The organism is Tunturibacter psychrotolerans (assembly GCF_040359615.1).
Lineage (GTDB): Bacteria > Acidobacteriota > Terriglobia > Terriglobales > Acidobacteriaceae > Edaphobacter > Edaphobacter psychrotolerans.
In genome coordinates this window covers 5,236,214-5,619,635 of record NZ_CP132942.1, presented here as the reverse complement: position 1 = coordinate 5,619,635, position 383,422 = coordinate 5,236,214, and the positions used below count along the sequence as shown (strand labels likewise).

319 protein-coding genes, 2 tRNA genes and 4 pseudogenes (1 of these 325 only partly in view) are annotated in these 383,422 nt (G+C 56.7%); 164 read left to right on the top strand and 161 right to left on the bottom strand.

The features are described from left to right. The 3 genes from RBB77_RS23565 to RBB77_RS23555 all read left to right on the top strand — a co-directional run. The coding region (locus RBB77_RS23565) for a beta-glucosidase H (RefSeq protein WP_353064136.1) at window positions 1-2,298 on the top strand (2,298 nt) is incomplete at its 5' end. A 677-nt stretch (window positions 2,299-2,975) separates the two neighbouring features. After that, window positions 2,976-5,933, top strand: coding sequence for a hypothetical protein (locus tag RBB77_RS23560; protein WP_353064135.1), 2,958 nt, complete (start codon window positions 2,976-2,978; stop codon window positions 5,931-5,933). Between the two features lie 10 nt (window positions 5,934-5,943). Further along, the gene (locus RBB77_RS23555) at window positions 5,944-6,999 is read left to right on the top strand and encodes a VWA domain-containing protein (RefSeq protein ID WP_353064134.1); all 1,056 of its coding nucleotides are present in this window, start codon (window positions 5,944-5,946) and stop codon (window positions 6,997-6,999) included. Window positions 7,000-7,069: 70 nt separating this feature from the next. Here the strand turns inward: RBB77_RS23555 and RBB77_RS23550 are convergent, their stop codons facing one another. The 4 genes from RBB77_RS23550 to RBB77_RS23535 form a co-directional block, all read right to left on the bottom strand. Continuing rightward, the gene (locus tag RBB77_RS23550) at window positions 7,070-7,894 is read right to left on the bottom strand and encodes an APC family permease (protein ID WP_353064133.1); all 825 of its coding nucleotides are present in this window, start codon (window positions 7,892-7,894) and stop codon (window positions 7,070-7,072) included. Between the two features lie 131 nt (window positions 7,895-8,025). Further along, a complete protein-coding gene (locus tag RBB77_RS23545; RefSeq protein WP_353064132.1) occupies window positions 8,026-10,734 on the bottom strand; it encodes a glycoside hydrolase family 2 protein in 2,709 nt (902 codons plus the stop codon). Window positions 10,735-10,963: 229 nt separating this feature from the next. Beyond that, complete coding sequence (locus RBB77_RS23540) at window positions 10,964-12,043, bottom strand: LacI family DNA-binding transcriptional regulator (RefSeq protein WP_353064131.1); 1,080 nt, start codon at window positions 12,041-12,043, stop codon at window positions 10,964-10,966. A 114-nt stretch (window positions 12,044-12,157) separates the two neighbouring features. Then, complete coding sequence (locus RBB77_RS23535) at window positions 12,158-13,288, bottom strand: tetratricopeptide repeat protein (protein WP_353064130.1); 1,131 nt, start codon at window positions 13,286-13,288, stop codon at window positions 12,158-12,160. Between the two features lie 341 nt (window positions 13,289-13,629). Between RBB77_RS23535 and RBB77_RS23530 the strand changes: the two genes are divergently transcribed. From RBB77_RS23530 to RBB77_RS23505, 6 genes are all read left to right on the top strand, one after another. Beyond that, on the top strand, window positions 13,630-17,241 hold the full coding sequence (locus RBB77_RS23530; RefSeq protein ID WP_353064129.1) for a TonB-dependent receptor: 3,612 nt from the start codon (window positions 13,630-13,632) through the stop codon (window positions 17,239-17,241). Window positions 17,242-17,308: 67 nt separating this feature from the next. Next, window positions 17,309-19,345, top strand: a complete 2,037-nt coding sequence (locus tag RBB77_RS23525) for a beta-N-acetylhexosaminidase (protein ID WP_353064128.1) — start codon at window positions 17,309-17,311, stop codon at window positions 19,343-19,345. Window positions 19,346-19,606: 261 nt separating this feature from the next. Beyond that, window positions 19,607-21,607: a hypothetical protein gene (locus RBB77_RS23520; RefSeq protein ID WP_353064127.1), complete on the top strand. Its 2,001-nt coding sequence runs from the start codon at window positions 19,607-19,609 to the stop codon at window positions 21,605-21,607. A 238-nt stretch (window positions 21,608-21,845) separates the two neighbouring features. Continuing rightward, on the top strand, window positions 21,846-24,968 hold the full coding sequence (locus tag RBB77_RS23515; RefSeq protein ID WP_353064126.1) for a S9 family peptidase: 3,123 nt from the start codon (window positions 21,846-21,848) through the stop codon (window positions 24,966-24,968). Between the two features lie 143 nt (window positions 24,969-25,111). Next, window positions 25,112-26,872 carry an MOSC and FAD-binding oxidoreductase domain-containing protein gene (locus RBB77_RS23510; protein WP_353064125.1) on the top strand — a complete coding sequence of 587 codons (1,761 nt, stop codon included), beginning with the start codon at window positions 25,112-25,114 and terminating at the stop codon, window positions 26,870-26,872. Between the two features lie 685 nt (window positions 26,873-27,557). Beyond that, window positions 27,558-28,487: a GGDEF domain-containing protein gene (locus RBB77_RS23505; RefSeq protein ID WP_353064124.1), complete on the top strand. Its 930-nt coding sequence runs from the start codon at window positions 27,558-27,560 to the stop codon at window positions 28,485-28,487. Window positions 28,488-28,841: 354 nt separating this feature from the next. On the opposite strand, the gene RBB77_RS23500 is transcribed toward RBB77_RS23505, so the two are convergent. Further along, entirely contained in the window at window positions 28,842-29,033 is a 192-nt protein-coding gene (locus RBB77_RS23500) for a hypothetical protein (RefSeq protein WP_353064123.1), read from the bottom strand. Window positions 29,034-29,603: 570 nt separating this feature from the next. Beyond that, the gene (locus RBB77_RS23495) at window positions 29,604-29,939 is read right to left on the bottom strand and encodes an L-rhamnose mutarotase (RefSeq protein WP_353064122.1); all 336 of its coding nucleotides are present in this window, start codon (window positions 29,937-29,939) and stop codon (window positions 29,604-29,606) included. 100 nt (window positions 29,940-30,039) lie between these two features. Here RBB77_RS23495 and RBB77_RS23490 point away from each other — a divergent pair, with 100 nt between their 5' ends. From RBB77_RS23490 to RBB77_RS23480, 3 genes are read left to right on the top strand one after another with little or no spacing between them, the layout of a single operon-like run. Next, window positions 30,040-30,810: a GntR family transcriptional regulator gene (locus RBB77_RS23490; RefSeq protein WP_353064121.1), complete on the top strand. Its 771-nt coding sequence runs from the start codon at window positions 30,040-30,042 to the stop codon at window positions 30,808-30,810. Window positions 30,811-30,850: 40 nt separating this feature from the next. Beyond that, on the top strand, window positions 30,851-32,110 hold the full coding sequence (locus tag RBB77_RS23485; RefSeq protein WP_353064120.1) for an enolase C-terminal domain-like protein: 1,260 nt from the start codon (window positions 30,851-30,853) through the stop codon (window positions 32,108-32,110). Beyond that, window positions 32,107-33,120 (top strand): L-rhamnose/proton symporter RhaT, encoded by a 1,014-nt coding sequence (locus tag RBB77_RS23480; protein WP_353064119.1) that lies wholly within the window; start codon window positions 32,107-32,109, stop codon window positions 33,118-33,120. The genes RBB77_RS23485 and RBB77_RS23480 overlap by 4 nt, the downstream gene beginning before the upstream one ends. A gap of 190 nt (window positions 33,121-33,310) precedes the next feature. Here the strand turns inward: RBB77_RS23480 and RBB77_RS23475 are convergent, their stop codons facing one another. Both RBB77_RS23475 and RBB77_RS23470 read right to left on the bottom strand, forming a co-directional pair. Beyond that, a complete protein-coding gene (locus RBB77_RS23475) occupies window positions 33,311-34,084 on the bottom strand; it encodes a hypothetical protein (RefSeq protein WP_353064118.1) in 774 nt (257 codons plus the stop codon). Between the two features lie 56 nt (window positions 34,085-34,140). Beyond that, the gene (locus RBB77_RS23470) at window positions 34,141-34,329 is read right to left on the bottom strand and encodes an LA2681 family HEPN domain-containing protein (protein ID WP_434557128.1); all 189 of its coding nucleotides are present in this window, start codon (window positions 34,327-34,329) and stop codon (window positions 34,141-34,143) included. Here RBB77_RS23470 and RBB77_RS23465 point away from each other — a divergent pair. From RBB77_RS23465 to RBB77_RS23450, 4 genes are all read left to right on the top strand, one after another. Next, window positions 34,252-34,962, top strand: a complete 711-nt coding sequence (locus RBB77_RS23465) for a hypothetical protein (protein ID WP_353067720.1) — start codon at window positions 34,252-34,254, stop codon at window positions 34,960-34,962. The two genes, RBB77_RS23470 and RBB77_RS23465, sit on opposite strands and share 78 nt — an antisense overlap. 121 nt (window positions 34,963-35,083) lie before the next feature. Then, window positions 35,084-35,629, top strand: coding sequence for a hypothetical protein (locus RBB77_RS23460; protein WP_353064116.1), 546 nt, complete (start codon window positions 35,084-35,086; stop codon window positions 35,627-35,629). Between the two features lie 54 nt (window positions 35,630-35,683). Then, window positions 35,684-35,869: a S41 family peptidase gene (locus tag RBB77_RS23455; RefSeq protein ID WP_353064115.1), complete on the top strand. Its 186-nt coding sequence runs from the start codon at window positions 35,684-35,686 to the stop codon at window positions 35,867-35,869. A gap of 17 nt (window positions 35,870-35,886) precedes the next feature. Beyond that, complete coding sequence (locus RBB77_RS23450; RefSeq protein WP_353064114.1) at window positions 35,887-36,051, top strand: hypothetical protein; 165 nt, start codon at window positions 35,887-35,889, stop codon at window positions 36,049-36,051. Between the two features lie 363 nt (window positions 36,052-36,414). On the opposite strand, the gene gyrB is transcribed toward RBB77_RS23450, so the two are convergent. Beyond that, entirely contained in the window at window positions 36,415-39,066 is a 2,652-nt protein-coding gene (gyrB, locus tag RBB77_RS23445; protein ID WP_353064113.1) for a DNA topoisomerase (ATP-hydrolyzing) subunit B, read from the bottom strand. 291 nt (window positions 39,067-39,357) lie between these two features. On the opposite strand from gyrB, the gene RBB77_RS23440 reads away from it, so the two are divergent. The 7 genes from RBB77_RS23440 to RBB77_RS23410 all read left to right on the top strand — a co-directional run bounded on the left by RBB77_RS23440 (window position 39,358) and on the right by RBB77_RS23410 (window position 44,599). Then, a complete protein-coding gene (locus RBB77_RS23440; protein WP_353064112.1) occupies window positions 39,358-39,639 on the top strand; it encodes a hypothetical protein in 282 nt (93 codons plus the stop codon). A gap of 259 nt (window positions 39,640-39,898) precedes the next feature. After that, complete coding sequence (locus RBB77_RS23435) at window positions 39,899-40,627, top strand: hypothetical protein (protein ID WP_353064111.1); 729 nt, start codon at window positions 39,899-39,901, stop codon at window positions 40,625-40,627. A 206-nt stretch (window positions 40,628-40,833) separates the two neighbouring features. Next, the gene (locus RBB77_RS23430) at window positions 40,834-41,361 is read left to right on the top strand and encodes a GNAT family N-acetyltransferase (protein WP_353064110.1); all 528 of its coding nucleotides are present in this window, start codon (window positions 40,834-40,836) and stop codon (window positions 41,359-41,361) included. Between the two features lie 149 nt (window positions 41,362-41,510). Continuing rightward, on the top strand, window positions 41,511-41,708 hold the full coding sequence (rpmI, locus tag RBB77_RS23425; protein ID WP_260735028.1) for a 50S ribosomal protein L35: 198 nt from the start codon (window positions 41,511-41,513) through the stop codon (window positions 41,706-41,708). Between the two features lie 262 nt (window positions 41,709-41,970). Continuing rightward, the gene (gene rplT / locus RBB77_RS23420; RefSeq protein WP_353064109.1) at window positions 41,971-42,372 is read left to right on the top strand and encodes a 50S ribosomal protein L20; all 402 of its coding nucleotides are present in this window, start codon (window positions 41,971-41,973) and stop codon (window positions 42,370-42,372) included. 90 nt (window positions 42,373-42,462) lie between these two features. Beyond that, entirely contained in the window at window positions 42,463-43,812 is a 1,350-nt protein-coding gene (locus RBB77_RS23415) for an FAD-binding oxidoreductase (protein ID WP_353067698.1), read from the top strand. Window positions 43,813-43,831: 19 nt separating this feature from the next. Next, window positions 43,832-44,599, top strand: coding sequence for an SDR family oxidoreductase (locus RBB77_RS23410; protein ID WP_353064108.1), 768 nt, complete (start codon window positions 43,832-43,834; stop codon window positions 44,597-44,599). Here the strand turns inward: RBB77_RS23410 and RBB77_RS23405 are convergent. From RBB77_RS23405 to RBB77_RS23385, 5 genes are read right to left on the bottom strand one after another with little or no spacing between them, the layout of a single operon-like run. Further along, on the bottom strand, window positions 44,596-45,591 hold the full coding sequence (locus RBB77_RS23405; RefSeq protein ID WP_353064107.1) for a transglutaminase family protein: 996 nt from the start codon (window positions 45,589-45,591) through the stop codon (window positions 44,596-44,598). The two genes, RBB77_RS23410 and RBB77_RS23405, sit on opposite strands and share 4 nt — an antisense overlap. Window positions 45,592-45,630: 39 nt before the next feature. Next, window positions 45,631-46,641: an acyltransferase gene (locus RBB77_RS23400; protein ID WP_353064106.1), complete on the bottom strand. Its 1,011-nt coding sequence runs from the start codon at window positions 46,639-46,641 to the stop codon at window positions 45,631-45,633. Further along, window positions 46,642-47,628 (bottom strand): alpha-E domain-containing protein, encoded by a 987-nt coding sequence (locus tag RBB77_RS23395; protein WP_353064105.1) that lies wholly within the window; start codon window positions 47,626-47,628, stop codon window positions 46,642-46,644. Between the two features lie 12 nt (window positions 47,629-47,640). Beyond that, window positions 47,641-49,107 carry a circularly permuted type 2 ATP-grasp protein gene (locus RBB77_RS23390; RefSeq protein WP_353064104.1) on the bottom strand — a complete coding sequence of 489 codons (1,467 nt, stop codon included), beginning with the start codon at window positions 49,105-49,107 and terminating at the stop codon, window positions 47,641-47,643. Between the two features lie 49 nt (window positions 49,108-49,156). Further along, window positions 49,157-49,837, bottom strand: a complete 681-nt coding sequence (locus tag RBB77_RS23385) for a cysteine dioxygenase (RefSeq protein WP_353064103.1) — start codon at window positions 49,835-49,837, stop codon at window positions 49,157-49,159. A 207-nt stretch (window positions 49,838-50,044) separates the two neighbouring features. Here RBB77_RS23385 and typA point away from each other — a divergent pair, with 207 nt between their 5' ends. Continuing rightward, window positions 50,045-51,877: a translational GTPase TypA gene (gene typA / locus RBB77_RS23380; RefSeq protein ID WP_353064102.1), complete on the top strand. Its 1,833-nt coding sequence runs from the start codon at window positions 50,045-50,047 to the stop codon at window positions 51,875-51,877. Window positions 51,878-52,470: 593 nt separating this feature from the next. Further along, window positions 52,471-53,532, top strand: a complete 1,062-nt coding sequence (locus RBB77_RS23375; RefSeq protein ID WP_353064101.1) for a hypothetical protein — start codon at window positions 52,471-52,473, stop codon at window positions 53,530-53,532. 90 nt (window positions 53,533-53,622) lie between these two features. Here the strand turns inward: RBB77_RS23375 and RBB77_RS23370 are convergent, their stop codons facing one another. Beyond that, a complete protein-coding gene (locus tag RBB77_RS23370) occupies window positions 53,623-54,240 on the bottom strand; it encodes a superoxide dismutase (protein WP_353064100.1) in 618 nt (205 codons plus the stop codon). Window positions 54,241-54,439: 199 nt separating this feature from the next. Here RBB77_RS23370 and RBB77_RS23365 point away from each other — a divergent pair, with 199 nt between their 5' ends. The 9 genes from RBB77_RS23365 (at window position 54,440) to RBB77_RS23325 (ending at window position 66,555) form a co-directional block, all read left to right on the top strand. Next, complete coding sequence (locus RBB77_RS23365; RefSeq protein ID WP_353064099.1) at window positions 54,440-56,896, top strand: glycoside hydrolase family 15 protein; 2,457 nt, start codon at window positions 54,440-54,442, stop codon at window positions 56,894-56,896. Window positions 56,897-57,004: 108 nt separating this feature from the next. Then, entirely contained in the window at window positions 57,005-59,002 is a 1,998-nt protein-coding gene (gene tkt / locus RBB77_RS23360) for a transketolase (RefSeq protein WP_353064098.1), read from the top strand. A gap of 218 nt (window positions 59,003-59,220) precedes the next feature. After that, window positions 59,221-60,072, top strand: coding sequence for an oxidoreductase (locus tag RBB77_RS23355; protein WP_353064097.1), 852 nt, complete (start codon window positions 59,221-59,223; stop codon window positions 60,070-60,072). Next, on the top strand, window positions 60,069-60,701 hold the full coding sequence (locus RBB77_RS23350) for an HAD family hydrolase (protein WP_353064096.1): 633 nt from the start codon (window positions 60,069-60,071) through the stop codon (window positions 60,699-60,701). Before RBB77_RS23355 ends, RBB77_RS23350 begins: the two co-directional genes overlap by 4 nt. Before the next feature lie 13 nt (window positions 60,702-60,714). Then, window positions 60,715-61,620: a phosphogluconate dehydrogenase (NAD(+)-dependent, decarboxylating) gene (gene gnd, locus RBB77_RS23345; protein WP_353064095.1), complete on the top strand. Its 906-nt coding sequence runs from the start codon at window positions 60,715-60,717 to the stop codon at window positions 61,618-61,620. 103 nt (window positions 61,621-61,723) lie between these two features. Beyond that, window positions 61,724-63,271, top strand: a complete 1,548-nt coding sequence (gene zwf, locus RBB77_RS23340) for a glucose-6-phosphate dehydrogenase (protein ID WP_353064094.1) — start codon at window positions 61,724-61,726, stop codon at window positions 63,269-63,271. 172 nt (window positions 63,272-63,443) lie between these two features. After that, window positions 63,444-64,241 (top strand): 6-phosphogluconolactonase, encoded by a 798-nt coding sequence (gene pgl, locus RBB77_RS23335; protein ID WP_353064093.1) that lies wholly within the window; start codon window positions 63,444-63,446, stop codon window positions 64,239-64,241. Next, window positions 64,242-65,288, top strand: coding sequence for a glucokinase (gene glk / locus RBB77_RS23330; RefSeq protein ID WP_353064092.1), 1,047 nt, complete (start codon window positions 64,242-64,244; stop codon window positions 65,286-65,288). 439 nt (window positions 65,289-65,727) lie between these two features. After that, window positions 65,728-66,555, top strand: a complete 828-nt coding sequence (locus RBB77_RS23325; protein WP_353064091.1) for a methyltransferase domain-containing protein — start codon at window positions 65,728-65,730, stop codon at window positions 66,553-66,555. A gap of 28 nt (window positions 66,556-66,583) precedes the next feature. Here the strand turns inward: RBB77_RS23325 and RBB77_RS23320 are convergent, their stop codons facing one another. Then, window positions 66,584-67,048, bottom strand: a complete 465-nt coding sequence (locus tag RBB77_RS23320) for a hypothetical protein (protein ID WP_353064090.1) — start codon at window positions 67,046-67,048, stop codon at window positions 66,584-66,586. A 356-nt stretch (window positions 67,049-67,404) separates the two neighbouring features. On the opposite strand from RBB77_RS23320, the gene RBB77_RS23315 reads away from it, so the two are divergent. The 4 genes from RBB77_RS23315 to RBB77_RS23300 all read left to right on the top strand — a co-directional run bounded on the left by RBB77_RS23315 (window position 67,405) and on the right by RBB77_RS23300 (window position 74,316). Beyond that, on the top strand, window positions 67,405-70,104 hold the full coding sequence (locus tag RBB77_RS23315) for a M1 family metallopeptidase (RefSeq protein WP_353064089.1): 2,700 nt from the start codon (window positions 67,405-67,407) through the stop codon (window positions 70,102-70,104). A 259-nt stretch (window positions 70,105-70,363) separates the two neighbouring features. Continuing rightward, window positions 70,364-70,555 carry a PExPT-CTERM protein gene (locus RBB77_RS23310; RefSeq protein WP_183976887.1) on the top strand — a complete coding sequence of 64 codons (192 nt, stop codon included), beginning with the start codon at window positions 70,364-70,366 and terminating at the stop codon, window positions 70,553-70,555. Between the two features lie 58 nt (window positions 70,556-70,613). After that, window positions 70,614-72,272: an exosortase J gene (gene xrtJ, locus RBB77_RS23305; protein ID WP_353064088.1), complete on the top strand. Its 1,659-nt coding sequence runs from the start codon at window positions 70,614-70,616 to the stop codon at window positions 72,270-72,272. A gap of 31 nt (window positions 72,273-72,303) precedes the next feature. Further along, the gene (locus RBB77_RS23300; protein ID WP_353064087.1) at window positions 72,304-74,316 is read left to right on the top strand and encodes an NHL repeat-containing protein; all 2,013 of its coding nucleotides are present in this window, start codon (window positions 72,304-72,306) and stop codon (window positions 74,314-74,316) included. Window positions 74,317-74,387: 71 nt separating this feature from the next. On the opposite strand, the gene RBB77_RS23295 is transcribed toward RBB77_RS23300, so the two are convergent. The 10 genes from RBB77_RS23295 to RBB77_RS23250 all read right to left on the bottom strand — a co-directional run bounded on the left by RBB77_RS23295 (window position 74,388) and on the right by RBB77_RS23250 (window position 85,514). Beyond that, window positions 74,388-75,584, bottom strand: a complete 1,197-nt coding sequence (locus RBB77_RS23295) for an alpha-galactosidase (protein WP_353064086.1) — start codon at window positions 75,582-75,584, stop codon at window positions 74,388-74,390. 95 nt (window positions 75,585-75,679) lie between these two features. Continuing rightward, complete coding sequence (locus RBB77_RS23290) at window positions 75,680-76,189, bottom strand: GNAT family N-acetyltransferase (RefSeq protein ID WP_353064085.1); 510 nt, start codon at window positions 76,187-76,189, stop codon at window positions 75,680-75,682. Between the two features lie 71 nt (window positions 76,190-76,260). Further along, window positions 76,261-76,536: a hypothetical protein gene (locus tag RBB77_RS23285; RefSeq protein WP_183976898.1), complete on the bottom strand. Its 276-nt coding sequence runs from the start codon at window positions 76,534-76,536 to the stop codon at window positions 76,261-76,263. 26 nt (window positions 76,537-76,562) lie between these two features. Then, a complete protein-coding gene (locus RBB77_RS23280) occupies window positions 76,563-79,373 on the bottom strand; it encodes a ComEC/Rec2 family competence protein (protein WP_353064084.1) in 2,811 nt (936 codons plus the stop codon). A gap of 53 nt (window positions 79,374-79,426) precedes the next feature. Continuing rightward, complete coding sequence (rlmD, locus tag RBB77_RS23275) at window positions 79,427-80,719, bottom strand: 23S rRNA (uracil(1939)-C(5))-methyltransferase RlmD (RefSeq protein WP_353064083.1); 1,293 nt, start codon at window positions 80,717-80,719, stop codon at window positions 79,427-79,429. Beyond that, on the bottom strand, window positions 80,716-81,432 hold the full coding sequence (locus RBB77_RS23270) for a hypothetical protein (RefSeq protein ID WP_353064082.1): 717 nt from the start codon (window positions 81,430-81,432) through the stop codon (window positions 80,716-80,718). The genes rlmD and RBB77_RS23270 overlap by 4 nt, the downstream gene beginning before the upstream one ends. A gap of 56 nt (window positions 81,433-81,488) precedes the next feature. Beyond that, a complete protein-coding gene (locus tag RBB77_RS23265) occupies window positions 81,489-82,301 on the bottom strand; it encodes a type III pantothenate kinase (RefSeq protein ID WP_353064081.1) in 813 nt (270 codons plus the stop codon). 26 nt (window positions 82,302-82,327) lie between these two features. Beyond that, complete coding sequence (locus RBB77_RS23260; protein ID WP_353064080.1) at window positions 82,328-83,146, bottom strand: biotin--[acetyl-CoA-carboxylase] ligase; 819 nt, start codon at window positions 83,144-83,146, stop codon at window positions 82,328-82,330. A gap of 7 nt (window positions 83,147-83,153) precedes the next feature. Further along, window positions 83,154-84,038: a carboxylating nicotinate-nucleotide diphosphorylase gene (gene nadC, locus RBB77_RS23255; protein WP_353064079.1), complete on the bottom strand. Its 885-nt coding sequence runs from the start codon at window positions 84,036-84,038 to the stop codon at window positions 83,154-83,156. Window positions 84,039-84,308: 270 nt separating this feature from the next. Continuing rightward, window positions 84,309-85,514: a DUF2252 family protein gene (locus RBB77_RS23250; RefSeq protein ID WP_353064078.1), complete on the bottom strand. Its 1,206-nt coding sequence runs from the start codon at window positions 85,512-85,514 to the stop codon at window positions 84,309-84,311. 598 nt (window positions 85,515-86,112) lie between these two features. Here RBB77_RS23250 and RBB77_RS23245 point away from each other — a divergent pair. Further along, on the top strand, window positions 86,113-87,063 hold the full coding sequence (locus RBB77_RS23245; protein ID WP_353064077.1) for a hypothetical protein: 951 nt from the start codon (window positions 86,113-86,115) through the stop codon (window positions 87,061-87,063). 185 nt (window positions 87,064-87,248) lie between these two features. On the opposite strand, the gene RBB77_RS23240 is transcribed toward RBB77_RS23245, so the two are convergent. The 4 genes from RBB77_RS23240 to RBB77_RS23225 are packed head-to-tail and all read right to left on the bottom strand — an operon-like array spanning window position 87,249 to window position 90,494. Further along, on the bottom strand, window positions 87,249-88,280 hold the full coding sequence (locus tag RBB77_RS23240; RefSeq protein WP_353064076.1) for an ABC transporter permease: 1,032 nt from the start codon (window positions 88,278-88,280) through the stop codon (window positions 87,249-87,251). Then, window positions 88,273-89,235, bottom strand: coding sequence for an ABC transporter ATP-binding protein (locus RBB77_RS23235; protein ID WP_353064075.1), 963 nt, complete (start codon window positions 89,233-89,235; stop codon window positions 88,273-88,275). Before RBB77_RS23235 ends, RBB77_RS23240 begins: the two co-directional genes overlap by 8 nt. Further along, entirely contained in the window at window positions 89,229-90,224 is a 996-nt protein-coding gene (locus tag RBB77_RS23230) for an arginase family protein (protein ID WP_353064074.1), read from the bottom strand. The genes RBB77_RS23235 and RBB77_RS23230 overlap by 7 nt, the downstream gene beginning before the upstream one ends. A 48-nt stretch (window positions 90,225-90,272) precedes the next feature. Then, window positions 90,273-90,494, bottom strand: a complete 222-nt coding sequence (locus RBB77_RS23225) for a hypothetical protein (protein WP_353064073.1) — start codon at window positions 90,492-90,494, stop codon at window positions 90,273-90,275. A 286-nt stretch (window positions 90,495-90,780) separates the two neighbouring features. Between RBB77_RS23225 and RBB77_RS23220 the strand changes: the two genes are divergently transcribed. The 5 genes from RBB77_RS23220 (at window position 90,781) to RBB77_RS23200 (ending at window position 93,890) form a co-directional block, all read left to right on the top strand. Further along, window positions 90,781-91,086 carry an ArsR/SmtB family transcription factor gene (locus RBB77_RS23220; protein ID WP_353064072.1) on the top strand — a complete coding sequence of 102 codons (306 nt, stop codon included), beginning with the start codon at window positions 90,781-90,783 and terminating at the stop codon, window positions 91,084-91,086. 1 nt (window position 91,087) lies between these two features. Beyond that, complete coding sequence (locus RBB77_RS23215) at window positions 91,088-91,606, top strand: SRPBCC family protein (RefSeq protein ID WP_353064071.1); 519 nt, start codon at window positions 91,088-91,090, stop codon at window positions 91,604-91,606. Next, window positions 91,603-92,028, top strand: coding sequence for an LIC_13387 family protein (locus RBB77_RS23210; protein WP_353064070.1), 426 nt, complete (start codon window positions 91,603-91,605; stop codon window positions 92,026-92,028). The genes RBB77_RS23215 and RBB77_RS23210 overlap by 4 nt, the downstream gene beginning before the upstream one ends. Before the next feature lie 138 nt (window positions 92,029-92,166). Beyond that, window positions 92,167-92,547 carry a BlaI/MecI/CopY family transcriptional regulator gene (locus RBB77_RS23205; RefSeq protein ID WP_353064069.1) on the top strand — a complete coding sequence of 127 codons (381 nt, stop codon included), beginning with the start codon at window positions 92,167-92,169 and terminating at the stop codon, window positions 92,545-92,547. Beyond that, window positions 92,544-93,890, top strand: a complete 1,347-nt coding sequence (locus RBB77_RS23200) for a M56 family metallopeptidase (protein WP_353064068.1) — start codon at window positions 92,544-92,546, stop codon at window positions 93,888-93,890. The genes RBB77_RS23205 and RBB77_RS23200 overlap by 4 nt, the downstream gene beginning before the upstream one ends. 42 nt (window positions 93,891-93,932) lie before the next feature. Here the strand turns inward: RBB77_RS23200 and RBB77_RS23195 are convergent, their stop codons facing one another. Continuing rightward, the gene (locus RBB77_RS23195; RefSeq protein WP_353064067.1) at window positions 93,933-96,722 is read right to left on the bottom strand and encodes a valine--tRNA ligase; all 2,790 of its coding nucleotides are present in this window, start codon (window positions 96,720-96,722) and stop codon (window positions 93,933-93,935) included. Window positions 96,723-96,843: 121 nt separating this feature from the next. Here RBB77_RS23195 and RBB77_RS23190 point away from each other — a divergent pair, with 121 nt between their 5' ends. Then, on the top strand, window positions 96,844-97,338 hold the full coding sequence (locus RBB77_RS23190) for a hypothetical protein (RefSeq protein WP_353064066.1): 495 nt from the start codon (window positions 96,844-96,846) through the stop codon (window positions 97,336-97,338). A 97-nt stretch (window positions 97,339-97,435) separates the two neighbouring features. Continuing rightward, entirely contained in the window at window positions 97,436-97,966 is a 531-nt protein-coding gene (locus RBB77_RS23185) for a hypothetical protein (RefSeq protein WP_353064065.1), read from the top strand. 82 nt (window positions 97,967-98,048) lie between these two features. On the opposite strand, the gene RBB77_RS23180 is transcribed toward RBB77_RS23185, so the two are convergent. The 3 genes from RBB77_RS23180 to RBB77_RS23170 form a co-directional block, all read right to left on the bottom strand. Next, window positions 98,049-99,779, bottom strand: a complete 1,731-nt coding sequence (locus RBB77_RS23180) for an outer membrane protein assembly factor BamD (RefSeq protein ID WP_353064064.1) — start codon at window positions 99,777-99,779, stop codon at window positions 98,049-98,051. Window positions 99,780-99,863: 84 nt separating this feature from the next. Then, entirely contained in the window at window positions 99,864-100,541 is a 678-nt protein-coding gene (rpe, locus tag RBB77_RS23175; RefSeq protein ID WP_353067697.1) for a ribulose-phosphate 3-epimerase, read from the bottom strand. A 166-nt stretch (window positions 100,542-100,707) separates the two neighbouring features. Continuing rightward, the gene (locus RBB77_RS23170) at window positions 100,708-101,424 is read right to left on the bottom strand and encodes a hypothetical protein (RefSeq protein WP_353064063.1); all 717 of its coding nucleotides are present in this window, start codon (window positions 101,422-101,424) and stop codon (window positions 100,708-100,710) included. 138 nt (window positions 101,425-101,562) lie between these two features. Between RBB77_RS23170 and RBB77_RS23165 the strand changes: the two genes are divergently transcribed. Beyond that, the gene (locus RBB77_RS23165; RefSeq protein WP_353064062.1) at window positions 101,563-102,633 is read left to right on the top strand and encodes a linear amide C-N hydrolase; all 1,071 of its coding nucleotides are present in this window, start codon (window positions 101,563-101,565) and stop codon (window positions 102,631-102,633) included. A gap of 5 nt (window positions 102,634-102,638) precedes the next feature. On the opposite strand, the gene RBB77_RS23160 is transcribed toward RBB77_RS23165, so the two are convergent. Then, a complete protein-coding gene (locus tag RBB77_RS23160) occupies window positions 102,639-104,021 on the bottom strand; it encodes an excinuclease ABC subunit C (protein WP_353064061.1) in 1,383 nt (460 codons plus the stop codon). A gap of 100 nt (window positions 104,022-104,121) precedes the next feature. Here RBB77_RS23160 and RBB77_RS23155 point away from each other — a divergent pair, with 100 nt between their 5' ends. After that, window positions 104,122-104,547, top strand: a complete 426-nt coding sequence (locus RBB77_RS23155) for a DUF4440 domain-containing protein (protein WP_353064060.1) — start codon at window positions 104,122-104,124, stop codon at window positions 104,545-104,547. A gap of 13 nt (window positions 104,548-104,560) precedes the next feature. Here RBB77_RS23155 and RBB77_RS23150 read toward each other — a convergent pair whose 3' ends face one another. Then, window positions 104,561-105,937: a TldD/PmbA family protein gene (locus RBB77_RS23150; RefSeq protein ID WP_353064059.1), complete on the bottom strand. Its 1,377-nt coding sequence runs from the start codon at window positions 105,935-105,937 to the stop codon at window positions 104,561-104,563. A 120-nt stretch (window positions 105,938-106,057) separates the two neighbouring features. On the opposite strand from RBB77_RS23150, the gene RBB77_RS23145 reads away from it, so the two are divergent. Then, window positions 106,058-106,489 (top strand): ester cyclase, encoded by a 432-nt coding sequence (locus RBB77_RS23145; protein WP_353064058.1) that lies wholly within the window; start codon window positions 106,058-106,060, stop codon window positions 106,487-106,489. A gap of 78 nt (window positions 106,490-106,567) precedes the next feature. On the opposite strand, the gene RBB77_RS23140 is transcribed toward RBB77_RS23145, so the two are convergent. From RBB77_RS23140 to RBB77_RS23125, 4 genes are all read right to left on the bottom strand, one after another. Then, window positions 106,568-106,876, bottom strand: a complete 309-nt coding sequence (locus RBB77_RS23140) for a hypothetical protein (RefSeq protein ID WP_353064057.1) — start codon at window positions 106,874-106,876, stop codon at window positions 106,568-106,570. A 101-nt stretch (window positions 106,877-106,977) separates the two neighbouring features. Next, the gene (locus RBB77_RS23135; protein WP_353064056.1) at window positions 106,978-107,250 is read right to left on the bottom strand and encodes a hypothetical protein; all 273 of its coding nucleotides are present in this window, start codon (window positions 107,248-107,250) and stop codon (window positions 106,978-106,980) included. A gap of 35 nt (window positions 107,251-107,285) precedes the next feature. Further along, on the bottom strand, window positions 107,286-108,728 hold the full coding sequence (gene tldD, locus RBB77_RS23130) for a metalloprotease TldD (RefSeq protein WP_353064055.1): 1,443 nt from the start codon (window positions 108,726-108,728) through the stop codon (window positions 107,286-107,288). A 119-nt stretch (window positions 108,729-108,847) separates the two neighbouring features. Continuing rightward, on the bottom strand, window positions 108,848-109,663 hold the full coding sequence (locus tag RBB77_RS23125) for a glycoside hydrolase domain-containing protein (RefSeq protein ID WP_353064054.1): 816 nt from the start codon (window positions 109,661-109,663) through the stop codon (window positions 108,848-108,850). A 162-nt stretch (window positions 109,664-109,825) separates the two neighbouring features. Here RBB77_RS23125 and RBB77_RS23120 point away from each other — a divergent pair, with 162 nt between their 5' ends. The 3 genes from RBB77_RS23120 to RBB77_RS23110 all read left to right on the top strand — a co-directional run bounded on the left by RBB77_RS23120 (window position 109,826) and on the right by RBB77_RS23110 (window position 112,464). Next, complete coding sequence (locus tag RBB77_RS23120; RefSeq protein ID WP_353064053.1) at window positions 109,826-110,359, top strand: YfiT family bacillithiol transferase; 534 nt, start codon at window positions 109,826-109,828, stop codon at window positions 110,357-110,359. Between the two features lie 14 nt (window positions 110,360-110,373). Further along, window positions 110,374-110,796, top strand: a complete 423-nt coding sequence (locus RBB77_RS23115; RefSeq protein WP_353064052.1) for a GNAT family N-acetyltransferase — start codon at window positions 110,374-110,376, stop codon at window positions 110,794-110,796. A gap of 75 nt (window positions 110,797-110,871) precedes the next feature. Further along, the gene (locus tag RBB77_RS23110; RefSeq protein ID WP_353064051.1) at window positions 110,872-112,464 is read left to right on the top strand and encodes a hypothetical protein; all 1,593 of its coding nucleotides are present in this window, start codon (window positions 110,872-110,874) and stop codon (window positions 112,462-112,464) included. Window positions 112,465-112,517: 53 nt separating this feature from the next. Here the strand turns inward: RBB77_RS23110 and RBB77_RS23105 are convergent, their stop codons facing one another. The 3 genes from RBB77_RS23105 to rpmE form a co-directional block, all read right to left on the bottom strand. Further along, on the bottom strand, window positions 112,518-112,910 hold the full coding sequence (locus RBB77_RS23105; protein ID WP_353064050.1) for a VOC family protein: 393 nt from the start codon (window positions 112,908-112,910) through the stop codon (window positions 112,518-112,520). 229 nt (window positions 112,911-113,139) lie between these two features. Next, a complete protein-coding gene (gene dusB / locus RBB77_RS23100; protein WP_353064049.1) occupies window positions 113,140-114,432 on the bottom strand; it encodes a tRNA dihydrouridine synthase DusB in 1,293 nt (430 codons plus the stop codon). Between the two features lie 91 nt (window positions 114,433-114,523). Continuing rightward, the gene (gene rpmE / locus RBB77_RS23095) at window positions 114,524-114,760 is read right to left on the bottom strand and encodes a 50S ribosomal protein L31 (protein ID WP_179586303.1); all 237 of its coding nucleotides are present in this window, start codon (window positions 114,758-114,760) and stop codon (window positions 114,524-114,526) included. Window positions 114,761-114,959: 199 nt separating this feature from the next. Here rpmE and RBB77_RS23090 point away from each other — a divergent pair, with 199 nt between their 5' ends. Further along, the gene (locus RBB77_RS23090; RefSeq protein WP_353064048.1) at window positions 114,960-115,715 is read left to right on the top strand and encodes an ATP-binding protein; all 756 of its coding nucleotides are present in this window, start codon (window positions 114,960-114,962) and stop codon (window positions 115,713-115,715) included. Window positions 115,716-115,769: 54 nt separating this feature from the next. Here the strand turns inward: RBB77_RS23090 and RBB77_RS23085 are convergent, their stop codons facing one another. Then, window positions 115,770-115,934, bottom strand: coding sequence for a hypothetical protein (locus RBB77_RS23085; RefSeq protein ID WP_353064047.1), 165 nt, complete (start codon window positions 115,932-115,934; stop codon window positions 115,770-115,772). Between the two features lie 369 nt (window positions 115,935-116,303). Here RBB77_RS23085 and RBB77_RS23080 point away from each other — a divergent pair, with 369 nt between their 5' ends. Both RBB77_RS23080 and RBB77_RS23075 read left to right on the top strand, forming a co-directional pair. Then, on the top strand, window positions 116,304-116,774 hold the full coding sequence (locus tag RBB77_RS23080) for a DUF2393 family protein (RefSeq protein ID WP_353064046.1): 471 nt from the start codon (window positions 116,304-116,306) through the stop codon (window positions 116,772-116,774). Window positions 116,775-116,982: 208 nt separating this feature from the next. Next, entirely contained in the window at window positions 116,983-117,897 is a 915-nt protein-coding gene (locus RBB77_RS23075; RefSeq protein WP_353064045.1) for an OmpA family protein, read from the top strand. A gap of 239 nt (window positions 117,898-118,136) precedes the next feature. Here RBB77_RS23075 and kdsA read toward each other — a convergent pair whose 3' ends face one another. From kdsA to RBB77_RS23055, 4 genes are all read right to left on the bottom strand, one after another. Further along, window positions 118,137-118,973, bottom strand: coding sequence for a 3-deoxy-8-phosphooctulonate synthase (kdsA, locus tag RBB77_RS23070; protein WP_353064044.1), 837 nt, complete (start codon window positions 118,971-118,973; stop codon window positions 118,137-118,139). A gap of 54 nt (window positions 118,974-119,027) precedes the next feature. Further along, a complete protein-coding gene (locus RBB77_RS23065; RefSeq protein ID WP_353064043.1) occupies window positions 119,028-119,486 on the bottom strand; it encodes a DUF1641 domain-containing protein in 459 nt (152 codons plus the stop codon). A gap of 17 nt (window positions 119,487-119,503) precedes the next feature. Beyond that, window positions 119,504-122,530 carry a formate dehydrogenase subunit alpha gene (fdhF, locus tag RBB77_RS23060; RefSeq protein ID WP_353064042.1) on the bottom strand — a complete coding sequence of 1,009 codons (3,027 nt, stop codon included), beginning with the start codon at window positions 122,528-122,530 and terminating at the stop codon, window positions 119,504-119,506. 216 nt (window positions 122,531-122,746) lie between these two features. Beyond that, entirely contained in the window at window positions 122,747-124,135 is a 1,389-nt protein-coding gene (locus RBB77_RS23055) for a CCA tRNA nucleotidyltransferase (RefSeq protein ID WP_353064041.1), read from the bottom strand. Window positions 124,136-124,156: 21 nt separating this feature from the next. On the opposite strand from RBB77_RS23055, the gene tsaD reads away from it, so the two are divergent. The 4 genes from tsaD to RBB77_RS23035 all read left to right on the top strand — a co-directional run bounded on the left by tsaD (window position 124,157) and on the right by RBB77_RS23035 (window position 129,368). Further along, window positions 124,157-125,359 carry a tRNA (adenosine(37)-N6)-threonylcarbamoyltransferase complex transferase subunit TsaD gene (gene tsaD / locus RBB77_RS23050; protein ID WP_353064040.1) on the top strand — a complete coding sequence of 401 codons (1,203 nt, stop codon included), beginning with the start codon at window positions 124,157-124,159 and terminating at the stop codon, window positions 125,357-125,359. A 110-nt stretch (window positions 125,360-125,469) separates the two neighbouring features. Next, a complete protein-coding gene (gene cysS / locus RBB77_RS23045; RefSeq protein WP_353064039.1) occupies window positions 125,470-126,951 on the top strand; it encodes a cysteine--tRNA ligase in 1,482 nt (493 codons plus the stop codon). Between the two features lie 19 nt (window positions 126,952-126,970). Beyond that, entirely contained in the window at window positions 126,971-127,720 is a 750-nt protein-coding gene (locus RBB77_RS23040) for a hypothetical protein (RefSeq protein ID WP_353064038.1), read from the top strand. A 31-nt stretch (window positions 127,721-127,751) separates the two neighbouring features. Beyond that, the gene (locus RBB77_RS23035) at window positions 127,752-129,368 is read left to right on the top strand and encodes a formate--tetrahydrofolate ligase (protein WP_353064037.1); all 1,617 of its coding nucleotides are present in this window, start codon (window positions 127,752-127,754) and stop codon (window positions 129,366-129,368) included. Between the two features lie 92 nt (window positions 129,369-129,460). Here the strand turns inward: RBB77_RS23035 and RBB77_RS23030 are convergent, their stop codons facing one another. After that, window positions 129,461-130,417: an EamA family transporter gene (locus tag RBB77_RS23030; RefSeq protein WP_353064036.1), complete on the bottom strand. Its 957-nt coding sequence runs from the start codon at window positions 130,415-130,417 to the stop codon at window positions 129,461-129,463. Window positions 130,418-130,491: 74 nt separating this feature from the next. On the opposite strand from RBB77_RS23030, the gene RBB77_RS23025 reads away from it, so the two are divergent. Beyond that, window positions 130,492-131,202, top strand: coding sequence for a hypothetical protein (locus RBB77_RS23025; protein ID WP_353064035.1), 711 nt, complete (start codon window positions 130,492-130,494; stop codon window positions 131,200-131,202). Window positions 131,203-131,220: 18 nt separating this feature from the next. Here the strand turns inward: RBB77_RS23025 and RBB77_RS23020 are convergent, their stop codons facing one another. Both RBB77_RS23020 and RBB77_RS23015 read right to left on the bottom strand, forming a co-directional pair. Further along, window positions 131,221-133,884, bottom strand: coding sequence for an ABC transporter permease (locus RBB77_RS23020; protein WP_353064034.1), 2,664 nt, complete (start codon window positions 133,882-133,884; stop codon window positions 131,221-131,223). Next, the gene (locus tag RBB77_RS23015; RefSeq protein WP_353064033.1) at window positions 133,881-134,222 is read right to left on the bottom strand and encodes a PadR family transcriptional regulator; all 342 of its coding nucleotides are present in this window, start codon (window positions 134,220-134,222) and stop codon (window positions 133,881-133,883) included. Before RBB77_RS23015 ends, RBB77_RS23020 begins: the two co-directional genes overlap by 4 nt. A gap of 445 nt (window positions 134,223-134,667) precedes the next feature. Between RBB77_RS23015 and RBB77_RS23010 the strand changes: the two genes are divergently transcribed. Continuing rightward, window positions 134,668-136,104 (top strand): acetyl ornithine aminotransferase family protein, encoded by a 1,437-nt coding sequence (locus RBB77_RS23010; RefSeq protein WP_353064032.1) that lies wholly within the window; start codon window positions 134,668-134,670, stop codon window positions 136,102-136,104. A 130-nt stretch (window positions 136,105-136,234) separates the two neighbouring features. Here RBB77_RS23010 and RBB77_RS23005 read toward each other — a convergent pair whose 3' ends face one another. The 6 genes from RBB77_RS23005 to RBB77_RS22980 form a co-directional block, all read right to left on the bottom strand. Next, window positions 136,235-137,170 (bottom strand): YncE family protein, encoded by a 936-nt coding sequence (locus RBB77_RS23005; protein ID WP_353064031.1) that lies wholly within the window; start codon window positions 137,168-137,170, stop codon window positions 136,235-136,237. A 438-nt stretch (window positions 137,171-137,608) separates the two neighbouring features. Beyond that, window positions 137,609-140,188, bottom strand: coding sequence for a hypothetical protein (locus tag RBB77_RS23000; protein WP_353064030.1), 2,580 nt, complete (start codon window positions 140,186-140,188; stop codon window positions 137,609-137,611). 178 nt (window positions 140,189-140,366) lie between these two features. Further along, window positions 140,367-141,179, bottom strand: coding sequence for an SDR family NAD(P)-dependent oxidoreductase (locus RBB77_RS22995; RefSeq protein ID WP_353064029.1), 813 nt, complete (start codon window positions 141,177-141,179; stop codon window positions 140,367-140,369). 140 nt (window positions 141,180-141,319) lie between these two features. Beyond that, complete coding sequence (locus RBB77_RS22990; RefSeq protein ID WP_353064028.1) at window positions 141,320-143,152, bottom strand: alpha-amylase domain-containing protein; 1,833 nt, start codon at window positions 143,150-143,152, stop codon at window positions 141,320-141,322. 58 nt (window positions 143,153-143,210) lie between these two features. Further along, on the bottom strand, window positions 143,211-144,269 hold the full coding sequence (locus RBB77_RS22985) for a VWA domain-containing protein (protein WP_353064027.1): 1,059 nt from the start codon (window positions 144,267-144,269) through the stop codon (window positions 143,211-143,213). Window positions 144,270-144,379: 110 nt separating this feature from the next. Continuing rightward, on the bottom strand, window positions 144,380-144,973 hold the full coding sequence (locus RBB77_RS22980; RefSeq protein WP_353064026.1) for a TetR/AcrR family transcriptional regulator: 594 nt from the start codon (window positions 144,971-144,973) through the stop codon (window positions 144,380-144,382). 397 nt (window positions 144,974-145,370) lie between these two features. On the opposite strand from RBB77_RS22980, the gene RBB77_RS22975 reads away from it, so the two are divergent. Beyond that, window positions 145,371-146,426, top strand: a complete 1,056-nt coding sequence (locus RBB77_RS22975; protein ID WP_353064025.1) for a hypothetical protein — start codon at window positions 145,371-145,373, stop codon at window positions 146,424-146,426. Between the two features lie 35 nt (window positions 146,427-146,461). Here RBB77_RS22975 and RBB77_RS22970 read toward each other — a convergent pair whose 3' ends face one another. From RBB77_RS22970 to RBB77_RS22955, 4 genes are all read right to left on the bottom strand, one after another. Next, entirely contained in the window at window positions 146,462-147,547 is a 1,086-nt protein-coding gene (locus RBB77_RS22970; RefSeq protein ID WP_353064024.1) for a sensor domain-containing diguanylate cyclase, read from the bottom strand. A gap of 155 nt (window positions 147,548-147,702) precedes the next feature. Beyond that, on the bottom strand, window positions 147,703-148,785 hold the full coding sequence (gene moaA / locus RBB77_RS22965; RefSeq protein ID WP_353067696.1) for a GTP 3',8-cyclase MoaA: 1,083 nt from the start codon (window positions 148,783-148,785) through the stop codon (window positions 147,703-147,705). A gap of 389 nt (window positions 148,786-149,174) precedes the next feature. After that, window positions 149,175-149,459 (bottom strand): hypothetical protein, encoded by a 285-nt coding sequence (locus tag RBB77_RS22960; protein WP_183977035.1) that lies wholly within the window; start codon window positions 149,457-149,459, stop codon window positions 149,175-149,177. 158 nt (window positions 149,460-149,617) lie between these two features. Further along, window positions 149,618-149,890 (bottom strand): hypothetical protein, encoded by a 273-nt coding sequence (locus RBB77_RS22955; RefSeq protein ID WP_179586243.1) that lies wholly within the window; start codon window positions 149,888-149,890, stop codon window positions 149,618-149,620. Between the two features lie 141 nt (window positions 149,891-150,031). Here RBB77_RS22955 and RBB77_RS22950 point away from each other — a divergent pair, with 141 nt between their 5' ends. From RBB77_RS22950 to RBB77_RS22925, 6 genes are all read left to right on the top strand, one after another. Continuing rightward, window positions 150,032-150,214 (top strand): hypothetical protein, encoded by a 183-nt coding sequence (locus RBB77_RS22950; RefSeq protein WP_353064023.1) that lies wholly within the window; start codon window positions 150,032-150,034, stop codon window positions 150,212-150,214. Continuing rightward, entirely contained in the window at window positions 150,211-150,942 is a 732-nt protein-coding gene (locus RBB77_RS22945) for an SIMPL domain-containing protein (RefSeq protein WP_353064022.1), read from the top strand. The genes RBB77_RS22950 and RBB77_RS22945 overlap by 4 nt, the downstream gene beginning before the upstream one ends. A 52-nt stretch (window positions 150,943-150,994) precedes the next feature. Then, window positions 150,995-151,807: an acyltransferase gene (locus tag RBB77_RS22940; RefSeq protein ID WP_353064021.1), complete on the top strand. Its 813-nt coding sequence runs from the start codon at window positions 150,995-150,997 to the stop codon at window positions 151,805-151,807. Window positions 151,808-151,864: 57 nt separating this feature from the next. Beyond that, complete coding sequence (locus RBB77_RS22935; RefSeq protein WP_353064020.1) at window positions 151,865-152,563, top strand: site-2 protease family protein; 699 nt, start codon at window positions 151,865-151,867, stop codon at window positions 152,561-152,563. A 156-nt stretch (window positions 152,564-152,719) separates the two neighbouring features. Continuing rightward, complete coding sequence (gene trpS, locus RBB77_RS22930; RefSeq protein WP_353064019.1) at window positions 152,720-153,829, top strand: tryptophan--tRNA ligase; 1,110 nt, start codon at window positions 152,720-152,722, stop codon at window positions 153,827-153,829. Between the two features lie 5 nt (window positions 153,830-153,834). Further along, window positions 153,835-154,887 (top strand): segregation and condensation protein A, encoded by a 1,053-nt coding sequence (locus RBB77_RS22925; protein ID WP_353064018.1) that lies wholly within the window; start codon window positions 153,835-153,837, stop codon window positions 154,885-154,887. A gap of 9 nt (window positions 154,888-154,896) precedes the next feature. Here RBB77_RS22925 and RBB77_RS22920 read toward each other — a convergent pair whose 3' ends face one another. Further along, window positions 154,897-155,508 carry a PEP-CTERM sorting domain-containing protein gene (locus tag RBB77_RS22920; protein ID WP_353064017.1) on the bottom strand — a complete coding sequence of 204 codons (612 nt, stop codon included), beginning with the start codon at window positions 155,506-155,508 and terminating at the stop codon, window positions 154,897-154,899. 380 nt (window positions 155,509-155,888) lie between these two features. Here RBB77_RS22920 and RBB77_RS22915 point away from each other — a divergent pair, with 380 nt between their 5' ends. The 6 genes from RBB77_RS22915 to msrA all read left to right on the top strand — a co-directional run bounded on the left by RBB77_RS22915 (window position 155,889) and on the right by msrA (window position 161,697). After that, window positions 155,889-157,493 (top strand): inorganic phosphate transporter, encoded by a 1,605-nt coding sequence (locus RBB77_RS22915; protein ID WP_353064016.1) that lies wholly within the window; start codon window positions 155,889-155,891, stop codon window positions 157,491-157,493. A 192-nt stretch (window positions 157,494-157,685) separates the two neighbouring features. Next, the gene (gene scpB, locus RBB77_RS22910; RefSeq protein WP_353064015.1) at window positions 157,686-158,966 is read left to right on the top strand and encodes an SMC-Scp complex subunit ScpB; all 1,281 of its coding nucleotides are present in this window, start codon (window positions 157,686-157,688) and stop codon (window positions 158,964-158,966) included. Then, entirely contained in the window at window positions 158,966-159,148 is a 183-nt protein-coding gene (locus tag RBB77_RS22905) for a hypothetical protein (protein ID WP_353064014.1), read from the top strand. The genes scpB and RBB77_RS22905 overlap by 1 nt, the downstream gene beginning before the upstream one ends. Before the next feature lie 150 nt (window positions 159,149-159,298). Then, window positions 159,299-159,892, top strand: a complete 594-nt coding sequence (locus RBB77_RS22900) for a hypothetical protein (RefSeq protein WP_353064013.1) — start codon at window positions 159,299-159,301, stop codon at window positions 159,890-159,892. 151 nt (window positions 159,893-160,043) lie between these two features. Further along, a complete protein-coding gene (locus RBB77_RS22895; RefSeq protein ID WP_353064012.1) occupies window positions 160,044-160,997 on the top strand; it encodes a pseudouridine synthase in 954 nt (317 codons plus the stop codon). Window positions 160,998-161,220: 223 nt separating this feature from the next. Next, window positions 161,221-161,697, top strand: coding sequence for a peptide-methionine (S)-S-oxide reductase MsrA (gene msrA, locus RBB77_RS22890; protein WP_353064011.1), 477 nt, complete (start codon window positions 161,221-161,223; stop codon window positions 161,695-161,697). An 81-nt stretch (window positions 161,698-161,778) separates the two neighbouring features. On the opposite strand, the gene RBB77_RS22885 is transcribed toward msrA, so the two are convergent. Next, window positions 161,779-164,295, bottom strand: coding sequence for an ABC transporter permease (locus RBB77_RS22885; protein ID WP_353064010.1), 2,517 nt, complete (start codon window positions 164,293-164,295; stop codon window positions 161,779-161,781). Window positions 164,296-164,816: 521 nt separating this feature from the next. Here RBB77_RS22885 and RBB77_RS22880 point away from each other — a divergent pair. The 8 genes from RBB77_RS22880 (at window position 164,817) to RBB77_RS22845 (ending at window position 179,800) form a co-directional block, all read left to right on the top strand. Beyond that, window positions 164,817-166,340 (top strand): DEAD/DEAH box helicase, encoded by a 1,524-nt coding sequence (locus tag RBB77_RS22880; RefSeq protein ID WP_353064009.1) that lies wholly within the window; start codon window positions 164,817-164,819, stop codon window positions 166,338-166,340. Window positions 166,341-166,509: 169 nt separating this feature from the next. Next, a complete protein-coding gene (locus RBB77_RS22875) occupies window positions 166,510-168,027 on the top strand; it encodes a hypothetical protein (protein WP_353064008.1) in 1,518 nt (505 codons plus the stop codon). Between the two features lie 120 nt (window positions 168,028-168,147). Continuing rightward, window positions 168,148-169,785, top strand: a complete 1,638-nt coding sequence (locus RBB77_RS22870; RefSeq protein ID WP_353064007.1) for an ABC-F family ATP-binding cassette domain-containing protein — start codon at window positions 168,148-168,150, stop codon at window positions 169,783-169,785. Between the two features lie 199 nt (window positions 169,786-169,984). Continuing rightward, the gene (locus tag RBB77_RS22865) at window positions 169,985-170,386 is read left to right on the top strand and encodes a DUF2237 family protein (protein WP_353064006.1); all 402 of its coding nucleotides are present in this window, start codon (window positions 169,985-169,987) and stop codon (window positions 170,384-170,386) included. Between the two features lie 272 nt (window positions 170,387-170,658). Further along, window positions 170,659-174,114 (top strand): TonB-dependent receptor, encoded by a 3,456-nt coding sequence (locus RBB77_RS22860; RefSeq protein WP_353064005.1) that lies wholly within the window; start codon window positions 170,659-170,661, stop codon window positions 174,112-174,114. A 221-nt stretch (window positions 174,115-174,335) separates the two neighbouring features. Continuing rightward, window positions 174,336-175,406 (top strand): AI-2E family transporter, encoded by a 1,071-nt coding sequence (locus RBB77_RS22855; protein ID WP_353064004.1) that lies wholly within the window; start codon window positions 174,336-174,338, stop codon window positions 175,404-175,406. Window positions 175,407-175,472: 66 nt separating this feature from the next. Further along, window positions 175,473-178,970: a hypothetical protein gene (locus tag RBB77_RS22850; RefSeq protein ID WP_353064003.1), complete on the top strand. Its 3,498-nt coding sequence runs from the start codon at window positions 175,473-175,475 to the stop codon at window positions 178,968-178,970. A gap of 206 nt (window positions 178,971-179,176) precedes the next feature. After that, window positions 179,177-179,800, top strand: coding sequence for a hypothetical protein (locus RBB77_RS22845; protein WP_353064002.1), 624 nt, complete (start codon window positions 179,177-179,179; stop codon window positions 179,798-179,800). A gap of 94 nt (window positions 179,801-179,894) precedes the next feature. Here the strand turns inward: RBB77_RS22845 and RBB77_RS22840 are convergent. Then, a tRNA-Arg gene (locus RBB77_RS22840) sits at window positions 179,895-179,971 on the bottom strand. Window positions 179,972-180,093: 122 nt separating this feature from the next. Here RBB77_RS22840 and RBB77_RS22835 point away from each other — a divergent pair. After that, window positions 180,094-180,666 (top strand): DUF2911 domain-containing protein, encoded by a 573-nt coding sequence (locus tag RBB77_RS22835; RefSeq protein WP_353064001.1) that lies wholly within the window; start codon window positions 180,094-180,096, stop codon window positions 180,664-180,666. Between the two features lie 49 nt (window positions 180,667-180,715). Here RBB77_RS22835 and RBB77_RS22830 read toward each other — a convergent pair whose 3' ends face one another. The 9 genes from RBB77_RS22830 to RBB77_RS22790 form a co-directional block, all read right to left on the bottom strand. Further along, window positions 180,716-181,003: a hypothetical protein gene (locus RBB77_RS22830; RefSeq protein WP_353064000.1), complete on the bottom strand. Its 288-nt coding sequence runs from the start codon at window positions 181,001-181,003 to the stop codon at window positions 180,716-180,718. A gap of 1 nt (window position 181,004) precedes the next feature. Continuing rightward, the gene (gene gcvPB, locus RBB77_RS22825; protein ID WP_353063999.1) at window positions 181,005-182,552 is read right to left on the bottom strand and encodes an aminomethyl-transferring glycine dehydrogenase subunit GcvPB; all 1,548 of its coding nucleotides are present in this window, start codon (window positions 182,550-182,552) and stop codon (window positions 181,005-181,007) included. A gap of 2 nt (window positions 182,553-182,554) precedes the next feature. Next, window positions 182,555-182,899 carry a hypothetical protein gene (locus tag RBB77_RS22820; RefSeq protein WP_353063998.1) on the bottom strand — a complete coding sequence of 115 codons (345 nt, stop codon included), beginning with the start codon at window positions 182,897-182,899 and terminating at the stop codon, window positions 182,555-182,557. Window positions 182,900-182,901: 2 nt separating this feature from the next. Beyond that, a complete protein-coding gene (gcvPA, locus tag RBB77_RS22815) occupies window positions 182,902-184,245 on the bottom strand; it encodes an aminomethyl-transferring glycine dehydrogenase subunit GcvPA (RefSeq protein ID WP_353063997.1) in 1,344 nt (447 codons plus the stop codon). Further along, on the bottom strand, window positions 184,245-184,634 hold the full coding sequence (gene gcvH, locus RBB77_RS22810) for a glycine cleavage system protein GcvH (RefSeq protein ID WP_353063996.1): 390 nt from the start codon (window positions 184,632-184,634) through the stop codon (window positions 184,245-184,247). Before gcvH ends, gcvPA begins: the two co-directional genes overlap by 1 nt. A 55-nt stretch (window positions 184,635-184,689) precedes the next feature. Continuing rightward, the gene (gene gcvT / locus RBB77_RS22805; RefSeq protein ID WP_353063995.1) at window positions 184,690-185,826 is read right to left on the bottom strand and encodes a glycine cleavage system aminomethyltransferase GcvT; all 1,137 of its coding nucleotides are present in this window, start codon (window positions 185,824-185,826) and stop codon (window positions 184,690-184,692) included. Window positions 185,827-186,078: 252 nt separating this feature from the next. Further along, window positions 186,079-186,624 (bottom strand): hypothetical protein, encoded by a 546-nt coding sequence (locus tag RBB77_RS22800; RefSeq protein ID WP_353063994.1) that lies wholly within the window; start codon window positions 186,622-186,624, stop codon window positions 186,079-186,081. Between the two features lie 104 nt (window positions 186,625-186,728). Next, entirely contained in the window at window positions 186,729-188,351 is a 1,623-nt protein-coding gene (locus tag RBB77_RS22795; RefSeq protein WP_353063993.1) for an acyl-CoA mutase large subunit family protein, read from the bottom strand. A 46-nt stretch (window positions 188,352-188,397) separates the two neighbouring features. Further along, window positions 188,398-188,895, bottom strand: a complete 498-nt coding sequence (locus RBB77_RS22790; RefSeq protein ID WP_353063992.1) for a hypothetical protein — start codon at window positions 188,893-188,895, stop codon at window positions 188,398-188,400. A 130-nt stretch (window positions 188,896-189,025) separates the two neighbouring features. On the opposite strand from RBB77_RS22790, the gene RBB77_RS22785 reads away from it, so the two are divergent. The 3 genes from RBB77_RS22785 (at window position 189,026) to glgC (ending at window position 191,146) form a co-directional block, all read left to right on the top strand. Beyond that, entirely contained in the window at window positions 189,026-189,178 is a 153-nt protein-coding gene (locus RBB77_RS22785) for a hypothetical protein (protein WP_353063991.1), read from the top strand. A 164-nt stretch (window positions 189,179-189,342) separates the two neighbouring features. Further along, a complete protein-coding gene (locus RBB77_RS22780; protein WP_434557089.1) occupies window positions 189,343-189,663 on the top strand; it encodes a hypothetical protein in 321 nt (106 codons plus the stop codon). A 166-nt stretch (window positions 189,664-189,829) separates the two neighbouring features. Next, window positions 189,830-191,146 carry a glucose-1-phosphate adenylyltransferase gene (glgC, locus tag RBB77_RS22775; RefSeq protein WP_353067695.1) on the top strand — a complete coding sequence of 439 codons (1,317 nt, stop codon included), beginning with the start codon at window positions 189,830-189,832 and terminating at the stop codon, window positions 191,144-191,146. A gap of 89 nt (window positions 191,147-191,235) precedes the next feature. On the opposite strand, the gene RBB77_RS22770 is transcribed toward glgC, so the two are convergent. Next, a complete protein-coding gene (locus tag RBB77_RS22770; RefSeq protein ID WP_353063989.1) occupies window positions 191,236-192,060 on the bottom strand; it encodes a hypothetical protein in 825 nt (274 codons plus the stop codon). A gap of 147 nt (window positions 192,061-192,207) precedes the next feature. Here RBB77_RS22770 and RBB77_RS22765 point away from each other — a divergent pair, with 147 nt between their 5' ends. Together RBB77_RS22765 and RBB77_RS22760 are read left to right on the top strand one after the other, a co-directional pair. Next, the gene (locus RBB77_RS22765; protein ID WP_353063988.1) at window positions 192,208-192,420 is read left to right on the top strand and encodes a Sec-independent protein translocase subunit TatA/TatB; all 213 of its coding nucleotides are present in this window, start codon (window positions 192,208-192,210) and stop codon (window positions 192,418-192,420) included. A 198-nt stretch (window positions 192,421-192,618) separates the two neighbouring features. Further along, a complete protein-coding gene (locus tag RBB77_RS22760; protein WP_353063987.1) occupies window positions 192,619-193,425 on the top strand; it encodes a polyphosphate kinase 2 family protein in 807 nt (268 codons plus the stop codon). A gap of 191 nt (window positions 193,426-193,616) precedes the next feature. Here the strand turns inward: RBB77_RS22760 and RBB77_RS22755 are convergent, their stop codons facing one another. Then, window positions 193,617-194,507 (bottom strand): EamA family transporter, encoded by an 891-nt coding sequence (locus RBB77_RS22755; protein WP_353063986.1) that lies wholly within the window; start codon window positions 194,505-194,507, stop codon window positions 193,617-193,619. Between the two features lie 33 nt (window positions 194,508-194,540). Then, the gene (locus tag RBB77_RS22750; protein WP_353063985.1) at window positions 194,541-195,935 is read right to left on the bottom strand and encodes a VWA domain-containing protein; all 1,395 of its coding nucleotides are present in this window, start codon (window positions 195,933-195,935) and stop codon (window positions 194,541-194,543) included. Between the two features lie 183 nt (window positions 195,936-196,118). Between RBB77_RS22750 and RBB77_RS22745 the strand changes: the two genes are divergently transcribed. From RBB77_RS22745 to RBB77_RS22735, 3 genes are all read left to right on the top strand, one after another. After that, window positions 196,119-197,156, top strand: coding sequence for a VWA domain-containing protein (locus RBB77_RS22745; RefSeq protein ID WP_353063984.1), 1,038 nt, complete (start codon window positions 196,119-196,121; stop codon window positions 197,154-197,156). A gap of 636 nt (window positions 197,157-197,792) precedes the next feature. After that, window positions 197,793-198,791, top strand: a complete 999-nt coding sequence (locus RBB77_RS22740) for an aldo/keto reductase (protein WP_353063983.1) — start codon at window positions 197,793-197,795, stop codon at window positions 198,789-198,791. A 117-nt stretch (window positions 198,792-198,908) separates the two neighbouring features. Then, window positions 198,909-199,610, top strand: a complete 702-nt coding sequence (locus RBB77_RS22735; protein WP_353063982.1) for a HisA/HisF-related TIM barrel protein — start codon at window positions 198,909-198,911, stop codon at window positions 199,608-199,610. Window positions 199,611-199,732: 122 nt separating this feature from the next. Here RBB77_RS22735 and hisF read toward each other — a convergent pair whose 3' ends face one another. The 9 genes from hisF to RBB77_RS22690 all read right to left on the bottom strand — a co-directional run bounded on the left by hisF (window position 199,733) and on the right by RBB77_RS22690 (window position 205,976). Beyond that, on the bottom strand, window positions 199,733-200,506 hold the full coding sequence (gene hisF / locus RBB77_RS22730) for an imidazole glycerol phosphate synthase subunit HisF (RefSeq protein ID WP_353063981.1): 774 nt from the start codon (window positions 200,504-200,506) through the stop codon (window positions 199,733-199,735). Between the two features lie 3 nt (window positions 200,507-200,509). Continuing rightward, window positions 200,510-200,791 carry a biotin/lipoyl-containing protein gene (locus RBB77_RS22725; RefSeq protein ID WP_353063980.1) on the bottom strand — a complete coding sequence of 94 codons (282 nt, stop codon included), beginning with the start codon at window positions 200,789-200,791 and terminating at the stop codon, window positions 200,510-200,512. A 3-nt stretch (window positions 200,792-200,794) separates the two neighbouring features. After that, the gene (gene hisH / locus RBB77_RS22720; RefSeq protein WP_353063979.1) at window positions 200,795-201,406 is read right to left on the bottom strand and encodes an imidazole glycerol phosphate synthase subunit HisH; all 612 of its coding nucleotides are present in this window, start codon (window positions 201,404-201,406) and stop codon (window positions 200,795-200,797) included. A 44-nt stretch (window positions 201,407-201,450) separates the two neighbouring features. Next, window positions 201,451-202,050, bottom strand: coding sequence for an imidazoleglycerol-phosphate dehydratase HisB (gene hisB, locus RBB77_RS22715; RefSeq protein WP_353063978.1), 600 nt, complete (start codon window positions 202,048-202,050; stop codon window positions 201,451-201,453). Beyond that, window positions 202,050-203,204, bottom strand: coding sequence for a histidinol-phosphate transaminase (gene hisC / locus RBB77_RS22710; protein WP_353063977.1), 1,155 nt, complete (start codon window positions 203,202-203,204; stop codon window positions 202,050-202,052). Before hisC ends, hisB begins: the two co-directional genes overlap by 1 nt. Further along, window positions 203,201-204,460, bottom strand: coding sequence for a histidinol dehydrogenase (gene hisD / locus RBB77_RS22705; protein WP_353063976.1), 1,260 nt, complete (start codon window positions 204,458-204,460; stop codon window positions 203,201-203,203). Before hisD ends, hisC begins: the two co-directional genes overlap by 4 nt. Before the next feature lie 35 nt (window positions 204,461-204,495). Next, a complete protein-coding gene (gene hisG, locus RBB77_RS22700; protein WP_353063975.1) occupies window positions 204,496-205,377 on the bottom strand; it encodes an ATP phosphoribosyltransferase in 882 nt (293 codons plus the stop codon). After that, window positions 205,374-205,715, bottom strand: coding sequence for a phosphoribosyl-AMP cyclohydrolase (hisI, locus tag RBB77_RS22695; RefSeq protein WP_353063974.1), 342 nt, complete (start codon window positions 205,713-205,715; stop codon window positions 205,374-205,376). The genes hisG and hisI overlap by 4 nt, the downstream gene beginning before the upstream one ends. Before the next feature lie 84 nt (window positions 205,716-205,799). Beyond that, window positions 205,800-205,976, bottom strand: a complete 177-nt coding sequence (locus RBB77_RS22690; RefSeq protein ID WP_353063973.1) for a hypothetical protein — start codon at window positions 205,974-205,976, stop codon at window positions 205,800-205,802. Window positions 205,977-206,043: 67 nt separating this feature from the next. Here RBB77_RS22690 and RBB77_RS22685 point away from each other — a divergent pair, with 67 nt between their 5' ends. The 4 genes from RBB77_RS22685 to RBB77_RS22670 all read left to right on the top strand — a co-directional run bounded on the left by RBB77_RS22685 (window position 206,044) and on the right by RBB77_RS22670 (window position 210,573). Beyond that, window positions 206,044-206,352 (top strand): ComEA family DNA-binding protein, encoded by a 309-nt coding sequence (locus RBB77_RS22685; protein ID WP_353063972.1) that lies wholly within the window; start codon window positions 206,044-206,046, stop codon window positions 206,350-206,352. A gap of 112 nt (window positions 206,353-206,464) precedes the next feature. Continuing rightward, window positions 206,465-209,089 carry a SpoIIE family protein phosphatase gene (locus RBB77_RS22680; protein WP_353063971.1) on the top strand — a complete coding sequence of 875 codons (2,625 nt, stop codon included), beginning with the start codon at window positions 206,465-206,467 and terminating at the stop codon, window positions 209,087-209,089. A gap of 239 nt (window positions 209,090-209,328) precedes the next feature. Further along, entirely contained in the window at window positions 209,329-210,066 is a 738-nt protein-coding gene (locus RBB77_RS22675; protein WP_353063970.1) for a DUF4397 domain-containing protein, read from the top strand. Window positions 210,067-210,234: 168 nt separating this feature from the next. Beyond that, a complete protein-coding gene (locus RBB77_RS22670) occupies window positions 210,235-210,573 on the top strand; it encodes a hypothetical protein (RefSeq protein ID WP_353063969.1) in 339 nt (112 codons plus the stop codon). A 130-nt stretch (window positions 210,574-210,703) separates the two neighbouring features. Here the strand turns inward: RBB77_RS22670 and ahcY are convergent, their stop codons facing one another. The 4 genes from ahcY to RBB77_RS22650 form a co-directional block, all read right to left on the bottom strand. Beyond that, window positions 210,704-212,152: an adenosylhomocysteinase gene (gene ahcY, locus RBB77_RS22665; protein ID WP_353063968.1), complete on the bottom strand. Its 1,449-nt coding sequence runs from the start codon at window positions 212,150-212,152 to the stop codon at window positions 210,704-210,706. 208 nt (window positions 212,153-212,360) lie between these two features. Further along, window positions 212,361-213,674 carry an MFS transporter gene (locus RBB77_RS22660; RefSeq protein WP_353063967.1) on the bottom strand — a complete coding sequence of 438 codons (1,314 nt, stop codon included), beginning with the start codon at window positions 213,672-213,674 and terminating at the stop codon, window positions 212,361-212,363. Window positions 213,675-213,690: 16 nt separating this feature from the next. Continuing rightward, a complete protein-coding gene (locus RBB77_RS22655; protein WP_353063966.1) occupies window positions 213,691-213,993 on the bottom strand; it encodes a hypothetical protein in 303 nt (100 codons plus the stop codon). 58 nt (window positions 213,994-214,051) lie between these two features. Then, complete coding sequence (locus tag RBB77_RS22650) at window positions 214,052-215,179, bottom strand: bifunctional transcriptional activator/DNA repair enzyme AdaA (RefSeq protein ID WP_353063965.1); 1,128 nt, start codon at window positions 215,177-215,179, stop codon at window positions 214,052-214,054. A 101-nt stretch (window positions 215,180-215,280) separates the two neighbouring features. Between RBB77_RS22650 and RBB77_RS22645 the strand changes: the two genes are divergently transcribed. Both RBB77_RS22645 and RBB77_RS22640 read left to right on the top strand, forming a co-directional pair. Continuing rightward, complete coding sequence (locus RBB77_RS22645; RefSeq protein ID WP_353063964.1) at window positions 215,281-216,696, top strand: C45 family peptidase; 1,416 nt, start codon at window positions 215,281-215,283, stop codon at window positions 216,694-216,696. Between the two features lie 146 nt (window positions 216,697-216,842). Beyond that, window positions 216,843-217,352: a DUF3455 domain-containing protein gene (locus RBB77_RS22640; RefSeq protein ID WP_434557088.1), complete on the top strand. Its 510-nt coding sequence runs from the start codon at window positions 216,843-216,845 to the stop codon at window positions 217,350-217,352. Here RBB77_RS22640 and RBB77_RS22635 read toward each other — a convergent pair. The 3 genes from RBB77_RS22635 to RBB77_RS22625 form a co-directional block, all read right to left on the bottom strand. Next, window positions 217,334-218,263 carry a transglutaminase-like domain-containing protein gene (locus RBB77_RS22635; protein ID WP_353063962.1) on the bottom strand — a complete coding sequence of 310 codons (930 nt, stop codon included), beginning with the start codon at window positions 218,261-218,263 and terminating at the stop codon, window positions 217,334-217,336. The two genes, RBB77_RS22640 and RBB77_RS22635, sit on opposite strands and share 19 nt — an antisense overlap. Window positions 218,264-218,413: 150 nt before the next feature. Then, window positions 218,414-219,586, bottom strand: coding sequence for a methionine adenosyltransferase (gene metK / locus RBB77_RS22630; protein WP_434557087.1), 1,173 nt, complete (start codon window positions 219,584-219,586; stop codon window positions 218,414-218,416). A 189-nt stretch (window positions 219,587-219,775) separates the two neighbouring features. Next, the gene (locus tag RBB77_RS22625; protein ID WP_353063961.1) at window positions 219,776-220,942 is read right to left on the bottom strand and encodes an acyltransferase family protein; all 1,167 of its coding nucleotides are present in this window, start codon (window positions 220,940-220,942) and stop codon (window positions 219,776-219,778) included. A gap of 311 nt (window positions 220,943-221,253) precedes the next feature. On the opposite strand from RBB77_RS22625, the gene RBB77_RS22620 reads away from it, so the two are divergent. Next, a complete protein-coding gene (locus RBB77_RS22620) occupies window positions 221,254-222,390 on the top strand; it encodes an acyltransferase family protein (protein WP_353063960.1) in 1,137 nt (378 codons plus the stop codon). A gap of 49 nt (window positions 222,391-222,439) precedes the next feature. Here the strand turns inward: RBB77_RS22620 and RBB77_RS22615 are convergent, their stop codons facing one another. After that, entirely contained in the window at window positions 222,440-222,949 is a 510-nt protein-coding gene (locus RBB77_RS22615) for a helix-turn-helix domain-containing protein (protein ID WP_353063959.1), read from the bottom strand. A gap of 252 nt (window positions 222,950-223,201) precedes the next feature. On the opposite strand from RBB77_RS22615, the gene RBB77_RS22610 reads away from it, so the two are divergent. The 3 genes from RBB77_RS22610 to RBB77_RS22600 all read left to right on the top strand — a co-directional run bounded on the left by RBB77_RS22610 (window position 223,202) and on the right by RBB77_RS22600 (window position 227,523). Then, entirely contained in the window at window positions 223,202-224,728 is a 1,527-nt protein-coding gene (locus RBB77_RS22610) for a hypothetical protein (protein ID WP_353063958.1), read from the top strand. Window positions 224,729-224,829: 101 nt separating this feature from the next. Continuing rightward, window positions 224,830-225,921: an ABC transporter permease gene (locus RBB77_RS22605; protein ID WP_353063957.1), complete on the top strand. Its 1,092-nt coding sequence runs from the start codon at window positions 224,830-224,832 to the stop codon at window positions 225,919-225,921. A 54-nt stretch (window positions 225,922-225,975) separates the two neighbouring features. Beyond that, window positions 225,976-227,523 (top strand): hypothetical protein, encoded by a 1,548-nt coding sequence (locus RBB77_RS22600; RefSeq protein ID WP_353063956.1) that lies wholly within the window; start codon window positions 225,976-225,978, stop codon window positions 227,521-227,523. Between the two features lie 12 nt (window positions 227,524-227,535). Here RBB77_RS22600 and RBB77_RS22595 read toward each other — a convergent pair whose 3' ends face one another. Then, entirely contained in the window at window positions 227,536-228,555 is a 1,020-nt protein-coding gene (locus RBB77_RS22595) for a hypothetical protein (RefSeq protein ID WP_353063955.1), read from the bottom strand. A 176-nt stretch (window positions 228,556-228,731) separates the two neighbouring features. Here RBB77_RS22595 and RBB77_RS22590 point away from each other — a divergent pair, with 176 nt between their 5' ends. Together RBB77_RS22590 and RBB77_RS22585 are read left to right on the top strand one after the other, a co-directional pair. Beyond that, window positions 228,732-230,414 carry a hypothetical protein gene (locus tag RBB77_RS22590; protein ID WP_353063954.1) on the top strand — a complete coding sequence of 561 codons (1,683 nt, stop codon included), beginning with the start codon at window positions 228,732-228,734 and terminating at the stop codon, window positions 230,412-230,414. Window positions 230,415-230,516: 102 nt separating this feature from the next. Next, the gene (locus tag RBB77_RS22585; RefSeq protein WP_353063953.1) at window positions 230,517-231,719 is read left to right on the top strand and encodes an acyltransferase family protein; all 1,203 of its coding nucleotides are present in this window, start codon (window positions 230,517-230,519) and stop codon (window positions 231,717-231,719) included. On the opposite strand, the gene RBB77_RS22580 is transcribed toward RBB77_RS22585, so the two are convergent. After that, window positions 231,694-232,536 (bottom strand): energy transducer TonB, encoded by an 843-nt coding sequence (locus RBB77_RS22580; RefSeq protein WP_353063952.1) that lies wholly within the window; start codon window positions 232,534-232,536, stop codon window positions 231,694-231,696. The two genes, RBB77_RS22585 and RBB77_RS22580, sit on opposite strands and share 26 nt — an antisense overlap. Window positions 232,537-232,864: 328 nt before the next feature. Here RBB77_RS22580 and RBB77_RS22575 point away from each other — a divergent pair, with 328 nt between their 5' ends. From RBB77_RS22575 to RBB77_RS22555, 5 genes are all read left to right on the top strand, one after another. Then, the gene (locus tag RBB77_RS22575) at window positions 232,865-234,772 is read left to right on the top strand and encodes a hypothetical protein (RefSeq protein ID WP_353063951.1); all 1,908 of its coding nucleotides are present in this window, start codon (window positions 232,865-232,867) and stop codon (window positions 234,770-234,772) included. Between the two features lie 553 nt (window positions 234,773-235,325). Beyond that, the gene (gene rplM / locus RBB77_RS22570) at window positions 235,326-235,829 is read left to right on the top strand and encodes a 50S ribosomal protein L13 (RefSeq protein WP_353063950.1); all 504 of its coding nucleotides are present in this window, start codon (window positions 235,326-235,328) and stop codon (window positions 235,827-235,829) included. 76 nt (window positions 235,830-235,905) lie between these two features. Continuing rightward, window positions 235,906-236,301, top strand: a complete 396-nt coding sequence (gene rpsI, locus RBB77_RS22565; protein WP_353063949.1) for a 30S ribosomal protein S9 — start codon at window positions 235,906-235,908, stop codon at window positions 236,299-236,301. Window positions 236,302-236,580: 279 nt separating this feature from the next. Continuing rightward, window positions 236,581-237,519 (top strand): 30S ribosomal protein S2, encoded by a 939-nt coding sequence (gene rpsB / locus RBB77_RS22560; RefSeq protein ID WP_353063948.1) that lies wholly within the window; start codon window positions 236,581-236,583, stop codon window positions 237,517-237,519. Between the two features lie 145 nt (window positions 237,520-237,664). Then, window positions 237,665-238,327: a translation elongation factor Ts gene (locus tag RBB77_RS22555; protein WP_353063947.1), complete on the top strand. Its 663-nt coding sequence runs from the start codon at window positions 237,665-237,667 to the stop codon at window positions 238,325-238,327. Between the two features lie 67 nt (window positions 238,328-238,394). Here the strand turns inward: RBB77_RS22555 and RBB77_RS22550 are convergent, their stop codons facing one another. Next, window positions 238,395-239,639, bottom strand: a complete 1,245-nt coding sequence (locus RBB77_RS22550) for a hypothetical protein (protein ID WP_353063946.1) — start codon at window positions 239,637-239,639, stop codon at window positions 238,395-238,397. Between the two features lie 323 nt (window positions 239,640-239,962). Between RBB77_RS22550 and RBB77_RS22545 the strand changes: the two genes are divergently transcribed. Both RBB77_RS22545 and RBB77_RS22540 read left to right on the top strand, forming a co-directional pair. Beyond that, complete coding sequence (locus RBB77_RS22545; RefSeq protein WP_353063945.1) at window positions 239,963-240,403, top strand: hypothetical protein; 441 nt, start codon at window positions 239,963-239,965, stop codon at window positions 240,401-240,403. Between the two features lie 70 nt (window positions 240,404-240,473). Next, window positions 240,474-241,058: a beta-class carbonic anhydrase gene (locus RBB77_RS22540; protein ID WP_353063944.1), complete on the top strand. Its 585-nt coding sequence runs from the start codon at window positions 240,474-240,476 to the stop codon at window positions 241,056-241,058. Window positions 241,059-241,230: 172 nt separating this feature from the next. Here the strand turns inward: RBB77_RS22540 and RBB77_RS22535 are convergent, their stop codons facing one another. Then, entirely contained in the window at window positions 241,231-242,148 is a 918-nt protein-coding gene (locus RBB77_RS22535; RefSeq protein ID WP_353063943.1) for a hypothetical protein, read from the bottom strand. 537 nt (window positions 242,149-242,685) lie between these two features. Continuing rightward, window positions 242,686-243,150, bottom strand: coding sequence for a hypothetical protein (locus RBB77_RS22530; protein WP_353063942.1), 465 nt, complete (start codon window positions 243,148-243,150; stop codon window positions 242,686-242,688). A gap of 189 nt (window positions 243,151-243,339) precedes the next feature. Here RBB77_RS22530 and pyrH point away from each other — a divergent pair, with 189 nt between their 5' ends. Together pyrH and RBB77_RS22520 are read left to right on the top strand one after the other, a co-directional pair. After that, window positions 243,340-244,044, top strand: coding sequence for a UMP kinase (pyrH, locus tag RBB77_RS22525; protein WP_353063941.1), 705 nt, complete (start codon window positions 243,340-243,342; stop codon window positions 244,042-244,044). A gap of 191 nt (window positions 244,045-244,235) precedes the next feature. Further along, complete coding sequence (locus RBB77_RS22520; protein ID WP_353063940.1) at window positions 244,236-245,417, top strand: acyltransferase family protein; 1,182 nt, start codon at window positions 244,236-244,238, stop codon at window positions 245,415-245,417. Window positions 245,418-245,553: 136 nt separating this feature from the next. Here the strand turns inward: RBB77_RS22520 and RBB77_RS22515 are convergent, their stop codons facing one another. The 4 genes from RBB77_RS22515 to acpS all read right to left on the bottom strand — a co-directional run bounded on the left by RBB77_RS22515 (window position 245,554) and on the right by acpS (window position 250,331). Next, a complete protein-coding gene (locus RBB77_RS22515; RefSeq protein WP_353063939.1) occupies window positions 245,554-246,909 on the bottom strand; it encodes a lactonase family protein in 1,356 nt (451 codons plus the stop codon). 105 nt (window positions 246,910-247,014) lie between these two features. Further along, window positions 247,015-248,253 (bottom strand): beta-propeller fold lactonase family protein, encoded by a 1,239-nt coding sequence (locus RBB77_RS22510; protein ID WP_353063938.1) that lies wholly within the window; start codon window positions 248,251-248,253, stop codon window positions 247,015-247,017. A 390-nt stretch (window positions 248,254-248,643) separates the two neighbouring features. Continuing rightward, window positions 248,644-249,729, bottom strand: a complete 1,086-nt coding sequence (locus RBB77_RS22505; protein WP_353063937.1) for an MlaD family protein — start codon at window positions 249,727-249,729, stop codon at window positions 248,644-248,646. A 221-nt stretch (window positions 249,730-249,950) separates the two neighbouring features. Further along, window positions 249,951-250,331, bottom strand: coding sequence for a holo-ACP synthase (gene acpS, locus RBB77_RS22500; RefSeq protein ID WP_353063936.1), 381 nt, complete (start codon window positions 250,329-250,331; stop codon window positions 249,951-249,953). A 230-nt stretch (window positions 250,332-250,561) separates the two neighbouring features. On the opposite strand from acpS, the gene RBB77_RS22495 reads away from it, so the two are divergent. Next, a complete protein-coding gene (locus tag RBB77_RS22495) occupies window positions 250,562-250,927 on the top strand; it encodes a hypothetical protein (protein ID WP_353063935.1) in 366 nt (121 codons plus the stop codon). A 17-nt stretch (window positions 250,928-250,944) separates the two neighbouring features. Here RBB77_RS22495 and RBB77_RS22490 read toward each other — a convergent pair whose 3' ends face one another. The 5 genes from RBB77_RS22490 to RBB77_RS22470 all read right to left on the bottom strand — a co-directional run bounded on the left by RBB77_RS22490 (window position 250,945) and on the right by RBB77_RS22470 (window position 255,805). Next, window positions 250,945-252,225, bottom strand: coding sequence for a transporter (locus tag RBB77_RS22490; protein ID WP_353063934.1), 1,281 nt, complete (start codon window positions 252,223-252,225; stop codon window positions 250,945-250,947). Between the two features lie 15 nt (window positions 252,226-252,240). Beyond that, the gene (locus RBB77_RS22485; RefSeq protein WP_353063933.1) at window positions 252,241-252,921 is read right to left on the bottom strand and encodes a C39 family peptidase; all 681 of its coding nucleotides are present in this window, start codon (window positions 252,919-252,921) and stop codon (window positions 252,241-252,243) included. Continuing rightward, the gene (locus tag RBB77_RS22480; RefSeq protein ID WP_353063932.1) at window positions 252,921-253,331 is read right to left on the bottom strand and encodes a hypothetical protein; all 411 of its coding nucleotides are present in this window, start codon (window positions 253,329-253,331) and stop codon (window positions 252,921-252,923) included. The genes RBB77_RS22485 and RBB77_RS22480 overlap by 1 nt, the downstream gene beginning before the upstream one ends. Before the next feature lie 76 nt (window positions 253,332-253,407). Then, window positions 253,408-254,676 (bottom strand): hypothetical protein, encoded by a 1,269-nt coding sequence (locus tag RBB77_RS22475; RefSeq protein ID WP_353063931.1) that lies wholly within the window; start codon window positions 254,674-254,676, stop codon window positions 253,408-253,410. Between the two features lie 565 nt (window positions 254,677-255,241). Then, a complete protein-coding gene (locus RBB77_RS22470) occupies window positions 255,242-255,805 on the bottom strand; it encodes a hypothetical protein (RefSeq protein WP_353063930.1) in 564 nt (187 codons plus the stop codon). A 66-nt stretch (window positions 255,806-255,871) separates the two neighbouring features. On the opposite strand from RBB77_RS22470, the gene RBB77_RS22465 reads away from it, so the two are divergent. From RBB77_RS22465 to RBB77_RS22445, 5 genes are all read left to right on the top strand, one after another. Further along, window positions 255,872-256,660: an ABC transporter ATP-binding protein gene (locus RBB77_RS22465; protein WP_353063929.1), complete on the top strand. Its 789-nt coding sequence runs from the start codon at window positions 255,872-255,874 to the stop codon at window positions 256,658-256,660. A 216-nt stretch (window positions 256,661-256,876) separates the two neighbouring features. After that, window positions 256,877-257,728, top strand: coding sequence for a JmjC domain-containing protein (locus tag RBB77_RS22460; RefSeq protein ID WP_353063928.1), 852 nt, complete (start codon window positions 256,877-256,879; stop codon window positions 257,726-257,728). Between the two features lie 57 nt (window positions 257,729-257,785). Next, the gene (locus RBB77_RS22455) at window positions 257,786-258,514 is read left to right on the top strand and encodes a dienelactone hydrolase family protein (RefSeq protein ID WP_353063927.1); all 729 of its coding nucleotides are present in this window, start codon (window positions 257,786-257,788) and stop codon (window positions 258,512-258,514) included. Between the two features lie 89 nt (window positions 258,515-258,603). Then, a complete protein-coding gene (locus RBB77_RS22450) occupies window positions 258,604-259,488 on the top strand; it encodes a magnesium transporter CorA family protein (protein WP_353063926.1) in 885 nt (294 codons plus the stop codon). Between the two features lie 134 nt (window positions 259,489-259,622). Continuing rightward, window positions 259,623-259,883, top strand: coding sequence for a hypothetical protein (locus RBB77_RS22445; RefSeq protein ID WP_183977236.1), 261 nt, complete (start codon window positions 259,623-259,625; stop codon window positions 259,881-259,883). Between the two features lie 59 nt (window positions 259,884-259,942). On the opposite strand, the gene RBB77_RS22440 is transcribed toward RBB77_RS22445, so the two are convergent. Genes RBB77_RS22440 through RBB77_RS22430 form a run of 3 tightly spaced genes read right to left on the bottom strand, consistent with a single transcriptional unit; the run spans window position 259,943 to window position 262,152 of the window. Next, on the bottom strand, window positions 259,943-260,857 hold the full coding sequence (locus RBB77_RS22440) for a bestrophin family protein (RefSeq protein WP_353063925.1): 915 nt from the start codon (window positions 260,855-260,857) through the stop codon (window positions 259,943-259,945). Next, entirely contained in the window at window positions 260,854-261,504 is a 651-nt protein-coding gene (locus RBB77_RS22435; RefSeq protein WP_353063924.1) for a carbonic anhydrase, read from the bottom strand. The genes RBB77_RS22440 and RBB77_RS22435 overlap by 4 nt, the downstream gene beginning before the upstream one ends. A 27-nt stretch (window positions 261,505-261,531) precedes the next feature. Next, window positions 261,532-262,152, bottom strand: a complete 621-nt coding sequence (locus RBB77_RS22430) for a thioredoxin family protein (protein WP_353063923.1) — start codon at window positions 262,150-262,152, stop codon at window positions 261,532-261,534. Window positions 262,153-262,228: 76 nt separating this feature from the next. On the opposite strand from RBB77_RS22430, the gene RBB77_RS22425 reads away from it, so the two are divergent. Together RBB77_RS22425 and RBB77_RS22420 are read left to right on the top strand one after the other, a co-directional pair. After that, complete coding sequence (locus RBB77_RS22425) at window positions 262,229-262,516, top strand: Dabb family protein (protein WP_353063922.1); 288 nt, start codon at window positions 262,229-262,231, stop codon at window positions 262,514-262,516. Window positions 262,517-262,614: 98 nt separating this feature from the next. Beyond that, window positions 262,615-263,091 carry an HNH endonuclease signature motif containing protein gene (locus RBB77_RS22420; RefSeq protein ID WP_353063921.1) on the top strand — a complete coding sequence of 159 codons (477 nt, stop codon included), beginning with the start codon at window positions 262,615-262,617 and terminating at the stop codon, window positions 263,089-263,091. Window positions 263,092-263,197: 106 nt separating this feature from the next. On the opposite strand, the gene RBB77_RS22415 is transcribed toward RBB77_RS22420, so the two are convergent. Beyond that, window positions 263,198-264,703 (bottom strand): glycosyltransferase family 39 protein, encoded by a 1,506-nt coding sequence (locus tag RBB77_RS22415; protein ID WP_353063920.1) that lies wholly within the window; start codon window positions 264,701-264,703, stop codon window positions 263,198-263,200. A 541-nt stretch (window positions 264,704-265,244) separates the two neighbouring features. Here RBB77_RS22415 and RBB77_RS22410 point away from each other — a divergent pair. Both RBB77_RS22410 and RBB77_RS22405 read left to right on the top strand, forming a co-directional pair. Continuing rightward, entirely contained in the window at window positions 265,245-268,613 is a 3,369-nt protein-coding gene (locus tag RBB77_RS22410) for a vitamin B12-dependent ribonucleotide reductase (protein ID WP_353063919.1), read from the top strand. A gap of 110 nt (window positions 268,614-268,723) precedes the next feature. Then, window positions 268,724-270,088: a hypothetical protein gene (locus RBB77_RS22405; protein ID WP_353063918.1), complete on the top strand. Its 1,365-nt coding sequence runs from the start codon at window positions 268,724-268,726 to the stop codon at window positions 270,086-270,088. A gap of 104 nt (window positions 270,089-270,192) precedes the next feature. On the opposite strand, the gene RBB77_RS22400 is transcribed toward RBB77_RS22405, so the two are convergent. Beyond that, window positions 270,193-270,522 carry a tautomerase family protein gene (locus tag RBB77_RS22400; RefSeq protein WP_353063917.1) on the bottom strand — a complete coding sequence of 110 codons (330 nt, stop codon included), beginning with the start codon at window positions 270,520-270,522 and terminating at the stop codon, window positions 270,193-270,195. Window positions 270,523-270,644: 122 nt separating this feature from the next. Next, entirely contained in the window at window positions 270,645-271,022 is a 378-nt protein-coding gene (locus RBB77_RS22395) for a tautomerase family protein (RefSeq protein ID WP_353063916.1), read from the bottom strand. A gap of 261 nt (window positions 271,023-271,283) precedes the next feature. On the opposite strand from RBB77_RS22395, the gene RBB77_RS22390 reads away from it, so the two are divergent. The 3 genes from RBB77_RS22390 to RBB77_RS22380 all read left to right on the top strand — a co-directional run bounded on the left by RBB77_RS22390 (window position 271,284) and on the right by RBB77_RS22380 (window position 272,888). Continuing rightward, window positions 271,284-271,874, top strand: a complete 591-nt coding sequence (locus RBB77_RS22390; RefSeq protein WP_353063915.1) for a PEP-CTERM sorting domain-containing protein — start codon at window positions 271,284-271,286, stop codon at window positions 271,872-271,874. A gap of 138 nt (window positions 271,875-272,012) precedes the next feature. Next, the gene (locus RBB77_RS22385; RefSeq protein ID WP_353063914.1) at window positions 272,013-272,555 is read left to right on the top strand and encodes a PEP-CTERM sorting domain-containing protein; all 543 of its coding nucleotides are present in this window, start codon (window positions 272,013-272,015) and stop codon (window positions 272,553-272,555) included. Window positions 272,556-272,681: 126 nt separating this feature from the next. Next, entirely contained in the window at window positions 272,682-272,888 is a 207-nt protein-coding gene (locus RBB77_RS22380) for a hypothetical protein (protein WP_353063913.1), read from the top strand. Between the two features lie 93 nt (window positions 272,889-272,981). On the opposite strand, the gene RBB77_RS22375 is transcribed toward RBB77_RS22380, so the two are convergent. After that, the gene (locus RBB77_RS22375) at window positions 272,982-273,191 is read right to left on the bottom strand and encodes a hypothetical protein (protein ID WP_353063912.1); all 210 of its coding nucleotides are present in this window, start codon (window positions 273,189-273,191) and stop codon (window positions 272,982-272,984) included. 470 nt (window positions 273,192-273,661) lie between these two features. On the opposite strand from RBB77_RS22375, the gene RBB77_RS22370 reads away from it, so the two are divergent. Continuing rightward, a complete protein-coding gene (locus RBB77_RS22370) occupies window positions 273,662-273,985 on the top strand; it encodes a PadR family transcriptional regulator (protein ID WP_353063911.1) in 324 nt (107 codons plus the stop codon). Between the two features lie 9 nt (window positions 273,986-273,994). Beyond that, window positions 273,995-276,658 (top strand): ABC transporter permease, encoded by a 2,664-nt coding sequence (locus RBB77_RS22365; RefSeq protein ID WP_353063910.1) that lies wholly within the window; start codon window positions 273,995-273,997, stop codon window positions 276,656-276,658. 473 nt (window positions 276,659-277,131) lie between these two features. Here the strand turns inward: RBB77_RS22365 and RBB77_RS22360 are convergent, their stop codons facing one another. Then, window positions 277,132-277,896 carry a ThuA domain-containing protein gene (locus RBB77_RS22360; RefSeq protein ID WP_353063909.1) on the bottom strand — a complete coding sequence of 255 codons (765 nt, stop codon included), beginning with the start codon at window positions 277,894-277,896 and terminating at the stop codon, window positions 277,132-277,134. Between the two features lie 3 nt (window positions 277,897-277,899). Next, entirely contained in the window at window positions 277,900-278,679 is a 780-nt protein-coding gene (locus tag RBB77_RS22355; RefSeq protein WP_353063908.1) for a ThuA domain-containing protein, read from the bottom strand. Between the two features lie 108 nt (window positions 278,680-278,787). Here RBB77_RS22355 and RBB77_RS22350 point away from each other — a divergent pair, with 108 nt between their 5' ends. Further along, complete coding sequence (locus RBB77_RS22350; protein WP_353063907.1) at window positions 278,788-279,900, top strand: YncE family protein; 1,113 nt, start codon at window positions 278,788-278,790, stop codon at window positions 279,898-279,900. Window positions 279,901-280,328: 428 nt separating this feature from the next. Here the strand turns inward: RBB77_RS22350 and RBB77_RS22345 are convergent, their stop codons facing one another. The 6 genes from RBB77_RS22345 to RBB77_RS22320 all read right to left on the bottom strand — a co-directional run bounded on the left by RBB77_RS22345 (window position 280,329) and on the right by RBB77_RS22320 (window position 288,132). Then, window positions 280,329-281,174, bottom strand: coding sequence for a PP2C family protein-serine/threonine phosphatase (locus RBB77_RS22345; RefSeq protein WP_353063906.1), 846 nt, complete (start codon window positions 281,172-281,174; stop codon window positions 280,329-280,331). Between the two features lie 102 nt (window positions 281,175-281,276). Then, entirely contained in the window at window positions 281,277-281,999 is a 723-nt protein-coding gene (locus RBB77_RS22340) for a response regulator transcription factor (protein WP_353063905.1), read from the bottom strand. Continuing rightward, on the bottom strand, window positions 281,996-283,666 hold the full coding sequence (locus tag RBB77_RS22335) for a sensor histidine kinase (RefSeq protein WP_353063904.1): 1,671 nt from the start codon (window positions 283,664-283,666) through the stop codon (window positions 281,996-281,998). The genes RBB77_RS22340 and RBB77_RS22335 overlap by 4 nt, the downstream gene beginning before the upstream one ends. Before the next feature lie 1,072 nt (window positions 283,667-284,738). Next, window positions 284,739-285,815, bottom strand: coding sequence for a tetratricopeptide repeat protein (locus tag RBB77_RS22330; RefSeq protein ID WP_353063903.1), 1,077 nt, complete (start codon window positions 285,813-285,815; stop codon window positions 284,739-284,741). Further along, a complete protein-coding gene (locus tag RBB77_RS22325) occupies window positions 285,812-287,389 on the bottom strand; it encodes a serine/threonine protein kinase (RefSeq protein ID WP_353063902.1) in 1,578 nt (525 codons plus the stop codon). Before RBB77_RS22325 ends, RBB77_RS22330 begins: the two co-directional genes overlap by 4 nt. A 626-nt stretch (window positions 287,390-288,015) precedes the next feature. After that, the gene (locus RBB77_RS22320; protein ID WP_353063901.1) at window positions 288,016-288,132 is read right to left on the bottom strand and encodes a DUF2255 family protein; all 117 of its coding nucleotides are present in this window, start codon (window positions 288,130-288,132) and stop codon (window positions 288,016-288,018) included. A 455-nt stretch (window positions 288,133-288,587) separates the two neighbouring features. Between RBB77_RS22320 and RBB77_RS22315 the strand changes: the two genes are divergently transcribed. The 5 genes from RBB77_RS22315 (at window position 288,588) to RBB77_RS22295 (ending at window position 294,777) form a co-directional block, all read left to right on the top strand. Next, window positions 288,588-290,711, top strand: a complete 2,124-nt coding sequence (locus RBB77_RS22315; protein ID WP_434557086.1) for a sigma 54-interacting transcriptional regulator — start codon at window positions 288,588-288,590, stop codon at window positions 290,709-290,711. Between the two features lie 578 nt (window positions 290,712-291,289). Continuing rightward, window positions 291,290-292,201 (top strand): alpha/beta fold hydrolase, encoded by a 912-nt coding sequence (locus RBB77_RS22310; RefSeq protein ID WP_353063900.1) that lies wholly within the window; start codon window positions 291,290-291,292, stop codon window positions 292,199-292,201. Window positions 292,202-292,214: 13 nt separating this feature from the next. After that, window positions 292,215-293,054, top strand: a complete 840-nt coding sequence (locus RBB77_RS22305; protein WP_353063899.1) for an alpha/beta fold hydrolase — start codon at window positions 292,215-292,217, stop codon at window positions 293,052-293,054. Between the two features lie 55 nt (window positions 293,055-293,109). Further along, complete coding sequence (locus tag RBB77_RS22300; RefSeq protein ID WP_353063898.1) at window positions 293,110-293,883, top strand: SDR family oxidoreductase; 774 nt, start codon at window positions 293,110-293,112, stop codon at window positions 293,881-293,883. Window positions 293,884-294,249: 366 nt separating this feature from the next. Continuing rightward, on the top strand, window positions 294,250-294,777 hold the full coding sequence (locus tag RBB77_RS22295; protein WP_353063897.1) for a DUF417 family protein: 528 nt from the start codon (window positions 294,250-294,252) through the stop codon (window positions 294,775-294,777). Window positions 294,778-295,041: 264 nt separating this feature from the next. Here RBB77_RS22295 and RBB77_RS22290 read toward each other — a convergent pair whose 3' ends face one another. The 7 genes and pseudogenes from RBB77_RS22290 to RBB77_RS22260 all read right to left on the bottom strand — a co-directional run bounded on the left by RBB77_RS22290 (window position 295,042) and on the right by RBB77_RS22260 (window position 301,898). Further along, window positions 295,042-295,359 (bottom strand): hypothetical protein, encoded by a 318-nt coding sequence (locus RBB77_RS22290; protein WP_353067692.1) that lies wholly within the window; start codon window positions 295,357-295,359, stop codon window positions 295,042-295,044. A gap of 165 nt (window positions 295,360-295,524) precedes the next feature. Further along, window positions 295,525-296,492 (bottom strand): annotated as a pseudogene (locus RBB77_RS22285) (dihydrolipoyl dehydrogenase family protein); the annotation flags it as partial. Between the two features lie 387 nt (window positions 296,493-296,879). Continuing rightward, complete coding sequence (locus RBB77_RS22280) at window positions 296,880-298,175, bottom strand: Dyp-type peroxidase (RefSeq protein WP_353063896.1); 1,296 nt, start codon at window positions 298,173-298,175, stop codon at window positions 296,880-296,882. Between the two features lie 52 nt (window positions 298,176-298,227). Then, window positions 298,228-298,665 (bottom strand): hypothetical protein, encoded by a 438-nt coding sequence (locus RBB77_RS22275; protein WP_353063895.1) that lies wholly within the window; start codon window positions 298,663-298,665, stop codon window positions 298,228-298,230. 1,453 nt (window positions 298,666-300,118) lie between these two features. After that, window positions 300,119-300,613: a hypothetical protein gene (locus RBB77_RS22270; RefSeq protein ID WP_353063894.1), complete on the bottom strand. Its 495-nt coding sequence runs from the start codon at window positions 300,611-300,613 to the stop codon at window positions 300,119-300,121. A gap of 123 nt (window positions 300,614-300,736) precedes the next feature. After that, window positions 300,737-300,871, bottom strand: coding sequence for a hypothetical protein (locus RBB77_RS22265; protein ID WP_353063893.1), 135 nt, complete (start codon window positions 300,869-300,871; stop codon window positions 300,737-300,739). Window positions 300,872-300,983: 112 nt separating this feature from the next. Continuing rightward, window positions 300,984-301,898, bottom strand: coding sequence for an AraC family transcriptional regulator (locus RBB77_RS22260; protein WP_353063892.1), 915 nt, complete (start codon window positions 301,896-301,898; stop codon window positions 300,984-300,986). Window positions 301,899-302,145: 247 nt separating this feature from the next. Here RBB77_RS22260 and RBB77_RS22255 point away from each other — a divergent pair, with 247 nt between their 5' ends. The 9 genes from RBB77_RS22255 to RBB77_RS22215 all read left to right on the top strand — a co-directional run bounded on the left by RBB77_RS22255 (window position 302,146) and on the right by RBB77_RS22215 (window position 312,317). After that, window positions 302,146-302,424: a helix-turn-helix transcriptional regulator gene (locus RBB77_RS22255; RefSeq protein ID WP_434557127.1), complete on the top strand. Its 279-nt coding sequence runs from the start codon at window positions 302,146-302,148 to the stop codon at window positions 302,422-302,424. Between the two features lie 120 nt (window positions 302,425-302,544). Further along, window positions 302,545-303,324, top strand: a complete 780-nt coding sequence (locus tag RBB77_RS22250) for a response regulator transcription factor (RefSeq protein WP_353063890.1) — start codon at window positions 302,545-302,547, stop codon at window positions 303,322-303,324. Between the two features lie 735 nt (window positions 303,325-304,059). Beyond that, entirely contained in the window at window positions 304,060-304,359 is a 300-nt protein-coding gene (locus tag RBB77_RS22245; protein ID WP_353063889.1) for a hypothetical protein, read from the top strand. Window positions 304,360-304,747: 388 nt separating this feature from the next. After that, window positions 304,748-305,605, top strand: a complete 858-nt coding sequence (locus RBB77_RS22240; RefSeq protein WP_353063888.1) for an enoyl-CoA hydratase/isomerase family protein — start codon at window positions 304,748-304,750, stop codon at window positions 305,603-305,605. Window positions 305,606-305,677: 72 nt separating this feature from the next. Further along, window positions 305,678-306,373: an RNA polymerase sigma factor gene (locus RBB77_RS22235; RefSeq protein WP_353063887.1), complete on the top strand. Its 696-nt coding sequence runs from the start codon at window positions 305,678-305,680 to the stop codon at window positions 306,371-306,373. Between the two features lie 608 nt (window positions 306,374-306,981). Further along, the gene (locus tag RBB77_RS22230) at window positions 306,982-307,494 is read left to right on the top strand and encodes a beta-class carbonic anhydrase (protein ID WP_353063886.1); all 513 of its coding nucleotides are present in this window, start codon (window positions 306,982-306,984) and stop codon (window positions 307,492-307,494) included. Window positions 307,495-307,574: 80 nt separating this feature from the next. Continuing rightward, complete coding sequence (locus RBB77_RS22225; protein ID WP_353063885.1) at window positions 307,575-308,513, top strand: aldo/keto reductase; 939 nt, start codon at window positions 307,575-307,577, stop codon at window positions 308,511-308,513. A gap of 127 nt (window positions 308,514-308,640) precedes the next feature. Beyond that, window positions 308,641-311,691 carry a pyridoxal-dependent decarboxylase gene (locus RBB77_RS22220; protein WP_353063884.1) on the top strand — a complete coding sequence of 1,017 codons (3,051 nt, stop codon included), beginning with the start codon at window positions 308,641-308,643 and terminating at the stop codon, window positions 311,689-311,691. Between the two features lie 389 nt (window positions 311,692-312,080). Further along, window positions 312,081-312,317: a hypothetical protein gene (locus RBB77_RS22215; protein ID WP_353063883.1), complete on the top strand. Its 237-nt coding sequence runs from the start codon at window positions 312,081-312,083 to the stop codon at window positions 312,315-312,317. A gap of 241 nt (window positions 312,318-312,558) precedes the next feature. Here the strand turns inward: RBB77_RS22215 and RBB77_RS22210 are convergent, their stop codons facing one another. The 4 genes and pseudogenes from RBB77_RS22210 to RBB77_RS22195 form a co-directional block, all read right to left on the bottom strand. Further along, complete coding sequence (locus RBB77_RS22210) at window positions 312,559-312,867, bottom strand: DUF3861 domain-containing protein (protein ID WP_353063882.1); 309 nt, start codon at window positions 312,865-312,867, stop codon at window positions 312,559-312,561. A 179-nt stretch (window positions 312,868-313,046) separates the two neighbouring features. Continuing rightward, window positions 313,047-313,493 (bottom strand): hypothetical protein, encoded by a 447-nt coding sequence (locus tag RBB77_RS22205; protein ID WP_353067691.1) that lies wholly within the window; start codon window positions 313,491-313,493, stop codon window positions 313,047-313,049. Window positions 313,494-313,548: 55 nt separating this feature from the next. Next, a pseudogene (locus tag RBB77_RS22200) lies at window positions 313,549-313,651 on the bottom strand (SDR family NAD(P)-dependent oxidoreductase); the annotation flags it as partial. Between the two features lie 372 nt (window positions 313,652-314,023). Beyond that, window positions 314,024-314,872 carry a hypothetical protein gene (locus tag RBB77_RS22195; RefSeq protein WP_353063881.1) on the bottom strand — a complete coding sequence of 283 codons (849 nt, stop codon included), beginning with the start codon at window positions 314,870-314,872 and terminating at the stop codon, window positions 314,024-314,026. 467 nt (window positions 314,873-315,339) lie between these two features. On the opposite strand from RBB77_RS22195, the gene RBB77_RS22190 reads away from it, so the two are divergent. Next, the gene (locus RBB77_RS22190) at window positions 315,340-315,528 is read left to right on the top strand and encodes a twin-arginine translocation signal domain-containing protein (protein ID WP_353063880.1); all 189 of its coding nucleotides are present in this window, start codon (window positions 315,340-315,342) and stop codon (window positions 315,526-315,528) included. Window positions 315,529-315,540: 12 nt separating this feature from the next. Then, a pseudogene (locus RBB77_RS22185) lies at window positions 315,541-316,635 on the top strand (cupin domain-containing protein); the annotation flags it as partial. 155 nt (window positions 316,636-316,790) lie between these two features. Here the strand turns inward: RBB77_RS22185 and RBB77_RS22180 are convergent. Further along, window positions 316,791-318,461, bottom strand: a complete 1,671-nt coding sequence (locus RBB77_RS22180; protein ID WP_353063879.1) for a tachylectin-related carbohydrate-binding protein — start codon at window positions 318,459-318,461, stop codon at window positions 316,791-316,793. A 434-nt stretch (window positions 318,462-318,895) separates the two neighbouring features. Between RBB77_RS22180 and RBB77_RS22175 the strand changes: the two genes are divergently transcribed. Beyond that, a complete protein-coding gene (locus RBB77_RS22175) occupies window positions 318,896-319,789 on the top strand; it encodes a hypothetical protein (protein WP_353063878.1) in 894 nt (297 codons plus the stop codon). 249 nt (window positions 319,790-320,038) lie between these two features. Here the strand turns inward: RBB77_RS22175 and RBB77_RS22170 are convergent, their stop codons facing one another. The 4 genes from RBB77_RS22170 to RBB77_RS22155 form a co-directional block, all read right to left on the bottom strand. After that, on the bottom strand, window positions 320,039-323,314 hold the full coding sequence (locus RBB77_RS22170; RefSeq protein ID WP_353063877.1) for a DUF3857 domain-containing protein: 3,276 nt from the start codon (window positions 323,312-323,314) through the stop codon (window positions 320,039-320,041). Between the two features lie 450 nt (window positions 323,315-323,764). Beyond that, the gene (locus RBB77_RS22165) at window positions 323,765-325,825 is read right to left on the bottom strand and encodes a S53 family peptidase (RefSeq protein ID WP_353063876.1); all 2,061 of its coding nucleotides are present in this window, start codon (window positions 325,823-325,825) and stop codon (window positions 323,765-323,767) included. A 303-nt stretch (window positions 325,826-326,128) separates the two neighbouring features. Next, window positions 326,129-326,770 carry a response regulator transcription factor gene (locus RBB77_RS22160; RefSeq protein WP_353063875.1) on the bottom strand — a complete coding sequence of 214 codons (642 nt, stop codon included), beginning with the start codon at window positions 326,768-326,770 and terminating at the stop codon, window positions 326,129-326,131. Continuing rightward, window positions 326,748-329,630: a sensor histidine kinase gene (locus RBB77_RS22155; protein WP_353063874.1), complete on the bottom strand. Its 2,883-nt coding sequence runs from the start codon at window positions 329,628-329,630 to the stop codon at window positions 326,748-326,750. The genes RBB77_RS22160 and RBB77_RS22155 overlap by 23 nt, the downstream gene beginning before the upstream one ends. 579 nt (window positions 329,631-330,209) lie before the next feature. Between RBB77_RS22155 and RBB77_RS22150 the strand changes: the two genes are divergently transcribed. Both RBB77_RS22150 and RBB77_RS22145 read left to right on the top strand, forming a co-directional pair. Next, on the top strand, window positions 330,210-331,031 hold the full coding sequence (locus RBB77_RS22150) for a YqgE/AlgH family protein (protein ID WP_353063873.1): 822 nt from the start codon (window positions 330,210-330,212) through the stop codon (window positions 331,029-331,031). Window positions 331,032-331,669: 638 nt separating this feature from the next. Continuing rightward, window positions 331,670-334,501, top strand: a complete 2,832-nt coding sequence (locus tag RBB77_RS22145) for a UPF0182 family membrane protein (protein WP_353063872.1) — start codon at window positions 331,670-331,672, stop codon at window positions 334,499-334,501. Window positions 334,502-334,565: 64 nt separating this feature from the next. Here the strand turns inward: RBB77_RS22145 and RBB77_RS22140 are convergent, their stop codons facing one another. The 9 genes from RBB77_RS22140 to RBB77_RS22100 all read right to left on the bottom strand — a co-directional run bounded on the left by RBB77_RS22140 (window position 334,566) and on the right by RBB77_RS22100 (window position 341,994). Then, a complete protein-coding gene (locus tag RBB77_RS22140; RefSeq protein ID WP_353063871.1) occupies window positions 334,566-335,039 on the bottom strand; it encodes a nuclear transport factor 2 family protein in 474 nt (157 codons plus the stop codon). Window positions 335,040-335,410: 371 nt separating this feature from the next. Further along, window positions 335,411-336,634: a Gfo/Idh/MocA family protein gene (locus tag RBB77_RS22135; protein WP_353063870.1), complete on the bottom strand. Its 1,224-nt coding sequence runs from the start codon at window positions 336,632-336,634 to the stop codon at window positions 335,411-335,413. Window positions 336,635-336,653: 19 nt separating this feature from the next. After that, the gene (locus tag RBB77_RS22130; protein ID WP_353063869.1) at window positions 336,654-337,694 is read right to left on the bottom strand and encodes an FAD:protein FMN transferase; all 1,041 of its coding nucleotides are present in this window, start codon (window positions 337,692-337,694) and stop codon (window positions 336,654-336,656) included. An 82-nt stretch (window positions 337,695-337,776) separates the two neighbouring features. Next, window positions 337,777-338,655 (bottom strand): zf-HC2 domain-containing protein, encoded by an 879-nt coding sequence (locus RBB77_RS22125; RefSeq protein ID WP_353063868.1) that lies wholly within the window; start codon window positions 338,653-338,655, stop codon window positions 337,777-337,779. Next, a complete protein-coding gene (locus RBB77_RS22120) occupies window positions 338,652-339,215 on the bottom strand; it encodes a sigma-70 family RNA polymerase sigma factor (RefSeq protein WP_353063867.1) in 564 nt (187 codons plus the stop codon). The genes RBB77_RS22125 and RBB77_RS22120 overlap by 4 nt, the downstream gene beginning before the upstream one ends. Before the next feature lie 130 nt (window positions 339,216-339,345). After that, window positions 339,346-339,927, bottom strand: a complete 582-nt coding sequence (locus RBB77_RS22115; RefSeq protein ID WP_353063866.1) for a hypothetical protein — start codon at window positions 339,925-339,927, stop codon at window positions 339,346-339,348. Between the two features lie 565 nt (window positions 339,928-340,492). Further along, the gene (locus RBB77_RS22110; protein WP_353063865.1) at window positions 340,493-340,786 is read right to left on the bottom strand and encodes a DUF1330 domain-containing protein; all 294 of its coding nucleotides are present in this window, start codon (window positions 340,784-340,786) and stop codon (window positions 340,493-340,495) included. A gap of 263 nt (window positions 340,787-341,049) precedes the next feature. Beyond that, entirely contained in the window at window positions 341,050-341,637 is a 588-nt protein-coding gene (locus tag RBB77_RS22105; RefSeq protein WP_353063864.1) for a ferritin-like domain-containing protein, read from the bottom strand. A 156-nt stretch (window positions 341,638-341,793) separates the two neighbouring features. Beyond that, window positions 341,794-341,994 carry a hypothetical protein gene (locus RBB77_RS22100; RefSeq protein WP_353063863.1) on the bottom strand — a complete coding sequence of 67 codons (201 nt, stop codon included), beginning with the start codon at window positions 341,992-341,994 and terminating at the stop codon, window positions 341,794-341,796. Window positions 341,995-342,548: 554 nt separating this feature from the next. On the opposite strand from RBB77_RS22100, the gene RBB77_RS22095 reads away from it, so the two are divergent. Next, complete coding sequence (locus tag RBB77_RS22095; protein ID WP_353063862.1) at window positions 342,549-343,664, top strand: PP2C family protein-serine/threonine phosphatase; 1,116 nt, start codon at window positions 342,549-342,551, stop codon at window positions 343,662-343,664. 954 nt (window positions 343,665-344,618) lie between these two features. Here the strand turns inward: RBB77_RS22095 and RBB77_RS22090 are convergent. Together RBB77_RS22090 and RBB77_RS22085 are read right to left on the bottom strand one after the other, a co-directional pair. Continuing rightward, entirely contained in the window at window positions 344,619-345,821 is a 1,203-nt protein-coding gene (locus RBB77_RS22090) for an aminotransferase class V-fold PLP-dependent enzyme (RefSeq protein WP_353063861.1), read from the bottom strand. After that, the gene (locus RBB77_RS22085) at window positions 345,818-346,672 is read right to left on the bottom strand and encodes a tryptophan 2,3-dioxygenase (protein WP_353063860.1); all 855 of its coding nucleotides are present in this window, start codon (window positions 346,670-346,672) and stop codon (window positions 345,818-345,820) included. The genes RBB77_RS22090 and RBB77_RS22085 overlap by 4 nt, the downstream gene beginning before the upstream one ends. A 360-nt stretch (window positions 346,673-347,032) precedes the next feature. On the opposite strand from RBB77_RS22085, the gene RBB77_RS22080 reads away from it, so the two are divergent. The 10 genes from RBB77_RS22080 to RBB77_RS22035 all read left to right on the top strand — a co-directional run bounded on the left by RBB77_RS22080 (window position 347,033) and on the right by RBB77_RS22035 (window position 358,940). After that, on the top strand, window positions 347,033-348,091 hold the full coding sequence (locus RBB77_RS22080; protein WP_353063859.1) for a hypothetical protein: 1,059 nt from the start codon (window positions 347,033-347,035) through the stop codon (window positions 348,089-348,091). Between the two features lie 258 nt (window positions 348,092-348,349). Continuing rightward, window positions 348,350-350,287 carry a glycosyltransferase 87 family protein gene (locus tag RBB77_RS22075; RefSeq protein ID WP_353063858.1) on the top strand — a complete coding sequence of 646 codons (1,938 nt, stop codon included), beginning with the start codon at window positions 348,350-348,352 and terminating at the stop codon, window positions 350,285-350,287. A gap of 376 nt (window positions 350,288-350,663) precedes the next feature. Next, window positions 350,664-351,596, top strand: a complete 933-nt coding sequence (locus tag RBB77_RS22070) for a hypothetical protein (protein WP_353063857.1) — start codon at window positions 350,664-350,666, stop codon at window positions 351,594-351,596. After that, window positions 351,593-351,895 (top strand): cytochrome c, encoded by a 303-nt coding sequence (locus RBB77_RS22065; RefSeq protein ID WP_353063856.1) that lies wholly within the window; start codon window positions 351,593-351,595, stop codon window positions 351,893-351,895. The genes RBB77_RS22070 and RBB77_RS22065 overlap by 4 nt, the downstream gene beginning before the upstream one ends. Window positions 351,896-351,934: 39 nt before the next feature. Next, on the top strand, window positions 351,935-353,254 hold the full coding sequence (locus RBB77_RS22060; RefSeq protein WP_353063855.1) for a putative sugar O-methyltransferase: 1,320 nt from the start codon (window positions 351,935-351,937) through the stop codon (window positions 353,252-353,254). Between the two features lie 1,856 nt (window positions 353,255-355,110). Continuing rightward, a complete protein-coding gene (locus tag RBB77_RS22055) occupies window positions 355,111-355,533 on the top strand; it encodes a hypothetical protein (RefSeq protein WP_353063854.1) in 423 nt (140 codons plus the stop codon). 33 nt (window positions 355,534-355,566) lie between these two features. Beyond that, on the top strand, window positions 355,567-356,001 hold the full coding sequence (locus RBB77_RS22050) for a universal stress protein (protein WP_353063853.1): 435 nt from the start codon (window positions 355,567-355,569) through the stop codon (window positions 355,999-356,001). Between the two features lie 44 nt (window positions 356,002-356,045). Then, window positions 356,046-357,191, top strand: a complete 1,146-nt coding sequence (locus RBB77_RS22045) for an HlyD family secretion protein (protein WP_353063852.1) — start codon at window positions 356,046-356,048, stop codon at window positions 357,189-357,191. Beyond that, entirely contained in the window at window positions 357,188-357,457 is a 270-nt protein-coding gene (locus RBB77_RS22040; RefSeq protein ID WP_353063851.1) for a hypothetical protein, read from the top strand. Before RBB77_RS22045 ends, RBB77_RS22040 begins: the two co-directional genes overlap by 4 nt. A 100-nt stretch (window positions 357,458-357,557) precedes the next feature. Next, window positions 357,558-358,940 (top strand): TolC family protein, encoded by a 1,383-nt coding sequence (locus RBB77_RS22035; RefSeq protein ID WP_353063850.1) that lies wholly within the window; start codon window positions 357,558-357,560, stop codon window positions 358,938-358,940. Between the two features lie 38 nt (window positions 358,941-358,978). Here RBB77_RS22035 and RBB77_RS22030 read toward each other — a convergent pair whose 3' ends face one another. Together RBB77_RS22030 and RBB77_RS22025 are read right to left on the bottom strand one after the other, a co-directional pair. After that, entirely contained in the window at window positions 358,979-361,531 is a 2,553-nt protein-coding gene (locus RBB77_RS22030; RefSeq protein ID WP_353063849.1) for a putative bifunctional diguanylate cyclase/phosphodiesterase, read from the bottom strand. Between the two features lie 131 nt (window positions 361,532-361,662). Then, window positions 361,663-363,129 carry a hypothetical protein gene (locus tag RBB77_RS22025; protein WP_353063848.1) on the bottom strand — a complete coding sequence of 489 codons (1,467 nt, stop codon included), beginning with the start codon at window positions 363,127-363,129 and terminating at the stop codon, window positions 361,663-361,665. A 344-nt stretch (window positions 363,130-363,473) separates the two neighbouring features. On the opposite strand from RBB77_RS22025, the gene RBB77_RS22020 reads away from it, so the two are divergent. Then, a tRNA-Ser gene (locus RBB77_RS22020) sits at window positions 363,474-363,563 on the top strand. Window positions 363,564-363,783: 220 nt separating this feature from the next. On the opposite strand, the gene RBB77_RS22015 is transcribed toward RBB77_RS22020, so the two are convergent. The 4 genes and pseudogenes from RBB77_RS22015 to RBB77_RS22000 all read right to left on the bottom strand — a co-directional run. Continuing rightward, entirely contained in the window at window positions 363,784-364,467 is a 684-nt protein-coding gene (locus RBB77_RS22015; RefSeq protein ID WP_353063847.1) for an HAD family hydrolase, read from the bottom strand. A gap of 121 nt (window positions 364,468-364,588) precedes the next feature. After that, window positions 364,589-365,542, bottom strand: a complete 954-nt coding sequence (locus tag RBB77_RS22010) for a hypothetical protein (RefSeq protein WP_353063846.1) — start codon at window positions 365,540-365,542, stop codon at window positions 364,589-364,591. Between the two features lie 6 nt (window positions 365,543-365,548). Beyond that, window positions 365,549-366,826: a Cthe_2314 family HEPN domain-containing protein gene (locus RBB77_RS22005; protein ID WP_353063845.1), complete on the bottom strand. Its 1,278-nt coding sequence runs from the start codon at window positions 366,824-366,826 to the stop codon at window positions 365,549-365,551. An 80-nt stretch (window positions 366,827-366,906) separates the two neighbouring features. Continuing rightward, window positions 366,907-367,266 (bottom strand): annotated as a pseudogene (locus RBB77_RS22000) (SIS domain-containing protein); the annotation flags it as partial. Window positions 367,267-367,382: 116 nt separating this feature from the next. Here RBB77_RS22000 and RBB77_RS21995 point away from each other — a divergent pair. The 3 genes from RBB77_RS21995 to RBB77_RS21985 are packed head-to-tail and all read left to right on the top strand — an operon-like array spanning window position 367,383 to window position 372,869. Continuing rightward, window positions 367,383-368,156, top strand: a complete 774-nt coding sequence (locus RBB77_RS21995) for an ATPase domain-containing protein (RefSeq protein WP_353063844.1) — start codon at window positions 367,383-367,385, stop codon at window positions 368,154-368,156. Next, window positions 368,153-369,643: a DNA polymerase Y family protein gene (locus tag RBB77_RS21990; RefSeq protein WP_353063843.1), complete on the top strand. Its 1,491-nt coding sequence runs from the start codon at window positions 368,153-368,155 to the stop codon at window positions 369,641-369,643. Before RBB77_RS21995 ends, RBB77_RS21990 begins: the two co-directional genes overlap by 4 nt. Then, on the top strand, window positions 369,621-372,869 hold the full coding sequence (locus RBB77_RS21985) for a DNA polymerase III subunit alpha (protein WP_353067690.1): 3,249 nt from the start codon (window positions 369,621-369,623) through the stop codon (window positions 372,867-372,869). The genes RBB77_RS21990 and RBB77_RS21985 overlap by 23 nt, the downstream gene beginning before the upstream one ends. 149 nt (window positions 372,870-373,018) lie before the next feature. Here the strand turns inward: RBB77_RS21985 and RBB77_RS21980 are convergent, their stop codons facing one another. From RBB77_RS21980 to RBB77_RS21965, 4 genes are all read right to left on the bottom strand, one after another. Beyond that, on the bottom strand, window positions 373,019-374,689 hold the full coding sequence (locus tag RBB77_RS21980; RefSeq protein ID WP_353063842.1) for a recombinase family protein: 1,671 nt from the start codon (window positions 374,687-374,689) through the stop codon (window positions 373,019-373,021). After that, the gene (locus RBB77_RS21975) at window positions 374,686-375,138 is read right to left on the bottom strand and encodes a DUF2924 domain-containing protein (RefSeq protein WP_353063841.1); all 453 of its coding nucleotides are present in this window, start codon (window positions 375,136-375,138) and stop codon (window positions 374,686-374,688) included. Before RBB77_RS21975 ends, RBB77_RS21980 begins: the two co-directional genes overlap by 4 nt. A 176-nt stretch (window positions 375,139-375,314) precedes the next feature. Beyond that, window positions 375,315-375,689 (bottom strand): DUF5681 domain-containing protein, encoded by a 375-nt coding sequence (locus tag RBB77_RS21970; RefSeq protein WP_353063840.1) that lies wholly within the window; start codon window positions 375,687-375,689, stop codon window positions 375,315-375,317. After that, window positions 375,682-376,986, bottom strand: a complete 1,305-nt coding sequence (locus RBB77_RS21965; protein ID WP_353063839.1) for a site-specific DNA-methyltransferase — start codon at window positions 376,984-376,986, stop codon at window positions 375,682-375,684. The genes RBB77_RS21970 and RBB77_RS21965 overlap by 8 nt, the downstream gene beginning before the upstream one ends. Window positions 376,987-378,215: 1,229 nt before the next feature. Between RBB77_RS21965 and RBB77_RS21960 the strand changes: the two genes are divergently transcribed. Both RBB77_RS21960 and RBB77_RS21955 read left to right on the top strand, forming a co-directional pair. Continuing rightward, entirely contained in the window at window positions 378,216-379,244 is a 1,029-nt protein-coding gene (locus RBB77_RS21960; protein WP_353063838.1) for a LacI family DNA-binding transcriptional regulator, read from the top strand. Between the two features lie 128 nt (window positions 379,245-379,372). Continuing rightward, entirely contained in the window at window positions 379,373-381,100 is a 1,728-nt protein-coding gene (locus tag RBB77_RS21955) for a glycoside hydrolase family 2 protein (protein WP_353063837.1), read from the top strand. Here the strand turns inward: RBB77_RS21955 and RBB77_RS21950 are convergent. Then, window positions 381,084-382,361 carry an MFS transporter gene (locus tag RBB77_RS21950; protein WP_353063836.1) on the bottom strand — a complete coding sequence of 426 codons (1,278 nt, stop codon included), beginning with the start codon at window positions 382,359-382,361 and terminating at the stop codon, window positions 381,084-381,086. The two genes, RBB77_RS21955 and RBB77_RS21950, sit on opposite strands and share 17 nt — an antisense overlap. Before the next feature lie 24 nt (window positions 382,362-382,385). Next, window positions 382,386-383,422 carry the end of an FAD-dependent oxidoreductase gene (locus RBB77_RS21945; RefSeq protein WP_353063835.1) on the bottom strand. 1,216 nt of this gene lie beyond the right edge of the window, so the window shows 1,037 of its 2,253 coding nt (coding positions 1,217-2,253); its start codon lies beyond the right edge, outside the window — the gene reads right to left on this strand; the stop codon is at window positions 382,386-382,388.

Genomic DNA, 383,422 nt, shown 5'->3' with positions numbered 1-383,422 from the left:
GCAGGTATCGGTCTCGCAGCTTCGTGGGACAGGGCGCTTGCCGTGAGCATCGGCCAGCAGCTCGGCCGCGATTCACGCTCTCGGGGCGCGGCATTCCTCCTGGGCCCGGGCGTAAACATCTATCGGGCTCCGATGAACGGCCGCAACTTCGAATACTTCGGCGAAGATCCTTTCCTCGCCAGCGCAATCGCCGTCGGCTATATCCAGGGCGTGCAGCAGGAGGGAGTTTCAGCAACCGTCAAACACTACCTGGGCAACAACTCCGAGTATCTACGCCACGATTCAGACTCAGTCATCGACGAGCGGACCTTACGGGAGATTTACATGCCCGTCTTTGAGGCTGCCGTTAAAACGGCAAAGGTCGGCGCCATCATGGACTCTTACAACATCACGAATGGCGAACACATGACGCAGAACAAGCGTCTTAACATCGACGTTGCGAAGGATCAATGGCACTTTCCCGGCGTCATCATGTCGGACTGGGTCTCAACCTACGATAGCGCGGCGGACGTCAAAGGTGGTCTCGATCTTGAGATGCCATTTGGCGTCTACTACTCCAAAGAAAAATTGCTTCCGCTGCTGAAGGATGGCACCATCACTGAGGCCGAGATCGATGAGAAGGTGCGTCGAATTCTCCGCGTGGCGGTCGACTTCGGCTGGCTCGACAGACCACAACTGGACACCAACATACCTCGCTACAATCTCGAGGGCCGCGCAGCGTCGTTCCAGGCCGCGCTTGAGGGCGCGGTTTTGCTCAAGAATGAGAACAACGCTCTACCTCTCGACAAAAATAGTCTCAAGACGATCGCTGTCATTGGACCGACGGCAAACCAGACCGTTACAACCGGAGGCGGTAGTGGTGAGGTTGTCAGTTTTGCAAACACTAACCTCTTGGTCGGGGTCAGTAACTACGTCGGGGCCCAAACCAAGGTTCTGTACGCTCGTGGTCTCCGTAGCGTCAACCAGATGTCACGTCTGACGCGCTTTACGACTGATGCGCAGGGCACAACCCCGGGGGTCACGCACACCACCTTCGCAAAGGCGAATCTTGAGGGGGACGTCACCGGCACCGTTACGGAAACAGCGATGCTAGCTGCCGGTTCCACCCGCCGAGAGCCCGAAGAACAGGAATTGAACGCCCTCACGTCGCATAGGAGCGCATCCCCCTACGTGCGAACCACCACAAGTAGTCGTTGGACCGGGTATTACACCCCGACCGATGCGGGCAAGTTTGCTATCTTTGTCCAGACCGACGGGAAATATCGGCTCTTAGTCGATGATGCAGTCGTTTTCGACAGCTCCGTAGTTCCTAAATACATCCTCAACCAGACCACTTTGGACTTGACGCCGGCCCCTCACAAAGTGGTTCTGGAGCAGCTTTCTCAGCAGATTGGCTCCGTCTCCGGCATGCGCGTCGGCATCGCTCCTCTTAGCACGATCGTAGAGAAGGATGCCCTCGAGATGGCCTCTCACGCGGACACGGTCATCCTTGCGGTGGGCTTCAACGCATCGTCCGAATCTGAAGGGGGAGATCGCACCTTCGAGCTTCCCGTCGGCCAGGAGCAGCTTATCCAGCAAATCGCAGCCCTCGGGAAGAAGACAATCGTCTTCATCACCTCTGGCGGCAGCGTCGATGTTTCAAACTGGAAAGATAAAGTTCAAGGCATCTTCGAGACCTGGTATGCCGGTGAAGAGGGTGGCACTGCAGCGGCCCGACTTCTCTTCGGACAAGACAATCCATCCGGCCACCTGCCCATTAGTTGGGAAAAGAAGATCACGGACAACCCCAGCTATCGCAGCTATTATCCGGACGCCGGCACCAACAAGGTCGTCTATCGAGAGGGTATCTTCGTGGGTTATCGCGGTTACGAGCATAACCACGTAGAGCCCCAATATCCTTTTGGATTCGGCCTCTCCTACACGATCTTCTCTTTCAGCAAACTAAATAGCACTCCGTTGATCGACGGCCACATCACTGTAACGTGCGATGTCACAAACACAGGAAATCGTTCAGGAGCAACCGTCGCCCAGCTTTACGTTGGACAGGCCTTGCCCACCGTCGAACGCCCCATTAAAGAGTTAAAGGGGTTTGAGCGGGTCGTTCTGCAACCAGGGGAGACCAAACATGTCTCGTTTCGTCTTGAACCTCGCAGCTTCAGTTACTTCGACGTCAAAACTTCAAGCTGGAGGGCAGATGCGGGAGCATACGATCTCACCTTGGGCGATTCGTCGCAAGACAGCCGACAGAAGATGACGATACAAATCGCAATACCTCTCACGGCCTCTGTTAGCGAGTAATCAAGTAAAAAGGTCGCCCACAAGCATGGCCAAGGATGGTCAAGACTGCCCGCAACCGTTCGTCTCCGTGGCGAACGGTTGCGGCTGACCTAGTGGAGGGGTGCCCAGCGCCACAAGAGAGAATACAATCGGTAGCCGAGCAACGGACGTAGCGGAGCGGCGAGTACGGACCAGATTTTTTGAGATTTATTTGTTCCACTCTGGCAAATGGCTGCGGAGAGGTAGTACAGTACCCTCCAAACACCGCATGCCAAAAATCTTCGCGATCAAAGGTGTTGAGGCACAACCGGATAGGCTACCGCTTAGATCCGTAGAAGAGAAGAGCCGCAAGGTCAAGCATTTGCGAATCATCCACGGTTCGTGGTAGATTCCCGGTTCTTAGCTGTCAACCCACGTCAATTCCTTTGCTTGACTGGGCTTTGCATCCGCAGTGATCGGCGCCATAGATCTTCACGGTTCTTAGAAGGTGTCCAGTGATGAAGTCTCCGTCGTATCTGTCACACGTTCCTCTAGCGGCCCGGCTATATCTTTGTATTTGTTACCTGATTCTCCCTTGCACTGTGGCCAAAGGGGCTTTATTGCCCGCCTCGGCGAACTCCCAGCCTCTCGCGGCCAACTCCACAGCGATCCAAAAGGATAGCGTAATCATCCCTGGCCCTCTCCGATCTTTTCTCCGAATGGCCGGCATCAGTCAGAAGGTCTCCAAAGATGATGTGCTGGCCCTGTTAGCACGAAACGTCTACCTTCGTGGCTATCAGCAAAACACTCCGACCGAATTCCTGATACTGATTGATCGCTACGTGGCCCAGGCGAGAGAACTTCAAGTTTTGGCCGGCTCGAGCAGCACGATTCGAGTAGCGGGTTGTGACGACGCGGGTACTCTGGTTCAGATTCTCGGTTACCGACTGCGAGCGGGGTGTGGCCAGAAAAACTTCACCTTAGAGACCGCAAACCCGGAAAGAGCCTTTCTTACGATTGATTCAGGCTTTCCCCTAGTCGAACTCGAGGAAGATCTCCAGAAGGGGATACCATTCACGTACCCGTATCCGGCATCTCGGGTTCCAGCCCTTTTCCACGAAGGCGATTGGGTTGGGCTCAGCTCGAAGTCTGGGTCGGGGAGTCTAGTAGATGCACTGTTGGGCGACCCTTCCGTAGCCAGGCTCTATTGGGCACTGGCTAAAATGGACGACGAGACAAGCGTTGCATTGAAAGACTCGCCAGGCCTTAGGAAGCTCCTCTCATCGGCTAGCGTCTTGGATTTTTACGGAAGCCAGATAACAATCCGCTCTGGACAGGTCACAGTCCCCGGTGGGGCAGGTGCACAAGCTGGTTGGAAGGAACTGGTTGGCGCTAGTCCAGAGTTGCCCGGTGATTTCGTCACTAACTTGCTTGTGAAAGATAGCGGCTGGCTAGCTGCCTACTTCGATGCCTTGTCGCGGGTTAGTCAGACGCAGCAAATGCACCTTACGGAACCTCCACGACTGAAAGAGCTTTACAACGTCTTTTGGAAAGCCGCCTCTGGAACCAATGCGGTCAAGGGAGTTTTTCCAAGGGCTCCCGGTCTTCTTGTGTTATTTAACCGAGTTCAATGGGAGTCGAACGGCGATCCTCACGTGCCTGGAAACCTCGAGGTTTGGAAGGAAATTCTCCTCCAGAAGTCCGACTCTAAAACTGTTCGTAGTTGGGTCAAACGTGCGCGGAGCTGGGATCGTCCGGAACAGTTGCTTGAAACGATGACCGCCCTTTCCTCGATGGACAGCGATAGCGGACCCCTCCAAATTTATCTCACGATGAGTGAATTAGACCGCGGACGACGGCCAGGCAACCGTCTTTCGCCCGAAACCGTTCGACAGCTGGCGGATCGGTTTTCAAAGCTTAACAGTTGGTATCTGGTGTTCGCTGAGTTTCCGACTTTGAACGATGCAGGCATCGCCCTCTTCCTGAATGCGGCGGACGTGATCGACAAAATTTCAAATCAAACTCTGCGCGGTAATGCCCTCGGAGCTTTTCAGGCGAATGTTGGACTTTGGCAAATCTTCGCCCGGCAAGGTCAAATTCCAGAGAGCGAACTGAATACGTCGTGGCAAAAAGTGATCGAGCCCTTTGCTACGATCTCTTCCTCCACGCAACTGTTCGATGACACACGAAAATCCCTCCAGGAACTTCTGCAGGCCTCCGGTGCGAAGGCTGACTTCTCTCAAGAACAGCTCGTTGAGCTGCTTGCGGGTCCGCATCAGGCGACCCCGGACGGTCAACGCGAACACGTTGCCCTAGCCGCGAGGATCAACTCGGTTCTAGAAGACCAGCGTCTGGTTTCGCTAGATACGCTATTTTCCCTTAGTGATGGCCTGAAAGAGATTGCTGATGGGAAAGGTAACAGTGACGCTCTGCTTCCACTCGCAGCGGAGCTCCACGAATTCGACCTGCCGCGTCCAATCTTTACTAATAGCGAGAAGATCAGTTGGGCACCTCCAAACTATACTGCGCATCACGCGGAACTGCAGGTGCGAACAGATTTGACGAAAGTCATAAAGGAGCACGCTTCGCGCGCACAGCTTGATACAGCTCGTGGCCAGCTCACTCCTTTTCTGCGGGACACGCTGGTCGGTTTGAACTACGCCTACTATGAACCGCCTGGCGCTCAAATGCTTCACCATAATCCACTCTTCGTTCGCTCGCATGACTTTCTTGGAGTTTCAATCCAGAGTCCGGATCGTCTCTGGAGCGCCCCCATGTTGTTGGGCGTCGGGGCACCCGCTGGCGGCGGAGCGTATCTAGTTGGATCGTTGGTCGATCTTTCTTATGCACTAGCAACAACAGAGCAGGACTTTCTCGCTCCAGAAAATGTTCAAGCGCTAATCTGGAAAGACTTAGTGCCAGAGCTTTTGGTAGGCGCCACGCTCCCGCGCTGGTGGACCGTAACTCCGGTAGAACTTCATGCCGTCACTCTCTATCAAAGATCTGGTGAAGAGTTGTTGACAGCGTCTGTGGGAAATCCACAACTCAGGGAAAAAGTGACAGCAATCCTCTCTGACCGGCTGACCTCGCAGCGGCTGGAACGCGTTCAACAATCCCTTGGTCGTCCGGAAGATGTGGCTGCGATGCTCCCGAGAATGACCCCGTCCGAGACGTCTTACCTTGCGGCCGAATACGGAAATAGATTTCCTGACGACAGTGTCTCGTGGGGGCCCGCAAGTCAACAACTCCAGGATCTCCAACGACGGTATCCGGCTGAAGTAAATTGGGAGCGTCTCTCAAAAGACTTTGGTGTACCTCATCCGACATTGGCCAGAACGAACGCCTGCCAGCTGCTGAACGTAAAGCCATTTCCTTTCTTTGGATCTTATTCTAGCCGCCTGTTCGGTGAGTCTTGGGAGTCCAGCAACCTATATTGGGCTCGCCTCGCCGATGAGATGGGTTATTCCCCTGTAGCACTGAACAGCCTAGTTCCAGAGCTTAGTCGCCGGGCAATCACGAAGATCTTCGCGACAGAGCCTGATGATTGGCCAGCAATCCTTCGTGCAATTCAGGAAACGGGAGAGGAATTTCGACAGGGCAAAACAACCGGGTTATCCGGGGTTAACGTCACTTCTACTACGGCAGTGCCGTTGGGAAACGATGCGAATACACGTTAGGAGGATTACGGTGAAGAGAAATTTACTGCTTCTCTGGCTAATTACGTTCCCTTTCTGCGGGGGCGGTTTCAGTACTGCCCAGAATGATACTTCGCGCATTCGCGTAAGCGTCGTCCTGGTACAGCTGAATGTCGCAGTAACTGACGGAAAGGGAAACTACGTTAGCGGTCTCGGTCCAGAAGACTTCTCTATTACCGAGGACAAAATTCCCGAAAAGGCTGCCACATTTGAGGAGGGGAACGAACCAACCCGGCGATTGATAGACGTTCCTCCATCGAGCGGCCACTCGTCGGTCCAGAACGTAGTGTCTAAGCCCGCTGTCGATCAGGCGAAGATGCCAGATCTGTGGGCCGCCGGAGCCAACGTCTTTATTCTGTTCGACACTAGCAACTATATGTACCGGGGATTTGTATTCGCCCAGGACTCTATCGCCGATTTCATCCGATCGCTGGAGGGCGTCAGCAAGGTAGCGCTCTACTCATACAGCCGTGACCTCTCCAGGGTAGCCTCACTCACCTCCGACCGGTCGCAGGCTCTGCGTGGCGTGCGCAACACAGTTGCCGGTGATGATGCTGCGCTCTATAACAGCCTCTTGCTGACCGTAAAGGACGCCGCTCGGTTGACGGGAAAGAAGGCCATTGTTGTCTTCTCTAATGGCCCCGACAACGCAAGCCTGGTCCCCCCGGAAGACGTGGCGGAGTTGGCTCAGTCTACTGGAACAATTATTTACATGATCAGTACTCAACAGGCTGAAGATGAGCCCGTATCGACTGCCGTCTTTGAGCGCATGAGTAAAGTGACTGGTGGCAAAGCCTATTTTTCAAAGAGCTGGCGAGATGAGAAGCAAGCATTTTCCTCTATCCGGGATGACTTGGCCCACCTCTACACCCTCAGCTACTACCCGCAGGCAAATCCCAATCGAGGGTGGCGTACTATTACGGTGAAGCTGGTGGGAAGGAACCTGCAAAAATATCACATCCGGACTCGGGACGGGTATCGTCTTCTCCAGCAGACGCAGTCCGCGGACAATTTACCGTTACCTGCCCCCGATGCTGTTTCGCAATGATCTCACGAAGCTCAAGACAGTGTGCACAGCACATGCGGATCGTTGAAACACACGTGGAAGGCATTTTCTGTCACAAGCCGATATTTTCGGCAACTCCACAGCTTTCAAGGAACGTTGCAGGCCTGAGAAATCGGAGAATGCCTTGACTCCTCCGCTCGCTGTTGTGGCGTCGTGCGACTGCCACATAGGCTGTATCAAGGTCAGGAAAAGCAGCCACACTCGGCCACACAAGCTGCGCCAGATACATTTCAGCCGATACGAGTAGACCTGTGATTAGACAGGTCAGAACGATCGCGCGCGGAATAGTACGGGCGGGACCGTGAGCCTCATCACTCAAGGTCAATACGCCGTCAAAGCCGATATAGGTAGGCACCGCAATTGAGGTTCCGCGAAACACAGCGGGTGCGGAGAAGGTCGATCTGTTGTAAACGGGATCGAGATAGAACGCGGACGAAGACACGTGCAGCTGGAAGATGTACCTTAAGGCGGCGACGAAGAATAGTGCAATCACGATTCCCAACCCCGCCGCAACCGCAGCGTTGATACGCGCCGAAGTTTCGACGCCGCGAAGGTTGAGCGCCGTGAACAAAGCCGCGAAAAAAAGTGCCCACGCAACGTAAGGAACCTCGGGGACGAAGTTCATCGCGGCCTCACTGCTCCAGATCGTACAGATCAGCGGATTGAGTATGTAGTCCATGGCCATGCACCAGCCAGTCACATAGCCTAAGCTGGGATGCAGCTCTTCGCCTACATACGTGAACGCTGAGCCCCCTTCGGATAGGCACGTGCCATTCGGCCGTAGCGATAAGCCGTAAAGCATAGCGATAAGCGCAAAGACAATGGCCATCAGGACATGGCCGCGCGACTCCTGATGGATCACTCCAAACACCGGCATCGGCGCCGTCGGTAGTATCAGGATGATCCGTAGAGAATGAGGTCGAGATACCGCAGGTTGCGCTTGAGCGTGAATCTTTGTTTATCATCCAGTTTGGTCGGCATTCGGCCCTCTCGTTCTCACTCCAGAGCCTACTCGATTGGCCTCGAAGGGATGGTGACAGCTGTGGTGTTCCATCCCTCGATCTTCACCTTCCACTCCGCAACTTCCTTGGAATTCGCGTTTGCAATCGTGTCTGATGGCATCGACGCTGTCAGTTCGCGCTCCTCACCTGGCATCAGTTCGATGTAGTTATCAGTCCATGTCGTCTGTGGGAGCTTCGCCCCATGCTCATCTTCCAACTCGGCGACGACTTGGAACGCCAGTGCTTTCGATGGATTGGAGAGCCGCACATGAATCAGATTGCCTGAGGTGTGAGCGGTCACTGCAATGTGTGCCGCAGGCAGGGTACCGAGCGCGGTCATATTTTCGAAGGTCTTGGCCGGCGTATGGGTATAGTCCGTCTTTGCCCAGTCGAACTCTGTCAATTTGCCTGGCACCCAGTAGAAGTTCCTGCTGACGATCCCGCCTTTTGCGTCCTTCAATTCGAGTTGAACAAAGTAGGTGCCAGACGCCGGCTGAAAGATCTCCTGCGGAATGTCGATCGCCTTTACCGCATTGTCGGGGCCTACATCGACAGTGCTTGATTTAGCGAAGAGCTCTTTTAAATCAAGGTCGTATACCTGGACAACTGCAGTCAACCCGGGCGATGCGACATAGACGCTATTGACGACGTAAACGCTATGATCGTCGTACGAATACTGCACATGTAGCAGTTCGCAAGCCTCCTTTGTCCCGTAGTAACCGCCGCCTGCGTCCAGGTAGTAGTCGTAAAGATGCCAGATGCTCGAAGGCCACGCATTGTTGAGCATCCACTGGATGACGCCGGTTGAGGTGTACTTATTGCGGCCATAGGCCTCGAACATAGCGCGCTCTCCGTCGAAGGCCATCGACTGCGCAACCTGGTTATATCTCTCCTGCGTTTTAGCCTCGCCGTAGGTAGCATTCATGGCGTCGTTGAACGCATTAAAATTCTGGAATCCTTCACCGCCCGCGTGATATCCCCAAACCCCATCGCGAGGCCACTGGTGGTCGGGCGGCAACATCTTCTTTAGGCTTTGCAGCGAGGGAATCGCTGGACCGGGACTCGTCTCGGTGTTGAATCCATAGGCTCCCCCATAATGAGAGTCGACGAGCCAGTAGGATGGCGCGACAAAATCATATGGGCCCGTCATCTTCACGCCGCTCGGGCCGCTTACAGTGGTCGGAGTGGCTGTCGCTGAAGATAGGATTGCGTTCGGCCAGTAGCTCTCCGCGAGCACTTTCAGGTAGGCGGACTCCACGTTGGCGGGCGGTGGGTTGTCACTGCCATTTAGCCAGGCAATCAAGCTCGGATGGCTGCGAATCCGTAGTATCTGTGATCTCAATGAAGCGGTGGCTACGTCCAAGGTCTCTGGCGTCCACTTATTCCAGTGTTCCCAATGGTCGCAGCAGCACCATCCTGCTATCACCAACACGCCCTGTTCATCTGCGAGACGGAAAAATTCGTCCGTCTCCATCTTGCCTTCAAGTCGAATTGCGTTCAGGTGCATGTCATGCACCATTCGAAATTCGGCTGCCAGTCGTTCAGGCTGCTGGCGTAGAAGCATATCCTGTGACCAACCGGCGCCGCGTATCAGAATAGGGTGCTGGTTGACATGGAACAAGCGGTACCCTTTTGGCGTAAGTTCCGACGTGACTTCTCGAATGCCAAAATGAACACTTTGCTCATCCGACACAGAGCCATCCACTACAAATCGGAGCGTCAATGTTTCCAGCGGATGCGCGCCTACATCGGCCGGCCACCATACGCGAGGGTTCTTGATCCGTAGCTGTGAAAAATTCTCTGGCGCGAAAGTGATCGTCTTCGTTTCGCCGGCATCCAGCGCCACAGGTTGCGAGATAACTATGCCTGCGGCGGTACCCTCGAGGCGCCCCCTTGTCGGATGGTCGGTTGTGTTGCTGACCTCCGCACGAACGGTGAGTTCCGCTGTCTTTAAGGAGTCATCGGGGAAATGGCTCGTCGCCATTGGTGATCGTACTACGACCGGGCCGCTCGTTAATAGCGTGACAGGTCCCCAAAGTCCCATGTCTTTATCTGGAGGACAGGGGTTCCAGTCCACCCAGTTGATGCCTAAATCGGTCGGAGTCGGCGCGAAGGTCTCGACAGCAAGCACGTTTTCTTGGCCAGGCCTCAGCGCTTTCGTGACGTTGAATTCATAAGTACGGTAAGCGCCTTGCACCTGTGTCGAGTCCGCAATCTTCTGACCGTTCAACCAGACGTCCGCCCGGTAGTTGATGCCGCCGAAGCGAATCCAGAAGGTCTTGCCGTGTTCTGTGGCCGCGATGTTGAAGGCCTTCCGATACCACCAGCCGCAGTGATAAGGACTATCGGCAGGCATGTCGAGATTAGAGAAGTTCTCCCCCTGCGGATAAGAGGTGCCCGGAATCGAACGCAGGTTCGTACCAACGAAGATATCTTTGAACTCACCCGCAGCAACCTGCACCGCAAGAACGGTTGCCGGAACAGTCGCGCTATACCAACCCTCGGTGTGCGTACCAGGGGTAGAGAGCTTTGCTCCGTCGCCGTGGATTTTGCAATCGGACTGAACTGTCCAACCGGCCTTGAGCGGCATGCTGGTCGATGACGAATCGGTCGCACCAAGTGCGGGCGTCACGTACAAATTGAAGACCCACAGAAACGCCACGAGTAGTGCGCCCCGCAGGGGAAAGCACTTTACGGATTGCTTATACAGAATCATCGACTTTGAAACCTCCAGAGCCCTTCCAATCATGTACCAAGTGCCATGCAACTTTTCTGGCCGCTGCTCCGGCTCCGCCCTCATGAGACTTGGACGAAAAAACCACTCGTTGAACACAGGTATTACAACGATTGAATAAATGAATACGAGTAGCTAAGATTATTTCCGTCAGAATGTCAATAAAAACCTTTTCGCTTCCAAAGTTTGTAGATCGAGTTCTTCAGATTCGCTATTTGCGTCGTCTGCCCGTTGACTCGCGCACCGTAACAGTTGGAACCAATCGTGTGTGGCCGTCGTTACCGACGGCTTGCGCATCTTCTCCGAGCGCATCGATACCACGCAGTACGCGCTGAGCAGCAATTCGGCCCATCTCTTCCATCGGCTGCTGCACTGTTGTCAGCCCCGGGCTGAAGAGCGCCGCATGAGGAACGTCGTCGAAGCCGATAACGGAGCACTGCTCGGGAACTCCAACTCCTTGCTCATGCAATGCTCGCACCACTCCAAACGCGGTCAGGTCATCGAAGGCTGCGATCGCCGAAAATGATTTACCCGTCGTTAGCAATTCATTGGTGAGTCGACAGCCCTCATAAAACCCCGAGAGAGGATCCAATTCATTTGGCAGATCGACGATCAGCTGGGGCTCGATCTTCAGCCCAACCTCCTGTGCAAATCGCATCATGCCATCGAAACGCTCGCTGCTGTCCTCCAACTTCATCGGACCGCGCACGAATGCAATCTTACGATGACCCAGCTTGTACAGGTGTTGCAGTGCAGCATACCCGCCCGCCTCGTTGTCAACCATCACCGAACTCATAGAGCCAATCGGTATTGACCGTCCTACCATCACCATCGGGATGTGCTCTCGCTCAAGTTCGCCAAGCATTTTGATATCGACGAACAGCCAATTGGCAACGATGATCAAGGCTTCGAGCCTGCGCTCAAGCATCATCTCGAGATAGCGCTCGAACTGCTTCGGTTCGTTGTGCGCATCCATGATGATGGGCAGGTAACCGGTCGGCTGTAGCGTTTTGTGAATGCCTTTGAGAATGAGCGTGCAGTAGGGATCTGAGATATCGAACACCATGATACCGATGGTCAGGCTTCTGCGCCGACGAAGTGATCGCGCGAATGCATCCGGGCGATAGCCGAGCCGCTTCGACGTCTCCTTGATAAGGAGCTTCGTGTTTGCCGCTACATACCGGGAGAGCGGCGCTTCGTTGAGAACGATTGACACGGTGGAGGAGGAGAATCCGGCCTCGCGTGCTACATCGGCAAGCGTGATTCTTCCAGAGTTCAGGGTTTTACGCATAAACTAATGAGCCGTTACGTTAAGATGCTGAAGTTATAGCACACTCTTCCCGGAAGCAGTCCTTGCCGATCTTAAGGAGAAAACCCTCCGCGCATTGCCCAATGCCTAACTGAATTATTGCTGCGCGGCATTCTGAGCGTCGGCAGATTGATCTCCCGAAGGATCTTGCTGTAGGCGATCGTTGAAGGATTTGAGAAGCTTCGAGGCCGTATCGAACTCTTGACGCGCCTGTGCGCGCTCTCCAAGATGAGTCAACACCTGTCCCCTCGTGTAGTGAATACTGGCGCTCTGAGGCGCAAGGGCTTCGGCATGGTCCAACATCTCCAGTGCGTCGCTGTAGCGCGCTGAGTCCCGGTATAGCTTGGCGAGGCCGAAGTATGAGTTTACTAACTCGTGGTTGAGTTCAATCGCTCTGCGAAAAGACAGCTCTGCTTTTTCGGGCTGCTCCAGCTTTGCATAGAGAAGACCCAGCTCTTCGTAGTTGTATGCGAACTCCGGCTCAACGGACACGTCTTTTTTCAGCTCAGCCTCAGCTTCAGAATAAGCGTAGCGTTCAAGGTAAGTCCGTCCCAGAAAATAATGCACGAGAGGAAGATCCGGTTTCGCTGCAGCAGCTATCCGAAATTGCTCGAGCGCCTGGTCGGTGTCGTGTCCCGCCAGCCACGCCTTCCCCGCGTACAAATGGAACTCCGGAGTGTTCTGTCCGATTGCAATCATCTGGTCGAAGACCTGCTTCTGTAGCGGCGTATTGGACGACTTGTTCGCAGCAATGCTCAGCACATAGAGGTAGTTCAAGTTGGTCGACTCCTGTTTCCATATAGGAGCCAGCGTCTCCACGGCAGCCTTATATCGATTCGTAAAAAAGTAGCACAAGCCCAGCAGATAGCTTGCCTGCAGCGAATCCGGTTCTAGTTTCAAGACCTTCGAGAATGGCTCGATAGCTGCACTAAAATCGCTCTTGCGGTAATAGATGAGCCCCATGTTGAGTTGAATGCCTGAGGTTTTGGGAGAGAGCGTCTCTGCCTGATGTAACTCGGCCATCGCATCGTCCCACCGTCGTTCGCGCATGTACGTAACGCCGAGATTGATGTGTGCCGCACCAGATTTTGGATCGAGCGCGATGACCCGTCGAAAGAGTTCTTCTGCCCTGCGGAACTCGCCGTTCTTCAAAGCCTGTGCCCCTTGCGAAAAGATGGTCGCGGGATCCTGCGAGGAAGTGGCGACACTCTGTACGGATGCGAGCATCACCCGTTTGCCCACCAGCGAGGATGCAAAAGGATTTAAGTGGAGATTTTGCCTGCCACTCACAATCATCAAACAGAGCGACAATAAGTACCGAGATTGCGCGTGAGGATTCAAGTAGTTGGAGTCTTCCAGAGCAATTTCAGTCAAAGATAACCCGATGGGTCGACACTCGTTCAAGCTAAACAATTTTTACGCTAATAAAACTTTTTCTTGACAGACTATTCAAACGTTCTAATATGGGTGGCACACCGAGCAGAGCGATAACCAAATTGGGCTAAGTAGTCCGTCGCAACAGAGGTCTAGAATTGGCAGCTTCTTCATTTCTGGAGGCATTTAATCCCATGCGTTCCCATAGTTCGCTTTGTTGTCCCAAGCCCGACACCTCCATGCTCACCCATGCGGTCTCGACCGCCGCTGCCGACCGGTCTGTCAGTGTCTCGTCGCGAGGCATCTTTCGCTACCTGCTTATTGCTTTGCTTTCGCTATTGCCGGCAGTGGTGGTTGCGCAGCAATCCAGCGCAATCAATGGCGCAGTCACAGACCCGAGCGGAGCTGCCATCCAGAATGCCAGTGTGACGCTGACCAACACGGCCCAGGGAACGAGTATTACGGTGAGTACAAACTCAGCCGGAGAGTATTCTCTTCCCGCTCTTAACGCCGGAACGTACAACCTCCAGATCACGGCCCCGGGATTCGAAAAATTCGAAGCCACGGGCGTCGTCGTTCGTGTGTCGCGCAAAGAGAGAGTGGACGCGCAACTCTCGGTTGGTAGCACTTCCACCGAGGTGAAGGTCAGCGGCACCGACCTGGGAGCGGTCCAGACAGAGTCGCCGGAGATTTCATTCACCATCACAGGCAAGCAAATTACACAGATAGTCTTGAATGGTCGTAACTTCAGTCAACTCGTCACCCTCTCACCCGGTGTCGTCAGCCAGACTGACCAGGATGAAGGTGAGACGGGCGTAGCAGGCAGCGTCGAATACAGCTTAAACGGCGGTCGCCCGCAGTACAACAATTGGGAGCTCGATGGCGCGAGCATCATGGACAACGGAAGCAATACCACCCTCAACGTCTACCCCAACGTCGACGCCATCGCCGAGACCCAGGTTCTCACCTCCAACTATGGCGCCCAATATGGACGCAACGCATCCGGCACAGTCCAGGCGCAGACGAAGTCCGGCACTGAACGTTTGCATGGCGACGTATTCGAGTTTCTCCGAAACGATGCGTTCAACGCGCGAAATTACTTTGCTCAGACGGTTCCAACTTACAAAAAGCATGACTACGGATTTACGATCGGTGGACCGGTCTATATCCCCCATATCTACACTCCAGCGGAACGGAAGACCTTCTTCTTCTATTCGCAGGAGTTTCGTCACGAAAATGTACCTGGTACTTTCTTCAATCAGCAGGTACCGTCGGACGCTGAGCGTGGTGGGAATTTTTCAGATCTGTGTCCTGCTCCCGGCAGCGCCGTCGATACAGGGGATTTTCCGAGTTGTCCTGTAGATCCAACAACCGGCTCCTACTTCACCAATAATCAGGTCCCGGTCGATCCCAACGGTCAGGCTCTTCTCGTGCTAATCCCGGCAGCAAACACTGGCTCAGGTACGTCTTCGTTCTTCACTGCATCTCCCTCGCAGCTCACCACCAATCGCGAAGAGCTCTTCCGCATCGACCAGGTCTTCAGCGAAAAAGTGCGCGGCTTCTACCGCTTCATCTACGACTCGTGGTCTACCACGAGCACACCTCCAACATTTCAGACCGGATCGTTCCCGACCGTTCAGAACAGCTTCGCCGGCCCTGGCATCGACATGGTGGCGAGTCTCACCTACGCCGCCTCGCCGACGCTGGTTAACGAGTTTGTCGCCGACTACACCACAGATCACATCACACTTATCAACACCACTCCGAATATTGGTCGCGACAACTTCACCGGAAACGGTTTCTTCGCCAACGGCTATGGCAACGTTCTGCCTTCAATCTCCGTACAGGGAGATGCGGCATACGGCGGAGGATTCAGCGAGACCACAGGCTACTTCCCCTGGCAGAACTCGAACCCTACCTACACCTACCGCGACGACGTCACCAAGACGTTGAAGCGTCACACGCTTATCTTCGGAGCCAGCCTTATCGCGGCCCAGAAGAACGAACCCTCGACGGGCAACAACCAGGGGACCTTCACCTTTAACACTTCGTCGCTGAACACAACAAAAAACGCCTTCGCCGATCTTCTGGTCGGGAATGTCGCTCAGTTTACACAAACCTCGGCCCAGCCGAAGTACTACAACCGCTACAAAATCGTTGAGCCTTACATTCAGGACAACTGGCGTGCCACCGACAGACTTACCCTCAACTTCGGTCTTCGCCTTAGCCTTTTTGGCACCTATCACGACATCAGCAACCAGTCTGGAAACTTCGAGCCGGCGACATGGAACGCGGCGAACGCGCCGACAATCGACACAGATGGTTCAGTGACAGGCCAGGCAGGAGCACTCGTACCAGGTACCGGCAACATCTTCAACGGCGTCGTCTCTTGCGGCCTCAATGGTGTCTATTCTGGTTGCATGTCGGGCCACCTCTTCAATCCAGCCCCGCGTCTCGGCTTCGCCTACGACGTCTTTGGTAACGGCAAACTCTCGGTGCGCGGCGGCTTTGGGATTTATTTCGAACATACCAATGGGAATGAAAGCAACTCCGAAGCTTTGGAGGGTTCGGCTCCAGTAGTGCAGACTCCGAACAGGTACAACATCTCCGGATATAACGTCTCAGGCGGAACTCCACTTCAGTTCCCACTGCAGGTATTCGCCATTCCGACTCACGCAGTCTGGCCCTACGTGCAGCAGTACAATCTTGCGGTTCAGGGAGAACTGCCAAGTCATACAGTGTTGCAAGTAGCCTATGTGGGCAGCCTTGGAAGACATCTGCCCACCTGGTACGACCTGAATCAGCTCCGACCGGTGTCAGCGTCGGAAAATCCCTATGGTCCTGGCCAGACAATTTCAGGTGGCGATTGCAACGCAGCTTTAGCAGCTTTAAACGTGCAGCCGCCAGTTCCAGTTGTCGTAAACGGGCAGACACTATCCGTAGATGTATTGAGTCGTCTCCAAATCGCATGCGGTGCATCTGCCGATCAGTTCCGACCGTTTACAGGTCTAAGTAGCATTAATAACTCCGCAAACGTCATCAACTCGAGCTATGACGCCGTGCAGATCGGACTCAGTCGGTACTTCGGCTCTCTGAACGGCAGCGTGGCTTACACTTACGGTCACTCGATCGACAACGGTTCGGCCGGCGGCTATGGCAACACCGAAATCGTCAATAGCTACAACCTCGGTCAAAGCAGGGCGAGTTCGAACTTCGACGAACGACACATCCTCGCAGTCAGTCTCGTCTATGACATTCCGCTCTTTACTCGTCCAGGACTCCTGCACTCTCTACTCGGAGGGTGGCAGATCTCTGATCTGACCAGCTTCCAGACCGGCACTCCCTTCAGCGTCACCAATTCGATCATCGCAGACAATGCAGGCACAGGAAATTCATTCGCCACCAGCCAGGGCAGCGGTGTTCAATCCTATCCGGACATTGTTGGGCACCTCCACGGCAAGGTGGGTATCAGACACCCCGGTATGCAACTCGGTCCACGTCTCTACAACAGTGATGCCTTTGCCGCACCGCAGGGGCTGACGTACGGCAACGCGGGTCGCAACGTTCTCAACCTTCCCGCTCGCACAAACTTCGATATGGGTCTATTCAAAAACTTTGCCGTCCGTGAGGGTATGCACTTCGAGTTCCGCACAGAGGCATTCAACGTTTTCAATCACACCCAATGGAGTACGATCGATGCAACTGCAGACTGCTACGCGGGCGGCTGCTCTTCTGACGGCTTTCTGACCGCAACAGCAGCGCACAACGCACGTATTCTCCAACTAGCTGGTAAATTTGTCTTCTAACTCGTGAGTTAATAGAAGCATGCGCCTAACGACATAACATCGATCCGCTCTTGGAGGACCACTCGGAATGCTGTCTGTACGATTGTTGCTCGCTGTTTTCACGTCGACCTTGCTCTTTACAACAAGCGCAACCCTTCAGGCAGACACTCAGTTATCCATCATGCCGCTCCCGGCGCATGCGACTTCAGGCGTGGGCAGCTTCGTTGTTGACGGCACCTTTCAGGTCCGCATCGAGGGTTACACCGAACCACGCCTCGAACGTGCAAAGGACCGCTTCCTCGCAACCCTCACAAGCAAAACAGGGATTCCGCTTTGGCTCAACAATCGTCCCGGCGGACCAAAGTTCATCATAAAAACCGAAGGACCCAGCAGAGAAATCCAACAACTGGGCGAAGACGAGTCTTATCACCTCGCGGTTTCTCCAACTCAGGTGATACTCAGTGCGCCCAATCCGCTTGGCATTCTCCACGGCCTACAGACTTTTCTCCAATTGGTAGACACGACGCCGCAAGGATTCACCGTCGTCGCCGTAACCATCGATGACGCTCCCCGGTTCCCATGGCGGGGCCTCATGCTCGACTCAGGCCGCCACTTCATGCCGCTCGACGTCGTTCGTCAGACTTTAGATGGAATGGAAGCCGTGAAGTTTAATGTCTTTCACTGGCACCTCTCGGAGAATCAGGGATTTCGCATTGAGAGCAAGACCTATCCGCTCTTGCAAGAGAAGGGATCAGACGGAAACTACTACACGCAGAACCAAGTTCGTGACATCATCGCATACGCTCGCGACCGCGGCATCCGCGTGATTCCAGAGTTCGATATGCCAGGCCATGCCACAGCCTGGTTTGTTGGTTACCCCGATCTTGCGAGCGGCAAAGGCCACTATCTTATAGAGCGAAAATGGGGAATCTTCGATCCGGCGATGGATCCCACCCGTGAAAGCACCTACGAGTTTCTCGATCGTTTCATCGGCGAGATGACGTCGTTATTTCCAGACGCCTACTTTCATATAGGTGGCGATGAGTGTAACGGCAAAGAATGGGACACCAACTCCCGGATTCAGGAATACATGCGCCAGCACAACCTTAAGGACGATGCCGCCTTACAGGCATACTTCACAGGTCGTGTTCAACAGTTGGTGACCAAGCGCGGCAAAATCACGATTGGCTGGGACGAAGTATTGCAGCCCGACACCCCGAAGGACGTTCTCATTCAGTCTTGGAGAGGGCCCGATTCGCTCGCCCTGGCAGCGCAGCGTGGCAATCGCGGCATTCTCTCAGCCGGTTACTATATCGACCTCAACCAGCCTGCGTCTCAACACTACGCGGCCGACCCGCTCGCGGGAGCAGCGGCTAAGCTGACTCCAGAGCAGCAGCGTAACATCCTCGGCGGCGAAGCGACGATGTGGTCTGAGTTTGTGACACCGGAAAACGTAGGAAGCCGCATCTGGCCGCGCACTGCCGCTATCGCCGAGCGTCTATGGTCGCCAAAAGAAGTAACTGATGTCGACTCGATGTACCGCCGGCTCGCAATCGTCTCGAACAACCTGACTCATAATGGCCAGACTTACGAGGCAGTCCATGAGCGTATGCTGCAGCGTCTGGTTGGTACGAACGATGTAACCTCGCTGAAGGTTCTTGCGAGCGCCCTCGAACCACCCAAGGAATACGCTCGTGAGTCGTTGGCCAGCTACGACAGCTTCACTCCACTCAATAGGATGGTCGATACGGTGCCCCCCGAAAGCAATCGGGCTCGCGAGTTTCACAATCTCGCTTCGCTGATCGCAGCAGGGAAGGCTAGTCCTGAGCAATGGGCACAAGCGCGCGAGTGGCTCATTCTCTGGCGAGACAATGATGCCAGTCTGCAACCGATATTGCCCCGCTCCGAACTTACGGCCGAACTGGAGCCAGTTTCGCACTCACTAAATCAAACCGCGGTGATTGGTCTTTCGGCGCTTGATTCTTTGCAAAATCACAAGCCAGTGAGCGAGTCCGTCCGACAGCAACAGGTCTCTTTCCTGAAATCGGCGGAGACTCCGCAAGCAGTTCTGCTTGATATGATCGTGCCTTCAGTAGAACTGCTATTGAATGCAACTACGCCTTAAATTGCATAAACTGCCCCGGCGGTTTTCTATGATCAGGAACTAATCACCGTCAACTCCAGACTCGTTTGGTATTTTTGTAGAGCCGCGCGTCGAGTACTCGTTCGCGTGGCTTTATTCGAACCCGATCGCCGTCCGCGTCAGGACGCGGCTTGTTCTTTATCTCCTCCACGTTCTACTATGTGATCTCTCCCAGGGACACTTTTGGACTCGACGGTACCTCTCCCGGCGATGTTGCCGCACTTCTAAGACAAGGGGGATCATATGGGACTCATCCCTTCGATCCACCGAGACAAAAGAAATCTCCTCCTGAAGCTGAGCATCTCCATACTGCTCAACGTCTTCGCCGCTAACTTCGCCGCCGCGCAAGACCTCACCCCTGGCATCACCTACATCTGCAACGGCGAGCGCATCTTCATCGAGAACTGCAACATCCGAGATCTCTCAGACAACGCCACCTGCATGGTTGGACATCCGGATCACGTCATGCCGAACGGATTGATGCAGTACACCACGATGACACGTGCAGCATTGAAGACGCTGTTTCCCACGTGCAAGCAACCAACCGCGCAGCAGCTTGCCGCCGCACATGCCTTTCAGAAGAAACAGCAGGACACCTATAACGCAAACGTGCAGAAGGCGAACGACCAACTTACTGCCGCGACGCAACCCGTCCCCAGCGGACAACCGCAGAAACCCAAGACTCCAGAGGAGCGCGCAACAAACCGCTGCGTGACCTCAGGACGACTCCCATCTTCATGCCTTGGCAACTCGCTCCTCGGCGCCTTTGGCCAGATGCTCTCTCAGGTCCTTCCCGGCGCTGACAAGCCACCCGCTCCAGGACCAAACATGGCCGGTGTCTTCGAGGGTGCAGGGCACTGGCGTCTTGACTTCATCGACGGCGGTGTTTTGGTCAACTGTTCATTCCTCTCTCCCAATCAAGAGAACTACACCATCGACTTCAAGAGCGATCGAACCGTCATCGTCATCGACACCAAACCGAAGCCCCTCATCCTGACCCTCCGCGCCGATGGAACCATCGTCGGTCCCGGCCCCGTCACCATCGATGGAGTTGTAGCGAGCGGTTCCAGCGGCGGCACCTCCACGCCCGGCCACACCGAGACCCACAACGTCACAACCTATCAGCCCCTCACCGAGTTAGACGCTCGCACGCACGCCACTGACCCCAACCTCACCAACGACGGTGGCTCCTACTCGCTCAAGAGCACCACCACCCAAAGCACTTACACCCCCGGCACTTACACCCCCGCACAAACAACCTTCTCTCCTCGTCGAATCACCTGCCCCGCGCTCAACCTTTCTTCTAAGGGAGCAGGGGTTGGCATACAAACGATGCAAACCGACCTGCTCAAAGGCATGTTTGGTGGCGATAAAGGCCCACCGACACCTCCTGGCATCCGCATGCACGGCATCTTCGCCGCATCGACCGGCTTCAGTGTTCAGTTCTTCCCGGAATCCGTAATCCTGGGCTGCGGCCCCGACGCCGCCCGCGCCTATCCCTACACCGTCGAACCCGGCGGAACCGGGGCGGTCGTCAAAATCAACGCACCCGACCACCCACTCACACTCTCCTTCAAATCCGACGGCTCTCTCGACCCTGGTGGCGACGGTTCCTACCAGGTTCACGGTCGCACCGTAACCGGCCAGGACAACAACGACAACTTCACCTTCGCCCCCTTCGAGCAGACCTGCAACCTGGCCCGTCTCACTCCAAGCCAGACCATCCCCTTAGACGGAGGATCGGCTTCAACGATGGTCGCCTCCGCTACAGCTGGAAGTCCAACTGCGCCCAAAGGGCCCAGCACTATCTCCACTTCTGGTGCCGCCCTCGGCAACGCCACCCTTGCGATCACCTCCGGATTTGCCCCACAGCCGGGCGCTCCCAACCCTCTGGCCGGCCGCCCCTACACTCTGCTCCGCGACAGCTACGCTAACATCATCGCCAAGGCAGGCATGACCGTCCCACCCGGCATGTCCCCCTACAAGTTCGTCGCAAACACCTGCTCAAGCCGCACACCCGAATGCCAGAAGATCATCGACGCTGTCAAAGCTGACGCCGCCTCTGCGGTCCGGGCCGATGCCAACGGCACAGGCAGTTTTCCTGGCGTTGCTCCCGGCATCTACTACCTCATGATCTCAACGCGCTACAACAATCAGGCCCTCGTCTGGGGCCAGCCGATCCAGCTCAACCCCGGACCAAACTCCATAACGCTCGATCAGCGCAACGCAACTCCGATCAATTGAGACGTTATCGGAAGGACTCGATTGCCTGGACCGCTCTGCCATCAAGAGAAGAAAAAGCATACGAACGCCTTAACGTTCCACCTTGATACTTCACTACTGAGATGGATAGCTTCACGTTATCAAACTCGAACCTAGTCTAGGTCGGGAAAGATTGTTATCCTCGTGAACGCATTCTCGGAGACCGTGCTGATCCGGGTATTGTGATCAAACTCCGCAGAGCGAGGAGTAAAGTGGCGCGATGAGGAATCGAGTAATCCGAGTGACCTTGCTGGCCGCAACAATCGCTGGCGCTTTGGGCTGGGGCTGGGGTCAGGTCGGCGGCCCATCGGCCACGCCTGCGGCGAAACACCCAATGACATTCGACGACCTGCAGCGGATGAAGCGGATCAGTGACCCGCAAATCTCTCCGTCGGGTAAATGGGTGATGTTCTCTGATACAGAGGTCGACCTTGATAGAAACTCGATGGCGAACCATCTCTGGGTCGTACCTCTAGGGGGAGCCGCTAACGTCGCGTCTGGAGCGCGTGAGCGGCAGATCACATCTACCAAGGACGGAGAGTTCGGAGGTAGGTTTTCACCAGATGGCAAGATGTTGTTGTTTATCGCAAACGAAGGAGAGATGGGTCGCTCGCAGATCTTTGTTGCGCCTTGGGACGACACGGCGGGCAAGCCTGGTACACCGAAGCGCCTGACGAACATAATCGCAGGGGCGGCTGGGGCTAGATGGGCACCGGACTCGCAACGGATTCTGTTTACGTCGCCCGTATACCCGGAGTGCAGCGACGAAGCGGCGTGGGCTGCGGAAGACGCCTGCAACAAAGCGAAGGACGAGGCAGCGGGCGTCCATCCCGTCGAAACGCAAGCCTCGGATCACGATGCCGGCCGGGATCAGAATTCCGCTCCAGGATCCAAGCGCAGCCACATGCTGGTGGTGTTTGCCACGAATGGTAACGCGATGCGTGACCTGACCCCGCACCGAAACGTTGGCGACGCGGAGGTGTCTGCGTTTTCATGGGGCTCCCCAATCGGATATGGGTGGGCGCCGGATTCGATGGAGGTTGTTTTTGTCGCCAATCCCGACAACTCTTCGGAAACAAGTACGAACAACAATGTCTTTGTATTAAGACTGAACGACGCGGCTGCGAGGCCAGTGAAGCTCTCCACCTCTCCGGGGAGCGATGATTCTCCGGCCTACTCGCCGGACGGAAAGTGGCTGGCGTTTCGATCGCGGGCGCACGCCGGACAAAAGAACGATCAGTTCAAGTTGAAGCTCCTCGATCGCCGATCAGGGGCAATCAGCGATATCTTGCCGAACTTCGATCGCAGTATCGACGAGTTTATATGGGCGCCCGATTCGGCCTCTGTCTTCTTTGCCACCCACGATCGCGGTGAGTCGCAGATCTATTCCGTCGCAGTGGCCGATGAAGACACGATCCATTACGTCCCCATGCCGACGGGCTATCTCACACTGCTCTTGTCGCAGACGAAATCCGAATCCGACGGACTTCAGATTTCAAGTGACGGATCGTGGCTCGTCTCGACCTCTACGAAGGTTGAGCGGCCAGCGGAGATTTTTCGCACCAGCCTCAGAATCTTCACCGACGACGCGCCCGAGGTGAAACAACAAAAAATAGGCCTGAAGCTGGCATTGGCAGAAGATAAAGCAAACCCACCCATAGATCGTGCAGTGCCAGTTGCGCCCGAAGCCCTGACTCATTTGAACGATAGGCTGCTCGAGAGTCTCGCGCTTGAGAAAATGCAACCTTTTTGGTTTGCCGCTCAAGATAATACGAAGATGCAGGGATTTTTAATTCCGCCGCCCGCGTTCGACCCTTCGAGAAAATATCCAGTGAAGCTTTTGATTCACGAAGACCCCCATAAGGCTTGGGGGGACAAGTGGAGTTATCGATGGAACCCCGAACTGATGGCAGCTCCCGGCTATGTGATTGTCATGGTGAATCCTCGCGGATCCACGGGATACGGACAGGCCTTTTTAGACGGACTCAATGGCGAGTGGGGCGGGAAAGTCTATTCAGACCTGCTGAAAGGGCTCGACTATGCCGAGCAGCACTACAGCTTTATTGACAAGGCACGCGAGTGCACGCTGGGCACGGGCTTCGGCGGATTCATGGCGAACTGGATCTTAACGCACACCAACCGATTTGCTTGCGTCGTGACGCATGATGGGATGGTCAACCTTGAGAACATCTACGGAGCGACGGGTTCAACAGATGTGAAAAGTGTGCAGTGGTCGCCGATACCATCGATCCAAAACGCCAGGACGCCGACCCTTGTGATTCATTCGCAGCGCGGCAATCGGCTTGACGTATCGGAGTCGCAACAGCTGTATACCGCGCTACAACGGCTAAATGTGCAAAGCCGGATGCTCAATCTTCCCAATGACGGACACCTCGAAGATCAACCTCAGAATGCAAAGCTTTGGTACGAGTCGGTCGGCGACTGGTGCGACAGGTGGACGAAGACGAACCGGTATGCAACGGGTTCGACGCAGCCAGCCAGGCTCGCGACCGCACCCGAGCCGACGAAGCCGCAACCCGTCCCTGCTTCATCTCGACCGGGAGCATCGACTGCGCCAGAGACGACCAAAACGCAACCACCGCCTGCCGAGCCCGCGATTACGACGAGCGCATCTTCGGTGCCGCCGGTTCAACAGTCCCCTGCGCCTTTATCCCGCACGCTCACGCAGCCCACAATTGCACCTCCGGCTCCTGTCTTGCAGCCGAGTCCGCGCCCGGCACAGACAACCGAGACGTCGGCCGCCCCCGCGCGTGGCTTACCTGTAGTTTCGACAACGAAACCGATTTCCGAGGCGGCAAACACAACGATTTCGCAGACTGTGCCAACTGTTCCACCATCAACGGCACCACTGAATGTACCGCTCCCGCAGCCACGGGCGGTGCCTCCTCCGCTTTCGCCGCAGAGCATCTCGCAAGGATCGTTTGCAATTTCAATCAGTGCTCTCGAGAACAAGTTACAAATAGGTGAGGATGCACGCGTGATGATTACTTTGACGAATGTCTCAGATCATCCAATCCTGTTTGACCATCGTCCGGGCACGGACAATCCGGAGTTCTCATTTATCTTTTTGGTTCGGAATGCCTCGGGTCGCTTAATGGGAGAGAATATTGCCAACAGCCCTAGTGCTTCAGACTTCCGGACCGTGGATCACGTACCACCGGGTGGAACGGTGGTACAGACGGCTCATCTCTCGAAACTGGTACACCTCGGCCAACCGGGACTGTACACCGTTCGCGTGTACCGTAAAGACGCCGACAAGAATCTAGTGGTGCAGTCGAACGAAATTACACTCAATGTTGTCTCATCGCTACTCGTCCACTGAGAGCGATTGATCCGTTTGCAAAGACAAGTCCTTTTCAACAAGCATGGCTTAACGGAGATCCAACGGCTCTATCTCCTGGTCAAAATGAAGGGCCGCGCAGCGCCTACAAGATATTATGAGTCGCATCCTGAAGAGGTGATTCAATGGTCCGGCTACTGTCAGTGAACGTCGGTCTCCCACGCAATATCGACTGGGAAGGGAAGACAGTCCACACAGGGATATGGAAGAGTCCCGTTCAAGGGCGACGTTTCGTGCGACGGCTCAACATTGAAGGCGATGGTCAGGGCGATCTTGCAGGTCACGGGGGCGAGCATCGCGCAGTCTTCGTATATCAAACCGACTCCTACCGCTACTGGGAAAAGCAACTCGGGCGAAGCGATTTCACATTTGGACAGTTCGGTGAAAATTTCACTGTCGATGGCCTCTCCGATGGTGAGGTCTGCATTGGAGATCGGTATCGGATCGGGAACGCTCTCTTCGAAGTGACTCAGCCACGCGTTACTTGCTACCGCGTAGGTATTCGAATGAACGAACCTCGTATGGCATCGCTCCTCGTGGCGCATCACAGGCCCGGCTTCTACTTTCGCGTTCTGGAAGAAGGGGATGTCGGAAGCGAGGACGAGATCGTCAAGGTTGCGGACGGCCCGATGCACATGACCGTGGCTGAAGCCGATGCGCTGCTCTACCTCTCTGCCCATTCCCCTGATCAACTGCGACGCGCGCTAAAAATTCCAGCGTTGAGCCCCGGGTGGCAGGCATCCTTTCGGACCATGCTCGAAAAGGAGGAGGATGGGCTATCGACGGGCAATGCCGGACTCGCGCCGACGCACGAACCACCACCAGCGTGGCCAGGGTTCCGCCAGCTGCGGGTTTCTCAGATGGATCGCGAGAGTAGCAGCGTACTCTCCTTCGTGCTTACGCCAGCCGACGGGCAACCACTAAGTCCGGCTCTGCCGGGACAGTTTGTAGTTCTTCGACTACACCCAAAGGAATATGTGTCACCACTGCTGCGCAACTATTCGCTCTCCGGTCCTCAAAATGCCGATTGCTACCGTGTCAGCATCAAGCGCGAAGCGAATGGCGCAGCCAGCACCTATCTACACACTCAAGTACAACGCGATGACCTGCTCGAGGTAAGCGCACCCAGAGGCAATTTCACGCTCCTCCCCGGTGACGGTTCCGTCGTCCTGCTAAGCGCCGGGGTGGGAGCAACCCCGGTATTGGCAATGTTGCACCGACTCGCCGCCGAATCGTCCCAGCGCGAAGTCTGGTGGTTGTACGGGGCCCGAAACTCGGGCGACCATCCGTTCGATAAGGAATCACGCGATCTATTGCAGAGCCTGCAGCACGGACGGAGTCATATACGGTACAGCCGACCGCTTCCGGCCGATCGTTTGGGTGCAAACTTCGATGCGCCGGGTCACCTCGATGTGGCCGCAATCGAAACGTTAGGAGTGCCCCGCACCGCCCATTTCTATCTGTGCGGGCCGACAACGTTCATAAGCGATCTAACCGCGGGCCTCGTTGCTTGGGGAGTTGATGCCGCACGCGTGCATGCGGAGACCTTTGGTCCTGGTGGATCGATGACGCCAGGCGTGATCGGTGCAACCGCTCGACCACCGCACCCCCCCGACACATTGGGAGGCCTCGGGCCGCTTGTCTCCTTTGCACGCAGTAACCTTACGGTCGCTTGGGACAAACGATTTCAAAGTCTGCTCGAATTGGCTGAGGCCTGTGACGTCCCCGTGAGGTGGGCATGCCGAACCGGCGTCTGCCATACCTGCGAGACCAGCCTGATATCTGGCACTGTCAACTATCAACTTGAACCGCTCCAGGCTGCGGCCGACGGCCATATTCTGATTTGCTGCTGCCAGCCAAACGACGAGTTAGTCGTGGACTTGTGACGGTATCGCGAAGTATGACTGGCAGCGCTCTTCGTTGTGGAACATTTGGCCAGCAGCGGGATATGTACTCCTGGCAATCAAGTGCTGCACGACCTTCTCAAAAAAAGAACTCTTGGGTGAATCTCAAACTTCGCGCGGTGCGAGCTGTCGCGCATTCGTCTTGTTGCTGTACCTAGTAGGTTCGCGTCTGCGCAGGCGCTTAGAACGGATGACCGGCCATAGAGTCTCGAGTCGACGGTCTTCTCTCACGAATGACGCTGGAAGAGGAGATCGACCTTATCAGTGGCGACAGTCCGTTTCGCACGCATGCCATACCTCGGCTGAGTATTCCTTATTTTCAGATGGCGGACGGACCAGTGGAGATCTTTTATCGATAGTTGAATTCCACTTGCCAGAAGCTGCTCAACCGCGTGCCTACCCCTCTGCGGAATGCCGAATCATGCTGCATCCACGGGAGGGTTTGTTTCCGCGGAAGCCGCTGGCAAGGTGAAGTGGACGGTCGTGCCACGCCCGCCGTCGATGGACAATAGAACGCTCTTCGCGTGTCAGATTCTGCTAACGATGGTTTACTCGATCGCCTTTCTGGGAATGAGGCGGATGTATCGTCATCTGCCTGGCACCGGGTCGTTTGCGTTGGTTTTTTTCGGGCTTTCTGGGCTGCATCCTGATTGTTCTACGAGGCGGCGTGCCGAATTCTGTCGCTGTTGTTGTTGTGCATTCCCTGATCTTCTCGGCATTTCTGCTGTTCTATCGCGGGATACTGCTTTTCTTTCGTAGTCCACGGACCACTCGCTTCCTATCGATAATGTGCGTTGTCGCCCTTTTTCTGCTGACGTACTTCAGCGCGGTGGAGGAACGGGTTGCCACACGGATCGTCATCGTGTCGTTTGTGCTTTTGGTTTCGCGCGGGCTGATTGCGGTGGAGTTGTTCCGCCAAGCCAGACAGCGGTCGATCCTGAATGTCTTCGCGGCGCTCATGGCAGCCTACGCGTTATTTGGTGCGGTCCGAGCGATCGTGACTTTTCTGCATGGTCCTCCGTACGATTTCATGCAGACCAGCCGATTTCAGACACCGTCACTGGTGGTGAACCTTCTGTTCATCTGCATTATCGGGTTGTTCTTTCTGCTGATGCTGAGCAGTGAACTGGTAGCGATTGTTGAGGCGCAGTCCATGTATGACCACGTCTCGGGTGCGCTGAATAGGCGAGGAATCGATCAGCGGCTTGCACTCGAGCTGGTTCGTGCAGAGCGAAACGGTTATGAGCTTGCTGTGGCGCTGATCGACATCGACCACTTCAAACCGATTAACGACACTGCGGGCCATGCTGCAGGAGATGCTGCGCTGAAGCAGGTTGTCGAGGTCATCTCCTCACGGCTTCGCTCGTACGATTTTTTCGGGCGCTACGGAGGCGACGAGTTCCTGTTGGTGTTTTCGCAGACTTCCTGCGAAGACGCGCTGCGAATTGCGGAACCGATAGGACACGCGGTGAGTGGGCTTGCGGTTTCGAGATTCGCACTTCCGATTACGCTGAGCATTGGGCTCACCTTTGCCAGGCCGTGCGAGACCGCGGTGTCGACGCTTGCGCGGGGGGACATGGCTCTCTACAAAATGTAGGTCGACACATTAGGTGGGACGCCTTGCCCTGATAAGAAAAGGGTTGAGCGGCGAGTCCGTCAAGGTAGTTAGGATTTAATGTCGCAATACGTGAGATAAAACTACATTCTGACACATAAACTGGGATAGTCATTTCGAACTTATTTTTTGCAATTCCGGCAAATCTCTAACCGCGATGTGATCCCCGACTCAGTTCGATCAGAATTGAGGACTACTATGAGGTAGTCTCGACAGCACACACCACATTTCGTGAATAAAAGCTTTGATTTCCAATTTCCAAGCTCTTCGTAAATCGGCTTAATGTCGGGGTTCCAAGGGATGAGGGCTCATCAGTTGCGACGCAATCGGGTTGCTTTAGGTGGAAGGTCTGAAAGACATCCTGGGATCATTTCCTTCTAGATCAGTACCATCCTCAAGCGTTTGATAAAGCCCCTGAGCTATTTCGTCTTCGGCTTGCCTGTCGTTAGCAGCCGCACGCGCAGAACCTTCTTCAGCAATTCTATGCTTTTTGCCTTTGTCCCTTCGTGAATCAGATGTTCTGGTCATGATGAGTTCGACTCTCCCGTGTTCGAACTTTTCCGATAATTCCCAAGAATCACCGATTGCCGACGAGCCGATTATCGCTTAATCGCAACCAGGCTGCCAGTCTCTTCTTGCGCATACGAGTGGCCTCCACGCCGCATGCATGCCTGGAAGGGTACATTCGCACTTCAACGGTAATGACAAGACCCATCGAAGAGCGCATCGGCGATTTAGCGCCAGCTAAGGATTGAAATTTGCCCTGGGGCGGGCGTGTGTACCGCCGAATCTATTCGGCTCGCGGTTGCTGAATCTGCTGATCGACGGGACTGAGGGCCAGTGCTATGCTTTCGGCACACACGATGCCAGATGCCAACCTAGATGCGGACTATTCTATTAGCCGGGATCTATTTACCGATGAGGCCGGTTGTTGAGTGGTGCAATGGCGCTTTTGGGAATCACCGGCGTCGATCTATCTGTGCGGGCCTTCATTGAAGGCCGTGTGGCCGATTGGCGGGTGTGCCTGCGAGTCTTCGCAAGAAAGCGCCGGAAAATGTTTTTTCACGCTAGTGAAATTAAGCACTTAAATGCGCGCGACTAGTCAAGATGAAAGACTTCTGTCATCGGTGCCCACCATTCATCTTCCACTCGTGAGGCCAGAGGGGTCTGCATCGGATTCATGATTGACCACCACTCCTGCGTCTTGGGGTGATCGGCCATTTTCTGCATGTCCGCACTAAAATCTTCGCCGGTATATTCGAAGTAGCTAAAAAGAACGCCATCGCGCAAAAAGATAGAATAATTGCGGATATTACATTCCGTAATCTTGCCGAGCACTTCGGGCCAGACTGACCGGTGATGTTGCTTGTATGCAATCTCGGCTTCAGGCTTGAGACGTATAGTCATTCCATAGCGGCGCATTAAGTTGTCCATTTATTAGAGGCATCTGTGAGATCGGTTCAAGTGGTTGAGTATCGTATTGACGGTCCGGATCAGCCTCCTATAGGCTTTCTTTAAGCACTCATAATCACCTATGCGCAAACTTGTTGAATCAGAAAGCGGCAACGAGACATTGGTGAAACACTCACTGGCGGAACGGCTGCGCGGGGAAATTATAGCTGGCAGGTTGCGACCAGGAGTACGGATAGTGGAAGGTACCTGGGGGCGGAAGTTCCGGGTGGCGCAGGGTTCGATTCGTGAAGCGATCAATATTTTAGCCCAAGAAGGATTCGTAGTTAAGGCCTCGGGGCGCAGCGCACGAGTGGTGAATTTGAGCGAAGAGGACGTACTGGAGTTATACGCGCTACGTGGTGCGCTTGAGGGGTTGGCCGCGAGGCTTGCGGCTGAGAAGAAGCCAGATATCTCCAAACTGGAGCGTGCAATCGATACGATGCGGCAGGCCGCCAAGAAGAACCGATGTCAGGATCTGCTGGATGGAGATTTGGAATTCCATCTAGAACTTTGCAATCTATCAGAAAATTCTCACTTGCTAGAACATGCGCGCAGGATACTCCTGCCGTTTTTTGCGTTTGTACGGATCAGGGTCCTAGCAAGTGGGCAGAGCACGTCGGCGTGGGACAGAGACCTTGAGGCGCATCAGCGAATCATCGACCTCTTGCGAGAGGGCGAGGGTGAGGTCATCGAGCAATACGTTCGAAGGGTAATGACACGATTCGGGATGACTGCTTATGACAATTGGGAGAAGAGACCTCCGGCATCGAAGAAGCGTTCGAGCGCTAAGAACGGAGTACCGCAGCCCAGCAAGCCGTATGCGATTAGAAGTGTGCGCAGGAGTGGCAGGTAAGACAAGTGTTCAACGCCAGACAGTGGCTCGCGGAGGAAAGATGATGGCAGCTTGCTCGATAGGGCGCATTTCAACATTCGATGCGCGATATCCCTTGCCGCCTGGAGCGGGAAGCGATGCGGTACACACGGACCCTGAGTACTGCCTTGCGGTGACTCGGCTTGGATCGGAAGTTGGTGGAATATGCGGTACTGGGTTTGCCCTGACGTTAGGCGCGGGCAATCGTCTTGTGTGCGAAGCAATCGAACTGCTGGCGAAGCCGTTACTTGGCAGGCCGATTGAAGATTTGATGGCTGAATTCGGTCACGTAACACGCCAGATGGCAGATGATCCGATGATGCGCTGGTTGGGCCCACACAAGGGCGTCGTGCACTTAGCATTGGCGTCCATTACGAATGCCTGCTTCGATCTTTGGGCGAAGAGTAGAGGAGTGCCGCTGTGGCGGTTGCTGTTGGACCTCTCGCCGGAAGATACCGTACGCCTCCTGGACTTAAGCTATCTCGATGAAGTGCTGACTGAGCGCGAGGCAGTGGAACTTCTAAGCAGAGAGATAATTACACGTGGGGACCGGGAGGGGATGCTGCAAACGGGATATCCCGGGTACGACACGTCAGTGGGATGGATGGCCTATGACGATGCCAAGGTGAGGGATTTGACGAAGCGAGCGATGGATAAAGGCTTCAGCGCCTTTAAGTTAAAGGTGGGATCGATCGACCAGTTGCGTGATTTGAGACGCGCAGCTATGTTGCGCGAATGCGTCGGAGATACGGGGACGATAATGTTTGACGCGAACCAGCAATGGACGCTACCCGTCGCGCGAAAGATATGTGGAGAGCTGGCCAAGCTGAAGCCGCTATGGATTGAGGAGCCGACGCATCCTGATGATCTGATGGCCCATGTGGCGCTAGCTCGAGAGATAGCACCAAGCAAGATTGCAACCGGGGAGCATATTCCAAATCGGGTAGTTTTCAAGAACTTCATTGAAGCGGGAGCGATGCACTATGTGCAGGCCGACTGCACCCGGTTGGCTGGAGTCGGGGAATTTCTAACGGTGAGTCTGTTGGCGCGGAAGTTCGACCTACCGATAGTGCCACATGTGGGAGATATGGGACAGATCCATCAACACCTGGTCATCTTCAACCACGTCGCCATGGGACATGAAGCATTGTTTCTAGAGCACATTCCGCACCTGCGTCCCCACTTTGCCTTTCCGGCGCAGGTAGAAGGAGGATATTATCGAACGCCGTTGGAGCCAGGAGCCTCAAGTGACCTGAACGGCTCTGAACGGAGTTGCGCATGACTGGTACTGTGCTCGCGGGCGTCGGCTTGACTGTGGTTGCAGGTGCAATGTCGGGCAACTGCATGTTGCCGATGAAGTATGCCCGCCGATGGCGACCGGAGAATGTCTGGTTTGTCTTTAGTGTCGTCTCGCTACTGTTGTTGCCATGGGCTCTTGCGTTTGCGGTGGTGCATCAGCTATTGGATGTATATCGCAGACTGCGGACCAACGAGATGATGACGCCGTTGTTGTTCGGTGCTGGATGGGGAATTGCACAGATCCTATTCGGTGTTTCAATTCGACGACTTGGGATGAGCGTTGGTTACGCGATCATCGTGGGGTTAGGAGCGGTGTTGGGAACTCTGGTTCCGTTGTTTGTGGGACAGCGGACCTTCGTCTCGAACGCTGGACTGGTGAGGATATTGGCTGGCGTCGTGGTTATGGTACTGGGAATCGCGCTCACGGCCTGGGGTGGGCAGGTCAAGGAGCGCGCCAGAGTAACGGAGATATCGGATGAGCCGCAGCGGGGTTATGTAGTTTCAGTCCTGTTGGCGATGCTGTGCGGGGTACTAGCGCCGATGTTGAACTATGCATTTGCATTTGGACAAGGTCTCGCGGTGGAGGCGGCTCGGCTTGGAAATAGCCCTGTCGCGGCCGCGTACGCCGTGTGGCCCGTGGCCCTGTTGGGTGGGCTGATTCCCAACATTGGTTATAGTGTGTATCTTCTTCAGCGAAACTCAAGCTGGGCGGCGTTCGGTCATAGCGCCCGGGATGTGATTTGGCCATCGCTAATGGGCGTGCTCTGGATGGGGGCGTTTGCGCTTTATGGAATGAGCGCAGTTTATCTGGGCGCACTGGGAACATCGATTGGCTGGGGACTGTTTCAAATATTCATGATCATGGCGGCAACTATGTCCGGATTATTGACGGCAGAGTGGAGAGGCGCCCCGCGGAACGCGATGACATTGCTGGCGACGGGTATGGTGGGGCTGATCGGAGCGACTCTGCTTCTGTCATTTAGGGGACATTGAAGAGACCTGAATCGTCAGCAGGACAAAATGGATGCGAAGTATGGAACGAGAGCGTAGTGATAGGGCCGCGCCCTTATTGTTGGTAGCTGCGATATCGACGGCTGCTTCTACTGCAAGGAAGTTCCCAAGAAAAGATTGTCATGGAGCCTTGATCATGGCGGACACTCTACCCCGAGAAGAACAGAACGCACTACTTCGATCTATCGTTCAACAGGTCAAATTGCCGCGGCCAAAAAATGTTCGACCCATCATCATCATTGGAACGGGAGGCATCGTTCGCGCTGCCCATTTGCCGGCGTACAAAAAAGCGGGGTTTTCCGTCATCGGGTTGATGGACGAAATCCCCGAAAAAGCCGATAAACTCGCATCCGAGCAGGACATTAAGCGCACATTCCGCTCCGTCGCGGAGGCGACTCGGTATGCGACTCCCGATACTATATTCGACGTTATCTGTCTGGCATACAAAATGATGTTGCTGCTTCTCTTCCGAATAGTGCCACGCGGCGGTTGTGTCGGTAATCTCCGCCAAATCCAAAGACGTGTTTTTCTTTTCAAGATAGGCTCGCGCAAAGCCATCGTAAAACGCGGTGAGGTATACGCGTTGCTCCTTGGAGATGAAAGCGAGATCCGATTCCGGTTGGGAGCAGTACGGACAGTACGTTTCTCCCATGTTGTGGTTGGTGCGAAAATACTTTTGGCAATAAGGACAATTGCGCCCCCACATCCCCTGCTCATCCGATTGCATGTAAGTCAAAACGGAGGGTTGTCGATAGCTCATTACGCCGCCCATGCCCGCGGGAACAACACTCTCCAACAAATGACGACCATCCATACTGACCGCCACGATATACATAGCAAAGAAACCTGTACCGGAAATCTGCGTGGCGATCCTACCCGTCGTGGGGTCATAGAGAAAGTCGATTTTGCCGCCCGCTGCGGGAATCTTGTCTTTGAACTCACTCATTGTCCAGTGCCTCAATTCGTGGAACAGTTGCCGTCGCTATGTAAGGATGGGAAGCTCTATACCAGGAGCAAAGCCATCGCCCTGCGAATCCCGGCCACTTCTTCTTTTTGCATCGAGAAAGTAAGGTACATCAGAGCGGAGCGAGCTAGTTTGAGAATGTACAGTGCATGTTCCTCAAAGTCAGCCAATGTCACAGTTTCGACGACGCCCATCGGGTCATTTCCGCTCATCTCACGAAGGACCAGGCTGATGCGTTCGGCTTGTTTTCGGTGAAAAGTGGAAATCTGTTGACTCCCATTTTGAACTACATCACGAGTGTCTCCGCTACTGCTGGCATCAGCTACGTTGGGGCGATCAAACCGTTCCTGCCCCTGATCACGGAAGGCATGGACTTGATTGCCGGTCAGACGCAGGACACTGCTCTCGAGGTAGGAATCGATACAGACCTTACATTGACCAAGATCTGCGTGGCGGCAGTCATAGACCGTCCAAAGGGATCCATTGATGAGAAAAAGCTATCCCTCGATACCGATGGAAGGCTTCTTCTTGACTCAGTGCCTCTCGACTGTGGTTATGCGACCTTCTCTCTCAGGCGGACGCTGCAGAAGTCAGACTATGGAGAGATCCCCGAGCACAAAGAGCGGTACGCGGCAATTCAGTCGGCCATCGAGGCGAACAGCCAGAAGGATGCAAAGGATGCTCTGATCGCGTTTCGGCTGGCTACCATTGCATCGCCTGATCTGATTTCATCGGATGCACGCAAGTTGGTGGCAAGGGCCAAGGAAAAGATTGACGAAGCATTCTCTCCAATGGCGTCCGGGAACGTCGGCACTGAGCACGAAGTCGAGCAACTCTCTGAGATCGGGCGTTACGATTGAATGCCGACTTCCGGCGAAGACCGCTGACTCGTTCTTCTTGAGATGTTGCGCCTAGCGCCGCCAATCGTTCGCATGCTGTGACAAAGTGTCTGAATATCGGTTTATCGAAAGAGGCAAGGGCATGGGAGAGTCCGCCGGAATAAGACCCGATTCCGCAAGCCGGATGTTGGCTTTAGGTGCGGAATTCGATGCCAGGACTGGTGGCGAGTGGTTGATGCTCGGGCAGTCCTCCGGAGGCGCCACGCGCAGCTGGGTTCCGACTCTTGGTAGCGTCGTCTGGGTGGTCTGGGAGCCGTACTACGCCTATATGTTCGAGATGAGTGCTGGTCAATGGGTTGGCTATGTGCGAGTTTCCGATTATGAGTACGACAGGAAAGCGGTCAAGGAATTTGAGAAGATCATCGCGCGCTTTGAACGTGAGACCGTGGCCATGATCTTCGATCAAATCGACAACACCGGTGGAAGCATGTTTCAGATGTACGCATTGCTTTCGACGCTGACGGACAAGGCTTTGGCTTTACCGACGCACGAGATCATGATTAGCGACGATGACGCTGCTGTCGCTGCGAGCGTCGTGGAAGACGCAAAAGCAGGAGAATCGGTACCGACTGATGAGCGGCCATCTGGCGAGCTCGTTGCTTATTCGCACCTGGTGCTGACAGAGTGAGTGGCGGGACGCGGTACCCCCGATCGACCAAGTAGTCCACTGTACTTAGGAGGTGTGGCGGAGAATTTGCCCGCGAAGACCCACTACACGAAGAAGATCGTTGTATTGATTAATGGAGAGACGTTCTCTGCAGGGGAATTTCTCGCTGCTATTCTTCAGGACAATGAGAGAGCAACTCTGTTCGGAACAACAACGGGGGCGGAGGCGGTTGCGCAAAGCGCATACGCAATAAAACCCTGAATGACCTGGATATGACAATGACGCTGCCCTGGACGCTGGCGCAGCGCACGAACGGTACGTACATTGAGAACATCGGCGTTATTCCAGATGTCAAGTGCGACCGGACTGTCGAAGATCTGCGATCAGGCTACGCCGGATACCGTGCGGCGCTTCTGGCAGCCATAGATTTCGAAAGCAATTAGGTGCTCGGAGAGCCTCTTTGCGAAATTGGTCCAGCTTGTAAGTTATTGAAAATGTGGTGGCCGGAGACGGGATCGAACCGCCGACGCTGGCCTTTTCAGGGCCGCGCTACCTACTGTTCAATGTCGCTGTTTGCCTCACCAGAGTGTCGTTGTTCAAGCAGCAGCGTAAGCAGGCCGGAAACTTACAGCGACCGTCATATTTTCAGCTTTTGCTTCGATATTTCAGCTTATGCTTCCAGCTACAGTACCGCCGACTCTGACCATTCACAGACTGAAGTAGGTTTATCTCACTATATGTGTCGCAAAATCCCACTTTATGTGTCAATAATCCCAGGTTATGCGTCAACCGACAAAAAATCAGAGCTAGATATCCAGGTTCTTCACATCCAGTGCATTCTCTTCGATGAACTTCCGGCGGCTCTCCACATCCTCGCCCATCAAAGTCGTAAAAATCTCTTCACAGGCCGCAATGTCTTCGAGTTTCACCTGCAGCAGCGTGCGCCGTTCCGGATCCATCGTCGTCTCCCATAGCTGCGGAGCCGTCATCTCGCCCAGACCCTTGTACCGCTGAACCTGATACTCCTTCTTGCCCTGTTCGATTACATACTCGAACACATCGCGCGCCGTCTTCTTCTCCACTGGATCCTGCGACGCCTTGCTCGTTCTCTTGTTCGGCTTCACCTCAGCCACCGTTCCCGGAGCCGCAGCGATCTCAGCCACGCCCTCTTCAGAAGCAATCTCCTCCGCCTCTTCTGCAGCAGCCTCGGCCTTGGTCTTTGCTGCATACTCGATAAAGAACGGTGCTACCAGTTGCTCTTTGATCTGCGCGTGTTTGGCTAGCATCTGCCGGCTTTCCGGCGCAGAAGCGAGCGCCCAGTCAATCGTCCTCACAGCGCCCTGCGCATCGGTATAGCTCACCGAGTAGCTTCTGTGCTCCTCGTCCATCACGACATCACCAACATTCTTAAACTGATAGGTCTTCTGCATCCCCACCAGGCGCTCGCGCATGGCCTCGACCTTCGCGGGCGTTTCAAAGTCCACGCGTCGCACAGAATCCTTACCCTCGTGAGCGAACAGCTCCGCAAACGCTTGCGTCACGTCATCATTCCGCAATCGCTTCTGCACCTTATCGAAGAAGCCTAGATAGTCGTTTAGCTGGCCCATGTATTTAGTCAGCGCCGCACCTTCAAGCCGACCGCCGTCCTTGCCATAGCGAATCACCATGCCATCGGAGGCGCGCTTAACCATCACGCTTACATACTCGCGGTCGTCCTTGATGTACTGCTCGAACTTACCCTTCTTGATCCGATACAACGGCGGCTGCGCAATATACACATGCCCGCGCTTGATCAACTCCGTCATATGCCGGAAGAAGAAAGTCAGCAGCAACGTGCGGATGTGCGATCCATCGACGTCCGCATCGGTCATCAGAATCAACTTGCCGTAGCGCAGCTTACTCGCGTCGAAGTCGTCTTTGCCGATGCCGCAACCCAGCGCAGTAATCATCGCGCGAATTTCTTCATGGCCCAGCATCTTATCGTAGCGAGCCTTCTCTACGTTCAGAATCTTTCCCTTCAACGGCAGAATCGCCTGGAACTTCCGGTCACGACCCTGCTTGGCCGTTCCACCTGCGCTCTCTCCCTCAACCAGATAAAGCTCACAACGATCCGGCTGCCGCTCCGAACAATCCGCCAACTTACCCGGCAGTCCTCCGCCATCCAAAGCACCTTTACGCCGAGTCAGGTCGCGAGCCTTCCGCGCAGCCTCACGCGCACGCGCCGCATCGATCGCCTTATTGATAATCTTCTTCGCAACCGAAGGATTCTGATCCAGAAACGCTCCCAGCCGCTCATTCACAAACGCCTGCACCGTTCCTGCGATATCCGAGTTCAGCTTGCCCTTCGTCTGTCCTTCAAACTGCGGCTGAGACAGCTTCACGCTGATCACAACCACCAGCCCTTCGCGCACATCATCGCCGCTCAGATTTTCCTTAACGTCCTTGAACAGCCCCAGCGACTGTCCCGCCGCATTGATCGTCCTCGTCAGAGCCGTCTTGAAGCCCGACAGATGTGTTCCACCATCCACAGTGTTGATGTTGTTGGCAAACGTAAACACCGTCTCGGAGTAGGCGTCGTTATACTGCAGCGCAATCTCCATGGCCACGTTATCACGCTCGGCCTCCATGTAGATCGGCTTGTCATGCAACACTGCCTTGCCTTTATTCAAATGCTTGATGAACTCCGCAATGCCACCGATGTACTTGAACTCCTGGTGCTTGTACTCCCCGGTCTTCGAGTCCGTCGTGCGTTGGTCTGTCAGATGGATCTCTAGCCCTTTGTTCAAAAAGGCGAGCTCCCGCAGCCGTTGCGCCAGCGTGTCGTAGTTGAACTCCGTCACCGTAAAGATCGACTTGTCCGGCAGAAAATGAACCTTCGTGCCCTTACGCGTCGAGGCGCCCATCTTGCGCAGCTTGCTGATCGGTGCACCCTTCGAATAATCCTGCTCCCACGCATGACCGTCGCGCCAGATCTCGACGTCAAACTCCTCGCTCAGAGCATTGACGCAGCTCACGCCGACGCCATGCAAACCACCCGAAACCTTGTAGTTCGAGGCGTCGAACTTACCGCCCGCGTGCAGCATGGTCAGCACCACCTGTACCGCCGGCATCTTTTCGCCATTGATTACCTTGTCGTCGACCGGAATCCCACGGCCATCGTCGACCACCGTAATCGAATTATCGACGTGGATCGTCACATCGATCTTCGTCGCGTGTCCACCCAGCGCTTCGTCGACCGAGTTATCAACTACCTCATATACAAGGTGATGCAACCCCTGCTCGCCGGTCGAACCGATATACATCGCCGGCCTCAGCCGGACCGCCGCCAGGCCCTCCAGAACAGTAATGTTCTCAGCCGAATAACCGCCACCTTCTTTTCCTTTTGCGGTAGCGTCTTTGATTTTGCCAGCTTCAAGCTCCAGAGGAGCAGTTTCGGTGGGGAATGCAGTCGATGCCATGGATCTCCGTTCAGCGGTGGCTGAAGTTGCAGAATTTTCAGCCCGTCCCGTGTCCGCGCAGCCCGCGAAAACCCGCGCCGTTCCAGCGCTTTATACACGTTTCGAGCTGTTTCTCAGTACCTCAAGTATACCACGCGACAAGGGGTAAAAGCCGCTCCAGGTACCCAGCAGGAGCCCTCCCCAAAGCACGTCTCAGACCATTGGTAACCGTCTCCGCTGCGCCGAAAGTTGTACTCCCCTAACCCATGTGGCTTGCTATGCTTCGGCTCGTAACTCCCCCGAGGTGAACCAATGAAATTGAACCGTTTGATCGCTGTCTCGATTGTTGGATTCTCAATGCTTTCAGCCTCAACCTCTGCCTTTGCCTGTGATCACGACCACGACAGTGGTGGTAGCTCGTGGTCCTGGTTCGGCTGGTGCCACCACGATCACGACCACGACGGCGGTGGCGATAAGGGTGGTAGCGGCGGCAACTGCCCGGGTCATGGCGGTAGCGGTGGCGGCTCTACCAGTGGTAGTGGCTCGACTAGTGGCGGCGGCTCCACCGGTAGCGGAGGTCCTAAGGGAGGCTAATCAGCAAGTAGCTCTTTCCGAGTCTGACTCTTCGAGCAGCCAACATAACGCTCGCCAGAAGCCAACTATCCTCAAAAAAGACCCTCTTCGGAGGGTCTTTTTCTTGTCAGAAACCTGTTCAACCCTTGCCGACTCCAATAGCAGCAGGGAACCAGATGGCGGTAATCAGGTAGTTCGCACTCCGGATGGTCTGGTGTCGCGTTGCAGCGACGCCAGGACAAGGCAAAGTCAAACTCACAGTCAGAGGGAAGGAGCAAACATGTCCAAGAAGCTTCCACGTAAAGCGCTTATTTCCATCAGCAGCTTCAACGGTGCCATCTACCCCGATGGCCACAAAACAGGCCTCTTTTTCACCGAGGCCTTGCATCCGTTTGAGGTGTTCACGGAGGCAGGCTTTGAAGTGGATCTCGCCTCCGAAACCGGGACCTATGGCCTCGATGATATTTCGCTGACGGACCCTTTCCTGTCAGGAAGCGACAAGGCCGCTTTCGACAATCCTAAGCACCCATTTAACGTCAAACTGAAGTCGCAGCTCAAGAAGGCATCTGATGTGAAGAAAGAAGAGTATGGATTATTCTTTGCTTCCGCCGGCCATGCAGCGCTCTATGACTACCCGAGCGCCAAGGGGCTGCAAGCGAGCGCAGCAGATGTCTGGAATCGCGGAGGCGTCGTCGGTACAGTTTGCCATGGACCGGCAATCCTGCCCGGGGTCATCGACTCCAAGACCGGTAGATCGATTATCGAGGGAAAGACCGTGACCGGTTTTACGATCGAGGGCGAACTGATCTTTAGGATCCTGGACAAATTGAGGGCAGACAAGGTGGTTCCCGTTGTCGAAGCCGTGACCGCGGTTGGAGCGTACTACAGCTCCTCTATGAGCGCTTTTGACGACTACTCCATTACCTCCGGCCGAGTCGTCACGGGGACCAATCCACAGAGTGCGCGAAGTGCTGGAGAAAGAGCCGTGAGGGTGTTTTCAACTTTGTAACTTCGAAAATGTCTGCTTACGCGGACTTGCTTCGAGAGCAGACCGCGTTAAGCTTTCGCACGACATCTGCAGAATCCGGTGTTCATTTGAGCTTGAAGTGGAAATCTTCGCTAACGATCAGGCCGGACGGTTTGATTTGGCCTGATCGATTATTACAAGGAACATACGTTGACGCGGCGGTGACTTAAGGCCGGATAATCAATGAAATGATCTTCGTTTCTGCCACACACGCCGATATCGAGGAACTCGTCACCTTCGTCAACAACGCCTACAGAGGCAAAAGCTCCGAGGCGGGCTGGGCTAGCGAAGCCAAAGTCATTAGCGGCCAAAGGATCGACTCAGCGATGCTCGCTGACATGCTCTCAAAGAACAATCTTACGATCCTGTTGATGAGGGATCACCTCCACGGCCCGCTTGCAGGATGTGTCTCTCTCGAGCGCACTTCCGGGTCGACCGTCGGATATCTCTCCATGCTTTCGATCGACCCCCAACGCCAGGCTGAAGGTCTCGGCAGAGCACTCCTGTCAAAGGCCGAAAGCGACTTTAAGGCCCAGGGCGCTACCCGGGTCAGGATTACCGTCATCTGGCTCCGTCAAACACTGATCGAATGGTATGAGCGCCGAGGGTACCGTTTCACCGGCGAACGCGAGCCTTTCCCTTACGGAGACCAACGTTTCGGTGTGCCTCGACGCGACGATCTCTACTTCCTCGCCATGGAAAAGCCGCTCTCATAGGCTTTGGCCCATTCAAGTCCCTCGTTTCCAGTACCTTGGCAAATACTCCAATCCAGCCTGACCGAGGCCCTGAAATAGATGCAACCTCGCCCGCCATCCTCGTATATACTCAGTAAGTTGTCCAGAACACAGTTTTCGTCAGGAACACCATGCCAAAGTTGAAGACCCACAGCGGCGCAGCCAAGCGCTTTCATAAGACCGGCACCGGCAAGTTCAAGCGCGGCCAGTCCAAGATGCGCCACATCCTCACCTCCAAGGCCACCAAGACCAAGCGCAAGCTCGGCGGGTCGGCGCTTATCTCCGAGGCGGATCAACACAAGGTTGCCCGAATGCTTCCTTACGCCTGATAAAGACCCACCAAAGTCTTTCAGGAAAAGGGAAGCACAAGTTTTTCAAGTCGAGTCGCTCAAAAAGCAAAGGGCCAGCAAAGCGTTCCGGCCCCTGGAACCGCGTTAGCGATTCCACCGAGACTTGAAGTTGCATAGCGAGTGAAGAGGCCACATCGTCGTTCTCACGAGTCCCTTTCAGAACATCCAATAGTCTGATTGAGACGAGAATGCGACCCTTACCTCCAGCCGCTTAAACGATGTACGCAAAAGGAGAAGCACGATGCCCCGTGTAAAACGGAGTACAAAACGCAACGATCGCCGCAAAAAGATCCTCAAGCGCGCGAGTGGTTACTTCCTCACCAAATCCAAGCTCTACCAGGCCGCTCAGGAAGCCGTCGAGCGCGGACTCAAGTTCGCCTACACCGGCCGTAAACAGAAGAAGCGCCAGTTCCGCGCCCTCTGGATCGTCCGCATCAACGCAGCCTGCCGCATCAACGGCATGAGCTACTCGACCTTCATCAACGGCCTCAAGCTCGCCGGCAATCAGCTCGACCGCAAGGTCCTCGCCGATATCGCCGCCAACGACGCAGCTGGCTTTGCCGCACTCACCGTGCAGGCAAAGGCAGCCCTGAAGATTGCAGCAGACAAGCACGCCGCAAATCGCAGCACTGCTGCTGCCTAAAAAGCAGCAGCCGTTTCAAAAGAGGCACGGCCCATGCTGTGCCTCTTGCTTTTTAATCGCGCCATCGTCGCGAACCAGTATCCTGTCCTTATGCCAGATCCAACCGCAACCGAGGAAGCCTCTCAAGTGCAAGCTCCCTTCGAATCCTGGGGCCGCTACCCCACCTACGGCGCAAAGCTCCTCCCGCTCCACTGGCAAAGCGATTTCCCCGCCCTCACCGCCGACCTCCATAACGGTGCACTCCCCGTTGGCATGGGCCGCAGCTATGGCGACGTCTGCCTCCTCAAGGACGGCAACCTCCTCGTCACCACCGCGATGAATCGCCTCATCAACTTCGATGCCGAGACTGGACTCCTCACCGCCGAAGCTGGCGTAACTCTCGCGCAGATCCTGGACTTCGCCGTCCCGCGCGGCTTCTTCCTCCCCGTTTCCCCCGGAACGAAATATGTAACCCTCGGTGGAGCAATTGCTAACGATATCCACGGCAAAAATCACCACACCGCCGGAACATTCGGCTGTCACATCGCACAGCTCGAGCTCGTCCGCTCCGACGGCTCCCACATGATCTGCTCCCCAACGGAAAACCCCGAGTTCTACTCCGCCACTATCGGCGGCCTCGGCCTTACCGGAGTCATCACTTGGGCCACCCTCCGTCTCAAGCCCATCGTCTCTCGCAAGATCGACTACGAGGGCATCCAGTTCCACGGCATCGACGAGTTCCTCGACCTCACCAACCAGGCGCACGACGTCGAGTACACCGTCAGTTGGGTCGACGTCACCTCCACTGGCCGGAACTTTGCCCGAGGCGTCTTCATGCAGGGCGATCACTCAACGAAAAAGGACGACCTCAAACCGTCGCCCAAACCAAAGCTTGTCTTCCCCTTCGAGGCCCCTGGCTTTGCGCTCAACGCGCTCTCCGTCAGCCTCTTCAATACAGCTTTCTTTCACAAGCAGATCCACAAACGGGTCGTCGCCGTGCAGGACTACGAGCCCTTTTTTTACCCACTCGACAAGGTCCTCCGCTGGAACCGCATGTACGGCAAGCGCGGCCTCCTTCAGTTCCAGTACGTCATCCCGTGGGAGCACGCCAAAGAGGGAACTATCGCTATCCTCCACGAGGTCGCCAAATCCGGCCTCGCCAGCTTTCTCGCTGTACTAAAAGCCTTCGGCGACGCCCCCTCTCCTGGCATGATGAGCTTCCCCAAACCCGGCATCACGCTAGCCCTCGACTTTCCTATCAAGCCTGACAAAAGCTTCCCACTCTTCCAGCGCCTCGCGGATATGACGCTCGAGTTCGGCGGCCGTCTGTACCCCGCTAAAGACGCCGCCATGACAGCTCCTCAGTTCCAGGCCTTCTATCCCCAATGGCAGCACTTCGCCCAATACCGTGACCCCCTACTCACATCAAGCTTCTGGGAGCGCGTCACCCAAAATTCATAAGACCGGACACCGCAAGCCTATGAGCACCACCCCGCACACCACGACAACACCCCGCAAGATCCTCGTCCTCGGCGCCACCTCTGGCATCGCCGAAGCCACCTGCCGCATTTGGGCCTTCCAGGGCGCTAGCCTCTTCCTCGTCGCCCGCAACGCCGAAAAACTAGCCGCCGTCGCCGCCGATCTCAAAACCCGCGGAGCCAGCTACGTCGACACTGCCGTTGCCGATCTCGACGACACCGACCAGCATCCCGCGCTCCTCGCCCACGCCGTCAACTCCCTCACCGGCATGGACATTGCATACCTCGCCCACGGAATCCTTGGCGACCAGATCGAAGCCGAGCGCGACTTCAACACCGCCGCCCAGATCCTCCACACCAACTTCGTCGCGCCCGTTTCGCTCCTCACCTGGCTCGCCAACTTCTGCGTCCAGCGCCGAGCGGGAACCATCGCAGTCATCTCCTCGGTAGCCGGTGACCGCGGCCGCAAATCCAACTACCTATACGGCTCCTCCAAAGCCGGTCTCTCAGCCTTCCTGGGCGGCCTGCGCAACCGCGTCGACCGCGAAGGCGTCACCGTACTCACCATCAAGCCCGGCCCCGTCAAAACAGCGATGACGGCCAACATGCCTAAGAGTGAAAAATTCGCCGACGTCGAATCGGTCGCAGAGTCCATCGTCAGCGCCATCGACAAACGCAAAGACATCCTCTACGTCCCATTCCAATGGCAGCCCATCATGTTCATCATCCGCAACATTCCAGAGCGCATCTTCAAAAAGCTGAATCTTTAGTTATTATCCTGCTGCTGCTGCGCCATCTGTTGCTGCCGCGTCGGTGGAGGCGGCTGCTCCGGCAGTTGCGTCGCCCTCTCCACCAGAATCGACCAGTCCTCAGGAACCGGAAGCTCCTGATCGAGCGACGGCGTCCCCAGACTCGGCGTCACCCTCACAGCGACGGTCAGCTCACTCGCAGCGCGTCCGCGAAAGATCCCATGGGTCGGCGGCACATCGGAGTAGTCTCTCCCAATCGCCGTCCGAATATGCCTGTCCCCGGCTACAAGCCAGTTCGTCGGGTCGAACCCCACCCATCCCAGGTGCGGAATCAACGCCTCAATCCACGCATGCGTCGCCGAACTGATCGACCGGTCCATGTCGCTCTCACCATGAAACAGGTATCCGCTCACGTACCGGCAGGGAATCCGCAGCTTCGACCGCACCAGCGTAATCATGATGTGCGCAAAGTCCTGGCAAACACCGGCCTTTGTACCCAACGCCAGATCGATCGGCGAATCGACATTAGTCGACTTCGGCTTGTAATCAAAGTATTCATAGATCTGCTGGTTTAAATGATGCAGCACCATCAGCGGATCGTCTCTGCGTCGCACATCGAGCTCCGCCGACAAAGCGTCCAACGCCGGCGTCGGCGCAGTAAATTCACTCGGCAGCAACATCTCCCAGTAGTCGCCCTGCTCCACCATCGCGTCCAGATCCGCCCACGCGTCCGGCGCCAGAAACGCCGGAACCTGCGCTGCCGGTTGTACCTCCACCAGCGACTCGGCAACAATCACCAACTGTCCATGCATCCCCGGAATATCGAAGTGGTGAACATGATTCGACAGATGGTCGCGATAGCTGAAGACTCTGCATCGCGGGCTTACTGAAAGATGAAACGTCAGGCAGCGCTGATTCTGATCGCTTCGCGGGTGCATCCGCGTCTCCATCATGCTCTCGCTCACCTGGTTGCTGTACAGGAACTTCGTTAGATGGCGAATCGAATAGTACATAGCCTCACCCTTTCGACCTCGCGGGATATGCTGCATCTGCTAAAACGGCCAGTGAAAGAGCCAGCCAAGCCGCCATCGGTCCTGCTGATACCAAACAATAGCAGGTAGAACTGTCGCGAACGCTGTCGGCAAGAGCAATTGAAGCCACAGGTTGTTCGTATGGAACAGGCTCGACAACACGGCCCGAGTCGCTCCCTGTGCAAAGGCGCTCAACAGGAAGATCGCCAGCGACGCTCGTCCCACCCACACCAGCGCCACGCCCACCCGGTGATTCTCAAGCACCCGGGCAAGTAGAAGAAGTGCAGCTGTCCCGGTCAGACCCAGCCCGATAAAGGTCCACCGATTCGGGTATCCATAGAAATAGGTAGCTGCGAACTGAAAAGCAGCGACCAGCACAAAGCCAATGGCGGCCATCCACTTTGGGACACGTTCCAGCTGAAAGATCTGATTGCCGACCCACATGCCGGCAGCAACAAAGCAGAACTCCCACTGCACGCGGTTCATGATGTACGAACCGTAGGCTGGCGATATCGCAACCACCACCGCGAGCAAAAACCGCAGCCAGTTCGGAAGCCGAGCCGTCAGTAACGCCACCAGAAGACAGAAGAATAACGTGAACAGGAACCAGCTCACGCTTCCGTCCGCAACGTTCATCAGAAATGTCTTCCAGTGAAAAGGAGAATAGCTTACCTGGAATCGCCCGATCGCAGGACCGAGCGTCGCGGAGATGACAGCGAACAACAAATAGGGATACAGAATCGTCTTCACTTTATCGAGAATGAAGTCGCCTGCTCCTCGTCGTCGAATGCTGCCCAGCACAAACAGTCCCGAGACAAAGAAAAATGCAGGCATGTGAAAGCTGTAGATGAAATTTTCAGAGATCGCCATCCCTGGACCCGTCCACCAGCCCCGATGCTCGGCCCCTTGTGCCGTATGGCCATAGACGACCAGGATGATCGCAAGACCCTTCACGAGGTCCACAATATTTGATCGCTTCCCGCTGGTGATCGGCTCCAATGTTGCGGCTGCTGTCTGTCCCTGTTCGATCATCTACCCTGCCAGTGCCGCCTGAATGGAATAGTCAACGTACAACTCGTAGATCGTCTCATGAATCGCTCGGCACTGAGCCTGGATGCCCCCCAAATACGCCACCACGTCCTGATTCAAAATCTCGTCCACGCTGCTGTAGTTTAGCGACGACTGCAGTCGCCCGCTCAACCGCCGCAAGCCGTCAGCGCGGCTCCTGCCGCTGTCCCCCTGAATCTTCTCGAGCGCGCACTGAAGGCTATCGATCGAAAATCGAACTGAGTGCGGAAACTCTTCATCGAGCAGAAGAAACTCGAAGATCTGATCAGGCGTCAGGTCGGCGGTATATACCTTGCAGTACGCCTCAAATGCAGTCGCAGAGCGCAGCAGCCCCATCCAGTCCAGGTACTCATTGCCGTCTATCGCCCTCTCGGGATGTTCCCACAGATCAACGTGGTACGCCTGAAGCAACAGCGCCGTCGCGCACGCTCGTTCAATGTACCGCCCCACCTGAATAAACTGCCAGCCCTCACCGTGGTTCATCGTCGAATCCGTCACACCTTGAAACTGATGTGCCGCCTCCATCACCGATTGTAAAAACTCGCTCGGCTGCGTCATTCCCGCCCCGAGGGCCTCCGACAGCGTACGGTGCTGGAGCTCTGGTCGCGTCACCTGCAAATAAAGGCTGTTAAGCCGGTGCCACTGCTCTGTCGAAATCTGCTCCCTCACATGCCGCGAGTTCTCCCGCGCTGCAATAATGCACGACAGAATCGAAGCCTTGTTGTCCGTGTCGAAAGTCAGCGCTTGTGTCAACGCATACGGCTCCCCTGTCCACTCGATATTCTTCGGCCTGCCCAGAGCATCCAACACACGCTGCCATCGCCGCTCGGCGCTGATCGGGCTCTCATCGAGCATAAGGTTCAGATTAACATCCAGCAGCCGCGTCGTATGTTCCGCGCGCTCGAGATACCGGCTCATCCAGTACAAACTATCCGCAACCCGTGACAGCATCGGCATCTCCCTTCACTGACTCAGCACCCACGTATCTTTGCTCCCGCCACCCTGCGAAGAGTTCACCACTAGCGATCCCTGATTCAACGCAACACGCGTCAAACCGCCGGGCACAATCGTCACCTTATCGCCATACAGCACATAAGGTCGCAGATCCACATGGCGCGGCTGCAGTTCATCACCGATCAAACAAGGCGCCCGCGAAAACGAGATCGTCGGTTGAGCAATATAGTTCCTCGGATCCGCCTCAATCTTCCGTGCGAACTCCTCCTGCTGCGCCTTGGTCGACTGCGGCCCAATCAACATCCCATACCCACCGCTCTCGCCCACCGCCTTCACCACCAGCTTGTCGAGATTCGCCAGCACATGCTGCCGCTCCTTAGGCCTCGTCAGCAGATAAGTCTCAACATTTTTCAGCACCGGCTCTTCGCTCAGGTAGTACTTGATGATCTCCGGAACATACGCATACAACGCCTTGTCATCGGCCACACCTGTCCCGAACGCATTCGCCAGCGTCACATTCCCCGCGCGATAAGCATTGAACAACCCCGCGACTCCAAGAATTGAATCTCCACGAAACGCCAGCGGATCGATAAAGTCATCGTCCACACGCCGATAGATCACATCCACCCGTCGCAGCCCAATCGTCGTCCGCATGTACACAACATTGTCATGCGTCACCAGATCGCGCCCCTCCACCAGCTCGATCCCCATCTGCCGGGCAAGATACGCATGCTCAAAGTAGGCCGAGTTGAACACCCCTGGCGAAAGCAGAACAATATTCGGCTCCGGACGTCCCTCGGGCGCGAGCGACCGCAGAGTCCCCAGCAGCAGCTGCGTGTACTGTTCAATCGGCCGCACGTTATAGCTGCGAAACAGTTGCGGAAAGATCCTCTTCATCACCCTGCGATTGGTCAGCATGTAGCTGACGCCGCTCGGCACGCGAAGATTATCCTCCAGCACCACGAACTCGCCGCTCTCCAGACGAATCAGATCCGTCCCGCACACGGCGATATAAACATTCCGCGGAACCTGCAGCCCCATCATCTGCCGGCGATAGTGTTTACAGCTATACACCACTTCACGCGGCACGATTCCGTCATCCAGAATCCGTCCCTCGTTATAGATGTCCTTTAAGAAAAGATTCAGCGCCGTAATCCGCTGCGTCAGCCCATGCTCAACCGTCTCCCACTCGGCAGCTGTAATGATTCGCGGAATCAGGTCATACGGAAAGATCTTCTCCGTCCCCTCTTCGCGCCCATACACGGTAAACGTGATGCCCTGGTTCAGAAAGCTGAGATCGGCCGCCTGCTTCCTTCGTTGCAACTCCTCGGAAGGCAGCGACAAAAAGTGATCCAGCAAAGGCTCGCAGTGCCGATGCAGGTCACCCTGCCCGAGGAACATCTCATCATAAGCATGGTCCAGCAGATAGTTTTTCAGCGCCGCATGCTCGAACTGGGATGATTGAGCTGGTTGCATTGGGAGCCTTGAGTATAGCGGCACATCCCCACGCCACCAAACTCAATCTCTACTTCTCCACTAGCTCCCCATCCTTGCTGAAGTAGCTCAACTGCCGGCGATAGCACCGTTGCTTCTCCAGATCAAACGCAATACACGAATCAAAGGGCTTAGAGTACACATGCAAGCTGATACATCCACCCTTGCCCGCGTTTTCAATCTGGTGAATTGTCTGCAGCTTATCCACCGTCACCATCCCGGTCCCTTCCGCACACCCAACCGTCCGCACCTTATCGATTTGAAGCTCCGTCGCACCACCCATGCAATCGATATTCACCACGTTCTGGTTCTGCGGAGCGTTACAGCTCGTATGGTGAAACTCGTGCGTCAGCACCTCACCCTGTGACACCGTCATCCACCCAAGCTGCCCGTTATGCGTATGAATCGCCGTCTTCTGCCCCGGCGACCAGCAGATTGTCATCACCTCAAACAACTCATCCCGATAGATCAAATTCCGCGTATAAAAACTATCCCGCCACCAGATGTAGTGCTGAAGTGCCTCCGCCCGCAGGGTCGTCGCGGCCATATACTCCGCAATCCGATCCTTCGTAATCAGGTCCCGCTCCAGCTCCTTCAGGCCCGCGACAAAATCCCCAACCGATGTATGCAACGGGTGCGTATCATCGATCGTTCTACCCTTGTTCATCATGCTCACCGTACCCGGCACCAGGCTGGCTGCCGTCCCTTTCAAGCATACTCCTGAACCCCCATCGACTCATCTCAACCGCATCGCAACGCCCCACCAGCGGCAAACATAAGCATTCCGTTAATTCCCGCTACAATTCGCCTCTCGATTCCGTCATTTAGGCCAAATCACCCGCAACTGCGGTAAACTAGGAGAGACGCGCACTTCCCCAAAAAAACCATCATCAAGCGCCCAGACAGGATGTAAACCCGAGTGAGCAACTCAACCGCAATAGCTGTTACGCCCATCTTCAACATCGCCATCATCGCCCACGTCGATCATGGCAAAACCACCCTCGTCGACGCCATGCTGCGCCAGTCAGGCACCTTCCGCTCCAACGAAGCCGTCGCCGACCGCGTCATGGACTCCAACGATCTTGAAAAAGAGCGCGGTATCACCATTCTCGCCAAGAACACCGCCCTCTACTACCACGACAACAAGATCAACATCGTTGACACCCCGGGCCACGCCGACTTCGGCGGAGAAGTAGAACGCGCCCTCAAGATGGTCGACGGCGTCGTCCTCCTCGTCGATGCCTCTGAAGGCCCCCTGCCCCAGACCCGCTACGTGCTCTCGAAGGCCCTCGAAGCCGGCCTCACCCCAATGGTCGTCATCAACAAGATCGACCGCCCCGACGCTCGTCCCCAGGAAGTCCTCAACGAAGTCTATGACCTCTTCATCGACCTCGACGCCGACGAGTCCGTCCTCGACTTCCCCGTCCTCTACACCAACGGCAAGCTGGGCACCGCCACCAAGGACCTCACCGTCACCGGCACCGACCTCCAGCCTCTCTTTGAGCAGATCATCCAGACCATCCCCGTCGCCAAAGGCGAGCCCGAGGGCGCCGTCCAGATCCTCGTCACCAACCTCGACTACTCCGACTACCTCGGTCGTCTAGCCATCGGTCGTGTCTTCAACGGCACCATGCGCACCGGCCAGGAGTACAACGTCGCCAAGATCGACGGCACCTTCACCAAACACAAGATCACCAAGCTCTTCAGCTTCTCCGGTCTCAAGCGCACCGACATCGAAGAGACTCAGATCGGTGACATCGTCGCCATCGCGGGCATCCCCGGCATCACAATCGGCGAAAGCTTCTGCGACGTCGAAAATCCCAAGCCGCTGCCGCCCATCATCATCGACGATCCCACTATCGCCATCCAGTTCAATGTCAACAACTCCCCCTTCGCAGGCCGCGAAGGAAAGTTCGTCACCTCGCGCAATCTCCGCGACCGCCTCGACAAAGAACTCCTCACCAACGTCTCGCTCAAGATGCAGGAGACAGGCTCGCCCGACTCCTTCAAGGTCCTCGGCCGCGGTGAACTTCAGCTCGGCATCCTCATCGAGATGATGCGGCGTGAAGGCTTCGAGATGATGGTCAGCCGTCCCGAGATCGTCACCAAGAAGATCGACGACGCCGTCATGGAGCCGGTCGAACACCTCTCCATCGACGTCCCCGAAAACTTCGTCGGCACCGTCATCGAGCGCCTCGGACCAAGAAAAGGCGAGATGGTCAAGATGGTCAATCACGGCTCAGGCCGCGTCCGCATGGAGTTCCGCATCCCCTCTCGCGGTCTCATCGGCCTCCGCTCCGAGATGCTCACCGAGACCCGCGGCACCATCATCATGAACTCCATCCTCGACGGGTACATCGCCTACCAGGGTGAGATTCCGCAGCGTCTCTCGGGTGCTTTGATCTCCGACCGCCAGGGCACCACCACTGCCTACGCGCTCGAAGGGCTTCAGGACCGCGGCGTCCTCTTCGTCTCCGACAGCGTTGAAGTCTACGAGGGCATGGTCGTCGGCGAACACTCGCGCGACAACGATCTCGACGTCAACTGCGTCCGCGAAAAGAAGCTTTCGAACATGCGCGCCTCGGGCTCGGACGACGCCGTCCGCCTCGTGCCCTACAAGCAGCTCACCCTCGAGCAGTGCATCGAGTTCATCGCCGACGACGAGCTCGTCGAGGTGACCCCGAAGTCCCTCCGCCTGCGTAAGAAGGTCCTGCAAGCCAACCGCCGCCCACGCAAGGGTTCCGGCGAATAACTCTGTAACATCTCCACACAGGCTGGATCACTCAAACGGTGATCCAGCCTGTTTATTGTTGTCCCTCAGAACCAGAGTTCTGCCGATCGCATGTTCAAAGGCCCTGTGGCTGAACCGTCCCCAAAAACCTGTCAAGCCCTAAAACCGTCAAAACCCGCGCCAATCCTGAAGATTCGCGTGGCGTATTAGTTATCCTCCAACCGCTATACTGGATAGAGAACTCAAAAAGGCCCGGCCTTTGGTCGGGGCTTTTCTGTTTCAGGCGTCGTAACTCCTTTGTAAAGACGAATTTGCCGCTAACCCTTTTGGAATGACGATTTTGCAGCGAGTCAAAATATGTAAGCAATTGAAAATAAATAACTTAGGCAATGGTACCGGGGGGGGGGGCACCCTCAAAGGTCAGTTTTTGGAAAACGTTTCTATGCGAGACAAAGGCTTGGGGAACATTGCTCGCGCCCTCCATCACCACAAAGTTGTAGTGCAGTTACTAGTGGGTGACTGCATAGTTAGTGTGTCTTCTGTTGCACGAAAGTAACTCGCACCTGAGAAGAAGCCCGGCGAAGTTGAAGAGGCTAATCGAGAGAGGCGTGATCATGTTTCAAAGATATCGAATTGCTTGCGGCACTATTGCGGGGTTGATTGCTTTAGGTGCGACTCCTGTCTTCGCAAACCACGTGGACACCGCCAACGTTACGATTACCTGTAGCTCGTACAGCTTTTCGGTATCGGCCTCCGAGCTTTCACCGGGGACGAAATATGAGATCGCTTACACGTTCGAAACATCGCCTATGGTCGGCCCTCCCATCGTGGGCTCGATACCCCTTACGGCGACTGCGAGCCAGGTCTTCGACGCAACGATCTGGGGCTCGTTCCCTCCGCTGGTAGGTAGTTACACCTTCACCGGAACCGCCTCGCTGGTGGGACATAACACGATTCCGATCCAGTTTTCGCCGACGAGCCTTACCTGTGGCGCTCAACCTCCGCCGCCCAAGACCTCCGGCAAGGGAATCGACACCGAGAGTTTCGACGGGTCTTCGATCGAAGAGGGCAATTACGTGTGGTTCAACGCGAACTTCAGCGTAACGGGCGTGCCCAAAACAGGCGGTGTCATTACCTTCACCAGCTCCAAGATCGTGAACGAAGAGACCGGGTTGCCCTTCATGAATTCGGTTCCTAACGCTCAGATCACCTTCTCGCCGACGGCGACGTGCACTTCCACGACGTTCAGTACGATGACCAATACGTGGCTCACTACTGTTCCCATGAGGGGAGACGACGAGATCTTTCTTACAGGTGTCCCTGTGCCGTCGGCCGGTTTGCGAGGCGGCACGAGGGTGAGCTGGAACGGGACCTTCGACACGGGTGGCATTGCCGGAGTGACGATCAACTGGAAGTGGGGCGCCGCGGTTTATACGTCCTTCGCTAACTACCTCAACGCACTTGAGGTAAAGCCGGGGCATACGAGTGCCTGCGGACAAAACAGCGCGGATCAGGCTGGAACTCCGGAGGGCGTCAACAACCAGAATCGGATGTGGAAGCAGTTTGTGATCGGCGGGGCCACAGGGAGCGGAAGTTCAAATGCGACGGGCTCGTGGGGTAATACGAACACCGTCACTCCAACGACTGCGGTTGTTCCGGGGTCTGGGCCGAAGTAAGAGACCGTATCGATTGCTTCGAATTGGTGGACGGTTCCGGTGCAACGTGAATCTACGTTGCACCGGATGTGCGTTTCAAGAACTGCTCAATTACTTGTGAGTTTTGGCAGTGGCGAAGCGCTTGTTAATCTCGTCCCAGTTCACGGTGTTCCACCACGCGGCGAGGTAGTCTGGCCGCTTGTTCTGGTACTTGAGGTAGTAGGCGTGTTCCCACACGTCGTTGCCGAGGATGGGGTAGTGGCCCTGTGAGATGGGATTGTCCTGGTTTGCCGTGGTGACGATCTTCAACTTGCCGCCTTCGAAGATAAGCCAGCCCCAGCCCGAGCCGAACTGTTTGGCTGTGGTCTCGTTGAACTGCTTCTTGAAGTCTTCGAAGTTTCCGAAGTCGGCCTTGATCTGCGCGGCGATGTCGCCGCTGGGTTCTCCACCGCCCTTGGGCTTCATGATCTGCCAGAACATGGTGTGGTTGACGTGGCCGCCTCCGTTGTTCTGGACGACCTTGCGCACGTCTTCGGGGATGCTGGCGAGGTCTTTGATGAGTTCTTCGGGCGACTTCTTGCCGATCTCGGGGTGCTTCTCTACCGCGCCGTTCAAATTGGTGACGTAGGTCTGGTGATGCTTGTCGTGGTGGAGCTTCATCGTGGCTTCGTCGATGGAGGGCTCAAGCGCCGCGTAATCGTATGGCAAAGGTGGTAGTTCGTAGGCCACAGTAGTTCTCCTGTCGTCGTTCGTTGGTGTCAGTCAGGAGGATCCTGACCGCCTGACTGAGTTCGATGCTGTCCGGAGGGCGCGCGATGCACTCGGGAAGTTCGCCTGACCCTCCAAAATCATAGACTACCTGCGGATTCATCGCCCGTTGACGGAGGAATGTAACCAAGGTCGGAGATTTGCGCTCTAATAGGTACAAATGAACGACCTAACCGCTTCTTACCGTTGGCTTGACGACGATGGACCCGCATTTGGGGCTCCTGGGCTGGAACCTCGCTGGACTTCGAGCGAGAAGGATGCTGTAGCCACCGCCTATGCGGCTTCGAGTCGTGTGTGGTTTACGGTTTCGCACGGAACCTTGAACGAGATCTATTACCCGACGATCGACCGTCCGCAGACTCGCGATATGGAGCTGCTGTTCAGCGATGGCGAGACTTTCATCCACGAAGAGAAGCGCAACTTCGAATATGACTTCCATTACATCGATAGCGCTGCGCCTGCGGTCAGGGTTGTAGCGAGCGATCTGGATGGTCGTTACACGGTGACCAAGGAGTTCATCAGCGATCCGCATCATCCGGTAGTGCTGATGAACGTGAAGATAAGCGGGGATAAAGAGGTTCTGTCGCGGCTGAAGTGCTACGCGCTGCTGGCGCCTCATCTCAACGGTGGCGGAGCGGGGAACTCGGCTCGATCGATCGATGTGGCGGGACAGCGGTGTGTGTTGGCGTGGAAGGGCGAGACCTCACTGGCTTTTGGCGCGAGCTGCGGTTTTATCAGGTCTTCGTGTGGTTATGTTGGCTCCAGCGACGGCTTCCAGAATCTGACACAGGACATGCGAATGAGCTGGCAGTTTGGTCAGGCTCTCGACGGCAATCTCGCCGTTATGGGCGAGATCGATATTGCGGAGAATCCGGAGTTTACGATCGCGATCTCGTTTGGCGACGGTCATCACGCTGCCATTGCGCAGATGATGCAGACGCTGGCGACGCCTTATGCAGATCATCAGAAGCGCTTTGTGGATCAGTGGAAACGGGTGAGCTCGCCGGCGCGGCTGGCGAAGGCGTCGACTGACGGCGGCAAGCTGATGGGGATTAGCCACAATGTGCTGCTGACGCATGAGGATAAGACGTACTCGGGCGCGTTTATTGCGTCGGCCTCGGTGCCGTGGGGAGCGTCGAAGGGTGACTCGGACCTGGGCGGCTACCACCTGGTTTGGACTCGGGATATGGTGCAGACGGCGAGTGCTCTGCTGGCGTGTGGGAGGACCGATACGGCGCTGCGGGCGTTGGTGTATCTGGCGTGTACGCAGAAGCCGGACGGAAGCTTTGCACAGAATTTCTGGATTGATGGGACCCCTTACTGGACGGGGATTCAGCTGGACGAGGTTGCGTTTCCGATCATTCTGGCGTGGCGTCTTTGGAAGCAAAATGGGCTGGGGAATTTTGACGTGTTTCCGTTTGTCGAGCGGGCTGCGGCGTTTCTGGTGCGGTATGCTCCGGTGACACAGCAGGAACGCTGGGAGGAGGCGGCGGGGTATTCGCCATCGACGCTGGCGGCGGTGATCTCCGGGTTGATCTGCGCGGCGGATATTGCTCGGGATCGCGAGTCGGTGGAGTTGGCAGACTATCTGGAGACATATGCGGACTGGATTGAGGCGCATCTGGATGAGTGGACTACTACGACCGAGGGCGTTTTGCATCCGGATGTGAAGTATCATTACATGCGAATCCGTCCGCCAGCCAAGGGGGAGCCGTTTCATGATGTCTCGCTGCCCCCGGGGATGATTCGAATTAATAATCGTGAGCCTGGCGAGAGGAATGTGTTCGAGGCCCGCGAGGTGATCGATGGAGGCTTCTTGGAGCTTGTGCGGTATGGGATTCGGCGGCCGGATGATCCGTTGATCGTCGATTCGCTGAAGGTGGTCGATCACGTTCTGAAGATCGAAACGCCATTTGGAGACTCCTGGCGGCGCTACAACCACGACGGATACGGACAAAAGAAGGATGGCGGCCCGTATGACGGTTCAGGGCAGGGCCGCGCGTGGCCGATTCTGACCGGCGAGAGAGGACACTACGAGCTTTGTGCGGGGAGCGATTTCAGCCAGTACATCAAGGCAATCGAACAGTTCAGTTCGGTTGGTGGAATGCTTCCTGAACAGGTCTGGGACTATTACGATATTCCTTCGAGAGGGATGTATCGGGGTCGATCGGCCGGTTCGGCTCAACCGCTAGTATGGGCTCATGCAGAGTATTTGAAGCTACTGCGTTCGGCGGCCGATGGGCGGGTGTTTGATCGGATCAAGGCTGTGGAAGACCGCTATGCCGTCGCGAATGAAAAGCGCACGTTTAGTAACCATATCGAGATATTCGAGCCAGGCCGGCCCATCTGCTCGCTCCTTTCGGGACACACGCTTCGCATCGTCGACCGGGAGTCTTTTTATGCCGTCTACACGTATGACAACTGGGCGACGACACTCAGGGTCGAATCGCGCTCTGTAGGGTTTTCCGGATCATTTGTGGATATCTCAACGGGAGCCGACCAGATAGGCAAGATCACGTTTACGCTTGCGTACCCGGTAGAGGACCAGCAGGATCGTTGGCTGGGACGAAATATTGATGTTGCTATCAATGCGGTTCCGGCATCTACCAAGGTGTAAGGATGCAGCAAGTCCGGCCCCGCTAGTACACTGTTAGAGTTTGACCAAATCTTCCAGATTCAGCACCGTGAACGGTTCACGAATCTCTCAATAAAAGGTAGAGGAATAATGAGCGAACAGCAGGATTCGAAGCAGCACGAAATTGACCAGATCTCCATCAACGCCCTCCGCTTTCTCGCCGTCGATATGGTGGAGAAGGCAAAGTCGGGGCACCCAGGAGCGCCGCTTGGATGCTCTCCGATCGCTTATCTGCTCTACCACAAGATCATGAAGCACGATCCGTCCGATCCGCAGTGGATCGATCGGGACCGGTTTGTTCTCTCGAACGGACACGCTTCGGCGCTGCTGTACGGTGCGCTTCATCTCTCTGGTTACGATCTGCCGATGTCGCAGCTGGAGCAGTTCCGGCAGTGGGGTTCGCACACTCCGGGGCATCCGGAGCGAGGCGAGGCTCCTGGTGTCGAGGTTACGACTGGACCGCTTGGACAGGGTTTCGCAATGGCAGTCGGCCTGGCGATCGCTGAACGGCATCAGGCTGCGGTTTACAACCGCGATACGTACAACATCGTCGATCACCACACGTATGTGCTCTGCGGTGATGGCGACATGATGGAAGGCATCTCGCACGAGGCTGCTTCGCTGGCCGGAACGCTAGCTCTCGGCAAGCTGATTGTGCTTTACGACGACAACCTGATCTCCCTCGATGGACCGACGGAGCTGTCGTTCACCGAGGATGTGACCAAGCGTTTCGAGGGCTACCACTGGCACGTTCAGTATGTTGCTGATGGAAACGATCTGGTAGCGATTGAGAAGGCGATTCTTGCTGCTAAGGCTGAGACGGCGAAGCCTTCATTGATCCGCGTGCGCACAGTGATCGGTTATGGCAGCCCGAAGGCCGGCACGAACAAGGTTCACGGTGAGGCAATGGGACCTGAGGCAACGAAGGAGACCAAGAAGAACCTTGGTTGGCCTGAGGACAAGAGCTTCTACGTTCCCGACGAGGCTCGCAAAAACTGGGACACGATCAAGCTGCGCGGCAAAGACCTGCATGCTTCGTGGACGGCGGAGTTTGAGGAGTACGCGAAGGCCTATCCGGAACCGTCGGCTCAGTTTGACCGGACGATCAAGGCCAAGATGGCCGAGGGATGGGAGAAGAAGATTCCGACCTTCCCCACTGAGAAGCCGATGGCCACGCGTAACGCCGGACAAGCTGTGATGCAGGCGATTGAGAACGTGGTGCCGGAGCTTTTTGGTGGTGCGGCCGATCTGACTGCTTCCACCAAGACGATCTTCAAAGATTCACCAAGTTTTCATGTGGACCCTGCGGGACGTAATGTGTTCTTCGGCGTGCGCGAGTTCGGCATGTGCGCGGCGGTGAATGGCATGGCAGCACACGGTGGATTGATTCCGTTTGGCTCGACATTTTTTACGTTCTCGGACTACTGCCGCAATGCACTGCGTCTGGCTGCGCTGATGGGCTTGCACTCTTTGTTCATCTTCACGCACGATTCGATCGGACTGGGCGAGGATGGACCGACCCACCAGCCAGTCGAACAACTGATGAGCCTGCGTGTCATTCCTCATCTCACTGACTTCCGTCCGGCGGATGCGAATGAGACAGCGGCTTGCTGGCAGTTGGCGCTGGAGCGCAAGAGCGCGAGCTTCATGGCGCTGTCGCGTCAGGATCTGCCGACGATCGATGCGACGATTGCACGTGCTGGTGCGCGCTTCGGTGCGTACGAAGTGGTTTCGCATGGCAAGGATCTGATCCTCATCGCGACTGGGTCCGAGGTTGGACTGATCACGAAGGCTGCTGAAGAGTTGAAGGCCGCGGGCATCAACGCAACTGTTGTTTCGATGCCGAGCTTCCATATCTACGACGAGCAGAGCGACGAGTACAAAGCGAAGTTGTTGCCGGAAGCTACGCCGAAGCTGGCCGTAGAAGCTGGCGCAACGCTGGGATGGTACAAGTACGTCGGCCATAACGGCGGTGTAATCGGCCTGGATCGTTTCGGTGCTTCATCACCTGGAGCGATCGCTTTGGATAAGCTAGGTTTCAGCGTTGCGAACGTAGTGGAGCACGCCAAAAAGCTGGTGAAGAAGTAGACGAGAAGGCGGGGCTGATTGCCCCGCCTTTTACCGTTTGGCAACATACTCCGTGTCTACTCAAGCCTGATTGCGACTCATTTGCGCCTTGCGGCTAGGCCCGAGCATCTTATCCTGAACACTATGAAGGCTGATTGCAGGAGCGATGTTGCTCGTCGGAGCCGAGCGAATTTCATCGAGTTGGCCCGAGAGACGCAGCCTTTGGAGCATTGGAGATCATGACTCAATCGATTCAACGTGTCTGGTTCATCACGGGAGCGTCCACCGGATTTGGCCGACTCCTCGCCGAAGGGGTTCTTAAGTCTGGCGGTAAGGTCGTTGCGACAGCTCGAAAGCTCGACAAGGTTGCAGATTTAGAAAAACAATATCCGCAGACGGCGAGGGTCTTAGCTCTTGATGTGACCGACGCCGGTCAAGTGGATTCGGCAGTGACCCAGGCGTTTGCGCAGTTCGGCCAGGTGGATGTTCTGGTGAACAATGCGGGCTATGGGGTTGCCGGTGCGATTGAAGAGGTTTCAGAGGCGGAATTTATGCCGATGTTTGAAACCAACGTCTTCGGTCTCTTGAAGGTCACGCGTGCTTTTCTGCCTCATCTTCGAAAGCAGCGCAGCGGACACATTCTCAACCTTTCGTCGATCGGCGGCCTGATCGGCGGCCAGGGCATCGGGATGTACAACGCGACCAAGTTCGCAGTGGAAGGGCTTTCGGAGGCACTGGCTGCGGAGCTTGCGCCACTGGGGATACATGTCACGGTCATTGAACCGGGCCCGTTCCGCACTGATTTTCTGGGCCGCTCTGGAGTGATTGCGAAGACGAAGATCGCGGACTACGACAAGACTGCTGCCAACATGCGGAAGTACTTCGTGGAGAATGATGGGAAGCAGCCGGGCGATCCTGTGCGTGCGGTTCAGGCGATGATTCAGGTCGTCGAAACTCCCAATCCGCCGCTGCATCTTTTGTTGGGTCGTAGCGCGCTGCAACGATTTCGCGGCAAGCTGGATAACTGGCAAAAGGAGATCGCTGCGTGGGAGCAGGTGACGGTCGGGGCAGATTTTCCGGAGGGTAAGTGAGATCTTCCTCGAACATCAAGATCAAGACGATCTTCTGGGATGTAGGTGGGGTTTTGCTTACTAATGGGTGGGATAGAGGCCAGCGGAAGGAAGTTTTGACCAGGCTCGGCGTGGATCTGGCCGATTACGAGTCGCGTCATGAAGAAGCGAACTACTTCTGGGAGCGAGGGCTTTCAACGGCTGAGCACTTCTTCAATCTGACTGTTCTGAATCAAAACCCAAATATCACGTTCAGTGAATTGTGGCCGCAGGTCTGCGCTGAAAGCAAGATCCTTCATCCGGAGAGCTTAGACATTCTTGGGAAGCTCGGCACTTCGAGCCGGTATAAGCTGGCGACGCTGAACAATGAAAGCCGCGAACTGAATGAGCACCGGCTGGATGCTTTTCGACTGAGGCCTTTCTTTGACTATTTCATCTGCTCCGGTTACGTGCATGAGATGAAGCCGCATCCTGAAATCTATCGCGCAGCGATCGAGATCTCGGGTCATCTGGCGGAGACCGCTCTTTTTATCGATGACAACGTTGAAAACTGTATTGCCGCGGGATCTCTCGGCATGCGGGCGATTCGCTTTGAATCACCAACTCAGCTCAGAGATGAGCTTGCACAACTCGGTCTACGCGCCGCATAAGGAAGGAAGATAGATGGAACTGGGAATTATCGGACTTGGCAAGATGGGCTTCAACATGGCAGAACGGCTACGTCTTGCAGGTCATAAGGTCGTTGGCTTCGACTTCAATAAAGACGCGACAGCGAAGCTTACGGCGAACGGTTCGGTGGGAGTGAACTCGCTCGAAGAACTGGTAAAAAATCTTGCTGCGCCCCGCGCGGTGTGGATCATGGTGCCGTCGGGTGATCCGGTCGATCAGACGATTGCGAAGCTTGAGCCGCTGATGCAGAAGGGTGACACGTTTATCGATGGCGGTAACTCGAACTATAAAGATACGCAGCGCCGACATGCAGAGGCGACGAACAAAGGGTTCAACTACGTTGACTGCGGTACTTCGGGCGGCGTGTGGGGTTTGAAAGAGGGTTACAGCATGATGATCGGCGGCGATAAGGAGCCGGTGGAGCGGTTGAGGCCGATCTTCGAGACGCTGGCTCCTGCAAAGAACGAGGGCTGGGGGCATGTTGGGCCCTCGGGTGCTGGTCACTTCGTGAAGATGGTTCATAATGGCATCGAATATGGCATGATGCAGGCGTATGCAGAGGGCTTCTCGATCATGAAAGCGAAGAAGCCTTTGGATCTCGATCTGACGCAGATATCGAAGATCTGGCAGAAGGGTTCGGTGGTGCGTTCGTGGCTGCTGGATTTGACGGCCGATGCGCTGGCGAAGAATCCTACGCTGGATGGGCTGGAGGCTTATGTTCCGGATTCGGGCGAAGGGCGTTGGACGGTGACGGAGGCGATCGATCTGAACGTTTCCGCGCCGGTGATTACGGAGTCGTTGATTCGCCGTATTCGCTCGCGGGAGGAGAATAATTTTACGGATCGCATGATCTCGATTATGCGAGGAGCTTTTGGTGGTCACGACGTGAAGAAGTCGTAGTTTTGCTGGACGTGCGCGGGACGGATCCGGCGCGTACTTTGAACTCCAACGCCTGGCGGTTTATCTGTGGGCACAGCATGGAAGGTTTTGTAAGGAGCAGATTATGAGCACAAGCACAGTACCAGTTGGCGTATCGGCAGCGGCGGCGGATGCCACCAAGAAGGGTGAGCGCATTCCAGAGCCATGCATCGTTGTTATCTTCGGCGCTTCGGGTGATCTTACGAAGCGCAAGCTTCTGCCTGCGCTTTATCACCTGGATCAGTCGGGACTTTTGCCGAAGGATTTCGCGGTGGTCGGTGTTGCGCGTCGCGACCTGAGCGCTACGTTTGGTCCTGATATGAAAGACGGGATTATGAAGGGCGGCGGAGTTGAGGAGAATGATCCGAAGTTGAAGCCGTTTATGGATCGCGTTTCCTACTTTGCGACAGAGTTTGACGATGACGCCGGATTCGACAAACTGAAGGCGCATCTGGCAGAGCTTGATGGCAAGTTCAACACCAAGGGCAATCGACTGTTCTATCTTGCAGTCGCGCCGGAGTTCTTCGCGGACATTACGCGACGTTTGGGCAAGCATGGCATGGCCAAGCCGGAAGCTGGGGATAAGCATTGGGTGCGCGTGATCATCGAGAAGCCGTTTGGCACTGATCTTGAGTCGGCGAGAAAGCTCAACGACGAGATCAACGATGTGCTGGCCGAAGATCAGATCTTCCGTATCGATCACTATCTTGGCAAAGAGACCGTTCAGAATATTCTCGTATTTCGTTTTGGTAACGGGATCTTTGAGCCGGTCTGGAATCGTAACTACATTGACCATGTCGAGATCACGGCTGCTGAGTCGATTGGTATCGAAGGGCGCGGACCGTTTTATGAGAAGGCCGGTGCTGTTCGCGATGTGTTGCAGAACCATGTGATGGAGGTTCTTTCGTTTGTGGCGATGGAACCGCCAGACTCGTTCGAGGCTGGGGCAGTGCGTACCGAGAAGCTGAAGGTGTGGCGTGCGATTGAGGGGATTCCCGTCAACAACACGGTGCGTGGACAGTATGGTCCGGGCAAGGTGGATGGCAAGGACGTTGTTGGTTATCGGCAGGAAGATCGCGTCTCTCCGACCTCGAGCACTGAGACCTTTGCGGCGATTCGGGTTGAGATCGAGAACTGGCGCTGGGCCGGGGTTCCGTTCTATCTTCGCGCTGGGAAGAGGCTGGCGAAGCGCGTGACAGAAGTGACGATTGTCTTCAAACAGCCGCCGTTGCACCTGTTCAAGTCCAACAGCACCGGCGACAACATCGAGCCGAACGTCATCACGATGCGGATTCAGCCCGACGAGGGGATCTCGCTGCAGTTTGGTGCGAAGGTTCCTGGCCCGACGACGAATCTGGCGCAGGTGAACATGGCGTTCAGCTATGCGGATGCGTTCGGCAAGTCGTCGGCGAACGGTTATGAGCGGCTGCTGCTCGATGCGATGCTTGGCGATGCGACGTTGTTTGCGCACCGCGATGGCGTTGAGGCGACCTGGGCGCTGTTTACACCGATCCTCGAGGCGTGGGCCAAGGTCGAAGGCAAGCACTTTCCAAACTACGCAGCGGGCTCCGAAGGGCCGGACTGCGCGGATGAACTTCTGGCGAAGGATGGCCGGAAGTGGCAGCCGCTGTAGAGCTTTCGCGAGACGGCATACTGCAGATCGGATCTCTGATTCTGACAAGACGCCGGTTTTAGTGGTTATGCATCAAAATGTTCGGTTGGACTCCGGAACGTGTGAAACTCGTTCCGGAGTTCATCCGTTTCAAGGGTTGTTCGTACTTCCATTTCACCTTTGCGAGATCCCTATGCCACGTCCTGTTTCGGTCACCTATCGAGTATCACCAACACCGGCGGCCACGGCTCGCGCCGGAGCACAGCTGTTTACGGATGCCGTGGTGAAGGCCGCCGCAGCGCGTGGTTTGGCTCGCATTGCCATCTCCGGTGGCACAACGCCCAAGACGATGTTCGGCCAACTGGCGGATCCTGCTGAGCCGTTTCTGAAGCAGGTACCGTGGGACAAGCTCGAGCTCTATTGGGTCGACGAGCGCTGCGTACCACCTGACAATGCTGAGTCGAACTACCGCATGACCAACGAGGCGCTGCTCTCGAAGGTTCCGCTGGTGGCCGAACGCGTCCACAGGATGGAGGGCGAGCTTGCTCCTGAGGTTGCGGCGGCGCGTTACGAGTCGACGATTCGTAATTCGTTCAAGCTCGAAGGCGCGGAGACCCCTACCTTCGACCTGGTGTTGCTTGGTATGGGTGATGATGGGCATACAGCTTCGCTCTTCCCCCACACCGAGGCGCTGAACGAGATGAGCCACATCGTGGTTCCAAATCACGTTCCTCAGAAGGACACCTGGCGCATCACGCTGACTTGGCCTGTGATCAACCAGGGCAGGGAGGTGGCGTTTCTGATTGAAGGTGCGGGCAAAACGCAGGTGCTGCACGATGTTTTTCTGGGTCCATATCAGCCTGAGGTCCACCCCTCGCAGCTGATTCGACCCGCTAGCGGACAACTGACCCTCTTGCTCGACGCGGCTGCAGCGGCTAAGCTGCCAGCACCGCCGAATTCCGGTTCGACCGGTACCTTGGAGCTCAAATAGATGATTCTCGCTGGTGATGTTGGCGGAACGAAGGTTCACCTTGCACTGTACGACTTCGCAAATGGGCGATTGCACCCGATCCGCGACCAGAAGTTTCCGGCACATGAGTTTGGAAGCCTGGACGAGGTGGTTCTCAAGTTTCTCGCTGGCGATGGGACCAATACAACTCAAGGCAAAGATATTCTTGCGGCTTGCTTCGGATGCCCGGGGCCGGTTCGCGATGGGCGCCTGAAGCTGACGAACCTGCCGTGGATCCTGGATACGCGCGATCTGGTCAAGTCTCTTTCGATTCCTCATATCTCTCTCATCAACGACCTTGAAGCGAACGGTTACGGCATCCCCGAGCTTGCGCCGGAGAGCATCTTCACGCTGCACGATGGCGACCCGGAGGCCACCGGGCATGCGGGCCTGATGGCGGCGGGCACCGGTCTCGGACAGGCGTTGCTGATCTGGGATGGCAAGAAGCATCGTCCGATTCCGTCCGAGGGTGGTCACTCTGACTTTGCTGCGCGGAGCAATCGCGAGATCGCGCTGCTAGAGTATCTGCGCAACACCCTCAAAGGGCGGGTGAGCTGGGAGCGGGTTGTCTCCGGCATCGGAATCAAAAATGTCTATACCTTCCTGCGCGACGTGGAGAAGATCAACGAACCGGGCTGGCTTCACGATCGGATGCTGTCCGAGGACCCGAACGCAGTCATCGGTCAGTGCGCGGAAGACGGCTCGAGTTCGCTGTGCTTCGAGACGATGAAGATCTTCACCGGAGCCTACGGCGCGGAGGCCGGCAACATGGCTTTGCAGGTGCTTGCGACCGGTGGGATGTACCTTGGCGGGGGCATCGCTCCGAAGATTCTGAAGACGCTGAAGAACGGCACGTTTACCCAGGCCTTTATCGACAAGGGGCGGCTGTCGCCTCTGGTTGAATCAGTCCCGGTTCGCGTGATTCTCGACGACACCTGCGCCCTGTTGGGTGCGGCGGCTTACGCAGAGGCACGGGCATCGGAGAACTCTGGCTACTCGGAACGTGCTGCTTCACTTCAATCATCCTAGGGATCGCTTGGGGGGGTGCCCCCCGGGGGTTGGTATAGATAACTATCCTATTTTGAATGGTTTGCTGATTTTACCTCCTGCAAAATCCTCATTTCAAAGGGGTTATAGCTAAATTCGTCCAATCAAAGGGGATAGGTCCTTAAACTCGAAAGACCCCTCTCGGGGTCCTGCCTCTTTCGATCACTGGTTCCATTATAGCTGTGCGAAGGAAACTAATACGCCAAGCCGATGTTGTTGGTACAGAAGGGACTTTCGTTCTTGGGGGCTTGACAAACAATTCGAGGGATGCAAATTTTTGAAGATGCTTCCTTCGCGAAGAAGATCGAGTCAGAGCAGAGAGCCTGCTGCCCGAGTAATCCGGGTTCTTCGACTCATCTTTGTGGACCGCGTTTCCCTAAGGGCGTTTTACCTCACGCAGTTATACTGAACACGGACCATCTTGCCGACCACTTCTATCTCTTCCCCCGAAATCTCGTCACAAGACATCCTCGATGGATCTTCCGAGGTTCTTTCCGCCCATCCACTATCAACATTTCCCTCTCCTGGATTTGCGGACGGCCTCGACTTCTCACGACGCGCCAATCTGATCGAACTGATGGACATGCCGTGCTCGTACGAAGAGCTTCGCGCGTGTTTGCACGATATTGCGCGGGTGAACCGGCTTACGCTGGCGCAGCGGCCCACACTCGGCTGGCTTGAAGAGCTGGTGTCAGCGGGGCCTGCTTTGTCTGCTCCGTTGCGCATCGTGGATGTTGGCTGCGGCTACGGAGACACGCTGCGGAAGATCGATCGATGGGCGACGAAGCGCGGAGTTCCCGTCAGGCTTACGGGGATCGATCTCAATCCGGATGCGATTCGTGCAGCGCGGGAGTCGACTCCGTCGAGCCAGCAGATTGAGTGGCTGGTTGGGGATGCGCTGGCCGATCATACGAATGGGCCGATCGATGTCGTGATCTGCTCGCTGCTGACACATCACCTGACAAACTCGCAGATCGTGTTGTTTCTGCGCTGGATGGAGCAGACGGCGCGGCGCGGGTGGTTCATCGACGATCTTCATCGCAAGCCGATGCCGTACCACCTCTTTCGTCTATGGGCACGCGTGGCCGACTGGCATCCTTTTGTGAAGAACGATGGACCAGTGTCGATCCGGCGCAGCTTTGTTGCGGAGGACTGGCAGGGGCTGTGCGCTGCCGCAGAGATTAGCGACGAGTCCGTCTCGATCAGGGAACATCGTCCTGCGCGGCTTTGCGTGGGGCGGGTGAAGTAAGTCGATATCTTTGGTATCTCAGTTTTAATTAAGGCCGGCGCGCAGCGCTGCAGCTGCGAGGAAGAGGCCGAACGCTGTGATCGCCGCCCAAGTCCGCGCTGTGTCGAGCCGTTCCCATCTGTTTGATCATCGCTTGCCAGCCCTCAGGCGGCTCTGCGGTCTTCCAGGTTAGTATGGCCTGATTTATCGGTACAGTGCCGGCAAGCGTGATCGAGATGAACACAAAGAGCGCGAGCAATCCCGCGCAGCGGAAGTCCAGCGCCGGGCGCAAGCGCTCAAGCAAAGTCACTGCAATCCCAGAGATCAGCGCCACGCTAAATATTGCAGGCACGAGGACACGCAATCTACGAATCAGCGCTTGGCGCAACTGGATCTGCGGTTCTGGATGGATGCTGGCGATGGGGCCGCGAATTCCGTAACGGACCACGAACTCCTCGCCTGCCAGGATGCCTGCGCAAAGCAAATTAACGAAGCCAAGAACCTCGATCAGCATCAGACTACAGTTTCGGTGATGCGAACGTGTGCGTCGGTGATGTGAAATCCGTGCTTTTCTATGTCATCGAGACATTCGCGGGCGTCTACCCCGGGCGTCGGTTCTCCATCGCGGCTAAGGGTTATCGACCTGAATGGATTCCACGGGGCATATTTGGATGGCAAATTGGCTCCTGTCGCATCCTGAGTAACGCCGAAGACCCGTCCTGGTCCTCGAAAGATATGAACTTGCATTTATTTACGCTCCCTGACTGGTGCCGAGCATAGCATTGGAGATGAGACAGAGGCCAGCGCGCAACGAGGCTCCTGGATGTCAAATTTTCGTGAGATGTACTTTGGTTTCGAGGGCCTTTTTTCATGTTCGTTCGTAACACTGCTTCTGCCTTTTCTGCCTTTGTTCTTTTTCTCTTCGCTACAGTTGGAGTGCAGGGCCAGCGGCTGCCTTTGGGTGTTCATCCCGAACACTATGGCCTTACGATTACGCCGGATCTCAAGGCTGCGACCTTTAGCGGGGAAGAGACGATCGATCTGGTGCTGGACGTGCCGAGTAAAAGCATTACGTTGAACGCTGCGGAGATCAAATTTGGCGAGGTGAAAGCTTATGCGTTGCCGGTCGCTGCGTATTCGTATGGCAAGTTGGGGTCGCAGCCGAAACCGCTAACGCCGATGGAAGTGGATCGGCATCCGCAGATCGCGGTGACGACGCTTGACGGCGAGAAGGAGCAGGCGACATTTAAGTTTCCGGAGGAGTTGGCTGCGGGAAAGGTGACGCTCGAGATTCGTTACACGGGAGTGCTGAACGATAAGCTGCGTGGGTTCTATCTTTCGAAGACGAAGGTGCGCAACTATGCGGTGACACAGTTTGAGCCTACCGATGCGCGGCGTGCGTTTCCGAGCTTTGACGAGCCTGCGCTGAAGGCTACGTACGACATTACGATGGTCGTCGATAGTGGGGATACGGCGATCTCGAACACGAATCTGATCTCGGATAAATCGGGGCCGGTGGCGGGGAAACATACGCTTCGATTTGCGACGACGCCGAAGATGTCGAGCTACCTGGTGGCGTTTCTGGTGGGCGACTTCAAGTGTTCGGAGGGGAAGTCGGATGGGGTGCCGATTCGTGTGTGCTCGACGCCGGATAAGGTGGGGCTGACGAAGTTTGCGCTGGAGTCGGCGAAGTACGTTCTGCATTATTACGACACTTATTTTGGGATTAAATATCCGATGCCGAAGCTGGATATGATCGCGCTGCCGGACTTTGAAGCAGGCGCGATGGAGAACTTCGGCTGCATAACATATCGCGAGACGGATCTGCTGGTGGAACCGAAGATCGGGACGATTGGGGAGAAGAAGCGTGTTGCGACGGTGGTGGCGCATGAGACGGCGCACCAGTGGTTCGGCGATATGGTGACGATGTGGTGGTGGGACAATCTGTGGCTGAATGAAGGCTTCGCGACTTGGATGGAGACAAAGGCGGCGGCGGCGTGGCACCCGGAGTGGAACTTTGCCGAGGATGATGCGCAGGCGCTGAACGATACGCTGGACCTTGATGCGCAGAGGACGACGAGAGCGATTCGCGCGACGGCCGATACGCCGGATGAGATCAATGAGATGTTTGACGGGATCTCGTATGGCAAGGCGGGCGCGGTGATCGGGATGGTGGAGAACTATCTGGGGGCGGAGGTGTTTCGCCAGGGGGTGCAGAGCTATCTGAAGGCGCACTTGTATGCGAATGCGTCGGCGGAGGATTTCTGGAATGCGCAGACGTCGAACTCGCACCTGCCGGTGGATAAGATCATGTCGAGTTTTGTGACGCAGCCGGGTGTGCCGCTGCTGGGGTTTGGCGAGCGACAGGCGGGAGGGTTTCCATTGACGGGAAGCCGGTTGTTCTCCTCGATTTCGGAGATGCGTCGGCCGATGGGCGGTCGCATGCCGGAGTGGACCGTTCCAATTTGTGTGAAGACGGAGGGACAACCTGTCTGTCGAGCGATGACGCCGGACTTTTCAATCTTCCATCCCCATATGCTTGAGGCAGAGGGACTGCCTTTTTTCTATGCGAATGCTGGAGCGAAGGGCTACTACCGCACGGTTTATACGCCGGCGCAGTTCGAGGCAATTGAGGCGAGGGCGGAGGGCTCGCTGACGCCGCCGGAGCGGATTGGGCTGTTAGGCGATCGGTGGGCGCTGGTTCGCTCGGGAGAAGTTGCGGTGGGAGATTATCTGGGTCTGGTGTTGAGGTTGAAGCAGGATCCTAGTGAGGCTGTGATCGATACGGCGCATCAGGAGATTCAGAAGCTTGACTCGGATATTGCGACGGATGAGGACCGTGCGGAGCTGGCCGCAGTGCTTAGGCGGCAGTTTGGGCCGGTGTATAGCGCGCTTGGAGGTCCGGCGAAGAAGGAGTCGTATGATCGGCAGCAGATTCGCGGGACGCTGTTCGAGTTGTTGGGGGAGGCGCGTGACCCCGCTGTTCTGGCCGAGGCGCAGATACTGACGGTGCGTGTGTTTGCGGCGGGCAGCGAGAAGGATAAGACGCTGGATTCCACGCTTGCGGACGCGGCGGTGCAGGTAAGCGCGGCCCACGGTGATGTGGCGCTCTATGACAAGGTGCTGGCGGTGAGCAGAAACTTCAGCGATCCGGCACAGCAGATCGACGCGCTGCGGCTGCTGGTGCAGTTTCGCGATCCGGCGTTGGTGAAGCGGACGCTTGACCTGATTGCTTCAGGAGAGGTTCGAAACCAGGACAGCGGGACTATGCTGACGTCGCTGATGCGCCAGCGCGAGACTCGCGACCAGGCCTGGGACTATGTCCGGAAGAACTGGGAACAGGTGCGGGCTCAGTTTACGGTCTCGTCCGGGGCCGAGGTGGTAGAGGCTACAGGATCTTTCTGTACAGAGAAACAGAGGGACGAGGTGATTGGTTTCTTCGCCGCACATAAGGTTGCGGCCGCGGAGAGAACTCTTTCAAAGGCAGTTGACAGCATCAACGACTGCATTGAAGTCCGGGCGGTTCAGGAGCCGAAGCTGCGTGCATGGTTGCAGCTTCAAGCAAAGTGAATGAAGGCGGTCTGTACAACTTAAGTCTAAGTAAAGTCGGCATATATCCGACTCGGGGTCGATGGGAGGAGAGGGACGCGTCAAGTCCATGGGAGGGCTGATGTTGCAGGGGCGTGGTCTTAGGTCTGAGAGGCTGGCGGCCGGTAGTTTGTAGACGGGGAATTAAATTATTAAGAGTACCCAAAAGTGTTATGAAGGGAGCAGGATTCTGCGTTGACTTTCAACTTTCGTAACGGTACCTTCCCAATTGAGGACACAAATGAAGAAAACCTGGTTCGTACTCGCCGGCATCGCCCTCGTCTCGTCCGTCGCCCTTCCGCTGCACGCTCAAGACGGATGCGTGAACTCCCCCGAGAATCCGACTGCAATTCTTGCAGTTGTAGGCTCCGCAGGTGCATTTTTCGTTTCGGTACGTGCTCGCATTAAGGCTCGTCGCAACTCTTCCAAGTAGCATCTCACTGGGACTTGCCACCTAACTCCCCCGGTGCGCAGCCTGGACCAAAATCTGTATGTCAACTTTACCCGCTACCGCTGAAGTCAGCCCACTCCGATCGGCTGGAGCGGAGGGGCTGAGCGCATCCAGGGCCGCGGGATTTGCCGCGCTTATCGCGATCCTGGGCCTGTCCACGATCTTTTCTACCGTAGGGGCTCTATGGACCTTGTGGACCATAGACCCCCTGAAGTCGATTGGAATGTTTATCCCGCTCGTCAGCTTCGTGCTGGTTTTGCGGGCCTGGCGTTCGCTCGGATGGGAGATGGAGGGAAGCTGGTGGGGCCTGGTCATCCTTGTGGTCACGGCAGCTGTCGTGCATATCCGGGATCAGGCGATTCTGGTGTTTGTCTTCTCTCCGAAGTGGTCGATTTACATTCCTCCTCATTCGCTGGTGGCCTTTGCATACGGCGCGGGGGTGGTCTTGCTGTTTGGCGGGACGCGCCTGTTTCGAGCGGCGCTATTTCCCCTCATCCTTCTGTGGTTTGTTAACCCGATTCCTCACATCTTCAACGTGCTCGTGGATCTGCCGTTGCAGCGCGCCTCGGCTCACGTGGCTCGCGCGTTCGCGATTGCGCTCGGCCAGCCTTTGAGTCCGGACCAGCTGCGGCTGATGTTCACGCCGGAGTTCGGGATGTTTATCGCTCCGGGATGCAACGGGATTCGCGGCGCGGTGACGATGGGGTTTATTGCGTTGATCGCGGGATATGTCTATCGCTTCCGCTGGTACGCGCATGTGGCAGTCGTGGCCGGAGCCGTACTACTGGGTTACGTCTTCAACTTCGCACGCCTCTGCATCCTGGTCTTGTACTATTTGGTGGCGTTGCACTTTCACTCGCTGCAGAGCAAGGCTGAGATGGGAGACTATGTCATCGGAGCGTGCCTGTTTCTGGTAGGCACCATGTTGCTGTTCGATGTTGTGCGCCGTCTGAGCGAATCTCCGGGGCAGATCAAGCCTCCCGCTCTGAGTTCGGTGTCCTCAGCCGGTACAGTGCGAGGGACTTCCTTTTATCCTCGCTTCGCAGGAATGCTTGTGCTGACGTTGTTCAGCTGTTACGGAGTTGCGCGGGCGTACGTGCAGACGCATAGTGGCGCGGCCGCCGCCCAGAGAAAGATCGACGATAGCGCCCCCGGACAGTTCCCGGAGCGAATTGGAAGTTATACATTGGCGCGCTCATGGAACGAAAACTTGTTTGCCGGTCCGCTTATCTACCATTGGGCGGAGTACGCTCCGGCGGATGGCGGAGCCCATGTGTCGGTCGGGGTGTCTCCGGTGATGGGTTCACACGATACGTTGATCTGCCACTCTGCGCGTGGGGAGGATCCGATTTGGCGGGACCAGCTAACGCTACCCACCGCTGGGGGCGCGATCGGTTTTTCGGGTTCTTTTTTCAATGACGGCGCGACCCAGTATCTCGAAGCGACTACTCTCTGCAATGGCGGTTCGTGTGGAGAATATTCGAGCGACCGCACCCACTTTGGCTTCGTCTATAGTAAGCCGAGCTCTCAGTCGTTGTTATTGCAGGATGCACAACGTCCGATTCCGGTTCTGCTGAAGGTTGAGACGATCGATACAACGCTGCCGACGGAGTTGGCGCGCCAGCAGATGACGACCGCTCTTCGCTCGTTCCTCGCTTTCGCCGATCTGGGTGGTCTTACAAAGCCTTACCGTCAGTAACCGCAATGACTATGGAACTCTTGGCCCTCCAGTGAAAATACTTCTGCGCAACTCTCAGGGACTCTTCAAAGCGGTGATGGCTGGGGCGCTGGCTTGTTCACTTGCCGGATGTGGTGGTGGCGGTACAACTTCAACTCCACCGCCGGTAACTCCACCACCTGTAACGCCGCCTCCTGTTACGCCGCCTCCTGTTACGCCGCCTCCTGTAACCCCACCCCCTGTAACGCCGCCTCCCGTTACGCCACCGCCGGTGACTCCACCGCCTGTCAGCAATCCCGGGGTGAGTTTTTCTGGCAAAGCATTGGCGGGCTCTCAGCCGATTGTTGGAGCGGCCGTTCAGCTCTACGCTGCCGGGACCACCGGAAACGGCTCTGCCGCGACGGCTCTGCTCTCTAGCGCGCTCACCAGCGATTCGACTGGAGCCTTTACGGTGGTTGCGGGATATTCCTGTCCGGCGGCCACCTCACAGATCTACGTTGTCGTTCGTGGGGGGCAGGTCGGAAGCGCCGTAGCGAATTCAGCGATTACGCTGGCCAGCGCGCTTGGTGCCTGCAACCAGATTGCGGCCGATTCTCAGTTTGTCATCAACGAGGTGACGACCGCTGCTACGGCGTGGGGGCTTGCCCAGTTCTTCGGCACTGGAGGCAATGTCGGGGCGAGTTTGACGAACGCGCAGGGTTTGGCGAATGCGGTGGCAACGGTTGCGAATCTCGCGAACCTTACGACAGGAGCTTCGCCGGGAGCGACTTTTCCGCCGACCGCAGCCTCTCCGCCGATGAAGGTTACTCCGCCGATGAAGGTTAATGCAGTTGCCGATCTGCTGAACAACTGTACGACTACGGCCTCAGGTTGCGATGCGCTTTTTTCTGCGACAACTCCCAATGGAGGCACGGCTCCCGACAATACGTTGGATGCGGTGCTTAACCTGGTGCGCAATCCGGGAAACAACGTCGCTACGCTGTTCGCGCAAATGCCGCCAAGTGGGGCGCCACCCTTTACGCCGGTGCCCTCCAAAGCTCCGGCCGACTGGACCCTGTCTATCAACTATCACGGCGGGGGCATCGATAAGAACAATCCTTCGGGCGTTGGCGTCGACGCTACTGGAAACGTCTGGGTGTCTACATATTCGGGTCCCGTGGCCGAGTTTTCGACGACCGGAACCCCGATGTTTTCGAGCGGCATTACCGGCGGTGGCCTACTCAAATCGGATGCGCTTGCCGTCGATCCGCAGGGTAATATCTGGGTGCCGGATGGAGGCAGTCCAAGTGTCAACGGCGATTTTGGGAGTGTGACGGAGCTGAGCTCGACGGGACAGGTGCTCTCGGGCGCGACGGGATTCAGCTCCGGTGGAATCAGCTATCCAACGGCAATCGCGATTGATACGAATGGGACGGTTTGGATACCTGATTACGGGAATTCACGGGTTACTTTGCTCTCGAGCGCAGGTCAGCCGCTATCTGGAACAGGGGGATATCAGTCGCTGCAGTTCAGCTTTCCGCTTGCGGTTGCGATTGATGCCAGCCATAACGGTTGGATCGCCAACTTTGGCAACGATACTGTTAGCAAGGTTTCTGCCGATGGGAGCCGGATAGCCAGCTTCGCGAGCGGCAATGGGCCGGATGGTATCGCGGTCGATCAACGCGGTTATGTGTGGGTCGCGAATCAAACCGGAAACAGCATCAGTGAGCTTGCCAACGATGGAACTGTTGTCTCGAGCGGCTATAGCGATAACAAGGCCAGCATACTCGCTCCGCAAGGGATTGCGATTGATGGATCGGGTAGCGTGTGGGTTGCGAATCTGCATAGCCATGCAATCACTGAACTGTCGGGTTCGGCGGCTACCTCGCCTGTCTCTCCTGGCACGATCCTGTCGCCGGCGGCTGGTTATGCGTCGGACGCCGGTTTCACGGAGGCGTATGCAATTGTGGTGGACGCCAGCGGCAATCTTTGGGTGACCGACTTCAACAACAACACGCTGACGGAGATTGTTGGGTTGGCAACTCCAGTGAAAACTCCTCTGGTGGGGCCGCCGCAGACGCCTTAGCGTGATGCTTCTCGCCTGTGAAGCTACCGCCTAAAGATGGTTCAGGCGGTAGCATGTTCGATGGCTGGCTGCTATGGCTTGATCGTGAGCATGACTACGCCGTGGCTGGGAACCTCGGCGGAGTACGCTCCGGTTTGCTTGCCGAGATCGTTTGCTGTCCACAGGTTTCGAACCGATGCGGAGAGGCTATCGGGATAGCCGATGTCGGTCCATGAGACAGCGATCTTCGTCGGCGCGGGGCCGCGGTTGAGAAGGACGACGGCGCGGCTTCCATCCTGTAGCTGCTTGGACCATATCTCCTGGTCACCTGTCTTTTTCACTCTGCGTCCCTGCCTGCCGAGTGGGTCTTGGTCGATCGCGATGACTTCTTTGTTGAGAAGGATCTCCTTGGTGTCGGCGGTCATGTTGGAGATGTCGTTGCCCGCAAGCAAAGGCGCAGAGAAGAGAGCCCACATGCTGAAGTGTGCGCGATATTCTTCTTTAGTCATGCCGCCGTTGCCGACCTCGAGCATGTCCGGATCATTCCAATGGCCTGGTCCGGCGAAGGTCTCCAGCCCATTCATCTGGTCGATGATTTGTGTGACGCCGTTGCCGCCCCAATCTTTTTTGCAGTCCCAACAATCTTGAATGTCTCCTGTGGCGCGCCACAGGTTTCCGATCGATCCGGCCCAAAGCCAGGGCTTGGTCGACCCCCACTCGCAGATGCTGAAGACGATGGGTCGTCCAGACTCGGCGAGCGCGTTGCGCATCAAGGTGTAGGAGGATTCGCTGTTCTGTCCAGGCAGGGTGTTGCACCAGTCTTCTTTGAGGTAGTCGACGCCCCAGTTCGCATATTGTTTTGCGTCCTGGTACTCGTGGCCGATGCTTCCGAGACGCTTGGCGCAGGTCATGGTGCCGGCATCGCTGTAGATGCCAAACTTCAACCCTTTTGAGTGGACGTAGTCGGCGAGCGCCTTGATGCCGGAGGGGAAGCGCTCCGCGTCAGCGACGATGTTGCCGCTTGCGTCACGGCCTGTCTGCCAGCAGTCGTCGAGGATGACGAATTGGTAGCCGGCATCCTTCATGCCGCTGCTGACCATTGTGTCTGCGGTCTCGCGCACGACTTTTTCATTGAGCCCCTTACAGCCGAACTTGTTCCAGCTGTTCCATCCCATCGGCGGCGTCTTCGCCAGTCCGTTATCCAGGGCTCGCCCTGAGGATGGCATCACAGCGACTGCGATGATCGCCACACACATAGTCAAAACGAAACGAACTTTACGCATTGCCATTTACACCTCATAGGACAGCGAGATTCATTCTGTGAACTACACGAAATTCTAAACGCTGCTTAAGACAATCGCGCATTTGAGCGGTGCAGAACGAATCACTTTGGAAGTAATCGCTTTTCGTAACAGAGGAAGCGCAACCCTGGCCTGAACTCAAGGTTGATCTCTCCGGCGAGAACGTAGCCGAGCTTCGGAAAGAGCCGCCGGGTTGCTTCGTTCTGCATGTTGGTGTCGACTCGGAGGACAGTGATGCCGCGCTCGACTGCAACCTCTTCAGCTTTTTGCATTAAGGCGCCGGCTGCCCCCTGGCCGCGAAAGGCGGGATCGACTGCGAGCCTGTGTACAACGATCGCAGGTTCCTCGATGTTCCAGCCAACCTGCTTATAGTCGGGCTCCTGATCCATCGTCACAGCAGCGACTCCGGCGATGTTCCCGGCCACCGCGGCGACCCACAACTGATTTAGATCGATATCGCGCTGGAAGACGGCTTCGTTCGGGTAGGTTTCGTCCCACTGCAGGTTTCCTGTCGCACGCATAAGTGGAACGACACGCCGGACGAGGGCCATCAGCGATGGGAGATCTTCTTTTGTTGCCAGCCGAAACTGCATCGTCTTCCCAGCGTATCAGGAGCGTCGAAGCGAGAGCCGAGTAGCGATGATACGGTGCTGGCGTAGTGACGCTACATGATTCGGAAGCGCTCTCGCATGAGTCGTTGGAAACGCGGGCGCCAGATGAGGTCGTAGGCCAACTCTTTTCCGGGGAACATGGCCAAGGCGGCTTTTCTGGTGTCTGCGATCATCTGGGCTGCTTCGTCGATCGTGAGCGACCCATCCTGCGCGATCACCTGCATCACCATGTTCATCATCATCTGCATTCTGCGGATCAGCTTCTGTTCTTCTGCCCGCTCTTCAGCACTGATTGCAACTGGTTCAACATTTGGCCCATTCAACTCCATCGAAACCTCCCGATCAAGTCAGCTACTCACGGATTAGATGCGTCGACAAGCTCTCGGATTTTTCCATCCCGTCCCAGCAGGAATGTGGTCAGGCCGAACTCATCCGTTCGATACAGCTTAGTCCGAGCTTCCGCAATTCGTTCGACCACTTCGTAGCGGGGGTGACCAAAAGTATTCCCCTTGCCGACCGAAACGACTGCGTCCTTGGGAGCGGCGGCATTGAAAAACTCCTGAGTCGTCGAGGTGCGGCTGCCGTGGTGGCCGACCTTCAGGAGAGTGACTGGCACGATTCTTCCGTGCGCGAGCATCTCGCGTTCGCTGGGAGCTTCTGCGTCGCCCTCCAACAAAACAGAGGCGTTGCCGTACTGCATTCGCATCACCAGCGAATCGTTGTTGACGGGATCTCTGGGATTGGCGTAACTGGTCTCGGGCGCGAGCATCGTGATCTGTGTTCCACCCCACGCGAGCTGCGTGCCTGCGTAGAAGTGGCGCACGGTGATGCCGAGATCTTTTGCTTCGCTCAGAAGCGAACGATAGGCGTCAGAGTTTGGGTCGATGCTGACCCAGAGTTCGCGGGGACGGAAGTTGCGGAGGATTGCGGGCATTCCGCCCATGTGGTCGCTGTGGGCGTGACTTAGCGCGACGACATCGAGTCGGCGAAATCTGCGTGACCAGAGATAGGGCGAGACCACTTCTTCGCCGACGTCGAAGCGGCTGGTGGCTTCGGCTGCTTCGGTGACTCCGCCGACGGGGCCGCCGGCATCGATCAACATGGTCTCACCGTCCGGTGCTGCGATGAAGATGGAGTCGCCCTGGCCGACATCGATTGCGGTCACCTCCATCATGCCTGGCGATACGACCGCGTGTTCTGGCCAGAGTACGAACGCCGCGACGATTGGCAGCATAATGACTGCAGCCCACGCCCATGCGCGTGATTGCCGTACAGCCCAGCAGCAAAAAGCCCATGCGGCTACTGCCATCGTGGAGACCCACCAGACTGGACCAGGTACGCGCAGATCGGCTGCGTGAACCGAACTGATATGGGCGATCACTCCGGTGACTCCGTGGAGGAGAAGAGCTGTCATTGCGCCGGGGAGTAACGCGATCCAGGGGCTGACGAGAGAGGCACAAAATGTAACGACTGCAGTGGGTGCGAGAATCGCTACCAACGGCACGCTCAACATATTTGTGGGGACCGCAAACATGGTGGCGCGGTGGAAGTAGACTGCCATCGGTAGCACCATCACCATCTCTGCGACTACGCCTATCAGCGATAGCTCCAGCGCCCAAAGAGTGCCGCGGACGATTGCTGCGGGCAATCTGGTGGCCCAGTGGCCTAAGATGTTGGCGATGGCTTCGCTCCACAGTCGGAGCATAAGACGAAACTGTGCCACGCGAGGTGGAAGTGCTGCATCGCCCCAGCGATCCCAGAGGTGCTCCGCGGCACGGGCGTAGGGCAGGAAGCTGCGCTCTCCTAGCGGGATTGCAATGCCGCCGATGGCGACGATTGCGAGAAAGGTCATCTGAAAGCTTGCCTCGAATAAGGCGCTTGGAGACAGTACCAGGACCGCCATCGCCGCCGCGCCCAAGGCATTCAGCACGTTGCGGTCTCGCGTTAGCAGACGCGCCAAGAGGAAGACAGTTGTCATGAAGAGGGCTCGTTGCACCGGCGCACCAAAGCCTGTGAGCAGCGCGTATCCAAAGGTGAGGACTATGGTGAGCAGCGTTGCGAACCAATCGCGCAACTTCAGTCTGCTGGCGAGCCAGAAGACAAGGCCGGCAAGCAGCCCGACGTGCATCCCTGAGACGACAAAAAGATGGAAGGATCCGGTGCGCTCAAATCCTACCCGCTGAGTTTTGTTCAGGCCGGCGCGGTCGCCGAACAACATCGCGTTCAGCATCCCGCCGTCGTCGTCGTTGAGTCGGAGGACTCTAGGGAGTCCACGATTTGCCTTCGAATGAATGTAGCCGAGAACGCGCCCGGAAGCCCAGCTTTGCGCCGCGAAGACTCGGCACTGCCACTGTGCTGCTCGGTCAGACTGCAGAGGGGGAGCGAGGGCAGACTCTTTGAGGATCGAGACCTTCGAGGCTCGCACACTGGCGTGAGCGCCTATGCCTTGCGCGAGAAGGTAGTCCGCGTACTGCCATGCTCCGGGATCGCGGTAGTACTCGGCCACTTTCATGCGCATGGGGGCTTGTACGAGATCACCGCACTTGAGCGTTGGAAGAGCTGAGGAGAAAGTTGGAGCGAGGCTTTGTGCTGAAGGTTTGTCAGCGACGATATTGATGCGAACGCCGCCTCGGACGGGGGCCATCCATGCAACATCGGGCGTGACCTCTTCGACGGAATCGACCTGAATATCGACCGAGAGTGCACCGACCGCTGCGGCTTCCTCGGCCTCCTCTTTCTCGGCCCACCATCCGACCTCTTTATCGTGATCGGAGTCTTCGTGTTGCGGAGCCAACTCGCGGACTCGCACGACGCGGCCTTGAACCTGCCTGCTTAGGCCATCCGCGTAGGCTTTGAGAGTGTGTTGCGTTGGAGGAGCCGGTTGCAGCTCCGCGCAGAAGAGGCCAAGTGCCATCCACAGTGCTGCTAGTGGGAGGATTGCGATTCGAAGAGACCATCGCAGGCCGGCAAAGGCTAACGCGCACAGCAAGAACATGGCGAGGAGAAGGATGACGGTTGGCTTGTGATTGCGTGCCATCACCTCGCCCAGTGCGAACCAGCAGACTGCGGTCAGAAGAGGAGCGCGGCGGAACTGGAGTGCGGGAACACGTGCCACTGCCTTCGGCCAAAGATCGGGGTTCGGCTCGGTCGTTTTTCCGGTCTTCAAAGCTCTGTCTGCGGACCGCACTCACTAACCATTTCAACACAACGGGGTCATGTTTATTTACGCAAAACTACTACTGTCTCCAGATGAAACGTCTGAGGAAACAGGTCTACGAGATGAAGCTCTTCGAGCTTGTAGCCTGCGTCAACCAGCATCTTCAAGTCGCGAGCCAGAGTCACCGGGTCGCAGGAGACGTAGATGATTTCGGGGGCTGCAATTCGCGCCAGTAACGAGCAAACTTCGGTTCCGACACCGGCTCGCGGCGGGTCCACGACAATCAACTGGGGTCGTTCGCGTTGGATGACTGCGTGGCGCAGAAAGTCGACAGTCGTTGCTTCTACGGCGCGTTTGCCTGTTCCCTTGAAGGAGTTTATCAAGTCGGTGCCCGCGATTTCGACCGCTACGACCTGTCGGAATTTCTTTGCGAGGGTGCGAGAAAATAGTCCCACGCCGGCGTAGAGGTCCCACGCGAGTTGGCCGTTGCGATCTGCGGCGACGATTCGAACAAGTTCGTCAATGAGGAAGCGGTTGACCTGGAAGAAGCCGCCGCGGCTTATCCAGTAGTCTTCGTCAGCGGTGCGATAGCTTAGCCCGGTTGTGCCCCAACTCTCCAGTGGGTGCGGCTTCTGCACCTGGCGCTGAGGGCCGGTGAGTTTAATGAGAGAGGTGCCGGCACCTGCGAGCTCCGGTATTACTTGTTTCAAGTGCTCGCAGAATGCAGCGAGTCCCGGTTGATCCTTTCGGACGAAGAGGGTCATCTGAAGTTTCTTTTCGTCGCCGGTTGTAAAGAACTCCACTTCGACAGCATTGGTGAGCCAGCGTGCGGCGGAAGGAGTTTGCGCTGCCACATGTAGAAGGCTTTGTGCGGCACGCCAAAGGATAGGAGCCGAGATAGGGCACTCGTGAATGGCTAGAAACTCGTTGGTGCCTCGACGGTTGTAGCCTACTCTTGGAGTGCCGCCCAGTTCTTCGATACGCAAGCGCATGCGGTTTCTGTAATCCCATGGTGGGCCGATGTGACTCTCGATATTCGGAAGCGCCATCAATCCGGCGCGTTCAAGGGTCTCCTGCAGGATGGATGATTTTATCTTTACCTGCGCGGGATACTCGGCGTGCTGATACTGGCATCCGCCGCATTCTCCGAAGTGAGAACAAGTTGGTTTGACGCGGTCTTTGGACGGAGTCATTACCTGCAGCAAGGAAGCTTCATCGGGCGTTTTTTTCTGTTCAACGAGCTGCACTTCGATCAGTTCACCCGGTAGCGTAAATGGCACTAAGACTGTTTTGCCGGCCGCCTCATGAGCCAGGCCTGCGCCACCGTAGACGGCTTTTTCAATTTGTAACTTCATCCGTGGCTCATATAAAAGAGGCTGAGGCGAGGTAGTTTGCGGGCTTCCAGCAATCGCTTCTGGAGAAACTGCTGTTGCACTTGTTTGATCTGGACGGCCTGCATCTTGCCGCGGTAGGGTGCTAGTTCGCGAGTTGCCTGTTCGCGCAATGCCACCAGCTCTTGCTCTGGTGTCGCGGTCATCAAAGCGGCGAAGACCTTCTCTTCGAGCACGCTGAGGGTTCGGTCCAGCTCTTCGAGCGAATGCTTTGGTTCAGCGCGCAGGCCGAGAGCGAGTGCTCGTAGCCGGACGGCGACTTCAGCGGCAGTTGCGTCGGCTGGCGGATCGAGTTTTGCCGACTCGATGGAGATAGCGTTGTCTTCGAGATAGAGTGCGACGCGTTCGGTTTCAAAGCCGCTCTCTGCTGCTTCGGTTGCGTGATTGGGTGCGGCACCGACCGAGGCTTCCATCGCCTGTTCTACTGCTTCCATGACGCTCTGTGCGCACCATGCCAGTCCGTTCACTTTGCGGGTTCTGCTCGTCGCGCGCAGAGCTTTTGCATCATGCTTGTCAAAGGCGTTGTCGATTCCGCGCAGCACTGCTTCAAGTGGAATGTTGGCTTCGCGCCATGTCTCGATCAGCGCCCAATCGAGCGTCGAGAGCATCAGCAGCGAGCCGCGACGCTGCTGAAACCGCTCCTCGATCTCTGTGAAGTAATTGAAGTAGTTCTGCATGGGCTCTTCTACAGCTTAAGCCAGCAGAGCCGAGCGTGCCGAACGTCTTTCCGTGCTCAGGCTCCACGTCTTCTGTGGCGGTCCAGATTGCGCTCGTAGATGAGGCGCAGGCCAGTTAGTGTCAGCATTTCGTCCACTGCCCCGATGTACTTCGATCCGCTGGCGATTAGTTTTGCGAGGCCGCCGGTGGCAACGGTCTTCGTCTCGGGTCCCATCTCGGCGATCATGCGTTCAAGGATGCCATCGACGAGCCCGATGTAGCCGTAGTAGAGACCGATCTGGATGTTGTCGACGGTGCCGGTTCCGATGACCTTCGCAGGTTTTTTTATGTCGATGCGAGGGAGGCGGGCAGCGCGGGAGAATAGCGCGTCGGCTGAGATGCCAAGACCCGGGGCGATTGCGCCGCCGAGAAATTCTCCTTTTTTTGAGAGCGCATCGAAGGTGGTCGCGGTGCCCATGTCAACGACGATGCAGGGGCCACCGAAGCGTTCGAAGGCTGCGACGCAGTTGACGATTCTGTCCGCACCCAGCTCGGCGGGATTGTCGGTCAAAACGGGAATTCCGGTCTTCACGCCAGGTTCGACGAAGACGGGCTTGACGTGAAAGTAGAGTTCGCAGACCTGCCGCAGGGTTGAGTCCAACGGAGGCACTACCGATGAGATGGCGATGCCGTCGACGACTCCGATCTCGAGGCCTTTCAGACCGAAGAGGTTGCGCAGCAAAATGCCGAACTCATCGCTGGTCAGTTTGGAGGACGGGGTTGTAATGCGCCAGTTCGCCACGAGCTCCGATCCTGTTGTCGCTTCGCCTGAAAGGCGGTATAGCCCGAGGACGGTGTTTGTGTTCCCTACATCCATTGCCAGTAGCATCGTTCGATTCTCCCACGCTGTCTCTTCTAGAACGGTCGGACTCCGCCGGAGAGGACGGTGTGAAATTCTCCATCGTCTCCCGCAACGCGCAGAAATCCACGCGAGTCCAGCCCAGTCGTCACGCCAGTATATCCGCCTGTCTCGTCCACTCGAACACGTTTACCGCGCACCCAGGTGGAGGCTGACTCAAATCTCTCCAGCAGCTTTGGGCTAGTGGATGCGCCGCGCAGTTCGCCTTCGAGAAGCTTAATTTGTTGATCGAGAGCACGGAGGAGCTCGCTCAGCAGGCGTTCGCGGGAGTACGGGTTTCCGCTCTCGTGCCGCAGCGAGGTCGCTACCGCTTCAATATCCGGGGGGAAGCTCTGGTGATTTACGTTGATGCCGATGCCGACGACGGCGAATCGCAGCAAGGTTGGTGTGTCGGAGTGTGAAGCGATGGCAGAGGTCTCGACGAGGATGCCGCCGCACTTTTTTTCGGCGAGGAGAAGATCGTTCGGCCAGCGAATGTCGGGTTGGAGGCCGGTGACGGCGGCGATTGCGGCTTGTGCCGCGAGACCGGTGGCGAGTGAAAGCCAGAGCGCGTCGACGAGTGCCATCTGAGGGCGCAGGAGCACGCTGAGATAGAGTCCGTCGCCGGGGATCGAGTGCCAAGCGTGTCCGCCACGGCCGCGTCCTGCGGTCTGCTCGTCGGCCACCCAGACGCTGCCATGAGAGGCGCCCAACTGTGCGGCTTCGATTGCCAGCAGGTTGGTGGACCCTACCGTTGGGAGATGCTGCAAACGGTCTGCGAATGCTGTGCCTGTGAGCGCGGCCGCAACGGAGGATACGTCAAATGAATCGGCCACCCGGTCCTCAGTAGATATCCGCTGTGATGCGCATGCTCAGGTCGGTTGCAGCGGCTGAGTGGGTGAGCGCGCCGACGGAGACGAAGTCCACTCCGGCTAACGCGTAAGCGCGGACTGTCTTCAAATTCATATTGCCGGAGGCTTCGACCGGAACGTTTGGCAGGGTTGCGCGGATCTGCCTGATCGCTTTTTTTACCTGCGATGGCGTCATGTTGTCGAGCAGGATTGACTCTGCGCCGCCGGCGATGGCCTGGTCGAGTTCCGCCTGACTGCGGACTTCGACCTGCACGACTTGGCCGGTCTCGCGGCCTTCCAGCGCGCGTTCGAGCACTGTGGGGAGGCCGCCACCGAGCGAGATGTGGTTGTTCTTGATGAGGATGCCGTCCTGCAGGTCGAGGCGATGATTGACGCCTCCGCCACAGCAGACTGCGTACTTGTCGAGTGCACGAAGGCCGGGTATGGTTTTGCGCGTGTCGAGGACTTTTGTCTTTGTGCCAGCGACGGCTTTGACGAACTCGTTGGTCAGGGTCGCGATGCCGCTCATGCGCTGCATTAGGTTAAGGATCACGCGCTCGCAGGAGAGGATCGCCCGGGCGTTGTGGCGGATGACGGCGAGGGTTTGACCCTTCTTCACCTTTACGCCGTCAAAGATCTCGGGGTGGCTGATGACCTCGAATCGGCCTACGGTGGCGGGGGACATCTTTGCGAAGATGTCGAGAAAGACAGGGATGCAGCCGAGTCCTGAGACGACGCAGGCCTGCTTCGCGATGATGGTTCCGGAGGCTCGCAGGTCTGGCGGGATCGTTAGAGCAGTGGTGACGTCGTTGGCGACTTTGTCTTCTGCCAGGGCAGCTTCAAGGATGGTGCGGATCCGTTTGCTCTTCCAGTCCATTCTGTAATCCTAAACCTCTTATTTTCTGCGAAAAAAATCCTGGCCCTGGCTAGGGGAGGATTTTGCTGTTTACCGGCTATTTTCGAGGGTGTTTTGGATAAACTGCGTGTTTTGGCGTGGTGTTTCGCTGGTGAGATTGTGGTGAATTGATGGTGAAACGTGGTGTTTCGGACGCGTGTTTTCGCGGCGCTAAAAATGCGCCAGCTTTTCAAAATATTTTGTGGAAGAGCCCGGCCGGGATAGAGACCGGGCTTGTTGTGTGGCGCGAGATTACGCGGTTGCGTAGAGGCGGCAGTGTTCAAGGTAGGCGGTTTCGTGGCTGGCGATGAGCTCGACGATGCTGGTCCACATCCAGTTTGGGGCGTTGAGGGTCTTTGACCGGTTTCTGGTAAGCTCTGCCGCCCATCGCTTGCGGGTAGCAGCGTCCATCTGGCGGGCGTGGGCTTTTCCGACGATGCAGGCGAGATAGCTTGCCGCGTTGACGGCCTCTTCGCGGGTGAGGCGGTCGATCTCGAGCTTGAGATCCTGGGGCATGAGTTCGCGGAGAACGACCGGGCGTCCGAGGAACTTTGCGGCCAGCATGCGTTCGCCAAGATACGGAGACAGGTTGGAGGCACCGGTAACGACTCGCTGGGCGAAGTCTTTTGGCATGTCGGCGTTCTTCGCAGCGGGTGCGGCGGCTCGAACGGCCTCCTTGATGTCGACGAGGCAGTACTCCTTGTCTTTCTTTGGGCCTACGCCGAGCAGGACGGCGTAGCGAAGACGGCCGAGGGAGCTGCAACCCTTCATCCAGTAGGCGGCGTCGAGCACGCGGACCTTTGCGTTGTTGTCGCGGTGTTTGAGCGAGGTGATGAGCTTGCGTGCGTCGTCGGTCTCGAAGAGTTTCGTGATCTCTTCCTTCTCCTCGTCAGAGAGCGTCCAAAAGCGATCGCCTAGCGGGATGGTTGGTTTGACGTCTTCGATGCGCTCTTGTGCGAGATGGCGCCACTCGCGGTTGACCGCCTGATGGAGCACGGTCTCGACGGGGCGCAGGTTCTTTGGGTCTTTCGTCACCTTCTTTGCGCGTTGGGGGACCATGGCGCTGCAGTATCCCTTGACCATCTCCTCCATCATGAGGGCGGTGGTGACGCCGGGCAGGTCGGAGCCGCGGGCGGCGGTGGCGAGGGAGAGGCCGAGGCGGATGAGGTCGTGCGCGGGATTGCCGATGACAGTCTGGTCGAGGTCGCGGATCTCGATCTCGACTTTGCCGTCGGAGTTGGCGACGGGGCCGAGGTTGCCGACGTGGCAGTCGCCGCAAATCCATACGGGAGGGCCCTGGGGGAGCTTGCGGGCGGAGTCTTCCTTGAGCCATTGGTAGAACTGGAGGGTGTTTCCACGGACATAGGCGTGGGCGGAGCGTGCCATCTTCAGGCGACGGCGTTCTTCGAGTACAGCTTGGCGATCGGCAGGCTTGATCTCAACTACTTTTTTCCGCATCAACCAGTATTAGCAGAAAATTCACATTCGTTGCGTGTTTTGCGGAGACTTATGCGCTGAGTGAAAGTTTTTTCCATAGCGGGTCAGTTTGATGTGAACGACGCAATTGCCGAAAAGACGACTTTGCGGGAACTTGAGAACACACCGATCACTCAACGGAAGCGCGTCTATGAGGAGTAATCCCGATCGTGGACAGCACCGCGTAGCCTTTCGAAGTGACGAGTCTGCAGGGACACCATCGCAGGTAAAGTGAAGGAATCCTTGGACGCAGGCGATATCATGAAAAGAAGGTAGATAGGGAGATGAGTTGTTAGATAGGAGCAAGAGGCTCGGTGTAAAAGCGGTTAGCGCAGTGCTAGCAAGTGGGCTTTTGCTCGGGTGCTCCAAAGCACAGCCGGACATCGGGGCGCCACCCGATGCCCGGGTTTCTTTGTCTTCCCATGGTTTGCCTGCTGACTTCTTTCAAACAGGCTCGGACAAGTGTGCTGGCCAGATCATTGGCTATCGATTCGTTGTCTGGTTAAATAACGATAAGGTAGCTGTTGGGTTCAACATCAGCCCAAACTGCCGCCAGTCACGCGACCGCAAAGTTGATGGAATGGTACGTATCGTAGTCTTCGATCTGCGGGGAACCGTCGTGGCGAGCAGGGACATTCCGTACTTGGCTGATGGATACGGTGAAATGGTGGCTGACGGAGAGGCAGAGGCCGGTCCGGGCGGCACGCTGCTCTTTAGAATCCAATCGGTCAATCTCGACCCGCAAGGCACAAGCGAGTCCAAGTCAGCAGCTCTACTCCTCGACGCAAACCTGAAGGATGTCGCGCGGTTTGACCGCTTTTTGGAACAAACAACTTTCCTGAACCACGCTCTCGTGTTCCAGGAGGGATTCACAATCAATGGCCCTCGCACATATTCCGTTCTCGATGGCTCTCCGCCTGCGGAAGTCCAACGGTGGACACAGGATTGGCCTGCAGGGACAATGGACCGCAAGTTCGGGGAACATCAGTTGGCATACATGCTTTGTCGGCAAGAGCTTCGGCCAAACGTGTACTCATCCACGAACATCATCTACGCAGGCGCTAAGCGCCAGTGCTCAATAAATGTCGAAGCGGCAGACCGCGCGAACTGGTCCGTTCCCCTGAGAGAAGAAGGAACCGCCGCACTCGTCGGCTTCCTGAATGATGGAAGCGTGGCAGGTCAGATCAACGTCAAAGGGAGTCCGGCTGGCCGGCTGGTGATATGGAAGAAGGATCAGACGACTGTCCCTTTGCCATGGATTTCACATGACTACAGCGGGTCAATAGTCAACGCAACGGCTGATATGTCCCGCTACGCCACATTCGCTAATCGTGAAAGCGCATCATGCGAGAACTTTGGGAGAAGCTGTAGCGAAACCGGTCGATGGATAGTGTTCGACCGAAACTCGGAAAAACCGCTTGTGGATCGATCCATGCAAAAGAACGGGCGAGCGTCCTTATCTCCGAATGGGCTGCATTATGCCAGTTTTGAATCGGGTGAGCTTCGGGTCTATTCCTTGCCGCCTAGATAGGACGGCTCCTGTTGTGAAACATAATTAGCAGCTCCCTTCTCAAAAGCCTTTCCAGCTGCTTCAGGATTGGTACCCATAAGTCGGCTTCTCGTGAGTAATCCATTCGTCGCCGAAAGACGGGGTTTTCGGTAGCTTCTTGTGCCGGACTCGAAGCTGACCCATCCGCGATTTTCGTCTCTCGATAACTAGCGCCAGCGGAAGATTCGCAGGGAGATGGCGAAGGGGATTATGAGCCATGCGAGGAGGATGGCTACGGGCGCGATCAGCTGCTGGACGCTCATTCCCTGAAGCATGTTGCCGCGCAATGCGTCGATCGCCGCGGTAAGCGGGAGAGCCCGGACGAATGGCTGGATCACGGCGGGGAAGCGCGTGGCCGAAAAGAAGACGCCTGAGAGGATCCACATGGGCAACATGACTAAATTCATGAGGCCTGAGGCAGCTTCGATGGTTTTGACGCGTGAGGCTGTCAGCAAGCCCAACGCAGAAAACGCTAGTGAAGTTAGGACACAGAGAAACGCCAGTTGCACGAGCGATCCCCGGAATGGCACGCCGAAGGCAACGCGGGAGAAGCCGAGGAAGACCGCCACTTCAATCACCAGCATGACAAGACGGGAGAGCAGGAACGACATCAGATATTGCCAGCGAGGCATCGGCGAAGCTACGAGGCGTTTCAGTAACTTCTTTTGCCGGGCATCCACGATAGAAAATCCCATGCCCCACATGGCAGAACCCATCAGATTCATCCCGAGGAGACCAGGTATGACGAAGTCGATGTAACGCGATCCGGTTTCGTGAATGAACTGATTTTGCGTTTTGACGGCGTCCCGGCGGCCATCAGCATTCTGGATGGCTTGATCGGCAAGCAGACGCGCACTCCGTGCGTCGGGGTTAGTCGAGTCGTATTCGTAGACGGTCGCGTCGGGTTTCTGGATTGCCAGCAGCACGATGCGTCCGGTAGCCAGGGCCTTTGTGCCCGATGATTCGTCCATCGTGGTCGCTGTCAGGCCTTTGTCGCTGTTCAGCGCCTGTGTTAGCTGCGGGGTGGTTGCGCCGACTTGCAGGACGTCCGGCGGCCGGTTGCGGAAGGCGATGGCCAGGCCGGCGGCCAGCAAGATGGGAAAGACGAAGATCCAGAAGACTGCCTCCGGTTCGCGAAGAAAGAGCCGGAAGCGCATCATTGTCAGCTGATAGAGGCTGCTTAGCTCGAGCTTATTCATCGCGCAAATTCCTTCCGGTGAGGCTGACGAAGACGTCCTCGAGCGTGGCTGAATGCGTGCGAAACTCGCTCAGGTTCAGCCCGTGTGCGGTGAGTACGGCGAAGATCTGCGGTACTGCTGTGTGCAGTTCGCGCACGGAGACCTGGTGTACTCCTGCGGTGAGACGATGCGACTCGACACCTTGAATTGCCGTCAACAGCGCGGGATCTATCAGGCCGTCTCCGTTTTCACGATTGATTGCGGCGAACTCCACGATGTGCTCGCCGCCAACCGAAGCGATGAGTTGCTGCGGAGTGTCGAGCGCGATGATGCGGCCGTGGTCCATTATGGCGACGCGATCACACAGCCGCTCGGCTTCATCCATGTAGTGGGTGGTTAGGATGATGGTGCGGCCTTCCTTCTTCAGCCGGTCCACGAGATCCCACAGATGACGCCGCGCCTGTGGGTCGAGCCCCGTCGTGGGCTCATCGAGAAAGAGCAGTTCGGGATCGCCTACGAGAGCACATGCCATTGCGAGACGCTGTTTTTGGCCGCCGGAAAGAGTTCCTACGCGCGCGACGCGCTTTTCTTCGAGCTGTGCCGTCCTGATCGATTCGTCGACTGTGAGTCCGCGTCGGAAGAAGCTTCGGAAGAGGCGCAGCGTCTCATCGACTGTCGACTTCTCGGAGAACTGAGTTTCCTGGAGTTGGATGCCGATGCGCTGGCGAAGTTCTCCTGCGTTGTTGGGCCAGTTGAGGCTGAGCAACTCTACCTCTCCGCTGTCGGGAACGGTGAGCCCCTCGCAGATCTCAATGGTGGTTGTCTTCCCTGCGCCGTTGGGCCCTAGAAGGCCAAAACATTCGCCCGGCGTTACTTCGAGATCGATGCCATTCACGGCAACGACATCAGCGAACGTTTTGTGGACTCCACGTAATAGCAGCGCCGGACGGTCTGCCTGCGACTTTGTATTCAGCATGGAGAGGTCGCCTTTGGTTTGGACGGAGGCAGCTTGTCGAAGAGGATCTGGACAAGCTGATGTACGGAGGTTTGACCGACATCACGGAGAGCAGCATATTCGCTGATTTCGATGTGACGAATACGGGGATCCTGAAGGAGTAAGCCGATCAACTCTCTGCCTTCTTCGAGGCTGAGTCCTTGTTCGTGAGGGAAGTAGATGGCGGTCAGGTCGCTTCCGCGGAAGACGTCGATGTCCAGGTGCAACAGGATTGCAGCGGAGGGTGGTATCGCTGCGAGGATCTGCTGCGCTGATTGTCGAATCCCGATGCGCCGGAGATCGGCCAGGGAGGTTGACCGGATGCCTGTTTCCGGCGACTGCGAAGGGGTGGTCCATCCTACGAACGAGACCTGCGCAGGTTTGAGGGGGGGACCGTTCCAGAATGGAGAGTCATGTGTGAGAAACCAGACGGCGCAGGAGGCAGCGCTCTGACTGCGGGAAGAGACAGGCGCGGCGTCGTCGCAGTCTCCGTCGATGTAGAGGACGTGGATATTGTTTGATGTGACCTTGCTTAAGGCTTGGGCGGCGCCTACGACAACGCTGCAGTCGCAACCGATCAACAGCGGGATTTGTCCGGGCTGAGTGAGTATCCCGGTGATGTGCTCGCTCAGCAGGTCCCAGACAATTCGCGGGGCTGGCCAGCTTCTGATGGGAGGAACGGAGTGATGGGGAAGATAGCTGGGTATCGGGAGATTGCCGGCATCGACAGCGTTGCGACCGGCATCGTTCAGATGCTTTACGAGATCGGCGTCACGGTAGGCTTGAGCGTCGTTCTCGTTTCCGGGATAAAGCGATCCTGCGCGAAGCGGAACTCCGAGAATTACGTAAGTCGGAGTTGCCTGCTGTGCGTTGGGAGGCGGCTGGCCTGGACGCCCTTCGGCGTACGCGCTGTCCAGCGTGAGCCCAAGTGCAGCTGCGCCCGCCGTGGTCAGGAACTCTCGCCTCTTCATGCAGCACCTCGTTTGCGGCAAAGCGGTCTGAAGACAAGTTTTACCTGATCAGCTTTCTTTGCGGTAGAGGAGCTCGCGCATGGCCTGTCTTCTGGCGGCGTTTGCTTCACTCTCATTCTTGCGTTCGTCGGCGTCCATGTGGCGTTTGGTAACGGGGTCTGTTGATTCTTCGGTGCTGCACTCCGGACAGCGGTTGGCGAAGCCGGGCTTATCCGGCTTTAGCTCGAACTCTTCGGAGCAGATGGCGCAGACTTTGATCGGAAAAGGCATAATCTCCATGATAAAACGACTGCGATCTTAGTGCGCCCTGCGCGGGCGGCGCCCACTTCGTGGGGTGTATACCGGCTTCGCCCTGGGCCTCCCGATGGTCGGCAGAAGATATCTCCTCGCGACCAACGGGAGCGCCAACCGAAGGGGTATACCTGTCACGAAGTGACCGCACCGCGCGCAGCGGGCCCGGCCGGAAGGCCATCTCTTTGACCTAACTGCGGATGGCGGATTAATTGCACAAGAAAATACTTGACGAAAATTATTAGTAAGTATTAGCTTACGGTAAGTGAATACTTACCAAGAACGTCAATTCGATGCGCTTGGAGATGTAACGCGACGCGCTCTGCTGGAACGGCTTCGCCGTGGACCGCTGCCGGTAGGGGAGTTGGCGCGGGGTCTTCCGGTAAGCCGGCCAGCGGTCTCGCAGCATCTTCGGGTTTTGAAGGAGGCGAAGCTTGTGCGGGATGAGGCGTCAGGAACGCGGCGGTACTACAGTTTGGATCCGAACGGCTTTGCGATGTTGCGAAAGTATCTGGACAACTTCTGGGGTGAGGCCCTGGAAGCATTTCAAGCGAAGGTAGAGGAGAAATGACATGCCGGAGAGACAACTGATGGTGGATGAAGCGACGTTGCTGGCAGACTCGCAGGAGTTGGCGCCGGTGCGGAAGAGTATTCGCGTCAAGGCCGATGTTGCGCGCGCGTTTCGTGTGTTTACCGAAGAGATGGACAGTTGGTGGCCGCGGACGCACCACATTGGCAGCTCGCCGATGAAGCGCGTTGTGGTGGAGGGCAGGCCGATGGGCGCGATCTATACCGAACAGGAGGATGGGACGAACTGTCCGTGGGGTTCGGTGCTGACGTGGGAGCCGCCGCACCTGTTTGTGATGGCTTGGCAGATAAAGCCGGACTGGCAGTATGAGCAGGACTTGAGTAAGTGCAGTGAGGTGGAGGTGCGGTTTACTCCGGCCGATGATGGCACTACGCTGGTCGAGTTGGAGCATCGCCACATGGAGCGACACGGTGCGGGCTGGTCGAAGATGCACGAGCAGGTGAACTCTGGTTGGGTCGGCGTGATGGAGTTGTTTGCGGCGAAGGCGGATGCGGGGATATGAGGGCGACAGCGTGGTTTCGTGCTGCGGCTGTGGTGATGCTGCTGTTTGCAGTTGGCCATACTTACGGTTTTCTGGTCTTCCGTCCGGAGACGACGGAGGGCCGTGCCGTGTGGGACGCGATGAACAAGGTGCGCTTCTCCGTGGGCAGCACAACGTTTAGCTATGGCGGTTTTTATATTGGCTTCGGGCTGTTCATCTCGGCATTTCAGCTTTTTAGTATCTGGCTGGCGTGGACGCTGGGGTCGATGGCGCGGGCGGGGGAGATGGCAGCGCGTAGGATTGCCTGGGGAATGTTCGTGCTGCAGTGCTTTGGGACTGTGCTCTCGTTACGGTACTTTTCTCTTGGACCTGTGGTACTGTCGGCGATCGCGGCGTTTTGCTTTTTGATGGGCGCGCTTTCTGTGCGGAGGAGTGCCGGATGAATGGCGCGATTTCGCGGCGCGAGTCTATTGTCGCGGGCGCTCTATCTGCTTTTTTTGGTATGAAGATTTAAAGTCCTAAGTTTTTAGTTGACAAGGCAAAGCCTGCGGCTTATTGTCCTAATAATTTAGGAGATAGTGATGGGGCGAGGCAAGAAGGACACGCTGACAAAACTGGAGCTGCAGATCATGCAGGCGATCTGGCGGCTGGGGACCGGCAACGTAAGCGCGGTGCAGGAGAGTTTGAAGCAGCGGCTGGCCTACACCACGGTGCAGACGATGCTAAATATCCTTGAGAAGAAGGGAAAGTTGAAGCGCACTCTCGTGGGGCGGTCGTACGAGTACAGCGCGACAGTGAGCGAAGCGGCGGCGTCGGGTCATGCGGTGCGGGATCTGGTGGATCGGATGTTCGGAGGGTCCAGCGAGGAGTTGGTCATGAGTCTGATTAAAAGCAAACAGATCGATGCGAAGCAGATTGCACGGCTGAGCAAGATGCTGGACAAGAAAGGAGGCGAGGGATGAGCGCTCCTGAGGGATGGGTGTTGGGTTACCTGTTGAACTCCTTGTGGCAGGTACCGGTGATCGTCGCAGCGGGCTGGATTGCAGCGCGAATGGCGCGACGGATTGGGCCGGAGTTAGAGCATCGGGTGTGGGTGATCGCTTTGTTGCTGCAAGTGGTATTGCCTGCGTGCCGGTTACGCCCAGGCAGCTTGATTCACGAGATCGTTGGGTTGATTCTGAGAGGCTCGGTCGGGGATGGCGGAGAGGTACGGGTTGTCGTTGGTGCCGGCGTGACGAGTGGCTTAAGCATGGCGTGGCTTTCGAATGAGGTGCTGGTTGTTGTGGTGATCTACGGGTGCAGCGTGCTGTACTTTGCGGCACGGCTGGGATGGAGGATGGTCAGGACCTGGCAGATGGAGCGGCAGGCGAAGGCTGTCATGCTGACTGGCGATGCGTTGCAGCGGTGGGAGCGATGCGGGCGGGCTTTCGGTCGCACGGCGCCGCGAGTGGCGGAGTCGGACGCGATCGGAGGGCCGGTGACGGTTGGCGTTCGGAGCGATGTGATGCTGGTGCCGCCTGGATTTCTAGAAAACATTGCTACGGAAGATGTGGACGTTGTGATGGCGCATGAGTTTGCGCATATGCGGAGACGGGACTTTTTGAAGAACCTGATGTACGAAGTGTTGTCGCTGCCGGTGGCTTATCATCCGGCACTTTGGTTGACGCGAGCGCGGATTGCGGAGAGCAGGGAGATGGTTTGCGATGCGATGGCGGCTGAGGCTGTCGCGGGGAGTGAGAGATACGCACGATCGCTGCTGCGGCTGGCGGCGCTGCTGGTGAGGGGCGCGCCGGACAAGACACTACACGCCATCGGAATCTTCGATGCCAACAGCTTTGAGAGGAGAGTTATGCGACTGAGCGAAGGACGTGTGGAGATGCGTGGAGCGCGGAGGTTTGCTATGGCTGCGGCTTGCGGGATAGTGGGGCTGGCAACTTGTCTTTCGGCTTTGGGGTTACGGCTGGAGGTGCCTGCGCCCGCGACCGCGGTAGTGGCCCAGGATGCGGGTCCGGCGAGGCTGACGATTCCTGTGCAAAAGTGGGATGCTGTCTATAAGCGGCCTCCGGTGTATCCGCAGGAGGCGAAGGCGAAGAAGGACACGCTCAACGGTCCGGTGGTTCTGGACATCGTTGTGGACGAGGCTGGAGTGCCGAGTGATGTGCGTGTGAAGAAGGGGCTGCGATCTGACTATGATGAGAGCGCGCTGGCGGCGGTAAAGGAGTGGCGCTGGAATCCGTATCTCGTCAACGGAAGGCCCGTGACGGTGAATACGACTGTGACGGTTAACTATTTTCTTAGTAAGTAGCCGGAGTTGAGGGCGGGAGGTTGGTCCCGCCCTTCTTCTGTACTAGCCGGGTGGCAGAGTGTCCAGCGCGGATTTGGTTTTGTCGTAGAGGATCTTGGTTTCGGCGTGTTGTTTGCGCAGGCCGTCGACGATGTGGGCGGGGGCCTTCGACATAAAGGTTTCGTTGGTGAGTTGCTTGTCGGCGGAGGCGAGGCCCTTTTCGTACTTGGCGAGGTCTTTCGTGAGGCGCTCGCGTTCGGCGGCTACGTCGATCTGGCGCTCGTAGATGACGGCTACGTCGAACTCCGCGGTGGAGCGGGCGTTCGAGCCGGTGAGCGATTCGTTTGCGAACTCGACGGCCTGGACACGGGCCATCTTCGCGAGGACGTCGGCGTTAGCGTCAGCGAGCGCGAGGACGCGATTGCCTGCGTGAATGGTGATCGGGGTGGCTTCTTTTTCGGGGACGCCTAGTTCTTTGCGCAGGCCGCGTATGGTGACGATGAGCTCTTGCAAGGTTTTCATCGCGCTCTCGGCGATTGGGTCGGCGGGGAAGTCGGTGGCTTGCGGGTAGCGTGTGAGCGCGATGGATTTGGCGGGAGGCTTGCCCTCGTAGAGTGCATGCCAGATCTCTTCGGTGAGGAAGGGCATGAACGGACTGAGGAGGCGCAGGGCGCTCTCGAAGACGCCTACCAGTGAGGCGAGGGTGAGTGCGGTGGTTGCGTTTTTCTCTGCGCCCTCGGTGAAGTCGAGACGGAGTTTGGCGAGCTCGAGGTACCAGTCGCAGAACTCGCCCCAGAAGAATTGATAGATGGCGTTGGCGGCTTCGTCGAAGCGATAGTCTGCGAGGGCGCGGTCTACTTCGGTGGAGACGGCCGACAGGCGCGAGAAGATCCAGCGAGTTTCGAGAGGAGTGTCGTCGGGCAGCGATGGGACGATGCCGCTCTCGCGCATGGTCATGTTGTAGCCGGCCTCGCGGGCGCGGTCGACGTTCATGAAGAGGAAGCGCGCTGCGTTCCAGATCTTGTTGGCGAAGGCGCGGTAGCCTTCAGTGCGGGCTTCGCTGAAGGCGATGTCGGTGCCGGGCGAGGCCATACTGGCGAGGGTGAAGCGGACGGCGTCGGTGCCGAAGCGCTCGATGATGTCGATGGGGTTGATGACGTTGCCCTTGGTCTTGGACATCTTCTCGCGGTTGGCGTCGCGGACGAGGCCGTGGATGTAGACCTCGCGGAAGGGGACTGCGTCTTTCAACTCGCGCTTGCTGCCGTCGGGCATGGGGACGTCGAGCATGAAGTGAGTGCCGAGCATGATCATGCGGGCGACCCAGAAGAAGAGGATGTCAAAGCCGGTGACGAGGAGCTGTGTTGGGTAAAAGGCTGCGAGGTCAGGCGTGAGATCCGGCATTCCGGTGTCTGGGTTCGGATTGGGCCAGCCGAAGACGGTGAAGGGAAGCAGGCCGGAGGAGAACCAGGTGTCGAGGACGTCGGTCTCCTGCGTGATGTCGGTGGAGTTGCAGGTGGCGCAGTGGGTTGGGGTTTCGCGCGATACGGTAATGGCGGCGCAGGCTTTGCAGTGCCATGCGGGGATGCGATGGCCCCACCAGAGCTGGCGCGAGACGCACCAGTCGTGGATGTTCTTCATCCACTCGTCGTAGGTCTTGCGGTACTGGTCTGGCGTGAACTTGATGTAGCCCTTGTCGACGGCTTCGATGGCTTTGTCGGCGAGTGGCTGGATCTTGATGAACCACTGTTGCGAGAGGCGCGGTTCGATGACGACGCCGGTGCGCTGCGAGAGGCCGACGGCGTTGGTGTGCTCCTTGATTTCGACGAGCAGGCCCTGAGCTTCGAGGTCGGCGACGATCTTTTCACGCGCGGCGTAGCGGTCGAGGCCGTGATAGGGCGAGCCAGGGAGGAGGACGTGCGCGGTCTCGTCGAGGATGGTGAGGTTGGGCAGGTTGTGGCGTTGGCCGATGGCGAAGTCGTTCGCGTCGTGAGCGGGCGTGACTTTTACTGCGCCTGTACCGAACTCGGGCTTGGCCCAGTCGTCGGCGAGGATGGGGATCTTGCGGTCGGGCTGGCCGTTGACGCCGCTTAGCGGTAGGCGAACAAGTTTGCCTTGCAGTGCGAGGTAGCGTTCGTCGGTGGGGTTCACGGCTACGGCTACGTCACCGAGCATGGTCTCGGGGCGCGTGGTGGCGATGACGATGGAACCACTTCCGTCCGCGAGCGGATAGCGGATGTGGTAGAGCTTGCCGAGGCGCTCCTCGTGTTCAACTTCGAGATCGGAGACGGCGGTCTGGGCGACGGGGTCCCAGTTGACGATGTAGGCTCCGCGATAGATCAGGCCCTGCTCGTAGAGACGGACGAAGGCTTCTTTCACGGCGGGCGAGAGTTTGTCGTCCATCGTGAAATATTCGCGGGCCCAGTCGACCGAGGCGCCCAGGCGCTTCATCTGATCGAGGATGGCTCCGCCGTAGAGTTCGCGCCAGGACCACACCTTTTCAACGAAGGCGTTGCGGCCAAGTTCCTGACGGGTCTTTCCTTCTTCTTTAAGCTGACGCTCGACCATCATCTGGGTGGCGATGCCGGCGTGGTCGGTGCCGGGGACCCAGAGGGATGTCTCGCCGCGCATGCGATTCCAGCGGGTGAGAATGTCCATCTCCGCCTGATTAAGCATGTGTCCCATGTGCAGGCGGCCGGTGACGTTGGGAGGCGGCAAAAGAATGGTGAACTTCTTCTGCGTGTCGTGCGTAGTTTCGGGAGTCGGAACGTCAAACAGGTGTTCTCGGACCCAATACTCGGCCCACCGTTGTTCGATAACGGACGGATCGTATGCTTTTGGAAGTTCCTGGCTCATCGGTGCTTTAAGGGTAGCATCCACTGGGCCTAACCGTCGGCAGGCGGGGTTTGGCCGAAGTTCAGGAAAAGCGATTCGCCGGGATGCATGCACCGCCGTACACTAGCTTACGAGGTCATCGATGCGCAGTCTGCTCTTCGCCACTGTCCTGCTGATGCTTGCCTGTACTCCTGCTTTCGCCCGCTCGGCGGAGGATCGCGTGGCTGTTGGGAGCGACATTACGATTGCCGATGGCGAGTCAGCTGGAGATATTGCCTGCGCATTCTGCACAGTTCGTGTGCACGGTGAGGTAAGGGGAGACATCGCAACCTTCCTTGGATCAATCAAGGTAGATGAAGGGCGAAATATTTCCGGCGACGTGGCGTCGCTTGGCGGCGATCTGGAACTGGGCCAGGATGCCTCGGTAGGGGGCGACGTTGCGATTGCTGCCGGAGAGGTGAGGCAGGGCTCCGGGGCGGCGATTCGGGGTCAACAGACGATCCTGCCGGGACGTTTGTGGCTGTTGCTCCCATTCGCTCCGCTACTGTTTTTGGTCGGACTGATCTGGTTGGTCGTGTATATTGTCCGCCGCAATCGGTACCAGTTTCCTGTGTATCCGGGGGGACGAGGCTTCTAGTCCGCTTGATTGTGTCTGGCCAAAGTGCTGGCCTAGGGAACCTGTCTTATTCTGTTTGCGTATCTGCTTCTGCACGCCGTTACTTCCTGGGGGAAACTTGTTGAACCTCGCGCTCCGCAGCTTCGCCTTTCTGCTTCTGTTCGCCTCGGCCGCGCTGGCCCAGTCGCCGGGCAGTCGAGCTTATATTGGCGAGGATGTTTACGTTGCCTCCGGCCAGCAGGTGCACAATGCAACCTGTATCTTCTGTTCGGTGCAGGTGGAAGGTGACCTGACGGGGCATGTTTTTGTGTTGTTCGGCAGCCTGAACGTGACCGGACACGTGGAAAAGGGTGCGACAGTTATCGGCGGAAATGCTGTAGTCGACTCGCAAGCGCGAATCGGCGGTGACATGACGGTACTCGGCGGCAACGCGGTCTATGAGAGCGATGACTCGCTGGGCGGGAGCGCCTACGTGCTGGGTGGCCACCTCTCGCACGTTCCGCTGGCACACGGGGAAGCAAGAGCGCATCCGCGACTTTCGCTGGGTCCGCTGTTCTCCGTCCTGTTGGGAGTGCTTGTGCTGTTGCTGCTCTCTGCTTTGCTTGTGCCGCAAATACGCCGGCGCGTGATCGTGAATCAGACCTCGTGAGCGGAGGATGTTGAGGCAGGAAAAAGAGGATGCGGCCAGTGGCTGCATCCTCTTTTGTCGTTTACGAAGCTGATTCGAGGGGTTAGAACGGGTTCAGCTTGTTGAGCCCCTTCTTCTTCTTGTGCTTGCTGTCGGACTCGTCGCTCTTGTCGAACTCCGGCTTCTTGTTCTTTCCGTTGGCGTTGCCGGTCTGTGCAGCGGGCTGGGTTCCGGGCTTGATATCGTTGACGGCGTCGGGGGCTGCTCCGGCCTTCTCAACCTCGGGAAGCGGCGTTGAGTTCGCGGGTCCAACTGCCTTCAGGCCGCCATCGGCAGGAACGGTGGTTCCGGAGGCGCCCGAGTTGAGAATCTCGACTCCGCCGATGCTGTTCCCGGAAGAGGCTGGTGGCGTGGGCGCGGCACCCGAGATGGAGGTCGTCGCGGATGCTCCACTCGCAGCTCCGTCTGCTGCAGCCGGAACGTCGGAGAGTGCAAGAGGTGCGGCGGGTGCGGTCGGGGCTGCCGGCGCAGAGCCTTCTGCCGGAGCACCGGCGTCTGCGGTTGTCGCGGCGGGCTTCGTGGCGAGGGCGGCTCCGGCGGCAGGCGCATTGGGATTCAGCGAGTCGGTGAAGTCCGACTTGATCTGGTTCACGATGTGCGGCGCGATTGTCGGAGTGGGATCAGCCAGGGTCGGTTCGCCGTCACGGGCTGCCATGACAACGTCAGGCTGGTGGAGGACCAGCAGCCGTGCCCGATCCTGCAGACGATACTGCCGGCGGCTGTTTTCAAGCGCGACGCTGGCGGCGATCTGTTCGGGAGTGGGCTGCGGAATCTTCACGTTCATCGCGTCGAGCCGGTCCCGCGCATCTTCGACGTGGGGCGAGGCCGAGTGCTCCAGAACAACCTTGCTGTATGCGGCGATGGCCTGATCGTCATAGATCTTTTCAAGTCTTGCTTTGCCCGCTTCGGGCAACTTCATGGCGCGGACGTAGCGCGCTTCGGCCTCGTACGCATCGCCGAGACCGACCAGGACGTCGTCCATGTGGCTGAACTGCGGATAGGTGTCGACGACTGTCTGATAGCGGGCGATGCTCGCAGGGTAGTTATTGTGGGTCGCGTAGAAGGCAGCGATGTTTGCCTCGCGAGTTGCCATGACCTCCTGGACCTCGCGCAACCTCTGCTTGGCCTGCGGCACCAGCGTCGACTCAGGAAACTGCTGCAGCATCAGGCGGTACTCTTCTTCGGCGTGAACGGCCTTCGCGTAGTCGCGATCTGGCTTGTCCATCTGACGGAAGTAGATGTCACCGACGCGCATCTGGGCTTCGGCAGCCTCGGGGGCGTTGGGGAAGAAGGTGATGAAGTCTTTGTATTCCTGTTCGGCCTGGGTGAGGGCTGCGGTGCCGCCCTCTCGATACCAGCTGTCGCCGATAGCGAGCTTGGCCTTCATCTGATACTGCGAGTCGGGATAGGTGTTGAGCAGGGTCTGCAGGTCGAGGCGGGCAACGTCGAAGTGGCCGCGCTTGGTCGCATCGATGGCCTTGTCGTAAAGCACCTTGTCGGGAAGCTTTTGGTCCGGCATATCGGCCGGCTTCACCGACTTCTCTTTGCGCAGCTCTTTCTTGGTGTCCTTAGACTGGACGACCTTGTCTTTCTTGTCAGGTGTTGTCGCGGTGATGGTCGCGCTCTCGTGCTGCTGGCCGTTGGCATCGGTTGTCGTCTGCGACGAACCGGTCACCTGCGCCATGGCTGCAATCGAACCGGTCAACAGACCGGCAACTGCCACTCCGGCCAACGCGCTGGCCCTTAGGTTTGGAAAGAAGGAACGCTTGTTCATCCGCTATAGACCCCATCCGCCTCGCGCACCAGGGCGCTCAGGCTGTATTTCATTCTAATCGTTCCGGCCGGACTTGTGCCGCGCTTATGCCACTGGTACCGAACCGGCCGCGCGGGCCAGTTTTAGGAATTCCACGGCGTTCTGCTCAGTTTTTCCGGGACTGAAGATGGCCGAGCCGGCGACGAGCATGTCGGCTCCTGCTTCGACGACCTGGGCGACGGTATCGTGAGCAACACCACCGTCGACCTCGATACGAAAGTTCAGACCCATCTCATCGCGGAGCTCGACGAGGTGGGCGATCTTGTCGAGCGCCAGCGGCAGGAACTTTTGGCCGCCGAAGCCGGGATTGACGCTCATGACCAGCACATGGTGCAGCATCGGAAGGACTTCGACCAGCGTGTCGACCAGGGTTGCCGGGTTGAGGACGACGGCGGGGAGCATGCCGTGGTGGACAATCTGCTGGAGCGTGCGATGGAGGTGGCGGCAGACCTCCTGATGGACGCTCATCATGTCGGCGCCGGCTTCGGCGAAGTCCTGGATGAAATCGTCGGGATTTTCGACCATCAGGTGACAGTCGAGCGGGAGCTTGGTGATGGGGCGCAGGGCCTTGACGACGGGCGGGCCGAAGGTGATGTTGGGGACGAAGTGACCGTCCATGATGTCGACGTGGAGGATGGTGGCGCCGCCGCGTTCGACCAGGGCGACTTCGTCGGCGAGGTGGGCAAAGTCCGCTGCGAGGATGGATGCTGCCAGTTCGATCACGTAGGTCGCTCCTGAGTGTGAGTTTACCAGCGTCAGCGTCGTGTTTTGGGGAGAGAGATGTGCTTGCCGAAAATCCGCATTCAAGGAATTGCTACTCTGATTCCGTGCCATTTTGGTTAATCGCCATTGCGCGCTTGTCCTCGCCATAGTCCAAAATCGATCTGCCTCATGAGGATTCCAGGGAGTTGGGTTGGTTTGTCCGGTAGGTACCCATCAGCCTTGCAATCATCACCGCGAGATACAACACCGCCAGAACGGATTCGATCATCGACAGCGAGCGGACCTGCGGTAAAACGGCCGAAATGCCAGCCGCACCGGCTGTCGTCATGCTTCCAAAACTAAAAAAAATGAAATCGAAGCCCACAGGAACAGTATGCAGATTGATCGCCGGATCAAGATAAAAGGCATGGGGCCGGATGATGGCAACGATGGCATAGAGGCGTGCGAAGGAAAATCCAATGAGCAGATAGATGCACACCGCGCCGAAGATCGTTTCCGCGGTGGGCTCTTCGCGTGCAAAAACGCGGTGAAAGATAACCACAATAATGAAAACGTCGAATGCGAAGCTGAGAACGACGTTGAAGACCGACGCAGGAACCAGCGTGGTGCGAAAAACGATCGCATGCTCCATGAATGCGGGAACGGCAAGAATCAGAGCGACAAAGATGAGACCTCTGCGGAAGCTCACCGCGTATATGCTCATCAGGGTGACGGCGGCGCCGACCATCCGGAACACGCGATAACGCACGCCAGAGTCAGCCATGTAAGGGTAGAGAGCCAGGTTTGCAAGCAGAAACAGAAATAGCAAAAAGAACTTGTGCCCGGTGACAGGCAGAATCCGTCGGGCGGGATTTTCAGCCGTAGGTGGCGGGACCTGAGCCATGGCGGAGACACTTGATCCTACACTTTTTCGTATTCGAAGGCCCGTGGGATCTTAGGGGATTCTTCCAATAGGAACATCGTAAATGAGGCCAGAAATCATAGGTCCACCTGGAATATTCTTGTTGCCTGGAGGATATCGATGCCGAAACGAAATGTTTTGCGTGGTGTTTTTCTTCTGGCCGCTTTCGGATTGCAAGCTGCGATGAGTGCCCACTGGGCGGATGCGTGTACGCGCGCTGTTTATCTTGGCTCGGACGACAACGTGATCACCGCGCGATCGATGGACTGGGCGGTGGATGTTGGGACCGATCTCTGGATCTTTCCGCGGGGCATGCAGCGGAATGGGGAGGCGGGGCCTCATTCGCTTGCGTGGACGTCGAAGTATGGCAGCGTCATCGCGAGCGGGTACGACATTTCGACGACCGATGGGATGAATGAAAAGGGACTCGTCGCGAATATGCTTTGGCTGGTGGAGTCAGAGTACCCGAAGCCTGATGGAAGCAAGCCGGGGCTCGCGATTTCGGTGTGGACGCAGTATGTGCTGGATAACTTTGCTACGGTTCAAGAGGCGGTCGATACCTTGAATACAGAGCCGTTCGTCCTGGTGACGGCGGCGGTGCCGGGACAGGAGCGGCTGGCGACGCTTCACCTCGCGATCTCGGATGCAAGCGGAGACAGCGCCATTATTGAATACATTGGCGGCAAGCAGATCATTCATCATGACCGCAAATATCAGGTGATGACGAACTCGCCCACGTTCGACAAGCAGCTTGCAATGGAAGAGTACTGGAGGGGGATCGGAGGCACGGTCATGCTGCCGGGGACAAATCGCGCTGCGGACCGGTTCGCCCGGGCATCGTTTTATATCAATGCAATTCCCAAAGACCAGAGTCCTGACCTGACGGTGGCGAGTGTGTTTAGCGTGATCCGTAATGTGTCGGTGCCTTATGGAATCACGACGCCGGATCAGCCGAATATCTCCTCGACGCGATGGCGGACGGTTTCGGATCAGAAGAGAAAGATTTATTTCTTCGAGTCCGCTATTACGCCGAATACGTTTTGGATCAACTTCAAGGATGTCGATTTTTCTGCCGAGACGGGAAAGGTGATGAAGCTGGATCTGGGTAAGAACCAGAGTCATATCTACTCGGGCAACGCGGTGAAGGACTTTCAAGTTGCGAAGCCGTTCAAATTTCTTGGCCTGAGCTAAAGCGTCTACGGCTTTCTTGGCACCACGGGGACGGTTCTTTCTACGTCGGGACGGCCTTCGTGGAGAATCTTCGTTTTGATGTCTTTCGCAGCTTCCTTAGTAGCGTCGCGTTGGGTTTCAGCCATGGGTTTGGGCTCGCCAAGGACCATGCGCGCTGCGCCGCGAAGGATCTTGCGGATGGGCCAGGCGCCATCGTCATTGGGAAAGAAGATCTCACCATTACGTTGCTTTTCTGGCCGGTAGTACCAGCGGCGGAGCAGCGAGAGGTGGTCGCTCAGTAGGGCGAGATCACTGGAGGAGTGGGTTCTCTTTTCGAGCAGAGAGAGGATGTGCTCGGCGCGGTGTTCGGGAGAGTTGGAGGCGGTCGATTCGCCTTCGAGCGGGACAGCTTGCAACATAAGTGGTTGTGCGAAGAGAGAGCTGCCGACGCTGGTCTGCTCGCGAACGGCGCGAACGCCGAGGGTGGAGAGGCGTTCGGGTCCAACGATGCAGCCTCCGTCGAGCAGGAACAGGGCCGCCTCTTCTTTGTGCTCCTGCTCAGCATCTTGCTGCTGATCTCCTGCCGTTTGTACGATGATGGCTTTCAACTTCGGGATGGGGCGCACGATCCAGTCGGCAAGTGCCTGGGCAGCTTTTACCTTTTGCCATTGCGCGTGCAGCGCGGCAGCTTTTTCGAACTGCATCGCCGAGGAAGCTTCTTCGCGTTCGAGGCCGATGGAGATGATCATGCTCTCGCCGCGGCTGTCGAAGAACTTCTTTACGGCGGCGGATTCGGCGGCGTACTCCTCGGAGGTGCAGGCCTGCTTGCAGGGCTCGATGCACTTCTTCATCTCGCCGTAGACGCAGCCGGGATGGCCGGGATAGGGTGCGAGGTCTTCGTAGCAGCGACGGAGTTTGAAGAGGTCGAGGACTGCGTCGCAGTAGCGTTCGGCTGCGAGTCGCGAAGGGAAGGGGCCGTACATTTGCGCGAGGCCCCGCTTGGAGAGCTTGTTCGTGGAGTAGACGCGGGGGAACGCGTTCTCTACCGTCAAGCGGAGGAAGTATGGTGTGTGGAGTTTGAGTCGACGACGGGCTTCGGTGTATCCGAACTGAGCGGCTGTTGCCTGATAGAGAACGAGCGAAGATTCGAACGCAGAGCCGGTGACGCAATACTCGATGCGAACGACTTTTTCGCGGAGGTTGAGGCGCTTGGATTGCGACACCGGGGGATCGAGCAGACGCCGCGTGCGACGGCGGAGGTCTGCGGTCTGTGTCAGGTAGGGCGCGTCTTCCTTGCGTGCGCCGCAGAGAGCGAAGACGCCGGGCTTTGCGGGGATGGTGCGAAGAATCTCGTCTGCCTGGCCCGGGGTGAAATCTAAAACGTGATCGAAATGGAAGCTCGTTGCCACATCCAGAATTGTAGTCGCGGTTATCCTATGATGCGCTACAACTTACGCGCCGCAATCGTTATCTCTTCGTCTCTGCGATCGGGGTAGCTATACTGCCGCCATGAATCCTCCCGTTCACCGGTCTGCCGCGACGGAACCCAAACTTGAGACCGATCCCGAACTCGCCGAGGTTCTTGAAGAGCTCTCCGCGCGCGAGCCGATCTTTCATCGGGCAGAGTTTGGAGTCTCGCGGGAAGACTTCGAGCGAATGACGGTTGAGGAGTTTTGGGAGGTGGGTGCTTCGGGTCGTCGCTACTCAAGAAACACTGTTCTGGATGAGCTGGAGAAGCGGTACGCTGCGGGCGATGATGATGTGTGGGAGACATCAGAGTTCCAGTGCCGGAGACTCGCTGAAAATGTATTTCTCATGACCTATACGCTTGTGCAGGACGGTACACGCGTCACGCGTAGATCGACTATCTGGCAGAGGACTGCCGAGGGTTGGAAGATCGTCTTCCATCAAGGAACGGTTGTGACGGATAGCTAGATAGTTGTGGTTGTTACGCACCGGCGATAGTCATGCCTTCGATGTGGATAGTGGGGGCCGCGCTGGCTCCGCGGAAGATGAGGTCGTTGCCGATGGCGACGATGTTCTTGTACATGTCTTTGAGGTTGCCGGCAATGGTGATCTCCTCGACCGGGTAGGCGAGTTCTCCGTTCTCGATCCACAGGCCGCTGGCGCCTTGGGAGTAGTCGCCGGTGACGAGGTTGACGCCGAAGCCCATCGTCTCGGTGACGTAGAGGCCGTTTGGTATTTCTCCGATGATCTGCTCGGGCGTTAGCGTGCCGGCTTCGAGGAAGAAGTTGCCTGCGCCGATGCCGGGGTTGCCGGCAAGTCCGCGTGAGGCGTTGCCGGTGGACTGCATATTGAGCTTGCGCGCTGTGTAGGTGTTGCTGACGTAGTTCTTCAGAACGCCGCGTTCGACGAGGATGGTGCGGCGCGTGGGCAGGCCTTCGCCGTCGAAGGGGCGTGTGCCGAAGCCGCCGATGCCATCGTGGATGATGGTGCCGTCGTCGATGACGGTGATGTTTTCGCCGGCGACTTGTTCACCGAGCATGCCGCTGAAGAAGGAGGCGTTGCGATAGATGGCGTCGCCGTTGGCTGCGTCGAAGATGTTGCCGATGATCGAGCGTGCAATCTCGGGCGAGAAGACGACCGGTGCTTTTTGCGTCTTGACCTGGCGCGCGCCGAGTCGCCTCAGGGTACGGCGTGCAGCCTCCTGACCAATCTCCTCGGGGTTCTCGAGTTTTTTCACGGTGCGCGAGTTCGAGAACCAATAGTTGCGCTGCATGTTGCCTTTCTCGTCATGCGCGATGGGCGCGGCGGAGAAGCCACAGTAGCTGCGACGGTACTCGCCGGTGAAGCCGCGGGAGTTCATCAGGATCTTGTGGGAGGTGGAGGTGTCGAAGTCGCCACCGCCGGAGTTTTGAATGCGGGAATCGTAGGCCATCGCGGCGGCTTCGGTGCGACGGGCGATCTCGATGCGCTCGGCAGGCGGCATCTCATTCACGTCATCAAAGTAGAGGTGCTGATCTTCTTCGATCTTGCCGAACTCATGCGCTTCGGGAAGGCCGGCGAATGGGTCTTCGCTGGTGATCTTCGCAAGGGTGATGGCGCCCTCGACGAGGCGTGCGATGCTCTCGCTTGAAAAATCGGATGATGAGGTACTTGCAGTACGCTGGCCGATGAAGACGCGCAGACCGACTGCTCGCGAACCTGATTCTTTCAGGGTTTCAACTTGTCCCAATCGAACCAGCGCTGAGAATTCGTCGCCTTCATAGACGACGGCCTCGGCATCGGTGGCTCCAGCCTTGAGAGCGTGGCTGAGGACATCGGAGGCGAGCTGGCGGAGGTTCGTGGTCGTCTGGGTTGGCATGGTCTCTTCAGGATAATTGGTTTTAGCGGACTTTTCTGACGGCTGCAAGCAATGGATGAGCCAGGAAGTGGCTGATATGATCCTCGCTGTATTCCACACATGCTGAATCAGGAGATGCGAGTGTCAGAGTCTGGGAGCGTATCTGGGAACGTCTCAGTCATCGCCAGATTTTTAGAAGAGGTCATCAATCAGGGGCGGTTGGAGCAAGCCGATCAACTTGTCGCGGTCGACTTTGTCGAGCTTGATCCTCTTCCGGGTCAGCAGCAAGGACGAGAGGGTTTGAAAGAGGTGATTGGGATGATGCGCGCCGCATTCCCCGATATCCATTGGGTTGTGGACGAGACGGTGGCTAGTGGAGACAAGGTTGTCACTCGCTTCACTTGGACCGGCACGCATCGAGGGACGTTTCTCGGTGTTCCTGCTACGGGCAGGAGGGTCAACGTCAAGGGTGTCGTCATCGACCGCCTGGTCGGAGGCAAGATGAAGGACAGTCGAATCCTGATGGATAACCTGACGATGATGCAGCAGCTTGGCGTCATCCCAAAGCCATAGCCATCGGCGCGTAGGTAGGCCCATTTGGATGATTGCGATGGGTGACAGCCCGGCTGGAGCTAAACTCAGCGGGCTGTCTCAGCGAACAGGGGATGCTGAGGGGCGTGGCTCCCGGCCGTCAGTGGCCTTCAGGAAGTACATGCCGGCGGCGCAGTACTCGGAGTCGCTCTTCAATTTATGCTCGATGTGTGTGGCCGGTCCGTCTTCTGAGCGGCGTTTGAACACCTTCACTGCGCCACCGCAACTCATGCAGCGAAACTCAGTGTCGTTATCTTCGAGCGCAACTGTTATGGGCTTGACCTTCCAGAACGACTCGTAACCACCGGCGGCTCTGACGCGACGACGCTTCACTTCACATTCGTAGAATTTTTCGCGTTCGATTGCCATGAGATACCTCGAAGTACGGGTGCGGTTGGGTCGTACGTTAGGTCATACTTTCAGTTGTCGTGCGTATGGGCCGAGAAAGAATCTCGAAGAAAAACAGGTCGTTACTCTACGGGGCGCTGTGAAGGCCTCGGTTCTCGTCCATCTGTTGCTTTTTTGAACAGCATTCCGTTGGCGCAGTACTCGGAGTCGGCTGGGGACTTGTGTTCGACGTACGGCACGGAGCCTGCTTTGCCGTTGCGGCCTAACAACTTGACCTCGCCGAAGCAGTCTTTGCAACGAAACTCGGTGTCGTTATCGACAAGCGCATCGGCCACCGGCTTTACCTTCCAGAATGGCTCGTAGCCTCCGCCGACCTTTACGCGACGGCGTTTCACTTCGCACTCATAGATTTTTTCGCGTTCGACTGCCATTATTGTCCCGTTCCCCCGACCGTCATGCGGTCGAGCTTTACTGTGGGCATGCCTACGCCGACTGGCACACTTTGCCCCGCCTTGCCGCAGGTGCCTATGCCTTCATCAAGTGCGAGATCGTTGCCGACCATCGACACATACTTCAATGCTTCAGGGCCGTTGCCGATCAACGTTGCCCCCTTCACGGGGCGCGTTACCTTACCATCCTCGATCAGATACGCTTCGCTGGCCGAGAAGACGAACTTGCCGTTCGTGATGTCGACCTGCCCGCCACCGAAGTTGACGGCGTAGAGGCCGCGCTTGACGCTCTTGATGATGTCTTCGGGCATATCCTCGCCATTGAGCATGTAGGTATTGGTCATGCGCGGCATGGGGATATGGTGATAGCTCTCGCGGCGTCCGCTGCCGGTGTTGGGCATGCCCATCAGGCGCGAATTGAGCTTGTCGGAGAGGAAGCCTTTCAGGATGCCGTTTTCGATTAGCACCGTCTCCTGAGTCGGGTTGCCCTCATCGTCCATATTGATGGAGCCGCGACGTCCGGGCATCAGGCCATTGTCGACGACCGTGACCTTGGGGCTCGCAACCTGTTGTCCGATGAGACCGGCGAAGGCTGATGTCTTCTTGCGATTGAAATCGGCTTCGAGGCCGTGACCGACCGCTTCATGCAGCAGAACGCCGGGCCATCCGGGGCCGAGAACGACGGGCATCTCGCCCGCCGGTGCTTCAATCGCGCCGAGTTGCAGGATCGCGGTTCGTGCAGCTTCGCGGGCGTAATGTTCGGGCGATTTGTCGCCTTCGAAGAAATCCATCGTGACGCGGCCGCCGCCGCCGCTGGTGCCGCGTGCGGTGTTAGTACCATCTTTCGCGATGACGAAGACGTTCAGGCGCGCGAGGGGTTGCGTGTCCGAGGCGAAGGTGCCGTCGGAGGCTGCGACGAGGATGCGGCGTAGTTCATCGTTGAAGCCGGCGCGAACCTGCGTGATACGCGAGTCATAGGCGCGGGCGGCTTTGTCGGCGCGTTCGATAAGGGCCAGTTTGGCAGCGATCTCGGCGTCGCTCGTAGCTCCTGCTACAGGGTAGAGAGAAGGGGTGTCGGTCTGGCGAAAGCCGCTCATCAGCTCTTTGGCTGGGCCGCTGGCGATCAGGGCTGCGGTTCGGGCTGCGCGGAGAAGCCGATCGCTCGAAAGATCGTCGGTGTAGGCATAGCCGGTACGCTCGCCAGAGACGACGCGGATGCCGCACCCTACGCTGATCCCCTGGCTCGCCGACTTGACCAGAGACTCATCGATACCCAGCGAGGTGGACGTAACCGACTCAAAATAAAGATCAGCGTAGTCGCCTCCCGCTGAAAGGGCTTCACCCAGGCAGCGTTCCATCAGACGTTCCGAAAGACCAAGTTTTTCGATGAAGTAGCGTTTGTGGTCGGGTGCGGGTATGGTCATCTAGATTGATTCTAGGCTTCCCCGAGAGCCGCGGCAAATCTCACTTTCATGGAGGTTCCGCCGCAGTATGCCCGGAGGCATTTATTTTTCATGGAGATTCGTGAAATTTTCGTGCCGATTCAGCGTCCATGCGAAGGGTCGGCCGATCCCGAAACGCTTAGATCGAGCGGCAACTGCGGCAGGTCGGCAGCATAGCAGTTGCCGTCGGCGGCATAGGTCTTGCTGCATGCGGCGGTGATCGCTTTGCGTCGTGGGGACTGCGCATACTGCCAGGCTGCGATTTCGGGAGTCCCGCTGGCGCTGAGCGACGGTGGCTGCAGGCTGCATCCGTTGGCTGGCGGACATGCGTCCTGATAAACAAAGATTGTGATCTCGTGCAAATGCTGTGAGGTGACCTGCTCACGAATATGCTGCACCGTAGTGATGGTCTTGGCAGGACCGTCGCTGACTGGCTGGCCGCTGGCATAGACCCCAGGGAGATAGCCGGATTTCGAGGCCACGGTCTCTGTCCATGCAAGCAGATACGCAGATTGATCGTCGGTAAGTCGGCCGCCTTCCTCCTGATCCAAAAAGATAATGGTGCCGGTGACGAAGTTATCCCGATGCGCTGCGACGATGGCCGCCATTGCGTCTTGGGCTCCCAGCGTTGCCGGAGAGGTTCCTGACCGTTTGGCCCTTTTTATCTCCGATTCGATGCGGCCGTTGGCCAGGACAAGAAAGCCAAACCCGTTACGCACCAGAACTTCGCGTTTGCCGACCCAGCCATTGTGGTATTCGCCTGGCGGATTGTTGAGCCAGTATCCGACGAAGGCGAAGTGGCGGTGCAACGTGGGCAGTTTTTCATCGCCGGGGTAGTCGTTGCTGTCGAAGCCCACATAGGGGCCTTGGGTGAGAATCGTACCGGGGGGCTGCGAGCCGTGCGAGCTAGGTGGCATGTGCTGCTGCGCAGAACTATGGATCACGCAAAGAAGAAGGATGAGTGGGCGTAATGCTGAGAGTTTCATTAGAGAAAGGTTCGCGGCGCGCAACGGAATCTTCATGGTAGGTTACACAATCCTGTGTGCTAAGTTGCTTGTTAGAGGTATGGAGGAGGGGCCATGGCACTGACTGATATCGATCCGAAGTACCCCATAGGCGATTTTGTGCCGCCCGCAACCATCTCCCCGGACGAGCGAACCGAAGCGATTGCAACGCTGGCGGAGTTGCCCGAGCAACTGCGCAATGCGGTCGATGGATTGAGTTCGGCTCAGCTGGCTACACCTTATCGCGAAGGCGGATGGACGTTGCGGCAGGTGGTCCACCACGTCGCGGACAGCCACATGAATGCCTATGTGCGGGTGAAGCTTGCGCTGACCGAGGATTGGCCAGTGGTCAAGAGCTATAACGAAGTTTCCTGGGCGAAGCTGCATGACATGGCGGCGCCGGTGGAGTGGTCGCTGGAGTTGGTGGAGAGTCTTCATGCCCGCTGGGTGATGTTGTTTCAATCGCTCGACGAGATCCAGTGGCAGCGCGGATACAAGCACCCCGAAGATGGGCCTGTCACTGTTGAACTGGCGGCCCTGACGTACGCATGGCACTCGCGCCATCACGTGGCTCACATCACGCATCTACGCGCTAAGGAAGGGTGGTAGCGGGTCACCCGCTCATGCCCTCCATTCAGATTGCCACGATACCGAGCGAGATCGACCGCTGCTTTCCGGTGATGCGGCAGCTTCGGCCTGCGTTGATCGCGGAAGAGTTCGTCGGCCGCATTCAGACGCAGCAGGCAGAGGGTTATCAACTCGCCTTCCTGGAATCTGACGGCATCATCGTGTCGGTTGCTGGCTTCCGCGTCCAGAATCTGCTGTGGAGCGGCAAGACGCTTTATGTAGATGACCTAGTGACCGACGATGGCGCCCGCTCGAAGGGCCATGGCGAGTCTATGCTGACCTGGTTGATCGCGCTGGCCAGGGAAGCAGGATGCACCACTTTCATGCTCGATTCGGGAACGCATCGACATGAGGCGCACGCGTTCTACTTCCGCCACGGCTTGCGCATCTCCGACTTCCACTTCAAGCTTCCTCTGTAGATTCTTTCAATTTCGCAAATGTGTTAACGTTCGACTATGCCGCCAAGAGTCTCCTCCGCGGAGCCCGTGCAGACGGTGGAACAAATATCCGTCGCACTCGAATCTTTTTTAGCTGAATCTCCCCGCGCCGTGGTGCTCGAAGACGGCAAGGTTCTGTTCGACATGCGCGAGGCGAAATATAAGCTGGCGACCGAACACGGCCGCTGCACCCTGCATCTGTGGGGAGAGGATCGCAATCTGGTGCGCCGCGTCAGTGGCACGGTGCTGCGCAACGGCGTGCTGCGGCTGAGCACGCATCGATTCGGCCAAACCAAACCGCAGACGCTGGAACTTGTAACAGATCGCGATCGGCGCACTCCCTCGACGCGAGAGGCGACGCGCGTGAAATATCTGCGTGTGCTCGACCGCGTTCTGCTGCGCAGCTTCCCCGAGTTCAAAGTGGACGCACTACGCACTGCGATGGATCTCGAGAAGAGCTTCGGCCCGGCATATGCGCGTGGTTCGCTAGTGCAGGGACAGAAGGCGTGGGCTGTAATCGCCGTCAACGAAGAGGAGACGCAGACCACTGTTGACGGCATCCTGACACTCGGGATTTTGTGGTTGCAGCATTGCCGCGAATCCGGTGACGGACGGAGGCTGTATCAAGGATTGAAGCTGATCGTGCCACGCGGCATGGCCATGCTGACCCTGTCACGGATGGCGTGGCTCAATGCGAACGTTGCACAGTGGGAGCTGTGGGAGCTCGACCAGAAGTCGGAAGAACTGGAGCAGCGCGATGCCGCGGATCATGGCAACCTGACCACTCGCCTGATGCATGCCCCCAACGAGCAAGCCGCACAGGAGAGATTTGCCGAGTCCAGGCTACGCGTGATGGCGCTCGTACCCGAGACGATGCGCGAAGTCGTGGAGCAGCGCCTCCGTAGCGGCACCGAACTTGCGTTTTTACTACATGGTCTCGAGTTTGCGCGGGTCCGTATGGGCTATTCGGGCAACTCCTTCAACAGCGCACAGGAGATCACGTTCGGGGCCGGCGCAAACGAGACTCTGCTGACCGAAGAAAACGCGAGCGAGCTGCGAGATCTGGTGGCGCGATTGTTTGCGCGGCGCATTGCAGGAGGCGACAAGCGCGATCCTCTCTATCGCATGCAGCCCGAGCGCTGGCTCGAGAGTGTGCTGCGGCGCGACGTCGAACCACTCGATGCGCGACTCGATCCGAAGCATGTTTACACGCAGGTGCCCGCGTTTGCTGCGGCAGATCGTGGGATGCTCGACCTTCTCGGCGTCACCGACGACGGAAGGTTGGCCGTCATCGAGTTGAAAGCCGACGAGGATCTGCACCTTGCCCTGCAGGGGCTTGATTACTGGGTGCGCGTGCGGTGGCATCACCTGCAGAATCCGGATCACAACACTGGCCTGGGCGAGTTTCAGCGGCACGGATACTTCGGTGGCCTGCGGCTCTCGACCGAGCCCCCACGGCTGTATCTCGTGGCTCCAGCACTGCGCATTCATCCCGCGACGGAGGTCGTGCTGCGTTACCTTTCACCTCGGGTCGAATGGAGCCTCGTAGCGCTCGATGAACGATGGCGCGCGAAGGTGAAGGCCGTCTGGCGCAAACGAAGTACAGACGCAGGCTCGCCTTCGACACACGCGTTGCAGGGAAGAGTCTGAGCCCTCTCCGCCTGTCGTCCTGCATCGTAAAGACGACAGGTGGCCAATAGGCTCTATGTCTCCTTCATCGCAACGATTGGAGTGCTGACTTCCACGAGGATCCCACCCGGTGCCGGATGGTAGAAGCCGAAGGTCGGATCACCACCGCGCTGGATGCGTGCGGGCGGAGGCGCCTCATAACCGGCTGCGATCATTTGTTGATGTGTCGCTCGCACTGTGGCCTCGTCCTTCACGATGAAACCGACGTGGAACATCGTGGGATAGCTGGCGGTCGTTACATCTTTGCCATGCATCAGGATGAGGACGAAGCTGTCTTCTCCTTCCAACACGGCGAACTTGTTGTTGCCTCGACGTTCTGTGACTTTGAAATTGAGGCAGCGCTCAAAGAAGTCGGAGAGAGCAGGAACATCGGAGACGCTCAGATTAATGTGATTGAGTTGCAGCATTGGTATTGCTCCTTGAATTGAGTTCGCATGGGCTGCGATCTATCAGGGGAGCGATGCTCTGCCGGATGTTGTCCTGACCCATGCGTCGTCGGCTGTGCTTTGGGCACACGCCTGACTACGCCGTGGGTCTCACCGGTCTTCAGTCTTCCGGAGGACAAGGCCCCCTCGGGTGAGGGGTGAACCGGACTTACCAAACCGGCCCTGTCTATTTCGGCTCTGTGTGTTTAGATCAATCGCAATACGCAACGGATGCGAAAATTTGCTCTTCGGACGCAGCGGCCAAAGGAAGGTTCGAGGAATCGTCAACGCGGTTGGCGAAGAAGTTCTCGATTGCGCCGAGAACCGCATCGCCGTTCTTCGATTCGAAGATCTGTTTGCGCAGAGCGCCGCCGCCTGGAACGCCGTGCGTGAACCAGCTTGCGAACTGCTTCATCTTTCCGACGCAGTCTCGATGGCGCTGCTCGCGTGCGACCTGTCCTGCAGCGGTGATAGCCTCTGCACGCGCGGCTTCGGCTCGCTCTTCGACGGCGATCTCATCGACCAGCATTTGGAAGTAGGTGCGGATCATGCGATAGCGGTCCTGATCCGTTGGCTGGTCGTAGGTGCCGACGCCAGTAGCTTCCTTTGTTGCGGTGTACTGCGCGATCTGGCGGAAGATCCACGGATTCGACGGCGCGGTGCGGCCGATCATCACGGCGTCGCAGCCAGTGATATCGACCATCGCGGCAGCGTCCTCCGGGGTGCGGATATCGCCGTTGCCAATTACAGGAATCTTCACGGCGTCCTTGACGGCAGCGATGTACTCCCATCGAGCCTGGCCCGTGTAGCCGTCTTCGCGTGTGCGAGCGTGCAGTGCGACGGCGTTCAGGCCGCAGTCTTCCGCCATCTTCGCGAGCTCGACGCAGACGATGTGTTTGTCGTTCCAGCCCATGCGGAACTTCACGGTGAAGGGAATTGAAACGGCAGCGCGGACGGTCTTGAAGATCGTCTCGATCAGCGGCAGATCGCGCAGCAGACCGGAGCCACCATTGCACGCGACGACGCGCTTGGCCGGGCAGCCAAGGTTCAGATCGACGAGGTCGAAACCCGCGTCCTGCACGATACGCGCAGAATCGGCGAGTGTTGCAGGATTCGAGCCGAAGAGCTGTGCAGAGATGGGGTGTTCGTCGTCGTAGTACGTCAGGTAGCGCTTGCGCTTGGTCTCGCGCATACGAGAGAGACCATCGGCGGAGGTGAACTCCGTCATAATGAGGCCGCAGCCTGATTGCTGGTTCGACGTGACGCTATCAACATCAGCCGACGAGTCCGCAAGGCCATCTGCGGGAGTCGTGAACTGGCTGGCGTTCTTGATGAAGCGGCGAAAGACCGTGTCGGTTACCCCAGCCATAGGAGCAAGCACCGTCGCAGGAGCGATCTTCATGTTGCCGATGGTGAAGCTCGCAGGCACGCGGGAGTGCTCCGGCATTGCGTGCTCGGCCGGGTCGTCCCAGCGCTTCTGTTCGAGTGTGTAACGCTTCTTCATAGCAACAGCTGCTCGTGGTTCTCTGGATTAGTTTAGACAAAACAAAGGCCCCCGCGGCTGGCGGAGGCCCCTGGATGGTTTAGGCGTCCGCTTACTTCGCGGCAGTCTCGGCCTTGCCGGCGTCCGACTTTGCGAACTTACGGCGGAAGCGCTCGACGCGACCTGCGGTGTCGATCAGCTTCTGCTTGCCGGTAAAGAACGGGTGGCAGGCGGAGCAGATTTCGACGACGATGTCGCCCTTATGCGTGGAGCGGGTTTCAAACGTGTTCCCGCAGGCGCACTTGACGTGGATGTTGTCGTACTTCGGGTGAATACCTTCTTTTGGCATGGTAACTATCCTTTTCTCAATCTTGGGGTATGCCTGCCGGCTCGCGGATCGCTTGCAACGGAAGAGTTCACGTCACATCGAAGGGCCTGTCGCGCCGCCGCTTGCGCCTTTTCGGAGCGCTCAAGCAGTTTCCTCAGTTTAACTCAGATTCGCACAGGGGGCAATTGGATTCAGATGCTGCCATACTGAAAGGACGGCCATGAGTGAAGTTTGTACGATATGCGGTGGGTCAGGCATGCGCATCCTGCAGGAGGATGGCAGGCAGTTCGTCAAAGACTGTGTCTGCCGGGTCCAGAAGCGGGCCGAACGAATGCTGGGCCGCGCCCATATCCCAAAGCGCTACGAGCACTGCTCGCTGGAGAGTTACGAGACAAATTTTCCTTCTTCCAATCGGTCGCTCGGCCTGGCCCATCTTCGCGCCCGGAAGTTCGTTGATGGCTATCCCATCGAGACCGCTGGGACCGGGCTGCTGCTGACTGGTTCGATCGGTGTGGGCAAGACGCATCTGGCTGTAGGTATTCTGCAGGCGCTGGTAGCGGAACGCGGCGCAACCGGCCTCTTCTTCGACTATCGCGACCTTCTGAAGCAAGTCCAGAACAGCTACAACAACAAAGTCTCAGCGACCGAACTCGAGGTTCTCGCCCCTGTCTTCGACGCCGAGGTGCTGGTGCTCGACGAACTCGGCGCGTCCAAGCCCACGGACTGGGTGTGGGACACGGTGGCTCACATCCTCAACACCCGCTACAACGACCGCCGAACGACGATCATCACCACGAACTATCCCAATGCAGGTCCGCTGGGAACCGAGAGCGCCCCCCGTGGCCTGATGCGCGAGGAGACCCTCGGCGACAGGATCGGCGAGCGCATGCGTTCAAGGCTGCAGGAGATGTGTGTTGTTGTCGAGATGCAGGGCGAAGACTTCCGCCAGAAGGTCAAGCGCGCCAGTTTCGCGTGAATCAGCCGACGGATCGATTGTTTGCGAAGCGTCGGCCGGCGAGTCAAGCTGGATTTAGAGCAGCGTGAAAAGCAGGAACAGGCCAGCAGTAAGTGCGGCGAATTGGTACAGGCGGTCTGCGGCGACTGGAATCGACACACCCTCACCTGCAATCGAGGCATCTGACACGTCAATCAGCGATGGGGAGAACTGCGGCGAAATTTCCACTTGTTCGTCCATGTCTAGCCTCTCCTCGCTGTATCTCGGATCTCGGTTGGCCCTAGCGATAGACAAATTGGCCGACACCCTATAGATGATCCTTAACGCGAGAATGCACCAAAATGTTTCGAGGCGTAGATGAAAATCTGGCGAGTTTTTTGCTGAACCCCCATTGGTTCCATTTTGGGAATGTGCCACAGACGATATGCCGAGGCGCGATTCCCGTTGTCCATGACGTGCTGCGGTATAAAATCTCGGCTTATGAACGAACAGAGTCGTCCGCTCGATACCCCGGTTAATTCACCTGATTCCTCGCGTCAAGCCCCGGTCCCCCTAGGTAATAGCCAGCAGCCTGCAATGTTCTCGAGCAAGCCCCCTGAGGGAGGCCGTATGCCGATCGCGCCCTGGGGGGTGGCTGGATTGGTGGTCTTGGCTGTAATCCTTGGCTTGGTCTTTGCAACGCGCCACAAGTCGCAGGCTCCTCCGAATACGATTCAGCCATTGGCCGCTTATGCCGCGGAGCTCCCTCTGTCGCAACTGGCGATGAGTGAGTCGACCAGTCTCTCGGGAGGAAAATCAACCTTCATCGACGGCCACATTCAGAACTCCGGCCCTCAGACCGTCTCCGGCGTTACCGTACAGGTGATCTTCCGGAACGACGAGGCCATGCCTCCTCAAGTCGAGACATTGCCGCTTTCGGTTATTCGGGTGCGTGAACCCTACGTCGACATTCAGCCGATCAGCGCATCCCCCCTGAAGCCGGGCGACGAACGGGACTTTCGCCTTATCTTCGAGTCAATTCCCGGCAATTGGAACACCCAAATGCCCGAGATTCACATCATTAGCGTAGACACGAAATAGGGTCACCAAGTAATAGTTACCTGCCTGTCGGGAAGATTTTGCGTGAGTTGGTTGTAATCTCCCTCCTGAGCGAATATTCACAATTCCCGTAAACAACTTCTTTTCAGCGAGTTGATACGTTTTAGCGGTTTGGCACACTACCTGCTCTAGCAAGTGCATGTTGACGTCTGGAAAACAGGCGCAGAGTCAGGATAGGAGAGCAAGCCAAATGATCAAATCTGGAACAACTTTCGGCCTCCCGGCTATACTGCTAGGCAGTGCAATGGGCCTCTCAGCGTTCGCTCAGACCAGCACTCCCGCGGCCCAAACAACAGACTCCACAGTAGCAACTTCAACCTCTGGCACCGCCCCCGCAACGAATGCGGATGGCACCTACGCGACCGGCAAGCCTCTGACCGATCAGTCGAAGGAAGGCTTCTGGGGCCACATGAATCCGTTTGCCCGCAAGAAGTGGGTAAACAGGCAGACTGCTCCGATCAAGGATCAAGTCAACGAGCTCGATCAGCTCCAGGCCAAGAACGCTAACGATATCAAAGATGTAGACGGCCGTTCGCAGGCAGGCATCAAGAATGCCATGAACTCTGCGAACACGGCAGACCAGCACGCGCAGGATGCAGCCAATCGCGCAAACTCCGCTCAAACGCTGGCGAGCAACGCAAGCACCCGTACGGACTCCCTCGGTCACACGGTCGGCAATCTCGATCAGTACCAGACCGTCTCATCCACCGCAGTAAAGTTCGCTGCCGGCCGGACGGCTCTTGGGCCTACCGGTAAGTCCGATCTCGACAATCTAGCCACCACCCTAGGCAACGAGAAGGGCTACATCATCGAAGTTCAGGGTTACAGCAAATCGGGTGTTCAGACCTCGCAGGCGATGGCTGACTCTGTCGTCCGCTACCTCGTCACTGAGCATCAGGTCCCCGTCTACCGTATTTACAAGACTGGCCTAGGCAAGAACACTGAGAAGCCAGCCGATGGAGAACAGGCAGTTGTGAATGGTGTCAAAGTCACGCTACTCCATAACAGCTTGGCGACGATGAGCTCCGATTCGGCGTCCAGCGCAGCGACAACGCCAAAGACCTCCCACACGGGAGTAAGTTCACCACAAGAGGTGAATCAGTAGCCCTCCCCCAGGACGGTGCAGTTTTCCCGCACCGTCCACAAGTTTGCCGAGATAGCGACTTAGATCGCACTCGCAAAAACCTCTCCTAACCAGAGAGAACCAAGGCAGATTGGCCCCTCAATGAGGGGCCGCTTTTTTTAAGTCGATATCTCCCGAGCAACGAGAGCGCCACGAAGAGGGTACACAGGCCACGAAGTGGCCGCACCACGCGCAGCGGGCCCGTCCGGCAGGACATGCTTCTAACTAACGGCGGCGTGCACGGCCAGCAGCTGTTCCAGCACAGCTCTCAGATGGTTCAGATGCAGCGCATTGGCTCCATCGGACTTCGCCTCAGCAGGATTGTCATGCACCTCAAGAAAAACCCCATCCACACCAGCCGCAACTGCGGCCCGGGCCAGCACGGGAATGAACTCCGGCTGTCCGCCACTGACGCCATTGCCAGCGGATGGCGTCTGCACCGAGTGCGTTCCATCGAAGACCACCGGCGCAAACCCACGCATCACGGGCAGCGAGCGCATATCCACGACGAGGTTGTTGTATCCGAAGCTGGCTCCGCGCTCGGTCAGAGAAACGCGATCGTTGCCGCTCTCGCGAATCTTCTCAACAGCGTGCCGCATATCCCACGGCGCAACGAACTGACCCTTCTTTACGTTGATCGCTCCGCCGGTCTTCTTCGTGGCTTCGGCTGCCGCGATTAGCAGGTCCGTCTGGCGGCACAGGAACGCAGGAATCTGCAGCACATCGACAGCCTCTGCAACAGCGTCACAATCGACGGCGGTGTGAACATCGGTCAATACCGGTAGTCCGGTACTCTTTCCAACTTCGCGCAGAATCCGGCAGCCCTCTACCAGCCCGGGCCCGCGAAAGCTCTTGATGGAGGTGCGATTTGCCTTGTCGTAGCTGGCCTTGAAGATGTACGGAACGCCGAGATCCGATGTGATGCGCTGAATGGCGTCAGCCATCTTACGCGCGTGGCCTTCGGATTCAATCACGCATGGTCCTGCGATGAGAAAAAGCTTGCCCCGGCCTACCGGGACCTGATGAGTTGCACTGCCGATGTCGAAGGAATGAGTCACATCGTTTATTTGACCATAGCCGCCACCTGTGCGGGCGACCTGAGATCGGACTGCTTAGCTCTTCAGCGACCTGCCCAGCCCCGAGAGAACCAGCGTCATGAACGAAAGCCCGCGGCGGCTGTCTTCGCTTGTCGCACGTTTCGCAAGCTGCAACAGGCTAGGAGCATCGCGCTCCGCCTGATGTTCTTTCGTGGCATGCGCCATCACCTTTGAGAGCTGATCGAGCACCTCTGGATCAAGTTCAGTCAGGATCTTAGCGGCTGTCAGCAGATTACGAATCGCTGCGATGCCCTCTGGCTGCGAGGCGTACTTCGATAGTGTATTGAAGATCGTATCCTTCGCACCGATCGCACCATGAAGCAGGCTCAGCAAACCCTTCCGGTGCGCCTCTTCGAGCACATCGTAGGCCAGCAGCAGCGCCTCGGCGTGCTCTTCAGGAGCCTTCTCAAGCTTGCGCACGAGGTCGGCTTTGAAGTCGACAGTAATCGGTTTGAAAGCAATGGGCTTGGCCATAACAGTTCCTCAAGAAACTAAACAGTGGTGGAAGATATCTGAACAAGCTTGTCAGCAGCAGCGGTCCCTGGCAGGTGGTAGTCCTTGCGTGCCCACTTGCGTTCAATTTCGAGTCCAGGTTGCGGCGTTCGCTTGCCATAGCGGAAGTTCCTTCGTGGCAGCGGATTCTCACCCTGCTCCGGCAGCACCGTCATGTTAACGGCCGTCTCCTTGAACGCAGGCGTGTGCGTCTGGCGATCCGCAAAGTCGCCGGTCAGCTTGTTCACGGGCTCCTCGACCGAGTTCAGCGTCATGTAAAGCTGTTTGCCCTTCACACGGTCCGACACCAGCACCTGCACTCTCACCTTGCCATGCGGCGAAGCCACCTGCACATACCGGCCCGAGGTCACGCCGCGCTCGGCTGCCAGCTCCGGCGACACCTCGAGCCAGCTGTTCGGCGTAATCTCTTTAATTCCAGGCGTGCGGAAGGTCATGCTGCCTTGCTCAAAGTGCTCCAGCAGACGGCCGTTGTTGAGGTGCAGATCGTAGAGTGAGCTGGTCTCCTCTGACGGCGGAATGTACTCGATCGGGAAGAACCGCGCCTTCTTATCGGGAAAGGGGAAGCCCTCGGTAAACAGCAACGGCGTGTCTGTCCCGTCAGCATGTACAGGCCACTGCAGGCTGTCGAAGCCCTCCAGACGTGTATAGCTTACCCCGGCGAACAGCGGAGTCAGCCGCGCTACCTCGTCCATGATCTCGGAAGGATGTTTGTAGTTCCAGTTCCCGCCCATCCGGTTTGCGATCAGTTGAATGATCTCCCAATCGGCCTTCGATTCTCCCAACGGCTCCATCGCCTTATTGATGCGTTGAATGCGTCGCTCTGTACTGGTGAAGGTCCCGTCTTTCTCCAGCGAAGCCGCCGCCGGCAGCACCAGGTCGGCGTAGCGACAGGTTTCGGAGAAATTTATATCCTGCACGATAAAAAACTCGAGCTTCTCCAACGCGCTGGCAACAAAGTTCGCGTTCGAATCTGACGTGATCGTGTCCTCGCCCTTGATATACAGCGACTTCATCGTCCCAGCCAGAATCGCTTCCATCATCTGGTGATTGTCTTTGCCGGTAGTAGTCGGCAGCGTCACGCCCCAGTCGGCCTCGAACTTCGCGACGACATCGGGATCGTCCACCTTCTGGTATCCGCTGAAGACGTTCGGCATCGAGCCGTAGTCGCTCGCGCCCTGCACATTGTTGTGGCCGCGCAGCGGATAAGCACCAGCCCCCGGCCGCATGTAGTTGCCAGTCACCAACAGCAGATTCGAGAGCGCGGTCGCCGTGTCCGACCCGCCGCAGTGCTGCGTCACGCCCATTGCAAACAGAATGCAGGTGCCATCCGCCGCCGCAATCTCATGCGCCACCGTCGTCAGCGTTGCCGCAGGAACGCCGGTGATCTTCTCGGCATACTCCATCGTGAATGGCTCGAGCGATTTCTTGAACTCGTCAAAGTGATTCACCCACTTGTTGATGAAGTCTATCTTCGCCAGGCCGCTGTCGATGATGTACTTCGAGACCGCGCACATCCACACAGCGTCGGTCGAAGGATTCGGACGGAAGAAGATATCGGCGCGCTCGGCCATCTCGTGCTTGCGAAGGTCGGCAACAATCAACCGTTGCCCACGATGCTTGTGCGAACGCTTGACCCGCGTGCAAAGCACAGGATGGTTCTCCGCAGGATTCGCGCCCACGATCAGCACCAGCCCAGCCTTCTCGATATCCGCAATCGATCCCGAGTCGCCACCGTAGCCGACAGTGCGCTGCAAACCCATCGTCGCCGGATTCTGGCAGTAGCGAGCGCAGTTATCGACATTGTTGGTCCCGATCACCGCACGCGCCAGCTTCTGCATGACGAAGCTCTCTTCATTGGTGCACTTCGAAGAGGCAATAAACCCCAGCGCATCCGGCCCGTGATCGTTCTTGATGCGTTTGAAGGTGTGCTCGATGATGTCGAGCGCTTCCTTCCATTCAATCTCGCGAAAGCCTTCGCCATCGCGCAACAGCGGCTTGACCAACCTGTCGTCCGAATTAATGTGCCCCCATGCGAATTTGCCCTTCACGCAGGTAGAGATTCCATTCGCAGGCCCATGCCACGGTTCGACCTTCAAAATATGGCGATCCTTGGTCCACACCTCGAAGCTGCATCCCACCGCGCAATAAGTACAGACCGTTTTGGTGCGCTTCGTCCGCTCGTTGCGCATCTCCGACTCCATCTCAGAGAGCGAAAGAATCGGGCCATACCCAATCGGCGGCTCAACGCCCTTCACTACGTCGATCATATTGTTCAGTGTTGCAGCCGGCAGGTCGGTCATATAGCCCGCCTCACCCAGCATCGACTTCTCCATCAGCGCATTGCACGGACAGACCGTGACGCAGTGCCCGCATGAGACGCAGCTCGAACCTTCAATCTGCATTCCGCCATCCCACAGCACGCGAGGATGATCACTCTCCCAATCAATCGACAGCGTCTCATTCACCTGCACGTTCTGGCATGACTCTACGCACCGGCCACACAGAATGCACTGGTCCGGATCATAGCGATAGAACGGATTCGACATGTCCTTCTCATACGGCTTCCGCCTGTACTCGCGGTGCTGGTGCTTCACATCGAGGACTGCCGTCGTGTTGTGGATCGTGCAGTTCTGGTTGTTGTTGTCGCACACCGTGCAGTACAGCATATGGTTCTCGAGGATGCGATCGAACGCCTCACGCTGCGCAATATCAACCGCTTCGCCAACGGTCTCTACCTTCATCCCCCCAGAGACTCTTGTCGAACATGCCCGCGCCAACTCGCCGTTCACCTTCACCAGGCAGGTGTCGCAGCTTTCGATGGGGCCCATCTGCTTCACATAGCAAACCTGCGGCACAGGCTTCTGCGCATCCACCGCGGTACGCCGGTTCAGCAGGTCGATCAACAGTTCGCCGGAGTGGCCTGGCACCTGCAGCCCATCAATAGTCAACTGTGTATTCGGAGTGAACTCGGCAGGCGTATTCAGCAGCGATTTCGTAGTAGCCATAAGCCCTCTAGATGCAATGCAGAATAGCAGGCAATTCTCTGTCTGACCACTCCGTCTCTTTCAACACTACACCCGAATTCGCGATGACAAATTCGTTACAAAAATGCATCCGGCAAGCTGTTCTGCCGCATCCAAATTGTCCCGGTTGAGGCCTTAACTCGTCCCCGCGGAGGCCTGGAAGTCTTCGGCTCTCACAACTTCTTCACGATCGACACACTAGCCGTCGTGCGGCTCTCCCCACCGTGCCCTCACGACGGCCAGACCCTCTTCGGTCGTAGTGGCCACGCCCTCAAGCTGAGCGTCCTCGGCTGCCTCCAGCATCTCTTTGAACTGTGGACTCGGGCGATATCCCGCTGCTATTAGATCCCGGCCCGTCACCAGCAACTTCGGCCGAATCTCCTCCACTGGCGCTGCCTCATATCGCTCCTTCGCAAACTCGTACAGCTTCAAATCCCCATGCGCCGACATGCAATCCATCCAGTGGAGCGCAAGATGTTCGTCAAACTTCGGCAGCCGCAGAAACCGCTTCAGCGTCGACTCTCTCATCTGCAGAATGTCCCCGAAGCGCATATGGTTCTTGACCAGCGCAATGATCTGTTCGGCCTCCTCATTCGAAAAACGCAGCCGTCCAAGAATCGTCTCCGCCATGCGTACTCCAACCTCCACGTGCCCATCAAAGCGAATTCGATCTCCCGCCTTCTTCGGATCAGGTGGCCGAAACGTAGCCGGCTTTCCAATGTCATGCAGCAGCGCTCCCCAGGCCAGTGCGACCGAAGCGCCCGGCTTCAGCTTCTCCAGCAGCAGCATCGTGTGGACCCAAACATCGCCCTCCGGATGAAACTGCGGCGGCTGCTCCACGCCGCGCATCTTCACGGCCTCGGGCAAAATATGCTGCAACAATCCCAGCTCACACAACATTTCGAACGCGCGCCGCGCATGCCCTTCCGTCAACATCAACGTCAACTCATCGCAAATCCGTTCAAGGCTAACCTGCGTAATCTCCCCCGCAAGCTCGTTGATCGCCTCCGCGGTTTGAGCCTCAATTTCAAACTCCAGCCGTGACGCAAACCGCACAGCCCGCAGCATTCGCAGCTTGTCTTCGGAAAAACGATCCTTCGCGACGCCGATCGTCCGCACCAGGTGATTCGTCAGATCTTCACGTCCGCCAACAAAGTCCAGAATCGCCGCCTCATGTGAGTCCGCCAGCGGATCGAACAGCATGCCATTGATCGTGAAGTCGCGCCGCTGCACATCTTCGCGTGGATCGGTTGAAAACCGCACCGCGTCCGGCCTTCTCCCGTCGCTGTACGCCCCGTCATGCCGAAACGTAGCTACCTCCGTGGCAATCTCAGAGCCGTCTTCCCCCGGCGTACAAACCAGCACCACGCCAAAGTGCGCCCCCACCGAGTACGTCTTCGTGAACATCCCCATCGCTATATCAGGTGTTGCGCTCGTAGCCACATCGAAGTCCTTGGCCTCCATCCCCAGCAGCAGATCGCGCACGCATCCACCCGCGAAGTAAGCCTTATGCCCCGCGGCACGCAGCGCCACCACGATCTCTCGCGCTGCCCTGTACCTCGAATTGTCCTTCCACGGATCCCTCATGCCTTCCCCTATGATAGAGAGATGCCCGAAAGCCGCCAGAGTGGCTCAAAGACCGGCCTGATCCTGGGCATCGAGAGCTCCTGTGACGAGACCGCAGCCGCCGTCGTCCGCGCCGGCAGCGAAGCCCTCTCCAACGTCGTCGCCTCGCAGATGTCGCTCCACGCCAACTACGGCGGTGTCGTCCCCGAACTCGCCTCCCGCGAACACCTCCGCAACATCGTCCCCGTTGTGCGCGAGGCAATGTCTCGCGCTAACGTAACCTTCGCCGATCTCGACGCCGTAGCCGTCACCGAAGGCCCAGGTCTCGCCGGCGCGCTCCTCGTCGGCATCACCTACGCAAAGGCCCTCACGCTCGGCCTCGATAAACCCCTCATCTCCGTCAACCACCTCGAAGGCCACATCCACGCCGTCCTCATGGAGACGCGAGAGCGCTCGGAATCCCCTCTAGAACTCCCTCTTCTCGCGCTCGTCGTCTCAGGCGGCCACACCCACCTCTATCTAGCAACTCACCAGCAAGGAAGCGAAACCTGGACCTACCGCAACGTAGGTCGCACCGTCGACGACGCCGCCGGCGAGGCGTACGACAAGGTCGCCAAACTGCTCGGCCTCGGCTACCCAGGCGGGCCCTGGATCGACGCGCTTGCCCCCCACGGCAATCCCCGCGCCGTCCCCTTCACCTTCGCCGAAATAAAACATCGCGCTCCACGGCCCGGTATCACCAACAAGAAAGCCCCCGCAAACACCGAAGGCCCGCACTTCGACTTCTCCTTCAGCGGCATCAAAACTGCGGTTCTCCGCTACGTCGAAACTCACAACATGCGCGACACTATCGAGTCCCGTCGCGCCGCACTCGCCGCCGATCCCACCCTTACGCCCAAGTCCGAAGCCGTAACTAAACTCTGCGATCAGCAGACCCTCGACCTGATTGCTTCCTTCCAGTACGCCGTCGTCGGCAATCTTCAACGCCAGACCTTCGCCGCCGCCGAAGCCTTCGGCGCGCACAGCATCGTCGTCTCCGGCGGAGTCGCCGCTAACACTGAGTTACGCCGGCGCCTCCAGGCCGAAGCCGACCGCCGCAACCTCCCCATCGCCTTCCCCTCGCTCGCGCTTTCCACTGACAACGCCGCCATGATCGCCGCCGCCGCATGGCCCAAGCTCATCGCCCAAAACTTCGCCTCGGAAGACCTCGGAGCCACCCCCCAGCTCCGGCTGGGCCAGCAGTAACCGCACTACGCGCAATTTGCCCCGAGAGATCAGCTAAAATCATCAAGGAACCTCAAGCGAGAGCAGTCTGCACCGCGCCACGCGCCGGCTGCGGCAGGAACAGTGAGCACGTGGCAACCATCGAACTCTTCAACACACTCGGCGGAAAGATTGAAACACTCGCCCCCGTCGACCAGAAATCTCTGCGAATGTACTGCTGCGGCCCCACCGTCTACGACTACGGCCACATCGGCAACTTCCGCACCTTCCTCCACGTCGACGTGCTCCGCCGCGTCATCCGCCAGCAGGGCATCCCCGTCCAGCACGTCATGAACATCACCGACGTCGACGACAAGATCATCCGCAACGCTGGCGCTGCCGGCGTCCCCATCGCTCAGTACACAGAAAAGTTCGAGCGTGCCTTCTTCGAGGACCTCGACGCCCTCGCCATCGAGCGCCCCGAGTACATCTCCCACGCCACCGCCTGTATTCCCGACATGGTCTCGCTCATCGAGCAGCTTGCCGCCAAGGACATCGCCTACAAGGCCGAAGACGGCTCCTGGTACTTCCGCATCGCTCGCTTCCCCGAGTACGGCAAACTCTCCAAAAAAGACTTTGACGGCATTGAAGACGGAGCCCGCGTCGACATCGACGAATACGAGAAAGACGCCGCCCGCGACTTCGCCCTCTGGAAGGCCGTAAAACCCGGTGAGCAATCCTGGGAAACCGCTCTGGGCACCGGCCGCCCTGGCTGGCACATCGAGTGCTCTGCCATGGCGACAAAGTTCCTCGGCGACGATATCGATCTCCACGCCGGCGGCGAAGACCTCATGTTCCCGCACCACGAAAACGAGATCGCCCAGTCCGAATCGGCCTCCGGAAAACCCTTCGTCCGCCACTGGATGCACGTCCGCTTCCTGCTTGTCGAAGGCAAGAAGATGTCGAAGTCCGAGGGAAACTTCTACACTCTCCGCGATCTGCTTCTCAAGGGCTACCGCGCCTCCGCGATCCGCTTCCTGCTCATCTCCGTGCCCTACCGACACCAGATGAACTTCACCTTCGACAGTCTGATCGAATCGACCAACGCCATCGATCGCCTGCGCACCTTCCACCAGCGCATGTTGAAGGGCGGCTTCCTGCAAGGACGCGATCAGGCTCTCTCGCTGCTCACAGGTGAGGCGAGGATGGCGTACACCATCGCACTCGCAAACGACCTCAATACAGCAGAAGCCCGCGCCGCCATCTTCGATCTCGTTCGCGCCGCCAACACCGCAGCCGACACCGGAATGCTACGCAGCGAAAACGTGACGGAGATCCTCAGCGTACTCGAGCTCTTCGACGGAGTCTTCGCTGTCCTCGAAGACAAGGACGCAGCCATCACTCGCGCCGCGCTCGCCTGGGCCGAAGCCGAAGGCCGCCTCGACGAAGCCGCGCCCGAACTCGTGGCCACACTCTCCTTCTCCGACGCCGACATCGACGCCCTCGTCGCCGAGCGCACTCAAGCCAAAAAGACCCGCAACTTTGCCCGCGCCGACGCCATCCGCAACGACCTGCTTCAAAAGGGCATCCTAATCGAAGACTCAAAAGATGGCGTCCGCTGGAAGAGAAAATAAGCGCGCCGGAGTGGAATCGATGACCTTCGCACCCCGCACTCTCGTCGCAACGTTCGTCCTTGCGGCCCTATCCCTCACCGCAGCCGCGCAAACGCCCGCTCCCGATACCACCGGGTGGGAGAGCGAAGCCCTCAAACTCCGCCTCTTCTACCCCTCCGACCTCGCCAAGGCGGACCCAGAAAAAGTCCTTCACGACGGTCACCTCACCCTCTTCAACGTCGACAACCCCAAGCTCGCTGCCGAGACTCACTGCCTGCGTCCCGCTCTCCTGCTCGAACTCCCGCAATCAGGCCCAGCGCAAACCGCGGAAACTCAACCCACCGCAGAAGGCAGCACCCACGTCACCGTCACACCTGCCATCACAGCATCCATTCTGCTCGCCGAACTCGATATCGACTGTCTCAACGCCGAGCACGAGAACAGCAGCACCACGCTCCTTTCCGACTTAGCCGAGATCGTCATCAAGGTGCCCGGCATGAAGTCCATCGCGCAGCCTTCGTGGTACAACGTCGGCTGGCAGAAGGTTCACATGGCCGCAGCGCAAGGTCCGGCGCAATCCCCGCAACCCGCAGACCCCGCAACTCCCACTGCCCCGCAGCCGCTCTACACCATGGGTATCTCCACCAACTGGAACAGTCATCTTCTGGTCTGGTACTTTTCTTCGAACAACATTGACACGCTCAATCGCATCACCAAAACTACAGTCCGCTTCGGTCGCGCCGAAGCTGCGCCGCTCTACCCGCTCCCCATGGGCACCGCGGCCCCATAGCTTCCTCTAACCTTCACCACCGCTGAGGCCCATGACCAAAGATCTTCTTCCGATCGAAGCCATCGTCGAAAAACTCAACCTGCCCGAAAAGTACGTGGAACGCCTCGGACGCTACGGCGCCAAGCTCACACTCGATCTCCTCGACGACCCCGCCTTCCCCGTACGCGGCAAGCTCATCCTCGTCACCGCCACCACGCCCACTCTCTCTGGCGAAGGCAAGACCGTCACCTCCATCGGTCTCGTGCAGGGCCTCGAAAAAATCGGCAAGAAAGCCATCATCACCTCTCGCGAGCCCTCTCTCGGCCCCGTCTTCGGCATGAAGGGCGGCGCAGCCGGCGGCGGTCGTTCGCAGGTTGAGCCAGCTGAAAAGATCAACCTCCACTTCCATGGCGACTTCCACGCCATCACCTCCGCGCACAACCTCCTGGCAGCGCTCATCGACTCACATCTCTTCCACGGCAATCCACTCGATCTAGACCCCCATGCCATCACCTGGCCTCGCACGCTCGACATGAACGACCGTGCCCTTCGCCACATCATCGTGCAGGCCGGGGGGAAACGCGACGGAGCCAATCGCCACACCGGCTTCCTCATAACCGCCGCGAGCGAGATCATGGCCATCATGACGCTCGCCGACAGCCGCGAAGATCTTCGCAAGCGTCTCGCCCGCATCGTCATCGGCCAGACCCGTGCAGGCAAACCCGTACTTGCGGAAGACCTCAAGGCCACCGGCCCCATGATGGCTCTCCTCAGCGAAGCCATCCTGCCGAATCTCGTCCAGACCACCGAAGGCACGCCCGCGTTAGTCCACTGCGGCCCCTTCGCCAACATCGCCCACGGCACCAGCTCCGTCCTTTCCCAGCAGATGGGCCTCCGCCTCGCAGACTACGTCGTCAACGAAACCGGCTTCGCCTCCGACCTCGGCTTCGAAAAATATCTCGACATCGTGATGCCATCGTCCGGCATCAAGCCGTCCGCAGCAGTCCTTGTCACAACGGTCCAATCCGTCCGCAACCAGGGCGCAGGCGATCTCGAAGCGGGCTTCGAAAATCTGAAAAAACACATCGCCATCGTGCGCGGCTTCAACCTTCCTGCCATCGTCGCCATCAACCGCTTCCCCAAAGACACCGACGAAGAGTTGAAGTTCCTCGAGAAATACTGCGAAGCCCAGGGCGCAGCCTTCGCGCTCTCCGAAGCCTTCGCCAAAGGCGGAGCAGGCGCCGCCGCACTCGCTGAAAAAGTTGTCAGCGTCATCGCCGCCAATCCCAACGTCTCACCCACCAGCACCTACACCTCAAGCGCATCTTCGCTCGAAAAGATTACCGCCGTCGCGCAAAAAGTTTACGGCGCCGCCAACGTCGAACTCTCGGCTCAAGCGGAAGAAAAACTCGCGCGCTTCACCAAATGGGGCTACGGCGAACTTCCCGTCTGCATCGCCAAGACGCAGTACTCGCTCACCGACGACCCCAAGCTGATGGGCGCCCCCACTGGCTGGACCCTCCACATCACCGACGTCGTTCTTTCCGCAGGCGCAGGTTTTCTCGTCGTCATCTCCGGCTCAATGATGCTCATGCCGGGACTACCCAAAGCCTCCCGCGCGATGGACATCGACGTCGATGCATCAGGCGAAATCACCGGCATGTCGTAGGCGACAGAGGGAAAGGTACACAAGTCACGAAGTGACCGCCCCACGCGTAGTGGGCCCGTCCCGGCAGGACATGTCGTAACAAGAAGAAAGAACTAAGCCTCGAGTCCCGCCGCAACATCCTCATCCACCACCGTCGCCGCACCACTCTTCATCTTCGAGCTCGTCACCAGAAATACCGCCACCAGAATCGCAGCCATGCCGACGTACTCCACAGCGACGAAGCGCTCCTTCAAAAGAATCACTCCAAGAATGACTGCGATCACCGGGTTCACATACGCATAGGTCGCAACCTTCGACACCGCCACATGATCCAGCAGGTAGACATACGCGGTGTACGTCAGAATCGACCCAAACGCCACTAGATAAAGCGTGGAGGCCCAAGCCTGCAACCCCCACTGCGCCCCATGATATCCCTGCGTCGCGAGCATCATCAGCACGTTAAACACACCGCCGAACAACATCTCCCATCCTGCAGCCACAAACCCCTTCAGCCGAAACGTCGACCGCCGCGAGATGATCGAAGCGCTCGTCCAACACAGCGCCCCTCCCAGCATCACCCCTGCAGCGATAATCTGCCGCGAGTCACCGCGAAGACCCTCCCGCAGTCCCGGCCACAGCAGAAATACAAGCCCGGCGAAGCCGATGCAGACGCCCACCCAACCCTTCACCCGCAGCCCTTCCCCTCTCGGTAAAAAAGTCTCTATCAACGCCGCATACAACGGAATCACCGCCACGATCAGCGCCGCCAACCCGGTCGGCAAATACTGCTCCGCCCAGATCACCGACGTATTTCCGCACCCAAGCATCAGGATTCCAATCACCACCAGCCGAACCAGCTCCTGCCGCCTCGGCCATACCTTCATTCGCAGCAATCCGGCCCCGGCCAGCATCAGCACGCCTGCCATAAGAAACCGCACGCTTCCCAGCACAAACGGTGGCAGCACTTCCACTCCGTACCGCATTGCCAGGTACGTCGATCCCCAGAAGAGATAAACGCACGCAAACGACAGCAGAATCAGTGTTCGATTTGGCGCCGACTGTGCGGGCATTCCTCAATGGTACCGCGCCGTTTCGAATGTCTCCGCGCCTGCATTCACCGCCCTCCCGGTGCTACGATAAGGAGATGGTGCTTCGTCCTGCGGCCTTACTTGTCCTTCTTCTCGTCTGTGTCTCGGCGCTCTCTCAAACTCCCGACCAGTCCTCCGCCCAGACCAATCCCAATCTTCCGCGCAGCTTCCACGACCCGGATCTGAACATCACCTACTTCTATCCAGGCCGCTTCGAGCCCGACCCTGCAAGCGTCGCTCAGAACACCGCTCCGGCCTCCACCAGCTCCACCACCACCGCGACGCCGAAGTGTGCCCGCTCCACTTTCTTCGCCAACGCCATCAGCCCGGTCGACACCGCCTCATTCGTCCTCTCGACCATCGACAACACCTGCCCCAACGTCCTCCGGGGCGCCACCACGCTCGGCCCTTTCATCCGCGAGCAGATCATCCGTCAGCTCAAGCAATACGGTGAGCCCACCGTCACCCAGGAATCCACCCGTTACACTATCGACGGCCACCCTGCCGCCATCGTTCTCGCTTCAGTTCCCATGCCACAGGCAGCGGGCAAAATCCCCCAGACGACCTACGCCGCCAAGGCCTGCTTCCTCGGCAACATTCCCGTCAAAACAAAGAAGAAGTCCGACCCACCCGACCCCACGCGTCACGTTCTCTGCTTCGACTTCACCACGCTGCACAGCGATCTTTATCATCTTCTCTTCGCCTTCAGCCTTCAGTTCGACAACGACACTCCCCAGCCGATGGTCCCCGGCAGCGTCATCCGCTAACACCGGTGAACGGTTCGCTCACTCCTCGCGAAGAAGTATCAGTGGATCGGTGGACAGCGCGCGCCGTGCCGGAATCCAGCCAGCCAGCAGGCCGAGCAGCAACATCGTCAGCACAACTCCGCCCAGCACAATAGGATCCCACGGCGTAGCCTGCGACACAATAAACGCCAACACTCTCCCCGCAGCCAACCCCAAGAGCAATCCCGCCCCTGAACCAATCGCCAGCAATTTGCCTGCGCGCCCCAACGCCGTGTGCAACAGCTCTCTCCGCTGTGCTCCCAGCGCAATTCGAATCCCAAACTCCCGCAGCCGCTTGCTCACCGAGTAGGAAGCCATGCCGAAGATCCCCACAACTGAAAGAATCGCACCCATCACGCCCAACACACCCAGCGAGATCGTCGCCATACGCGGACCAAACAAATATGCGTCCAGCGCCTTGAAGCGGGTCTGGATATAAACCGGCAGCCCTGAATCCAGATCCCGCAGCGTATTCCTGATGGCGGGTCCCAATTGCTCCGGATCGCGACTCGAACGCACGACGAGATAAGCCGAGTTGGAAGGCCATTGCAGAATCGGAAGAAACATCGCAGGTCGCGGATCTTCGGTGAGACTCGCATACTTTCCATCTTCCGCAATCCCTACGACCTGAACGCGCGTTCCATCCGGCATCTTGAAGTATGCGCCCATGGCCTTCGTTTCCGAACCGAAGATCTTTTGCGCAAACACTCGATTTACCACCGCAACGCGTGGCTTGTCCTTGTCCTCCTGCCACGTAAACGGCCTACCAGACACCAGAGCCGTCCCTGCTGCCTGGAAGTACTCAGGAGAGACTTTGAACATGATGGCGTCCGTGGCCGCGTTCGACTCTCTCAGGTCCGAGGTATTGTCGGTGAAGACATTCGAGTCGGGTTGTGTATCCCCCAACGGAATCTGATCGGCCAATCCCACAGTCTCGACACCCGGAATTGCCGCAACCGCATCGATCATGCGCTTCTGCATCGGCTGCACTTTGTCACCAAGGTAGCCCGCCATATTCAGGTCCGTCTCCACCAGCGTCGTGTTCTGCAACTCGAAGCCGAAGTTGTTGTGCAGCGAATGTGCCAATCCGCGTACTGCAACGATGGAAGAGGTTACCAGAACAGCGCAGATTGCAATCTGCACCACGAGCAGCACATCCTGGAAAGTCATCCTCAGCCCGAACCTGCCGCGCTTTGTCTCGGCCACGCTGCCCTTCATGACCTCGTACGGATTGGTGTGAAGTATCTGCTTCACTGGCACCGCACCGAACAAAAGTCCACTTGCTAAAGCCAGCAGCAAAGCGACCGCATACACCTTGGCATCCGGGTTAACAGACATATGAAGAGGCCATCGAGAGATCGGCTGCCACACGCTGAGTGCATGCAACAGCACCACGCTGCCCCCTAGTCCAACCGCCCCGCCAATGAGCGAAATCACTAAAGCTTCGGTAAAGAGCCCGCGCAGAATACGTGTGCGGCTGGAACCGAGCGCGAGCCGTAGAGCAACCTCTCGCGACCGGTCCGCGGCGCGCGCAGCAAACAGGCTGCCGAGGTTGGCACACGCCGCCAACAGAATCAAGCCCGCCAGCAACATCAGGGCAGTCATGAAAGTTCGTACAGGCCGGCCGATATAGTCACCGTAAAGATTAGGACGCGCCAACTTAAAACTCATCTTGGCATCATCCTTCGGGTAGTTCTTTTCGAGATCAGCTCCAATCGAGTTCAGATCCGCGATCGCCTGTTCCCGGGTAACTCCCGCCTTCAGATGTCCCAGCGTCATGAAGACCCATCGGTCTCCACGCGCGTTCATGTCATTCACATCGAACCACTGGTGATTCACGATCGGCACAAAAAAATCCGGATTGAAAAACATCAGCGTGCCGTGGAACTCAGGCGGCGCCACCCCAATGATCGTGAAGGGATGTTTGTTCAGCTTCACAACCCGCCCCACCACACCGGGATCATCCTGAAAATGGGTATGCCAGAAGGCATGCGTCAGCACGATATAAGGTGCGCTGTTCGGGCCATGCTCATCCGAACTGTGAAAGAGCCGCCCGAGATGCGGTTGCAGGCCCAGCGCATCGAAGTAGTTCCCGCTGGCTTCCTCGACCCATGCGCGGGAGGGATCGCTGCCTGTGTCTAGACCCGCTTGGGTAACGTTATAAGCAATCAGGCTCTCAAACGTGTGGTTGCGGTCGCGCAGATCGAGATAGTCCGGATAAGACGTCGCCATATCGTTGCTGGACAGGCGCCACAGTCCGTAGAGACTCTCGGCGTGTGGCACATTCAGCGGCCGCAGAATGAACGCATTCAACACACCAAAGACCACCGAATTCGCGCCAATGGCCAACGCCAGCGTCAGCACTGCGACCACAGTAAAGCCCGGCTTCTTCGCCATCCCGCGCAAACAGAAGCGCAGGTCCTGAAGAAAGCTCTCGCCAAAATGCACTCCAAGAGCTTCGCGCGACTCCTCTTTGAACCGCTGATAACCCCCGAATTCAATGCGCGCACGCCGCTCAGCTTCACGTCGCCACAGCCCAGAACGCTCAAGATCATCCGCGCGATGTTCAATGTGCGAACGAAGCTCCTCGTCCATTTCCCGGTCAATCGCATTGCGATGGAAGAGAGAAGATACAAAGGAGCGAAGAGAGTCAAAGAGTCTCATGATTCCTCCGGTTGCACAGCGAGTGCGCTCGCAATAGCCGTCGCGAGCCGATTCCAACTGGCCGTTTCTTCCTGCAGCCGCTTTTGCCCCGCGACCGTCAGCTCATAGAACTTCGCGCGCCGGTTGTTCTCCGACGTGCCCCAGTCTGCCTTCAGCAATCCCTGCCGCAGCAGCCGAAACAAACCCGGATAGAGCGCCCCCTGTTCAATCAGCAAAGCGCCGCCGGAGATCTGCTCAATGCGCAAAAGCACACCGTACCCATGCAATGGCCCGAGAGACACCGCACGCAGAATAAGAAGATCGAGTGTTCCGGGAAGGAGTTGTGCTTGAACCTTCAAGTTGCCCCCTAAGATGATTAGGAGACTAGACCCGCTTTCCTAAGCTGTCAAGGAGAGTTTCAAGAATAGTTTTCTCCAACTCGCCAATCGGCGCGTGAAATCGCCGGTTTTCTACCGTTATCTCAATAGCGTATACTCACCGCCAAAGGCAGAATCCCAATGAAATCGCTGTCATCCACAGCCCGGACAAGCCGCAACGCTGGCTCCCAGTGCCGCTCCATGCGACACCAGATGCCGCGTCGGCACCTCCGCGTTCTGCCCAGTCTCACGCGACCTAGTCTCTTCGCCGGCGACTAAGCTCCAACACCAAACAGCCGGCGAAGACCCCGCCACCAGCGCAAAACCGTTCTCTCTGCAACCACAGAGCGCCGCCCTCCCTCATCCGGAACCGGTACGAGCACGAACGGTCAGACCAAACGCACCGCTGCCCCAAGGAGAGATTCGCATGACCACCCTCACTGAAAAGACCCTCGAAGACCTGAAACAAAACTCCGCCCAGGGCGTCACTCACGCCGCCGGGGAAGCCATCCGCTCGAAGCACTACGCCGAGTTCGGCCCCCGCCTCAAGACCACGCTCCCGGGCCCCAAAGCGACCAAAATCGTCGCCGACGACGACCGTCTCATCTCCCCCAGCTACACCCGCAGCTATCCGATGGTGGCCAAATCCGGCCGCGGCATCCGCGTCACCGACGTCGACGAAAACGAGTTCCTCGACTTCGCCGCTGGCATCGCCGTAAACTCCACCGGCCACTGTCATCCCGAAGTCGTCAAGGCCATTCAAGACCAGGCCGCCGAACTCATCCACATGTCCGGCACCGACTTCTACTACGAAAACATGACCATCTTCGCCGAGCGCCTCTCTGCCATCGCGCCCATGCCCGGCCCGCACAAGTTCTACTACGGCAACTCTGGTGCCGAGGCCGTCGAGTGCGCCATGAAACTCGCCCGCTACCACACTGGCCGTCAGAACATCATCAGCTTTTTCGGAGCCTTCCACGGCCGCACCATGGGCGCGCTATCGCTCACCGGCTCCAAGCCCCAGCAGAAGCGCCGCTTCGCCCCCTTCGTCCCCGGCGTCCACCACATCCGTTATCCCTACGCCTACCGCGGCTGTCCCGACGGCACCCCGGAAGAACAAGAAGCGTTCGCTCTCGAATGCGCCCGCTACATCGAAGACCGCCTCTTCAAGACCATCCTCCCGCCCGAAGAGGTCGCAGCCATCATCCTCGAGCCCATCCAGGGCGAAGGCGGCTACGTCGTAGCCCCCACCAACTTCCTCCAGGAGATCCGCCGTATCTGCGACCGCCACGGCATCCTCCTCATCGCCGACGAGGTCCAGTCCGGCGCCGCACGAACAGGGAAGTGGTGGGCCATCGAGCACTCCGGAGTCCACCCCGACATCGTCTGCATCGCCAAGGGCATCGCATCCGGCATGCCCCTCGGCATCTGCATGGCGAAGGCCGAGATCATGGACTGGGTCCCCGGCTCCCACGCCAGCACCTTCGGAGGCAACCCCATCTGCATCGCCGCCGCCCTTGCCACCATGGACATCCTCGAGCGCGAAGGCCTCCAAAACGCCTCCACCATCGGCGACAAAATTCTCTCCCGCCTCCGTCCCTGGGTAGCCAAACATCCCACCATCGGCGACGTTCGCGGTCGCGGCCTCATGATCGGCATCGAGCTCGTCAAAGACAAACAATCCCGAACACCTGTAGGCCCGATGCGCGACAAGGTCGTCGATCTCGCCTTCGAGCGCGGCCTCCTCATCCTCGGCTGCGGCGAAACCAGCATCCGCCTCTGTCCGCCGCTCATCGTCAACGAGCACGAAGCCAACATCGCACTCGACATCCTCGAAGAGTGCATCACCCTCGCCTCAAAATAGTTCGCCGCAAATAAAGCGTTCCGCAGCAAACGCGGGCCTCAACTCTCCCAGTTGAGGCCCGCTCTGTTCTATGCTCTGAAGCGTTGTCGCTACGCTCTACAGGCAAAGAGCCATTTGAAATTGAACGGCTCTATTGGTTAAGGATCCAGACGATCAGGGTCGCGGTGTTGTCGTCGACCGCGGCGAAGGTGGAAACGTCGTCGGAGTTCTGCACCGCAAGTCCGAAGGCTCCTCCCTGAGCCGGATCGACCGAGAGTTGCTTCACGAAGGTTCCCTCCTTCGTGAATTCAACGATCTCGCTCGGTTGATTGGGATCACTATTGATACCGTCGTTGTTAGAGACCAGCAGGTGCCCATTCGGCGCCTCCGCCATGGCGAGTGGGCCATGCAGGTGAACGTTGTCCTGGTAAACAAGGCGGCCCGTCCCTCCACTCGATGCCCGGTCGCTGGCCCTGCTGACGGCAAAGACTTCGTTGTCTCCGGTTGAAGCTACATAGAGAACGTCGCCACGCTCGTCGTAGACAAGCCCCGTCGGCGACACGACAAACGTCACCGGGTCTCCACGATGAACGTAACCAGAGGCGATCGTCGTCGAGTGCTCGAGCGTCAGCCCAGTTCTGTTCACCGTGAAATCGAGGCGGCTAACGGTTCCGGTCAGCCCGTTTGAGACGAATGCGATGGCCTTACCTCCGTGATCGACCAGCGCCATGTCCCAGGGGCCCTGGATCTCGGGACTCGTGATGGTCTGAATCAGCTTCCCCTTGTTGTTAATCACCAGCAGCGAGCCGGCCGTGGCCGTGCCGAGGGTGCCGTCGGTACTGGGAAAGTTGCCCACGACCACCAAGCCAGCCTGAAGAGTACCAAGCGCCGTCGAGAGGCCGAGTGGCACCGTGCCCTCGAAGAAAACAGACTGTGTCCCTCTCTTGGAGATGCGAACGATGGTGGTGCCGGTTCCCTGCAGGTTCTTCGTGTTGTTGAAGTTTGATACAAGAATGTCGCCACTCTTCAGAGGGCCAGATCCGTTCTGGAAGTCACGGGAGATGAAGGCAACTCCATAAGGGTTCACGTCTCCGTTCGATGGAACCGTTGAGACGCTCCGTGCCGGACCCGGCAAGAAGGCGCTGGCTGTATTGGGGTCTTGGTACTGGGCAATGCTGGCGGTTGTGGTAACAAGAAACAAGCCCAAGAAAGCCGTTAACCTACACACATTCGGGGCCTGAGTCTGGCGTCCTGCGGTGGGCCAGACGGGGCAGGAGGAGAAATTATTCCTTGGTCGCATAGCACCCATCCTTTCCTTGTAAGCGAAACGATGCGCGCTGCCGAGAAGCGATGTCAATGGTCGAACGCAGTTCTTTGGTGCCTTTTATCGACCAAGCCGATCCAACGCCGGAGCAGAGCAGCGAGCGAATTACGTCACTCTGGAGGCCAGCCTAACGAACCGCTTCAAGGGGCTCGTATTGCAGCGATCTTCCGGCGTTCAGCCGAACCAGATTCCCTCAGTTTGCTAAGGCAACAATCCAAAAACCGCCACGCCGGTTTGCGTTCCGACATACACTTTGCCATTCACAATCATCGGCGTGATGAACTTATTTCCTGTGCCGAAGCTGTCGCGTCCATTCGCGGCCTGCCCACTGTTGTAGAGCTCGCGCGCCAGATTCGTCGCGTCGAACGCATGCAATACCCCAGCACTGCCCGTGCTTGATTCCAACGCCCAGACAATCCCGTTTTGTGTCCCGTTCGCCGAGATCCCCGGAGTCGTTCCAGGATAAGGAAACGTCGTCGACGACTGACTCGAATACGTCGTCAGTGTCGCATTCGTCAGCGGAAATGCCTTCAGCGAATCCGACACCGCGCCATAATAGAGCGTCCCATTGAAGTAAGCGGGAGTGGAATACACCTGGCCACCCAACTGCCCTCTCACCTCCTGATAGATATTGTTGTCCTGTGGGTTGCTGGCCGGGTTGTATTTACCCATATTGTCCCTATCAGCGAGATAGATATTCCCATCTTTGCCCGCGCCGACAATCAGACGATGCACAACACCATTCGAGTCCGCCTGATCTGGAAGAATCAGCTCGCCGCCCGATCCCAAATCCGCATCTGCGGCGGATTCTGCATTCGTGTCGTACGTTTGAAAGTAGTCCGCCACAGCCAGTTTGCCGCTCGTCGACAACTTAATCATTCCATTGCCATAGTCGCCGTTTGCCGGGAAGCCGTGCGCGTCGAACGTCGTATCGAAGGTGCCATTCGCATCGAGAAAATAGATATTCCCGCTGCTGTCCGCCCCCAATCCATCGCCAGTCATCCAGATCGACCCTTCGTTTCCATTTGGTGTCACATTCAACACCTGCGTCTGCTGCAGACTCGTCTCGCTATACCCAATGATCCAACCCGTATAAGGTCTGTAGTCGCAGTGCGAAGTCCATCCCGTATAAATCGTTCCATTTAACAACAACAGCGCGGCCCGTTCGGCATACTGCGCCGGGTCGAACACGACGCTCCCATTCTTGCTGTTATCCCCGGCCCCCGGATAACTCGCCACAACCTCCGTCGGACTTCCGCTTACCTCTGCTCCCGTCACTACATCGAGAGCATGCAACCGCTGGTGATAGTTCCCGCTTGAGTCTTCGGTCATCCCCACGGTAAACAAAGTGCCGTTCGGCCCCAGCCCAGGGTCAATCACCGGCGTCGAAGTAATCCCGATCTCCGGCGAAATCTGGTTGCACCCGTGATCGCCGCTCGTCGTCTCTCCGCTTCCGATGATCGACGTCTTCCAGATCTGCGCACCGCTATCCGCATCGAACGCATAGACGCTGTCATGTTCAGTCACAACGTACAAAACGTTGTGATACTGATTTCCGATCGGCACATTCGCAAGATAGAGCGGTTCGCCATCCACCTTCGAGTCCACCGCAAAGAACCCAATCTTCCCGAACTGTGTCGAGTTCACATTCGCAGGAGTCAGAATCGTCTCTTTCGCATTTAGCCCATCTCGCGCAACATCGAAGTGGTAAGTCGTCACGTCGGGCGCATTGATCATCGGCGCAGCCTGCACTGTCAACGCGAGTAATGAGGAATGAACCAGACTTCCGGCAGTCCCCGTGAAGCTCACCGTGGACGAGCCCGCAGCGGTCAGCAGCGGCACCGTCAGCGTGGTACTCTGCGCCACCCCTGGAGTCAGCGTCAGCGTCAACGGATTCGCGGCAACGCCATTCGGCAATCCCGTAATCGCAACCGACACCGCGCCGCTGAACGAGTTGACCCCACTTACCGTGACACTCACCGGCGCACTGGTCGTACCCGCAACAACATTCAGCGAAGCCGGCGAAAGCGTCAGCGCGTAGTCCGGCTGCGACACAGAGACCGTCAAAGCAATCGTAGCGGAGTGGCTCAGCGCTCCCGACCTCCCGGTAAGCGTCAACATGCTGCTACCGGCAACCGCGTTCGCATTGGCACTCAGACTCACGCTCTGCGGCGTCCCGGGAGTCAGCGTCAGCGTCGCCGGTTGTGCCGTCACACCCGCAGGCAGCCCCGTAATTGCAACCGACACCGCCCCCGCAAACGAGTTAGTCGAAACAGCGTTCACGCTAAGTGTCTGTCCCGCACCGCCCGCCACCACTGTGAGCGCACTCGGCGCAGCGGTCAGGGAAAAATCCCCTGCTGCCGCCACAACAGTCTCAGACACCGCAATCGAGTGGCTCAGTGTTCCCGATGTCCCCGTGAGCGTCACAGTGCCGCTGCCTGCAACCGCGTTCGCACCGGCGCTCAAAGTCACACTCTGAGCCGCCCCCGGAGTCAGGGTCAGCGTCGCCGGCTGTGCCGTCACACCCGCAGGTCCGGTAATCGCAACCAACACCGTCCCCGTAAAACTATTCGACCCAGCTGCACTCACGCTCAGCTGTTGTCCCGCGCCACTCGCCATCAGCGTCAGGCTCGAAGGCATCGCGGACAAAGAAAATTCCGCGGCAGGAGTTATGCCAGCCCCATCGCCCGTCGCAACATGGGATCCGCTGCCACACGACACCAACGCCAGGCAAAGCAGGGAAGTCCAGCACCACGCCAAAGCCTTCGAAGAAATACCCATGGTAGCGACTCCGGTCGTCCGAGAAAGGCACATGCCACACGCCCGCATGTGCCTTTCACATTCAACTTACGTTAAACGACCGCAGCTCCGCCATGGATTGCATCAAGTAATTCCAATCATTTCAGACCAGCATTCCCCCGCCGCGTCTTTAGCAGCGGAGGAACGCACAATCTGCTACTTACGCCACCACGCCATATCGCTTCGCTGCATGCTTGTGCGACAGGTTCGGCCCAAGCGCTACGCGAGCCGCATTGAACTTCTCCCAATCCCCCACATCCGGCAACGCCGGAATCGTAACCACCTCGCCGCTATCGAACCCAGCCAGGGAAGCATCCACCATCTCCTCCGAACTCATCACAATCTGCTCCGGAAGATTCTGATGCCCACCAATCCCCGCGCGGTCCCAGAACTCCGAAGCCGTCGCACCCGGCAGCACCGCCTGCACCTGAATCCCCTTATCGCCAACCTCTTTATGCAGCGACTGCGTAAGATTCAGCACATACGCCTTCGTCCCGCTATACACCCCATTCAGCAGCTCTGGAGCCACCGCGACGATCGATGAGATGTTGATGATCGCGCCCTTACCTCTCGCAAGAAATCCCGGCAGCGCAGCATAGCTCAGCCGCGTCAGCGCCGTCACGTTCAGATCGATCATGTTCTCGAGCTCATCGATCTTCGAGTCCACCAGCGAAGTCGTCCCGCCGAACCCTGCATTATTCACCAGTGTCGTAATCGACTTATCTGACCGAAGCCGCTCCTCCACCTTGCGAAGATCAGCCTTATTCGTAAGGTCCGCAGCCAGCACATCGACCGCACGCCCAGTTGCCGAACTCAGCGAAGCCGCAAGCTCCTTCAGCTTGTCGCCATTGCGAGCCACCAGGATCAGGTCATAGCCGCGCCGCGCCAGACGATCCGCATAAACTGCACCGATTCCTGTCGATGCGCCAGTAACAAGAGCCGTGCCCTTGAGGGAAGTAGCTGAAGTAGTCATAAATTTTCTCCGTACCGCAAAAGTTGTGAACCAAAAACTCGATTCAGTTCTTTAGAGTAGACCGGTTGGTTAGTAGATTCAAAAACAACTCACCTTCTCGAAGAAAATTAATACCTCGCTCAGCTTCCCCACAAACGCCGCTAAAAAAGTGTCGAAGTCGCCGGCCCCTGATAGTCAACCTTGATATAAATTCGAGCCGCTGCCGCCGCTGCCCTGGAGAGCTTCGCCTGCACGACGTGTCTGCCTTCCGCCGCGACCACAAAACTTGCAGCCAGCGGAACATTGGCTGTGCACGATCCGCTCTGTCGCAGGATCGGAGGAGCCCCGGTCGGCACAACCTGCAAATCAATCTGCTGCGGTGCATCCGAGTAGACGCTGACGTTTACCCGTGTCGCCGCCGCAGGCCATATCGCGCCGCCGGAGCGGAACGTCCCAGGAATCACTCTCCCGCCATACCCAGGACTTGCGGCGTCGCTATCGCCCAAATCATCGTCCATCTCAAACTGCTGCACCGTGCGCCGCGAAGCAGAAGAGAAACCTCCAGTCACACCCGCCGGTCCCCATATTGAATAAGAGAGCGGAGGCACAGCGATCTGCACCCACGCATCCTGGTTCGTCCAGATGTCGTCCGGTCGTGAGCCACTATAGTCGTGCAGCTGCGTACCAGGAGCGAATGCCGTAGAGATCCACGCGTCGTGCCACGCGCTCCCGTCATTGTTGATGGCCACGATCGCACGCGCCCCTCGCTCCAGGATCAGCAGTTGCTGCGATTGCTGGTAACGCACAAAGTACTCGCCGCTCTTGAACGCAAGTTTTTGGTGGCACCAAACCAGGTTTTCAACCCACGGCCGGGACGGAATCGCATCGGCCGTCGTGCCGTTCCTCCACGGCGCGACATTGCGAAACAGATCCGCATAAAAAAACTGCGGACTTCCGTCGACGGTCATTGCAACTGCGTACGCCAGTTGCGTTCGCGGATTGTCCGCGTCGGTCCAACTCCCCACCTGGCCGTCGTAGTTGTCGTGATTGTTCACAAACGGCACCGTCTTGAAGCGGTTCTGTTGCTGCTGGCTCGGCAGATTGCCCACATCGGAGTAGCCATTCTGCGCCACCATATCGGCCAACGCGAAGCGAAGCGGATAGTCAAAGGTTCCCGAACGGTTCAACGTCGCCCCGGCCCACGCATCCACATCGGAAGTAGCGCCGGTCACGTACTCGCCCACACAAAAATATTCCAGGCCACCTCCCATAGCGTTGTACAGCACATCCTCAACCACCTCGGGCGGGAAGCCCTTCACATCGTCGAATCGAAAACCATCAACGCCCGTCTGCTTGACGAACCACGTCAGCCACGCGCGTGCGTTCGCCCGTGCCGCGCAGTTCTGGTCGCCGGCTCCAGAGTCCGTGCATCGTCCCTGGTAGCAGAAATCGGGTCCGCCGTTGCTGGCCACCCAGTCTCCCGTTCCATTCCAGTGTTGCGGATTAGCGTGGAAGTCCAGCCAATTGCGCGGCCATCGCCCCGTTCCCGCCCCCGCGAATCCCTTCAACTGAATCAGCGTATAAGCCTCCGAGGCAGTACCCTCGAACGGCGAAGAAGGATCAAGGTCCCCGCTGGCACAATGATCCAGCACTATATCCGGATAAACTTCAAGACCGTTTGCATGGGCCACCGCGACCAGACGCAGAAAAGAATCCTGATCGCCAAAGCGCGTGTAAACAGAACGAATCTGATTCTTCTGGCCCAGATCGTAGTAGTCGTAGGGTGTGTAGCCCATCTCGTTCGAGGCGGAACTAGTGTTGTCGGTCGGCCTGTCCTTACACGGCGGCGGCGTCCATATCCCGTCGAATCCCAAACCAGCAATGCGCGGCGCAAGCTTTGCTACAAACGTGTACCAATCATGCGGATAGTTGGTGTTCCAACAGTTCCACCAGAACATCTCCAGCACAGCCTTGCCATTCCATGGATTGCTCATAAGTCGCTCCCCAAAAGTTCAGACGCGCCGATCTCACAGATTTATTTGCAATGCCTGGTCATCTCCGAATCACCGGCTCAGAGGCCCAATAGTTGCTCCGCGCCGACACCAGCAGCTCCGGATGATGAGTCAACCGCACCTTAATAGTATGCAGCCCCGGCTCCGAAGAGGTCGGCGCAAAACTCAAGACATAGCTGTTATGGAGGTGATTCACCAAAACACCGAGATCCTGCGTTAGCTCTTGCGCATTGTCGAAGCCGCTCCACTCGCCCCCGGATAACGTCGCTACTTCTGCCGACGTGTTCTTGCTCATCGCACCGAGGATCAAACGCAGAGGCTCGCTTAGGTTGAAGTACGCCATCAGTTCCGCGGGGCTTCCTGAATCTCCGCCTTTTGGGTAAGTTCCAACTGTAGGTGGCGTCACATTCCCAACTGCAATCGGTCTATTTGCCGGCCCCGGATTCTTGAAGGCTTCTCGCGCCGCAGTCTTCTCTGCAGAAAACGTCACGCTGTAAATCGCGGTGTTGGTCTCACCCACCTCCCGCACAACCTCTTTTAGCGGGGTCTTGCTCCCCACATCATGCTCCTGGCTCAGCAACAAAATCGCGCGACGATTCCCCGCAGGCCGCTTCTGAAGCAGATCAAGTCCGTACGCCAGGCTGTCGAAGATCGCGGCTCCTCGATCCCCCGCATCAGGATGATCGATCGCATAGCTCCACTCCGCAACGTTCGTCGTGAATGGAGAGGCCGCCTCCGGCTGGCTGTCAAAGTTCACAATCGACACCTCATTCGGAGCCTTGCCCAGCAGCTCCGCAATCATCGTGTCTAGGTGCGCGTAACTCGAGAACTGGCCACGCGCATCGCCACCCGTCTGCATCAGCACGACCAGCGATAGCGGACGCTGTGCCTCCTCCTCCAGCGTCACCTTCTGCGGAACCCCATTGTCCGTCAGCACAAAATCTTCCGCGCGAAGCGAGAACACAAGATCTTTGTCCAGAGTCTGCACAAGCGTCGGGACAACCACGAGTGTCGTCGTCGTATGCAGCGTCGTCTGCGCAATTGCAGCGCAACTCCAAACACTAACAAAAGCAGCGAATTGTCGAAGCCTGAACTTCATCGTGTCTTTGTTAGACGAGTCAGCCGCCCGTTGAGACGGGAAGGTAACGAGCAATAAAACAACGATCCACTCAGTGAGCCCTGTTACACAGATTTGAGGAAGGCCATACGTCAGCTCTGTTTCTTCAGCAGCACGTCAAACGCAAAATGAAGGAAGTTCTCAAGCGGCCTGTCGCTCTTCTCCGCCTTCATGCGCACCAGCGCTCCTTCATAGCTATTCAGCAGAAACTCCGCCAGAGCGTCCGGCCGCGTGGACTTCGCCAGTTCGCCCTGCTGGACCGCCTCACGCAAAACATCCGCGATACTCTTCTGCCAGCCCTCGTAGACGGCCTGCAGCTCAGACCTCAACCTCGGGCTGTGGTCCGCCACCTCCAGGCTCAGGCTGCCCACCAGACATCCGCTGATCTCCCCGCGCTGTCCATAGACGGAGATCAACTCCTCGAAGTATCGCCGCAGCCGCTTTACAGGAGCCACCTTGCGATCCCCAAACACCCTCGCCGACCGCTCCATCTCACCAGTCGCATAGAGCCGAAAGACCTCCACGGCAAACTCTTCCTTGCTCGGAAAGTAGTGGTAGAACGAACCCTTGGGCACATTCGCGACATCAAGCACTTCCTTCACCCCGGTAGCGGTGTACCCGGTCGAACGAAGCCGCTCCAAACCAACCTGCAGCAGATGATCGCGAGTTGAAAGAGTGGCGCCCATAACCTATCAATAATAGACTGGTCGTCTAGTACTGTCAAACGCAGCACTCCAGTCCATCGTCCGATCATGCGAAAACCTGTCAAGCCCTCAATCGCTCAAAACCCGCGCCAGACGGGTAGATTCGCGTGGCGTATCCACCCCGGTCCAGCCGGTATAATAAAGACAGCAGACAGGCCTCGGCGAAAAACGCCGGGGCTTCGTCATCTGTGTAGCTTGCAACCCGCTCATTCTAAGTATTTTGTGCATAAGTCCTTTCGATAGAATATTTTGGCGGAATCACCCATCGGCAACCCAAACAAAATAAGAGACTTCGCTGCAAAATACCCCAACCCGGGAGGGGGGAGGGGGTCCTGATACGGACAAATTAGAAAGTGCGTCTAAACTGTGGATTCACAAGATGGATTATCCACGCCGCAACTCCAAACTCGCCGCAATTCTCCTCGCCGCCACCATCAGCGCGCCACAATCTCTCCACGCTTCGCAGCACACCACAGCGCTCCAGCCCGACAGCGCGGCGCCGCACCGCACTCGCCTCATCCTCAAGGACGGCACCTACCAGGTCATCATGAGCTACCGCATCGTCGGCGACGTGGTCCACTACATCAGCGCCGAGCGCGGCGGAGCCGACGAGGAGATCCCCCTCTCCCTCGTAGACCTCGAAGCCACCAAGCGTTGGGACCGCCAGCACTCCCAGCCCACCCCTAACGCCGACAACCCCCAACCCCCCGCCATCGACCCCGAACTCCTCAAAGAAGAAGCCGACCGCGCCGCTCTGACCCCCGAGGTCGCCAAAGACCTCCGTCTCCCCGAAGAAGACAGCACCCTCGCTCTCGACACCTACCGGGGCACCCCAGAGCTTGTCCCCCTCGCCCAGACCGACAGCGACCTCAATCGAAACACCGGCCACAATCTCCTCAAAGCCGCCGTAAACCCACTCTCGGCCTCCCACCAACTCGTCGAGCTCAAAGGCGAGACCTCGCCCATCCAACTCCACATCAAGGACCCCGTTCTCTACCTCCGCATAGGCGACGAAACAGTCGGCAACACCGCCGGTACACCCCTCACCGTCGACACCCACGGAGCGACCAGCCGAGCCGCGAACGACCCCACCGGCGGCTCGCCCAACAGCCGATACGTCATCGTCCGCGCCGACGTCCGCCGGGGCGCCCGCGTCATCGCCAGCTTCCGCATCGGTCTCCTCGGCGGCGGACAGCACCAGGAGGATGTGATCGAGACCACCTCTGAGCTCATACCCGGGGGCCACTGGCTTAAAATAACCCCCAAAGAGCCCCTCGACTTCGGCGAGTTTGCCCTGATGGAGATCCTCTCGGACAAAGCCGTCAACCTGGGGGTATGGGACTTCGGCGTCCACCCTGTCTCCCCCGAAAATCGCGACGTCCTCAAGCCCGAACCCCGCCGCGGAGTTACGCTCGAGCGCCACACCCCCAACTAATCGGGCACCAGATTGAAATTTGAAGAGAGAAACGACTAACTGCGCGGCACCGAATCACGCTCGAGAAACATCTCCGAAACCGCGCGCCGCGAACCATCGATGGATCTGGTCGTCTCTGCGCGGCCCATCATCCCTTTGCCAGCCACGGCGACGTTGTCCCGGGTCACTTTGGCTTCATACATCATCGTGTCGGCCGCACGCAGAATGGTTTGAACCGTATTTCCGTCTTCCGGGTACGTCGCCAGCCCAAAGCTTCCCGAGAGACTGAGCGAAAGTCCCGCACCCTCCAGAAAGCGTGCCCCCCTCAGGTCCGCACACAAGGCCATCGTGGTCCCGCTTGCCGCCGCCTTCCCCATCCCTGGCAGCAGTGCAACAAACTCGTCCCCACCGTAGCGAAAAGCCGCGTTGTTCGGTCCCAGGCTGCGTCTCATCAACCCGCCAATCTCCGCCAGCAGTCGACTTCCGATCAGGTGGCCGTGGGTATCATTCACCGACTTGAAGTGATCCAGATCAACGAACATCAAACTAAACACCTGCCCCCGCGCTACCTCTTCCTCCAGCATGGTGTACAGGTGGCGGGCATTGAAGAGTCCTGTTACGTCGTCCGTTATGGTTAACTCTTGAATCAGCGTCATCGATCGCGCATTCTGAATCGCGATTGCCGCGTAATCACACAGAATCCGCAGAAACGAGATCGAATGCTCTGACAGCAGATCGAGCTTGCTATTGAGCAGTTGAATCACGCCCAGCGTCTTATTCCCAGACCGCACCGGAACGCACGCAATGGATTGAATCTTCAGATCAGGATGTTTGTTCGCAAACGCAGACCAGTGCGGATCAAGCGCGACATCCGGCACCACCAGTGGATTTCCCGTTGCCGCCACCCAACCCGCAACTCCCTCGCCGAGCGGTACACGCAAACCCTTCAGGCTCTCCGCGTTCTCTCCCACAGCGATCGCGTAATACAGTTCGCCCGATTTATCGTCCACCATCAGCAGCGACCAGCGCTCAGGTCCGAAGAATTGGGCCATCTTGTTCATAATGGCTCCCAGAATCTCTTCCAGCTCGAGGCTCGAAGTCAGAGCGCGCGCAACGTCATGGAACACTCGAAGGTGATCCATTTGACGACTTTCGATCACTTCAAACTGCCGTCTGTCCTTCAATTGCTGTCCTCATATAAATGTGCACTTTCTTGCACATTTCAGATATCAGCCTCTCACAGCACTCCTAATAATTCAATAAAGTCGACGATAGAAACACACCGCGACAGCAGGGCTCATCCACCGATATGAACCATATTGCGCGATGGCTTCTCAAAACCCGGTTCACCAATGTGATGACGTGCTTCTTTGCGCATCACGATTATGCGGATATACGCGGCCAGTTCGTCATCCGTTCTGCCTCGCAGCATCTCGCTATACAAGTCGTGATCGCTCTGCGAAAACAGACAAGTCCGTATCTTTCCATCCGAGGTCAACCTCACTCGACTGCAGTGCCCGCAGAAGGGGCGCGACACTGGTGCGATAATCCCTATCTCTCCCAGGCCATCCTCAAAGGTGAACCGCTTCGCCGTCTCGCTGGCAGCATGTGGGGGTAGTTCCACCAGCGGGCGGTATGCATTCAACCGCTGCACAATCTCGTCCATCGAAACGACTGACTCTCTCTTCCAGCTTCGATCTTCCTCAAGCGGCATCCACTCGATGAACCGCACGATGACTCCCTCTTTCCGAGAGAACTCCGCAAACTGTTCAATCTGTCCATCGTTGAACCCGCGCAGCAGCACACAGTTCACCTTGACCGGTCCCAGTCCCACCGCCTGCGCTTTACGAATCCCCGCCAGTACCTTTTCATAACTCCGCGGAACGCGTGTGATCGCGCTGAATGTCTCTGCATCCACCGCATCCATGCTGACAGTCACGCGATTCAACCCGGCATCCTTCAGCGGCTGGGCCAATCCCTCCAGCAAATGCCCGTTGGTAGTCAGTGCAATATCAAGTGGTGCACCGTTGCCATTGGCGAAGCTTCCGTCGGGGAGAAACGCTGTCCGCATCTCAGCGAGTTCGCGAAGCATACTCGCCAGGCCTGACCGCAGTAGCGGCTCGCCTCCGGTCAGCCTCACCTTTTCGACTCCCAGTGAGACGAAGACCCGCACCATTCGCAAGTAATCTTCAATCGAGAGTTCGGCGTACTGCGCTCCTTCATTGCCTGTCCGGCAGTAGACGCACTTGTAGTTGCAGCGGTCAGTCACCGAGACACGCAGGTCGCTGATGGACCTGCCGAACTTATCTCGCAGTCTGTCCTGAACCTGAAAAGCTTGCTCCTCCGGCTCCAGAATCGCGGTATTTCCATGGCCTATCATCAAGAGACGTACCCGGTGATATCTACTTCATTTCTATACATATCTTTAGATGCAATCACTCAGAAAGCGAATCAATATGACCAGGATTTCTGGCAGAATCAGTTGTCTACGAGACGACTGTATTCAACCCATACGCAATCGTGCGTTAGTTCTTTTGCGGTGCAATGTTTTGTCGTGGTGCTCGGTGAATCTTCCCGGAACACGGCTTCAGCCGCAGCACAACTCAACGACCGGGACACATCGAAAGCGCAGTCAGGGCAATAATTTCAGCGACCGCAATCTTTCAAGGCGCAGGATATCAGCAACTCTGCCTTTGAAGACAGAGTTTTATTACGCCCAGATCTAATATGGCATCGATGACACGCAATCGCTCTGAATTCTGAAAGCTCTTAGTAGCTGATGAACTCGTTGCTGCCGCGCTTCAGCCGAATTCCGACTATGCCAAAGACCAGTGCAGCGGTGAAAGTGATCGCATTCCAGTAGACAACCGGATGAGCCCAGCCTGGCGACAAGGTCAGATCCTGCCCGCTCCACAAAGTCAGCAGGGTAGCCACGATCAGGCTCTGAAAGCAAAGCACGAGAAAGAGCTGGCCCCGGCGCCGACGCTTGTCCAGGAGTTCCACCTCATCCGGCGTCAGATTGCGTTCTTCGATGGGAAGCAGTGTATTCGCCATTGCGTTCTTGGTCTCCGGGTCTTTCCTGTCCAAATTCACTCAGACGCTCACTTAAGCGTCCATTCACTTTCGTATTAAATCACAGCTGGGCCGGATTGACCGAGACGACTGGAAAAAGTCTTTTTCAGCGACCCGAATCAGCACTCAAAACTGTCTGGCTAAATAAACGCTACCGACTGAATCCCCACCACGTCGAAGCGCTTGCGGCATCGGACATTCTTGCAGCCCATTGGGTCATCGCGCCGAACCATGTAGCTCTGAGCTTTGGCAAAACGAGCCCGGTCGCGATCGTCCGCACCCCGCGGCAGCTGAGCCTTCTTCCGCCGCACCACCCACTCGATCTGATACTCCCCCTGTTGCCCACAGTGGGGACAGGTCATCACATGAGTTCGCTGTTCCGCCCGCTCATCAAAAAAGTCCCGCTCTTCCATCCAGCACCTCATCTGGTCCTCGACCGACCCTGCCAGCCGAATCTCCTCTGCAATCCTGCCTGAGAAGCCCCCTCACAAGCAAGAGTCATGCATAATCACGCATGGGCATTGAGCCCGGAACTCTCGCAGGAAGGAAGCCGGATGAGCAAGCCCAAAAAACAGGTCTTTTCCAAAATCAAGGCGGTAAAGGCGAACGCCCGCGAACGTGTCGGCACTCCGCCGTCAGAGCGCGTCCTGCCTGACCCCAAACAAAAGCTTGCTGCCAACCCCAAGCACAAACCCACCCTCGCCGACCTACTCAACTCCTCAGGAGAAGATCAATGAACATCCTCCGCCTCGCTCCGTTTGCCCTCTGTGCTACCTTTTTCGCCATGACGGCACCCGCGCAGACGATTCAAGTCAGTAAAGAAAACCGCACGATTGCAATTACCGCGACCGACAAGGTGATCGTTCTCGCCGACATCGCGACCCTCCACATCGGCTTCATCGCTTATGGCCCGGACAGTGACTCTGCTTACGCCGCCGGCTCCCGCTCCTCAAACGCCATCGTCAAGGCGCTCACGACCGCCGGTGTTCCGAACGACTCCATCGAAAGCGAAAACCAGAACGTCTCTCCTGTGCAGGAGTATCAAGTAGACAAACTCACGCCGGCCGAAAAGGCTCAGCGTAAGTTCCAGGTAACGCAAAGCTGGACAGTCCGCACGAATGCCAACGACGCCGCCAAGGTCCTCGACCTCGCCGTGAAGGCCGGAGCCAACCAATCCGGGCAGATCGACTGGAGCCTGAAAGACGAAAACGCTCCGCAGTCCGAAGCAGCCTCCAAAGCGCTCCAACGTGCCCGTACGGTGGCAGCCGAGATGGCGAAAAGCCTCAACACAAACCTCGGGGCACTCCTTTACGCCAGCAACGAGACACAGGCCGAACCTCCGAGTCCGGTCGTCATGCGGGCCATGCCTGCAGCTCGTACGGCGCAAAAGGTAGAACCTCTCGCTATCAATCCCCGCAGAATCGAAAAAACCGCCACCGTCTATGCCGTCTTCGCCATAGAATAGGCGCACCAAAGTTTCGCCAGTCCGCAGCCGGACGAAAGACAGCGAGGGAATCATGCCAATCCACACCTACCGCGAACTCAAACCCACTCCCGAAGCTGAGGCCCTGTATCGCCGCTGGCTCGCCAAGCTCAACGACGAGTTCACCCGTCAGCAATCACCCGAGCGACGCTCCGAAATTGTCCGCGACGAACTCTATCAGATCTACTTCGGTCGGCCCCACGGCGGCCACATCAAGGCGGTCCTCAACAGCGAACTCGCCATGTACTCGCTCTCAGAAAGCTTCGATCCCCGCAATATCACCCTCGAACCCGAGTACTACGGCGACGTCGACCCCGAGCAGTACGCCATCCGCAAGCCGCTCATCTGGTTCTGGCAGATGTTTGACCGCTCTCCCCTCGGCCTGAATCACTGGCTCGGCTTCCGCTTCCGCTGCATGTTGGGACGCCACATCTTCCGGCACCTCGGCAAGCACGTCAAAATCTTCCACAATGTCGAGTTCACCTATGGCTATAACCTCACCATCGAAGACTCCTGCACGATCCACAAGAACGTCCTGCTCGACGATCGCGGCGAGATAATCCTGCACGAAGGCACCAGCGTCTCCGACTACGCCAATGTCTACTCGCACACCCACGACATCAACAACCAGTCCAACATCACCAACAAGGTGACTGAACTCGGCCCCCGCGCTCGAATCACCTACCACGCCACGGTACTCGCTGGAGCCAACATCGGCGAGGACGCCATGCTCGGCGCCATGGGCTTGGCCACCAAACCCGTCCCTCAAGAGACCGTCTCGGTAGGCATCCCAGCCAAGGCAAAAATCCGGAAAGCCGCATCCCAACTCGCCGCAGAGACGCTCTAGCCACGACTTCGACGACTTTACGGTTCCATCACGCGAACTTCAGTAGACTTGAGTTCTATGAGCTTGCAGGTTGTCGTTATTTTTTTTGAAATCGTTGTTCTGATTCTTGCCTTCAGTGTGCATGAATGTGCCCATGCCTGGGCGGCGTGGCGTTTGGGCGATCCTACCGCCAAGATGCTGGGCCGCGTCACCCTCAACCCGATCAAACACCTCGATCCCCTCGGCTCGATTCTTTTCCCACTTATTTCAATGGTCTACGGAGGGTTCCTCGTCGGCTGGGCGAAACCCACTCCAGTTACTGCCCGCAACTTCAAGAATTACAGGCGCGACGACATCCTCGTCACTCTCGCCGGTCCCGCGAGCAATTTGCTCTCGGCCACCATCGCGCTTATTTTACTCATCCTTGTAAAGCACCTTCTCCCAGACGGACTTCTTTCCATTGCAACCGCTGTCGCAATCGCTCAACATGTTCCTGGGGTCGCAACAGAAGGTCTTCCACAATTTTTCCCCATCGCGCTCTTTCTCTACTTCGTAATTTTCATTAACTTACTCCTTTTCGTTTTCAATCTGATCCCGCTGCCTCCACTGGACGGAAGCCATATTTTGCGCCACTTCCTGCCATACAAAGCCGTTCAACTCTACGACCGAATGGGCATGTTCAGCCTCATCATTCTTTTCTTGATCGGCGGACGGCTCATCTCTACTCTCTTTGTCCCGATTTACAGTGTTTTCAATCATGTCCTCTTCGCTCTGTAGGTGTGGACCGAAAAAGACGAATTGATCATTTGATTCGAGTCAAATCAATGCTGTGACTATCACAGCGGCTCCTTGTCTGTGTCTTACGCCCGTCTTTCGAGGCGAATGCTTTCCGCCACAGGCCGCTCGAATCATTTACCCTTGCATTTGATCGCAATGACTGAAAACACCAACGGCACCCTGACCTCCTTACGTCCCCGCGTCCTTAGCGGCATGCGACCCACCGGCCGACTCCACCTCGGCAACTACATGGGCGCGCTCTACAACTGGGTCAAGCTCCAGCATCAGTACGATTGCTACTTCTTCATCGCCGACCTTCACGCCCTCACGACCGACTACGCCGACCCGACCTCCCTTCGCGAGAGCATCCGCGACGTGGCGCTCGACTTTCTCTCTGCCGGCCTCGATCCGGAGATCTGCACGGTCTTCATCCAGTCGCATGTTCCTCAGCACGCCGAGCTCTTCACCCTCTTCAGCATGTTCACACCGCTGCCCTGGCTCGAACGCGTACCCACCTACAAGGATCAACAGGAGCAGCTCCGCGAAAAGGACCTGAACACCTACGGCTTCCTGGGTTATCCACTTCTTCAATCCGCCGACATCCTCCTCTATCAGCCTGATTACGTCCCCGTCGGTCAGGACCAGGTCGCGCACGTCGAGCTCACGCGCGAGGTCGCCCGTCGCTTCAATGCGCTCTACTGCTCGCAGCCGACCGCGGCCATCGAGAAGGCCCGCGAAGACCACTCCGATAAGGAGATTCTCACCGCAGAGATCTCCGCCAACAGCGTGGTCACTGGCATTCTCCCTGAACCCAAGGTGCTTCTCACACCCTCGCCCAAACTTCCCGGCCTCGATGGCCGCAAGATGTCCAAGAGCTACGGCAACACCCTCATGCTCTCCGAGCCCGAGGCCGACCTGCGGGCCAAACTCAAGACCATGGTCACGGACCCCGCGCGCATCCGCCGCACTGACGTCGGCAACCCTGATATCTGTCCCGTCTTCGATCTGCACAAAGTCTTCTCCACTGAAGAGACGCAGCTAAAAGTTCGTCAGGGCTGCACGACCGCAGGCATCGGCTGCATTGAGTGCAAGGGTTGGCTCGCCGATTCCATCGTTCGTGAGATTGCCCCCATCCAGGAGCGCCGCCGCGCCCTTGAAGCCGACCCGGGCCAGGTCGACGCCATCCTCTGGGACGGGTCCGCCCGCGCCCGTCACCGTGCGATCCAGACGCTCCAGCACGTTCGCCAGGCCATCGGCCTCGAGTAACGACCATGCCCGACGAAACCCTCCCTCACAAATTCGCCGCCGACGAACCCAGTCCCGACGAGCATCCTGTCGAAGCCTCTGATGGTGCAGTCTCTCAAGGCGCAGTCTCCGAAGACGAGACCGTTTCGTCACCCGCGGCTTCTCCGGACGAGATCACCCCTGGTGACAACGAGCCGTTCACGCTTCAACATCCGCCTGTGCCTCCACCATCGTCAGAACCCAAGCGCCCTGCGAAGGACAAAGAAAAAGAAGAGGCGTCGCAGTCTCCTTTTTCGGTGACAGTAGGCCAGGTCTATGATGGCCCTCTCGATCTTCTGCTCGACCTGATCCGCAAGCAGAACATCGACATCTACGACATTCCCATCGCGCGCATCACCAGCCAGTTCCTCGAGTACACCTACCATCTCAAGCAGGTCGACGTCGACGCAGCCGGCGAGTTCATCTACATGGCTTCGCTGCTGATCCACATCAAGTCGAAGACGCTGCTTCCTCGCGACCCCTCCGACGTTCTCAGCGGTGATCCAGAAGATCCACGCCGTGAGCTGGTCGAGCGCCTCCTCGAGCATGAGCGCTTCAAAGCTGCCGCGCAGATGCTTCTCCAGAAGCAACAGATCGAAGAAGCCACGTGGACCAACTCAGGCTTAAAGAACTTTCGCCGCGACATCGGCGAAGCGGGCGCTCCAACACTCGATGAAGACCGCGAGATTGCTGCCGATACCGTCGATCTGGTTCGCGTCTTTCAGGACATCCTCATCCGTCTTCGCGAGCGCCCCATCCTCAACGTCGACGAAGAGTCCGTCACGGTCGCCCAGATGATCGACTACGTCAAACGCCGTCTGCTGATGGAAGAAAAGCCTGTCAGTCTGAAGCGCCTGCTCCATAACACCCATACCGAACGCGCGCTGATCTGCATGTTTCTCGCTATGTTGGAACTTGTGCGTCTGCAGGCGGTTTTACTGCACCAACCGGATCTTCAAGGCGACATTCTTATCAAGAAGACCGAAAACTTTGATCAGGTCTTCACCGACCAGGCACAGGCTCGCGACGATTGGCGCTAGTGGTGGACCTTAGCGCTTTGCCCTGCGGCGAACCGCAGCCGTGAACCACACCAGACCCGTCCCTACCAGCAAGAAGCTCGCCGGCTCGGGAATTGGCGACACCGAAGTATCGATAGCCTCGAAGATCTCCTCACTCGCGCCATCGGCAAAGGCAAAGTCGCCGCCTGAATTCATAAAGACCTGGTCTGCCGAACCGCTGTGCAGGAACGAGAAGTCCCCTTCGGTTCCAACGTAAACTCCGTTTGGATCACCGTTGGAGTTGCGGGCCGTGCCCAATCCCGCGAAGCCCTTGTTACAGACTGTCTTGAAGGCGCTAAACCCCGCAGGAGTTGAGCTACACGGGGTTCCGTCATCGTAGACAAGATCGGGAGCCGACGAGGAAGGAGTTCCAGCCACGCCATCGTCGTAAGTCACGTAACAGGTGAAGCTCGCAAGGCCGCATCCGAAGCTTTGAGTAATGACTACATCGCCGACCGTGTCCAAGCCGTAGATATTCCGGCCATTGGCAGTTCCGAGATCCAAGATCGTGAAAGTGTCGGCGTGGGCCGCCTTAGGGCCGAGAAAAAGGGCGACTGCTAGGAGAGCGATCGACGCGCTCAACCACTGTGCAGTGATTTTCATAGAAAGACCCCCGAAAAGCTGAATTATAGTCCCGGACTCTGCCGACAGCGATGAACAATAGTTGTAGCGCCGGACAGCACTAAAAGCTGGCCTGTCACCGTTTCGAAAGAATGGTGATCAGCTTGCCATGTCCGTTACAACCCCCGGCGTAGTCATGAACTCCTCTTGAATCGGAACCCCGCTCTCACTCTCAAAACCGGCCGCACTGCAAATCATTGCAAACAATCAATCATTAGACCGCAGCACTACCTCTCTTTCGGCTGGCCAAGGGGCCTCCGCGAGCAAAAGACGCATATGTTTCACACTCTTGTAACACTCCATTCGCATTCCCGGCCTATGGTCAAGGTCACGCAATCATCTTGAATCCTAGGCGAAACCACATGGCCACTCCTGTAATACACCCCACCGGTTCATTACTTGACCAGAAGATGGGAAAATCGTCACCCGGCAAGATCGGCGGCATCATCTTTGGCATACTGTTGATCGGCGGTCTCGGCTATATTGCCAACCGCCTGTACTCCGATCTTCTTCCCGTTCACGAGGGCTCGTGGTTCCCCTATTTTCTACTCGGGGTCGCGCTCCTGATCGCGCTCGGCTTTGAGTTCGTCAACGGTTTCCACGACACCGCCAACGCCGTCGCCACCGTCATCTACACCCATGCACTCGAGCCGCACGTCGCAGTAGTGTGGTCCGGCCTCTGGAACTTCATCGGCGTGCTGACTAGCTCCGGTGCCGTCGCGTTTGCCATCATCTCGCTTCTTCCTGTCGAACTCATTTTGAAGGTGAGCAAAGGCTCCGGCTTCGCGATGGTCTTCGCGTTGTTGATCGCAGCTATCCTATGGAACCTCGCTACCTGGTGGAAGGGGCTTCCCGCGTCGAGCTCTCACACCATGATCGGCTCGATCATCGGTGTCGGCGTGGCAAACCAGTTGATGCATGGCAGCAGCGGCGTGAGCGGCGTTGACTGGGACCAGGTCACGAAAGTCTTCAAGGCACTGCTCATCTCGCCTCTGGTTGGCTTCGGCTGCGCGGCCCTTGTCTTCCTCCTATTCAAGGCAGTTCTAAAGGATCCGCGCCTCTACACGGCACCTGAAGGCAAAGCCCCACCGCCGTTCTATATCCGCGCTCTACTTGTGCTGACGTGCACCGGAGTCAGCTTCGCCCACGGCTCGAACGACGGCCAGAAGGGCATGGGTCTCATCATGCTCATCCTGGTCGGCACCGTGCCAACTGCCTATGCGCTCAACCACACCGTCGGCGCCAGCCAGGTACAGACGTTTGCTGCTGTGTCGCAACAGGTGATCGGCGCGGTCGGCAACTATGTTGACCCAAACACCACTGTGGCGGATAGCGGCCCAGAACTTGAGAACTTCGTCAGCACACACAAGTTCTCGCCCCACGCAATGCTTGCACTCCAGGAGATGGTTGGCGACATCCGCAATGAGGCCACCCAATACGGCTCTCTCGGCGCGGTGCCTTCCAACATGCAGGCGAACGTTCGCAATCAGATGTATCTCACCAGCGAGACGCTGCGCCTGATGCCGAAGTACGGTCCCGCGGTCAGCGCTGATGATCAGAAGATCTTCAAGAACTACAAAGGCATGCTGGACAACTCGACCAAGTTCATTCCTCCATGGGTCAAAGTAGCAGTCGCACTCTCGCTCGGTCTCGGAACCATGATCGGCTGGAAGCGCATCGTCGTCACCGTCGGTGAAAAGATCGGCAAGACTCACCTGACGTACGCACAGGGGCTCTCTGCCGAACTGGTTGCCATGCTGACCATCCTCGCTGCCGATCAATACGGCCTGCCTGTGAGTACGACGCATGTGCTCTCGTCCGGTGTGGCTGGCACCATGGCTGCGAACAAGAGCGGCCTGCAGGTGTCCACCCTTCGCGACATCGCGCTTGCGTGGGTCTTCACCTTGCCCGTGGCAGCTCTTTTGTCCGGCTGTCTCTTCTGGCTCTTCAATACCATCGCAAAATAGTTTTTCGAACAACGCAACGAAGGGTTGGCCCGCACTCAGCGGGCCTTCGCTTTTGGCGGCGGCTGATTTTGGCGTTTTTGAAGCTGGGAACCATTTGCGCTTAGTGCGACTCGAGCCTTTACAGCGACTTATCCACGTCGTCAGAGCAATGGCCTCGAGCGTTGGTATGCTTAGAAGTACACCAACGACACTATGAGCCTTAAAGCAAAGATCGAAGCCGTCATCTACGCCTCAGAAGAACCAGTAACGCTGGCCCAGCTCGCCGGTCTCCTCGGCCACGAAGCCCAGGCCGAGCTTGACCATCTTGACGCAGCTCAGCACTCCCTGGCGCTCGACGATGCCGCCGATTCATCTCTCCCGCCGCGCCCTGTCGACGAGGACGATCTCAACAGTGAAGTGCTCTCAGGCCCCACCGATGGAGCCGGGTCTCACGTCGAAGCGCCGACTGAGGAGGAGATCGAGGCCCACTATGCCGAATCCTTTGACCGCCACCTCCACGAAGCGGCCGCACAAGAAGCTGCCCATGCTCGGGCGTTACGCGAGCACAACGCTGCAGACGCTGCCGCCATGAGCTCGGCCGATGATCTCGAGGTTCGTCTCGAAGCCCATCCGGACACTCCGAGCGAATCCGATAATCTCGCCGCGGAACCGTCCGCCGAGCACGAGGCCTCGCAGCCGTCCGTCGAAGCGGACCAGGAGAGCCAGCCTTCCGGCGAGCACCTACCCGCGGAAAAGGACGAGAAGAAGCTCGCCCGCGAGGCTAAAGAGAAAGAACGCCGTCTCCGCGACTACTTCCGCAGCATCCTCGACCAGCTCATCGCCGACTATGCCACCTCCGACCGCGGCCTTGAGATCCGCGAGGTAGCCGGCGGCTACCGTCTCGCCACCAAGCCCGAGTACCACGACGCTGTCCGGGGCTTCGTCAAATCTCTCAAGCCGCCTCTGAAGCTTTCCCTGCAGGCCCTCGAAACCCTCGCCGTCGTCGCCTATAAGCAGCCCGTCACCGCCCCCGAGGTCTCCGAAATCCGTGGCGTCGACTCCGGCGGCGTCCTCGGCTCCCTGATGACGCGCAAACTGGTTGCCACCGCTGGCCGCAAGCAGGTCATCGGCCGTCCCATCCTCTACAAAACCACCAGGGACTTCCTTCTCCGATTCGGCCTCAAAGACATCAACGAGCTTCCCAGCATCGAAGAGTTTGAGAAGATGGCCGGCGAGCTGGCCGAGCAGGAGGAGATCCCCATGGAACACCACGCCCCAGAAACCGCAAGCGACCTAGAAGCCGAAAAGAACGAGATCGAGCCCCAAGCCGATGGCTACAGCGGCGAGTCAGCAGCCGACGAAGCCATCGTCGATGGGCGACTCTCCGGACTGGCCCCCAACTATGACACGGACCAATCGGTCGATGGAGAGGATTCCCCCGCGCTCGACGCCGAGATCCAGAGAGACCAGCAGCACGAATCCGAGGAGGGCTGATGACCGCTTCGAATCTCGACCCAAAACCCGATCCCCGAGACTCTCCCGACAGTCCAAAAGACAACGAGCCGGATACCGTAGCCACTCCCGAGGGCGACGCCGAGGACCTGCCCGATGCTCCCCTCAAGCCAGCCCCCAGGGGTATGCAGCGCCCTCGCGCCATCGACACCAACAAGCTGTAGCGGATAAATAAAATACCCGAACCTGAAGCGCTGAAACACAAAGCGTCTGGTACGCTGTTTGCGGTTCTTCCGGATCTGAGTTCATGCGATCGGAGCCTCTCCGATCTGCTGCACATCCATCCGGTCCACGGGTACTTCGTGATCGCTTTGATGACTTCAATAGCTCCGCAGCCGAATCCCGAACTCTACTCCCACGTCAAAGTTGTCATTTCGATCATCGTCGGCCTCTGCATCACAACCCTGCTCAAAGGGTTCGCGCAGTTTGTTCAGCACCCTCGGCGCAACAAAGTCTCAATCCTGCACCTGGGTTGGGCGGCGTCGCTTCTGCTCGGCATGATCCACTTCTGGTGGTGGGAGTTTCGCCTCTCGATGATTCAGCAGTGGACTTTTGCAATCTATTTCTTCGTCATCCTGTACGCGATTCTTTTCTATTTCCTCAGCACGCTCCTCTTTCCATCGGACCTGGCCGACTACACAGGCTACGAAGACTACTTCCTCTCCCGGCGCAGATGGTTCTTCGGCTTTCTCGCCGCCACCCTTGTCGCCGACGTCATCGATACCGGTCTCAAGGGCTCGGCCTACTTCCACTCCTTCGGTATCGAGTACCCCATCCGCATCATTGCCAGCCTGATCGTCTGCGTCATCGCGATCATCACCAGAAATCGACGCACGCAGCTAACCCTTCTTACCTTGTATGTCCTCTATCAAATCTCTCTGATCGTGCGCGTTTACGCCACAGAGTAGTGCAGGGACAACCACGTCCCTTCCTGCTCCGCTAAGTGCCACTTCTCCGCAACTTACCCCAACGTCAAACAGCCGAAACAACACACGATACAATCAAAAGAGCAGCACCGACCGCGATGAGCAGCCCCGCAGTCAGAAAGCCGGAAACACCATGACGAAGTCCCCCTCCGTTCCAAACCCGAAGACAAATGACCAACCCACAGGCGACCGACTCCAGAAGATCCTCGCCCAGGCCGGCATCGCCAGTCGTCGCAAAGCCGAGGAGATCATTCTCGAAGGCCGCGTCCAGGTCAACGGCGTTGTCGTCAACACACTCGGAACCCGCCACGACGCGCTCAAAGACCACATCCGCGTAGACGGCAAACTCCTCCACGGTCCCGAGCAACAGCGCTACTACATGCTCAATAAGCCGCGTGGATACGTCACCACCCTCGATGATCCCGAGAAGCGCCCCACCGTCATGCAGCTCATGGCGAAGCAGAAGTCCGGCCCTCACGGCGACAACGTCCGCCTCTACCCCGTGGGCCGCCTTGACTACCTCAGCGAAGGTCTCATTCTGATGACCAACGACGGCAACCTCGCCAATGCGCTCTCGAAGGCCGCGGCCGGAGTCGAGAAAACCTATTTAGTAAAAACCAGCGGCACTCCACCTGCTTCAGGCCTCGACCAGATCCGTCGTGGCATCATGATCGACCGTGGCCGTCTCGACGAAGTCCGTAGCGGTCGTCGCGATCGCATCATCACCTCACCCGCAAAGGTGGAACTCGTTCGCGGCGGTGACAACCCCTGGTACGAGCTCACCCTCATCGAAGGTCGTAATCGTCAGATCAGGAAAATGTTCGAAGAGATCGGCCACCACGTCGAAAAGATTCGTCGCATCGGTTATGGTGCATTACGCCTCGACGTGCCTCCTGGCGAGTTCCGTGAGCTCACTCTCGGCGAAGTCATGGCACTCGACCGCGCAGCAAAAGGCAAGAAGGTCGTACCAAAGAAGAAGACGCCAGAGTTCGCGCAACTCAAGTCCCCCGCAAAAAAGAAGTTCTCAAAGCCACGCCGACAGCCCACGGGAACTAAGTCCGCAAGCCGCCCACGCCGTCCGAATTAGCCTGTCGTCCATCCGACGTTCACTCTTTCGTAATCATATTTCTACAACCTTCGTCTATAGAAGTACGTGTTGGGTACCCCTGTTTTTCTACGACCTTTGATCGCTTGACACACCTCTCCCCACACGTTCAGAATACTCGCGCTATTAACCTTTCGGGTGATGACAATCGCAACCCGGGAGCATCCAATCATGAGCAACAAGGATGTAGTCAAGGAGCAGTAGAGTGGCAATCGAAAAAGCAACATTTGGAGCAGGATGTTTTTGGGGAGTTGAAACCCGTTTCAGTGAGATCACAGGTGTTATCGACACAGCCGTAGGATACGAAGGCGGCCACCTCGAACACCCAACTTATAAAGAAGTCTGTACCGACCGCACCGGCCATGCGGAGGTCGTCGAAGTCACCTTCGATCCATCTCGAGTCTCTTACGAAACATTATTGGACGCATTCTTCGCACTTCACGATCCCACTCAGGTAAATCGCCAGGGTCCGGATTGGGGCACCCAATATCGAAGCGTCATCTTTACCCACACCAACGAACAATTTGCCCAGGCCCGCGCTAAGATCGCAGAACTTAGTGCTGCAGGCTCTTACCGCAAGCCCATCGCAACCCAGGTCGTTCCTTCGACGACCTTTTGGAAGGCCGAAGAGTATCACCAGAAATATCTCGAAAAGCGTGGCATGGTGAGCTGCCACATCTAGCCTTATTCAACTCAATCGAAAACGGCGACAACGATTCCATGTTTCGTTGTCGCCGTTTTCTCTTTCTGGCGAGCCAGAAACTTATTCCGCACGCAGGGCAGTTGTCGGATCAACCGAAGACGCACGTCGCGCGGGCACAATCGCCGCAATCATAGCGACCAGGCCGATCAGCACGACCACACTTGCCAGCGTCAGCGGATCTGCACTCGAAACGCCGAAGAGCTGACTCCGTAATAACCTAGCCAGCAACACGGAACAGGGAATCGCCAGCACAATTCCGACCCCCGCCAAACGCAACACATCGGCCAAAACCAGACGCGACACACCGAGTCGCGAAGACCCCAGCGCAATGCGGATTCCAATCTCCCGCGTCCGTTGCGCTGTCGAGTAAGCCAGTACCCCATAAAGCCCCACTCCAGATAACACCGTCGCCAGCAGACCAAAAGAGATAGCCAGCAGCTCGATCATGCGTTCATTCGACAGCGTCGTATCAATCTGGTCATCCATTGTTCGCAGTTGATCTACCGCAAGCCCCGCATCGATCTGCTTCATCGCCTGCCGAACCTGTGCGAAGATCTGCTCCGGCGCAGTGGTAGTGCGCAGGTAGAGGAAAAGCTGGTCGGGCTTCCGCAACTGGTGAAGTGGAATGAAGACTGTCGGTACGGCCGGATCACGCAGATTGTCATGCTTCGTGTCTCGCGTGACGCCGACGATCGTCATGTACTGCGCATCCTTGTTGCCGCCTCCTCCGTAGGCAACGCGTCTCCCTATTGCAGCGGCAGCACTGCTGAAGTAGTGCTTGACGAAGCTTTCGTTGACGATAGCGACCGCCGGATGATTCGCATCATCGTTTTCGATAAAGCTACGTCCCGCGAGCACGGGCTCCTGCAGCACGTGAAAGTAGCCAGGGCTGATCGAAGGCTTCTCGATATCAAAGACTTCATCAGGTGGCGCGTTGTAGCCTTCTACTGTCGCATCACTCTGATGTCCGGTGTCTGCTAGCTCCGGGTCATCGGTCGCACCCACTGCCTGCACACCCGGAAGCGCTGCCATGGCCTCCAGAATCTGCTGATGCAGCGCTGGAATCTTCTCCTTCGCAACTCCTGAGAGCATGGGATCGACAAGGAATGTGACGAGGTGCGAGGTATTGAATCCGACGTCGACTCGACGAAGGTTCTCCATCGTTCTTACAAACAATCCCGAGCCAACCAAAAGCAGAACGCTGAGGCCCACCTGTAGCGAAACGATCAGCCCTCGCAGGCTCAGCGAGCCTCCGGAAACCGTCGAGGTTTGTTGCTTCAGAGAGTTGACGATATCTGGCCTGAGCAGCTGGAGTGTCGGTGCAAGACTAAACAGCACGCTCGCCCCAATCGCAATCGCAAAGTTGAACGCCAAGACACGATGATCAAGCGACGTACTAAACGCCATCGTAGTGCCCGGACCGAGCCGATGCACCAATAAGCGGACGCACATCGGCGCAATCAGAAGCCCGGCCGTGCCTCCGGCGATGCCGACCACAAGACCTTCCAGCACAAGCTGCTGCACCACCCGCTTGGCACTTGCACCCAGTGCGTAGCGCAGCGAAAACTCCCGCACTCTTGCCGCCGAACGTACCAGCAACAGGCTCGCGACATTCACCGTCGCGATCAGGAGCACCAGAATCGCCATTGCCATCACAGCAAGCAGAGGTTTCTCGAGATCATCCCGGTTATAGGAGAGACCACGCGCTCCAGGCAACACCTCCAGTTGGCTCCGCGTAAGAAAATCATCGACGAAGCGTGGTGACTTCGTTCCTAACGCCTTCAACTCCTGCGCCCGCAACGCATGCCACAACGGAGCCATCACGATCTGTGCGTGCTCGGGCGTCTCACCTTCCTTAAGACGCCCAACGATATTCATCCACTTATCTGTGTGGTCCTGAAGGCGTACACCCTTGCCAGGCACGATCTGTTCCAGCATCGACATTGAGACGAAGACATCTGGAGTCTCGCCCCACACCGCACTTTTGAACTCCGGTGCTGCCACGCCAATCACATCGAACGGATGCCCGTTGATCGAAAGCGTCTGTCCCACAATCCCAGCATCTGCTCCCAGCTCAGACTGCCAGTATCGATAGCTCAGCACTGCAGCAGGATTTGCTCCTGGAATCGTGTCATCGGCTTGCGTCAGCAGACGGCCGGTCGCGGCCCGTACTCCCAGCACGTAGAAGTAATTGCCGCTTACGATCTCGGCATGCGCAAGCTTCGATTCGTTGTCCCGCGTGATCCCTACATCCGCCGGCGCTGTTGCGATCAGCCCTTCGAACGGCGTACCGTGATCACGCAGATCCCTGTACATCGGATACGAAAAGTATTTATCGTCTCCGCCACCATGATTGCTGAAGTGCCCATCCCACATCTTGCCCGTGTTGCCCAGGATCACGAGCCGCTCTGGCGCACGCACCGCCAGCGAGCGCAGCAGCGCCTGGTCCAGCAGCGAGAAGATCGCCGTATTCGCGCCGACACCCAGCGCCAGCGTCAGCACCGCCGTGATCATGAATCCGGGCGAACGCTTGATCTGGCGAAACGAGAAGCGAAGGTCCTGCATCAGTGTCTGCATCTCTGCTGTCTACCTCGAGAATGATGGAAGTTCTATCTGCAGTCGTACTGCCAACCACGCCCATGGCTATCCTGTTGTAAATAAGGCGCAGCCTTATCGCGGAGCTACGCAGAGCTGTTCATCTGTGGAGCATCCTGTCCGTTAGCGGACGAGGGTTCAGCGCGTCGCGTGGTTTAACCCTTGGTCATCGCCAACCGCGTTGCCACTGTGGTATGCTTATTTTGTACTCTGGCTTAAAGGAGTACAGGCATTGCAGGCAAAGACTCTTCATGGACTTCAGAGTTTGGCCAGAGACTGCGATTCGCCTCTTCCCACCGCATACCTTCCCGCACGTTGGAAGCCGCGCTGGTTGCTCTGGCTGGAAGACCCGTCACAGGACGAGTCTCGCCGTGCAGCAGCAGCGCTTCGATACCCGATAGCAATGCTGACTAATTGAAATCCATGATGCCATGCTGGCATCCCTGCACCCCTATGCCGCTTTATAACGCCCTCTCTATTCGGGCCACCAGACAGGAAAAATCTTGACCTCAGCAACGTTAGAACAGAACGACCAGATCTCTCAGAACCAGCAGAACCCGAGTCCTCAAGCCAACACAGCCGCCGCGAATCCCGCAGGCCTTTCCCTAGTTGAGGATGTTCGCTTCACCGACTTCAACATCTCGGACTCCCTCAAGAACCGCCTCACCAGCGCCGGCTTCACGATGCCGACCCCGGTCCAGGCCAAGGCCATTCCGCCCGCTCTCGAAGGCAGCGACATCCTCGCCACTGCCTCCACCGGCACCGGCAAGACCCTCAGCTTCCTCATCCCGATGATCCAGCGCATGGACGCGAACTCGGTCCCCAGCACCAAGGGCAAGCGCGGTCCCATTCGCGCCCTCATCCTGCTGCCGACTCGCGAACTCGCCATGCAGGTCCTCGAGGCCTACTGGAAGCTCGTTCCCGGCTCCAAGAGCGACGCGGTGCTCGTCTGCGGCGGTCTTTCGGAGAACAATCAGCTCGACCAGCTCGACCGCGGTCCTCGTCTCGTCGTCGCAACACCTGGCCGCCTCGAGGACTTCCTCCGACGGCGCGAAATCAACATCAACGCCGTCGAAATGCTCGTTCTCGATGAAGTCGATCGCATGCTCGACATGGGCTTCCTTCCCGCCATCCGCCGCATCGTCGGCGCACTGCCGAAGACTCGCCAGACCATGTGCTACTCGGCAACCCTCGATGCCAACATCCGCGAGATCGTCCGCGACTACGTCAAGGAGCCTGTCCGCATCGAGATAGGCCAGACCTCCAAACCCAGCGATCGCGTCGAACTGCGCGTCTATACCGTCATGCAGGACCAGAAGCTCGGCCTGCTCGACCAGATGCTCCGTCAGGAAGAGGGAACCTTCCTCGTCTTCTCACGCACCAAACACGGCGCTGACCGCATCAGCAAGAAGCTTGAGAAGCTCGGACACGACTCCGACGTTATTCACGGAGATCGCAGCCAGTCCCAGCGAACCGCCGCTCTCAAGGGCTTTGCCAATGGCCGTCACCGCGTCCTCGTCGCCACTGACGTAGCCGCCCGCGGCATCGACGTCAACGACATCGCGCACGTCGTCAACTACGACCTGCCCAATGCCTCCGACGACTTCGTCCACCGCATCGGCCGCACCGGCCGCGCCGGCAAGAAGGGCGTTGCCACTACGTTTGTCATGCCGCAGGAGCGTCACGACGCCCGCAAGCTCGAGCGCGAACTGAAGATAAAGTTTGAGTGGCGCGAGGCCGATAAGAATCTTGAGAAGGAAGTCCGTAACGCACCCCTCGACACAACAGCTCAGGGACAGGACCTCATGCAGCTTGAAACTCGCTCTTGGAAGGGCAACGATCCCGTCACTCCGATGACGACGCCTAATGCTAACTACGGCGCCAAAAAGAGCGGCTTCCGTAGCCGTAACGGCGGTGGTGGATTCTCCGGCGGACGCAGCTCCGGTGGCCGTGGCCCCGGCGGTCGCCCCAACAGCAACAGCCGCCCCGGCAGCAGCCGCTCCGGCCCAGCTCGACGCGGCCAGTAACTCCGGCACTCAGACACAAAAGAACGCTCCGCTCTGCCAGCCAACCAGCCGCAGAACGGAGCGTTCGTCTTTAATCAATACCCTCGGTCGACGTTATAGTAGTTTTGCCGAAGCTGATAGGCCAAAGTCCTGCAGTCTTTGTGATCTGGTAGAGGAGAGAATCATCGCCATGGCTAACCGGCTTCTGCGTTTTGTCCTGGCGCAGGTCCTGCTCTCCCTCTTGCTGCTGCTCATCTGGTCCTGGCCGCAGATCGACGACGCTTACATCTTTCTCACTTACGCCCGTCACCTTGCGTCCTCCGGTCTATTCGCACTCAACGCTGGGGAAGTCTCCTACGGCTTCAGCAGTCCCGCTTACGTTCTTCTACTGGCTGCGACATCGAAAATCACTGGTCTTGCAGTCAGTGTCGGCATGGCAAATGTGCTCGGCCTTCTTCTCTGCACCTTTGCCGCTCTCGCGATTTGGCTGCTTTGGGAAGAGTTGCGATTGCAGCTCTCCGATGCTGAAATCATCGTCTCCGCTATCCTTGTCAGCGGCCCATGGTTCTTCACCGCGTGGTTTTTCTTTGGGATGGAGACTGGCCTGGCTGTCCTGAGTATCATTGGTCTACTCCTGGCTCTGGCAAAACTTCGTGCAGAAGTCCGCACCCTCCCATGGCTGCTCGTCGGCATCGCCTCCGCGAGTACTCTCGCAATCACCAGGCTTGAGTCCGGCATCTACATCGCCTGCGTAATCATCCTGGCTCTCTTCGCGTCGCGATCGAGACGCGAGGTCCGCGATCTCTTGCTCATCGGCCTCTTCAGCGGCGCTGTGGAGATCGGTTGGCTGTTCTACGCCAAAAGCACGTTCGGGACCTACATGCCCTGGTCGAGCACCGCACGTCTCTTGTACTATCTGCCCACGGCGTACACCCAAATCGTCGCCGAACGCTTCAACCATCTGAGCCCGATGGCCCGAACCTTATTCGCCATCAAAGCCGCGTCGCACATGCTCTTCGATGGCCCCCTGAAGATCCTGCTCGTCGCACTCCCTCTCAGTGTGGCAACGTTCTTTGAGCGTGCGAAAAGCACTCCCGACACTCTCAAATGGATGCTCCGGATTGCAATCCTAGGATTTGTGCTTCAGATCGTTACGTTTTCCTATCTCTTTCCCCTGGCTCAGAATCGCCACTTCGCTCCCTATCTCTGCTGCCTTTGGGTGCTCGTCGTGCCGCTTATCGTGCGTTCGGCGCAGCGGGCGAGTCCTTTCGTTCAAAGCACACTGGTTCTCGCGATAATAGCCCTCTGGATCGGCGGCGCCATCCAATATCGATCCTCAGGGGAGAAGCTCGGGCCTCTTCATCGACTCGCGGCGAGGAATCTACTCCCAACCGACCGGGTCGCCGCCGAACCCATCGGCATTCTCTCATTTGAGTCGCCCGCACATATCATCGACCTCGGAGGCCTCACGGACCGCGACGCCTGGCCTATGCTCGAGAAGTTCGGCAACTCCCAACTCAGCGAAGTCATCGCATGGGATCTCAGCAAGGGAGCGACCAAGCTGGTACTCAAAGCCGAGCAGTGTGGTGCAACCGGCGAGATCTTCGGTCACTACTGCCTCATCAACGCGAGCGACGCGCAATCTTTGGTTCACGATTCGAACAGCTCAAAGCCCATAGCAACTCAACCATCTGCCCCAGAGCGCTAATCCTTCGGCATCGAAAATCGTTAAATTACATCTAATGGACAGGTATTTGCGGTTATGGCGAATATTCACGCCTGTAACGCGAAAATTGCTACATTCCCCAGCTAAAATGAAAGTAATACCATGATCTCAGTTTCCAACGTCACTATGCGCTATGGCTCGAAGCTCCTCTTCGAGGATGTTTCAGTCACCTTCACCACTGGCCGACGCTACGGCCTCACCGGCCCAAACGGCGCCGGTAAGTCCACTTTCATGAAGTGCCTCACCGGCGAGATCGACCCGCAGAAGGGCAACGTCGTCCGCCCCAAGAAAATCGGCGTTCTCTCGCAGGACCAGTACGCCTTCGACGCCTACCGCGTCATCGATACCGTCATCATGGGCAACAAGGCCCTGTGGGCGGCCCTTGAGGAGCGAGAGATCATCTACGCAAAGTCCGAGTTGACTGACGAAGACGGCTCCCGCCTCGGCGAACTCGAAGGCATCGTCGGCGACGAAGACGGCTACGAAGCCGAGTCCAACGCAGCCGTTCTCCTGCAAGGTCTCGACATCCCAGACGAACTTCACGAGCGCAAGATGTCCGAACTCCAGGGCGGCCAGAAGGTTCGCGTCCTACTCGCCCAGGCTCTCTTCGGCAATCCGCAGGCGCTGCTCCTCGACGAGCCCACCAACTATCTCGACCTCGAGTCCATCCATTGGCTCCAGGACTTCCTCACCCGCTACAACGGTACCGTCATCACCATCTCGCACGACCGGCACTTCCTCAACAATGTCTGCACCCACATCGCCGACATCGACTACGAGACCATCATCACCTACAACGGTGGCTATGACGATATGGTCTTCCAGAAGACAAGCGTCCGCACCCGCATCGAGAGCCAGAACGAGCAGCGCGAAAAGAAGATCGCTCAACTCAACGACTTCATCGCCCGCTTCTCCGCCGGCACACGCTCCTCACAGGTGAACTCTCGCAAAAAGGAAGTCGAGCGCCTCGCCACCAGCGAACTCGCTCGTTCCAACATCGCGCGTCCCTTCATCAGCTTCAAGATGGACCGCCCCTCGGGCAAAAACGTCCTTGAGTTTGAAGGCGTCAACAAGTCCTACGAGCAAAAAGACGGCAAGACCGAGCGCGTCATCAACAACTTCACCGCCTCCGTCACTCGCGGCGACAAGGTCATCCTGATGGGCCGCAACGGCCAGGGCAAAACTACTCTCCTCAAGGCTCTCCTCGCAAACGGCCCCGGCATCGAAGAGTCCGATGTTTCTATCGACTCCGGCACCGTCAAGTGGGGCCACGAGGTCTCCATCGGCTACTTCGCGCAGGACCACAAAGGCTCGATCCAGCTAGGCATGACGGCCTCTGATTGGCTCCATCAGTTCGATCCGCAAGCCACTAAAGAAGACATTCGCGGGATCCTCGGCCAGATGCTCTTCAAGGGCGAAGAGGGCCTGAAGAAGACCGACGCTCTCTCCGGAGGCGAAGCCGCCCGACTCCTCTTCTGCAAGATCATGTTGCAGAAGCCCAACGTCCTTGTCCTCGACGAACCCACCAACCACTTGGACCTCGAGAGCATCAACGCGCTCAACCAGGCCATTCAGAAGTATGAAGGCACGGTCTTCCTCGTCACTCACGACCAGGACCTGATCGAAGAATCTGGCACCCGCATCTGGCACTTCGAAGGCGGCCCCACCGACTTCCACATCACCGACCACAAGGGCCCCTACGAGGAGTACCAGCAGCAACTAGCCATCGCCGCAAAGTAATATGTCCCGCCGGACGGGCCCGCTACGCGCGGCGCGGTCACTTCGTGACATGTGAACCTGCCGCGGCAGGACAATCAGGACCGCGTTTCAGCGAGACAAGATTTACAAGTCACGAAGTGACTGCCCTCCGCACAGGAGGCCCGTCCGGCAGGACCTATCTTTCCAAAAAGTGGGATACTAGGAACCGAACAGGAGTCTCATGCCCACCGTCGAGCCCATCAAAAACCGTGGCAAAAACGTCCTTGGCCAGCCCCTCGACATCTGCGGCTGTGAGCCCATGACCGGCTTCTACCGCACCGGCTGCTGCGAGACCGGCCCCGACGATCACGGAGTCCACACCATCTGCTGCGTCGTAGACGAGCCATTCCTCGAAGCCTCGAAAGCCCTGGGCAACGACCTCAGCACCCCCCTGCCGCAGTTCGGCTTCGCTGGCCTCAAACCCGGAGATCGCTGGTGTGTCTGCGCCGCCCGTTGGCTTCAGGTGCAGCAAGCTGGCGCCGCATGCCCCATCATCCTCGAAGCCACCCACGAGAACACTCTCAAGATTGTTCCATTCGAGTTACTCATTCAGTACGCTGTCATCCCCAGCCAACTTCATTAAAGTGATTTCCATCTCACGCAAGTGTCGTGAAAATAAGTCGGCCTACTCGTAAACAACTCATGAACAAGACGTTTTGTAACGCTGGATTCATGCGGCGTTCACAGCTGCCCTTGACAGTCCCCGCCCCAAAGCCTGAGTGTTTAAGTACTACGACAAAGTCATTTGAGGTTGCACGCGAACGTCCCCGGGAGATACCAAACCCGGAGTCAACTAGCCGCTAACCATTTACACACCGTCTTTTACATCGGTGTTATTTAGGAGCCAGTACGAATATGAAACTTTCCTTTGCCTGTCGTGGCCTGCTTGCGTCCGCCGCTGCGGCCCTCCTCTTGTGTTCTCTCACCCTTTCTGGCAGTGCCCAAACCTCCGGCAACGGCAATATCGTCGGCACCGTGACGGATACCTCCGGCGCCACCGTCCCGGGAGTCTCCGTAATCGTCACCAACAACGACACCGGCATCTCGCGCTCGCTCACCACGAACAGCGACGGCTCCTACACCGCAAACTTTCTTCTCCCCGGGCACTACGAGGTCATCCTCGGCGGCGGCGGTTTCGGTAAGGTCGACCGCAAGGACCTGACACTCACGGTCGGCCAGATCCTCACCATCGACGCCGCACTCCCCGCGGCCTCCGTCTCGACTCAGGTTGAAGTCACCAGCGAGTCGCCTCTCGTCGACACCGACAAAACAGAAGTCGCCCAGACTATCGGCGAGACCCTCATCTCGAATTTGCCTGTCGCCAGCCGCAACTGGAGCGCCTTCGTCCTTAACACCCCCAACGTCACGCAGGATGGCGGCAGCGGCCTCGTCAGCTTCCACGGCATCAGTGGCCTCTACAACCAGAACTACGTCGACGGCTCCAACAACAACCAGATGCTCTTCTCCGAGGCTCGGGGCCGCGCATCCGGTGCACCCTACGTCTATTCCATCGACTCCATTAAGGAGTTCCAGGCCGAAACCTCGAACTACTCGGTCGAGTTCGGTCAGGCCGCCGGCGGTCAGGTCAACGCCATCACCAAGAGCGGAACCAACCACTTCCACGGCGACGCCTTCTACTATCTCCGCTACCCGGATCTCAACGCGCTCGATCCGTATAACAAGTTCCAGGCACTTCACAACAACGGAAACCCCTTCCTCCTCACGCAGCCCGTCCATCAGCAGCATCAGTTCGGCGGCTCTGTCGGCGGACCAATCATCAAGGATCGTCTCTTCTTCTTCTTCACCTATGATGGTTTTCGCAAAGTCGGTCGCGTTCTCTACTCCGACTCCAACACCATCTCCACGAAGGGCGCCGGGGCATACACCGCTTCTACTACTGTCACTCCGAACCAATGCCCGGTCGTCGGCACCCCAGGCTACAAGGGCACAACTGGTATCACCAGCGCGCAGTGTCTCAACGGTATTCAGTTCCTTCTGAATGTGGCTAACATCAACCCCGGCGACGCACCACCGGCCCGTTTTCAGAAGCAGAACCTCTTCTTCCCGCGCCTGGACTATCACATCAACCAGCGCAACGACGTCTTCGTCGACTACAACTTCGCCGACTATGACAGCACTTACGGTTACAGCCCCGCGAACACCTTCAGCAACAGCTCTCCCACGACCAACGGTCCCACCAGCTACCACGAGCGCTTCCTTGTCGCAGGTCTAACCACTCAGGTAGGCAAGGCCTCCGTCAACCAGGTGCACTTCCAATACGGTCGCGACCTCGAAACCGCAGGTGCGAACGCCGCCGGCCCCAGCGTCGCCACCGGTGTCGTCACCTACGGTATGCCCAACGCCCTGCCGCGTGTCGCAGAGCCTGATGAACACCGCATTCAATTCACCGACGTCTTCTCGACGACCAAGGGACATCACACCCTCAAGTTCGGTGGCGACGCCAACCTCGTCCACGAAGTCATGATCAACCTCTTCCAGGGCGGCGGCGTCTACAACTACTCGGACACCACCAACACCGCAGCATTCCAGGACTGGATCCAGGACGCCTTCGCCGGCCAGCCCGGCGATACCGACCCTTTCGCCGGCTATCACTACAACACCTTTGTCCAGACCATCGACAAGGTGAACACTGCGGCCGGCACTCAAGGTAGAGATGACTTCTGGATGAAGATGTTCGACGCCTTCGCCGAAGACTCCTGGAAGATTCGCCAAAACCTCACCCTCACCCTTGGCGTGCGCTACGACATTCAACTCACCCCGGCACCCGGTCTCGTCAACAACAACTTTCCTCCTATCTCAACTCAGTACAGCGGCACCATCAAAAACGTGGCCGACCGCGTTCAGCCACGCTTGGGCTTTAGCTGGGCGCCTCAAGTCGGCACCGTTGTCCGCGGCGGCTATGGTCTCTTCTCCGCGCTCAACCAGGGCAGCACCTACTACGCCATGCGCGTTGAGAACGGTGTAGTCCAGGTCAACTACAACTACACCGGCTGCGAAAGTCTTGTTGGCAACGTATCCGGTGCACGATGCGCGAAGGTGCCAAGCGCCACCAACAGCCTTCAATACCCCTTCGTGCCCTTCCCGGTCACTGGTCCTTCGATCTCTTCGGCCGCCATCCCCACAGGAGGAACCGCACCGGCCGTCAACGGACCAGCACTCATTGGTAGCCAGAGCTTCCACGGCCTTGATCCCAACTTCGTTCCGCCGCTGTCGCACGAGTTCCAGTTGGCTGTTGAGCAGGCCATGCCTGGCAAGATGACGCTGTCGGTCGGCTACGTCGGTACTCGCGCGATGCGTCTGCCCGTCTTCCTCGATGCCAATCTCATCGGCCAGACGCCCAGTGGCGTCCGCACCTACGACGTACTCAACGCCACCGGCGGAATTCAGGAAGTCCTTACCGTTCCTGTCTATCGGCAGGCGGACCGCCGCAATCCCAACATCACCTCCATCAACACGGGGTTCAGTGTAGCGAATACCTGGTACAACTCTCTCGCTGCAACCGTGCGTCGTCCCTTCGCGAACGGGCTCGAGGTGCTCGCAAACTACACCTGGGCGCGCGCAACCGACGATGGCCAGGTCGGCGGAGCCAACGGCACCTTCTTCGGTGGCGATACTCCGCTCGATCCCAACAACATCCGTCGCGACAATGGTCCTTCGGACACCGACATCCGGAATCGCTTTACGCTCAGCTTCGTCTACCAGCCAAAGCTCTTGCCGGATAACAAAATCGTCAAATATGCTGTCGACGATTTCACCTTCTCCGGCGGCTTCATTGCCTCTGGCGGTCAGCCGATCTTCATGGGGATGAACGGCACCGTCTTCTCCGGCACTGGAACCAGCTACGGAGCCGACGGCAACATCTATGGCGGTGCCATGAGCTCCAGCTCCGGCGCTCCGACCACCGGCCGTCCCCCGCAGATCGGCCGCAACAGCATGTATGGGCCGGGCTTCAACGACTTCGACTTCCGCGTAGCCCGCAACATCCCCATCCACGAGGCCATGTATCTGCAACTCTCCGCAGATGCCTTCAACCTCCTCAATCACACCATCGTCACTGGAGTGCAGGGAACCTACTCGCAGTACGCAGCGGCGTCGACTTCTGCGGCCTCTGCCTGCAGCACCGCAACGGGCTCCGCAACAGCGGGCACTGTTCCGGCAGGATCCGTACTGCAGGGCTGCATCTCACCCTTCACCGGCACCGGCCTCGCGGCCTTCGGTGTGACGTCAGGCACCAACAACAGCCTCTACGGGGCACGTCAGATGCAGTTTGCTGCGAAGTTCTTCTTCTAACCAAGCAAACGCAAACAAACCACAACAGGAAAGCGGCTCCGGGATATCGGAGCCGCTTCGTTTTGTGACGACCCTCGAGATAGAATTCTCCGCCGGTAGTGCTACCCTTGTGCGGAGAACGTCATCCAGTTCTCAATGACTTTGGTAGTTGGGCCTGGGTAGTCCTGTGAGACCGTGGATGACGCAGACGCGTTCCATGCTCACGCTCGAAAGGAGACTCCATGTTCGGGCTCGATTCGCGTGTGCTTCGCATAGTCTGGACTTTGGTCTTCTGCTATCTGCTGTACCGCTTGCGTGACACCATCTTCCTCGTCGTATTGTCGATCATCATCGCCTACATGCTTTTGCCGGTCGTGGATTTCATCTACAGCAGGCTCACGCATGGCCGCCATCGCGGATGGGCTCTCGCCGGCGTCTATCTTTTGATCTTTGCCCTGATTCTTTGTGTCGGCGGACTGATCGGCTACTATGCCTTCCAGCAAGCAGTTGAACTCACAAAGCAAATACCCGACCTGACGCAACCCAATGCCATCGATCACATCCATCTACCCAAATTTTTGGAGCGATGGGACGCACCCATCCGCGACCATCTCAAATCCTGGATAGAGGTGCACGGCAAGGACATGCTCGAGACCATCACCGACCTCAGCATGAAACTCCTCTCCGCCGCCGGTAGTATTGTTCTCCTCCTGATCGTCCTGCTGCTGAGCTATCTGCTTCTTCGCAATGGTCCGGACTTGCTTGAAGGAATCGTCTGCGCCCTGCCGCCGGCCTCTCGTCCGAAGTTCCAGGAGATCCTTCGCGATGAACATGATTTCCTAAAGCACTGGGCCCGGTCCGTGGTCCTCTGCGCAATCATCACCGACGCGATCTACGTCATTGCCTTTAGTCTGCTACGTGTCCCTTACAGCGTCCTGCTCGCGCTGATGATGTTTCCCTTCGAGTTCATTCCTCTCGTGGGTCCTCCGTTAGCGTTCCTGATCGTTCTGATCATCGCGGCGGTCACCGGCTTTCACGCCTTCGGATGGCTCATCTTCATCTTCGTCCTGGTTCGCCTCCTGGTGGACTATGTTCTCCAGCCATACTTGTTCAGCTCAGGCCAATTTGAACTCCCGCCATTCATCGTGATCGTCAGCGCTTTGGCTGGCGAAGCCATCGCCGGCGTTCCCGGAGTTCTCTTGTCGATTCCGGTTTCAGCAACCATCTTGATTCTCTATCGCCGACTCTATTGCGACACCCCTCCCGACCAACAAATCACCGAAAGCAGCACCGCCGCACGAGTGGAACTTTAGGTCCCAACGCCTCGACCTGTTAGACTCCCGCGTACCCCGGATAACTTGTCGAAGCGGAGTCCTAGAATGTTCGATTCGAACCGATCCTACTGTTTGCGTCTCGCCGAGGTCACCTTTCCCTTGCTCCTCAGCAGGCCTGCATCTACCGCCGCCTCCGACGCTCCTCGCTCGCCGCGTCGCGAAGATTCTCAAGAGTCTGAAGACCCGCTCAACGTGCGGCCTTCGATCTACGACGAACTCTGTCAGCTCTTCGGCCCGAGTTCCGATCCGCCTGTCTCCTGCCTCAGCTCCATCCAAAGCCTCGCCGCAGCCCTCGAACTTCGGCCGGATATCCAGTCGCGACTTGCCGTAGTAACCCAGTACACGCCAAGCAAATGGCTCCTCGAGCGCGAACTTCAGGCCTTCAACTACTGGCCGACTCCTCCTCCGAATCACGATAGCGACTGCCCGCCAACTCCGGACGGCAAACCTGACCCGTACGATGTGGCCCGCTGCCGCGCAACAACAGGGCTATGTCTCTCAGGCGGAGGCATCCGCTCTGCCACTTTCAACCTCGGCATCCTGCAGGCTCTCGCGCGCCACGGCCGAATCAGCAAGCTCGACTATCTTTCGAGCGTCTCCGGCGGCGGCTACATCCATCAGTTCCTTGCCAACTGGATCTATAAGACTGGCAGCACCTCGACCGTCGAAGGGCTGCTCGATCCAATTCCGAATCAACCCGAAGTCAGCCCTCTCGGATACCGCGCAACCGTGCAGCCAGAGCCACTGCGGTGGCTAAGACGACATTCCAACTACCTCGCCCCTCGGACAGGTGCTGTCTCCCTTGATACCTGGACTATCGCCGCAACGTGGACACGAAACACAGCACTCAACCTGGTCGTCCTTCTCTCCACTCTCTTCTTCGTTTTACTGCTCCCTCACCTCGGCACCATCCCCTTCGCCTTCTCAGAGGCGCATCATACCCTGTTCGTTCTGTTCGGTTGGATACTCGCCATCATCTTCCTTATCGTTGTGAGCTACCTCAGCCGTTGGCTCGCGCACCTCGACCCCCCTGGCCCAAAGCCCATCTTTATCAAACTCGCCTGCGGCAGCTTGCTCGGCGCTGCGGTCCTGGTCGCCCCTTTCATATACAAAACGATCATCCCCGGGGAAAGTATTGCTGATTCCTCAGCAAAAACCACCTTCCAGGAAGTAGAGCAACCAACTCACCTCCACTACAAGGGCTCCTTTCAACAACAAACCCCCAACACCGAATCTCTCGAGGTCACGGTTGATACTCAACAGCCGGTGCCTCGCTCTCGGCTGCGCGACCACTGGTCCGCACGACCCCTTGGTCTCTGGCGCGGCTTGATGTACACCCGTGCCACTACCATCCCCATTTTCTTATTCACCTGCCTCTGCGGACTGCTTCTCTCGTCCGTCTTTACTGCGGGCAAGATTCACGTCCAGATCACCGGAGCTGTCTGGATACTCGGAATTGGCTTCGCATACCTGCTCCTGGACGGCGTGCGACTGCTCTTCTTTGTAACTTGCTTTGCGGTTCCGCGCTACCTCATCCCAGCGCTTGCCGTAGCCCTGCTCCCACCGCTCCTGTTGGCTGTTCCGTTTGTTCTGATGGAGGCCGGCCTCGGTATCGTCGGTGACAGAGCCGACTCCGGACAACGCGAGTGGATGGCCCGTCTTCGCGCCTTATCCTTTCTGTTGGGTGGAAGCTGGTTCGCCGTTACCGGGGTGGCACTCTTGGGTGCCTATCTTGTGCGTCTCCTTTCTCACTACACCGTGGCCAGTTACACCGTCTGGGTTGGATGGCTTGGCACCACGATCGCCGGCGTGCTCTCCGCGCGAAGCACACGCACCGAGACCGGCGAAACCCCGGACTCGCCCTCTTCCGGACTCCTCCTCGAACTGCTCGCCAAAATTGCACCTCCGGTCTTTGTCATCGGACTTCTCCTCCTTCTCGCCACCTTCGTCTCATGGAGCGTGGTTGTCCCGAATGGCACTCCTCTCCAGCGGGAACATCGTTTCCTGCTCCTCTCCTTCCTCAGCCTCGCGATAGCACTCTTCTTCGGGCGGCGTGTCGATATCAACGACTTCTCCATGCACGCCTTCTACCGCGACCGGCTCGCCCGCTGTTATGGAGGCGCCGTCGATCTCCATCGCATTCCCAACCTCTTCACCGGCTTCACCCGAAGCGATCGCAGTCTGCGCGTCCATCAGCTACTTCCCGTCGGTTACCGCGCTCTCGACGAGCAGGGAAACACCGTACTCGATGATGCAGGCAGGCCCATCGTCGGCACCTACCGTGGCCCATTTCCTGTCATCTGCACCGCCATCAATCTCACCACCGGCGAGGATCTCGCCTACCAGGAGCGCAAAGCTGCGAGCTTTGTCTTCACGCCAATCTTCTCCGGCTACAACGTCGGCTGGACCGCCGCCCGCAACCACTGGAACCAGTTCAACGGGTTCGTTGACACTCCCAGCTTCGTATACGCGGACGCCGGAGCCATCACACTCGCTACGGCGTGTGCTATCTCCGGTGCTGCCGCCAGCCCCAGCATGGGCTACCACTCCAACCCCGCCATCGCATTTCTTCTCACCGTCTTCAACGTGCGTCTCGGATGGTGGCTCCGCAACCCTCGCCGCCGTCGCATTGGCCGGGTCACTCCATATCCCATCCCGCCATCCGGCAAGCCAGATGCTCTTAGCCGATTCTTCACGCTCAAACAAGGCACGCTTCCCTCGTCCCCCCGCTTCGGCCTTCTGCGCCTGGTCAATGAGCTCTTCGGTCAGTCGGACGACACCACCTCTTACGTCTACCTCACCGATGGCGGCCACTTCGACAACATGGGCCTCTACGAGCTCCTCCGCCGCCGCTGCCGCACCATCGTCGTCTGCGATAGCGAGGCAGACCCCAACCTCGCGTTCCAGGGCATCGGCATGGCCATCCGCAAGGCCCGCCTCGACTTCGGCATCGAAGTCACTCTCGATCAAACCGCCCCCGTTCCGCCAGAGCCGCCCGCCGGCAAGGCCGTTCCTGGCCATGAACCCTCATCCGCGGCGTCATCTTCAACGAAGACCGAGCATGACACTCCAGCCGCAACCGCATCCACCGATCCAGCAAAACCCTCCGCTGAGGCCTTGTCGCAGCAGCAGCCGTCGGAGGTCCCCTACGTCCTCAAAGCCCACGTTTCGTCCACCGATACTCCCGGCTTTACCGCAACCGTTGCGCATCAACAATCTGCACCCGCGGTCGAAGGCCTGTCTTCCTTCGGCGAATATCCTTCCAACTCCACCCATTGCGTCTACGGCACAATTCGCTATCCCGAGGACTCCCATCCCAGTCAGTTCGGCCACATCCTCTACATCAAGGCCTCCCTCACCGGAGACGAACCACCAGACATCCTTAACTACCGTCGCGAGCACAAGAAGTTCCCACACGACACGACCCTGAACCAATTCTTTACCGAGTCGCAGTTCGAAAGTTATCGCCGCCTGGGCGAACACATTCTTCTCTCCGACGAAACCGCCATCTCCTGGATGAATCGCTACCTCCCATCCCAATAGGGGAGAAAGCGATCCTGGTCAGGGAGAGGGCGTACTTGGGAGGAAAATGAGGATGGTACGCCTTAAGCGACGATTTCAGAACCTGCATGCGTGTGCTGTTTCACGCCATTCGCTTGCAACTCCAGCTATAAGCCCTACGTTGCCGACAGCGCCGTTTTGCGGTAATCAGTCGCTGTCTCTCACGGTAGGAGGTATCATCCCCTTCTATGATCAAGAAGGGAGTGGTGGTGGGTGCTGTCCTGATCCTGATAGCGATCTTGCCGTACGTTTACGTCCAAAGTCGGCTTCACTCACACAACTGGGAACCGCTGACAGCTCCAATAATGCCACCGGCAGACCAAGACATCACATCGGCGGAGTTCGAAGCCGACCTGAACGGCACCTATGTCGTCAGCCTGACATTCGCGCCGACGAATGTGGCTCTTGAAGAATGCCTGGTCGGCGATCGCTTGTTCAAAGACGACTGCGCTTCTCTCGGGAATGGACTTGATCTCGACTGGAGTGTGATTAGTAGAAATTCCTCTGGAGAAAGACCGATCATTGATCGAAAGCTCTACGTCCCGGGCGCATTTGGCGGCGCTGGCGTGGTTGCAACTACGCTTGGAACCTTCGATGCTCACGAAGGTGATCACTACAAAATCCTGCTGCACGTCAGAAATATCGCTCCCGAGCTGCGGGTTGCGTCTCCAAAAATCAGTGTAGAGGCTGGGAGGATCTACTGGGAGGAGTGGGTGATTTTCGCGCAGTTGAGTCTGATGTTCGCGGTCGTTTTCGGAGCCGGTGGAGTGCTCGTTATCTGGTGGTCAATGTCCGGACAGCGGAATACTTGAATTGATCAGAAGGGCAGACTGATTCCGATCCGCTAAAGCTCAAGCGAAGTCAGCTTATCGAAAACTACAGGTCGCTTCTTTGGAGGTGGAAGGATGGTGCGCCCGAGAAGATTCGAACTTCTGACCTACAGCTTCGGAGGCTGCCGCTCTATCCAGCTGAGCTACGGGCGCATACCTCTAGCCTAGCACGCGACGCCCCCGGTTGACAGCCCGCGGCCTACCGGTTGAGCATCTCTCCAGCGCGCAAACATGCGCCCATCAACGCCAACGAACCCAGGAAAGAGAGATTCCCCATGCAGCTCCGCACCTTCGCCCTCGCCGCCTGTTGCACGCTTCTAACCGCCGCAAACCCCCTCCAAACGATCGCTCAAGGCGGAGGCGTTAAAATGGACGGCGCGCAAACCTCTGCCAAACCCATCGCCAGCCCACCGGCAACCGCGGAAGTGAGCCTCAATGGCAAGCAGGTCGTCATCCACTACAACTCGCCTCGTCTCAAGGGCCGCGCCATCGGCACCACCATCGTCCCCTACGGCCAGGTCTGGCGCACCGGAGCCAATCCCGCCACCACCCTCATCACCCCAGCCAATCTGAAGATCGGCACACTCAGTGTTCCCGCCGGCACCTACACCATCTACACCCTGCCCAGCGCCAGCCAGTGGCTTCTCATCGTCAACAAGCAGACCGGCCAGTGGGGAACTGAATACTCTGAGGCACAGGACCTCGGCCGAACGCCCATGACCGGAAAAACTCTCCCAGCCTCACAGGAGAACATGTCCATCTCCTTCGAGAACACTCAAGGAGCGAATACCCAACTCCACATCAAATGGGCCACCACCGACGAGTACGTCAACATCCAGGCACAGTAGTCGTCACCGAATCACGGCGTCTTCGCAGCCACCAGCGCGAGGACGCCTCTTACTCGGTCTCTGCCACGGAACTTTCCGCGGCCTCCCTATCCAGCCTCAATCGCTCCATCACCGAAGCGACCAACTCCTTCGCCCCGTTGAGATTCATTAGCACAGCCTGCAGATCGAGCGCTGGCACCGTGGGATTCCGTGTGCTCGCGCAATAAACCCCATGCTGCCCCACCAGGATCAGCGCATCCGTCAGCACATCCAGCGTCACCGCCAGCCGCCCACGCGCCTCCCCCATCATGAACTCATACTTCTCTAGCTCCGCCTGCCGATCGTAAAAGACGGACACGCTACCACTCCTTCGCGGCCGTATCGACCAGCACCGGCTCCGGCGCCACAGGAGCCCTCCAACGAAGAATCGGCTTCCTGGCCGCAGTAGTTTCATCCAGCCTCTGCACCCGCGTCGTATGCGGCGACGTCTGCACCAGCTCAGGATTCTCCTCCGCCTCCCGCGCTATCTGCTTCAGCGCATCGATCAGCAGGTCAAGCTCCTCACGGCTCTCGCTCTCGGTCGGCTCAATCATCATCGCGCCCTGCACCACCAGCGGGAACGAGACGGTATACGCATGGAAGCCATAGTCGATCAATCGCTTGCCCATATCGCCCGTCTTCACGCCGTTCTTAGCCTGCAGCTTGTCCGAAAACACAACCTCATGCAGCGACTGGGTTTTGTACGGTAGATCAAACGTGCCCTCAAGCTTCGCGCGAATGTAATTCGCATTCAGCACAGCATCCTCAGTCGTCTGCCGCAATCCATCCGGCCCATTCGCGAGAATATAAGCCAGCGCCCGCACAAACATTCCAAAGTTGCCATAGAAGATCCGCACGCGGCCCACGGTTTGTGGTCGGTTGTACTCCAACCCCAGCTTTCCATCAGACTTCGTTACCACAATCGGCGTAGGGAGAAACGGCTCCAGAATCTTCTTGCAAGCCACCGGCCCCGACCCCGGACCACCCCCACCATGCGGAGTAGAAAACGTCTTATGCAGGTTCAAATGCATCACGTCCACGCCGAAATCGCCCGGCCGCGTCTTGCCTACCAGTGCATTCATATTCGCGCCATCCATGTAAAGCAGCGCGCCCTTCGCATGCAAAATATCTGCGATCTTGTGAATCTCGCTCTCGAACACACCGATGGTCGAAGGATTCGTAAGCATCAGCGCGGCGGTATCTTCATCGACCATCCGCTCCAGCTCAGCCACATCCACCATGCCCTGAGCATTCGACTTCAGATTGGCAACCTCATATCCGCACACAGCAGCAGTCGCAGGATTGGTCCCATGCGCCGAATCCGGAATCAAAATCTTTTTCCGTGGATTGCCTTTGCTCTCGTGATAAGCCCGAACCAACAGGATCCCTGTAAACTCGCCATGCGCGCCCGCCGCTGGCTGCAGGGTAATCGCATCCATGCCCGTAATCTCAATCAGCGCGTCGGACAGCGTCTGCATAATCCCCAGGCACCCCTGCGACAACGACTCCGGCTGATAAGGATGCGCCTCTGCGATCCCTTCCAGCCGCGCCACCGCCTCATTCACGCGAGGGTTGTACTTCATCGTGCAGCTCCCCAGCGGATACATCCCCAGATCAATCGCATAGTTCCACGTCGAAAGCCGCGTGAAGTGCCGAATGATCTCAATCTCACTCAGCTCCGGCATCACGCCCAGATCCGTCCGCACGGAGTCCCCCAGCAGCGCAACCGAATCAACCGACGGCACATCCAGCTGCGCCAGCCGATAAGCCTTCTTTCCAGGCGAAGATTTTTCAAACATCAAATCTTCGTTCTGATTCGTGTGCGTCGTAGCCTTCTTCGGCGTCCCTACAAACTTCTCAACTGCCATAGTTAAAACTCCTGCGCATCCGCTGCGCTTCCGGTCTCCGAGTAGCTCCCCGACTCCGGTCCATCCAAATCTTCTTCCCGCAAAGAAAGCCCAAACACCGTGCCATTCTCAAACTCGATCGTCAGCGCATCGCCCTCTTCGAGCGAAGCCTGCACAACCTTGTCATTGATCTGCGCGCACAATGCATTCCGATACTCCGGCTCGCCATAAGCCACCGAAAACTCCGGAAACAAAACATGCGGCCACGCATAAAACGTCAGCAGAGGAGCCTCGAATCGAAGCTGCAGAAAATCTTCCACAAACTCAACCGCCTTCAACTCTTCGCCAACAATCACCGAAACATCCATCGCTAAGCCTTCTTGCCCGCAAGTGCCGCAGCGGCAGCATCCATTTGCTTCCGCGTCGTCAACTCAGTCGCGCACCACAAACTCGCGTTAGGCCCAAGCTCCGGATACCACTTCGCCAGCGGCAGACCGCCGATAATCTTGTGTCCAAGCAGCGCAGCATTCGTCTCCTCCGCACTCTTCGGTAGGTGCAGCACAAACTCATGAAACCGCGGCGCGCCATCAAACAAAACCTTAGCGCCAGCAGAAGCACCTAGCACACTCTTCAAATAAGCCGCCTTCGCCAGATTCTGCTCCGACAGCTCCTTCATCCCCTGCTTGCCATACACACTCAGGAAGATCGTGGTCATCATCGCTACAAGCGCCTGATTCGTGCAGATATTCGAAGTCGCCTTCTCCCGCCGAATATGCTGCTCGCGAGTAGACAGCGTCAGCACAAATCCACGCTTGCCGTCCTTATCCTTCGTCTCGCCGATCAGCCTTCCCGGCATCTGCCGCAAGAACTTCTCCTTGCACGCAATCACGCCGCAGTAAGGACCACCGTATCCAACTGCCACGCCATACGACTGCGCCTCAAGCGAAACAATATCTGCCTCAGCCGGAGGCCGTACAATCCCCAGCGAAACGGCCTCCGCGATCGAAACGATCAGCAGCGCACCCTTCGCATGAGCGATATCAGCAATCGCGGCAACATCCTCGACCGTCCCAAAGAAGTTTGGCGACTGAATCAACACACAGGCCGTATCCTTCGTGATCGCTGTATCGAGCGCAGCCAGATCCACACGCCCATTCGCCGAATACCCAACCTCAACCGTCGGAATCTCCTGGTGCTGCGCATATGTCGCAATCACCTCGCGATACTCCGGATGCACCGTACGCGCAATCACCGCACCATCGCGACCCGTCACGCGCACCGCCATCATGATCGCCTCAGCCGCCCCGGTCGAACCGTCGTACATCGACGCGTTCGCAATCTCCATCCCCGTCAGCTCGCAGATCATCGTCTGGAACTCAAACATCGCCTGCAGCGTACCCTGCGAGATCTCCGGCTGATACGGCGTGTAGCTGGTCAAAAACTCACCACGCTGCACCAGCGAATCAATAATCACCGGCCGATAGTGCCGATACACTCCCGCGCCCAAAAAGCTCGAATAACCAACCGCATTATTCTCCGCAAACTCACGAAAGCGATCCAGAATCTCCGATTCCCCATGCTGCCGTGGAATCTTCAGATCACGCTTCAGTTGAAACTCCGCTGGAATCGTAGAAAACAGATCGTCGATCGACGCCACGCCAATCTCGGCAAGCATCTCCTCGCGATCCACGGGGGACTTCGGCAAATAGCGCATTAGTGTCCGGTCTCTTCGCTGGTAAATTTCTCGTAATCGGCTGCGGTCAAAAGACCATCCACCTGCTTCGCATCTACAAGTTCAACCTTCAGCAGCCAGGTCGTATTCGCGTCCGCATTAATCTTCTCCGGAGCGTCCTTCAACTCTTCATTGATCGCCGTCACCTTGCCCGAAACAGGAGCAAAAAGATCCGACACCGCCTTCACCGACTCCACCGAACCGAAGCTCTTTGTCGCCTCAACCGAATCGCCCACCTTAGGCAGTTCGACAAACACAATATCGCCCAGCGAGTTCTGCGCGTAGTCCGTGATCCCAATTGTGCCAATGTTGCCATCGACCTTGATCCACTCGTGTTCCTTCGTATAGCGATAGTCCGCAGGGTAAGCCATTCGTCGTTCTCCGAAATCCAAAGATAGGTTGGTAACTCAATTGTAGATGCTGCGGTCAGGCAGTTTTCTTCGGCCGCTTATAGAAGGGAAGTGGTACAACCTTTGCCTTCACCATCTGGCCGCGAATCTCCACCGCAACCTCTGTATCGAGCGCCGTGTACTCCACAGGCACATAAGCCATCGCAATGTTCTTCTTCAAAAACGGAGAAGGCGACCCACTGGTAATATCGCCGAGCCGCTTTCCTTCAATCGAAAATACTGCGTAACCATCGCGGCCAATCCCGCGTTCGATCATCTCCAGCCCCACCAGTTTGCGCCCCGGCCCACCCGCGGCCTGAACCTCCAACAGGGCGTCGCGCCCAACAAACTCCGGCTTGTCGAGCTTCGCATACCGCCCCAGCCCAGCCTCCAGCACATTGATCGTGTCCGAGATCTCATGCCCATACAGCGCCATTCCAGCCTCAAGCCGCAGCGTATTCCGCGCGCCCAGCCCACACGCCAGAATCCCAAACTCCGCTCCCGCCTCCAGCACCTCGCCCCACACTCGCGCGCTCGTCGGCTCATCCGATGGAATATAAATCTCAAATCCATCCTCACCGGTATACCCCGTGCGAGCAATCATCACGTTGTACAGCCCGCACACCTGTCCCCACGTAAACCAATAGTTTTTGATCGAGCTCAGGTCCGTCGAAGTCAGCTTCTGCAAAGTCTCCGCAGCTCGCGGTCCCTGAATCGCAAGCTGCGTGTAGTAGTCGCTGAAGTCGTTCACATGCACACCCGGCATATGCCCAATCGTCCTCCGCACCCACTGCACATCCTTCTCGCGCGTCCCCGCGTTGATCACTATCAGATAGTCATTATCCGAAAGCTTATGCACCACCACATCATCGACAAATGTCCCATTCGGATAGAGCATCGCTGAGTAGTGCGCCTGCCCCACAGCAAGCTTCGAAGCATCGTTCATACAGAGATGCTGCACCGCCGCCAGCGATCCGGGCCCGCGCAGCTGAATATCGCCCATATGCGACACGTCGAACACACCTACCGCAGTCCGCACCGCCATGTGTTCCGCAATCAGCCCGCAGCAATCCACCGGCATATCCCATCCGCCGAAATCAACCATCTTGGACTTAGCCGCCCGGTGTACCGCGTTCAATGCTGTCTTGCGAAGTGGGGCCATTGTCTCTGTCATAGCGGTACTTCCTTCTATTGCTTGTCTGAGTCCTGCCCTAAAACGATAGCATCCAGCGGCCCCATCCAACCACTCGCGGACTCGCCTCCCGCGGCGAACCACCTTACACTCATCGTCTTGAAAATCTCAACCTGTTGCGTCAACACGGCATAGCTCGCGTCGGGAGCTGTCTCCTCGGTCCCCGCTTCTTGCGGACGAATGAAGTCGATATGATCCCGTGAAACTTTGCCTAGGCGTTTACCGCCCTATCCCTTACTGCATCCCGCTAGGCAGCGACTTAGTTAATCGTCCCGCATCCAGCACAATGGTCGCTAGCGCTTCGTCGAAGTTGTGGTCGTGCGTCTTCTGCTTCTCCGCTGGTGCAATCGACTCTGTCAGCGCCCACAGAACATAGTGCGTCGGCCTGTCATAAATCACCAATCGAAACATCGGAAGCGGATCAGAGGCCCCCTTCGATTTATCCGCATTCGAAGGCCCACTTGGAGCAGAAAGCTGCAACTCAAAGACAAGATCCGCCTCCGCCGGAGTAGCCACTAACTGATACCGTCCCCAACTCAAGACATCAGCATAAAACTGGTTGAAAGCCCGATCCGGATCGCCGCTGAACGGGTGAGGGAATAGCCCGCTGTCCGCACCTGCGTTTGAAAGAAAGATCTTCTTCGCGCTCATCAGCAACACCGGCGGTACCGGCGCCGTTTGAGGAATTAGAGGCTGCTGTCCTGACGCAAACCCCGCAAACAAGACACAAGACAGAAACGCGACAGGACAGAAACCTGTAATCGATCGAATTCGGATCATCGTATCCTCCAAATGCAAGACGGAAGTCATCGCGAACCAGCCTCCGTCCGCGCAACCAATCAGACGTTCAACAAATCACAAATGTTTCGCCGCCGCAGTGCACACTACACCGTGACCGTCTCCCGGTACTCCCCGAACACCTTCCGCATCACATCCGCAGTCTCACCGACCGTCGCGTAGCTCTCGACTGCATGAAGTATCTGCGGCATCAGATTGCCTCCATCCCGCGCAGCATCTTCCACCCTCCGCAACGCCTCCGCATGTGCGCCTTTGTCTCTCCGCAAACGCATCGCCCGCACCCTCTCCACCTGCCGTCCTTCGAGCGCCTCATCGATCCGCTGAATCGGCACCGCAACCTCCTGCTCACTGGCAAACTCGTTCACTCCGACGACGACGGCCTCCTTCTCATCCACCGCCCGTTGATATCCATACGCCGCATTCTGTATCTCGCGCTGCACATATCCCTGCTCAATCGCGTGCAGCATCCCATAGTTCCCGCCCAGATCGAACCGGCCAATCGTAGCCAGATACTCCTCTGCTCGCCGCTCAATCTCATTGGTCAGCGACTCCACATAAAATGACCCCGCCAGCGGATCGACCGTCTGCGCCACACCACTTTCATGCGCCAAAATCTGCTGTGTCCGCAATGCAATTCGCGCTGCATTTTCCGTAGGGAGCGACAGTGCCTCATCGAACCCGTTCGTATGCAGACTCTGCGTCCCTCCCAGCACCGCAGCCAGAGCCTGCAGCGTCGTCCGCACCACATTGTTCTCCGGCTGCTGTGCCGTCAGTGTCGAACCCGCCGTCTGCGTATGAAACCGCAGCATCCAACTGCGCTCCTTCTTCGCGCCAAAGTGTTCCCGCATAATCCGCGCCCACATCCTCCGCGCCGCGCGAAACTTCGCCACCTCTTCCAGCAGGTTGTTATGCGAGTTGAAGAAAAAACTCAGCCGCGGCGCAAACGAATCCACATCCAACCCCGCATCAATCGCCGCCTGCACATACGTCATCCCATCGGCAAGCGTAAACGCCACCTCCTGCACAGCCGTGCATCCAGCCTCGCGCATGTGGTAACCCGAGATCGAGATCGTATTCCACTCTGGCACCTCCTTCGCCGCCCACGCAAAGATATCTGTCACCAACCGCATCGCATGCGTCACTGGAAAGATATAAGTCCCGCGCGCAATGTACTCCTTCAAAATGTCGTTTTGAATCGTCCCACTCAGCTTCGCGACATTCGCGCCCGTCCGCTTCGCCACCGCAACATACAGCGCCAGCAGAATCGAAGCCGTAGCGTTGATCGTCATCGAGGTCGAGATCGTATCCAGCTCAATCCCATCGAACAACCGCTGCATATCTTCGATCGAATCAATTGCAACCCCAACCTTCCCCACCTCACCTAACGCCAGCGGAGAGTCCGAATCGTACCCAATCTGTGTCGGCAGATCGAACGCCACACTCAGCCCCTTGGTCCCGTGCGCGAGCAAAAACTTGTACCGTTTATTCGACTCCTCCGCGTCGCCCATGCCCGCATACTGGCGCATCGTCCACAGCCGTCCGCGATACATCGTGGGCTGAATCCCCCTCGTAAACGGATACTCCCCCGGCTCGCCTACCGTTGCGGCCCCGTCGAAGCCCGCAAGATCCTCAGCCCGATACACGAGCTCCACTGGAATTCCAGAACTGGTCTCAGGTTTCCCCGATTTGTTTTTAGTGTCTTCAGACATGCCGAACAAGTGTACCCGTCAGCCCACCTCACCGGCGCGCCGGCAACTAGCTCCGCTTACCTCTGCGACTCGACTTCACGAAGCTGCTGACGCAAAAATACCCAAACACCACCGCCATCGCCACAGCCACTAGCAGATGCACATGAGCATCATGATTCCCCGCCGTCTCCCGCAGCTGTCCACGCATCTTCCACGCGTTACTCATCGCAGACACTGCGAAGATCCCAAAGAAAACCCCGGTCAGCTCCAGCCACAGCTGCCCCGACAGCTTCACAAACGGTCCCCACACCGCCTCGCCAAACCGCTTCCCGCCGCGCTTCAGCCCCTGTCCCGTCAGCACCACTTGCTGAGTCGTCTGCGCAGCCTTCTGTCCCATCCGAGCCGCCGTCGACTCAGCAGCAATACTCGCTGTGCCGGGTCCATCCGCAGCCTTGCGTGCCCCAGACGGGTTCGGCGCCGTCGCCGCATCCACAGCGGTCACCAGCGTCTTAGCCGCCGCACGAGCTCCAAACCCCAGCGCACGTCCAAACCGAACCGAATCCATACCCAGAGTGTAGCCGTTCCCCCTGCATCCACCAAAGCGACGTCAGCGCCAACTTTCTTCCTCATTTCCATTCCCCGACGCATCGTTTTTCCGCGCCACGGAATCAGAACAAAAAAGGGGGAGCAAATCGATGAAGAGCACGCTTTGGACAGTCATCGACCTCTGCGCCGCCACCACCGGTTTTCTGGTCTTCGGATGCCGCCACATTCTGCCCGTAGAGCTTCTCGCCCATCGACCAGACAATTTTTGGGATGACCATCCCCCTGTAGTGGAAACCACTTAGACTCCATCTCCTTTTTCACCAAAGAAATCCCGTTGCAGCCTCCGCTTCCATGGGCGTATTCTTTAACCAGTGACGCCGACATACCCGCAATGCCGTTCCCGCCGGTCACCTTCGCTGGGAATACCCGATGCGTGGAGTAGTTCGAACCATAGGGAAGCCTGGAGGTGGCATTGAATCAGAAGGTCAAAAACCTGATACAGAAACTTGGCGAAGCAATCCACGAGTCCGTTTCGGAGTCAGAGGATATAGCAGGCGTCGTCAAAAACATCCGCGAACAGGGTTTTGATGTCCTCCTCATGCTTGAGGCCACCATCGGTCTCAACGAGGTTGAGGCAGAAGCCGATGAGGTCACCGATGCTGCAGACGAAGGCATCGAGGGGCCATTCACCTCAAACGACGTAGACTTTCTGAAGTCCTTGCGCATCAGCCTCGCTGAAGACGAACCAACCGACAATACCGACTCAACCGGCAGCACCGAAGTCTAAGCAAAGTAGTCTAAGCACCGAAGTGAAGGCAGCCTCTCACTTGACGAGGTCCAGGCCACATAAATCGGGCCTCGTCCCCTCCGCTCTGCCCTCTACATTCCAAAGTCAATCTCACCGTGGTAGACTCGCGTTTCCTTGTAACACGCGAGTCGCTTTGTGCATCTGACTGACGTGCTATGAAGATCAGCCGCTCAACGCAGAAGTCGGAGCTCGAAAGACTATGAAAGATACTCTTGGTGTTTTGCTCGCTGGTGGCGCTGGCGAACGGCTCTTTCCCCTCACCCGCGATCGCGCAAAGCCGGCCGTCCCCTTCGCCGGGCAGTACCGCATCATCGACATCACTCTCTCCAACTGCATCAACTCCGACCTCCGCCACGTCTACATCCTCACCCAGTACAAGGCCCTCTCGCTCAACCGTCACATCCGCGAAGGCTGGGGTACCGTCGTCGCCAACGAACTGGGCGAGTTCATCGAGATCCTGCCGCCCATGCAGCGCGTCTCCAAGAGCTGGTACCAGGGAACCGCCGACGCCGTCTACCAGAACATCTACTCCATCGGCTCCGAACAGCCAAAATATGTCCTCATCCTCTCCGGCGACCACATCTACAAGATGAACTACGCCCTCATGATGCAGCAGCACGTCGACTCCGGCGCCGACGTCACCCTCGCCACCCTCCCCATCGCCCCTCACGAGGTCCCCTCCTTCGGCGTCGTCGAAGTCGCCAGCAACGGAGAGGTTCTCGGCTTCGAGGAAAAGCCCAAAGAGACCAAAATCCGCTCCCCCTTCAACCCTGACATGGTCGACGTCTCCATGGGCATCTACATCTTCAACACCGACGTCCTCCTCCCCGAGCTCATCAAAGACGCCGAAGACCCCAACTCCAAGCATGACTTCGGCCACGACATCCTGCCCAACATCCTCGGCCGCGTCAAAATGCACGCCTACAACTTCGTCGACGAGAACAGGCAGAAGGCTCTCTATTGGCGCGACGTCGGTACCCTCGAGGCCTACTACGAGGCCAACATGGACGTCGCCGGCGTCACCCCCACCTTCAACCTCTACGACAAGTCCTGGCCCATGCGCTCGCGCCCCTACCAGTACCCGCCTGCCAAGTTCGTCTTCGGCGAACCCGGACGCACCGGCATGGCCATCAACTCCATCGTCTCCAACGGCACCATCGTCTCCGGGTCCGTCGTTCGCAACTCCGTCGTCTCTCAGGACGTTCGCGTCAACTCGTACGCCGATGTCGACTCCAGCATCATCTTCGCCCACGTCAACATCGGTCGCCACTGCCGCATCCGCCACGCCATCATCGATCGCGACGTTCACATTCCCGACGGCACCGTCATCGGCTACGACCCCAACGAAGACAAGAAAAACTACTTCGTCTCACAAAGCGGCCTAACCATCGTCACCCGCGACTACTCCGTCTACGAAAATCCCGTCTCCCCCGAATTCCTGCAGCAAGGCAACACCTGGTAGAGCAGGGAACTCCACAACATCGACTCACAAAAGAAGAGCGGGCCGCCAATCAGGCGACCCGCTTCTCTCTTCAGACGCAACGATAAACGTTAGTTCTTCTGCTTCCCCAACCGATAAACCACACCCCCCGAGATCGCAAAGAACTCGCGCGTCTCAGTCCCGAAGTGTTCCAGGATCAGGTCCGGCGAAAGTCGAATTGCCCAGTTCTTCGACCGGTTGATATCGATGCTGCCGCCCAGCGCCGCAATCGGCTTGGTCCGGTTCGTATAGAGCCCCGTGATCTGAGAGAACGTAGGCTGACCCGGTTGTCCCGGCCTCAGGTCATCGTCAAACGTCCCGTGCGATACGCCGCCATAGGCGTGGTAGTTGACCGCGACATATTGGTTCTTCGGTCCGCGGTACTGCGCACCCAGCATTCCCATGTTCATGTAAACCAGCGGACGGCTCAGGTTGTAGGGAAGTCCCTGCGCCTGCCCAAACACCGGCGTCGTTCCCGCCTCGCCACGATACTGCGCGCCGATGCCCACATGATTCGTAAACCAATGGTCGCCGGGAAGCCAGTACGTCGCAAGAAACTCCGCGCCACCCATATTCATTCGCTTCGGCAGCGACTGACCCGCCTGGAAGTTCATGAAGTTGAGTCCGACATAAAACTCATACTTGTTGTCGTAGGTCACCGGCGCCGCCAGCGCGATCTTCGTGTTCGAGATCGGTACTGTCGTCGTTTGCGTTGCCGGCACCGCCGTCGAAGAGGACGAGGTAGCCTGTGCCCGGCTCATCGTCGCGCCCGTCATTAACAAACCCGTTGTCAACACTCCAAAGATTGCGCGTCTTCCCGTCTCCCGCGCCCCGGTCACTCTCCAAGCACCACTTGTCTTCAATCGCAACATCCGTCTCCGAATCTCTTCCAGCATCTGCTCCCGCACTTGTTCCAGTTACCAAGATATAACGTTCAGCCAACATCTGCCTCGGCCGCCGCCGCGTATCTCTCAGTAGACTGCACCTGTGCGACAATAGTGGGTGGCAGTCGAGGTATGTGCCAGGCTGCGGGGAGAAACAGTATGGGCGAACTATTTACACCGACACATCTCATCGTCATTGCCGTAGTCGTTCTGGTTCTGTTCGGCGGCAAAAAGCTGCCCGAGCTCGGCAAAGGCCTCGGCGAAGGTCTCCGCGGCTTCAAAGATGGTATGAAGGGCGTCACTGACGATGTCAACAAGCCAGGGGATAGCGCGCACGCCGTCACCCCCAAGCCCGAAGAGACCGTCAAGTAGACCTCCCAGGACAAACGGCGTACCCGGAGCCACCCTGGCCCGGCGTGTCAGCTCTGCAAACAGCACCCGCCGTCTAAGAGCGAAGTCCTGATGGTGCAGAACACCAAAATTTGGTAGAAATGCGGATGCCCATGTCTCGACGTGAGACATGGGTTTTCAGTCAGGTCGCCAAATCTACTCAATCAGGAAGCCGCTCTCATGAAGATCAAGTCCCCTTATCTCATCAAGCCGCACGCGCAAGTTCGGCTCGCGAAAAAGTCGACGTCGCAAACCGCAGGGTACAAGTCCGAAGAATCAGCTGCGGCGGTCCTGGCAAAACACCGAACCCAGCTCGCCGATCTTCAGGACGTCTTCTACGCCAGCCAGACCAAAGCTTTGCTCATCGTCCTCCAGGGAATGGACACCGCCGGCAAAGACGGCACCATCAGCCACATCTTCTCCGGCATCAATCCGCAGGGTTGCGATGTCGCGTCCTTCAAAGTCCCCACCCCGCTCGAAGCCCGTCATGACTTCCTCTGGCGAGCCCACGCCCAGGTCCCGCCCCGCGGCATGATCAACATCTTTAACCGCTCCCACTACGAAGACGTCCTCTCCCCGCGCGTTCACAAGGTCATCACCGACAAAGTCATGCGTCGCCGCCTAGACGACATCAACGAGTTTGAGAGCATGCTTTTCGACAACGACGTCCTCATCCTGAAGTTCTATCTCCACATCTCCCACGAAGAACAAACCCGCCGTCTCCAATCCCGCCTCGACGACAAGCAAAAGCACTGGAAGCTCTCCGAGGCCGACTTCCGCGAACGCAAGTTCTGGACCCAATATACCGATGCCTACGACCGCATCTTCTCCGCCACCAGCCCAAAGCACGCCCCCTGGTTCGTCATCCCCGCCGACCACAAGTGGTATCGCAACATCGCCATCTCCGCGATCATCGTCGAAGCCCTCCAGAGCCTCAAGCTGAAATACCCCGCCCCCACCCTCGACGCCTCCACCATCAAACTCTAGCCACTACACCACGCCCACACCAGCAGCCGTCGTCTCGCCGTTGCCGTTGCCCGTTCCTTTGCTTGTCATCCCGAAGGGATCTGCGGTTGCTTTTGACGTTGCCTGTTCTTTGATTGTCATCCCCGCAGGGCATCTCCTGTTGCTGTTGTTCTCGCCGCTGTTTGTTCCTAACCGCCAAAACACCCACAGCGCTAAAGCGTAATCATCACCACAGCCGCAGCCGCCACAGCCATCCCCCACCCCTGCCGCCGCGTAGGCCGTTCCCTCAGCGTCCACGCCGCCAGCAGAATCGTCGACGCCGGATAGAGCGAAGCCAGCACCGCAGCCACATCCAGCCGCCCCGCCCGCGTCGCCTCAATGTAGAGCAGGTTCCCCGAAGTATCCAGCAGCGCCGTCGCCACCGCCCACACCGCCACCGGCCGCGACATGCGCGCCTGAACCTCACCCTTCTTAGCCCGCAGCGAGATCCCCGCCAACATCACCGAACAAACCGTCAAGCTCCCAATCCTGCACGTAGCCAGCGGCCAGACCACACCCGTCTTCGCAGCAGCCAGCTTCAGAGCCGTAAAGTAAATCCCAAACCCAACCCCCGCGATCACCGCCAACCAAACAGTGCTCCTCTCCGCCGGCTTAGCTTCAGCATTCTCGCCCGCAGCGATCAGCCAAATCGCCATTCCCGCCACCAAAAACCCAACCACCCGCAGCACACCCGGCGATCCCTCTTCACTCGCCGAAAACGCTGCAGGAATTGCCGCCGCCAGCAGCCCACTCAGCGCCGCCGAAGCCCCCATCGCCCCCCGCGACAGCGCAATATAAAAGCAAGCCAGCGCCACCCCCGCAGTCACCCCCGCCACCAGCCCCCAAACCAGAGCAGCCCCATGCAAAAACGCATCTCCCCGCACCCAGGCAATCAACACCAGCACACTAAAGCTCAAGCAGTGGCTCAACAGAATCACTCGCAACGCCGCACCCATCGAGCCGCCGGCATGCTTTACGCCCATGCCGCCCGAAAAATCCCCACCGCCCCACAGCACTGCGGCGGCAAGCGCCATCAGCGCATTTCCGTGCACCAGCATCTCCATCAAATTCCGATCAGGCCTTGCCGACCGCGGCCCTTACTTGACCGACACAATCCCCGCAGGCCGCGAGTCGCCCGCCGTCGGGTAGTATCCCTTCTTCGCCAGCACTGTCAGGTTCGGCCTCAGCACCTTCACCTCCAGCGTCCGGTACTTGCCATCGATAAACGGCTGATGCGTGTAGTAGCCGACCGTATACTGCGTCCGCACTTCTTCCGCAATCTTCGCAAAGCTCGTCTCGATCCCCTTCTGCCGGAACTCGCCATCGAAGTTTCCGCCCGTAGCACTCGCATAAGCAGGCAGGATATTGTCCCGCATCGTCAACGGCAGGTGCATCCTGTCCAGAAATCCAATCACCGGCAGCGACGAATCCCCCACCAGCGTCCCATACACCGCAATCTTGTTCGTGTTCAGGTACTTCACCACCTGCGAAAACTTCGCCGTGCTTCCATACTCCTTGCCATCGCTGATCACATAGACAATCCGCCGCCGCCCGGTCTTGGTCTTCGATAGCGCCGTAGCCGCAGCTAGAATCGCATCGTTCAACGTATGCACATCCCGCGGAACGTTCTGTATCCCAAGAATGCTCGTCCCATGCGTCGCATTCGTATTCGGGTCGGTGTGACTATCCTGTCCACCGTTGATGTTGATGTTCTGCCCCAGCGGTCCCGTCGTGTCGTAGTACAGAGGCTCGCGCCCTGGCGCCTTCGATCGATCCAGCACCGCCATCAATCGCGCACTCTGCGCTCCGGTAAAGTCCGTCTGCATCTTCGGTCCGTTGTTATACGTAAACACCGAAACCTCGTCATACGGTGTGAACGCTCCCTGCAACGCAGCCAGCGAATTATTCACCTTTGTCATGTTGTCGTAGGTCATGCTCTGGTCGATCACCAGCGCCACCGACAGAGGAAACGGATCCACCGTAAACAGCGCCAACTGCTGCCTCAGGTTGTTTTCATACACCCGCACATCGCGCCACGTCAGCCCCGGCACCAGCCGCTGCTTGCTGTCTTTCACGGTAAACGGCACTTCCACAAAGTTCGTCTGCACCCGCAGCGTAAACGCGTCAGGCCCCTGCCCGCCCGTTGCAACCTCAGGCGGCGGCCCGTCATCCTGTTTCTGCGCCGCGGTCGTCGGCAACTTAGTCGGCACGGCTCCATCCTGCGAAGCAGGCGCCGAGGTATCTCCATTCGAGTCCGGCGTCGTCCCAGCCCCCGGCGTCACCGGCCCCACCCCAAGCCCCTGCGGGCTCGGAGCATCGGGAATCGTCTGTGGTTTTGGCCCATCAGGGATCGTCTGCTGTTGCGGCGCTTCCTGCTGCGCCAGCGTCAACACTGGCTGTCCAGCCATCATGCACGCCAAAGCCCCTGCCAACACACTGTTTCTGACCACAACCACGCGAAAATCCCCCATACCTTCCAGCCGGGCCTTCACAACCCAAAGCTTCACGAACTACCAGACTACCAGCGCAACATCCCCGCCGCCATCCCCATCCGCTGACACCTGCGCCGACTACCTCCTTGGACTCCCCTCCGCCACGCAAAGTTACGCCCCGGCCTCTCCACCCCACTCACATTTTTCCCAAGACTCCCCTTCAACTTCGTCGTCTAATACGGTATGCGCTCTCTCTCGCTCGCCGCCGTCGCCTTTGCTCTCTGCCTTACCCCAGCCCTCCGCGCACAAGAAGCAGCCGAACCCGGCGGTCCACCCCCCGCCAGCAGCGCCGCCGCCCAGCCCGTCGACATCGGCGACACCGAGACCCTCAAAGTTCAAGTCAACCTCGTCAACGTCTACTTCTCCGTCCGCGACAAGAGCGGCTTCATCACCAACCTCCACAAAGACGACTGCAGCATCGCCGAGGACAAAGCTCCCCAGAAGACCAAGAACTTCACCCAGGAAAAAAATCTCCCCCTCACCATCGGCATCCTCCTCGACACCAGCGGCAGCCAGCGCAACGTCCTCCCCCTCGAGCAGCAGTCCGGCGCCGAGTTCCTCAAAGACGTCCTCACCCCCAAAGACGAAGCCTTCCTCATCTCCTTCGACATTAACGTCAACCTCCTCTCCGACTACACCAACAGCCCCCGCGAGATAAAACGCTCCATCGACTCCGCCGAGATCAACACCGGCGCCGGCACCGGCTCCGTCACCGGCAACGGCACCGCCCGAGGCACCCTCCTCTTCGACGCGGTCTACCTCGCCGCCCACGACAAACTCCGTCAGGAGGCCGGCCGCAAGATCCTCGTCCTGCTCACCGACGGAGGCGATCAGGGCTCACAGGAGACTCTGAAATCCGCCACCGAAGCCGCACAGAAAGCCAACGCCATCGTCTACGTCATCCTCCTCTCCGACCGAGGCTTCTACGGCGGAGGCTTCGGCATCAATCTCGCCGACACCGGCGAACGCGACATGCAGAAGCTCGCCACCGACACCGGAGGCCGCGTCATCAACGTAGGCAACAACGGCAAGAAGCTACAAGAGGCCTTCGACCAGATTCAGGACGAGCTCCGCACCCAATACCTCGCCAGCTTCACCCCCACCAACACCAAAATCGACGGCACCTTCCGCACCCTCAACATCACCTGCCAGCCTGGCCAGAAGATCCAGGCCCGCAAAGGCTACTACGCCCTAGCCGACGCCCAGGGCAAAGACGACTAGAAGTTTGTTTCAGCGGCCGCTGCGGTAGTCGTTTGTTGCTTTTGCGGTTGCCGTTTGGTTGTCATCCCTGAAGGGGATCTGCTGTTGCCTTTGCCTGTCTTAGTTCCGTCTACTCAAAGTCGTCATTTCGACCGAAGCGGTGGACAGTTTCATCGTTCGTCGCGCAGTGGAGAAACCCCCGCATTTGCCTTTGCCGAATCGTTAAGCAAACACACAGACATGCGCAAGGACGCTAAGATCGCACGTACAAATATTTATCACTACTTGCAATGCAAAGGACTCCGAGAGCCCCAAAACCCGAACTAAAGTCCAGTCCCATTGCCTGTGCTTTTGGTTTTCTCGCAATTTCCACCCAAAATCGCATGTCAAGCCTAATAACCGCTCAACTCCTTACAAACCAAGGACATCCGCGTGGCATATGAGTTAGCGCCCAACCGCTATACTGAATTTGGAAAGACGAGAAGAAAGTCAGACGTCCAGCACATAACTTATTGATAACAAGTATTTTGCGCGTAACCCATTTGTATTGAATATTTTGCAGACACTACCCCTCTGTAAGCCATTGAATACAAGTATTTTGCGTCCAAAATACCCTACAGGGGGGAGGGGGTACCCCTTCCGAATCAAGGAGCCAGCATGGAGTACATAAATCTCGGCAAGACCGGCCTCAAAGTCTCACGCCTCAGCCTCGGCTGCATGTCCTACGGTGTCCCACCGGCTGGTCCTTTGCGCCCCGGCAGCCACGCTTGGGCTCTCAACGAAGCTGACAGCCAGCCCTTCTTTAAACAGGCCCTCGACCTCGGCATCAACTTCTTCGACACTGCCAACATCTACACCGTAGGTTCTAGTGAAGAGCTCCTCGGCCGCTTCCTGAAAGCCAACACCAAACGCGAAGACACCGTCATCGCCACCAAGCTATTCAACGCGATGCGCGACGACCCCAACGCGAAAGGCCTCTCCCGCAAGCAGATCTTCTTTGAGCTGGACGAAAGCCTCAAGCGCCTGGGCACCGACTACGTCGACCTCTATCAGATCCACCGCTGGGACTACGAGACACCCATTGAAGAGACCATGGAAGCCCTCCACGACGTAGTGAAGTCAGGCAAGGTGCGCTACATCGGAGCCTCTTCGATGTATTCCTGGCAGTTCGCCAAGGCGCTCTACACCGCAGACCTCCACGGCTGGACCCGCTTCGTCTCCATGCAAAATCACTACAACCTTCTCTACCGCGAAGAAGAACGCGAGATGATGGGTCTCTGCCAGGCCGAAGATATCGGTGTCATCCCGTGGAGCCCGTTAGCTCGCGGACGTCTAGCCCGTGCGTGGGGTTCAGAGACGACCAAGCGTAACGACACCGACCAGTTCGCCAAATCCATCTACACAAAGACGGAAGACGCCGACAAAAAAGTTGTTGATCGCCTCACCGAACTCGCCGAAAAGCGTGGCGTCCCGCAAGCCACACTGGCCATAGCCTGGATGCTCAGCAAACCCTACATAACTGCCCCCATCGTCGGCGCCACCAAACCGAATCACCTGACCGACGCCGCAGCCGCCCTCTCCGTCAAGCTCACGCCCGAAGAAATCGCCTCACTAGAAGAACCGTACATCCCCCACTCAGTCCTGGGCTTCAGCTAACAGAGAGCATTTCCCGACCAACGGGAGGAGTACACAAGTCACTAAGTGACCGCCCGCCGCGCAGGCGGCCCGTCCGGCAGGACAAGCAGAGAAGAAAGAAAAGAGAAAGCACAACAGATGCTAATCCCCTCAATCGACCTCATGGGAGGCCGCATCGTCCAGCTAGTCCAGGGCGAAAAGCTAAAACTAGCATTCGACGACTTCGAATACTGGATCGAGCGTTTCGCCAAGTACCCGCTGGTCCAACTCATCGACCTTGACGCCGCAATGCGTCTTGGCGACAACCGCGCCCTCATCGAGATGATCGCGAAGCGCCTGCCCTGTCAGGTAGGTGGCGGATTAAAAACCGCCGAAGACGGCAAAATCCTCCTCGACGCCGGAGCCAAACGAGTCATCTACGGCTCCAGCCTCTTCCGCCCAGCCGAACCCGATCACATCCGCCGCCACAAGCTCATCTATCTCGAGTTCGCCGAAGGCCTCAAATCCGAACTCGGCGAAGAAGCACTCGTCTTCAGCGTAGACACCAAGGCCGGAAGAGTCGCCATCAAAGGCTGGAAAGACTCCGTCGACCTCACACCCGAAGAAGCCATCACCTGGCTCGAAGACTACTGCGCCGCCTTCCTCTACACCCACGTAGACACCGAAGGCACCATGCAGGGCTTCCCCATCGACGTAGCCGCAATCCTAAGAGCTTGCACCGCCAAACAATTAATCGTAGCTGGAGGAATCAAAGAACAGAGCGAAATCGAAGCCTTAGACGCAATGGGGGTAGACGCAGTAGCCGGAATGGCCGTCTACTCCGGCGCCATGAAAGCATAACCACTCCAACCCGACCAACGGGAGGACCGAAGCGTCGAGTCGAGCAAGAAAAGGTACACACTGCACGAAGTGGGCGCGCCACGCGTAGAGGGCCCGTCCGGCAGGACAGATCTTTCAAATAACTAGCAGGGAAGCCGAACCGCAACTCCAGCCCGCTGCAACTCCCCCTTCAACTCCCGCGAGTCCGTCACCCCAAAGTGAAAGATACTAGCCGCAAGCGCAGCATCCGCCCTACCCCTTCCAAACACCTCAACAAAGTGCCCCGCAGTTCCAGCCCCACCCGAAGCGATCACCGGAATCTGCACCGCCCCACTCACCATCGCGGTCAACTCACAATCAAACCCACCCCGCATCCCATCGGTATCCATCGAAGTCAGCAAAATCTCCCCGGCCCCTCGCTCCTCCGCCTCACGAGCCCAATCCAAAACCCGCCGCCCCGTAGCCTTCCGACCACCACTCACAAAAACTTCAGCCTCCTCAACGCCTCGTCCTTCAACACGACGAGCATCGATCGCCACAATCACCGCCTGCGCTCCAAAGCTCCCACCAATCTCGCCAATCAGCTCCGGCCGCGCGATCGCCGACGAGTTGACACTCACCTTATCCGCGCCCGCATCGAACACCGCAGCAGCGTCCTTCGCACTCCGAATTCCGCCTCCAACCGTAAACGGCACAAACAGCGCCGCAGCCGTCCGCTTCACCGTCTCAAGCAGCGTCCCGCGCCCCTCATGCGTAGCAGTAATATCCAGCAGCACAATCTCATCCGCCCCCGCAGCCGCATGACGATGCGCCAACTCCGCCGGATCACCTGCATCGACGATGTCCACGAACTGCACGCCCTTCACCACGCGCCCGTCGCGTACATCGAGACACGCGATGATCCGCTTGGTCAGCATCGACTAACCCAACCTCTGCGGAACCGCGTCAGCCACCGCAACCTGCTCACCCTCACACACAATCCGAGCCAGCGAGTCCCCATTCTCGATCACCGCGCCATGCTCCACAAACCACTCAACCACCAAACCCTGCCTCGGGGCAAGCACATGAAACTCCATCTCCCCATCCGTCAAGGTACAAACCGCCTGCCCCGTTCCCACCAGCGATCCAGCAGGCACCAGCCGCTGAACAAACGTATACGAAGGCTCTTCCGCTGCAAGTTTCAACTCATACATAAATGGCATGATCTACAACTCCAAAAAGTTCTTCAAAACCTGTAATCCCACCACGCTCGACTTCTCCGGGTGAAACTGCACCCCCATCACATTGTCTTTCTCGACCGCTCCCGTAAACGCTTCGCCATATTCTGTAACCGCCGCTGTTGCATGTATGACCGGGGCTCGCCAGGAATGAGTGTAGTAAACATACCCGCCACTCTCCACCCCGCGCATCAACCTCGAATCCATCCGTATTCTCTCCAACGAATTCCATCCAACATGCGGCGACTTCAACTCCGCGCCGTCAAACAGAGAAGGGAATCGCTCACATGCCCCCTTGAAGTGGCCCAGCCCAGCCATACCTGGAGCCTCAGTCGAACCCTCAAACAGCCACTGCAATCCAACACAGATCCCGAGAAACCACGCGCCCTTCGCAACACTCTCACGCACCGCATCCGTCAACCCAAGCTCTAGCAGCAAAGAAGTAGCCTGAAAATGTCCAACACCAGGCAACACTACCTTTGCCGCTCCCGCCACCACCGCAGGGTCCTGAGTCACCACCATCTCCCGCGCGCCAAGGTAGTTCAGCGTCTTCACAACGCTGGTCAGGTTCCCCGCTTTGTAGTCGATGATCGCAATCATTCAAGCAGCCTTACTATCCCACGCAGACGAAGAAGAAATTTCAGCTAAAGCAATCCCTTGGTACTCGGTAGCATCTCCCTCATTCGCTCGTCCCGCGAACAAGCCCCGCGCAGAGCCCGCGCAAACGCCTTGAAGATCGCCTCGATCTTGTGATGATTACTCCGTCCATACATCGTCTTCACATGCACGTTCGCCTTGGCCCCGCGCGCAAAGCCATCGAAGAAATCAGCGAGCAACTCACTCTGAAAATCTCCCACCAATCGTACCTTCACCTTGTCATCGACGACATAGGAGACGCGGCCGCTTAGATCCACCGCAGCCACGGCGAGCGTCTCATCCATCGCCATCACAAAGTATCCGGCGCGCATAATTCCTTTCTTATCGCCCAGCGCTTTGCCGAACGCCTCGCCTAGAGCGATTCCCACATCTTCCACGGTATGGTGCTGATCGACATCCAGATCACCCGAACACTTCAGCGTTAGATCGAATCCCCCATGGCGCGCAAACAGCTCCAGCATATGATCAAAAAAGCGAATCCCCGTCGACACTTTGTACACGCCCTGTCCATCGACAACGAGCTTCAAAGATATCTGCGTCTCCGTAGTATTCCGTTTGATCGTTGCGGTTCTCACACTCTTAGACATCACTCGAACTCCCTGACCCCGTCCTCGATTGGATCATGCGCTGATTCTTCACGTCGGCTCTTCCAGCCGATCTCATCGAGACATATCTTGAGTGCGTCCAATCCTCGTGTTACATGCTCCTCCACCCCAATCGTGATGCGCACAAATCCATCGCAACCCGGATCGGTAGACCGGTCTCGGAGCAATACGCCGCGTGCTCGCATCGCCTGCACAAGTTCTTTGTGCTTTGGCCCAATATTCATCAGCACAAAGTTCGCGTGGCTAGGGAAATACGGCACGCCCAACTCGGCCAATCCACCCATCATCCGCTCACGGCCAACTCTCACCTGTTCCACATACCATGCCAGGTAGGTCTCGTCCTCTATCGCAGCCGAAAGGCAATCCAGCGCCACCCCATTCACGTTGTACGGCGAGCTAACCTTCCGCACATACTTCAACAGCTCTGCATTGCCCGCCAGCATGCCGATCCGCAGACTCGCCAGCCCATAAGCCTTCGAGAACGTTCGTGCCACAATCACGTTCGGCAGAGTCGCCAGATCGTTCATGACCGACTCCCCATCAAAATGGTAGTAAGCCTCATCAACCATCAGCACCGCCTGTGGCGCAGTCGCCGCAATCGCCAACAAATGGTCTCTGCTCACCACCGCACCCGTCGGATTATTGGGTGAAGCTACAATGATCAGCTTCGTTCGCTCCGTAATCGCCGCCATAAAACGCTCGAAAGGAAACCCCAGCGTGGAATCGGACTGCACCTTCCTCAGGTGCGGGGTCATCATCTGGATGCTTACGTCGTACATGAAAAATGTGGGGGTCGCAATCAAGGCCTCATCCTCCGCCTCGAGGAACGCCACACACATCAGATGAATCGCCTCATCGACGCCGTTAGTCAGCAGCACCTCCTCTGGCTTCAACCCAAAGTGGGCTGCAACGATCCGTTCCACAGGCTCCCTCTCGGGATACTTCGTGAGTCTCTCACCTGTCTGTGCAAACAACCTCTCCATGACCCGCGGAGAAGGCGCAAACGTGTTCTCGTTGAAGTCCAGACGCAAAGCATCCCGTCCCGCCAGCGGCGGATGGTACTCCGGCATCTCCTGAACAGCCTTGCGCGCTCGTACTGATTTCACTTCTGTAACAGGATTAGTGGCAATACTCATTGCATTCTCACTCTCACGCTTTCTGCATGTCCGTTCAGGCCCTCAGCTTCAGCCAGTGCAATCGCATAGGGACCCATCTTCATCAATCCCGCACGCGTGTACTCCTGAACAGTAATCACCTTTACAAAATCCATCACACTCAATCCACCACGGACCCGTCCTACGCGCCCAGTTGGCAATACATGGTTCGGGCCAGAGACGTAATCTCCCATCGATTGCGGAGCGTATTCCCCTACAAAAACCGATCCCGCATTTCGAACCCACTTCAGATCCGCCACCGAATCGACAGTCAAATGCTCCGGCGCAAACCGATTCGTCAGCTCCCGCGCCTCGCGAACAGTCGCAGTTACAAATACACATCCTCGCGCTGCCAACGACTGCTTCGCAATCCCATTATCTCGCGCCCGCAACTTCACCTCTGCCGCAACATCCCTCGCTAAGATTTCCTTAGTCGTAATGAGCACAGCCAACGTCTCAGGATCATGCTCTGCCTGCGCAATCAAATCAGCCGCAATACCAGCAGCATCCCCTGTTTCGCTGGTCACAACGATCTCCGTTGGACCTGCAGGCATATCTATGCCGCAGTCATTCGCAACCAGCATCTTTGCTGCGGTTACGTAGAGATTTCCCGGCCCGACGATCTTATCGACGCGCTCAATCATAGCCGTGCCATAAGCCATTGCCGCAATCGCCTGCGCCCCGCCTACCCGATAAAACTCCGTTACTCCTGCCAGCCATGCTGCAGCCATCGTCTCTTTTGCAGGCTTCGGCGAACACACCACAATCCGTTCCACCCCAGCCACCTGCGCCGGTGTAACCGTCATCAATAGCGTCGAAGGCAGCGGATACCGTCCACCCGGCACATAACAACCAACACTCCCCAGGGGCCGCACAATCTGTCCCGTCTTCACTCCATCGACGGGTGACATCGTCCACTCCTGAGGCATCTGAGCTTCCGCGAACGCAAGAATATTTCCTCGCGCCACCATCATTGCAGCTTGTAGCGCCGGCGCAGTCGAATCCCACGCAGACTTCATCTCATCACGCGACACGAGCAACGCCTGTCCTTTCGCGAGATCGTCGAACTCAGCTGCATACTTCAGTAGAGCTCGATCGCCGCCCTTTCGCACTCCTGCAAGAATGCCTCGCACCGCTGGTTCAACACGCGCCGTGTTCAGAGCGCCTCGCCCTTCCAGCGACTCGATCAATGCATCTGCCGCAGCTTTGCCGCGGCCAAAGGTCTTTACAAGCTTCATCGCAAAACTCCATTGCCGAAACAAAACCAAACTTCCTAAAGCACAACCTTACTCAACGGATACTCAACAATCCCCGTAGCTCCCGCGGCCTTCAGCTTCGGAATCACCTCGCGCACCAGAGCCTCATCCAGAATCGTATTCAGCGCCACCCATTCCTGATCGCTCAACTGCGATACGGTTGGCGAGTTCAACGCGGGCAGCACGCCGATAATCACATCCAGATCAACTTTCCTTGCGTTCAGCATTAGTCCGACTCGTCCTTGCGCCGCAATCGCCGCATTCAGCATCAACGAGATATTCTCGATCTTCTCCCGTTTCCATGCGTCTTGGTAAGCTTTTTTATTCGCGATCAACTGAGTTTCGCTCTCCATCAGTGTCTCGATAATCCGCAGCCGATTCGCCCGCAGCGACGACCCCGTCTCCGTCACCTCGACAATCGCATCCGCCAGCATAGGCGGCTTTACCTCAGTCGCGCCCCAACTAAACTCCACAGTGACTGGAATGTTTTTTCCCGCAAAGTAGCGCTTCGTAAACTCGACCAATTCCGTGGCAATAGTCTTTCCCGCCAGGTCCTCCGGCCTCTGGAACGGCGAATCCTCCGGCACCGCCAACACCCATTTCACCTTCTGCCGGCTCTGTTTCGAGTACGTCAAACTTGTGACATACTCCACATCGGTCTCGTTCTCCAGCACCCAATCATTGCCCGTCAGTCCAGCATCTAGCGCTCCATGCTCCACATACCGCGCCATCTCCTGCGCCCGCACCAGCATGCATTCAATCTCTGCATCATCGACAGAAGGGAAGTAGCTCCTGCCATTCGCGAAGATCCTCCATCCGGCCCGCTCAAACAGCGCAATCGTCGCGTCCTGCAAACTGCCCTTCGGTATTCCAAGCTTCAATCGATTCGTCTCGCTCACCGTGCCTCCAGCGCAATATTTTTCGTAAAGCAGCTCACTGTGCCCTCGTGGCAAACCAATCCGTCACCTTCGACTTCAACTTTGAATAGCAGCGCGTCGTTATCGCAATCGGTCGACGCTTCAATCACTCTCAGCCGGTTCCCGCTGGTCTCGCCCTTCATCCAAAGCTTTTGCCGAGTCCGGCTCCAGAACGTAACAAACCCGCTGTCGAGCGTCTTCGCATAGCTCGCTTCGTTCAAAAAACCGAGCATGAGCATCTCGCCAGTCTTCGCATCCTGAACGATTCCCGGAACCAGACCATCCATCTTCGCAAAATCAATCTTCACTACGTCGATCATCTCTCTCCTCCCCATGTACGCAAGAAAAAGGCCCGCTCGCGGTATGCGCGTCAGCGGGCCTTTCGAAATCCTTAGTAAGCGTCGTTACTTCGCCACTCCGGACACACCCGCCAACACGCTCTTTGCGTGATGATGCGAATGGCCATGATGGAGGTGCAGTCTGCTCATCTCCCCTTCAGGGTAGCGGTCAGTCCTACATAAGTCAACCTCACCCAGACTCGGCACCCGCGCTTCCAGCCCACCAAACGCAAACTTGTTCATTGACGCAGCCCAAACACTCTCGTACTCTTCCGCTGTAAAGCATTCAGCCCAAAGTAGGAGACCCACGATGCTAAATCTTCGCCACAAACTCCTCGCCACTGCGCTCCTGTTCGCGGTCGCGCCCGTCTTCTCCGCCGCTCAGGGCTCCAAAGCCGGGACTCCCGCCGCTGCCGCAGCCTTAGCGCCCTTGGACATCAATACCGCAACGCCCGACCAACTCAAGGCATTCCCCGGAATCGGCGACGCCTACTCGAAACGAATCATCGACGGCCGCCCCTACACCGCTAAGAATCAGCTCGTTACCCGGGGCATTCTCCCGCAGGCCACATACAACAAGATCAAGGACCAGATCATCGCCAGCCACCCCAAAAAATAGGCAGTAAAATCGGCCCGCCTGGACGGGCATCGGACACGATGCCTGTCTCATTTAGCTCATTCTCCTTACGACCGAACCTCAAAACCGCTGCTACCATCTCTCCAACTGGCCTATGCCCCAGAGATCTGCACGCATCCAATATCTTCTTCTCGCCCTCGTAGCCGCGCTTGCGCTTTTACACGCGTACGGTGGCACACGGATGAACTTCAATTTGTTGGCACACGGCGATGCAATCGCACGTCCTCCTTTCGAAAGCGGCCTGCGCCTCGCGACCACGACCAACCTCCAGGAAGAGGCGCTCGCTGCCGGCCTCCGCCCCTTCGACACCATCCTCACTATTAACGGTCAACCGTATAGCAGTCGAAGCGTTCTCCTTGCTCAAACGCGCAGCTCCGCTCCGGGCGATTCAATGACCGTTACCTATCGTCGCGAAGCCAACAAGCCAATCCAATCGGCTACCATCCACCTTGCGCGTAGCCTACCGCAGAAGCTTTCGCCTCTCGGGATCGCAGCCCGTTTGACGTTCGCCGTTCTGCCTTTTTTCTGTCTTCTTATCGGCCTCTGGGTGGTCTTCGCTCGTCCAAGAAATCCCAATGCCTGGTTGATTCTCGGCATCCTCGGCTACGTCGAGGCCCTCTTTATCAATCCAATGCAGACTGTCGGATCGTTCATTCTTCCGATCTGCTTATTTTGGAATGTCGCAGCCCAAACCGCCATGCCGGTCTGCCTCATGTTCTTCGGTATATATTTTCCCGAGCGGTCTGCAATCGATATCAAGCGTCCCTGGGTCAAATGGCTCATAGCCATCCCGATCTTTCTCCTTGCCCCCACAGACCTCCTCTACTTCTACGGCGACATGTGGAACTTCGCCGCCATTCGATGGCTGGTTCCCTATCTCAACCCAATCAATGTAATTGAAAACATTCTCAGTTTCCTCGCCGTTACGTGGTTCTTCTTCAATCTCGGTCCGAAGATTAAACAAGCCACGGGAGACGCCCGCCGCCGGCTCCGCATTCTTTACTTCGGAACTTGCATTGGACTGACGCCCTTTTTCCTCCTGCTTCTTTACTCTCTCTATAAGGGAAGTGACGTCGGCCAGAACATTCCACAATGGGTGGACATCACTGCCTTCGTGATTCTTCTTCTCTTCCCTCTCTCCCTCGCCTACGTTGTTGTCGTCCAGCGCGCCATGGACCTCAGCATCATGATCCGTCAGGGAACTCGCTACGCCTTCGCCCGTGAATCTCTCACCGTTCTGAGAGTCGTGCTCGCCATCTGGATGGCCTTCTCCCTCAACGATTTCTTCCGGCATCCTGACCATCAACGCAGCGACATCATCCGAATCTTGTGCATCATCGCAATCTTCTTCGCCTTCCGCTTTCTCCTCTCCAAGCGTCTGCAACAGTGGATCGACCAGCGCTTCTTCCGTGAGGCCTACTCCACGGAGCAACTTCTCTCCGAGCTCTCCGACGAAGCCCGCAACTTTACCGAAGTCACCCCTCTCCTTGAAACGATCACGCGCCGTCTCGGTTCCACGCTCCACATCGACCGCATCGCCGTCTTCCTTCGCTCCGGCGAAAACTATCATCTCCAACTAGCCACTGGAATGCCCATAGCCCCGAACGGCAACAAATTCTTCTCCCTTCCCGCGGCTTCCACCACCATCACAGCGCTCAGCCGAGCCAAAACCCCCGCCAACGTCTATCGCGACGACCCCTCCAGCTGGCTCATCGATGCCACTGACGCCGAACGCAACGCCCTCAACGATCTCTCCACCGAACTCCTCGTCCCGCTACCCGGACGCACTCGTCTCGCCGGTGTCATCGCTCTCGGCCCCAAAAGCTCTGAAGAACCGTATTCAAAGACTGACCGCCAACTCCTCCAGACCATCGCCTCCCAAACCGGCCTCGCTCTTGAAAACGCCGAACTCTTTCAAAACCTCACCACCGAGGTCACTCAGCGCGAACGCATCTCCCGCGAACTCGAGATCGCGCGTGAGGTTCAGGAGCGCCTCTTCCCGCAGATCCGTCCCAAAGTCGCCGGCGTCGATCTCGCTGGCTTCTGTCGCCCAGCTCAGATCGTAGGCGGCGACTACTACGACTTCTTTCTCCTTCCTTCAACCTCCGAAAACGAAGCCCCTCTCGCTCTCGCCCTCGGTGACATCTCAGGCAAAGGCATCTCAGCATCCTTGGTCATGGCAAGTCTCCGCGCAAGCCTCCGCAGCATCGCTGGACTTCGTCAAGGTGATCTAGGCACTCTGATCTCCCGCGTCAACGAAATTGTGTTCCAGTCCTCCACCTCCAGCCGTTACGCCACCTTCTTCTACGCCGAATACGACCCTTTCACGCATCTCCTCACTTACGTCAACGCCGGCCACAATCCGCCCTACATTCTCCGCGGCACCGAAACCATCGCGCTCCCGCCGACAGGAACCGTAGTAGGCCTGCTCGCGGACGCCGCATACGATCAGGCAACTCTCCAGCTTCACCCCGGCGACGTCCTCATCGCATTCACCGACGGAATCTCCGAAGCCATGAACCACCAGGACGAAGAATGGGGAGAAGACAGAATGCTCGCCTCAGCGCACCAACTTCTCAATCGGCCCGACTGCAAAACCACCGCCGATCAGCTCCTCACCTGCATCTTCGAAGCTGCCGATAAATTCACCGCCGGCGCTCCCCAGCACGACGACATGACCCTCCTCGTCTGCACCATCAGACGCCCATCCGTGCAGTAAGCGGTGGAATCTTGCCTTCAGCCACACCTGTTTAACAGACCGTCGTCTCAGCGCGTAACCATCTACCTCAACGGCACATCGCAATCACAACAATCGCAGCCGGAATTTGGCGATTCGCCGTAATCCCACATATTAGTCATTTCATTCATCTACTCCATCGCCGCCTGCGTTCTTAAATCAAGTAAAGTTGATGCAGTGCGGAGCTCTCAATCAACTTGATGCCAACGAGTCGACGGTTCATGTTCAATCTCATTCATCTCGTCCGCTCCGCCCCTCGCGTTGCTGCAGCTGCCGCGACTCTCATCCTCCTCACCGGCTGCGGCGCGATCGTCAGCGGCGCTCCCCAACCCCAACTTCGTGTCGTCACCGTCTCCCCCGACGCTCCCAGACTCGACATCTATCAGGGCTCCAATCCACTCGCCCACAATCTAGGCTTCGGCACTGTCACCTCGTACATTCCGCTCTCGCCCGGCAGCGACACGATCGCCGCGAACACCGCCGGAACGAGGCAACTTCTCTCCATAGGCAAAACAAACTTCGCCTCCTCTGGCCAATACACCGTGCTCATCGGAAATGCAGCCGCCAACATGCAGCAGCTCACACTCACAGATCAAAGCCAGCCCGCTCCCTCCGGTGAGATCGCGCTCCGTTTCATCGATCAGGTCACGCGCCCAGGCGCCACAGACATCTATCTAGTCCCCGCCGGCCAGAAGGTCACCACCATCACTCCCCTCGTGACCAACCTCCTCTTCGGAGGCAATACCGGCTACCTGAACATCCCCACCGGCACTTACTCTCTCGTCATGCTGCCCACCGGAACCACCCCCTCCAGCGCCATGGCCGCACCATACACAGGCCCCCAGGTCACCTATTCCGCCACGTCAGCCCACACCATGATTCTCATCGACCAGGAACTGCCCTCAACCCCAGGCCTTCAGGTCATCACTGCCAGCGACTTCGATCCCGTCACCAACTGATCCCACACCAGGCTTCGCGCATACCCAACGAGCGTGTGAAAGTCGCGCCTTTTCGCAAAAATATACTTCTTAGATTTGCCACAACACTCCCAATATCCCTGTGTCTATTCCCTCCGTAAGCGGTAGCAGCAAGATCAAAGCTACCGCAGAAAACTACGGAGCGTCCTTATGAACCTCACCAAACTTGCCCTCATCGCCTCTCTTACTCTTGCCCCGGCAGCCATCCTAGCCCAGACCCCAACCCCCGGCCAGAACGACTACAACATCAACCAGCGCAAAGCCGATCAGCAGCAGCGTATCGGTCAGGGCGTTCAGAGCGGCCAGCTTACCGCCGGCGAAACCTCCCGGCTTGAGCATCAAGAGTCGGGAATCAACAGGGAAGAGCGTGGCATGCGCGCTCAGGACAACGGCCATCTCACCAAATCCGATCGCCAGACCATTCACAAGCAGCAGAATCAGGAGTCTCGCCGCATCTACCGTGATAAGCACAACGCCAAAGTGCGGTAGTCGATCTTTCCCTCCCCAAGTTTCCACTGAAGCACTGAAATCCTGAATCAGCCTGCCTGGTTCTCGTGATGCAGCAAAACAAAAAGGCCGCCGAGGAATCTCCTCAGCGGCATTTGTTTCTACTTGAAGCCTAGTACCGGTAGTGATCTGCCTTGTAAGGCCCTTCCACCGGAACGCTCAGGTAGTCCGCCTGCTTCTTGGAGAGCGTCGTCAGTTTCACGCCGATCTTCTCCAGGTGCAACCGTGCAACCTCTTCGTCCAGTTTCTTCGGCAGAATGTAGATCCCAACCCTGTACGTATCCTTGTTCTTCCACAGATCAAGCTGCGCCAGTGTCTGATTCGCGAAACTGTTCGACATCACGAAGCTTGGGTGCCCAGTCGCGCAACCCAGATTCACTAGACGGCCTTCAGCAAGAACGAAGATGCTGTTGCCGCTCTCGAACGTGTACTTGTCCACCTGAGGCTTGATGTTCAGCTTCTTGACGCCCTTCAGCGCATTCAGCGGCTCCATCTGGATCTCATTGTCAAAGTGGCCGATGTTGCACACAATCGCCTGATCCTTCATCAGTTTCATGTGCTCGACGGTGATGATGTCCACATTGCCCGTGCAAGTCACGTAGATATCGCCACGACCGAGTGTCTCTTCGATCGTCGTAACCTCATAGCCTTCCATCGCCGCCTGCAGCGCATTGATCGGATCGATCTCCGTCACCACCACGCGTGCTCCAAGCCCGCGCAGCGAAGCCGCCGAGCCCTTACCCACATCGCCATATCCGCAAACCACGGCTACCTTACCCGCAACCATCACGTCGGTCGCGCGCTTGATCCCATCCACCAGCGACTCGCGGCAGCCATACAGGTTATCGAACTTCGATTTTGTAACTGAATCGTTTACGTTAATCGCTGGAACGAGCAGCGTGCCCTTCTCGAGCATCTTGTAGAGCCGGTGAACACCGGTCGTCGTCTCTTCCGAAACGCCGCGCCACTCCTTCGCCACATCCTGCCAACGCGTCGGGTGCTCTGCGTGCACCTTCTTCAGCAAAGCCTTGATTACATCCTCTTCGGTCGAACTCGAAGGCGAACTAACCCACTTGTCGCCCTTTTCCATCTCCACGCCCTTGTGAATCAGCAGCGTCACATCCCCGCCATCGTCGATCACAAGCTGTGGCCCAAGCAGTCCGCCCTTCCCGTCAGGGAACTTCAGCGACTCGTTCGTGCACCACCAGAACTCCTCCAGCGTCTCGCCCTTCCACGCGAACACCGACACACCTGCTGCAGCAATCGCAGCCGCTGCATGGTCCTGCGTCGAGAAGATGTTGCAGCTCGCCCAGCGCACATTCGCACCCAGCGCCACCATCGTCTCAATCAGCACTGCCGTCTGAATCGTCATATGCAGCGAGCCCGTCACGCGAACGCCAGCCAGCGGCTTACCCGCGGCGTACTTATTGCGGATCGACATCAAGCCGGGCATCTCCTGCTCGGCGATCTCAATCTCTTTCCGGCCAAAATCCGCCAGAGAAATATCTGCAACCTTGTAATCCACCGATCCCGCTGCCCTATCGATCGTCGCCGTCGCCATAGTGTGAAACCTCAAAATGCAGAATTTTTACTCAACCCAGAATACCATCGCAACCATTATTCCCCGGTGAAATAAGCTTCCCGCCGATTGAGCAGTTCAAACTCTTTCTGATTATTTTCAGTGAGATAGCAGGCTCTATTTCGTCAATTCCTCACAACCTTCATCTCCTGAAACGCAAGATGATTACAGAGAATTGTGCCCCAAAAACCTAACGGTTACTCTCCACAACCGGCCCGCTCTCTTTACTTCTCGCCACCAACGCCAAAGCCGCAGCGCCAAGCGCCATCGCGCCGATCAAATACAGCCCCCCGGTAAAGCTCTGCGTAGCATCCCGCAACCGCCCCGTCACATAAGGTCCTGCAAATCCACCCGCTCCACCCACCATCTGCAGAATCGCCACAGCCCCCGCCGCTGCTGTTCCGCTCAGCATACTCGTCGTCAAAGTCCAGAACGGTCCCATCATGCTCCACAGCCCAATCGCCGCCAGCGTCATCGCGCACAGCGCAAACACCAAGGCGTGCGCCCACGCCGCCCACGCAAATCCCAGCGCCGACAGCGTCAGACATCCAGCAATATGCCAACGACGTTCATTCCGCTTATCGGAACTCCATCCCACCACAACCGTCATCACCGCTGCCGCAAGGTAAGGAAACGTCGCATAACGCGCAATCAAAATCGCATCCCTCTCTCCGCCATGAGAGAAGCTCTGAAGGATCAGCGGCATCCAGAGATTCACAATATAAACGCCCACCTGGCTCACAAAATACACACCAGCCAACACCCAAAGCGCCGGCAGACGAAATGCATCCAGCAATCGATGATGCGTCGAAGCACCGAACCGCTCTCTGTCCCGCTGCAACTCACCCTCAAGCCAAACCCGCTCCTCCGGCTGTAACCAGGTCGCCTTGGCGGGTCCATCCTTCAATACGAACAACACCGAAATCCCCAGTAAAACAGTAGGAATTCCCTCCGAAACAAACAACCACTGCCACCCCGCTAAGCCGCCCACGCCGTCCAGCTTCAGCAAATAACTCGACAATGGCCCACCCACCACGCCAGCCAGCGAAGTAGCCGTCATAAACTTCGCCACTGCCCGCGCCCGTTCCTGCGTAGGAAACCAATACGTCAGGTAAATAATCATGCCCGGAAAAAATCCTGCCTCGCTCACCCCAAGTAAAAACCGCAGCACATAAAACGACTCCTTCGAGTGCATAAACATCATGCAGGTCGAGATCACGCCCCACGAGATCATTATCCGCGCGATCCATATCCGCGCCCCCACGCGCATCAACATCAGGTTGCTCGGCAGATCGAACAGCACCGAACCCAGGAAGAAAATCCCCGCCCCGGTCCCATACACCGTATTGCTGAAGTGAAGATCCCGCTGCAGATCATAAGCAGCAAACCCCACATTCACCCGGTCCAGGTAAGCCACGATGTAAAGCAGAAAAATATAAGGAATCAGCCGCCACGTAATCTTCGAATAAAGCGCTCGTCCATCCACAGCGACTGTCAAGACCATCCCGTTCCTTTTGGTTCTAGCTGCTCGATCCACCATGATGCACAGGAGGAATCACCTGCACCCGCCGCGCTTCGCAAAGCGATCTCCAACCCGCTATCGCCATCAGCAGAAAAAATCCAGCAAATCCCACTGCAACTCCCAATGCTCCAGCAACACCCAATAAAGTCACCCAAAGCGGATTGGTCTTGTCGGCAAAGTAGACGAACGCCGCGACAATATCCCCCAACACGAGCACCAGAGAGAAGAGCAGCACGCCGAGACTTGCTATCAGCCACTTCTTTGCGCTGTCAGGTATCGCCTTACTCAGCACAGCACTCACGAATCACCTATCCTCGCACGCAATCTTCGCAGACTCACTCCGGAGCCTACCATGCCCCCTACGCCCGCTCTGCCTCCAGCAGCCGCCGCTTCCGCTCAACTCCCCATCGATACCCAGTCAACTCCCCACCCTTACCCACCACGCGATGACAAGGCACAGCAATCGCAACCGGATTCGCCCCGCAAGCCCCTGCCACGGCGCGCGAAGCCGTCGGCGCTCCCAACTGCAACGCAACCGCCGAGTAACTCCTAGTCTCTCCCCGTGGAATCGCCTGCAGCGCCTTCCAAACCCGCTGTTGAAACGCCGTCGCTCTCACATCCAGCGGAAACGTAGCCGCCAGCGGATGCTCCCCAAGCTGACTCGCCACAAACGCAACCGCATCCGCAAGCCACCCAGTATTCCCCTTAGCCACCACAAGCTGCGCCTTCGAAAACTGCTCCCGCAGCCCAGCGACCAACTCCTTATCATCCTTCCCAAAAGCAATCGAGCAGATCCCCACATCCGTCGTCGCCACCAGCATCCTCCCCAGCGGACTAGCCGCCGTGCAATACCGAATCAGCAACCCAGCCCCACCCTCCCGCATTACTCGCGGAGTCATCCCCAGCGTCGCCGCACTCTTCTCATACAACCTGCTGCTCGATCCAAACCCCGCCTCATAGATCGCATCCGTAATCGGAGCCTTCGCCTTCTTCGGCTCCCGCACCTTGCTCTTGAATCGCTCCAACCGCGCCTCTTTCGCATACTGCCCAGGACTCACACCAAGCACACGCTTGAACCCGCGAAGAATCGTCAGTCTTCCCACGCCAGTTGCCTTCGCCACATCGGCCAACCGCGTCCGCGTCTCGGAGTCCGCGTTCTCCCGCATATACTCCGTCACCGCCGCAATCGCGCCTGCCTGCGGATCCGGCTTCGCTTCGGCCCTGTCCGGTTCACACCGCTTGCAAGCACGATATCCAGCCGCCTCAGCCAGCGCCGGGGTAGGGAAGAACGTCACATTTTTCCGCGAAGGCCGCCGACTCGCACAACTGGGCTTGCAATAAACCTTGGTCGTCTTCACGGCATACACAAACTGCCCATCCGCACTAGCATCCCTCCCCAGCACCTGCTGCCACTGCTTCCCGGGAAAGTAGCTCGGAACCACCACATCGCTCTTCATCGCACTCGTCATCTCGATTGTCTCTATCATTCCAGTATCCTCCCATCCCTCGAAAATCCCCACACTCCGTTTCGTTCACCCAAACTCACATCATGTATCCTCATCGCAACCCAGAACAGGAGAACCCCGGGATGCGCCTCTGCTTTGCTGCCTGTATCCTCGCCGCGTTTATCTCTACTGCCGCTCTCGCCCAGCCATCAGACCCCCGCCTCAAAAACTCCTACACCTTCCAAAAAGATGGCTGGACCTACATCCATCTCGAAGGCACGCCCAGCGAAATCGGTTTCCAGCACGGCTATCACCTCGCCCCCCAAATCGCGGACAACCTGCAAACCATCGAGCTCGAAAACACCCACGAAGCAGGCAAGCCCTGGACCTACTTCCGCGCGATCGCCCACAACCAGATCATGCCCCGCATCGAACCCGAGTATCTCGCCGAACTGCAGGGCATTGCCGACGGCGTCCAAGCCGCGGGCCAAAATATCGACATCCTAGACATCGTCGCCCTCAACGCACACCTCGAGGTCTCCGACTACTACATCCCCTGGCTCTTAAAGCAGCAGGGAAAAACCGCCCCAGCCGCTCTCGTCGCGCCCGGCCGCTGCAGCGCCTTCATCGCCACCGGTGCCGCCACCAAAGACGGCAAGATCGTCATCGCCCACAGCAACTGGTCCGCCTACATGGAAGGCGAGCGCTGGACCACCGTCTTCGACATCGTCCCCACCAAAGGCAATCGCATCCTCATGGACGGCAGCCCCGGCCTCATCCACAGTGGCGACGACTTCGGCGTCAACTCCGCCGGCATCATGATCACCGAAACCACCCTCCCCATGTTCCAGGGCTGGAACCCCTCCGGCGTCCCCGAGTTCATCCGCGCCCGCAAAGCCATGCAGTACGCCAACAACATCGATCAGTTCGTCTCCCTCATGCGCGAAGGCAACAACGGCGGTTACGCCAACTCCTGGCTCGTCGGTGACCGCAAGACCAACGAGATCGCCTATCTCGAACTCGGCCTCAAGCACACGCCTCTAACCCGCAAAACCACCGGCTACTTCGTCAGCGCCAACTTCCCCGTCAATCCCGACCTCATCCGCGACGACACTCCCGGCTTCGACACCCACGACATGAAGAGCACCATGAACGCCCGCCACGTCCGTGCCGAAGAGTTCGTCCAGCAGCATCTCGGCCAACTCGACACCGCCCTTGCCGAGCAGTATCTCTCCGACCACTACGACAGCTACGATCACAAAGTAGTCGCCGCCCGTCGCAGCCTCTGCGGCCACGAAGACGCTTCCAAAGATCCCGAACCCGCCTGGGACTCGCCACCGTACTCCCCCAGCGGAGCCGTAACCGGCAAGGTCATGGACGCCGCCATGGCCGAACACATGAGCTTCATCGCCCGCGCGGGCCATCCCTGTGGCGAAGACTTCATCGCGGCACCCTTCCTCGCCGCGCATCCCGAGTTCAACTGGCAGGCGCCCGTCCTCCACGACATGAAGGCTGGCCCATGGAGCACGTTTACCATTACCCAACACCCAGGCTCATAAAAACGCTCCAACAACCTGCACACGCTTAAGCAAATCAGAGAAAGCGCAATGGTGAAGATACGGGTTCCCAATGTCTCAATACTGAGACATGAATTTCGTCCTCAAAGGCTATACACCAGCGAAGTAACCACTTTAGACTCAGTCTCATGCGAAGCGTGATTCGAACCATCCTTCTCCTCACAACGTGCTCAGCCTTCTCACTCGTCGCACAAGCTCAAGACCACACGCAACCCCCATCCGACCAGCACCCCATCCTCACCGTCACCGGCAAAGGCGTGCAGATCTACATCTGCCAGCAGGGCCCAGCAAACTCGCAATGGATCTTTCAGGCGCCCGAAGCCATCCTCACTGATTCCTCCGAAGCTCCGATAGGCACCCACGGCGCAGGCCCCATCTGGAAATCAAAGGACGGCAGCACCGTCAAAGGCGATGTCCTCCAAAAATCCGCATCCCCCGACCCCGACGCCATCCCCTGGCTTCTCCTCAAAGCCACCACCCCCACCGGCTCCGGCGTCATGTCTCATGTCGAATACATTCGCCGCTCCGACACTCACGGCGGTATCGCACCCACCACCACCTGTGACGCCGGACACCTCAACGCCTCAGCCCGCGTCCCCTACTCCGCCACCTACACCTTCTACTCCGCCAAACCCTGAACCGCCCCTGCCGAGCCACGATTCGCGGACGTCACCACAGGCTCCTGCGCGATCGTGCCCGGCAGAGTAGGCACAGTGGTCCCATCCTCCAGCACCTCATAGCTATCGACATAGAAGTTAGTCAAAACCGCATTCCCGAACGAAGTTGTAATCGCCACATCTGCCGCATCCCGCCCCGCGGCCATCAACACCCGCCCAATCCGCGGTTCGTTATGCCGCGCATCCATCGTCATCCATCGTCCATCCAAAAACACCTGATACCAGGCGCTAAAATCCCCTGGCCCGCTATAGGGCCAGCGAATATCCCCGAGATACCCCGTCACATATCGCGCCGGAATATTCTGGCACCGCGACAGTGTAATCGCGAGATGCTGATAGTCCCGGCACACGCCAATCCGCTCGGTAAAAACATCCATCGCAGTTTTGGTCGGCCTCGCCGTCTTGTAGTTGAACATCACCTTCTCATGCACCCAGTCGCGAATCGCTGAAGCCTTCGTCCATCCAGGTGTCATCCATCCGAACAAATCCTGCGAGATGGGTCCAAATTTGTCGACCTCGCAGTATCGGCTAGCCAGCAAATACTGCAGCACCTCCGACGGCAAATTCTCCACCGGAACCTGCTTCGCATGAGCGTTGATTGGGTCGGCCAGCCCCTCCATCTCAACAACGCTCGTCCCGCTCAAGCGAATCGCGCCCGCCCGCGCCACAAACCGAGTGCACCGATTCCCAAACACATCGCGATACTCCGAGACCGGAATGTTGGCCTTCGTTTCGAGGTCGATGTGCTCAACCGCCAGCTCATTGCCAGCTCTCACCTGCGGCTCAAGCGACGGGTGCAGGTGCAGCATCGCCATCATCGGCGTAGGCACGGAAAGATGAAATTGAATGTCGAATTCAGACTTAACAAGCATCGAAAACCCTCTTTTCAACAGGGGTTGGTCTTAAGTGGGATGCAATTAAGCGATAGCCAGCAGTCTAACCCCGTCCTCTCGAATCTCCACCACAAAAAGAAAAGGCAGGCCCGAAGGCCCGCCACTTTCAAATCCATCCAAAAGAAAAATCTAGTTGGAAGCCAACTGCTTGACCCCGGCCTGCTGCGCCAGTGCAGCAGCCTTGTCGGTCTTCTCCCACGTAAAGCTCTCGCCCTTGCGGCCAAAGTGACCATAAGCAGCGGTCGCCTTGAAGATCGGCTTGCGCAGATCGAGACCCTCGATGATGCCCTTCGGCGTCAGCGAGAAGTTCTTCCGAACCAGCTCTTCAAGCTTCGTCTCATCGACCTTGCCCGTGCCAAAAGTATCCACCAGCACGCTCACCGGCTCTGCCACACCGATCGCGTAGGCCAACTGCACCTCGCAACGATCCGCCAGCCCAGCCGCGACGATGTTCTTCGCCACATACCGCGCCATGTACGCTGCCGAACGGTCCACCTTCGTCGCGTCCTTACCACTGAACGCTCCGCCGCCGTGCCGGCCCATACCGCCATACGTATCGACGATGATCTTCCGACCCGTCAAACCCGTATCGCCCATCGGTCCGCCGACCACAAACCGGCCCGTCGGATTGATGTGGTACTTCGTATCCTGGTCCAGCAACTCCGCAGGAATCACAGCCTGAATCACGTTCTTCAAAATGTCCGAGCGCAGTTCTTCGTTTCCAACGTTCTCCGCGTGCTGTGTCGAAATCACCACCGCATCCACCCGCTTCGGCTTGTGGTTGGAGTCGTACTCCACCGTCACCTGGCTCTTGCCATCCGGCCGCAGGTACGCCATCAGGCCATTCTTGCGAACCTCGCTCAGCCGGAAAGCCAGCTTGTGGGCCAGCGAAATCGGCGTCGGCATCAGCTCCGGAGTCTCATTGGTCGCGTAGCCGAACATCATGCCCTGGTCGCCGGCTCCGCCAGTATCAACACCCATGGCGATATCGCCAGACTGCTTATTGATCGTCGAAATCACCGCGCAGGTATTCGAATCGAACCCATACAGCGCGTTGTCATACCCAATCGCGGCAACGGTCCCGCGCACCAGGCTCTGAAAATCGACATAAGCCTTCGTCGTGATTTCGCCCGCGATCACCACCAGACCCGTGCAGGTCAGCGTCTCGCACGCCACGCGGCTATAGGGATCCTGCGCCAGGCAGGCGTCCAAAATCGCATCGGAGATCTGATCCGCAATCTTATCCGGATGCCCCTCGGTCACTGACTCACTGGTAAACAGAAAACGGTCGCGCTTTGACAAAATAATTTCCTCCAACAAAGATTCAGAACGGAATCGAACCCGGCTCTTGAGATGACTCCCCTATTTTACGCAGGATGTGATCCCCATGCCAAAGTTCGACAGCCATCCGCGAGCCCCGGCTCCTGAAATGTCGAATCCGGCAGTAAACGGGTCAGCAGGCAGATTTACAGCCGTCTCAAGCCATAACCCTCATGAAATCAGCCAGGTCTCGGGACGGACACCACTTTCTCGGGCCTCAGCCCTCGGTTGGTTCGAGTCTTCAAGACCGTCCCGTCCCGGCGTAGCAGGTTTCGCCAATCTGTGGCCAAGCCGCATCATCGGCTTCTCCAGCAGGTAGTAGCTCGCCAAGCTGAATCCCAGCATCGCAACATACCTCAGCCCTGTCGTCTGCACCAGTTGCAGTGGTCGCCAGCGAGCCGCCGGGAGTGTCACGTAATGCGTAAGAAACAGCATCTGCCAGAGGTAAAGACTGTAAGAGATCCTCCCGATAAATCGCAAGGGTGGCAGCTCCAACATCCGTCCGGTTAATGAGGTCGGATGCACCAGCGTGCTCACAATCATCGGCGGATAAATGCAGATCCACGCAAAGTGATTAAACCGCCCCTGGTGAAACGTCACCGCGCTCCAGAGTGCCGCAGCGATTATCCACGCTACCCATGGCCGCAGCCACCGTTGAAGCCACGCAAGCACCTCCGAACGACGAAGCAGCAGCGCGACAAGTGCCGCCAGCAAAATCCCCTCGACCGCAAGATCGGTTCGAAACTCAAGCAGCCAACCGAACTGCAGTCGCGGATGCCGAAGTACAACAATTCGCCACACCTCGAGCAACACCACCGCCGCCGCCATCGTCCGGATACGGTATCGGCGAAACAGCAGCAGAAAACCCGGAAGCAGCAGATAAAAATGCTCTTCCACCGACAGCGACCAGTAGTGTGCCGTGTACCAAGACCCCGGTCCAAAGTGCAGCGGCAGTACGTTCCGTATCAGCAGTACCGAATAAAGTATGCCGCGCGGCTCTGCCCCGATCGCATGAAACAGCATCAGCAAGCCTATAACTGCCAGGTAAGCCCACGCCGCAGGCTGGATGCGACAAACCCGCCGAATGTAAAAACCCTTTACGTCGATCCGGCCCCTGATCTGCTCTTCTTCGAGCAACCGCGTACAGATTAGGATCCCACTCAAGGCAAAAAACAGATCTACCCCGCGTGCGCCGTAGTAATGGAACCACTGCGTTGACACCCACCCAACACGATGCACGATGTCGTGGTTAGATATCACCGCCAGGATCGCCAGCGCCCGCCATCCATCCAGGGTAGGAAGGTAGCCTCGCACATGTCGAACAGGTGCTTCGGTCAAACTTGGCCTTCTTCCTCGAGTTTTTTTATCCGCTGTTATTTGATAAAGGGATCGTGAGATTCACCAGTGCGGCGAAACCATGGATCTCCCCACTCAAACACGACCAAATTGTATATGCAGGAGTGATCCTTTGGAGTCCCCCTTCAAGACGCGATCAAGACTCAGACACCTGAGTCGCTAAGGGATCACCTGCCGTGCAGCGTAAACTTCCACACCGCAATGATTGATTACCTCAATCGAGGTATTACTGACTATGTGAGTTCGTTATCATTTATCAGCTATCAAAACGTAACGGCGTGGCGGAGGCCTCGATGGAGATGTTGCTCGATCGACCTGAACGTTCAGTTTCTGGACCAGATCAGGCGAATGCTGTACTTGTGCGGCACATGCCCGGCGTGGACCTCCTCCGTGGAACCGCAATCCTTACCGTGATCTTTTTTCACGGCTTCTTCTACAGCGTGCCTCTCTTTCCATGGCACAACCGGTTTGCCGAGTCCCTATTCAATCTCACCGCTTTCGGCTGGACCGGCGTAAATCTATTTTTCACTCTCTCCGGGTTCCTGATTACAGGAAATTTGATCGACTCGGACGCAAAGCCAAACTTCTATTCACGCTTCTACATTCGCCGCGCTTTGCGTATCCTTCCTGCGTATTTTTTGATTCTGATCATCCTGGGAGTAACCCGGACTACGTCGCTGAGCTACCTCGCAGTGTGCGCTCTTTTTCTAGCCAACTGGCCAAGGCTGTTGTTACATGGCTCCTTTGCGATCTACCCAGTTTTGTGGTCGTTGGCGGTGGAAGAGCAGTTCTACGCGGTGTGGCCGTGGTTGTACCGCCAACTTCACAAGAAAGGTTTGCTCATTTTCTGTCTGGCGATAATTCTGTTTTGTCCTGTCCTGCGAGGAATTACGATTAGCGTGTCCAAGGCCGACATCTTCAGCAAAACATTCATGATTGGTGATAATCTCGCGGTGGGATCCGCAATCGCCATCCTCTGCAGGTCCCAGAGGGTATCCCTTAGAGCACTTCGCAACATCGGCGCAGCTGCCGTCTGCATTCCTGGCTTGATCCTGCTGGTCCTGTCGAATATGGGCAGCACAATCAAAGGGGACGCAGTGGGAGCTAGCCTCGGATACTCTATGCTGGAGTTCTTGACCGGCGGACTGTTGATCTTGATGCTCTATGCCTATCGAAAGAAGCCGATTCAAAAAGGGTTGGGATTTCTTCTTTTCTTTAGCGAAATAAGCTACGGACTCTACCTTATTCATATGCTTTGCGAAATGTTCTACGATCGCATCTTCGGTGATGGCTACCTGACCCATGCGGGTGCTCTTCTACTCCGGTTCTGCGTAGCAAATGGTGTCGCCATTTTGCTCGCAACCTTATCGAAGCGATACTTTGAGAATCCCATCATGCTCTTGAAGCAGCGAATTCCCCAAGCGCGCTAGAGCGCGAGGTAAGTTATCGCTTGCTCGGGTACATCGACGACCATTGATTTTATGGGATCAAACGCCCGTGAAGGGCGAACTTCCACACAGCCCAGCCCAGAACTCCCAGCATTGTCACCATGGTTCCAACGCCCATCCAGCGCAGGTTCTGCTTCGGCTGGACGCCGCTTCTGTTCCTTCGGACATTTTCTGCGAACTCGGTCCAGTCAGTATTTCCGTTCTCAGTGCCGCTCTCTCGCAGACTCGCCTCGAACCGTTCGATCCAGGGCGTCTCTTCCAATCCCACCGCAGTCAGATAGCTACGAACAATACCCTTTCGGAACACCCCTCCCGGCAACGAGTCATACTCGCCGGCTTCAAGCGCCTCCAGGTGACGCACCGAGATCTTAGTCTCCTCGGAGATACTCTCCATCGAGACCTTGCGCCTCATGCGCTCCCGTCGTAGCTCGTCGCCGAATCGCTCCATTCGCTCCGTCCAACTGTTATCGGCACGAAGCTGTTTCCAGCTCGCACCAACGTAATTCATCGAAGAATAGACCGGAGGATTTGTCAAAGTCAAAGCCACTTTTGGGTGATAAGCGTCCCACCTACCATATTGGAACCACGCCGGTTAGAACCGTTACTCTCTGGTTATCTCCCGCATTCCACCTAAGGGGTATTTCTTTGACGATCCGCGCTTCCGCTCGCTATCATCGCAATAGAAGCGTCGATCGAGCGAATCCGTGACTTTTGGCGGTCCAACCTAAAGCTCCGCCCCAGTGCCCGCAGGCTTTCGGAAGCCGTTCCAGTCCCTGGTTGAGAAAGAATACGAGTGCGTCTCCCCTTTCCCGAAAAAATTTCGATCGTCCCCGCCTTCTTCTTCGCGTTGACACTCTGCCTCATCCAGATATCCCAAGGCACCCATGCCACCTTCGCGCTAGCGTGTTTCTTCTACATCCTCGTCGCCACACACGGATTTAATGTTGCTGGGGGGTTCACCCGGACCTCAGGTGCCTTCATCTTCTTCAACTCAGTGCTCGGCGTCATCGTCGGGCTCTGTATGAAGGCCTATCTTGGAGAGCCCGCAGACAGCAACCTTTTGTCCCCTGACCTCACCATCAGAGTCGTGCTCGTGGGCATGTGCATGATGGTCGTAGCAATCTATCTCACTCGAAGGATTACTCCCAAGCGCGCCCTCTTGGGAAGGATGGTTACAGACGCCAAGATGCAGACAGCCACCGTCGGCTGTCTCATCGCTGGAGTTCTGCTTAATATCGCCTTCGTCGTTTTTCCCTCTGGAAGCGGCTCTGTCCTAAGCGCCCTCAACCAGCTCAATCGCTTTTTTCCCATGGCGGTCGTCCTCGGAACTCTCAACACCATCCGTCGCAGCGGCGGCAGGCGGAGCATTAACCTCCCCGCTCTCCTCGCTGGCTTCCTGATGTTTTGGGTTGGCCTCTTTGGATTTTCTAAAGAGGGAATGTTTGCTCCCTTTGCCGCCTGGATCCTGACCGCGGCCTCCCAACGATATAAGCTCAATCGAGCGCAAATCATAGGTGCGATCCTCGCCACCATCTTCATATTTCGATATCTCGTTCCCTACGCTCAATATGGAAGAAACTTTCGAGAAGAAAACGGCGGGACCAGCTTCGCGACCGTATTCAGTCTCATTACAAATTTGGGATACGTTCGCGAGCAATACCTGCAGAGTTCTGAGGATTCGTACGAGGAACGGATCCTCGGTTACTTCAACACCCCTCAGGGTTTCTTCGATCGTCTCCAGATGCTCTCGATCGACGACGCACTCATCAATCAGACGGGACTATCCGGCAACTTTGGCGCCTACCCCATTGTCTTGGCTTTCGAGAACGTTGTTCCCCACTTCATCTGGAAGGACAAGCCCTCGATCCTGATCGGAAATATCTGGGCACACGAAGTGGGCTTGTTGGGCGAGTCGGACGAAAGCACTGGAATCTCCTTCTCTTCGACCGCAACGGGCTTCCACATGCTCGGTTGGACAGGAATCCTCCTTCTCGCCCCTGCTATTTGGACTCTGCTCTTTACGATCTTTGATTCTCTCTGCGGCGATACCCGTCAGACTCCCTGGGGGCTACTGGTAATGGTTCTCTATGCTCACGCGGCTCCTGAAGGCGATCTTCCAAGTCTCATCTACATCTGCTTCTACACCGCGTTTGGCATCATCTTTGCCGCTGTCGTAGGTGCTTATGTGATGCCGGTACTTGGAACCCTTTTCATAGGTCCCGAGGGCATCGAGCTTCGCCGAACAGGGTCTATCCGAAGCATCGCTGGCCGCATCCTCCTTCCCCCTCCGTCGAAGCCGGATCAACCTCACACCCCTTGATCACTCCAGATGACCGCTCCACCCAGCGGCACCGCCCAACGGTATAGTCAAGCACCAGCATCCCTCCCTTGCCGAGCGGATTCCCATACACTGGTACAAGAATGAACAAATTAGTTGCCGGCAATCTGGTCCACCGTCCCCTCCGCTCGCTCATCAGCTGCCTCGCCATCGCCATCGAGGTCATCATGATCCTCTCCATCACCGCGATCCTCATGGGCAAGCTCAACGGATTCAAGACCCGCCAGAACGGCATCGGCATGGACATGTTCGTCCGCCCCAACACCGCCAGCAACCTCATCGGCATGAGCCCCGCCGGGGCCTCTATCAAAGTCGCTGACGTCCTCGCGAAGATCCCCCACGTCGTCGTCTCGGCCCCCGTCAACGTCCAGATCAACAGCTCCCTCGACACCATCTACGGCATCGACTTCAAGAGCTTCGACGCGCTCCTGCCCTTCACCTTCCTCTCCGGCACCCCCTTCCAGGGCCCCGACGACGTCATCCTCGACGACTACTCCGCCGCCGGCAAAAAGGTTGGCGACCACATCAGCATCCTCAACCATCCGTTCCGAATCTCGGGCATCGTCGCCCACGGCAAAGGCGGCCGCAAGTTCGTCCCCATCGACACCATGGGCTCGCTCACCGGCACTGAGGGTAAAGCCACCATGTTTTACCTCCGCACCGAAGACCAGCCGAAGTATCAGGACGAAGTCCGCAAGGCGATCCTCGCCACTCCCGGCATGAGTACCTACAACGTCGCCACCGCCGAGGAGTATCTCTCCTCTATCTCCCCCGACCGACTCCCCGGCTTCAACATCGGCCTTCAGGTCGTCATCGGCATCGCCGTCATCATCGGCTTCCTCGTCATCTTCCAGTCCATGTACACCGCCGTCATGGAGCGCACCCGCGAGATCGGCATCCTTAAATCCATGGGAGCCTCGCGCTCCTACATCGTCGGCATCGTCCTTCGCGAGACCGGCGTCCTCGCGACCATCGGCATCGTCCTCGGCATCGCAGCCAGCTTCGCCCTCAGCGCCGCGCTCGAAGCCCGTTTCCCCACACTCGACTTCGTCATCAACGTCCCTTACGTCTGGAAGGCGACCCTCATCGCCTTCATCGGAGCTCTCCTCGGCGCGCTCTACCCAGCTCTCAAAGCCGCCAGCAAAGACCCCATCGACGCCCTCTCTTACGAGTAGGCAAAAACATCGACAACTCATTTCGACAGCAATTCAAACGAACCCGGGCGAGGTGTGGCACAAGTGAATGCATGGATCAATCGAGCATATCGTTGGGCTGCCCTGGCTTTGTTGATTTGGCTTCTTGTCTGGATCGGCATCTCCTGGGCAGGCGTTCAGGATGACGCATTCATTCACCTTCGCTACGCCGAAAATCTTCTCCACACTCACCTCGTCACCTACGACGGAGTCCATCCCAACTACGGCGCATCGAGCCTTCTCTACATCTACCTCCTGTCGTTCCTCCGCCCTCTTTCGGCATCTCCGAATCTCCCGCGCCTGGTCTCAAGTTGCATTCACGTTCTTCTCTTAGTTGGCGTGGCCGTACTCTTCTTCCGCGCAACTCCACGTGAGTCGTCGCTCGCCCGTCTCCTCGGGCTTATTGTGATGACCCTCCTCGTTACGCCTTCCTCTGTTCGCTGGCTGGACGACGGCATGGAGACCGGCATCGCTCTCTGCTTCGTCGCTCTAATCTGCTGGCTCACCTTTCGCGAATCCGAAGACAACTCTGTCACCCCCGTCCGATACGCTGCCTGCACGGTTCTAGGCTTCCTTGCGGTCTTCCTCCGTGTCGAACTCATCCTCCTGTGCGGCATCGGGTCGCTCCTCATTGCGTGGAAACATATCTTCGCTCCGGACTCGAATTTCAACCTCCGCCTGCGATCGATCCTGAGCGCGAGTCATCTGCTCCTCGGCGGCCTTCTGGCCATGCTTTTTATCGTCATCAAAATGCATCACCTGCTTCCCGACACAGCGAAGGCAAAGGCTGACGGCATCGCCGACTGGCAGGTGGCTTTTAGCGTTACTGCAAAGGTCCTCGCAGGCGGGCTCTCCTTTGGAGCCGGGATCTTCATCTTCTGGCTCCTGACCCTCTACCTGCTGTTGCGCGCGTCACGGCTCTCACCGCGTGCCTTGGTCGCCAACTCCATCTTTCCTATCCTGTTTTCGATCGCGGCGATTCGGGGACAGCAGATTCAGGGAGCTCGATACTTCGTCTGGTCATTCTTTTTCTCGGCCCTGTGGAACAGTCTTGAGCTGACGCTTCGCCCGATCGAGAGTGAATCAAAAAGTCCCGTACTCTTGCCGGCCTACTGCTTCCTGGCCCTCGCTCTATTTGCCCTGCCGATCGAATCGAAGGTGATGTATCCGTTCTTAAGAGATCGCGCCACTCTCGTCCGCAGCTTTCAGAGCAATCACCTCGAGACCCTGGAAGGCAAACGTGGAATTGCCTTCGATATAGGCCAAATCGGTTATTTTTCTCGCGCGGATATCTGCGACCTCGCCGGTCTGGTCAACGGCAGAAGCAACGCTGGCCTTACAGAAGACCAGCATTTTACCCGCTGCGTCGCGACGAACCCCGACTTCCTGTTTCTCCACGCCGAGGCGGTTTACGCCATCAGCCATTACTTGCCAATCAAAGACTGGCAGCTCTGCGGGCTCTATCCCTTCCGAAGGGTGGATAAGACGGACCAGCACTACCTCCTGGCACGACGCTCCGAAGCGCTCGAAATCTGCAAAGATCCTCCACCGACGCCGCCCGAACTACAGCCGCTTTTGCAATAAGACGAGTTCTTCTCAGGATCTCTCCGTCAAAGTGTGAACCTCACCCTTGGTCGTGGACAGAAACCGCTGCATCGCAATCTCGATGGTCAGAGGCGCCAGCGCCAGTGCGAACGGCAAAAAGATCCGCACCTCCTTCACCCTCCCCACCACCATCCACATTCCAAGAAAGATCAACGCCCCCACCAATACCGCCACTCCACCTGCCTCCATCTGAAACCTTCTCCGCCCCACCATCCACACAGTCCACGCGAACGGTCCCATAAACAGCACAAAAGGGATCCAGCCTGTCGGCGAGAGCAAATTCAAAATCAGCTGGAACATCGGCGTACTTCCATAGCTGGCATGCGGAAATGCCCAATGCATCAGCCAAAACTGAATCCCCACCACAAGCAACACCGCAAGCGCGCTCGTCCCCGCCTGCAAGCCTCGCGACAGTGCAAATCGCTGCCCGAGAGGCGTCAGGCAAACCAGCAAAATCCCCAAATGCAGCGCAAACGCAACATCCGCGCGAACAAACCCCTGCACGACAGCCAGCACCAACAGACCAATCACCGCAGTCCCCACTCCCCCCGGCGCAGTCTCCGAGAGCAGCAACAGCGCCACCGCCAAAATCCCCGCCGTAGGCAGCGTCTCCGGCCGTTGATACCAAAGCAGCCATGCCAGATAAAACTGCACTAGCACCAAAAATCCAGCCGCCCCAAACCACCGCCCCTCGAGCGTAGTCCCGCGATATACCGCCGACCGCCGCAGCACAAAAAACAGCGCAAACACAGCAACAAAAGCCGCAATCACATCCAGCAACGCCAACGTATGCCGAAGCGCCAAATGCGTATGCTGAGCCAAAAAGTAAGCCGTATCGAGCACGCCTATCCGATACTGGTTCGGCGCATTCGCCGTCCCCCCCACCACATCCATCCAGATACCTGGTTCCGAATGGAACGCCTGACTATAGCTCCAGTAGTCCAGAAAACCCGCCGACAAAACGATAAGACTCAGCAGTACGCTGACGACCTTCTTTGGGCCCTGCATCATCCGTTCTCGTCTCGCTTCCCCACTGCGGTTTCAGAGGAGCATAGCACTCGATCCATCGTCCACAACCCCGCGGGACCTCCGCCACCAACCCTGCGCAACACTTTGCATCCTTTCGTACTAATTCTGTAATACCCTAAACTCTCACGACAAATTTGCGTTTAAACCAAACGTACACAATGAAGCGGCCAGGCTCCATCTCGTCTCCAATTCTTCGCACCGTCGAGGCGGCGCTCCTTCTCGTCTCCGCCATCTTCCTCATCCTGCACGCCTTCCACCTCAGCGCCGACTTCCCCAACCACTCCCCCTGGATGGATTGGGCCAAGTACACCGACGAAGGCTGGTACGGCGACGGAGCCATCCGCCACTTCCAGCGCGGCCACTGGTACGTCCCCGGCGACTTCAACCCTGCCGCCGCCCTCCCCGTCTGGCCTCTCCTCGAAGCCGCCCTCTTCCGCTTCACCGGCGTCAGTCTCACCGCCGCCCGCGGCCTCACCGTCGCCATTTTCGGCCTCATCCTCGCAGCCTCATACCTCCTGCTTCGCCGCTGGCAAAATCCAGCAGCGACCCCAGAGCAGACCCCCGACCAGAAACCCGCCAAAACTCTGGCCCCCGCCATCGCCGTCCTCCTTCTTGCGGTAAGTCCCTTCTGCTACGTCTTCACCCGCATGGCGATCCTCGAGCCCCTCCTCATCCTCCTCACGCTCCTCGCCCTACTCGCCGCCTCTTACGCGACGCCGGTGCAGGGAATCGAGCCGATCTCAGTGCGAGCCCGCCTTCGTCAAGCCATCCCCATCCTCGCCTTGGGCCTGCTTCTTCCCCTCATGGTTCTCACCAAAACCACGGCCATCTTCCTCTTCCCCGCCATCGGCTGGATCCTCTGGGCCCGCGCCGAATACCGGATCCGCCCATTCCTCCGTCTCGCTCTTACCGCCGCCGCCCTCGCTGCCGTAACCTGGATCGCCTACTACGCCCTCATCATCCGCCCCCACTTTCTCGATGACTATCGCTACCTCTTCAGCGCCAACGGCTACACCGGCATCACCCCCGCCACCGCCCTCTCGGTCCTCGGCGACACCATCACCGATGGCCTCTGGATCGGCAACATACTCTACCCTCTTGCTCTCCTCGCCGCCTTTTCAGCTCTCATCCTCCACCCCCGGCTCCTTCGCAACCCACTCATACCCGCGCTGCTCCTCTGGGCCGCTGGCTACACCTTCTTCCTCGCCTATCACAACAACCTCCAGCCTCGTTACTACCTCGTGCTCGCAGTCCCCCTCACGCTGCTGATCCCAATCGTCTTCTCGACTCTATGGACAAGCGCGCAACCGAGCTTGTCCCCCCTCCGTCGTCTCGCGACCGCCAGCATCGTCGCCGTCCTGGCCGTTCTCACCGTCACCGACGCTCGCCAGACCCTCCACTACGTCCGCACCCCCGACTACACCTTCACCTCCGCCGCAGCCCAGATTCGCGAGATCGTCTCCGCCGACCACACCCACAACCCGCTCATCCTCTCCATCAGCGGCTCCAACCTCTCCCTCATGACCGGCCTGCCGTCCATCTGCGACGACTTCGGCACCATGGACCTCGCCGTCCGCGTCCGCGCTTACCACCCCGGCTGGTACGTCGCCTGGAACCAGGTCGATGACGACAAGATGGACGCTCTCACCCCCATCTACCACCTTCAACGCGTCGCCGCCTTCCCGGCCATGGACGACCCTGAGCGCAACCTCCTCATCCTCTACCGCCTCGACCCCGCCATCCCCGGCACCACTCCACGCCACCACCGCAAACCCCCTATCCCCCGCCTCCTCCAAACCAACTTCGGTCAGCAGCCCAGCCCCATCCAGCTCGAGCATTAAGCCAGGCGGCGTTACTTCAAGTTCCTAATTCGGAAAAAAATGGAGTCATTTGTGCCCCTTTGGTAACTTGCCCCCGTAAGTTCCAGTAGACTTGACCTTACAGTGACCGGGACTGAACTAAGAAATCCAGACCGTCAAGCTGATCGGCGATTCCACGAGCTTGATTCTCTTCGAGGCATCGCGGCGCTCACGGTCGTTCTTCACCACTTCTCCCGCATCCTGCCAGACAAGGTATTCCACCTTCTCATCCGCACCCCGCTGCGCCTTCTCGTCGCCGGCCATCAGGCCGTTATCCTCTTCTTTCTGCTTAGCGGATTCGTCCTCACCCTCCCTTACAAAAAGAAAAACCGCCTCGACTATGGTCCCTTTCTCCTGAAAAGGGTGTGTCGCATCTATCTGCCTTATCTCGGGGCGTTGGCACTAGCGGTACTCTGCGACCTTAGCTTCCCAAGTCATCTCCTATCCACCGACTATTGGCTCAACCTCACCTGGTCCGAACCAGTCACCGCCCGCCTCGTGCTTCAGCACATCACCTTTCTTGGCAACTACGATTGGGCCCAGCTCAACACTGCCTTCTGGTCGCTCGTCTACGAGATGAGGATCTCTCTCTTCTTTCCGTTCCTGGCCATCGCAGTCCTAGGTTTCCGTACTGTCTGGCTGGCTCTCTTTGCAGTCGCTCTTTCGCTCTGCGCCTTTCCCCTTGCCACACTCTCTTCGTCTACGCTCCACCTCGCCAGCCCCGGCGCCGCGCTCGACACGACCCTGACGCTCCACTACGCAGCCTTCTTCCTCATCGGGTCCATCATGGCGAAGCATCTCGCCGCGATCAATCGCTGGTACTCCCGTCTTACCCCAACCAGTGTCACCTGCATTGTCCTCGCCTCACTCTGTGTCTACTGCTTCGCGGACGCGAGCTCCATCGTGCAGCGATTCTCCATCCCTCAGGACTTATTCGACTGGCCCATCGCAGCAGCAGCCGTGATCTTCATCGTGCTCGCCATCGATAACGTGCTCTTCCGTACTTTTCTCAGCTTCCGCGCCACCCGTTATCTCGGCGAACGATCCTTCAGCCTCTATCTGGTTCACGGAACGATCCTCTTCGCCCTGATCCACAGGTTCCTTGGGCAAATTCGGCTGGGCGTGCTCCTTCTCCTCTACCTTGCGGCGAGCCTTCTGGTCGCGGAGATCTTCTATCGCCTCATCGAGCGCCCAGCCATGCTCCTCGGGCGCCACCTCACGGCTCCCGCCAAGACCCCATCTCAGCCCACCATCTTGGTTCCTACGGCCTCTGGTTCGCAAAGCTGAACTGCTGCTCCACAACCATGCTTGTCGCCACCGGACTCCCGCCCTTCATTCCCGGCGCAAATCGCCACTTCTCCACTGCCTCCACCGCGCTGGCATCAAGTCCATACCCCAGCGGTCGCACAATCGCCACCCTCCGCGGCACTCCACTCGCATCCACCACCACCCGCAGCTCAACCGATCCCTTCACCTTGTCTCGTAGCGCCGGATCGCCAAACTTCGCCTCCACCCGGTGATCCACCTTAGGCGCAATCACATCCTTCGACAGATCCCCCGGCCCATCCATCGGATACACAGTTTGCCCGTCCAACGCATCCTGCGGCCACGCCAGCGCCGGGTTGAAGTAATGCCGCCAGTAGTCCGGCATCGCCCGCTGCATCTCCGGATCGATCCCAACCGAAAAAACCTCTGCAAACACAGCCTCCAGCCTTGTCGCATCTCCCGGGTCAGCGACCACCACCTGAATCTTCTCGTCTTTCAACACATGCCGCTCAAACTCATGGTTGTCCGGGTTATATCGAGCCGCAGCGCGAACCCCATCCAGCTCAATCTCGCCCGTCCCTCTCCGCGCCACCTTCAAAACATTCACCGCTGACAACGTCCAATCACCCACCTGAGGCTCTCCACGAACCTTTCCTGCAGCGTCATACGTCAACTCGTTGTTCAAATAAAATCCACGAAGAAACAGCGCCCTTCCCACCAACAAAGAAGCAGCCGCCATCTCCGCATCCGCGACCGGCCCCGACGTAGACTGCCCAAACCCAGCAACCCACCCGACCATCCAAACCAAAACAATCGCCGCTTTTTTTCTATGCGTCATGCAAATCCTCGAAAACCTCTTCCCCTAGGATGCCTGCAACAGATGCGTGCAACAGAAGCCTGCAACAGATGCCTGCAACAGATGCCTGCAACAGCTGCCTGCAACTCGACGGAAGCCTCCGCGTAACGGTTCAGCCGGTGTGTCATCTGAGCAGGAAATTCGTCCCTTCCTACTGCGTGAACAAGATAACCAGAATAAGCAACCATCACCGTCTCAAAAAACCACAAGACCAGACAGAACTTACTTATAGAATCTGAAAGCCTGACTTCCGGAGGCACTTCCGCTCTCATCAGCGGAGCCCTTCCCGCCAACAAACCGAGGATGTCGCATGACCCCAGCTTCGCTGCTGCATTTCATTGAGGCCCTACTCTGGTGCGCCCTCCTATTCCTCTCCATCGCCGGCTACGGAGCCATTCTCCTTCGTCTCTTCAGCATCCGTCGCCCCTCCATTACACTCGCAGCCACCAGCGGCTTCGGCGTCGTCATCTTCCTCGGAGGCTGTCTCAACCTCCTGCACCTGATCACCGCTCCCATCCTGATAGCCATCACCATCCTCGGCCTTCTCGCCGCGATCCTCCTGCGCGTCACCTTCAACCACACCGAAACCCCCGCCTCACCCCCGCTCCTCCAAAAAACCTCCTGGGCCTCAAGCTTCGTCCCAGTCCTCCTGATCCTCACCGCCCTGGTCTTCATCGTGCGCATCGCCGCAACCGTACACACCCAGTCCTACCAAGCCTCCGACGACTACAACTTCTACCTCGCCGCCCCCGCGAAGATGCTCCAGCTCCACCACTACGCAGCCGACCCCTTCAGCGAGCGCCGCATCATGTCCAGCATCGGCGGCAACTACTTCCTCCAAACCCTCGTCCTCGCTGTCCTCCCCCTGACAGACGTCCAGATGGCCGATCGCGCCCTCGGCCTCCTCCTTCTCGCCTTCCTCGCCTTCGCTCTCGCCTCGGAGTTCAACCTCACCCCACCTCAGCGCGCCATATTCGTACTTCTCGTCTTCACAACACCTCAACTCGTCTTCAACCTGACCTTCGTCCTTCTGCCAAGCGCCCTCTTCTTCGCGCTCGTCTACCTCGCGGCCCACCGCAAACTCCTCGCCGACAACCCAACCCTTGAAGCCCTTCTCCTCGGCGCAGTCACTGGCGTCATCGCCACCACCAAATCCACCTACCTTCCCCACGGAGTCATCTTCGTCGTCTGCTTCGCTCTCTTTCAGGCGCGCCGCCGCGGCCTCTCCTCAGGCGTAAAGACCCTCCTCCTCGCCGCCCTCTCCTGTCTCATCGTCATGGCCCCCTGGATGATCGCCAACCACGCCACCTCCGGCACCTGGTTCTACCCCTCGCTTGGCAAGGGCTACCAATACAGCACCTACGGCCTCTATCCCGCACCCTCCGGAGCCGGCCTCTCCATCATCCTGCACAAGGTCGTCCCCTTCTGCGCCCCCCTCGGCCTCCTACTCGTGCTCGAATGGTTCCTCGGCGACCACGATGAGCAGGGCGAAGCCATTCTCTCCCTCTCCGCCGCCGCTCTCTGCGCCACGCTACTAGTCGGAATAGGCACAGGCGGAGACTCCGTCCGCCGCTACAACTACCCCTGCATCATCCCCGCGATGCTGCTTCTCTACATCGTCTTCAGCCGTCGCCGCAACACCTTCCCCGGCTCTCGTCGCTGGCCCATCCTCCAAACCTTCACCATCATCTTTATCGCCTACACCGCCATCACCACCTGGCGCAACAAGTTCACCAACGAGTACGACCAGATCCCCATTGGCCTCAAGGCCGGCCTCCGCGACACCCCCATCGTCCCCCCCACCGTCGCAGCCGAATACGCCGCCGTCCAGCGCGCCATTCCCACCAACGCAGGCGCTCTAGCCACTGTCACCAACAGCTTCCTCTTCGACTACCGTGTCAACGACATCAAGATCGCCGACTACCCCGGCGCCGCCAGCCTCCCCCCTGGCTGGCCCTCCCGTGGAGATGGCAACGCCCTCGCCGAGTACCTCCTCGCCCACAACCTCCGTTACCTCGTCTGCTCCTACGCCGAATTCGTAGGCCTCGACCGCGAGGCCGTCAAAGTTCTCCATGACCCCAGCCGCACCCAGTGGATCCACAGCGAACAGGCCATCATCTTCCGTTCCCACCAGCAATACGCCGAACTAGCCCAAACCCGCCGCCATCTCTACGACGACGGCCAAATCTACGTCCTCGACCTCGCAGAGCAACGCTAAAACGCCCTGCGCGGGCGGCGGTCACTTCGTGACTTGTATACCTGCTTCGCCCGGGGCCTCCCGATGGTCGGCAGATGTCCCCTCGCGACCAACGGAAGCGCCACCCAAAGGGGTATACCCGTCACAAAGTGACCGCCCCGCGCGTAGCGGGCCAGGCCGGCAGGCCACTTAAAACAAACCAAACAATCCTTGACGCCACCCCGAGCCACCAGTAAGATTAAATCTCGCGCAGTCTCGCGTCTGTACGTCTGTGTCCCCACCGTTCCCAGGCGAGTCAGGTCAGTGAGGCATCCGTGGTGGATCCACTGGGGAGCAGCTTTCAGCATAGCCGCCCCTGAAGCACCCATCCCATAGGTTTGTGCGTAGTCCAGTTCAAGCGGCTTGTTCCGCGTGTTTGGAGAGCAATTCTCCCTTCCCGCACGTCGCCTTGCCCTGGAACAAACGTTCTTTCGGGCTTCTCAGTAGTTCCTATTAGCGAACCATCAACGGCACCACTTTCTTCATGCACCACGCCGAACACTGAAGACGGCAGAAACAAGGAGTAACCCAAACAATGCCTACCACCATTCCGAGTGGCAAAGACATTAAGCGCAAATGGTACGTGCTCGATGCGAGCGGTAAGACCCTCGGTCGCCTCGCCACACAGGCCGCCTCCGTCCTCGCCGGCAAGACTAACCCGCTCTACACCCCCTACATCGATATGGGCGATCACGTCGTGATCATCAACGCCGAAAAGATCGTGCTCACCGGCCTCAAGTCTGACCAGAAGCTCTATCGCCGCTACACCGGCTTCCCCGGTGGTCTTCGCGAAGAGTCCTTCATCAAGCTTCTCGCCCGTCGCCCCGAAGCCATCGTTGAGCAGGCCGTCAAGGGCATGCTTCCCAAGTCCAAGCTCGGCCGCCAGATGGCCACCAAGCTCAAGGTCTACAAGGGAGCCCAGCATCCCCACCTCGCCCAGCAGCCCGTTGCCATGGACTTTCATGCCTCCAACGCGCCCAAGGTTCTCACCTCCAAGGTCATGGTGCCGGCGCATCCGGCGCACTCCCTCGAAGGCTAAGCGTCCCCTCCCGATCTTCGGGAGCTAACGAGTTTTGGGGCATCAGCCCCGGGTTTTCAAAAGTTCAAGGAGCACCATGGCAGATCTGATTCAGTACTACGGAACCGGCCGTCGCAAGTCCTCGATCGCACGCGTCTTCCTGCGTCCAGGCAGCGGCAAATTCACCGTCAACAAAAAAGAGTGTGATGTCTACTTCGTCACCGCTCAACAGCGCGCAGCCGCCAAGCGCTCGCTCGGCATCGCCGACATCGGCGAGACCTTCGACGTCATCACCACCGTAAAGGGTGGCGGCGTCATGGGCCAGGCCGACGCAGTCAAGCTCGGCATTGCACGCGCCCTCATGGAATTCAACCCCGAGCTCCGCAAGGCGCTCAAGGCAGAAGGCCTCGTTACCCGCGACTCGCGCGGTAAAGAGCGCAAGAAGTACGGTCAGAAGGGCGCTCGCGCTCGCTTCCAGTTCAGCAAGCGCTAATCGCCTGTTCAAGGCAGTTGTCGTTGCTTTTTTGGTTGTCATCCCCGAAGGGGATCTGTTTCTGTACTTGCCGTTGTTTTTGCTTTTGAAGGTGGAAGCCGAGGCGTCAGCCCGGCTTCCACCGCAACACCAAGGGCCCTGTATCAAAGCGGCGAAAAGGAATCACCGCTTGAGCAACACCCTCTCAAAGCATCGTGAGGCAAGGAGTCAAATCTCCCGTACGCGGGATCAATCCAGGCACCGGAGCACCGGTCCGGCTGTCTTAACCAAGGAGCTACATTGGCAAACATCACTATGAAAGAACTGCTCGAAGCTGGCGTTCACTTCGGGCATCAGACCAAGCGCTGGAATCCCAAGATGAAGGAATATATCTTCGGCGAGCGCAACGGCATTTACATCATCGACCTCCAGAAGACCCTCAAGATGTTCAAAGAGGCTTCCAAGTTCGTCACCGATCTCACCGCCACCGGCAAGCTCATCCTCTTCGTCGGCACCAAGCGCCAGGCACAGGACGCGATCGCCGAAGAAGCCACCCGCGCCGGCATGCCCTACATCAACAGCCGCTGGCTCGGTGGTCTTCTCACCAACTGGGTCACCGTGCAGAAGTCGGTCAAGCGCCTCACCGAGCTCGATGACATGTCGACCGACGGCCGCTACGAGCTCCTCACCAAGAAGGAAGTCATCAAGCTCGAGCGCGAGCGCAAGCACCTCACCACCAATCTCGCCGGTATCAAGACCATGAAGCGCCTTCCCGACGCCATCTTCGTCGTTGACTCCAACAACGAAGCCATCGCCGTCGCCGAAGCCCGCAAACTTGGCATCCCGGTCGTCGCCGTCGTCGACACCAACTGCGACCCCACCGTCGTCGACTACGTCATCCCCGGCAACGACGACGCCCTCCGCGCCATCCGCCTCTTCACCACGAAGATCGCCGATTCCGCCTACGAAGGCGTCCAGATGGTCTCCGAGAAGGCATTCGCCACCGAGTCCGCTGACGTTCAGCCCCTCGCAGTCTCCCCCGAGTACATCGGCGAAGATGGCGAGATCGAGCCCGGCGAGATCCATGCTGCTGCCGAGCCCGTTGTCGAAGCTGCTCCCGAAGAAGACGAAACCGTCGATCTCGCCGCAGTCCTCGGCGGAAACATCCGCAAGGCGCCCTCAGCCGCCAGCGAGCCCGAAGCAGAGAACGAGTCCATCTCCGCCCAGGCCGCCGTCTAACGCATCTCTTCGTGCCGAGAGGTCGCCACAAGGAAAGGGCAGGGCATTAGCCGTGCCGTAACCGCCTCTTGTTATTTTGGTGGGGGCGCGGGCATCCAGCCCGCGCCCCCTTTCGCAGAAACCGCAACTCCCAAGGAAACTCACCATGACTGAAACCGCCGTAAAGATCGACGCAAAACTCGTCAAAGAACTCCGTGAAAAGTCCGGCGCCCCCATGGGCGACTGTCTCAAGGCCCTCCAGGAAGCCAAAGGCGACATGGAAGATGCTTTCGTCGTCCTCCGCAAGCGCGGAATGGCCTCGGCCGCCAAGAAGGCAAGCCGCACCACCAACGAAGGTGCAGTCGGCACCTACATCCACGCTGGCGGAAAGATCGGCGTCCTCATCGAGCTCAACTGCGAGTCCGACTTCGTAGCCCGAACCGACGACTTCCAGGAGCTCCTCCGCGACGTCGCCATGCACATCGCTGCCGTTGACCCGCGCTTCGTCAGCCGCGAGGATGTCACCGAAGCCGACCTCGAGCGCGAGAAAGACGTCTACCGCGCCCAGGCCGCTGCTTCCGGCAAGCCCGCCAACATCATCGAGAAGATGCTCGAAGGCAAGCTCGCCAAGTTCTATGAAGAGTTCTGCCTCCTCGACCAACCCTTCATCAAGGAAGCCTCGCAGACCATCGGCCAGCTCATCGCCTCCAAGGTCGCAAAGCTCGGCGAGAACATCAGCGTCCGTCGCTTCGCCCGCTTCAAGGTAGGCGCACCCGACTGGACCGTAGCCCAGGCCAAAGCAGCCACCACCGAAGAAGCCGCGTCCTAATCTGTAACCATCACCGATACACAAAAGCCCGGGCCACCAGCCCGGGCTTTTGCATTTCCTCAGATCTTCAAGGTAGCTTCGCGCGCTCTCGCAACCAGACCGCATTATCGGGCTCGCCAATCAACGCCCAGTTCAGCGCCAGCGCCTCGGTCAGCAGAGCTTTCTTCTGCGCATAGGCCTTCGATAGCCGATAACAGTACTGCGCATTGCTCGGGTCGAGATCGATCGCGTGTCGAAGATCCTCAATCGCCGAATCTGGATCCTTCAAACCCAACTCAAAGTACGCGCGATCGTAGTAGTTCCTCGCCTCATACGGTTCCAGACGAATGATCGTTCCCATGTCCCGCAGTGTTGCCTCCGGATCTTTTGGAAACGGTCGAAACTCAATGCGGAAACGGTAGTAATCGGCCCGCTTGGGATTCAACTCGATCAAGCGTTCAACATCCTGCCGTGGGTTCAGTGCTATCCATTGTTTCTCCATCCTCGCAATCTCAACTCGTCTCTCCAGAGCTGGAATCAGACCCGGCTGAACAGCCAGAGCAGCACTCAAAAACTTCAACTCCAGCTCCAACTTTCCCAATGTCAACGCATAGCCAGCACGCAGCGTCAGCTCCTCAGAACCCATGCCGGCAGTCGAAAGATCATCGTCCTTTCGCGGAGAGTCTTCCGGCTTCGGATCGCCAATCTCCGCCAGCTTGCGGTATCGTGCTACGACGGGCTCGCTCTGGCCAGCCAACAGAGCTAACCGCGCCATCTCCTTCACCTGTCTTACAGATTCCGGAGCAAGCCTGTGAACCTCTTCGGCATCCGCGAATGCCCCGCCGTAATCCTGCAGTTTTTCCTTCCAATCCCCACGCCGGATGTATAAATCTATGCCCCACGGAAGCAACTCAATCGCACGGCTAACATCTTCCAACGCCATCTGCTGCTCCAGATTCTTCTCATGCAGGTCGGCCCGATCCGACCATCTCCTCCAATAGTCCTGTTGCAGATCGATCAGTTTGTTCAGATCGTCCATCTCCTCCACACGACGCTCCTCCTGCCGCTCGCAGTAAAGCCGCAGCTCCCGCGCCCCTGCCCAGTCGGGCTTCAGCGCCAACACTGCGTCAATATGGAGGCCCGCATCCAGGCAATCACGATGTCTCTGCTCGTATCCCGCTCGCATCATCATGGAGTCCAGCGTCGCCGGTGTCTTTAGCACCGGATCAGGGGCCATCTCTTCATACTGATATCCGGTCTGCGGCCAGATCGGAACAGGAAAAGATGCAATCAGCACCGCAATCAACGATCGAGCCGCCACCATTCGTGCCATTCTGCGCTACCTCATCACACCGATTTGTCGCGCATTCTCTTGAGCAGCATTTTTCATCTCAACTTTAGCCATGTCAATCTCATCCATCTGGAAGCTATTGACGACCTATCCGGCATCGATTACTCTCCATCTGTGACCTTCCCAGCCGTATCCCGTTATTGTTGTCCGTCCAGCCTCTAGGCTGACGACACCTCAGGGAACAGCAGAACCCTCCAGATCAATCGTCAGTCGAGCACCCAAGCGCTCATATTCCGCTTTGACCTTCGGTCAGGCATTCGCTTCGCGCCGACAGCTAACGACGAACAATCAAGGAGACAACCGCGATGCTCAGACTTATTAGCCTTTCTCTCGCCGTCCTCACCCTCATCGCACCCATCACAATCAAGGCTCAAGCCGCAGCGCCCACCCCCGCAAAGCCCTATCTGGTCGAGTGGGTCTACCGGGTCCAGTACGGCCACCACGACCAGTGGTGGTCTCTCTTCCGCAAGTATCAGATCGCCGCCCTCGACCGCGAGCAGCAGCTTGGTTACGTTACTAGCTACACCGTCTACGGCCCCGGTCTGCACACTTCAGAGGATAGTCGCTGGGACTATCGCATCGTCATCAGCTACAAAGATCAACCCTCCTCCACTCACGAAGGCGAAGTCCTCCACCAACTCTTCCCCGACCAGAACACTCTCCACAAAGAGGAGGACCGACGATGGGAGCTTACCTCCAACCACTACGATCTGCCTATCCACGTCGTCGATCCCCACGCCGAGTAATTCGCTCCATCAAACCACCACGAACTCACCACAACACACCATCAAAAAAACACGCCCAGGAGACCCCATCATGAGCAAAATTCTCACCGAAGTACTCTCCGCCAACGAATCCTACGCCTCGAGCTTCGGTGCCAAAGCCAACCTAGCCCTCCCGCCTGCCCGCGGCTTTGCCATCCTCACCTGTATGGACGCCCGCCTCGACCCCGCCAAATACGCAGGCCTCGCCGAAGGAGACGCCCACGTCATCCGCAACGCCGGCGGCCGCGCCTCCGACGACGCCATCCGTTCCCTGGTCATCAGCTACAAACTTCTGGGCACGAAAGAGTTCTTCGTCATCCACCACACCGACTGCGGCATGCAGTTCTTCACCAACGATGTCATCCGCGGCCTCCTCGCCAACAGCCTCGAAACCGCAGCCCTCACTCCCGAAGGCTTCAAAGACGTGGGCAAAGGCCCAGGCTCCACCGCAGCAGAGTTCATCGAATTCCTCACCATCAAAGATCAGGCCGAATCAGTGCTCGCCGACGTAACCCGCATCCGCACCAGCCCGCTCGTCCCGAAATCTATCCCCGTCTATGGCTATATCTACGACGTAAAATCCGGCAAGCTCATCGAAGTCCCACCCGCCACAGCCGCAGGCCGTGCAGCAGCCTAATCGCCCTGCGCGGGCAGCGGTCACTTCGTGACATGTACACCCGGCTTCGCCCAGCGCCTCCCGATGGTCGGCAAAAATATCTCCTCGCGACCAAAGGGAGCGCCACCCAAAGGGGTATACCCGTCACGAAGTGACCGCATCGCGCGCAGCGGAAATCTTTAACGCGAAGAATTTAACGCGAAGAGACCGAGTACTGTACCAGCACTCCATTCACAAAATCCGCTTGAACCCTCTCATCCGCGCTCTTATACGTGCACGTGGTCATCGACATGCCATTCTCCGTTCGGTCGTGCGCCTCTACGGCAGGCCCGAACATAGCCTCCACCTGCTCTCTGGTCATGCCCTTCTTCAATCCCGACACCTGATCCGCACCCTGGCCCGCAGGACCACCGGCATTCGGATACCCACCACCCGCCGCACCTGCAGCATTACCAGTAAACGAAACATACTGCGCCAACGCATCCTGAATCACCTGAGGCGTTAGCGAATCCCCCATCTTCTTCGTATCCATGCGGATGTTGAACCGAGATCCACCCTGCTGCCGCTTCATGCCAACTTGGTCCGTCCTCCTCGCCGCATCGTCCTCCGCTCTCGCGTGGTTATATGAGTCGCGTCTCTCTCGATCCCTCCTCACACTATCCAGCTCTCGCTGCAACGATCTCCGCCTGTCCGGATCGGTCTCGTTACTCAGCTGATTCTCCAGCTCCTTCTCCCGATCGCTCTTATCTGCCGGAGTAAAGTGCACGGAAGTATCTGTGTTATCGCCCGCCGTCCCGTAGCCTCCACCGCCAATCTGAAACTCAACGTTATCTTTATTCACCTTCACCTTCGTGACCATAGTCGTATCGCCCTTCTGCAACGACACGCCAAACTGCTTCATCCGGTCCCCATAACTCTTCGCATCCAGCGGCTGCGGCCGGTTCGGATAAATATCCACGCCCTTCTGAGTTGCCGGCATATCGATCTTCACTGTCACCTGCTTCCCTTCAAAGTACGGCGCAAGGGCGTCCGGGTTCTGCGCACGCGCACTCAACGCGCACACGAACACAGCCCAACCCAAAAGCAAAATGAACGGCAGGGATCGGCGCATAAAATCTCCTCCAAAATCAAATGTCGCAAGAAAGAGGGCCCAGAGACAGTACGGCTGAAGATCGAATTATCATAGCCCGTCCGTTCCAATCCTTCGTGCATTTAACGCGACGGCTCCCCCAGATCTCGAACCGCCTCAGAGGATGCGACAAATTCTGTCAAGCCCTGAACGATCGAATCTCCGCGCCAATCCAGCAAAATCGCGTGGCGTATGAGTTATGTCGAATCGGTTAAAATAGATTCAGAGTCAGAAGGGCCTCGAGAGCGATCCTCGAGGCCTTTTCTATTTCGCGCACAAATTATTGAAAACAAGTATTTTGCACGTAACCCATTTAGAATGAATATTTTGCAGACACCATACCGCTGTAACCCGAACAAAGCAAAAGACATCCTCACAAAATACCCTCTAAGGGGAGGGGGAGGGGTATCTCCATTGCAAGCTGACAAGAAAGATCGACAGACATCGATCCGGCGCGCTTCACGGCAAACAAAAGAGGGGAGCCATTACGCTCCCCTCTCTTGTTTGAGTAAACAGCAACTACTCCCAGTGAGCCGTACGCTCCGCGTTGTCGACAATCGAGTGCGCGGTGTCGATATGCGAGATCGCGCGATCCCGCAGCCCATGTGCCTGCGGAACATCCTCTGCGTGATCCAGATCGCGGTGGGCCGCGAAGAGCAGTTCATTAGCCTTCCGAAACCGATCATGAGGACTCAAACCTGTATCGATGTGGAAGGGATCGTTCAGACCTTTGCCATCATCGATCGAGGCTCGCTTGATCTCATCGATCGCCGCGTCGATATGCTTAATCGCCTCATTATCGTCATGCTTCACTGGACCCCACGCCCATCCATCGTTCAGATAATGGCGTGCCGCGCGCAGATCACTGAGAGCATGCAAATAAGCCGGGTGTGGTCCAGGAACCTCTCCTGCCTGCATCGTCATCGGGGCCGCTGCCGCCGCAATACCAGCGGTCAAAATCATCAAACGTACTTTGTTAAACATCTACCATTCTCCTTGGGCTGCGTCGTATCGTGCCCGCACCCTTCAATACCCACCTTACCCCGCAAAGTTGTGCACAATATTTACAAGTGCCTCCAAAGTTGTAAACAAATTCTGAATCGAGCCGTCTATGACCACGAATTTAATCGCCCAATAATCTCGACCCTGCACCATGCGATACTTAGTTCTGACATGTACAAAAGAGTCCTTCTCAAGATCTCAGGCGAAGCTCTGGCCGCAGGTAAAGGTTTTGGCATTGACGCCGTCTTCATCCACAAAATCGCCGCCGAAATCGCCGCAGTTCACGCCCTTGGCTGCGAGATCGGCATCGTCGTTGGTGGAGGCAACTTCTTCCGTGGCGTCGCCCAGCAGGCCATCGACATGGACCGTGTCGCCGCCGACCACATGGGCATGCTCTCCACCGTCATCAACGCCATCGCCCTCCAGGACGCCATCGAGAAGCTAGGCCTCTTCTGCCGCGTTATGTCCGCCATCGAGATGCACGAGGTCGCCGAGCCCTACATCCGGCGCCGCGCCATGCGCCACCTCGAGAAGAACCGCATCGTCATCTTTGCAGCCGGCACCGGCAACCCGTTCTTCTCCACCGATACCGCCGCCAGCCTCCGCGCTATGGAGATCAAAGCCGACATCCTCCTCAAGGCCACCTCCGTCGACGGCATCTACACCGCCGACCCGAAGGTCGACGACAAAGCCACAAAATTCGATCAGATCACGTACAGCGAGATGCTTCGCCTGAACCTCCGTGTCATGGACACCACTGCAGTATCCCTCTGCCGTGACAACAACATGCCCATGATGGTCTTCAGCATGCGCGAACCCGGCAACATCGTACGCGTCGTCAGCGGCGAGAAGATCGGCTCTCTAGTTACAGCCTGAGTCGGATGACCTCCCTCAAGCAAAGTTCCTCCAACTCCTCAATCGCAGCAGGATCTGCTTTGCCGTTGCCGCCTCCTGTTCGCCTGACGTCGAATTTGTCATCTAAATCGCCCGTGCCCACGTCAAATCCTAGTAAGCGGCGTTAGATAAAGTTGAACCCCAGCGGCATCCTACTCAAGCAGGATCAACGTGTGAACCCAATCCTTCTGGAACCAGAGATCGAGCAACCGCAGAGTACTGCCCCCCCACATGCGACCGTCACCGCTCGCAAACCACCTTTGCCGGCTCTCACAGGCATCCGCACCCTACTCGCCATCTTCATCATTCTCTTTCACTTCACGCCGCCGCACCTCGGTCTCCTCTACCCGATCATCAACAACGGCTACGTCTTCGTCGGCGTCTTCTTCCTCATCTCTGGCTACGTGCTCACCTACAACTACGCCGATCGCGCGAAGACTCTGGTCAAGCGCGAGTTCTGGCTGGCCCGCTTCTCCCGCCTCTACCCCGTCTATCTGCTCGTTCTCCTCATCTCCTTCCGCATGGTGCAGGACGAGTGGCACGCCCGCTCCCACTACGAGTTCTGGCAGGGAATGATCCTCACTCCTCTCGTCCTCCAGGGCTGGAGCCCCTCCGTCGCCACCTTCTGGAACACCGTTGCCTGGACCCTTTCGAGCGAAGTAGTGCTCTACGCAGCCTTCCCCTGGCTCATTCGCCTTCCGTGGCCCAAGAAGCCGGCGCGATTGATCCTTCTCCTTCTAGCGCTCTGGATCATTGGCTTGATCCCCCACTCGCTCTACCTCTTGCTCAACCCCGATCACATCGTTGGCCCAGTTGACCGTTACAGTTCCACCCAACTCATCCGATTCCTCAAGTACACCCCACTCCCCTACGTCTGCACCTTCCTCATTGGCGTCACGCTCGGCAAACTCCAACACGCCCTGACTATCACCCCACGTCGACGCCTGGCACTATCCTTCATCAGCCTGGCGCTCGTCGGAATCTTCTTCTACACCCTCGTTCTTCGCACGCCGTACCTCCTGATGCACGGCGGTCTCATGACCCCGATCTTCGCCGCACTGATGCTCGGCCTCAGTGGTCCTCATGCGATCTCGGCCGTCTTCTCATGGCGTCCACTTTTGCTGATAGGCGAAAGCAGTTATTGCCTCTACCTCCTTCACTTCAATGTCTTCCAATTGATTCACACCTATCATGTTCCGGAGCGTCTGCATCTGCTCGCTTTTGACCCATGGCTCTCTTACGGAATTCTCATCCTGCTTGCTCTGGTTACCTTCCACTTTGTCGAAGTTCCCGCTCGCCGGGCGATCCTTAGCCGATTCTCACGCAAAGACCGCACCCTTTTGTCTTCTTCCTAAGCAAGATTTCCGCGACAGGGATTGACACAGATTCCTTCAGCATTGCCGGTTGTTCGGTCCACGAATAGGTTCATTCCGAGAATTGCGCAGCAAAAAGCCCCGCGTTCGCGGGGCTTTCGCGTAGAACAAACTAGCACTACTCAACGATGATCTGTGTCGGATGAGAACCATTCGCTACAGCCACCGCACAGGTAGGCAGTGCGCCCGAAGGGAACGGCGTATTCTGCACCTGCTTCAATGTTCCATTCTGAGGAGCCAGTTGCATCGCCGAGACGTCGCCCTCCAGGTTATTCGATGTATAGAGATAAATGCCCAAAGCCGGTTCGATCGTCACACACGTGGGACCTGTCCCAGTAGCCGTCGAAGCAGATCCAATTGCCCCAGTCGGATTCCCTGAGTTTTGGTCGATCGTATACGCGCCAACTGTGCCCGACGAGAAGTTCGCAACATACAGGAACTTGCCCCGCGGATCGACCGTTACTCCGACTGGGAATATGCCTGTCGGAAACTGGTTGTTTACCATCGGCGTCAACGAGCCATCCGCATTGGTTGTATTTCCAAACAGCACGTTTTGAGCCTGATCCGTGACATACACGAACCGGGATGAGGGATCTTCGGCAATGGCACTCGGCGTGGTCCCCGCACCAAAACCAGTCGCCACTGTCTTGCCCGTAGCATCGGTCGTGATCGTTGTGCCGTTCGTAGGAGTCAACACACCAGTCGACATGTTCTGGGAGAACCCGAGCAACGCAGCCTTCGGTGTCGTCGGAGTCTCTTGATCGATAACGTACACGAATACGGTCTGGAGGCCCGAGCCTGAACCGTCCGTCAACGTGCAAGTTGGATTGCCCGCATTGTAAGAAGCCGATGGCTCACAACGAGGACGGCTGACCACAATCCCAAACGGAGTATTGCCGACCGGAACGTAATTCCGAGAGGTCGTCGTCCCAATCGTCGTATTTGCAACGGCCGTTCCCAGCGAACCGTCCTTATTGATCGGGAAGATCGTCACCCCACCGGGCCCAGGCGACGCGGTCGAGTAAAGCTGCTGTCCTTGTGGACCTAACTGATACTGGAATGTGACGTAAAGAAATGCTCCCGCCGCATCCATTCCAATCGAGGTAGCGTTGCTGCCCGTCACGTTGTAGGTGTTCTGCAGGTAAATCTTTCCATCGGTCCCAATCGCATACTCACCGATCGTCGAGTCGTCGTGATTGACGACATAGAGATTCAACCCATTCGGCGAAGCCACAAGGGTCACGGGATTTCTGCCGGCCGGTATCGGTGAATCCGCCAGTGGTGTCAACGAGCCGATCTGGAAGTCCACAGCGTACGCATTGATCCCACCGTTCGGAGAAGAGCTCGTCAACGGTTTTGCAGTCGTCACGTATACATACGCCAGCGTGTAATCACGGCTGCATGCCGTAACGCTCACTAACGCAAAAGACAAAATCGAGGCCACTGTCCCGCGGCCCATCTTATTCCACTTCATGCTTACCTAACTCCGGGGCAAATCGTTTCCGCCCGTTCCTGCTGTCCCGATACTCAGGGTTCATGTCGACACCCTGCCCTGGTTCTCCAGCTGCCGTCCTGCCAGCTAGTCTACGTTTCCGCTTACTGCGAGGCACGTCGCTTGTCCGGTCGCCGTGAAGGTAGATCCTCGACGTAGGTCCGAGAGCGTGCCTGTCGTAGAGATCTGCTTGCCAGTCACCGTTCCATCTCCATTTGACGTATAGACGTACTGAAATGACGGGTCCTCCACCATGCAAACTGGCCCAGCGCCCACGGTGTACGGATTGTTTCCGGGATCGTTCAGCTCCTGCAGCTGCCCGGTCGTCTGAATAGTGAATGCTGAAATCGAGCTGTTTGGATTCGTAGTATTGGTCGTCGACTGATTCGCAACATAGACAAACCGATTCTTGCTATCAACCAGCGAGTAAACCGGATTCGCCGCCGGAGAGATATTCCCAACCGCTCCGCCCGTGATCGTGTTCAACGAACACGAGGTGGCGCCGACCGTAAAGGGAAGAACTTGTCCAGGGCTGTTCGCGTTCGGGGCGCCTGCATCGGTGATATAGATGTTGCTTCCGCCTGTAATAATCGACGTCGGCCGAACCGCTCCCGAGTTGAACTTCTGCGTTGTCGTCAGCGTCAACTGTCCCGCTGTGCCTGCAGCGTAGGGTGAGACCGTCTGGTCGGCTGCGTTCAGCGTAAGCACGCACGAGCCAGCTACAGCCAACATCGTCGGCGTCTCCCCAACTGGGAAGTATGTAATCTGCAGACCCGTCACCGGATCTTTGATCTGCTGGTTCAACACCAGAGTCAGCCGACCTGTATTTGGATCGATCGAGAATACAGTTATGTCCCCATTCGGAGGAGCCGGTGGATTGGGGTTGGCCGGAGTCGCGGTCGGTGGTGGAGCCTGCTGGTCCAAAACATACAGGAAGTTCCCCGTCGTATCGTGAGCCGCCCACACAGGGTTGGTCCCCTGGCTCTGGAAGCATTGCTGGAAGGTCAGCACACCCTGTCCGCCAACGCTGAACTCGCTGATGCTGCCAGCGGTACCGCATGGCAAACCGGCGGCTGGTCCGTTCCCGCCGCCCCTGTTGACCACATAAATGAAGCGGCCGCCTGGCTTCACCACGATCGACACCGGGTTCGCCCCGCCAGAGGTGAACGGCGAGTGAGGAATCGCTGTCAGGTTTCCCGTGAAGTCATCGATCTTGAAGCCTGCGATCTGGTTGTACTGCGTTCCAAGAACCCACATGAACCCAATCGTGCCACCACCGCACGCCGTCATGCCCAGACCCATCGCTACGGACACTACCAAGGCCATTGATACACGGCCAATCCTGCTCAACTTCATGCGCTTCCTTAATCCTCGCCAATGAACGTCTTCCGTCCACCTTTTGCCGCGAGCAACTCTGTAGGGTACGATTCCTTCGCTTATTGTAGAAGCTGTCGCGACTTTGTGCCACTTATGGCGCTCATTCTGACTGATCTATCCTTCTTGCGGCCAGTCACCACGCCATGGTTACCGTCTCAGCCCCAGCCCGGTAGGAACCATACCCCTCAGAACTGGAGGAGAAGGTGTCCCGCACTTACGACCTCTCTTTCCCAAAAAGCTGATCCTGCGAAGACAAGACAGCGCATCGCGGGTTGGTGTCCCACCAAATAAAAGGGCTCAGGCCAAAGCCCGAACCCTTCAATCCGCGCAGCATATTCTCTAGAAGATCTTGAGATGAATCGTCAAATACTTCTTCGGATCGCTTCGAATCGTCTTCACCAGGTCAGTGCTCGCCTCGAGCAACTTATTCAGGTTCGTGTAAGCAGCGTCGTCGGTCACCAGCTTACCGAGAGTGCCACGACCATCATTGACGCCAGTCACCAACGTATTCACCTGAGCCAGGGTGTTGCTCAGATCCTGGCGAAACTTAGGATCCTTCAACATCAAACCCAGCCCCCCCTTGCCCGCGTCGGCGTCAGCCAGCAAGGAGTTTGCATGAGCCAAGCTTGAGTTCAGATTTGTGTAAAGGGTCTCGTCCTTGATGAGCTTACCTGCGGTCCCCTTGCCACTATTGATGCCATCGGCAATATTCTCCAGCTTGGCAACTGTCGCATTTAGGTTGTTGTAAAGCGTGTCGTCAGTCAACAACTTGCCGACCGACCCTTGCCCAGCATTCAAATTCTTCGTAAGCTTCTGCAGTTGATCGACAGTATTATTCACCTTGTTAATCAGATCAGGATTATTGATCAGCTGCCCAATGGTGCCCTTCCCAGACTGAATGTTGTCGACGATGACATTCGCCTTCGCCAGAATCACGTTTAGGCTCTCTATCGTCCCCTGGCTCGCCTTCACCACATCGGTCAAACTGGGCGTCTCCAGCGTCTTCAATACATCTCCGTCCTGCAATGGCGGCCCGACGGCGAACTGGCTGTTGATATCCACCACCGTATCGCCCAGCACTCCCACCGTCGACAGGGAAGCCTTCGAGTCTTTCTTCAGGTTGGTGGCGAACTTTTCGTTCATCTTCATCACAACCTTCACCGGAGTCAGCTTGTGCTCGGGCGCATTATCAATTGTTACCGCTTTCACCGTCCCGATCGTCACGCCCTCAAGGTTCACCGCTGCCCCTGTCTTCAGCCCGGCCGAGTTTGCGAAGAACGTCGTAACCGTCAGCTTATGCGAGAAAATTCCCAGCCCCGACGAGCTCGTCATCAGGAACAACAGCGTCACCAGCACTATCGTCGAAATCAGTACAATCACGCCCACCTTCAACTGCGACCACCGTACCTCCTGCTGGCTGGGCATAGCTCTCCTTAAAGATCGTTTTTACAAAAATCTACCGACACGGCGTTACACTGCCGCTCCCACCTCTAGCGCGATCAGGGTGTCAGTAACTAGGAGAATACATTACCCTCGCACCCCATTGATCGAGAAAACTCAAGAGGACCGCATCGCGTTAAAGTGCTCGATTCCGAATGGATGCGCGAATCGCTGGATTGGTTTCAACTTCCACAACCTATTGCGTTTCAATCCTCCACTACCACGACCGCCATCGCCAACTCTCGGCTATGGGTCAGGCTTAGCTGCATCCTGCGCACTCCCATTGCCCCCGCCAGCTCTGCCGCACGTCCACTCAAATGCAGGGTTGGTCGGCCATTCGCCTCGCGTCGAACTTCAAGTTCTTTCCACGTAACTCCCCGGCTGATCCCCGTCCCCAGTGCCTTTGCTCCGGCTTCTTTTGCAGCGAACCGAGCCGCAAAGCTCTCAGCCGCATTCTTCTTCTTGCGCATGCAGTAAGCGATCTCTCCCGTGGTGAAGACCCGCTCCAAAAAACGTTCTCCGAACCGGTCGATACTCACTTCGATCCGTTTCGTCTCCATCAGATCCGTTCCCACTCCAAGCACCATAAAGACCTCGCTCCACTATCCTCCTACACCTGCGGAGCCAACGGAATACAAACAGCAACGGAACATGAAGATTCACGAATCGCTAACCCAAGTCATCTCTTTTCAACATCATCAAATCCGAATATCCACATGACCACCGTACCCCGTCTGAGGCTCACGCTTCCCCCCTCCCCTTCCGATGAACACGCTATCGGCAAACACACTTCGATCGGCAGAGGCTCAAACATCCCATGCAATCGCTTGATATTCAGGGCTTCAGCTACGAAGAGCGCCAAGGTATCCTGCCCTCGCTCACCTCAGCCTTTGCAGACTGCGGAGGCTGGATCCTCAACCGCAAAACACTCTCTCCCACCACCATGGAGTTCCGCGTCGAGATTCAACTCCGCGCCGTCATCGACCTCTACGCATCCATCATCGCCTCGGGCCTCGAGCTCACCCGTGCCGGACACCTCGGCTTTACCCACCTCTGCACCTGCAGAAAGAACCTCACCACCCCGGCTGACCTTGGCCAGATCGTGACCATACGTCTTGAGATCAGCTTCCTCGAGGACGCCACCCTTCAGTCTCTCTTCCTCTCTGCCGGAGATCGCGCATGACCTTCCCCGCATCAGGCCTAATGCACGTCTAGCTTCCTTGGTTTCTGCCCCCACAGCCCCAATCGAAATGGCACACCCACAGAAAACTGCAGATTCGGCGTGTCCGGTGTCAGACCCACACCAAAGCTCAGATCAATCGTGCGGCCCGGAGCATACACATAGCTCGTTCCCAGTCGCAGCGAACCCTCCACTAAGTACGACGCCGGAATATCTACTCCGTTCAGCGAGGTACTACGCGTAAATCGCTGATCCCATCCCACAGTCATCGACACCTCTGGATTTAGCGCCAGAATAGAGCCAAGCTGGAAACCAATCGCATCGCCCGGATTGAAGTGCCCTACCATAGTCGCAGCAGGATTGGTTGGATCGTTTGCTGAAACCGTATGATCCCCTTTCAGATTAGCCGTATACGAAAGATTGCCAAAGAACACCACAGGATCGCTGGACTTCGCCACCGTCAGATTTCCCGTTATCGAATTGAACCCAGTCCCAAGCGCCACCTGGCTGCTCTCCAGGTTGTACGGATCTTTTCCCGTCGTCGATTTGAAGCGCACATTCGCGAGCATGTCAGGAATCTTTCCATGTTCGCTCGTCAGCTGCCTCGAGAGTCCCGCAGATATATCGCCCAACCCAAAACTGCTGGATGACGTTTGGATATTGTTTGCATCCACTGTCCGAATGAGCTCATATCCGTAGGGAACAGTGAAATCAAGTTGGAATTTATGTGGCAGCCCCAGTCTCGCCGTCATATTTGGCAACAGGTAGTCTTCCCGCACACGCTCTGAAGCGATGTCGCCCACCACCAGCACCGGCAGCAATGCAAACCCATTGACCGTCACATGGTCCGACGAGGCGCTGAAATAAGAGGTCGTATTATCGATCTCCAGCGTCCCGGAAGGTAGCAGCAATCCCCCACGCACAATCAGAGCCTGGTCAAGTGCCTCCGTCGCCTGCCGCTCCGTGTTGTCGTAGGTTGAGGTCGCAACTACCGAATTGATCACGCGACTGCTTGAAGCAGCCGGCAATGTAGGACGCTCATCCGCTCTGGCCGGAGTGGTATATCCACCATTGACGCGCCACTCCAACTCATTCATTCGCTCCAACAGATTGCGGATGATGGCATCGCGCTCTCGCAGCGCCTCCTGGAGCTTCAATTCAGTTGGATCTTTCCCCGGGGTCGTGGCCTTGGCGACCTCCTGTGGCTGCGATTGTCCTTTAGTGGGTGTTGTCTGGGCCAGCAGCGGTCCCGCGCCAACCGCCACCAACACAATGCCTGGTAAAAATCTTCGCAGCAACATTGACGCACCTTTCCCTCAGTACAAATAGTTGCTCGGAGCCGTAACCCCGATCTTGCGCGAGATCAGCGATTCATCCGGCACGAGTCCAGCTGCCGCCGGTAGATTTCGTTCCCCAATCATTCTGTCGTCCGGTGGATGAACAACGAACACAATGCCGTTCTTCCACAACGCCTGAAACCGGTCCACCCGCATCGTCATATTGCCGAAGCCTGGATCGCCCAAAATCACATGCCCGGCGTAGATCCCCTTCACCACCACAAAGTGGTCGAAGCCTTTCACTCTGATCGGCGTTATCACCGAAGTCTTTTCCAGTGCCAGATCCTCGATCGACATGCCGCTGAAAGCCTCAGCGTGGTATCCGCGAGCCTCGGAAAAGTGCTTCAAGTCCAGCAGAGAAAATCCGCCGCGTGCACGCACTCGACCGGCGTCCACGCGATGCAGAAGCCAAACCACGATCGAAGTCTCGGGCGTGTTGTCTTTGAAGTCGTATGTGAGCAGCGTGCTCAATGCCGCGGCGCCGCAACTCACATCCCAACGCTGCTTCACCACGCCCTCGTCACGAATCTCTTTCAGGCTTCGAATGTTCTTGCTTCCCTGCACCCCCGTCGCACTGCCAATATTCTGGCCGCGTGCGGGGGCGGGGAAGAGAACAAGACTTACCAGTCCGGCAGCAAGTATTGATCGAAGACAATTCATTAGTGTTTCCCGTTCAGGTTGGACTGCACAATAGACCCGACCGTCGAGTTCATATTGACGTTCAGGTTCAGCAGCACATTGATATTGGAGTTCACCGCGTTGATGTTCACCAGCGAACTCAGATTCTGTTGCGCGCTGCCATTCAACGTCAGCGTGCCCATGTTGGTCGTTGAGGTCAGCGGCCCGGTCAACACCTGCAATGTACCCGCACCTGTCACCAGGCCGTTCGCAGTTGCTGCCGATCCTTGAAACTGCAAGACTCCATTCGACAAAGTCGCTGAAACGCCCGCTGCCGTGACTCGATCCATGGCAGCGTCGTTCAGCGGTTGGCCCGCATGCTTGGTTGAGCTTTGGGCCAGTCCTGCAGTAGATAGCAGCGCAAGACTCGCAATCACTAAGAGACGACGCATACATCCTCCTTGAAGCCGAGTGAAAGCACAGGCAGGAGCTCCACCGCTAGTGCGGAGCCCCGTCCTGTCGTCGTTCTTAGTGAGACTGCGTGATGCTGTTGACCTGGCTCAAAGTCGGAACCGGATTCACGCCTGTTGAGTGAGCAACGTTCACGCCATTCCCAACCATGCCGCCGGCTGCATTTACGATGTTGATCGCCTTCGCGTTCTGCTCTGCCGAACCGGCGAGAGATACGCTGTAGGTATTGGTGTCGCTAATGGTCGATCCGTCCACTGCGATGTTTGTCGCATCGGCATCATCGACTGCAACAGCACCTTGTATATCCTTCGTCACCATCTTGGTCTTCGCCAACGTGAAGGACTTCGTGTCCGACGCCGTCGACGCGAGGGTTGTTGCCAGGCTGGTAGAGAAGTCATTCGATACGCTCTTGTCATGAGTCAAAGACGACGTCTTATCAACGCTGTTGCTCTTGTTCGAAGACAGGTTTAAGGTAGCTCCCAACGCAGCGGTGTCGTTCGAGCCCGTCGTATTGGTGTTGGAGTTATCGTTGGTGCCGTTAGTGGCGGTTCCACCGTTAGAAGCATGCGTGGCGCTCGTCGCAGAGCCGGTGTTTGACGAGGTGCTTCCGCCGCTCGATGCGCTGTTGCTAGACGTCGAGTTACCCGTTGTCGAAGCGCTGCCGCCTGTCGCCGCCGTGGAGCTATTGGCGGTGGCATCGCTGGCAGACGTGCTGTTTGCGCTATCTGCAAGCGTCTCATTGGCGTTCAACGTCGCGGCCGCCGTTTTCACATTGCTGAAGGTGTCAGTGTAGCTCTTGCTCTTGGTCAGGTCATTCGTCTTGGCAAAGGTATCGGTCGTGCTGGCATTCAGCGAGGTGTTAAGGCTCGCCGAAAATGCATTGGACTTGCTCACATTCGTGCTCTTGTCAACTGTTAGCTGGCTGTTTTCTCCGCGACGGTAACTGCCCAGTGTCGCAGTCGCATTTTCAGATTGATCGATGGTGTTGGCCTGCGTGACATCGGATCCTTTGCTGGAGGTAGCACTGGTGTCGTAAACGTTGACGCCATTTGCTACCAGGCTGTCAGTCGAGCTCACGATGTTGATGCCACTGGCACCCATCAGCGAGGTTCCAGCGAGACTCACCGAGCCTGAGTTGTTTTCAGTGACGGTTGAGTTATTGGCCGCAATCGAAGAATTTTCTTCGCCGGCGGCGGTAACTTTATCCATCTGGCTGTCGCGGAGAGCCTGCTTCCCATGCTTATCATTTGTGGCTTTGTTCTGGCCGTAGGCGGAGCCGCCGACAAGAACCGATGCGGTAACGAGAGTGCAAATGAGTTTATTCACTTCTGCCTCCTTGGCATTGTTGGACGAGCGCATCCGTCTACGCAGCAGGCCGGCTGCATAGGGGACAATTTTTGACGCACCACACTGCAAACGCGCCGAGTTTGGGTCGACGCAGCTGGGCTATCACGGGATGTTGGGATTAAGGCTTCAACTCAAGCTGAAATGAAACCAGCGCAAAACGTAAAAAGCGAAGGACTGCATGCGATGAGACCGTCGTTCAAGCCAATCGCGTTCGTGAATGTTTTCGTGCGTGAAGCCCGTTATTACTAATGAATGTCATCTCTGTCTTGCGTTGATATAGTGCACGACAGATAGAGCCCGTTTCAGAAGTATTCGTCCGTCTTCCGACACTCCCATATATGCAATCCACCTGCCAACGTTTTTCCCCGCATTCCACAGGAGATTTCGCATTGCTTTTTCCCACCATGCACCAACTTGCAATTTTCAAGGGAAAAGTTCTCTCGCGGCACATACCACTGCAGTAATTCTTTACTTAGACCTGCGGTAACTTACACACGCCGTCCACTGCTGCAACGCCTCTATCTCGCAGTAACCAAAGCCTCCATCAGCGCCCAAGTTCCACGACCGTCTTCCGGTGCAGCAGACTATCAGAGTCACCAATCACCAATACGCCTGGCTGCTTCCACCCATGGGTCAAGACCAGCCTCAATCCCGTGGCATCGCCTGTCACCTTGAAGACCGGTTGACTCATCACAGAGTCTCCTCTGGCCACCTTTGCTGTCAGCCCCACCCCATTGACTCCAGTCGACTCCTCCCATTGCCGCCCCTGCGCATCCACCAGATAAGCCTGTATCAATCCATCCCTCTCTCCCGAATGTCCCCGATTTGTAACCCGAATTGTCACTCGCAAAAGCCGCCGCTCATCGTGAATCAAAAATCCTTTTACCTCCTCTATCCCGGTCACCGTAAAACACATATCGTCGAAACACTGCGGCTGCCCCACCGCCACCACCTTCTGTTTCTGCACCAGCGAAACTCCTATCAGCACCACGAGATACATCGCCCAGACTCCGGCCAGCCAGGCTATTCCACGACGCACTCGAAGCTGTTCACCCCGCAACCGCGACAACCCAACCCCAGCCAATCCCAGAGTCGTCCAGGCTGCCAATCCCCATAGCAAAAGCTCCGATGGCCTCACCGCCGACCCCGTTCGCGATAAACTTCATAGACATACATGTCTTCTCATTCTTCCACGTTGTCCCCCCAGCCCGACTCCTCCTCAAAAACGCTTCTACACTTGACGCCCGATGGCAACGCCCCAACACCCGTCATCCTCGCCCGCGATCTGGGCAAAACCTATCGCTCCGGCAAGCTCGAGGTGCCTGCTCTCCGCAAGGTCAACTTCGCCATCACCCCCGGCGAGTTCGTCGCCATCGTCGGCCCTTCAGGCTCTGGCAAATCCACCCTCTTCTACATCCTCGGCGGCCTCACTGGAGCTACGACTGGCTCGGTCCTCATCGACGGCATCAACTTCGCCACCCTCACCGACGCCGAGCGCACCCGCACCCGCCGCGCCAAAATTGGCTTCATCTTCCAACGTTTCAACCTCTTACCCACTCTCTCTGCGATGGGCAACATCGAGATCGCCCACGATATCGCCAACCTCGGCGCCACCACCAAACGAGAGCTCGACCGTCCCCTGCTCACACACCTCACCGAGATGCTCGGCATCCAGGGGCGCCTCGACCATCGTCCCAATGAGCTATCCGGCGGCGAGCAACAACGGGTAGCCATCGCTCGTGCTCTCATCAACCGCCCCGCCATCGTCCTTGCCGATGAGCCCACCGGCAACCTCGACACTAAAAACTCAGAAGCCGTGCTCAAGATGCTCCGCCAATCCAGCCGAGAGCTCAACCAGACCGTCCTCATGATTACCCACAACCCCGAGGCCGCCCAGATCGCCGATCGCATCCTCCACATGCGCGACGGCGAAATCACTCATATTGAGACTGTTACGCGCTAACATCCTTTTCGGACCGCCACTCCATACTTCCCGAGATTGTTACTAGTTCAAAAGTCAAAATAGTAACTCCCAGCCTGGTTACCTACTCGCAAACCCTCGAAAGTACTGCGCGAATCGCATAGGACGAATCACTTTAAAATTGAAGTAGATACTGCGCCCCTGTACCATTCGCTTGTCGAACCAGATTAGCGAGTTTGCGATCTGCCGGGGGGCCCTGTGACTTACACGTACTTCCAACCAGAAAAAGAATTTTCAGATTACTTCAGGCGAAAGCCCTTTCTCTTCTCCCACAACCTCGACTCCAACGATCTCTTCTCCACTCAATCCGTAGAAAAACTCGCCGAAATTTGGAGTCGTGACAACACCAAATCCGGTTTCTTTTATCTCGATAGGAAGTTCAGAGAGTGGGGAAGCGAGGATCACAAGGCGAGCCTCGTCGAGGCCTTTCGTCACTCCGACCTCAGCCGGATGAGGATGAAGCTCAGCTTCATTCACACCCAGCCCAGATACGACAAGGTCCTCGAGACCATGACCCGAGAGCTTTCAGAGCTCACGCATGTCGACCTCAGCAAAGAGTACCGCGCACCCATGGAGACTCTCTTCCTCACATCTCCAAATGAATTCACTCCCTATCACATCGACAGCGAAGACAGCTTCCTCCTGCAGATTCAAGGCACTAAAACCATCTACATCTTCGACGGAAGCGACAAAGAAATTCTCAAAGACCTCGATATCGAAAAGTATTGGGCGAAAAACGAGATTGCGTTCCGCGAAGAGATCAGGTCGCGCGCCGAGCGTTTTGAAATGGAGCCCGGAACCGGCGTTCACATCCCCATGCACTTCCCGCACATGGTCGAAAGCGGCCCCACTTCCTCGATGTCGCTCAGCATCGGTTACGAATCGATTGCATTTGACCGGGATCTCTTCCGCGTAAATCATCAGCTACGCAAACTCGGCATCAACCCCACGCCGCCGGGCAGAAGCAAGGTCATCGACAGCACAAAGATGGCAGTCTTCTCCGGAGCCAGAAGCATCACCAAGACGCTAAAGAACCTTCAACCCAAATAAACTGCTCTCTGCAGCCAGCTTGATGCGATTTCAACTCACGGGTGATATAAATCCCGCATGCAAACCGCCGGGCATGGCGCAGCGCTGAATCTTCTTCCTGTCATAGCGACACTGTTGCTTCTCGCGCAGCCCATCAGGTTGCTGGCACAGACCCGAGTTGCAGTCACGTCTGGCGTCATCCAAACGCAACAGCATACGATGCGATACGAGACCTTCGGCGACCCCTCGTCTCCCGCAACGATTATTGTTCTTCATGGAGCCAGCGGGCCATCCATCCCGTTCTATCAAGAGCAGGCAACATTTTTCGCCTCTCATGGCTACCTCGTACTGTTCCCACACTACTTCGACGCGACCACAGATCACAGTCCCAGCGACGCCAACTACCGCGCTTGGGTACAAGCCGTAACGGATCTTCTCATCGACCAGCGGTCTTCATCCGAAAACAATAAAAGACACTTCGGACTCATAGGCATGTCGATGGGGTCGTCCGTCGCACTCGCGGCCGGTTCCCAGGGGCTACCTGTTCAGGCCATCGCCGACTGGTACGGTGCTCTTCCAGATAGCTTTTTCTACAACTTCAAATCCATGGCTCCGCTCCTCATCCTGCATGGAGAACATGACCGAAACATCCCTGTAGCAAACGCGCACCAACTTCAGCGACTCTGCGAACTGAAAGATCTAACCTGCGACAGCCATCTCTATCCTGATCAGGATCACGGCTTCACTGGCGCCGCCCTTCAGGATGCTCAGCAGCGAACTTTGGCCTTCTTCGCAAAACATCTATAAACGAGTGTCCTTGAGCCGAACCCAACCGCAGTACGATGAACGCAAGCAGCCGGCCCACTGCCAAATCATGAAGCAAGACAAGGAACCTCATGCCCTGGTATCAACTCGAAGACGCCAACGATCCCAAGCTCGACGAACTCGCCAAACAATACAACCTTCATCCCCTCCATCTCGAAGACACTCGTACTCATGACGAAAGCGTCAAGGTTGACTCTGGCGCAGCCTACACCTTCGCTGTCTTCAAGCCCGTCCGCCTCATCCCTGACCCCGACAACCCTGGCGAACAGAAGCCTTCTTTTTCCCCCATTGACATCTTCGCTGGCAAAGACTTCCTCATCACCATCTCAGACCCCACATGCCCAACCACCGAGCAGGCTCTGGCCCGCGCCCGCCGCGACGGCGACGACCAGCACCCCGCCAAACTCGTCTCCCTCATCCTGGACACCATCGTCGATCTTTACTTTCCCGCTATCGACCACTTCGACGATCGCATCGACCAGCTCGAAGACAAAGTCTTCGACGATCCCTCCCCCGAAATCCTTCAATCCGTCTTCGCCATCAAGCGTGAACTCATTGACCTTCGCCGTGTCCTCGTCAACACCCGTGATGCCTCGCTCCATCTTCAGCGCGATCCCAATACCATCATCGATGCTGAAAATCAGCCCTACGTCCGCGACACCTACGATCACGTCGCGCGGCTGTTGGACTCGGTCGAAACCCAGCGCGATCTACTCAACAACACCCTTGACATCTACCTCTCGTCGGTCTCCAATCGCACCAACGAGGTCGTCAAGGTCCTTACCATCCTCGGCACCGTCGCTCTACCTGCAATCGCCATCTCCGGCATCTACGGGATGAACCTCAAAGGTCTACCCTTCGAAGAATCCCCTCACGGAGCCGAATGGATCATCGGCATCACCATCCTCGTTACCGCACTCCTTCTCTGGATCCTCCGCAAGCTGGACTGGCTCTAGGCAACCGTCTCGACCACATCAACGCAATCCAAACACCTGTTGACCCAGCCAAACTCCACAAAACTCCCACGGCTACCCACGCGAATCCGGCATCTCTCCTTACATGACGGCAACGCCGTTAAGGAGATTTGTTTATGACCGACTATCGCGTAAGTCAAGGAGATGTTCAGGAAGATCAGCTCACCGCAGCCATCGAAAAAGTGACCGCTCAGGTTCCCTCTAGCGTCTATCTTGCTCTGGCCTTGGGATCGATGGCGGTGTCTGTAGGATTCCAGGCCGCCAAGAAACCGCACACTTCCTTATTCGTTGGCCAATGGGCTGCGCCTTTCCTCATCCTCGGCATCTACAACAAGCTTGTGAAACTTCACGGCTCCGACGGCACCACCCACGCCTGATCCCTAACGCAAAAAGCCCCGGCGCGAAGCCGGGGCTCTCAACAAGACCTCAAACGCAACTACCACATCACTCCGTCAACAGGTACGACAGCCTGAGGCAACTCTTTCTCACCCAGTAACTGCCGCAGATTGGTCTCAATCGTCGTTGTAATCGAAGTCAACGGCACATCGAAGACCGTGTTCTCAAACGGATCTTCCAAATCACGGCCGATCTGGTTGAGAGCCAGAAAAATAAACCCAACGAGCGTCGAACCAAGCGGCGTAAGCCACCCCATGTTTGTAACCAGCGCAAGCGGAAGCAGCACACAGTAGATGTGTACAAACAGCTGCGGAAAGTATTCGTACTGCTTTGGCATCGGCGTGTTCTTGATCCGTTCTGCACCTCCCTGTGCATCCGCAAGATCATTCAGACTCTCGTCCATCGCCCGCCACTGCAACGCATCAATCCACTCCCGTGTCTGGCACTCAAGCAGCAGTTGACCCATCATCTCCTGTATCGCAAGAGGAACATTCTTCTCCGGCCGTAGCGCAGCAACCTCTCGTTCCTCCAACACCCGAGCTAACTCGATCCACGGCTCCAACTTCCTAAGATGTTGCCGCAGCGCATGGACGAATGCGATCTGAAGATACACCATTCTCCGCTGCATCTCCTTCAGCTCTGCGGCCTCTCCGCCCTTCAGCGACAACATCCCCGTCGTCACCTGTCTCGCCCAGCTCCGCGAGTTGTTCACGATCGAGCCCCACAGAATCCGAGCCTCCCACCACCGGGCATAGGCGGACTGATTTCGAAACGCAACAACGATTCCAATCGCAGAGCCGAACAGCGCCAACGGAATATGAGGCATCGCGATCCAATCCCAATGCATCAGCTTGTAAGCCACCACCACCGCAAGGTCATACAGCACTAGCAGCAGCAGCGGCTTGCCCACATACTTCAGCATCGGCACCAGCTGTCGCCCGCTCGGAACGATCATGCGCTCTCGCCCTTAATCGTCACAGGCACAAACACCCGGCCGCCATCCTCCGAGATCCTCACCTCGCCCTTACCAATGTCGTACACCCATCCGGAGATCGTTAGTTCCTCACGCGCCATCGCACCCGCGACCGACGGATGCGTCCGCAGATGCTGCATCTGCAGCAGTACATTCTCCTCCGTCAGCCGCCGAAGCCGCTCCTCCTTATTCTCGTCGGTCTCCGTCAGCGAGTTTGCCACGCTCAACGCAGCATGTGCATTCTTTAGCCAGCTCTTCACCGTCGGCAACTTCTCGAGAGACTCCGGGTTCAGCAGACCTTTCATCGCTCCGCAATCCGAGTGTCCGCATATCACGACATGCTGTACCTTCAGCGCCGAAACGGCATATTCAATCACCGCGCTCACGCCGCCCAGCATCTCGCCATACGCCGGCACCAGGTTCCCGACATTTCGTGTTACAAATACATCTCCCGGCCGCGATTGTGTAATCAATTCAGGATCAATTCGCGAGTCGGCGCACGTCACAATCAGCGCGTGCGGTGTCTGGGGTACGCTGGCCGCCTTCACATAGGCCTGCTCATGTTCCGGGTAGACCTCAGTCCGAAACCGCCGAACTCCTGCCTTCAGCTCTTCTAGTACAGCATCCATTAGCTCTCTCCTTCACAAATCGTCAGTCTATTCTTTCCACTTGATATTGCACCCAACAGCGAACCGTTGATTCGTATCCGGCCGCTTGCCTGCGATCACCGCATCCATCGCAGCCCGCAGATCCTTGCCCGTCACAGGAATATCGTTGCCCGAGTCGCCTCTTCGTGGCCGGCTATCATCCAGCTGGCCGCGGTACACCAGCGCCATTCCCGCATCGAACAAAAAGAAGTCCGGCGTACAAGCTGCGTCATAGGCCCGCGCCACCTCCTGCGTCTCGTCATACAGGTAAGGAAAACGAAACCCAAGCCGCTCCGCCTGCTTCTTCATCTCCTCCGGCCCGTCCTGCGGATAGGCCACCACATCGTTTGAAGAGATCGCCGCTATCGCAATCCTGCCCTCGTAGTCTTTCCCAATCCGCGCCAGCTCCTCCTCCACATGCTTTACATATGGGCAATGGACGCAAAGAAACATCACCAGCATCCCGTGGCATCCCGTCGCCGAGCAGTTCGCCGCATCTGCCCGCGCATCCTCTGAGGCCGTCGCAAACACATCGTCCCGCCCGACAGCCTTGCCGCTCACCACATCCACCAGCTCAAATGCCGGAGCCGTACTCCCCAGTGCCACCATCGTCGACTGTGTCTTGGACATCGCGCCCTCCACTTCCTCAACGATCATAGTCAACTCTTGTTACATCGCGAACCGCGAGCCAAATTACTATACCTCCATGATCATCCACACCTTTTGCTTCCGCTGGAAACCCGGAACCACCGATGCTCAAAAAGAGCGAGCCTACGATGAGATCAGCGAACTCCACTCCCAGATCCCCGGCATCCTCGAAACCAACGTCGGGGCCAACTTTTCGCCCCGCTCCCAAGGCTACGAATTCGGCGGCGTCATGAAGTTTGCGGACCGTGATTCGATGGACGCCTACGCAACCCACCCGGTCCATCTCCAACTTCTCTCCTGGCTCGTTCCATTGGTCGAAGCCCTCGAAGTAGACTTCGAAGTCTGATCCTCGCCCAGAGTTAGCTGGACATCCCCCGCTCAAACGGGACAGAACCAGCCTCAACAATTTCGCCGTCCCCCGTTGCACCCTATTCTCGAATCAGCATGATCGTCCCTCGCACCCTCCCCGGCGGCCGCACCACGCGTCAGGCCCTTCCGGTCGGCCCCAACAACCTGCCCCTCTGCCGCTGGTGCGAACTCGAAATTCTGGCCAAACGCCGCCGCACCTTCTGCAGCGACTACTGCGTCCATCAATGGCGTCTCCGCACCGACCCCGGCTACCTCCGCGACCAGGTCCTTGCCCGCGACCGCGGCATCTGCTCCGCATGCGCCATCGACACCATCGCCGCCTACAACGCCCTCAAGCGAGCCCGAGGCCCCGCCCGCGCCGCCGGCCTCCGCCTCTACGGCATGAAGTCCATCGTTGCACGCCGCAGCCTCTGGGACGCCGACCACATTCGTCCCGTCGCCGAAGGCGGCGGCCAGTGCGACCTCGACAACCTCCGCACCCTCTGTCTCCTCTGCCACCGCGAAGCCACCGCCCAACTCCGCCAGCGACTCCGCTTCATCCGTGCAGTCTAAATACGAAAGATCACAAGGAAGCTCAAATCAGAAGCCGTCATCCTGCCCCTGAGCGAAGTCGAAGGGGAAGGATCCCTGTATTTGCTTTTTCTCTCCACCACAGACATCACCCGTAAGCCTGGTACTCCTTCCAGAACTCAGGCCAGGGAAGCCGCGGTGGCCCACACACAAACACACTCCCACCCCGCTCCTCATTCTCCACTCCTTCAGGATTATCGACACGCCCCACCGGCCTGCAGTCCGTAAACATCTTCTCCGCGGTAGCCTTCGAGAATCCCAAAACAATCAGCGTCGTAGGCGGCACCGTCGGGTACCCCCGCAGCCAAGCCGAGTTAGTCCTGCTGATAGGCATCGGCAAACCATATGCAGGCCCCAGAATCTCCAGCGCGCCTTGCTCTCCATAGTTCGCAGTAAACACGCCAACATTCGAGCGTTGCTCAGCGGGAAGGGAATCGCGAATCCCCGCCACCAAACCGACCATCTCCTTCCAGCCAAGCTCCTCGCGCAGATCCCCATTGTTCTTCAGCGCAAACTGCTTTAGCGGCCCATCCGCCGCCAGCGGCACGATAACGGCATAAATAAAGACCCCATAAGCCGCCATCGCAGCAAACCCCACCCCCAGCACAACCCGCCGCCACACTCGCGTAAGCCCAGCGACCCTTCTCTCCCAAACCACGGCACCCATCGCCAGCAGCATCGGATAGGCCGCCGCAAGATAGTACCCCCGCCCCTTACCTACCAAAAAGAGCGCAAACGGAATAAGGTACATCCACCCCAGCATCCGGTATCGCTCGTTCCGAAGAAAATGAATCACCCCGGCGATCCATATAGGAGCCGTAGCCAGGTTCGCGCAGATCACGAACTGGTCTTTCAAAAAACCATTCGCCCGTCCTAGCCTCACATCCCGCGCATGAATATGCCGCAGAAAGTCGGCCGAGATAAATCCATGCCGCGCCTGCCACAAAAAATTGGGCGCAAAGATCACCAGCGCGACCGCCACTCCACCCCAGAACCAGCCACTGGCAAGGTAGCGGCGCGCCGAACTCAACACCATCCCACCCAGAATCCCCGTGATAAAAAACAAGATCGTGTACTTGGTCATCAGCCCCACACCGACAAACACGCCAATTCCGATCCACCACCGCGGATCCTCCGTCTTCAACAACCGAATCACGCAATAAGCGATCAACACCCACCACAGATAATCGAACGAGGAGTATTGAAACTCCGTCCCCTCAAACACCGGCAGCCCCGAGGTCGCCACAGCCAGCGCCGCGGTCACCTGCGCCAGCCGTCCACCGCCCAACTCCCGCGCCATCAACCCCGTCACCACAATCGCCAGTGCCTGGGCAATCACGGAAAACAAGCGCAACCCCACCATGGACACCCCAAACAGCTGCAAACCAACCCGCTCCACAAACGGAGTAAACGGAGGATAGGCGACAAATCCCCAGTCCAGATGCCGCGCATCGCTCAAAAACTGGAACTCATCCCGATGAAATCCGTAGCGACCATTCGTCAACAGATGAATCAGCATTACGGCCAGCGCAATCCCAATCAGCGCCACGGTCTCTGTTCGGGTCTCCCTGCCCGAGCCAATCTCTGTCTGCACCAGAAATCCTCCGTCAGCCGAACGCTACGCAACACATTACACGCGAGTTCACTCTCCGCTGTTTTTGGTCAATTCGCGATCCCGGAACTCCTCCAGGAAAGCCGCCCTCTTTCCCACATTTCCACCCCCATCCACACCACATGCGCCTTGCCATCCGACCCTTCCGCGCCTACCCTCAAATCTGTCCCATTACGGATCAGTAAATCCGCACCCGCCGTGCTGATTTCGCAAAATCCACAGCAAAAACAAAGGTTTTTACCGTTTTGACACATTAACAACGCATAAACAGGGGTATTCGCACAGCCAACACAACATGTTGTGCTTTATACTTGACACACCCCATAAGGGGCGTTACTTTCACGACTGCAGCCACGCAAAAGACGGCCAAAGTTCCTTACATTTCACGACCAGAACGCCGCCGGCTCAGCCAAGCCGGATAAATATCCAGCGCTCTACTCGTTAGTTTTACCTCCCGTTCGAACGCCTTTCGGGAGCATCGACACCTTGGTTTTTTCATCAAATTAGAAGGAGTACTCCCCTCATGGCCACCATTCCCAACCAGACCCATACACAAGGCGCCGCCCAGACCGCATCCGGAGCAGCCAACTTCAAGAATCAGCGCACCCCTGGTCTGACGTTTGATCGCCACTTCACCAAGCCGGGCGTCTCCCCCTACGATGAGATCGTCTGGGAGCTCCGCGACGCCATCATCCAGGACTTCAAGGGCAAGACCATCTTCGAGCAGAAGAACGTCGAGGTTCCCGCCGACTGGTCCATGACCGCGACCAACATCGTCGCCAGCAAGTACCTCCACGGCCTCAACGGCACCGACGAGCGCGAATCCGGCGTCCGCGCCCTCATCACCCGCGTCGCCGAATCCGTCCGCGACTGGGGCATCCGCGAGTGCTACTTCGCCTCCCAGACTGACGCGGACACCTTCTACGCTGAGCTCGCCCACCTCCTCCTCAATCAGAAGGTAGCCTTCAACTCGCCCGTCTGGTTCAACGTAGGTTGCGACCGCCTCGAGCCCAACTCCGACGCTCAGAACTGGCACTGGAACGCCACCACCGGCAAAGTCGAGTTCTCCGTCACCGGCTACACCAAGCCCCAGTGCTCCGCCTGCTTCATCAACTCTGTGCAGGACTCACTCGACTCCATCCTCACCCTCGCCAAGACCGAGGGCATGCTCTTCAAGTGGGGCTCCGGCGCCGGCTCCAACCTCTCCAACATCCGCGGCTCCATGGAGACCCTCTCCGGCGGCGGCACCGCCTCCGGCCCGCTCTCCTTCATGCGCGGCTTCGACGCCTTCGCTGGCGTCATCAAGTCCGGCGGCAAAACCCGCCGCGCCGCCAAGATGGTCATCCTCAACGCCGACCATCCCGACATCGAAGACTTCGTCCAGTGCAAGGTGAAGGAAGAGCAGAAGGCTTGGCATCTCATGCAGGCCGGCTACGACGGCAGCGGTCCCGACTCCGAAGCTTACAGCTCGATCTTCTTCCAGAACGCCAACAACTCCGTCCGCGTCACCGACGAGTTCATGCGCGCAGTCGAGTCCGACGGCACCTTCGTCACCCGCACCGTCAAGGAGCGCACTCCCGTCAAGGAGTACAAAGCCCGCGACCTCATGCACAACATCGCCGAAGCCACCTGGCAGTGCGGCGACCCCGGCATGCAGTTCGACTCCACCATCAACCGCTGGCATACCAGCAAAAACACCGGCCGCATCAACGCGTCCAATCCCTGCTCGGAGTACATGTTTCTCGACGACTCCGCCTGCAACCTTGCTTCCTTCAATCTCCTAAAGTTCCTCACTCCGGGAGGCCAGTTCGACATCCCCAGCTACCGCCACGCCATCGAGATCGTCACCACCGCTATGGAGATCATCGTCGACTCCGCCGGCTACCCCACCGAGATGATCTCGAAGAACTCGCACGACTACCGCCCCCTCGGCCTCGGTTACGCGAACCTCGGCGCGCTCCTCATGGCCTTCGGTCTCCCCTACGACTCCGACGCCGGCCGCGACTTCGCCGCCACCCTCACCTCCATCCTCTGCGGCGACGCCTACTGGCAGTCCTCCCGCATCGCCGAAACCTGCCCACCCCTCGGCGCAGCCACCCCGCTCACGCAACAAGCAGAAATCGCTGGCGGAGCCTGCCCCGGCTTCTACGTCAACCGCGAACCCTTCCTCGACGTCATCCGCATGCACCGCGCCGAGGTCAACAACATCGGCAAGTCCAAGCAGAGCACCGAGCCCTTCTCCGTCCCCCAGCTCGACTCGCTCATCGAAGCCTCCCGCCACGCCTGGGACGGCGCACTCGCCCACGGCGAGAAGCACGGCTACCGCAACTCCCAGGTCACCGTCCTCGCGCCCACCGGCACCATCGGCTTCATGATGGACTGCGACACCACCGGCATCGAGCCTGACCTCGCCCTCGTGAAATACAAAAAGCTAGTCGGTGGCGGCATGATCAAGATCGTCAACAACACCGTCCCCTCAGCCCTCATCAAGCTCGGCTACTCCGAGTCCGAGGTCAACGCCATCGTCAGCTACATCGACGCCACTGGCACCATCGAAGGCGCGCCCGCCATCAAGCCCGAGCACCTCGCCGTCTTCGACTGCTCCTTCAAGCCCTCCAAGGGAACGCGCAGCATCTCCTACATGGGCCACATCAAGATGATGGGCGCCACCCAGCCCTTCCTCTCCGGAGCCATCTCCAAGACCGTCAACCTCCCGCAGGACTGCTCCGTCGACGACATCGCCGAAGCCTACATGGAGAGCTGGCGCCAGGGCCTCAAGGCCGTAGCCATCTACCGCGACAACTCCAAAGGCACCCAGCCCCTCAACGTCACCGCGCAAACCGACGCCGACAAGAAGGGAACCCGCGCCTCCAACGCCATAGCCCCCGTAGCCGCAGGCTCCATCGAAATCGAGGAAGCCGTCGAAGCCGCCAAGGCCGCCTCACGCCAGCAGCTCACCGAGGCCATGGAGACCGCCACCGCCGCCCACACCCGCATCCACACCCTCGAAACGCAGCTCAAGCAGATCGCCGAAGCCGCTCTTCAGAACTCCGACGCCGCAGACTCGCAGGCACCGCCCCGCGCCGTCCGCCACCGTCTCCCTGCCGAGCGCGCCTCCGTCACGCACAAGTTCGGCCTCGCCGGACACGAGGGCTACATCACCGTCGGGCTATATCCAAACGGCCAGCCCGGCGAAATCTTCATCCGCATGGCCAAGGAAGGCTCCACCGTCTCCGGACTCATGGACTCCTTCGCCACCGCCGTCTCCCTCGCCCTCCAGCACGGCGTTCCTCTCCGTGTCCTCTGCGAGAAGTTCGCCCACACCCGCTTCGAGCCCTCCGGCTGGACCGGCAACGAGCAGATCGGCTACGCCAAGTCGATCATGGACTACATCTTCCGCTGGATCCAGATCCGCTTCCTCTCCGGACACCAATTCGACCTCTTCGCCGGCCTAAGCCCACAAGCCCAGGGACAAGCCGCCATCCCAACCAGCATCCCCGTCGAAGGCACCGTCAACGCCTCCGGCAACGTCATCATCCCCAATCTCTCCGCATCAGCGGAACACAAGCAGGAGCCCGCACAGTCTTCCTTGTTGTCATCCCGCAGCGGAGCGGAGGGATCTGCTTTTAGCACGTACGACAGCCACGAGCACACCCACACCACCACCCCACCCCAGCAGGGAATCGCGCCCGACCTCAGCGCCCGCAGCGGACTCGAATCCCCCGACCCGATGTCCCTCGAAGACCGCGGCATCTACCACGCCTCCGACGCCATGAAGTCCATGTACGAGATGGGCGACTCACCCTCCTGCGCCACCTGCGGAGCCATCATGACCCGCAGCGGTTCCTGCTACCGCTGCATGTCCTGCGGCAGCACCAGCGGCTGCAGCTAAAAGGCGCTCAAAGATTATGCGTGGCGGCGGTGGTGGAAACAGAAGAGGCTGGCAGAAGTGCTAGCCTCATTCTGTTCCGTATTTGTTAAAGAATTAGGAAAGAAGTTTTGATGATTGAGCCAGCCCAAAAAACAGAGCAAGCTGCTGCTGCAACTCCCGCCCAAGTGCCGCAAAACAAGAGTACTGACGAGTTACTTAGCGATAACGCTAATGCATTCTTACTTAAACTTGATGCACTGTTCGAAACAGCAAACAGAATAATGCTCATCATGATGAATAGTAAAAGGAGGGCTCAAGAAAATCTTCATTCGTACATTCAACCGCTGATGCATGCGAAAAAAGGAAAGACGCTCACTCTAAACGCCGGTTCAAACGAGTATCAAGAATATCTCAAGCTCAAGACGGCAAGAGAAAAAGCTGCCATGGCTGAGAGAATTGTCCCTCAAAGTTTATTGATCAGTATGGTGAGCCAATATGATGCTTTCCTTGTAGCCGCTACCAAGAATCTGTTTCTTCTCAAGCCCGAGAAAATTCGGACCGCTGAAAGAACAATCAGCGTAAAAGACTTAGCAAAGTTCACTTCTATCGAGGAAGTCTTACAAGAGTTAATTGAGGATGAACTGGATGAAGTCTTACGAGGAAGTCATCTCAGCCAGATCCAGTGGGTAGCAAAGAAATTCGACTTTCAAGTGGACCCAAAAGAGCCGCTAATCGAAAAGTTCATAGAGATCACTGAACGTAGAAATTTATGCGTACACAACGAAGGATTGGTTTCGAAGCAATACAAAGATAAAACTAAAGATCTGACGAGAGAGATCGCGCCACTCAAAGAACTTGGGGAACACTTACCTATCAATCGGATGTATCTGCAACAAGCACGAGATGTCCTATTTGAAACTGGTATTAGAACTATCCAGATAGCTTGGAGAAAAATACGGCCTGATCAGAATGCAGAGCAAGACTATCTTTTGATCACTATTATCTTTGAGCTGTTAGTTCGTGAAGACTATACACTCGCTCGCAATATAAGCGATTTCGGGTCCAGTATCCGCGGTGTGGCAAGTGAAGTAAATAAATTAAAAATGTGCATCAACAGAGCCCAAGCTTATAAATGGAGCGGGAAAGAAGAAGAATCCAAGGCAATCGTCAACAAAATTGATTGGGGTGCATCTTCCGCTAACTTTAGGCTTGCAGCGGCTGTTATCAATGATGATTACGAGAGCGTGGCCAAACTAATGGAGATCGTTCCGAAAGATGGCGAGGACGGGATCGACGCTGCCGGTTACCGTCTTTGGCCTCTCTTTAAGGAGATTCGAAAAGTGCCTATCTTTCAGAAAGCATTCGAAGCCAAGTTTGGAGAACCGCTATTGGCGAAAAAGGTAGATATTCCGGTCGAACCAATAGCTGAGCCTGTCGTTTCAGATGGTATCGAAACTTTGCAGAAGCCTGTCACAAATCCGCCGGCGATCAACTAACGGGGGACGGGGCGGGTGGCCCATACATGAACTCAAGCCTATACCTTGGTGCCCCATTCATGCAGTTTCATCGCATGAGTGGGCATTCGCGCCTTGGCGCGAACCTAAACCCACGGATCGCCATTGCCGAATGACCAATCCGAGCGGTCAACGAAAACCATGTTGATCATGATGTCATCAGGGCGCACGGATAGCTTGCTCTTGAGTTCGTCGGCGATATACCGGTAGAAGGCAAGCTTCGACTCCTTGTTATTTCCGACAGTGCTGGTCACTTGGATCAACATGAAATCAGTCGATCGATTCCAACCGAGGAATTTAGGGTCGTAAATCAAATTGTCGGGGGTATGCTCGCCGATGACGATGAAGCGGTCGCCGTCCGGCGCCTTCAGGACATCGACGATCCCCTTGTACACGACGTCGGGCGGGTGGCCCACACATGAAATCGGAGTTGAGATTTGGGGTGGCGGGTGGCCCATACATGAATTCAGCCAATACCTCGGGTGCCCCATTCATGCAGTTTCATCGCATGAGTGGGCATTCGCGCTTTGGCGCGAACCTAAACCCACGGCTCCCCATTGCCGAATGACCAATCCGAGCGATCAACGAAGACCATGTTGATCATAATGTCATCAGGGCGCACGGATAGCTTGCTCTTCAGTTCGTCGGCGATATATCGGTAGAACGCAAGCTTCGATTCCTTGTTATTTCCGACAGTGCTGGTCACTTGTATCAACATGAAGTCAGTCGATCGATTCCAACCGAGGAATTTAGGGTCGTAAATCAAATTGTCGGGGGTATGCTCGCCGATGACGACGAAGCGGTCGCCGTCCGGCGCCTTCAGGACATCGACGATCCCCTGGTACACGACGTCGGCCATAATGGCGCGATACTCCGCAGTCTTTCCTTTAAGCAGATCGATACGAGCAAACGGCATAAGAGTCTCCTCTGGGTGCAGAGTTGGTTGAAAGACGTTCCGATTTCTCTTCCAAGCCGAAGCAGATGATAAGACTTCGTGGGCGGGTGGCCCATACATGAAGTCCAGCCGATACCTTGGGTGCCCCATTCATGCGGTCTCATCGCATGAGTGGGCATTCGAGCGGAGCTCGAACCCTTCCCCACCCACATAAATTCACTTGACGCCCCCAAAAAGCGAGCGCACCCTTATCCCACTGAAAATTCGAGAAGGGAACCACTCATGCGCAAAACTCTCTTCGCCTTTGCAATCCTCGCCTCTGCCTTGTCCATCACCCTAACCGCCCACGCAGACACCATCGACGACTTCGTCCTCACCGGCAATGGCGAAACCGTCACCTTTTCCCTCCCTGCCACAGGGGTCTACACTCTCCATCAACACTTCGATAGCTTCTCCGCGAGCGGTCCCGGAACAATCGACGGAGCGCCTGCCACCGTAGGGGCCACATTTTACGTCCCGTATTTTGAAATCGTTCAGTCAGCTCCCGACCTGACCATCGACTCCAACCCGCAGTCAAACATTCCCGATCTGTATGGCTCCATACCCTACAGCTGGTTTGTTGTGCCCGCGGAATTTCCGAACCCTGAGGACGAGGGAACCTTCAACGTCACCTTTGTTCCGGGAACCTATCAACTTCAAACTGGAAACACCTTCTTCGACCACCCCTTCACTCCACCGCTTCCGTTCACCCTTAGCATCACTCCGGAGACCCCAATCGCTCCCACCCCCGAACCCGCCAGTCTCATTCTGCTCGCCACCGGCGCCCTCGGAGCAATCACCACGCTCAAACGCCGTAAATCCATGGCACCCTAAAGTGGGTTGAGCATTCCACTTCGAATTCAGCGATGTGAGCATGTGAGGGAACCTCTAACATCCCACATAAATTCACTTGACGCCCCCCGAAAGCGAGCGCACCCTTACCTCAAACCCAATCCGAGAAGGGAATCCTCCATGCGCAAAGCTCTCTTCGCACTCCCGCTCTTCGCCTCTGCCCTGATCCTCCCCCGCACCGCCAATGCCGACACCACCGACCTCTTCACCATCACCGGCGACTCCAACACCTACACCTTCACCCTTCCGCAACAGTTCACCTTCCCAGTCGAATACCACCTCGTCACCGTCCCCGCCCCCACCACCACCGGAACCATCAACGGAGTCGGCGGCCAAACCTTCAATGTCCACTTCTACACCGGCATCGGCAACACAGGCGATAGTCTGAGCTTCGACCAGGTAGGTGTTCTCGCCGGTCCCACGCTCATCTCCTTCGTCTCCTCCACCGGCAATACCGACACCGCCGCCATCGACCCCGGCTCCTACCGCCTGATCGACTACGCCCACTCCATCACCGGCCCCGACTACTACGACCTCGCCATCACCCCCGAGACAACCCCGCCAACTCCTCCCGCCGTACCCGAGCCCTCCACCCTCATTCTCCTCAGCACAGGCGCTCTGGCTCTCCTCCTCGCCACTCGCATAACCCCACCCACCTCCTGAACTTAGCCTCATTGCCGCACGCGGGTGCCTCAAGATCGCATGATCGGGCCTTCGAGCGAAGCGCGGTTCTCCAGGACGATCAATGAAAAAAGCAGTACCCTGAATGAGAACGAAGCGCAGGAGACCATGCCTCAATCACCGCGTGAGTTACTCGAAGAAGAGTTGAAGTCCGTCGTGCGAGATATCCAGGCGATCGAGGACCAGATCGCAAACGATCCCCCCGACACCACTGGCGAACTCCTCCGCATGCGAGAGATTCAGCGCACCTATCGCGGTATTGCTGCAAGTATCAAGCAGGCCATTGCGTTGGAAGACTCACGCTCCATAGCATGAGTCAAATCCAGCGTCACCAAACCCAATAGCAACTCGGCAAAAGATCACCAACAAAGACGTCATCGACCTGGCCGCCCCCTCCGACGAGATCGCTCATTCCCAGAACGGGAAAGCCCAAAAAATAAATCCAGAATCCGTGTCACATTTTTCATCACCACAAAAGACGACTGCTGAATCACCACATCCACCACGCAAAACACCACACCCACACCACAAAATCACCACACCAAAACGCCAAAATTTCTCAAAAACCCAACAAAACACCACAAACTCCTCCCTCAAAAAAAGTTCTCTCAGCGCCACAAAATTAACCTGCGAATCCACCCCATACACACAACGGTCTTACTTTGGTCCGAGCTTCAGCGCACGCGGGTATCATCGCGAACAAGTGTCCGCAACTAAGCTCAACCTCAGTTTGACGAGAACAGAGCAATGCGCCAATTTGGGCCCCGTTACACAGCTTTAACTCTGGCGGCGCACCCATGTTCTGCAGCGGTGTGGCACGTCGCGACTGCGAACAATCAGTAATAATGTCCCTTCGTTCACCGTTGGATTGGCAAGCTCAGATTCATAGTCACTTGCCCAAATAGCCGGTTTTACGTCCAAGTGAATAACTTCCGGTTTGCCCGTTATTCGGGACTTGCGACTTTCTTGCTAAGACTCCGCATCTTCCCGACACGAAAGAATCAGCGTAGAGAGAGTGAGTCCTTATGGACTTCCCCTTGACACTCGACAAGAGACAGGGCATTCTCTTGTAGAGAGCCGAGGGGAACGTGTCGCCATCTACTGATCTACTCCAAGGAACGTTAGATTTGCTTGTCTTAAGGACTCTTGCCCTGGAGCCGATGCATGGATGGGGTATAGCCCAGCGCATTCAGCAGGTTTCCAGGGATGCACTGCAGATTGGACAAGGATCACTGTATCCGGCGCTCCATCGGTTGGAATACAAGGGATGGGTTCTGGCGGAGTGGCGGGCATCAGAAAACAACCGCAGAGCCAAGTTCTACTCGTTGACGCGAACAGGTCGAAGGCAGCTAGAAGCCGAACTGAAAGATTGGGAACGAGTCTCGACAGCAATCGCTCTGGTACTCAAGTAGGAGATTTTGATGCTCAAAGAATGGCTAACTCGTCTTCGATTCCTGATGAATTCCAAGTCTCATAATGAGATCGACGAAGAACTGCAGTTTCACCTTGAGCAGCAGATTCAAGCAAATATTGCCGCAGGCATGACGCCGCTTGAATCTCGCCGGCAGGCGGTTATAGCGTTCGGAGGAATGGAGCGGACACGACAGCAATCCCATGAGCAACGGCCCGGTTATCTCGCCAAGACGCTACTTCAAGATGTTCGTTACAGCATCCGCGGCTTCCGTCGCAATCCTATCTTTACCATCACCATTGTCGCAACTCTCATGCTTGGCATTGGAGCGACCAGTGCAGTCTTCAGTGTGGTCGACCGCATCCTGTTCCGCCCACTACCTTATGCGAATGATGGACGAATCGTTTCTCTAGGTCTGGTTCAACCGCTCGAGACCCAGGAATTCCTACTTAGCGGGTTTTACTATGACTGGCGCAGCAAGCAGAAAGTCTTCGCGTCGATGACATCCGAAAGCGCGAGCACGGGGGAGTGTGACCTGACCGAAGGCACACCCATGCAACTCGATTGTCCGTCTGTCGAAGGAAATTTCTTGTCCACACTCGGCGTTTCGCCCGTGCTCGGACGCAGTTTCCTGTCTGAAGAGGCCCGACCCGGTGGTCCTAGAGCGGTTCTTATCTCATACGGCTTATGGAATAGTCGGTTCAACCTCGATCCAGGAATCCTGAACAGGACCATCAGGATTGATGGTGCACCCACCCGTGTCATCGGAGTACTTCCTAAAGACTTCGAGATGCCTCGACTACAGGCGGCCGATATTTTGTTTCCCCTTTCTGTCGACGAGGCGGCTGATCGAGTAGCCAATGGCGGATTCGGCACTCCACGCAGAGTCTTCGCCACGCTCAACCCTGAATCTACTGTTCAGCAAGCTGATACCGCCTTGCAGCCACTCTTCCAGCAGAGCAGGAACCAAATTCCGTCAGAGATCCGTTCTGATTTCCATCTTAAGGTTCGTTCGCTGCGCGACCGCCAGATGCAGGACGTGCGCCTTACAGCATGGGTCCTGCTCGGTGCCGCGTTTGCTGTGTTGCTCATCGCATGCGCCAACGTCGCGAGCCTGTTGATGGCACGGGGTGCTGCGCGTCAGCGCGAACTTGCAGTCCGCTCTGCCCTCGGGGCCAGTCGGGCCAGACTGGCGAGCCAGGCGCTTATCGAATCTCTTCTACTCTCAATGGCTGGAGCGGTTGCGGGCTGCGTGCTTGCGCAAGGACTTCTTCATGTCTTCATTGTCATAGCCCCGTCAAACATCCCATATCTAAGTATGGTTCACTTGGATCTTCGAATCGTTGGGTTTACTGTCATCCTTTCAATTCTGTGCGGCGTCTTCTTCGGTCTTGCGGTTGCTCTTCAGAGGCCGGAGGGCCGAATGCTGAGTGGACGCACCCGTACCTCCGTCTCTAGCGCCAGCGTGCGCCAGTGGCTCGTTGTCGCGCAAATCTCAGCAAGCATGGTCCTGCTCGCGGTGGCCCTCCTATTGGTACGGAGTTACCGCAATCTCGAAGATCAAAACCTAGGCATTCGCGCCGACAACACCGTCACGGCCAGAATTACGCTGGGAGAGCACAGCTACCCCACACCGCAAAGCGAGCTCGACTTTTTTCAACGTCTGACTGCTCGGCTTCGGTTCAGTCCGGGCATCAGTTTGGTCTCAATCAGCGACTCTGTCCCACCAGCAGAGAATCAGTTCAGTGGGCGTTTTCAGGAGATTGCTATCGAAGGAAGACCGCTCTATCCTCCCGGTACTGGTGGTGTTGTTGCAAAGCGCAGGGTTTCACCCGAGTACTTCAACGCACTCGATATCCCCATCGTGCAGGGTGAAGGCTTCCGCGATGAGGACATGACCTCGACTCGTCGCCCCATCATCCTGAGCAAACGTCTAGCCTCGTTGCTATTCCCGAATGAGTGTCCTATTGGTCACCGCTTGCGCTTCGACCGACTCATGGCCTCAAACCCATGGAGCACCATCGTAGGGGTCTCGGCAGACGTCAAAAACAGCGGCCTCGCCAACGAAGATGTTCCGGAGTTCTATTTGTTACGAAGGAATCTTCCGGAAGACTGGAGAGCCGGTGGCGTCTGGGGCCGAACCTCCGTCGTAGTCGTTCGCAGCTCATTGCTGCCGGAAAAGACCGCGCTCTTGGTTCGCTCTCAGGTTGCGGCTCTCGATCCAACTCTGCCAATCGACATCGCCACCCTGAGCGAACGAGTTAGCAAGCTCGCCGATCAACCAAAATTCCAATCCCTGCTCATGAGCTTCTTCGCCTCGACAGGTTTTGCTCTTGCACTCATAGGACTTTACGGAGTTATTGCTTTTCTGGTCGCACAACGAACTCACGAGATCGGCGTACGCCTGGCATTGGGAGCAGACAGGAGTGACATCGTGCGCCTGGTAATCAGACGAAGCCTGAGGTTGATTATCCTGGGGACAGTTCTTGGCGTTATGCTCGCCCTGCTGGCTACGCGCCTACTCGCAAATCTTTTGTTCGGCGTCCGTGTTCACGATCCAGCCACATTTGGTGTTGCCGCGGTGCTATTGGTACTGGTTGCGCTAATAGCGACGCTGGTTCCCGCCCGAACTGCGAGCAGAGTAGATCCAACGGTCGCCTTGCGGTGTGAATGAACTATCTAACGAAGTGAACGACGGAAGCGATTTGTTTTTTTCCGGATTGCCCGTGATAGGACCGGAACTCGGAAGATTCGTCATCATTTGGAATCAAATAGAGAATCTCTTAGCTTCTTACATTCTGTCTCAATTCAATCGTGGGCGGTTCGCTCGACCAACCGGGAGTTAAGTGACGAGAGGCTCGTTTATGACGACTAACCTGCGTGGTTACTCCGACTCCTCCCCTGAAATACTGAGATAGAGCTCCCATGTGGCGCTTGCAATAGCTGATTGAGTGGAATGTTCTAAGGCCAGAGCATGTCCCAATTTTGAATCGGCACTCATGTGGACAACTCGGGGTTACCACCCCAAAACGACAAGCCATCCGATAAGGAGTGCTGGCTATCACAAGGCGTCATCAACAAGCATCTCACCAACCGCGGGAAACCCTTGGTGCGAAGCCATGTGATCGCACTCGCGCCACGGTCCACCTAATTCTGCGGCCTGCCCAGCCACAACAGCGAGTTCTCGAAGAGCGTGCGTATCTCTGGAGTGCTCAGCACCTTGTCGCCGTGGCCAATGTTCAGATACAACATCCTGAATTTCTTATTTGTCCATACCAGCGGGCAATCCCCCGAGAGCAGACGATCCTTGAAACCCAGCGGATAGTTCGAAGGATCCAGCGTCACCAACACCTTCACAGCGGGATTCGCCCGCGCGGAGGGCTTCCACACATACCACTCGTTCGCAGGCGCCACAAAGCTGCGCGGTAATCCCTTCACTACCGGATGTGTCGGGTCATCAACGTGGAGCGTTGCAGGAAGGGGAGGCCAGTTGTTCGCGAAGAACACCGCCCCGCCCAAGAAGTCCACAAACCAGCGCCACGTCGTGCTGCGGTCGTTATAGCCCGAGACGTGGGTTCCCAGCCATGCACCCCCATTGCTCATATATCTCTCGAACGCCGCGCGTTCCTCCGAAGTGTCAGGTTGTCCGTTCAGCCACACCACCACTTGCGTCTTCGCCAAAGTCTCCGGGTTCATCTCCTTCCAGTCTGTGGTTGCTCGAAACTCGAAGTGGTCGCGCACCGCAGCCTCGGTAAAGAACTCAATCGCCTGGCGTGCAAAGTCCGAGTGATCCACCTCGCCCTCCGTAGTCCAGAACGCGAGTACGCGGAACGGTGCATTTTGCGCGTGTGCGCTCGACATCACCGCAAATGCGATGACAAGAATTGCAGCCGCTCTCAGATATATGCGCATTCCTCATTCCGCCGCCCAGTGAATTGCATTCAGAAACAGCTCTTGGAAGTTCGCGTTGCCCAGCAGCTCTCCATGATGGCCGAACTGGAAGTAGACGTTCCGGGCCTTGTAGTGTTCATTACTCCACACGACCGGGTGATCCCCCATCTTTACCTCACGCGCCGGCTGATAACTGCCTTCATCCACGTTTGCCAGCACATGCACATTCGGCCGCGGAGACCGGTCGTACGTGTACCACTCGTCGTTCTCGATCACAAAGCTCTTCGGAAGTCCCTTCATCACCGGATGCTTCGGAGCCTCCACATGAACCGTGCCCGTCGCAAACTCCGGAATATAGCTCTTGAACTGGATCCGGCCCATGAAGTCGTAAAAGAACGGCGACATCTCGAACCCGTCGAACTTCCCCAGCAGGGTCGCATGATGAAACCCGATATAGCCGATCGTTCCTAGCTCCATCGCCTTCTTGAACGCGGCCTCTGCCACCGGTGTCCACCGGTACGGCGGATAATTCAACTGCACGAACAGCTTGTGCTGCGCCAGATAATCATCCGTGATCGGATCTGTCGTGCGAATATAGTCCACCGCGAAACCTTCCTTCGCTCCCGTCTTCTCCAGGAACTCGAGCGCGGCATCCACAAAGCCTTGGTGCAGCCCATTGCCGGCCTCCGCCAGCGCGATCATGCGGTACCGAACCGGCGCTGCGGATTGTGAGCGCGAGGGCGCTATCGAAAAGAACTCCAGCATCAGAAGCGCAGCGAAATGGAAGTTGCGGAGACGTGGCATAGGTTTGGGCGGTTCTGTCTCAATCGATTCGGTTCTGGGTGTAGGAATCCATACTAACCGCGAATCCTGCGGCGCGCTGCGTGGCCCGGTTGCTATCGTGTTGTTGCCATGGCATCTTGCCTTCGCCTCCTTTTCTGGGCCTTCATTGCATCCCTCCTGGGAGGCTGCGCGTGTGGAAGCGTCTGCGGTCAGGCGCTCACGTCCGTTCCACCCCTCGGAACTCTCATCTCCGATCGTGGCATAGTGCTCAACGCCGCCGCGCACAAGATCTACGCTGTCGATCAGGCCCACGGAGCCGTGGTCGTCATCAACAGCCGGACCGGTGTAGCCACAAGCATAGCCACCGGAACGCGCCCCGAAGCCATCGCCGTCAACAATGCGACCAATCGTATCTACGTGGTGAACTCCGGCGCCGGCAACGTAAGCGTCATCGACGGCGCCGTTGATCGAGTTACCGGCACCATCAAAACGGATCGCCGGCCCTACTACATCGCTGTCAACGAAGCCACCAACAAGGCGTACGTCTCGAACACCTTCAGCAAGGTGATGACCGTACTCGACCTCTCCACCGATACTCCCAGCGACTGGGCCATCGGATCCGGAGACGCCGTCGCCGTCGATTCGAAAAGCAATCAAGTTTATCTGCTAGGGTACGAAGATCCCAATCTCCGCATCATGAACGGAGCGACCGGCGAGGTCACCCGTGAGCCTGTCGGAAGCATCCATGCCTGGGCTCTGGCCATCGATCAAGGAATCCGCAAGCTATATGTAACCGGGGTTGGTTCTGCCGACGTGCTCGTCGTCGATCTCGAATCGCGCACACACACGGTTATCAAGGTCGGCAACTATCCCTGCGCGATCGCGGTGAACCCGAAGACCCATATGGCCTACGTCACCAACTACGCCGACAACACCGTCAGCGTCATCGATGGAGTCAGCGGCAAAGTCAAAGGCACGATTCCGGTCGGCAGCCATCCGCAATCCGTCGCGGTCGATCCCACCAGGGCTCGGGTGTACGTAGGCAACATGCAGGGCAACAACATAAGTGTTATCGACGCCTCACGCATGAAGATCATTCAGACATTGCCTGCAGGCAGTCACCCTTACGCGGTCGTGACCGACCCCGAGACCGGCGCAGTCTACGCGGGCAATATGCTCGATCCAGAGAACTCGGAAGCCCCTGTCTACACCGCCGTCATCACCGCGAAAGCGACAAAATAGCCACCCCATCGCACGATCAACATTAAAGTTTTTCCCGTCGCTGTCCGACCATAGGGCTGTTCCTCACGAATGAAATGAGGTGCAAGCTATCGCATCTATCGCGCTGCTGCACCGTCCACAAACCCTACTAAGTCGGCTTGTGAGATGTTACGGTCACTCCCGGATTACGGCTACACGGAAATTACCGCCAAGGATAGGTAATGTCCGTGTGGCCGATGACACACCCGGAACTTAGGTATAGGGATGACAGAACCCTCACTGAGTGACTCGCCCTGTTTGTCGCCAATAGACACTCCATTTCCAGCTCAAGAACCAGACCTGGCAAGAGTGATTCAAAAGACCAACTCTTTGGGATGCTGCAACTGCTGAAATAGGCGATCGAAATTGATGGACTGCGCTGTTCACAAAGGGTAGTTGAGGAATACAAGTCATCCGGCAAGTTCCTCCGGGTGTCGACATGTCGCGTCGCGTTGAATCACTGTCAAGCTGACATCGTCGCAAAGCGGACTACCGTTCGCGAAGTCTTGTAAGGTGGCAAGGAGCATCATGAGCGTGCCTTGAGCTAGCGTCGATTCGGCGCCTCGTAGAGCCGCTACTATCCGATCCAGCCCGAATTCGTCGCCTGAAGTGTTGGGGCATTCAAGTACACCATCGGAGTATGCGACAAGCGTGTCTCCGGGTTCAAGAGTCAGTTTGCCCAACTCGAACCTCGCACCTCCGATGGCACCCAACAGCGGGCCACCTGTTTCAAGCAGCTCAGTCCTTCCATCCGCGCGAAGCAATATTGGCGGAAAATGGCCGGCATTGCAGTAGCTGAGCTCTCCAAGATTGCAGTCAACCCGCGCGAGAAATGCCGTGGCGAACGGCGCAATCGGCCGCAGATAGCAGAGGTGGCGATTTATCTCCGAGGCAATCTTTGCCGGGTCGGAACTCGGACGGTCGTAACTTTGCAAAAGGCCAGCCAGATTAGTGAACCACATGCCAGCCGCAACACCTTTACCGGCGATGTCTCCGTGCGCCACAAGAACCTTGGACCCTCTTTGCAGGAACGACGTGAAATCCCCAGGAAGAAAGCGCGCCGCGAAGACCTCGCTTGCGAACTGTAAACAACCGCGGCGAAACTCGCGCGGGCCGCTTAGTTTGCGCTGGATCTGTGCTGCCTCGAACAGCTGGGAATGGAGATCCAGTTTTTCTCGCAGAAGCGAGTCCCTCTCGTCCTGCAGTGGCACGTCGGATGGCAACACCATCGACCCCACCATTGAGGATTGGGGCATGCTGTAACTTCGGCGCTCGCCGTTAGTCCGGAACTTGCCTTCATTTCTTCGTAGTACTCTGCCTTCGTTCATAATCTATGCCTCTTAGATTCTGATCGTTGCTTAGCCGACAAACCGATACCCTGTTCCATGCACTGTGAGGAAGTACTGTGGCTGTTCGGGATCGGGTTCAAGTTTTTGACGTAGACGTACCAGGTGCGTATCCACGGTTCGGGTAGTTGGGAAGTTCTCGTATCCCCAAACCTCTTCCAGAAGACGATCACGACTGAGCGTTTCGCCCGAATGGCAGATGAAGTACTTCAATAGCTCGAACTCTTTAGAGGAGACATCGAGAGCCTTGCCTGATCTGAGCACTCGTTGACGCCGCAGATCGACTTCCACGTTACCGAACGAGTGTTGATCCTGATTTTTGGGAACCACTGCCGTGCGTCGCAGCACGGCCTTCACTCGCGCCAACAACTCGCGGATTGAGAACGGTTTGGTCACGTAGTCGTCCGCGCCGAGTTCGAGGCCCACCACTTTGTCTAGTTCCTGCCCGCGGGCAGTCAGCATGATGATCGGAATCGAACCACGTTGAGCGCGTAGCTGTTTGCATACTTCCAGCCCGCTCATGCGGGGCATCATGACATCGAGGACCACAAGGTCGGGAGACTCTTCGAGCGCTCTCTGAAGGCCTTCGATTCCATCGCCCGCTGTCAGTACTTCATACCCTTCAAACTCGAAGTTGTCTCGAAGTCCAGCCACCATATTGGGCTCGTCCTCCACGACAAGAATTCTCGCTGGCCTCGGCGCTTCTGTTACCTTCGTCTTATCTTTTTGTCTCATGCCGGCACCCCTTTCGCCTGCTGGACCTCTGAAGTCTGGACTGGCAGAGTAATAGTGAACTTGCTGCCTCGACCGGGCTCGCTCTCAACCGCGACTTCACCCCCATGTGCCTGCACGATATGGCGCACTAGGGACAACCCCAGTCCGCTTCCCTTGGTGTTGTGCATCATTGGATCTCCCACTCGATAGAACTTCTCAAAGATCTTTGGCTGCTCCTTCGCGGGAATGCCGATTCCATGATCCACAACCTCAAGGTTGACGTCGCCATTGTGCCGGTAGAGGTTTACCCCAAGGTATTTCTCCGTCGCCGAGTACTTCACCGCGTTGTTCACCAGATTCAGCAGCGAACGCGCAATCGCTTCTCGATCCAGACTCACTTGCGGCAAATCGTTATCGATCTTCTGTTCAAACTGGAAACCGTTTTGCTCTATTTCAAAGCGATATGACTCTAGCGTGCCCCGCACCAAATCGGCCACATCCGTTTGGCGGAAGTCGTATTCTTTCTTGCCCGACTCGATACGCGAGAAGTCCAGAATATTGTTGATCAGCGAACTTAACCGCTCACTTTCTTTGCGAATGATCTCGTAATATTCCTGACGCTTTCCGGGGTTGGCGATGCGTCCAAGTTCGAGCGTCTCTGCATAAAGTCGAATGAGTGCCAGAGGAGTTCTTAACTCATGCGAGACGTTCGAGACAAAATCGGATTTCAACTTAGCCAGTGCAAGCTCTCGCGCGACATTTCGATAAGCGAGCAACATTCCTCCACCCATCAGCAGGGAAAGTGCTCCGAGAATGAGGAAGGCCGTCCGCACAAAGTGGTTGCTGATGTTCGCAATCGTAGTCCCGTGCAGCTTGATTCCCAGGATCAATCCGGGGAAGACTGTGTCAAAACCGCGCTCTACTTCAGGGGCGCCTCCATCCCAGCAACGCGAAGCAGCCAAAGGAGTATGCTCCTTTGAACTCCGCACCATGATCTCCGGAATAGGATGAGATGTATCGTTCTTATTCTGATCTGGCAGCACCTCTTCCAGCGCTTGAGGGAAAAACTTGTTGCTCAGGTAATCCGTGTCATAGATCAACCCTGCCAGGGCGGGATGCTCTGCGGTAGAACCGCGAGGCTTAAACACCACCAACGACTGATATTGCATCTTGTCGCCTCTGGTTACCCAGTTCGACGTAATGAAAACGTGCCGTCCCTCGGTCGTCTCAATCTTCTTAATCTTGCCGATCAGTTCTTCGGAGTCCAGATCGAACCAAGGTCCGATCATGGATGAGAACTTCTTGCTTTCTTCCACAAATTCTGGATCGCCCATCCGATCATGCTGAGATTGATTTTCAACGTGACCTTTTCTCCATAGGAATGCATGGGCAATGTCGGGGTGTGACTTCAGGAAAGCCTCGAGTTGGTCCCCCTGGCTCGCATCGGGAAACTTCGCACTGGCTTCCTCGGCGATCTCATAGGCGCGCGCATCAATCCGCTTTTCGGCGATAGCCAGAACCTGTTGATACTCTCGCTGAAAGACAGCCTCGATCGATTTTTCACGTTGTATGGTCCTCAGGTGCCACACACCGACCGCGATGAGCGCGGCAGCGGGCAACATAACTCCCAGCATGAATACCAACATGCGTGGACGCTCTGACCATCGACGAACTTGAAACTTCGCCATATCGACTCTCTTGGAGAGGCGCATAGTGCGCTCTGACAAACGCCCCATTCCCATCGGACTGAAGAATAAGCAAGAAAACTCGGCGATATGTCACAACGGAGCAACAAATTGCAAAAAGTTGTGAACTCACAGGATCCTCCAAAGGGGCATCCAGGAGGAAGATCCTCTAAACCTAAGCTCTTGATGAGACGCACCTACTAGGTATTTACCGCTCCTGGGGCGAGTCGCCAACCGAAAGTTGTCTTCTTACTTGTTGCGAAATCACCGATGCACTAATCGAAGGATCCTGTGGCGAATTGCGGCATCACCGCAGTCTAGACTTCTGCGCGGATGACGGGCAAACCGCACCTTACCCGCTGTTGGCCGTTCGGGCGCGTAACCGAAGGGTTGCGGAACATCCGGGAGTTAACTCAACGGCCCGCTGGTGATCAGCACTGGTGCACCAATGGTTCCAATGACGCGTGCGAGAAAGCTCGGATCGGCGGGCATCGACCAGATTTCCGATAGCCCCCAGTGTCACCTAAGGACAAATACTTCCCGTCAGGACTCCAGCTTCCGCAGCAAGTACTCGCTGGCCCGTCAGCAGGTTGCCACCCGCTCTGCCACTCCGACAGCAGAGGTCGCAAACCCGTTCCCTCTCGCGAAACCTCCCACAGCGTGGTGATTGATGCTTTAACATCGATGGCCGTTGGGCGCAACCCTTCTCCGTCGGGTGACCATCGCGGCTGCCATCCGAGGCCGGGCAAGGCTACCAGCCGCCTCGCTTCGCTCCCGTCGCTTTTCGCCCGATAGAGCGCAGTTCCCTGGACGTAAACCATCTCTCTCCCATCCAGCGACCAGGAAGCATCCCACGCCGTAGTGTCACGCAGTGGGTGAGCCCCCCGCCGGTATCGGAATCACCCACAACGGTGGCGCCGCTGCCGATCTATCGTCCCCGTCGCCAGCAGTTCCGAATCCCTCCGGGATACATCGAGCAACTCCGGCAACTCAAACGGGATCGCTTTCTGCGCCGTTTCGCCTCCGCAGCCGAGCTCCTGCGTTTGCGGGGTGCCCTACCAAGTTGGTCTGCGTCTCATCTCGAAACTAGCGCGGGCTGTCGACTGGTGGCCGTTGCTCTCGCTAAGAGCTTATCGAAGCGCGGGTCGCTGTGCAGTGGTTTCAAATCTTCGTCAGCACGCATGAAAGGAGCATTGTCATAGCCGGCTTCTATAGCGTGCTCGAGAAAGGCGAAAGCTTCATCTCGACGTCCCGTGCGAACGGCCAAGCAGGCGAGGTTATACCAGAGGTCAACAACGCCCTCGCGTGCCGTATGTCTCGAATCTGCGCCGATACTGGCGATTGTATCCATGTACATCCTTTTCGCCTCCTCGTAGCGCCCAGTCCTAGTTAGAGCGTCCCCGAGAATTCTGAGACTCTCAAGAGTGTCTTGGTGATGCGGGCCAAGAGTTCGCAGCTGGTCATCGAAGGCACGTCTGGCAAACTCCTCCACCTCCAGGGGGCGCTGTTCTCTGAGCAAGATGTCGGCGAGAAGCGACCGAGATGCAGATGTGTCTGGGTCGCTCGCATCCAGCAGACGTATTTGCGCTTCCAGAGTGTGACGCATCAGGGTTTCCGCTTCTTCATATCTGTTTTCCTGCTTGAGCACTGTTGCGAGGTTGTATTGCGAAAGAAGCGTGTCGGTATGCTCGTCGCCGAGGAGGCGCTGACGGGTGGCCAGAACCTGCCGTAGCAATGATTCAGCCTCAGGATAGCGCTGCTCAGCGGAGAGTACGTTCGCGAGTCCCTCTTGGGCACGCGTCGTCGACGGGTGATCCTGCCCCACAACCCGTGACTCTATCTCCAGCGCCTTTCGATATAGGTTTTCGGCTTCTGCATTGTGGCCATCGATGAATCGAATGGTATTGGCTAGCGTCGTCATCGAGTTCGCCGTATCCGGGTGTTCCGGTCCCAGGACGCGCTTCTCGATCTCAAGATTTTCCCGGTACAGCTTCTCGGCTTCCTCATAGTTGCCCTGATCCAGAAACACGGTGGCGAGATCGTGAACGGTTGCCAAAGTATCGGGATGGTCTGCGCCCAGGTTGCGGCGCTCCCCATCGAGCAATTGGCGATACTCCGCTTCGGCTTCTGCAAAGCGATTTTCGCCGTTCAATGCATTGGCCAGCCCATCCATAAATCGCAGTGCGGATTTTCCGGGCCTTGACGCCGATTGCTGATATCGATCGACTCCCGTTCAAGTTTTTCCACCTGGGCATAGTGCGCTTGCCGGAGCAGGATCCGTGCGAGGCGATCCCTGGATTCGAGGGTCGAGGGATTTTCGGCACCAAGGATGCGGCTTTGAGTATCGATCGTTGACCGGATCAAGCCTTCGGCCTCGGCATCATGCCCATCGAGATAGAGTATCCATGCCATCTGGGACTTTGCCTCCAATGTCTTCGGGTTATCGGCCCCCAGTGTTCTTACCCGGTCCTGCAAAATACGTTCCATCAATGCGTGCGCTCGCGAAAAGAGGCCGAGGTTTTCGTAGGTCTTGGCCATAACCAGCATCAGCTGGGAACGAACCGCGGGATCGCGATCCAGATCTCTCTCGATCTCATTTGACGACCTGTCGAGGATCTCCCGCGCTGTTACGGTGTTGCCACGCGCTTCGCTCGGAGCAGAGACCTTAAACATGTTTGTCAGGAACTCTGTGATTCGGTCAGCCCGGTCGCGTTCGCGTCGGATGCTCCTAAGCTCAATCGCTTGGGCTATCGCAAAGACTATACCCAGAAGTACTGACAAACTCACCAGCGTGACACGTAGTCTGCGGCGGCGGATGTATTTGTGCGCTCGGTAGATAGCACTAGGCGCACGCGCCAGAACTGGCTCGTTGTCGAGGTACCTACGGATGTCGGCAGCCAGTTCCATCGGGGTGGAGTAGCGGCGTGACCGGTCCTTTTCGAGATCTCGTAGGGCGATGGCATCAAGATCTCCACTCAACAAGCCGATCAGAGATTGCGGGTCCACACCGCGATTCTTTGCGATTGCTTGTGAATCTTCACTCTCCGTTAGAAGTCGGCCGCTCGGATTCGGTGCATCCTCATCGCGTAAGCGCCGCAGTACTTCATCGTAGGCCAGCTTTCGAAAATCGAAAGGCAAAGTACCACTAAGCAACTCGTAAAGCACTACGCCAAGCGAATAGACATCACTTCGCGTATCGATGTCCTCCCCGCGAGAATCGGCCTGCTCGGGACTGATATAGCCCACGGTACCAATCAGCGTGCCGATCTGGGTGTACATCGTTCCGGCATTCAGATGCTGGGCAGTGGCTTTGGCCACGCCAAAGTCAATGATGTGGGGGATCGGGTTGCTCTCTCCTTCAGAAACCAGTATGTTCGAGGGCTTCAAATCACGGTGAATGATGGCTTTCTGATGAGCATGTTGGACTCCGTCGCATACAGCAAGAAATAGTCGGAGCCGCTGCCGAATATTGAGCTTGTGCCGATCGCAATAAGCGTTAATCGGCAAGCCAGCCACATATTCCATCACGAAATAGGGGCGGCCATCGACAGTTGAGCCAGCGTCGAAGACCTTAGCGATCGACGGGTGACTCATCAACGCAAGTGCCTGGCGCTCAGACTCGAAGCGGGCAATCACTTCTCGCGTGTCCATGCCGGCCTTGATTAGCTTGACAGAAACACGGCGTCGGACGGACTGCTTCTGCTCTGCAAGCCAGACCTCTCCCATCCCACCCTCACCGATCAATTGCAGCAACTGATAGAGCCCAATGGCCTTACCAGCGGTTGAGAGGGCGGGGTGATATTTGGGTTCTGCGGATGTCGGCTGGCTCCCTGCTATTTCTCCCTGGGGCCTTCGGGCGGTTGTGGATTCATCTGCCTCCATTTCGGTTTCTCCTGTTGAATCGGAGCCCGGACCGTCAAGATGAGTCTACGTCCATCGACATACGATTGCGACTACCACGTCGATATTGATCGATATCGAAAGAATAGCCGGCTTCTTCGATAAAGGATGGTGGCTGTGATTCTATGGTGGGCGTCAGTCTGAGCGCTCGAGAGATGTCCGGCTTGTTGGTGCCATCTACGTTCCTGCTTGCCGATTACGGAGTTCATGCTAAAAGCCTCACATTTCCTCTGTTACAGCTCAAGCTATTTACTATCCGTACATTTAGAGCCGTCGTGAGCAGCAGCTTTTTCACTAAGCTCCGAATTGGGGGACCATTCCTTCTGCCTCAGCTTTATCAAGTGGGGCTGGGGTTCACTCCAATTGAATCCGGGCTGCTCGTTATGCGTTCATTGCTCCCTCTACTAGTTCAAAGCTGACATCCGTTGTTTTTCCCGCCGCGGTGATCTGACCTACCTTCTGCTCAAGGCAGCGTTGTACCAACGCGAACCCGTCCCGTTGTAGGCCCTCACATAGAGGTTTTCATCAACGAAGACGGACCATATCCAGGTGGGAGTTCCATATGTCACGCCATCGTCTCAGAGTGGAGCAATATGCATATCGTCGCTCGATGCGATTTTCTGGAGTCTGTTCTGTGTCCAAGCACCATGCTTCAGCTCTCTTAACTTCGGGTTTCCAGCAGGTCTCACTTGTCGCCGTTGTACTGAAGATCGGTCACCGGCTCAAACCAATTCACGGCCCAGCCGGCGCGAGCAAGTCAATGGAGGAGGTCGGTGTAGACCTTGTTAACCATCAATCGCGTCACTTCAGGCGCAAGGGGGTACATACGGAGCGTTCCATTTCGGTTCCGCGGCTAGAGTTGTTCTGAAGATCGCGCCGGATGAGTTCTCGGGGAATGAGCCGAAGAGTTTGTAGGACAAGCGCCCATCCCCATCTTGTTCTTCACGGACAAGTGTTGCGTCAAACTCGGACTACAATTTAGTCCTACGCTCTCCCGGCGGAGTCGTTGAGAAAATGAGAACCGATGGAGTCTTTAACACAATCTTGCTCGAAGCTGAACTTGAGCACCGAAGACGCGCATACCGCGTCAGGTTTGCTTTCCTCCGAATCGGTGCTCAATACTCTGCGGCTAATCCTCACTGGAGCTCCTTTGGCTGAGGTGCTTACAATTATTGCCCAACTAGTTGAATCTTCGGGCGATGGGACGTTGTGCACCATCTGGCTTCCCCACGAGGACGGAAAGCAACTCTATTGTGCAGCGGCACCCGGTCTCCCAGGGTTCATCTCTGGCGCAGGATCGATGGCGATCGGTCCAAGGGGTGGATCCTGTGGCACAGCCGTCTATCGCAAGGCGCCGGTCTATGTAAACGACGTTCTCACTGATCCGGTCTGGGATCATTATCGTCATCGGCTCTTACCTTTTGGAATCCGAGCAGTGTGGTCGAAGCCGTTGTTTACGAACGAAGGTCAAGTCCTTGGGACGTTCGCCATTCATTATCGTGAACCGCGGAGCCCTGACGCCGCCGATCTGCACTTGATCGAGAGCGCCAGTCATATCGCCGGAATTGCGATTGAGCGTCACTTGAATGAAGAAAAGTTACGGTATGAACGCGATCGTCTGCGATTGCTTCTGGAAATCACAAGCAGCGTGACATCCAGGCTGGACCTCCGGCAAGTGGTTGAGGCGCTTTCGACGAATCTATTCAAGACAATGCAATGTGACGTGTCCGCCTTGTTGCTACCCGATTCCGAAAGCGGCGAGTTACGCGTCAACAACTTGTACAACCCAGACGCGAGAGGGCCTTTCCGCGAGGGATCCCTGGTCCCGATGAATGGTTCGATCTCAGGTCAGGTATTACGTGAGGGCAAGAGCATCCGGATCGATAGCTTCGAACAGGTCTGCGGGGATCCTGAAATTTATGGGAATCCTAACGGCCAGCTTCTTTACAAGCACGTAATTGAGGAAGCCCTCAGCGTGGGGTGTTATCTTCCGCTTTTAAGCCGTGATCGCGTAGTTGGCGTTCTAATGCTCTCTAGACGTTCGAACCATCCTTTTGAGCAAGACGACGTCGTCTTACTTGAGCAGGTGGCCTGTCAGATAGCGATTGCAGTTGAGAACACGTTGGAGTACGAAAAGGCGACAAAGGATCGAGACAAAGAAGCTAAACAGAGGCTGTATCTAGAAGAAGAGATCCGGGCCGAGTTTGGGTCAATCGTCGGTGAGAGCCCCGCCTTGAAGAGCGCTCTACATCTGGTGGCCGTTGTGGCGCCGACAGATTCGAGCGTGTTAATTCAGGGCGAGACGGGTACCGGCAAGGAACTGATTGCCCGGGCTATTCACAATCTGAGCAGCCGCCGGGATCGTGCGTTTGTTAAGTTGAACTGCGCTGCAATTCCGCTTGGGCTCCTTGAGAGTGAGCTGTTCGGTCACGAGAAAGGGGCATTTACCGGGGCCGTTGCACAGAAGACGGGGCGCTTCGAACTCGCTCACAAGGGAACACTCTTTTTGGATGAAGTCGGCGACATTCCTCTGGAACTGCAAGCAAAACTGCTCCGAGTCCTGCAAGAGCAGGAGTTTGAAAGGCTCGGGAGCAACCGGACTCACAAGGTTGACGTCCGGCTTGTTGCGGCGACCCATCGGGATTTGACCGTGATGGTAAAGCAGGCGACGTTCCGTGAGGACCTCTACTATCGGCTAAAAGTATTCCCGATCCATGTCCCCACCTTGCGGCAACGTACAAAAGATATCCCGAAACTGGTCTTGCACTTCACAGACCTGTACGCACGACGCATGAACAAGAGGATCGACACGATCCCTGCGGAGACGATGGATGCGCTCGTGCGATATAGCTGGCCGGGAAACGTCCGCGAATTGCAGAACTTTATCGAGCGCGCCGTCATCCTTTCTCCTCACACTATTTTGCGAGCACCCACGTCCGAACTTGAGCCTTTCACCGCCGCAAGGCAATCGAACACGCCCATGACAGGTCTTGAAGAAGTAGAGCGAGATCACATCCTCTGTGCGCTCGAGGCCAGCGATTGGGTCGTAGGCGGCAGAAACGGAGCGGCCGAGCGGTTGGGGATGAAGCGCACCTCTCTTGTTTACAAGATGCGGAAGCATCGTATCGTGCGTCCCGTTTCTTCCTAATGAGAGAACGCCGTCGAGAGTTCGGTTCGTCAGGTCTGAAGACATCGGTGCCATCAATCTGGTTGTGCCGAATCCTCTTGAGCGCTAAAGACGCCATCAGCCAAGAGCCCTCCAAGCATGCTCGAAAGCCAAAGATCCAGTGTGCCTGGTACGCATGCTCTTGACGCCACCACTCAGTTCGGAGGCAGGTTCTCTGGGGGGATTGCGGTCGCTGATCGTCCTCTGGTGAAGTTGAACATTCACCCTGCACAGCAAACTCCTCGAGCGCAGATCGCGCCGTGATCGTTACGACCCGTGCTGCTGGCGCGATAAATCTCGCGACTAACTTTCGTCACTGTTGGATATTCGTCACGTCTTGGTCAGCGAGCGACAGATATCTTTTCGCGTTCCCCTTACCTATCCTGCAGGAGCTTAGGGATTTAGCTGCGTGCCCCGACGTGGATCGTGAGTTCTAGGTTTGGCCTTACGCCTGCATTAACACATCTGCGGGCACTCGGTTGTTCCAGAGAACCCCAATCAAAGCGGAGACCGACAGAGACTCGTCCACGATCAACCAGACCAGAGAGAGAAGAGGCTTTATGTGTACTGTCCTTGCTAAGTTCGCGATACCGGTGACATCCGTTCATACCATTGAAGCAGATGGAATTGAAGTTTTCTATCGGACAGCCGGCGACCCAAATGCACCGGTTGTGCTCCTGCTGCACGGATTTCCGACGTCGTCCTTCATGTTTCGCGAGCTTATTCCACGCCTCTCAGACCAGTTCCGAGTGATCGCACCGGACCTGCCCGGTTTCGGATTCACGAGAGTGCCTGAGACACGAGCCTATGCCTACTCGTTCGACGCGCTGGCACGCGCATTGGAGGCGTTCACAGATGCTCTCGGTTTAGAGCGCTACGCGATATACGTGTTTGATTACGGTGCTCCCACAGGCTTCCGTCTGGCGATGAGCCGCCCCGAACGGATCACTGCGATCGTCTCACAGAATGGCAATGCCTATGAAGAAGGCCTCGGCGACGCGTGGGCACCCATCAGAAAATACTGGTCTGAGCCGACCAAAGAAAACAGGGACGTGATCCGTCAAAACATCCTGAACTTCCAAGGAACTCGTTGGCAGTACACGCACGGAGTAGCGAATCCGGAAAGCGTGACGCCTGAGTCGTACACCTTGGATGCCGCGTTGCTCGAACGACCGGGAAACAAAGAGATCCAGCTCGACTTGTTCCTGGACTACGCATCGAACGTGAAGCTTTACCCGCGGTTTCAGGACTATTTCCGCAAATCGAAGCCGCCTTTGCTGGCGATCTGGGGTCAGAACGACCCATTCTTCATTCCGGCAGGAGCTGAGGCGTTCCGTAATGATCTGCCAAATGCGAAGGTCCAGTTCCTGGATACCGGTCACTTCGCCATAGAGACTCACGTGGTAGATATAGCTTTCTCCATGAAGGAGTTTCTCCAGGATGCCGGCGTGTCTGGCCGAACAAGTAAATAAAACCAGGAGGAAAATGATGGAACGTCGTAGCTTTTTAGGTGCTCTCACAGCCACATCTCTGGGGGTTTTGCTCAAGGGCTCTTTCAGCGAAGTTGTGCAAGCACAAAACACGACACAAGCCGCTGCGAGTTCGCAGGCGCAGGCTTCCGCGGTGAGTGAATTTCCTCGGAACTCAACGATAATTTTGGTGCATGCTGCGTGGGCCGACGGTTCGTGTTGGAGCAACATCATTCTGCCTTTGGAACAGCGTGGTCTTCAAGTCATCTGTGCGCCGATTCCGCTCACGTCCCTAACCAACGACGCTACCGCTTTGAGTCAGGTGCTGGAACGGACGAGCGGCCCGGTCATTCTGGTGGGGCATGCCTATTCTGGAGCAGTGATCGCCGCTGTACGGGAAGACCGAGTCAAGTCTCTGGTCTATATCTCGGCGCTCGCGCCGGATGAGGGCGAAACCGTAGCCAAGGTGTTCTATCTCAACCCAAATTCTCCCGAAGCGCCGAAGATGTCTCCCGATTCCCATGGTCTTATATGGATGCCGGACGATGGATTTCGCCGGGCGGTTGCGCATAAGGCCTCTGCAGACCAAGCAAAAATTGCAGCGGCTGTGCAACGGCCACTTGGGGTTCAGTGCATTCAAGAGCAGGCGCCAGTGCCGCTGTGGAAATCAAAACCGTCGTGGTTTTTGATCGCGGAGGAGGATCGCATGATCCCCCCGAAAACCCAGCGCTTCATGGCGGATCGTATGGGCGCAACGATTCGGTCGCATCGTGTGGACCACACGCCTATGTATTCAGACCCGCAAGTCGTTATCGGCGTGGTCCTTGAAGCCGCGCGTCAAACCCTCTCACGATAGCGTTTCACCGTAACGAGTTTCACCCCGGATCTAAGCAGATCGAAAGGGCAATCATATGACCGTTATGAAATCTGTCGCCATTGTCACCGGTGCGAGCCAGGGGATCGGTCGGGCAACCGCAATCCGGCTGGCGCGCGACTTCTCCGCAGTCATACTCGTAGCCAGGAATAAGGACGAATTGGAGAAAACTGCATCCGCCGTCAACTCGGTCGATGCGGAGTCACTGATCTACGCGCTCGATCTGCGCGAGCCCCAGGCGGCTGAGGTCATCGTCAAAGGCGTCCTCGATCGCTTTGGCAGAATCGACGCCCTGGTTAACATCGCCGGTGCGGTACCGCAGATTGATCTGTTCGAGATGACGGATGCACAGTGGGACGACGGCATGGCACTCAAGCTTCACGGTGCACGCCGCCTCACTGTACAAGCCTGGGATGCACTCAAAGCCTCGAGCGGCTCCGTCGTTTTAATCTCTGGAAGCGCGGCCCTGGATCCGAAGCCAGGTTTCGCAGCCGTAGCGACCATCAACGCCGCCATCATTGCGCTGGCGAAGGCCTTCGCAGAACAAGGCATTAAAGATGGAGTTCAAGTCAACAGCGTAGTTCCGGGCGCAGTCATGACAGGTCGTCGCCGCTCCTTCATGGAACACTGGGCTCCGGAGCACGGCATGAGCGTTGAAGAGGCCACGAAGCAGTTTCCTGAAAAGGCGGGCATAGCTCGCTATGGAACACCAGAAGAAATCGCTGACTTGATGGCCTACATGGTGTCACCAGCCAAGTGGATGACAGGCACCTCCGTACGCATGGACGGTGGTGAAACCAAAGGCATCTAGTGCAGGAAGGTCAAAGTCTTCGACTCGCTAAACCCAAATACTTTGCCGGCCTTTATATGGAGGATGCGGCAACTCTAAGAGCGCGCAGGCTATCACCACATGCAAAGGTCGTCGTGAGTGCCGTACTGGCCTCGCACTGTGACGCACCGTGTGACAAACATTCGTCAGTGTCGGACATCCATCGCAACTTCATCTGCCGGAGACTGACGATGTAGCGAAATTTCCTATCGATTCTGCAGAGCAGAACCTATTTAGCTCGACCACCTGCCACACAGGAAGGGCCGGCAGTGGTTGGCGTCTTGATTGCAACTTAGCAACTGATTACGTCACGTACGAATTTACGAAAGCGACGGAAGGATACAAAAGATGAACACACTGGAACAGAGCGTGGTTTCTCATGGGCAACCAAAGAACAAACTAACTGAATTGGCTACATGGATAGATGATCGTAATATTCCTTTCCTGGTCATCAGCATCGGCTTGATCGTCATGCTCTTCTGGGCCGGAACTTATAAAATGACTGCTCCAGGAGCGGATGGCATAGTTCCCCTGGTTTCTAATAGTCCGCTGATCAGCTGGCACTTCAAATTATTCGGGCCATATCTCGGTTCCGATTTGATCGGTCTTACCGAGTGGCTTGCCGCGATATTGTTTGTGACTGGCTATATAAAGCCTAAAGCAGGTATCGTAGGCGGCTTCGTCGCGACGCTGATGTTCTTTACGACCAGCACAATGATCATCACAACACCGGGCACGATAACTGTGGTTCACGGAATGAAGTATATGAGCTTCTTGGGCTTGTTTCTCTTCAAAGATGTCATATCTCTTGGAGCGTCTCTTTATCTAATCAGCTATTTCGGGAGAAAAGCCATTCTGGCAGAAAACAAAAACTGATCATCAAAGCAGACGCGACCTTGGCAAAAAGTCCGGCCCGCATTTCGGAGCACCAGTGCTTTTATCCCAGCGAAGGTGAGCCAAACTGAAGAGATGGAATCGTCCGCTCGAATAAAACTGATTAGGCCATGGTGAATTCAACAGATCGGACTCGGCTGGGTCGCTCCCCCCTAAATCCATAGAGAGCTGCAAAGCCTAATAGCTTCTGAACGGACGCAAAGATATGGACGGCATATAGGTTCTGATGACGACCGTCCCTGCACCTTATGAGGCTGTCGATAGGGATGGAGCAGACGAGAACAAGGGAGTCAGTCCCTCGACAAGCGTTGGGTGGGCCCAGATGGCATCGCGGAGTGCGGTGTAAGGGAGGCCGGCTATCATCGCAGTCTGGACCGACGCCATAATCTCGCCGCCATCAACAGCGAACGCGGTGAAGCCAAGAATGAGATCATTGTCGAGCCCTACCAACGCTTTAAAAAATCCGCGTGTCTCGGAGAGAGTGTGGGCTCGCAGCACTCGCTCCATTGGGATTTTGAACAAGCGATAGGCTATGTTTTGCCCTTTGGCTTCCTTCTCCGTCAGACCGATTCGCGCGAGTTCGGGATCTGTGAAAAGGGTGTAGGGGATTAGTCGACATGTTGTAACGTGATTGCCGCCTGCAAGATTGTCGCGGACGACGCGGAAGTCGTCAACACTGACATGTGTGAACTTAGGGGTTCCGGCAACCTCGCCGATAGCCCAGACGCCTGGCGCGGTCGTCTCAAGCCGTCCGTTCACCTTGACGTAACCGCGCTCATCCAACTCGACCCCTGCCAACTCGAGTCCTATATTTTCTGTGTTTGGACGTCGCCCTGCCGCCACAAGCAGGTGGGTGCCCACGAGAGTCTTTTCTCTTCCCCCTTGGTCGACAACAACCGTCACCGCAGTGCCGGATCTACCAGAGATATGCTTCACTTTTGCATTCAGAACTGTCTCAATGCCTTCGTGCGTGAACAAACTGGCAAGACCACTGGTCACATCATCATCTTCCAGGTGGAGCAAGCGGTCATTTCGATCAATGCCGTAACCTTGCTACCGAACCGGCTCATCGCCTGCGACAGTTCCAGTCCAACAAAGCCTGCGCCCAGCACGATGAGGTGCCGTGGGACCACATCCAGTTCGAGTGCCTCGATGTGTGTCAGTGGTTGTGCATCAGATAGTCCCGGAATTGGTTTCGAAGCAGCCCGCGTGCCCGTGCTAACAATCACATTGGTCCCGCGGAGTCGGCGAGTAGTCCCGTCTTCAAGCGTTACCTCCAGAGCTTTCGGTCCCATAAAGCGTCCTGATCCAAGAATGAACTCGGCCCCAGTCTGCCTGAAGTTCTCGAGATACATATCATTTAATCCCGACACCATCGCGCGCTTCCGGTCCCGCACCGCCGGCATGTCGATGTGGAAGGTATCCGTCATGGAGCCGAACTCTTTCCCTCTACGCAAGTAGGACGCAACCCTCGCACTCTGAACAATGTTCTTGCTGGGGAGACAGGCAATGTTCGGGCAAGAGCCACCTATGTACTTTCGCTCTATTACCGCAACGCGCTGTCCTTGACCCGCGAATGTCCATGCGGCGAGCGTCGCTCCGGTCCCGTCGCCCAGAATGACAAGGTCATATTCATCCAAAGCGAGACCGTGCGTTGCGCTGTTTGACGGAAAATCCTTGTTTTCACGTAAGTCCATGTCACGAAGCTGTGCAACCGGCGTGCCACAGAGGTTGGCGTTGGTTTGAGTACGAACTCATGGTCTAAGCGGCTCTTCCCGAGTGAGTTATGGCACGGGTCGATGGCGGAAGTCAAGCTTTGGTGTGACAAAATTGCGACCGATATCCGACACTGACGGTCAGCGAACGCAGCGATCGTCTGGCATTCTGACAATCGGAGTCGGCTGGCGTATCGCAACAATGATGTGCATGAAAGGGCTAAATGCTTCAGATCTGACTCTGATCTGTGTACTCTGCTGCTGGTTCGGTATGGTAGGGCCGAGAAATCCAACATCGCTGGCGAGCATATGCGTTCTGACGTCGCCGGCGTCTGTGCAGAAATGGTTCTTCGTATGTCCTGGCAGTCTTCATGATGGAAGATTCGCGATGAAACGCAGGCCAGTAATGCTGGGCAGGAAAGTGTAGGCGGAGCCGCGAGTGGTGACAAGGCGAGGGAAATGCGAGATGACGAGGGGCGTGGAATTGTCACGAGGAATGACAAATGTGTTTTCCCCCTCGGCAGAGTTTCCCAGAATTGGATCAGTCGTGCCGTAGATGCCGGGAGCAAAGGTGCTTCCGTTCATCCATTCGGACATAAGGAACTCAAACTGGTCTTTAATGCTCACCCCAATAAAGAGGCCGAGAAGTCCGCGCTTGATGCCATCGTTCGGATTCGATGGATCGTAAGGCGAGCCGTAGGGAATACCGCGGCGGACGATGCGATGCCGCGAACCGCCATCTCCGGCAATCGTTGACCCCCGCGGATTGGCGCGGCGCATGTGAGCGCCGATTGGACAGCGCAAGCCTCGGCGATCATTGAAGGCATCGGGAACGGCATCCGACGGGACATAATCGTATCGATTCAAGTCCGAGGTTGCCAATGGCGGGACCGGCGAATCGGAGCTGGGCGAAATACTCAGCGGCGTTCCGTTGCGCCAGCGACCCATGATCTTTGCCGCCAGAAGTTCTCCATCTATGCCGTAACGCTCCTTCGATTGGTTCAGCAGTGCGTCGAAGGCGGCGCAATCCTGCTCCAATATTCGCAGCACCATGAAGCTTCCGTTGCGGCCCAGTTCGTCCGGTAGGGGAACTGGATAGCTGAACTGGTCAAACTGGCTGGGGTAGCCGAGGAGGAACTCACCTGCCGGCGCAACAGGCTGCTTGTCGGGAAATGGATTCTCGATGCCGCAATCGACCGTCGGCTGGGAAAAGCCGTCTCGATACCCGAAGTGGGCAACACTTCCTGGGAGGACATCGCCAGGAAGCGTTGCGACCTCCGACCACGCACCACCTGAGATCAGGGTTTGTCGAAGCAGGGCCGTCTGGGCGTCACGGACGTCAGGGCTTTGAGCGAAGAGGAGAACGAGCGCGTGCAGTCCAGGTTGACCGAGTCCGTAGTTCCAGTTCTCAGCAGAGCAGGGTCCGATGTCACCGACCTCCGCACAACGGCTGAAGGCGCCCGCTGCGAAGTCTTGGGGAAAAGAGTTGAGAGAAGCTGGCGAAACGTTCAGCGCTGCGAGGCCCTGAATAGTGAGGGCGACGTTCACGCAGAAAGCGGGCTTCTCCTGCCAGAGTGTACCCGCGGTTACAGAAAGACTCCCGAGGGTTCGACGTGCACCCGCTGGCTCCTGCACGCGCAGCAACAAGAATGCGGCGCAATCCATGCCATAGCTCCGCAGGATCAAGCCCTGAACATCATCCAGTGGCACCATAAAGTCAGCCCTGATTGAGCGCGTCGAGGATTGTCACGACAGAAGCCTGAGGATACGCGCTGTAGAACGGATCGAGCCCCCGAAGGTCATTCTGCTTTACATAGGCCAGAAAAGCATCCCGATTCTGCTGCACGGGCAGAGGGGGCGCGCCTTGCATATGCGCGAGCAGAGCATTGAAGACGTCTCCGATCGTATCTATAAAGTCATTGATGTACTTATCGAAGTCCCCGTCATACGTCGTGATGACCGCTAACTGGGTGTTGTTCGCGAGAAAGACGAATCTGGCAAAATGCACGGTCTTCAGTTTTGTCAGGGCAACCCAGATTGGATTCTGTTCCGGAGGGGCACTCTGAATCTTGGTGAGCAAGCCACTCAACTGAGCAAAATCGTCAGGTGACTTGATGGTCATAATCAGCGTGAGCGGACTTTGAACTATGTTCATATCGACACCTTATTTGCGAATTCTCGACTAATGGAAAGTGAGTGTAGCAGATTAACGGCGCAAGAGAATCGCGGCGGCAAACACCACGCGCCGAATGTTTGGATAACCGCCTTCGCCGGTGTCGTAGGTAGCTGTTGATGAAGTCAGACTACTGTTGGCGAGGATTCAGCCAACAATGGCGTTGTTTCGCATTCACCCCCTTGGTGAAGAGACGTGGAGGCTCGAGTGCAGCGACTGAATCACCAACTCGCGCCAACTCCTTCGATCCCTCGATTTCGTGGGCTAAACTGTCGCCTGAATTCATCTCGTCAGTGTAAATCCCCTAAGTCAGTGTCATCGGCAAGTTCTCATTGCATTCCCGTCCATCCAGGGTTTAGGTCTCCATGCAAGTTTTGGCCACCTTATCGCGTCACAATGGGATCCCGGCCAGCATAGTTCCCGAACGTTGATGCTGAGGTCGTAGATGCCTCGCAATTCGTCGATGGCCGGCAATCCGAACATTGGGCTGGTCATGAAGATCTGAGACGCTTTGGACTCTCCGACTCCGAGTTGGAGACGACATAGTCCGGAGAATCAACTCTGCTTGCACCCGTAGAGAGGCACAGCCCTCGTACAAATCCGATTGTCGGGGTATTAACGGCATAGTAGCCAGACGGACAAGCGTAGACTTCTACACCTCGGATAGCCCTTACCTTATTCGCACTCAAGCCCGGGCCACTATGTCCACCTGGGTCAAGTTCGAGCGCTCCCACCTTAGTGTCTGCATTGGAGACGAGCGTTACATAAATCGCCTGTCCGCAAGTATTCTCATACGTCAGCCAGGTGCAAGAAAAGGCAAAATGAGTAGCAGAACCAGCGCTTTATTTTTTATCGTTGAATCCTCCGATTGACAGGGTCAGCTTGCATACTCGTCGCCGTCAGAAGTAAGGTCAGCGCGTCCTGCACAGTTTCAAGGCAGCCCGCGTGGGAGCGAAGCGTTGGCCTGTTGACGGTCATAACACCCTCCTGTTCGGCTGGCACGGGGATAACCACTCGCGCTCTTCCTTGAGAAGCTCAGCAGCCTTTGAATCGAGAAAGTAAATGGGCTCCACTTCTGTGAGGACTTGTTTCATTGCTCCTCACGGGGGGCATGGTGTTTCTTAAAAGATTCCGGAGGGTCAACCCGAGATTCCGGGCGGCGGACGACGGGCAAAGCGGAAGTTATTCACTTGGACGTAAAACCGGCTATTCGGACATTCGCAGGAGGCACCTTACACCCAACTCCTGAGTTGTCGGCAATACGGACATTTCGTGGTTACGTCCGGATGCCGGTTGTTGCTCGCTATATAGTTCGCGATTTCTCGTCGCAATTGTTATCTTTGACGGAGAACAATCGCAGGGCGCGCCACATCGGCTCACTCTCGTTCGTGCAGAGCCTCCGCAATTGCAGGGCAGTTTGACAGGCTCTCCAGGGTCAGTAGACGCGCCTCCCGGTGATGGTGTATTTCGCGTCGGGAGGATCCTCTGAGACGATCACGTTCTCCTCCGCAGGGTTCTTCGCCGCCGCAGCTCTCTTCGCTTCTGCTGGTCTCATCGCCTCTGCTGGTCTCATCGCCTCTGCTGGCTTCACCGCCTCTGCTGGTTTCACCGACTCTGCTGCTTTGATCGGCTCCGCGGGTTTCATCGCCTCTGCAGGCTTCAGCGGGTCCGCAGGTTTCAATGCCTCTGCAGGCTTTTTCTCCTCTGAGGGCTTCTCTGAGATCATCGCCCATGCGAAGCCGTGCGCCAGCCACAAAACGAAGCTGGCGAAGAGGCATACCAAAACAAGGCCAGCGAAGAGGAATACTATTTGGCCTTTGGTGTTGGCGGCGGCATACAACCCGATTGAGAAGAAGGCGACGGTTGCGAATGAGAAGCCGCCCGCGAAGCGCCCAAGTCGACGCGATAAAACACTCATGCGATTACTCATTTAGGTCCTCCGTGCCTTGCGAAATAGACCCTGGAGAGCTTATTGAACAGAGCCGCTTACCTGCCCAGATAGGTTGCACCCTCCGTCTAGGGCTTCAAGTCTATCCCGATTCTTCGAGGAGGGTTACCAGTTCGTGGACTTGTGAAGAGGCGGAGGTTCGGGATCGAGGATGCCGTAGGGGGGACCGTGTGTCCCCAGCACGTCGACTGAGGCGGGCATGTTCTGATATACCGTCGCCAGTCGACTTTCTTCAGCCATGAAGTGCCAACGCATGAACGGCGGCGGCGTCCAGGGCCCCGGTCGTTCTGCGCGTATTGGACTAATGCTATTCAGAGCTCAAAGAACTCCAATCACAAAGATGATGGATGACTTATCCAGCCTGACTACGGTACTTCATGGGCGTGACCCCAACCTTCCGGCGAAAGACCTTTGTGAAATGACTTTGGTCGGAGAAGCCAGCCGCAACGCCCGCATCGCCGACGCTAAGTTGTGGATTGCGAAGACATCTTTTCGCACGTTCGATTCGGCACTGCAAGACATATTGATAGGCAGTCAGTCCTGTACTCGCCTTGAATAACTCACAGAAGTAATGAGGACTCATTCCCGCTAACTCTGCAAGCTCCCATAGACGCAGATCCTGGGCAAAGTTCTGGTTAATAAAATCAAGAACTCGATTCAGACGAGCTGTTGGCATTCCGCCGGTGAGTTGGAGGCTATTGCTTCTACTTCGAGTCGAATAGCGCCGAATGAGATAGAGGCCAAGCGTCAAACCAAGAGACTCCCCATACAGTGGGCCGGCGGGCGAACCATCTTCCAGATCGGCATGCATAGCGAGCATCAGTGACTGGATATGACGATCACGAAGATTCCAGTGCGTCGTCAGGTCGATCTCATCGAGATGTGCAGTGTGCTCCAGTGAGCGCGAGAGGAACCCCGGCTCCATGACCAAAACGACCCGGGTGGTCGGACCTGACCAGGTCAGCCTGTCACGAGTGCCTGCCGGCAAAAGATAGATGGTGCCGGGACTGTTCGTTGCAGTATGGCTCCGTCCTTCTGTAGTCCACTGAGCCTTGATTTCACCTTGTGTCAGAAGGTTGACAAAATGGGTTGGGTGCTCATGATCCGGAATGGCGACGCCCGGGATGTCGCTGAACGACTCCATGGCAATCCCTTTCCAACCGGCGCCCTTGCTTGTGATTGACGAGCGAGTAGGGAAGGGGCACAACGCGCAGCTGCCCTTCATCACTTCTACAGCATCGACAGGAAGCACCCCAGAGTTGGCCATTGGTCGTACCTCGCCACACGGAAGATCTGCAAGAAGAGAATACCGCTGTTTCACGTGGATCGGTTTTTTTGACCGATTAAATCGGAAGAATTGACCAACGCCGGAACATTTGACCAATCTTTTCGCGATACGGTGTCCTCATTCGGCAGAGCTGTAAACGAAAGGGGCCCATATTACTAAGGAAGTTTGCACCCGAGTGATCGACTATATCCACGCTAACGCAAGTGGAAACATCAGTTTGGCGGCTATGGCCAGAGTCGCCGAAGTGACGCCGCATCATCTTGCAACATTGTTTACGAAGGAGACAGGACTTAGTCCGCACCAGTATGTTCTGCGAGTCAGAATCGAGCGCGCGAAGATTCACCTAAAAGATGACAGCTTGAGCATTGCGGAGGTTAGTAGGCTTATTGGGTTTAGAACCCAGGAACACTTTACAAAGGTATTTCGGAGAGTAGTTGGACTCACTCCGAGTGAGTTTCGCAAAGAGCTGGCAAACATGCCGGCGAAAACCACCCGTTCAGCTTAGATCTCACCAAAGAAAACTAAGCACACCTTCAACCGAGAAAGGGTCTATTGTGAGCATCCATCCACGACTCTCATAGACAACATCTTCAGAACGAATCGCGGGGAACGTTAGGAGTCCGATATGGGTTTCATTCTCACGGGATCTCACTTAGTAAGCAGGACAAGCTCGTACGCCAGTCATCGATTCGGGTGCACAGAACCATCACGGGACACCCCGGTCGTCTTCATAGTCGACCCGAACATAGCCCTCCGAGAATCCCTGGAGCGGTTGGTACGAAGCGAAGGCTGGCACTCGGAGTCGTTTACGTCGGGCGAAGAGTTCCTCGCCTATCCTCTGGGAGCTGTTCCCAGCTGCCTGTTACTCGACGTATCTCTTCCAGGTGTAAGCGGCCTCGAACTGCAGAAGCGTACAGCGATAGAACGCCCTTACATCCCGACCATCTTTCTCAGCGCCGAAGGCGACGTACCTACCGCCGTAGAAGCCATGAAAGCAGGAGCTGTCGAATTCCTCACGAAGCCTTTCCGTGACAACGAACTCTTGAGCGCTGTCCGGGAGGCTCTTGCACGGAGCGGTTTTGTTCTCGCGAAAGAGGCGCAGAAACAAGCCCTTCAGAGAAGTTATGCCTCTCTTTCTCCTCGCGAAAGACAGGTTATGGCGTTGGTGTCTTCCGGGTTGCTAAATAAGCAGATCGGCGGCGAACTCGGCATTAGTGAAATCACGGTGAAAGCTCACCGTGGCCAAGTAATGCAGAAGATGCACGCCGACTCTTTCGCAGATCTAATAAAGATGTCCGCCAAACTTGGACTTTCGAGAATGAAAGATCTTCCTCGGCTCCACGGTGATCATTCTGCGACCACCCTCACCGGCGTACTTCTCAACGCTGCTCCGAATGCAACTTAGCGAAAGTCATTTTGTATAGCTTGACGATTATTTTGGCGTGATATGGGCATGCTGGCCAACGGCCTCAGGCCTGTCCGACGACTAAGCTATCTCGGGTTGCCTTGGCGATACCTCGGTATCGCCAATACCTTCGTCTAGTAGATTTTTTTTGGGATTTCTGTGTGATCACAACCGTCGACTAACGATCAAAAAATTACTCTGGGCGAAGATCGTTTTTCCATTTATTCTTCAGCCGAATACAAGATCTCTCTGATCTCTGGAGTATCACGGACGAAGAATAGGGGCGTGCGCTGAGACGTGTGGGTCTAGTTTGTTTTATCGGCATCGGCGGTGGGTTTTTTCCGCGGCTGATATAGAAATTCTCTGCTCTAGTTTGCTACGTATTCTATATGAGCGCAGGGTGATGGGTCTTGCTGCGACGTCGATCTTGCTCGTCGTTTGACAGGCGCGGGCCGGCAGAGACAGAGTCTCCGGTTCGCGGGCTTTATTGTGGGGGCAGGCGTAATCAGATGGGGAACCGAAGCGTTCATCCTTCCTCAGCTAAACACTATCGCGGAGTACGCTCTGTTATACGCGTGTGTCGCCTGGGTGGCGACTTCAGGACCACGGATAACCTTCATCGGCCTTCAGATTATCCTGTCCTACAGTCTGGTGAACTTCAACAGGTTCACGATCAATACCTCCCTTGTGCCCGCTCGCGACGCGGTTCTGGTTGTTCTACTGGGAATTGTAGCAATGTGGCTTGTGTTTGATCATCTCTGGGCACAGACCTCCGGTGCATCCGTTCGCGCTCTACTTTTGGGAACTCTGCGCAGCGTAGCGAACTTCAAGGCGATCCCGGCTGAGTCTCCTCAAGAAGCGAATCAGCTATTGACTGCGGAGAGTTCGAAGATCAGCCTGAATTTCGACAAGCTGCGAGATCTCGCTGACCTGTATTCTTTCGAATCGTTCCCGAAAAAGCCGCATGAGAGCCTGGTGAATCGGAGCATTCGAACGCTTCTGCCGGATTTGCGCGCATTCCTGCTCGTAAAGTAAAAGACGAAAAAGATCAGCAGCGGTACACCGAGGTGGGTTTGTGTATTTCGTTGTTGGACCTGGCGTTTTATCTTGAGCGGCGAGCTCGATTGAACCTCACGCTCGACCCCGATGTTGGAAAGGCAATTGGAAATTGGCCCATCGATGCAATCGCCAAAGCTCAGGGAACCCCGTCTCCTCTTGACTGAAGATATTGGAGAGGGCGTTGCACTAACAAAAAGAGCCAGCACGCGCGATTGTCAGCGTCTTCAATGTTCTCTCCGTCGCGCAAAGTCGACGAGACACCGATTGATTTAAAGAGGACACCCCACATACCAAAGTATCCCCGATACCATCGTCCAATTGTCTTTACCTAACGCTCCCGGCTTAATTGAAACCGGAGGAAAAGATGATCAACACACGCAACGAAGGGGAAATACGGCTACTCCAGCATTCTGATGCATATTGGAGGGTCACGCTTGACCTCCCGCCTATCAACATATTTGGTCCAGCTCATATTCCACAACTGGAAGCAATCGTGTCGAAGCTCGAAACCGACGATCGAGTCCGGGTTGTCGTCTTTGACAGCGCTGTGGATGGCTTTTTTCTAACTCACTATGACTTCCTGGCAAAGCCAGAGGAGTCGGCTAAATTCCCGGTGGGACGAACTGGTCTGCAGGCGCTACCTGACATGCTCGCCAGGCTAAGTCGCGCGTCTGTTGTTTCGATTGCATCTATCCGCGGGCGTGCCACCGGCGTAGGGAGTGAACTCGCTCTCGCTAGCGATATGCGCTTTGCCAGTCGAGAGAAAGCGATTCTCTCGCAGTGGGAGGTCGGGGCAGGTTTGGTTCCCGGGGGCGGCCCTATGGCACGACTACCACGATTGATCGGCCGCGGCAGGGCATTAGAAGTGTTGTTAGGCGCCGACGACGTCAACGGCGACCTTGCTGAGTTGTATGGCTATGTCAACCGTTCACTGCCGGACAACCAACTGGATGCGTTTGTCGATGCTCTTGCCGAAAGAATCTCATCTTTCGACAAACAAGCAATTGCAGAGACGAAGCGAATGGTCGACCTGAATAGCCTGCCCTCGGACGCGGAAATTGTTCCAGAGTGGGAGGCGTTCACGACGTCACTCGGGCGACCTGCGACCCAGAAAAGACTCCGTGCTCTGTTTGAGCAAGGCTTTCATGTACCCGGCGATGTGGAAACGCGGCTTGGACACTACGTCGGGTTGCTCGGTAACGCGGCAGAAGCCCAGCGTTAAGCTGCGACGAAATCGTCTTCTGTCACCTAACTCTCATCGGAAGCCCGAAGCGAAAGACAAGGAGAATTACAAATGGGAGTGCTGATGGTACTAACACCGCACGATAATTTCGCCGATAAAGAACTCGCGACTAAGGCCGCTCCGCGCCACATGGAGCCCTTAGGAATTGTGCAACTAGTTACGGCCGCACGATCGGGATCTGCCGCGGCATTTGCCGAACTCAGGGAAATCTATGCGCAACGAGTCTATCGAAAACTGTTGACCATTACCAAAAACCGCGAAGACGCTGAGGATGCTCTGCAGGATACGTTTCTGCGAGCTTATAAGGCGTTGCACACCTTCGAAGAAAGAGCGAGCTTTTCTACCTGGGTCACCAGGATTGGGATCAATTCCGCGCTGATGATCCTTCGCAAACGCCGCATGCGCTCTGAGGTCTCCTTCGACCATCCGCATGAAACAGAAGACTTTCTTGATTTTGAACTCAAAGATACTGGCCCGACCCCCGAGCATATTTGCGTTCACCGTCAGAGGTACGCTCATCTGCTTCGATCCATCAGAAAGCTTCAACCTCTGCTTCGTCAGGTCATTGAGCTGCAGATGATGGATGACTGTTCAGCCAGGGAGATCGCTCAGGCACTTCATATATCCGAAGCCGCCGCAAAATCCAGGATCTCCCGGGCGCGTGCGCGGCTGGACCCGGCACGGTCGCCAGAAGTTAGCAACAGGATGCACACGGTCAGAGTAAGCCGACAGCACAAGCAAGGGTAACTTGAGGAGAGGCTAGGAGAGCGGCTACGTCAGTGAAAGCTCTGTCTGACTTACATGATGCTCTGTGCTCGTCAGCTTTAGCTCTAGGAAATTCTCGCGAAGCGAATCTGAGCGGCATCGGGTTTGTCGGCAAAGATCGCACGCGACTCATCGGAACATGTTGCGCATTTCGGAAGGCTGGCCCTGTTCGGCGATTGTCGCAAGCAATAGTATCTTGGCCAACCCCAGTGGACTCAATCGTTCTTTTAGCGTGGGTAAAGTGGCTCACGCCTGCGTTGAACCTCGAAAATGGGCTCGACAGTGCGTCATGTGAGAACCGCGCCGGTAGCACATAGGGCCGCAGGAACACCGATTAGACAAAGGTATCGATCAATACCTTCGTCTAATGGTTGCAACTCTGTTCCTCTGGCCTAATCAACACATCAGTCTTGGGACCAAGGTCGCGTGAGACTGGTCAACGCTACCGGGCCTTGAGAACGCCATCTTCTCCGCAACATGACAAAAGACGCGGAGTCCGTACGAAAGGATTGGTTCCCCATTAACAACATCAAACCACGCGACTTCGCAAACCCAATCCAGGAGTTGCGGCGCTATAAAGGAGAATCGAAATGAGCTTGATCGAACACGCGATTACCGCAAACCGCCAGAGTGCAGCGCACCATGATCCATCGCTGGCGAACAAACCAGCTCCGAAGATCGCAATTCTCACATGTATGGATCCCCGCCTGAACCAGTTGCTGGAATGGTTTGACATCAAGCCTGCCGATGCGGATGTGATTCGAAACGTCGGGACGGCAGCAACGATAGATGTTGTGCGGTCTCTCATGTTTTCGATTCACGTTCTGGGCGTGCGAGAGATCATGGTCGTCGGACACACCGGCTGCGGGATGACAATGTTTTCGGAGGAAGAGTTCGAGAACCATATCCACACACAATGCGGCGTGTGGGCAGTAGCTCCAGATAAATTCCACTGTTACACTGACGTGAATCTGGCGACACAGAAACAAGTACTCAAACTCAGGTCGCACCCATGGATTCCTTCGAGCGTAGTGATTCGTGGATTTGTTTATGATTTGTCTACAGGCGGGCTGAGCGAAGTAACGCCGAAGGACGGCAAATAGTCATCACGAAGCTTCGGGTAGCGCTCGACGGTGCTTCCAAGTGGCTTCACACCGGCAGCTAGAAGTGTCGAGGGACCATCATGGCCGAATCTTCTGATTTTCGGAACGCGAGAATGCCGCTTAGCCACGGAGTTGGCGAAATGCCTGTCCTCGGTTTCGGCACCCTGATTCACGATGTCACCTTGACGACATCTGCGACCAGAGACGCTCTGGATGTGGGATTTCGACACTTCGATTGCGCGGAGCGATACCGGAACGAGCGCGAGGTAGGCGAGGCGTTGCAGGCGGGACTTGCTGCTGGAGGAATTGGGCGCGAAGACATCTTTGTTACCACTAAGTTGTGGAATACCAATCATCGTCCCGAGCGCGTGGAGCCGGCTTTCGAGGCCAGTCTTGACAGGCTAAAGTTGAGCTACCTTGATCTCTATCTCATTCACACCCCATTTGCTTTTCAACCAGGGGACGAGTTCGATCCGCGAGATCAAAGTGGCAATGTCATCTACGACCGCAGCGTCACTCTGCTGGACACTTGGAGGGCGATGGAGAGTCTTGTGGACCACGGCAAGTGTCGGGCTATCGGACTGTCTGACGTGACCTTCGAGGTGCTTTTGCCCATCTACGAGTCGGCCAGAATCAAGCCGGCTGTGATCCAGGTCGAAGCACATCCGTACCTGCCGCAAACGGAGCTTCTGGAGTTTTGCAACAAGAAGAACATTGTTTTTTTGGCCGGCGCGCCGTTGGGTCATGGAATAAAGCCCGGGGTGCTTGAGGATCCAGTTATCTTGGCAATCGCCGCACGAATTGGAAAGACGCCGGCACAAGTGCTTCTGGCCTGGGCTGTGCAACGTGGTACGACTCTACTGGTCAAGACCACGAATGCGGCTCGCGTTCGGGAGAATTTCAACATTTCCGCCCTTCCTGAAGACGCGTTTGATGAAATCAATCGAATTCAAACTAGACAGCGGTTCAATGAAGTGGTGAGTACCGGCAGCCCGGGTTTCATTCCACAAGGTAGTTGATCACGAAAGCCAAACAGCACCTGGATGAGGATTTACTAATCTCTCTATCAAAATACCTGTTCTCTTTGGTTACGGACGTGCTGAGTTTCAGCTCACAGCGGGAAGATAGATCCCCGCAGGAGACTGGATGTCGCAAGTAATGGGTACAGAAAACCAGAGTATAGATTCAGCAGCGGATGCGCCGATAACGCTGGACCCTTCGAACTGGAAAGTATTTCGCAGGCAGGCGCACGAGATGCTGGATGACATGGTCGACTACCTCGAGAACGTTCGTAAACGTCCTGTATGGCAACCTATCCCGACGGCCGTCCGGACCTGGTTTCGCAAGGGCGTTCCTGTTCTCCCGATGGATCTTGACCGAGTGCATGAAGAGTTTATGCAGCATATTGTGCCCTTCGCAGCAGGAAACGTCCACCCGGGCTTTATGGGGTGGGTGCATGGCGGAGGGACACCGGTGGGGATGCTGGCGGAGATGCTGGCTGCTGGCCTAAACGCTAACCTTGGCGGTCGCGATCACGCCCCCGTTGAGGTCGAACGCCAGGTTGTGAACTGGGTGCGCGAGATCTTCGGATTTCCCGAGGGAGCGACAGGGCTCTTCGTCACTGGGACCTCGATGGCGAACCTGATCGCGGTGGTCATCGCCCGGGACACAGAGCTAGGTTTTCAGGTGCGCAGAGATGGCGTCGCTGCCAACTCCAGGCGTTTAGCCGCATATGGCTCCTCTGCCGTGCATGGGTGCATTGCCAAGGCGATGGATATCGCCGGTGTGGGAAGCGATGCGTTGCGGAAGATCGCGACAGACAGCCGTCATCGGATTGACGTTGAAGCTCTCCAGCAGGCGATTCACAACGACCGCCGAGATGGCTTCACCCCCTTCCTGGTAGTTGGGAGCGCCGGTACGGTGGACACTGGGGCGATCGATGATCTTGCCGCGTTGGCCGATCTCTGTCAACGTGAGAAGTTATGGTTTCATGTGGACGGAGCTTACGGTGCGCTGGGGATGCTGGCTGCCGACATTGCGCCGCGCCTTCGAGGAATCGAACGCGCGGACTCGCTTGCTTTTGACTTTCACAAATGGGGACACGTCCCCTACGACGCCGGCTTTATCCTGGTGCGAGACGGGCAGCTTCATCAGCAGTCTTTCGAGTCGTCGCCTGCGTACCTGAAGCGCGAGGTGCGCGGTCTGGCTGCGGGTGCGCCGTGGCCCTGCGACTTCGGACCCGATCTCTCACGCGGCTTCCACGCATTGAAAACCTGGTTCACACTGAAGGTTCACGGAATCCAAACGCTGGGCGCGGTGATCTCTCAAACCTGCGAGCTAGCAAGTTATCTCGAAAGCCTCATCGCCGAAAGAGCGGAGCTTGAACTACTGGCTCCGGTGGAATTAAACATCGTGTGCTTTCGTTATCGAACCGAGGATTCGGACCGCATCAACGCGCAGATTGTCGTTAATTTGCAAGAGTGCGGCAGTGTGGCACCTTCGACAACTAGAATGAAGGGCGCGTTGGCGATACGTGCGGCGATTGTGAACCATCGCACGAGTCGTAGTGAAATACGAACCCTTCTTACCGAGACCTTGGCCTTGGGACGAGCGCTGCAGAACGAGCAAAGCCCACGGGCTGGGGCGCTCGAGATGGAAGAGACTCCGGAGGCGCGGCAGCACACCGGCATGCAGGTGGCGTTGCAGCATGTGGAGGCGCGTCTTTCAGTCGAACCCGAGTCGATTACGCTTATGTTTCAACGAGCTTGCTTCCTGGAACAGACGGGCCACCTGCAGGAGGCTCGCGACGCATATCGAGACCTGCTTGATCACGAACCGTCGCACCTCGGCGCGCTGAACAACTTGGGGAATCTGCTTCTGAAGTCGCGCGAAATTCCCGAGGCCCGGCGTCTCTATGAGCTGGCGGTGGGCTACCACCCCGATCGTCCGTCTTGCCGGGCAAACCTGGGAAATCTCCTCTTCAAGAACGGAGAACGCGAAGCCGCGCGCGAACAATTCGAACAGGCGCTGCGGGTCGATCAGAACTATCGTCCCGCTCACGCGGGCCTGTGCTTCATACTCGATCAACTTGGAGATCCCGAGCGCGCCACTTGGCACCGCAACAAGGCGTTCCAGAATCGCTGCGTCGTGATTACGCCGTATCGCGGGGAGCAGCCACCGATCACGGTTTTAGAGCTGGTCTCGACAACTGGAGGCAACATCCGCACAGACGATTTTCTGAGCGACCGTGCGTTCCAACGCATTCTGATTACAACTGAATTTTATGATCCAAAGACGGTTCTGCCTCCTCATCAACTGGTGGTCAACGCGATTGGAGAGGCTGATGGAGCGGCAGCGGCCTTGGCCGGCGCACTTTCCGTGGTGGCGCACACCGACGCTCCGGTAATAAATCACCCGGAGTTTGTGTTGGCGACGGGGCGGTGCGAGATCGCTCAACGTCTGTCTGATGTCCCGGGTGTGGTGACGGCGCGGACCAGAACTCTCTCGCGAGAGCAGCTTTTGGCTCCACAAGCCGCAGCGACGCTGGCTTCGCTCGACTTTCGCTTTCCCCTTCTCTTGCGCACGCCAGGCTTTCACGGTGGGGAGAACTTCATACGGGTTGAAACGCTCGAGGAGTTGCCGGCTGCGGTGAGTGAGCTTCCGGGAGACGACCTGTTCGTGATTCAGTACCTCGACGCACGTGGGGCCGATGGTAAATCGCGCAAATACCGCGTGATGATGATCGACGGACAAATCTATCCGCTGCACGTTGCCATCTCCGGCGACTGGAAGATCCATTACTTCAGCGCCGATATGGCCGATTTTCCCGAGCATCGGGCGGAGGATGCTGATTTCCTGACAGACATACGCGGGGTTCTGGGCGAATGTGCCATGGCGGCCCTGCAGCAAATTCAGGAGACGCTTCGCCTTGACTACGGCGGGATCGACTTCGGACTGAGTGAAAAAGGAGAGGTTCTGCTGTTTGAAGCGAATGCGACGATGGCAGTGCTGGTTCCGGAGAAGGATCCGCGCTGGGACTATCGCCGGCCAGCAGTTGAGAAGATCTACCGTACCCTATGGACGATGTTGAAGAGGAAGGCGACAGTTTGCCAGAGTAGTGCGAACGGATTAAACATCCAATCGGCCAAGAACAACTTGGAGATTGAGACCGAGACTCTTGCCTCAGTAGCCACATAGCACCAGTCACGACGTTCAAAAAAATCGTATGGATATAGAGGAACCGCCACGATAGTGGGACGCACTTATGAGGATGAATCGACTTTTCGCTCGCGTGGTGCTCATTAGGTTCTAGTTTCTTAAATGACGCAAAATCACCTTTGCACTCATTGAGCCCCATATGTTTTGGCGCGTAAGACCGCATAAAGTGTTGGGCATGTCTGCGGCGCAGGAGGCCGCTCGTATGCCCAAAAGGATCAAGAAGCCGGCTTCCCGAAAGATCGTCTACGCCTGCCGGGTCTCGATCACGCAAAATCCTCAGTATTGAATAGCCTGAGTTCCCCACGCTCAAGACGCAACTATAGGTTCGCAATGGAGCAATCATCACCTGGTATTGTTCCGAAGCGAGATTGGCATTGAATCGAACCGTCGTTCTGCGGTTTCGACTCCACTTAGAGGCGTTCGGATTGGCCGCAGGAACGATCAATCAGAGACTCGCCGCGGTGAGGCGGTTCGCCTACGAAGCGGCGGATTCAGGCCTGTTGACTCCGGAACTTGCTGCTGGGATTCGACGAGTCAGGGCGTCAAGCAACTCGGCTCGCGAGCGGGAAACTGGCTCACTCGCGAGCAAGCGCGTTACTTCTTAAGAAATCGGACGGAGAAGGCTTATGCATATACCCCGTTTGAGATTTGCTACGTAGCTTGCACATTGCCCAGATGCCGATAGTCAGGCCACGGTTGTGGCTGACGAGCATTGGCATCGTCTCAACGTCTGTCGTGCTAAGGTCACAATAGAGGTACCGGCAGATGGTTAGAAAGGCCTTTTCTGCCGTCGATGCAATTTAATACTTGTATAACTGTTCTTTTTGTCAGCCACGAGCAGCACGGTTAGGGCCTGCCAGTTCTGTCTTCGACCTTCACACGCTTCAGTTGCTCAATGAAGTTGCGAATCGGAAGCACAAGCGGTGCGAACATCTGGTTTTTTCTCATTTCAAGAATGACCTCGCTGAAAAGTTTGAGGCCGATCGCCAACGATGCAGACTTGTCCTTGTCGAGCAGGCGTTTCGATCGAATTGCCTCCACAATCTCAAGTAAGTTGTCGTGATTGTCGGTGCAGAACTGCAAACTCGCCTCATCCTCGCCATGCGAGGTCCGAGAGCCGAGTGTTTCAATCGTGATTCTGTAGCGATATGACATTTGTTCCTCCTGCCGATGCAGACGATCCAGCCACAACTGCTCCCTTGAAAAAGTGCGAAGCTTTCAGATGGTTGTGGCTAGCCATATCCTGCAATTGGTCCCGGCTGCTCGTGCCCAAACCAGTTGGCTTTCCGCTCAAGATTTGCTGCTCGATGCGCTGGACGGCTTTAGCAAATCCTTTAGGCCGATGTTGTGAAAGAACTCCACGCGAATCCGGTCGGCAACGGCGTTGACGACGTGAGCGCCGTCATCCGCGGAGTCGATATGTACGCGGAAGGGCGAGTGCCAAAAGGCAGGTCTACCACCTGCACAACTGCTTTCGCGACCTCGATCACATCGGCGCCAGCAGGCGAAACACTCTGTAAGCCGGTCATGATCTCCCTGTCGAGTCCTGTTGTCGGCCCATTTTCATACTCAGCTAGCCGTGCCTGGTCTTCCGGATGGCCCGCATGGGCAAAGTGATTTGTGCCCGAAGTGTAGGCGCCGGGAACGATGATGGAAGTCTCGATGTTCCAACGAGCAAGTTCTCCCGCATAGCTCACGGCAAGCGCGTCCATACCGGCCTTAGCCGCAAAGTACGGTGCAAGATACGGAGGCGTGCCACCGCGAGTGCTGGTGCTTCCGATCCAAAGAACGAGGCCGATGCCTTGCTTGCGAAGTATCGGCAGCGCCGCACGGTTGACGCGCAGTTGACGACGACTGAAAAGCCATCCTTCGCCAAGCGCTTGGCAATCTCTCTGCCGATCCCGCGTGACGCTCCCGTTACGATTGCAATCTTTGCCATGACATTCTCCTTTGCGGCCGCTTTCCGCAGCGCCTGTGACCCATATGACGACCGCACGAGCTATAAGTCCAATGCATAGTGCTTATATCAATTATGCGTCTGACGCAACTGCGTCAAGCCAATCTCAACCTATTGGTTTTTGAGAAATTGGAGTGTTTTGATGTGGTGGTTTTGTGGTGTGGTTGTGGTGTTTTTGCGTGGTGGATGTGGTGATTAAGCAGTCACCGTTTGTGGCGATGAAAGATGTGACACGGATTCTGAATTTATTTTTGGGAACGAGCGCTGGCTGGTTCAGGATGTGGGCCTTCGAGCTTTGCTCGAAGGCCCACACTTCAGAATCGAGATATGGGGCACCCGGCAAGAGTTCCCGGGTCACTCCGGAATTCTGAAATCGTAGACCCTTCCGGCGGCGGCGCCACCCGACCTGGCTCCTCCTGTGGAACCCCCGGCCATGGTTGCCTGCTGGCCTGTGCCCATGAAGAAGGCGTATTCTCCTGGCTTGATGGCTGCGTCGAGCTTGATCTTGTAGGTCCTGATTCCTGCGTGCTCCGCGGTGAAGGCGACCTCCTTGTCCCGCTTGACGCCTGATTTGCCGCCAGTGATACCGCCGAAGCTTCCTATCTGAAATTCCCTGCGGTTCCCTTTCTTTTCGAGGATGATCAGGACGAAGTCGGATGCGCTGGCACCATCAGGGACGTAGAGAAAGAAGACGGGCTGCCGGTCATTGATGACGTTCTTCGATTGCGGGCCGTTCAGGTAGGCGTCCCAATGTTCGTTGCGCATGCCGTAGGTAAACATGCTGCCGGCCTTGCCGCCGACCTTTGCCTGGCTGATTGCCTGTCCCTCGATGAGAACGAATGCGTTGCTGTTCTTCCAGTAGACGCCAACCTCCGGGGGTGGGAGGCCAGGGTCGTTCGAGATGGGAGTGGCGGCGACGACGACTGGGGCAGCGGGGGGAGCGGGATTAATCATCACCTTGATCACTTCGTCAGAGACCTTGGCGGCCTTGAGTTCCTTGAGGCCATCGACGCTAGTGTCGAACTGCAGGGTTCCTCCCGCAGCGGCGGAGCGAATTTTAGCGATGATGATGTCGTCGGAGAGGCCGAGGCCCACCATGTCGATGACATCTTTGTTGGTGATCCTTTTGCCAAGCTGCTGGCTCCATGTTGCTGGGAGAATTAAAAGGAACAGAGTCGCAAGCAGAAAGGTGCGTCGTTTCATGGGACCTCCTGACAAACTTCATGTCGTGGCCCGGAGCCCTTTGTGTGGAGATCTAGAAATTTAGCACAGTCGTTTTGGTGCAGGCGGAGGAGGACGTTGGTTCTGAGGGTGAGGGAAAGCGGTTCGAGCTTTACTCGAATGCCCACTCATGCGATGAAACTCCCCTAATGGGCACCGAGATTGAGTGGGAGATAAGTACCCCCTCGAAAGGGTGATCTGTTCGTATCTCTTGTGGGGCGTGTGGTATCGCGTGTCTTGAGGAACACTGCGGTTGTCGTCACAAGCGTCACTGACGCAAAAAAAACAAACGTAAAACTCATTTCTAGCGAAGCTAGTGACGGCCGGCCTGAGTACACACCAGCAAGGTATCCACGTCTCCCGGATTTTGATGCTTCGGCCCGCCCTCGGAGCTTGCGATACTCGCCAGCTGTCGGCCGCTTCACCGACTACGAGAGCAAGGAGAAGAGATGAACGCAAAGACCGAACTGATTCCAACCGATTCGCCCGCCTCGACTGAGAACACCTTCGACCCCATTGCACACGTATCGCGTCGTGCCTTTATGACAACGGCGGCTTTAGCGGGAGCAGGAGTGGCGACACTGACTGCTACAGCGCAGACGCGTGAGGAACTACTAGCAGGGCGTCAGGGCGATTAGGCCAGCGACCCTGGGCCGGCAAATCAACCACTGATTGACGAGAATCCCAACTCCCATATGCCACCTTTTACCGACCACGGGAATATGGGCCCGATCTGGTACTCCTTCGATCTCGCTTCACGCAGAGTGCAAAACGGTGGCTGGACGGATCAGGTGACGGTCCGCGAGTTGCCTACCAGCAAGAGCATTGCCGGGGTCAGTATGCGCCTCACTGCGAATTCGCTTCGTGAATTGCATTGGCACACGTCGGATGAGTGGGCGATCGTACTTATCGGGACGACGCGCATCACAATTCTGCAACCGGACGGCAAGCTCTATATCGATGACGTCGGGCCTGGCGATCTTTGGTATTTTCCGGCCGGATTTCCGCATTCGCTGCAGGCAATCGGACCGCAGGGCACGGAGTTTCTGCTGGTGTTCAACGACGGCGCATTCTCGGAGGCAGATACGTTCCTCATCTCGGAGTCGCTGGTTCACCTTCCGCCGGAGGTGATTCAGAAGAACATGGGCTGGTCGCGCGAGAGCTTCAACATGCTGCCGCAGACGCAACTTTATATCTTTGAGGGAACCCAACCGCCGTCGCTTGAAGAGCAGAAGCGAGCTTTGGGCGATAAGCTCGAGACGGTGAACAAATATACGTACAAGCTCAGTGAGCAGCGCCCGGATCCTGTGAGGGCCGGAGGTAGCGTCAAGATCGTCGATGTCGATAAGTTTCCGGTAGCCAAGAAGCTGTGCGCCGCGCAGGTAACGCTGAAGCCAGGTGGACTGAGGGAGGTTCATTGGCATCCCCACTCTGACGAGTGGCAGTACTACATTCATGGCAAAGGGCGCATGACGATCGCCACCACTGGAGCTGCAGCGCGGACCATGGATTTTTCTGCGAACGATGTAGGCTTCGTGCCAATTATGGCTACCCATTACGTCGAGAATACGGGGACAGAAGACCTGGTCTTTCTTGAGATGTTAGCTGCTCCTCAGTTCATTGATGTCTCGATGAACGCGTGGATAGCTGCGCTGCCGGATAACTTGGCTACAACTCATACCAAGCTGCCGCTGTCAGTTATACGGTCCGCTCCTCAGACAGCTCTTACGATACTTCCGAAGTAGTTTTGTGTTTCAAAAGGACCGCTGATTCGTCCGGGTCAGCGACCACTTTCGTGTCGGTTCGAGCTTCGCTCGAAAGCCCACTCATGCGATGAAACCGTATGAGTCGGGCAATAGATTAGTCCGACGTAGCAGGTCAATCGGGCGCAAAGTGCCAGCTAGGAAACCACAGCGTAGATGCGGTTACCGCCGGACAGATTAGCGCCAGCGAAGAGAAACTTGAAAGCCTGCCATCCACCAAAGCCGACGATCACCGGAGCCGAAACATTCCCCGGAGTTCCGGCGTCACCGTAAGACAGTAACTGTCCGCTCTGGTTGACCGCATAAATGCGGTTGTTACCGGACACATCTTTGCCGGCGAACAGAAACTGAAAGTCCTGCCATCCACCGAGGCCTACGATCATCGGATCCGAAACATTCCCCGGAGTTCCGGCATCCCCGTAGGACAGCAACTGCCCGGCTTGGTTGACCGCGTAGATCCGGTTTTCGCCGGACACATTCGCGCCAGCGAAGAGAAACTTGAAGCCCTGCCATCCACCGAGGCCGACGATCACCGGGTCCGAGACATTCCCTGGAGTTCCGGCATCCCCGTAGGACAGCAGCTGCCCGCTCTGGTTGACCGCATAGATGCGATTGTTGCCTCGCACATCTTTGCCCGCGAAGAGGAACTGGAAAGCCTGCCATCCGCCGAATCCGACGATCGCCGGATCCGAAACATTCCCCAGGGTTCCGGCATCCCCGTAGGACAGCAACTGCCCGCTCTGGTTGACCGCATAGATGCGGTTGTTGCCTGACACATCTTTGCCGGCGAAGAGAAACTGAAAGGCCAGCCATCCGCCGAAGCCGACGACCACCGGGTCGGAAACATTCCCCGCAGTGCCGGCATCCCCGTAGGACAGCAACTGCCCACTCGCGATGGTCTCGACCTGGACGGAGAAGGCACCCCCCAGCACGGCGCCGCCAACATTGATCGTAACGCCGTCTGTCGTGAATGACTGTCCTGCGGGGAGAGCGGTTTTCGTGAGCAGGGCAAGAGGCGCGGCGTTGTTCTGCGCATTCCCCAGCGGGTCTGATGTCTGGACGCGGTAGACGATAGCGCCTTCGTTGGGAATGTTGATGTCGAACTGGTCGGCCCGCAGGCGTGCTTCAACCATTAGGTAAGGCACCGCAGCGCCGATCTGGATAGCGGCTACTCTCCCGGAAGGGGGCGGTTGGATAAGGCTGGCCGACTGCAGCGTATAGGTAGCAACTCCGCCGGGGTGCATCGCAACAGTCGAAGGGTCCAGCCATCCCACAGCGCGTTTCGTCCATGCCGAGATGTGGGTGGCTTCATAGCCAGCCTCCTGGTCAAAGGGACCCATGTTATCGCCGGACGGATAGTCTCCGGCAAAATCGAACAGGTCGGGAAGATCGCACAGGTTCGTCTGGTGCAGGAGTTCACCCACCCAGTTGCCGAGATTATCCGACATGCAAAAACGAGACCAGGCAAAGTTCGAAAGCTGAGCGGTCGAACCGCCGCCCGGCCCACCCAGCATCACGATCGCCGCGCCGACAAAGCCCTCGGATCTCAGTTGGGCGCCCATCGTCGCTTCAAGAGCGTCGGGTAGAACGTTCTGTCCCGCGATGGTTTGCGCAGGGAGCACGATGACGTCGAAATCCGCCAGTCCGGAAGATACGGTGTGGAAGTAGGCGCGGACGGACCGGTCGACGCCGGCGATCGGTGCGCCGGTTGTCGAGTTTGTCGGCGGGTCGTAAAACAGCCGTTGCATGATCTGATCGGACCAGTCGGGCGGTATGACGTCCGGAGGCTGAATGTCTGTCCGAGACAACGGAATGAATGCAAGTTTCTTTCGACCCAGCCAAGCAATATCGTCCTCCCACGCGCCGCGATGATTAGGACCGCAGGACGCTTTGATCGGTCATAGTCAATACCGTCGCGTCGGGCTGGTACGGAGCAGTACCGCGTTTTCAACATTCGGCTAGGAGTTGAACTGGCCTTTCTCTGTTCCCGCTAGCCAGCAGTTGCTCTCCTACTCGAATGGTGACGCTACATGCTGATTCGTTTCGGTGAGGCTTTCTAGTCTGGATTCTTTAGTCTCGCAATCGTGACTCAGAGACCCGTGGCCCTGTGAAAGGTCACGGGTTTCTGTTCACTGGAGATCTCTGAAGTCCGCTTGTCGGCAAGTTCGGTTGAAGTTGCCGATAACCCCGCTTTCAGGGATTGATTGGAAACTTAATCGTGTTCAGCGGTGTCGAATTCAATATGAATTTCACGCGAGTTGCGACTGGAGTGTTCGCGAGCTTGCTGGCGATCGCTGCGCCCAACTATCTTCCTGCGCAATATATGCGGAGCATCCAACAACGCTCGGATGCCTCGGATCTGGTCTGTGTAGGGCACGCAGCCTCTCCTGGTCGGACGGGCCGTGTTCAGCAGATAGACGGAAGCGACCGTGACGAACTTGCAACACAAGTCATCATCGAGAGATGTCTCAAGGGACGACTCTCCGCCAATGCGGAAGTTCGCGTTCTCGGTTTTGACATCGTGGCTCTTAAAAACATTTCTGGCGGGTATGGATACAGCGGACCCCCAACGGGTTTCGTGAGCGAGGGGCGTAATCTGCTCTTTCTCAAGCCTACAAAAGATTCCGATCAATATGAGGTAACTGTCCCGATATACGCTACTGCTATTCATCTCGCGGACCCAGCACCTGATCTCCCCTCCGGCGAAGGTTCACAAACAGTGCAAGCTATTGTTGTTCGTGAGCTTGAGGGAGCTTTTATCCAGTTCGGCAGCCGCGACCTCAGCTACATCGATTACTTGATGGGCTATCTTGGCGCTCAGGAAGGAATAGCCGAATGTTTGAGGTTGTCCTCACGCGTTTCCGTTCCTCTTCAAAGAGACCTCGCAGTGGCGATGTTGTTTGAGGGACAATCGAGCCTTGAGCCAGTTGTCATCTCGGTTTTGCTTGATGCGTCAGCACCCTTATGGAAGCGGCAGAACGCGGCAGGTGCCCTTGGGGAACACGGTACAAGAGCGGCATTAGTACCTCTCCAGGAGATTGCATCGGATCACGGTCCCCCAGACGGGCAGGAGTCTCTACAATCCTGGGCAGCGGAGGCTCTCCACAAAGTCAAAGCAAGGCTCGTGCAGCCATAAAATTTCGCTCACGAGTGGACCTCTTTTTCAGGACTGCCAGGAAATGTGAGTTCGGTTACTAGGCACATCAGAATAAGAAGGCAGATGAGAAGGGCTGGAATGAGGGACCTGAAACGCGAAGAGGTCAGTACCCAGGTCTAGCGGAGACATGCCTGCCGCAATCGACGCCGACTCGTCACCTGGAGCCACACGGCGTCAGGGCCAAGTTTCCACGAAGGAACCACGACGACATGAAAGCACGTGGCGAATCTACTCTGACGCGCCTTCCACTGCGATACCAGAGTTGAGCATAAACACCAAATCGCAGGTCGAGCTCTTCTTACCGCAGTACACAACCGCATCGCGCAGCACACGCGCAGACGATCCGGCTGGCTCCGCGCCGGGCAGTGGCAGCGACTTCGCCTCGTCCAGCAGGGGCTTCAGTTTTGCATCACCGGAGACGAGCATAGCTGCCGCGATACCATCGGCGTCCAACTGGAGACGTACCGTGCCGCCACCCTCCGCACCCGCGCCATTCTTCACGTGGTAGCTGCGAAAGTCCTGCATCGACGTTGCAAAGTGCTCGTCGCTGGCCGCCTTGACCCCGGCCTTCTCAAGGCGCGCAATGGCCGCAGCCACTTCGGCAAAGTCCTGCTTCGCATCGGCCGCATGCTCCGTCTGCTTTGCAAGCCGGTACATCCATAGCGCATCTGCACTGCGGTCCAGACCCTCGAAGGCCTGCGCCAGGTGATTGCCGACGATTACGTTTTGCTGTGAGAACCATGCCGCGCGCAGGTACGGCTCGGCCTCCTTCGGTTTGCTCTCCAGCAGCAGAATGTAGCCCAGCGTGTCCCACGAGGCTGTGAGGTTAGCCGAATCGGCAAAGGCCTTCGTATTCGCTTCTTCCAAAACGTGTGAGGCCGTCGCCTTTTCCAGCAGATCGACCGAACGCCGCGACTGCGTCTCCGCGAACGGCAGATCGATCTTCGTCTCCGACAGCACGTAGACGTTATTGTTGATGACATCCGGATCATCGCTACCGTCCATCGCCTTCTTCGCGGACATGGCGGCTTCTTCGTTGCGATGTAGTTCGTACAGCGTGCTTGCCACCTGCGTGGCCACCGCGCGGTCTTCAGGCTGGCGCGCCTGCAGATCGCGCAGAACTCCGAGCGCATGCGTGTAGTCGCCCTGTTTGCCAAACACATAGACTCGCATCTGCTGAGCCCGTTCGCTGCTACCGCCGTATCTGTTCAGCAATCCCTCAGCATCGCTGTAACGCTGCTTGTTGCTGTATTCCTGGGCCAGTCCGAGAACCATCCAGGGATCGTCATCGGGATGTGCCTTCATCTCCGCTTCCACATCGCGAGCGCCGGAGTCAAGATCCCCGTCACTCGCCTTGACGACCCCAAGCATACCCAGGACGTAAGGCGCATCCGGCGAACTCTTGCGTAAAGCTTCGAGGCGGCTGCGGGCTCCGCCCAGATCTCTTCGCTGCAGCATCGCAGTGATCTCTATCAACTGCTGTCGCGTGTCAGAGGGGTTCGAGGGCTCGGCTGCGGGCGTTGTCTCTTTGACCGGTGCGGTGGCTGTGCTCTTCGCGCTCTCCTTGCTGATCGTGAGCTGATCGGGCGGAATGAGCCGCAGGTAAGGCTCCCCATCGTTCACCAGAGTTGCTTTCTGAAAGGCGAGGTAGTCTTTCCATCGGTCACGCGGCAGCTTGTGCACCTTGACGACCAGCTTGCGATCCGCGATGACCTTCCCGTCGACAAAGCGATATGTCTTGTCGTAGGTTGCGAACTCCCGGGAGACATGAACTGCGTCGGGCAGCTCTGCACGATAGCCCGCGGGAAGGGCCATGGTACTGTGAGCCTCAGCGGTACGCGGTGCGCCAAGGTCGATATCGTGTTCGGGTGCCTTCTCTTCGCTCACAAGAGTGAGTTCAACGGTAGGGAAGAGAGGCAACGATTGATTGTTCTCCCACCCAGCATACTTCTCGCGGCTGTAATCGTAGCTGATTTTCACCGGCGCAGCTGCGCCGGTCTGGCGCATGTCCGTGCCGCTCACCTTACCGCCAAACCCCATTGCCCCCGAGAGGTACTGCATCGCGTCGTCCCATTGAGCGGGTGATAGCCGCTGCATCATGGAGCGCAACTCCAGCTCATTGTCAGATCTCGCGGTCAATACCATGTGGCTCTTCAGCAGGCCGTCACTGTTCAGCGTGCCCTCGGCGACAAAGTCTTCGTGATAGGCATAGGGCGGCTTAGCCGGAGTCTTCTCAAGTGCGGCCGGAGCCTTATCCGGGATGACGAGCGCCTGCTGGTCGCGGATGACAGGCATGAGCACGCGAAAGGGTGCGACCTCAGCGGTGGAATCAAGCCAGACTCGCTCCGGCTTGCCGGCTGCGTCAGGCAATTCGACTGTCGTGATGGCGTGGTTGAAGACCGCGGGTGATGGCACATCCGTTACCGGCGCAATCCCCGCCCCGATCAGCACGGGCGCCGTGGTCATCCCTTTCGCGCGCAGCAGGCTCTCCAACAGAGTGTCCTTGTCTTTGCAATCGCCGTAGCCGTGGTCCAGCACTTCGTCGGGTGTATGCGGCTGGAAGCGGCCAACACCGAACGAGAGCGAGATGTAGCGGATCTGCGTCGCAACGAAGCGATAGAGCGCCTCTGCCTGTTCCTGAGGTGTCTTCGCATTTTTGGTCAGCTCATCGGCTTTGGCTCGCACGCTGGCGGTAGGCTGGAGGCGCTGCTCTGCCAGACCGCGGTACCAGTCGCCAACCTCAGCCCAGCTATGGAAGGTGGTCCATGCCACGCTGGGCAGCTTGCGTCCGTCGGCGTCCTCGTCCGGATCCTTCACCTCGGCCACGGTCATCTTGCCGGTCTCGTCGCGCGCGCTGGCCTTGATCTGCGACGAGGTCCACGTCCACACATGCATTCCGTCGCGCGTCACCGGCGTCGTCTTGTGGTTCGGGCTCCAAACCTGCACGTAGGTATTTTCCGGCACGGCAAGCGTTAGGCTCTGTTCCAGAACTACGCCACCCTGCACCAGGAAATGCTCCGCCCCCCAGAATTGTCCCGGCGCTTGCGCCTTGGTAAGGACTGTGTGGAACTGATATTCGAGCCGGTCGCCCGACGCAAGACTACGCACGGGGAGGTGTTTCTCTCTCACGTCCGAGTACATCGGCGCTTCGCGGGTTACTTCTGCCGGCATCTCCATGGCGTCGTCGACTGGCGTGTTTACCGTGCTGCCGTCCGGTTTATGCACGCGCACGAATTCCATCGTCGCGGTCGAATTTGCTGAAGCGTAAGACAGATTCAACACGCTGAACTGCCGCGCCACGCCGTCGGACTGAATGCGCACGATCAGGTGCTGCACTATGTCTCCGGTGCCGTCGGCCTTCATTGTTGTAATGGTGTCGTACCGCTCAAAGACAAACGGCTCGTCGCGGTACGGGTCTACGGAGGACGCCGGAGTTTGAGTATGGGACGGCAGCGGCAGAGTGGCAATTAGGGCAGCGGACAACACAATCGGACGGAGTTTCATGGATGTAACTGCGTGTATAGCAGATTTCGGGAACCGGGTACATACCCCACACTGTCCCCCGACCAGCGACCACAGTTACGACCTGGCCCGTTCCTCGTCATGTGACGACCACTCTACGTAAGCCGACTTATCGGTACCAATCGACGCCCTCGACAAGTGCATTGGCGATTTAGCACTCACCGAGATCGGACACGAGCTCAGGAGCAGTTGCTGGGCTGGTTTGCGAGAAGTTTGTCGCCGATAACCCGTTTTCAAGGAACTACAGGAACCACTTGTCCGAGAAGCCGACAACACTTCCACTGAAAGTGATTCAAGTTAGATCAGAAGGATCGTGTGGTTGTCATACACACAATGGCGAACGGCGCTTTATCTCCGTAGCGAACTAATAAACAAGGGCGGCCCGGAAAAGCACTCCGGTCCGCCCTTCTCATACCCTACTATCATGCGGCGTTACTTCTCGGCGGCCACCGCATTGATGAAGGTAAGTCCGTTTGGAGTGCCATATCCCGTCACATTGTCCCATCCGGGTGTGACCGTAAGAGAGGTATCGATACCGAAGCCAATGACAGCCCAGGTGTCGCCCCCTACAAAAGGCCAAATCGCGCTAGTGAATCCAGTACTGGTCTCCAGAGCTCCGCTAAAGAGATCGGCTGCTGAGTAGTAGGTAGAACCATTCTGATCAAACACGACCCCGGCAGGATTTGTCACAGTGCTTGGTGTTGTTGGTAGAACATCCTGGATGTCGCCCTTCGGCAGCGCTGCAATCGCTGGTGCTGCCTGCCCGAGCGGTTTGCCGGCTTTCTGATTCGCTATCGCCCAGAAAGCAGAAAAAATTGGGCTCGCTAGACTCGTGCCACCGTAGCCATACTGCAAAAACACTGCGCCGAATTGATCTGAAAGAGCGATAGGCACTCCGGTGTAAGGATCAGCGAGCGCAGAGACATCAGGAGTTTGCCGGCCTGTCCCCGGAAGAGCTTTCTGCCATGAGGGCTTGGCAAAAAAGATGCTTTCCCCGCCTCCGGAACCAGCTACAAAGAAGCTGTTCCCGGCCGGTGGATCCTGCACAACTCCACCGCGCATGAGGTAGTTGCCGACGGAGCCCCAGCCAGTCGTGATTTTTCCTGTTGAGCTGCCAACCTGGTTAAGAATACTGGTTCCACCGACCGCGGTTGCATGAGGTGAAACGGAGGGTACGCCCGCGGCACCAACCGGTGTGCCCAGTCCTTCATCTCCACTATCGCCTGTCGAGAAGTTGACTGAGATACCCTTGGCCGTTGCAACTTCGAGAGTCTGGTCCCACGATTTTTGTTCGAGAGAGCCGGCAATGAGGTCCGTGTCAATCTCGTAGCTATTTGAAACAGAGTTGCCAAGTTTGTGCGAGACGACGTACCGAATGGCATCCTGAAAATCTTCGCTGTCCTGACCCGTTGTGACGACAACTACAATTTTGGCGCCGGGAGCCATCGCATGAGCCCAATCGACATCGAGTGCAATCTCCGTGTTCCAGCCGGTTAAGACACCCGCATTAGGATCGGCCGGTTGACCTTCCGGATAAACGATTTTGAAGTTCGACGAGGTAAGCGTGGGCAGGCCCATGATCTCGCTGAAGACGTTGGCATCTTTCTCGATCGTGGTGTCCCCATAGGCTTCCACAAGAACGATTGTTTGACCGGTCCCGTCGAGCCCCTTTTGATATGCAGCCGTCAGTCCATACGCGTCCTGCAGGCTTGCGGCGGTGTAGTCGCATGAAATTAGAAGAAGCTGATTTCCCTGCATGTAGACGTTTCCGAAGTAAACACCGTTGGTTGCAGGTGTGCCAGACTGGAAATTATAGGCTGTGGGAGCGGATAAACACTGATCGGTCATCAGGCCCCTTAGGTTCTTTGAAAGAGCTGAGGCGGTAGAGCTGGTTACCTCCGTTGAGGGATAGAACTGTTTCGTTTTTGGATCAACAGCGCGCGAAACAAGCGGATGCGCCTGATGACTTTCCAGACCCGCAACGGTGGAGACGTACTGTCCAGCCTCGCCGCTCAGTTGCGCATTCTGAACATTTGCACGGAATACCTTTCCGTTATGCCGATATTGGTTAATCTGAGTATTGAATGCTTGAGCAACATTTGAGGCAGCGCCGCGCACACGAATGGTGAAGCCGTTTGTGTCCGTAGACAAAATCGTCAGCCCCTGCTTTTCCAACTCCTTACGAACAATTGCGATCTGCGCATCAGTTGGCCCGTAGGTCTTCAGATCGGCGTCGGTCATCCACTTATGGAACGTCGGGGAGGTAGGGTCGTACAACGCTTCGACAGCCTTGTCGAATTCAGCCTTCTTGGGGAGCTTAAGGTGCACCGTGAGGTTGATTTCCGTAGACGGATTCACAGGGCCTAGGTCAGTCGAATAACGAATGCCGCTTGACACGTTATTTTCTGCCACTTGGGCGTAGGCGGATGACATTGTTGCGAGCGAAATTAGAGCACCGGTCGCTGCGCCCTTACAAAGTTTTTGAAATTTCATGCATCCTCCATACAAATTGACTGAATTAAAGTTGGGACAACGGGCAATGAGATAGCTCGGGATAAAATCCTTATCCTCGAGTGCTCATTCTTCTCGGCGATAGCAGAATCAGGGACTCGGAATTTGGCGACAGGGCAAGAGGGACAAAAGGGGCAAGAGGGGCAAGAAGGGTAGGAGGAGTAAGAGGGGTAAGCGAGAAGATCAAACGCCCATGATTAAGTTGGCGAAAGCTTAACACTCTCGAGCGAGGCGGGAACAGAACTCAGAAGGATAGTTTTTGAACTACCCGAACGGGTATGTGGATTAGGCGTCGAGGAGGCCGCGCTGAATGGCAATCACTACGGCCTGGGTGCGGTCGTTGGCCTGAAGCTTCAAGAGGATCTTCTTCACATGCATCTTGACTGTGTTTTCGGTGACGAATATGAGATCGGCAATTTCCTTGTTACTCTTACCCTTCGAAATAAGACCGAGGACTTCAATCTCGCGGTCGCTGAGTTTTTGCGATCCGATGTATTGCGTAAGCTTCTCTGCGGTCTCAGGCGATAGGCAACTGCCACCTGCCACGACGTGACGCACCTGGTTTCCCAAGGTGGTGCCATCAATGCCCTTCAGCAGGTATCCGCGCACGCCCAAGCTGATCGCGTTATAGATCGAAGCATCTCCTTGCGCCGAACTCAGAATGATGATGCGTGCCTGCGGGTCGGTACCAAGCACGATGCGCACAACGTCAAATCCACTCTGGTCCGGCAAGCGCAGATCGAGCAACATTACGTCTGGACGGCAGTCCGAATACATCTCGACTGCTTGCTTTCCTGTGGCGGCTAGGCCAACGATCCTCATATTTTGCCGCTCCAGCACGCCCGCAAGTCCCTCCCGCACCATGGGATGATCGTCCACGATAAGTACGCGGATTGGAGCGCTCTCAGCTTGCTGTGTTATTGCCACTTCTGATTTTCCGTTTGCCATTGCGCCGCCAGAAAGAATTGTAGGTCTTCACGCGCAGTATAACGTTGGTTCCTTGTCCTGGCTCACTCTCCGTCAGAAGCGTCGCACCGATCCGCTGTGCATGCGCCTGCATCCCACGCAGCCCAAAGTGACCTGGGCGGCCATGCTGCAGCAGCTCTTTTGTCATGCCCTTTCCATCATCGGAAATTTCGACTTCCAGCATATCGGGCAAAAAATGGACCTCTACTGATACATATGCGGCATTCGCGTGACGAAATGAGTTCGCGAGTGCCTCGCGGCAGATACGGTACACTTCGTCGCGAACCAGTGGATGTACCTCGCGTGGTTCGCCGGTGCAAATCAGGTCGAATATCGGCAACGGGCCCGATCGAAACTCGGCTTCCGAGTGTTGCAGCACTTCCACGAGGCTGTATTGCGCAACCGCGGTCGAGTGCAGGTTCGACACCATGTTCCGGCTGCGAACGATCGTCTCGCGCATGCGTTCTGCCAGAGTCACCAACATCCCCCGCGATGCCTCAGGACGATCGGTGACTTCAAATCCAATGAGTTCAAGTTGTAAGGTGGCCCCAATCAGATCTTGGATTACTGTGTCATGAATCTGATGCGCAATTCGTTCGCGTTCTGCAGCCCGTTCCTGAAAACGGAGACTCAGTCGTTCCGCTCTCCGACGAGTAAATCGCCGGGTGATTTCTACGACAGCTCCCATAACAACGAGGGTTGCCAATAGCAGGAACCATCTCGTCTGCCAGAAGAACGGCTGCAGCTGTATCTGCGCCTGGGCCGGGAGCCTACTTGACCCGCCCTCACGATTGAAGGCGACAACTTCGAATCTGTAGCGCCCTGGAGGGAGTCCAGTGTACGACACTTCGCGTGAAGTGCCTGCATCGACCCAATCGTGATCCCATCCCGTAAGGCGATAGTGAAACCGTGTCTGCTCGGGGGCGACGGTGGCAGGAGATGTATACGCGAAGGTAATGCGATGCCTGCCAGGACCTACCGTGAGATCGCCAGCTAGGTGATGCAGATCGTCAACGACGATACTGTCCACAACGGCCTGCGCTGGTCTTACATCCGGCAGGCGCGGGTCAATAACGGCAGGCCCCTTGATAGTTGCAAACCAGAGACGCCCATCATGCGCCCGTATGGCAGTAATTTGATTCAAAGGAAGAACATACCGGCTTCTCAGGCCATCCGTCTCCGTAAAAATCTCTGGATCAACTCGAGAAATGCTGCCGTCAGCGTAAGCCGTCCACATCTCTCGGGTGATGCGGGCAATCGCGCTCGCAGTGACAATCCAAAGGTTGTTCTGGTCATCGCTCAATATGTCGAGCACCAGGTTGCCGGGCAACCCTTCATTCTGTGTCAGCATTCGCCCCGCACCATTCGTTCCGTTTCGGAGCAATATGCCGTTGCGGGTGCCGACAGCTATTCCGCCCTTAGGCCACGCGACGCAGTGGACCGGCTCGTTAGTTGAAAGCGCTCGCTCGAACCGTTGGCCATTCCAGCGTTGCAATCCGGTTGCGTCTCCGGCCCACAGAGTCCCTTCGCGATCCACCGTCAAGGACGACAGTGGTGTCCCGCTGAGACCATCCTTGCTCCCTAACTCGGTAAGTTTGCCATCCTTCAATCGAAAGAGACCTCGATTGTCGATGCGAAACCATACACTTCCATCGCCGGAGATAACAGGTGTGCTCACATATCCGTGCGGAATCAATGGCATCTTCGTAAATCTGCCAGCACGCTGTTCAAAGATCCCGTAGTCTGAAATTGCGATCGCCGGTATGCTTCCGTTCTCGATGAAACCACGCACCTGTCCTGGCAATAACCCCTGCGCCTTGTCGAATCGTTGCCAGTGTCCTGCTTTCCAGCGCATGACCCCGCCTTCCAAAGTCCCGGCCCAGATGGAGCCGTCCTTCTGCTCGAAGATCGACTCTGTCTGGCTTCGGTTCCCGGCCACCTTATCTAGCGTGGAATAGTTCGTGAATATACCCTGATGCAGACGCTCAAGACCCGCAATGGTCCCCAGCCAGAAATCTCCGTTGCGATCTTCGAGAATCGTGCGAACGTCGTTGCTTGCCAGGCCATCCGCTTCAGTCAATGTCTCCAGCTCATCTCCTGACCTGCGACTCAACCCGTGAAGTCCTCCACTCGCCATCCAGAGACGGTGATGGCTGTCGATCGTCACACTGACAAAGTTTCCCAGGCCAGGGTTTTTGACCTGCGTAAAACCGGTGCCCTCGAAGTGAAAGAGATGATGGCCATCTCCGGCCCACACGTCCCCAAAGCGGTCTGCATGAACTAGATGGCAGTCCGGTAGCTTGTACTTCGCAACGGTGGCTCTCCCCCGCATACGGAAGATATTCTCGCGGTCCGCGATCCAGAGCGAGCCGTCGCTGCTCTCCGTCATATCGCTGATCCTGTGTACATCGTCAGGCAGCGAGGCAGCTACCAGCTTGTCCGCATGAGTGCGCTCCAACCTATCCTCAAAGTAGAGCCAGAGCTCGCCATCGTTTGAACGCGCCAACGTCTCGATCCGATAACGGGATCGCTGCTCGAAGAAAATTGGTACAAAGTGGTGGCGTTCATAATGAAAAAGACCAGAAGCTGTCACGATCCAGAGCCCATCCCCACCGTCTTTCACAAGTGCGCGGATGAAACCCTGCAACTCTGGAGGACCGTCCTGGCTGAACCCGCGGAAATGCACACCATCAAAACGCACGAGACCATTCATCGTGCCCACCCAGAGGAAGCCATCTGACGTCTGCGCAAGAGATGTAACGAAATTCTGCGGTAGTCCTTGCTCGGTCGTCCAGGTAGTCAGCACTTCATTTCGAAGCAAACCGGAGGGCTCCGAGGCCCAGGCTGTGATTGCACTGCATGCCATCCCAAGCAACACAATGAGCGTTTTCCAAGAGATGATTTTTGAGAATTCAATTTTGGGGGTGAACAGGAAGCTGGTTTCCTTCATATGCGGCTCGTTGTTCCCGGCTCAAAATACACGAGGCCTATTGGAACCTTGCGCTCACGTGAGTTTACCGGAAATCCACCACCCTTTGGACCGGGGCATCCCTTACAAGTCCCTCGCGCCGGTGGGGACTGGGTCTGGCATTTCCGGCTCGTCTTTCGCCGTATTCTGCCTTTAAGTCTTCGGTTTGCGGAGAAGACGATCGCAGGAGGTAGCCTTTTCTGAGCCAACATGTTCAAAGTGAGTAAGTCCTGAGCCGCTTGCGGTTCGGTACTATTATGACGATCCACAGTATTGAGCTTCCGCGAATTACTATCGACGCGCTCGAAGATGGCTGAGGTCCTGACTTGCCAGAAGGTTCGTGGTCCGGAGTGATCGGAAAGCGAGAGAACAGAAATCTCGGATCAGACCTCTAGAAAAATCGGATAATCTCCTCTCGAAAGGATACCGATCATGTCGCTGCGCAAAGGGTCGCTGTTCGCAATGCTGTTCGCGATCGTTGCCTTGGCGGAGCCCAGAAGGGTCAACGTTTACAAGGCGGAATTTGATGTGCCGAAGCCGGCTACGTTGTTGCGCGCTCCTACGCCTGCCGCTCCGGCATTGCTTTGGTACGGTAGCTCGCCGGCAAACAAGCCAAGCCGATGGCTCAAGACATCCCCCAGAAAAGGCGAATTGCTGCCGGCGTCATTTCTTCCGATTCAATTCAAGAACCCCAAAGATTTGGGTATTGGCAAGTTGCTCGTCGCGAGCCGCGGCCTCGGCGACCCACATTTCGCTGGAACAGTAATCCTGCTAGTTCACTACGATGAAAATGGTGTAGTCGGACTATTTCTCAACCGACGCACTGATGTGCCGCTTTCTAAAGTCCTTGATCTCAAAGCGGCGAAAGACCGCTCCGACCCGGTCTATATCGGGGGTCCTATGGAACCTTCTGCTGCAGTTGCACTTTTTCAGTCCTCGGCCAAGATTGAAAAAGCTGAGAACCTATTCGGGGGTGTTTATTTGATCTCCGACAAAGGCCTCTTCGAAAAAACAATTTCGGACCGGCCTGACCCTAACGTTTTTCACGTTTACCTGGGATATGCCGGATGGACGCAAAATCAATTGCGGACCGAGGTGCAATCGGGCGCATGGTTCGTTTTTCCGGCAGACGCCGCCACAATATTCAACTCCGATCCGGATTCTTTGTGGTTGCAGATGATTCAGAAGACGGAGTTGCGATTGGCGAAGACTGAGCCCTTCGTAGAAGTCTCCCAGCCAGTAGAAATGTTTTGATCAATCCCGAGTCATTCACCGGGCCGATATTTCGCACAGTACATCGAAGATGCCGCATCCCGGATTCGTCGTTCTGGCGTCCCATAAACTCAGATCGCCATTAGCGCGGTTAAATTCGCCGCTAAGTTGGGCAGAAAATTCACGGACACCGACGCGGCGTTTGATCGCATAGACCGCGATGTGGACGAATCGCCTCGCTTGTGGCTGCCATCGTCGAGATCACTCTCTCGTCGAAGGCGACCCGGAGGCTCAGGGCACTTGGCGGCGAACTCTTGATGACAACGATATGCCTTTTTTACGCGCCGCTTGTTTTAATAGCAGATTATGACATTGATGTTCCCGCTGCAGTGGGGTTCCAGGCTCGCTCTTGTCTGACGATGCAGGCCGCCAGCGCGCTATGCGCAAATCACGCGGGCCGTCGAGTCAACATCGTCGAAGGTTCGACAAATGACTCCCGACTGCCTTCTCTCTGAGCGCCTTAAGCACAGGTATCGACCTGCCATGAGCCGGTGCATCACCCTCGCCTGGAAGAAATAGAGGCCTCGCGGCAAGTGACAGATATCTACAAACAGTGTCGACGGGACGGCTTTGCACGTGGTTGTCAATTGTAAGAAGCCTACAATCAGAATGTTTGTCCAATGACGATCGAGTACGAGGGAAAATTGCCGGATTTCATAGATTCGAAGCAGCATCGAAGTGCAACATGGGGACGTCGCGGAATCTTTCTACTGGCTGCTTTAGCTTTGGGTATCTTCGTCTGTGGACGGATCGGATTGTCTTATTGGGTTGACCTTCTCTGGTTCCAGTCGCTTGGATATAGTGAGGTGTTCTGGAAATCGGCAAGTCTGCAGATCATAGACTTTGTGTTTTTTGCGGGGACCACTTTGCTGGTTCTGTACGGTGCGTTTTCGGCAATTCGAAGGTCTCACGAGGCCGATCTGCCGAGAGCTCACGCGATTATCATCGCGGGAGAGCCAATAAACCTTTCAGTCCAACCAGCTCTGCGCGTGATCTCGTTTTTCATCTCCGTCGTCATTGGGTGCGTGACGGGGTTGGCAATGATGGCGGACTGGCCGACACTGGCGCTGTTCTGGTACACGCCGCATACAACGGGCAGCGTTGCTGATCCGGTCTTTGGTAAGCCGCTGAATTTCTTTCTGTTCACCCTCCCCGCGTGGCAGCTTGTCAATAACTGGCTCCTTACGCTGGCGATTGCGATCTGCGCCGTAGCGATACTATTCCTCATCATTACGAGTGGCGCCCGTTCTCTAACCAAGCGGCAGATCACCTACGCCCCGTCTCCGTGGCGAGGACTGTCGATTGCGGTCGCATTCCTTCTCCTCGTCCTCGCGATAAACGTGTATGTGGACCGATTTCAGCTCTTGCTTGAACATCACACGATCTTTGACGGCATTACTTACACCGACGCACACATAACGATCTACGGCCTTCTTCTCGTCTGCGCTGCCCTGGTTCTCGGTGCGTTCATTTCGGCCTACAACGCGGTTCGGCATTCCCGTGGGCGATGGATCGTGGCTGCAATCCTTCCTGCCGTAGCCTGCTATGGCGTCATGGGAATTGTCGGCTGGTACGTGGGCAACTTCATTGTGAAGCCCAATGAGCTCGTTCGCGAAGAACCTTTCATCGCCCACAATATTGAGATGACCCGTCAGGCGTACGGGCTCAATCGCTTCGCACAGCGCGAGTTTCCTGCTGAGACGACAGTCGATGCGGCGGACGCGGCGAACAACCAGCCGACCCTCCAGAACATCCGGCTGTGGGATTGGCACGCCTTGCAAGACACGCTGCGTCAGGTTCAGGAGATCCGCACCTACTACGACTTTCCTGGCATCGACATCGATCGATACAAGATCGATGGCATGACACGTCAGGTAATGCTTGCAGCAAGAGAACTCAACGTTGAAAAGTTGCCAATAAGTAGTCGCAACTGGATTAACGAAAAGCTGATCTACACCCACGGTTACGGGGTGACGATGAACCCGGTCAATGGGTTCACAGCAGAAGGATTGCCAACACTGTTTCTGAGCAATATGCCTGTCCAGAGCACGGTCCAGGGTCTCAACGTGACGCGCCCACAGATCTATTTTGGCGAACTCACTGACACCGACGTGTACGTAAAGACGCGGCAGCAGGAGTTCGACTATCCGCAGGGTCAGAACAACAATCTCACCTCCTATGAAGGCGATGGCGGCATCATATTGGGCGGCTTCTTGAGACGGGTCATGTTAGCCATCGACCGTGGCGATCTCGGGAAGTTGCCGTTCAGCGACGACGTCAATTCGCAGAGTCGGCTTCTGATGCGGCGCAACATCCGCGATCGTGTTGCGGCGCTGGCACCGTTCCTTACCTTCGATCAGGACCCCTATATGGTGGTGGGCGACGATGGCCGGCTTTCGTGGATCATGGACGCCTTCACAGTATCGAACAACTATCCGTATTCGACCCACTACAATCTCGGAGAAAGTTCAGTCAATTACATGCGAAACAGCGTCAAGGTGGTGGTCGACGCTTATACCGGAGCTACGACGCTCTACGTCTTCGACTCTCAAGACCCGATCCTTGCATCTTATCGCCGTATCTTTCCGAACCTTTTCAAAGACGCCGCTGCCATGCCGTCGGACCTGCGCAGACACGTACGCTACCCGGAAGCCCTCTTCAAAGTGCAATCGGAAGTCTATGGCCTCTACCACATGACGAATCCGGCAGTCTTCTTCAATCGCGAGGACCTCTGGACAGTTGCAACGGAGTCTGCGACCGATAGTAACGGTCAGCAGACGACTCAGATGATGCAGCCCAACTACGTATTGATGAAACTGCCGGGAGGCACAGGCGAAGAGTTCGTGGAGATTCTCCCCTTCACGCCTGCCAATCGGAATAACCTGATCGGGTGGATCGCCGGCCGCTGCGACGGCCCAGATTATGGGACAGCGGTAGTTTACGACTTCCCTAAAACAAAACTCATCGATGGTCCGCAACAGATCGAAGCCCGCATCGATCAGAACGCGCAACTCTCAGGACAATTGACGCTGTGGAATCAACAAGGGTCCCATGTTCTGCGCGGAAGTCTGCTGGTGATTCCGTCTGGTCGAGCACTTTTGTACGCCGAGCCGATCTATCTTCAGGCTCAACAAAGCCCCATGCCAGAGTTGCGGCTGGTCGTGCTTGCGCTACAGGACAAGCTCGCATACGGCACTACGTTCCAAGCAGCCCTGAGATCGCTTTTTGGCGGAGAGGTTTCGTCGCTGAACGCGAGCGAGGCACCACAATCTGCACCTGCATCCCAGGGAACAGCCCAACCCTCGACAGATATCAACGTGCTCATCTTTGAAGCTGCTAAAGACTTCGCTGACTACCAGCGCCTCACTGCCGCTGGCAAGCTTGGCGAAGCTGGCCAGAAGCTCGATGCGCTCAAAGGCGTGCTGGACCGACTAAGTGCGCATGGGAAGTAAACTTGTTCCGGCTCGACGACCAACCGACCATGCCAATGCAGACAAAAGGTCAGGCGTTCTCTAGCTACTTACACTCCACGCGATTATCGTGCGAGGCGATGATCTGCCATATACCGCCGCGCTTTAGCCACGTGTCAGTCCAAACTTGGCACACCTTTACGTTCGGCTGGGACTTGTCTTTGCCGACAGCATGTTCGCTGCCGTAGACAACGGCAAGACTGTCTCCGAAGAAACGCACTTTAGCCTCATCAAGTCCGCACTCATGAGCGGTGCGTGCGCCTTTCTCGTCCTTCAGTTCATCAGCTTTTGTGAAGCGCGCACCGCTCGTTGAAGTGCCTTGGAAGTCGTCGGCAAGCAGACCAGCGACGACACCGTTATCAACACATACACCCTCAGCCCACTTGCGCTCCATCTCAACGATGTATTTCGCGGTTTTATCATCCGCCGAAGACCAGTGACTTTGCTGTGGGTACGCCGGAACAAGCAACAACGTCGCCGCGATTGCGACCGCGAAGACTCGTAAATGCATTTCTCGCATTGCGGAATCCTACACTACGCTCCGATGGGGACGCACTATAACTGCGCGTTCGGTTATTTTCGGTTAGGTGGTCAGCTATACGGAGAGCCCGGGCTAAACCGGCATGGAGGGGAGGGAAGAGCCCTACAGGAAAGTAAGTAGCGTATCCATCCTGGCCTCGAGTCCTGCGGGCGACAGTTCAAATAGATAGGATTTCCCAGGAGCAATAGAGCTCCTTCCGCTGATCTGATATTTACTCGAAGTTGAGCGCCTGACGGTGAAACGAGCCCTCGAAGGGACGCCAAACCGTACACTCGAATCCTCCGCTAATGCCGGCGCAACGACCGCATTGATGGGCGACTCCTTGACTTTCAACGGCATCCGCAGACTTTTTAAATCGGCGCCGGAACATCGAGTTCTCGTCTGGCACTCAGCGATTGATTCGCCGTGATAACCGATAATGCCGAGCGCATTCCGACATGAGCGTCAGCAACGGGCTTTTGACCTGTACGGATGCATTCGATGAAGGCTCGGCAGGCGGTGGTCGTTGGATCTTCGGTGACGGGAATGTCGAGACGTTTGCCAGCACCACGGTACGGCATCTCGCCCGCCGGACGATAAGAAGCCCCGGCAGTTATGGCCTTCACCTTCTCGCCAGGCTTTGACGGGAGTTGGCTCGCGCGTTTCGGCTCGTAAAAAAACTCCGCGTCTTCGAGCGTGAGATTCAGGCTGCCCTTGGTGCCGTAGATCCAAAGCTGATTACCCACCTCGGCATTGTCAGTCAGGGAACTGAAGACGAAGCGTCGGCCCTTGGAGTAGCTGAGGACTGCCTGAACGTTATCGTCATTCTCGCGGCCATCGTGGTAGACGGCGATGCTGCCGGTGGCATACGCAGCTTGCGCTGATTCACCGAACACCCAGTTTGCAATGTCTATGTGGTGCGAACCCAGCTCGGCCAACAACCCGAGGGAATACTCGTTGTAGAGGCGCCAGTTGATAAGGCGTTCGAGAGATGGATCAGGCACGGGCCGGCGCCAATCGCTATTACGGTGCCAGTAACCATAGATATGTGTCACATCGCCGATTTCTCCACGCTGTACGTAGTCGATGGCGGAACGAATCCAGGGCGCGTACCGATACTGATGACCCACCTGAAAGATCTGCTTGCCGGCGTCAACTTTTTTTACAACGTCATTTACTTCGGCCACGGTGAAGGCCATCGTCTTCTCGCCGTACACGTGGCGTCCACTTTGCAGCGCCGCGATCACGTGTTCCGCATGAAAGCTGAGCGGAGTAGCGACGACGATAGCGTCAAGGTCTTTGCGGTCAACCAGAGCGCGGTAGTCGGAGTGCGACGCAACGGTATATCCGCATAGTTGGTTGAGCTCTTGAAAGCGCGGCGGGTATACATCCGCTGCCGCGACGATGGTCACTCCCGGTACGCGTAGAAAATTGCGAATCAGCTCTTTGCCTCGACTTCCCGGTCCGATTATTCCGAGGCGAACGGGTGCAGGGGTAGCTGGATCGGCAACCTCCATCGCTGCGATGGAAGTCATCGACTTTGCTGCGAGTGTTGCCGCGGATAGACCTTGAACAAAAAGGCGTCGGTTCATCATCGTGTAAGTACTCTCTTTTCTATCTTGCTTCGTGCAATGGTTTTGGCCAGTGGATAGGCCGATAGCGCGGACTGTCAGGTGTGCCTGATACGATCACGGCCTCCGTCTGCGGGCAGGATTGCAGCAGACGCGCTGACGCGTCCGGATCCATGACGAACGTCGCCGTGGATAGGGCGTCGCTGTCCGTGGCGGAAGGTGCGATAACCGTGGTCTGTAGCATGTTCTCTACCGGATGCATCGTGTGTGGATCAAGGATATGGCAGTAACGATGGCCGTCCTTGATGAAGAATTTTTCCGTACAGGCGGACGTGGACAGCGAAGTATCCGCAAGGAGAATTGTGCTGAGTGTGCTTCCTGCATGCGCAGGATCGGCAATGTTTACCGGCCAACCCTGCGATCCAGGAGGAGCGCTGATCGCGTAAATGGTACTGCTTCCCGCCGAAATCAGCGCGGCGGATACATGTTGCTGACGTAACAGCGCGACCACGCGATCAACTGCGTAGCCTTTGCCGATGCCACCGGGATCGAGCTCCATCGAAGAGTGATTGATGAAAGAGACAGTGCGGGTCGACGCATCGAGATGGATGTTGCTCCAGCCCGTCTGCTTTTTCAGAGCGAGCAGCTCCTCTTCCGGCGGGATGCGTCCGTGATTGAAGAAGAACCCCCATGCGCGCATCAGAGGCCCGACGGTGATGTCAAAGGCTCCATTGGAACGACTGCTCCAGGAGAGTGCAGTCTGCACAAAGTCGAAGGTTTCGGGATCGGTAGTGACCGGATGTGTACCGGCTTCACGGCTGATACGTGAAAGCTCGCTCGTCGGCTGATAGTTGCTGAGGAGCGCTTCAATACGATCAACCTCCTCGAAGGAGATTTGCATCCACCGGTCTGCCGTCTCCTGATTCGGAGCATACAGATCGATGGTGAACTCCGATCCCATCGCGCGGTGAACGTCACGGAAAAGCACAAGGGGTCCCTGTTGCGAAAGCGCAGGGCCTGTGCCTGGAAGAGTCAACGCTACGAGCAGCGCAGCGTCGCGTAGTATCTGGATCAATCGGGGCATCTAGAAACAGAATATCCCTGGAACCTGTCAAAACGCATCTAGAGGAGATGAAGCGAACCTCGAAAGTCCGATCACACCAAAATCATTGTTCGCCAAACTCACCTTTGTCAGCCATGTTCTGATGGCAAACAAGGCAGGACCGGCTCGCAGAAGTATGCAGCGATGAGACCAGAGCATACGTGAGGCCATGAGTGGTCCAGGTAATCACATTGAACCCCGCCTTCGTGTGGTAATGGAAGGTTAGCCCACGTGAGATGATCTCCTCCCCACCATATGCCTCGGCGGACTTGCTCGAAGCAATTAGCAGGCTAATCTTGTCGTTCTTCATCGCAAACGTGACCAGGGCTGCGTAACTGCTCCCATAGTTCACCAGCCTTGCTCCAACCTGTCGATAAGCAGGTTGGTCATTCGGCGACAATTGAGATGTCGGCAGTCGGAAGTCGAAGGGGACCTTACCTGCGAACCACGCCGTTACCTCTTCTGGAGATTCCGACTTAATTTCGAGCGGAAGTCTGCCATCAAGATAGTTACGGTGCGTGGTCAACGCGGAATCCACATAGGAGGCAGCACGCGCATGGCGAGCAATAGTTGGAACGAATGCCATCCCCAACACAAACACGAAAGCAATCGTCGCCACCGCTCTCCACGGGAACGCCGTGAATTCGCTGGCCCCCATGGAATGCTTCAGAAGCCGCAACACGCGCCCGCGAAGACGGTCCGGCGTATGCTCGGACGCGGAGATTTGTTGAGTCGCCATGACACGAGCACGCAACTCCTCCGACGCTCTGTAGAGGGGCCGCGAACGATGCAGAAGATCCGCAAGTGCCTGCTCTTCTTCAAGCTGACTTTTACAGTCCGCGCAGTCGGCAAGATGAGCGCGAAAGTCTTCTAGTTCCTGATTTCTTAATTCGTTGTCGAGATAGAGTGAGACGTTATGGGTATGTTCATCGCCAGCGTTCATTCCATGACCTCCTTCTTGGCGAAATCGGAGGTCTTAAAGGCAGTCGAAAGCAACTTCCGCAGCTTAGTGCGCGCCCTTGCGAGGCGCGACATTACCGTTCCTGCTGGACAGTCCAAAATCGTTGCAATCTCTTGATAGGAAAGCTCCTCGAACTCGCGCAACAGGATGACCTCGCGAAAATCCGCTGGCAGTCGTTGAATTGCTTCGCGCACTTGCTCATGCTCCATCTTACTTACGTAGAACGCATAAGGATCTTTTGCAGTCCCTGCAATATCCGTAGCGCTCTCCTCTCCATCCATTGCAACAACTTTTGCGGCGCGCCTTTGCCGTAACTGATTGAACCAAATGTTCCGCAAGATGGTAAATAACCAGCCCTTTACGTTGCTGCCAGTGCGCAGACTTCCTATCGCCCGTATGGCGCGAACATAAGTCTCTTGCACCAGGTCCTCTGCCTCACTCCGATTACGAGTGAGTACAAGCGCATAGCTGAACAGCCCATCGATATGTTCGATACCAGCAGCAGCCTCTACAACAGGTGAGCCCTCGGGGGTCAAAGACATATTTCACTACCTCTACAAAACCGGACTTGAGAGAATATTCCCGAAAAAATGAATTCTCGGGCACACACAGGACCACCCTGTGTGGAGCGCTCCTCGTCTCCGGTGCCGCAAAAGCCAAAAAGCCAACATTCTAAGAGCGATACGGTAATAAGGACGCTACCGATATAAGGCGCAGATTCTCCATGATTTGCGTCAAGCTTTCCGCGATCGCCCATTCGCGCGCGTCTCTTGTCCCCGACGCGCCGGAGTTCGGTCCGGAAAGTTTTTCCTGAATACCGTGTTTCCACTCGTCAATGTCGCGCAAAACGGCCTCGGCGTACTCAACCTTCTGTTTCATAAATGCCACAATGCAGAGTCGCAACAGGCGGTTTGCGCGCTCACCCAACTGTGCTAACTCTCGCGAGTTTCGACGTATACCTCCGCGTAGGAGCGCGACGGTATGCGAAGAAATCTCATTTGCCTGCTGACATGTGGATGACAGGGCCGCAGAGATTGTCCGCGCGGATTCGACAAAGTCCAGCTGTGAATCGTCGAGTTCTCCTTCGCACAACTCGTGGCTCGCCGCGATGATCGTCTGACCAAGGTACTCCAGCTTCTTTCTTCCACTGGAAGATTGCAATGCAAATTCAACGAGGCCCAAAGCATAGCCTTTCGTAGCATAGTCAACGGCGTGTAACGAGAGGCGGAGCATCTCGATCAGATCCAGGCGCAATCTACAGATGGATCTCTCAGCAGCCAACAACGAGACCGGAGATACCGGGCAGGTCTGGCCGGAGAAGCCGGTTAAGAGACATGATATCTCATATATTGTAGACTGTGAAGAATCCTGAGATTCCTCTCCTCGAGAATCTAGTGGCGGAAAATGATCGTCAGATACTCCGAAACGTCCGACGACCATTTCTGAACTCAGATAGGGAGTCAAAGTAGTACCTCAATCCAAATGATTTGCGGCGCGACGAACTTGTATGTGCCGTCTTTGCGCTCGTTAAGATAGAAACACCCCTACCGTTTGTTTATTCCCGGTTACAGAGAGGGCTTCTATCCCTCAGAGATGTCCTAATCCCCACTAACACCTGGCGCACCCTGATCACATTTGAATTCGAGAAGGGAACCACCTCTCGACAACTCCACAGTTTCAGAGCCCTCCACCTTCGCACTGATGACCACCCGATTCGCCACCGGCACCATAGGCGCGGCTCTGACACGTCTCCAGCGAGGCGGCCGGCCCATCCCCACCACGAAACGATAATGCCTCGAGTGCGCGTTCGCTGAAGGGTCTACACTCCTTCAACAATCCGAAAGTCCCTCTCCACACTCGACCCAAGCGCAACCAGAGCCTTCTTATAATCCGCGCTCTCGTGCGCCGCCAGCGCCTGCTCGTAGCTATCGAATTCAACTACGACCGTTGGCTGCTTCAACCCGGCCTCAAGAGCCGTAACCGCGTTCCCAGGGCCCACCAGCAGACGCCCCCCAAACTGTCCCAACGCCGCTGAAGCCAACGCCACATAGCTTTTCATCGTCGCCTCGTCACCAATCGTCCTGTACGCAACCACCCAATAACCCTTCTTCATATCGTTCCCTCTCTCGAACGGTTTCATCCGCTGAGATTGGATGCGGCTTCTGGCGCGCGGAGACCACGTAATCGGTAAAGAGGTAGTGAAATCGTTTCTGTCCCTGTTCTGTCGGCTGGTGTTTGCCCGCATTCATACGACCGAAACCCTGAAAGGGGATGGGATGAGACGATGCCTGCAGAACGCCACGCTCAGCCCAGCTCGGCTTTCTCGGCGCCGTCTCATCCACCACCACCCAAAGTCATGTTCCCTCAGCCGTGGACCTACGAAGCTTTCTTCCGCAAACCCGGAGCAGCCGCCTTTTCATCTTCGCGGCTCTTCTGCGCCGACGTCTTCTCTTTCGCGGACATAGCCTTCTTCTTATGCTCCGGTTCTTGCGAACTTTCCAAAAGAATCGGCTGTGCAGCTTCGGTGATCTTCGCCGCCGCCGCCAGCTCTTCATTCAAATTCTCCGTCAGCAGGTCGATCACATCCTGCATCCCGAGCGTCTTTGCCATCGCAATCGTCGCCTGATACCCCGCGATCTCGTAGTGTTCCGTCCTCAACGCCGCACCGATCAAACCGCAATCGAATGACGCTCCCTCCTCATCCTTCTCCAGGGCATCCTTTCCTTCTTCAACGATGCCCTCCATTCCATTGCAGTGCTCGCCGGTCGGCTTTTCGCCCAAATGCCCGAAGACTTCTTTCAACCGCTCCACCTGACCCTTGGTCTCTTCTAAATGCTTCGTGAAAAGTTCCTTCAACTTCGCGTCCTTTGCGCCCTTGGCAAGCTTGGGCAGCGCCTTCACTAACTGATTTTCCGCGCTGTACATATCGCGCAACTCATCCAGCAAAACGTCATTAAGTGGCATGTCAATCTCCTGTGTTGATCTATAGATTCCCGGCATTCGCGCCACGTGCGAATCACCCTATGAGAGACATAGTTCCATTTCAAAGTTGGCCATCTCACAAGGTTTATTAAGTAAGTAGGGGGCTACGGCACGACCGCGGCCCCCTCTGGCTATTAGCTATTTCTTAGCCGACGATGCTGACTTCGTGTGAGCATCTGTTGACTTGCCATGCGCCGCCGTGGACGACTCATGTGCCTTCTGAGAGTGTTTGTGAGCCTCATCATGGTTGCCCATGTCGTGCTTTTCGGCTGCGTTGAGGTGGTGTCCTGCTGCTTCGTTATGATGCCGTGCGGCATCCATATGTGCTTGCTTTGCCATTGTTCACTGCCTTTTCTGGGAACCGAATCACCCAACCAATACGATGGCGCCGCATCTCGCCGCGTTATCCATTCACTTCGGCACGCAGCTACGACACACCCAGATTTGTTCATCCATTCAACAAAAGGCGTCTGGCCTTCGATCAGTCATAGGCCTCAGTTCACCCAAACGGCGCTAACACTTCAACCCAATGCCCACCATCCACCCAGGCCGATTCACCGCCCATACCGACGGTCCTTTCGTTGTTTTTCTCATAGGCCTTCGCACCAACCGTCTCCTGGCTGTCAAAAGTGGCTTCCGATGCCGCCACACCGTGCCAACGTTATGCCGCCGTCGATTTTGATCGAAGGCGCCGAAGCTGACCAAAATCTCATCCGCGCCGAAGGCGTGCGGCGGAGACTTGCCGCTAGCTCCGTTTTGCGGGAATTGCCTTAACGCGCCCTCCATCTGATCTGATATGGTTCGTGCCAATGGCAGAGAAGGAGTGGTACCGGCGAACTTCGGAGTGGTACCGGCGAGCCTCGACCCGATGGATACACTTTCGATCGGTGCCGATGAAGCGCCTATGGGTGTTGATCGCGGCGGATTTCCTCTTGTTTTCGGCGGTCGGCTTCTACGTCGATCTCATCTACAGGGGCGTGTTGCCGTATGTCGTCGCGCTTACCATCGCGCTCTGCGCCGGGCTGAACGCTGCATTGTGGATCATCGTGCTATCGCGGCTGTCGATGCCGTTTCTAGTCGGCCTGCTTGTGCTGCAGTTCTTCACTACGAGGATCAACACCCACCTCGCAAACTGGATGATAAGCAGCCTCGGTCTGAAGCTAGTGCCTTCGGAATCGGGAATCCATTTCGCCGCAACCGCGATGATGTCGGTGATCATTCTCTCCTACGTTTTTTTTGTTGTGTATATCCGGCGCGAAGGCAATGAGTCGTTCCGCTTGCGCAATGAACTCGAGCTGGCGCATGGAATCCAAAAGACGCTGGTGCCGCCGTTGGAGCTGCGAACGTCGCGCTTTGAGATTTACGGCGTCTCGCATCCCAGTGAAAAAGTGGGTGGAGATCTGGTCGATGCGATTTTCCTTCCAAACGGTGATGCTATTGCCTATGTTGCCGACATCGCTGGACATGGGCTCCCCGCCGGCATTCTGATGGGAATGCTGAAGACAGCGACTCGCACGGCCCTGCTGGATGCGGAGGGAAGCGAGCCGCATCGGACTCTGCCGGTATTGCTGGATCGACTGAACAGGGTGCTCCCGGAGGTGAAAGAGCCGCACATGTATGCGACGTTCACCGGCTTCCGGCTGGGAGCGGACGGCAGCGTGTTCTATGCGCTGGCGGCGAGCCCACCGATTCTGCAGTGGCATGCGAGCGAGCGGACCTTGTCCCACACGGAAGAGAGCCAGTTTCCTCTCGGGCTGCTGCCGGTTTCCAGCTTTGACGGACAGAGGCTCGAAGTCGCGTCGGGCGATCTGCTCGTGGTTGCAACGGACGGGATTCTGGAAGTGTGCAACAAACCCCCAGAAGAATTTGGCGTGGAACGACTGAAGCAAGTCATCGCGGCTAACGCCGAGAACCCTTTACCCGAGCTGGCGGCAACGATTCTTGCGGCGGCGCGCGGGTTTGGACCCCAGTTAGACGATCAAACAATCCTGATCGTGCGTTGTTTGTGATTTGGGAATGAACAAATCGTCATCAACGATTCAGGTCTTCATCGGCTTTCTTGGCAGCCTAATTGAAAGATTGGGTTGTCCCAACTCCGGAGGCCCCAAGATGGCGCTCAACCTCTCTCGCTGAGCGCTGTACCTTCCTAAAAGTCGTCTTTTCGGCAAGTTTGAGCGACCGGCCTGCTGGGGCGAAGTTTCCGACGGTGAGGTATTTTGCCGCCCCCTTGGATCGGGTGCAGTTTCAAGATCTCTTCGCTTCCGGTGGCCGGATTGGCTTACAACGGGTAGCTCGCTTCGTCCGAAATGTGTGGCGGGACAATTGTGAAATGTAACGTCGCGAGTGTCGGGCATAACGTTGCATTGGCTGGCGGCATCTCAGTGCAGCCAGCGCCAATCCCTTTGACCAAAAATAATCAGAAAAATGTTCGCCAAAATTTGGCGTATGAGTTATGTCGAGTTCGCTACAATCAAATAAGAGATCAGAATCAAGGGCTGCCAATGGCGAAAGCTGCGGCAGCCCTCCACATTTAACCCGTCCACAACGAACCACGATCACACCATGAAAGGACCACATCACACCGCGTCGCCCTCAACCACAAGAGCCGGCGCCAAGCTGGCTCTAACTGATTCAAAACAAGTATTTTAGGCGTAAGTCCCATGGATGCAATATTTTAGCGGCACTCCTTGTCTCTAACCTCTTGCATTCAAAAGACTTCCCCGCAAAATATCCCCAGGGGGGGAGGGGGTACCTGAACCAACCCCCGTTTAAGAGATATGCCGGTTCTCAGTTAGGATTTGAAGGTGGTCAAGGAGAATTGTTGAGATGAGTTCGTCAAGTGAATCGTCCTGGTTGGATAGCTGGTGGCCGCTGCTGGTGATCCTCTTCGGAGTAATCTTCGTCACAGTGCTGGTGACGTTCAACCCGATGAACTAAGAACGGGTACGGCGCAAGCCGTACTCCTAACTCACCGTGAGAATTGACGCCAAAGTGGCCGCCACTTCACGTAAAGCACTATCAGGCGTCAGATAATCGGGTGAGAGCCTAAGCCATCGGCCGCGCGCGTCTGTCGTGATGCCGCGGCGTTCGAGCGCTTTAGAAAGTGACACTGCTTCAGGGTTTTCTATCGTCAAAAACCCTCCGTGTCCTTCGTCTGCGCCCTCCGCTTCAACGCCAGAGTCTGAGAGATATCGTTTCAAGCGGCTGAGGCGATCCAGGTTGTACTCCCTGATTCGGTCGACGCCCAGCTGGAGAGCGAGCTGCTGGCCCGCGCGAGCCTGGAAGTACGTCAAAACGGGAGGAGTTGATTCGAGGAATGCGCTTCCGCCATCCGCGAAGCGTGGCGGATCAGGCCGTTCGTAGAGAAAGGGATGGTCTTTAGCGAACCACCCGATATCGATTGGCTTTAGACCGCTAGAGAGAGCATCCGGAGAGACATACAGGAAAGCCGCCCCAGGGCCTCCACGGAGGTATTTGTAGCTCCCGCCGATCATAAAATCGGCATTCATGGAGGTAACGTCGACCGGAAAGACTCCGACAGAATGGTAAGCATCGACGAATAGACGAGCGCCGGCCTGATGGCACTGTTCTGCGAGAAGATCAAGATGGGGCACCACCCGCCCAGTCATAAACATCACCTGAGAGATGACCACGAGATCCGCTCCCTCCTGAATCTTCGCCATCAAATTCGAGAGGTCGATACTGCCATCTGAAGTTTCGCAGGACACAAACTGAGCGCTTATTCTGCCTACTGCCGCATACTGCTTCAAAATTACATCGATCGAGTCGAACTCTGCTGTGGTGGAGACGACACGAGGCACGTCCGGAAGAGCATTGAGAACAGCGCGCAGTCCTTGTCCCGCCGAGGTTTTCGGCACAATGCAATCGAACCTGGAAGCCCCAATGAGCTGCGCAAGACGCGAACGATGCCCTTGCTCCTCTTCGAGCCACTGGTCCCAGGCATCTCCGAGCCTGGTCTGCCAGAGCCGAAAGCCTTCGCAAAGATCATCCTCCGTCCGGTCGAGCGGCCGGCCCAAGGAGTGGTTTGCCAGATAAATACCCGGCGCGGAGAGCGTTTTGGAGAAGAGTGGGAAAACGTGAAGGCGCAGATCGTCTTCTGTGAGAACACCGGGTCCAACGAATGCGGCAGCGCGCACGAGACTCATTCTCGCGGTGCCTCGGTTCGCGAAGCCAGGAGTTCGGGGAAGAAGGTAAGCTCAAGAGCCTGACGTAGGAAGCCGACACCCGATGAGCCGCCCGTACCCTGACGAAAACCAATGATGCGCTCAACCGTTTTGAGATGACGAAAACGCCAGAGTTGGAAGTATTCTTCTACGTCCACCAGCTTTTCACACATCTCATACGCCTCCCAGTGTTCTTTAGGGTTGCGATAAATATCACGAAATACTGCCACGAGGGCTTCATTCCTAACATGTGGCGCCGACCAATTTCGTTCGCGACATTCGTCCGGAATACGATAGCCACGCCGAGAAAGATAACGCAAGAACTCGTCGTAGAGGCTGGGAGATTCAAGTGTGCGATTGAGATCCTCGTAGATCACCGCATCGTGTGCGAACACCTTTATGGTATCTAGGTTCTTATTGCCGAGCAGAAATTCCAGTTTGCGATACTGGTATGACTGAAATCCCGAGGCACTTCCAAGAACGGAGCGAAACTCCATGTATTCGGACGGTGTAAGCGTTTCCAATACGGCCCATTGTTCGAATAATTGCATCTGGATGAGCTTTACTCGCGACAAAATCTTAAGGCAGGGAGGGAGCCTGTCGTGGCGCATATGGTCGATCGCGGCGGAAAGCTCGTGAATAACGAGTTTCATCCATAGTTCAGAAACTTGGTGCTGGACGATAAACAGCATTTCATCATGATGGGGAGGCTGCGATAGCGGACGCTGTTGCGCAAGCAGGCCATTAAGAGAGAGGTAGCCAGAGTAGCTGAGTTTCTCGGAAAAGTCGCTCACAATGCCTGGCTCGACGGCGCGTTGATTGATGTCTTTCATTTTCACCTACCTAGAATACTAGTCCAGGGGCAGCGGCTGATTTGATTCAGACTGAGTCTAAAGATATTCCGTTGACGCGAGGGTGGGCCCCACAAATCCGGTTGCGCTTCCTCAGCTCTTACGCGGATTTGTTGGGCGTGACAATCTAATGACAGACTTAAGACTACTCGGTGACACACCCTTCCATAGGCGCGGCGATAATTTAGATCGCGGAAACATGGTACCGATGGCGCTGCCATCGATGCCTTCGGCATCTTCTGTAGAAAGCACGCTTCCACGTCTCTACACACGGAATGCCATGTAATTAAGACAGCGTCGCTCATCGGGAATAATCGTATGTCGATAGTGCACAAAATCCGCATGGCGATCAAAAAGATCGCCTTCGGGAATACCTTACTTCCTCAGGAGTTTACGCTCGGACTGGAAGAGCCGCAGACAGAGATTGCCGTGTGGCTGCATGGAGCGGGTGCACCTCGCGACGTAACTCGTCGTCATTCTATGGTGTGTGCGTCTCCGCTAACTATCTGCGTAGGATTTGATGAGGGACAAAGACCAAACGAAAAAGACCTGGTCCGGCCCTCACTGCTGTTTTGTGAGCGAGCGGGACAGAAGCGAGTGCTAGGAGAGATCGGACTGAAGTCTCAGATGATCGTGACCGAAGCTGAATCAGAGTTCATCTTGTTCGAAGCTCGAAATTCAAAAAATTATTGTCTGCCAAGAGCGCGTCTCTGCGCTCATTATTTGCTTCACGCATATCGGCAGTGGAGGCGCGATAACACCAAAGGAATAAAGATGACTTTCCTCGAAAGGCGCGCAGGGATGGTGATCTTCATCTGTCCTCATCCCATCATGCTTGTGAGCGTAGGTAGCAGAGCCGACGGCAACATCTTTCCCATGAACATACTTGGCAATTTGGGTAACGGATATATGGGGTTTGCTTTGAGAGGCGAAAGGCTGGCGGGTGGACTCGTAGAACGGGCCGGTCGTATCGCATTGAGCAGCCTTCCAGTCTCTCAAGGTGCCTTGGCGTATCAACTCGCAAATAATCACACAAAGAAGTCAATTGACTGGAGCCAACTTCCATTCGCAACAAAGATGTCGCCCGCATTTAGTATTCCAGTCCCTGAATTTGCACCGCGAGTTATGGAGGTGGAAATCAAGTCCGTCCGTGCGATCGGCAGTCATAGGTTTTTTATAGCGCGAATTATTTGGGAAGATAAATTTTTCGATGGCCTTGAGTTCTGCTCTATTCACGGGTTTTATCAGTCATGGCGACTAGGCAAACTCAAAGGGGGAGACGAAGAGTTGCAGACTTCATTAGCAGGAGATGCGTTCAACAAGCGAGGGCGTAACCGATCACTCGCTGTTAGCCATGCTCCGATTGAAATGGTTCCCCTGGACGATAAGCTGAACCGGTGAATGCAAGGCTAAGGCGGTTGGCTCTAAAAGGAACATAAACGCCGAATCTTAAGATCTGTTGATGCGGAGAACGTCGATTTGGAATATTCATCAGCCTCCAAAGTTGAACATCCCCTTGAATCGCCTGCCCGATGGGTTCTCCATTGTGAGTGGATTTTGCTTGTGCTTTTCGCAGCCCAGATGGGAGTGCGTACTCTCCCGAAGGCATGGCATACTCTGAACACCGACTTTCCTAACTACTATCTGACAGCAAGTCTTGTGCATGAGAGATACGATATATCCCGCATCTACGATTGGGTGTGGTTTCAGCGTCAAAAAGACCACCGCGACATAGATCAGCGCATCGTCGGCATGAGCGCGCTCACGCCGTTCTCAACTCTTGTCATTTATCCACTCACCTCGCAGCCCGCATTAAAAGCAAAACACCAATGGCTAATCCTGAACGTCGGCCTTCTGGTAGCAACCCTATCAATTCTGCGAAGTTTGACCGGATTTCCTTGGCGGCGTCTAGCGCTCGTAGCTCTATTGAGTTTTCCGCTTCGAGCAAACTTGTTGTTCGGGCAATATTATGTTTTGTTACTGTTCTTATTGACGTTGGCATGCTGGCTCTATGTCTGTCGGACGCGTTTCTTCGCTGGAATAATAGTTGGACTTGCAACAGGCCTAAAAATTTTTCCAATTCTCTATTTGTTCTATTTTCTCAGGAAACGAGACCTTAAAGCCTTTGCGGGCGGAGTAGCAGGCGCTCTAACGAGCGGAGCTATTTCAATCTATGTTTTTGGTTGGGAGCTAAATCGCACTTATCTTCTTCAAGTGATGCCATCAGCACTACGCGGCGAGGCTTCGGATCCATACAACCTGCAGGCGGCCTCTCTCTCGTCACTTCTGCACAAGCTTTTTATCTATGAGCCGCAGCTAAACCAGCATCCAGCGATTAATGCTCCATGGATGTTTGCAGCGCTGCATCCCGCCCTGCAGATGGCATTGATGGCACCAGCCCTCCTCTTCGCGATACCGGATGACAGATCTCCACGCCGCATCCGTCTCGAGTGGGCAGCGATCTTACTAGTCAGTCTTGCGGTTTCGACGTCATCCACATCCTACCTCTTCACTCTTCTCATCTTGCCCGTTTCATTGCTATGGGCATCGCTTCAGGGCCATGGAAAAACCCGCCGGACTGCAATTCTTCTCTCTCTTTATGTAATAGCAGGATTTGCGGGAGGCGCAAATAATCGAGGAGAAGGGTGGTTCGCTCTGCTTGGCGTGCCAAGACTCTACGTAATCATCCTGCTATGCGTCTTTGCCTATGCGGCTTTGATCAGGCAAGAGCCAAACAGAAACGCAAAGCGTGGTCGTCTAGCGTGGTCAATGGTGCTCGGAACAATCTTGATATTCAGCATCGCATCCAATCTCCGCCACCAACATGGTCTCTATGCCGACTACCAATGGAGAATCCCTGTTCCAAAAGAAGTGTTTATGGCGGCTGATCCCACTGTAGAAGAGAATGCGGCGTTGTTCGTGACGATGCGGGACAACGGCTACCATGTCGCAGTCGAACGATTCGACGCCATTAGAGTTGGAAACACAGGAGATGACGATGAGCTCGGGATCGCCGCCGCGAATGGCGACCGATGGGTAGAACAAACTGGACACGAATCTAAAATCATCTCTTTGCCGAAGGGAAGAGCTATCATTCGTCAAGCTGAATCTCCAGTCGCATCTTTCGATGGTCGATGGCTCGCGTTCCTCCGCGAGGACCATGGTCGAGCGCGCATTTGGATACGCGCTTTGGATAGGTCGGACGTCGACAAGCCAATGACGCCGCCCGGACTCAATGTGCTCGAGATGTCGTTCTTGCCCGGAGGCGAGCTCATATTCTCAGCTGTGTCGAGCGGTCCGCCAGGCTTATTCGTCGCGGACCGAAACGGAGGGATACGATCCCTTGAAATGGGCGAGACGAGGTATCCTTCCATCTCTCCAAACGGGAGGTGGCTCACATATAGCCAGCTGCAAGGTGGAGCCTGGAATCTCTGGTTGCGCAATTTAGGCAGCGGAGAAACACGCAGGCTCACCAATGCAGCATGCAACAGCATCGAGCCCGCCTGGGCCGCGGACTCGCAGACTCTGATTTATGCGAGCGATTGCGGGAGAGCCCTCTCGTTTTCTGCGCTTTGTAGACGGCGAATCATTTACTGAAGGTTAAACAGGTGCCTTCAAAAATCGATGGATCGCAAGTGGTGTGGGGAGAGCATGGCCTCGTCTAATTTGATCCCCGCGCCACGCGGCTGCAGGATCCTCCAAGATCATGCTTGTCTTCCACAACATAGAAAGCCCACTGTGGAGCGGACTTTCCCGTCGAAGCCACGCTGACAAATAAGTGACAGGGTCCAGACCATCGGCTGACACACGTGCGAATGCGTCACGATAGTTTTGAAACAGGATGGGTACTTTGTTGACTTTGAGATATTGCACACTCCGACGACTAGCTTGTTGCGCGGTGTTGCTCTTTGCGGAATTGCTGTGGAACATGCCAGCCTTGGTGGCTCAGGATGTTCCTCTTCTATCAGGAGGCGTGGGCTTCTTGACAAATACGAATGCTGGTAGCACGTCTTATCAGACCATTGCCGTTCCAGTGCTCGAGGCTCCAATCGGTCAACACTTGCTGGTTGAGTCGCGCGCGAATATTCTCGAGACTTTTTCTCCACAGGGAAACGGTCAGGGGTATGACCATTCGACATTTCTGGGATTGTCGTATCTTCAGGCAGACTACATTGCCACGCCGCAAATAACTATCGTCGGAGGATACTTCCTCACTCCCTTTGGAACCTACAACGAACGACTTTCACCTATTTGGATCAGCAGCCTGGATGCTCCCTTGATCTTTAGTGTGGGCACCATGGGAAGCGGCAGTGGGACCGGAGGTATGCTGAGGGGTAACGCGTACTCAACGGATAAAGTTTCAATTAGCTATGCGGCCTACTTCTCAGCAGGTAGTGCCAATAAGGAGTTTCAGTCATCGCGCTCAACCGGCGGACAGGTATATGCCTACTTCCCGCAGGCAAGAGTGGAGGTTGGTGCATCCTATGGTCGGTCGCTCGAGGGGATCCAATCATCCAACGCCTTTGGAGCTCATCTCTGGTGGGAGCCGGCAAAGATTCCTCTGAAGGTCCGCTCCGAATATGCGCATGGAGCTCACTCCCAAGGCTATTGGATTGAGACCGACTATCGACTATCTCAGTTTCACGGTGTCGACAGCTTGATCGGGCGGCTCGAGCCGGTATTCCGGCTGCAGCAGACCTTTCGAAACAGTCCTGACCCATCAGATTTTCTGCCAGCCGCAGACACGCAGAGAACTGACTTTGGACTCAACTACCATCTACCGCACGAGGTGAGGATCAACGCAAACTACGCTCGCCAATTCTCTTCGACTGGAAACTTCAATATTTGGGAGACCGGGATTGTTTATCGCTTTCTCTTTCCGGCGTGGAAAGGCAAATCAAAATGAAAATTTTTGCACCTATCTCCCTCTGTGCTCTCTTGCTTTCTACAGCGCATGCATTTTCGCAGGCGAAAGAAGGCAGCGTCTTGCTCATGAACTCACAGCAGCAAGTCAAGCGCAACGCAGTCCATAACGCAACACAAAGAGACGGACAGCAGGTCTTCGAAGAGAACTGCTCACGCTGTCACAATGCTCCCCAGGGCTTTTCTCCTCGCATCTCCGGAACTGTAGTAAAACATATGCGAGTACGCGCAGGACTGAGTGACGAAGATGAAAAGGCCTTGCTGCGTTTCTTTAATCCGTAGACTTAAGGATTTTCATGAGCGCTTCTTGAAAAGGGTTCTATGGTAAAGCTCAAACATCTGCGCCATCCTTTTCGGACGGTGAGTACTGCAAAAAGCCTTTTCGCGGCACGCTGGAGCATGTGGAGATTTGCAGATCACGGCGCACGTCGCTTCAGGGGCGATCCTCGTTACGATCTACAAAATGTGACCGATGGATTCAGATCGCGCCTCGATAATTCGGGGGGTGACGATGAGTTACTGGAAAGAATATGCGCGGCGTACATAAGGGCCGTGGAACAGCAGCAGTTTGCGCCCAAGATATACAAAGCTTCGGAGTGGTGGCAGCAGGTACGGCAGGGAAGCTTGGGACCTGTAGCCCGGGCGCTGCTCACCAGAGATATTAGTACGCTCCGAAGGATGTACCGAAACTTCTTCCGTGACCCTTGCTCATCAGGTTTGCTGGGCGTGCCGTTCGGTATGTCGAAAGCCTATTTTGGAGGGACAATCAAAGATTTTCACCGGCGTTTTTATCTAAGTCATGTTTTATATAGATTTGATTACTGGAAAGCACAGACTCAAAACCGCTTTGTATTGCGCGATCTTGCCGGCCCTGGCATCGGCAATCCGTTTGGTGTGCTAATTGAGGAAACACATATAAACGTAGGTGCCGAGTACGCACACTATTGTGCTCATCGGATAGACAGCCTACTCGACTCGAAAATTGCCACTGTTGCGGAGATCGGAGGCGGATTTGGGGGAATGGCTTACTATCTGCTTCGCAATCGGCCTGAGGTTACCTACTTGGATTTCGATGTGCCAGAGAGTGTTGCACTGACCTCGTACTACCTCATAAAAGCGTTTCCGAAGCTGAAGTTTTTGCTGTATGGCGAGGGTCAGTTGACAGCCGACGCGATCTCTCAGTCCGATGTGGCACTACTACCTTTATTCGAGTTGGATGCTATGCCTACCGGCAGCGTCGATCTGACGTTCAGCTCTCATTCAATGTCGGACATATCGTCTGAAGCGATGGTCGAATATCTCAGGCAAATTGATAGCATGACCAGAGACTATTTTCTCTACATAGGTAAGGAACGTACCAATGACTCGATCTCAGACCTTTTTGATCAGGGAGGACACTCATTCGAGTTGTCGGAGGCACGAGCCTCTGGCTGGCACAGCCAAAAAGTGTCTGGTGCAGGCAGCGCATTGGGATCGCGTTCAACCATACTGGAGCAGGTCTACACGCGAACCGCTTTAGGCGTCGACTTCACAACAACCGCCTCAACAATGGAACGGAACTCTTTATTCTCGCGCATTTCGTCGAAACCCGGTTCCACCGCCGCCCAGGGAAGCTCAGCCTCTCTCTCTTCGAACGACTGACGAAGATATCTTTCTGCCCGCCCTTGATCGCCAATTGCAACTGCCAGCGAAGCTCTCCGAAAGTTGCTCAACTGCGTCTCGGGTGCGAAGAGGCGACGATCGTCAATCATTTTGACCGCGACCTCAATCTCACCGCATCGAGCGACAACCTCAGCGATTAGGCTCCGGAAAAAAGGCTGTCCCCCCACGTTTCGCTGTAATGTCTGCGCCAACTTTATGGCTTCTGTATGGCGCCCTAGTTGTACCTCGATGAGTGCTTGCAAGGCGGAGACCTCGAGCGGCAATGGTCCATACGATGACGGTCTGGCAAAGTGTTCGACTGCGTCTTCATAGAGACGGCTCACGTACAAAAATCTCGCGTAGGAGACTTTCTGGCGATACGAGAAAGGATCCAGTTGCTGCGCAATCTGAAGATAGGACCACGCCTCGTCGTACCTCCCTAGTACGGTCAAGAATGCCGAATATTGACGATAGGTTCCCTGGTGCGACCCCAGCGCGAGCGCTCGTTCGAACTCACCCTCCGCCTCTGTCCACTGCCAATCCATCGCCAGCGCGCAGGCATACGCGGTGTGCGCTTCGATCATCGACGGCTCTAGGGTCATAGCACGCTCGGCAGCCTTTTTCGCCCTCGCTACAAAGTTCGCGGAATCGGGTGCCCCCCGTTGCGCCATCCAGTAATAGCATTGGGCTATTCCACAGTAGGGACGGGCATACTCCGGGTCTGCGATTGCTATTGTCTCGAATCGTTTCAGCGCGCCCTCGACGTTCGCCACGCTACCTTCCTCGAGCAGCGCCTCAGCCGCCAGGATGGCGGGGTATCTCTTCAGATTCACAGGATTGGTCGCAGACGGAACGAGTCGCGTGATTGGGCAACGCGGAGCGACCCGACTTACCATGGCCGAAGCAATCTGTTCCTGCACACGAAACAGTCCTTCCGGCTCGGCTTCTGCCTCGAACTGTTGCGACCACATCTGGAAGCCATCCGCACCGACCATCCGCGCAGTCACTCGGATTCGGTTGCTCTCGAGACGGACTGTTCCTTCAAAGATGATCTGGACACCTAATTTCTCGACCAGAACCGGGATGTCAGCGGTCTGCGCACCGAGGTGCATCATGGAACTCGCTGCAATGACGCGGCATCCTTCGGCCCGCATCATTCGATGGACCAGCTCGTCCGTAATCCCCTGCGCGACCGCGGAAGCAAACTCGCTGACGGAGGGTGCTGCAAATGGAATCACCGCGATCGCCGTACCTGCGGGGCTGGCCTCGCTTCCCTCGTTGCTGTCTTCAGATGTCTTTTCCTCGCGCTCAAGCATTTCTCGCGAGCGAAAGACTGGGACATAGCTGCCGAGGCGAAAGTAGATAAAGACCGGGGCGTGCTTGCCTTCGCCCTCGTAGTATTCCTTGAGCTTGGCTCGCAAACGGCGTGCCTCAGAGCGGACAATGGAGTCTCGACTCGGATGATAGGGCGGTTTGCGATCGTAGACTTCAGTCCCAATCGCATACTCTTTCAACGCATCCTGATTTCCCTGTAGGACCTGCTCGACAGTGAAACGCAGAAAGCGTCCAAGTCGATCCGATTGGGCGAAGATCGTGCTCTCAAGAAGCCGCTTCAACTCCTCACGAATCGCCTCCTCGGAGAGGGGCCCAACGTTGACTGTGCGAATCTTCTCAGACTTCAAGCAGCACCTGTCCCTCCCAGCGTTCTCCCTCCCGTCGCCAAGCGGAGGATCACACAAACATTCTAGACGCCCAGAGCGCCTTGGCAAGCGACATCACAGTGAGATCACCGTTCCTCACGCTTCTATTCTGCGTTCTTTCTGTCATGCTCTAGGTGCCAGGCACGAGGTCCATGCGTGACACAGAAACACAGCAAACTCCGGGTGCTCGTTGCCGGACCGCCTCACGTTCAGGCGGAGTTTCAGCGACAGGTGGCCGACCTTCACGCGGCCTTCCTCTTTGTCTGTCGGACTTCAGATTTATCGCAACTTGTACGCAACCAGGAGTTGGTCCATGTCGTTGTCTTGCCCGCAGCACTGCAGAAGGTTGGCTGGTGGGGGCTCTGGAATGAAATCTGTCTGCTCAATCCGCGCCCGGCACTTCTGGTCTATACTCACACAGCCAGCTTTCAGCTGTGGTCTTCTGTGCTCGAGTCGGGCGGATACGACGTCATTGTTGAGCCGTTTACCGACGAGGAGCTTCAGGGAGCCGTACTTAGGGCAGCGCGCAGCCTTGAAGACGAGTCACAAGACGAATTCCGCGACTTTTTGGACGAATAAAGCAACTAAACGGCAGGGGAGAGGGCCCTTTTCATGCTTCAGAAGATCGTCGTCGCCTATAACGAGTCGCCAGAGGCAAAGCGAGCACTCGCGTCGGGCATGGAACTGGCTAAGAGCCTCAGTGCCCAGCTTCACATCGTCACCGTCATGGCCGATCTACCGGTCTATGGTGCGTATGCGGCGGCAGCCGATTCCTCGCTCCCAAATATTCTTCACGAGGATCGCCGCGTCTTCTATCAGACTCTTCAAGAGCACGCCACTACGTTGGCCGAAGGCCACAATCTTGCAGTGACAAGTCACCTGCTCGAAGGTCATCAGGTTGAATCACTCGTCCATTTTCTGCGCGAACAGAAATCCGATCTCCTGGTCGTGGGCCTCCATCGACGGGACCTTTATATTGCACGTCTCTGGAGCACGGTGTACGAACTGGCCCAGGAAGCGCCCTGCAGCGTACTCGGCGTACACTAGCGCCCCTCACAGAAACTCAGGCATCATTGGGAGTCATGAACGACATGATAAAGCGACTCATTGTTCCAATCATCACACTGGCCGTTGCCGCCTTGATCTTTTTCGTCATCAAGGACAACTGGACCTTATGGCAGGGCGGACATACCGAGCAACGAACAGACGACGCATATCTCCGCGCGGACATGACACCTCTCAGCACACGAATATCAGGCACCGTGCGCCGAGTCGACGTCAACGATTACGAGCCGGTCAAACCGGGCCAGGTACTCGTCCAGTTGGACGACGAAGACTACCGCGCAACCCTGGGCGAAGCTCAAGCCGCACTCGAAGGAGCAAAGGCGCAGCTTGCCGATAATCAGGCTGCCAAACTTATTGAAGACGCCAAAATCCAAAACTCCCAGGCTCTCGTAAATCAGGCGAGCTCTGCCGTCGACGCGGCCAAGGCAGCCGTCTCCTCCGCCCAGGCAGAGGTGCTGCGTGCTACTCAGGAACGAACTCGGCAGGAGGCACTTCTCGCTTCAAAGGCCGCTACCCACCAGCAGCTCGAATCAGCCGTCGGGAACGCAGACCAACTTTCTGGAATGCTCACTAGTCGCCAGGCAGACGTTGACCGCGCTACGGCCTCGCTCGCAAGCAGCCGCAGTCTGCTTGAGGCCGAACGGCGTCAGCGGCAGGCGCTCGATACCCACGACGCGGAATTCAAGGCGCAGATCGAGGCGAAACAGGCAGCTATTGTCGTCGCCAAAGTTAACCTAGGCTATACGCAAATCTCTGCGCCCACGGCTGGTTCAGTGGGAGAACGTCACGTCCTCGAAGGACAGCTTGTAGCCCCGGGTGTGCAGATCATCGATCTCGTCAAGGGAGATGTCTGGGTTCAGGCCAACTACAAAGAGACTCAACTAACCAACATCCGTAAAGGCGACGCGGCCGATATTACAATCGATACCTTTCCCGGCGTGACTCTGCACGGCAAGGTGGAAGAAATCGCTCCAGCCAGTGGATCGCAATTCGCCCTTCTGCCGCCCGACAACGCCAGCGGCAACTATACAAAGGTGGTCCAGAGAATCCCAGTCAAGATCCTCCTCGACCCCGACCACGCGCTCAAAGACAGGCTCCGCCCCGGCTTCTCCGCCATCGTTACCGTTCACGTTTCGGGCAAGCAGATCCGCGGGGAAGGACCAAGATCGTGATGTTGATGTTGGCGGAGGCGACCTCTGCAAAGTCTCCACCCGAGCCCATACCGTCAGTAAAAACGGTTCACCTCTTCCTCGGGGTGTTCGGCGTTCCGCCGGGTGCCATGATCGCGACCGGCACGGGACGCCTGATCAGTGTTGGACTCGCCGACATGCGCGGGGCCTTGCATCTAGGTGTTGACGAGGCGTCCTTGATCGGCACAGGCTTCAATGCGTCGATGATGTTCATTGGCCCCTCTCGGTCTATCTCGGTGGGTTGTTAGGACCGCGCCGCATGGAACGTGTCCCTTCACGATACAGACAGGTCGTGGCAGTGCCCGCGGCCACACCATGAGCCAACAGAATCTTTCCAGGGAATCTCCTATGCGCTTCCGTCAAACCAGCCGTTCGCCACATCAACTCCTCGCATATCTTCTGCTGGGAGCCGTTGCCACGCTCGCTTCAGACACGGCCATCCGTGCGGAAGCCAATCCCTCGAGAACTCTCACCGTCTCCCAGGCAATTGATCTCGCTCTCGCACAAAATCGCAGCCTCAAACTCGCACAGCTTTCCGTCGACGACAGCAGGCACAAGAAAGAGATCGCCCGCTCTTCATACTATCCGCAGCTTTCAAACCACTCTGCCCTCCTCCATGTCACCGAAGTCGAAGGGGTCGACATTCCTGCGGGGGCCTTCGGAAGCTCCGCGGCGACCGGGCCCATCCCGGGACAAAAGCTCTTTCTCAGTCAGGGCACTTTCACGTCTTACCAGAGCATTACCTCTCTCAATCAGCCGACCACGCAACTGCTCAAAGTACACGAGGCAAATCGCGCCGCCACCGCTGACATCAACACCGCAAGGGTTAAGCTCACTCAAGCCGAGGATGAAGTAGCGCTCAAAGCACGTCAGCTTTACTACAACATCCTGATCGTGCAACTCGAAAAAGACGCAGCTGCTGAAGAAGTCGCCGCTGGAGAAGTGAAGTTCCAGGAAAGCACCGACGATGTCACGCGCGGTCACTCGCTCGAAGTCGTAGCGCTCGAAAGTCACGCTGCTCTCCTCGACGCCCGACAGACCGTTCTGACGCAGACGCTCCAACTCCACGACCTCACGCTCTCCCTCAACGATTTACTCGGCCTTCCTCTGAACACCGAACTCCATTTGGAACCCGATGACAAAGAACAGCCACTCACTCCTCCCTCCCGTGAAGAATGTCTTCATATAGCGGAGGCCAACAATCCTGATCTTCTGGCGGCAAGACAATCAGTCATAAAAGCGAAGGCGTCCCTGGCGTCTGCGAAAGACGCCTACATTCCCGACGTTACGGCATTCGCGCACTACGACTATCAGAGTGGAATCTCGTTTTTCGTGCACAACTTCGGAGCTTTTGGAGTGACGTTTAGCTACGACCTCTTCGATGGCGGCCGCAGGAACGCTCAGATCCAGGACGCCCGCACTATCCTCGCTCAGGCCGAGTTGAGTCTGCAGAAGCTCGAAGACGAAGTCACCGTGCAGGTAGAGACTGCGTATGACAAGGTCCAGCAGCTTCAGCAGATGGTAGGCGTCGCCAAAGAGTCCCTTGACGTGCGAGTCGAAGCCTCTCGTCTATCAGATAGGCAGTTCGAACAAAACGCCGCCCTCGCTTCGGCCCGCGCTGAAGCGAGGGCGAAGTCGGCTTCTGCGCGCGCATCACTGCTCGAAGCAAACCTCGGTTTGTCACTCGCACAAGAAGATCTCAAACGCACCATTGGCCAGATGCCAAAGTAATTGTTCTTCGAGAAACACTCCGGGCTCGGAAAAGCGGCTCACACCGCGGCGACAGCGAGTGCATCCTCACGCAGCATCGACTCATACAAAGGTCCCGCCTGCAGTAAAAACTTTGCACGATCGGCCGAAACTGGCCGTGAATAGAGGAAGCCCTGTAAAAGATCGCACCCTTTCAAACAAAGCATTGCCCTCTGCTCATCCGTCTCCACTCCTTCACCCACCACCCCCAGTTCCATATTCTTGGCCATCGCGATAATGGCCTCGAGGATCGGCAGCGTGCTGTTCGGCGCACTCAGCACCTGGATGAAAGAGCGGTCGATCTTTAAACGATCGATCGGAAGTCGATGCAGATAGTTCAGAGAGGAGTACCCCGTGCCAAAATCATCGATCGCTATACTCACGCCAAGCCGCTTCAGCCGCTGCAACTGACGGGTAGATTCGGTGAAGTCTTTCACCACGACACTCTCTGTCAATTCTAGCTCCAGAAACTCGGGAGCCAGACCAGTCTCCTCAAGAACCTTCGCGACTGAATCGGCGAAGTCCTCGCGAGCGAACTGCATCGACGAGATATTTACCGCAACGCGTACCGGGGGATAGCCTTCAAGCTGCCACTGCCGATTATGCCGGCATGCCTCTCGCAACACCCAGGTGCCGAGAGAGATGATCATTTGGCTCTCTTCGGCTATCGGAACGAGGCGTGAAGGAGGCACTACGCCGAGAGTGGGATGAGTAAATCGAAGCAGCGCTTCAAATGCAGCAACGCGGCCGTTTTGATCGCACTGCGGTTGGTAATGTAACTCGTAGCCGCCGTGTTCCAGTGCAGAAGCCATCTCCTGCTCGAGTTCGCGACGGTCGATCAGAGCCTGGTTCAGTACTGAAGAGAACGTGCGTGTCCCATAATTGCCGAACTTTGCTTCGTACATCGCCAGATCCGCATTGCGCTCCAATGAGTCAGCAGAGTCTCCATCGTCGGGGAAGAGGGCTATCCCGATGCTCGCCGAAATCGACAGCTGCAGATCCTGAAACGCTACAGGCAGTTTTAGAGTATCGAGCAGCGTCTCGGCTACCATTTGTGCATCCGCACGCCCCGGTATATCCTCGAGCACAACCATAAACTCATCGCCACCCATTCGCGCAACTGTATCGCTGTCACGCAGCCTCTTCAAAAGCCGATCGGCGACCTGCCTCAGCACCGAGTCGCCCGCGGCGTGCCCGTGCACATCATTAATCTGTTTGAACTTGTTCAGATCTATCCACAGCACAGCTATCGATTCACCGTTTCGCTTAGCGCGGCGAATCGCGGTCGACAGCCGCTCCTGTCCAAGTAGTCGATTGGGCAGTGAAGTCATGCTATCGTGATAGGCATGACGTCGCAGCTCGTCCTGTAGACGGCATCGTTCGAGAACCATCGCCGCCATCTGGCTGTGCGTCTCCAAAAGTTCCAAATCGGCCGGTGACGGAGGATACCGCAGTAGCGCATAGATCGTGAGAGTTCCGAGCGGGCTTTTGTCCGGTCCAAAAAATGGAGCCGACCATAATGATTGGATACCATTGGCGCGCAGCAGTTCCGTCCACGGCTTGCGATCTGCAGCCAGGTCATCGAGTATCAGCGCTTTGCTCTGGCTAAGTGCCTCCAACTCCGGCACACTTGCCATCCCAGCCGATAATTGTTGCAGATTTCGAACGAGCTTATCTGGCACGTCAGTCGAGGCTTTCAGATGCAGCGTTCCATCCTCGAGCAGATGAAGCGCGCAGGCCCAGGTCGAGCGATGTCTCGCAAGAACCTCAACCAGAACGCGGAAGATCTCCTCCGTGGGCTCGTCACGTGCGAGCATCTCCAAGACCTGGTTTCTACCGCGGTTCAATTGTTCCACCCGCATCCGCTCTTTTACCTCGGACTGCAACTCCGCGGTGCGCTCCTCGATACGGTTTTCAAGAGAACTTCGCTCCTGTCGAAGCTCCACCTCAATTTTCATGCGGTGTACGACCTGCAGGCGCATCTCCCGCTTCAGCCAAGTCATGCATAGGATCGTGCTCAACAAAAGCAGCGGTGTTGCGGTGTCCATTCGTTCGATCCACAAGCGGATTCTGTGGATTCTCTGCGTTTGGATCAGGAACTCTGCTTCCGCTGCGTTGGTCTTTACCCGCGCGTGTTCGAGAGATTGAGCGGCTTCACTCAACTCTTGATCGTAATCAGCAATCCACATTGTATCGACAACTGGTCTCGTTGCTAGTTGTCGAAACGCCTCCGCATGCCGTGCGGTAGCTGACGAGTTTGTCGCAAAGCCCGCGGGAGCGGACTCCGCCAACGCCTGCAAAGAAGAGCCCAGCGTCGTAGCTGACGCCCGTTGGGTCTCCAAGCCAGTGCTGCTGGCGTGCGCTCCCTCCATCTGCGTCTGGAGTCCGTCAAGTTGCACCCGATACGATGTGAGCGCAGCCCTATCTTCCAAAACCGTCGATTCCACGCTCCGCAATGAGTGCGAGCCGAGCAAACTGCCAACCGAGATCGCCACTTGCAGTACGACCAACGCATAAAAGAGCTGATTTCCAATCCGTGAGCGTGATTCCAGTTGGTAATTCAGCGAAGGCAAGGAAGACTCCAAGTTACAATCCTGCCTTCTTTATCGGCCCGATCTTCAATACCGTAAGTGGGAATAGCTCCAAGTTAGGTGGAGGCCGCTCAGGCGCCCCGAATCGGTGCGACTGCCCAGCCACCGATCAGTCAATAGTTACGACTTGCAGTGTGCTCTTCCTCGAGACGAATCGACTCCGGTGGACCTACTCCATGATGTCGACGAAGCGCATCTGCTATCGCGGAGTAGCGCGGCGAATCCCGCAGCAGAAACCAACACTCGCGATCCCCCTCGCCATAATGCCAACGCCTACGCTGCCGATAAAACTCAGAGCCATAAGAGATCAGCCATAACTCATACCGCGAATCGCGAGCGCCGATCACCAGGTTCCGAGTCAAATTCGGCCACGTCCGGGTGCCATATTGCGACTGCCACTCAGGCTGGATCAGGCAGCTCTCCGCCTGATCCGGATGCGCAACAATCACATCCGCCCGCAAACGCTCGACATCTGCAGGTTGTATAAATCGATGGGCGAACTCCGGAGTGTTCAAACCCCAAGGATCATAAGTCGTCCAGCCCGTATAGTACGGCAGAAAACCAGCCTCCGTCGTAATCATTGTGCCGTGTTCGGGCATTGTGTTCAGCGCCTGCGCAATGCTCTTCGCTTCGTTAAATTGCATATCACGAAAAGTTCGAAGCTCACGATAGAACGGCATTGCAATCAAAAGCAGCCACGCACCAACGCCGACCCGCAACAAAATCCTGCGTGATGTGAGCGTCGTCTGCCCCCAATGCACCGCAATCAGAAGAGCGGCCGCCAGCGGCAGATAGTAGAAGAAGCGGTCGCCAATATTCTGATCAAGGCGCATCATCCAGTAGAACGCAGTGGGCACCGCAATTAGACTGACAAACAGATACCTCGGCCGCAGGCCTCGAGTCACGACACCCGACAACAGCACCGCGGCGTCGAAGAGCAGGTACTTTAGGCTCTGCTGCATCGAGTGAGCGACCACCAGCCCGAGCACACGTTGTGCGTCCGACTTCACCAAAAAAGGAAGTGGGAAAAGTTCACCAAAGTAATGCACTCGCCACGCGAAGTAAAGCATCCCCGGCGCAAGAAAAATTCCCGCCACCTTCCCGAACGATCTGGCCTGGTCCTTTGAAGACACCACAAGGTAACCCAGCAGCGGCAGCACAAAGACCACTCCATCCGGTCTAAAAAGACAGAGCGCAAGCGAAGTAAGCGAAGCCCACGTCGCGAGGCCCGCAGTTACCAGTAGAGCCAGCAATGCAAGCAGGAGTGCGTCGGGAAGAACCGCAAAACCCGTGGCGACTGCGAAGATCTGTGGAAACAACGCTGCCGATCCCGCGATCGCCAGCACTCGCAGCATCGAAATTTGAACGCGCCCCAGCCGCAGCAACACCATCGCCAGGCCGAGCAGCGAACCCACATTGATCACCGCCGAGAACCAGTAGGGATCCAGTCCAACCCGCATCGCTCCGGCGACCAGCGCCATCCAAGCAAAATCTGTCGCGCCTTCTGCATGTGGTCCGCCTGCAAAAAAGGTGATGGCCTTATGAGCCGCAAGATTTCTGCTGTATGCAAATAAAATCATTGCATCTTCTGCAGGCAGAAAATACTTCGGAACAATCATCAGAAAAGTCAGACAAATCGCGCCGTAAACTCGCAACAGCCACACGAGTGCATGCTCGGGCGCCGTGAATTCCGCTTTTGACTCACTATGGGACAAGGAGGACGGGTAGTGTCTTTCCGTGCGACGGGGAATTGAATTAAACAAGTGTCGGTTATTATTCTTTTTTGCAACGCGTGCGCTAGGCTATTTAAGAGTATAGATTCCATGGATGGCAGAAGAAGACATCCTTGTTGACCGTAGCTTCGAGGACGCGGCGAGGATGATATCTTTTGCGCATTCACCTGCTGCGTAATAAACTTCAAACAGGAAGAGTGGCCGAGTGGTTGATGGCTCCAGTCTTGAAAACTGGCGTACCTGAAAGGGTATCGGGGGTTCGAATCCCTCCTCTTCCGCCATTTTGTCTGCCCGTTCTCGGAGTAGCGCATAAGTGTGGCAGAGACTCGCAAAAATCCCCACAAAATGAGCTTTTCTTTCGCCGAGCCCTCTCTCCAGAGAGGCTGACGCTTTTCGTCATATTGCCTTCGAGGGAAAATTCTCCAAACTTGTCGGCTTGAGAGAATATCGGGAAGCTTCGGACACTGCGTGAATGGGCATCCGCGCGGTTTGGGGTTTGTCTTATGTATGGGCCACCGGGCCGCAGTGGGTGAGGGCGCTTTGGTCGAAGCGGTCGAGGAGTTCGGCTACGTCTTTGTAGACCTCGATGCAGCCGGCGTCGAGGAGTTCCTGGCGGGACCAGCCGCCGGTGGTGACGCCGATGGTGCGGATGCCTGCCTTGCCGGCGGACTCGGCGTCGTAGGGGGTGTCGCCGAGGGCGAGGACGCTGGTTGGTTTGGCGTGGAGCTTTTGGAGGGAGGCGGAGAAGATGTCGGGGTGGGGCTTGGAGCGGGCGGCGTCGTCGGCTGAGGTGGTCTCGTCGATGAGGTCGGCGATGTTGGCGATCTTCATGTAGGTGTCGAGGTCGGCTTTGTTGGTGGAGGAGGCGAGGGCGGTGCGGATTCCGGATTGTTTGAAGCGGAGGAAGAGGTCGCGGACGCGGGGGAAGGGTGTGACCTGGTGGAAGTAGTCCTGATGGAAGAGGAAGCTGCGGTAGGTTTTGAGGGGCTCCTCGACCATGGGGCGTTTCCACCAGGGGACGAAGACGGGGATGAGCTGGTCGCCGCCTTTGCCGATCTGTTTGCGGAGGGTTTCGATGTCGAGGGGGATGTCGATGACGGCGAAGGCGTCTCTCCATGCGGCGGCGTGGAGCCAGTTGCTTTCGACGAGGGTTCCGTCGATGTCGGAGAGAACGGCTTCTAGCATGGGGACCCACCTTTGGGAGTGCAAGATGGTGGGTTAGATGCGATTCGTGCTTTGACACGAATGCCCACATCTCAGAATCGAGATATGGGGCACCCGAGTGTAGATGTGGGCCACACGCCCATCACTTTAGCAAATCTCTAGAATCTTTTGAGAAGACTATTGCGCCTACACTCGAGCGTGGCACAAAGACAGCTTTATGGCCCCCATCGGCTAATACATAAATTCCTGCGTCGTCCTGCGCTATTATCCCTACCCGGATGGATCTTTGTGGAAGAACAACCGAGTCTTTTGAGAGGGTCAGCAGGGCGCTCACGGGTTGACCTCCGCCCCACTGGCTCGCGATATAGGGGAATACCCTCGTAGGGAATATCGCGAGGAAACAAAGAATCTGAAATGCCTGATATGGCCAGTGTAAGCGAGACGAATCTTTGCGAAGATTTGGTGTTAGCGCGAGCATGGGGAAAAAGCCGCATGCGAAGAACCAAAGTGAAAGTCGCCGCCGGGTAAAGCCGTTGCCAGGATTGATTGACAGGAAAAACCAACTCAAGAGAATGGCTGCGCTTACAGCCCATAATGTCCATGGAGCGCGCCGTGTCAACTCCTGCACCTTCCGTGACACGCTTAGCGTCGTCCAGACTGCGGCATCGAGCGCGTAGACAAGACAATAGACCGCTGTATTCCATTTCGGCGGGTTGAATGAACTGAGAACAAATATCGCTGAAGCCGGAATAGCTAGAAGGACAGAAAACGTAAAAAGCTGGCTCGCCCCTTTGAGAATGGTCGTGTAGTAGCTCGAACTCTCAGCGGTATCTCGAAGTTCTTCGAGCTTGAACGAATAATAGCTTCCCCACATCGGAGAGACTGTGAAGAGTAAGAATATGAAACCAGCAGATAGAATTTCTGGCTTAAGCACATTGGTCAAACCCATACCCAATGACGAGTAGTACAGGGAAACAGTCAAATATCCCGTAGCGTATGCGGCGATCAGAAGTAATCCCAATGCCTTCGACAAAGGTTCGAAAGTCTTAGCAAGCTTATCGATGCTGGAAGTTTCTGGCGCTGCTTCCGGTTCCATCAATGATCACACTCCATTTTCGTGTGTAAGCTGTGCTTCTAAATAAAGAGAACACGCTTTAATCACGTCCGTTGTAAAGTCAAGTACTTGCCGAAAATTCCAAGAAGTGTCGAGGATCGGATTTATCCAAAAGGATTTTCCCTTGATTTCAATCATGACGACGTCGTCGAATAAAGTATTTCTTTCGAGAATTGCAATCCTTGCGTTCTGTCTCGCTAAGCTAATCAATTGTTGAATACCTGGATCCCTCAATTCCTCAAACATCCACCCCTGTCCGGCATCCCTAATATAAGCGTCCAATTCATCGAGAGTAGGTTCTCTGTCGGATTTTTGAACTACTTTAGAAGGAGATACTGAGCCCCGGTGCGCGGATAAATTTCGCAATTGGGCAAGCCTTGTAATCAAATCGAGGGCTGAAGGCTTAGTAAAGATAGTGTTCATTTGCGGTGACACTTGAGCGAGTTTCTCAAGGAAGACCGCATATGTTGCACCGACTTGCTTTTCCTTCAAGCCGAGGGAGAATATTCCATTTACGAGCAGAGCCAGATGATCAAATGATCCGAACAGATTGATGTAATAGAAGTTCAATTGATACGAAATTTCGAAAGCATATTTTTGATTACTGAAACCGTCGCGAGTCGAGGCCGCTCGTTGCATTTCTAACCAAATTAACCGATCCCTTGCAAAACAAAGTTGGGGCAGTCGATTGTGTATGAATGATCTAGCAGTTTCTCCTACATTTACAGAAACTTTCTTCGCTCGCATTAGATTCAAAAATGCCATTGGTGCTGCGAATGTGGACGGTTCGGCTAGCTGATACATTGTGCTCCAAGTGCCGTCCCAAATCATCCTGGTATATGTCCATGGGATGTCAAATCCTCTAACGAAAAACTCAGAAAGTCGCAGCAAGAATGAAGTGTCGCTAATTAATACTTGGAGATCGTTTACAAAGGCGGGGGTAAACGCCAAAAGAGGCGACTCTGCGGGAACAACGACGCAGTCGACTCGATTGCCGTGTGCGAGTGTCGCTAGCTCTGAGGCTTCGTGATGGTCATTGATACTTGGAACTCCAAGATGGGCGGAATTCGCAGTTAGAGGATCTATTATCGTGAAAGATATATTTGCGCTGGATAATATTTCTAGGGTTTTCGCGAAGTTGGATGGAACTAAAAGGCGGACTTCACATATGCCACTGTGACGAACGGTTAGGTAAATTCGGAGGTGCTCCAATAAATCTAAAAAGGCTAAATCATTAGCCGTAATTTGATTTAACCAAACGAGCACGTCGAAGGATCGTTTGACTAGCCTTGATTTTTCGCGTTCAGGAAGGAACCTTCCTCGGACTAATGGCATCGCAAATCAATTTACTCGACCGTGACTGATTTCGCCAGGTTTCTGGGTTGGTCTACGTCACAGCCTCGGCGGACGGCGATGTGGTAGGCGAGGAGTTGGAGGGGGACTACTTCTAGGATGGGTAGGAGTAGTTCGGGGGCCTGGGGGATGTAGATGGTCTGCTCGACGAGCTGGCTGATCTCGGTGTCGCCTTCGATGGCGATGGCGATGACGCGGCCAGAGCGGGCGGTGACCTCTTGAATGTCGCTGAGGGTTTTTTCGTACTTGAGGACGCTGGAGGGATCGTTGGGGTCCTTGGTGGCGATGCAGACTACTGGGAGGGATTCGTCGATGAGGGCGTTGGGGCCGTGCTTCATCTCGCCGGCGGGGAAGAATCACATTTATTTTCTCCTTATGTTCCATATACTTACAACGAAGTGCACAACTTACAAGGCAAATACTGACTGGCGCGATGAGACGGGTTGGGCGAATATAAGGCGAACATCCTATGGCCGCCGCCCATGCAATCCGTTTTCAGATCGAAACCAAGCTGGCTCAGCGTGTGCCCGCTGCGCTGACGCTCAAGATCAAACATGCTCCGGAGGTGTTCGCCACCGGTATCACTGCAGTAGACGAGATCCTGGGCGGCGGTATTCCGCGTGGGTGCATCACTGAGGTCAGCGGAGTAGCCTCGACCGGGAAGACTTCCTTTGCTCTGTCGACTATTGCTTCCATCACGCAACTCGGCAACGCCTGTGCGTGGGTGGATGTGAGTGATGCGCTCTCCCCGGAAGCTGCCGCTGCGACGGGCGTGGAGCTGAGGCGTTTGCTCTGGCTCCGTATGTATGCCGAGCGTGGAAAGAAAGTAGCAGACAAGCCCTGGTCGCGGTTGGAGCAAGCCTTGAAAGCGACTGATCTATTACTGCAAACGGGAGGCTTCGGAGCCATCGTCCTGGATATGAGCGATGTGCTGCCTGAACATGCAAGACGCATTCCGTTAGCGACCTGGTATCGCTTTCGGCTGGCTGCAGAGCAGGCACGCACCTCATTGATCTTTCTCACGCAGTCGCACTGCACTAGCAGCTGCGCGTCGTTGGCGCTCCGTTGCGAGCTAGCGGAGACGACGCCATTCAGCAGCAATGGCGAAACGCCGCTGTTTGAGCGACGACAGTACCAGCTGGCACGTGAGCGCAACCGCAATGAAAGCACTCCTTTCATGCAGAGGAAGCCTGCTCAACGTGTGAGTTGGCCTGCAGAAACACTTTGGTCAAGGGTGCGATGATGTATGCCGTTCTCCATCCACCAAACTTCTTCGCACAGACCGCAGCGCATCAGCGCCCGGAGCTGCGTAAGAGACCGTTCGTGGTGCTCGATGGAGAGCCACCGGCGGAGATGGTCTTGGCAGCAAGCAAGACGGCACGCTCGTTAGGCGTCGAGATCGGCATGACTCGGCTGCAGGTCGAAGTATTCCCCGAAGTCGTCGCGCTCCATCGTGTCATTGAGCATGAGCATATGGCCTATACGTCTCTTCACCACGTCGCATGCATGTTCTCACCTCGCATCGAGTCGGTGGAAGAGAGGCCCGGTACATATGCATTGGACATTCGTGGGATGGATCGCCTGTACGGCGATGCCGAACAACTCGCAAACAAATTGCGACGGAGCGTCATGGCGGCAGGATTTCTTGTCAATATCGCCGTTGCTGAAAATTTCCACGCGGCAGTGTCTCTTGCATGTAGCAGGGCCGGAGTTTCAGTTGTGCTGCCCGGTTGTGAGGCGCATGCCATCGGGCAACTCCCGCTCGCGGCGCTCCGCCTTACACCGGAGGATGAAGCGACCTTTGCTGTCTGGGGTATTCGCACCTGTGCGGAACTTGCGGCGCTGTCTGAGACAGACCTGATTGCGCGTTTCGGACAAGCTGGAAAGAAGCTCCATTCTCTTGCGTGTGGCACATGGCCCCACCTGATGTTCCCGATGGAACCGAGCTTCGAGGTCAGTCTGGTGGAACGCATGGAATTGGACTTTCCGGTAGAGGAATTGGAACGTCTGCTTTTCCTGCTCTCCTGCATGACGACGACACTATTGGAGCGGGTTCGTAGTAAAGCGCGGGCTATTGCAGCACTCCGCGTCGTACTTCATCTAGATACCAAGGCACAGCATGAGCGCACTGTTCGTCCCGCGTTGCCGTTGCAGGATACGTTAACATTGCTGAAGCTCATTCAAATCGATCTGGAGACGCATCCTCCCAGCGCGGCGATTGTGGGTTTGGAGTTGCACGCGCAGTCTGCCACGCCGTATCGAGCGCAGCATGGACTCTTTCTCCCACAAGCGCCAGAGCCAGGGCGGCTCGAAGTGATGCTCGCTCGACTGCGGAAGCTGCTGGGCGACGGACGTGTCGGTTCGCCTGAGTTGACTGACGATCATCGACCAAACGCTTTTCGTATGGTGCCTTTTGAGCCGCCGCCATCACATCAGAGTGAAAGAACATCATCCTCAACGGCTATCGCTCTGCGCGTCTTCCGTCCACCGCAAATGGTCGGCGTTACGCTCGCGAACCATGCCCCAGTGCGGGTCTTCTGGGGAGGAGAGGGATATGTTGTCCGGCAGGCGGCCGGTCCCGTCCGGGTAAGCGGACAGTGGTGGTCCGAGGCCCACTGGTGCCGTGAAGAGTGGGATGTCCGACTGGAGAACGGTGGTGCCGAACGGCTTTGCCGCATCGCCTTCGATCCGCGTTCTCGCTGCTGGTATGTACAGGGGACGTATGACTGACTATGTGGAGTTGCATGCCAGGTCCGCATTTAGCTTCCTTGAAGGCTCATCGATGCCGGAGTCCTTGATCCAGCAAGCGGCACGTTTGGAGATGCCAGCAATGGCCTTGCTCGATCGCAATGGATTGTATGGCTCTGCGCGGTTTCACATGGAGGGACAACGATGCGGCGTACAGGCGCACATCGGTGCGGAGATCGCAATAAGCGACCTGGGCCAAAGTCTCCAGCCCCCACCCTATCTGCCGCACCAGCATCCACCCGAGCCCGTGCGCTTGCCGCTCCTGGTCGAGTCACGCATCGGATACCAGAATCTCTCCCGACTAATTACGCAGTTCAAACTTAGGGAGAAGACAAAGGCCGAAGGTGCTGCGGTCATCGCTGACCTGGAAGAGTGCAGCAATGGCCTGGTTTGTTTAACGGGTGGCAATGAAGGCCCACTGGCGGCAGCACTGGCACAGGGCGGCTACGACGTCGCACACAAGACAGTGGAGAAGTTGATACGGCTTTTTGGTATCCGAAATGTCTATGTCGAATTGCAACGACACTTTGACCGTGAGGAAGAACATCGCAACCGTGCGGCAATTCGTATTGCACGTTCGCTGAACCTGCCCCTGCTGGCGACGGGAGGTGTGAGCTACGCTACTCCGTATGAGCGCGAAATGCTCGATATCTTTACTTGCATTCGCCATCGCAAGACGCTCGATACGGTGGGTCGCCTCCTGAGCCGCAACGCAGAACGTCATCTGCACACGGCGACCGAGGTGCACAAACTCTTCTATGACTATCCAGAGGCCATCGCCAATACCTGTGAACTGTCGAGCCGCCTGCAATTTCAGTTGGCCGGGCTTAGATACCAGTTTCCGGCATATCCAGTGCCGGATAGCGATACGATGGATTCGTTTCTTCGTAAGCGCGTGAATGAGGGTATACGCCGACGCTATCTCCCCAAAAATGATGCAGCTCTCTATGAGAAGGCAAACCAGCAAGCGGAGAAAGAGCTGCGATTGGTTGAAAAGTTGGGGCTGGCAGGCTACTTCCTGATCGTGTGGGACATCGTTTGCTTTTGCAAGGACAATGGCATTCTCATTCAGGGACGCGGCTCTGCCGCGAATAGTGTGATCTGCTACGCGCTCGGCATTACCATTGTTGATTCAGTTGGCCTCGACCTGCTCTTTGAGCGATTCCTTTCGGAAGAACGTGGTGAGTGGCCTGATATTGATCTTGATCTACCCAGCAAGACAGATCGTGAGCGCGCTATTCAATATGTGTACCAGCGTTACGGTGAGCTAGGTGCCGCAATGACGGCGAATGTCATCACCTTCCGAAACCGATCTTCTTCGCGAGAAGTTGGTAAAGTTTTCGGCTTCGATCAAAGAACGGTGTCTGAACTCGCCGGGTTGATGAGTGCGTGGGAGTGGAAGGCCCCAAGCGATACGCTGGAGAACAGTTTTAAGGCAGCGGGACTCGATATGAAACATCAACGCATCGCGCACTTTCTTCGAAAGTCGGGCGAAGTGCTGAATTTGCCTCGCAATCTCGGCCAGCACTCTGGGGGGATGGTCATCTGCCAAGGACATCTAGATTCGGTAGTTCCCATCGAACGGGCTTCAATGCCGGGCCGGACAGTTGTGCAGTGGGATAAAGACGACTGCTCCGATATGGGCATCATTAAGGTGGATCTCCTGGGTCTCGGGATGCTCGCGGTGCTCAAGGATGCTGCCTATCTCGTTCCACAGTATTACGGCAAACAACTCGACTACGCACAGCTACCACAGGACGACGCCGTATACGCGACCATCGAGCAGGCCGATACGGTAGGGCTGTTTCAGATAGAAAGCCGCGCCCAAATGTCTGCTCTGCCGCGTACGAAGCCGAAGTGCTTCGCGGATTTGTCGATGCAAGTTGCCATCATCCGCCCTGGGCCCGTGACAGGAAAGTTCGTTAATCCCTATATCGCACGGAGACTTGGACGAGAGCCCATCGTCTATCTCCATTCGTCATTCAAGCCATTTCTGGAACGCACACTTGGTGTGCCGTTGTTTCAGGAACAGGTAATGAAGATTGGCATGGTCGCAGCAAATCTCTCAGGTGGAGAAGCCGAGGAACTGCGCAAGGCAATGGGCGGTAAACGGTCCGAATCGATCATCGCAGGACTGAAAACCCGCCTACATGCGGGGATGACCGCGAACGGATTTAACGCGGCAACACAAGAAGAAGTGATGCGGGTGCTATCGACCGTTAAAGAGTTCATGTTTCCCGAATCGCACGCCCACAGCTTTGCCTCTATCGCGTATTCGAGCGCCTACACTCGTTATCACTACACCGCCGCGTATACCTGTGCCCTTTTCAACAATCAGCCGATGGGTTTTTATTCACCAGCCACGATAGCGAACGATGCAAAACGACACGGCGTCAAAATCGTCCCTATCGACGTACAGCGTTCAGGCTGGTTCTGCACGCTCGAAGAGCTAAACGAGGGTGACCTCGCCAGGTATGCCGGACCTTTCGCTGTTCGCATGGGGCTGAAGTATGTGAAGGGATTGCGACAGAAGGTCGGGGACGCCATCACCGAAACCCGTATTTTGGACGGTCCATTCATCTCTGAGTACGATTTGCGTCGGCGCATACCGTCAATCAAAAAGCCAGAGCTGGCTCTGCTGGCGAAAGCAGGAGCTTTCAACTGGACCGGAGAGAAACACCACAGACGCACGGCCCTCTGGAATGCCGAACGTGCTGGACAGAGCGCGGGGCCGCTCTTCGAAAACATTCCAGATGAATACGAGCAACAAGCTACGGCTCCGCTGCGCCTCATGACAACCGACGAGCGGTTGGTAGCTGATTTTGAAAGCACCGGAGTAACGCTTGGCCTGCACCCGATGGCGTATCACCGGGCAGAGCTCAACGCCGCTGGTGTTCTCTCAGCCGCAAGTTTGAGAGGTATGCCGGATGGAATGCACACGCGCATCGCTGGGGCGGTGATTGCTCGACAGCGTCCCGGAACGGCCGAAGGATTCATCTTCCTCAGCCTAGAAGATGAGACAGGCATCTCTAACGCGATCATCAATCCGCATCTCTATGAACGGAATCGCGTCACGGTGACACGAGGAAAATTCCTTCGTATAGAAGGCACGCTTCAAAATCAGGACGGCGTTATTAACGTGAGAGCGTCAGCCGTTCATGTACTCCCGCACACGGCCGTTAATTTAAACTCGCATGACTTCCATTAGGTTTCCGACCTTTCACGCGGCTGTCCCTACCCCCATGAAGTATCCGAGAAATAGAGCATCAAATTGGTTATTAGCCGCTTTCCAATAGAAATAGGACCCTTTCTGGACATTGTGTTGGCTTGATTTGCTCAACGTCAGCCAAATCAGTGTTATTGCGCCAAACGTTGCTGGTCCCATCCTAGAGAGAGATCCTTCGTAAGACCAGAGACGGTGAGCAAGGGTGAGTGGTTTCCAACAAGGATGGCTTCGTAGAGGGTTGGAGACAGTGCCGCCAATCGAAGAATTCGCGACGCGTAGCGTTTGTTGAGGCTCGCTTTTGCGGCAAGCTCTTCCAAGTTCCTTACCTTCCCGGCGACTATCCATTCTGACCATGTTCTCGCTTGGACGACAGCACGCACCAGAGAAGCGATTGGGGCGTCGCTTTCGCGCTCTCCGTTCGATAGGATCAATTTGACGGCGCTACCGCGTCGTGCGACCGATATCGGTTCATGCAGCTGGATCTCGGTTGAGGGATCGGCTGAAAGCACCTCGCCGAGCAAATCTTTGCAGAGTTCGGCGTGGCTCAAGAAGATGCACAACTCATTATTGTCAACGACTATTCTCTTAACGATCCGGGAGATCAAGTCTCGTGTGTTTGCGTGCGCAATCTCTGAGAGTTGAGCAGAACGATGCTTCGCGGCTGACGTCAACAAGCGCAGCTCCCGAACGTCTAGCGTCGTGAAATGCCCTGCTAACCGCGGGGAGTCTTCAAGAAAAGAACCAATTGAGGAGAGGACACGTCTCTCCAATTCGTCCGCCGGCAGGCGCTTGATGATGTTCACCGATGAACCGCGCCCGGAGCCGGTGAGAATGTAGTAAAAGTAGCGCCTCCCCTTCTTCGCTGCATGGGTCGGCGTATAGCTTTGGCCATCTGACGTCACTAACTTCCCATGCAATAGCCGGCCTGACGGGATATTGCCCTGGGTTCGCCGAGCAACGCGGTTGTCCTTCAACAATGCTGCGGCTTTATTCCATATCTGCAAATCTAAGATCGGCTCATGTTGCCCGTCGTGAAGTTTTCCCTGGTGAGCAATCTTTCCGATGTAGATCGGGTTGTTGAGCGTGTGATAGAGGGAACCTCGCGAGAGGATCACACCTCCTCGTTGACGTCCAGTGGAACTGGTCCATCTCTTGCTGCGAATGCCAGAGTGTTTCAAACGTTCAGCTAATTTCCGTACACATCCACACTCGAGATAGGTGAGGAAGATATTACGGACAGCCACTGCTTCCTTGGCGTTGACGATGAGTTTTCCCTCCACCCTGTCGTATCCTTTGGGCACATGACCTCCCATCCACATGCCCTTCTTCTTCGAGGCGGCAACCTTGTCCCTGATTCTTTCTCCGGTGACCTCACGTTCGAACTGTGCGAATGAGAGCAGCACGTTGAGCGTCAGGCGACCCATGGAGGTTGTTGTATTGAATTGTTGGGTAACAGAGACGAAGCTCACACCCTGCTTATCGAAGGCATCCACTATCTTGGCGAAGTCGGATAGTGCGCGAGTCAATCGATCCACTTTATAGACAACGACGGTATCGATCTTGCCGGAAGCTATATCTGTTATCAATTTCTTGAGCCCTGGCCGCTCCATGTTCCCGCCAGAGAACCCGCCGTCGTCGTATTGATTTGCTAGAAGCTGCCACCCCTCATGACGCTGGCTTAGGATGTAAGCTTCGCAGGCCTCTCGCTGGGCATGGAGGGAGTTAAAAGACTGTTCTAGTCCCTCTTCGGAAGACTTTCGAGTGTAGATTGCACAACGAATCTGAGTCTTAGCCGACGTCACGAAGCCTTCACCTTCTTCGTGCCGAAGAAGGCCGGCCCAGACCAACGTGTCCCAGCGATCTCACATGCAATCGGAGACAGACTCTTATATGTCTTTCCCAGGTAGTGATAACCCTCATCGTTCAGCGTGACCTCGTGGGTCTTTCCCTTCCATTCCCTTACCAGTTTCGTCCCGGACTTGAAGCGCTGACGAGCTTCATCTCGGAAACGGCTCTGCGGTCTAAGCGAGGTCGCAATTATCTGTGACTTTGCGTTGGCGTTGGGAGAAAGGCCTCCATAAGCCCTTTCCTGAATTCTGTACGCGAGAATGGGCAACATGAGCTCCGGGCGGATACGCCCGGGCTCTTTTCCAAAGTTGTCCTTCCATAGCTCCACCAAACGCATTTTAGGCAAGTTGGGCAGGTTACGAATCAAGAAAGCTGTTGCGTCATTCGATGGTGTCTCTTTCATGGGACCGCCTCTCTCTGCGGCAGTCCCATTCCCGCTCCAATCAGGCGAACAGTCAAGTCGAAACCGTCTCCATAACCTCTCAAAACTGGGAGATTCAGAGAGTACACGGATCAAGTCTGTTTCCCAAATTTTGTAAGATCAAGCCCGGATTCGTCCCGCACGGCGAGAGTTTTTGATCATTCGCCGCCATCTTTGTTCGGGCCGGGTTTCGTATTGCGAGGACGGATAAAGTTGACCACAAAATTCGGAGGGCTGAGAAACGGTTCCTGCTCTTGTACTCGTTCACGCAGCCGAAGGATTTCTCGGAATGCCCTTGGATCGCCACTCGCCGCTTTGTTGGCCTGTTGCGTGAGCGCAGCCTCAAACTTGGAGATCAAACGTCTACCGCCCGGCCCTTTGACGATCACCTTCTCTTCGAGGGCTTTGCGGATGAGAACGTCGATATTCTTGGATCCTTTTGGTCGGCCCTTTGGGTTTCCGGATTGGCCCTTGCGGAATTGAGTGTGCTTCGGGGGTTTTCCGAAGCCGATCTCATAGGAATTTTCAGCCACAAGCCACCTCCCCAAACTGCCTGCCTGATTCGGCATGTACAGCAGTCCTGCCGGTGTATCGCTGCCAGCGTTGGATCGCAGTGTCCACGTAGAGAGGATCAAGTTCGATGCCGTAGCAGACCCTTCCTATTCGCTCCGCCGCGATCAGGGTCGTACCCGAACCTAAGAAAGAATCCAGAATAAGACCGCCTGGTTGCGTGCAATCGAGCAGTGCATCCGCAACCATTGATACTGGCTTGACTGTCGGGTGCAGTGCAAGGAGATTGCCCTCTTCACCCTGCCGCGATAGCGTGTTCACTCCCGGGTATTGCCAGACATTCGTGCGGTTGCGGCCAAACTTCCCGAGTTGGACGTTGTTCCGATGAGCAGCCTTCCCGTTGCGGAACACAAAGATGAGTTCATGTTGAGATCTGTAGAAGGACCCCATTCCACCCTTGTCCTTGGCCCAGATACAGAGGTTGAGCAGAGCGTCATAGGCCTGTTTACCGGCTGAGAGAATCTCGCCGACGTGACGCCAATCCATACACGCGAAGTGTACGGAACCGGGTTTGCTATGCCGAACGAGGGGTTCGAAACTCGCACTTAGGAACTCGACGAATTCTTTTTCCGTCATTTCCCCTGAGGCCATCGCGAATTCGCGATGATGAATCGACCCGTTACCGCTGACATGACCATCGATAGCCACATTGTAAGGCGGGTCTATAAATATCGCATCCGCCTTACGCCCCTCCATGAGCTCTTGATAGGACTGCTCATCAAGAGAGTTGCCGCAATAAATTTTATGCTTGCCAAGAAGCCACCGGTCGCCGGGACGGGAGATCGCTGGTCCCAGTAGTGCTTCGATTGCATCGTCTGGATCTGGCTTCGCTTCTGCTTGTTGAAGGATTAGGTCAATTTCGGGAATCTCGAAGCCGGTCACGCTTATCTCAAAGCCCAAATCGACGGTCAGGAGGTGCTGCAATTCGATCTTGAGGATCGATTCATCCCAACCTGCATTATCCGCGAGTTTGTTGTCGGCAAGAATGTAGGCTCGGACCTCATCTTCGGAGAGGTTGGAGAGCTGAATCGTCGGTACCTCATTCATGCCAAGTAGCCGAGCGGCTTCAACGCGGCCATGCCCGGCAATAATCGTACTATCGGTTTTCAGTAGAACGGGATTAGTGAATCCGAACGCGTTGATGCTGTCTGCAATTTGACGAATCTGGCGTTTGGAGTGAGTGCGAGCGTTTCTGGTATATGGCTTTAGATCGTTGATCTGTCGATATGTAATTTCAAGAGCGGAAGCTGCTTGTTTCATCTGACCCCCTGTAGCGAATCTTCACTACAGCGAGTCTGACTAAACAGCCGGGCCGTCACAATAGTTTCTACAGGAGCTGATCGGTAGCCGGACAAAAAATCAAGCGGAAATAATTGATACATAGAGAGATACATATTCCACATGAATTTGTCCGGAATTTTCAGTCGGACAAATGTGGATGTTTCTCTGACCACTTATCATGAGCCCTGTAAATTCTCTTCAATACTCCACGCCGGAAACTGGGAGATCGTAAAGCCGCTTCAAAGGTGTGTATGGCTTTCCGAGCATTACGATTGGACGCTGCAAGTTCCTTGCGCCATTGTCCCTCCAGGTTGTTGATTGGCTTAAGCTTTGCTTGGTCGATTTCCGTAGCGATCCGCCGATATTCATGCTTCGGAATTCGTGGTCCGTGCCGCCGGCGAGCCTCAAACATGAGTCGTCCAACAAGGTTGTCGAACATATTTAGGTCAGGATGATCTGCAGGAAGGACCGGAGCAGGCGGAAGGCCTGGGGAGGAAGGCTGCGCGACGAAACGGCAAAAGGTTTCGGCGACCCAGCATGCTGTTTCGATCGCTATAGGAAGGAATCGGTTGATAGTTTTGTGATAGTGGACAAGCACCTCTACTGCAAATGCGGAGGGATTGCCCAAGGAAGACTCTGGCTGAGGACCAGCGAAAGATTCCACGGTAACCTATTCGAGACAGGGATAGGACACGTTGTAGGCGAAGCATTCAGCTATCCCGAGACATAAGCTATACGCATTCTAAAAGATCGTCAATGATGCATTTGCTCGTCTTCCAGCTGTTGACTATCCACTCTGGGGCAATTGGAAAGACACCCAACGTTTGGGGCAATGGCTTTACGTAAGAACCGGGGAGGTTTTTGATTGGGGCGTCGGTGTAGTTGTCCCGCACGATCTACTTTTAACCTATGCTTGGCTTGGTCACCTGGGCGGCGGGAGCTGGAACAGATCCAGTTTCTCTCGGGCTATGTATCCGTTTCGACGAACAAAGCGCTACCTCGGCTGCATGCAGCAGCTTCTTGAAGCCGTTAACGACGGATCGGCCTCGAACCAGAGTCTCCTTGACTGCATTACTCCTGCGTAGCCGGATGACCACGAAAAACTACATGTCAAGCGCATAACTCATATCTGGTAAAGTTAAGTAGCTGAATGCCGTCGTTAGGTCAAACATTCGGTTGAAGATAGATAGCGACGACGATTAAACCATATGGCAGCTCCAAAACTTTCGGATATTGCAAAACGGGTAGGCGTCTCCACTGCGGCAGTTTCTCTTGCCTTAAACAAAGGGGAGACAACGCGAGTGGGTCCAAAGAAGCGCGCAGAAATCTTACGTGCGGCTGCGGAAATGGGCTATTACCCGAATGAACTAGCAAAAGCTTTGGCTGAACGTAGAACCCGTTTGCTCGGCCTGGTCGTGCCATTACGCGATCCCATATTTTTCAACCAATTTATCGCACAAGCGTTGTCAGGCATACAAAGTACACTGATGCGTCGCGGATACAATCTTTTGATCTTCTCGCCTTCGGGAAAGCCAGGAAGGGAGACTCGAGATCAGATCATGGAGAGCCGATTCACTGACGGATTGATCTTGATCAATACGCGCTCGTGTACTTCGCAAGATGTGACCGATACCATCAATGAATTGAAGACCGCAGGGATACGGTTCTCGATGATTAACTCCTACTATGGGCGGGCACCCATTAATTACGTAGGAGTGGACGACGCGAAGCTAGGGGAAGCTGCTGCAAATTACTTAGCGTCCAAAGGACATCGCAAGATTGCTTTCTTAAGTGGCTCTGCGACCCTTCCAGCACATCTCGAGTTAACAAAAGGTTTACAGCGAGGCCTCTCCAAACATGGATTAAAGCTTCCTTCTGAACGCGTTGGATGCACACAGTATGAACGTGAGCGTGCCTTCACAATTCTCGATGAATGGTTCGACAATAAGCGGGATCAGCCAACCGCAATTTTCACCGCTGACGAACAATTGCTGCTGCACTTGTACGACTATATTGAGGCTCGTGGGCTGTCCGTGCCTGAGGACGTTTCCGTATTGGCAAGAGGAAATGTCGGTTTAGGCGATCGTCTGCGTCCAAGACCAACCTCATTGGTAATCCCAACGTTTCGAATGGGGGAACTTGCCGCGGAGATGCTCATCGACGAGATAGAGAAACCTAATGGTAAGTCTCAACGTGTGCTCCTACCTTTCGAATTAGCACCCGGAACCACGGCGTAGACCGTTTCTTTTAAATTCCCGAAGAATCTGGAACAGGCTAAGATTAATCGATTAACATGTGACTATTATGAGCCATCCGGAAAATAGAACAGCCACTCATCCCAATCAAAGAGGAGCCTATCGCGTGCATGAAGTTTAATCGGATAGCGCTCGGGGTTGCAGTGTTGATATGGGGATCACTTTTTTCACTTCATGCTCTAACGACAACCGTTGACTTGGGCGGTGCGGGTTGGACGTTTCGCGGAACACTCGATGGTGCGAAACATGATGTGACGGTACCGCATTGCTGGCCGGTGATGCCTGGATATGAACACTATATCGGTGATGCAGTGTATGAGCGGAACTTCGAGGCCCCGTCAATAAGATCTGGCAGGATAGCGAGACTACGCTTCGACGCGGTGTATTACAAAGCTCATGTGTGGCTGAACGGGAAAGATGTAGGGAGCCATGAAGGCGGCTACACTTCGTTCGAACTCGATGTGACCGAGTCCCTCAAAGTTGGCACCAATCATCTCGTAGTAGAAGTTGACAACACACCGACGTTGACAACAATTCCCGCGATTGCGACGGCCGGGCATAGTGGCCAGGGCGCCACTCCTTATGGAACGCTTAATGGTGAAGGGATCTTCGGATGGATGCCGTATGGCGGTATTGTGCGACCGGTCTCTCTAATCGTGACGAACAAGGTCTACCTGAAAAACATCAAGATTGACGCGAAGCCGGACCTACAACGCGATATCGCAAAGATAACCGTTCATGCCTTTTTACGTAATTCGGGCAATGAAGACGCAACTGTGACCCTTTCAGGAAGCATCGCTGGCCTAGAGATTCTGTTGCCGCGAGTGAAGGCTTCCAAAAACAGCGAGGCGCAGATTTCTTGGACTGGAACGCTTGTCCGCCCACATCTTTGGAGCACTCGCGATCCTCATTTATACGACGCAAGCCTCAGCATTGGCGATGAAGGGCTCGAGACGAGATTTGGAGTTCGCGAAATTCGGGTGCAAGGCACTGAGTTGTTGCTAAACGGCAATCCGGTACATTTGTTTGGCGCTAATAGAGTGAGCGAAGATCCAGTCGCAGGCCTAAGTGAGTCGAAGGCGATCGTAACACGCGATTTGAGCGATATGCTTGCGGACAACATGAGAATGATGCGAATCGCGCACTATCCGCAGGCACAAGAGTTGTTGGACTTTGCTGACGAACATGGCATGTTGATCATCGCGGAAGCGGGAAATTGGAACCTAGGCGCGTGGCAGATGGCTGACCCGGCACTCCGGACGGTCTGGCAATCGCAGATGCGCGAAATGATGGAAGAGGACTGGAATCACCCCTCGGTGATCGCATGGAGCGTGGGGAATGAGTATGAGTCGGCAACCCCGGAGGGCATCGCATGGACGCGAGACATGCGAAGCTACACACTTGGTCTTGATTCAACCCGACTTATCACATTCGCGAGTCGCTTTACTGGTGATCCAAACGTAAAGACAGGCAACGATGAAGCCAGCCAGTATTCGGATTTCGTCTCTGTAAACATCTATGGAGATTATGGAAAGAGGCTAGACCGGGTTCATGCGTTATGGCCTGATAAGCCAGTCTTCATGACTGAGTTCGGTCACATGGGTGAGCCCGGTCTGCACGATCCTGAGCGGATTGCAGACATCACAGAAGCAGTGACTGCGATGAAGGCTCGACCGTGGATGATAGGCGGCGCTCTGTGGACCTGGGCTGACTACCGCTCGCTACATCACGGAACGCCTCCTGATGGAATACGTCGATGGGGCACGGTCAATTTCAACAGAGAACATCGGGATAGCTGGAAAGTTGTGCAGGGACTTTTCGCTACCGAACTGCCGTGACGGTCCGGCTGGCCACAGAAAGCATGTCTGAATTCGGCGTATCTGAGAAGGCCTTCCAGAGAATCACGAGAGCAATAGGATGTAGAACCGCCATAATGTAGAAGATCGGGAGATATCCTTGATGAGCTACCAGGTAGCCTATGATCTCGCTCGAGACCATACCACCGAGACCACTGCCGGCTGCAACCAGTCCGGCAGCCTTACCAATCTGGTTGGCCGGAAATAGTTCGACGATTGTTGATGTTAGATTCACTAGCCACGCCATGTGGGCCAGTGCAATGACCGATGCAATACCGATAGCAACCGCCGCGGTCTGAGCAAAACCTGCCAACGGACTTAGCGGGATAAGAATCGCCGAGATGAGCATGATGCGCCGGTAAGCGAACCCTGCAGTCATTCCTCGGCGAATCAATCTGCCTGAGACCACGCCTCCGAGCAAAGTGCCTATGCCTGCGGCGAGGTAAACGATCCATCCCACCCTAGCGAGTTGACCCATCGACAGATGCCGCACCGTCAGAAGATACTTCGGAAACCAGAAGAGATAAAAATACCAGACCGGATCGGTGAGGCCGCGCGCTACCATCAGCTTCCAAGTCTTACCTCGTGAGAGGACCTCACGCAAAACTTCTGATCCGGTCGTCGACTGAGCGACCAAGCCATCTCTGTACACGAATAACCAGAAAGGCAGCCAAATAAGTCCAGCGGCACCATCAATGAGAAAGACAACCTTCCAGGGTAAGTGGTTTGTGATCGCCGCAATGACTGGTATAGCAACGACAGCTCCGACCGTCGCTCCCATGGTGTAAATACCAATGGCTAGGCCGCGTTGTGGTCGTTCGAAGCTTTCTCCGACAGCCTTCGGCGCGGCGACCCATAAGCCGGGTTCGCCTAAGCCGAGGCAAAAGCGCGCGAACGAGAGCTGGAAAGTAGAAGTCGCAAAAGCCGTGGCCGCCTCCGCAAGAGACCACCACCCAACGAAAAGTGCCATACTGCGGCGCGTTCCTAACCTATCCGTGATAAAACCGGAGGCTGCATAGGCGAATGCAGAGGCAAGCAAAAAGAGACTTACGACGTGGCCGTAGCCCTGATCGGAAAGATGTAGCTCCTGCTGAAAACGTGGCGCGACGACGGAGAGACTTTGTCGGTCAAAGTAATTGATGAGCGCTACGACAAAGAGCAAAGAAGCGACGAGCCAAGGCCGGCGTTTGCTTAGTGAGGAAGTCTGTTCGGACTGTGCCAGTTGAAGGTCGTCGTTAGGCAAGATGCGTCTCAGGGAAAAGACTCGTCAATAACATCTGACTTCAAAGATAGCCGGAGGAGCTTCACCGTGCGAGAGAATTTGAATTGAGATATTAGACGTTTTGACCGGGCTAGAAAGCGCTAAGGTTCGACGTGTCTGGTGATTTTCCAAAACTTCAGCCAGCACATTTTCGTTGTCCGCCACGATACGATATGAGGTGATGCAACCGGGCATTACACGCTCTGGATGAGTGAGTAAAACCGATTCCATCGGGTGATCTGTGTCCGTATCAAATACGATTTCGATGCTGCGCAGGATCTGGGGTGTATCCCAAGTTAGACGAAGAGTCGGCTTCGAATCGGATGGTTCGGGAACCCATGCATTGGCACCTCTCCACGGCCGAGCAAATCCGTTTACAACATTCGCAGGTTGATACGGCTCAAGCGGCGGGGAGATGCGGACTGCGAGGTTCCGCGCAGCTGGCCGACGATCTGGCAGCCAAAAAGCAAACGTATCGACTCCAGAGCCAGGCGGCGGCGTTTGTATAGCGCTCTTGGCAACCGAAGAGTTCATCTTTTGGGAGACGGTCAACAAACCGGGAGCCTGGCCTACACTTTGGTGAAAAGCGATGCTCCGGGAGACTGGCAGGATCACAAAAGCATGAAGTTGTTCTTCGAGAGAGACCTGGAAATCAAGATGAACGAGTTGCTCTGTTCCCGCCTCCAACGACACATCGACAGAGGCGAGAACGATCTCTGGAGTTGTATTGCCTGGGCGTGATGAACGCCACAATTCTGCATGCATGCTGCTCGCTTCGCTAACGTCGACGCATAGGGTAATGACGGGCACGCGTCCTGCTGGTAGCGGTAACAGTAAAGCACGAGGAGTATCGGCCAGTGCAACTTCGCCGCATGGGATGAGCGCATCCACACGAAGCGTACTTGATGCTGTGATCTGAGCTTGCTGCGCGAGGTCAGTATTGTCGTGTCCTGCGACGCCTGGAATATATTGTCCAGTTCGCAAGAGTCTTTGCTGCAGGTGCCGCATCTCATTCGGCTCTACCAGAGCGCGAGGAAGCAGTC

Excerpts from the sequence above, each read along its gene's own strand:
- RBB77_RS23560 (WP_353064135.1), top strand. The coding sequence starts at position 2,976 with ATGGCCGGCATCAGTCAGAAGGTCTCCAAAGATGATGTGCTGGCCCTG.
- RBB77_RS23550 (WP_353064133.1), bottom strand. The coding sequence starts at position 7,894 with ATGCCGGTGTTTGGAGTGATCCATCAGGAGTCGCGCGGCCATGTCCTG.
- RBB77_RS23545 (WP_353064132.1), bottom strand. The coding sequence starts at position 10,734 with ATGATTCTGTATAAGCAATCCGTAAAGTGCTTTCCCCTGCGGGGCGCA.
- RBB77_RS23540 (WP_353064131.1), bottom strand. The coding sequence starts at position 12,043 with ATGCGTAAAACCCTGAACTCTGGAAGAATCACGCTTGCCGATGTAGCA.
- RBB77_RS23535 (WP_353064130.1), bottom strand. The coding sequence starts at position 13,288 with ATGCTCGCATCCGTACAGAGTGTCGCCACTTCCTCGCAGGATCCCGCG.
- RBB77_RS23530 (WP_353064129.1), top strand. The coding sequence starts at position 13,630 with ATGCGTTCCCATAGTTCGCTTTGTTGTCCCAAGCCCGACACCTCCATG.
- RBB77_RS23525 (WP_353064128.1), top strand. The coding sequence starts at position 17,309 with ATGCTGTCTGTACGATTGTTGCTCGCTGTTTTCACGTCGACCTTGCTC.
- RBB77_RS23520 (WP_353064127.1), top strand. The coding sequence starts at position 19,607 with ATGGGACTCATCCCTTCGATCCACCGAGACAAAAGAAATCTCCTCCTG.
- RBB77_RS23515 (WP_353064126.1), top strand. The coding sequence starts at position 21,846 with ATGAGGAATCGAGTAATCCGAGTGACCTTGCTGGCCGCAACAATCGCT.
- RBB77_RS23510 (WP_353064125.1), top strand. The coding sequence starts at position 25,112 with ATGGTCCGGCTACTGTCAGTGAACGTCGGTCTCCCACGCAATATCGAC.
- RBB77_RS23500 (WP_353064123.1), bottom strand. The coding sequence starts at position 29,033 with ATGACCAGAACATCTGATTCACGAAGGGACAAAGGCAAAAAGCATAGA.
- RBB77_RS23495 (WP_353064122.1), bottom strand. The coding sequence starts at position 29,939 with ATGGACAACTTAATGCGCCGCTATGGAATGACTATACGTCTCAAGCCT.
- RBB77_RS23490 (WP_353064121.1), top strand. The coding sequence starts at position 30,040 with ATGCGCAAACTTGTTGAATCAGAAAGCGGCAACGAGACATTGGTGAAA.
- RBB77_RS23485 (WP_353064120.1), top strand. The coding sequence starts at position 30,851 with ATGATGGCAGCTTGCTCGATAGGGCGCATTTCAACATTCGATGCGCGA.
- RBB77_RS23480 (WP_353064119.1), top strand. The coding sequence starts at position 32,107 with ATGACTGGTACTGTGCTCGCGGGCGTCGGCTTGACTGTGGTTGCAGGT.
- RBB77_RS23475 (WP_353064118.1), bottom strand. The coding sequence starts at position 34,084 with ATGAGTGAGTTCAAAGACAAGATTCCCGCAGCGGGCGGCAAAATCGAC.
- RBB77_RS23465 (WP_353067720.1), top strand. The coding sequence starts at position 34,252 with ATGTTCCTCAAAGTCAGCCAATGTCACAGTTTCGACGACGCCCATCGG.
- RBB77_RS23460 (WP_353064116.1), top strand. The coding sequence starts at position 35,084 with ATGGGAGAGTCCGCCGGAATAAGACCCGATTCCGCAAGCCGGATGTTG.
- RBB77_RS23450 (WP_353064114.1), top strand. The coding sequence starts at position 35,887 with ATGACGCTGCCCTGGACGCTGGCGCAGCGCACGAACGGTACGTACATT.
- gyrB (WP_353064113.1), bottom strand. The coding sequence starts at position 39,066 with ATGGCATCGACTGCATTCCCCACCGAAACTGCTCCTCTGGAGCTTGAA.
- RBB77_RS23440 (WP_353064112.1), top strand. The coding sequence starts at position 39,358 with ATGAAATTGAACCGTTTGATCGCTGTCTCGATTGTTGGATTCTCAATG.
- RBB77_RS23435 (WP_353064111.1), top strand. The coding sequence starts at position 39,899 with ATGTCCAAGAAGCTTCCACGTAAAGCGCTTATTTCCATCAGCAGCTTC.
- RBB77_RS23430 (WP_353064110.1), top strand. The coding sequence starts at position 40,834 with ATGATCTTCGTTTCTGCCACACACGCCGATATCGAGGAACTCGTCACC.
- rpmI (WP_260735028.1), top strand. The coding sequence starts at position 41,511 with ATGCCAAAGTTGAAGACCCACAGCGGCGCAGCCAAGCGCTTTCATAAG.
- rplT (WP_353064109.1), top strand. The coding sequence starts at position 41,971 with ATGCCCCGTGTAAAACGGAGTACAAAACGCAACGATCGCCGCAAAAAG.
- RBB77_RS23415 (WP_353067698.1), top strand. The coding sequence starts at position 42,463 with ATGCCAGATCCAACCGCAACCGAGGAAGCCTCTCAAGTGCAAGCTCCC.
- RBB77_RS23410 (WP_353064108.1), top strand. The coding sequence starts at position 43,832 with ATGAGCACCACCCCGCACACCACGACAACACCCCGCAAGATCCTCGTC.
- RBB77_RS23405 (WP_353064107.1), bottom strand. The coding sequence starts at position 45,591 with ATGTACTATTCGATTCGCCATCTAACGAAGTTCCTGTACAGCAACCAG.
- RBB77_RS23400 (WP_353064106.1), bottom strand. The coding sequence starts at position 46,641 with ATGATCGAACAGGGACAGACAGCAGCCGCAACATTGGAGCCGATCACC.
- RBB77_RS23395 (WP_353064105.1), bottom strand. The coding sequence starts at position 47,628 with ATGCTGTCACGGGTTGCGGATAGTTTGTACTGGATGAGCCGGTATCTC.
- RBB77_RS23390 (WP_353064104.1), bottom strand. The coding sequence starts at position 49,107 with ATGCAACCAGCTCAATCATCCCAGTTCGAGCATGCGGCGCTGAAAAAC.
- RBB77_RS23375 (WP_353064101.1), top strand. The coding sequence starts at position 52,471 with ATGTTTCAAAGATATCGAATTGCTTGCGGCACTATTGCGGGGTTGATT.
- RBB77_RS23365 (WP_353064099.1), top strand. The coding sequence starts at position 54,440 with ATGAACGACCTAACCGCTTCTTACCGTTGGCTTGACGACGATGGACCC.
- tkt (WP_353064098.1), top strand. The coding sequence starts at position 57,005 with ATGAGCGAACAGCAGGATTCGAAGCAGCACGAAATTGACCAGATCTCC.
- RBB77_RS23355 (WP_353064097.1), top strand. The coding sequence starts at position 59,221 with ATGACTCAATCGATTCAACGTGTCTGGTTCATCACGGGAGCGTCCACC.
- gnd (WP_353064095.1), top strand. The coding sequence starts at position 60,715 with ATGGAACTGGGAATTATCGGACTTGGCAAGATGGGCTTCAACATGGCA.
- zwf (WP_353064094.1), top strand. The coding sequence starts at position 61,724 with ATGAGCACAAGCACAGTACCAGTTGGCGTATCGGCAGCGGCGGCGGAT.
- pgl (WP_353064093.1), top strand. The coding sequence starts at position 63,444 with ATGCCACGTCCTGTTTCGGTCACCTATCGAGTATCACCAACACCGGCG.
- glk (WP_353064092.1), top strand. The coding sequence starts at position 64,242 with ATGATTCTCGCTGGTGATGTTGGCGGAACGAAGGTTCACCTTGCACTG.
- RBB77_RS23320 (WP_353064090.1), bottom strand. The coding sequence starts at position 67,048 with ATGCTGATCGAGGTTCTTGGCTTCGTTAATTTGCTTTGCGCAGGCATC.
- RBB77_RS23315 (WP_353064089.1), top strand. The coding sequence starts at position 67,405 with ATGTTCGTTCGTAACACTGCTTCTGCCTTTTCTGCCTTTGTTCTTTTT.
- RBB77_RS23310 (WP_183976887.1), top strand. The coding sequence starts at position 70,364 with ATGAAGAAAACCTGGTTCGTACTCGCCGGCATCGCCCTCGTCTCGTCC.
- xrtJ (WP_353064088.1), top strand. The coding sequence starts at position 70,614 with ATGTCAACTTTACCCGCTACCGCTGAAGTCAGCCCACTCCGATCGGCT.
- RBB77_RS23295 (WP_353064086.1), bottom strand. The coding sequence starts at position 75,584 with ATGGCAATGCGTAAAGTTCGTTTCGTTTTGACTATGTGTGTGGCGATC.
- RBB77_RS23290 (WP_353064085.1), bottom strand. The coding sequence starts at position 76,189 with ATGCAGTTTCGGCTGGCAACAAAAGAAGATCTCCCATCGCTGATGGCC.
- RBB77_RS23285 (WP_183976898.1), bottom strand. The coding sequence starts at position 76,536 with ATGGAGTTGAATGGGCCAAATGTTGAACCAGTTGCAATCAGTGCTGAA.
- rlmD (WP_353064083.1), bottom strand. The coding sequence starts at position 80,719 with ATGAAGTTACAAATTGAAAAAGCCGTCTACGGTGGCGCAGGCCTGGCT.
- RBB77_RS23270 (WP_353064082.1), bottom strand. The coding sequence starts at position 81,432 with ATGCAGAACTACTTCAATTACTTCACAGAGATCGAGGAGCGGTTTCAG.
- RBB77_RS23265 (WP_353064081.1), bottom strand. The coding sequence starts at position 82,301 with ATGCTACTGGCAATGGATGTAGGGAACACAAACACCGTCCTCGGGCTA.
- nadC (WP_353064079.1), bottom strand. The coding sequence starts at position 84,038 with ATGGACTGGAAGAGCAAACGGATCCGCACCATCCTTGAAGCTGCCCTG.
- RBB77_RS23250 (WP_353064078.1), bottom strand. The coding sequence starts at position 85,514 with ATGCGGAAAAAAGTAGTTGAGATCAAGCCTGCCGATCGCCAAGCTGTA.
- RBB77_RS23245 (WP_353064077.1), top strand. The coding sequence starts at position 86,113 with ATGGTACGTATCGTAGTCTTCGATCTGCGGGGAACCGTCGTGGCGAGC.
- RBB77_RS23240 (WP_353064076.1), bottom strand. The coding sequence starts at position 88,280 with ATGAATAAGCTCGAGCTAAGCAGCCTCTATCAGCTGACAATGATGCGC.
- RBB77_RS23235 (WP_353064075.1), bottom strand. The coding sequence starts at position 89,235 with ATGCTGAATACAAAGTCGCAGGCAGACCGTCCGGCGCTGCTATTACGT.
- RBB77_RS23230 (WP_353064074.1), bottom strand. The coding sequence starts at position 90,224 with ATGAAGAGGCGAGAGTTCCTGACCACGGCGGGCGCAGCTGCACTTGGG.
- RBB77_RS23225 (WP_353064073.1), bottom strand. The coding sequence starts at position 90,494 with ATGCCTTTTCCGATCAAAGTCTGCGCCATCTGCTCCGAAGAGTTCGAG.
- RBB77_RS23215 (WP_353064071.1), top strand. The coding sequence starts at position 91,088 with ATGCCGGAGAGACAACTGATGGTGGATGAAGCGACGTTGCTGGCAGAC.
- RBB77_RS23210 (WP_353064070.1), top strand. The coding sequence starts at position 91,603 with ATGAGGGCGACAGCGTGGTTTCGTGCTGCGGCTGTGGTGATGCTGCTG.
- RBB77_RS23205 (WP_353064069.1), top strand. The coding sequence starts at position 92,167 with ATGGGGCGAGGCAAGAAGGACACGCTGACAAAACTGGAGCTGCAGATC.
- RBB77_RS23200 (WP_353064068.1), top strand. The coding sequence starts at position 92,544 with ATGAGCGCTCCTGAGGGATGGGTGTTGGGTTACCTGTTGAACTCCTTG.
- RBB77_RS23195 (WP_353064067.1), bottom strand. The coding sequence starts at position 96,722 with ATGAGCCAGGAACTTCCAAAAGCATACGATCCGTCCGTTATCGAACAA.
- RBB77_RS23190 (WP_353064066.1), top strand. The coding sequence starts at position 96,844 with ATGCGCAGTCTGCTCTTCGCCACTGTCCTGCTGATGCTTGCCTGTACT.
- RBB77_RS23180 (WP_353064064.1), bottom strand. The coding sequence starts at position 99,779 with ATGAACAAGCGTTCCTTCTTTCCAAACCTAAGGGCCAGCGCGTTGGCC.
- RBB77_RS23170 (WP_353064063.1), bottom strand. The coding sequence starts at position 101,424 with ATGGCTCAGGTCCCGCCACCTACGGCTGAAAATCCCGCCCGACGGATT.
- RBB77_RS23165 (WP_353064062.1), top strand. The coding sequence starts at position 101,563 with ATGCCGAAACGAAATGTTTTGCGTGGTGTTTTTCTTCTGGCCGCTTTC.
- RBB77_RS23155 (WP_353064060.1), top strand. The coding sequence starts at position 104,122 with ATGAATCCTCCCGTTCACCGGTCTGCCGCGACGGAACCCAAACTTGAG.
- RBB77_RS23150 (WP_353064059.1), bottom strand. The coding sequence starts at position 105,937 with ATGCCAACCCAGACGACCACGAACCTCCGCCAGCTCGCCTCCGATGTC.
- RBB77_RS23140 (WP_353064057.1), bottom strand. The coding sequence starts at position 106,876 with ATGGCAATCGAACGCGAAAAATTCTACGAATGTGAAGTGAAGCGTCGT.
- tldD (WP_353064055.1), bottom strand. The coding sequence starts at position 108,728 with ATGACCATACCCGCACCCGACCACAAACGCTACTTCATCGAAAAACTT.
- RBB77_RS23125 (WP_353064054.1), bottom strand. The coding sequence starts at position 109,663 with ATGCCACCTAGCTCGCACGGCTCGCAGCCCCCCGGTACGATTCTCACC.
- RBB77_RS23120 (WP_353064053.1), top strand. The coding sequence starts at position 109,826 with ATGGCACTGACTGATATCGATCCGAAGTACCCCATAGGCGATTTTGTG.
- RBB77_RS23115 (WP_353064052.1), top strand. The coding sequence starts at position 110,374 with ATGCCCTCCATTCAGATTGCCACGATACCGAGCGAGATCGACCGCTGC.
- RBB77_RS23105 (WP_353064050.1), bottom strand. The coding sequence starts at position 112,910 with ATGCTGCAACTCAATCACATTAATCTGAGCGTCTCCGATGTTCCTGCT.
- dusB (WP_353064049.1), bottom strand. The coding sequence starts at position 114,432 with ATGAAGAAGCGTTACACACTCGAACAGAAGCGCTGGGACGACCCGGCC.
- rpmE (WP_179586303.1), bottom strand. The coding sequence starts at position 114,760 with ATGCCAAAAGAAGGTATTCACCCGAAGTACGACAACATCCACGTCAAG.
- RBB77_RS23090 (WP_353064048.1), top strand. The coding sequence starts at position 114,960 with ATGAGTGAAGTTTGTACGATATGCGGTGGGTCAGGCATGCGCATCCTG.
- RBB77_RS23085 (WP_353064047.1), bottom strand. The coding sequence starts at position 115,934 with ATGGACGAACAAGTGGAAATTTCGCCGCAGTTCTCCCCATCGCTGATT.
- RBB77_RS23080 (WP_353064046.1), top strand. The coding sequence starts at position 116,304 with ATGCCGATCGCGCCCTGGGGGGTGGCTGGATTGGTGGTCTTGGCTGTA.
- RBB77_RS23075 (WP_353064045.1), top strand. The coding sequence starts at position 116,983 with ATGATCAAATCTGGAACAACTTTCGGCCTCCCGGCTATACTGCTAGGC.
- RBB77_RS23065 (WP_353064043.1), bottom strand. The coding sequence starts at position 119,486 with ATGGCCAAGCCCATTGCTTTCAAACCGATTACTGTCGACTTCAAAGCC.
- fdhF (WP_353064042.1), bottom strand. The coding sequence starts at position 122,530 with ATGGCTACTACGAAATCGCTGCTGAATACGCCTGCCGAGTTCACTCCG.
- RBB77_RS23055 (WP_353064041.1), bottom strand. The coding sequence starts at position 124,135 with ATGAGGGATCCGTGGAAGGACAATTCGAGGTACAGGGCAGCGCGAGAG.
- tsaD (WP_353064040.1), top strand. The coding sequence starts at position 124,157 with ATGCCCGAAAGCCGCCAGAGTGGCTCAAAGACCGGCCTGATCCTGGGC.
- RBB77_RS23040 (WP_353064038.1), top strand. The coding sequence starts at position 126,971 with ATGACCTTCGCACCCCGCACTCTCGTCGCAACGTTCGTCCTTGCGGCC.
- RBB77_RS23035 (WP_353064037.1), top strand. The coding sequence starts at position 127,752 with ATGACCAAAGATCTTCTTCCGATCGAAGCCATCGTCGAAAAACTCAAC.
- RBB77_RS23030 (WP_353064036.1), bottom strand. The coding sequence starts at position 130,417 with ATGCCCGCACAGTCGGCGCCAAATCGAACACTGATTCTGCTGTCGTTT.
- RBB77_RS23025 (WP_353064035.1), top strand. The coding sequence starts at position 130,492 with ATGGTGCTTCGTCCTGCGGCCTTACTTGTCCTTCTTCTCGTCTGTGTC.
- RBB77_RS23020 (WP_353064034.1), bottom strand. The coding sequence starts at position 133,884 with ATGAGACTCTTTGACTCTCTTCGCTCCTTTGTATCTTCTCTCTTCCAT.
- RBB77_RS23010 (WP_353064032.1), top strand. The coding sequence starts at position 134,668 with ATGACCACCCTCACTGAAAAGACCCTCGAAGACCTGAAACAAAACTCC.
- RBB77_RS23000 (WP_353064030.1), bottom strand. The coding sequence starts at position 140,188 with ATGGGTATTTCTTCGAAGGCTTTGGCGTGGTGCTGGACTTCCCTGCTT.
- RBB77_RS22995 (WP_353064029.1), bottom strand. The coding sequence starts at position 141,179 with ATGACTACTTCAGCTACTTCCCTCAAGGGCACGGCTCTTGTTACTGGC.
- RBB77_RS22990 (WP_353064028.1), bottom strand. The coding sequence starts at position 143,152 with ATGAGCAATCCATGGAATGGCAAGGCTGTGCTGGAGATGTTCTGGTGG.
- RBB77_RS22985 (WP_353064027.1), bottom strand. The coding sequence starts at position 144,269 with ATGAAGTTCAGGCTTCGACAATTCGCTGCTTTTGTTAGTGTTTGGAGT.
- RBB77_RS22980 (WP_353064026.1), bottom strand. The coding sequence starts at position 144,973 with ATGGGCGCCACTCTTTCAACTCGCGATCATCTGCTGCAGGTTGGTTTG.
- RBB77_RS22975 (WP_353064025.1), top strand. The coding sequence starts at position 145,371 with ATGGATTATCCACGCCGCAACTCCAAACTCGCCGCAATTCTCCTCGCC.
- RBB77_RS22970 (WP_353064024.1), bottom strand. The coding sequence starts at position 147,547 with ATGGATCACCTTCGAGTGTTCCATGACGTTGCGCGCGCTCTGACTTCG.
- moaA (WP_353067696.1), bottom strand. The coding sequence starts at position 148,785 with ATGATAGGCCATGGAAATACCGCGATTCTGGAGCCGGAGGAGCAAGCT.
- RBB77_RS22960 (WP_183977035.1), bottom strand. The coding sequence starts at position 149,459 with ATGGCGAATACACTGCTTCCCATCGAAGAACGCAATCTGACGCCGGAT.
- RBB77_RS22955 (WP_179586243.1), bottom strand. The coding sequence starts at position 149,890 with ATGGAAGAGCGGGACTTTTTTGATGAGCGGGCGGAACAGCGAACTCAT.
- RBB77_RS22950 (WP_353064023.1), top strand. The coding sequence starts at position 150,032 with ATGAGCAAGCCCAAAAAACAGGTCTTTTCCAAAATCAAGGCGGTAAAG.
- RBB77_RS22945 (WP_353064022.1), top strand. The coding sequence starts at position 150,211 with ATGAACATCCTCCGCCTCGCTCCGTTTGCCCTCTGTGCTACCTTTTTC.
- RBB77_RS22940 (WP_353064021.1), top strand. The coding sequence starts at position 150,995 with ATGCCAATCCACACCTACCGCGAACTCAAACCCACTCCCGAAGCTGAG.
- RBB77_RS22935 (WP_353064020.1), top strand. The coding sequence starts at position 151,865 with ATGAGCTTGCAGGTTGTCGTTATTTTTTTTGAAATCGTTGTTCTGATT.
- trpS (WP_353064019.1), top strand. The coding sequence starts at position 152,720 with ATGACTGAAAACACCAACGGCACCCTGACCTCCTTACGTCCCCGCGTC.
- RBB77_RS22925 (WP_353064018.1), top strand. The coding sequence starts at position 153,835 with ATGCCCGACGAAACCCTCCCTCACAAATTCGCCGCCGACGAACCCAGT.
- RBB77_RS22920 (WP_353064017.1), bottom strand. The coding sequence starts at position 155,508 with ATGAAAATCACTGCACAGTGGTTGAGCGCGTCGATCGCTCTCCTAGCA.
- RBB77_RS22915 (WP_353064016.1), top strand. The coding sequence starts at position 155,889 with ATGGCCACTCCTGTAATACACCCCACCGGTTCATTACTTGACCAGAAG.
- scpB (WP_353064015.1), top strand. The coding sequence starts at position 157,686 with ATGAGCCTTAAAGCAAAGATCGAAGCCGTCATCTACGCCTCAGAAGAA.
- RBB77_RS22905 (WP_353064014.1), top strand. The coding sequence starts at position 158,966 with ATGACCGCTTCGAATCTCGACCCAAAACCCGATCCCCGAGACTCTCCC.
- RBB77_RS22900 (WP_353064013.1), top strand. The coding sequence starts at position 159,299 with ATGACTTCAATAGCTCCGCAGCCGAATCCCGAACTCTACTCCCACGTC.
- RBB77_RS22895 (WP_353064012.1), top strand. The coding sequence starts at position 160,044 with ATGACGAAGTCCCCCTCCGTTCCAAACCCGAAGACAAATGACCAACCC.
- RBB77_RS22885 (WP_353064010.1), bottom strand. The coding sequence starts at position 164,295 with ATGCAGACACTGATGCAGGACCTTCGCTTCTCGTTTCGCCAGATCAAG.
- RBB77_RS22875 (WP_353064008.1), top strand. The coding sequence starts at position 166,510 with ATGGCTAACCGGCTTCTGCGTTTTGTCCTGGCGCAGGTCCTGCTCTCC.
- RBB77_RS22870 (WP_353064007.1), top strand. The coding sequence starts at position 168,148 with ATGATCTCAGTTTCCAACGTCACTATGCGCTATGGCTCGAAGCTCCTC.
- RBB77_RS22865 (WP_353064006.1), top strand. The coding sequence starts at position 169,985 with ATGCCCACCGTCGAGCCCATCAAAAACCGTGGCAAAAACGTCCTTGGC.
- RBB77_RS22860 (WP_353064005.1), top strand. The coding sequence starts at position 170,659 with ATGAAACTTTCCTTTGCCTGTCGTGGCCTGCTTGCGTCCGCCGCTGCG.
- RBB77_RS22855 (WP_353064004.1), top strand. The coding sequence starts at position 174,336 with ATGTTCGGGCTCGATTCGCGTGTGCTTCGCATAGTCTGGACTTTGGTC.
- RBB77_RS22850 (WP_353064003.1), top strand. The coding sequence starts at position 175,473 with ATGTTCGATTCGAACCGATCCTACTGTTTGCGTCTCGCCGAGGTCACC.
- RBB77_RS22845 (WP_353064002.1), top strand. The coding sequence starts at position 179,177 with ATGATCAAGAAGGGAGTGGTGGTGGGTGCTGTCCTGATCCTGATAGCG.
- RBB77_RS22835 (WP_353064001.1), top strand. The coding sequence starts at position 180,094 with ATGCAGCTCCGCACCTTCGCCCTCGCCGCCTGTTGCACGCTTCTAACC.
- gcvPB (WP_353063999.1), bottom strand. The coding sequence starts at position 182,552 with ATGGCAGTTGAGAAGTTTGTAGGGACGCCGAAGAAGGCTACGACGCAC.
- RBB77_RS22820 (WP_353063998.1), bottom strand. The coding sequence starts at position 182,899 with ATGGATGTTTCGGTGATTGTTGGCGAAGAGTTGAAGGCGGTTGAGTTT.
- gcvPA (WP_353063997.1), bottom strand. The coding sequence starts at position 184,245 with ATGCGCTATTTGCCGAAGTCCCCCGTGGATCGCGAGGAGATGCTTGCC.
- gcvH (WP_353063996.1), bottom strand. The coding sequence starts at position 184,634 with ATGGCTTACCCTGCGGACTATCGCTATACGAAGGAACACGAGTGGATC.
- gcvT (WP_353063995.1), bottom strand. The coding sequence starts at position 185,826 with ATGACAGAGACAATGGCCCCACTTCGCAAGACAGCATTGAACGCGGTA.
- RBB77_RS22800 (WP_353063994.1), bottom strand. The coding sequence starts at position 186,624 with ATGATCCGAATTCGATCGATTACAGGTTTCTGTCCTGTCGCGTTTCTG.
- RBB77_RS22795 (WP_353063993.1), bottom strand. The coding sequence starts at position 188,351 with ATGTCTGAAGACACTAAAAACAAATCGGGGAAACCTGAGACCAGTTCT.
- RBB77_RS22790 (WP_353063992.1), bottom strand. The coding sequence starts at position 188,895 with ATGGATTCGGTTCGGTTTGGACGTGCGCTGGGGTTTGGAGCTCGTGCG.
- RBB77_RS22785 (WP_353063991.1), top strand. The coding sequence starts at position 189,026 with ATGAAGAGCACGCTTTGGACAGTCATCGACCTCTGCGCCGCCACCACC.
- RBB77_RS22770 (WP_353063989.1), bottom strand. The coding sequence starts at position 192,060 with ATGCTGGAAGAGATTCGGAGACGGATGTTGCGATTGAAGACAAGTGGT.
- RBB77_RS22765 (WP_353063988.1), top strand. The coding sequence starts at position 192,208 with ATGGGCGAACTATTTACACCGACACATCTCATCGTCATTGCCGTAGTC.
- RBB77_RS22760 (WP_353063987.1), top strand. The coding sequence starts at position 192,619 with ATGAAGATCAAGTCCCCTTATCTCATCAAGCCGCACGCGCAAGTTCGG.
- RBB77_RS22755 (WP_353063986.1), bottom strand. The coding sequence starts at position 194,507 with ATGGAGATGCTGGTGCACGGAAATGCGCTGATGGCGCTTGCCGCCGCA.
- RBB77_RS22745 (WP_353063984.1), top strand. The coding sequence starts at position 196,119 with ATGCGCTCTCTCTCGCTCGCCGCCGTCGCCTTTGCTCTCTGCCTTACC.
- RBB77_RS22740 (WP_353063983.1), top strand. The coding sequence starts at position 197,793 with ATGGAGTACATAAATCTCGGCAAGACCGGCCTCAAAGTCTCACGCCTC.
- RBB77_RS22735 (WP_353063982.1), top strand. The coding sequence starts at position 198,909 with ATGCTAATCCCCTCAATCGACCTCATGGGAGGCCGCATCGTCCAGCTA.
- hisF (WP_353063981.1), bottom strand. The coding sequence starts at position 200,506 with ATGCTGACCAAGCGGATCATCGCGTGTCTCGATGTACGCGACGGGCGC.
- RBB77_RS22725 (WP_353063980.1), bottom strand. The coding sequence starts at position 200,791 with ATGCCATTTATGTATGAGTTGAAACTTGCAGCGGAAGAGCCTTCGTAT.
- hisH (WP_353063979.1), bottom strand. The coding sequence starts at position 201,406 with ATGATTGCGATCATCGACTACAAAGCGGGGAACCTGACCAGCGTTGTG.
- hisB (WP_353063978.1), bottom strand. The coding sequence starts at position 202,050 with ATGTCTAAGAGTGTGAGAACCGCAACGATCAAACGGAATACTACGGAG.
- hisC (WP_353063977.1), bottom strand. The coding sequence starts at position 203,204 with ATGAGTATTGCCACTAATCCTGTTACAGAAGTGAAATCAGTACGAGCG.
- hisD (WP_353063976.1), bottom strand. The coding sequence starts at position 204,460 with ATGAAGCTTGTAAAGACCTTTGGCCGCGGCAAAGCTGCGGCAGATGCA.
- hisI (WP_353063974.1), bottom strand. The coding sequence starts at position 205,715 with ATGATCGACGTAGTGAAGATTGATTTTGCGAAGATGGATGGTCTGGTT.
- RBB77_RS22690 (WP_353063973.1), bottom strand. The coding sequence starts at position 205,976 with ATGAACAAGTTTGCGTTTGGTGGGCTGGAAGCGCGGGTGCCGAGTCTG.
- RBB77_RS22685 (WP_353063972.1), top strand. The coding sequence starts at position 206,044 with ATGCTAAATCTTCGCCACAAACTCCTCGCCACTGCGCTCCTGTTCGCG.
- RBB77_RS22680 (WP_353063971.1), top strand. The coding sequence starts at position 206,465 with ATGCCCCAGAGATCTGCACGCATCCAATATCTTCTTCTCGCCCTCGTA.
- RBB77_RS22675 (WP_353063970.1), top strand. The coding sequence starts at position 209,329 with ATGTTCAATCTCATTCATCTCGTCCGCTCCGCCCCTCGCGTTGCTGCA.
- RBB77_RS22670 (WP_353063969.1), top strand. The coding sequence starts at position 210,235 with ATGAACCTCACCAAACTTGCCCTCATCGCCTCTCTTACTCTTGCCCCG.
- ahcY (WP_353063968.1), bottom strand. The coding sequence starts at position 212,152 with ATGGCGACGGCGACGATCGATAGGGCAGCGGGATCGGTGGATTACAAG.
- RBB77_RS22660 (WP_353063967.1), bottom strand. The coding sequence starts at position 213,674 with ATGGTCTTGACAGTCGCTGTGGATGGACGAGCGCTTTATTCGAAGATT.
- RBB77_RS22650 (WP_353063965.1), bottom strand. The coding sequence starts at position 215,179 with ATGATAGAGACAATCGAGATGACGAGTGCGATGAAGAGCGATGTGGTG.
- RBB77_RS22645 (WP_353063964.1), top strand. The coding sequence starts at position 215,281 with ATGCGCCTCTGCTTTGCTGCCTGTATCCTCGCCGCGTTTATCTCTACT.
- RBB77_RS22640 (WP_434557088.1), top strand. The coding sequence starts at position 216,843 with ATGCGAAGCGTGATTCGAACCATCCTTCTCCTCACAACGTGCTCAGCC.
- RBB77_RS22635 (WP_353063962.1), bottom strand. The coding sequence starts at position 218,263 with ATGCTTGTTAAGTCTGAATTCGACATTCAATTTCATCTTTCCGTGCCT.
- RBB77_RS22620 (WP_353063960.1), top strand. The coding sequence starts at position 221,254 with ATGGAGATGTTGCTCGATCGACCTGAACGTTCAGTTTCTGGACCAGAT.
- RBB77_RS22605 (WP_353063957.1), top strand. The coding sequence starts at position 224,830 with ATGAACAAATTAGTTGCCGGCAATCTGGTCCACCGTCCCCTCCGCTCG.
- RBB77_RS22595 (WP_353063955.1), bottom strand. The coding sequence starts at position 228,555 with ATGATGCAGGGCCCAAAGAAGGTCGTCAGCGTACTGCTGAGTCTTATC.
- RBB77_RS22590 (WP_353063954.1), top strand. The coding sequence starts at position 228,732 with ATGAAGCGGCCAGGCTCCATCTCGTCTCCAATTCTTCGCACCGTCGAG.
- RBB77_RS22580 (WP_353063952.1), bottom strand. The coding sequence starts at position 232,536 with ATGACGCATAGAAAAAAAGCGGCGATTGTTTTGGTTTGGATGGTCGGG.
- RBB77_RS22575 (WP_353063951.1), top strand. The coding sequence starts at position 232,865 with ATGACCCCAGCTTCGCTGCTGCATTTCATTGAGGCCCTACTCTGGTGC.
- rplM (WP_353063950.1), top strand. The coding sequence starts at position 235,326 with ATGCCTACCACCATTCCGAGTGGCAAAGACATTAAGCGCAAATGGTAC.
- rpsI (WP_353063949.1), top strand. The coding sequence starts at position 235,906 with ATGGCAGATCTGATTCAGTACTACGGAACCGGCCGTCGCAAGTCCTCG.
- RBB77_RS22555 (WP_353063947.1), top strand. The coding sequence starts at position 237,665 with ATGACTGAAACCGCCGTAAAGATCGACGCAAAACTCGTCAAAGAACTC.
- RBB77_RS22550 (WP_353063946.1), bottom strand. The coding sequence starts at position 239,639 with ATGGCACGAATGGTGGCGGCTCGATCGTTGATTGCGGTGCTGATTGCA.
- RBB77_RS22545 (WP_353063945.1), top strand. The coding sequence starts at position 239,963 with ATGCTCAGACTTATTAGCCTTTCTCTCGCCGTCCTCACCCTCATCGCA.
- RBB77_RS22540 (WP_353063944.1), top strand. The coding sequence starts at position 240,474 with ATGAGCAAAATTCTCACCGAAGTACTCTCCGCCAACGAATCCTACGCC.
- RBB77_RS22535 (WP_353063943.1), bottom strand. The coding sequence starts at position 242,148 with ATGCGCCGATCCCTGCCGTTCATTTTGCTTTTGGGTTGGGCTGTGTTC.
- RBB77_RS22530 (WP_353063942.1), bottom strand. The coding sequence starts at position 243,150 with ATGTTTAACAAAGTACGTTTGATGATTTTGACCGCTGGTATTGCGGCG.
- pyrH (WP_353063941.1), top strand. The coding sequence starts at position 243,340 with ATGTACAAAAGAGTCCTTCTCAAGATCTCAGGCGAAGCTCTGGCCGCA.
- RBB77_RS22515 (WP_353063939.1), bottom strand. The coding sequence starts at position 246,909 with ATGAAGTGGAATAAGATGGGCCGCGGGACAGTGGCCTCGATTTTGTCT.
- RBB77_RS22510 (WP_353063938.1), bottom strand. The coding sequence starts at position 248,253 with ATGGCCTTGGTAGTGTCCGTAGCGATGGGTCTGGGCATGACGGCGTGC.
- RBB77_RS22505 (WP_353063937.1), bottom strand. The coding sequence starts at position 249,729 with ATGCCCAGCCAGCAGGAGGTACGGTGGTCGCAGTTGAAGGTGGGCGTG.
- acpS (WP_353063936.1), bottom strand. The coding sequence starts at position 250,331 with ATGGTGCTTGGAGTGGGAACGGATCTGATGGAGACGAAACGGATCGAA.
- RBB77_RS22495 (WP_353063935.1), top strand. The coding sequence starts at position 250,562 with ATGCAATCGCTTGATATTCAGGGCTTCAGCTACGAAGAGCGCCAAGGT.
- RBB77_RS22490 (WP_353063934.1), bottom strand. The coding sequence starts at position 252,225 with ATGTTGCTGCGAAGATTTTTACCAGGCATTGTGTTGGTGGCGGTTGGC.
- RBB77_RS22485 (WP_353063933.1), bottom strand. The coding sequence starts at position 252,921 with ATGAATTGTCTTCGATCAATACTTGCTGCCGGACTGGTAAGTCTTGTT.
- RBB77_RS22480 (WP_353063932.1), bottom strand. The coding sequence starts at position 253,331 with ATGCGTCGTCTCTTAGTGATTGCGAGTCTTGCGCTGCTATCTACTGCA.
- RBB77_RS22465 (WP_353063929.1), top strand. The coding sequence starts at position 255,872 with ATGTCTTCTCATTCTTCCACGTTGTCCCCCCAGCCCGACTCCTCCTCA.
- RBB77_RS22455 (WP_353063927.1), top strand. The coding sequence starts at position 257,786 with ATGCAAACCGCCGGGCATGGCGCAGCGCTGAATCTTCTTCCTGTCATA.
- RBB77_RS22450 (WP_353063926.1), top strand. The coding sequence starts at position 258,604 with ATGCCCTGGTATCAACTCGAAGACGCCAACGATCCCAAGCTCGACGAA.
- RBB77_RS22445 (WP_183977236.1), top strand. The coding sequence starts at position 259,623 with ATGACCGACTATCGCGTAAGTCAAGGAGATGTTCAGGAAGATCAGCTC.
- RBB77_RS22440 (WP_353063925.1), bottom strand. The coding sequence starts at position 260,857 with ATGATCGTTCCGAGCGGGCGACAGCTGGTGCCGATGCTGAAGTATGTG.
- RBB77_RS22435 (WP_353063924.1), bottom strand. The coding sequence starts at position 261,504 with ATGGATGCTGTACTAGAAGAGCTGAAGGCAGGAGTTCGGCGGTTTCGG.
- RBB77_RS22430 (WP_353063923.1), bottom strand. The coding sequence starts at position 262,152 with ATGTCCAAGACACAGTCGACGATGGTGGCACTGGGGAGTACGGCTCCG.
- RBB77_RS22425 (WP_353063922.1), top strand. The coding sequence starts at position 262,229 with ATGATCATCCACACCTTTTGCTTCCGCTGGAAACCCGGAACCACCGAT.
- RBB77_RS22420 (WP_353063921.1), top strand. The coding sequence starts at position 262,615 with ATGATCGTCCCTCGCACCCTCCCCGGCGGCCGCACCACGCGTCAGGCC.
- RBB77_RS22410 (WP_353063919.1), top strand. The coding sequence starts at position 265,245 with ATGGCCACCATTCCCAACCAGACCCATACACAAGGCGCCGCCCAGACC.
- RBB77_RS22405 (WP_353063918.1), top strand. The coding sequence starts at position 268,724 with ATGATTGAGCCAGCCCAAAAAACAGAGCAAGCTGCTGCTGCAACTCCC.
- RBB77_RS22395 (WP_353063916.1), bottom strand. The coding sequence starts at position 271,022 with ATGCCGTTTGCTCGTATCGATCTGCTTAAAGGAAAGACTGCGGAGTAT.
- RBB77_RS22390 (WP_353063915.1), top strand. The coding sequence starts at position 271,284 with ATGCGCAAAACTCTCTTCGCCTTTGCAATCCTCGCCTCTGCCTTGTCC.
- RBB77_RS22385 (WP_353063914.1), top strand. The coding sequence starts at position 272,013 with ATGCGCAAAGCTCTCTTCGCACTCCCGCTCTTCGCCTCTGCCCTGATC.
- RBB77_RS22380 (WP_353063913.1), top strand. The coding sequence starts at position 272,682 with ATGCCTCAATCACCGCGTGAGTTACTCGAAGAAGAGTTGAAGTCCGTC.
- RBB77_RS22365 (WP_353063910.1), top strand. The coding sequence starts at position 273,995 with ATGCTCAAAGAATGGCTAACTCGTCTTCGATTCCTGATGAATTCCAAG.
- RBB77_RS22360 (WP_353063909.1), bottom strand. The coding sequence starts at position 277,896 with ATGCGCATATATCTGAGAGCGGCTGCAATTCTTGTCATCGCATTTGCG.
- RBB77_RS22355 (WP_353063908.1), bottom strand. The coding sequence starts at position 278,679 with ATGCCACGTCTCCGCAACTTCCATTTCGCTGCGCTTCTGATGCTGGAG.
- RBB77_RS22350 (WP_353063907.1), top strand. The coding sequence starts at position 278,788 with ATGGCATCTTGCCTTCGCCTCCTTTTCTGGGCCTTCATTGCATCCCTC.
- RBB77_RS22345 (WP_353063906.1), bottom strand. The coding sequence starts at position 281,174 with ATGCCCCAATCCTCAATGGTGGGGTCGATGGTGTTGCCATCCGACGTG.
- RBB77_RS22340 (WP_353063905.1), bottom strand. The coding sequence starts at position 281,999 with ATGAGACAAAAAGATAAGACGAAGGTAACAGAAGCGCCGAGGCCAGCG.
- RBB77_RS22335 (WP_353063904.1), bottom strand. The coding sequence starts at position 283,666 with ATGGCGAAGTTTCAAGTTCGTCGATGGTCAGAGCGTCCACGCATGTTG.
- RBB77_RS22325 (WP_353063902.1), bottom strand. The coding sequence starts at position 287,389 with ATGGGAGAGGTCTGGCTTGCAGAGCAGAAGCAGTCCGTCCGACGCCGT.
- RBB77_RS22315 (WP_434557086.1), top strand. The coding sequence starts at position 288,588 with ATGGAGTCTTTAACACAATCTTGCTCGAAGCTGAACTTGAGCACCGAA.
- RBB77_RS22310 (WP_353063900.1), top strand. The coding sequence starts at position 291,290 with ATGTGTACTGTCCTTGCTAAGTTCGCGATACCGGTGACATCCGTTCAT.
- RBB77_RS22305 (WP_353063899.1), top strand. The coding sequence starts at position 292,215 with ATGATGGAACGTCGTAGCTTTTTAGGTGCTCTCACAGCCACATCTCTG.
- RBB77_RS22300 (WP_353063898.1), top strand. The coding sequence starts at position 293,110 with ATGACCGTTATGAAATCTGTCGCCATTGTCACCGGTGCGAGCCAGGGG.
- RBB77_RS22295 (WP_353063897.1), top strand. The coding sequence starts at position 294,250 with ATGAACACACTGGAACAGAGCGTGGTTTCTCATGGGCAACCAAAGAAC.
- RBB77_RS22280 (WP_353063896.1), bottom strand. The coding sequence starts at position 298,175 with ATGGATTGCGCCGCATTCTTGTTGCTGCGCGTGCAGGAGCCAGCGGGT.
- RBB77_RS22275 (WP_353063895.1), bottom strand. The coding sequence starts at position 298,665 with ATGAACATAGTTCAAAGTCCGCTCACGCTGATTATGACCATCAAGTCA.
- RBB77_RS22270 (WP_353063894.1), bottom strand. The coding sequence starts at position 300,613 with ATGAGTAATCGCATGAGTGTTTTATCGCGTCGACTTGGGCGCTTCGCG.
- RBB77_RS22265 (WP_353063893.1), bottom strand. The coding sequence starts at position 300,871 with ATGGCTGAAGAAAGTCGACTGGCGACGGTATATCAGAACATGCCCGCC.
- RBB77_RS22260 (WP_353063892.1), bottom strand. The coding sequence starts at position 301,898 with ATGGCCAACTCTGGGGTGCTTCCTGTCGATGCTGTAGAAGTGATGAAG.
- RBB77_RS22255 (WP_434557127.1), top strand. The coding sequence starts at position 302,146 with ATGGCCAGAGTCGCCGAAGTGACGCCGCATCATCTTGCAACATTGTTT.
- RBB77_RS22250 (WP_353063890.1), top strand. The coding sequence starts at position 302,545 with ATGGGTTTCATTCTCACGGGATCTCACTTAGTAAGCAGGACAAGCTCG.
- RBB77_RS22245 (WP_353063889.1), top strand. The coding sequence starts at position 304,060 with ATGTGGCTTGTGTTTGATCATCTCTGGGCACAGACCTCCGGTGCATCC.
- RBB77_RS22240 (WP_353063888.1), top strand. The coding sequence starts at position 304,748 with ATGATCAACACACGCAACGAAGGGGAAATACGGCTACTCCAGCATTCT.
- RBB77_RS22235 (WP_353063887.1), top strand. The coding sequence starts at position 305,678 with ATGGGAGTGCTGATGGTACTAACACCGCACGATAATTTCGCCGATAAA.
- RBB77_RS22230 (WP_353063886.1), top strand. The coding sequence starts at position 306,982 with ATGAGCTTGATCGAACACGCGATTACCGCAAACCGCCAGAGTGCAGCG.
- RBB77_RS22225 (WP_353063885.1), top strand. The coding sequence starts at position 307,575 with ATGGCCGAATCTTCTGATTTTCGGAACGCGAGAATGCCGCTTAGCCAC.
- RBB77_RS22220 (WP_353063884.1), top strand. The coding sequence starts at position 308,641 with ATGTCGCAAGTAATGGGTACAGAAAACCAGAGTATAGATTCAGCAGCG.
- RBB77_RS22210 (WP_353063882.1), bottom strand. The coding sequence starts at position 312,867 with ATGTCATATCGCTACAGAATCACGATTGAAACACTCGGCTCTCGGACC.
- RBB77_RS22195 (WP_353063881.1), bottom strand. The coding sequence starts at position 314,872 with ATGAAACGACGCACCTTTCTGCTTGCGACTCTGTTCCTTTTAATTCTC.
- RBB77_RS22190 (WP_353063880.1), top strand. The coding sequence starts at position 315,340 with ATGAACGCAAAGACCGAACTGATTCCAACCGATTCGCCCGCCTCGACT.
- RBB77_RS22175 (WP_353063878.1), top strand. The coding sequence starts at position 318,896 with ATGAATTTCACGCGAGTTGCGACTGGAGTGTTCGCGAGCTTGCTGGCG.
- RBB77_RS22170 (WP_353063877.1), bottom strand. The coding sequence starts at position 323,314 with ATGAAACTCCGTCCGATTGTGTTGTCCGCTGCCCTAATTGCCACTCTG.
- RBB77_RS22165 (WP_353063876.1), bottom strand. The coding sequence starts at position 325,825 with ATGAAATTTCAAAAACTTTGTAAGGGCGCAGCGACCGGTGCTCTAATT.
- RBB77_RS22150 (WP_353063873.1), top strand. The coding sequence starts at position 330,210 with ATGTCGCTGCGCAAAGGGTCGCTGTTCGCAATGCTGTTCGCGATCGTT.
- RBB77_RS22145 (WP_353063872.1), top strand. The coding sequence starts at position 331,670 with ATGACGATCGAGTACGAGGGAAAATTGCCGGATTTCATAGATTCGAAG.
- RBB77_RS22140 (WP_353063871.1), bottom strand. The coding sequence starts at position 335,039 with ATGCGAGAAATGCATTTACGAGTCTTCGCGGTCGCAATCGCGGCGACG.
- RBB77_RS22135 (WP_353063870.1), bottom strand. The coding sequence starts at position 336,634 with ATGATGAACCGACGCCTTTTTGTTCAAGGTCTATCCGCGGCAACACTC.
- RBB77_RS22130 (WP_353063869.1), bottom strand. The coding sequence starts at position 337,694 with ATGCCCCGATTGATCCAGATACTACGCGACGCTGCGCTGCTCGTAGCG.
- RBB77_RS22125 (WP_353063868.1), bottom strand. The coding sequence starts at position 338,655 with ATGAACGCTGGCGATGAACATACCCATAACGTCTCACTCTATCTCGAC.
- RBB77_RS22120 (WP_353063867.1), bottom strand. The coding sequence starts at position 339,215 with ATGTCTTTGACCCCCGAGGGCTCACCTGTTGTAGAGGCTGCTGCTGGT.
- RBB77_RS22110 (WP_353063865.1), bottom strand. The coding sequence starts at position 340,786 with ATGAAGAAGGGTTATTGGGTGGTTGCGTACAGGACGATTGGTGACGAG.
- RBB77_RS22105 (WP_353063864.1), bottom strand. The coding sequence starts at position 341,637 with ATGCCACTTAATGACGTTTTGCTGGATGAGTTGCGCGATATGTACAGC.
- RBB77_RS22100 (WP_353063863.1), bottom strand. The coding sequence starts at position 341,994 with ATGGCAAAGCAAGCACATATGGATGCCGCACGGCATCATAACGAAGCA.
- RBB77_RS22095 (WP_353063862.1), top strand. The coding sequence starts at position 342,549 with ATGAAGCGCCTATGGGTGTTGATCGCGGCGGATTTCCTCTTGTTTTCG.
- RBB77_RS22090 (WP_353063861.1), bottom strand. The coding sequence starts at position 345,821 with ATGAGTCTCGTGCGCGCTGCCGCATTCGTTGGACCCGGTGTTCTCACA.
- RBB77_RS22085 (WP_353063860.1), bottom strand. The coding sequence starts at position 346,672 with ATGAAAGACATCAATCAACGCGCCGTCGAGCCAGGCATTGTGAGCGAC.
- RBB77_RS22080 (WP_353063859.1), top strand. The coding sequence starts at position 347,033 with ATGGCGATCAAAAAGATCGCCTTCGGGAATACCTTACTTCCTCAGGAG.
- RBB77_RS22065 (WP_353063856.1), top strand. The coding sequence starts at position 351,593 with ATGAAAATTTTTGCACCTATCTCCCTCTGTGCTCTCTTGCTTTCTACA.
- RBB77_RS22060 (WP_353063855.1), top strand. The coding sequence starts at position 351,935 with ATGGTAAAGCTCAAACATCTGCGCCATCCTTTTCGGACGGTGAGTACT.
- RBB77_RS22050 (WP_353063853.1), top strand. The coding sequence starts at position 355,567 with ATGCTTCAGAAGATCGTCGTCGCCTATAACGAGTCGCCAGAGGCAAAG.
- RBB77_RS22045 (WP_353063852.1), top strand. The coding sequence starts at position 356,046 with ATGATAAAGCGACTCATTGTTCCAATCATCACACTGGCCGTTGCCGCC.
- RBB77_RS22035 (WP_353063850.1), top strand. The coding sequence starts at position 357,558 with ATGCGCTTCCGTCAAACCAGCCGTTCGCCACATCAACTCCTCGCATAT.
- RBB77_RS22025 (WP_353063848.1), bottom strand. The coding sequence starts at position 363,129 with ATGATTTTATTTGCATACAGCAGAAATCTTGCGGCTCATAAGGCCATC.
- RBB77_RS22015 (WP_353063847.1), bottom strand. The coding sequence starts at position 364,467 with ATGCTAGAAGCCGTTCTCTCCGACATCGACGGAACCCTCGTCGAAAGC.
- RBB77_RS22010 (WP_353063846.1), bottom strand. The coding sequence starts at position 365,542 with ATGGAACCGGAAGCAGCGCCAGAAACTTCCAGCATCGATAAGCTTGCT.
- RBB77_RS21995 (WP_353063844.1), top strand. The coding sequence starts at position 367,383 with ATGGCCGCCGCCCATGCAATCCGTTTTCAGATCGAAACCAAGCTGGCT.
- RBB77_RS21990 (WP_353063843.1), top strand. The coding sequence starts at position 368,153 with ATGATGTATGCCGTTCTCCATCCACCAAACTTCTTCGCACAGACCGCA.
- RBB77_RS21985 (WP_353067690.1), top strand. The coding sequence starts at position 369,621 with ATGTACAGGGGACGTATGACTGACTATGTGGAGTTGCATGCCAGGTCC.
- RBB77_RS21975 (WP_353063841.1), bottom strand. The coding sequence starts at position 375,138 with ATGAAAGAGACACCATCGAATGACGCAACAGCTTTCTTGATTCGTAAC.
- RBB77_RS21965 (WP_353063839.1), bottom strand. The coding sequence starts at position 376,986 with ATGAAACAAGCAGCTTCCGCTCTTGAAATTACATATCGACAGATCAAC.
- RBB77_RS21960 (WP_353063838.1), top strand. The coding sequence starts at position 378,216 with ATGGCAGCTCCAAAACTTTCGGATATTGCAAAACGGGTAGGCGTCTCC.
- RBB77_RS21955 (WP_353063837.1), top strand. The coding sequence starts at position 379,373 with ATGAAGTTTAATCGGATAGCGCTCGGGGTTGCAGTGTTGATATGGGGA.